This is a genomic window from Streptomyces sp. NBC_00237 (assembly GCF_026342435.1).
GTDB lineage: Bacteria > Actinomycetota > Actinomycetes > Streptomycetales > Streptomycetaceae > Streptomyces.
This window is the reverse complement of the sequence record NZ_JAPEMT010000002.1, coordinates 1,669,434-2,130,806: the sequence shown is the minus strand read 5'-3', so window position 1 is coordinate 2,130,806 and position 461,373 is coordinate 1,669,434. Positions and strand designations below refer to the sequence as shown.

The following is a 461,373-nucleotide window of genomic DNA, read 5'->3' as shown; positions in this document are numbered from 1 at the left end:
GGTGCCCGCGCAACTGGAGGAGGCTCCATACGCCGCCCGCGCCTGCCGGGCGATAGGGCAATTCCGCGTTGTCAGTGGCGTACGGCACGATGGGGGCATGGCAGGCACTCCCAGCACCACCCACCCGGGCGAACAGACGGCGCAGGACCCGATCCGGCTGCTCGCGATCCGTGACACGGCGCTCTCCCTCGACGAGGTCTTCCGTGCCGTCGGGGAGGACGCGGCGGGCGGCACAGCCCTGTTCGTCGGCACGGTGCGCAACCACGACGGCGGCGCGGACGTCGACGCGCTGGGCTACTCCTGCCACCCCACGGCGGAGGCGGAGATGCGCCGCGTGGCCGAGCAGGTCGTCGCCAAGTACCCCGTGCGGGCGCTCGCGGCCGTCCACCGGGTGGGCGATCTCGCGGTGGGCGATCTGGCGGTCGTGGTGGCCGTCTCCTGCCCGCACCGGGCGGAGGCGTTCGAGGCGTGCCGGATGCTCATCGACGACCTCAAGCACGAGGTGCCGATCTGGAAGCACCAGACGTTCTCCGACGGCGCAGAAGAATGGGTCGGCGCGTAGCGCCGTCGTTGAGGGGTGGGGGTCTGTGAGCGGTGCGGTCGACGGCACCTGTTAGTGGCATATCGGGGTCTAAACACGGATGCTGCCAACCGCCCCGATTTGCGTAACCCGACCCCGGGCCCGAGCGTTGAAGCAGCGGATGGTTAATCTGCTGATCGGCTGGCTGCGATCGCTCCGGATTGTTCAGCGGTCGCTCACTGGGTCGGGAGGTCGGAATGGCTGCACTTGCCTGGTTGCTGATTCCGCTTTTCGCAGCCGTAGGGGCTGCGATATGGGGAAGCTGGGCCGCCCGCAATCGCACGACCGGCGATATCGCCGAGCTCGCGGGCTACGAGAAGTTCCGCGAGGCAATGGAGAAGTCGCACTCCGGTTCCGAAGCCGCCTGACACGGCTGCCGACACGGTGCTGACACGGGCCCCGACACGGCCCGCGTTCCCGACACTCCCCGAGTTCACGTCCCGTCCGTACGCGAGAGCCACCGGAATGCCCGAGCGCCCCGTACGGACCGGCCCCAGCGGTGCACGTGCGGGCCCGTCCCGTACTGTCGTTCCATGCCACGCCGCACCGCGACGATGCTCGCTTCCACCCTCGTCCTCATCGCGCTGCTCTGTGCGGGTGTCCTCATCAAGGTTCCGTACGCGGAGATGTCCCCGGGCCCCACGGTGAACACGCTCGGGGAGGCCGGCGGCGAGCCGGTGCTCCAGATCTCCGGGCGCAAGACGTACCCGACGACCGGTCACCTCAACATGACGACGGTCCGGGTCACCGGCGCGGACTACCGGATGAACCTCGTGGAGACGGTGGCCGGGTGGCTGGCGCACGACAGTGTCGTGGTGCCGCACGACACGCTCTACCCGGACGGCAAGACCGAGGAGCAGTCCACCCAGGAGAACGCCGAGGAGTTCAGCCAGTCCCAGGAGAGCGCCAAGGTGGCCGCCCTCCGGGAGCTGAAGATCCCCGTCGCCACCCGGGTGGTCGTCGCGAGCGTCGTCAAGGGCAGCCCGGCCGAGAACACGCTCCACGCGGGCGACGTCATCCGTGAGGTCGACGGCACGAAGGTCGAGGAGCCGGGCGACGTCTCTCAGCTGGTCACCCGGCACAAGGCCGGTGAGGCGGTCGTCTTCACCATCGTGCCCGTCAAGGACGCCCAGGCCGCCGAGAAGGCGCACAAGGAGCCCACGGTCACCGAGAAGGTCACCGTCACCACGAAGAAGGCCGAGGACAACGGCAGGGCGATCGTCGGCATCCAGGCCGGGACCGACCACACCTTCCCGTTCACCATCGACATCAAGCTGGCCGACGTGGGTGGCCCCAGCGCCGGTCTGATGTTCTCGCTCGGCATCGTCGACAAGCTCACCGAGGGCAACATGACGGGCGGCAAGTTCGTCGCCGGTACGGGCACGATCGACGAGAAGGGCAAGGTCGGCCCGATCGGCGGCATCCAGATGAAGACGGTCGCCGCACGGGCCGCGGGCGCCGAGTACTTCCTCACCCCCAAGGACAACTGCGCGACGGCCGCAGCCGACGTCCCCGACGGGCTCACGCTCGTCAAGGTCGACACCCTCGACGACGCCGTGAAGGCGATGAACGGCATCAGCAAGGGAGACCGGGCGAGCCTGCCGAAGTGCACGACAGGCTGACCCGCCCGCGGTATTACCGGTGTTACGACTCGAACGTCGCCGCCAGTGCCTCCGCCAGACCGGGCACCAGGTCAGGCCCCGTCAGCACCTCGTTGGGCGAGTCCTTCTCGCGCAGCCGGATCGCCGACTCGCGGGCCCCGCCGCGCAGCACGGCCACCGTCATCCGCACCTCCTGGCGGTCCGGGTGCGCGGCCACCCACTTGGTGAGCTGCTTGCCCTTCAGCCCCTCCGGCACGGACGCCTCGGCCGACGGCGGCAGCATCAGACGCTCCACCGTGAGGGCGCACCCGGTGACCCCGGCGGGCCAGGCGATCGTGCCGAGGAACTCGTCCAGCGCCTTGCCGCGCGGAATCTCCTCCTGCTCGATCGGCGTGTACCCGGCGGCCTGCGCGGGATCGATGCCGAGCTGCTTGGCGAGCCCCGGCTCCTGCTTGCGCAGCTTCGCCGTGTCGACGAGGGCGAACAGCCGCGCGGGCTTGTCCCAGCCGAGGCCGGACGCGTACTCGTCGATCTCCAGGACGGCCCGGGTGAGCGGACTGGCCGCCATCGGCGTGCCCGGAGAGGGCATCGGAGGGGTGTGGTCTGAGGGGGAGGAGTTGGACATGGTGAATATCCTGCCTCCTTCGGCCCCCAAAGCGGGAACTGAGTAAAGCTTCAGTAAGTTGCATAGGTACGGGCCCTACGATCGCGGGGCCCCGCACAACCTGCTACACACCGCTAAAAACGCCAGACACCGCAAACAACACAGCGAACTTCGAGGTGCGCACGTTGGCTTTCCAGATGCCGGACCGCGGCGGAGGCCCGACCGGGCCACGGATCAGAGTGGGCCGGCCCTCCCGGCGTGCCCGGACCCTGCTCATGACACTGGGGGTCCTGGCCGTCCTGGCCATGGCGTTCGTCATGTTCGCCGGGTTCTGGACGGACTGGCTCTGGTACCGATCGGTCAAGTTCTCCTCCGTCTTCACCACCACTCTGTGGACCAAGATCGGGCTGTTCGCCGTCTTCGGTCTCCTCATGGCCGCAGCCGTCGGCGTGAACATCTGGCTGGCGCACCGGCTCCGGCCGCCGCTCAGCGCGATGTCGATGGAGCAGCAGAGCCTCGACCGCTACCGGATGGGTCTGGCCCCGTACAAGAAGTGGGTGCTGATCGCGATCACCGCCCTCGTCGGGCTGATTTCGGGAGCCTCCGCCGCCGGACAGTGGCGCACCTGGCTCCTGTGGGTCAACGGTGAGCTGTTCGGGCAGAAGGACCCGGAATTCGGGCTCGACGTGGCGTTCTACGCCTTCGACCTGCCCTGGTACCGCTTCCTGCTCGGCTTCGGGTTCGCCGCAGCGGTGATCTCCCTGGTCGCCGCCGCCCTGGTGCACTACCTGTACGGCGGACTGCGCATCACCAGCCCCGGTGCGCGCGCGACCGCCGCCGCCACCGGCCACCTGTCGGTGCTGCTCGGCATCTTCGTCGCGCTCAAGGCCGTCGCGTACTGGCTGGACCGGTACGGTCTCGCGGTGAAGTCCAGCGACTTCAAGGCCACCGGCAACTGGACCGGCCTGCGCTACGTCGACGCCAACGCCTACCTCCCGGCGAAGACGATCCTGTTCTGCATCGCCGTCATCTGCGCCGTGCTGTTCTTCGCGACGCTGTGGCGCCGCACCTGGCAGCTGCCGGTGATCGGCTTCGGCCTCATGGTGCTCTCGGCGATCCTGATCGGCGGGCTCTACCCGGCGATCGTGCAGAAGTTCCAGGTCCAGCCGAACGAGCAGGCCAAGGAAGCCCCGTACATCAAGAAGAACATCGAGGCGACCCGCAAGGCGTACGACATCGACGGCGCCAGGGTCACCGACTACAAGGGGGCGGGCGACAGCGGCGACAACGCGCAGCTGCGCAAGGACGCCGACACGGCGGCCAGCTACCGCCTGCTCGACCCGAACGTCGTCTCCCCGACCTTCCGCCAGCTCCAGCAGGAGCGGAAGTACTACCAGTTCCCGCAGACCCTCGACGTCGACCGCTACAACGGCCAGGACACCGTCATCGGCCTCCGCGAGCTCGACCTCAAGGGCATTCCGAAGCGGAACTGGATCAACGACCACTTCTACTACACGCACGGTTACGGTGCGGTGACCGCCAAGGGCACCTCCGTCAACGCGGACAACGAGGGCGGCCCGGAGTTCACCGAGTCCGGCCTCCCGTCCCAGGGCGTGCTCAGCGAGAAGGCCAAGTACGAGCAGCGGATCTACTACGGCGAGAAGACCGAGCAGTACTCGATCGTCGGCGGTCCGCAGCAGGAGCTCGACTACGAGAAGAACGGCGAGGCGACCAAGACCACCCGGTACCAGGGCGGCAGCGGCGTCAACCTCTCCAACCCGTTCAACCGTGCGGCGTACGCCGTCACGATGAGCGAGCCGCAGATCCTCTACTCCGGCGCCATCGGCGAGGGCTCGCGGATCCTGTACAACCGCACGCCCAAGGAGCGCGTCGAGGCGGTCGCCCCCTGGCTGACCATCGACGGCGACGCCTACCCGGCGATCATCGGCGACCGCATCCAGTGGATCGTCGACGCCTACACCACGACCAACGGCTACCCGTACGCGTCGCGCACGACGCTCGGGGACACCACGACCGACTCGCTGACCACCAACCAGCGCGCCGTCGTCGCCCAGCAGAACCAGGTCAACTACATCCGCAACTCGGTGAAGGCCACCGTCGACGCGTACGACGGCACGGTCAAGCTCTACGAGTGGGACGAGAAGGACCCGGTCCTCAAGACCTGGAAGAAGGCGTTCCCGGGCACGGTCGAGGACAAGGACAAGATCCCGGCGCAGCTCAAGGAGCACCTGCGCTATCCGCAGGACATGTTCAAGGTCCAGCGCGAGCTGCTCACCCGCTACCACGTCACGGAGCCGAAGCAGTTCTACTCCGGCTCCGACGCCTGGCAGGTCCCGGACGACCCGACGACCGACGCCAAGGGCGCCGTGCCGCCGTACTACCTGAGCCTGAAGATGCCCGGCGACAAGGACCAGAACTTCTCCTTGACGACGACCTTCACGCCCAACGGACGCCCCAACCTCGGGGGGTTCATGGCGGTCGACGCGGATGCGGCGAGTCCGAACTACGGCACCATAAGGCTCCTGAGAGTCACCGGTGACGTCCTCGGTCCGCAGCAGGTGCAGAACCGGCTGAGCACCAACCCCGACGTCACGGAATTCGTCCGCAACACCAAGGGCGCCAACTCGGACATCGAGTACGGCAACCTGCTGACGATCCCGCTCAACGAAGGGTTCCTGTACGTCACTCCGGTGTACGCGCAGGGCAACAACGCCCAGTACCCGCTGCTGAAGAAGGTCGGCGTCTCGTACGGCAAGGAGACCGTCTTCAAGGACAGTCTCGCCGAGGCGCTGAACGCCGTCTTCGGCGAGAAGGGTGCGGAGACCCCGCCGGACAAGGGCGACGACGGCACCACCAAGCCGCCCGCCACCGGCTCCGCCGCGCTCCAGAAGGCCATCGCGGACGCTTCCGCCGCGCTGGCGGACAGCGACAAGGCGCTCCAGAAGGCGCCGCAGGACTGGGTGGCGTACGGCAAGGCGCAGGAGAAGCTGCGCGACGCGCTCCAGCGGGCGGCCGACGCCCAGAAGGGCACGCCGCCGACCGACGACAAGGGCGCGGACAAGGGCGCGGACAAGAGCGACGACAAGACGCCCGACGCGTCGAAGTCGCCGGACGCGGCCGACCCGCCGAAGAGCGAGTGATCCGGTTCCGGGCGCGCGGCCGTGCAGGCCGTGCGCCCGGGACTCCCGGACCTCCCGGTCCCCGGCCCGGTAAAACGGCTGGTCGGGCCCACCCCGCAGCGTGGTACGGTTGCAGAACAACGACGCGGGGTGGAGCAGCTCGGTAGCTCGCTGGGCTCATAACCCAGAGGTCGCAGGTTCAAATCCTGTCCCCGCTACTGAAAGACGAGGGCCCGAATCCATTGAGGATTCGGGCCCTCGTCGTATGTCCGTACACCGTATGTGTTTGACTTGTCGCCCTGTGGGCATGTCGACAAAACGCTGAAGTGACCTCAATGGCTGCGGTATACCAGGTGTACCCGGGTTGCGGGTGGTGCGACGATGAAAACTATGGGGGACAGGGCAACTCTGTTGGAGACAGGGCAGGTCGACACGGGGCGGATTGACACGGGACTGACTGATACGGACCGGACTGATACGGACCGGACGGGCGAGCTGCGGGCCGCGTTCCGGACCGACGAAGGAACCGACACCGTCACGGCGGACAGGGACACGGACACCGCCACGGCGGAGTACGAGCTGCGCCACCGGCAGGCCGCCGCGAACGGCGACGCCGCGTCCATGAGCGTCCTCGGGTCCCTGCTGCTGCGCCGCGGCGACCTCGACGGCGCCGAACCCCACCTCCGTGCCGCCACGGCCGCCGGTGACCGCGCCGCCGCCAACAACCTCGGCGTCCTGCTGCACCAGCGCGGGTACGCGGAGGAGGCCGCCGGATGGTGGCGTGTCGCCGCCGTCGCCGGGTCCGCCGCCGCCGCCCACGCCCTCGGCCGCCACTACCGCGAGCGCGGCGACGAGCCCGGCGCCGAGTACTGGCTGCGCCAGTCCGCCGAGCACGGCCACGCCCTGGGCGCGTACGCGCTCGCCGATCTGCTGGAGCACCGGGGCGACGTCGGTGCCGAGCGGTGGCTGCGGGCCGCCGCCGAGCAGGGGCACCGGGAGGCTTCGTACCGTCTGGCGAGGCTGCTGGACCGCCGGGCGGGTACGCCCACGGGCGGCGGGCCCGCAGCGGATGTGGCCAGTCGGCGGGGCATCACCTGGGACACCGATCCGAGGATGCTCCGCAACTCGACCGTCGCGCCCGGGGAGAAGCCGCCCGCGGTGGAGGCCGAGCAGTGGTACCGGCAGGCCGCCGCGCGCGGACACCGGAGGGCCGCCCTGCACCTGGGCGTGATTCTGGAGGCGCGGGGCGAGCTGAAGGAGGCCGGGCGCTGGTACCTGACCTCCGCCAAGGACGGCGAGCCGAGGGCCGCGTGCGCGCTGGGCTTCCTGCTGCGCGACGCGGGCGACGAGGAGAGCGCCGCCGTGTGGTGGCTGCGCGCCGCCCAGGAGGGCGACGGGAACGCCGCGAACGCGCTGGGGGCGCAGCACGCCGCCAGGGGTGAGCAGCAGACGGCGGAGCGGTGGTACCGGGCCGCTCTGGACGCCGGTGACATCAACGGCGCGTACAACCTGGGGCTGTTGTGCGCCGCGCAGGGGCGGACGGCGCAGGCCGAGCAGTGGTACCGGCGGGCGGCGTACGCCGGGCATCGCGAGGCGGCGAACGCGCTGGCGATCCTGCTGATGCAGGGGGGCGACGCCTCCGGGGCCGAGCCGTGGTTCTCCAAGGCGGCCGAGGCGGGCAGCGTCGACGCCGCCTTCAACCTGGGCATCCTGTACGCGGGCCGGGGGGACGAGCAGGGCGCCCTGGAGTGGTACGAGCGGGCTGCCGCGGCCGGGCACACCGAGGCGGCGCTCCAGGTGGGCATCGCGTTGCTGCGGGACGGCGACGAGCAGGACGCGGAGGCGCATTTGCGGCGGGCCGCCGGCGGGGGGAGCGCGGAGGGGGCCTTCCGGTTGGGGATGCTGCTCGACGCGCGTCGGCCCCCTGCCGGGCCGCCCGTCCTCGGGGAGCCCGTGGACGAGAAGTCCGAGTGCGAGGAGTGGTACGAGCGGGCCGCCGAGCAGGGGCATCGGCGTGCCCAGGTACGGGTCGGGATGCTGGCGGCGGGTCGGGGCGACGTCGCGGGCGCGGCGCGGTGGTACCGGGAGGCGGCCGAGGCGGGGAGCCTCGGGGGTGCCTTCAACCTGGGGCTGCTGCTGGCCAGGGAAGGGCGTGAGCCGGAGGCGCAGCTGTGGTGGACGCGGGCGGCGCATGCCGGGCACGGGCGGGCGGCGTTGCGGCTGGCGCTGCTGGCGGCGCGGCGGGGGGAGCTGGGCGAGGGGGAGCGGTGGTGTGTGCGGGCGGTTGAGCTGGGGCCGGCGGAGGTGGCGGAGAGGGCGGCGCGGCTGCGGGACGCGTTGCATCAGGAGCTGACGGCTTAGGGGCTCGGGCGCTGCGGCGGGACAGCGATTTGCGCTGGTCGGGGGCAGGGCGTAGAGTTGCGTTTACCGACGCGGGGTGGAGCAGCTCGGTAGCTCGCTGGGCTCATAACCCAGAGGTCGCAGGTTCAAATCCTGTCCCCGCTACTAGAGGCCGATGGCCCGGGATTCGAAAGAGTCCCGGGCCATCGGTCGTTTTTGCGTGCGGCCGTGCGGGCGTACGCCGTGCGAGCGCTCGGGCGGGCAGATGGCTGGTCGCGTTCCCCGCGCCCCTGACGGGGCGCGGGAGTCAGGCGCAGTTCGGGCAGATGCCTCGGTAGGTGACTTCCACGTTCGAGATGGTGAAGCCGAAGCGTTCCGTGTCCGGGAGGTCGGACAGGGGGTTGCCTGCCGGGTGGACGTCGCGGATCGCGCCGCACTTCGCACACACCAGATGCTGGTGGGGGCGGTGCGCGTTCGGGTCGTAGCGCTTGGCGCGGCGGTCCGTGGAGACCTCGATGACCTCGCCGAGGGAGACCATCTCGCCGAGCGTGTTGTAGACCGTGGCGCGCGAGATCTCCGGGAGCCGGTCGACCGCGCGGGCGTGCACCTCGTCGGCGGTCAGGTGCATGTGGTCCCCGTCGAGCACCTCGGCCACGACGCGGCGTTGTGCGGTCATGCGCCAGCCGCGTCCGCGCAGTCGTTCCAGTAGGTCACTCATGTCTTCCAGCCTAACAGGGGAGGGACCTTAGTCCCGAGTGGGTGTGAAGTTGGATGGTTGATTGACTTAGACAGAGTCCATTGTAGGATCGGCTTTGGCGATAGGCGAGGGACAGGACTCGCAGGAATGACGCAGGAGGCGCACGTGACCACGCAGGGACCGCTCACCACCGAGGCCGGCGCACCGGTCGCCGACAACCAGAACAGCGAGACGGCCGGTATCGGCGGCCCCGTGCTCGTACAGGACCAGGCGCTCCTTGAGAAGCTCGCGCACTTCAACCGGGAGCGGATCCCGGAGCGTGTGGTGCATGCGCGCGGCGCCGGTGCGTACGGCACCTTCACGCTGACGCGGGACGTCTCGCAGTGGACGCGGGCGAAGTTCCTGTCGGAGGTGGGGAAACAGACGGAGACGTTTCTGCGCTTCTCGACCGTGGCGGGGAACCTCGGTTCCGCCGACGCCGTGCGTGACCCGCGTGGCTTCGCGCTGAAGTTCTACACGGAGGAGGGGAACTACGACCTCGTCGGGAACAACACCCCCGTCTTCTTCATCAAGGACGCCATCAAGTTCCCGGACTTCATCCACACGCAGAAGCGCGACCCGTACACCGGCAGCCAGGAAGCCGACAACGTCTGGGACTTCTGGGGGCTGAGCCCGGAGAGCACCCACCAGGTGACGTGGCTGTTCGGCGACCGGGGCATCCCCGCGACGCTGCGCCACATGAACGGCTACGGCTCGCACACGTACCAGTGGAACAACGCCCAGGGCGAGGTCTTCTGGGTGAAGTACCACTTCAAGACCGACCAGGGGATCAAGAACCTCACCCAGAGCGAGGCCAACGCGCTCGCGGGCGAGGACCCGGACAGCCACCAGCGCGACCTGCGCGAGGCCATCGAGCGCGGCGAGTTCCCGTCCTGGACGGTGCAGGTGCAGATCATGCCTGCGGCGGACGCGGCGACGTACCGCTTCAACCCGTTCGACCTCACCAAGGTGTGGCCGCACGAGGACTACCCGCCGATCGAGATCGGCAAGCTGGAGCTCAACCGCAACCCGCAGAACGTCTTCGCCGAGGTCGAGCAGTCGATCTTCAGCCCCGCCCACTTCGTGCCGGGCATCGGGCCCTCCCCGGACAAGATGCTCCAGGGGCGGCTGTTCGCGTACGGCGACGCGCACCGCTACCGCGTCGGCATCAACGCCGACCACCTGCCGGTGAACCGCCCGCACGCCACCGAGGCGCGCACCAACTCCCGTGACGGGTTCCTGTACGACGGCCGTCACGCGGGCGCGAAGAACTACGAGCCGAACAGCTTCGGAGGGCCTTTCCAGACCGACAAGCCGCTGTGGCAGCCGGTCGCGGTGACGGGGTCGACGGGCAACCACGAGGCGCCGAGCCACGCCGAGGACAACGACTTCGTGCAGGCCGGTGACCTGTACCGGCTGATGTCCGAGGACGAGAAGGGGCGTCTGGTGGAGAACCTCGCCGGGTTCATCGCGAAGGTGTCGCGCGACGACATCGCCGAGCGGGCCGTCAACAACTTCCGTCAGGCGGACGGCGACTTCGGCAAGCGGCTGGAGGCTGCCGTCCAGGCGCTGCGGAGCGGCAAGTAGGCGTTGCGCGGGTGCGGCCGGTGGGCCGGGCTTCCTTCGGGAGCCCGGCCCACCGGTCTTTTCGTACGGTGAGGACTCTTTTCGTGCGGTGAGGACGCGTACGGTACGGGCGGTCAGCCCGCCAGCGTCGCCGGGCGGCGGCGGCTCGGGGCCCAGCAGCGGATGATGTCGCGGACCGAGACGACGCCGACCGGCTCGCCCTGCTCGTCCAGCACGATCAGGTGGCGGAAGCCGCCGTGCGCCATGGCCTCCGCCGCGTCTTCCAGGGTCCAGGACGGGGAGGCGAAGACAACGTCGGTGGTGGTGTGGGAGCAGGCGGTCTCCAGGTCGGGGTCCTGCCCCGCGCCGATGGAGTTGAGTACGTCGCGCTCGGTGAGGATGCCGAGGCCGCTGGTGTCGGAGTCGAGGACGATGGCCGCGCCGACGTGGCGGGCGGACATCAGCCGGGCGGCCTGGCGGAGTGTGTGGGCGGGGCCGATGGTGAGGACCATCGTGCTCATGGCATCGCGTACGAGCATGGAGTGAAGCCACCTCCTGGGTGCGTATCCGTCACCCCGCAGCGGGACGCAACGGGAACGGATTCACAAGTTCACAAGTGAGGGAGCTTTCAGAGTCGCAGGCCCGCCAGGGGTCAACAAGGGGGAGGTAGGGGCAAGTTGAGGGGCGCGTAAAATCTCGTCACACGCCCCCCAGGGCACTCAGTAGCGCTGGTTGAGGTAGCCGAGCAACTCGTGGTGGAGCAGGCCGTTGGAGGCCGCCGCGTTGCCGCCGTCGACGCCGGGGACACCGTCCAGGCTGGTGAAACTGCCGCCCGCCTCCTCGACGACGATCGCGTTCGCGGCCATGTCCCAGAGGGAGAGCTCCGGCTCGGCGCAGATGTCGATCGAGCCCTCCGCGACCATCATGTACGGCCAGAAATCGCCGTAGCCGCGGGTCCGCCAGCAGGCCCGGGAGAGGTCGAGGAAGCCGTCGAGGCGCCCCTGCTCCTCCCAGCCGGAGAGGGAGGAGTACGCGAAGGAGGAATCGGCGATCTTGGGGACCTTGGAGACGTGGATGCGGCTCGCGGAGGTCAGGCTGCGGCCCGTGTACGCGCCCGCGCCCTTCGCGGCCCACCAGCGGCGGCCCAGTGCGGGGGCCGAGACCACGCCGACGACCGGGCGGTAGCCTCCCTCGCCCGCCTCCATGAGGGAGATGAGCGTGGCCCAGACCGGGACGCCGCGCACGTAGTTCTTCGTACCGTCGATGGGGTCGATCACCCAGCGGCGCGGGCCCGAACCCTCCAGGCCGTACTCCTCGCCGAGGACCGCGTCGCGCGGGCGGGCGCGCTTCAGCTGGCCCCGGATCAGCTCTTCGGCGGCCTTGTCGGCCTCGGTCACCGGGGTCATGTCCGGCTTCGTCTCGACCTTGAGGTCCAGGGCCTTGAACCGCTCCATGGTGGTCGCGTCGGCGGCGTCGGCGAGGACGTGGGCGAGGCGCAGGTCATCGTGATAGTCGGGCATGGGCGTCACAGTATCGAGGGTGATCGGCGGGTGACCATGCGCGGTCCCGGTGGGGCGTGGCGCGCGGCGGGCGCCCTTGACAGTGGGTGACGGGGCGTCAACGCTGGCAGGCGGGAGGCGACGCTATGCCCACTGCGCGAGAAGCCCTGTTGGACGCCGCCTACACGTCGCTCGCGACGCGGCCCTGGACGGCCGTGCGGATGGTCGACGTGGCGGCCTCGGCCGGGGTGTCCCGGCAGACCCTCTACAACGAGTTCGGCAGCAAGGACGGGCTGGCGCGGGCGCTGGTGCGGCGGGAGGCCGACGGGTTTCTGGCGGGCGTCGACCGGGTGCTGGCGGAGAAGACCGGGTCGGACGCGGACCGGCTGGTCGGGGTCGCGGAGTGGATCGTGCGGGCGGCCCGGGCGAACGTGCTGGTGCGGGCGCTGGTGACGGGGTGCTGGTCCGACCGGTTGCCCTCGGGGCGGGCGGCGCGGGGGGTCCCGGCGGGGGCCGCGGGGGTGGCGCAGAGGCGGGCGGACGGTGGAGCGCCGGGGGCGGGCGAGCTTTTGGGGGTCGTACGGGAGAGGGCCGAGGCGGCGGGGGTGGGCGGGGCGGTCTCGTGCGAGGCGGTGGTGAGGGTGGCGGTGTCGTGGGTGGTGGCTCCCGGGAGTGGCGGGGTGGGGGAGGTGGTGCGGGGCGTGCTGAGGGGGTGAGGGGTGGGGGTACGGGGGTGAGGCGGGGGCCTGTTGGAGGGTGCGGCGGCGCGGGGGCTGGGCGGGGCCCCTTCCAGGGTGTGGCCGGTGCCGGGGTGGGGCGGGGGCGCTCCGGGGTGGGCCCGGAGCGGAGGGGGCCGCCCCCTTGCCCGCCCGTGCCGCCCCCGGGGGGCGGCCCCGCCGCCCAAGGGGGCTGGGCGAAGGCTCCGCCGCCCAAGGGGGCTAGACGGAGGGGGGCGGCTCCGCCACCAGGGGGGGCTGCGGAGCTTTCCTCTAGGGGGGCGGGGAACTGCGCAGCCAGCCACGGCGTACCCGCGCGTACAAACCCCAAGCCCCCGAGCCCCGCGAGGGTCTAGTGGGAGGAGCCGGAGAGTTGGAGGCCGATGACGCCGATGATGACGAAGGAGATGGAGACCAGCTTCAGGGTCGAGACGACGTCGTCGAGGAAGATCATCCCGTAGATGGCCGTGCCCGCAGCGCCGATGCCCGTCCAGACGGCGTACGCCGGGCCGACGTCGAGACGCTTCAGGGCCAGGGTCAGCAACCCGAAGCTGCCGAGCGCGAACGCCGCGAACGCGATCGTCGGCCAGAGTCTCGTGAACCCGTGCGAAAGCTTCAGGCACACGGCGAAACCGGTTTCGAGGATGCCCGCCACCACCACTAGCAGCCACGCCATTGAGTGCCTCCCGCGTCAGCCAGGACCGCCTCGGTCCTGGTCGGTGACTGCTTGGTCTCGCTCGGTGTGATTATGCCTTTACCAGAGGGACGCCGGAGCAAACGCCTACGGTTCAGTCGCCGTCGCGGCGTTCCCGGGTGGCGAGCAGCCGACGCAGCGAATACAGCCGGGCCGGGTCCGCGTGTCCGTCCGACACCCACGCGGCGAGCGCGCACTCCGGCGCGTTCTCGTCGTGCGTACAGCCGCGCGGACATCCCTCCGTACCCGGCTCCAGGTCCGGGAAGGCGTGGATGACGCGCGAGGGGTCCACGTGGTGCAGCCCGAAGGACCGCACACCCGGAGTGTCGATCACCCACCCGGACTCACCCGCCAGAGGGAGCGCGAGCGCCGACGTGGTGGTGTGCCGACCGCGCCCGGTGACCGCGTTGACGTGCCCCGTCGTACGCCGCTGCTCCTTGGGCACGAGCGTGTTGACCAGGGTCGTCTTGCCGACGCCCGAGTGCCCGACGAAGGCGGTGATCTTGCCGTCGAGGTGCTCGCGGACCACGTCCGTCGCCGCCCCGTTCTCCAGCTCCTCACGGCTGGTGACGATGTACGGCACGCCCAGCGGCACGTACATCTCCAGGAGCGGGTCGGCGGAGGCCAGGTCCGACTTCGTCAGGACGAGCAGCGGTGTCAGACCCCCGTCGTACGCTGCCACCAGACAGCGGTCGATCATGCGCGGACGGGGCTCGGGGTCGGCGAGCGCGGTGACGATGGCGAGCTGGTCGGCGTTGGCGACGACGACCCGCTCGAAGGGGTCGTCGTCGTCGGCCGTGCGCCGCAGCACGGAGGCGCGCGGCTCGATGCGGACGATGCGGGCGAGGGTGTCCTTGTCGCCCGAGAGATCCCCGACGATCATGACCTTGTCGCCCACGACCGCCGCCTTGCGGCCCAGTTCGCGGGCCTTCATCGCGACGACGTGACGGTCCTCGACGAGGCAGGTCAGGCGCCCCCGGTCCACAGTGAGGACCATGCCCTCCTGGGCGTCCTCGTGCTTGGGGCGGATGTGGGTGCGGGGGCGGTTGCCCTTGCGGTTGGGCCGGACGCGGATGTCGTCCTCGTCGGGGTTCTTGCCGTAGCGGCGCATCGTCGGTTCGCCCGGCCCGTCAGTTGCCCGCGAGCATGTCGGACCACATGGCCGGGAAGTCGGGCAGGGTCTTCGCGGTCGTCCCCACGTTCTCGATCTGTACGTCCTTCACCGCCAGACCGATGATCGACCCTGCGGTGGCCATCCGGTGGTCGTCGTACGTGTGGAAGGTGCCGCCGTGCAGCGTGCGCGGCCGGATGTGCAGGCCGTCGGCGGTCTCGGTGACGTCGCCGCCGAGCTCGTTGATCTCCTTGGTGAGCGCGGCCAGCCGGTCCGTCTCGTGCAGCCGCAGGTGGGCGACGCCCCGGAGGGTGGAGGGGGAGTCGGCCAGGGCGGCGACGGCGGCGATGCCGGGGGTCAGCTCGCCGACCTCGCTCAGGTCCCAGTCGATGCCGTGGATCGTGCCCGTACCGGTGAAGGTCAGACCGCGCTCGGTCAGCTCGTACGAACCGCCCATCGCGGTGAAGATCTCCCGGAGCGCGTCGCCGGGCTGCGTGGTGCGCTCGGGCCAGTCCGGGACGGTGACCCGGCCGCCGGTGATGAGGGCGGCGGCGAGGAAGGGCTGCGCGTTGGACAGGTCGGGCTCGACGGTGAGGTCGCGGCCCAGGAGGGCGCCGGGGGCGACCCGCCAGACGTTCGCCTCGCCGCCGGACTCGGGGGTGTCCACCTGGGCGCCGATCGCACGCAGCATGTCGACGGTCATCCGGATGTGCGGCAGGGACGGCAGCGTGGATCCGACGTGCCGGACCTCCACTCCCTGGTTGAAGCGCGGCGCGGACAGCAGCAGCGCGCTCACGAACTGGGAGGACGAGGAGGCGTCGATCTCGACGAGCCCGCCGTCGAGCGCACCCCCGCCGAACACCGTCAGCGGCAGCGCGCCCCGGCCGTCGTCGTCGATCCTCGCCCCGAGCGTGCGCAGCGCCGTGATGACCGCCCCGAGCGGCCGCTCGTACGAACGGGGATCGCCGTCGAAACGGATCGGACCGTCCGCGAGGGCCGCCACCGGCGGCAGGAAGCGCATGACCGTACCGGCGTTGCCGACGTCGACGGTGGCCGGGCCGTGCAGCCCGTTGGGGATGATCCGCCATGCCTCGCCCGAGCCGTCGGGACCGACGCCTTCCTCGATGCCGACGCCCATCGAGCGCAGCGCCTCCGCCATCAGGAGGGAGTCCCGCGAACGCAGCGGGCGGCGCAGCCAGCCCGGCTCGGCGGCGAGGGCGGCGAGGACGAGCGCCCGGTTGGTGACCGACTTGGAGCCGGGCACGGTGACCGTCGCGTCGACGGCCCCGGTCGCGTAGGGGGCGGGCCAGAGGGCAGGATGCACGGCGCTTTCGGTCATGACCCTTACTTTAATGGCTCTTGGGGGAGCCAGTTCGTGATCGAAAATGCCGGTTACAGCCGCAGCAGCCAGCGTCCGCCGCCGAGCAGCGCGCACACCGAGACGACGTGGAACATCGCCAGCCACATCCACGGCGGAACGTGCGTGAGCCGCGCCAGCTGGTCGGCGTCGGAGTCGGGAGCCCCGCCGTGCCGCCGCTTCGACTGGAGCTCGAAGGCCGGCCGTACGCCTCCCAGCAGCAGGAACCACACGACGGCGTACGCGAAGGCCGCCTGCACGTCGGGACCGGTCAGCCAGGACACGAGGACGAAGGCGGCCCCGGTCAGGACGACGGTCAGCACCCCGTACGCGTTGCGGATCATCACCAGCATCGCGAGGAGCAGCGCCGTCGCCAGCCACAGGAACAGCGTGATGTGGTCGGCGGCCAGCAGCCACGCACCGCCGAGGCCGAGCAGGGGCGGCGCGGTGTAGCCCGCGGCGGCCGTGAGGATCATGCCGATTCCGGTCGGCCTGCCCCGGCTCACCGTCAGCCCGCTGGTGTCGGAGTGCAGCCGGATGCCGGTCAGGGTGCGGCCGGTGAGCAGGGCGATCAGCCCGTGCCCGCCCTCGTGGGCGATGGTGATCGCGTTGCGCGACAGCCGCCAGACGGGATGCGGCACGACGGCTGCGAGGGCCAGCACTGCCGTCGCGTACAGGATCCACTTCTCGGGGTCGGGCTGGGTGCCGGTGAGGCGGTCCCAGAGGGAGCCGAGGTCGGCGGCGGAGGCGAGCAGCAGGCCGGAGGGGAGGACGTTCATTTCGGCGGACGGCTCCTTGAAGGCTGTACGGGCGTGGCAGTGTGACAAGTATGTGTGGACGCTATGCGGTGAGCCGGGGGGCCGAAGACCTCGCCGGAATCTTCGACGTGGAGAAGTGGGACCCGGCCGAGAGCTTCGTGCCCGACTGGAACGTGGCACCCACGAAGACGGTGCCTGTGATCGTCGAACGTGCAGTGAAGGACGCAGAGGACCCGCGTCCGGTTCGGCAGCTGCGGATGCTGCGGTGGGGGCTGGTGCCGTCCTGGGCGAAATCGCCCGAGGGCGCGGCGCGGATGATCAACGCACGGGCCGAGACGATCCACGAGAAGCCGTCCTTCAAGCGGGCGTTCGCGACGCGGCGGTGCATCGTGCCGGCGGACGGCTATTACGAGTGGGTGACGGGGGCGGCGGAGCGGGGCCTGGAGGAGGAGGGCAAGAAGAAGCGCCCCCGGAAGCAGCCGTACTTCGTGACGCCGGCGGACGGGTCGGTCATGGCGATGGCCGGGATCTACGAGTTCTGGCGCGACCGCACCCTCCCCGACGACCACCCGATGGCCTGGTGGGCGACGTGCTCGGTGGTCACGACCGAGGCGGAGACGACGCCGCTGGCCGGAGGGCAGGCGGGGGAGGGCGGCCCGTCCTCGCTCGCCGAGATCCACCCCCGGATGCCGCTGATGCTGACGCCGGACAGGTGGGGGGCGTGGCTGGACCCCGCCCTGACGGAGGTCGAGGAGGCCAAGGGACTGCTGGTGCCGCCGGGGGCGGGTTCGGTGCGGGCGTATCCGGTGGGGACGGCGGTCAGCAACGTCCGCAACAACGGGCCGGAGCTGGTGGGGGAGCTGGACGGACCGGAGGTCGGCACGCTCTTCTGAGGCTTCTGAGGCTTCTGAGAGCGCGGCCCCGCTGCCCGAGGGGGCGCGCGACGGCAGGATGGGCCCCATGAACCGTGTGGTGGGTGTGGAGACCGGGCCCGGTGAAGCCAGGGTGCATTGGTACGAGGCGAAGAAGGCGTGGGCGGTCCTCGCGCTGGGCCATGGAGCCGGGGGCGGGGTCGAGGCCCGCGACCTTCAGGCCCTCGCTGCGGCCCTCACCGCCGACGGAGCCACGGTGGCCCTCGTCGAGCAGCCCTGGCGCGTCGCGGGAAAGAAGGTGGCCCCCGCCCCGAAGACCCTCGACGAGGGCTGGCGGGGCGTGTGGCCCGAGCTTCGCAGGCCCGGCCTCCCCGTGATCGCCGGAGGCCGCAGCGCCGGAGCCCGCGTCGCCTGCCGCACCGCAACCGAGCTGGGCGCCCGCGCCGTACTCGCCCTGAGCTTCCCCCTGCATCCCCCGGGCAGGCCCGAGAAGTCGCGGCAGGAGGAGCTCCTCGGCACCGGCGTCGACACCCTCGTCGTACAAGGAGGCAATGACCCGTTCGGAAAGCCCGAGGAGTTCCCGGACGGTGATGTGGGACTCGTGGAGGTGCCGTACGCCGACCACGGGTTCAAGGTCCCCAAGAAGGCCGGGCTCAGCGAGGAGCAGGTGCTCGCGGTGATCACGGGCGGCGTCCGGAAGTGGATGGGCGGACTCCGCTGAGCCGTCCTGGCCCCCCGCCCCGGTCCCTCCGGGAATGTCGAGCGCCCTGCCCCTGTTATGGGAGGCGTCCGACGTAGAAACGAGAGGGAGTTCGCCGCATGGGTTCCACCATCTGCCCGCGCCGCCCGCAAGCCTCTGACCTGGAGTGGACGGTGCTCTCCGCGGCGGCCACCACCTCCGCTCAGGCGGCGCGCAAGCAGGGTAGTCGTCTATCCTCCGAGTCGAGCGGGTCCGCATTCGGGCTCGCCACGGCGCTGAAGGAGGTGGGTCCGGTCACTGGGACCGACGCAGGGACCGATTCCGGCCACGCGGAGGAGACCACCGCCGAGCGCAACGCTCGTTTCGAGCGGGACGCGCTGGGCTTCCTCGACCAGATGTACTCGGCGGCGCTGCGCATGACGCGCAACCCCGCCGATGCCGAGGACCTGGTGCAGGAGACCTACGCGAAGGCGTACGGCTCCTTCCACCAGTTCCGTGAGGGCACGAACCTCAAAGCCTGGCTCTACCGGATCCTCACCAACACGTTCATCAACTCCTACCGGAAGAAGCAGCGCGAACCCCTGCGCAGCGCCTCCGAGGAGATCGAGGACTGGCAGCTGGCCCGCGCCGAGTCGCACATGTCGACCGGACTGCGCTCCGCCGAGTCGCAGGCGCTGGACCACCTGCCCGACTCGGACGTGAAGTCCGCCCTCCAGGCCATCCCGGAGGAGTTCCGCATCGCGGTGTATCTGGCCGATGTCGAGGGGTTTGCCTACAAGGAAATCGCGGACATCATGGGGACACCGATCGGTACGGTCATGTCCCGGCTGCACCGGGGACGCCGCCAGCTGCGGGGCATGCTGGAGGACTACGCACGCGAGCGCGGACTGGTGCCCGCGGGCGCTTCGTCCGCCTCCGGAGAGTCGAACGACGCGAAAGGCTCGGGCTCATGAGCTGCGGAGATCCGCACGAGACGGACTGCTCAGAGGTGCTCGACCATCTCTATGAGTTCCTCGACAAAGAGATGCCGGACGGCGAGTGCACCAAGTTCGAGGAGCACTTCGAGGAGTGCTCGCCGTGCCTGGAGAAGTACGGCCTCGAACAGGCCGTGAAGAAGCTCGTCAAGCGCTGCTGCGGCTCGGACGACGTGCCCGTCGACCTGCGCTCCAAGGTGCTCGGCCGGATCGACCTGATCCGCGCCGGCCAGGCCGTCCCCGACCAGGACGTGACCGCACCGGATCTGATGGCGCCCGAGGTGACCGTCGACCTGACGGCGGCGGACGTCACCTCCGACGTCAAGAAGTAGGCACAGTCAAGAAGTAGGCACGGTCAAGGAGTAGGCGCAACGCAGCCCGGGGCCCCGGCCCCCGGCCCGCCACGACCTGACGCAGGCCGTCGGTTCACCCTGTCACCCGATGGGGGGAACCGACGGCCTTCGCGCGTTTCCGGCCCGCCGGCTCGCTAGCGTGGCGACCGATTTGTCGGCGGAGCGAAGGGCTGCGGGGGAACGGGTGCGTGCCTTACCGGCGGGAGCGCGGGTCTACCTCTCCTGCGCCTTCCTCCTCGCGGGAGCCTGCGTCGTGTCCGGCACCACGGGCCTGTCCGGCGCGAGCGGCCTCGACGCCGTTCCCTGGCACGCCGTCGCCCTCCTCGCCGCCCTCTACACCGTCTGCGAACTGCTGCCCCGCTGCCCCTTCCTCGGGCACGCCGTCTCCGTCGACCCCGGCGCCTTCTTCCCCGTACCGCTCGCGGCCGTCTTCCTGCTGCCGCCGTCCGCCGCCGCCCTCGCCGTGCTGCCCGGGGGGCTGCTGGGGCGCGTGAAGCGCAAGCCGGGCGGGGTGCGGCGGGTGTGGCGGGCGGCGGAGCTGTCCATCGCCGTGTGGGTGGCTTCGTCCGTACGGACGGCGTGGGGCGAGGGAGCCGGGGACTTCCCCGGGGTGCTGGTGCCCGCCGGGGCCGCGATCCTCGCCTACTGCGTCGTCCTGACCGTGCTCGACGGCGGCATCCTCGTCACGGCGGAACGCATTCCGGTACGGACCGCCTGGCGCGGCCACTTCCTGCGCTCGCTGGCCCCGCACTGTGTGCACGGACTGGCCGGGCTGATGATGGCCGTCCTGTGGCGCAGCCCGTACGGGCCCCCCGCCGCCTTCTTCGTCCTGCTGCCGATGTACCTGTCCTGCTGGGTCTTCACGCAGTACGAGCGCGAGCGCGACGCCCACCGGTCCACCATCCGGGCACTCGCCCAAGCCGTGGACCTCAAGGACCGCTACACACGCGGGCACGGCGAACGGGTGGGGCGGGCCTCCGCCATGATGGCCGCCGAGCTGGGCATGGACGAGGAGCGGCGCGAGGTGCTCCGGTTCGCGGGCATCCTGCACGACATCGGGAAGCTCGGCGTACCGACGCGCATCCTGCGCAAGGACGGGCCGCTGACACCGGAGGAGCGGCGGGTCATCGAACTCCACCCGGAGTACGGGCACGAGATGGTGCGCGGCATCGGCTTCCTCGGGCAGGCGCGGGCGGCGATCCTGCACCACCACGAGCGGATGGACGGCAGCGGCTACCCGTACGGGCTGTCCGGCGAGCGCATCCCGGAGTTCGCCCGGGTGGTGGCGGTCGCGGACGCCTTCGACGCGATGACGTCGACCCGGTCCTACCGACGGGCGCGGCCGGTCGAGGAGGCGGTGGCGGAGCTGGAGAGGTGTGCGGGGACGCAGTTCGACGCGCGGATGGTGGGGGCGTTGGTCGCCGCGCTGGCGAGGGAGGGCTGGAATCCCGCCGTCACGGCGGACGAGGGGGAGTCCGCAGGGGCGGGGCTCGACTCTCAGGCAGGGCGGAGCCCCAGGGCGAGCGGGAGCGGGGGGCCGCTGCGCGGGGCCGTTCCCCTCCCCGCCCCTTCCCGGCCGGGACCTCATGCGGCTCCGCCGCGTGAGGGGCTCCGCCCCCGGACCCCCGCTCCTCACACTCCCCCAAGCTCTCCACTTCGTTCGAGCAGGGGGGACCCCCTTGAGGGGCTGGACATGCCCGGAGGGGCCGGATGAGCGGGGCGGGCGGTGAGGACCGGGCGGGCAAGGAGGTGCAGGCGTGGTGGCGGAGGCGGTGGGCCGTGGCGGCGCCGCCGTTCGTGGTCGTCGTCCGTGGCGCCGCGCTTCTCTGGCTGCTCGTCGCCCTCCTCTGCGTCGTGCGCGACGGCATCGCCCAGCCCGGCACCGCCCTCGCCTTCGGCCTGCTCATCTGCCTCGGCGAGCTCGCCCACCGGGGCGGTGAGGCCGCGCCGCTCGGGACCGCGGGGGCCCTCGCGTACGCCCTGCTCGGGCACAGCGGGGGCGCGCCCACCACGCACGGCGTCCTGCAAGTGGTGGTGGTGTGCGCGTCAGCGTCGGCACTCGGGACGGCGGGGGGAGGGGCCCGGCCCGGCCTCGACCGGATCGCCCGACGCGTACTCGTGGTCGGGTTCGCCGCCGTCTGCTTCCAGCCGGCCTACAACTCCGGCGTGGTCGACGGCTGGGTCGGCCACGGCACCCTCTACGCACTCTTCCTCGCCCTGCTGCTCGCCCTCACCGGGCTCAGCGAGGCCGTACTCGCCGCCGCACTCCTGCGGGCGCGCACCGGACATCCGTACGGGCCACTCCTGCGGGACGAGCTGCGGGGGCTGCGCGGCATCGGTTCGGCGGTGTGCGCGACAGGGGTGGTGATGGCGCTGGCGGTGGGGGTGGTGGGGCTGTGGGCGCTGCCCGTGTTCTGCGTGCCGCTGCTGCTGACGCAGCTGTCGCTGCGGAGGTACGCCGAGGTCAGGGACACCTACCGGCAGACCATCGCCTCCCTCGCCCGCGCCACCGAGATCGCCGGGTACACCAGGCCGGGGCACGCCCACCGGGTGGCCGCGCTGTCCGTCGCCGTGGGGCGGGAGATGGGGCTCTCGGGAGACGAGCTGACGCTCCTGGAGTACGCGGCACTCATGCACGACATCGGGCAGCTGTCGCTCGTCGACCCCGTACCGGCGGGGGCGACGGCCTCCCTCCCCGTCGCCGACCAGCGCCGCATCGCGCTCCTCGGCGGTGCGGTGGTCCGGCAGACCGGGGTTCCCGCCGACGTGGCCGTCGTCGTGGAGCGGCAGGCCGACCCGTACCGTGAACAGCCGCTCACCGCCCGTATCGTCCGTGCCGTCAACGCGTACGACGACCTCGCGGGGGAATGCGGAGGGGGGCTGGGCGGGCCCCTGAGCGCGCTGGAGCTTCTGCGGTCGGGCACCGGGCACGACTATCAGAGCGAGGTCGTGGAATCCCTGGCCCTCGTTCTGAGACGAGGGAGCCCCCGACGGGGCAGCCTTCGACGGGGGCGTCCCGCGCGCGGAGTCGGCCTGCCCCCACCTGGGTAACCAGTGGGTAATGAGCGGGCCTCCGACCGGGCATGGTTGGATGCGAAGAGAGCCCCTGGCAGTCGTCCGCACGGCGGATACGCGCAGGGGAGAGAGCCAACCGGCAGGCGGGAATCGTGAGGATCTTCGGGAAGGTACGGCATCGGCCCTCCGCCTCGTGGCGGCAGGCCACCGACCGCGCGTTCACGCTGATCGGCGACGGTCGGTACGAGGACGCGGGAGCGCTGCTGACGCGTGCGGCGGATCTCGAACCCTGGCTCTCGGAGTCCTGGTTCAATCTGGCGCTGCTGCACAAGTTCCGGCACGACTGGGACCAGGCGCGGGCCGCGGGCCTGCGCGCCGTGGCCCTGCTCGACCGGGAGACCGGCGCCCCCGACTGGTGGAACGTCGGCATCGCCGCGACCGCACTCCAGGACTGGCCGCTCGCGCGCCGGGCCTGGCAGGCGTACGGGCTGAAGGTGCCCGGCGCCCCGACGGAGAGCGGCGAACCGGTCGGCATGGAACTCGGCAGCGCCGCCGTACGGCTGTCGCCGGAGGGCGAGGCCGAAGTGGTGTGGGGACGCAGGCTGGACCCCGCCCGCATCGAGGTCCTCTCCATCCCGCTGCCGTCCTCCGGGCGGCGCTGGGGCGAGGTCGTCCTGCACGACGGCGTGCCGCACGGGGAGCGGGTGACGGCGGCGGGCCCCTCCTTCCCCGTCTTCGACGAGATCGAGCTGTGGGCGCCGTCCCCGGTGCCGACCTGGGTGGTGCTCCTGGAAGCCGCCACCGAGGCGGACCGGGACGCCCTGGAGCGGCTGGCGGCGGACGCCGGTTTCGCCGCCGAGGACTGGTCGTCGTCGGTACGTCTTCTCTGCCGCTCCTGCTCGGAGTCGCGGATGCCCTCCGACGAGGGCGACGGCGAGCAGCACCTCGACCCGCACGACCACAGCGAACCCGGACACCCGGGCCCGCTCGGGCACCGTACGAACGGCGACCTGTGGGTCCCCGAGCGCGAGTGCGGCCTGGCCGCGCCGCCGCAGCTGGTGCGCGGGCTGCTCGACGGGTGGGTCGCGGACAGCCCGGACAGCCGGGAGTGGCGGGACCTCGAAGAGGTCTGCTGAGGCGGGCCCCGGCCCGCCGAGCCGGGCACGTACGCTGTATGGGCACATCGCATTGGGCACATCGCATCGGGTTTTGAGGAAGGCGTACGGCGGACATGGCGCAACAGCAGCAGATCGACGAGCAGGCTGAGCAGGCCGAGCAGGTCAGCAGCGAATTCGTGGTGGACACGGAGGACTGCGAGGCGCGCGAGCTGGCATACCGCGAGCGCGGCACGGCCCGCCCGATCACGGTCGTCGGCAACCCGGTGCTGCACCGCGAGTGCAAGAACGTCACCGCGTTCGACGCGTCGCTCGCCTCGCTCATCGACGACATGTTCGCCAGCCAGAAGGCCGCCGAGGGCGTGGGCCTGGCCGCCAACCAGATCGGCGTCGACCTCAAGGTCTTCGTCTACGACTGCCCGGACGACGACGGCGTCCGCCACACCGGCGTCATCTGCAACCCGGTCATCGACGAACTGCCCGCAGACCGCCGGGTCCTGGACGACTCCAACGAGGGCTGCCTCTCCGTCCCCACCGCGTACGCCGAACTGGCCCGCCCCGACTACGCCGTCGTCCGGGGCCAGGACCCCGAGGGCAACCCGATCGCCATCGAGGGCACCGGCTACTTCGCCCGCTGCCTCCAGCACGAGACGGACCACCTCTACGGCCGCCTCTACATCGACCGCCTCTCCAAGCGCGACCGCAAGGACGCCCTGAAGCAGATGGCCGAGGGCACGGCCCGCTACGAGACCGTCCCCAACGACTAGGGCCTGTCCGGGACTTAGGCGGCGCGCGCCGGACCTCTGAAGGTCCGGCGGTACGCGTGCGGGGTGGTGCCCAGCGTCCGCAGGAAGTGGTGTCGCAGCCCCGCCGCCGTGCCGAACCCCGTACGGTCGGCGATCACGTCGATCGTCTCGTCCGTCGCCTCCAGCAACTCCTGTGCCAGCAGCACCCGTTGGCGCAGCAGCCAGCGGTACGGAGTCGTGCCCGTCTCCTGTTGGAAGCGCCGGGCGAACGTACGCGGGGACATGTGCGCCCGGTTCGCCAACTCCTCGACGGTGACCTCTTGTTCGAGGTTGCGCTCCATCCAGACGAGGACCCCGCCGACCGTGTCGCAGCGCGTCGGGGTGAGCGGGCGCTCGATGTACTGGGCCTGCCCGCCGTCCCGGTGCGGCGGCACGACCATCCGCCGGGCGATGGTGTTGGCCACCTCGGGCCCGTTCTCCTGCCGCACCAGATGCAGGCACGCGTCGATCCCCGCAGCCGTCCCGGCCGAGGTGATCACGCTCCCCTCGTCGACGTACAGCACGTCCGGCTCCAGCCTGGCCAGCGGGAACTTCGCCGCCAGCTCGTCCACGTGCCGCCAGTGCGTGGTGCACCGCCGCCCGTCGAGCAGCCCGGCCGCCCCCAGGACGAACGCCCCCGAGCACACGCTCAGCACTCGCGCGCCGCGCTCCACTCCCCGCCGCAGGGCGGCCAGCAGCTCTTCCGGGTAGCTGCGGGACTCGCAGTGCTGGTCGGCGGGGACGCAGATCAGGTCCGCCTCCTCCAGCCGTTCGAGCCCGTACGGAACGTTGATGGTGAACGCCCCCGAACGGGAGGGGAGTTCACTCTGCTCGACACCGCAGACGGCGAAGTCGTATACCGGTAGCCCCTGTTCGCTCCGGTCGATGCCGAAGACCTCGCAGAGCACGCCGAGTTCGAAGGGGTTCACGCCGTCGACGAGGGCGACGGCCACGTTGTTCAGCATGCCGCCAGTGTGGCAGTAATTCGACGTACTGTGACAGTCCTGCCACTCATCAAGGTGGCTCGGCTGTAAGAGAGTTGAGCCATGAACACATTCATGGACGTCCTGGCCGTAGCATTCGTTTTCGTACTTCTCGCGCTTCCTTCGCTCATCGGACACGCCCGCGACCTGAGAATCGACCACCAGATCCGCCGGGCGGGTGAGGCGCGGGCCGCCGAGGAGTCGAGGGCTCACGCGCAGGACGGCTTCGGCCATGCGGCGTAGACCCGAAGAGGCCCGTCCGGTGTTTTCCGGACGGGCCTCTTCTCGGTTGAAGGGCAAGGGAGTTCAGCCCTTGGGACCCTCGCGCTTGGGCAGCGGGAGGAAGGCGTTCCAGGCGGTGCTGGTGAAGGTGAGGGTGGGGCCGGTGGGGGTTTTGGTGTCGCGGACGGGGACCACGCCGGGCAGGTTGGGCGCGAATTCGAGGCAGTCGCCCTCGCTGCCGCCGCTGTAGCTGGACTTACGCCATGCCGGTGCTTCGGTGCTCATGCTCATAGTCCTCTGTGATCTCCCTGAGCAGTGACAGGGACTTCTCGTGCGACAGTGCGTCGCCCAGGGCAAGATCGTAGGAGGTCTGGCACTGGAGTACCACTGCCTCCTCGTCGATGAGGTTTCCGAAGTGCAGCCCCTCGTTGTACGCGACGGGCGGCATGTCCTCGAACCACATGAGGCGGAGATTGCTCTCGATCAGTGCGTGGCAGCCAACTCCGAAGGGGAGGATGTGCAGGCGCAGACGGTCCCGTTCGGCCAGCCCGGCGATGTGCCTCAACTGCTCCGCCATGACGGACGGTCCGCCGTGCGGGCGGCGCAGTGCGGCCTCATCCAGGAGCACGGTCGTGTGAGGTGTCAGAGGGTCTTCGAGGATGTGGGCCCGCTCCAGTCGTGCGGTGACCGCCTCTTCGAGCTTCTGCTTGCTCTTGACGGGGAAGTAGGCGCGGAACACCGCCCGCATGTAACCCTCGGTCTGCAACAGGCCCGGGACCAGCGTGAGGCCGAACTCCCGGATCATGCTCGCCTGGGACTCCAACTCCCTTGCCGCCTCGAAGTGCTTGGCGACCTTGCGGCGCTTCGCGTCCGGCAGGAAGCGGGCGAACACGCCGCCCGTTTGCAGCGCTTCGTCCAGTCGTCGTGCGTCGCTCAGTGAGGGGATGCGGCGGCCCGCCTCGATGTGCGCGATGTGGGTGCGGGTCATGAAGGCCAGGTCGGCGAGTTCCTGCTGCGTCAGGCCCGCCTGCTCCCGGCGGGCCTTCAGTTCGTCGCCGTAGGGGGTGGTGTTCCTGCGGGGCTCGGGCTGGGGACGAGGCTGCGAAGAGTGGTCGGGGTGCATCTCAACTCCCTTGCAGGCGGGGCAGAGTGCTCTGCAAGGTACGCCGAAGGGCCCCTCCCCGCAGGTGGAACAGTCGCGTTCCACCCCATCCGGTGAAGGGGCCCTCAAGCGTGCGTACTGCCGTACGGCCTAGAAGTCGTCGTCGAATCCGACGGTGCCCTCGACGGCCACCTGGTACGCCGAGACGCGGCGTTCGAAGAAGTTCGTCAGTTCCTGGACGCCCTGGAGCTCCATGAAGGAGAAGGGGTTCTCCGAGCCGTAGACCGGAGCCAGGCCCAGGCGGACCAGGCGCTGGTCGGCGACGCACTCCAGGTACTGGCGCATGGACTCGGTGTTCATGCCCGGCAGGCCGTCACCGCACAGGTCGCGGCCGAACTGGAGCTCCGCCTCGACGGCCTCCTTGATCATGTCCGTGATCTGCTGGCCGAGCTCGTCGTCGAAGAGGTCGGGCTCCTCCTCGCGGACGGTGTCGACGAACGCGAAGGCGGCGTCCATGTGGCAGCTTTCGTCACGGAAGACCCAGTTCGTCCCGGTTGCGAGACCGTGCAGCAGGCCCCGCGAGCGGAACCAGTAGACGTAGGCGAAGGCGCCGTAGAAGAACAGGCCCTCGATGCACGCCGCGAAGCAGATCAGGTTGAGCAGGAAGCGGCGGCGGTCGGCCTTCGACTCCAGGCGGTCGAGCTTCTCGACCTCGTTGATCCACTTGAAGCAGAACTGCGCCTTCTCGCGGATGGAGGGGATCTCCTCGACGGCGTCGAACGCGGCGGCGCGGTCGTCCGGGTCGGGGAGGTAGGTGTCCAGAAGGGTCAAGTAGAACTGGACGTGGACGGCTTCCTCGAAGAGCTGGCGCGAGAGGTAGAGGCGCGCTTCGGGGGAGTTGATGTGCTTGTACAGGGTGAGGACGAGGTTGTTCGAGACGATCGAGTCGCCGGTCGCGAAGAACGCGACGAGGCGGCCGATCATGTGCTGCTCGCCCGGGGTGAGCTTCGCCAGGTCCGCGACGTCCGAGTGGAGGTCGACCTCCTCGACGGTCCAGGTGTTCTTGATCGCGTCCCGGTAGCGCTCGTAGAAGTCCGGGTAGCGCATGGGGCGGAGAGTCAGCTCGAAGCCCGGGTCGAGGAGGTTCTTGTTCTTGTCGGTGCTCATTACTGGCATGCCTCGCAGGACTCGGGGTTCTCAAGGGAGCAGGCGAGCGCTTCGGCGTCCGTCACGTCGGTCACCTGCTGGGCGGGGAGGGTGGTGGGGGCCGCGACCGAGGCGCTCTGCGAGCCCGCGGCGCGGGCGATCCGGGTGGCGGGGCGCGAGCGCAGGTAGTACGTCGTCTTCAGGCCCTTCTTCCAGGCGTACGCGTACATCGAGCTGAGCTTGCCGATGGTGGGCGTTTCCAGGAAGAGGTTCAGGGACTGGGACTGGTCGAGGTACGGGGTGCGGGCCGCGGCCATGTCGATCAGGCCGCGCTGCGGGATCTCCCAGGCGGTGCGGTACAGGTCGCGGACCTCGGCCGGGATCCAGTTGAAGCCCTGGACGGAGCCGGACGCGTCGCGCAGGGCCTCGCGGGTCTGGGCGTCCCAGACGCCGAGCTCCTTGAGGTCGCGGACCAGGTAGGAGTTCACCTGGAGGAACTCGCCGGAGAGGGTCTCGCGCTTGAAGAGGTTGGAGACCTGCGGCTCGATGCACTCGTACACGCCCGCGATGGACGCGATGGTGGCCGTCGGGGCGATGGCCAGGAGGAGCGAGTTGCGCATGCCGGTCTTGGCGATGCGGGCGCGCAGGGCGTCCCAGCGCTCGGGCCAGGCGGACTCGACGCCGTAGTGGTCGGGGTGCAGCACGCCTCGGGCGGTGCGGGTCTTCTCCCAGGCGGGGAAGGAGCCCGCGCGCTCGGCGAGGTCGCAGGACGCCTCGTACGCCGCGAGCATGATCCGCTCGGCGATACGAGTGGAGAGCGCGGCCGCCTCCGGGGAGTCGAAGGGGAGCTTCAGCTTGAAGAAGACGTCCTGGAGGCCCATCGCGCCCAGGCCGACCGGGCGCCACTTGGAGTTGGAGTTCCCGGCCTGCTCGGTCGGGTAGAAGTTGATGTCCACGACGCGGTCGAGGAAGGTGACGGCGGTGCGGACGGTCTGGTCCAGGCGGTCCCAGTCGATCTCGCCGTCGGCGAGGACGAAGGCGCCCATGTTGACCGAGCCGAGGTTACAGACAGCCGTCTCGCCGTCGTTGGTGACTTCGAGGATCTCGGTGCACAGGTTGGAGGAGTGGACCGTGTGGCCCGGCTCCGCCGTCTGGTTGGCGGTGCGGTTGGAGGCGTCCTTGAACGTCATCCAGCCGTTGCCGGTCTGCGCGAGGGTGCGCATCATGCGGCCGTACAGCTCGCGGGCCGACATCGACTTCTTGGCGAGACCGGCGGCCTCGGCCTTGCGGTAGGCGGCGTCGAACTCGTCGCCCCACAGGTCCACCAGCTCGGGGACGTCGGCGGGGGAGAACAGCGACCACTGGCCGTCCTGGTCCACGCGGCGCATGAACTCGTCCGGGATCCAGTGGGCGAGGTTCAGGTTGTGGGTGCGGCGGGCGTCCTCGCCCGTGTTGTCGCGGAGCTCCAGGAACTCCTCGATGTCCGCGTGCCAGGTCTCCAGGTAGACCGCCGCTGCGCCCTTGCGGCGGCCGCCCTGGTTGACGGCCGCGACGGAGGCGTCGAGCGTCTTCAGGAACGGCACGATGCCGTTGGAGTGGCCGTTGGTGCCCCGGATCAGGGAGCCGCGGGCGCGGATGCGCGAGTACGAGAGGCCGATGCCGCCCGCGTGCTTGGAGAGGCGCGCGACCTGGTGGTAGCGGTCGTAGATCGAGTCCAGTTCGTCCATCGGGGAGTCGAGGAGGTAGCAGGACGACATCTGCGGGTGGCGGGTGCCGGAGTTGAAGAGCGTCGGCGAGGACGGGAGGTAGTCCAGGCGGCTCATCAGGCGGTACAGGGAGGCGACCTCGGCGAGAGCCCGCTCGCTGTCGTCCTCGGCGAGGCCGGAGGCCACGCGCAGCATGAAGTGCTGCGGGGTCTCGACGACCTGGCGGGTGATGGGGTGGCGCAGCAGGTAGCGGCCGTAGACCGTGCGCAGGCCGAAGTACTCGAAGCGGTCGTCGCCTTCGAGGTCGATCAGCTCGTCGAGCGCCGCCGCGTGCTTCGCGACGAAGTCGGCCGTACGGTCCGCGATGAGCCCTTCGCGGTGACCGACGGCGACGGACTCGGAGAAGCAGCCCACGCCCTGGGTGGCCGCCTCGTCCCGGATCGTACGGGCGAGCAGGCGAGCGGCGAGGCGCGAGTACGCGGGGTCCTCGGAGATGAGTCCTGCGGCGGCCTCGGTGGCGAGCTCCCGGAGCTCGGCGGCGTCCGAGCGCGCGTTGCGCCCCCGCAGGGCGGCGGCGGCGACCCGGCCGGGGTCGGTGTCGGTCAGGTCGGCGGTCAGGTCGGTCAGGGTGCGCAGCAGCGCGGTACCCGGAGCGTCCTGGTTCTCAGCCTGACTCTGCTCGGCGATGGCCGGATCGACTGGCGCGATGGTCACGTGGGGGCTCTCCCTCGCTCGGCGCGGGGCCACGAGGCGGGGAGCGGGGGCGCGCGAGCACACGTCAGCCCCGAAAAGGGCGTACGTCGCCTGGCGTCCACCGGCCCAACCGCGAGGCCCGGACGTATCGGAATCCGGCTCGGTCGAGCCGGATCGGCCGTCGGCAGGTCCTCGGACTTGGCGGTGCGCAAAAGCGCACATGACACACCGTTGCGGGACAGTTCCGGATTCTCACCGGATTCCCCTGCGGCGACAGCGAGGACGAGCATACATGTGGTGGGTCCCCGTTGGGGAACCCACCACATGTTGTGTCGCGTGCCGACCACGCGGCCCGGTTTTCGCGGGTTACAGGGCCTTTTCGTACGTCAGGAGCCCCAGTCCCGGCACCGGTTCCCAGTCCCGTTCCGGCGTCCGTACGAAGCCGAGGCGCTCGTAGATCCGGTGCGCGCCGCGCATCGCGGGCTGGGTCGACATCACCAGCCGTACGACCCCTTCCGTGGCCTGTGCGCGGGCGATGCAGGCCCGTACGAGCGAGGCGCCCGCCCCTCGGCCCCGACCGGCGTGCGCGACCGCGAGCATGCGGAATTCGGCCTCGTCGGCCTGAGCGATGTCCTGGAGGGGGCTGCCCTGGGGAGCATAGGTGACGGTGCCCAGGAGAGTCCCGTCGGCGTCCACGGCGACGAGCAGTTCGGCCTTCTCGGCGCGGGTCGCGGCGTCGCGCAGGACGGTCAGGTACGGGTCCTGGGGGCCGCCGGAGAGGAGGTCGTCGCCGAGGTAGGCGCCGGCGGTGATGTCGCCCACTTCGGGGTATTCGGCGGGTTCGGCGGTGCGGACGCGGATGTCTTTTCGGGCAAGCACAGTCATGCCCGGCAGTGTGCAACGGCGAAGGCCCGGCGTCCCACCCCGTATCGAGGGGCGGAACACCGGGCCGTACACGTCCGTGAGCGGAGGGATCCGATCCGCTCAGCAGCAGCGGAAGCCGTCCCGGGGGTCGCCCTCGCGGGCGTCGGTGCGGCTGCGCTCGAAGGCGCGGCGGGTCATCACGGGGGCGTCCGGATCGTGCGACCTGGCGTGGGCGACGTACCGGTCGTACGTCGCCTCGCCGGTCAGCTCGCGTACGAACAGGCGCAGGCGGGACAGCCGGTGCCGCAGGCCCGCGGTGCTCAGTGCGTCCTTCGGCGCCCCCGTGCTCATGCCTTGCTCGCCTCCTTGACCGAGCCGCCCTCGGGCCCGATTCCGGCTGCCGCCAGCTCCGCCTTCTCCTCCTTGGTGGCGAAGAGCGAGGCGGGCGCGACGATCTTCGACTCGACGTACGGGGTCTCGCTGAGCCTGACCCCCGCCGGGTTGCGGATCGCCTTGAGGCAGGCGCGGCACGCCTCGAAGAGGACGACCACGATCAGTACGGCGAAGAGGACGGAAAGGATGCCGTCGACCGTGGAGTTGGTGACGATGGTCTCCATCTGGTCGCGGTTCTTGGCGAGTCCGACCTTGTCGAGGCCCTTGTCCAGGGCGCTCTGGTAGACGTCGCGCTGGGCGAAGAAGCCCACCCTCGGGTCGGCGGAGAAGATCTTCTGCCAGCTCGCGGTGAGGGTGACCGCGACGTCCCAGAGGAGTGGGATCGCCGTCACCCAGGCGTACTTGAGCCGCCCGGACTTGATGAGCAGGGTGGTGCAGACGGCGAGCGCGACGGCGGCCAGGAGCTGGTTGGCGATGCCGAAGAGGGGGAAGAGCTGGTTGATGCCGCCGAGCGGGTCGTGCACGCCGACCCACAGGAAGTAGCCCCAGGCGATGACGACGATGGCGCTGGCGATCCAGACGCCGGGCTTCCAACTGACGTTCTTGAACGGCTTGTAGACGTTGCCGAGCATGTCCTGGAGCATGAACCGGCCCACGCGGGTGCCCGCGTCGAGCGTCGTGAGGATGAACAGCGCCTCGAACATGATGGCGAAGTGGTACCAGAACGCCTTCATCGCGGTCCCGCCGAAGGCCGCCGAGAAGATCTCCGAGAGGCCGAGTGCGAAGGTCGGGGCGCCGCCCGTACGGTGCAGCAGGCTGGCCTCCTCGACGTCCTTGGCGGCCTGCGCCAGGTCGGCGGGGGAGATGGTGAACCCGAGGTTCCCGACCGCCGTGGACGCCGCCTGCACGGTGTCGCCGACCAGGCCGGCGGGCGAGTTGATGGCGAAGTACAGCCCCGGGTCGATGATGCAGGCGGCGATCAGCGCCATGATCGCGACGAACGACTCGATCAGCATGGAGCCGTAGCCGATCGTCCGGATCTGCGTCTCCTTCTGGATCATCTTCGGGGTGGTGCCCGAGGAGATCAGCGAGTGGAAGCCGGAGAGCGCGCCGCACGCGATGGTGATGAACACGAACGGGAACAGCGAACCGGCGAAGACCGGCCCCGTGCCGCTGGTCGCGAACTTGGTGATGCCGTCCATCTTCAGCGTCGGCAGCGCGATCAGCACGCCCACCGCGAGCAGGCCGATCGTGCCGACCTTCATGAAGGTGGAGAGGTAGTCGCGCGGGGCGAGCAGCAGCCACACGGGCAGCACCGACGCGAGGAAGCCGTAGATCACCATCCAGATGACCAGCGTGCCCGGCTCCAGGGTGAACGTCTCGGCCCACGAGGACTCGGCGACCCAGCCGCCCGAGACGATCGCGAGCAGCAGCAGGGCGACGCCGATGAGCGAGACCTCGGTGACCCGGCCCGGACGCAGGATGCGCAGGTAGATGCCCATGAAGAGGGCGATCGGGATGGTCATGCCGATGGAGAAGACGCCCCAGGGGGACTCGGCGAGCGCGTTCACGATGATCAGGGCGAGCACGGCGAGCAGGATGATCATGATCGCGAACACGGCGATGAGCGCCGCCGCGCCGCCGACCGCGCCGATCTCGTCCCGCGCGATCTGGCCGAGCGAACGGCCGTTGCGGCGGGTGGAGAAGAACAGCGTGACCATGTCCTGGACGGCGCCCGCGAAGATGACGCCCGCGACGATCCAGATCGTGCCGGGCAGGTAGCCCATCTGGGCCGCCAGCACGGGCCCGACCAGCGGGCCCGCGCCCGCGATGGCCGCGAAGTGGTGGCCGAAGAGGACGCGGCGGTCGGTGGGGTGGAAGTCCACGCCGTCGTTGTTGAGTTCGGCGGGGGTGGCGCGGGTCTTGTCGACCTTGAGCACCCGGTTGGCGATGAACTTCGAGTAGAAGCGGTACGCGATGGCGTACGAGCCGAGGGCCGCGGCCAGCATCCAGGCCGCGGAGACGTCCTCGCCCCGGGAGAGCGCGAGGACCGCCCAGCCGACGGCGCCGACGAGTCCGACGAGGCTCCAGATCACTACGGACTTGGGCGTCGGCCTCCGCCGGGCGGGAGCCGGGGGAGCCCCGGCCTGCTCGGTCTCGGCTGTCGGTCTCGGCTCTGCCATGGCGATCCGTCCCCTCGCGCGATCTTTACAGTCGTAACGTGCGCGAAATCTAGGGGGTGTGACCGTGCCGTGTAACCCCCTGTCCGTATATCGGTACGGAAACGGGGCGACCACCGCAGGTCAGTGGGGGTACCAATGGCAACTTGCCGGTGCCCCGTTGGGGGTGCGGGGCTGCGTTCCTGTGCGGCTTCGCCGCGCTCTCTGTCGCTGGGGCTGCGGAGCATGCCCTCAGGGGCGCGGGGAACTGCGCGGCCAGCCCCCACGCACCCGCACGTCCGACCCCCAAGCCTCGCGAGTTTAGGTGAAGGATGGGGTCTCCCCTGCTCGAACGAAGTTGAGAGCTTGGGGAAGGGTCTGGGGCGGCCCGCCGCAGGCGCACTGGGGTGCGGCGCACCTATGGGGCGGGGTAACGGCGGGCGGCTCCGGGGTGGGCCCGGAGCGAGGGGGGCCGCCCCCTTGCCCGCCCGTTCCGCCCCCGGGGGGCGGCCCCGCCGCCCAAGGGGGCTGGGGAGGCGGAGGCGGAGGGGGTGGGCCCCGCCGCCCGAGGGGGTTCGAAGGGGCGGGGGGACTGTCGCCAGGAGGGGGGCGGGAGTCGGGGGTGTTAGTCCTGGGGGCGTTGGAGGCGGGCTACGAATTTGTAGCGGTCGCCCCGGTACACCGAGCGGACCCACTCCACCGGCTCCCCGCCCCTGTCGAGGGAGTGGCGCGAAAGCATCAGCATCGGCAGGCCGACGTCCGTGCCGAGCAGCCCCGCCTCGCGCGGGGTGGCGAGGGAGGTCTCGATGGTCTCCTCGGCCTCCGACAGCCGTACGTCGTAGACCTCGGCGAGGGCCGTGTAGAGCGAGGTGTACTTCACCAGGGAGCGGCGCAGGGCCGGAAATCGCTTGGCGGACAGGTGAGTTGTCTCGATCGCCATCGGCTCGCCGCTCGCCAGACGCAGACGCTCGATGCGCAGGACGCGCCCACCGGTGGTGATGTCGAGCAGCCCGGCGAGGGTGTCGTCCGCGGTGACGTACCCGATGTCCAGGAGCTGCGAGGTGGGTTCGAGGCCCTGGGCCCTCATGTCCTCGGTGTACGAGGTGAGTTGGAGGGACTGCGAGACCTTCGGCTTGGCGACGAAGGTGCCCTTGCCCTGGATGCGCTCCAGGCGTCCCTCGACCACCAGTTCCTGGAGGGCCTGGCGGACGGTGGTGCGGGAGGTGTCGAACTCGGCGGCGAGGGTGCGCTCCGGGGGCACCGGGGTGCCCGGGGGGAGAGTTTCGGTCATGTCGAGCAGGTGCCGCTTGAGGCGGTAGTACTTCGGCACGCGGGCGGTGCGGGTGGTGGCGGGGGTGTTCCCCTCCCCGTTCGTGCCGCTCATACCGTTCGTGCCGGTCATCGTGGTCCCCGTACTCGTGCCGCTCGTGGTGCTCTCCGTGAGTCCCCCGTCGGTGATCATGGTCCGCCCTTCCGGCTCCTGCGCTGCTGCCGTCACCGGCTCCTCCGTCTGTCGCGGCTCACATGGATGGTGGCACGGTCCGCCACGCGGGGCTCGGGCTCCGCGCGATTCCTTCTTATACACCGCGTCGCCCGGGAGTGCGGGGGTCCAAGAGCCCTTTGTGAACTCCTTCGAGGGTCCAGGTGTCGGTCCGATAACGGACGCAACGAGTGGTCTTACACACCCTTGACACCCCAAAAGGTCTAGGCCAAGCTCCAGCTACTGGTCTAAACCATTAAAGACCAGGTCCCAGTCCCACAGGCCGTACTTCGTGCGTTGTCCTCGCGGTGGGCAGGGGGTTGCAGGCATCCCTGAGCAGGAGAGTGGCGTAATGAAGCGCAAGCTCATCGCGGCGATTGGCGTCGCCGGCATGTTGGTCAGCGTCGCGGCGTGTGGCGGTTCGGACAGCAAGGGCAGCGACGGCGGCAAGAAGGCCGGCGCCGACGGGTTCAAGGGCGAGACGCTGACTGTCTGGGCCATGGACGGCTCGACCCCGCCGAACTGGACCAAGGACCTGACCGCCGAGTTCGAGAAGAAGACCGGTGCGAAGCTCAAGTTCGAGGTGCAGAAGTGGGAGGGCATCCAGCAGAAGCTGACGACCGCCCTCTCCGAGGAGAACCCTCCCGACGTCTTCGAGATCGGCAACACGCAGACCGCCGCGTACGCCAAGACCGGCGGCCTCGCCGAGCTGGACGACCTCAAGAAGGGCGTCGGCGCGGACTGGGCCGAGAACTTCAACAAGGCCGCGGTCGTCGACGGCAAGCAGTTCGCCGCCCCGTGGTGGTTCGCCAACCGCGTCGTGGTCTACAACAAGGCGGTCTTCAAGGACGCCGGTGTCACCGAGGCCCCCAAGACCCGTGACGACTTCTTCAAGGCTCTCGACAAGATCAAGGCCAAGGGCAAGGCCGAGCCCCTCTACCTGCCCGGCCAGAACTGGTACTTCTTCGACGGCATCACCATCGGCAAGGGTGCGGAGCTGATCAAGAAGGACGGGGACAAGTGGGTCTCCAACCTGGCCGACCCCAAGATCGGCGAGGCCGCCGAGCTCTACAAGAAGTACCAGTCCTACTCCAAGGCCCCCAAGGACAAGGACGAGGCGACCCCGCAGCAGGCCGACGTCTTCGCCAAGGGCAAGACCGGCGCGATGATCGCCATGGGCTGGGAGGCCGCCACGGCGGTCAAGGCCAACCCGGCGCTGGAGAAGGACATCGGCTACTTCACCATCCCCGGTGAGACCGCCGACAAGCCCGAGGGCGTCTTCCTCGGCGGCTCCAACCTCGCCGTCGCCGCGGGCAGCAAGAAGCAGGAGCTCGCCAAGGAGTTCCTGAAGATCGCCCTGTCCGACAAGTTCGAGGGTGCGATCGCCAAGGAGTCCGGCGTCATCCCGAACAAGGAGTCGCTCAACTCCAACCTGGTCGGCAACCCGGTCGCCGAGGCCGCCGCGCCGTCGGCCAAGTTCGGTGGCACCACGCCGCTCATCCCGGAGTGGGCCGCGGTCGAGAACAACCCGAACCCGATCAAGACCTACCTCACGGCGGTCCTGAACGGTAAGACCCCGGCGGACGCCGCCAAGCAGGTCGAGGCCGAGCTGAACAAGCGCCTCGCGCAGAAGCAGTAACCCGCCTGCCGGGTTCCGGCCCCCTCCGCAGCCTGGAGGGGGCCGGAACCCGGCAGTCAGCCGTGTGCCTCCCCGCCGGCTGTGTCCCGCAGTGCCCTCACTGCGTCCTGCAGTGCGCCTAGGAAGAGATGGCGAGCATGACCGTGCAGACCGAACGACCGCCCTCCGGTCCGACGGAGAACCTCAAGGGGGCCGGCTCCGATCCGGTCGATCCGGGCAAGAAGAGCCGCAGAGCCGGATCGCTCACCCCCTATCTGCTGCTGTTGCCCCCGGTGGCAGCCGTCCTGATCTTCCTGGGCTGGCCCCTGGTCAAGAACCTCCTGATCTCGTTCCAGAACCTCAACATGAGGCAGCTGATCCAGCACCTCACCGAGTGGAACGGCGTCGACAACTACGGCGAGGTCCTCGGCAGCGCGGACTTCTGGAACGTCACCGGCCGCTCGCTGGTCTTCACCGCGGTCAACGTCGTCCTGATCATGGTGCTGGGCACCCTGATCGGACTGCTGCTCGCCCGCCTCGGCAAGCGCATGCGGGTCTTCCTGCTGATCGGCCTGGTGCTCGCCTGGGCGATGCCCGTCGTCGCCGCGACCACCGTCTACCAGTGGCTCTTCGCCCAGCGCTTCGGTGTCGTCAACTGGGTGCTGGACGCCATCGGCTTCCACTCCATGGCCGAGTACAACTGGACCGGCAGCCAGCTCTCCACCTTCTTCGTGATCACGGTGCTGATCGTCTGGCAGTCGATCCCCTTCGTGGCGCTGAACCTGTACGCGGCGACCACGACGATCTCCAAGGAGCTGTACGAAGCGGCCTCGCTGGACGGCGCGGGCGTGTGGAAGAGCTTCACCTCGGTCACCATGCCGTTCCTGAAGCCCTTCCTGTTCGCCACGACGTTCCTGGAGATCATCTGGGTCTTCAAGGCGTTCGTGCAGGTCTACGCGATCAACGCGGGCGGCCCCGACCGGCTCACCGAGATCCTGCCCGTCTATGCCTTCATCGAGGGCATGGGCAACCAGCACTTCGGCATGGGCTCGGCGATCTCCGTCCTGACGATCCTGATCCTGCTGCTGCTCACCGCGTACTACCTGCGGATCGTTCTTAAGCAAGAGGAGGACGAGCGATGAAGCGCTCGCTGCTCGGCCGCATCTGGCCCAACGCGACGGCAGTACTGCTCGTCATCGGATTCGTCTTCCCCGTCTACTGGATGTTCGCCACGGCGTTCAAGAAGACGCCGGACATCGTCTCCGAGGACCCCGTCTGGTTCCCGACGGACATCACCTTCGAGCACTTCAAGACCGCGATCGACGCCGAGAACTTCGGCACCATGGTGCGCAACTCGCTCACCGTCACGATCCTCGCGGTGGTCTTCTCCCTGATCCTCGCCCTGGCCGGCTCCTTCGCCCTGGCCCGGATGCGCTTCAAGGGACGGCGCGGATTCATCATCGGCTTCATGGTGGCGCAGATGGCGCCCTGGGAAGTCATGGTCATCGCGATCTACTTCATCGTGCGCGACGCGGACATGCTCAACAGCCTGATCCCGCTGACCCTCTTCTACATGGTCATGGTGCTGCCCTTCACCCTCCTGACGCTGCGCGGCTTCGTCGCCGCGGTGCCCAAGGAGCTGGAGGAGTCCGCGATGGTGGACGGCTGCACCCGCCGTCAGGCGTTCGTCAAGGTGATCCTGCCGCTGCTGGCCCCCGGCCTGATGTCCACCTCGCTCTTCGGATTCATCACCGCGTGGAACGAATTCCCCATGGTGCTGATCCTGAACAAGCAGGTCGAGTTCCAGACCCTGCCGCTGTGGCTCTCGCAGTTCCAGACCCAGTTCGGCGACGACTGGGGTGCGACGATGGCGGCGTCCTCGCTCTTCGCCATTCCGATCCTCATCCTCTTCGTCTTCCTCCAGCGCAAGGCGGTCAGTGGTCTGACCGACGGCGCGGTGAAGGGATAACGCAGCCATGACGACGCTCATCAGCCGCACGGACACCCTCACCCGGGACGCCCTCGCCGTCCTCCAGCCCGGCTTCACCGGCACCTCCGCCCCCGACTGGCTGCTGCGCAGCGTGGGGGAGGGGCTGTCCTCCGTCGGCCTGTTCGGCCGCAACATCGCCTCGCCCGAGCAGCTCGCGGCCCTCACCGCCCAGCTGCGTACCGAGCGTGACGACGTCCTGGTCGCCATCGACGAGGAGGGCGGCGACGTCACCCGCCTCGAAGTGCGCGGCGGCTCCTCCTTCCCCGGCAACCTGGCGCTCGGCGCGGTCGACGACGTGGCCCTGACACGTGACGTCGCCCGCGAGCTGGGCCGCCGTCTCGCCGAGTGCGGCGTCAACCTCAACTGGGCCCCGTCGGCCGACGTCAACTCCGACCCGGGCAACCCGGTCATCGGCGTGCGCTCCTTCGGCGCCGACCCGCAGCTCGTGGCCCGGCACACGGCCGCGTACGTCGAGGGCCTCCAGGCATCAGGCGTCGCCGCCTGCACCAAGCACTTCCCCGGCCACGGCGACACGAACGTCGACTCGCACCACGACATGCCCCGCATCGATGTGGACCTCGCCACACTGCACGCCCGTGAGCTGGTGCCTTTCCGGGCAGCGATCGCAGCAGGTTCCAAATCGGTCATGAGTGCGCATATTCTTCTCCCTGCGCTCGACCCCACCCGTCCTGCGACTCTCAGCCCGCAGATTCTCACCGGTCTGCTGCGTGAGGAGCTGGGCTACCAGGGGCTGATCATCACGGACGGCATGGAGATGCAGGCCATCTCCGCGACGTACGGAATCGAGCGCGGCTCCGTCCTGGCGATCGCCGCGGGCGCCGACGCGATCTGCGTCGGCGGCGGCCTCGCCGACGAGGAGACCGTCCTGCGACTGCGCGACGCGCTGGTCCTGGCGGTCCGCTCCGGCGAACTGCCGGAGGAGCGGCTGGCCGACGCGGCGGCACGGGTTCGGGCCCTGGCCGCGTGGACGCGGCAGGCCCGCGAGGCTTCGGGGCCGGGTGCGGAAGTGCAGGAGGGGACCGCGCCCGGCAACGAGACCAACCGTGAGGTCGGCCTGGTCGCCGCCCGCCGTGCCGTCCGGGTCGTCCGGGCCCCCGGCGCCACCCCCGTCAGGTCCGCCCCGTACGTCGCGGCGCTCACCCCGGTCGCGAACATCGCGGTGGGCGACGAGACCCCGTGGGGCGTCGCCGCCGACCTGACGCGCCTGCTCCCGGGCACCGAGACGGGCACGTTCAGCGCGGAGACCTGCACGGCCGAGGCCGTCCTGGCCGCCGCGGGCGACCGCCGGATCGTCGCCGTCGTACGCGACGAACACCGCCACCCCTGGATGGCGGCGGCCCTGGACGCGCTCCTCGCGGCCCGTCCGGACACGGTCGTGGTCGAGATGGGCGTCCCTCAGTCGACTCCGCGCGGCGCGCTGCACGTGGCGACGTGCGGTGCGGCACGGGTGTGCGGTCAGGCGGCGGCGGAGGCCATCGCCGGTCGCTGACCCTGCTCCGCACAGACGAAAGGCCGGGCCCCCGCTGCGGGGGTGCCCGGCCTTTCGCGTGCCGTACGCCTTTCGCGTGCCGTACGGCGGAGGCTTACAGCCCCTGCCACACCGGCTTGTTGGCGTACGTGTGACGGAAGTAGTCCGCCAGCTTCAGCTTGGAGGCGGCGGCCTCGTCGACGACGACGGTCGCGTGCGGGTGGAGCTGGAGCGCGGACGCCGGTACGAGCGCGGAGAGCGGCCCCTCGACGGTCTGCGCGACGGCCTCGGCCTTGCCCTCGCCGGTGGCCAGCAGCACCAGGTGACGGGCGTCCAGGATGGTGCCGATGCCCTGGGTGATGACGTGGCGCGGGACCTGGGCGGTGTCGCCGTCGAAGAAGCGCGCGTTGTCGTCGATGGTCTGCTGCGTCAGCGTCTTGATGCGGGTGCGGGACGCCAGCGAGGAGCACGGCTCGTTGAAGCCGATGTGCCCGTCGGTGCCGATTCCCAGGATCTGGAGATCCACGCCGCCCGCCTCACCGAGCGCCCTGTCGTACGCCTCGCACGCGGCCTGCACGTCCTCGGCCGACCCGTCGGGGCCGAAGAACGACGCCTCGGTCAGCCCGAGGGGCTCGACGACCTCGCGCAGGACGGTCGCGCGGTACGACTCGGGGTGCCCGACCGGCAGCCCCACGTACTCGTCGAGCTGGCAGATCCGGGCCTTCGACGCGTCCACCTCACCGGCGGCGACCTTGGCGGTCAGGGCCGTGTAGATGGGCAGCGGGGACGAACCGGTGGCGACACCGAGCAGGGCGTCGGGCTTGCTGCCCAGCAGGTCGGCGATGCTCTGCGCGATGATCTCGCCGCCTGCCTTGGCGTCCGGAACGATGACAACTTCCACGCTGATGCCTGCCTGTCTGTCTGTGTGGAGTGGAGACCGGGCCACCCGGGTAAACCCGGGGTCATGAGGGGGGCTTGACGATCTATGGTATAGACCAATCTAGCAGAGGGGTGCTTCCCACCCGTCCTCCGCTTCGTCGGTCTCCCGGCTGTCCGTCCGCGTACTTTCCTCGTACTTTCCTCGTACTTCCGGCCGTCCTTCGGCTGGCGGGCCCGTGAACCCCCATGGTCGACTGGGGTCCACCATTCGTCACCTTGAGAGCCGCTGCGAGGCAGGTCCGGGAGGTCCGCCGATGTCCCCCGTAGAACGACCGGCGCAAGGGATGTCCGCGCCTCCCCCGACCCCTTCCCCTTCTTCCCCCTCCTCCGTCGCCGAACGCCCGGGCCGGATCATGGCGGCCGAGATGGCGGAGCAGCCCGCCGTACTGCGCCGGATCCTGGCGGAGGCGGCCCCGCGGATCTTCGAGACGGCGCAGTCGATCGCGGCGAAGAGCCCCCGCTTCGTCCTGCTCACCGCGCGCGGAACGTCGGACAACGCGGCCCTCTACGCCAAGTACCTCCTGGAAATCCAGATGGGCCTGCCCTGCGGCCTGACCTCGATGTCCACCACCACGGCGTACGGGGCCCGGCCGAGCCTGCGCGACGTCCTGGTCATCACGGTCAGCCAGTCCGGGGGCTCCCCGGACCTGGTCGCCTCGACGCGGGCCGCGCGGGAGGCGGGCGCGATCACCCTCGCCGTCACCAACAACCCCGACTCGCCCCTGGCGGCGGTCTCGGAGTACCACGTCGACATCCTGGCCGGGCCGGAGAAGGCGCTCCCGGCGACCAAGACGTACACGGCCTCGCTGCTCTGTCTGTACCTGCTGGTCCAGGGGCTCCAGTCCCGGGACGGGACACGGACGGCGGCCGGGCTGCCGGAGCTGGCGGAGGGGATTCTGGCCCGCCAGGAGGAGGTGCGGCACCTGGCGTCGCGCTACCGCTTCGCCGAGCGGATGGTGATCACGTCGCGGGGCTACGGGTACCCGACCGCGCAGGAGGCGGCGCTGAAGCTGATGGAGACGAGCTACATTCCCGCGCTCTCCTACTCCGGGGCGGACCTGCTGCACGGGCCGCTGGCCATGGTGGACAACATCTCGCCGGTGATCGCGGTGGTGACCTCTGGGAGGGGCGGGGAGGCGCTGCAGCCGGTGCTGGACCGGTTGCGGGGGCGGGGGGCGGACCTCTTCGTGGTCGGGCCCGCGGCGCAGGTGGAGAGGGCGTCGTCCGGTTTCGCCGTACCGACGGAGGGGGTGCCGGAGGAGCTTCAGCCGGTGCTGGACATCCTGCCGCTCCAGCTCCTGGCCTATGAGGTGACGATCGCGAGGGGGCAGGATCCGGATGCTCCGAGGGCTTTGGCGAAGGTGACGGAGACGCGGTAGCGATTCCAGGGGCGCGGGGCTGTGCCACTGTGCGGCTCCGCCGCGCGTGCGCTCCCGGCTCCGCTGGGGCCGGACGGGACGTGCCCCTTTAGGGGCGCGGGGCTGTGTCACTGTGCGGCTCCGCCGCGCGTGCGCTCCCTGCTCCGCTGGGGCTCGCGTGGACGTGCCCCTTTAGGGGCGCGGGGAACTGCGCGCCCAGCCCCAACGCACCCGCACATTCGACCCCCAAGCCTCGCGAGTTTAGGTGAAGGGGTGGGTCTGGGGCGGCCCGCCGCAGGCGCACCGGGGTGCGGCGCACCCATGGGGCGAGGTAACGGCGGGCAGCACCGGGGCGGGCCCCCTTGCGAGGGGTGCGCCGGTAGCGGGGCGGGGCGGGGGTGCTCCGGGGTGGGCCCGGAGCGAGGGGGGCCGCCCCCTTGCCCGCCCGTTCCGCCCCCGGGGGCGGCCCCGCCGCCCAAGGGGGCTCGGCGGGGTGGGGCGGAGTCCAAGGGGGCTAGGCGGAGGGTCCGCCGGCCAAGGGGGCTGGGCGGAGGCGGAGGGTCCGCCGGCCAAGGGGGCTGGGCGGAGGCGGAGGGTCCGCTGTTCAAGGGGGCTGGGTGGGGAGGAGGGGGGCGGTACATATCTAGCGGGCGCTATAGAATGGGGGGCATGGCGACGAGACAGCGCGGCCGGCCCCGCTCCTTCGACCGCGAAGCAGCCCTCGAAAAGGCCACGCTCGCCTTCTGGGAACACGGTTACGAGACGACCTCGGTCGCCGACCTCACCCGCGTCATGGGCATCGGCGCCCCCAGCCTCTACGCCGCCTTCGGCGACAAGAAGGCCCTCTTCGCGGAGGTCGTGGACCGGTACGCCGACACGCACGGCGCCTTCGGCACCCGCGCCCTGGAGGAGGAGCCCACCGCCCGCGCCGCCATCGCCCGCCTGCTCCACGAAGCGGCGGCCGCGTACACGGACCCGGCCCACCCGCACGGCTGCCTGATGATCTCCGCCGCGACCAACTGCTCGACGCCCGAGGTCGAGGAGTCCCTGCGCGCCCGCCGCGAGGCCAGCATCGCCGCCTTCGCGTCCCGCGTCCGCGCGGACGCGGCGACCGGCGCCCTCCCGCCCGGCACGGACCCCGAGGCCCTGGCCCGCTTCTCCGGCGCCGTGCTCCAGGGCATGTCGCAGCAGTCCCGCGACGGGGCGAGCAGGGAGGACCTGGAGGCGATGGCGGCCCTGGCGATGCGCGCCTGGCCGCAGCAGGCGACGCAACGGGCCACGTGAAAGCCCACGGAAACACCTGCGGAAGAACCCACGGAAACACCCGCGGGCCACGGCGCCCGGCGGGACCCTCAGCCCACCCGGCACCGCAGCCCGGAGTTGCATCGGCCGGTGGTGTGCGGTGCCTCCGGCCGTGAGGAGGGGCGGGCGCAGTCAGGGCAGAGAGCGCCAGTCCCTCGATTTCATCCTCCTGTGCGGGGAGGATGAAGCTTTGCCCGGCCATTGTGGACTAGACCACTAACCCCTGTCTACGCCTGCGCACGGCCGGTTGTCGCACAGGTTACGGGTATGTTCGACCCCGTGCCCTCCATGAACGATCTCGTACGCCAGCACACCGCCCTCAGCGAGTCCGACCTTGAGTGGCTCCACCTGCTGGTCTCGGAGTGGCAACTGCTCTCCGACCTGTCCTTCGCCGACCTCGTGCTGTGGGTCCCCACCCTCGACGGCACCCGTTACGTCTCCGTGGCGCAGATGCGGCCGAACACCGGCCCCACCTCGTACCACGACGACATGGTCGGCCACCTGGTCCCGCGCGGCCGTCGCCCGCTTCTCGACGCCGCCCTCGACGAGGGCCGGATCGTGCGCGAGGGCGACCCGGAGTGGCGCGAGGAGGTCCCGGTCCGCGTCGAGTCCATCCCCGTGCGCCGCGAGGGCCGCGTCCTCGGTGTCATCGGCCGCAATACGAACCTCCTCACGGTCCGTACCCCGAGCCGTCTGGAGCTGACGTACCTCCAGAGCGCCTCCGACCTGGCCCAGATGATCGCCGCCGGATCATTCCCGTTCCCCGGCCAGCAGGTCGACATGGACGCCTCCCCGCGCGTCGGTGACGGCCTGATCCGTCTCGACGCCGACGGCATCGTCCAGTACGCGAGCCCCAACGCGCTCTCCGCGTACCACCGCCTCGGCCTCGCTTCCGACCTGGTGGGCCATCACCTCGGCCAGGCCACCGCCGAACTCGCCCCGTCCCGGGGCCCGGTCGACGAGGCCCTGGTCAAGCTGGCCAGCGGGTACGCGCCCCGGGAGACCGAGGTCGAGGGCAGCGGGGGAGTGATCCAGCTGCGAGCCATCCCGCTCAAGCCCAAGGGCACCCGGATCGGCTCCCTCGTCCTGTGCCGGGACGTCACCGAACTCCGCCGCCGCGAGCGGGAGTTGATCACCAAGGACGCCACCATCCGGGAGATCCACCACCGGGTGAAGAACAACCTCCAGACGGTCGCGGCCCTCCTGAGACTCCAGTCCCGCAGGATGGACTCCGACCAGGGCCGCGAAGCCCTCAACGAGGCCGTGCGGCGCGTGGGTTCGATCGCGATCGTCCACGAGACGCTGTCCCAGAACCTGGACGAGCGCGTCGAGTTCGACGAGATCGCCGACCGGGTGCTCGCGATGGTCGCGGAGATCTCGCCGGGAAAGGTGACGTGCCGTCGGACCGGCCGCTTCGGCATCCTCGACGCCGAGGTCGCCACTCCGCTCTCCATGGTGCTGACGGAGATTCTGCAGAACGCCCTGGAGCACGCCTTCGCCCCCGGCGACGAGGGCACCGTCGAGGTCTCCGCCCTGCGCGGCGGTACCTCCGCGGAGGCGCGCCTGCTGATCACCGTGATCGACGACGGGTGCGGACTGCCCGAGGGCTTCGACCCGCAGAAGGCCGGGAACCTCGGCCTCCAGATCGTCCGGACCCTGGTGGAGGGCGAGTTGGGCGGGTCCTTCGACATGGTCCGAGGCTCCGAGCACGGCACCCGTGTGGTGCTGGACATTCCGGTACGCCCGCAGAAGTGACGCCCCGTAGGGCTTCCCGTACGGGAAGCCCTACGGGAAGCCGTCACGGGAAGCCCTACGGCGAGCCGCACGGAAAAACGCACGGGAACAGCAACGAGCCCCGGACCGAGGTGACGGTCCGGGGCTCAACTGCTCACGCTTTACTGCGCATTGGGGGGTACTGCGCGCTGCGATTCGGGGGCGGTGACTGCATACGCGCTGTATGCGCCGCCGAGCTCAAGCTCGAAGCAGGGGGTGGGTCAGGCGGTCGCGTTGCGCGCCCGGTTGCGAGCGGCACGGCGCTTCATCGCGCGGCGCTCGTCCTCGCTGAGGCCACCCCAGACACCCGAGTCCTGGCCGGACTCGAGCGCCCACTGCAGGCACTGCTCCATGACGGGGCAGCGGCGGCAGACGGCCTTGGCTTCCTCGATCTGCAGCAGCGCAGGACCGGTGTTGCCGATGGGGAAGAACAGCTCCGGGTCTTCCTCACGACAAACGGCGTTGTGACGCCAGTCCATGGCTGCTACCTCTCCTTGTGACATGCACGTTGCTTGTGAATGTGAACGCTTTCACGAATCCCCTCACAGGGGAAGGGCCGACTTCCAGCGAACACTGGTTGTGGTCCTGAGTGTGAGGAGGGATTCTGGTTCTCAGGGAGGCCGGTGTTGCGGGCCGTCCCGATCGCCATGAAGAGACTCGCAAACCTCGTCGGCGGATACAACCCCTTCCGAGAAGTTTTTTTTGATTCCTCGGTGTCGGCTAGGTCACAGCCGTACTTCTAGCGGGTGGATGGCAGTCCGTACGTTCGAGATAAAGGACTTTAGGCCCTTCCACTCACACAATCACACGCAGTGCACGGCGAACGCCTGTGAACGCGACGCTCGTACGCAACCCAAGGTGGTCACCGTCCATTTGAAGGGGCAGTGGCACCTTCGAATGCAAGGTGAAGTCCGTCAGGTCGTGCAGGGAGACGGCGTGCTTGCCGTGCGGGCCGCGCTCCGGCGTGGAAGTGAGGAGCTGCGTCGCGTAACGGGTGACCGCAGGGGTGGAGAGACGGCTGAGTCCCAGCACGTCCAGCGCGGTGTCGAAGGACGCCTCCGGGGAGGCGTACAAGGGGCGATTCCCCAGGTAGGTCCAGGGGGAGGTGTTGCAGACTATCGACAGAACGAGGTCGGTCACCGGGTCCTCACCGGGCCTCTCCAGAGAAATCACACCGTGCCTGCGATGCGGTTCCTCCAGGAATTGGCGGACCACCTGACGGAGATAGAGGGCGTGCGTCGACCGCTTTCCGCGCTCGCGCTGCTGTTCGACCCGGCCGATGACTCCGGCGTCGAATCCGAGACCGGCACAGAAAGTGAACCAGCGCTCCGGAACGGCCTCGTCCTCCGTTCCCGGTACGCCCTTTGTGAGCCCGAGGCTCACTGTGCGTTCGCTTCCGGTACGCAACGCGTCCAAAAGCGCGCCGGTCGCCTCTACGGCGTCATTCGGAAGGCCGAGCGCGCGGGCGAACACATTCGTGGAGCCGCCGGGCACGACGGCGAATCCGGGAAGGCGTTCGGGGTCGGGTCCGTCGTGCAGCAGTCCGTTGACGACCTCGTTGACGGTGCCGTCGCCGCCCAGCGCGACCACCAGATCGACCGTGTCCGCGTTGTCGGCGGCCCGTCGGCCCAGGTCCCGGGCGTGTCCCCGGTACTCCGTGGTGACCGTCTCCAGCTTCATCTCGCTGGCGAGGGCGTGGATCAGGACGTCCCGGGTGCGGGCACTGGTGGTGGTTGCTGCCGGATTGACCACGAGAAGTGCGCGCATGCGGTGCAGGTTACCGGGGTGGGGGTGTGAAGGTCGGAGCGAGGGGTTCGCGTGCTGGGCCCCGCGGGGTCTCGTTACTCTGCAAGAGTGAGTAAAAAGTCCGCACGGAAGTCCGCCGGGAAGCCCGCGCACCAGCCCGTACCGCAGCCGCAGGAAGAGCAGCCGCTGCCCGAGTCGCCCGTCGTGCCGCACCCGCGCGAGGCCCGCCCCGCCCGGCTGGGGGCCGCTGCGGCGCTCGTCGCGGCGGAGGGCCTCGCGCTGGTCGCCGTAGGGCTGTACATGCTCGTGATGGGGCTCCTGGGCACCCCCGACCGGCCCGAGCAGGCCGAGATGGGCGGGCTCACCCTCATCGCGCTCGCGGTGCTGCCGCTGCTCGCCGCGAACGGGCTGCGGACCCGCAAGAGCTGGAGCCGGGGGCCCGCCGTCATCACGCAGCTCATGGCGCTGCCCGTCGCGTACACCCTGATGACCACCGACGGGGCCTTCTCGATCCCGTCCGGCATCGCGCTCGGCGTGGTCGCCGTCGCCTCGCTGGCGCTGCTGCTCAACCCGGCCGTCGTGGACGCCCTGGGCATCAAGCGGGGCCCGCGCGGCGCCTGAGCGCCGCACGAGCCCCGTTCCGTACGCGACGGATTTCCGTAGGCGACGGAACCCGTTACTCCTCCACCAGCAGCTTCTCGCGGAGCTGGGCCAGGGTGCGGGCCAGCAGCCGGGAGACGTGCATCTGGGAGATGCCGACCTCCTGGGCGATCTGCGACTGGGTCATGTTCCCGAAGAAGCGCAGCAGCAGGATCTTCTTCTCGCGCGGCGGGAGGTCCTCCAGGAGCGGCTTGAGGGACTCCCGGTACTCGACGCCCTCCAGCGCCACGTCCTCCGAGCCCAGGGTGTCGGCGACCGCCGGGGACTCGTCGTCCGTGTCGGGGACGTCCAGGGACAGCGTGGAGTACGCGTTGGCCGACTCCAGGCCCTCCAGCACCTCCTCCTCGGAGATCGCCAGGCGCTCCGCCAGCTCGTGCACGGTCGGCGAGCGGCCGTGCTGCTGGGAGAGCTCCGCCGTCGCCGAGGTCAGCGAGAGCCGCAGCTCCTGGAGGCGGCGCGGCACCCGTACCGCCCAGCCCTTGTCGCGGAAGTGCCGCTTGATCTCGCCGACGACCGTGGGAGTCGCGTACGTGGAGAACTCCACGCCGCGCTCCGGGTCGAACCGGTCGACCGACTTGATCAGCCCGATCGTGGCGACCTGGGTGAGGTCGTCCAGCGGCTCCCCCCGGTTGCGGAAGCGCCGCGCCAGGTGCTCGACCAGCGGCAGGTGCATCCGCACCAGGCGGTTGCGCAGCTCGGCCTTCTCCGGCGAACCGTCCGCCAGCTCGCGCAGCTCGATGAAGAGCAGGCGCGCGCCGGAGCGGTCCCGGGGGTTGTGCGGAACGTCGTGGTCCGCGCGCTCCCGGTGCGGCTCGGACGCCTCCGGGGCCCCGTCCGGGGCCCCGTCGTGCTTCTCGCCCGATTGCCGTTCGCCGGCGTGCTTCTCGTCGGAGTGCTTTTCGTCGCGGTGTTCGTCGCCGCGCTTCTCGTCGCTCATCTGGTCCGCCGCCCACTCTGCCGCCTGAGCTTCTTCCGCCGGGTGCGGGCGGGCCTGCTGCTCAGGAATCCCGTTCAGCGCCCGCCTGCTGCGCTCGTCGTCCCGCACCGGCCCGTCCCCGCTCATACCGGACCGGGGCCCGCGCCGCGCTGTTTGTACAGGCTGATGCTGACCGTTTTGTCGTCGGCGACGGTCGCGTCGACCTTGCCGGCGAGTGCGGACAGCACCGTCCACGCGAACGTGTCGCGCTCGGGAGCGCGGCCGTCGGTGGTGGGCGCCGTCACCGTCACTTCCAGTGAGTCGTCCACCAGCCGGAACACGCAGCTGAGGACGGAGCCGGGCACGGCCTGCTGAAGCAGGATCGCGCACGCCTCGTCGACCGCGATGCGCAAGTCCTCGATCTCGTCGAGGGTGAAGTCCAAACGCGCTGCGAGTCCGGCCGTGGCCGTACGCAGCACCGACAGGTAGGCACCCGCAGCGGGCAGCCGGACCTCCACGAAGTCCTGGTTCCCGGGCTCGCCTGCGATAGGGGACACCCTCACCTCCAAGGTGGCACAAGCGGTACGTCTGATACGTCTATCGCCGGTGACGCTATCGCGATCCGCCGCCCCGTGTCGCCGGGCCCCCTGCCCGGACAGGTGTCACACATGGTAAGCCCATGAGCACGCACAGTGGCTAGGGGTGTGCGGGGCCCAATTGGACGTTACCGACGAGGGGTTGACGTACCCAAGCCTCAGACGATCGAACCGTCGACGAAGCACCAGCGCCAGCTCTCGCCGGGCTCGAAGCTGCGCATCACCGGGTGGCCGGTGTCGCCGAAGTGCGTGGTGGCGTGGCGGCCGGGGGAGGAGTCGCAGCAGCCGACGTGCCCGCAGCTGAGGCAGAGGCGCAGCTGCACGGGGTGGGTGCCGGTGGCCAGGCATTCGAGACAGGTGTCGCTGAGCGGCTCGGGTGCGGGGTGGTGCAGCTCTTCGACGTGCGGACAGTCGTTCATGATGGCCATTGTTCATGAAGTGGTGCGTGTGTGGCGTGACGCTGCGTGCGTACGACACGACGTGCTGGGTGCACGACGTACTGCCGACCGGGACGAGGCCGCATTCCGATGGACGCAACTCCGCTGCTCGCGCTGATCGCGGGGAGTGCCGTGGTCGCCGGGTTCGCCCGGCGCACGCCGATTCCGGCGCCGCTGCTGCTGGTCGCGGTGGGGATCGCCGCGTCGTTCGTGCCGGGGGTGCCGGAGTACGCGCTCGACCCGCACATCGTGCTGCCGTTGCTGCTGCCGCCGTTGCTGCACACCGCCGCGCTGGAGAGCTCGTACCTGGACCTGCGGGCGAATCTGCGGCCCGTCGCGTTCCTGTCGGTGGGGTATGTGCTGTTCGCGACCGTGATCGTCGGGTGGGTGGTCCATCTGGTCGTGCCGGGGCTGCCGCTGACCTCCGCCCTGGTGCTCGGGGCGGTGATCGCACCGCCGGACGCGGTGGCGGCCACCGCCATCGCCCGCAGGCTGGGGCTGCCGCCGAGGATCACCGCGATCCTCCAGGGGGAATCCCTGGTCAACGACGCCACGGCCATCACGGCGTACAAGGTGGCTCTGGCGGCGGCGGTCGGGGAGGGGGCGAGCTGGAGCGCGGGGGTGCTGGAGTTCGTGGTGGCCGCGGTGGGCGGGGTCGGGGTGGGCCTGTTGCTGATGGTGCCGATGCACTGGCTGCGGACCCGGCTGAAGGAACCGATCCTCCAGAACACGCTGTCGTTGCTGATTCCCTTCGTCGCGTATGCGACGGCCGAGTACGTGCACGCGTCCGGGGTGCTGGCGGTGGTCGTCGTCGCGCTGTTCATCGGGCACCGGTCGTGGAAGGTCGACTTCGGTACGCGGCTCCAGGAGGCGGCGGTCTGGAAGATGGTCTCCTTCGTCCTCGAATCGGCGGTGTTCGCGCTGATCGGGTTGCAGCTGCCGGTGGTGCTGGCGGGGCTCGGGCCGTACAAGGGGTGGGAAGCGGTCGGGTACGCGGTCGTGGTGTTCCTGGTGGTGGTGGCGGTGCGGTTCGCGTGGGTGTTCCCGGCGACGTATCTGCCCCGGTTGCTGTCGGAGCGGATTCGCAGGCGGGAGCCGGACACGACGGTCGCGGCTCCGGTGATCGTGGGGTGGGCGGGGATGCGGGGCGTGGTCTCGCTGGCCATCGCCTTCTCGATTCCGATGACGGCGGAGGGGGAGCCGTTTCCGGGGCGGAACCTGATTCTGTTCCTGACGTTCACGACGGTGATCGGAACGCTGGGGGTGCAGGGGCTGACGCTGGCGCCGCTGATCCGCGCGCTGAAGGTGCCGGGCCGGGACGTGTACGCGCAGACGCTGGCGGAGGCGCAGGCGCAGAGCGAGGCGTCGACGGCGGCCGAGGCCCGGCTGGACGAGCTCCTGGCGGATACGGCCAACGCGCTGCCGGGACCGCTGGAGGACCGGTTGCGGACGGTGCTGGAGCGGCGACGCAACGCGGTGTGGGAGCGGCTGGGGGCGGTCAACGAGGAGACCGGCGAGTCGGCGGACGAGACGTACCGGCGGGTGGCGCGGGAGGTCATCGACGCGGAGCGGGCGGTGTTCGTGGAGCTGCGGGACACGCGGCGGATCGACGACGAGATGCTGCGGACGCTGCTGCGGAGGCTGGACCTGGAGGAGGCGGCGGGCTGGCGCGAGGAGTAGGCGTCGGTCAGGGGCGGCCGGTCACGACCGCGGTCAGGCGGGTGCCCGGGGGGAAGGCACCCCGTGCCGTCAGGGTCACCAGGGCGTACAGGAGCTTCGCGACGTAGAGGCGCTCGACCGGCAGGCCGTGGCGGGCCTCGAAGTCCGTCGCGAAGGCCAGCAGTTCCGGGGTTGTGCGCGCGTAGCCCCCGCAGTGGAAGTCCTCGGCGAGGGACCAGTCGCCCCGGCGGGCTCCGAAGGCCGCGAGCTGGAGGCGTACGACCTCGTGCTCCAGGAAGCCGCCCTTGAGGACCGGGACGCCGATCGCACGCTGGCCGGGGGCCAGGCCCCCGGCCAGGCCCGCGAGGGTGCCGCCGGTTCCGCAGGCGACGGCGGCCACGTCCGTCACGCCGTGGAGTTCGCGGCCGAGTTCCGTGCAGCCCTGGGCGGCGAGGGCGTTGCTGCCGCCCTCGGGGACGACGTACGCCTCGGGGAAGGGGGTGGCCGGGAGGAGTTCCGCCAGGTAGGCGGGGTCGGCGCGGCGGCGGTATTCCGTACGGGAGACGAAGTGCAGGCGCATGCCGTCGGCGGCGCACTGGGCGAGGGAGGGGTTGAGGGGGCGGTCGGCGAGTTCGTCGCCGCGTACGACGCCCACGGTGGGGACGGACAGCAGGCGGCCCGCGGCGGCGGTGGCCCGGAGGTGGTTGGAGTAGGCGCCGCCGAAGGTGAGGAGGGGGCGGCCGTCGGCGGCGCGGAGGTTGGGCGCGAGCTTGCGCCACTTGTTGCCGGGGAGGTCCGGGTGGATCAGGTCGTCGCGCTTGAGGAGGAGGCGGACGCCGTGGCGCTCGAAGCGGTCGTCGTGGACGGGGACGAGGGGGGAGGGGAGGCGGGGGCGGAGGGTGTCGGCGGGCACCCGGCCATTGTCCCGCGACCCCGCTGACCTGCCGCGCACTGCTTCAGGCGTCCTGCCGTCAGGAGTCCTGCCTTCAGGCGGACCCGTCAGGCAGTTCACCTCAGGCGGACCCGTCAGGCGGTCCACCTCAGGCGGTCTACTTCAGCCGGTCGCGGACCCGGTCCCGCATCCAGTCCATCCCGAAGCCCTTCGGGTCGATCTTGCCCGGCTGCCACTCCAGGTGGCCGAGCACCGAACCCGACCTCCAGCCGTGGGCCCGGCAGATCGCCGCCGAGACCCGTTCGATCGCCTCCAGCTGGGCGTCCGGCCACGGATCCTGGCCGTCGCCGAGGTTCTCGCACTCGAAGCCGTAGAAGTGGCGGTTGCCGTCCGTGTTGGCCTCGTTGTCAGGAGGCAGGCGCTTTTCGGCGATGACGGCGCGCAGGACGTCGTCGTCGCCGAGGCCCGCGTGGTTGGCCCGGCCGTAGCCGACCAGGTGGACCTTGCCGTCCTTGGCGACGACGCCGTGACACAGCGGGCCCGGCAGGCCCGCGTGGCCGTCGCGGCACAGGGCGACGGTCGAGGCGGTGCCCCGGGTGACCGTGTGGTGGATCATCACGCCGTGCACCGGGCCCCACGGGCCGTGGCCGTGCCGGTTGTGGGTGCGCCAGTTGCCGACCTCGACCACGGTCACCCCCTCGGCGCGCAGGGCGGACAGGAAGGCGTCGGCGGAGAGGGGGTTGGCCATGGGGGCCTCCGTACACGAAGGGGGCGGAAGGGCTCCTACCGCTTGTACCGGAAGATGACCCTCCGTGACAGCGCCTTCGTACGCTGTGCGAGCCGATCCGGACACTGCGTCACGACTCCTGGGCGGCGGCCAGCCACAGGTCCGGGCCGAACACCTCGTAGTGGATGTCGGCGGCCGGGACTCCCTTGGCCAGGAGCTGTTCGCGGACCGCGCGCATGAAGGGCAGCGGGCCGCACAGGTACGCCTGCGTGCCGTCCGCCACCTCGATGTCCGCCAGGTCCACCAGGCCCGTGCGGCCCGCCGGGTGGCCGGGCTCCGGGTGCTCGTAGAAGAAGTGCGCGGAGGCCGAGGGGAGCTTCTCGGCGAGCGCGCCGTGGTCGGCGCGCAGGGGGTGCGTGGCGGGCGAGCGGTCCGCGTGCACGACCGTCACCGGGGCGGTGCGGCCGGTCGCGGCGAGGTGCTCCAGCATCGAGACCATCGGGGTGCAGCCGATTCCGGCGGAGGCGAGCAGCACGGGGGCGTCGCCGTCCTTCAGGACCAGGTCGCCGTACGGTGCGGAGATGCGCAGCCGGTCGCCCTCGCGCACGTGCGCGTGCAGATGCTGGGAGACCTCGCCGTCGCCGACGCGCTTGACGGCGATGGTGCGCAGGGCGGAACCGGGGGCCGAGGAGAGGCTGTACTGCCGGATCTGCCGTGCCCCGTCCGGGAGTTCCACCTGTACGGAGACGTACTGTCCCGGCTTGGCGGCGGGGACCGGGCGGCCGTCCGCCGGGCGGAGCCGGAAGGTGGCGACCTCGGCCGTCTCCTCGACGCGTCCGGCCACCTCCCAGTCGCGCCAGGTGTCGCCCTTCAGGACGCCGTGCTCCGCGTAGAGGCGGTCTTCGAGGGCGATGAGGGCGTTCGCCATCAGCCAGTAGACCTCGTCCCAGCCCGCCGCGACCTCCGGCGTCACAGCGTCGCCCAGCACCTCGACGATGGCTTCGAACAGGTGCTTGTGGACGACCTTGTACTGGCCCGCCGTCACGCCCAGTGACGCGTGCTTGTGCGCTATGCGGGCGAGCATCGCGTCCGGGCGCTCGTCGGGCCTGTCCACGAGGTGCGCCGCGAAGGCGGCGATCGAACCGGCGAGCGCCTGGCGCTGGGTTCCGGCCGCCTGGTTGCCCCGGTTGAACAGGTCGCGCAGGAGCTGGGGGTGGGCCGTGAAGAGCTTGTCGTAGAAGAGCGCGGTGATCTCCTCGATGGCCGCGCCGATGGCGGGGAGGGTGGCGCGGACGGTGGTGGTGGCGGTCTGGGAGAGCATCCCGGGTTCCTCGCGACGTTAATTGGAATGTGAGAGTCGTATTTATGGGTGTGCGGAGGTGCGGATCGTGGGCGTACGGAATTGGCTGGTACAGGTCGGTGCGGCGGCGGTCAGTCGGGCTCAGTCGTCCCTGCGCGTCACCGAGAGGCTCAGCAGCAGCGGGCCCGTCGGCGATCCCGCCAGCGTGTCCACCGTCAGAGGGTCCAGCGCGGCGAAGAACGCCTCCTGGGCCCGCCGCAGCGCCCCGCGCAGCGTGCACGCGGACCGGAGCGGACACGGGGCGTCGCCCTCGCAGTCGACGACGTCGCCGGGGCCTTCCAGCTCCCGGACCACCGCGCCGACGGACGCCGTCCGGCCCGCCTCCGTGAGCGCGAGCCCGCCGCCCCTGCCCCTGCGGGCCTCGACCAGGCCGAGGTGCTGGAGCCGGGAGACCACCTTCGCTGTGTGCGTGTACGGGATCTCCATCGCCGTCGCCACCTCGCGGGTGGTGGGCGTCTCACCCTTCTCGACGGCGAGGCGCATCAGGACGCGCAGTGCCAGGTCGGTGAATCTCGTCAACCGCATGGCTTCACGCTAGGTAACTTGCATCTCAAATGCAACTTAAGCGTCCGGGGGCGCGAGGGGGCGCGCAGGAGTCAACCCGGCGCGCGGGATTCCCCCTTCTCCGGTGATCTAGTCACACTCTTTTGTGTAATGGCGCCACGACTCCTGGTGCTGAAAGGCTCGGCCGCAGGTCAGCACATACGTCGTACATATGCCGTGAGAGGGAGTCAGATGTCGGTCGAGGCAGGTTCCGAGGTCCGCGAACAGCAGGCGCCGCCGCAGCAGAGTCTCGGTACGGCCGCCGCGCGGAACTTGGCGACCACCACCAAGTCCGCCCCGCAGATGCAGGAGATCACCTCCCGCTGGCTGCTGCGCATGCTTCCGTGGGTGCAGGTCCAGGGCGGCACGTACCGGGTCAACCGCAGGCTGAGCTACTCGGTCGGCGACGGCCGCGTGACCTTCGTGCAGACGGGCGGCCAGGTCTCCGTCATCCCCGGCGAGCTGGGCGAGCTGCCCGCTCTGCGGACGTACGGCGACCAGGGCGTGCTCCAGGAGCTCGCGCAGCGCTGCGAGCAGCGCGAGTTCGCCGCCGGTGACGTCATCGCCCAGCAGGGCGACAGCGCGGACACCGTGTACCTGCTGGCGCACGGCCGTGTCGAGAAGGTCGGTTCCGGCCCGTACGGGGAGGAGCAGGTGCTCAGCGTCCTCGCAGACGGCTCCTACTTCGGCGACCAGGCGCTCATCGACGGAGAGGCCACCTGGGGCTACACCGCGAAGGCCGCGACCGCGTGCACGGTCCTCGCCCTCACCAGGAACCACGTGCTCACGCTCGCCGACCGCGCGGACTCCCTGCGCGAGCACCTCGCCGCGCTCGCGTTCCTGCCCCGTCAGCGCACCAACACGTTCGGCGAGGCCCCCATCGACCTCTCGGCGGGCCACGTCGGCGAGGCACTCGTACCGCACACGTTCGTGGACTACGACGCGGCTCCGCGCGAGTACGAACTCTCCGTCGCGCAGACCGTGCTGAAGGTCCACACCCGCGTCGCGGACCTCTACAACCAGCCGATGAACCAGACCGAGCAGCAGCTCAGGCTCACCGTCGAGGCGCTCCGCGAGCGCCAGGAGGACGAGCTGGTCAACAACAGGGAGTTCGGCCTCCTCGCCAACTGCGACTACGAGCAGCGGCTCCAGCCGCACGACGGCGTGCCCAGCCCCGACGACCTGGACGAGCTGCTGTCCCGGCGGCGCGGCAACAAGTTCTTCCTCGCCCACCCGCGCGCCATCTCCGCGATCGGCCGCGAGTTCAACAAGCGGGGGCTCGTGCCTGAGAGCGTCGACATGGGCGGGAACCAGATCCCGGCCTGGCGCGGCGTCCCGATCTTCCCGTGCAACAAGATCCCGATCAGCGACGCCCGTACGACCTCCATCATCTGCATGCGTACGGGCCTGGAGGAGCAGGGCGTCATCGGGCTGCACCAGACCGGCCTGCCGGACGAGATCGAGCCGAGCCTCTCGGTGCGCTTCATGGGCATCGACGAGCAGGCCCTCATCTCGTACCTGGTGACCGCCTACTACTCGGCGGCGGTACTGGTGCCGGACGCGCTGGGCGTGCTGGAGAACGTCGAGATCGGCCGCTGGAGGTAGGCACCGGACCGGGGAGGGGACGGCCCGAGGGGGTACGGGGTGGACGGGGGTGTGGTCGCGGGAGCTTCCACACCCCCCGGTACGGAGGAGTTGGCATTGACGATGACCACGACGCGGGCGGCAGACGGCGACGCGGGAGGCTCCGGCGGAACCGCAGGCCCGGAAGGGGGCGCGGGCCCGGAGGGGGCTGCCGGGCTCCTCGCCCGTACCAAGTCGGCGGTCGATCCCCGGCTCAGGGAGACCGTCGACTCGCTGCCGGGGCAGGTCCGCCGGATCGCCCGGTACCACTTCGGCTGGGAGCGGGCGGACGGCACCGCCGACCGTGCCCACGCGGGCAAGGCGATCAGGCCCGCCCTCGTCCTGGCCGCCGTGCACGCGTTCGGCGGGGACACCCGTCAGGCGGAACGGGCGGCTGCCGCGGTGGAGTTGGCGCACAACTTCACCCTGCTGCACGACGACGTGATCGACGAGGACCCGACCCGCCGGAACCGGCCCACGGCCTGGACGGTGTTCGGCATCCCCGACGCGATCATCGCGGGCGACGCGATGTGCGCGCTCGCCCTGCGGGTCCTGGCCGAGGACCCGCACCCGGCCGCCCAGCAGGCTTCCGCCCGCCTCGCGGCCTGCATCATCGAGCTCTGCGAGGGCCAGCACGCGGACTGCGCGTTCGAGAACCGGGCGCCGCAGGACGTCACCATCGCCGAGTGCCTGACCATGGCCGAGGCGAAGACCGGGGCCCTGCTCGGCTGCGCGTGTGCGATCGGCGCGCTGTACGCGGGGGCGGGCGAGGCGGAGGTCGAGGCGATGGACGCCTTCGGCCGCGAGGCGGGCCTCGCCTTCCAGCTCATCGACGACCTGATCGGCATCTGGGGCGACCCCGCCCACACCGGCAAGCCCGCCGGGGCCGATCTGGCCGCCCACAAGAAGTCGCTGCCCGTCGTGGCGGCGATGGCCTCCGGCTCCCCGGCCGCCGCCGAACTGGCGGAGCTGTACCGGGGCCCCGCCATGGACGCCACCGCGGTACGTCGGGCCGCCGACGCCGTGGAGCGGGCCGGAGGCCGGGACTGGGCGCAGAGCCAGGCCGCCGACCGCATGGCCAGGGCCGTGCAGCACCTCAGCCGGGCGGTGCCGGACCTGGGCGCGGCGGACGACCTGCTCGCGCTCGCCGAGTTCGTGACGCGCCGCACGCGCTGAGGGGCGCGCCGCACGCGCTGCGGGGCCTGCCGCACGCGCGGCGGCGGGCCCGGCTCCGTATCCTTCAACTCTGCGATCATGGCCGTTCGTTGAGCAGGTACGGGATACGGAGAACGAGCATGGGCGTACGGATACGGCAGGCGACCGGGTTTGACCGGGACGCGGTGGTCCGGCTGGTGGACGAGGCGTTCCAGGACGACCCGGTGAGCAAGTGGATCTTCCCGGACGTCCAGCACTACCGCCGGGTGCACCCGCAGATGATGGGCGGCTTCTTCGACCAGGTCCTCAAGGACGGCTGGGTGGACGTGACGGAGGACCTGTCGGCGGTCGCGATGTGGCTGCCCACCCCGGCGGGCGAGCCGGGGCCGGACGACGGGCCCGCCCAGCTGCGGGCCGCCGTCGACCCGGACAACGAGCGCGTCGAACTCGTCAGCACGTACACCGCCGCCATCCACCCGCACCACCGGGAGCACGCGTACCTGTGGATCATCGGCGTGGACCCGGAGCGGCAGGGCGAGGGCCTCGGGAGCGCGCTGATGGCTCCCGTGCTGGACGCCTGCGACCGCGACGGCACGGCCGCGTACCTGGAGGCGAGCAGCGAGCGCAGCCGGGAGTTGTACCTGCGCAGGGGCTTCGCCGACATCGGGGAGCCGTTGCGGCTGCCGTACGGGGGGCCGGTGATGTACCCGATGTGGCGCGACGCGCAGACGTTCCCGCAGAAGTAGCAGACGTACCCGCGGAAGTAGGCGTACGGGCCCGGGGGTTCACCCGGTCGGGAAGATCCGCTCCACCGTCGTGGCGACCAGCGCGTCCAGGGCCTCCTGCGTGTCCGAGAGCATCTCCGGCAGGGTGAAGTGCTCCACCAGCAGGCCCGTCATGGCCAGGTAGAGGACCCGCATGTCGTCGGCGTCGCCCGGCAGGCCGGACACCAGGTGGAAGCGGAGGTTCTCGTCGAACTGCTCCCGGACGGTCCGGTTCAGCTCCTCGCGCAGGCCGGGCCGCCGGGTGGCTTCCAGGCGCAGCTCCAGCATCGCGAGGTAGCCGGAGCGCTCGGCGGTCATGCGGCGCACGAGGTCCTGCATCAGCTGTGTGATCAGCTCCCGGGACGGTTCGGGGGCCATCAGGCGTGCCACGTGCGCCGGGTCGGGGATCATCCGCTCGTTGACCCGCGCCGCGGTCTGCGCGAGCAGGGCGTCGCGGTCGGCGAAGTAGTTGGAGGCCGTGCCGGTGGGGGTTCCGGCGCGGGCGTCGACGGCGCGGAAGGTGAGCCCGCGCGCCCCCTCGTCGGTGAGCACCTCAATGGCGGCGTCCAGGAGGGCGGTTCGTCTTTCGGGGTTCTTGGCCATGGGGTCTCGTCCTTCTCACATCTGGCGCCGTAAAAGGCTTGCGCAACCACTACACCTGAAGCACTATAGCTGTCGTGGTTCTGGCGGCGAGCCAGAAAGCACACCCCCACCCCGAAAAGGACCCCGCTTGCGAAAGCTCACGTACTTCGTCGGAATGTCCCTCGACGGCTTCATCGCCGCGCCGGACCACGCGATCGACGCCTACCCGGTCAGTGAGGAGTTCCTGAACGACTTCCTGGTCGGTGCGTACCCGGAGTGCCTGCCCACGCACGTCCGCACCGCGCTCGGTGCCGACGAGGCGCCCAATACGCACTTCGACACGATGATCCAGGGCCGCACCACCTACCAGGCCGCTCTCGACATCGGCATCACCAGCCCGTACGCGCATCTGCGCCAGTACGTCGTCTCCCGCAGTCTGGCCGCGTCCCCCGACCCGGCGGTCGAGCTCATCTCGGGTGATCTGGCCGAAAAGGTAAGGGAGTTGAAGGTCGAGGAGGCCGGACTCGGCATCTACCTCGGCGGCGGCGCGGAGATCGCGGGCCAGCTCCTCGACGAGATCGACGAACTCGTCCTGAAGGTCTACCCCGTCGTCCTCGGCGACGGAATCCGGGTCTTCACCGCGGAGTTCGGCGTGCACTCCTTCTCGCTCGACTCCACCCGCTCGTTCGAGAACGGCACCGTCGTACTCACCTACTCCCGGCTGAAGGGCTGACCCGCTTGCGCAAGCTGACCTACTACGTCGCCGCGTCCCTCGACGGATTCATCGGCCACCCGGACACGGGTGACGGCGCGTTCTTCGAGCAGTTGGCGAGCGGCGAATACCACCGCTTCATGTTCGACGCGTTCGCCGACACCCTGCCGACCCTCGCCCGCGAGCACTTCGGCATCGCCGACAAGCCGTTGACCCGCTTCGACACCGTCATCCAGGGCCGCAAGAGCAATCAGGTCGCGTACGACCAGGGTGTCACCAGCCCGTACGCGCATCTGCGCCAGTACGTCGCCTCCCGCACCCTCGCCGCGTACCCGGACCCCTCGGTCGAACTGATCCGGGGCGATCTGGTCGCAAAGGTCAGGGAGTTGAAGGCGGAGGACGGTGAACTCGGCATCTACCTCTGCGGCGGCGGTGAGATCGCCGGTCAGCTCATCGACGAGATCGACGAGCTGATCATCAAGACCTACCCGCTCCTCGTCGGCTCCGGCGTCCCGATGGCGTCCGCCGGATTCGGACTGCGGCGCTACGAGTTGACCGAGTGCCGGACCTTCGACAACGGTGCCGTCGTCACGACCTACCGCAAGGCCCGGTGACCGCGCCCCGGACGGCCGCCGCGCGGGCCCGGCGGCCGTCCTCCCCCTCCGCCCGGCGGCCGTCCACGCCCGGCGGCCGAAAGCGGCACCCGCTCGATGATCGCCGGGTGCCCCGGACGCACTAAAGTCCCGCCCATGACAGGAGAGTCATGGGTCGGCTGGTACCGCGACAGCGCCGGTACGGAAGCCCTCACCCTCAGCACCGACGGGCGGCGTCTGCACGCCCGCGTCCGGGGACACGAACTCGCCGGGGAATCCTTCACCGGCCTCTTCCCCGACCCCGAAGTACCGCCGGACGACGGCACCTTCACCCTCACGCCAGCGGGCGCGCTGTGCGGCTGCGTCCTGGAGTGGGACATACCGATGCCGGTGTACGACGACGGCACGGTGCACCGGGCCGCCCTGCGCTGCCTGCTCTCCCTCGGCCGCCCGGCCCCGGGAGCACCCGACGGTGACCTGGAACGCCTGCACCTCGGGCTCGCCCTGCACTTCGACGGCGCGCTGTACACGTCCGGGCACGCCGAGAACGACTTCGAGGGCGCGCTCGCCGAGATCCAGCGCCAGCTGCCCCCGGGCTCGTACCTCAAGTCCTGTCTCTCCTGCGCGTTCTCCGACTACTTCCCGGCGGCGGAGCCGGGCTTCTTCGGCCGCCTGACCTGCTTCCGGGACGCCAAGGACGCCTACCGCGAGGCGGCGGACAAGGACGCCGTCCTCGACCTCTGGGACCGCAACTCCGGCTCCGTCCAAGAGACCCACCGCTGCCCCGACTTCGAACGCAGGCCCGCCGAGGGGCCCGGCACCGGGCATCGGGGCGCCTTCCCTGCGCCACGCCTGGAACCGCTCCCCGTAGAGGGCGATTTCAAGCCTCCGCAGTCCGTCGGCTTGTCCTCGCAGTCATCGCCGCCCTCGCAGTCCCCGTCGCAGCCCCCGCTGTCCTCACAGGAGTCGGCTTCGGCTTCGACGGCCTGAGGTCAGGCCCGCACGCGTGTGTGCCCGTACGGTCAGGACCGTACGGGCACACGGGTGACGTGACAGCGGGGGACTAGCCGACGAGGCCGTTCGCCCACAGCTGGTTCACCCGGGAGCGCTCAGCCGCGTTCGGGTTGGCGTTCTGGCAGGACGTGCCGGGGCCGCCGCCCGACATCAGCTCGCTGCACGGGCCCGAGTAGTGGTCCGGGAGACCGAGGACGTGACCGGTCTCATGGGCGGTGACGCGGGTGGAGTTGTACTGCTGGTTCTGCCGGTAGTCCAGGAAGATGTAGCCCCGGCCGTGGCCGTCGGTGCTGGCGTAGGAGCCGCGCGAGTCATTGCCCTCGCGGTACGTGAAGTTGGCGCCGGAGGTGACCTCCTGGAGCTTCACGTTGGTCACCGAGCTGTTCCAGATCTGCGTGGAACGGGCTATCTGGGTGCGGAAGCTGGGCGCGCTCGTCGTGCTGTAGCGGACGGTGACGACCTGGATGCCGGGGTTGGCGGCGCGCTGCTCGCGCACCGACTTCAGCACGGCCTGCTGGAACGCCTTGGTGGCGGCGGCGTTCTCCTTGGACTGCTCGTACGTCGCGTACGAACTCACCGGCGCCGAGGTGGGCGCGACGGCGTTCGCGGCGGGGGCGGCACCGACGGCGGCGAGGCCGAGGCCGAGAGCGGCGGCGAAGAAGGCACGGGGGTGTCTCATGGTGGGGGGTCTCCCTGCTGTCCGGTGGCCCGGCGGGTCCGGGCTCGGTGGGGATGGGGATGGGGAAGGGGATGGGGATGGGGATGGGGAAGAACTCGGGTGGAACGCCGTGCGGGTGAGGCCGTGTTCAGGTGGGACTGGGGAGAGTGTGGGGGAGCCGGGGCGGGCCGCGCATGATGTCAACCGCTGATAGCTCCATGACATCCCCCCGCCGAACGGGAGTCGGCGACCACCCCAACTCCGTACGAGATCAAGCCAGTTGACCGGTGAAGCGGAGGCGGGGCCTCTGGTGCCCGGGGAGACGCAGCCCTACCCTCGCCCCCATGGAGCTCGAAGTCCGCCACCTTCGTGCACTCGTCGCGATCGCCGACGCGGGCAGCCTGCACAAGGCCGCCCGCACCCTGGGCATGAGCCAGCCCTCCCTCACCACCCAGCTGCGCCGCATCGAGAACTCCGTGGGCGCGGAACTCTTCTCCCGCCGCCGTACCGGCTGCCGTCCCACCCCGCTCGGCCAGTCCCTGCTCTCCCGGGCCCGCCCTCTGGTCGACGGCATGAGCGAACTCATCACCGAGACCCGCGCCGAAGCCGCCCGCACGCGCGGGTCAGGACCCGGCGAGGGCCCGGTCCTGCACATCGGCTCCACCGCGAGCCGGGTCGTCGCGCTCTGGCTCCGAAGACTCAGACTCCGCCTCCCCGACGCGAACACCACCCTCCACGTCGACGTCTCCGCCGGCGCCCTGCTGAGCATGGTCGCCTCGGGCGCCCTGGACGTCGCCTTCGTCCACGAGGTCGAGGGCTGCCCCCTGCGTCTGCCGCCCGAGCTGGAATTCCGCGTACTCCTGGACCGCGAGCCCCAGTTCGTCTCCCTCGCCGCCGACCACCCCGCCGCCGCTTCCCCGGTCGTGGACCTCGCCGACCTGGCGGGCGACCGCTGGATGGTCGACCCGAGCGTCGACGGCGAACGCGACGGCCTGCGCCGCGTCCTCGCCGAGGCGGGCCTCAACCCGCCCCTGCTGCACGGCGACTACCTCACCGCGTCCTCCCTGATCGTCATCGGCGAGGCGGTCGCCCCCTGCCAGCCCACCTCGGGCCCCCGCGACGACATGGCCATCCGCCCGCTGCGGGGCGACCCCCTGGGCGTACGCCTGCTGCTCGCGGCGCGCCCGGGGCTCCCCGAACTCCCCCTCCTGTACGCGGACCTGGAGGCGGCGTACCGGGATGCGGCGCTGCGGGCCAAGGCGTACCGGGAATGGCTGGAGCGGGCGGGGAGCCCCTTGGTGAGTGCGTGAGTGGCCGGGCGGAAACGCAGAGGGGCCCCGCCACGACGGGGGAACGTGGCGGGGCCCTCACAGAGGCACGTGCCCGGGGGCGTGGGAGTCATGCGGAGCGGAAGCAGAAATTCTCGCCGCCCGGTCATCGATCCCGGTTCACGCGGCGATCCCGCTTCGTGCGGCGCGATCTGCTCCGGTCGCGGCCCGATTCGTCCGATACGCTCGCCGTGTGACGGCCATCGGGCAGACATCGGACCTGACGACACGTGCGCAGGAGCGCTACGACGTCGTCGCGGTGGCGTCTTCCGCCGGTGGCATCCGTGGACTGGGGGTGCTGCTCGCGGGGCTCGGCGCCGATTTCCCGCTGCCCGTCGTCGTCGTGCAGCACCTCGCCCGCCAGCACCGCACCTACATCGCCGAGGTGCTCGCCCGGCGGTCCGCCCTGCCCGTGAAGCTGGCCGAGGCGGGGGAGCGGCTCGGGGCCGGGCAGGTGTACGTGGCACCGCCGAACCGGCATCTCCTGGTCCACGCCCACGGGCTGCTGGAGCTGTCCACCACCGAACTCGTGCACTTCGTACGGCCCTCCGCCGATCTCCTCTTCACCTCCGTCGCCGACTCGTACGGGCCGCGCGCCCTCGTCTGCGTACTCACCGGTACGGGAGTGGACGGCGCGACGGGAGTGAGCCGGGTCAAGGAGGCGCACGGGACCGTCCTCGCCGAGGACCCCGAGAGCGCCGAGTTCAACGGGATGCCCTCCGCGGCGGTCGCCACCGGTGCCGTCGACCGTGTGCTACCTCTTGAAGACCTCGCCGCGGAACTGCGTGCTCTCGTGGGTGCGACGGGGGCCCCCAGTGGCCGTTCGCACCGGTCGACCGATCCTTAGAGCAGAGGCAGTGAGCAGTGATGAGAAGGGCGGCCGCGGCCCCGGAGGCCGACCAGGGCCTTGAGGAGCTGCTCCACTTCCTCCGGGACTCCCGCGGATTCGACTTCACCGGCTACAAGCGCTCCACTCTGGGGCGGCGCATCCGCAAGCGGATGGGCGACGCGGGGATCCAGGACTACGCGGACTACCGGGACCTGCTGGAGACCGACACCGACGAGTTCCGGACGCTGTTCAACACCATCCTGATCAACGTCACCTCGGTCTTCCGCGACCCCGACGCCTGGGAGCTGCTCCGGCGCGAGGTGGTGCCGAGGATCGCCGAGGCGTCCGGGGACGGCGCCGAGATCCGGGTGTGGAGCGCGGGCTGCTCCAGCGGCGAGGAAGCGTTCTCTCTGGCCATGATGTTCGCGGAGGTCCTCGGCATCGAGGAGGCGCTGAGCCGGGTCAAGATCTACGCCACCGACGTCGACGAGGAGGCGCTGCGCGAGGCCCGCTCCGGGCTGTACACCGCGAAGACCCTGGAGCCCCTCTCCGCGGAGCTGCGCGAGCGCTACTTCGAGCAGAGCGGCGCCAAGTTCGTCTTCCGCGCCGACCTGCGCCGCCGGGTGATCTTCGGGCGCCACGACATCACCCGGGACGCCCCGATCTCCCGCCTCGACCTGCTGGTCTGCCGCAACACCCTGATGTACTTCAACGTCGAGGCCCAGGCCCAGATCGTCGACCGCTTCCGCTTCGCGCTGCGCGAGGGCGGCCACCTCTTCCTCGGCAAGGCGGAGATGCTGCTCAACGACGCCGAGCGGTTCGAGGCGGTCAGCATCCGGCAGCGGATCTTCCGCCGCCGTCCGGGCACCGACGGCCTGCCGTACGCCCCCTCCACCCACAAGGTCAGGGCCGGTACCGGCACCGGCACCGAACTGCGCGAAGCCACCCGTACGCGCCAGCTCCGCGACCTCATCCTGGACGCCGCCCCCAGCGCCGGGGTCGCCGTGGACTCCGAGGGCACCGTCGTCATGATCAACAGTCAGGCGCGCTCCCGGTTCGGGCTGACCGCGGGCGATCTGGGCCGCCCCTTCCAGGACCTGGAACTCTCCTACCGGCCCATCGAACTGCGCTCCCTCATCGACCAGGCCACCCACGAGCGGCGCACGCTGCGCGTGAACGGCGCCGAGCGCCACCTGGGCGACATGGTCCAGTACTTCGACATCCTCATCCAGCCGATCTCCGCGGGGCCGGGGCTCCCCGTCGCCGTCAACATCACCTTCACCGACGTCACCCTGGCCACCCAGCTCAAGGCCGAGGTCAAACAGGTGCGGGAGGACCTGGAGACCGCGTACGAGGAGCTCCAGTCCACGAACGAGGAGCTGGAGACGACGAACGAGGAACTCCAGTCCTCCATCGAGGAGCTGGAGACCACCAACGAGGAACTCCAGTCGACCAACGAGGAGCTGGAGACGACGAACGAGGAACTCCAGTCCGGGCACGAGGAACTGGAGACCATGAACGACGAGATGCGCCTGCGCACCTCCGACCTCGACGAGGCCCGCGCCTTCCTGGAGGGCGTGGTCGGCTCGATCGCCGCCGGCGTGGTCGTCCTGGCCGCCAACATGCGGGTGAAGAGCTGGAACAGGGGTGCCGTCGACCTGTGGGGACTGCGGGCCGACGAGGTCGTCGACGAGAACTTCTTCGCCCTGGACTTCGGGCTGCCCACGAACGAGCTCCGGGAGGTCATCCAGGAGTGCGTCGCCTCCGGCAAGAGGTCCAGGCCCGTCAGCCTCTCGGCCGTCAACCGCATCGGACGCAGCATCAGTTGCTCCGTCACCTGTTCCCCGTTCGACGGGCACAACGGCGGAGTGGTCCTGCTGATGGAAGATGTTCCGTCGCACGGCGCCGACTGACCCGTCGGACGTACGCTGGCCGCATGACGGCACAGGGAGCAGGCCGCGAACCGGCAGGTGACCAGGCGGCGGAAGCCCTCCGCCGCGCGATCATGGCAGCCGCGCGCGCAACACGCCAGAACCGCCTCGCCGAGCGCCATGAGCGCCTCGCCGAGGAGACCGGTCTCCCCTTCCACCGCTCGATGGCCGCGACGCACCGCCAGGTCGCGGCCCGGCACCGGGCGGCGGCCGTGCTCCAGGAGTCCTTCGCCCGGCGCGCGGCGCAGTGGTCGGCGGGCCGGGGCAGCCGCCCCCTGTTCATGGCGGAGGTCGCGGACGCCTGCGGCACCCGGAGCGCCGCACTCGTCCTCGTCGGCGAAGACCTGGACCAGCTCGCGGTCGCCGCCTCCGACCCGCTCGCCCGCCGGGCGCAGGACCTGGAGTACGTCCTGGGTGCGGGCCCGGCCCACGAGGCGGCGAGCGGACGCCTGCCGGTCGCCGCCTGCGGGACGGACGCCGAGCGGCGCTGGCCCGGGTACGGCACCGGGCTGGCCGACCTGGGGCTGTCCGCCGTCTTCGCCGTACCGCTGACCGCTGCGTCGGGCTGCATCGGGGCGCTCACCGTCTTCGACCCCCGGCCGGGGCTGGCCGAGGAGGGCGTGCTCGGCGAGGTGGCGGCGGCACTGGCCGACGGGGTGCTCCTGGGGGCCGACGCGGACCCCGGCCTGTACGGCGGCGCGGACCTGCGGGCCGTCGTGCACCAGGCGGCCGGGGCGCTGTCCGAGCAGGCGCGGTGCTCCGTCGGGGACGCCCTGGAACTGATCAAGGCCCGGGCCTTCGCGCAGGGAGAATCAGCCGAATCGGTCGCGGAGCGGATCCTTTCCGGCGAACTGCGGCTCTCCACCGACCGGTTCGGGATTGACTGAAGACCAGGAACCGATAACCGACAACCGACAACTCCGTGCGGAAGACCGAGAAGTCCGTGCGAACCGCGTACGGAACACCTCCGTACGTACGCGCACGCATCGTGCACCGACGGAAAGGAGCGCCGCCATGACCACGCCGGACCAGCGGCTCGCCGACGCCTTCGTGGCAGTGGCCGACTCGCTGAACCGTTCGTACGACGTCCCCTCCTTCCTCGTCACGCTCGCCGCATGGGGCAAGGAGCTCCTGGGGGTCCGCGCGGTCGGTGCGGTGCTCGTCCTGGACGGGGCGCGGCCCGCCCACGTCGCCGGGTCCGACCCGCAGGCGGCCCTCCTCGAACAGGAGGCCGCGGGCTGGCAGGAAGGAGCGGGCCACGACTGCCTGCACACGGGCGACGTCAGCGACACCGTGCTCGACGAGGCGTCGGCAGGGCTGCGCTGGCCGTGGTACGCGGCGAGGGCGCGGCAGTTCGGCTACGCCCGGGCGGCGGCCCTGCCGTTGCGCCGTAACGACGAACGGGTCGGCGCGCTCGTCCTCCTGCGCGACGACGCCGAACCCCTGTCGCCCGGCACACTGTCCCTGGGGCGGTCCCTGACCGAGGCCGCCACGATCGCGCTGCTGTGCGAGCGCGAGCTGAACGACAGCCGCATCCTGACGTCGCAGCTGAAGCGGGCGCTGACCAGCCGCGTCGTCATCGAACAGGCCAAGGGCGTCCTCGCGAACCGGCTGAACTCCTCCATGGACGAGACCTTCGCGCTGCTGCGTAGGTACGCGCGCTCCCATCAGCTCAAGCTCGACGACGTGGCGACGGGGGTCGTGGACGGCACGCTGGACCTCCGGCGGGAGGGCCGCGCCCCGGCCGGAACCCGCCTCCGCGACGGGCCCGCCGGGCGGTCATCCGAGACCGGCCCCCGCGCCTGGGAGCCGCCTGCGGGGCCCCGGGGCTAGGAACCTGTGGACGGGGCTGCCGGGGCTGCCGGGGTCTACGGGGCTGCCGGGTCCCGTACCTGCGGGCTGCGCAGCAGCGTGATCCCGTCCCGCTCGACGATCTCCACGTACCCGTGCTCCCGGTACAGCTGGAGCATCTGCCGCGACCGCTCGACGGGACACGGCACCTTCACCGTCGGATCCGTACGGTCGAAGACCACCCAGCGCGGCGGGTCCGCCGGAAGGCCCGTCGGCGGGGCCTTCGGGTCGCCCCCCGCCCCGTAACAGACCAGGCTGACGGTGGTCCGGGAGGTGAGCATCGGTGCGAGCCGGTTGGAGGAGGCGACGGTGTCGCCGTCCGGAATCCGGTCGAGGACCTGCCGGGCGGCGACGACGTGCTCCGGAGTGCGCCAGGCGGACGGGAGCACCAGGTCGTGCAGCGGGTAGACGGCCGCCGTCACCGCCGTGAACGCGGCGGAGAAGCCGAGCGCGCGCCGCCTCCACACCCCCGGCAACAGCTCCCGCCTCCGGCTCAGCACATCGACGAAGCCCGCGAACAGTACGGGCATCAGGATCGCGCTGTAGTGGAATCCGGGCGTCCAGTAGTGCTCGTTCCCCGCCACGAACCGCCACCCCAGCGTCGGCACACAGAGCAGGACCAGCGGAGACCGTACGCCGAAGAACGCCACCGGAGCCGCCAGCATGAACACCAGCAACCACTTCATCGGCGGCCACAACAGCCCCAGCGCGAGCGACAGCACTCCCGCGCCGCTCGCCCCCTCCTCACCCGGCAACTGCCCCCAGTACGCGAACGCGCCGCTGGGGTTCATCGCCGGAAGCAGCACCAGGATCTCGATCGCGCTGCCGACGGCCCCGAGCAGTATCACGGCGATCCCGAGCCCGAGCGGGGCCGCCTGCTGCCGCGTCTGCTGCCGCGTCTGCTGCCGCGTCTGCTCCTGTGCCCGCTCGCGCCCCTGCCGCCGCCCGGCCCTCCGCTCCCGTACCGCCTGCCACACGAGATACCCGCCGACCGCCGCGAACGTCAGCCCCAGATCCTCCTTGACCAGCAGCAACGGCGCGGTCCACAGCACTGCGGCCCACCACCGCCGTTGCCCCAGCGCCACCGCCCCGAAGGCCAGCATCGGCACCGCGAACGCGATCTCGTGGAAGTCCTTCGCCGCCGCCGAGACGATCCCCCAGGACGCCCCGACCCCCAGCCCCACCACCAGCGCCGCCACCGGGCCGACCGCGCGGTGCGCCCACCGGGTCAGCGGATAACAGGCCGAGGCCAGCAGGGCGGCCTGGGCGACGAGGAGGGTGTCGGAACCGGGAAAGAGCCGGTAGAGGGGTGCGAGCAGCACCAGGATCGGGTGGAAGTGGTCGCCGAGGAGGTTGTACCCCGGCCCCTTCAACTCCACGACCGGCGCCTGCCCGTGCGCGTACGCACGGACCGCCTGCTCGAATATCCCGAGGTCGAACCCGGCATTGAGCATCCGGTCGTTGCGCAGCACGGCGACGGTCGCGTAGAGCACGAAGAACAACCCGGTCAGCGACCAGGCCAGCCCACGCGGCCCCGGCAGCCGCTCCCGCAGCACGGCCCGCAGCCGTGCGCTCCGGCCGTACGGGACGACCGGAGCCGGGGATATTCGCCCGGCGCGAGGCTCCGCGCTCCTCACCACTGACTCCATCACTGACTCGACCACGGTCTCCACCTGCGTCCACTCGCGTCCGGCTGCGTTCGGCCGGGTGGCTGTCAGACGCCAGGGTCCCGGGCTCCCGGAGCCCGCCCGCCGGACGGCCCCCGCTCGGTGGCAAACCTACGGTGGGGCCCGGAACGAGTCCAAGTCCCGCCCCTCCCGGCCCCTGGCCCCACCCTCGTCCCCCCGCTCAGCCCGCGTACGGAACAGCCGTACCCGTCACCGAGACACCGGCCCCCGGGTCCGCCGGGATGCCCACCCGGATCGTGCCGGGCCGCCCCATGTCGTACCCCTGATGTACCGTCACCTCGCACGGTACGTCCACGAGTTGAAGCTCGCGCAGGTACCCGCCGAAGGCCGCGGCCGCCGCCCCGGTGGCCGGGTCCTCCACCACTCCGCCGGGCGGAAACGGATTGCGGGCGTGAAAGACGGTCGCCGACTCGCGCCACACCAGATCCACGGTCGTCCACTCGAACCGCGCCATCAGCCCGGCGAGCGCGGGCATGTCGTACGCCAGCTCCGCCAGCCGCTCCCGGGTCGCCGAGGCGATCACGGGATGCCGGGCCCCGGCGTACGCCACGCGCGGCGGCAATGCCGGATCGAGGTCGTCCCTCGACCACCGCAGCGCCCCCAACAGCTCCCCGAGCACGTCCGCACCCAATTCCTCGGTCGTCGGCTCCACGCTCACGAGCGTCGCCACCACCGAGCCGTCCTCCGCACGGGTGGTGGAGACCCGGACGTCCCCCGCCTTCGTACGGAACACGAGCTCACCCACCCCGTGCCGCTCGGCGTACGCCACGGCGGTCGCGATGGTCGCGTGCCCGCAGAACGGAACCTCGGCCAGCGGACTGAAGTACCGGACGTCCAGCACCCCTTCCCCCACCGGCACCACGAACGCGGTCTCCGAGAACCCCACCTCCGCCGCGACCGCCAGCAGATCCCGTTCGCTCGCCCCGCTGGCGTCCAGCACCACACCGGCGGGATTGCCACCCGCCGGGTCCGTACTGAAAGCCACGTACCTCAAGATCTCCATCCACCGAACCTAGCGGCGGCCCGACACCCCGTCGAGATCCCCAGGACGTGAGCCGCTCACAGGAAGCGTGCCGCCCCCACCCGGCCCGAGCCGAAAAGACCGCACCCGGTCCGCCACGCCCGCCCCGAGGGGCGGTCTGCGGACCGGGTGCGGTCAGAGGGGGACAGGCGAAGGCGTCAGACCTTCTTGGTCTCCCAGAAGATGCGGTCGATCTCGGCGATGAGTTCGAGGGCCTTCTCGCCGGTCTTCGGGTCCGTCGACGCCTTCGCGGCCGACAGGGCCTTCAGGGTGTCGTTGACCAGCTGGTGCAGCTGCGGGTACTTCTCGAAGTGCGGGGGCTTGAAGTAGTCGCTCCACAGCACCGAGACGTGGTGCTTCGCGAGCTCCGCGCGCTGCTCCTTGATGACGACGGCACGCGCCTGGAAGTGCGCGTCGTCGTTGGCGGCCATCTTCTCCTGGACGGCCTTGACCGACTCGGCCTCGATGCGGGCCTGGGCGGGGTCGTACACGCCGCAGGGGAGGTCGCAGTGAGCGCTGACCTTGACCTTGGGGGCGAACAGGCGGGAGAGCATGTAAATCGCATCCTTCCTCGTGATCGTCTTCTCAAGGGTGGAGATTACTCCGTGCAAGGAGGGTTTTCGCGAGTGCCCCCATGGGCTTACGTCAAAAGTCCGGGGTGAGTATGGGACTGGGGGCGGTGAAGGAACGTGACGAGGAGGTGCCGCAGATGACGGACTACGGGCAGGGGCAGCCGCGTGAACAGGGGCTGCCGGCGGGCTTGCTGCCGTTCGGGGTCGCCGAGGTCACCGGGCTGTCCATGGTGCCCACGCTGCTCCACCGGGACCAGGTGCTGGTGCATTGGGGCGCCGTGGTGCGGGTGGGTGATGTCGTGGTGATGAGGCATCCGTTGCGGCAGGACCTGCTGGTGGTGAAGAGGGTCGTGGAGCGGCGGGAAGGGGGGTGGTGGGTGCTGGGCGACAACCAGGACGAGGAGGTGTCGGACAGCAGGGCCTTCGGGGCCGTGCCGCCCGCGCTGGTGCTCGGGCGGGTGCGGGCGCGGTACCGGCCGGTGCAGGCCGGGCGTCAGCGGTCGGTGGGGGTGGTGGCGTCGTGGCTCGTGGGGGCGGTGCGGCCGGTGTTCGCGGACCGGTCGCTCTCCAGGCGCTTGCGGGCGCGGTAGGCGGCCACGTTCGCGCGGGTCGCGCAACGGTCGGAGCAGTAGCGGCGGGAGCGGTTGGTGGAGGTGTCCAGGTAGGCGTTGCGGCAGGGGAGTGCCTGGCACAGGCCGAGGCGGTCGGGGCCGTACTCCGTGACGTGGAAGGCGAGGCCCATCGAGGCGGTGGCGGCGAAGCCCGCGGTCGCGTTCGAGGGGTGGTCGGCGAGGTGCATGTGCCAGTCGGGGCGCCCGTCGCTCTTGCGCGTCTCGTGGCCGGAGATCTGGGGGCTGACCGGGAATTCGAGGAGGAGGGAGTTCAGGAGGTCGACGGCGAGGGTCTCGTCGCCGGTGTCCGCCGCCTCGAAGATCGCGCGCAGGCGGCCGCGTACGGAGCGGAAGCGGGTGACGTCCGCGTCCGTGGCGCGGCGGGCGGCCTGCTGGCTGGGGCCGAAGAGTTCACGGACGGCCTCGACGGAGGTGAGCGTGTCCTTGTTGCGGGCGGGTTCCTCCGTGTTCACCAGGCGCACGGCGTAGTCCGCGTAATAGGCCAGTTCCACTTGTAGTCCTTACCGGGGCGGCTTAGTCTCGGTGTGAGCGTCGATGGTAATAGGCGCTTCGATGTCTAGGGTATTACGGAGCGGGTGGTTTGCGTGGTGGACGCGACGACGACGGGCTGGGGCGAGTGGCAGTCCAGCTGGGACCGGCAGCAGGAGTGGTACATGCCCGACCGCGAGGAGCGGTTCGAGGTCATGCTCGACATGGTGGAGGCGTTCGTCGGGCGCGAGGCCCGGGTGCTGGACCTCGCGTGCGGTACGGGAAGTATCACGGGCAGGCTGCTGGAGCGGTTCCCGGACGCGACGAGCACGGGGGTCGACCTCGATCCGGCACTGCTCGCGATCGCGCGGGGGACCTTCGAGGGGGATGGGAGGGTCGAGTTCGTGAGTGCCGATCTGACCGATCCGGCGTGGCGGGACAAGCTGCCGTACGAGACGTACGACGCGGTGGTCACGGCGACCGCCCTGCACTGGCTGAGGCTCGGGCCGCTCGGGACGTTGTACGGGCAGATCGGTGAACTGGTCAGGGAGGGCGGGGTGTTCATGAACGCGGACCGGATGAAGGACGCGACGACGCCTCGGATCAACGCCGCCGAGCGGGCGCACCGGCATGCGCTCATGGAACGCAGGAGGGGCGAGGAAGGCGTGACGGACTGGGCCGGGTGGTGGCGACTGGCCGCCGCCGACCCGAAGTTGGCGGCTCCCACCGCCGAGCGGTTCGCGATCTTCGGGGAGCACGCGGACGGCGAGACGCCGTCCGTGGAGTGGCACGCGGCCACGCTGCGCGCGGCCGGGTTCGGGGAGGCGCGGGCCGTGTGGGCGTCGCCGTCGGACGCGATGGTGCTCGCGGTCAAGTAGGCCGAGTAGGCGGCCGGGCAAGGGGGAAGGGGCGGTGCGGAGTTGATTCCGCGCCGCCCCTTCCTCGTACAGAGACATCCTCGTACAGAGACAGAGGGTTACAGCACCTTCGACAGGAACGACTTCGTGCGGTCGTGCTGCGGATTCGTCAGTACCTCGCGCGGGTGGCCGGACTCGACCACCACGCCGCCGTCCATGAAGACCAGCGAGTCGCCGACCTCACGGGCGAAGCCCATCTCGTGCGTGACGACGATCATCGTCATGCCGTCCTCGGCCAGGCCGCGCATCACGTCCAGGACGTCGCCCACCAGCTCCGGGTCGAGCGCGGACGTCGGCTCGTCGAAGAGCATCAGCTTGGGTTCCATCGCCAGCGCGCGGGCGATGGCCACGCGCTGCTGCTGGCCGCCGGAGAGCTGCGCCGGGTAGTTGCCCGCCTTGTCGGCGAGGCCCACCCGGTCCAGGAGCTTCAGGGCCCGCTCCCGGGCGTTCGCCTTGGAGACGCCCTTGACCTGCATCGGGGCTTCCATGACGTTCTCCACCGCCGTCATGTGCGGGAAGAGGTTGAAGCGCTGGAAGACCATGCCGATGTCCCGGCGCTTCAGGGCGACCTCGCTGTCCTTCAGCTCGTACAGCTTGTTGCCCTTCTGCCGGTAGCCGACCAGCTCCCCGTCCACGTACAGCCGCCCGGCGTTGACCTTCTCCAGGTGGTTGATGCAGCGCAGGAACGTCGACTTCCCGGAGCCGGACGGGCCGACGAGGCAGAACACCTCGCCCGTGGCGACCTCCAGGTCGATGCCCTTGAGGACCTCTACGTTGCCGAAGGACTTGTGGACGCCCTCGGCCTTCACCATGGCGTTCATCGCACACCCCTACCGCCGCTGAGGCTCAGCATGTTGGCCTTGATCTTCTGGAACGGGGTGTCCGGCAGCGAGCGCAGCGTGCCCCGGGCGTAACGCCGCTCCAGGTAGTACTGGAAGACGGAGAACACGCTGGTCATGACCAGGTACCAGATCGCGGCGACGAAGAACATCTCCATCACGGCGTACGAGGTCGAACCGATCGCCGACGTCGAGCGCAGCAGCTCGTTGTACGTCACCGCGTACACCAGCGCCGACGTCTTCAGCATGTTGATGAACTCGTTGCCGGTCGGCGGCACGATCACCCGCATCGCCTGCGGGATCACGATCCGGCGCAGCGTCTTGCCCTGGCTCATGCCGAGCGCCTGCGACGCCTCGGTCTGGCCCTCGTCGACGGCCAGCAGACCGGCCCGGCAGATCTCCGCCATGTAGGCCGCCTCGTTCAGGCCGAGGCCGAGCAGCGCGCACAGGAACGGCGTCATCACGTCCGTCATCTCGTCCTTGTAGAAAGGACCGAGATTCAGTACGGGGAAGATCAGCGCGAGGTTGAACCACAGCAGCAGCTGGAGGTAGACCGGCGTGCCGCGGAAGAACCAGATGTAGAGCCAGGCGACACCGCTGGTCACCGGGTTCTTGGAGAGCCGCATCACGGCCAGCACGATGCCGAGCACCACGCCCATCACCATGGCGAGCACGCTGATCAGCAGGGTGCGTCCGGCGCCCGCGACGACGGTGTCGTCGAAGAGCTTGTCGCCGACCGCGCGCCACTGGATGTCGCCCTGCGAGAACGAGTACCCGAGCAGGAGCAGCAGCGCGACGACGATCACGCCGCTGATCCAGCGCCCGTAATGGCGTACGGGGATGGCCTTGATGGTCTCGGGCGGTACGGAGGAGGACGGGGTGGCCGTCCCGCTCACCGCGTCCGAGTGTCCGGCGGGGGGTGTGTCCGCCGGCTCCTTGCTGAACTTCTCAGTCATGACGACTGCCCTTCAGTGGTGCTCAGTGGTACGCCGACAAGGGACCGGGAGAGGTCACTTGCCGCCGTTGATCGCGGCGGCCTTGATCGCGCCGGTCTGGGCGCCCCACTTCTCCAGCACCTTCGTGTAGGAGCCGTCCTTGATGATCGCGTCGACGGCCTCCTTGAGGACGTCGCGCAGCTTGGTGTTCTTCTTGTCCACGGCGATGCCGAACGGGCCCGCCTCGAACTGCTCGCCGACGACCTCGAAGGTGTTGCCGCCGCCCGCCTTGCGGGCCAGGTCGACCGCCACCGGGTAGTCGTTGACACCGGCGACCACGCCACCGGCCCGGACGCGGGTCTGGGCCTCGGTGTCGTTCTCGAACGCCTTGATCTCGACGGCCTTCTTGCCGCCGTCGGTGCACTTCTTCGACAGGGTCTTCAGGGCGGTCTCGTACGTGGTGCCCATCTGCACGCCGACCGGCTTGCCGCACAGGTCGTCGAAGGTCTTGATGCCCGCCGCGTTGCCCTTCTTGACGTAGATGGCGGTGCCCGCGACGAAGTAGTCGACGAAGTCGACGCCCTGGCCGAGCTTCTTGCCGTCCTCGTCCAGGCCCTCCTGGCGGGACTTGTTGTCCGTGATGGAGGACATCGCGGCGTCGTAACGGCCCGCGTTCACGCCGGTGATCAGGGTGTCGAACTTGGCGTCGGTGAGCTTCACCTTGACGCCGAGCTTCTCGCCGATCGCGGCGGCCAGGTCGGGGTCGACGCCGACGATCTTGTCGCCCTCCTTGGACTCCATCGGGGCGTACTCGGCGTTGGTGCCGATCTCCAGCGTGCCCTTCTTCTGGATCTCCGCGGGGAGCTTGGCGAACAGCGCGTTGCCGTTGCCGTTGCCCGATTCCTTGCTGCCGCCGCCGTTCGGCTCGGCGGACTTGGTCTGGTCGCCGCAACCGGTCAGGACGAGGGCGCCGGCGACCGCGAGGGCGCCGACCGCTGCTATGCGGGAACGTACGGCAGAGCGGCGGGGGGTGCGTGCGGTCATGGGGGTCCTCCGGCAGACGAGGGTGAGCGTGCGGGTGCCCGGATCTTTCTCGGGCACCGGTTGCCCGGACGATTCGGGCGGTTGCTCGGACGTTTCGGGCAGGTCGCGAGGGGGCGAGCACGCGGCTCCGGGTGGCACGACCGGACGCGACCAGGTGTGATGTCGGCATCTTGCCATTCGGACCCCGTCATGAAGGGGGCCGGTCATGTCAAAATCAGATAACGGGTGATCCCCGAACCCCAACAGGTCGGTACAACAAGGCCGGACCTTCTGCGGGGCAGCGACCGTACGACCGGAGAAACTCCGGCAAGTCTCGCGATGCGGACACAAAAGAAGACGCAGAACGGGACATGTCCTGGACTTCCACGGAACTTGTCCGACATGGCCCCATGAGTCATCCCACATCCCCTCGCCCGACGGTCGCATTCCGTCACCGAGGGACCTCCGACCCGGAATCGGACTCGTCGTCGACGCGTCCGGTCCGGTAAGAAGGACGTTTAACACCCCTCATCCGGGGCCCAGGGCGCGTGTGCGGCGCGCCCGCGCGTTCGCACCTCCCCCTGGCGGGACGGTCGAAGCCGTCCAGTCCAGGGCGCGGACGCGGACCCACCCACCCCTCCTCAACCGGGAGTGGCCACCCTCAACTGATGAAGACTTAAGGGGTCACAAGACAATGGCAGCGGAGATCGTCAATCCCGAGACCGGCGCGGGCGCAGGGCTGGATGAGCCCTTCGACCCGGCTTTCGCGCTCCACCGGGGCGGAAAGATGGCCATCCAGGCCACCGTCCCCGTGCGCGACAAGGACGACCTGTCCCTCGCTTACACGCCCGGTGTCGCCAAGGTGTGCACCGCCATCGCCGAGCAGCCGGACCTGGTCAACGACTACACCTGGAAGTCGAACGTCGTCGCGGTCGTCACCGACGGCACGGCGGTCCTCGGACTCGGCGACATCGGCCCGGAGGCGTCCCTCCCGGTCATGGAGGGGAAGGCCATCCTCTTCAAGCAGTTCGGCGGCGTCGACGCCGTCCCGATCGCGCTGGCGACCACCAGCGTCGACGAGATCGTGGAGACCGTCGTCCGCCTCGCCCCGTCCTTCGGCGGGGTCAACCTCGAAGACATCTCAGCCCCGCGCTGCTTCGAGATCGAGGACCGGCTCAAGGAAGCCCTCGACATCCCGGTCTTCCACGACGACCAGCACGGCACGGCCGTCGTGACGCTGGCCGCCCTGCGCAATGCCGCCCGCCTCACCGGCCGTGAGATCGGCGACCTGCGCGCCGTCATCTCCGGCGCGGGCGCGGCCGGTATCGCCATCGCCAAGTTCCTGCTCGAAGCCGGTCTCGGCGACGTCGCCGTCGCCGACCGCAAGGGCATCGTGAGCCGCGACCGTGAGGACCTCACCCCGGTCAAGCGCGCGCTGGCCGAGCTGACGAACAAGGCGGGCCTGTCCGGCTCCCTGGAGTCGGCCCTCGCCGGTGCGGACGTCTTCATCGGCGTCTCCGGCGGTACGGTCCCGGAGCCCGCGGTCGCCTCCATGGCCCCCGGCGCGTTCGTGTTCGCCATGGCCAACCCGAACCCCGAGGTCCACCCCGACATCGCCCACAAGTACGCGGCGGTCGTGGCCACGGGCCGCTCGGACTACCCGAACCAGATCAACAACGTCCTCGCCTTCCCGGGCATCTTCGCGGGCGCCCTCCAGGTGCGTGCGACGACGATCACCGAGGGAATGAAGATCGCCGCCGCGAACGCGCTGGCCGACGTCGTGGGCGACAGGCTCGCCGCCGACTACGTCATCCCGTCCCCGTTCGACGAGCGCGTCGCCCCGGCGGTCACGGCCGCCGTCGCGGCTGCCGCCCGCGCCGAGGGCGTGGCGCGCCGCTAGTCGCTCGCCGCTGTGGCTGTACGTGTACGGGTCGCGCCCGTGCCCCCGGTGCGGGGGGCACGGGCGCGGCCCGTATTGGCTTGTGCGGTACGGCACTTGGCTCGCCGGGCGCGCTGATCGCGCGCCTGTACTCCCTGTCCGCGCCGACGGCGCGTCCGGCGGACGGGGCGGCGCTGGTGGAGCTGCTGGCGGCGGGCGGGGGCGACGTACGGGCCCAGATCACCCGGGGCCGGCAGACGACGGTGGTCTGAGCACGGCCGGACGCGGGGGAGGGGCGACGCGGCACGGGTCGTACGGGTCACACCCTTCAGCGGTTCCGCCGCGCCCCGCATCCGGCCTATCGTCGGGTCATGTTCGCCGCATACGCAGCCCGCATCGACCGTGACCAGCCGCTGAACGGCCTTGAGCTGGGGGAGCGCCCGGAGCCCGAAGTACGGCCCGGGTGGACCACCGTGACCGTGAAGGCCGCATCGCTCAACCACCACGACCTGTGGTCGCTGCGCGGCGTGGGCATCACCGAAGAGGCCCTGCCGATGATCCTCGGCTGCGACGCGGCGGGGATCGACGCGGACGGCAACGAGGTCGTCCTGCACTCCGTGATCGGGGAGACCGGGCACGGCGTCGGCCCGTACGAGAAGCGGTCGATCCTCACCGAGAAGTACCAGGGCACCTTCGCCGAACGCGTCACCGTGCCCGTCTGGAACGTCCTGCCCAAGCCGAAGGGCATCAGCTTCGAGGAGGCGGCCTGCCTGCCGACGGCGTGGCTGACCGCGTACCGGATGCTGTTCACCAACGCGGGCGTACGGCCCGGGGATTCGGTCCTCGTACAGGGCGCGGGCGGCGGTGTCGCCACGGCGGCGATCGTCCTCGGCAAGGCCGCCGGGCTGCGGATGTACGCCACGAGCCGCGACGAGGCCAAGCGGAAGCGGGCCGTGGAACTGGGGGCCGTGGACGCCTTCGAGGCGGGCGCGCGGCTGCCGCAGCGGGTGGACGCGGTGATCGAGACGGTGGGCGCGGCGACCTGGTCGCACTCGGTCAAGTCCCTCCGCCCCGGCGGGACCTTGGTGATCTCGGGCGCGACGAGCGGACAGAGCCCGTCCTCCGCCGAGCTGAACCGGATCTTCTTCCTGGAGCTGAAGGTCGTCGGCTCGACGATGGGCTCCAAGGACGAGCTCGAAGACCTGCTCAACTTCTGCGCGGCGACCGGGGTGCGCCCCGTCATCGACCAGGTGCTGCCGCTGGACCGGGCCCGCGAGGGCTTCGAGCGGCTGGCGGGCGGCGAATTCTTCGGGAAGATTGTGCTCACCGGGTCTTGAGAGTCGGTGGGGGCGCTGTTTGGATCACCGGCACCTGACTTGCGATGCCGGACGGCCGAGGAGTGCCCCCATGCGCAGCACGTACGGAAAGTCTGTAGTCGTCGGTGTGAGCTGCGCGGTGCTGCTGAGCGGCGGGGGACTGGTCGCCCCTGCCGCGTACGCCGTGGAGAAGCCCGTCCCCGCGATCCCGAAGCTCACCGACGAGCAGGGTCGCACCCTCACCCTGCGCGGCTGGAACGTCGAGGACAAGACCAACCGCGGTGACGACGCACTGTCCGCGATCACTGAGAAGCACTTCCGCGACATGAGCGCGCAGGGCTTCAACTTCGCCCGCCTGCTGGTCTTCTGGGACGACCTGGAGGCCAAGCGCGGCCAGTACAGTTCGACGTACCTGCGCAAGATCGACCGCGTCCTCGACTGGGCCCACAGGTACGGCGTCAAGGTCCTCCTCGACGGCCACCAGGACGTCTTCGGCCCCGCCTTCGGCCACCGGGGCATCCCCGAATGGGCGACCCGCACCGACGGCCTCCCCTTCACGCCGAACCCGGACGACTGGTTCTCCGAGTACTTCCAGCCCGCCGTGCAGCGCGCCTTCACGCACCTCTACGAGGACAAGGACCTCCAGAAGGCGCAGGCGGCAGTCTGGAGACTCCTCGCCGACCGGTACGGCGACCATCCTGCCGTCTTCGGCTACGACTTCCTCAACGAGCCCATGGGCGAGCTGAAGGAGGGCGAGGACCTGCCGACGGCCGCCCGCCGGATCGAGCGCGACCAGGTCACGCCGATGCACAACCGCCTCGCGGCGGCGGTCCGTTCGGTGGACGCGAAGAAGTGGCTCTTCGTCGAGCCCACCCCCATCGTCGGCGAGGGCGTGCCCACCGGCCTCGGCCGGATCAAGGACCCGAAGCGGAAGGTCGTGTACGCGCCGCACTTCTACAACACCGCGATGGAGGCGGGCGCCGACTACGACCCGACCGAGGGCTGGATCGAACGCTACGAGGCCGCCGTCACGCAGTACCCGAAGCAGTACGGGGTGCCGGTGGTGGTCGGCGAGTGGGGCCCGCTGAACAACGACGGCCCGAACATGGGCACCTTCTACCGCGACGCCCTCGCCTCCTTCGCCCGGTACAGCTCCGGCTGGGCGGGCTATGTGTGGTGCTACGGGGGCGGGTACTGCGCGGTGGACGGGGCCGGGAAGCTCCGGGGCCACAAACAGCAGACCTCCGCTCCCTATGCGGCAGCCGTGACGGGACGGGTGCGCGGCGAGACGTACGCGGGTGGCTCCTACTCCCTCACGTACGAGGGAAGCCGACGCGGCGGTGTGGAGACGGTCGTCTCGGTTCCGCCGAGTGCGAAGGGCTGGCGGGTACGGGTCACGGGCTGGGGGTGGACCGGGACGCGGGAGGTTTCGGCGGGACGGACGGAAAGGGTGCGGGTGTACGGAGTGCCGGGGAAGAGGGTCACGGTGGTGGTGCAGAAGCGCTAGGAGCGCGAAGTGGCGCTTCGTGGCGGATGGGCGGGCGTTGCCGGGCCGGGGGTCTAGGGTCTTCGGCAACGTTCGTCTGTCTGCGGGAGGTTAGTGGTGGCTGGTCCTGTGCCGGTGGAGTTCGTGCCTGCGGGGCGGGCGGTGACGGAGCCGGTCACCAAGGTCGGCGGCCGGCCGGTCTGGCTGGAGGGCGCGCAGTGGCCGCTGTCGGCGGAGTCGGGCGAGCCGATGGAGTTCATCGGCCAGTTCGAGGTGCGGGGCGGGAAACTCGCGTACGTCTTCATGTCCGAGGGCGCGCAGGGGACGTTCGTCCCGGACGGCGGGGAGAACGCGGTCATCGTGCAGCCCGGCGGACGGGTGCCGGATTTCGTGGTGGGTGTACGGGAGCTGGCCGAGGGCCCGACCCTCGGTGAGGACCACCTCGCGGTGCCGGGGAAGCCGGACGAGGACGGGGAGTCCTGGCAGTTCCTGGGCGGCCCGGGCGTCGAGCCGCTGTGGCTCCAGGGGGAGGAGACGCCGGGCGCGGAGGAGGGCGCGCCGTGGGAGCTCCTGGCCCAGCTCGACTCGACGGCCATGCCCGTGCACGTGAACTTCGGGGACGCGGGGATCGGGTACGCGTTCCTGTCGCCGGAGGGGGACGAGGGGCGCTTCCTCTGGCAGTGCACCTAGCGCCCCCGACGGACGAGCAGGCGGCGGGCGCGGCCTTGCCGCCGAAGCTGCCGCGCGCGACCGAGGAGGAGGACACCTTCCCCGCAAGGTGTCCTCCTCCTCGGGGCCTGCTCCTTCGCGGCGGTGCGAACCGTGTTCGCGGGCCGTGCTCCGGCCGCTACTTCCGCGGGCCGCGCAGCAGGCTGTCGATGTGCGCCGCCGCCGCGGCCAACCGGGCGCGGGCCTCGGTCAGTTGGGACGGAGACACCCCGTGGTCGCGGGCCGCGTCGCGGACGCCGTCGCGGAAGCGGTCCAGGAGGCGGTCCAGGTCGCGGGCCGGGTCCGAGCCGGGCTTCGTGTCCTCCACGGCCCAGTCGGGCAGGGCGGACTGCGGGGGAGTGTCGTCGCGTACGGCGTCCTCCCAGACGTTCCCGGAGGACGGGGCGGGCTTGTCGGCGCGCTCCAGCGTGATGTCCGGGGTGTCCTTCGGGGCCTCGTGGCCCTTGCCGAAGCGGCCGAAGTCCTTGCCCCAGGCACGGCTGAACTCCTTCTCGATCTCCGCGAGTCCGTCCCGTACGGCGGAGGGCCAGTCGCCCTTCGCCACGTGCTCGCGGACCTGCTCCTCGACCCGGCGGGCCGCCTGCTGCATCTGCTCGCGGGCGCGGTCGGTGGTCTCCTTGGCCTGGCGGCGGGCGTCCTGCGCGTCCTGGCGGGCGCGGCGGCTCTCGTCCTTGGCGCGGCGGGCCTGCTCCTTCCACTCGTGGCGGGCCTTGCGCATCTCCTCCTTGGCCAGGCGCCAGGCTTCCTTGTCGCCCCAGGGGGCGCCGCCGCCCCCGTCGCCCGGGGACTCCTTGGCGGACGTGCCCGAGGCCGCCGCCTGGGCCTTCATCTCGCGGCGCAGGTCGCCCGCAGCGCTCCGTACGTCGTCGCGGATCTCGGCGGCCAGCTCGGAGACCGACTCGCGGATCTCCATTTCGAGGTCCGCCAACTCGCCGCCCCGGTCGGCCAGTTCGGCGCGGCCCGCGTCGGTGATCGAGTAGACCTTGCGGCCCCCCTCGGTGGCGTGCGTGACCAGGCCCTCGGCCTCCAGCTTGGCGAGGCGGGGGTAGACGGTGCCCGCCGAGGGTGCGTACAGGCCCTCGAAGCGCTCTTCGAGCAGGCGGATGACCTCGTAGCCGTGGCGCGGTGCCTCGTCCAGCAGCTTGAGGAGGTAGAGGCGGAGGCGGCCGTGGGCGAAGACGGGAGGCATGTCAGAGGACCTTTCCGGAGGGCGAGTCGGAGGGGGCGGAGGGGGTGTCCTTCGGGGCGCCACCCAGCGGAGCGTCGCCCGTCGGGGCGTCGTCCACCGGCAGGTCGTCCACCGGCAGGTCGTCCGTCGGCGGGCGGCGCAGCAGGGCGATCGAGCCGGACACGGTCGTCGCGCGGAGTTTGCCCGCGCCCGTGCCCAGCGTGCCCGTGATCTTCTTCTGCGCCCACTGCCCGGAGATCCGCAGGTCCTCGAAGGCGCTGGAGACCTGTCCGCTCGTCGTGTTCGCCTCGACCTTCGCGTCCGCCGGGTGCGGAAGGCGGATCGCCACCTCGCCGGAGACCGTCGTCAGGGCGATGTCGGCGGGGCCGTTGCGCGCCGGGTCGACGTCGATGACCATCGCGCCGCCCACCGACTCCGCCCGTACGGACGAACCGGCCCCGTCGACCATCGTCAGGTCGCCCGAGACCGACTTGAAGTGCAGGTCGCCGGTGAGGGAGTGGGCCTCCAGGTTGCCGGAGACCGTATCGGCGTTGACCTTGCCGGTCAGGCCGACCAGCGTCGTGTCGCCGGTGACTCCGCGTACGTCGGTGCGGCCCCGGATGCCGGAGACCACCGCGCTCGCCCCGACCACGCCCACGCTCACCTTCGCGGCGGCCGGTACGGCGAGCGTGACCGCCGCCGTGCGGTGCCAGCTCTGCCGGTCCAGGAAGCTCAGGAAGCCCTTCCCGCTCTTCCAGGGCAGGTCCTCGTACGTGACGGTCAGCGTGCCGCCTTCGAGGGTGACCACCAGGGGTGGACCGTCGATCTCGGTCACCTCAAGGCGGGCGCCGGCGGACGCGTCCTCCGTGCCCACGACGTTCACGGTGCCGTTGACGATCCGGACGCTGAGGGTGTCGACGGGCTCGTCGAAGGTGAGTTTCTGCGGTTCGGTGACGGACCACTCGGTCATGGCGATCTCCCCGGTCGAGGGCGGGCTCGGGCTGCGCGGGTCAGGCCGCTGCCGCACGGTGATCGTGCGACGCAACATATCGCGTCTTCTCTTCAACACGATATATCGCGGTTGGGTGAAGTCAACATAAGGGCGGGAGGGTGCGGGAGGTGAGAAAGAGTGATTTAACCTAGCGTGGGCCATATGTCTCACCCCGATTCCCCGTCCGTGCACGCCACCGGGGCCCTGCTCCTCTGCCGGGCCCCGGTCGCCGACGTACGCCCCGCGCTCCCGCTGCTGCGGGAACGCGTCCTGCTCGCCCCCGCCGGGGACGGCTGGAGCGTCGTGGTCCCCGAGGGCAAGCCGTGGCTGGCCACGGGGGACGCGTACGAGCCCGTCGACCGGGTCCTCGCGGGCTGGGCGTCAGCCCTCGCCATCGGCACCAACTGGCCGGTGCTGGCCCTGTGGTGGGACCCGGACCGGGCCGGATACACGCTCGCCTCCGGGTTCCGGCGGACGGTGGGCTACGAGTGGCTGGCCGACGGCACCCCGCTGGGCGAGGACGAGGCGATGCGGACCTTCGCGGTGCGGCTCGGGCTCGACCCCGTACACGACATGGAAAGCCTGGAGGCGCTGACCGGGCCCGACGACGACGCGGACGCGCGAGCGAGGCTGCTCGGGCTGATCGCCGTACTCCACCGGGCGGGACTGGCGCTGCCCGTCGGCCTGACACCGGGGGAGAGCGCGGACCGGCTGCGGGCGGTCGCCAGGGTCGGCACGGACACGCAGACGGTGGAGTGGTCGGGCTGGCGCGACGCGCTGCGCGCGGAGCTGGACTGGGTGGAACAGGGCCCGCTGGCGGCCTGGGTACGGGGGCCGAGGGCGCGGGCGATCGGGGCGGTGCAGGTGGGGGTGGGGGTGCCGATGGTGGTGTGGGGCGTGCGCAGGGGCTCCGCCGGGTGGGTGGTGGCTGGTGGCTTGATGGTGGTGCAGGGGGCGGTGGGCCTGACGTACGACCGGGTGCGAACGCGCTCCTAGGGGCACGGGGAACTGCGCGCCCAGCCCCAACGCACCCGCACGTGTTGCGGGACTGCCGCGCGGCGAGCGCTTTAGGTGAAGGGGCGGGACCGGGGCAGCGCCGCAGGCCACCCCGGTGCGGCGCACCCATGGGGCGAGGTACCAGCGGGCGGCTCCGGGGTGGGCCCGGAGCGAGGGGGGCCGCCCCCTTGCCCGCCCGTTCCGCCCCCGGGGGGCGGCCCCGCCGCCCAAGGGGGCTGGGGAGGCGGAGGGCGGAGCCCAGGGGGGCTGGGCGGAGGCGCCGCCCGAGGGGGCTAGGCGGAAGCGGAGCCCGAGGGGGTTGGGCGGAAGCGGAGCCCGAGGGGGTGCGGAGGGCGGAGCCCGAAGGGAGGGCATTTAGGGGCGCGGGGAACTGCGCGGCCAGCCACGACGCGCCCGCACGGGCGCGAGACAGCCGTGTGGCTACTCGTCGTCCTCGTCCTCGTCGTCGAGGCGGGCCAGCCACGTGGCGAGGCGTTCCACCGGGACCTCGAAGTCCGGATTGAGGTCCACGAACGTACGCAGCTGCTCGGCGAGCCACTCGAAAGTGACCTCCTCCTCGCCGCGCCGCTTCTCCAGCTCTTCGATGCCACGGTCAGTGAAGTACATGGGTACAGATTAATCGGCCAGGGAAAAGGGCCCGCCCCCGCGAGAACCTCTCGCGGGGGCGGGCCCCAGTCACTCACCATGTACCGCCGAGCGCACAGCGACTACGCGTCGAAGACCTCGTTCACCAGCGCCTGCTGCTCCGCCTGGTGACGCTTCGCCGAGCCGACGGCCGGCGACGAGCTGTGCGGGCGCGAGATGCGGCGCAGGCGCTCACCGTGCGGGATGTCCGCGCCGACGGCCAGGTCGAGGTGGTCGATCAGGTTGAGGGCGATGAAGGGCCATGCGCCCTGGTTCGCCGGCTCCTCCTGGGCCCACAGGTACTTCTCGGCGTTCGGGTACTTGGCGATCTCGGCCTGGAGCTCCGCACCCGGCAGGGGGTAGAGGCGTTCGAGACGGATGATCGCGGTGTCCGTGGCGCCGCGCTTCTGCCGCTCGGCATCCAGGTCGTAGTAGACCTTGCCCGCGCAGAAGACGACCTTGCGGACGGCCGAGGCGTCGACGGAAGCGTCGCCGATGACCGGACGGAAGCCGCCCGTGGTGAACTCCTCCGCCTTCGACGCCGCCGCCTTCAGACGCAGCATCGACTTCGGGGTGAAGACGATGAGCGGCTTGTGGTGCGGGTTGTGGACCTGCCACCGCAGCAGGTGGAAGTAGTTGGAGGGGAGGGTCGGCATGGCGACCGTCATGTTGTTCTGGGCGCACATCTGGAGGAAGCGCTCCGGGCGGGCGGACGAGTGGTCCGGGCCCTGGCCCTCGTAACCGTGCGGGAGGAGCAGGGTGACGCCGGACGTCTGGCCCCACTTCTGCTCGGCGGAGGAGATGAACTCGTCCATGACGGTCTGCGCGCCGTTGACGAAGTCGCCGAACTGGGCTTCCCAGATGACCAGCGACTCGGGGCGGGCCAGCGAGTAGCCGTACTCGAAGCCCATCGCCGCGTACTCGCTCAGCAGCGAGTCGTAGACGTTGTAGCGGGCCTGGTCGTCCGTGAGGTACTGGAGCGGGGTGTAGTCCTCGCCCGTCTCCTGGTCGACGAGCACCGCGTGGCGCTGGCCGAAGGTGCCCCGGCGGGAGTCCTGGCCCGCCAGGCGGACCGGGGTGCCCTCCATCAGGAGGGAGCCGATGGCGAGGGTCTCGCCCATGCCCCAGTCGATCGTGCCGTCGTCGATGGACGCGGCGCGGCGCTGCATCTGCGGCATCAGGCGCGGGTGGACGTGGATGTTGTCCGGGATGTTGACCTGCGACTCGCCGATCCGCTTCACGGCCTCCTGCGAGATCGCCGTGTTCACCGCCACCGGGAACTCGGCCTGCGGGTCGCTGTACGGGGCGGCGGCGGGCGTCGCGGTGGCCTCGCGGACCTCCGCGAAGACCTTCTCCAGCTGGCCCTGGAAGTCCTGGAGGGCCTGCTCCGCCTCTTCGAGGGTGATGTCGCCGCGACCGATCAGGGACTCGGTGTAGAGCTTGCGCACCGAGCGCTTCTTGTCGATCAGCGTCACCATCTGCGGGTTGGTGAACTGCGGGTTGTCGCCCTCGTTGTGACCTCGGCGGCGGTAGCAGATGAGGTCGATGACGACGTCCTTGTTGAACGTCTGGCGGAACTCGAAGGCGAGGCGCGCGACGCGGACCACGGCCTCGGGGTCGTCCCCGTTCACGTGGAAGATCGGCGCCTCGATCATGCGGGCCACGTCGGTGGCGTACATCGAGGAGCGCGAGGCCTCCGGGGCGGCGGTGAAGCCGACCTGGTTGTTGATGACGATGTGCACGGTGCCGCCGGTGCGGTAGCCGCGCAGCTGCGACATGTTGAAGGTCTCCGCGACCACGCCCTGGCCCGCGAAGGCCGCGTCGCCGTGCAGGGCGACGGGGAGGACGGTGAAGTCCGTGCCGCCCTTGTTGATGATGTCCTGGCGTGCGCGGGCGATGCCCTCCAGGACCGGGTCCACGGCTTCGAGGTGCGAGGGGTTCGCGGCCAGCGAGACCTTGATCTGCTCGCCGTCGAGACCGGTGAAGGTGCCCTCGGCCCCCAGGTGGTACTTCACGTCGCCGGAGCCGTGCATCGACTTCGGGTCGAGGTTGCCCTCGAACTCGCGGAAGATCTGGGCGTACGACTTGCCGACGATGTTCGCCAGGACGTTGAGGCGGCCTCGGTGGGCCATGCCGATGACGACCTCGTCGAGGCGCGACTCGGCGGCGCTGTCGATGACGGCGTCGAGCAGCGGGATGACCGACTCGCCGCCCTCCAGGGAGAAGCGCTTCTGGCCGACGTACTTGGTCTGCAGGAAGGTCTCGAACGCCTCGGCCGCGTTCAGGCGGCGCAGGATGCGGAGCTGCTCCTCGCGCTCGGGCTTCGAGTGCGGGCGCTCCACGCGGTCCTGGATCCACTTGCGCTGCTTCGGGTCCTGGATGTGCATGAACTCGATGCCGGTGGTGCGGCAGTACGAGTCGCGCAGGACGCCGAGGATGTCGCGCAGCTTCATCATCGACTTCGAGGCGAAGCCGCCGACGGCGAACTCGCGCTCCAGGTCCCACAGCGTCAGCCCGTGCTCGTTGATGTCGAGGTCGGGGTGCTTGCGCTGCTTGTACTCCAGCGGGTCCGTGTCGGCCATGACGTGGCCGCGCACCCGGTAGGAGTGGATCAGCTCGAAGACGCGGGCGGCCTTCGTGACGTCGTCGTCGTGCGAGGCGTCGATGTCCTTGAGCCAGCGGACCGGCTCGTAGGGGATGCGCAGCGCCTTGAAGACGTCGTCGTAGAAGCCGGACTCGCCGAGCAGCAGGTTCGCCACGTTGCGCAGGAACTCGCCGGAGGCGGCGCCCTGGATCACCCGGTGGTCGTACGTCGAGGTCAGGGTCATGACCTTCGAGATGCCCAGCTTGTTCAGGGTGTCCTGCGAGGTGCCCTGGAACTCGGCCGGGTAGTCCATCGAGCCGACGCCCATGATGACCGACTGGCCGGGCATCAGGCGCGGGACCGAGTGGACGGTGCCGAGGCCGCCCGGGTTGGTGAGGGAGACCGTCACACCGGTGAAGTCGTCCATCGTCAGCTTGTTGTCGCGGGCGCGGCGGACGATGTCCTCGTACGCCTGCCAGAACTCGAAGAAGTCGAGCGTCTCGGCCTTCTTGATGCCGGCGACGACGAGCTGGCGGTCGCCGTTCGGCTTCACCAGGTCGATCGCGAGGCCGAAGTTGATGTGCTCCGGCTTCACCAGCGTCGGCTTGCCGTCCTTCGTGGTGAAGGAGTAGTTCATCGACGGCATGGCCTTGATGGCCTGCACCATCGCGAAGCCGATGAGGTGGGTGAAGGAGATCTTCCCGCCCCGGGCGCGCTTCAGGTGGTTGTTGATGACGATGCGGTTGTCGAAGAGCAGCTTCACCGGGACCGCGCGCACGGACGTCGCCGTGGGGACCTCGATGGAGGCGTTCATGTTCTTCGCGACGGCGGCGGACGGGCCGCGCAGGGTGACGTACTCGGGACCGGCCGGGGCGGACGTGGCCTCGGCGGCGGGAGCGGGCTTCACAGGTGCGGCCTTCTGTGCAGGAGCGGGTGCCGTGGCGGCGGGAGCCGCTTGGGCGGGAGCGGGAGCGGCGGGGGCTGCGGCTGCGGGCTTCGCGGCCGGCGCAACTGCGGGCTGCGCCGGAGCGGCCGGGGCCTGGGTGACCGGGGCCTGGGCTGCCGGGGCGGGCTGGGCGGGCTGGGCCGGGGCGGGCACCTGGGCGGCGGGTGCGACCGGGGCCTGTGCGGCGGGAGCCGACTTCTCCGCCGTGCCGCCGGTGGCGCCAGGCTTGTAGTCGGCGAAGAAGTCCCACCACGCTCGATCGACGGAACTGGGGTCCTGGAGGTACTGCTGGTAGATCTCGTCGACGAGCCACTCGTTGGGACCGAAGGCGGCGGCTGGGTTCTTTCCCTGCCCGTCCTGGCCGGTCGATGAATGACTTGAGCTACTGGTGGACTGAGACGACACGGCGTTAACCGCCCTCTTCCGCTTCGCAAGGTGGTGGACAGCGGAAATAAAGGCTACGCCTCCCCGGCCGGGAGTTGCAGACCGGGCGGTACATCCGTCGCGTAAGTCACACCGGAGTGCTGGTTTCGACGCACGAAATGGCGGGAAACAAGCGTGGTTCCGCTGTGGACCTCGCGTCAACCAGGTGTGGACCAGAGGTGCCGAGCCGGTGCATCCGACCGAGGATGCGGCCTTCAGCCCGCATCCTGGCAGGACGGACGCAGAACGTCCGTTTCTGGTTCGAACCCTACGTCAACTGCGGGAAGAGGCGGTCCCCGGAAGGGTGACCTGAATCCGGCAACCGCGTTCTGATTCGGCCACTCCGATCCGGCCGCCGTGCAGATCGACCGCCCAGCGCGCGATGGCCAGGCCGAGACCCGTGCCGCCGTCGCTGCCCGAGGTGGGCTTGGCAGGCGATTTGCCCTGGTTGAAGCGCTCGAAGACCCGATGCCACTCCGACTTGGGTATACCGGGACCCTCGTCCAGTACTTCCAGGTCCAGACTCTCCGGGAGCTCCCCGCGCCGCGCCCGCACCGTCACCCGGCCGCGCGGCGGCGAGTGCTTCACCGCGTTGTCGATCAGGTTGGCGACGACCTGGTGCAGCCGCTCCTGGTCCGCGTGCGCGGTCAGCTCGGGCGGCGCCACGTCCAGGTGCAGATGTACGTCCTTGCGCATGTGGTGCCCGGACCCGGAGGCCAGGTTGCGCTGCGCGGCGGCCAGATTGGCCTCCTTCAGCACGCCCGAGAGGTACGGCCACACCTCGAAGCGGCGGGCCTTCAGCGGTACGACACCGTTGTCCAGCCTGGCGAGGTCGAGCAGGGTCTCCACGAGCCCGCCGAGCCGCTCCGTCTGCTTGAGCGCCGTACGCATGGTCTCGGGATCGGCGGCGACCACCCCGTCCACCACGTTCTCCAGTACGGCGCGGAGCGCGGCGATGGGGGTGCGCAGCTCGTGCGAGACGTTCGCGACGAGTTCCTTGCGGTTCTGGTCGACGGCCTGGAGCTCCTCGGCCATGCGATTCAGCGTGGTGGCCAGCCCGCCCAGCTCGTCGCGGCGGTTCTCGCCGTCGATCCGCCCGGTGTAGTCGCCGTGCGCCATCGCGGCGGCGACCTCGCGCATCTCGTCGAGGGGTTTGGTGAGGTTGTGCGCCACGAACTGCGTGATCAGCATCGACGCGATGATCGAGAAGACCGTGATGAAACGCAGCTCGGTCTTGGTGGCCAGCGCCACCATCACCAGACCGGTGGTCAGCGCCACCGACACCACGACCAGCGTGATCAGCTTCGCGCGGATGGTGAAGGGGCGCAGGGCCAGCGGCCTCGACGCCAGCTCCCCGATGCGGCACAGCAGCCCGCCGGGACGCAGCAGCCTGCCGGGGCTCAGCCGTTCCCGCAGGGGCCGCCGGACGCGCTGCCCACAGTCGGGACACCGGCGCGCCGGGAGCGACGCCCCGTGCCGCTGCTCCGGCACCCGACGCCAGCGCGGCGTCCGCGCCGACCGCTGTTTCGGCCGCCGCGCCCCGCCCCGCTTCGTCCCGGCCGCGGTGCTCACGGCGCCGGCGTCTCCAGTGCGTAACCCACACCGTGCACGGTACGGATGCGCTCCGCGCCGATCTTCCGGCGCAACGCCTTGATGTGACTGTCGACGGTGCGGGTGCCCGAGGCGTCCGCCCAGTCCCACACCTCCGCGAGCAGCTGCTCGCGGGAGAGGACGGCGCGCGGCGTGTTCGCCAGACAGACCAGCAGGTCGAACTCGGTGGGGGTGAGGTGCACGTCCTCGCCGTGCACCCGCACCCGACGCTGTGCGTGGTCGATCTCCAGCTCGCCGAGCCGCAGGATCCCGCTGCGGGGGGTGGCGGCGGCGATCGTGGCCCGCTCCACCCGGCGCAGCAGGACGTGCACCCGGGCGGCCAGCTCGCGCATGGAGAACGGTTTCGTCATGTAGTCGTCCGCGCCGACCCCGAGCCCGACCAGCATGTCGGTCTCGTCGTCGCGTGCGGTGAGCATGAGTACGGGTACCGGACGCTGCGCCTGCACTCTGCGGCAGACCTCCAGCCCGTCGAAGCCGGGCAGCATGATGTCGAGGACCATCAGGTCCGGCTGCCACGCCTCGGCCGTGTCGACGGCCGCAGGGCCGTCGCTCGCCGTCTGCACCTGGAAGCCCTCGGCCCGCAACCGGGCCGCGATGTTGTCCACAATCGTGGAATCGTCCTCGACGACCAGTACCCGGCGCTGAGCGCCGGGAGTGGCCGCGAGGCCGTTGTGGCTGGTGTGTGTCTGCTCCATCGCCCCGCCCCGTGCGTTCGTAAGATCCCGCGGTCAGATGAGCAGCGTACGGGCACCGACCTGCTCGCGGCTACGCGGTGCAACGGCCTGCGGGGGCATCGAAAGCGACGCCTCGGGCAAGTCGCTCCGGAACGCCCGAATCTCTCTGAATGCGACATTCCGCAATGACTCTTCGTAAGTCTGTGCGTGACAACTCGCCCTGCGCACAAGGAAGTAGACGTTGCGTAGGCGTAGTGCCCCGCTGTGTTGCGTCAGTGACCCGATGCGCACTGGAGACATGGTTGTACACGCAAACGTGCGGAACCTGTGAATGTTGTCTCGCGTGGGGCGGCGGGGGCCGCCGACGCCCCACGCGAGGGGGTGGGGGCGGGTGTCTCAGGAGGTGGGGGAGACACCCGCCGGGGCGGGGCGGTCAGGCGCGCGGGGCGCTGTGCCTCACGTAGTTCTCCAGCTTGCGGAGTTCGCGCGTGCCGTCGATGGGGGTGCCGTACGTACGGTCCCAGGTGATCGGCGCGATCGTGACGTGGTTCTTCTCCAGGAGCCAGACCTGGTCGGCGTCCCTGCGGTTCTCGTCGCACTCGCCGCCGGAGCTCAGCTTGCCCTCGCAGAGGCCCATGGTGATGTCGAAGCTCGTGCTGTCGGTGCCGTTGGTGCTTGCGGTGCCGCTCTTCTGCTTGTAGGCGTGGTAGATCGCCGCACCGTTGCCGACGCGGGTCCAGACCGGGTTCTCGACCTTCTTGCCGCTGGTGGTGTCGGGGTAGTCGACCTTCACGGCGAACTTGCCGGTGAGTAGATCGTTCTGGCGCATCCCGGCGAGGAACCGGGCACCGAACCCGGCGGTCGCCCGGTACGTCCGCACCGGGTACTGGGTGTTCGTGGCGTCGCCCTCGGCGCTGAACGCGACGGCGGGGACGTTCTGGTCGACGGCGGCGACGGCCGCGCCGACGGTGCCGGAGTCGTTGACGCTCGCGGCGACGTTGGGGCCTGAGTTGATGCCGGTGAGGACGACGTCCGGGGCCTCGGTCCAGCCCGCCTTGGCCTCCAGGCCGCCGCGCAGGGCGAGCTTGACGGTGTCGGCGGGGGTGGCGGACGGGGTGTCCTTGCCGCACGGGCCTTCCGCCACGCACACACCGAATACCGGCGCGCCGGAGAGGGCGCCCGCGCAGTCGTTCTCGTAACCCCGGGGCATGGCGGTACGGCGCTGGGCGGTGAGGACGCCGCCGTTGGTGACGGCCGTGCCCTTTCCGGACTGGACCTGCCAGGGGGCCATCACGACGACGTCGGCACCGGCGTCGCACATGGCGCGGCGCAGCTCGTAGAGGCCGAGGCCGTCGGAGTTCGAGGGCTTGGCGGCCTGCATGCCGTCGTCGTTGGAGATGAGGATGCGCATGCCCGCGAGGGGCTTGCCGGTCGGCTTCTGGGGGTGGTGCTCGGCGGCGGGCTGCTTGGCCTCCGGGGCCGGGGCGGTGGCGTACGCCGTGGCGCCGAGGCCGGTGACGACGGCACCGGCGGTGGTCAGTGCGAGGAGATGGCGACGAGCGGAACGCATGGGATGGCGGTCCCTTCCAGGCAGAGAGTGGGAGGTGTGGGGGACGGGGATCGCGGCTCTACGGAGAAGCGGTCCGGGACCCGGCCCCCCACAGGCAGGTCCCGGACCTCGGCGACGCCTCGGGAGGCGTCGCCGTGAGCGGGGCCGATCAGGAGCCCCGCGGTCTGGGTACGGCCGGAACTCGGCCGGGAAGAGGGGAAGCGCCGGACCGGGGTCGGTCCGGACGAGGGCGGCTGGACCGGACCGGTCCAGCCCCCGACCGGGGGGCGGTCAGATCTCCAGCCCGTGCCCGTACGCGAACACCGGATCCTCCGTGTCATTCGGTACGTCCGCCCGCGCCGCCTCGACCGCCGCCATCGAGCGCGGCAGCTCGAACGGCAGGCGGCCCTCCGCCCTCGCGCGCCCGAAAGCCACGTCCAGCAGCGCCGCGTCACTCGCGCCGAAGTCCGCGACGACCGCCGCAGCGTGCTCCGCGATCTCCGGGATCACGGCGGCGCGCTCCAGGTTGATGCCGACCAGCGTCGGGACGGAGTCCAGGAGGGTGACGATCCGCTTCAGCTCCTCGCCCTCGAAGGCCAGCGTGCCCGAGTGGAAGAAGGACTCGAACTTGTTCGCGCGCTCCTCGTACGGCGTGCGCAGCCGGATCACCGCGAAGTCCGCCTCGACGGGGCTCGCGACGACCTCCCCGTACGCGGCGGCCACGGACGCGTCCACGTTCTCGACGTACAGCTTCGGACGACCGGAGAGCGGGAGGGACAGCTCACGGTTGGAGAGGACGGTGAGGGATCGCCGCTGCGCCGCCTCGCCCGCCGCCCTGAAGTCCGCCCGGCCGACGGTCTCCTCCGCGAGGTCCACGTCCACGTAACGGCTGTCGAAGAGGCCCAGCACGAACTTCTCCCGCAGGATGCGCCGCACCGACACGTCGACGCGCTCCTCCGAGACGCGGCCCGAGCGCACCAGCTCCACGATCTCCTCGGGGCACGCCTCGCCGCCGAACTGGTCGCAGCCCGCGTCCAGCGACTTCGCCGCCAGCTCCGGGCGGGACAGGTGCTCGACGCCCCAGGCGCGTGCCGGGTGCGGCTCGCCGAAGATCGTCGAGGCGCTCAGCAGGCCCCAGTCGGTACAGACGATCCCCTCGAAGCCGAGCGTGTCCCTCAACAGCCCCTGCACCACACCCTTGTTGAAGCCGAAACCGACCTCTTCCCAGTCGGTCCCGATCGGCTGGCCGTAGTACGGCATCATCTGCGAGGCACCGGCCGCTATGGCCGCCTTGAACGGCTCCAGGTGCAGCTCGCGCATGCCGCCCGGGTAGACCTGCTCCTTGCCGTGCGCGAAGTGCGGGTCCTCGCCGTCCTTCTGCGCGCCGCCACCGGGGAAGTGCTTGACCATGGTGGCGACCGAGTGTGGGCCGAGCTCCTTGCCCTGGAGGCCGCGTACGTACGCCTGGACCAGCTCGCCGGTGACCTTGGCGTCCGAGCCGAAGGTGCCGTTCTGGCGGGACCAGCGGGGCTCGGACGCGAGGTCGATCTGCGGGTGCAGGGCGACCCGGAAGCCGACCGCCAGGTACTCGCGGCGGACGATGTCCGCGAACTGCTCGACCAGCTCGGGGTCGTTGATCGCGGCCAGGCCCAGTGGCTCCGGCCAGGCCGAGAACGCACCCGCGTTGAAGGAAGCACCGACGTTGTCGGTGAAGGAGTGCCGGGGGTCCGTCGACAGCGAAACCGGAATGCCCAGGCGGGTGTTGGCCGCCAGCTCCTGCACGTTGTTCGCCCAGATCGCCATCTCACGGGCCCCGTACGTGCCCAGGAGGTTGAAGTGGGTGAGGTGCTTGCCCTCGATCATCTCCGGCGTGGTGAACGGCAGCATCGAGCCGTCCGTCTCCGTGACGAGCGTCCCGTCCGCGTTCATCATCAGCATGTCGTGGAACATCTGCCCGGCCTTCTCCTCCAGCGTCATGCGGGGGAGCAGGTCGTCGACGCGCTGGTCGGGGGTGAGGCGCGGGTCCTGGTAGGGGTGCATCCGGTACTCCTGAGGGTGATGCGGGGTGTGGGGCAGGTGGTGTGCGGTGGTGGGGAGTTGCCGCTCCCGTACGGAATCCGGTACGAGGTCCGGGTGACCGGCCCGATCAACCGGGCGGCCGCCGCGCCGCCCGCCCCGCTCGCCACTCCGGTGCGAGCGGGGGATGTGCAGGGCCAGGGCCACCAGCAGGACCAGGGGCTTCCGGAGTGCCTGCGCCAGCAGCAGTTACACGTGTCAATGGCGCGCCTGCCGTCACTGCGTCGCGGTCCGTGACCATGGGGAACTCCGGGGGAGGGGGGCCGGTCGGCGTCGGTGCCGACCCGGCGAGCACAGGCTAGACGCGAAAACCGAGCACCTACTAGGTTTATGGCGTGTTGCGTGGGTCACACCGCAAATCGGGTCGGACCGGGCGGATCCGGGGCGCGGGGCACGGGCCCTCTAGGGTGACGGGCATGGCAGCAGGCACGGGACGCACGACCCCAAAGAGCGCAGGTCGGGGCAGCTACGCGGTGGGCGAGGCGCGCCGTCGGCAGATCCTCGACACGGCGATCGAGCACTTCGGTCAATGGGGCTTCCACGCCTCCTCCATGGCCCGCATCGCGCACGACTGCGAGATCACCCAGGGCGGGCTGCTGCACCACTTCCGCAGCAAGGAGGACCTGCTGCTGTCCGTCCTCGCGCAGAGCGAGCAGCACGACATGGAACAGCTCTTCGCGACGGAACCGGCGACGGTGGTGGAGGGCATGGAGGCGGTCATCCGCCTCGTCGAGTCGAACACCCACCGCCCCGGCCTGGTCCGGATGTTCAACGTGCTGGTCGGCGAGGCGGGCAACCAGGGCCACCCCGCCCACGCCTACTTCCGGGCACGGTACGAACGCGTCCTCGCCCACACGGTGGGCGTCCTCGAAGCGGGCGTCGCCCGTGGCGAACTCCGCCCGGACCTGGACGTGTTGGAGCTCGCCCAGGAGCAGATCGCGGTCATGGACGGCTTGCAGTTCCAGTGGGCACTGGCCCCGGATTCGCTGGACATGCCGGGGCGCCTGAGGGCGTACATGGACCGGATGCTGCGGGCGATCACGGTCGGGGGGACGGGGCTCGGAGGGTAGAGCGAGGTGCGGGTGGGGGGTGTGGGGGGTGCGGTTCGCCTGCGGCGGGCCACCCCGCCCCCGCCCCTCGGCGTCGCCCGATCGGTTCACCGGCGTCCGCCGGACGGCCCACCGGGGTCCGGTGGACGTTCCGAAAGCTGTGAAGGTTGCCTCAATACTCACAGCTGTGAGGTGTGTCATAGGCGGGGCGGGAAATCTGGGCGGAAGGTGAGCGTTGTCCTCGAAGAAGAGGGACAGGAACACCGCAGCAGACGCATGCGAGAGACGCGGCCGAGGGACACGGGCGTGGCTTGACGATTCCGGCCGCCCGCCCACGAGCGCGGTGTCCGGGGGAATGGGGCCCCAGCCAGTGCAGCGCGCGACAACGACACAGCCGAAGAAGTGCGGCACGACCGCCGACGCCTCCGCCGTCACCCCGCCGCCCGTGGTTCCGGACCAGCGGGGGGAGGCTGACGGCATTCCGGCCGTACGCGATGAAGCCGTGCGCGCTGAAGCCGTGCGCGATAGAGCCGTACGCGATGGAGCCGTGCGCGACGAAGCCGTGCGCGCCGGAAAGGCAGCGGCCCCCGACCGCCGCTGGCACCTCTGGCACCTCCTGCCCACCCCCACCGGCACCCCCTTCACCTTCTGTTACGCCCTCGTCCTGATCGCCACCTCCCTCTACGCCCAGTTCGGCGACCCGGCGACCGTCGACACCCTCCTCCAGGCGTCCAGCACCGACGTCGCCCACCTCACCCACACCCCCGTCCTCGCCCTCGTCGGCAGCGCCCTGTGGATCGCGGGCGGGCTGGCGTCCCCGTACGCCCTCGGCTTCGTCGTGATCCTCACCGCCCTGGAGCGGCGCATCGGCGGGCTGCGGGCCGCCGCCGTCTTCGTCTTCGGGCACGTGACGGCCTCCCTCGCCACCGAGATCCCGGTCGGCGTCGCCGTCTGGGCCGGGCACCTGCCCGAGACCTCCCTGCACCGCTACGACTTCGGCATCAGCTTCGGGCTGATGGCGTGCGTGGGCGCACTCGCGGCGGTCCTGCGGCTGAAGTGGCTGCGCCGGGGACTGCTGGGCGCGGTCGGACTCGTGCTGCTCCAGGACCTGATCGCGTACGAGGATCCGCTGACGGCACTCGGCCACCCGCTGGCGCTGTGCCTGGGCCTGGCCACCTGGCCCGTCGTACGACGCTGGAAGGCGGCCCGCGCGGCACCGTCGTACCTCTGAGCAGGCACGGCGCCGGAAAACCGCTGGCCGACGCGCCCGTCCCCTCCGTACGGTCGGCCCTTTGCAGCAATGACGTACGGAACTGACGTACGGAACGTCGAACGACGGAGGGGACGGCCATGAACAGCGCCGCCGACTTGCAGAAGAAGCTCCAGCAGACCGCCGACGAGCTGGTGGAGAGCGGTGCCGAACGCGGCATCCAGACCGCCGTCTACCGGCACGGCGAACTCGTCGCCGACGTCGCCGCCGGAACCGCCGACCCGGCGACCGGCCGCGAGGTCCGCCCCGACACCCCCTTCTACAACTTCTCCATCGGCAAGGGCGCCACCGCGACCCTCGCCCACGTCTGCGCCGAGAAGGGGTTCTTCGGGGCCGGGGGGTACGACACCCCGGTCGCCGACCTCTGGCCCGAGTTCGCCGCGCACGGCAAGGAGCGGGTGACCGTACGGCACGCCCTCAGCCACTCGGCGGGCGTCCCCGGCATCCCCACCGGCACCACCCACGCGGAGCTGTGCGACTGGGACACCATGTGCGCGGCCCTCGCGGACGCCGAGCCGTGGTGGGAGGCGGGGAGCGCGGTCGGGTACCACGCCTTCACCTTCGGCTTCCTCGTCGGCGAGATCGTCCGCCGCGCCACCGGCCGCGCCCTCTCCGACGTACTGCGCACCGAACTGACCGGACCGCTCGGCATCGCCGACGAGCTCTACCTCGGCATGCCCGAGGCCGAACACCACCGGCTGGCCCGCCTGGAGGAGCCCCCGGCGCGCGCCGAGTCCTTCGACCTGAACGCGCTCCCCGACGACCTCCCGATGTTCAAGGCCGCGCCCAAGCACCTCTTCCCGAGCGCCGAGTTCGGCAACAGGACCGACGTCCTGGCCGCCGACATCCCGGCGGGCGCCAAGACCTCCGCCCGCGCGATGGCCCGGGTGTACGCGGCCGTACTCGGCGAGGTCGACGGCGTACGGCTGCTCTCCGACGACCGTACGCGCGAAGCGACCGCCCTCGCCGCGAGCGGGACCGACCAGCTCATGGGCAACGAGTCCTCCTGGGCGCTCGGTTACGCCCTCGGCCTGCCCGACAACTCCGCCGAGCCCGACCTCGACGTCTTCGGCATGGCGGGCGCGGGCGGCAGCTGGGCGGGCGCGGACACCGCGACCGGCACGGCGTGGGCGATCACGAAGAACGCCCTGGGGGATCTCTCGACGGTCGCGCGAATGACGGAGATCGTCCGCAATCACGCCTGACGAGGCCCTACCTGACAAGGCCCTAGTCGAGGCCGGGCAGGGCCGCGATCACGCGGTCCAGCTTCGGGATCTTCTTCATGCCGTCCGTGGCGACCTCGTGGCCCCGGTAGATCACGGCGGTGGTGATGCCGTCCATGATCGGCGGGTCGGCGATCGACACGCGCGGCAGCTTCGCGAAGTCCGAGTCGGCGAGCGCGTCGCGGAGTTCGGCCAGCTCCTTCGCGCCCATCCGGCCGGACTTCGGGGGCTTCTTGCGGTCGAGGGTGGTGTAGCTGCCGTCACTGTTCACGAGGACGCTGCGGTGCCTGCCGTCGATGCCGCCGCTGACCGTGGCGGCGACGAGGCGCTGAGCCTTCGGCGGTACGGAGGCGGAGGGGGCGGGGTCGGTGGTCGCGAGGGGTGTGGAGGGCGACGCGGGGCCACCGCTCGGGGAGCTGGGGGGAGGGGTGGCGGTGCCGGAGGGGGTGGCGCTCGCGGCGGGCGTCGTGATCTTGGAGGGCTTCCCGTCGAGGGGGTCCTTTCCGTCGCCGCAGCCCGCCAGCAGCAGTGTTCCGCAGAGGGCGGCTCCGGAAATCGCCGCCGCCGACCGCGCGGATCGAGTGGATCGCATGATGCTCCCGTCGTGTGCCGTGCCGTCTGATGCCGCTTGCTGTCGCTCTGACGTACGGACCGCCCCCATGCGTTCCGTGCTCACGCGCGGGCGGCCCGCGGTGTGGCTCCGGAGGGGGGGAGGCGGGCGACTGTTTGGGTGGATAGTCGGAAGAGACGCTCGCGGCTGAACGCTTCAGGGCGTACTGGCAGGTACCACTGCGTCCATGACGAAGAAGCTACTCGCGGCCCTCAGCCTCGCCGCGGCCTGCGTGTCCCTCTCCTCCGTGCCCGCCTTCGCGGACGGCCCCTCGGCCGACCCGAGGCCCGTGGTGAACCACGGCACGCCCAGTGCTCACTTCCAGGCCGGGCACCAGGGCCCGCGCGGCGGAGAGGGCTGCGTGGCCTGCGTCGAGAAGGCACTCAAGGAGCTCAAGGCCAAGGGCAAGCTCGACGCCCTCAAGGGCCCGGCGGGTCCGGCGGGCGTGGACGGGGCGGCCGGTCCTGCGGGCCCCGCGGGTGCGGACGGCCCGGCGGGCGCGGCAGGTCCGGCGGGTCCGGCCGGTGGCGTCGGTCCCGCTGGTCCTGCGGGACCTGCGGGCGCGCCGGGCCTGGCAGCCAGCGGGTACGAGATCGTGAACAAGGAAGTGGCCCTTCCGGCCGGTGCCGACATCGACAACAGCGTCGCCTGTCCGGCGGGCAAGAAGGCGGTCGGGGGCGGTTACGACATCGTCACCGCGGGCGGCTCCGACACGACCAAGTACCTCACCCGGGTCAGCATGCCGACCAGCGGCGGCGCCGCCTGGCGGGTGTACGTCAAGAACGCCGACACCGTCGACGCCACGGCGCTCCGCATCTTCGCGGTCTGCATGTCCAACGCCTGACCGAAGCCCTCCCCCTCCCGGGGCCCGTCGTCCGTGCCTCAGGCCGGAGGGCGGGCCCCGCCTTTCGTTCAGGTCCGGAGGGCGGGCCCCGCCTTCGTTCAGGTCCGGAACACCCCCGTCAGCGCCGAGTGCCGCTGCCACCCCAGCGTCGCGTACAGCGCGAGGCCGTCGTCCGTCGCGCCCAGCACGCAGTCCTGCGCGCCCTGCTCGGCCGCGTACGCCTGGAGGGTGCGCATCATCAGCGTGCCGAGCCCCCGCCTTTGGTGCACCGGGTTCGTCTCCACCTGGTCCACGACCGCCGTACGGCCCGTGACCGCGACCTGACCCCGTACGCCCAGCGAGCCGTCGGCCGCCAGCACCACCACCCGGGTCAGCCCCGCCCTGGTCCAGCTGCGCCGGGTGTAGCCGGTCGGCACCTCGGGAGCGGTCGCCTCCGGCGTGAGGGCGAGCGACATCAGGTGTCCCGCCGCGTCGTACTCCCACCCCTCCGCCATCCACGGCGCCACCGTCTCCGGCGGCTCCACGAACTTCACCCAGGTGCCCGGTGCCGCGTCCGCCCGCACCAGTTTGCGGACCGTCGCCTCGTCCGAGGCGTACCCGTCGAAGAGCACGTGCCGGGTGACGGCCTTCGGCAGCCCGATGTCGATGGTGACGCCCCACGGCTGCGGCACCGGATCCGCCGTCCCGCGCGAGAGCGCCCAGCCTTCGGCCCAGGCGCGGACGGCGTCGGTGGTGGTCGCGAAGGCCATGAGGTTCCCCCTGCTAGATGTAATGGTCGATGAGCGCAGTGGTCTATTACATCTTTCCGGAGTGCCGGGCGTCGACTGCTGATCGCTCAGAGCGAACACGGGTTGGGGAACACTGGAGCGCTCACAAGCATTGAGTCGGTATAGCTCAACTTCACTGCCCAAGGGGAGATCATGGCATCGACGTCCACACCGCTCACCCTGCCCGTGCTGCCGCTCGACGACGAGGTCGTGCTGCCCGGGATGGTGGTGCCGCTGGACCTGTCCGACACCGAGGTGCGCGCGGCGGTCGAGGCGGCACAGGCTGCCGTACGTACCGGCATTCCTACTGATCGCAGCAAGCCCGAGGTCCTTCTTGTTCCGCGCATCGACGGCGCGTACGTCGGAACCGGCGTGCTCGGCACCGTCGAGCAGGTCGGCCGCCTGTCCGACGGCGACCCCGGCGCGCTCATCCGCGCCCGTGGCCGCGTCAGGATCGGCGCGGGCACGACCGGACCCGGCGCCGCCCTGTGGGTGGAGGGGTCCCGGATCGAGGAGTCCGACCCGGACCCGCTGCCGGGCGCAGTCGCCGAGCTGGTCAAGGAGTACAAGGCCCTCGCGACGACCTGGCTGAAGAAGCGCGGCGCCTGGCAGGTCGTGGACCGCGTGCAGCAGATCGAGGGCGTCTCCGCCCTCGCCGACAACTCCGGCTACTCGCCCTTCCTCACCACCGCCCAGAAGGTCGAGCTGCTCGAAACGGCCGATCCGGTCGCCCGGCTGCGCCTGGCCCTGGCCGCCCTCGGCGAGCACCTCGCCGAGCAGGACGTCGCCGAGACCATCGCCAAGGACGTCCAGGAGGGCGTCGACAAGCAGCAGCGCGAGTTCCTGCTCCGCAAGCAGCTCGATGCCGTACGCAAGGAGCTCCGCGAGCTGAACGGCGAGTCCGAGGGTGAGGAGTCCGACGACTACCGCGCCCGCGTCGAGGCCGCCGACCTGCCCGAGAAGGTGCGGGAGGCCGCCCTCAAGGAGGTCGAGAAGCTGGAGCGGTCCAGCGACCAGAACCCGGAGGGGTCCTGGATCAGGACCTGGCTGGACACGGTCCTGGAGCTCCCCTGGAACGAGCACACCGAGGACCAGTACGACATCAAGGGCGCCCGCGAGATCCTCGACGCCGAGCACGCGGGCCTCGACGACGTGAAGGAGCGCATCACCGAGTACCTGGCGGTGCGCAAGCGCCGCGCCGACCGGGGGCTGGGAGTGGTGGGCGGCCGTCGCGGCGGTGCCGTGCTCGCCCTCGTCGGGCCGCCCGGCGTCGGCAAGACCTCCCTGGGGGAGAGCGTCGCCCACGCCATGGGCCGCAAGTTCGTACGGGTCGCCCTCGGTGGCGTCCGCGACGAGGCGGAGATCCGGGGCCACCGGCGTACGTACGTCGGCGCGCTGCCCGGCCGCATCGTGCGCGCCATCAAGGAGGCCGGGTCGATGAACCCCGTCGTCCTCCTCGACGAGATCGACAAGGTCGGCTCCGACTTCCGGGGCGACCCGGCGGCGGCACTGCTCGAAGTCCTCGACCCCGCCCAGAACCACACCTTCCGCGACCACTACCTGGAGGTCGAACTCGACCTCTCCGACGTCGTCTTCCTCGCCACCGCGAACGTTCTGGAAGCCATCCCCGAGGCCCTCCTCGACCGCATGGAACTGGTCCGCCTCGACGGCTACACCGAGGACGAGAAGGTCGTCATCGCCCGCGACCACCTCCTGCCGCGCCAGCTCGACCGCGCGGGCCTGGAGCCGGGCGAGGTCACCCTCGACGAGTCCGCACTGCGCAAGCTGGCGGGCGAGTACACCCGGGAGGCGGGCGTACGGAACCTGGAGCGCGCCGTGTCCCGGCTGCTCCGCAAGGTGGCGGCCCAGCACGAACTCGGCGACCGCGAGCTGCCGTTCGCCATCGACGACACCCACCTCCGCGACCTCATCGGGCGTCCGCACCACGTGCCCGAGTCCGCCCAGGACCCGGCCGAGCGGCGCACGGCGGTGCCCGGCGTGGCCACCGGGCTCGCCGTCACCGGGGCGGGCGGCGACGTCCTCTTCGTCGAGGCGTCCCTCGCGGACGCCGAGACGGGCGGCTCCGGCCTGACCCTCACCGGTCAGCTCGGCGACGTCATGAAGGAGTCCGCCCAGATCGCCCTCTCCTTCCTCCGCTCGCACGGGGCCGAACTGGAGCTGCCCGTACGGGACTTGAAGGACCGGGGCGTGCACATCCACTTCCCGGCGGGCGCGGTGCCCAAGGACGGGCCGAGCGCGGGCATCACCCTGACGACCGCCCTCGCCTCCCTCCTCTCCGGACGGCTGGTCCGCACGGACGTGGCCATGACCGGCGAGGTGTCCCTGACCGGGCGCGTCCTGCCCATCGGCGGCCTGAAGCAGAAGCTGCTCGCCGCGCACCGGGCGGGCGCCACCACGGTGGTCATCCCCAAGCGGAACGAGGCGGACCTGGACGACGTCCCGGCCGAGATCCTCGAAAAGCTGGAGGTCCACCCGGTGACGGACGTCCGCCAGGTGCTGGAGATCGCGCTGACCCCGGCGAAGGTGGCGACGCCGGTCGCCGCGTGATCGGGATGCCGGTCGCCGTGTGACGCGACGGGAAGTCAAGTGTGAGGGGCGGTGCGGGAGTTGATCCCGCACCGCCCGTCAGGCGCACGGCGCGCCGCCTCGCGCGCCCCTCGGGGGCCGGTGGTACAGATGGATGTCATGGACATCGGAATAACCCTGCCTCAGTACGGCACCCACGCCCGCGCCGACCTGATCGCCTCCTACGCCCGGGACGCCGAGGAGATCGGCTTCGACTCCCTCTGGGTCGGCGACCGCTCCCTCACCCCCGTCGAGCCGAGCGACCTCTACCCCGGCCACACGGCGGAGAACCCGTACCCCGAGGGCTTCAAGCGCTTCGTCGACCCGTTCGTCGCCCTCTCGGCCGCGGCCGCCGGCACCACCCGGGTCCGCCTCGGCACCAGCACCCTCAGCGCCCCCTGGTACCCGCCCCTCCTGCTGGCCCGCAGCCTCACCTCGCTCGACCTGCTGAGCAACGGCCGACTGGACCCGGGCTTCGGCATCGGCTGGATGCGCGACGAATACACCGCCGTCAACGCCGACTTCTCCCGACGCGGCGCACAGCTCGACGAGATCCTCGACTTCCTGGCGGCCATCTGGACCCAGAACCCCTTCTCCCACACGGGCCGGACCTGGCAGGTCCCCACCTCGTACGTGGACCTCCGCCCGGCCCGGCCGGGCGGCCCGCCGGTCTACCTGGGAGGCTTCAGCCCCGCCGCCATGAGCCGCGTCGGCCGCCGCGCCACCGGCTGGGTGGGCGCCGCCATGCCGGACGCCGGCCACTCCGCGCTGTGGGGCATCGCCCGCAAGGCGGCCGAGGACGCGGGCCGCGACCCGGACGCGCTGCGCCAGCTGATCCGCGTCAACGTCCGCGCCGGCCAGTCCGCCGAGGACATCGCCGCCACGATGCGTTCCGTACGGGCCTGGGGGGCGGAGGGGGCGTTCGTCGAACTCCAGCAGGCGGTACGGGAACCGGGCGAGGCGCTCGAACTGGGCGCGAAGGTGCGGGACTTGGTGCTCGCGGGCTGACGTGCGCAGCTGGGTCGCACGGCTGGGTCACCTGGGGGGCGAACGCCCGAGGGGCCCGCGCTTCGTCGCGCGGGCCCCTCGGGTTCGTACGCCTACGACCGCCTACGACTCCTGCGGTGGCGATCCCTGGGTGCGGCTGTCCGGCTTGAAGCCGCCGTACGGGACCGTGATGATCTCCAGATAGTGACCGGCCGGGTCCGGGAAGTACACGCCCCGGCCGCCGTCGTTGGTGTTGATCTCGCCGGGCTGCTTCCGCATGGGGTCCGCCCAGTACTCCAGCCCCTTGGCCTTGATGCGGCCGAAGATGGCGTCGAACTCGTCCTCGGAGACGAGGAACGCGTAGTGCTGGGAGAATACGTCCTGCGAGGGCGGCAGTGTCGCGAAGTCGAGGTCGACACCGTTGGCGAGGGTGACCTGGACGAACGGTCCGAATGCGCCGCCTACTTCGAGCCCCATGATGTGGGCGAAGAACTCTGCGGATTCCCGGTTGTCACGGGAGAAGACGATCGTGTGATTCAGCTGAACAGACACGGTGGAATGCCTCCGTCGGGCAGTCTCACGGGCTACCTCCACGCCCCACCCAGCCGGTGGCCGACGCGCGATGCCGTGCCGGGAGACTAAGCACACCGGGCGAGAGCCGTCAAGGCCCCTCCGGGGCCGTGCCGGGGCCATGGATACGGAGTGCGAGCCTCCGGTACTCCCCGGGAGTCATGCCGTACGCGGCGCGGAACGCCCGGCTGAACCCGGTGGCGTTCGTCAGGCCCCAGCGCGCCCCGACGGCGTACACCGGCAGGGCGCTCAAGTGCGGTGCGGCGAGGTCCTGTTGGCATCGCTCCAGCCTCCGGCGTCTGATCCGCGCCGCGACGGTCTCCGGCTGGTGACGGAAGAGCTGGTGCAGCTGCCGCACCGAGACGCGGTGGCGGGCCGCGACGGTCTCCGGGGCGAGGTGCGGGGCGGCGAGGTTGTCCTCGATGAACGCGGTGACGGCGGCCAGGAGGACCTGCTGACGTGCGCCGGGCGGCAACCGCTCCCGCACCGACAGCTGCTCGGCGAAGAATCCCCCCGCCAGGTCGAGCGCGGTGGCACCGAGCCGGGCGGCCGTACGCGCGTCCAGGCTCGGGGCCTCCTCCGCCACGGTCTGCACGTAATGCGCCAGGACCCTGCTCATGCCGGAGTCGGCCGGTGGCAGCCCACGGGCGAAGAGCTCGCGGATGCGCTCACGCGGCAGCGGGACCAGGTCCTGGGGCAGGTGAAGGGTGAACGCGCGCGGTTCGCCGACGACTTCGTCGCGCGGTGTCTTCGTGGTGCCGTCCAGCACCAGGTTCAGTTCGAAGGCGGCCGGATTCCTGCTGCGCAGGAGCTTGGCGCAGCCGCCCGCCCCCGGCGCGGGAAGGGCCATGGCGGTCAGCCGGACCGGGCCCAGGGTCATGAGGCGCGCCCGGCCGGCGAAGACCTCCGTGCAGCCGCCGGGCCCGCTGCCCGGCCCGGCCCCCCGCCCCACCTCCGCGCAGACGCAGACGAAGCGGTACTCCGGCGGAAGGCTGGACGTGCCGAACTCCTGGTAGAGCATGGTCCCCCCGATGGCTCCTGCGGCCTCTGCGGCCACTGCGGACTTTGTGGCCTCTGCGGCCTCCGTGGCCAGCAGAGGCACCAGCGTCCGCCACGGGGCCCCGCGCGGAGCCGTGTGCACGGGAAGACAAGAAGTCCGGCGCTCAGCGGCAACGACAGGGGGCCCGCGATGCCTGACGAGTTCCGGCACTTCCGGACTTCGGTACGGCGCGGAGGCTCAGGCCAGCCACCCCCGGGTGGCGGCCTGGGCCCCCGCCTGGAACCGGGTCTCCGCGTTCAGGGCCGCCAACAGCCGCGTGATGCGCCGCCGCGCCGTATGGACGTGGACCCCGAGGCGGCGCGCTATCGCCTCGTCCTTGAGCCCCGCCGCCAACAGGCCGAGCAGCTCCCGCTGTTGGCCGGACACGGGGTCGGACGGGGGGCCCGTACCGCTGCTGCTCAACGGGATGGACCGGTCCCAGACCGTCTCGAAGAGCGGCACGAGCGCGTTGCGGAGCAGGGAGTCGCCCACCACGAGCGCCGAGGCGCGCGGATCGGCGGACTCCGTGGGCGGCAGCAGCGTGATCCGGCGGTCGATGCCGATCAGCTTGGTCGGCACGCCCGACGTGACGCGGGCGCGCAGGCCGCGCGCCGCCAGCGCCGTCAGGGAGCGCATCCGGCCGGGGAAGCCCAGGCCCTCCCGGTCGATCACCGCGCGGACCGTGATGCCCCGGTCCAGCAGCGCCTCGATGTCCAGGGCGGGCGGCCGGTCCGGACGGCCGTCGTCGGACGTCGCGTACGGGGGGCGGTCCAGGATCACCACCTCCTGTTCGGCGGAGGCGAGGAGCGACTCGGCGCGCTCGCCGATCTGGCGCCGGCCGGTGACGATCTCGATGCCTCCCTCGGACGCGGTCGGTGAATGCGAGGTGAGACGGCCCGCGATCCGGTCCGCGGACATCATCAACTGCTCCAACTCGGCTGACCGAATGTGGAGTTCTGCTTGACGGCGGTGGATCAGTGTGCGGATCGCGGCGGCCGGCGCGGCCGGATGCGGTGTTCCGTCCGAGGTCCGGACGGTGAAGCCGGAGACTTCGAGGCTGGTCAGGGCCTCGTCGATCCGTGAGCCGGGGAGTCGCAGCAGGGCCGACAACTCCGTTGTGCGGGAGGCCCGTTCCTTCAGGAGGGCCTCGTAGACGCGTCCCTCGACCTCTCCCAGGCCGAGGCTGTGCAGTTCTTCCCCCTCGATCATGGGCCGGATTCTTTCGTGGACACACCATGCACACAAGTGTGCGTGTCCACATCTGAACACACGGGAAACATTGCCGACGCGAACACACAGCGACTTGCATGGCGGGGCCAAGCAGTTCCATGCCCGACAGTGCCATGCCCAGAGCTCGTCCGTACCGTGGGAGGGAAAGCGTGCACAAGACCCGAGTGCGTGCCGTCAGACCTGGCATCACAAGTGCCGGTATATCCAAGGGGGTTGCCGCGACGTTCGCCGCGGCGGCCCTCCTCGCAGGCGTCGTTCCCGCCGCGCAGGCCGCCCCCGCGGCCCCGGCAGGACCGACCGCCGAGGTGATCCCGGGGACGGACACCGCGACCCCGGCCCTCGTCGACGGAATCAACGAGCCCGCGAAGGCGACCGGCAGCGCCGCCGACGCCGCCGTCGGACACTTGGCCGAAAAGCAGGGCCGCTACCGGATCGGCAATCCCCAGGGCAACCTGAAGGCCGTCTCCGCGCAGAACAAGGGCGGCACCGAGACCGTCCGCCTCCAGCAGCGGTACAAGGGCCTGGAAGTCCTCGGCGGCGAGTACGTCGTACGCATGGAGAACAAGGGCGGCAAGCGCAACGTCGTCGGCACCTCCGGCAAGTACTTCACCGCGCTGTCGACCGGCACCACCGCCACGGTCTCCGAGAAGACCGCCGTGCAGCGCGCCGTCGCCGCCGTCGCCCGCGAGCTGGGCGGCAAGAACCTCACCCTGAAGGACGTCCGCAAGGCCGAGGGCCAGAAGTCCGCGGCCGCCACCGCCCTCACCGGCACCGCGGGCAAGCTCGTCGTCCTCCCGCAGGGCAAGGGCGTCCTGACCCGCCAGGTCACCGTCAAGGGCAACGACCCGGTGACCGGCGAGGCCGTGCTCCGCCAGGTCTACATCGACGCGAAGGCCGGATTCCCGGTCCTCCAGTACAGCTCGATCAAGACCTTCGGCGCCCCGAAGCAGGCCAAGGGCGCGGCCCCGAAGGGTGCCGTCACGCCCGCCGCGTCCGCCGCGAAGGCGCTCGGCCCCGGCGACGCCACCGGCACCGGCGTCAAGACCGACGGCACCAAGGTCGACCTGAACCTCTACTACGACACGTCGCGCAAGGAGTACACGCTCAGCGACTACGTCCGTATGCAGGGCAGCTCCAAGAACCCGATCACCACCTGGGACGCCCGTGGCGTCGAGGCGGACGACGCGGCCGGCAAGTGGCCTTCGGGGATCAAGGAGTTCGGCTCGCCCGTCCAGGAGTTCGGCAAGGACGCCACCGACGCGGGCGCCATCGACGCCCAGTGGGCCGCCACCGAGGTCTACGACTACTACAAGTCGAAGCACAACCGCGACAGCCTCGACGGCCGGGGCATGACCATCAACTCCCTGGTGGGCGTGACCAACGGCGGGCAGTCGTGGGTCAACGCCTTCTGGGACGGCTCCAAGATGGTGTACGGCTCCGGCGACGACGAGTACAAGCCGCTGGCCTCCGACGTCGACGTGGTCGGCCACGAGATGACGCACGGCGTCGTCGAGAACACCGCCAACCTGGTGTACGTCGGCCAGTCCGGCGCGCTCAACGAGGCCGTCGCCGACTACTTCGGCAACGCCATCGACACCAACTCCTCCGGCACCTCCATGGACGACCCGAACTCGGGCCTCCTGGGCGAGGACCTCTGCCGCACGCTGCCCGGCAAGGAGTGCGCGCTGCGCGACCTGAACGACGGCCGCACCACCTCCAAGGACTTCCTCGGCGTCTCCTACGACGTCGACAACGGCGGGGTGCACCTCAACTCGACGATCTTCTCGGGCGCCCTGTGGGACATCCGCCAGGACATCGACAAGGACCTCGCCGACCGCATCGTCTACAAGGCGCTCGCCGAGTACCTGACCCCGCTGGACGGCTTCACCGAGGGCCGCAACGCGGTCGTCGCCGCCGCCAAGGACCTCAAGGTCTCCGCGAAGGACCTGAAGGTCATCACGCGCTCCTTCAACGCCCACGGCATCGTCGCGGGCTGGGAAGACGCGCTGGGCATGGACTCCGACACGCTGCTCGGCAAGCTCAACACCTCGGGCACCGGGGCGGGCGCGGGCGGCGGCCAGTACGCCGTGTCCAAGTCGAACGACGACGGCTCCGAGCCGTACTCGGTCTACACGGGCCGCACCGACGGCAAGGGCTCGCCCAAGCTGGTCAGCCCGAACGACGGACGCTTCCACGTCTACCCGGCGACCGACGGCAAGAACGTCGTCTGGGCGGCCTTCGGCACGACCAGCATCGACGTCCTGGTCCGGCCCGTCGCGGGCGGACCGATCAAGAAGGTCTGGTCCTCCTCCACCGGTCTCCAGGGCCTGCGCATCGACGGTGACCTGGTCGTCTGGGAGGAGAACGACCCCTTCGGCGGGCGTCACGCCGCGTACAAGAACCTGAAGACGAACGAGCAGGCGTACGTCGACGGCGGCCGCTACCACCTCAGCTCGGCGCTTCCCTCCGTCAAGAACGGCAAGGTCGCGTACGCCAAGCTGTGGCCGGTGGGCGGTCAGTACAAGCTGGACGTCGAGCTCCTCGACACCGCGACCAAGAAGACGAGCGTCCTTCCGCAGAACGCCGCCGTCGAGGGTCTCGGTCAGACCGGCCTGTCCAAGACCCACGTGTCCTGGCTGGTGGACGAGGTCGCCACGGACGGCGGTCAGATGGCCGTACGCCGTGCCAACCTCGACGGCACCAAGCTCCTCGACCTGAGCCCGGAGACCGGCGCCAAGGCGCTCTACGCCTTCGACCTGACCGCCTCCGAGGAGGCCGTGACGGTCAACGCCTCGCTGCCCGACACGCAGTACCGCAACGAGACGCTGCCGAAGCTGTGGCAGTTCGACGCGGCGGGCATCCGTGAGGGCGAGCGGGTCTCCTGCAACCGGGGCGACCAGGTCGGCGCGTCGGCCGACACCGGCAAGCGCGTGGTGTGGATCGACGGCACGACCAGCAACACGGACCTGGTGGTCCGGGACCGCGCGGCGGGTCGTTGCTGATCCGTAGCGGATAGCTCTGCGAACCGGACCCCCGGCGCCCGTGCGCCGGGGGTCCTTCGCGTTCCGTGCCGGGTCACCCGTTCGCGAGGGCGCGGACGCGGTCGATGGCGCCGTTGAAGCGGTTGTGGTCGCCCACGATCGGGCCCGTCGAGGTGTACTGCCACATCGTGTACGTGCCCCAGCCCGCCGGGAGTTCACCGACGGTGGTGTTGTAGCGGGCCACCCAGAGGGGGTTGGTCGAGCCGAAGCCCCCGTAGTTGCCCGTGCAGGTCTTCCACCAGCTCGTCGCGGTGTAGATGACGGCGTCGCGGCCGGTGCGGGCCTTGTAGGTGGCGAGGAAGTCGCGTATCCAGGCGACCATCTGCGACTGCGTCTTGCCGTAGCACTGGGCTCCGTACGGGTTCCACTCGATGTCGAGCGCGCCCGGGAGCGTGCGGCCGTCGCGGGACCAGCCGCCGCCGTTGCTCGCGAAGTAGGCGGCCTGGGTCGCGCCGCTGGAGTTGCCGGGGAGGGCGAAGTGGTACGCGCCGCGGATCATGCCGACGTTGTACGAGCCGTTGTACTGCTGGGCGAAGTAGGGGTTCTTGTAGCTCGTCCCCTCGGTGGCCTTCGTGTAGGCCCAGGCGACGCCGCTGGTCCAGAGGGCGGACCAGTTGACGTTGCCCTGGTGGCCGGAGACGTCCACGCCCTCGGTCTGTACGGCGCGGGGGGCGGCCGGGGGGAGTCCGCCCTGACCGTCGTGCTCGATGACGCCCATGCCCAGGTGGGCGGAGCCGGGGGGCGGGGGAGGGGTGGGGGCGGCGGTCGCCGCCCCCGCGGTGAGGGTCAGGGCTGCGGCTGCCGCCGCGACGGCCAATGCTGCGGATCTTGCTCTGAGCACGTGCATATGCGTGCCTCCGAAAGATCGACAAAGCGACTGAAGTGGCCTTGCCGTATCGAAGCTACGCACGTAGATGCGGGGGGCGGAAGGGGGTCTCTGTGCCGACATTGGTCCACACCTGCGAAATACTGGGCGAACTGCGGTGATGCGTACCGCTGAAAGTTCTCGGGTGCGGTCCGGCATCGTCCGGCGTGGTCCAGAATCGTCCGGAATCTACAGGGATCTACAGGGATCGACAGGAGGGGGCATGGTGGATCAGGAATTCCTCGCGCTGGAACGGGAGTTGGCGCTCTTCCTGCGCCGGGCGAGGGCGTCGTCGGGTGACTTGGCCCGGGAGGTCCACCCGGAGCTGGAGCCTGCGGCGTACGGGCTTCTCGTACGGCTGGACGAGGCGGATCGGCAGCGGGCGACGGAGCTGGCGGCGTGGTTCGGGGTCGGCAAGGCCACCATGAGCCGCCAGCTGCGGGCCCTGGAGGAACTGGGGCTGGTCGCCCGCGAGCCCGATCCTGCCGACGGGCGGGCCTCCCTCGTGCTCCTCACGCCCGAGGGGCGGGACCGCTTCCGGCGGGTCCGGGACGCGCGTCGTGCGAGCTACGTCCAGAAGCTGGCGTCCTGGGACCGGCGCGAGGTGGCGGAACTGGCCCGCCTCCTCCACCAACTGAACACCCGCGCTGGCGAGTAGGCCCTCTTGGTGGGGTTGCCGTCACTACCCCGGGGCTCCCCCCCCCCGGACCCCCGCCCACCTCCGGCGGGTTCTGGCCCCGGTCCCGCCCCTTCACCTAAAGCGCTCGCCGCGCGGCTGTCCCGGAGACGTGCGGGTGCGTTGGGGCTGGTCGCGCAGTTCCCCGCGCCCCTAACGGGGCTACAGCTCCGCGAAAGCGACCGCCGCGTCGTCGTGGCGCTTCCACCGCACCGGCCCCTCCGGCTCAGCCTCCAGCGCCCTGACCCGCCCGATCAGCCCCTCCGCCCCCTCCTTGCGCAGAACCCCCAGGCAGTCCGCCCAGGACCCCGCCCCGAAGAGGTCCACCCACCGCGACACCCCGTCCGTCATCGCCGCGAGCGCCCGCACCTCCCTCCGAGGGGTCGAACCGGTCACCGCCCGCGCCGCCACCCCCGGATCCGCCGCCGCCGTGAAGAAGCCGCCCTCCGCGTTCCGGTACACGTCCGCCGTCGCGTGCGAGCGCAGCGCCTCGCGCGGGACGCGGTCGAGGCGGTCGTCCAGTACCGCGCGCACCTCCCCGTCCGCACCCTCCATCAGGAGTACGGAGTCGGACAGGACCAGGTGCTCCACCCGCTCCGCCCCCCAACGCACCATGACCACCGTCGCCTGAGGCGTCCGTACGTGAGAAAGGTCACAGGTCGAGCGGTGCGCGTCCGCCGTGCGCGCGATCGCCCCGGCCAGCACCTCCCGCAGGGGCGATTCGGGCCGCGATCCGGACAATTCGATCAAGGAGCCGCCCAGTCGCGCCGTGAACCACGGCACCGAATGCACGCACCCCGTCTCGCTCGGTGGCGGTGTCACCCCGTCCAGGACGACGATCACCCCGCTCTGACCGGGCGACCCGCCCGGTCCGCCCGCAGGCAGTGCCACGGATGTCCAGTCCTCGTTGGGGCGTTCGGGGCTTCCGGGGGCGGTGGAGAGATCGATGCGCATGACGGTCAGTCTGCCGGACCGGGGCGGGGGAGCGTCCGAGGGTGCGAATTGGCCCATACCAGCAGGTCAGGCTGAGGCAATTCGGATGGAATGATCCATTCCGGGAAGCTGCGGGGGTGCATCCTGCCAAAGCCCGCACGGAACTTCCAACCGGCGCGCGGAGCGCGGTCCTGACGGAGCGTGAGACGAGTTGTTTGCCAACTCCCGATTGATGTTCACTCGTTCGGGTGGCGGGGCGGTTGATGCGCGCCGACCTCCCCGAGGCGCTGGAAGGGTCGAAGGCTCCAACAGGGGCGAGGGTGGGGCGCTCGTTCCGCACGCAGCCAGAGGCACCCGTCGTCACCTCGGCCGGCCGAGCGGACGAAACTGGGCGGACTACAGCAAGGATGCGAGCACCGGTGCAGAACAAGCGGCCTCGGGGCGGCAGCGGCAGTGGCGGGAAGAACAGTGGCGGGAAGAAGACCGGCAAGGGGACTCCTTCCCCCGAGGTTCAGGGCGCGCGCCCCGCACCCGTCGGCCCCGCCCCCCAGGGACCCGCCCCCGTCGGCGGCAAGCCGGGCAGAAAGTCCCGGCCCAAGCGCGTGCGCAACCGGCTCGTGGCCTCCGTCGCCGCCGTCGGTCTCCTCGTGCTCGCCGCGGGAGCGCCGTCCCTGCTCACCGCCTCCGACGAGCTGACCACCTCGCAGCGGCTCCTCGACCTCGCCGAGCTCAACAAGCAGGCCCTCGCCCTCGCGCACTCCCTCGCCGACGAGCGCGACGACGCCACCGGCCGGAAGGCCGCCGCCGAGGGCGGGAAGAGCCGCGACAAGGGCACGCCGCGCGGTGACCGCACCTCCCGTGTCGACCGGCAGATCGCCGAGCTGACCGGCCCCGGCGGTGACTCCGCCGACCTGCCCGACGGTCTGCGCCGCGCCCTCGCCAAGGTCGCCGGGCTGCGTGCCGCCGCCGACAGCGCGAGCGTCACCCCGCTCCAGCTCCACCGGGCGTACTCCACCGCCCTCGACGAGCTCCGCTCCCTCGCCCGCGACCTGGCCCGCAGGACCCCGCCCCGGGCCGGTGGCTCCGGCACCGCCCCCGCCGCCCTCGGCAACGCCGTCGAGCAGGCCGCCGCCACCCGGGGGCTGCTGCTCGCCGCCCTCGCCGTACCCCGGGGCAAGTCCACGGCCGAGATCGATCCCGACAGCGGGCTTCTCGTACGGGTGGAGAGCGGCAGCGGCAAGAAGGTCAGGGACGAGCTCAGCGCCGCCGCCCAGCAGGCCCGTCACCGCGAGCAGGCCGCCCTCGCCGACTTCGCCCTCGCCGCACCCGAGAAGGACCGCGACGCCGTCTCGGTCACCGTCACCGGGCCCGAGGTCACCACCGCCGAGGGGTATCTGAAGGACCTCACGGACGAGTCGACACTCTCCGCCGCCGACCGCAAGCTCGGCGCCGAGCGCGTCGGGGCCGCGCTCACCGCCCGCGTCGACCGCATGCGCGGCGCCGAGTCGGCCCTCGCCTCCGCCCAGGCCGAGAACCTCGCCGCCCTGCGGGACGACGACGTCAGCGCACTGGAGCTGCGGATCGGGCTGCTGGCCGCCTGCTTCCTGCTCGCCGTCGGCATCTCCACCGCCGTCGCCCGCACCCTCACCCAGCCGCTCGCCGTGCTCCGGCTCGGTGCGGCCCGGCTCGCGGGCAGCCCCGAGACGGAGGAGCCGGTCCGCTACACCGGGCGCAACGACGAGTTCGCCCAGGCCGTACGGTCCCTGAACGGCCTGCACAGCAAGCTCCTGGAGCTGAACACCCGTACCGAGAAGCTCGCGGGCGACCGTGCGCACCTCGTCGGGCAGCGCGAGACCCTCGACGCCCAGCGCCGCACCCTCGCCAGCGAGAACAGCCAACTCGCCGCAGAGCAGAGCGAGTTGCTGGCCCGGGTCCAGGACACCACCGCGCGCCTCGACGAGCTGCGCGCCACCGTCCACTCCTCCTTCGTCAAGCTCTCCCTGCGCACCCTCTCCGTCGTCGAGCGCCAGCTCGCCGTCATCGAGTCCCTGGAGGAGCGCGAGCAGGACCCCGACCGCCTCGCCACCCTCTTCAAGCTCGACCACATGGCGACCGTCATGCGCCGCCACGGCGAGAACCTCCTCGTGCTGGCGGGCACCGACCACGGCGTCGCCCACACCGGGCCCGTCCCGCTCGTCGACGTACTGCGCGCCGCGATCAGCGAGATCGAGCGGTACGAACGGGTCACCCTCCAGGCCCTCCCGCCGCACGCCCAGGTCGCCGGGTACGCGGCCGACGACCTCAGCCACCTCCTCGCGGAACTGCTGGAGAACGGGACCTCCTTCTCGCCGCCGGACGCCCACGTCAAGCTGTCCGGCTGGCTGCTGGAGAGCGGCGAGATCATGCTGTCCGTGCAGGACCACGGCATCGGCATGACACCGGAGCGCCTCGCCGACCTCAACTCCCGGCTCGCCGACCCGGCGACGTACACCGCGCCCGGCGAGGGCGACGGCCTCGGCCTCCAGGTCGCGGCGCTCCTCGCCGCCCGCCACGGGGTCCGCATCCAGGTACGGGCCCAGGAGCAGGGCGGTGTCACCTCCGTCGTGGTCCTGCCCCAGGCCCTCCTCCAGGCCGAGCCGCCCGCCGTGCCGTCCGTGACCGAGACCCCGCACTCGCTGCCGGGCTCCGTCGCCGAGGCCAACTCGAACGTGCTGCCGGGGCGCGGTCCGGCAGCCGCCGTTCCGGACCGCGCCCCGGACCAGGACCCGCTGATCGCCGTCGCGGAGAAGGCCGTCGAGGAAGCGGAGGCCGAGGCGGCCCGGGCGGAGCGCGCCGCGCACGTCCGTGCGCCGGACGAGTCGTCCGTACGGAACGAGCCCGCGCCCGTACGTGAGGAAGCGCCCGAGGTCGACCAGCCCACCCGGGAGATCCGCCTGCCCCGGCCCGCCGCCGAGCCGGAGCCCGCGCCCGTCGTGCCGGAACGGAAGCCGGAACCGGAGCCCGTGCCCGTCCCGCTGGAGCCGACCGCTCCGCGCCTCACCGACAAGGGCCTCCCCAAGCGCACCCCCAAGGTCGTCAAGCCCACGACACCCGCCGCGCCGCCGCGCACCGGCGGAGTCGACGCGGAGGCACTGCGCCGTCGCCTGGGCGGATTCCAGCTGGGCGCGCGCAACGGCAGGCGTGATGTCGAGGCCGAGATCGCCAACAGTGGTAACAACGAGGTTCACGGGGTAGACGGGGCAAGCGGGGAACCCCGGTCCCGGACCACGACCGACAGGACTACGACCGACAGGGCCGACAGGCCCACGACCGACAGGACCGACCGGACCGAGCGGCCCACGACCGACCGATACGACCGGGCCACGAGGAACGACCAGACCGACACCGAGGGGGACACCGTCGAGGAGGCACGCAGTTGACCGCGCCGATCACATACGGGCTGAGCACCGAAGCCCGTAATCTGCACTGGCTGTTGAGCAATCTGGTGGAGGAGGTGCCCGGCCTCGTCTCGGTCGCCGTCGTGTCCTCGGACGGCCTGCTCCTGCTGTCCTCGGACCCCGACCACATGCTGGTGGACACCGCGCCCCGCCTGGTCGGCCCCAAGGGTTCCACGGCGGACCTCGCCACCATCGTCTCCGGCCTCGGCTCCCTCACCGTGGGAGCGGCCAGCCTGATGGAGGGCGGCGGCGTCAAGCAGACGATGGTCGCCATGGAGCACGGCAGCCTGTTCGTGATGTCGATCAGCGACGGCTCGCTGCTGGGCGTGCACGCCGCCCCCGACTGCGACATGAGCATCGTCGCGTACCACATGGCGCTCTTCGTGGGCCGCGCCGGACACGTCCTGACGCCCGAACTCCGCAGCGAGCTGCGCCAGTCGCTGGAGAGCACCGACCGATGAGCGCGCACACCCCCACAGTGGGACGCCTTCCGATACGCGGCGAGGGCCGCCGCCCCGCGCGCGTGCGCCCGTACTCCCTCACCGGGGGGCGGACGCGCTTCACGCACGTACTCCTGGTGGAGACGTTCGTGGCGGCCCTCGACACCCCGGAGCTCGAACCGTCCCCACTCAGGCCGGAGTTGACGGGCCGTCAGTCCGGAAGTCGGGTCAGCCCCGAGATGCAGGCGATCGTCGAGATCTGCCGCCGGATGCGCACCGTCGCGGAGATCGCCGCTCTGCTGAAGATGCCGCTGGGCGTGGTCCGCGTCCTGCTCAGTGACCTGGCCGACCAGGGAAAGATCCGCGTGTACGGAACCGGCCACGGAGCCGGACGCCCCGATCGCGCACTGCTGGAAAGGGTCCTCCATGGGCTCCGTCGCCTCTGAAGCGCCGATCGAACGACCGGCACCCACCGAACCGCTGACCGAACAGGCTGTCCCCGCCTGGCAGTTGGACCACACCCGGGCCCCCACCGCCACCAAGATCGTGGTCGCCGGCGGCTTCGGCGTGGGCAAGACCACCTTCGTCGGATCGGTCTCCGAGATCACCCCGCTCAAGACCGAGGCGGTCATGACGACCGCCAGCGAGGAAACCGACGACCTGTCCGCCACGCCGGACAAGACGACGACCACCGTCGCGATGGACTTCGGCCGCATCACGCTCGACGACGACCTCGTCCTGTACGTGTTCGGCACACCGGGCCAGCAGCGGTTCTGGTTCATGTGGGACGACCTGGCGCGCGGCGCGATCGGCGCGATCGTCCTCGCCGACACCCGCCGCCTCACCGACTGCTTCCCGGCGCTCGACTACTTCGAGAGCTGCGGCATGCCCTACCTCGTGGCCGTCAACCACTTCGAGGGCACCGACCGCTACGAACCCGAGGACGTCCGCGAGGCGCTCAGCGTGCCGCCGCACGTCCCCGTCCTCGTCATGGACGCCCGCAGCCGCATCTCCGTCGTGGACACCCTGCTGGGCCTGGTCGCCCACGCCCTCGACGCCACCCCCGCCTGACCCCTCGTTCCCCTTCAGAGAGCCACCCATCCCCATGCGGAAGATCCTCATAGTCGGCGCCGGTCAGTCCGGTCTCCAGCTCGCCCTCGGCCTCCAGTCCCAGGGCTACGAAGTCACCCTGATGTCCAACCGCACGTCCGACGAGATCCGCTCCGGCAAGGTCATGTCGACGCAGTGCATGTTCCACACCGCCCTGACGCACGAGCGCGACCTCCAGCTCAACTTCTGGGAGTCCCAGGCCCCCCGCATCGAGGGACTCGGCGTCTCCGTCGCCGCCCCCGACGGCGAACGGGCCGTCGACTGGGTCGGCAAGCTCGACGGCTACGCCCAGTCCGTCGACCAGCGCGTGAAGATGGCCGGGTGGATGGACACCTTCGCGCAGCGCGGCGGCCAGCTCGTCATCCACGGCGCCGCCGTCTCCGACCTGGACTTCTTCTCCCGTACGTACGACCTGGTGCTGGTCTCGGCGGGCAAGGGCGAACTCGTCCAGCTCTTCGGCCGCGACGCCTCCCGCTCCCCGTACGACGCCCCGCAGCGCGCGCTGGCCGTCGCTTACGTCCACGGGCTCGGCCCGCGCCCCGAGCACCCGGACTTCGACGCGGTCCGCTGCAACCTGGTCCCCGGTGTCGGCGAGCTCTTCGTCATGCCGACCCTGACCGTGTCCGGCCGCGCCGACATCCTCTTCTGGGAGGGCGTCCCCGGCGGCCCCGTCGACGCCTTCAAGGGCATCAAGGACCCCGCCGAGCACCTCTCCCTCACCCTGGAACTGATGGAGAAGTTCCTGCCCTGGGAGTACGCCCGCGCCACCAAGGTCGAACTCACCGACGCCAACGGCACGTTGTCGGGCCGCTACGCCCCCACCGTCCGCCACCCGATCGGCCGCCTCCCCGGCGGCGGCGCGGTCCTGGGCGTCGCGGACGTCGTCGTCGCCAACGACCCGATCACCGGGCAGGGCTCCAACTCCGCGTCCAAGTGCGCCGCTTCCTACCTCGACTCGATCGTCTCGCACGGCGACGCGGACTTCGACGAGGCATGGATGCAGCGCACCTTCGACCGCTACTGGGACACCGCCCAGCACGTCACCAAGTGGACCAACGCCATGCTGGGCGTCCCCCCGGAGCACGTCCTGAACCTCATCGGTGCGGCGGGCCAACTCCCGGCCGTGGCAGACCGGTTCGCGAACGGCTTCAACGACCCGTCCGACTTCGAGAACTTCTTCTACGAGCCGGAGAAGACCAACGCCTACCTGGCCTCGGTCGCCCCCTAGCCGCTACTCGGGCGCGTTCTGGGCCCCGTACCCGGCATCGGACTCGTTCCCCTCCACGTCACGCCCCGTCGGCAGGTCCGGCGGCACGTAGGAGGAGAGCGGGGCGAGCGCCGGGTCGGGGCGAACCGCGCCCAGCACCGGGTTCGAAGCGATCGGCGACACCTTCACGTGAGCGCCGGGGCGCGGGGCCTGCACGACCTGACCGTTCCCCAGGTAGATCGCCACGTGCGTCGCCTTCGGGAAGTACACGACCAGGTCGCCGGGGCGCAGCGCCGACAGCGGCACCCGGGGCAGCTCGGCCCACTGCTCCTGGCTGGTGCGCGGAATGGTCCGCCCGGCCGCCGCCCACGCCTGCTGGGTGAGCCCGGAGCAGTCGAAGGTGTCCGGCCCCTCCGCCCCCCACACGTACGGCTTGCCGAGCTGGCGGGTCGCGTACGCCAGTGCCCGGTCGCCCTCCCGCGAGGGCGCGCGCGAAGCCCGTACGCCCCCGGGTCCGAAGGCCCCCGAACCGATCAGGTCCCGCTGTGCCCGCTCCGTCGTACGGCTCTCCAGCGCGGCCAGCGAGGCGAGTTCGTCGGCGGTGAGCGCGGCCAGCGTCGCCTCGACCTGCTTGAGGCGGGCCTGCACCGCGTCGCGCGCCTTCTTCTGCTTCACGGCCAGGGTCTGCTGCGTGTCGAGCGCGGCCCGCGCCCGGGTCGCCAGGGCGTCGGCCTTCTTCTCGTCGCTCTGCCACCGCGTCACCTTCAGGGCACGGGCCGCCGCCGCCCGCCGCAGCGTGTGCCCCTGCGCGAGCGCGTGGTCCGGGTCGGAGGACGTCAGCAGCGTCACGAGTGAGGAGTACGCGTAGTCGCCGCGCCCCTTGTACTGCTCGCGGGCGAGCTGCCCCGCCGCCCGCTTGCCTTCGGCGAGGGTGACCCGGGCCCGGCTCAACTGCCCGTTGATACGGGCCAGTTCGGTGCGCTGGGTGGTGAGCTTCTCCGCCGTGGCGTTGAACGCCTCGGTGGCCTCCTCGGTCTGCTGGTAGAGCCGCTGGAGGTCGGTGAGGAGCTGCCCGATGCCGCCGGGGTCGCCCGGGGCGGCCTGCGCCGGATGCGCCGCGCCACCGGTCACCGCCAGGACCGTCGCCGCCGCCACCACCGCGGCCTTGAACCTCGACACACCATCACCTCCGGTACGGAGCCGGGAAGTCGACCCGGCTCAGTCCGATGGTGCGCCGCCGCACACCGGCCCACCCGGCGCGTGGGCCTTGCGGCGCAGCTCAGTCACCCTTACCGGTCGGAGACTGCCCGCCGTCGGCGTGGCGGGTGGACTCGGGGGCGGAGGGGGGTGCGGGCCGGGGTGCGGGCTTCGTCCACGGCCACTTCGGCGTCCACGGCTCGCGCCCCTCGGGCACGTACACGTACTTCCAGCCCCGCTGGAGCCCGAGCCGCTTGCTGTACCCGGCGGCCCGGCGCTCGTACGCGTACACCGTGGGAGGCCCGCCCCCGGCGTCCGGCACGGGGACCTCGTACCACTTGGGCGGGTTGCCGGTGGGGCCGGTCAGGACGTCCAGGGCCTGGCCGTCCAGCGGCCCGCCGACGAAGGGGGTCTTCTCGCTTCTCACTCCACCAGTGTCACAGCAGGTGGGCGGCTCGGGAGACCACCGGCACGACCCGGCGGGCCAGCACACCGGCCGCCCCTTCGGCGGTCTCCAGGGCGAGGGCCGCCCGGGTCACGTCCGCCGTCTGGGGGTCGGTGGCGGAGGTGACGGTGAGCAGGCCGACGAAGTGGTCGACCATCCAGTCGCGCAGGTCGGGCAGCGGGGGCTGCTTGTCCTCGTCGAGCCAGATGAGGGAGGCGGCCTCGACGGCGGAGATCCACGTCCGGACCATCATGCGCAGCCGGGGACCCGCCGTGTCGGTCACGCCCAGGTGCAGGAGGATCTGCTCGGCGGCCTCGCGCCGTACGCCGTCCACGGTGGCGGTGGTGCGGGACGTCTCGACCACGCTCCCGCCCTGGAGGAGGGCGCTGAACCCGGCGTCGTGGGTGTCCACGAAGGCCAGGTAGCGGTCGAGGGCGCTGGCGAGCCGGCGGGTGAGCGGGCCCGACTGCGGCTCGGCGAAACAGAGCTTCAGCTCGTCGGCTGCGGAGCCGAGGGCCACCTCGTACAACTGGACCTTCCCGCCGGGAAAGTAGCGGTAGACCAGGGGGCGCGACACCCCTGCGGCCTCCGCCACGTCGTCGATCGACACGTCCTCGGGCGCCCGGTGGGCGAACAGCGACAGCGCCGAGTCGATCAGCTGCACGCGGCGCTGCTCCACGCTGAGGCGGCGGTACGCGGGGGAGGACGCGGCGGTGGTCATGCGGTGCAGCGTAATCGGCCGGTGGCCGGTGCGGGGCTGCCTCCTGGCCGTCGGTCCGGTCGGTCCGGTCGGCGTCCGGTCGGTCCGGTCGGTCCGCTCGGTCCGGTCGGCTGGTCGGTCCCGTCAGGTCCCGTCCGTACGGAGATCCATGTCGCAGGTGCCGGACTTCGTCCCGCCGTCCGTGCCCCTCAGCCGCACCGGGGACCCGCCGCCGGGATCCTGGAGGAAGGCGACCGTGCAGATCAACTGGCGTACGGCCGTCGCGTCCAGCGGCCGGACGGCGAGCGGGAGCTGCATCGTGACTTCTCCGGGCACGGGGGCCTCCAGGGGCTCCAGGAGCCGGGCACCACCGGCCGTGACCGGGGGCAGGGCGCTGCTCAGCCCGGCGGCCTTCTCCTCCGCCAGCGGGCCGCTGAGCAGCGCGGCCATCACCTTCTCCGGCGTCGGACGCCGGGGTTCGTGGCCGACGCCTTCGTACGATCCCAGGGTCCGCACCACGGGGACCACGTCTCCGTGCGGCAACCGGAAGAACAGCAGCGAATCGATGTCGGGATTGGCGATGTAGCCCACGGTGGCCGGGCCGCCCGCCTCGATGACGTCGGTCTCGCGGATGCCGCAGCCCGCGAGCAGCAGGGCGGCCAGCGGTCCGGCGGCGGCGAGCGCCCAGCGGTGTGCGGGCCTCTGCCTCACGCGTCGTTCCCTTCCGTGAACAGCGGTATCTCCACGGTGAACACGGCACCCCCCTCTGGGAGGTTTCCCGCGCGGATCTCCCCGCCGTGCAGTCTGACATTCTCCGCGGCGATCGCCAGCCCCAGGCCGCTGCCCGCCGAGCGGGTGCGCGCCGCGTCCGCCTTGTAGAAGCGGTCGAAGATGTGCGGCAGCACCTCGGGCCTGATGCCGGGTCCGCTGTCGGCGACCTCGGTGACCAGCACGGGCGTCCCGTCGGAGCCGGTCCCGCGACGCAGTCGTACGGTGACGGGGGCGGCCCCGTGCCGCAGCGCGTTGCCGACGAGGTTGGCGACGACGAGGTCGAAGCGGCGCGGGTCGAGCCGTACCCGTATCCCGTCGGGGAGTTCGGTGCGGAACCTCCCGTCCGTCCAGTGCCGGTTGGCGAGGGTCTTGCGAATGGCCTCGGCGGCGTCGAGTTCGTCGGCGTTCAGCTCGGCGGCGCGCGCGTCGAAGCGGGAGATCTCGATCAGGTCCTCGACGAGGACGGCGAGCTTCCCGGTCTCCGCGCTGATCAGCCGCACCGCACGCGCGGTGTCGCCGTCCAGCCGTCCCGCGTCCTCGTCGAGGACCTCGGTCACCGCGAGCATCCCGGCGAGGGGGGTGCGCAGCTCGTGCGAGACGTCGGACGCGAAGCGGCGGGCGCGCGCCTCGGCCTGGCGCAGTTCCCGCACCGAGTGCTCCAGGTTTCCGGCGGACTCGTTGAAGGTGCGGGCGAGCTCGGCCAGTTCGTCGCTGCCGCGCACCTGGATGCGGGTGTCGAGCTGGCCGCTGCCCATGCTCCGGGCGGCCCGGCGCAGCTCCCGTACCGGACGCAGCACGCTGCGGGCGGCGATCAGGCCGGGCAGCAGGGCCACGGCGAGTCCTGGCAGGGCCCCGTTGCGGGCGGCGGTCAGGAGCGCGTCGACGTTGATCTGCTCGTCGCTCATCCGCATGACGGCGTACACGACAAGACCGGTGGGCAGCACCGTCGTCTGCGACGTGGTCTTGAAGACCGTCGGTATGGCGATGGTCAGATACGGGACGCCGTCCTTGACCACGCGCTCGAAGCTTCCCCGGGGCGTGGTCAGGGCGGCCCGCCGCAGCTCCGGGGTGATGACGCCGGAGACGGGGCTGGTGCCGGACGAGACGCGGAGCGTGCCGTACTCGGCGAAGACGATCCAGGGGCGCGGCTTGCCCTTGCGGGCGATGTCGCGCAGGTTGGACTTCAGGTTCCCGTTCTCCAGGGAGGAGGAAAAGGTGTTCATCTCCACCTGCTCGCGGAACGACGCGACGGCCGTGTCCTGGGCGGTCTTCAGCAGGGCGGTACGCGCCTCCCGGTAGGTCAGCGCGGCGGTGGTTCCGGCGCTCACGGCCGCGACCAGCAGGAACGCCAGCACCAGGCGGGTGCGCAGCCCGAACGCCCCCACGCGCCGCCCCGGCCGGTCTCCATCGGCCTGCTTCCCGCGCACCGCCGTCCGCATGCTCACAGCGGCCCGAAGCGGTAGCCGAAGCCGCGCAGGGTCTGGACGTACCGGGGCGCGCCGCTGTCGTCCTCGATCTTGTTGCGCAGGCGGCGGACGCACGCGTCGACCAGCCGCGCGTCGGCGTGGTAGCTGTGCTCCCACACGTGCTCCAGCAGTTGCTGGCGGCTGAAGACCCGGTCCGGGGCGGCACACAGGTGCAGCAGCAGCTTCAGCTCCGAGGGGGCCAGCGCGAGGCGCTGACCGGCCTTGGTGACGGTCAGCCCGGCCCGGTCGACGGTGAGGTCGCCGTGGGTCTCGACGGTCGGCCGGTCCGTGCCCGTCACCTCGATGCGCCGCAGTACGGCCCGGATGCGCGCCTCGATCACGTCGGGGCGGGCGGGCTTGACGATGTAGTCGTCGGCGCCCGCCTCCAGGCCCACGATCATGTCGAAGTCGTCGCCGCGCGCGGTCAGCATGATGATGGGCAGCTGGCTGTCCTCGCGGACGCGGCGGCAGACCTGGACGCCGTTCATCCCGGGCAGCATCAGGTCGAGCAGCAGCAGATCGGGCCGGAAGTCGTCCAGCGCGGCGAGCCCGGCCTCGCCGGTGGCCGCCGACCGCACCTCGTGGCCTCGGCGGCGCAGCCCGAGCTCGACGCCCTCCCGCACGGCGGGGTCGTCCTCGATGAGCAGTACGCGGGGCATCAGCAATCTCCTCGGTGTTCTTCCACGTTCTTCAGCGCCGGGGCCCTGTCAGCGCCGGGGGTCTTTCAGCGGGGCAGTACTCGTCGGCGTGCGCCGGAGATCAGCGCATCGAGCTCGGTCAGCCGCAACGGCCTGGCGAGCAGGACGAAGACGAGCACGATGACGGCCGTTCCGGCAGCGGCGGCGGCCAGGGCGCCCGCCCGCTCCGCCCCGTACGCCGCGAAGTACCCCAGCGCGGTGGCGAGTACGGCGGCGACCAGCAGCCGCGCCTGCGCCACGACGGCCGACGACCGCCACGGCCGGGCCACTCCGAGGCGACGGCTCAGTGCGAGACCCGTGACGACCCAGCCCCCGAAGAGCGCCAGCGCGTAGGCGGCCGCCATCCCGGTCACCGCCCAGCGGGCGGGCAGCACCTGGGCGGCGGTCACCGAAAGACCCGCGTTGAGGACGACGATCACCAGGTTGAGCAGGAAGGGCGTACGGGTGTCGCCGAGCGCGTAGAAGGTGCGCGACAGCACGTACTGGCCCGACATGGCGAGCAGCCCGGGCGCGAACGCCATCAGGATCCCGGCCATGGCGGCGGTGTCGTCCGCGCTCGTCCTGCCGTGCCCGAAGACGAGGGACATCACCGGGTGGGCGAGCGCGAACAGCGCACAGGCCGCCGGGACGATCAGGGCGGACGTGGAGCGCAGGGCGTACGAGACGTCCCGCCGCACGGCCGCGTCGTCCCGGTCGGCGGCCGCCGCGCTCATCCGGGGCAGCAGCGCGGTCAGCAGCGAGACCGTGATGATGCCGTGCGGGACGACCCACAGCACATAGGCGTTGTTGTACGCGCCGTAGCCGGGCCCCCCTTCGAGGCCCGCCGTGGTGGCCAGCCGGGTCGTGACCCAGTACGCCGCCTGGTTGGCCAGGACCAGCAGCACCAGCCATCCGGCCGCCCGCAGCGGACGGGTCAGCCCGCTGCCCCGCCAGTCGAACCGGGGCCGCCAGCGGAACCGGGCCGCGCGCAGCGCCGGTACGAGGGCGAGCGCCTGGACGGCGATCCCGGCGGTGGTGCCCCAGCCGAGTAGCGCGGTGTCGGACGCGGAGAGCGTGCCCCCGCCGCCCAGACCCAGGCCCAGATACAGGCCGAACACACCGATCACGACGACGTTGTTGAGGACCGGGGCCCACATCATCGCGCCGAACCGGCCGCGCGCGTTGAGCACCTGCCCCAGCAGCGTGAACACACCGAGGAAGAAGATCTGCGGCAGGCAGTAGCGGGCGAAGGCGATCGTCATCGACGCCTGCTCGCCGGTGTAGTCGGTGTAGACGCCGATGATCGCGGGCGCCGCCCACACCCCGGCCGAGGTGATCACCAGCAGGGCCAGGACGCAGACCGTGATGAGCCGGTCGGTGTACGCGGCCCCGCCGTCGGCGTGCTCCTTCGCCGCCCTGACCAGCTCGGGCACGAAGACGGCGTTCAGCGCGCCGCCGATGAGCAGCATGTAGACGATGGTGGGCAGCGCGTTGCCGACGGCGTAGCCGTCCGGGACGGTCCCGATCGTGCCGATCGCCGCCGCGACGACGGCGGACCGCACGAAGCCGGTGGCCCGGGACACCAGGGAGCCCGCGGCCATGACGACACTGCTGCGCGCTGCGGAGGCGGCCCTGGGGGCGCTCTCGGGGAGAATCTTCTCCTTCGCCGACGCGCTCACCGGCGGTTCAAGTACGCCTGGAAGGCGCGGTACAGCGTCCGGTTGGCGGTGCCGTCCAAGGGTCTCTCCCATTCCCCCAACGTCTCGACGACCTGTCCTCCCGTGCCGAGTTTCCACCGCAGCAGGCCGTACGTACGTTCGCTTGGATCGAGTGTGGAGGGTACCCCGCGCATGTCGTAGACGTCAGCGCCCCGGGCGTGGGCGTCCAGCAGCATGCGCCACTGGAGGGCGTTGGACGGCCGCACCTCCCGGCGGTGGTCGGCGGAGGCACCGGTCTGGTACCAGGCCCGCCGCCCCACCGTGATCATGGTGTGCGCGGCGAGGACCTCCCCGTGGTGCCGGGCGAGGTAGAGCTTCATGCGGCCCGGCTCCTCGGCGTTGAGCGCCGCGTACTGGCGCTCGTAGTACGCGAGCGAGCGGCCCAGCCGGAACCCGTCGCGCTCCTCCGTGATCCGCAGCAGCCGGAAGAACTCGGGCAGATCGGCCGCGCTGCCCACCACCACCTCCACGCCCTCCTTCCGCGCCCGCCGGACGTTGCGCCGCCACTCCTGGTTGAGCCCGGCCCACAGGTCCTCGGTACTGCGCCCGGCGAGCGGCACCCGGAAGACGTGGCGCGGCTGGGCGTCCCCGTCGCCGCCGGAACCCTCGTCGCCGCAGCGCCGCCAGCCACGGGCCCGCAGCCGTTCGGTCACCGCCGCGCCGAGCGGGTCGACCTCGCTGGCGAGGACGTCGCCGAGGCGTCTGCCCGGGTGGACGAGCGACTTCAGCAGGGCCGCGTCCCAGCGCCGGTAGGCGGGCGACGGCCCGATGCGTACGGCGAAGACGCCCGCGCCGCGCAGGTGGTCGAGCAGCGGCCCGAGCCAACGGTCGACGTCCGGATCCGCCCAGTCCGCGACCGGCCCCTCGGGCAGGTACGCGAAGTACTTCCGGGTGCCCGGGAGCTGCCGCAGCAGCACCAGCGCCACCCCCGTGAGCCGCCCCGCCCGGGGGTCGGGACCCCAGCCGAGCAACAGGGAGCGCCAGCCCTCCTTGACGTCCGCCCAGGACGGGCACTGGAGGAACGGCGCACCGAGCGCCGTGCCGTCGCGGGAGGCGAGGAAGGCACGGTAGGCCCCGGCGGTGATGCTCTCCAGCACGAGGGCGCCCTCTTCGTGCTCTTCGTGGGGGGACGCGGACGAGGGCGGAACGAGCAGTGCTGTCACGGTCTGGGCCTCTCCATCTCCCCGGACTTCTCCGGGGTCGCCGCAGATGCTCACAGCCGCCCATGACCGCCCCGCACGGCGAATGTGACCGGACCATGACCGTTCCTCACCAGTCGCCGTCACATTGCCCCGGCACGGCTGACCTGCCCCTCTCCGGTCCTACAGTCACAACTCCGGCTGTCGGCCGCGAACTTGCCGACCCTCGCTCTCGCGCCCCCGCCTTTCCCGCCACGGAGGTCCCGTTGCCCCGCACCCGCGTCCGCGCCCACTCCTCGATACGTACCGCTCCGCTACGTACCGCCGTCGCCGTGCTCCTCCTCGCACCGCTCGTGGCAGCCTGCACCGGGGACCCCGCTCCGGCCGATGCGGGAACGGGCAGGGGCACGGGCACGGGCTCGGCGGCGAAGAACAACGACCGCCCCGTCACCGTGCAGGTCACCCCCACGGGCAAGCGGGCCGAGGCCGGTCAGCCGGTGAACGTCACGGCGACGGGCGGCCGTCTCACCTCGGTGACCGTCACCGACGCGAAGGGCCGCGCACTCGCCGGGAAGGTCGCCGCCGACGGCCGCGCCTGGACCTCGGGCCGCAAGGCCGCACCCGGCACGTCGTACGCGGTCACGGTGGCGACCAGGGCGCCGGGCGGCACCGTCACCACGAACCGGAGCTTCTTCACCACCGCCCCGGCGGACCGGGTCAACAAGGTCGACTGGCGGCCCGGCACCGGCACCACCGTCGGCGTCGCCCAGCCCGTCTCCCTGGTCTTCGACCGCCCCGTCAAGAACCGCGCCGACGTCGAGAAGCAGCTGAAGATCACCACCTCGAACCCCACCGAGGGCTCCTGGGGCTGGCTGCGCGACTGGTCGGGCCGGGACAGGGTGGACTGGCGGCCCAAGGACTACTGGAAGCCCGGCACCAAGGTCACCGTGAACGCCGAACTCAACGGCACCGACTCCGGCACGGGCGGCTGGTTCGTCCGCGACTACGCCACCACCTTCACCATCGGCACCCGGCAGATCGTCACGGTGGACCTGGACCGCCACCACCTCACGCTCCTGCGCGACGGCGAGTCCGTGCGCCGCATCCCGGTCTCCGGCGGCACCCCCGGCGGCGACAAGCGCTCCTGGCGCGGGACGGCCGTCCTGATGGCCAAGGAGGGCACCATCAACATGAACTCCGAGACGGTCGGCCTTCGCGACGCCTACAACAAGATGGTCGACTACTCGATGCGGCTGACCTGGTCGGGCATGTACGCCCACGCCGCCCCCTGGAACGCCCGCTTCTTCGGCAGAGCCAACCAGAGCTCGGGCTGCATCGGCATGAGCACCGCCGACGCGACCTGGTTCTACGCCCAGGTCCGTCCGGGCGACCCGTTCGAGATCACCGGCAAGGAGACCAAGGGCGTCGTCGCCCCGAACAACGGCTTCGGCCAGTGGAACCTGTCCTGGCCCGACTGGCAGAAGCTGAGCGCGCTGCGCTGAAGCGCCCGGCCGGAGTGCTCGGCCGTCGTGCTCGGCCGTCGTGCTCCGCCGGAGCGCGGAGGGGCGGGCACCCTCTCCGGTGCCCGCCCCTCCGCGCGGAACCTCAGCGCGCCAGCAGTCCCGAGCTGACCCACAGCCTGCGCCCCGGGCCCCGCAACACCCCGATGTCGTCGAGGAAGTCGGTCAGCCGCCGCGCCCCGTTCTGCATGACCTCGGTGCGGTGCCCGCTCGCCTTCACCTGGGCGATGGCCTCGCGCCGGTCGAGCCCCACGTTCTCGTACACCTTCGGGTTGATGAAGCACGTGGAGAAGACCCGCGCCGCCTCCCCGCAGCTGAGCCGGGTGAACTCCTGCTCCCACCGGGGCGCCGTCACCATCTGACGCCGCAACTCCTCGCGTGCGTACCGCACATGCCGCGCCTCCTCGATCACGTGGATGCGGGTCACGCCCCGCACCAGCGTCTGGATGCGCTCGTCCGGGAAGGTCAGCCGCTGCATCCAGTCGAGGATCTCCTCGCCGAGGAGCGTCGCCGCGAAGGATCCCGGCGTGGTCGACACGGTCTTCAGCACCCGCGCCAGGTTGTGATAGACGCGCGGCACGGGGTAGTTGGGGGCCCCGCCCTTCTGGATCATCTTGGCGAACATCATCGAGTGGCGGCACTCGTCCGCGATCTCGGTCAGCGCGTACCGCACGTGGTTGCTGGTCACGGACTTGTCGTAGATGTGCCGCACCAGCAGCTGCATCAGAATGATCTCGAACCAGATCCCGAGCGACGCGATGGCCGCCGCCTCGTGCCGCGCCAGCTCCATCCGCTGGTCCTCGGACATCTTCCTCCACAGCGGGGTGTCGTACAGGGACACCAGCTCCGGCGGCCAGTACCACTTGCCCTCGTCGGCGGGGGCGTCCCAGTCGAGTTCGGTGTCCGGGTCGAAGGAGTGCTTGGCCGACGATTCGAGCAGCCGCTCGGCGACCTGCTCGCGGTCCTTGAGCCACCCGAGCGCGTCGCGGAGGGCCGTGAAGTCGGTCTCGGTCGGCTCGGTCTTCCGTGCCGGGGCGGTCGTCATGGTCGGAGCACCTCGTGGTTGGGGACCTGGGATACCCGGGTTACCGGGGGTCACCTCTTATGAGACTCCTTGTCAGCAAGGCCGTCAATCCCTCGCGCACCACTTGTTGGCCCGTACTGACGGGCTTGTCGGTGGGTCTGTCGACGGGCCTGTCGGCGGGTCTGTCGGCAGGCTTGTTGACCATGCGTCTACCCGCGTGTGAGCCTGCCAACTAAGCGATTGCACACCTCTGTTGGGTACGCGAAGGGGCCGTCAATGTCGACGCACGAGCTCTACACCAACCCCCCGTCCGAGCCGGTCTGGCAGGTGCCCGCCACCGGTCAGGCCCGCTTCTCGTGGGAGTACGACGAGGGCCGCGAACGCCTCCTCGCCCTCTACCAGAAGGGCAAGGACAAGCAGTGGGACGGCGCCACCCGCATCGACTGGTCCCTCGAAGTCGACCCGCAGGACCCCCTCGGCACCCCCGACGAGTCCATGAACCTCTACGGCACCCGCTACTGGGACCGCATGACCGACAAGGACAAGGGCGACCTGCGCCGCCACTACACGGCCTGGCAGTTCAGCCAGTTCCTGCACGGCGAACAGGGCGCCATGGTCTGCGCCGCCCGCATCGTCGAATCCGTCCCTGACCTGGACGCGAAGTTCTACTCCGCCACCCAGACCATGGACGAGGCCCGCCACGCCGAGATCTACTCCCGCTTCCTCCACGAGAAGATCGGCATGCTCTACCCCGTCAACGACAGCCTCCAGGGCCTGCTCGGCGACACCCTGCGCGACTCCCGCTGGGACATGCCCTACCTGGGCATGCAGGTCCTCATCGAGGGCCTGGCCCTCGCCGCGTTCGGCATGATCCGCGACACCACCAACAAGCCCCTCCCCAAGCAGATCCTCGCGTACGTCATGCAGGACGAGGCCCGCCACGTCGCGTTCGGCCGCATGGCCCTGCGCGACTACTACAAGCAGCTCTCCGACGCCGAACGCAAGGAGCGCGAGGAGTTCGTCATCGAGGGCTGCTACCTGATGCGCGACCGCCTGCGCGGAGTCGAGGTCCTCGAAAACTTCGGCATCCCCCGGCAGGAGGCGCACGAACTCAGCGAACAGTCGGAGTTCCTCCACCTCTTCCGCAAGCTCCTCTTCAGCCGCATCGTCCCGTGCGTCAAGGACATCGGCCTGTGGGGCGAACGCCTCCAGAAGGCGTACGTCGACATGGGCGTCTTCGACCTCGGCGACTCCAACCTCGACCTCCTGATGACCCAGGACGAGGAGATCGCCGAACAACTCGACCGCGAGCGCTTCGCGACGGAGGAGGCGGACCGGGTGGCGGAGGTCCGGAACGCCATCGCCGACGGGTCGGCCCCGGACTAGGTTCTGTTCTGAGGGCCGGGGCGGGGCGGGCGGAGCCGCCTTCGGCGCTCCTGCGGCGTACTCGTGGGCGCGCATCACGCTGGAGTCGACCGAGATGCCCCCGTCGGCCGACCACAGCGCGTGCCGCTTGTGGACGGTCTGCCACGGTCCGAAGCGTTCCGGCAGCTCACGCCCCTGCACCCCGGTGCCCAGCCGGTAGACGATCCCGTTGATCAGCTGTCGGTGGTCCCTCCACCGGCCGCACCGGTTGTTACCCGAAGGCAACAGCGTTTACAGCAGCACCGACTGACCGCCCGTCAGATCCCCACCCCGCTGATCTCGCCCGGAACGCCGGTTCACTCGACCGAAGGGCTGTGCTCCCGCGAAGCAGTGACGATCCAGACGGACCCGGGGATGCGGACACCGTCGGACGTCTCGAACTCCGCGAGCGCGTCCTGGACTTCGGCGCGGACACGGGAGATGGTCGCCGGGTCGACGTCGCGCAGGTTGTAGCGGGTCGGGCCCATGGCGAAGAGGAAGTCGGCGGCGTCGCCCGCGGTGGCGCCCAACGCCATGGGAGCCTCGGCGGGGACCACGTCGATGTCGGTGAACCCGGCGGTGGCGAGCACCTGGCGGATGCGCGCGGGGTCCAGGAGCGACCCCATACCCCTGGCGGCGGGGGATGCCTCGCGCAGGAACGGTGAGAGTGCGGCGGTCGCACGGGCGTAGGCGCTGTCCGGGCCCGAGGGCTGCGGGCCGAGGAACGCGAGTCGGCCCGACGGCGCGAGCGCGCGCCGCAGGTGAGTGAAGGCCGCGGCGTGGTCGGCGAAGAACATGACGCCGCCGCGGCTGAGGAGGACGTCGAACCCGTGGTCGGGAAGCGGATGCACCTGGGCGTCGCCCTGCTCGAAGGTGACGTTGCCGATGCCTTCCGCGGCGGCGTCGCGTCGGGCGCGTTCCAGCATGGGCGCGGACAGGTCGATTCCGACGACGTTCGCGTCGTACGCCTGCCGCGCGGCGATGCGTGTCGTCTGGCCGGTGCCGCAGCCGACGTCGAGGACCCGGTCGTCGGCCTTGATGTCCGCGGCGGCGAACAGGGGCTCGTTGAACGCGCCCATCATCGCGTCGTAGCGCTCGGAGTGTTCGGCCCAGTGGACGCCCTCCCAGTCGTTCCATGCCTCTGCCTGCTGACGGTTGGCGATGGCGTGCATGACTCACCCCTCCACTAATTAGAGTTGACCTCTAGAGGACAACTCTAGATATAGACTCCAGTCATGGCTGAGGTCAAGGGAAAACGGGGCGACAAAGCCCGGGAGACACGGCGGCGGATCATCGACGCGGCCGCCGGTCTCTTCGTCGAGCAGGGCTACGGGGCGACCAGGCTGCAGGAGATCGCCGACCGGGCGGACGTGGCAGTGCAGACGATCTACTTCGTCTTCCGGAACAAGCCCTCGCTGCTCAAGGAACTGGTCGATGTCGCCATCGCGGGAGACGACGATCCCGTGCCCACGATGGACCGGCCGTGGTTCACGGAGGTCACGACCGCGCCCACCGCCGAGTCCGCCCTGGCCGCACTGGTCACCGGCACCCGCAGGACACTCGAACGTGTCGCGGCCATCGACGAGATGGTCCGCGCCGCGGCAGCGACCAACCCGGAAATCCGGGAGTTGTGGCCAGACGAGACCAACCCGCGCTACACGGTGGTCTCGACAGCCGCGAAGGCCCTGACAGCGAAGCCCGGTGCCAGCCCCGCTGTGTCCGCCGGAGAGGCGGCGGACATCATCTACGCCTTGCTCAGTCCGGAGCTCTTCCTGGTCCTGACCCGCGACCGCGCGTGGCCGCCGGACAAGTGGGAGAGATGGGCGTACGACATCCTCTGCGCTCAGCTGATGGTCAAGGAGCAGAACCCGGCCCCCTGATGGTGGTCGGGGAGACGGAACCGAGGTGGCGCTGGCGGGGGCCGTGACCGGAGTGCGGGACTCCGAGGTGGCCTGAGGGCCGGAACTGGCCCTCCCCGCCCCGGCTTTCACCGCATTCCTCGGCGGCATCAAGGACGGATGCCTCAGCCCCCTGCGCGAGGGCTGCCCGGGGCCTGGGGCCCGGGGCCTGGGGCCCGGGGCCCCACCTCATCACCCGCCGACGAACCCCGCCACCAGCGCCGCGACCGCCTCAGGCTCCTCCAGCAGCATGGCGTGCGTGGTGTCGACCCCGGCCACGGTGACGGTGTCCGGCCGGTCGGCCCGCAGCGAGGCGAGGTCACTGCTCAGCCCCTCCCCGTACTCGCCGAGAAACGCGTCGAACCACTCCATCCCGGGCGGACTCGCGGGCTGAGCCCGTTCACCCCGTACGAGCAGGAGCGGACACGCGGCCTCGCGAAAGGCGGCGAAGAGGTCGAACGCGTCCATCGCCGCGTACATCGCGAGGGCGGTGTCCCGCTCGGGCAGGGTCTGCCACCGCCCGTCGGGCAGCTCGCGCACGGCGGCGCGTGCGGCGCGCTCGGCCCGCTCGCACGGAATCCCGAACTGCTCGGCGTACGCGGCCTGTTGCTCGACGAACCCGGCAGGCATGACACCTCCCGCCGCCGCGTACATCACCTCCCGAACCCGAGCCCCGGCCTCGTACCGCTCGGGCGCACCCCACCAGAAACCGTCGAGATCGACAGCGGCGGGAGTGCCGGGCCTGGTCGCCGCGAGGTACGCGGCGACCAGGCCGCCGAGGGAGTGTCCGACGGGGACGGCGTCGTGGGCGGTCAGGATGCCGTCCAGCGCTCGGGCGGCCCCCTCGAACGACCAGCGATCCGCCGGTGCCGCCGACCGCCCGTGCCCCGGAAGATCGACCGCGAGGACGCGGTGGCGGGGGAGGAGATGCGGAACGACGGCGTCCCAGTCGGCGTGCGAACGGCCCGCGCCGTGCAGCAGGAGGAGGGCGGGACCTGCACCGCCGTGGTCGCGGAGGTGGAGGGGTGTGGTGTTCATGCCCTCAACGCTAGGACGGAGAAAGGGAGTTCAAGATCATCCCGCCGGACGACGGAATCAGCCCGATTTCCGGCCCATAATGGATGTACCCCCTTTCACATCCCGGGCACGATGCTGTCCATGAACACACCCGGCTCCGCCCCCGTCCCGTCCGCGCCCGCCGAGAACCGCCGCGCCGCCCGCCGCAGCCTCGAAGCGCTGGCCCTGGGCGACGCCTTCGGAGAGCGCTGGTTCCCGCTCTTCCGCTTCCGGGAGGGCCTGGTCCCGGACAATACGTACGAGGACGTACGGGCGAGGCGGCTGCCCGAGGGCCCCGTCTGGCACTGGACCGACGACACGGCGATGGCCCTCGCCCTGCATCGCGTCCTCACCGAACACGGCCACGTCGACCAGGACCGCCTGGCGGCGTGCTTCGCGCTGACCTTCGACGCGGACCGGGGGCGGGGCTACGGCCACGGCATGCACGTGCTCCTCCCCGAACTCCTCGCCCACCCGGCCGACTGGCGCACCCTCGCGCCCACGCTCTTCGACGGCGGGAGCCTGGGGAACGGTGCGGCGATGCGGGTGGCACCGCTGGGTGCCTGGTTCGCGTACGACCTGGAACTGGCGGCATCCCAGGCCGAGTTGTCGGCCCGCGTCACTCACGCGCACCCGCAGGGCGTGGCGGGGGCGGTGGCGGTCGCCGTCGCGGCGGCGCTGTCGGTACGGGGAGAGCTGACGGTCGCGGAGGTGGCGGACCGGACCCCGGCGGGGGAGGTGCGGGAGGGGTTGCTCAAGGCCGCCTCGCTCCCCGTCGAGACCGAGCCCTGGAAGGCCGCCGACCTCCTCGGCAACGGCCAGCGCATCCGGGCCGACGACACGGTCCCCTTCGCGGTGTGGACGGCGGCCCGCCACCCCGACTCGCTGGAGGACGCGCTGTGGGCGACGGCGGAGGGCTTCGGCGACGTCGACACGACCTGCGCGATCACGGGCGGGATCGTGGGGGCACGGGTGGGAGTGGAGGACATGCCGGGGGAGTGGCTGGAGAGGAGGGAGGCACTGGGGTGAGGGCGTGGCCCGTCAGTGCCGGATCGCCGATCACTCGGAGGAAGGGCGATCCGGCAATCACTCTGAGTGTGTTTCCCGTTTCGGCGAGACTCTGCCGCGTGGAAGCAAACATGAGCGCCGCACGCGAGTACGGGCTGGACGAGAGCCACGAGTGGGCTCGTCCGCCTGTCGGCGGTCAACCGGCACCGCTGACGCCCGCCGGGCGGGGCCGGGAATTCCTCAGCTCCGCCCGTCGGCCCTCGCCGCCACCCCCACCAACACCGCCTCCGCCCCGAAGCCCGCGACGAGCTGCAACCCCACCGGACACCCGTCCGCCGTGAACCCCGCCGGAATGCTCACCGCCGGATGCCCGCTCACGTTGAACGCCCACGTCAGCGCCGTCGAAAAGCGGCCCCCCGGCCCCTCGTGCCCATGCGGCGAGAAGGGGGTGACCGGGGTCGCCAACACCGTTGCCCCATCGAAGAGTTCACTCAGCTGCGCCGCGTTCCACTCCGCTACCGCCCCCGGCCGCGCTCCGCCCCGCATCGCGAACCACTCCTCCTTGGGGTCCCGCAGGGCAAAGCCCGCCGCCTCCTCCAGCCCGTCCGGCCCGAACAACCGCTCCGCCGCCCGCCGCGCCACCCCCACCACCTCCGCATCCAGCTCCGGCCCCGCCGCGACCCCCAGGTCCGCCGACCACACCGCCCGCGTCGGCAGCGATGCCCGGGGAGCCGCCTCGTACCCCTCCACCGCACACCCCAAGTACGCCTCCAGCTCCGCCGCCGACCGCCCCAGCACCCCCGCCGTCGCCAGCCCCGTACGATCCGGCGACGGCAAGAGCCCCCGCGTCGTGCGCAGCCCGAACACCCCGCACCAGGCCGCCGGGATCCGCACCGACCCCGCCCCGTCGCTTCCGGTGGCCAGCGGCACCATCCCCGCCGCGACCGCCACCGCCGAACCGGCCGACGACCCGCCCGGAGTGAGATCGGGCCGGTACGGATTGAGGGTCCGCCCCTTCGCGCCCAGGCCCCAGGTCTGCCAGTACGTCCCCGGACCCGGCACGGACGTCGACCCGACCGGCACCGCCCCCGCCGCGATCAGCTTCCGTGCCGCGTAAGAACGCAGCCCCGCCCGCCCCTTCACCGCGAACGGCATTCCGTACAAAGGGAGTTCACGGCCCTCCACCGAGGGCGCGGCGTCCTCCCACACCTCCAGGAACGCACACAGCCGAGGATCGCCCTCCGCGATCCGCGCCAAAGACTCCTCGACACCCCACGTCATGCCGATCAGTCTCCCAGCCCCTCTCGGCATCCGCCGAGCCCCCCGGGGGGGGCTCCTCGCTCCGGGCCCACCCCGGAGCCGCCCGCCCAGCACTGGTGCCGCCGCACCCGTGCAACGGAGCCGCACCCCGGCACCCCCCACCTACCGCAACACCGCCTCCATCACCGCCCGCGCGATCGGCGCCGCCAGCCCCCCGCCCGTGATGTCCCCCCGCCGCGCCGCCGCGTCCTCCACGACCACGGCCACCGCCACACTCGGCGTCACCACCCCCTCCTTCTGCGCCCAGGAGATGAACCAGGCATACGGCACACCGGAGTTGCCCACCCCGTGCTGCGCCGTTCCCGTCTTGCCGCCCACCGTCACACCCGGGATCGCCGCGTTCCCGCCCGTCCCGTTCTCCACGACGTCGACCATCATCTTCTGCAACTGCATCGCCGTCGCCGGATTCATCGCCTGCTGGTAGGACCGCGTGGCGGTCTGCGTCACCAGACCCCCCGCCCTCGTCGTCGTACTGTCCACCAGATGCGGCCTGTTGAGATCGCCCCCGTTGGCCACCGCGGCGGCAACCATCGCCATCTGCAAGGGAGTTGCCCGCGTGTCGAACTGCCCGATCGACGACAGCGCCAACTGGTCGTCACTCATGCTCTTGTCGAAGTTGCTCGCCGAGACCGGCGAAGGGATGCGCATCCCCTTGTCGTTGAAACCGAACCTCCCCGCCGTGTCCAGCATCGACGCCAGCCCCGTCTTCACCCCCAGGTTCGCCATCACCGTGTTGCACGACACCCGGATCGCGTACGCCAGCGAGGCGTGCTCGCAGCCGCTGGCCTCGTTCGGCAGGGAGGTGCTCGTGCCGGGCAGGACGTACGGATCCGGGGTGTCGGTCGGCGCGTCCACGTCGACCACCACCCCGGCGTCCAGCGCCGCCGCAGCCGTCACGATCTTGAAGGTGGAGCCGGGCGGGTACGTCTGCCGGATCGCCCGGTTCAGCATCGGCTGACTCGTCGTGGAGTTGAGCCGCGCCCAGGTGTCGGACACCGCCCGCCCCGTCCCCGACAGCAGTCCCGGATCGTACGAAGGGCTGCTGACCAGGGCGAGGATGCTCCCGGTCGACGGATCGATGGCGGCCACCGCGCCGCGCCGCCCGCCCAGGCCCTCGTACGCGGCCCGCTGGGCGTTGGCCCTGATCGTCGTGACCACGTTCCCGCCCGGCTGCTGCTTGCGGGTGAGCTCGGTCCAGAAGGGGAGCGGCGCGAGCATCGGATCGGTGCCGGAGAGCACGTCGTCCTCGGCGGCCTCGACGAAGGCGGTCCCGTACGTCTGCGAGGCGTAACCGGTGACCGGCGCGTACAACGGCCCCTGGCTGTAGGTCCGTTCCCAGCGGAGCTGCTCGCCGGTGTCCTTGGAGCCGGTGACGGGCTTGCCGTCGACCAGGATGTTTCCGCGCGCCTGGTCGTAACGGACGATGTTCTTGCGGCGGTTGGCGGGATTGTCGTCGAGCGAGTCGGCCTGGAAGACCTGGATGCGGGCGGCGTTGAGGAGCAGCGCGACCAGCAGCAGCAGGCAGCAGGCGGCAGCCCGGCGGATGTATCGGATCACGTCTGCTTCCTCTCCAGCTTCGTCCGTACGCCGTCCGGTTTCGTCCGTGCGCCATCGGGCTTCGTCCGTACGCCGTCGAGTTCGGCCAGCTCCACGAGGTCCTGCTCCAGCACCGCCGCGATCTGCCCCGTCTCGGCGGAGGCCGGGCGGGGACTGCGCGCCGAGTCGCTGACCCGGATCAGCAACGCCACGATGATCCAGTTGGTGACGACGGACGAACCCCCCTGGGCGAGGAACGGCATCGCCATGCCGGTCAGCGGGATCAGCCCCATCACCCCGCCCGCGATGACGAAGACCTGGAGCGCGACGATCGAGGCGAGCCCGATGGCGAGCAGACGGCCGAACGGGTCGCGCAGGGACAGGCCCGCCCGGTAACCCCGGGCGACCAGGAGCGCGTACAGCAGGAAGATCGCGGTCAGCCCGGTCAGGCCCAGTTCCTCGCCCGCCGTGGCGAGGATGAAGTCGGACTTCGCGGCGAAGCCGATGAGGATCGAGTGGCCGAGTCCGAGGCCCGTGCCGAGCATGCCTCCGGCGGCGAACGCGAAGAGGGACTGGGCCAGTTGGCCGGGTCCTTCGCCCGCCTCGATGGAGGCGAAGGGGTGCAGCCAGTCGGCGACCCGGCTGTGCACGTGCGGCTCGACGGAGCCCACCGCGTACGCGCCGACGGCCGCGAGCAGCAGGCCCACCGCGATCCAGCCGGTCCGGCCCGTGGCCACGTACAGCATGATCACGAAGAGCCCGAAGAAGAGCAGCGAGGTGCCGAGGTCCCGCTCCAGGACGAGGACGCCCACGCTGAGCAGCCAGATCGCGACGATGGGGCCCAGCACGCGGCCGGTCGGGAGCTGGAGGCGCTTGAAGAAGAAGGTGCGGCCGGTGTACGCGAGGGCGTTGCGGTTCGCGGCCAGGTAGGCGGCGAAGAAGACGGCCAGCAGGATCTTGGCGAACTCGCCCGGCTGGAAGGAGAATCCGCCGAAGCGGATCCAGATCTTCGCCCCGTTGATGGCGGGGAAGAAGATCGGCACCACCATCAGGACGAGCGCGGCGGCGCACGAGACGTACGCGTACCGGGACAGGACGCGGTGGTCGCGGAGCAGGACGACGACGGCGATGAACAGCCCGACGCCGAGCGTGGACCAGGTGAGCTGGGTGAACGCTGCCTGGTCCTTGGGGGTTTCCAGATCGAGGCGGTAGATGAGCACGAGCCCGATGCCGTTGAGGAGCACGGCGATCGGGAGGAGGAGCGGATCGGCGTACGGGGCCCGGAAGCGGACCGCGAAGTGGGCGAGGAGGGCGAGGACGCCGAGGCCCGCGCCGTACTTCAGCGCGTCGGGCGGCGCGGTGCCGGCCTTGCCGAGGCCCGTGGCGCAGTACCCGAGTACGGCGATCAGGACCGCGCCGACGAGGAGGCAGAGCTCGACGCCACGCCGCTTGGGGAGGCGGAGCTCGGGTGGGGGCGCGTCGGTCACTCCGGAAACGTAACAAGTGATTGTGCTTAATGTCCGTATATGTCATCGAGGGGGCGGGGGCGTCACCCTCGCCCCCTCGACGGCGGCGGTACGGGTCAGCACCAGCGCGGGGAGTGCCCGCCCTTCGGCACGATGTACTGGGCGGAGCCCCAGGCCCAGGTCCCGTCGGTGAGCAGGTACCAGTGGTCGTTGCCCTCGACGTGGTCGCCGGTGGTCTTGCAGAAGATGTGGACGGTCGCGCCGTACGGCTCAGTGCGGATGATGCGGCTGCTGCGAGTGGGCTTGTCGCGGAGCTTCAGTCCGGTTCTGGCGGTGACGCGGCCTTCGGTGTGCCGGGGGTGGGCGGCGGCGGGTGCTGCGGGCGCCGTGTCGGGTACGGCCTGCTCGGCGAGGGCCGGAGTGGCGGCGAGGGTGGCGGTCAGTGCGCCGGCGGCGACGCACAGGGCGAACTTCTTGGGGGTGAGCATGTTGCCTCCTAGGGAGGAGTGGCCGGGCCCCGTCGCGGGACGCAGCCCTCAACTCGCTTGCTTCACCCTAAAATCGACACTTATTGATCGCAAAGTGTCACTTTGTGTTGTCATGGGGCGTTTTGGGGATCTCCTCGCACCGGGGGAGTACGAGCCGCGCGACCGCCCCTCCGTCCGGTGTGTTCGTGAACGTCAACCGCGCCCCGATCACCTCCGCCTGACCCGCCGCGATGGTCAGCCCGAGCCCGTGCCCGCCCTTGGCCCCGCCCGCCTCCGTGCGGAATCGCTGCGGTCCGTGCTCCACCAGGTACGCCGGATAGCCGTCCCCGTGGTCACGTACGGTGATCACCCGGCCGTCGACGGTCAGCTCCACCGGGGCCCGGCCGTGCTTGTGCGCGTTGGCGACGAGATTGCCGAGGACCCGTTCCAGGCGTCGCCGGTCCGTCTCGACGCCCACGTCCCGTACGACTCTGACCTCGGTCGGGGCGGGGATCGCCCGCACCGCCCGCTCGGCCAGCGGACCCAGCCGGTGCAGGTCCAGCTCCACCTGCTCGCTGCCGGAGTCCAGTCGGGAGATCTCCAGCAGGTCCTCGGTCAGCCGCCGCATCGCGTCCACGCGCTCCTGCACCATCTCCGAGGGGCGGCCGGGCGGCAGCAGCCCGGCGGCGGCGGTCAGCCCGGTCAGCGGGGTGCGCAGCTCGTGGGCGACGTCGGCGGTGAAGCGCTGCTCGCTCAGCAGCTTGCCCTGGAGCGTCCCGGCCATGGTGTCGAGGGCGCCGGAGACGATGGCGACCTCGTCCTTGTGGCGGTCCGGGTCCTGGTTGCGGGGATCGTGCACGCGGGCGTCGAGGTCGCCCGCGCCGATCCGGCGGGCCACCCGGGCGGTCTGGTGCAGCCTGCGGGTGACCCGGGTGACGGCGAACGCCCCGACCAGCAGCGTCGCGCCGATGGCCAGCCCCGACGAGCCGACGATGGCCCGGTCGAGGCCGGTGATGGTGTCGACGCCCGACTGGTAGTCGAGTGCGACGGCCAGGGACCGCCGGTCGGCGGCGCGCGCCGCCCACATCCGGGGCCGCCCGGCGAGGTCGTTCGAGACGACGGTGCCCTGTTCGCCTTTGCGGTTGAGCCGCCGCAGGGAGTCCGGCAGCCCCGGCAGGTCGACGCCCGCGCCCGGCGGGAGCGGCTCGCCCGCCTCGTACGCCTCGGCGGCCCGGTCCAGCCGGTCGAGGGCCTTCTCGCGGGCCTGCTCGACGGTCTGATGGGTGACGGACACGTGCACGAGGGCGCCGAGGAAGGCGGCGAGGAGGCAGCACATCACGGTGAGGAAGGCGAGGGCCTTCCAGGTGAGCGAGGCGGTCCAGGCGGGAAACCGCAGCCGGGCGCGGCTCATGCGGGGGGTCCGGCGGGGGAGGGGGGCGTGGTCCCGTTCCCGCTCGTACGGGAGTCCGTGTGCTTGCCGGAGCCGGAGCCGGAGCCGGAACCGTTGCCGGAACCAGAACCGTCACCAGAACCGTTGCCCGATCCCGATCCGCTGCCTTTCCCGCTGTTCGGCCCGTTGCCGGGCCCTGTCCCCGGACCTGTGCCGGTACCCGTTCCCGGACCCGTGCGGTGCGGTCTCGGGCCCCCGAAGATGCGGACGATCTGGTCCTGCGTGGCGAGCATCGCGTGCTGGCGCGCGTCCCAGGTCCAGGCCGTGCGGTACTCGTACCCGGCGATTCCCGCGGGCGCCCGCAGCACCAGGTCGCGGCCCGCGAACGCGACGCTGGTCACCGCGTCCGAGGTGCCCATGATCCGGGTCAGCCCGCCCTTCTCGGCGAGGTAGGCGCGGATTGCCAGCTGGCCCCCCGGCATCTTGATGCCGACGATCAGCTCTTCCCGCCCGTCCCCGGTGAGGTCGCGGTAGTACGGCTGGAGCACCGGACACTGCTTCGGCCGCTCCGCGCACCGGCGCAGCTTGGCGACCGTCTCCGCGTACAGGCCGTCCGGTCCGCTGTACGTGTCCGGATGCGCGGCCACCTCGGCCCGTACGACCGCGATCGGGTCCACCTTGCGCACGTTGCCGTCCGGGACCCTGATGCCCTTCGCCGTCTCCGTCTCGACCGCCCCGAAGTCCTCGGCCGGAGCTGTGGCGGGCGGCAGCGTGGGCCACAGCCGTACGGGACCGACCGCCGTCGGGGCGGGCCCCGTGCTCTTCAGCTCGCCCGCCTGGGCGCACCCCGTGATGCCGCCGCAGACCGCGACCACCAGGACGGCGGCCGACACGAGGGACGACGGCGTGCGGGCACGGCCGGAGGGCACCGGTCGGCCGACCGGGCTCCGGCGGCCGTCGGGGCGGCGGCGGAGGAACAAGGGCTCCCCTCCCTGTCGGCCCCTACTTCACGAGGTCGGCGAAGAAGATGATGTTGTCAGAGCGGTGACCGTCCTTGATAGGGCCCCCGCAGGTAATGAGACGCAGTTCCGGACGATCGGTCTTCCCGTAGACCTTATTCGTAGGGAAGTCCTTTTTGTCCACTTGCTGAATCTCGCGGATCTTGAACGTGGCGGTGCTGCCATCCGCCCGCTTGACCTCGATGGAGTCATTGATCTTCATCTTGGCGACATTGCGCAGCAGGGCCGGTCCCTTAGCGGTGTCGTAGTGGGCCACCAGGATCGAGGGGCCCTTCTCGCCGGGGGTGACCGCGCCGGTGTACCAGCCCGGCTTCTCGGCGTCGTCGACCGACGGGACCTCCAGCTCCTGGTTCTTGTCCAGTCCGAGATCGAGCATGGTGTTGGTCCCCACGCCCGCCGAGGGGATGGTCAGGCCGGTCGGCCTGGACGCCTTGAGCGGCTTCGGGCCCTTCTCCGCGGGGGGCTGGCCTGCGGGCTGCGCGGCGACGTTCTTGACGTTCACGTCCGGCGCCAGGGCGGCGGACGCACCGCTTCCGCCGCAGCCGACGAGGCCACCGCCGAGGGCCACGGCGAGAGCGGACGCGGCCACGAGCCCGGCCGTGCGGGGCTGCTGCTTGCTGGGCTTGGTCGTCGTACTCATATGATGAATCCTAAATGTCCGCTATTGCGGAGATTCATCATTGCCGTAACAGTCACCCGACGAGGGGCATCACCCCAGCTCAGAGCCCCTTTCCCGCTACTGGTACGGATTCTGCTGCGGTATCCCACCCGCACCCTGCTGATATCCCTGCCCCTGGCCGCCGCCCATGCCGCCCTGGGCCTGGAGCCGCTCCGCCTCGTCGCTCTCCACTCGCCGCTCGGCCCCGCAGAAGGTGCACTGCGTGACGTACTTCGAGGACACCGGGAACAGCGGCACGAAGAACAGGGTGAACTTCGTGACCCGTTTGCGCAGTGCGTGCGCCGCCGGGTTGCCGCAGTGCCCGCACAGCAGCATCAGCATCGCCAGCTGGTACACGTACCCCTTGGTACCAAAGATGATCATCGTCGCCCCCGATTCACCGCGCCCGGAACCCGCGAACCGGCCGCCGCCCTGCCAGGCCGTCCCCGGCCTCGCTCTCGTACCCCTTCCAACGCCCGGGACGGCCCGGCGGTTCCCGCCCCTCCCGGCGGAAGCGGCCGGGGGTGGCGGGGGGCGGCGAGGGGGAGATCGGATGCCGGACGGCACGGGGGAGTGGCGCGGGGGGTGACGCGCAGAGCGATACCCAGGGCGACGCGGGGAGTGACACCCGGGGCGGCGCGGGGGTGGTGCGGAGAGTCGGCCAACTCCGTTCCTCACGCGCATAGTTGTTGCCCCGGAGGCCCACCTGCTGTTCCCATGGCAGGGGGTGATGCACGATGAAGCCACTGCGAGTCACACCGGCCTACGGCCACGACGGCGCCCGCCTCTACGTCACGCTCGCCACCGGTCGCACCCTCGCCTGGTACGACCGGGACACCGGCCGGGTGAGCCTGCTCGCCGAGGGCCGTCGCGAGGAGGTGCTGACCGCCCTCGCCCCGTACGTCACGGGACCGCTCACGGTCGGCCCGCCCCCGGTCCCCACCTCCGCCGACCTCGCACGGCTCGCCCTCCACCCGGACGACGACCTGGCCCCCAACCGGCCGGGCGAGACGCTCTACGGGACCCAGGCGGAAGCTTCCGCCCTCCGCCGCTTCCGCCCCGACCCGCGACGCGAGTCGCTCGCCGCGCTCCAGTTGATCGGCGACGAACTGGACGGCCTGGAAGGCATCGGCTGGCGCATCCTCCACTGCGTCCCGCTACCGGGCGGAACCCACCTCGACCACCTCCTCATCGGCCCCGCCGGGATCCTGACCGTCCACACGGTCCCGTCCCGCAACCGCCGCTTCCGCCTGGACGCGCCCGCCACCGCCCCCCACCTGCGCCGAGCCGCGCACGACGCGGAACGGGCGGCCCTGGCCCTGGCCGCGGCGGTCCGCCCCTGCCTGGCCGTCGTCGGCGCCACCCGCGTCGACGCCGCCGCACCCCCCGTGGACGACATCCACCTCCTCCGCGACGGCTCAGCGGCCACGACCCTCGCCCACCTGGGCGGCATCCTCAAACCCGCCGACATCGAGTCCCTCTACACCACCGCCCGCAACCGCCACACCTGGCTCCACCCCTAGCGGGGCCCAGAGTTTAGGGACGCGAGGCTGTATCGATCTGCGACTCCGCCGCGCGGGCGCGCCCCGCCACGACGCACCCGCACGCAACGGGACGAGCCGCGCGGCCAGCGCTTGAGGGAAGGGGCGGGGAGGGGAGAAACGCCCCGCGCAGCGGCCTGCCCCCCAGCCCACCCGCACCTCGCCCGCCGGGCTGCTCACTGCCCCCTCGGTAGCCCCCCGCCGCCGCCCGTGCAGGGCAAGGGCCCCTCACCCCACCCCCGGCACCCCTCTCGCCCGATTCGGGTTGAGCAAAGGCCCGAGTAGATCCCCGTACAGCTCCAGCCGCCCCACGACATCGTCCAGGCCGAACGCCAGTTCACGAGACGGATCCTCCACCTCCTCCCACGTCACGGGAGTGGACACCGTCGCCCCCCTCCTCGCCCGCACCGAATAAGCAGCCGCCGTCGTCTTCGAAGCCGAGTTCTGACTGAAGTCCACAAAAACCCGCCCCACCCGAGCCGCCCGCGCCATTCGCGCCACCACGACCCCCGGAAGCACCGCCTCCGCCTCCTTCGCGACCTCCTTCGCGTACGCGGTCACCCGCTCCGAAGCCGTCGGCTCCACCGGAACCAGCACGTGCAGCCCCTTCGACCCCGACGTCTTCACCCACACCCCGAACCCGTCACTCTCCAGCCTCGCCCTCAACCACAACGCCACCTCACAACACTCCGCCATCCCTGCGGGCTCCCCAGGATCGAGATCGAAAACCATCCGATCCGCCACGCCCTCCGACCCCACCCGCCACTGCGGTACATGGAACTCCACCACCAAATTCGCCGCCCACATCAGCGTCGACAAATCCCCCACCACCACCTGCCGCGCAGTCGCCCCCTCCGACCTCGACACCTCCACCGTCTTCACCCAAACGGGCTTCCCGGGCGGCGGATTCTTCGTGAAGAAGACCTCGCCCCCCACCCCGTCCGGAAAGCGCAGAAAAGACATCGGCCGATCATGCACATGCGCCAACAACGCCCCCGCCGTCGTCGCGACGTAATGCAGCAGTTCCCCTTTCGTCGTCCCCGTCTCCGGAAACAGCACCTTCTCCAGATTGCTGAGGGCCAGCCTCCGACCCTCCACCTCCGTGATGGGCGACATAACATAAGAATCCCACCGAAAGGGATCACGGGCATGAGATCAATCTGGAACGGCAACATCTCCTTCGGACTGGTCAGCATCCCCATCAAGCTCTTCAACGCGACGGAGAACCACTCCATCTCCTTCCGCCAGATCCACACGGCCGACGGCGGGCGCATCCGCTACCGCAAGGTCTGCGAACTGGACGACCAGGAGGTCCAGTCCTCCGACATCGGCAAGGGCTACGAGGACGCCGACGGCTCGATCATCCCCATCACGGACGACGACCTGGCCGCCCTTCCGCTCCCCACCGCCCGCACCATCGAGATCGTGGCCTTCGTCCCCCTGGCCTCCATCGATCCGCTCCAGATGGACCAGGCGTACTACCTCTCCGCCAACGGAGTCCCGGCCGCGAAGCCGTACACCCTCCTGCGCGAGGCACTCGCCCGCAGCCGGAAGGTCGCCATCGCCAAATTCGCCCTGCGCGGCCGCGAACGTCTCGGCATGCTCCGCGTCGTGAACGACGTCATCGCCATGCACGGCCTCCTCTGGCCCGACGAGATCCGCCAGCCGGAGGGCATCGCCCCGGAAGGAAAGGTCACCGTCCGCGACGCCGAACTCGACCTGGCCGACACCCTGATGGACACCCTCGGCGAGGTCGACCTCGCCACCCTCCACGACGACTACCGCGAGGCGGTCGAGGAACTCATCGCCACCAAGTCCGAGAACGGCGGCGCGCTTTCCCCCACCAACCCCGACAAGTCCGGCGGCGACGCCCAGGTCATCGACCTGATGGCCGCCCTGGAGAACAGCGTCCGCGCCGCGAAGAGCTCCCGAGGCGAGAACCTCGACCACTCCGCCGAGGTCACCGAACTCAAGCCCCGCAAGAAGGCGGCCACCACGAAGAAGGCCACATCGAAGCCCGCCCTCACCACCAAAGCCCCTACGGCCAAATCCACCACCAAGGCTGCCAAGGCCACTTCCAAATCCACGACCACCAAAAAAGCCCCGGCCAAGAAGGCGCCCGCCCGCAAGCGAACCCCTGCCTGACCAAAACACCCCGACCTACAAGAACGGCGTCACCGGCGAAACCTCACCATCGGCGACGTGTTCAGTGGTACGGCAGCGTGAAGCGGGCACACGCGAGCCCGCGCGCCGCTCAGAGGCCGGTGTTGGCCGGGATCCCGACCAGCGGCACCACGATGACATCGAGGCTCCAGCGCTGGTGGGTCTCGTGCGCAATGGCGGGATAACTGCTGGTCATCGATCCGTTTCGTTGCTAATAACAGGAACAAGATCCGGGCAGCGCTGTCGTAACGGGGGAACGTGGGCTGGCAGGAAGAAGTGGTTTCGGCGCTGGACGCATGGGTAGCGCACGAGGGCGTCCCGGCCCGCGAACCCAGGTGGCGCCCTCTCGGGCGAGCGGTACGGGCTGCGAAACCCGGGGAGTTCGTGGTCGACATACGTGGCTCTGACATCGGGACGGACCAGCTCCAGGGTGACAGCCTGAGGCTGGCCGGGCCCGACGAGAGCGGCGTCGACGCCGGGCATTCGGTGCTTGATGTGTTCAAGGACGGCACGGCACTGCGGGTGCGCGTCCCGGAGTTCGCGGATCCGGCCGATCCGCATCTGTGGATGAAGCCGCAGCCCATGGGATTCCTGGTGAAGGCCCTGCGCGAAGGTCTGGCGGCACTGACCGACGCCCCTCTTGCCCATCTGATGGCCCGGGGCGAGGCGGGTACCGGGCGCCTCGCCGAGGTCGGACCGCCGCCGAGCGTGCTGCTGCCGGCGCAGAGTCTCGCCTACCGCGCGTGCATGGGTGAGGGTCTGTGGTTGGTGTGGGGACCGCCCGGGACAGGCAAGACCACAGTCCTCAAACGGGCCATCGGTGATCTCATTGCGTCGGGCAAGCGCGTCCTGCTGGTTTCGGCTACCAACATTGCTGTGGACAACGCCCTGTTGGGCGTGATCAAGGAGCGTCGGCACCAGGACGGAGAGGTCGTCCGCGTGGGACCGCCCCACCTGCGGGAGGTCGCGGAGGACCCGAATGTCTGCCTCACGCTGAGGGTTCGTCAACAGTTGGCCAACGCCGACGAACGGCGTCGCAGCGTCGCCGGTCAACTGTTGGAGGCCCGCGAGCGGGCCCGGCTGCTGGACGATCTGGAACGCAGTCTCACAGGCTTCGACCCTGTGGCGTATACGTCCGACCGCATCCGGCTCGACGATCCCACCCGTGCCCCCGATGCCCTGGTGCGTGCCCGGACCCAGGCGCGCCGGGAGGCGCAGACGGCGGAGAAAGCAGCTGCGGACCTGGGCGTGGCGTGCGAAGTGGCGGTCGAAGCCGTACGCGCCACGGAGCAGGCCCAGGACGCCTGGAAGCAGCACGACGAGAAGATGGGGGAGCTTGCCCAGCTGCGTTCCGTGGTCACTGAACTGGAGGCGAAGGCTCTGCTTGCCGACAGCGCTCTGGGGGACGCGCAGGAACTCCTGGAGGGCCTGGAGAAGCTGAGAGGTCTTGCGAAGCGTCGCGCCAAGCAAGAAAGGGGACGGGCCGCCGCCAACCTGGAAACGGTCCGCAACCAGGCCGAGAAGGCCGAGGAGAAGGCAGAGGCCGCTCGATCCATCCTCACCCGCAACGAGGAAGCCCTGATCGGCCCGCTTGAGGAGTTCCGCAGGCTGGTGCCCTTCACCAAAGAGGAAATCGAGTACCGGCAGACGACCTCCCGCGAAGTGCAGCGCGACCTGGACCGGGCGAAGCGTGCTCATCGGGCCGCCGACGCCCTTCTTGCTTCGCTCGCCCGCGAACTCGGCCTCTCGAAGGAGGCTGCATCCCGTGTCGCGGAGACCGATCGCCTCGGACACCCCGAACGGCACGCCGCTGCAGCCTCTTTGAAACCCAAGGTCACCGCCGACGAGAAGGACCGTCCCGCGCTCGAACGCCGCCACCGCGAGCTTCAGGAGGAGTACGACAAACTTGCCCGCGACGCCCAGGGCGAGATCATCCGCAGAGCGAAGGCCGTGGCGACCACCCTCGCCCGCTTCCGCACCACCAAGTCGGTGTTCGAGGGCGAGTACGACGTCGTACTGGTCGACGAGGCCGGAGCCGCGACCCTGCCCGAGGTCCTGCTGGCCGTGGGCAGGGCGAAGACGACCGCCGTGTTGCTGGGCGACTTCATGCAGCTCGGCCCCATCCTTCCGGACCTGGACGGCAGGAAGCGGCCTGACGTTGCCCGATGGATCCTGCGCGAGGTCTACGAACACTTCGGCGTCGAGTCGCCCGCGGCTGCCGTGAACCACGAAGGCTGCATCGTGCTGGACGTCCAGCACCGATTCGGCCATGCCGTCATGGGCCTCGCGAACTCCCTCGCGTACGACGGCGTGCTGAAGCCCGGTCCCGGAGTCGCGCGGCGCGCACACGACGTGAACGACCCAGAGATCGTCATCATCGATACGGACGGGTTGCAGAGCCTCGCTCAGGTCCGCCGCACCGGCCGCCGCAAGGGCTGGTGGCCCGCCGGTGCACTGCTCGCGCGGGCGCTGGTCGATCTGCACGCGGAGGACGGTGAGGAGGCCGGTGTCGTCACGCCGTACCCGGTGCAGGCGGAAGCCACCCTGGAAGCCCTCCGGGACAGCGAAGCGGCCGGCAGCCGACTGGCCGAGGTGGGGACGGTGCACCGCTTCCAGGGGCGGGAGTTCCCCGTGGTGATCTTCGACTTGGTGGAGGACGACTACGGCGACGGCCTGTGGATGTCGCAGGCTTCCCGAGCCCCCGACGCGACCCCGTGGGCTCGCAACGGCGTACGCCTCTTCAACGTCGCCGTCACCCGCGTACAGACCAGGCTGTACGTGATCGGCAGCCGTAGCCGCATCCTCGCCGCGGGCGAGCAGACGGCCATGGGGAAACTGGCCGCACTCAGCCAGGACAGGCGAGCCCGCTCGGTACCCGCCACCGGACTCATCTCACCCGGCACACAGCACGACACCTCGCTCGGCATGTTCGGTGGCCGCCTTGCCGATGTGCTCTCGCGCCACGTCGAGGTGTCCGACGTCGACGACGAGATCTCCTTCTACGAGACGTTCGCCGACCGCCTCGCCGAAGCCCGTACGTCTCTGTGGATCTGGTCCCCCTGGACCGCGAAGAGACTGATCGGATTGCTCCCGGTACTCGCGGACGCGGTGAACCGCGGAGTCCGCGTGACGATCTTCGTCCGGGATCCGTCCGACAAGGGCCAGGAGAAGCAGGCCGACCTGGTCAGACAGCTGCGGTCGGTGGTGCCGACCGTCGTCCCCGTCAACGTCATGCACCAGAAGATCGTCGTCATCGACGAACAGACTGTCCTGCTCGGCAGTCTCAACTCCCTCTCGCAGAGCCGCTCGCGCGAAGTCATGCTGACCATCAGGGGAAGCCACTTCGCACGCAAGATCCTCACTCACGAACATGCGGAGATTTTTGCGAGCCCGCCGAAGTGCGGTGGGTGCCATAAGGACGAGGTGGACCTGCGTAGACGCAAGAACGGGCTCTGGTACTGGAGGTGCTTCAACCGGACGTGTCCGGCCAGACGGGGAGATCGGGCCTGGATCATGGATGTCCAGTTCCGGCGGAAGGGGCGGCGCTGAGCAGGGCACATGGCGAAGGGCTGGCGCCGCCGGCCGCGGACGTGCTGCCTGCGGCTGCACCGCCTATCCCTGAAGCCCCCGGATACGGCGCCCCGCCTCCGTCGCCGGGTAGAGGATGGCGTCGGCGACCCGTCCACCGGAGTCCTTGACGCCGCCGCTGAAGTTGAGGCGGCCCGTGGTGCCGGTCTTGGCAGCGATGCCGTCCCAGTACGCGGCCTCGCGCTCCCAGCGGATCTCGGCGAGCAGACGGCGCAGGTCGTCGGCACCCACGTTCTGGAAGGCATCCGCCCAGGGCATCGCATGATGTGCGGCGACACCGATACCGGCGATCACGGCGGGGGCGGTGATGGCACCGCGCGAGGTGAACGCGGCCAGGTGCTCGGTGATCAGCCCGGCCAGCAGCGGGACGATGGTGCGCTCGACGAGCTCGGCACTCGTACCGGCGGGCAGGTCATCCTCGTGGATGGTCTCGGACGACAGGTTCAGCCCGGAGCGGCCGAAGAGAGTGGCGACGACCAGGGCACGCAGCGCCGAGAGCGTGACGACCTCAATGTCCGACGCGCTGACCTGCCGCTTGGTCGCGTTGACGAGCTTGCTGAAGGGCACGATCTTGCCGTCGAGCTCGATCTTGACGGATTCGGCGACCCGGTGGGTCAGACGCGTGGCCAGGTCGCGCTGGTCCATGGACATGGAGAGGTTCTTGGACACGTCGATGCCCAGGACGTTGCGGTCGTGGAAGATCTGCCGCGCATCGGCCGGGCTGAGCCCGACGTACATCTCGAACGGAATCCGGACGGCCGTCAGCTGCTGGTAGGTCACCCCGAACTTCTCCGGTGCGTCGAACAGGTCGTGCCAGGCCGTCAGCTGCGTCTCGCCGTCGACGGCGACGACGGTCGCCCCGGGCGCGATGGTGAGGGTACGCAGCCCGGTGCCGGGCAGCAGCTCGTCGCTGATCGCAGCGATCGCGTCCGCGTGCCAGAAGGTGATCGGCGGCAGCGACCAGGCGTCGCCCCACACACCGTTGAGCCCCGCGGCGATGTACTCGGCGTACGAGGTGGCGTTCTTGCCCTTGCCCGTCGTCTTCAGGGTGCGCTGGACCTGGGCACGGATCTCCGCATGCTGGCGGAGCTGGCCGGAGGCGGTCTTCAGTGACTTCTGGTCCTCCTCGCGACGCGGCGAAGGAACGATCTGGAGGAGTGCGGCCAGCGAGACCGTCCCGATGACGGCGTCTTCGCGGAACGGCATGACGGTGATCTGGGTGCCCTCGATGACGGTGGTGGGCATGGTGAGGCGCATGGGTGCTCCCGGTGGGGCGGCTCGGATGGGTACGGGCGTTCAGCGCTTCCAGTTGCAAGCAAGCACACGTAAGCATGGCGATGAAAGCACTGTCAAACGGCTTGACGAGTTTGACGAGCGCTGTACTGTGTTAACAGTTCACTTCGCAGAGGCAGAGGACCCCAGGCCATGCCCCATCAGCCACCCGCCCAGGTCACGGCGGCGGAGATCTCCCGCATCGCAGGAGTCACCCGCGCCACCGTCAGCAATTGGCGCCGCCGCCACGACGACTTCCCCGTCCCCGCGGGCGGTACGGACAGCAGCCCGCTGTACGACCTCCAGGCCGTGCAGAACTGGCTGAACGAGCGCGGGCACACCTCCGAGGCTTCGCCCGAGGAAGCGTTGCGGACCGCGCTGCGCCTCTACGGCGTCGGTGCCGGAGTCGCCGCACGCCTGATCCCCTTGGTGCTGGCTGCCTCCCGCCTCACCCCGGAAGAGATGGCGCAGCTCGCCTCGCCCGTCGACACTTCCGACGAGCAGCTGGTCTCCCGGGCCGACGTCGCGGCTGGTCGCCTCCCGGACGCGGTGCCCCTCGTCGAGCAGATTCGCTACGGCGCAGGGGAAGCCCCGGCAGTCCGCGCTCTGCTGCACTGCGTACAGGAGGCCGGACCTCAGGCGACCCTCGGCGTCCTCGCCGAACGAGAGCTGGAGGAGAGCGGGGCCACCGGCGCCTACCTCACCCCTGAGGGCCTGGCCACGCTGATGGCGCGGCTCCTCCCCGAGGGCGTCACCACTGTCCTCGACCCGGCTTGCGGAAGCGGTGCGCTGCTTGCTGCTGCCGCTGGGTGTGGTGCGAGCAGTCTGTACGGGCAGGACACGCTGGCGGTGCAGGGCCAGCGTTCGGCCGTACGACTGCTGCTGGAAGCCGACTTGCCGAGCCCGCTGTCCTCGCCGTCTTCGCCGGGTGCTGTGGGTGCCGAATCCGAATCCGCGGTGCAGATCCGCCTCGGCGACAGCCTGCGCGATGACGCGTTCCCCGGTCTCACTGTGGACGCGGTCCTTTGCAACCCACCCTTCGGTGACCGCGACTGGGGCCACGACGAGCTCGCGTACGACCCGCGATGGGCCTACGGAGTCCCGCCGCGCATGGAATCCGAACTGGCCTGGGTGCAGCACGCCCTCTCCCACACCCGCCCGGGCGGCCTCGTGATCATGCTGCTCCCGCCCGGAGCGGCCTTCCGCACCTCGGGCCGCCGCATTCGCGCCGATCTCGTACGTAGCGGAGCCCTGCGCGCGGTGGTCTCGTTGCCGCAGGGGGCGGCGCACCCACTCCACATCGGCCTGCACATTTGGGTGCTGCAACGCCCGGAACCGGGGGGTGCGGAGCGGAAGTCGGTGCTGTTCGTCAACGCGGAGAGCGGCGGGCAGGGGGGTGCGCGCGACGCGGCCACGACTGGTACATCGGTGCGCAGCACGCGCGGGGCCAGCCGTGGTCCTCAACCCCCACTCAACTGGCCGGGCTTGACGAAACGCGTTCTTGACCAGTGGACGGCGTTCTCGTCCGATCCCGATGCGTTCGGCGATGAGCCGGGAGTGTCCCGGGCCGTTCCCATGGTCGACCTGATCGGCGAGACCGTCGACCTCTCTCCCGCACGCCACGTCCGGTCCACGGCGTCGGACATCGCCCCCGAGGTGCTGGCGGGGCGGGTGGCGGACCTGCGCTCACAGCTCACCGCCCGGATGGGGGAGCTGGCCGCCGTCACCGGCTCGTCGGGGGACTGGCAGCCGTCCGATGCTTCTTCTTCGCCAGACGCGTGGCGTACGGCGACGGTCTCGGACCTGGCCCGGGGCGGCGCGCTCGCCCTGCTGCGCGGGGCACTGACTGCGCCTCGGGACACCGCGAGCGGCAAGGCGCCGACAGAGGAGACGGACGGTGCGGTGGACGACCGCCTGGTACTGCGCCTCCTGGACGTCGCCGCCGGGAACCCGCCTTCGGGTACGGCCGAGGGCGTCCGACCGGGTTCGGCGCCGCAGACCGTCGTCACGGCGGGCGACGTGGTGCTGTGCGGTACGGCTCCGCAGGGAGGCCAGACCGGGGGGGTGCCGGAAGCCGGGCACAGCGCGATGTCCCGGGTCGCCGACGACCGCGACGCCGGGGCCTTGCTCGGCCCGATGCTCCACCTCCTCCGCCCGGACCCGGCTCGCCTGGACGCGTGGTTCCTGGCGGGCTTCCTGGGAGCGGAGGACAACATCGCCGCCGCCTCCACAGGCACGAGCTCACTCGTCCACGTCAACCCGGGGCGCCTGCGGGTCCCCCTGATGCCGCTGGAACAGCAGAGGCGGTACGGGGACGCCTTCCGCCGCGTACACGAACTACGCCAAGCGGCGCGCGAAGCAGGCGAGTTGGCAACGGGTTTGGCGTCCACCTTGACCACCGGCCTGACAGCTGGGGCCCTGCTGCCACCACCCGTCGCACCGGCCTCGGCTGCCCACTCCTCCTGAACACACCACTCGCACCACTACCGCCCACCACACTGGACCGCATACGCCCGATGAGGGCGGTACGGCCTGGAAAGAAACCGGGGAAGACCTTGAATAACAGCAAGCACACAGAGCTGGTGAACACCGCGTGGTCCGTCGCCGAACTCCTGCGCGGTGACTACAAGCAGTCGGAGTATGGCCGGGTCATTCTCCCGTTCACTCTGCTGCGACGACTGGAGTGCGTACTCGAACCCACCCGGGAGGAGACAGCGGCCCTCGCTGAGAAGTACAAGGACAACGACGACTTCAATGCAGAGCCATTTCTTCGCAAGGCTTCGGGTCATGACTTCTACAACAAGACCCGTCTGACTTTGAAGAAGATTGCAGCAGACCCGCAGCACGCCGCACAGAACCTTCTGGCCTACATGAGTGGGTTCTCGGAGAACGCCAGAGAGGTTCTGGAGACCTACGAATTCGGTCGGCATGTAAAGCGAATCGATGGTGCCGGACAGCTCTACAAGGTGATCGAGGTATTCACCGCACTGGACCTGCATCCGAGCAACGTTCCCAACCACAACATGGGTTACATCTTCGAGGAACTGATTCGCCGTTGGTCGGAGCAGTCGAACGAAACGGCTGGCGAACACTTCACCCCGCGCGAGGTCATCAAGCTCATGGTGAACCTCCTGATCGCTCCTGACGGCGATGCTCTGACAGTCCCCGGCACGGTCCGCACGGTCATGGACCCGGCATGTGGCACGGGAGGAATGCTATCGGCGACAGATGACTACATCACGGAGTTCAACTCGGACGCTGTGGTAGAGGTGTTCGGGCAGGAACTCAACCCCGAGTCGTGGGCTGTCTGCCGCTCCGACCTCATGATCAAGGGGCAGGACCCGGACAATATTGCCTTCGGTAACTCCTTCTCCGATCCAGCCTTCACTCGCAAGAAGTTTGACTACCTCCTGGCTAACCCGCCGTTTGGGGTGGAGTGGAAGAAGGTCAAGGAAGAGGTCGAATACGAGCACAAGAGCCTCGGTGACGCGGGCCGCTTCGGTGCGGGCCTGCCGCGTATCAACGACGGTTCGCTCCTGTTCCTCCAGCACATGATTTCGATGATGAAGCCGGTGGACGTGAACGGCGGAGGCGGCTCGCGCATCGCGATCGTCTTCAACGGTTCGCCCCTCTTCACGGGCGCGGCGGGGTCCGGCGAGTCCGAAATCCGCCGATGGATTCTGGAGAACGACTGGCTGGAAGCAATCGTCGCCCTCCCCGACCAGCTCTTCTACAACACGGGAATCTCCACGTACTTCTGGATCCTCACGAACCGGAAGGCACCGGACCACAAGGGCAAGGTGGTCCTGCTGGACGCGCGGGACCAGTGGGTGAAGATGCGAAAGTCGCTCGGCGACAAGCGCAAGGAAATGGGCGACGGCAAGAACGGCAAGCCCAACCACATCGCGGATGTGACACGCCTGTACGGCGAGGCGATGGAAGCCGCCCGCGACGAGAACCACCCGATGCACGCGAAGATCAAGGTCTTCCAGAATGAGGACTTCGGCTACCAGCGCATCACGGTGGAACGCCCGCTGAAGCTCCGCTTCGAGGTGACGGAGGCGACGGCATCGGCGCTGGCTGTTGCAAAGCCGGTGCAGAAGCTGGAGCAGAGCGAGGACTTCATGGCGGCCGTACGCACGCTACTCGGCTCGACGTGGGAGACGAAGTCCGAGGCGCTCGTGGCGCTCAAGGACGCGGTGGTAGCGGCCGGCCTGCTGTGGCCGTCGGGCGGACCTTTCGCGAAGGCGGTACGGGACGTAGTGGGCGTACGTGACCCGAAGGGCGAGGTCCAGCGCATCAAGGGCGAGCCCGAGCCTGACCCGGAGCTGCGGGACTACGAGAACGTGCCGTTGGGGGAGGAGGTCGAGGACTACCTGAAACGGGAGGTCCACCCGCATGTGTCGGATGCGTGGATCGACCACAGCAAGACGAAGGTGGGTTACGAGATTCCGTTCACGCGGCATTTCTATGTGTATGAGCCCCCGCGGCCGTTGGCGGAAATCGACGCGGAGCTGAAGGCTCTGGAAGCTGAGATTCAGGCGCTGTTTGGGAAGGTTACTCAGTGACTGAATGGAGAATGGTTCGCCTGAAGAATCTCTGTGTTGATGCAGGGCAGTACGGTATCGGCGTTTCGGCAGAGACTTATGCTGACTCGGGGACGCGCCTACTCCGCACTACGGATATCAGTAGCGGAACGCTCACGTCAAGCGCTCAGGGTGTCTTCATCGCTGAGCCTCCAGAGGAGAAGTTTACCCTCAAAGAAGGGGACTTGCTCCTTTCGCGGAGCGGTACTCCGCCAGGGCAGTCGTACCTTGTACGCGCCATCGACTCCGGAGCCACTTTCGCTGGATACTTGGTCAGGTTCCGCCCCGCTTTTGATACGGAACCTAGGTTCCTTGGCTACGTGGCCAGAAGTGCACCATTCCAGCATACAATTCACTCCGAATCCGTCGCGTCGACGATTCAAAACTTTAATGCTGAGAGGTATGCCAATATTCAACTTCAGGCCCCCGCTGTCGAGGAGCAGCGGCGTATCGCCGATTTCCTTGACGCCGAGACCGCCCGCATCGATAGACTCTCCTTCCTTCAGGCGCAAGTGATGCTGAGGCTGGACGAGCGGGAGCAAGCCCAGCTAGACCTGGCCATCGATGAGATCACTGGCAATTATGGAGCTGTGCCCCTACGCAGGTATCTGCTGGGTGTACAGCAAGGGAGTAGTCCTCAGTGCGACAACGTACCTGCGAAGCTAGACGAATGGGGTGTTCTGAAGGTAAGTGCCCTGAGGCCGGGCAGATTCGCTCCCGAGGAGAATAAGCGTCTTCCGGATGATGTCTCGCCAGACCGCACTAATGTAGTGCGGGAAGGGGATTTGCTTATTACTCGGGCGAATACTCCCCAGCTAGTTGGGTCAACCGCGGTCGTGCGAGAAGTGCGTGGCAAGCTTCTATTGTCAGATAAAATCTTCCGCGTCAGGTTGGATGGCCGAGTATTGCCAAAGTTCGTGGAACTGGTCGCCCGAGGCCGACGTACTCGAAATCTCTGTGCTGTTGTGTCGAATGGCGCCTCGCAATCTATGGCAAATATCCGATTCGAGGAAGTGAAGCAGTGGCCTTTGCCTGATGCCAACCTGGCGCAGCAGCAAGCGCTAGTTGCGCGTGTATCCACTCAGGGCGACATTCTTGAAGTGATGCGGGGGAAGGTTAACCGGCAACTGGACCTCCTCACCGAACGCCGCCAAGCCCTCATCACCGCCGCCGTAACCGGCCAATTCGACGTCACCACCGCCAGCGGCCGCAACGTAACGGACGGAGTCCACTGACCATGAGCCCCGTATACGACGAGCACGCCTTCGGCACCGCCATAGTCGCCGCCCTCCGCGACAACGGCTGGCGCGAGGCCAACCCTGAGGACTACCGACCCGACCTCGGCCTCGACACCAACGAGCTCTTCACCTTCATCGGCCGCACCCAGGCCGAAGAGTGGTACGAACTCTGCGGCATCTACGGCACCCAGGAAGAAGCCCAACGCGGCTTCGCCAAGCGCCTTGACCGTGCCATCGCCGACGAAGGCGTCCTCAACGTCCTCCGCAACGGCGTGAAAGACCAGGGCGTTCGCCTCCGCGTCGCCTTCTTCAAGCCCAACCTCGTCGTAGACGCCTCCGCCCTCGACGGCTACAAGGCCAACCGCCTCACCGTCGTCCGCGAACTCCCTTACGCCACCAAGCAGGCCGACTGGGGCCACCGGCTCGACCTGACCCTGTTCCTCAACGGAATTCCTGTCGCCACAGCCGAGTTGAAGAACCCGCTCACCGGCCAGGGTGCAGAGCAGGCCAAGGAGCAGTACCGCACCGACCGCGACCCCACCGAGCTCATCTTCACCCGCCGGGTTATCGCCAACTTCGCCATAGACACGGACCTGGTCTTCGTCGCGACCCAGCTGAAGGGCCGCAACACCCGCTTCCTCCCCTTCAACACCGGCTCCAACGGCCCCGGCCTGCCCGGCGGTTCGGGCAACCCCGCCCCCACTGCCTTCGGTAAGTACGCCACCAGTTATCTCTGGGAAAACGTCTGGGCCCGCGACAACTGGCTCGACCTCCTCCAGCGCTTCGCCCACCAGCAGAAGCAGAAGGCCACCCCGGGCAGCACCACCACCCGAACCACCATCTTCCCCCGCTACCACCAGTGGGACGTGGTCAAGAAGCTCACCGCCCACGCCGCCACCCACGGCGCCGGCGAGAACTATCTGATCATGGCCTCCGCCGGTTCCGGAAAGTCGAACACCATCGGGTGGCTCGTCCACCGCCTCTCCGACCTCCACGCGGACACCGACCCCCGCGCCCTCGACCAGCAGGCGCTGACCGCAGGCCGCATCAGTCCCGGCGAACCGGTCTTCGACAAGGTCATCGTCATCACCGACCGCCGCAACCTGGACGCCCAACTCCGGGAAACCGTCGGCAGCTTCTCCCAGACCGAGGGCCTGGTCGTCAAGATCGACGAGAAGCACGGCGCCAAGAGCGAACAGCTCGCCCGTGCCCTCTCCCGTGACACCGGCAAGATCGTCACCGTCACCCTGCACACCTTCCCGGCACTGCTCAACTACCTCAAGCGCAACCCCACCGAGATCAGCGGCAGCCGCTTCGCGATCGTCATCGACGAGGCGCACTCCTCCCAGTCCGGTGACGCGGCGAAGGGCGTCAAGGCCGCCTTGCGTGGCCTCGGCCTGGACTCCGACTCGGACGACGCGGGCGCGGTCACGACCGCGGTCAACGGCCAGTTGAAGAAGCAGGCCGAGGAGCGTTCACACGCAGACAACCTCTCCTACTTCGCCTTCACCGCCACCCCCAAGGCCAAGACCCTCGAACTCTTCGGCACCCCAGCCACGGAGAACGGCAAGGACGTCTACCGCCCCTTCCACACCTACTCCATGCGCCAGGCCATCGAGGAGGGCTTCATCCTCGACCCGCTGCGCAACTACGTCACGTACAACACCTACTGGAAGCTGGTGAACCAGAACCCCGACGAGAAGGAGGTGGACCCCTCCAAGGCCAACAGTCTCCTCGCCCGGTTCGCCCTCACTCACGAGCACACCGTCTCCCAGCAGGCCATCGTGATCGTGGAGCACTTCCTCGCCCACACCCGCGGCCGGCTCGGCGGGCGTGCCAAGTCCATGGTGGTCACGGCTTCCCGCCACTCCGCCGTGCAGATGGCCCGCGCCATCAAGAGCTACATCCAGGACCGCGAGTACGACACCAAATACCCGGACCTGGGCGTCCTGGTCGCCTTCTCCGGGGCCCTCACCATCGACGACGAGGAGACCACCGAACCGAAGGAGAACGGCGGCCTCTCCGAGAGTGCGCTGCCCAAGGCTTTCGCGTACGTCCGCGCCGACGACAAGGCGGTGAAGGCAGGAGGCAAGGGCCAGCCCGAGTACAAGATCCTCGTCGTCGCGGAGAAGTACCAGACCGGTTTCGACCAGCCCCTGCTCACGACGATGTACGTGAACAAGACACTGACCGGCATCGCCGCCGTCCAGACCCTCTCCCGCCTCAACCGCACCGCCGACCGCAAGTCCCAGGCAGACCTTGCCGTTCTGGACTTCGTCAACGACGCCGAGGACATCAAGGAGGCGTTCCGCCCGTACTTCGAGGAGGCGACGACGCTTCCCTCGGACCCGAACCTTCTCTACACCGCGCAGAGCCGCGTCATGTCGGCCCCGGTCATCGCGGAACAGGAGATGGACGAGTTCGCGGCGGCCTACTTCGCGGCCAAGGAGAAGGCGGCCGGGTCCCAGGCCAGGTGGGAGAAGCTGCACGCCGAGCTGTATCGGATGCTCTCCCCGGCGGTGGCGCGCTTCGCGGACCTGATCGCCGACGAGGACGACGAGGACAGCATCGCGGTCGCGGAGGACTTCCGCGCCGACCTCAACGACTACGTCCGCAAGTACGGCTTCCTCGCCCAGATCGTGCCGTACCACGACCCCGACCTGGAACGGCTGCACCTCTACGGGCGCTACCTCCTCAACCGCCTCCCTCGCCGCGCCGACGGCGGGGTCGACATCGGCGAGGTGGATCTCAGCCATCTTCGCGTCGAGAAGACCGGCGAGCACGATGTGTCCCTGAACGCTGAGGGTCCGGTCGAGCTGAAGGGCTTCGGCGACGGTACGGGCGGGGCGAAGGAGGCGGAGAAGTCGCTGCTGTCCGAGCTGATCGACAAGTTCAACTCGAAGTACGGCACCGAGTTCACGGAGGAGGACGTCCTCCCCGCCTTCAACGCGGCGAAGAACGACCCGAAGGTCCGCGCCGCGGCCGTCGTCAACGACGAGGAGAACTTCGGCGTCGTCTTCGACAAGGCGTTCAATGGCTACATGATGGATCACGTCTCCACCGTCGACACCCTCGGCAAGCGCTACTTCGGCGCCGACCGCGGCTTCAAGTCCAACCTCGACCGCAGTGCGCGGCGGGCGGCGTGGCGGATGATCCGCGACGAAGAGGGTTTGGACGAGTAGCGGGCGGGGAGAGGGGCCCGCTGTGCGCCTGTCGATGGCGGACAAGCGCACAGCGGGGTCTCAGCGGCCGACGTCCAGCGAGGTCACGAACCGAACCCAGGCTGCCGCGCCAATTCCCACCACGGGACCCGTAGTTACCTTTGAGTCGCGTACGAGTATGGCGGCGGGGGTGGTGGCGACCTCCACGCATTGTCCGCCCTCAGCACCGCTGTAGCTGCTTTTGCACCAGGCAGGTTCCGGGACTGCGACCTCGACGCATTCGCCGCCGTCCCCTGTGCTGTAGCTGCTCTTGAACCAAGCTTTCTCCGGTACGGCTTCCACATAGCTTCGGTGAACGATCATGTTTCTCCGATCAGTTGCGTGATGAACGCTGACGACTCTCGCGGGGACAGTGCCTGCGATCGGAGGATGCCATAGCGTGCTTCGAGTTCACGCACCTTGTGTACGTCGGTGTAGAGGCGGCTGTCGCCCTGTACCTCCGCGTAGGCGATGCGATGCCCCTTGTTCGTATCGATCAAGGTGAATGGGCCGCCCAGCGCGGCGTTGTCCTCACGGCTCGTCGGCATGACCTGAACTTCTACGTTCCGCCACTGTCCAGTAAGCAGGATCTGTTCCAGTGTCTCGCGCATTACCTTCTGCCCGCCGATTGGCCTGCGTAGAACTGCTTCCTCGATGACGAAGCTCATCAGAGGTGCAGGGTCACGCTCGAAGATGCTCTGACGGATCATGCGAGCGTTCAAGCGTTGTTCAACCATGTCCTCGCAGAGCAACGGTCGCTGCATCTGGAACACCGCCCGCGCATACTCCTCCGACTGCAACAGACCCGGGATGGCGTATACGGCATACACGTTCACCGCCGTCGCCTTGGCCTCCAGCCCGGCCATGTCTCGGAAGAACGCCGGATACTGTGCTCGCGCCATCTCCTCCTTGAGGGCCTTCAATACGCCCCCGGCATCCAGCACTTCGTCCGCCTTGTCGATGAAGAGTTCCTGTGGAATCCGTCGCCCCTGTTCAATCGATGCGATCGACTGCGGCGAGTACCCCACAAGCTTCCCGAACGCCACCCGATCCAGCCCCGCCCGAATCCGCAACAGCTTCAACTGCCGCCCGAACGCCACCACCACGCCCGAACCCGGGTCGTCCTCCGGCCGCTGCCCCACCTCGGCCCGCTCGCCGTCGCCCTGGTCCTCGTCCTGAGTGGTCATGCTCTCCACCTCCGCCGAACTCGTCCCGCCACGCCCCGCGTTACGTACAGCCGCCCACTCCGCTACGTACAACAGCCCCACGACCGCGCGTCACCGCTGGTCACGCTACGCCACCACCCGCCAGCGTGGGGCCATGACCAGCAATCCCGCGAACAACACCACAACCACCCAACTCGCCACTCCCACCCACCACTTCCAAATGCGCTTCAGCTCAACCAGGCGCGGCGCCCGCCTCGCCCGCCGCCTCTGTGGGGAGCGCCTCGCGACCTGGGGGATCGCATACGGATCCGACACCCACGACTCCCTCACCCTCATCACGGCCGAGCTGTGTGCCAACGCCGTCCTGCACGGCCACGTCTCCGGCCGGGACTTCCGAGTGGACCTGACGGCGACAGAGGGGAACGGTGAGCCCACCACCTCCACCACCATCCGAATCGCGGTCACCGACACCCGCGGCGACCGCCTCCCAGCACCGGCCAGCCGCGACATCGACTCCGAAACCACGGCCGACCGCCCCGACGGCCGCGGCCTACTCCTCGTCGCGGCACTCGCCGACCGCTGGGGCTGCGACCCCCGTACGGACGGCGGACCCGGCAAGACGGTCTGGGCACAACTCACCGTCACCGCACACATCCCTGCCGCCCACATCTCGACCCCCGTTCCCACCTCCATCGCCACCCCAAACCAGCCAACTCGCCATCCTTCTGCCTCCTAGGGCTGGACGGAAGATCGTTGCTCCCGCAAAACTAGTTCCCTACACACATCAGGACCAGACACGAGTCAACTCGGACCGGCACCGCAGGATCACCACCCCAAGGCGCCAGGGAAGACGCTCGACGGGGGCACGGTGCCGAACAAGCCGATCGCGGGACGCTACGAACTCCTGGAACCACTCAGCCACGGCGGCATGGGCGACGTGTGGCGAGGGTACGACGCCGTCCTCGATCGGCCCGTCGCCGTCAAACTGGTCCGGCAGCAGTCGGTCACCTCGCCCGAGCTCGCCGAGGAGTTCGCCAAGCGATTCAAGCGCGAGGCCCGCATCACCGCCCGCATCCAGCACCCCGGTGTACCCCAGGTGTTCGACGCCGTACTCGACGACACGTACGAGCACCTGTATCTGGTGATGGAGCTCGTGGACGGGGTGCCGCTCACCGCCTACATCCCCGCCGACCCCCGGCAGCAGGCCCAGCCACTGCCCATCGGCTGGGCCGCCGCCGTCGCCGCCCAGGTGACCACCGTGCTGTCCTGGGCGCACGACGTCCCGGTGATCCACCGCGACCTGAAGCCGAGCAACATCCTCGTCGCCCGCGACGGCACGGTGAAGGTCCTCGACTTCGGCATCGCCGCCATGCTGCGCACCGACATCACCAAACTCACCGCGACCGGCAGTCCCATCGGCACCTACCAGTACATGTCGCCGGAACAGGTGCGCGGCGGCCGGATCACCCCGCAGGCCGACCTCTACGCACTGGGCTGCGTTCTGCACGAACTCCTCAGCGGACACTTGGTCTTCGCTGCCGAGAGCGAATACCTTCTGATGTTCCAGCACGTCAACGAGGCCCCGACCCCTCTTCGTCGACTGCGCCAAGACGTACCGGTGCCCTTGGAGGCCCTCGTCCTGCACCTGCTGCGCAAGGCCCCCGAGGAGCGGCCCGCGGACATTCAGGAGGTGTACGAGCGACTCCAGCCCTTCCTGCCCGTGCCCGGTGACCAGGCCCTGCCCCATGAACAGGCGCCGCGCCACGTCCCCGACCCCACCGGCATCTTCCGCCGCCCGTACGCACCCCGCCCTCGCGCCGAGGCGCCCGCGCCGCAGCCCGCCGCGGTCCCGGAACAGCCCGCAGCGCCCGCGCCGCTGCCGGAGGCATTGCGGGCGCAGATCAGGGAAGTGCGTGCGCACTACGACGCGTTGATGGAGGAGGAGCGCTTCTCCCAAGCCGCCGAGGTGGTCGGCGAAATGGTCGAGCTCGCTGCTCGCCCCCTGGGCAGTGACAACAAGGTGGTCCTGGGGTTGCGTATGCGCCGCGCAGTGAGCTTGTTGCTCGGCGGGGACTTCCGGGCGGCGCTGCCCGAGTTCGAGACTCTCGCCGATGCTTATGCAAGGACGGGTGGGCCCTCCAGTAAGTCGGCCCTCAACTGCCGGGCGCAGGCCGCCCGTTGTCGTGCCGAACTCGGCCAGGCCACCGACGCGCTGCACGCGCTGCGGGATGTGCTCGCAGCCGTACGGGTCGTCGAAGGGGACGTCAGTGAGGACGCCGTCGTGCTGCGTCGCGACATCGCCATGCTCCTGCTCGCGCAGGGGCGCGCAGCCGAAGCGCTGGAGCTGTTGGAGCCGCTGCACGCCGACCTCCTCCTGGTCTTTGGGTCGGACGACGAACTGACGGTCGAGATCGCGGAAACCCTCGCTGTCGTACGCCTCGACCTCGACGGCCCCACGAGCGGCTGACCACTCGACCAGAAGCACTCGGCAGGCTGTGACTGTGTGCAAACATCAATGATCCAGGGGCGAGCGCACGTGTCGTGGATGCCGCAGCCCCGCACGGAGGGGGACGGGCAGTGAGTACAACGAGTACCGGTAGTCACGAAGCGGATGTGACCTTGCAGGTGCGCCAGGTGGAGAGGGCCTTGCGCACCACGTACGAGCACCTGCTCGACGTCAGCGACTTGGAGGGCCGGCCGCCGCAGGAACGCGACCCGCGCCTGCTCTCCCGTGCGCTGACCGCGCAGGCCGTCCGAATCGTCACCGGATTCAGCCCCCAGGAAGCGGCGTTCACCGTCATTGACGGAATGGCTGATCAGGGCATCGACGCCATTGCCGTTGTGGACGGGCCGCAGAAGCACGTCTACCTGGTACAGGCGAAGTGGAGCAAGAACGGCCGGGCCTCCTGCGACCGGGCGGCCGTCCAGGAGTTGCTCACCGGCCTGCGCCTCATCGACGACGAGGACTTCGCCGAGTTCAACCCGCGCGGCCGGCAACTGGCCGAGCACGCCAAGACGGTGATGTCGAGCGGGCCCGTCCCTGTCACTCAAGTCATCGTCCTCATGCGCGCCGACGACGTCACCGACGGGTTCCGGCAGGCGCTGGACGTGGGGGAGCGCGAGTTCAATCGCAACGGGGACGTCCTCGACCACCGTCTCATCCTGGGTCCGGAGGTGTGGGCGTCCGTACGCCAGGACCTCGCTCCCAAGTCCGTCGATCTCACCGTGGAACTCCACCCCTGGTTCTCCGTGAGCTCGCCCTACGAGTCCTACCAGGGGATTGTCCCGGCGGAGTGCGTGGCGCAGTGGATGGAGCACGGTGCGGACCTGTTCAACCTCAACATCCGCAACCCCTTGGGCAGGACGCCGATCAACAACGCGCTCACCGGAACCCTCGTCGAGGAACCCGCGAACTTCTGGTACTTCAACAACGGCGTCACCGTGCTGTGCGAATCCGTCGAGAAGACGCACCAGTCCATGCGAGCCCCCGAACGGTTCCCTCTCGGTCTCACCCTGCGCAACGCCAGCGTGGTGAACGGGGCACAGACCGTCCGCTCGGTCGCAGAGGCGTTGGAACACGACGAGGATGCCGCGTCGGCACAAGTCGGAGTGCGCATCATCGTGACGGGAGGCAGGCAGGAGTTCGCCAAGGAAGTCACTCAGGCGACGAACCGGCAGAACCGTGTCGAGCCCCGTGACTTCATCGCGCTCGACCCCGTACAGGCATCGATCATGGAGGAGATGCGGGCCGAACTGGGCCTTGAGTACAGCGTCAGGCGAAGCGAACTCGAACCGCAGGAGGAGATTGGCTGCTCCGTGGTGGAGGCGGCCTGCGCACTGGCCTGCGCGCATGTGGACAGCCAGTACGCGGCCCGGATGGCCGTCACCCTCGACGTACTGTGGGAGCGGGGTTCGCAGGGCATCTACGACATCCTCTTCCGCCCCCAGCCGAGCGCCTACCTCCTGTGGAACGCGGTACAGATACTGCGTGCCGTGCGACGGACGCTTCACCGGCTGCGTTCGCGGTACGAGGGGCGCGGAGCGGCCCTGACCGAGCACGGCGTCTACCTGCTGACCCATCTCGTCTTCCGTCTGCTGGACACGGAAGCCATCGATGAACCCGACCCGGAGCTGGAGTGGTGCACCACCGCTACGGAACAAGTACCGGTCCTCGTCGAGCAGCTGCTGCCGGTCCTGGCCGCCGTGATCGACGAGCGGTACACGGCGCGGTCGCAGATCCGTGCCGTGTGCGCGGACCCCGTACGCTGCCGCGAAGTCACCGACGACACCATCGGCATCCTGACGGCACCCAAGGGCCGCAGCGTGCCCGACACGTACCGTCGTAGCCGGACCCAGCGCAAGCGCCGCAGGCCCAATGCGGTCTCGGTGCTCATCGATCAAGGGCTTCTGGAGAACGGGACGCCGCTCTTCCTCCACTGCCCTTACCCGATCGAAGTGGACGCCTTGCAGGAGTGGCTGGCGGAGGACGAACGGCGAGCGCGGGGGACCTGGGTCAATCACCGCTCCAAGCCGGTCCTGTGGGCGGCCGACGGCCAGCAGTACTCGCCGTCCGGTCTCGTCAGTCACATGTGGGAGCTGGCCGGCTGGAAGAAGCGGCCCGTGGCCAACCAGGGGACCGCCCGGTGGAAGACCTCCGCCGGAGAGACGCTCGCCGACCTGGCCTGGCGGGCGCTCGATGCTCTGGAGGAGACACCCGAGGGCGAAGCGGCGGCCGACTGAGGCGCCCGGCAGCCCCGTTCCGTTCCTCCCGCTCAACCCGGCCACGGCACCCCGCACCCCAGGAAGAAGCGACGACCATGCCCCACCTCGCCTTCGACATCGCCTTCTGCGCCCAGCTCAGCAAGTTGCAGGGGCCTGTCAGGCAAGGGGTGTTCGACGCGTGGGAAAAGTTCGAACGGCTCACCCTGGACCAGCTCTTCAAGGACCCGGGGCTGAAACTGGAGTCCCTGAAGCAGGCCCGCGACCCTCACATTCGTACGATCCGCATCGCCCAGGGCACTCGGGGTGTCGTCCTCGCACCGGCCAGCGGGCAGACCTACGTACTCCTGCGGGTGATGCCCCACGACAAGGCCATCGCCTGGGCGGTCAAACAGACGGCGAGCATCAACACGGTCACCCGGGCGGTCGAGATCCGCGACATCGAGGTGCTCGACCAACTCACGCCCGCGTACGAGCGCATCGCACCCGCCCCCGACCAAAGGCTGTTCGCCAAGATCTCCGACGGCGACATGGCGGCCCTCGGCATCGACGGGACCACCCTGCGCCAGGCCCGCGTGCTGACCAACCAGGAACAACTGGAGGTGTTCGCGCCGCACTTCCCGCAGGATCAGCGCGAAGTCCTGGAGTATCTGGCCTCGGGCTTCACTGTGGAGGAGGTGTGGCGCGACCTGGTTTCGGTCAGCCTCGCCCCCACCGCGCACACCGCGGAGCCGGTGGACCCGAAGGACTACGACGCCGCGATCCGCGCCACTTCCACCCGTATCGCCTTCGTCACCGCCTCCGACGAGCTCCGGGAGATCCTGGAGAAGCCGTTCGCGGCCTGGCGGATCTTCCTCCACCCCTCCCAGCACAAGATGGCCTACCGCGCTTCCTACTCCGGCCCTGCCCAGGTCACGGGCGGTCCTGGCACCGGAAAGACGGTAGTCGCCCTGCACCGCGTACGGCACTTGCTGCGCCACCTGCGCGACGGGGACCGCATCCTGCTGACCACGTACACCAACGCACTCGTGGCGGCACTGCGCAGCGGCCTCGCTTCGCTCGTCGAGGACGCGGACCTGCGCGCGAGGGTCGACGTCATGACGGTCGACGCCTTCGCCGGCCGGACCCTCTCCACCGCGCGCAAACCGCTGCACGGCGGAGAGGAGCAGACCCGCTGGGAACAAGCGGCCCGCGCCACCGGCTTCACCGGCACGGCGCAGTTCCTGGCGCAGGAGTACAAGCACGTGGTGCTCGCTCAGAACCTCCGCACACTCCAGGAATACGAAGCGGCGGAACGCAAGGGCCGCGGCAGCGCGCTCCCCGTCGCTGAGCGCGCGTTGGTGTGGCGCACCGTCGAACAGTTCACCGGAAGACTGGCCGCCGACGGACTGCGCACCTACCTCGGAACCTGCGCGGAGGCAGCCGACAAGCTGAGGGCCGACGGCCCCCGCTACCGGCACATCGTCGTCGACGAAGCCCAGGACCTCCACCCGGCGCAGTGGCGTCTGCTGCGTGCCGCGGCCCCGGCCCGCCCGGACGACCTGTTCATCGCGGGAGATCCGCACCAGCGCATCTACGACTCCAAGGTCTCCCTGAAGGCCCTCGACATCAACGTCGCCGGCCGCTCCACCAAGATGCGCAAGAACTACCGCAGCACGCACGAGATCCTCAGCTGGTCCACCGCTCTCCTCGTCGGCCGTCCCTTCGAACAGCTTGCAGACGATGCCCGGAACGAAACCCTGCTCGGTTATCGCTCGGCGCTACACGGCAACGGCCCCGAGGTACATGCTGCGGCCTCCGAGGAAGGCGAACTCGATGCACTGGTCGAGCGGGTTCGACGCTGGGTGGGCGGGGGGATTCCGCCCGGCGACATCGGAGTGAGCGCCCGCTTCAACAAAACCTGCGACCAGGCCGCCGATCGGCTGCGTGCCGCCGGCCTCCCCGCGGTGCGCCTCCGGGCGAACGCCCCGGACGAAGTGGACGCGGTACGCGTCGGCACCATGCACTCCTTCAAGGGCCTGGAATTCCGCTGCGTAGCGGTCATCGGAGCGCACGACGGCGCAGTGCCGTACCCCGGAGCAATCACTTCTGCCGACGTGGACCGACTCCAGTACGAAGCGGACATGACAGCCGAGCGCTGCCTGCTCTTCGTCGCCTGCACCCGGGCCCGCGACGGCCTCTACGTCTCCTGGCGGGGCACACCGAGCCCGTTCCTGACGGATGCCGGGGCTGTCTGACGGCACCAGCCGGACGGTGTGGGGCCGACGTGCCCCGGCGGCCCCACACCACTCGGAACTACACCTCGGCGAAAGCGGCCTCCTGGGCTGCTCTGCTGTACGGAGTGATGCTCCCGGTTGATTCGTCGGCCCAGTACGCAAAGACATTCGCCTGGTCCGCAAAGTCGCTTGCGGGGCGCGTCATGCTCCTCCGAAGCAGCACCAACAGCCGCTTTCCGGAAACGGTGGCATCGGCATACATCATCTTGATGTCCGCAAGCCCCAGAGCCTTGTCGCGCTCCCACCGGACAATGGCCAGTGACTCGGACGACAGCGACGCCGGAGACTCCGCACCGGCATCGACTTCGACCACGTCACCGAACCCAAGGGTACGAAGTTCCCGGACGGTGGATCGTGATGCCGGATGTGAGGTGTGCCGCTGATCCTGCGTACTTCGCGCCCGAGGCATCTCCCCCTTGTGACGGGGCACGACCAGGCGCTCTTCCGGAGGGCCTTCCCGCAAAGCTCTCTCGATGACACCGTGCAGTTCATCGAGCATCTCGTCGGTGAGTTCGCTACCGGGGACGACTCCGGCTTCCCCGCGGAAAAGGGAGTGGACATCCGGACGCCACTGGATGCCCCGTGCCTCCTCATGAACATCCACAAGCCAACCGATCTTCGGCTTCCGGGAGATACGAACCGAACTCCGGCCCATCCCGATCGCCACGAAGTCACCCTCATGAGCCCGGTAGGGAAAGGCCTCGATGCCCTTCACGGTCTCCGTGGTACGTATCCGGTTCGCGGATACCACGAGGCGGACGTCGTGCCCTCGGGCTTCCAGCGCATCGGCCAACCTGACGATCGGCACTTTGCTGTCCGGCTCATCCCATTTCCACGGGCTGAGCTCTGCACGCTGTTCTTCGTACGCCCTGACACGTTCTCCTACGGCGTCGGCCAGCACGTCCGCGTCGGTCAAGGCGTCCCACATCCGCGGATGACCCTTGTCGGCGGGCCCGATGATCAGCCAGAACGGATAGAAGCCATGCGGCTTCGCGAAACGTGTCAGCCACAAGAGAACTCTGCCCCCGCCACTGACCCGCACGGTGAGCATGGCGGGCAATGAGTTCAAGGGCGAGTGCATTTCTATGCGGCCACTCAGCTCGGGGTGGCGTGTGAGCAGTGCTGCCTCAGCGCGCTGGTAGGCGAAGAAGTGCCCCAGCGCATCTGATTCGCTGCTCCACGGGTACTGCAACAGGTCCATACCAGCTACTCCTCATCCTCTGCGTCCATCTCAAATCGCCTACAGAGCATGCCACTTGTTGCATGTCGGCATCGTCCCTGACGCCCCGCAATTTGTTGAGCTGTCAAGCGAGTTCACAGCCGCAATGCACGGAGACGCTGATTCCCGCGCCATGTGGTTCCGGTGCCATAGTCTTGGGAGCTAGGGCAGCATGCACCCCAAGCAAGGTCGCCACCACCAAAAAAGCCCCGGCCAAGAAGGCGCCCGCCCGCAAGCGAACCCCTGCCTGACCGAGGCACTACGCCCCCCAATTACCCGCCCGTCACCCGGCTGCGTCAGCAGCGGACCCGGCAGCCGAAGAACCGGCGGGCGAATCACCTGCCGGAGCAGTAGCCATCCTCGCCCGCCCCTTCTTCCCCATCTGGATCGTGTACGTCAACAACCCCGCCAGCACCACGAACGGCATGATCCCCGACACCCCGACCATGGTCGACGTGTCCAGCGCAAAGGTGAGCGCGACCCGCACCCCGGCCTCCACCAGGAAGGCCACCCCCCACACCACGGTCAACTTCCGCTGACTCGACCGGAATCCGGGAAACGCGTCCCACAGCCCATTCCACCGGGCGACCCCCGCAGCCGACCCGTCGGTCGCGAACTTCCGCCCGAAATAGAACATCATCGGCCGCTCCAGCCACAACGTCACCAGAAACGCCAGCCCCAACAACCCCGTCACCGCGGAGTCCTTCACGAAGACCATCTTTTCGCTCTGGAAAACAAGCGCACTGACAGCCCCGAGCACCAGCACGATCAGAATCATCACGCCGAACTCGTCCACCCGCCGATTCAACCCGTAGAAGATCCCCACCTCGGCCAACGGCCACAAGGCAATCAGGAACAGCGCCGCGACCGGCTCCACCCCGCCGTCCGTCAGCATCCCGTACGTCACCCACGGCAACAGGACGCTGAACAACAGCGTCGGCCCCCAGTTCAGCACCACGGACTTCATCGCTCGCAACCCCCATGTCCCGCACGCCACTTGAGGCCCGTGACGCGGACCCGCGCGAAGCGTACGGACCCCCTCCGCCCCACCCCACCCCTCTTTGCCAGCCCCATGCCCCGAAATGACCCCCACATGGCGGAGCCCACCGAAGCCCTCACGCGCGGCACCCGCCCGGACACCCGGACACCGGACGCCCCGACATACGACAAAGGGCCGGACCCAGTGAAAACTGAGTCCGACCCTCTGTACTCGGCACTTCGCCCTGCTCGAAACGAACAGTGGCTGAGTGCCCCCGGCAGGATTCGAACCTGCGCACCCGGCTCCGGAGGCCGATGCTCTATCCCCTGAGCTACGGGGGCGTGTCGTCCGGCGTGTGTCGGCGACGTGGTGAACCTTACCAGCTCCCGCCCCGTGCCCGTGAACAGATATCTGCACCTCCGCACGTCAGCCGTCAGCAAGCGCTTCCCCCGCACGGGGCCTAAGTGGGCAAAACCCGGACGCGGTGCGGGAGTCAGACCTACTCTCGAAGAGTGCCAGGCACCTTTGGCCGGGTCCTTGTCGTCGACGACAACAAGGTCATCCGCCAGCTGATCACGGTCAATCTCGAACTGGAGGGTTTCGAGGTCGTGACCGCGTCCGACGGTGCCGAATGCCTGGAGATCGTGCACCGCATCTGCCCCGACGTGATCACCCTCGACGTGGTGATGCCCCGCCTCGACGGCCTCAGCACCGCCGCCCGCCTGCGCGCCGACCCGCGCACGAGCCATCTGCCGGTCGCGATCGTCAGCGCCTGTACGCAGTACGAAGTGGAGAGCGGCCTCGCCGCTGGAGTGGACGCCTTCCTCTCGAAGCCCTTCGAGCCCGCCGAACTGGTGCGGCTCGTGCGCAGGCTGGCGGGTCAGGAGGATCCGCCGTCAGCCGACGGCGACCATGTGGGTGAGTGCGTCCGTCATACGAGTCGTACGAGGGGATGCCCGCCGACCCCGTAGGACCCGCCCCCTGCGACCCGCCCGGCGCCCTGCCCCGCCGCCCGCATGCTGAAACCGGTTGGCGGGGGGACCCCCCTCCTCGCCTAGGCTTGCCCCGTGACCCCCGCAGAGCTCTCCCGTACCGTGCTGCGCGCCGTGCGCCGTGCCGTCGAGGAGGACGTGTTGTCCGCTCCGGTGCCCGAACGGGCCGCCGTCGAGCGCACCCGCCCGGGGGGCACCGGCGACTGGGCCAGCAATGTGGCGCTCCGGCTGGCCAAGCAGGCGGGGCAGAGCCCGCGCGAGGTCGCCGCGCTGCTGAAGGAGCGGATCGACGGCACGCCCGGGATCGCCGCCGTCGACATCACCGGCCCCGGATTCCTCAGCTTCACCCTGGCGGACGAGACCCAGGACCTGATCGTACGAGAGCTCCTGGAGCACGGTCTGGTACGGGAGGAAGCGCTCGCCGCGCCCGAGCCCCCGGCCGCAGCCGTCGCCAGGCTCGGGCGGGACGCCGCCGTCTGGGGGATGCTGCTCGCCGCCCCCGACGCCGAGCTCCTCGCCCAGCACGAGCGGAATCCACTGTTCCGGGTGCGCTACGCGTACTCCCGGACCCGCGCGCTGACCCGTAACGCCGCCGACCTCGGGTTCGACGCCTCGTACGACACAGCCATCGACACGGCCATCGATACCGTCACCGACACGGGCGTCGACGCGCCCGAGCTGATCGGTCTCCTCGGCGGGTACGCCGTCGAGCTCGAAGCCGCCGTACGACGCGCCGCCCCCGAGCGCATCGCCCGGCACCTCGTCGCCGTCGCCGACGCCTTCTTCCGCTTCCACGACACGCACCGGGTGCTGCCGCTCGGCGACGAGAAACCCTCGGCCGCCCACCGTTCCCGGCTGGCAGTCGCCGAAGCCGCCGGGACGGTGCTGGCCGGCGGCCTGTCCCAGCTCGGCGTCAGCGCACCCGACCACCTGTGAGTGAGAGAGAACCATGAGCCGTTCCGCCCACCCCGCCGGGCCCCGTCACGCCGACGTTTTCCCGGAAGGCCACTACACCGCCCCCGCCGACGACCTCAACGCCCTCGACGAGAAGGTCTGGGCGCGGACCGTCGAGCGTGATGCGCGGGGTGTCGTACGCGTCGGGGGGATCGAAGTCACCCGGCTGGCCGAGGAGTTCGGGACTCCGGCCTACTTCCTCGACGAGGCCGACTTCCGGGCCCGGTGCCGCGCCTGGGCCGACGCCTTCGGCACCGAGGCCGACGTCTTCTACGCCGGGAAGGCGTTCCTGTCGCGCGCGATCGTGCGCTGGCTGAAGGAGGAGGGGCTGAATCTCGACGTGTGCTCCGGGGGCGAGCTGACCACCGCGCTCGACGCCGGGATGCCCGCCGAGCGCATCGCCTTCCACGGCAACAACAAGAGCGAGAGCGAGATCCGCAGGGCCGTCGAAATCGGCGTCGGGCGGATCGTGCTCGACTCCTTCCAGGAGATCGCCCGGGTCGCGCACATCGCGCAGGAGCTGGGCAAGCGCCAGCGCGTGCAGATCCGGGTGACGGTCGGCGTCGAGGCGCACACGCACGAGTTCATCGCCACCGCCCACGAGGACCAGAAGTTCGGCATCGCACTGGCCGGGGGACAGGCGGCGGAGGCCGTGCGGCGGGCGCTGAAGCTCGACGGGCTCGAGCTCATCGGGATTCACTCCCACATCGGCTCGCAGATCTTCGACATGGCGGGCTTCGAGGTCTCCGCACGGCGTGTCGTCCAGCTCCTCGCGGAGGTGCGCGACGAGCACGGGGTGGAGCTGCCCGAGATCGACCTCGGCGGCGGCCTCGGCATCGCGTACACCCCCGAGGACGACCCCCGCGAGCCCCAGGACATCGCCAAGGCGCTGACCGAGATCGTCACTCGCGAATGCGAAGCGGCAAGGCTGAGGACCCCCCGGATCTCCGTCGAGCCGGGCCGCGCCATCGTCGGCCCGACCGCCTTCACGCTGTACGAGGTCGGGACCGTCAAGCCCCTGGAGGGGCTGCGGACGTACGTGAGCGTCGACGGCGGCATGTCGGACAACATCCGCACCGCCCTGTACGACGCCGAGTACAGCGTGGCCCTCGTCTCGCGCCGCTCGGACGCGGAGCCGATGCTGGTGCGTGTGGTCGGCAAGCACTGCGAGAGCGGCGACATCGTCGTGCGGGACGCGTTCCTGCCCGCCGACACCGCCCCCGGTGACCTGCTCGCGGTGCCCGCGACCGGCGCTTACTGCCGTTCCATGGCGAGCAACTACAACCACGCGCTCCGCCCGCCCGTCGTCGCCGTCAAGGACGGCGCGGCGCGGGTGATCGTACGGCGCGAGACCGAGGAAGATCTCCTGCGGCTCGATGTCGGGTAATGGAATCCTCGTCTCAGTCACTGGACGGGGGATAGAAACTCCCGTCCGGTGGGTGAGACTGGTCAACACCGTAAGAAGTATGAGGAATGAGGTCGGATGATGCGTACGCGTCCGCTGAAGGTGGCGCTGCTGGGCTGTGGTGTGGTCGGCTCGGAAGTCGCACGCATCATGACGACGCACGCCGACGACCTCACGGCGCGCATCGGCGCGCCCGTCGAGCTCGTCGGAGTCGCCGTCCGCCAGCCCTCCAAGGTGCGTGCGGGCATCGACCCCGCACTCATCACCACCGACGCGAAAGCCCTGGTCAAACGGGGTGACATTGACGTCGTGATCGAGGTCATCGGCGGCATCGAGCCCGCCCGCACCCTCATCACCACCGCCTTCGAGCACGGTGCTTCCGTCGTCTCCGCGAACAAGGCGCTCCTCGCCGAGGACGGCGCGGCCCTGCACGCCGCCGCCGAGGAGCACGGCCGGGATCTGTACTACGAGGCGGCCGTCGCGGGCGCCATTCCGCTCGTACGGCCGCTGCGTGAGTCCCTCGCGGGCGACAAGGTCAACCGGGTCCTGGGCATCGTCAACGGCACCACGAACTTCATCCTCGACAAGATGGACTCGTCCGGAGCCGGTTACTCCGAGGCGCTCGACGAGGCCACCGCCCTCGGGTACGCCGAGGCCGACCCGACCGCCGACGTCGAGGGCTTCGACGCCGCCGCCAAGGCCGCCATCCTCGCCGGGATCGCCTTCCACACCCGGGTCAAGATCGGCGACGTGCACCGCGAGGGCCTCACCGAGGTAACCGCCGCGGACATCGCATCCGCAAAGCGGATGGGCTGCACCGTCAAGCTCCTCGCCATCTGCGAGCGCGCCGCCGACGGCCGGTCCGTCACCGCTCGCGTGCACCCCGCGATGATCCCGCTGACCCACCCGCTGGCCTCCGTCCGCGAGGCGTACAACGCGGTCTTCGTGGAAGCGGAGGCGGCCGGTCAGCTCATGTTCTACGGACCCGGAGCGGGCGGCGCGCCCACCGCGTCCGCCGTACTCGGCGACCTCGTGGCGGTCTGCCGCAACAAGCTGAGCGAGACCACGGGACCCGGCGAGTCCGCCTACACGCGGCTGCCCGTCAGCCCCATGGGCGACGTCGTCACCCGCTACCACATCAGCCTCGACGTGGCCGACAAGCCGGGCGTGCTCGCCCAGGTCGCGACGGTCTTCGCCGAACACGACGTGTCGATCGACACCGTCCGCCAGTCGGGGAAGGACGGCGAGGCGTCCCTCGTCGTCGTCACCCACCGCGCGCCCGACGCCGCCCTTTCCGGGACCGTCGAGGCACTGCGCAAGCTCGACACCGTCAGAGGTGTCGCCAGCATCATGCGTGTTGAAGGGGAGTAAGGACCCATGACCATCCAGGGCACCCACCAGTGGCGCGGCATCATCGAGGAGTACCGGGACCGGCTCCCGGTGACGGCCACGACGCCGGTCGTCTCGCTCGGCGAGGGCGGCACGCCGCTCGTCCGCGCGCAGGTCCTTTCCGAGCGCACGGGCTGCGAGGTGTACCTCAAGGTCGAGGGCGCCAACCCGACCGGGTCCTTCAAGGACCGAGGCATGACCATGGCGATCACGCGGGCCAAGGAGGAGGGCGCGAAGGCCGTCATCTGCGCCTCCACCGGCAACACCTCCGCCTCGGCCGCCGCCTACGCGGTGCGCGCGGGCATGGTCTGCGCCGTACTGGTCCCGCAGGGCAAGATCGCGCTTGGCAAGATGGGCCAGGCACTGGTCCACGGCGCGAAGATCCTCCAGGTCGACGGAAACTTCGACGACTGCCTGACCCTGGCCCGCTCGCTCTCCGACAACTACCCGGTGGCGCTGGTCAACTCGGTCAACCCGGTACGCATCGAGGGCCAGAAGACGGCCGCCTTCGAGATCGTCGACGCGCTCGGCGACGCCCCGGACATCCACGTCCTCCCGGTCGGCAACGCGGGCAACATCACCGCGTACTGGAAGGGCTACCGGGAGTACGCGGCCGACAAGCTCGCCACGCACACCCCCCGGATGTGGGGCTACCAGGCATCCGGCTCCGCGCCGATCGTGCGCGGCGAGATCGTCAAGGACCCCTCGACGGTCGCCACCGCGATCCGCATCGGCAACCCGGCCTCCTGGGACTTCGCGCTCGCCGCGCGGGATGAGTCGGGCGGCCACATCGACGAGGTGACGGACCGTCAAATCCTGTCGGCCTACCGCCTGTTGGCCTCCCAGGAGGGCGTCTTCGTGGAGCCCGCGTCGGCCGCGTCGGTCGCCGGTCTCCTGAAGGCCGCCGAAGAGGGCAAGGTCGACAAGGGCCAGCGCATCGTCTGCACCGTCACGGGCAACGGGCTCAAGGACCCCGACTGGGCCGTCGCGGGCGCCCCCCAGCCGGTCACGGTCCCGGTCGACGCCGCCACCGCCGCCGAAAAGCTCGGCCTGGCGTAAGCACTCCGAGGCGCGGCCCGCCCTCCTCACCGGGGCGCGGGCCACGTCTTCCGCCAGGGCGCGGACCGCACCTTTCACCGGGCGCGGGCCATGCACCAAGGGGCGCGGGGCTGTATCGATGTGCGGCTCCGCGGCGTGGGCGCGACCAGCCGCATCGGACCCGCACGGAACCCCGCACCCCAACCGGGCGACCGCCCAACCCCTGCGGCCCGCGCCCAAGCGGCCCACGCCCAAGCGACACGTGCGCCCTATGTCGCCAGGGAACCTTCCTTCGATAGGCTGTACCGAACCCGCCACGCCGCATATGCGCGGCGTCGTTGCCGTACAGGCCCGGGACCACGGTTCCCGGAGTTCCGAAAGCCCTCGAAGCGAAGTCCTCACCACCTCGCCAACACCCCAGCCACACAAGGAGATCGTCGAGCGATGGCCGGTCCCGCTTTCCGAGCCGCCGCCGTGCGCGTGCGCGTCCCCGCCACCAGTGCCAACCTGGGGCCGGGCTTCGACGCCTTCGGCCTGGCGGTCGGCTTGTACGACGACGTGGTCGTACGCGTCGCCGACTCCGGCCTGCACATCGACATCGCGGGCGAGGGCGCCGAGACGCTGCCCCGCGACGAACGGCACCTTCTCGTACGGGCCATGCGCACCGCCTTCGACGTGCTCGGCGGCCAGCCGCGCGGCCTGGAGATCGTCTGCGCCAACCGCATCCCGCACGGCCGTGGCCTCGGTTCCTCCTCCGCCGCGATCTGCGCGGGCATCATGGCCGCCCGCGCGGTGACCATAGGCGGCGACGCCAAGCTGGACGACGAGGCCCTCCTGGAGCTCGCCACCGAGATCGAGGGCCACCCCGACAACGTCGCCGCCTGCCTCCTCGGCGGCTTCACCCTCGCCTGGATGGACTCGGGAGCGGCGCGCGCGATCCGGATGGACCCCGCGGATTCCATCGTTCCGGTGGTCTTCGTGCCCTCCACGCCGGTCCTCACCGAGGCCGCCCGCGGTCTTCTCCCCCGTACGGTCCCCCATGTGGACGCAAGCGTGAACGCGGGCCGCGCCGCCCTGCTCGTCGAGGCCCTGACCAGGCGCCCCGAGCTGCTGCTGCCCGCCACCGAGGACCGTCTCCACCAGGACTACCGGACCCCCGCGATGCCCGAGAGCCTCGCGCTGGTGGCCCGGCTGCGCGCGGACGGCGTTCCCGCCGTCATCTCCGGTGCGGGCCCCACGGTCCTCGCACTGGCCGAGGACGGTACGGCCGACAAGGTCGTACGGATGGCGGGCGACGGATGGGCCGAGGCGCGGCTCAACCTCGACGCCGTAGGGGCGTGCGTGCTTCCGCTCGCACCGCAGGACGTGTCCGGATAGGGCCGCGAGCGATTGCCGGTGGAAGAGAGGGGGAATGTTTGTTGGAGCCGGTAGTGTTAATCTCAAGTCTGCATCCGACGCCCTTGCGGCGCGGTGCATGGTGTCCCCTTCGGGACCATCTTCTTCCGGGAGCCTCCCCAAACTGCCTGAGCAGCCTGCCTGAGCAGTTTTGAGCACGCTCCGGAACCGGCACGACACCCCGCGTTCTTCCCAGAGGGGGCAACTGGGGACTTCGGGTCGGAACCCCACGCACGTTTATCTCTCCGCCACATCCGGCGGACCACCGCCCCGGCACGGTTCTTCCTAGGGAACCGCCGGCACAGCACAACCGGTCGCCGAGCCAGACAGGCCGACGTCCGCTCCAGGGAAGGACCCTTCGTGAGCGACACCACCGATCTGATGGGCGTGACTGCCGACAAGAATGTCGACAACGCGTCCGACGCAGGTGCTGCCACCGGCAGTGCCCCAAGGCGCCGCCGCTCCGGCACCGGCCTGGACGGCATGGTCCTGGCCGAGCTGCAGCAGGTCGCGTCCGGCCTCGGGATCAAGGGCACCGCGCGCATGCGCAAGGGCCAGCTGATCGAGGTCATCAAGGAGACGCAGGCAGGCGGCGGCACCGCCCCGGCCAAGAGCGCCCCGGCCGAGGCCGAGACCAAGCCGAAGCGCCGCGCCACCGCCAAGTCCCGCGCCGTCGAGGCCGCTCCGGAAGCCGAGGCTCCGGCGAAGGCCGAGAAGGCCGTCGCGCAGCAGCAGATCGACATTCCGGGCCAGCCCGCGAGTGACGACCAGCCGGTCGGCGAGCGCCGCCGCCGCCGCGCCACCGCAGCGGCCGGAAGCCCCGAACAGGCCACCTCCGCCAGTGAGGTGACGGACCGCCAGAAGTCCGAGCCCAAGGGTGACGTCAAGACCGAGGTCAAGGCCGAGGCGCAGACGGACGTCAAGACCGACGCCAAGGCCGACCAGGCGGTCGACAACGCCGAGGGCCGCCGTGACCGAGGCAACCGAGGCGACCGTCAGGGTCGCGGCGACCGCCAGGACCGCCAGAGCCGTCGTGACCGCGACCGTGACCGCGACCGAGGGAACAAGGGCGGCGACGACCAGGGCCAGGGCCGCCAGCAGCGCCAGGGCCAGGGTCAGGGCCAGGGCCAAGCCGGTGGCGGAAGCCAGGGCGGCCAGGTCAGCGGCGGGAACCAGGGCAACCAGGGCCGCGACCGTGACCGCGACCGTGACCGTGACAATGGTCCGCAGGACGACGACGACTTCGAGGGCGGCCGTCGCGGCCGTCGTGGCCGCTACCGCGACCGCCGTGGCCGTCGTGGCCGCGACGAGTTCGGCAGCGACGCCCCGCCGCAGGTCAACGACGACGACGTTCTGATTCCCGTCGCGGGCATCCTGGACATCCTCGACAACTACGCGTTCATCCGTACGTCCGGCTACCTGCCGGGCCCGAACGACGTGTACGTCTCCCTCGCCCAGGTCCGCAAGAACGGCCTGCGCAAGGGCGACCACACCACGGGTGCGGTCCGCCAGCCCAAGGACGGCGAGCGCCGCGAGAAGTTCAACGCGCTGGTGCGCCTGGACTCCGTCAACGGCATGGCGCCGGAGAGCGGCCGAGGCCGCCCCGAGTTCCAGAAGCTCACCCCGCTCTACCCGCAGGACCGGCTGCGCCTGGAGACCGACCCGGGCGTCCTGACGACCCGGATCATCGACCTCGTCGCGCCGATCGGCAAGGGCCAGCGCGGTCTGATCGTGGCCCCGCCGAAGACCGGCAAGACCATGATCATGCAGGCCATCGCCAACGCGATCACGGTCAACAACCCCGAGTGCCACCTGATGGTCGTCCTGGTCGACGAGCGTCCGGAAGAGGTCACCGACATGCAGCGGTCGGTGAAGGGCGAGGTCATCTCCTCGACCTTCGACCGCCCCGCCGAGGACCACACCACGGTCGCCGAGCTCGCCATCGAGCGCGCCAAGCGTCTGGTGGAGCTGGGCCACGACGTCGTCGTTCTGCTGGACTCCATCACCCGCCTGGGCCGTGCGTACAACCTGGCGGCCCCGGCCTCCGGGCGCATCCTCTCCGGTGGTGTCGACTCGACCGCGCTCTACCCGCCGAAGCGCTTCTTCGGTGCGGCGCGCAACATCGAGGACGGCGGCTCGCTGACCATCCTCGCCACCGCGCTGGTCGACACCGGGTCCCGCATGGACGAGGTGATCTTCGAGGAGTTCAAGGGCACCGGCAACATGGAGCTCAAGCTCGACCGGAAGCTCGCCGACAAGCGGATCTTCCCCGCGGTGGACGTCGACCCGTCCGGTACGCGTAAGGAAGAGATCCTCCTCAACGCGGAGGAGCTGGCGATCGTCTGGAAGCTGCGGCGGGTGCTGCACGCGCTCGACTCGCAGCAGGCGATCGAGCTGCTGCTCGACAAGATGAAGCAGACGAAGTCGAACGCGGAGTTCCTGATGCAGATCGCCAAGACGACTCCGTCGGGCAACGGCAACTCCAACGACTAGTCGCCCTCGGGCGCAGCTGGTCTCGTACGAGCCCGGGTGCGGGTCACTCTCCCAGTGACCCGCACCCGGGCTCGTGGCGTTTCCCGTAGAACCAGCCCGTCCGGCGTTGGAGGACACCCGCCGCAGGCGAACCCGAGCTACGCGAGCCGTGACCCGTTCGAGACTTGCGCCACACCCGTCACACGGCGTGATCATGAAATATCCCCGCACCCGCACCGGAGAAGGCGCAGCTCAGCGCAGATAAGAAGCCCTCTTAGAGGAGTCCGGCAGCATGCGGGCCAAGCCTCTTCCGCGCCAGGCACGCGGCACCGCTGTGCAACCCTTCTGGGTAATTCAACGTCTGACAAGTGTCGACAAACCGTGCCTGATCCACCACGGCAGGGGGAACGCGGGTTATCCACGAGGGACTGAGGAGCAGATGAGCGACCAGGGCAGGAGCGGCCGAATACGGGCCACCGGCAAGCGCCGGGCAGAGCGCAAGCGCCGGAAGGGCGCCACCCTGGCATGGGTGGCCGCAGGAGTGGTGCTGGTCGGCGGCGGCGGCCTCGGCGCCGTCTACTTCAAGCTCAACGGCAACCTCAAGGGCGTCGACATCAACGGCGCCCTCGGCACCGACCGTCCCGACGAGGTCGACAACGGATCGCAGGACATCCTCGTCCTCGGCTCCGACTCCCGCCACGGCGACAACGCCAAGTACGGGACCGACGAGGGCGGCGCCCGCTCCGACACGGCGATGATCCTGCACGTGTACGAGGGCCACAAGAAGGCCAGCATCGTCTCGATCCCGCGCGACACCCTCGTCTCCCGCCCGGAGTGCGTCTCCGACAAGGACGGCAGGACGAAGGTCCCGGCGGCCGACCGCCAGATGTTCAACACGGCGTACGAGGTCGGCGGCCCCGCCTGCGCGGTGAAGACCGTCGAGACGATGTCCGGCATCCGCATGGACCACTACGTCGAGGTCGACTTCACCGGCTTCAAGAAGCTCATCGACGAGCTCGGCGGCGTCCCGGTCACCACCACCAAGGCGATCAAGGACTCCAAGAGCCACCTCGACCTCCCGCCCGGCACCCACCAGCTCAACGGCGAGCAGTCCCTCGGACTCGTACGCACCCGGAAGAGCGTCGGCGACGGCAGCGACCTCGGCCGCATCCAGCTTCAGCAGGCGTTCATGAAGGCCCTGATCACGCAGGTCAAGGACATCGGGGTGTTCACCAACCCCAAGAAGCTGTACGACCTCGGGGACGCGGCCACCAAGGCCGTGACGACCGACAACGACCTGGCCTCCGTGTCCAGCCTCGTCTCCTTCGCCAACGGCCTCAAGGGCATCGGCGCCGAGGACATGAAGATGGTCACCCTGCCCGTCCAGTACGACCCCCGGGACCCCAACCGCGTGGTCCCCCTGGACAAGCAGTCCCAGGAGCTCTGGCGGGCGCTCAGGGCCGACCTGCCCATCCCCGCGTCCGTCACCGAGGGCTCGGCGGGCGACAAGGGCGACGCCGGGAAGATCGTCAGCGGCGGCTGAGGACCGTCGGCGCCGATCGGGGCGTCGCCGGGGGCGGCGGCCGGAAACAGCCGTCCCCCCGTGGCGTGGAATACATCGGGGGCCCTCCCCGTTGAGACCATTGCCTTCGAATTTTGAAGCGGGGGCCAGCCCTGGCAGACTGGTCCGTCGGCCCCGGTTCACGTACCCGCAAATCCGCGGATGCGACCCGGTGCCCTCCCGAAACTCTAGGAGTCACCTTGAAGCGCGATGTTCACCCCGAGTACGTCGAGACCCAGGTCAGCTGCACCTGTGGCGCGTCGTTCACCACCCGTAGCACCCTGACCGAAGGCACCATCCGTGCCGAGGTCTGCTCCGAGTGCCACCCGTTCTACACGGGCAAGCAGAAGATCCTCGACACCGGTGGCCGCGTGGCCCGCTTCGAGGCCCGCTTCGGCAAGGCCGGCTCCGCCGCGAAGTAGCGAGTCATCGCGCCGGTCCTCGACCGCTCCCCACCGGAGCGGAGGAGGACCGGCGCTTTGTCGTGACGCAGGCGCTCAATCTTCACTACTTAGCGAATTAGCGAACCCAGGAGCCCGAAGATGTTCGAGGCGGTCGAGGACCTGATCGGCGAGCACGTCGATCTTGAGAAGAAGCTGGCCGACCCGTCGGTCCACTCGGACCAGGCGAACGCGCGCAAGCTCAACAAGCGCTATGCCGAACTCACCCCGATCATCGGCACCTACAAGGCATGGAAGCAGACCGGCGAGGACATCGAGACCGCCCGCGAGTTCATGGCGGACGACCCCGACTTCGCCGCCGAGGTCAAGGACCTGGAGAAGCAGCGCGAGGAGATCACCGAGAAGCTGCGGCTCCTCCTCGTCCCCCGGGACCCCAACGACGACAAGGACGTCATCCTTGAGGTCAAGGCGGGCGCGGGCGGCGACGAGTCCGCCCTGTTCGCCGGTGACCTGCTGCGCATGTACCTCAGGTACGCGGAGCGCGTCGGCTGGAAGACCGAGATCATCGACGCCACCGAGTCCGAGCTGGGCGGCTACAAGGACGTCCAGGTCGCCGTCAAGACCAAGGGCGGCAACGGCGCCACCGAGCCCGGCCAGGGCGTGTGGGCCCGCCTCAAGTACGAGGGCGGCGTGCACCGCGTGCAGCGCGTGCCCTCCACCGAGTCGCAGGGCCGCATCCACACCTCCGCCGCCGGCGTGCTCGTCACGCCCGAGGCCGAGGAGGTCGAGGTCGAGGTCAACATGAACGACCTGCGCATCGACGTCTACCGCTCGTCCGGCCCCGGCGGCCAGTCCGTCAACACCACCGACTCCGCCGTGCGCATCACGCACCTGCCGACCGGTGTCGTCGCCTCCTGCCAGAACGAGAAGAGCCAGCTCCAGAACAAGGAGCAGGCCATGCGCATCCTGCGCTCCCGCCTGCTGGCCGCCGCCCAGGAGGCCGCCGAGCGCGAAGCCTCGGACGTGCGTCGCAGCCAGGTGCGTACGGTCGACCGCTCCGAGAAGATCCGGACGTACAACTTCCCGGAAAACCGGATCTCCGACCACCGCGTCAACTTCAAGGCGTACAACTTGGACCAGGTCCTCGACGGCGACCTCACCGCCGTCATCCAGGCCCTCGTCGACGCCGACTCCGCGGCGAAGCTCGCCGCCGCGCAGTAAGCACGCGTCCGTACGCGACCCGTACGGACGAAAGAGCCTGACACCCAGCTGTCCCTGCAAGCCGGAGGAACCGGATGAATCTGCTGCTCGCCGAGGTGGCGCAGGCCACCCAGCGGCTGGCCGACGCCGGCGTGCCCTCACCGCGCTTCGACGCGGAGGAGCTCGCCTCGTTCGTCCACGGCGTCAAGCGGGGAGAGCTGCACCGGGTCCCCGACAGCGACTTCGACGCCCGCTACTGGGAGGCCATCGCCCGCCGCGAGGCCCGCGAACCGCTCCAGCACATCACCGGACGCGCCTTCTTCCGCTACCTGGAGCTCCAGGTCGGACCAGGCGTGTTCGTGCCGAGGCCGGAGACCGAGTCGGTCGTCAGCTGGGCGATAGACGCCGTACGCGCCATGGACGTCGTCGAGCCGCTGATCATCGACCTGTGCACCGGCTCCGGCGCCATCGCGCTCGCCCTGGCCCAGGAGGTGCCGCGCTCGCGCGTGCACGCCGTGGAGCTGGACGAGGGCGCCCTGAAGTGGACCCGGAAGAACGTTGACGGGTCGCGGGTCGTCCTCCACCACGGCGACGCGCGCACCGCGCTGCCCGAGCTGGACGGCCAGGTCGACCTCGTCATCTCCAATCCGCCGTACATCCCGCTCACCGAGTGGGAGTACGTCGCCCCCGAGGCCCGCGACCACGACCCCGAGATGGCGCTGTTCTCCGGCGAGGACGGCCTCGACCTGATCCGGGGCATCGAGCGCACCGCCCACCGCCTGCTGCGCCCCGGCGGCGTCGTCGTCATCGAGCACGCCGACACCCAGGGCGGCCAGGTCCCGTGGATCTTCACCGAGGAGCGGGGCTGGGCGGACGCCGCCGACCACCCGGACCTCAACAACCGGCCGCGCTTCGCCACCGCCCGCAAGGCGATGCCGTGACCAGTTCGATGTCGTACAACAAGAAGTTCCTGCCCGAGGGGGTCCGTTAAATGGCACGGCGATACGACTGCAACGACGCGACCGACCGCAAGACCGGTCTGCGCGAAGCCGCCTCGGCCGTCCGCCGGGGCGAGCTGGTCGTCCTGCCCACCGACACCGTCTACGGGATCGGTGCGGACGCCTTCAGCAGCGAGGCCGTCGGCGACCTGCTGGAGGCCAAGGGACGCGGGCGCAACATGCCGAGCCCCGTGCTGATCGGCTCCCCGAACACGCTGCACGGCCTGGTCACGGACTTCTCCGAGCAGGCGTGGGAGCTCGTCGACGCCTTCTGGCCCGGCGGGCTGACGCTCGTCGCCAGGCACCAGCCGTCGTTGCAGTGGGACCTGGGCGACACCCGGGGCACCGTCGCCATCCGGATGCCGCTGCACCCGATCGCCATCGAGCTGCTCACCGAGGTCGGCCCGATGGCCGTCTCCTCGGGAAACCTCACCGGGCACCCGTCGCCCGAGACCTGCGACGCCGCCCTCGACATGCTGGGCGACTCCGTTTCGGTGTACCTGGACGGCGGCCCCACCCCCGGCAACCTGCCGTCCTCGATCGTCGACGTGACCGGCCCGGTGCCGGTGCTGCTGCGTGCGGGAGTGCTCAGTGCGGAGGAGCTCCGCAAGGTCGTGCCCGATCTTGAGGTGGCGAGTTGACCGCCCTTGACGGGCGTGGCACAGCAGAAGGCATATCGGGGACCACCTTCCGTATCCTCCACGTCAGCACCGGCAACGTGTGCCGCTCGCCGATCACCGAGCGGCTGACCCGGCATGCCCTGGGGGAGCGGCTCGGGGATCCGCTCTGCGGTGGCCTCGTCGTCGAGAGCGCCGGTACGTGGGGGCACGAGGGTGCGCCCATGGAGGCCAACGCCGCGGCCGTCCTCGCGGACTTCGGGGCGGACGCCTCGGGTTTCGTGGGGCGTGAGCTGCTGGACGAGCACGTCATCCGGGCCGATCTGGTGCTGACCGCCACGCGGGACCACCGGGCGCAGGTCATCTCGATGGGGCACTCGGCGGGGCTGCGGACCTTCACGCTGAAGGAGTTCAACCGGCTCGTACGGGCCATAGACCCGCTGACCCTGCCCGATCCGGTCGAGTGCGGGGTGGTCGAGCGGGCGCGGGCGCTGGTGCGGGCGGCGGCGGCCCTGCGCGGGTGGCTGCTGGCTCCCACGGAGGAGGCGGACGAGGTGTACGACCCGTACGGGGCGCCGATCACGTTCTTCCGGTCGATCGGCGAGGAGATCAGTGTGGCGCTGGATCCGGTGGTGACGGCGCTGACCGGAGTGCCGGGCAAGGACTGAGCGTCCGGCGGGCCTTGGGCCGCGCTCCCGAACGCCGCGCGGCAAGGGTGTGGTGGGCCTACATTGGGGGACACGTCACTCAGGTTCCCTCACCGCAGGCCCGGAGTCAGAGATGTCCGTCGTCGATGAGCGTCCCCCCGCCCCCGAGCACCCGGGCGCCGACTTCGACGCCCTCGCACGGCTCGATCCGGAGATCGCCGACATCGTGAGGGCCGAGGCACAGCGCGAGGCCCAGGGGCTCCAGCTCGTCGCCGCCGAGAACTTCACCTCGCCCGCCGTACTGGCCGCGCTCGGCTCGGTGCTGGCCAACAAGTACGCCGAGGGATACCCGGGGGCCCGCCACCACGGCGGGTGCGAGGTCGTCGACGCGGCGGAGCGGATCGCCGTCGACCGGGCGAAGGGGCTCTTCGGGGCCGCGCACGCCAATGTGCAGCCGCATTCGGGGTCGGCCGCGGTGCTCGCCGCGTACGCCGCGCTGCTCAAGCCGGGGGACACGCTGCTGGCCATGGGGCTGCCGTCCGGCGGGCACCTCACCCACGGGTCGCCGAGCAACTTCTCCGGGCGGTGGTTCGACGTCGTCGGGTACGGGGTCGACGCCGGGACCGGGCTCATCGACTACGAGCAGGTGTGGGCGCTGGCGCGCAAGCACCGGCCGCGCGCGATCGTGGTGGGGTCCATCTCGTACCCCCGGCATCCGGACTACGCGGCCTTCCGGGGCATCGCCGACGACGTCGGGGCGTATCTGGTGGCCGACGCCGCGCATCCCATCGGGCTGGTGGCCGGGGGAGCGGCGCCCAATCCCGTTCCGTACGCGGACGTCGTCTGCGCGACGACGCACAAGGTACTCAGGGGGCCGCGCGGCGGGATGCTGCTGTGCGGGGAGGAACTGGCGGAGCGCGTCGACCGGGCGGTGTTCCCGTTCACCCAGGGGGGCGCGCAGATGCACACCATCGCGGCGAAGGCGGTGGCCTTCGGGGAGGCGGCAGGGCCGGCGTTCACCGCGTACGCCCATCAGGTGGTTTCCAACGCGCGCGTGCTGGCGGAAGGGCTGGCGGCGGAGGGGTTCGCGCTGACGACAGGGGGGACCGACACGCATCTCATCACCGTCGACCCGGCTCCGCTGGGGATGGACGGGCGCGAGGCCAAGGGGCTGCTGGCGGCGGCGGGTGTCGTGCTCGACACGTGTGCGTTGCCGTACGGGGATCCGGAGCGGCGGGGGCTGCGGCTGGGCACGGCCGCCGTGACCACGCAGGGCATGGGCGAGGCGGAGATGGCCCGCGTGGTGGCACTGTTCGCGCTGGCGCTGAGGGGGGAGCGGAATGCGGCCACGGAGGTACGCGCGCTGGCGAGGCGCTTTCCCCCGTATCGAGGGTGAAAGAGTTCGTCCTTACCGGGGCTTACCGGGGGCGAACGGGCGGTGTGGAACCGTCCGCCGCACCCGAGTGTCCTCAACCCCGCAGCCGCGAAGCTAGGGTGTGGGGCTGAGATGGCCAGCGATAACTGTGGGGCAGCCCGTGCGTGAATACCTGTTGACGCTCTGCGTCACGGCCGCGGTGACCTATCTGCTGACGGGGCCGGTGCGGAAGTTCGCCATCGCCTCCGGAGCGATGCCGGAGATCCGCGCCCGCGACGTCCACCGGGAGCCGACACCGCGGCTCGGCGGGATCGCCATGTTCGGCGGTCTGTGTGCGGGGCTGCTGGTGGCGGACCACCTGGAGAGCCTCAACGGTGTCTTCGACCTGTCGAACGAGCCACGGGCGCTGCTGTCGGGCGCCGCCGTGATCTGGCTGATCGGCGTGCTCGACGACAAGTTCGAGATCGACGCCCTGATCAAGCTGGGCGGACAGTTCATCGCCGCCGGTGTGATGGTGATGCAGGGGCTCACCGTGCTGTACCTGCCGGTTCCCGGGGTCGGTCCGGTCTCGCTCACCCCCTGGCAGGGCAATCTGCTGACGGTCGCGCTCGTCGTCATCACCATCAACGCGGTGAACTTCGTGGACGGGCTCGACGGCCTCGCCGCCGGCATGGTGTGCATCGCGGCCACCGCGTTCTTCCTGTACGCGTACCGGATGTGGTTCCGGTACGGGATCGAGGAGGCGGCCCCCGCGACGCTGTTCGCGGCGATCCTGATCGGCATGTGTGTGGGCTTCCTGCCGCACAACATGCATCCGGCCCGGATCTTCATGGGCGACTCCGGGTCGATGCTGATCGGGCTGGTGCTCGCGGCCGGGGCGATCTCCATCACCGGGCAGGTCGACTCGGACGTGCTGAACCTCTTCGTCGGCGGCGAGCGGGCGGCGACGCACGCCATGCTGCCCGTGTTCATCCCGCTGCTGCTGCCGCTGACGATCATCGCGATCCCGTTCGCCGACCTGATGCTGGCGATCATGCGCAGGACCTGGCAGGGGAAGTCGCCGTTCGCGGCGGACCGCGGGCACCTGCACCACCGTCTGCTGGAGATCGGCCACTCGCACAGCCGGGCGGTGCTGATCATGTACTTCTGGTCGGCGCTGATCGCGTTCGGCATGGTCGCGTACTCGGTGAACTCGGCCAGCATGTGGATCGTGCTGGTGGTCGTCGGGCTGAGCGCGCTGGGTCTCGTCCTGCTGCTCCTGCCGCGCTTCACCCCGCGTGCTCCGCGGTGGATGGAAGCCTTCGTGCCGCCCCGCTACCGGCGTAGCGGCAGGCAGGCGGTGGCGTCCTCCGCAGAGGCGTCCACGGGGGCCCAGGAGGCTGCTGGGGCGACGGAGGAAGAGAGCGACGGAAGCGACGAAGGGGACCGGGCGCCGGTCGCGGCGGGCGTCAACGGGTCGACTGCGGTGGGCACCCGTTCGCGTTTCAACTGATGTCTCCACGTTGACGATTGCCTCAGTGGAGCCCATTACCAGACAAAGCGATGGCGTGCACTGCACACACGGGCGGGGTCACTCTCATGTGTGACAGCAACCACACTTTCCGGGTAAAGACTGCATCAAATAGTTTGTGATACGGTTCACGAGACCCGGCGACAGAGCCGAAGGGCCCCGGTGCGAGGGCCCATCGGCCCGAGGACCCTTCTCGATCCGGGCTTACGCTCGTCCATGACGACACCCACTGCCCCCACCAAGCAAAGCGGAGCTGCCGCCATGCCGTCCAACGACGTCCGGACACTCCTTCGAACCGCCGTACCTTCCGCTGCCGTCGGCGCTGTCGCCGTGCTGGTCAGCGCGTTGGTCGGGGGCGGCGAAGGTGCGCTCGGGGCACTCGTCGGCGCGGCGGTCTCGCTCGTTTTCATGGGGGGTGGGCTGGTGGCACTCCAGCGCACCGCGAAGCGGCTGCCGCAGCTCTTTCAGGCCATGGGGCTCCTGCTCTACGTCCTGCAACTGCTGCTGCTGTTCGTCTTCCTGGCAGTGTTCAAGGGAACAGAGCTGTTCGACTTCAAGGCGTTCGGTTTCACGCTGCTCGCCGTCACCCTCGTGTGGGTCGCCGCCCAGGCGCGCGCCTACATGAAGGCCAAGATCTTTTACGTCGACCCCGATTCGTCCGAGGCCGAGAAGCCCCAGAAGACCGGGTCCGCGACGTGAAGGGTAGGGCCGGGATAAATGGCCGTTCGAGATGCTGCTATCGTCCGGTGCCAACTGCGGCACTGCGGGCGCGGGCATCCGAGCTGACGCCTGTCCCAGCGCGAGGCTCGTTGCCGAACCGCCCCGCCCAGCATTTCCAGCCCAGTCGTAAGACAAAGACCACCAGTCCAGTGCCGACCCGCGGCTTCCTGCCGCGCCGACACAACGAGGTTGCCGTACCTATGCGCCACGCTGAAGGAGCCCGCGGTGAGTGCTGACACAACGCTTGCCTTTGATGCGAGCTGCCACATTTTCACCGGATGCGGGTTCCCGGCTCCGGGCCTCCACACCTTCCTGTACAAGCCGATGTTCGAGGTGGCGGGCTTCGAGTTCACGAAGCCCATGCTGCTCGCGCTGCTCAGCACGCTGGTGATCGTCGCCTTCTTCTGGGCGGCCTTCAACAAGCCGAAGCTGGTGCCCGGCAAGGTCCAGATGATCGGTGAGGCCGGGTACGACTTCGTCCGCCGCGGCATCGTCTACGAGATCATCGGCAAGAAGGACGGCGAGAAGTACGTCCCGCTGATGGTGTCGCTGTTCTTCTTCGTATGGATCATGAACGTCTGGTCCATCATCCCGCTGGCCCAGTTCCCGGTCCCGTCGCTGATCGCCTTCCCGGCCGGTCTCGCGCTGATCGTGTACGTGCTCTGGGTCTCGCTGACCTTCAAGAAGCACGGCTGGACCGGCGGCTGGAAGAACATCACCGGTTACGACAAGTCGCTCGGCTGGGTCCTGCCGCTCGTCGTGGTCATCGAGTTCTTCTCGAACCTGGTCATCCGGCCCTTCACCCACGCGGTGCGACTGTTCGCGAACATGTTCGCCGGTCACCTGCTGATCGTGATGTTCACGCTGGCCTCCTGGTACCTGATGAACGGCATCGGCATCGCCTACGGCACCGTGTCCTTCGTCATGGTCCTCGTGATGACGGTCTTCGAGCTCTTCATCCAGGCCGTCCAGGCATACGTCTTCGTGCTCCTGGCCTCCAGCTACGTCCAGGGCGCACTCGCCAAGGGCCACTGAGCCAGCACGATCCGGGCGCCGACGGCCACCTCGTCGGTCCCGCCCCCCAGAACCAACAGACGTCCGGTGGCCAACCCCCACCGGTCCGTGAAAGAGAAGGAAGTAACGGCATGTCCGCTGCTCTCGAGCTTGTCAACCTCGCTGCCGGTGCCAAGGAGAACGTCGTCGGCAACGTCGCCTCCATCGGCTACGGCCTCGCCGCGATCGGCCCCGGCGTCGGCGTCGGCATCATCTTCGGTAACGGCACCCAGGCCCTCGCGCGTCAGCCCGAGGCCGCCGGCCTGATCCGCACCAACCAGATCATGGGCTTCGCCTTCTGTGAGGCTCTCGCCCTCATCGGCATCGTCATGGGCTTCGTCTACCAGTAAGCCCGGACCGACAGCCAACTACCTTTCACGGAAGGCACTGATGTGAACGCTCTGTTCCTTGCGGCGGCTGAGGAGCCTCAGAATCCTCTGGTCCCGCATCTCGACGAGCTGGTCATCGGTCTGATCGCCTTCGTCATCGTCTTCGGCTTCCTCGCCAAGAAGCTCCTCCCGAACATCAACAAGGTTCTGGAAGAGCGCCGCGAGGCCATCGAAGGCGGTATCGAGAAGGCCGATGAGGCCCGGATCGAAGCCGAGAGCGTCCTGGAGCAGTACAAGGCTCAGCTCGCCGAGGCCCGCCACGAGGCCGCGCGCCTGCGCCAGGAGGCGCTGGAGCAGGGCACTGCGCTCAAGGAAGACCTGCGCGCAGAGGGCCAGCGGCAGCGTGAGGAAATCATCGCTGCCGGTCACGCCCAGATCGAGGCCGACCGCAAGCAGGCTGCTCTGACTCTGCGTCAGGACGTCGGCAAGCTCGCCACCGACCTGGCCGGCAAGCTGGTCGGCGAGTCCCTCGAGGACTCCGCCCGCCAGAGCCGCACCATCGACCGCTTCCTCAACGAGCTTGAGGAGAAGGCCGAGGCGGCCCGATGAACGGCGCGAGCCGCGAGGCCCTGGGCAACGCCCGGAGCAGCCTCGACGCGCTGACGGACACGCCGTCCGTCGACGCGACGAAGCTGGCCGGCGACCTGGCCGCCGTCACCGCGCTGCTCGACCGTGAGGTCTCGCTGCGCCGGGTCCTGACCGACCCGTCGCAGTCCGGCGAGGCCAAGGCCGAGCTGGCCGGGCGTCTGCTCACCGGTCAGGTGGACGGTGCCGCCGTCGACCTGGTCAAGGGCATGGTCCGGTCCCGCTGGTCGCAGTCGCGCGATCTGGTCGACACGGCGGAGGAGCTGGCGAACACCGCCGACCTCACCGCCGCCCAGCAGGCCGGTTCCCTCGACAACGTCGAGGACGAGCTGTTCCGCTTCGGCCGGATCGTCTCGTCGAACGCCGCGCTCCGTTCCGCGCTCACCGACAAGGCGGCCACCACCGCCGCCAAGAGCGAGCTGCTCCGCAGCCTGCTCGGGGGTCGGGCCGAGCAGGTCACCGAGCGTCTGGTCGTCCGTCTCGTCACGCAGCCCCGTGGACGTAGCCTGGAAGCGGGACTCGACTCCCTCTCCAAGCTCGCCGCGGAGCGCCGCAACCGGATGGTCGCGGAGGTCACCTCAGCGGTGCCCCTCACCGACCAGCAGAAGCAGCGCCTCGGCGCGGCCCTCGCGAAGATCTACGGTCGCGAGATGCACCTGAACCTCGACGTGGACCCCTCGGTCCTCGGCGGCATCCAGGTTCGCGTCGGCGACGAGTTCATCAACGGGACCGTTGCGGAGCGCCTCGACGAGGTCTCCCGGCGCATGGCCGGCTGACGCCTGTCACCCACGCATCGCAGCACCAAGCACTGCCAGTAGTACGCATTGCCAGCGGCCCGGTTGGGCCGCAGAGGATTCCTGGGGGCCGACCCCAGACCCCTAGAAAACTTCGGGCCCAACAAGGAGAGCAGGGAACCCAGATGGCGGAGCTCACGATCCGGCCGGAGGAGATCCGGGACGCACTGGAGAACTTCGTCCAGTCGTACCAGCCGGACGCGGCCTCTCGCGAGGAGGTCGGAACTGTCAGCGTTGCCGGCGACGGCATCGCGAAGATCGAGGGTCTTCCCTCGGCCATGGCGAACGAGCTGCTGAAGTTCGAGGACGGGACCCTCGGTCTCGCCCTGAACCTCGAAGAGCGCGAAATCGGCGCGATCGTCCTCGGCGAGTTCAGCGGTATCGAGGAGGGCCAGCCGGTGCAGCGCACCGGTGAGGTGCTCTCCGTCGGCGTCGGCGAGGGCTACCTCGGCCGCGTCGTCGACCCGCTCGGCAACCCGATCGACGGCCTCGGCGAGATCGAGACCGAGGGCCGCCGCGCCCTGGAGCTTCAGGCTCCGGGCGTCATGGTCCGCAAGTCGGTGCACGAGCCCATGCAGACCGGCTACAAGGCCATCGACGCGATGGTGCCGATCGGCCGTGGCCAGCGTCAGCTGGTCATCGGCGACCGTCAGACCGGCAAGACCGCGCTGGCCGTCGACACGATCATCAACCAGCGTGACAACTGGCGCTCGGGCGACCCGAAGAAGCAGGTCCGCTGCATCTACGTCGCCATCGGTCAGAAGGGCTCCACCATCGCCTCCGTGCGTGGTGCGCTCCAGGAGGCCGGCGCGCTCGAGTACACGACGATCGTCGCCGCCCCGGCGTCCGACCCGGCCGGCTTCAAGTACCTGGCGCCGTACACCGGTTCGGCCATCGGCCAGCACTGGATGTACGACGGCAAGCACGTCCTCATCATCTTCGACGACCTGTCGAAGCAGGCCGACGCCTACCGCGCCGTGTCGCTGCTGCTGCGCCGTCCGCCGGGCCGCGAGGCGTACCCGGGCGACGTCTTCTACTTGCACTCGCGTCTCCTTGAGCGTTGCGCGAAGCTGTCGGACGAGATGGGCGCCGGTTCGATGACGGGTCTGCCGATCGTCGAGACCAAGGCGAACGACGTGTCGGCGTTCATCCCGACCAACGTCATCTCCATCACCGACGGCCAGTGCTTCCTGGAGTCGGACCTCTTCAACGCCAACCAGCGTCCGGCGCTCAACGTCGGTATCTCGGTGTCGCGTGTCGGTGGTTCCGCCCAGCACAAGGCGATGCGTCAGGTCTCCGGCCGACTGCGTCTGGACCTCGCCCAGTACCGCGAGCTGGAGGCGTTCGCCGCCTTCGGTTCCGACCTGGACGCGGCCTCCAAGTCTTCGCTGGAGCGCGGCAAGCGTCTGGTCGAGCTGCTGAAGCAGGGCCAGTACCAGCCGATGCCCGTCGAGGAGCAGGTCGTCTCCGTCTGGGCCGGCACCACCGGCAAGATGGACGAGGTCCCGGTCGAGGACATCCGCCGCTTCGAGAGCGAGCTGCTGGACTACCTGCGCCGCGAGCGCAAGGAACTCCTCACCTCGATCGCCGAGGGCGCGAAGATGTCCGACGACACCATGCAGTCCATCGCCGAGGCGATCACCACGTTCAAGGGACGGTTCGAGACCTCGGACGGCAAGTCCCTGGGCGAGGACGCACCGGCCGTCAACGTCTCCAAGTGACGACGGAAGGGACCTGACTCATGGGAGCCCAGCTCCGGGTCTACAAGCGTCGCATCCGATCCGTCACCGCGACCAAGAAGATCACCAAGGCGATGGAGATGATCGCCGCCTCTCGCATCGTCAAGGCTCAGCGCCAGGTGACGGCTTCCACGCCGTACGCCAGTGAACTGAACCGCGCGGTGGCGGCGGTGGCGACCGGCTCCAACACCAAGCACCCGCTGACGACCGAGGTCGAGGCCCCGACCCGGGCCGCGATCGTGCTCATCACGAGCGACCGCGGCCTGGCCGGCGGTTACTCCTCCAGCGCCATCAAGGCGGCGGAGAAGCTCACCGAGCGGCTGCGCGGCGAGGGCAAGGAGGTCGACACGTACATCGTCGGCCGCAAGGGTGTCGCCTACTACGGGTTCCGTGAGCGCAAGGTCGCGGACTCGTGGACCGGCTTCACCGACAGCCCGACCTACGCGGACGCCAAGCGGGTCGCCGGGCCGCTGATCGAGGCCGTCACGACGGAGACGGCCGAGGGCGGTGTCGACGAACTGCACATCGTCTTCACCGAGTTCGTGTCGATGATGACGCAGAACCCGGTGGAGAACCGGATGCTGCCGCTCAGCCTCGACAAGGCGGAGAAGGCGGAGGGCGCGAAGGACGAGATCCTTCCGCTGTTCGACTTCGAGCCGTCGGCGGAGGACGTCCTCGACGCCCTGCTGCCGCGATACGTCGAAAGCCGTATCTACAACGCACTGCTTCAGTCCGCCGCTTCCGAGCACGCGGCCCGCCGCCGTGCGATGAAGGCGGCGACCGACAACGCCGGGGATCTCATCAAGAGCCTCTCCCGGCTTGCCAACGCGGCCCGCCAGGCCGAAATCACCCAGGAAATCAGCGAGATCGTCGGTGGCTCCAGCGCCCTCGCCGACGCGAACGCGGGGAGTGACAAGTAATGACGACCACTGTGGAGACGGCCGCCGCCACGGGCCGTGTTGCCCGTGTCATCGGCCCTGTCGTCGACGTGGAGTTCCCCGTCGACGCCATGCCGGAGATCTACAACGCCCTCAAGGTCCAGGTCGCCGACCCGGCCGAAGACGGCAAGCTCAAGACGCTGACCCTGGAAGTCGCCCTGCACCTGGGTGACGGCCTGGTCCGTGCGATCTCGATGCAGCCGACCGACGGTCTGGTCCGCCAGGCTCCGGTCGTCAACACCGGCGAGGGCATCACCGTCCCCGTCGGCGAGATCACCAAGGGCAAGGTGTTCAACACCCTCGGCGAGATCCTGAACAAGCCGGAGGCCAACGCCGAGGTGACCGAGCGGTGGCCCATCCACCGCAAGGCCCCGTCGTTCGACCAGCTTGAGTCGAAGACCGAGATGTTCGAGACCGGCATCAAGGTCATCGACCTTCTCACCCCGTACGTCAAGGGTGGAAAGATCGGTCTGTTCGGTGGTGCCGGTGTCGGCAAGACCGTGCTGATCCAGGAAATGATCTACCGCGTGGCCAACAACCACGACGGTGTGTCGGTGTTCGCCGGTGTCGGTGAGCGCACCCGTGAGGGCAACGACCTCATCGAGGAAATGGCCGACTCGGGCGTCATCGACAAGACGGCCCTTGTCTTCGGCCAGATGGACGAGCCGCCGGGCACGCGTCTTCGCGTCGCGCTCTCGGGTCTGACCATGGCGGAGTACTTCCGCGATGTGCAGAAGCAGGACGTGCTCTTCTTCATCGACAACATCTTCCGCTACACGCAGGCGGGTTCCGAGGTCTCCACGCTCCTCGGCCGCATGCCGTCCGCGGTGGGTTACCAGCCGAACCTGGCCGACGAGATGGGTCTCCTCCAGGAGCGCATCACGTCGACCCGTGGTCACTCGATCACCTCGATGCAGGCGATCTACGTCCCCGCGGACGACCTGACCGACCCGGCGCCGGCCACCACCTTCGCCCACCTGGACGCGACGACCGTTCTGTCGCGCCCGATCTCGGAGAAGGGCATCTACCCCGCGGTGGACCCGCTCGACTCCACGTCGCGCATCCTGGACCCCCGCTACATCGCGGCGGACCACTACGCGACCGCCATGCGTGTCAAGGCGATCCTCCAGAAGTACAAGGACCTCCAGGACATCATCGCGATCCTCGGTATCGACGAGCTGGGCGAAGAGGACAAGCTGGTCGTCCACCGCGCCCGTCGCGTCGAGCGCTTCCTGTCGCAGAACACCCACGTCGCCAAGCAGTTCACCGGCGTGGACGGTTCGGACGTTCCGCTGGAAGAGTCGATCCGTGCGTTCAACGCGATCTGCGACGGGGACTACGACCACTTCCCCGAGCAGGCGTTCTTCCTGTGCGGTGGCATTGAGGACCTCAAGGCCAACGCCAAGGAGCTCGGCGTCAGCTGACGCCAGGCCCCACTCGTAGTGCCGTACGCGTGAGAGGGGCGGGCCCGCCCCGCCCCTCTCTCCGTACACCCCCTAGACTTTGACCCAACACCCGGCAGCTGCTGCCGGGTGGTGACCCGAGGAGCCACCCTTGGCTGCTGAGCTGCACGTCGAGCTGGTCGCTGCGGACCGCAACGTCTGGTCCGGCGAGGCCACCCTGGTCGTCGCGCGCACCACGTCCGGCGACATCGGCGTCATGCCCGGTCACCAGCCGCTTCTGGGTGTGCTGGAATCGGGCCCGGTGACCATCCGTACGAGCGAGGGCGGCACCGTCGTCGCCGCCGTCCACGGCGGTTTCATCTCGTTCGCCGACAACAAGCTGTCGCTGCTCGCGGAGATCGCCGAGCTGGCCGACGAGATCGACACGGCGCGCGCCGAGCGTGCGCTGGAAGCGGCGAAGGAGGCGGAGGACTCCGCCGCCGAGCGTCGCGCCGACGTTCGTCTGCGTGCGGTGGCGGGACACTGAGTCCTGCCTCACCCCACGTGATTTGCCCTCAGCCGCGGCTCGTACTGGATACTTCCAGGACGGGTCGCGGCTGACGCGATGCGTCAAGCGCTCGCGCGGGCGCGGCGTTGTAGTGCTGTAGTGCTGAAGTTCATTTCCGTAGCGGTACTGGATGAGGCGAGGAGGTCGTGGGAGATGATCCTCGCTCTGCTTGTGTGCGGCTCTGTCGTCCTGCTGGTGCTGGTGGGACTGTTCGTCTTCGGGCTGCGCCGGAGGCTGATCCAGCGCTCCGGCGGCACCTTCGACTGTTCGCTGCGCTGGGACACCCCCGAGGAGCTGGACACGTCCGGCAAGGGCTGGGTGTACGGCGTGGCCCGCTACAGCGGTGACCGGATCGCCTGGTTCCGGGTCTTCTCGTACGCTCCGAAGCCGCGCCGCGTCCTGGAGCGTTCGGCCATCGAGGTCGTCACGCGCCGCTCGCCGCAGGGCGAGGAGGAGCTGGCGCTGCTGTCCGACGCGCACATCCTGGGCTGCGTCCACCGCGGTACGCGGCTGGAGCTGGCGATGAGCGAGGACGCGCTCACCGGCTTCCTCGCGTGGCTGGAGGCGGCCCCTCCGGGGCAACGAGTCAATGTCGCTTAAGTAGGCTTTTTCGTTGGCAGGGGGTACCCCCGGACGAAGTCTGGGGGAGGGTCAACGTGGCGTGACCTCGGCGACGTACTTCGTACGGACGAAAGCCGGGGGAGACGGGGAGTGATCCCGTCTCCCCCGGCTTCTCCCATGGGGGGAGTCGTGCGTGGGGGGTTACTTCAGGCCGGAGTCGATGGCCGTGACCAGTTCGCCGTTGGCGGTGTCACCGCTGAACTCCCAGAAGAACGCGCCGCCCAGGCCCTGTGCCTTGGACCAGGCCATCTTGGAGTTGATGGTGGCGGGGGTGTCGTAGCTCCACCAGTTGGTGCCGCAGTGGGCGTAGGCGGTCCCGGCGACCAGGCCGTTCGAGGGGCACGTGGTCTTGAGGACCTTGTAGTCCTCGATGCCCTGCTCGTACGTTCCGGCTGCCGGACCCGTGGCGGTGCCGCCCGGCTCCTTCTGGGTGACGCCCGTCCAGCCTCGGCCGTAGAAGCCGATGCCGAGCAGCAGCTTCTTGGCCGGGACGCCCTTGGCCTTCAGCTTGGCGATGGCGTCGGCGGAGTTGAAGCCGGCCTGCGGGATGCCCGGGTACGAGGTGAGCGGGGAGTGCGGGGCCGTCGGGCCCTTCGCCGCCCAGGCGCCGAAGAAGTCGTACGTCATCACGTTGTACCAGTCCATGGACTTGGCCGCGGTGGCGTAGTCGGCGAGGTCGATCTTGCCGCCGTCGGAGGCGTCGGCGGTGATGGCGGCGGTGACCAGGTTGTTCGCGCCGAACTTCGTGCGGAGCGCGGAGGCCACGTTGCCGAGGGCGGCCGGGCCGCTGGTGTCGCAGGTCAGACCGCAGGCGTTCGGGTACTCCCAGTCGATGTCGATGCCGTCGAAGACATCGGCCCAACGCGGGTCCTCGACCAGCTTGTAGCAGGAGTCGGCGAACGCGGCCGGGTTCTGGGCCGCCTGGCCGAAGCCGCCGGACCAGGTCCAGCCGCCGAAGGACCAGATCACCTTGATGTTCGGGAACTTGGCCTTCAGCTTGCGGAGCTGGTTGAAGTTGCCGCGCAGCGGCTGGTCCCAGGTGTCGGCGACACCGTCGACGGACTGGTCGGCGGTGTACGCCTTGTCGTAGTCGGCGAAGGCGTCACCGATGGTGCACTTGCCGCCCTGGACGTTGCCGAACGCGTAGTTGATGTGGGTGATCTTGGCGGCCGAACCGGACGTCACCAGGTTCTTGACGTGGTAATTGCGGCCGTAGACGCCCCAGTTGGTGAAGTAGCCGAGCTTGACCTGGTCGCCGGGGCCCGGCCCCGGGTCGGTGTCGCCGGTGGTCTTCACGGTGACGGATCCGCTGGCGGGTCCGGTCTGGTCGGCGGTGTCGCGGGCCTGGACGGCGTACGAGTAACTGGTGCCCTTGGAGAGGGCGTTGTCCGTGTACGTCAGGCCGGTGACCGTGCTGACCTTCTGGCCGTCGCGCAGGACGTCGTAGTTCTTGACGCCCTTGTCGTCGGTGGCCGCGGTCCAGGTCAGCTTGGCGGAGGTGTCGGTGATGCCGCTGGCGACCGGGGTGCCGGGGGCGGTCGGCGGGGTGTCGCCGGGCTGTGAACCGCCGTCGCAGGAGGCTCCGTTGAGCTTGCAGCCCGAGGGGTTGCCGGGGCCCGTGCCGTTGAACCCGAAGGTGACGGAGGCGCCCGGGTTGAGGGTGCCGTTCCAGGAGAGGTTCTTGGCGGTGTAGTGGTTGCCCGCGCTGGTGAGTGTGGCGTCCCAGGCGGAGCCCGCCTTGGTGCCGGTGGGGAAGTCCCACTCGACGGTCCAAGAGGACAGGGTGGTGGTGCCGGTGTTCTTGACGGTCCACGAGCCTTCGAAGCCCGTGCCCCAGTCCGACTTCTTGGTGTACGTCGCCGTCGCCGAGGGGGCGGCCTGCGCGGGTGAGGCGAGGCCGACCATCGCGGCGAGGGGAAGGGCGAGCGCGGTGAGTCCGGCCGCGAGGCGCTTTCTCATGCGTGAGGTGCGCGGGGGATGTTGGGGGGACGTAGTGCTCAAGGGTTGCTCCCGAGAGAGGTCCGGCATGACGGGGTGGGACCTGTGCGCCGCGCGGTGAGCACGCTCATCAGGGGAGGCATAGCGGGGCGTGCTCACCACTGCGGTGCGGTGAGCGTGCCAAGGTCTGGACCAATCGTCAAGAGGTCTGGACCAGAGAAGGGGAAGTGCCCGTTCGGGACACCTCCCCTTCTCTGGAGAGTTCTTCCGGGTCCTCTCAGATGCCCAATTCCTGAGCCAGGACGGCCGCTTGGACCCTGCTGCGCATCCCGAGCTTGCCCAGAAGTCGGCTGACATGCGTCTTGACGGTGGCCTCCGCCATGTCGAGACGTACGGCGATCTCCGCGTTGGACAGCCCCTCGCCGAGCCGGGCGAGGACCTCGCGCTCGCGCCGGGTCAGCGGGTCGAGGATGGACAGGTCCGCGCCGCTGGCCTTCCGCGCGGGGGCGGGTGCGGCGAACTCCGCGATCAGACGGCGGGTGACGGCGGGGGCGATCAGGCCCTCGCCCCGGGCCACCGTCCGTACGGCTTCGAGCAGGTCCTTGGCCTCGGTGTTCTTGAGCAGGAAGCCCGCCGCTCCGGCGCGCAGCGCGCCGAAGACGTACGCGTCGAGGTCGAAGGTGGTCAGGACCAGGACGTCGGCGTGCCCCGCGTCGACCACCTGCTGCGTCGCGGTCACGCCGTCCAGGCGGGGCATCTGGAGGTCCATCAGCACGATGTCCGGGCGGAGTTCACGGGCCAGGCGCACCGCCTCCTCGCCGTCCGCCGCCTCGCCGACGACCTCGATGTCGGGGGCGCTGCCGAGAATGAGCACGAGCCCGGCCCGTACCGCCGACTGGTCCTCGGCGACGAGCACCCGGATCGCTCTGCTCGTCGTCGCTCCGTCGTTCATATGGGCAGCTCCTTGCTGTCGTCCTCGGCGGGCAGCTCTGCCCGTACCTGCCAGATCTTGGTGTCGTCCGCCCTGGTGACGGGACCCGCTTCGAGCGTGCCGTCCAGGAGGGTCACCCGCTCCTCCATGCCCACCAGGCCCGCCCCGGAGCCGGGTGCCCTCGGCCCCGGGCGATCGCTGCCGAACCGGCTGGTCACGGTCACGGTCAGGGTGCCGTCGGCATGGGCGAGCGCGACGGTGACCGGGCCGGGGGAGGCGTGCTTGAGGGCGTTGGTCAGGGACTCCTGCACGATGCGGTACGCGGCCAGCTCCACCGGGGTCGGCAGCTTGAGCGCGGCGGGGCGGGCGTCGTCGAGCACGAAGGTCAGCCCGGTGTCGGCGACGAAGGCCCGGGACTGTTCCAGCAGCGCGTCGAGCCCGTCGAGGGTGGGCGCGGCGGAGGGCTCCTCGTGTTCGTTGCCCGCCCGCAGCAGCCCGATCAGGCGGCGCATTTCGGCCAGGCCCTGGACGCTGTTCTCGCGGATGACGGCGAGGGCGCGGGAGGACGTTTCGGGGGTGTCTATGGAGAGCGCGGCGGTGGAGTGGATGGCGATGGCGGAGAGGTGGTTGGCCACCATGTCGTGCAACTCGCGGGCCATCCGGGTCCGTTCGGCCAGGACGGCCTGGTTGTGGTCGATCTCGGCGAGCAGGGCCGTCTGCTCGGCGCGCAGCCGGGCGGCCTCGGCCGCCTGCCGGTGGTTGCGCAGGGTGACGCCGGTCATGGCGGGCCCGAAGCTGACCGCGCCGACGATCAGGCCGAACAGCAGGGCGTCCGGCTTCTTGAACCAGGCGAGGAAGCCGATGGTGGCCGCGAGGGTGACCATGCCGGTGGTGATCGGGATGCGCCGGGCCGCCGAGGGAGTGCCGTAGACGACGGCCGCGTACACGATGTCCGCGAACATGATCACGGTGGCGAGGTTGCCCCAGGTGAACTGGTCGGCGACCACCCCGAGGGTGGCGAGGGTGAGCGCGAGCTGCGGGGAGGTCCTGCGGATCAGCTCCACCCCGGCGAGCAGGGTCATCGGGACCAGGGTCACCCAGCTGGGCATCAGGTCGCGGTTGCCCTGGTTGAACAGGCCCAGCTTCCACAGCAGCAGGCCGGCCAGCCAGCTGCCCGCCGAGAGCAGGATGTCGTCGCGGTGGGGGCGGAAGACGGGGAGGCGGAGGGGCACGCTTCCCATTCAATACGGCTCGCGGGCGGGCGTCCTCCCCGCGCGGGCGGAAGCGGCGGTACATCGAAGGATGCAGCGGGGGTTCGTCACTGGCGACGATGCGGCGGCGGGGGAGGGCGGGCGATCATGGGGATGCGCTCGGCAGAGTGCGTACGGGAGGAGTCGGGTCGTGGTCGTCGCGCTGGTCGTCGCGTGTGAAGTGGCTTTCTGGGTGCTGTTGTTCGCCGGGCTGGCGCTGCGGTACCTGGCGAAGATGCCGAGGCTGGGGGCGGCGGTGCTGCTGTGCGAGCCGCTGCTGGAGGTCGTGCTGCTGGTCGTCACCGTGATCGACCTGCGCAACGGGGCGCAGCCGGACTGGAAGCACGGGCTGGCGGCGGTCTACATCGGCTTCACGGTGGTCATGGCGCACCGCACGATCCGCTGGCTGGACGTGCGCTTCGCCCATCGGTACGCCGGGGGGCCGGAGCCGGTGAAGCCGCCGAAGTACGGGTGGGCGCGGACGAAGCACGAGCTGCGGACGGCGGGGCGGTGGATCCTGGCGTGCGCGATCGCGGCGGGGCTGTTGCAGGCGGCGGTGTGGATGGTGGGGTCGGGCGGTGAGGTCGGCTCCCTGCGGGAGTGGCAGATGAGGATGGGGCTCGTGGCGGGGATCAACGCGGTGATCGCGGCGTGTTACGTGGTGTTCCCGAAGCAGGGGGCTCCGGAGGAGCCGGGGCGGGGGGCCGTGCCTGGGGTGGTGGAGAGGCCGGGGGTCTTCACCAAGCGGTGATCCGGGGCTCCGCTTCGGCTTTGCGAGGGGCGGGTGGGGGCGGGCCTGGGGCGGGCTCCGCCCCCATCCGTGCCGTACCCGGGTGGGGGCGGAGCCCGCCCCAGGCCCCTCAAACGTCGGCGAGGCTGATGGTTGCTACCGCTCCCCGCCCGGGACCCACAGGACGTCGCCCACCGACTTGTTGGCCGTCCTGGCCAGGATGAAAAGCAGGTCCGAGAGCCGGTTCAGGTACGTCGCGGTGAGCGGGTTCATCGTGTCGCCGTGCACCTCGAAGGCCGCCCACGTCGACCTCTCCGCCCGCCGCACCACCGTGCACGCCTGGTGCAGCAGGGCCGCGCCCGGTGTTCCCGCCGGGAGGATGAAGGAGCGGAGCTTCTCCAGTTCCGCCAGGTAGGTGTCGCAGTCGGCCTCCAGCTTGTCGATGTACGACTGCTCCACGCGAAGGGGCGGGTACTTCGGGTCCTCGACCACCGGAGTCGACAGATCCGCCCCCACGTCGAAGAGGTCGTTCTGGATGCGGGTGAGGACGGCGACCACGTCCTCCTCCAGATTGCCCAGGGCGATCGCCGTCCCGATCACCGCGTTCGCCTCGTTGGCGTCCGCGTACGCCGAGATCCGCAGATCCGTCTTCGCCGTACGGCTCATGTCGCCCAGCGCCGTGGTGCCCTTGTCGCCGGTACGGGTGTAGATGCGCGTCAGATTGACCATGCCCAGAGCGTAGCGATCAGGCCCCGGCCCGGCGGAACTCGCGGGTGCCCGCGTACACCGCGAGACCCGTGAAGGCGACCGCCACCAGCACCCCGTACAGCATCGTGCTGTTCGCGTACTCCCCGACGTACGCGGATCGCACCGCGTCCACCAGGTAGCGGAACGGCATGAAGTGGGACAGGACGTCCAGCCAGGTCGGGGCCAGGGCCATCGGCAGCATCAGGCCGGAGAGCAGGATCGCGGGCATCGAGACCGCGTTGACCACGGGCCCGAAGCCCTGCGGCGTCGAGACCTTCATCGCCAGGAGGTACGAGAGCGAGGCGAGCGCGATCGTCAGTACGGCGACGAAGGCGAAGCCGATCAGGATGCCGGGCAGCGGGGCGCGCAGGCCCATCAGCAGGGCCGCCGCCACCAGCAGTACGGCCTGGAAGACGAAGAGGACGGCGTCCCGCAGCACCCGCCCCAGGAGCAGGGCGAGGCGGCTGACGGGGGTGACCCGCATCCGCTCCACCACCCCCGTGCCCTTGTCGAGGATGAGCGCGAAGCCCGCGAACGACGCCCCGAACAGGCCGAGTTGGAGGAGCAGGCCGGGGACCAGCACCTGCCAGGAGTCGCCCTTCGACGACAGCGGCAGGTCGGTCAGGAGCGGGCCGAAGAAGAGCAGGTAGAGCAGGGGCATCAGCACGCCGAAGAAGATCTGGAACTTCGAGCGCAGCGTCTGGCGCAGGTACCGGCCCAGGATGAGGGAGGTGTCGGAGAGCAGAGATGGCATGGGGGAGTCCCTAGACCGCTACGGGCGTGTTGTCCTTCGGCGCCGGGGCGGCGCGTCCGGTGATGGCCAGGAAGGTGTCCTGGAGGGAGGCGTCGGGCGAACCCGTGTGACGGAGCTTGAGCGCGTGCGGGGTGCCGTCCGCGACGACCTTGCCCTTGTCGATGATCACGAGCCGGTCGGAGAGCGCGTCGGCCTCGTCGAGGTAGTGGGTGGTGAGGACGACCGTCGTGCCGAACGCGCTGCGCAGGCGGCGGACCAGGTCCCAGAGGTCGCTGCGGCTGGCCGGGTCCAGGCCGGTCGTCGGCTCGTCGAGGAAGAGGACCTCCGGGCGGTGGGTGAGCCCCATCGCGATGTCGAGCCGTCGCCGCTGGCCGCCGGAGAGGGCGGAGCAGTTGCGGTCCAGGAAGGCGGTGAGGTCCAGGGCTTCGGCCAGTTCGTCCGCGCGGGCCGCCGCCTGGGACTTGGTGAGGCGGTAGAGGCGGCCCTGCGTGACCAGTTCCTCGCGCACCGGGATGTGCGGGTCGACGCCGCCCGACTGGGCGACGTAACCGATCTTGCTTCGTACGCCCGTGGGGTCGGTCAGCAGGTCGTGGCCCGCGACCGTGGCGGTGCCGCCGGTCGGGGCGAGGAGCGTGGTGAGCATCCGCAGGGTCGTGGTCTTGCCCGCGCCGTTGGGGCCGAGGAAGCCGAGGATCTCGCCGGGGCGGACGGTCAGGTCGATGCCCCGGACGGCTTCGACCGGGCCCGCCTGGGTCGGGAAGGTGCGGGTCAGGTTCGAGGTGCTGACGATCGGGGGCGGGGGTTCGGGAGCTGTCATGAGGGATAGAAAAGCAGAGGCTCACCAAATTTGCAATCGCCCCAAAAATTAAGAGGGTGCAAGTATTCAGTGAGGCCAAGGACGCTGCGTACGATTGCGGGATGGCTGAGGGACTGAGAGAGCGCAAGAAGCGCCAGACCAGGCAGTACATCTCCGACGTGGCCACCGGGCTGTTCCTGGAGAAGGGCTTCGACGCGGTGACGATCGCCGAGATCGCCGCCGCCAGCGACGTCTCCGTCAACACCGTCTACAACTACTTCCCGGCCAAGGAGGACCTCTTCTTCGACCGCAGCGCGGGCGTCGTCGACCTGCTCGCCCGGTGTGTGCGGGGGCGGGAGAAGGGCGAGTCGGCGGCCCGGGCCGTGCTGCGCGAGCTGCGCATCGACGTCGAGGCCGTCTCGCCCCGGGTCGGGCTGATGGAGGGGTACGACCGCTTCCTGGAGGTCGTGCATGGCGCGCACACGCTGCGCTCCCGGCTCTGGTCCGTCCAGCAGGAGTCGCTGGAGAACCTGGAGAAGGCGCTGCGGGAGGACGTCGGCGCCGAGGACGGGGACGACCTGCCTGAGCTGGTCGCCGGGCAGATCGTCTGGGTGCACTCGACGCTGATGGCGTGGATCGGGCGCGAGATGGTGAAGGGGCGCGTGCCCGCCGAGGTGTCGCGGGAGGCGCTGGTCCTCCTGGACGACATGGAGGGGCTGTTGAGCGAGCACGTGCTCAACTACGCCGTACGGGACGCGAGCTGACGCGCACCCGGGTCGCGGGCCGGTGCGTGCCGGGGCGCGGTCCGGCCCGTACCAGTGTGATGTCCGTCATCTGAGACGTGACGCGCATCTCTTCGCCGCCCCAGCGGCCCCTTCCGGCGATAGCCTCCGCCACAGGACAACGAATACGCGGTAGCACGCGGTAGTCAGTCAGAGGGAGTGTGCAGTGGCCAGGAAGCTCGCCGTCATCGGTGCCGGTCTCATGGGATCGGGCATCGCCCAGGTCTCGGCCCAGGCGGGCTGGGAGGTGGTCCTGCGCGACGTGACGGACGCGGCCCTGACCCGTGGCACGGACGGCATCAAGGCGTCGTACGACAAGTTCGTGAGCAAGGGCAAGCTGTCGGCCGAGGACGCCGAGGCGGCGCTCGGGCGGATCAGCACGACCACCGACCTGGACGCGGTCGCGGACGCCGACATCGTCGTCGAGGCCGTCTTCGAGAAGCTGGAGATCAAGCACGAGATCTTCCGCACGCTGGACAAGCTCGTACGGGACGACGCCGTGCTCGCCTCCAACACCTCCGCCATTCCGATCACCAAGATCGCGGCCGTGACGGAGCGTCCGGAGCGGGTCGTCGGCGCGCACTTCTTCTCGCCGGTCCCGATGATGCAGCTGTGCGAGCTGGTGCGCGGCTACAAGACGAGCGACGAGACGCTGGCGAAGACGCGCGAGTTCGCCGAGTCGGTCGGCAAGACGTGCATCGTCGTCAACCGGGACGTGGCCGGATTCGTGACGACCCGTCTGATCTCCGCGCTGGTCGTCGAGGCCGCCAAGCTGTACGAGTCGGGCGTCGCCAGCGCCGAGGACATCGACCTCGCCTGCAAGCTGGGCTTCGGCCACGCCATGGGGCCGCTCGCCACCGCCGACCTCACCGGCGTCGACATCCTGCTGCACGCCACCGGCAACATCTACACCGAGTCGCAGGACGAGAAGTTCGCCCCGCCGGAGCTCATGCGCCGCATGGTCGACGCGGGCGACATCGGCCGCAAGAGCGGCCAGGGCTTCTACAAGCACGGCTGAGCCGCAGGCGCCTGCGAACTGCGAGCGCCGACGGGCTGCGGGCACTGACGTTCGACGACTGTAGAGCGCAAGGGCGTCATATCGGTCATTGCGTTCACCCACACGGGTGAACTCGGTATCGATTCGCTTACAGACGGCAACTTCTCTGCACTCACGGCAGTCAGTTGATGGAAAGAAATAAAGACGACGAAGACGTCACGGACACGCACTCTCGGGGAGCGCACATGCACATCAGGGGCGATCACGTCGAGCTGGTCGTCGGGGGCCGCCTCGACGTCCGCAGCGCGGCGGACGCCCGTACGGTCCTGCACTCGGCCGTCGACGACGGCGCCGGCGACCTCGTGCTCGACCTGACCGAGCTGGACTCGTGGGACGCCACCGGACTGGGCGTCATCATGGGCGCCCACCGGCGGGCCGGACGGTGCGGGCGACGCCTCGTCCTGCGCGGCGTGCCGCCGCAGATGCAGCGGCTGCTCGTGGCGACCCGGCTGCACCGGATCCTGGCGATCGAGGGCGGGCTCGCGGCGGACTCGCTGCCGCGCGTCTGAGCCCGTCCCACCCCTCGGTCGTGGTGCCGCAATCCTCACAGGACTGTGACGTGCCGGGGCACCCGGGGCACCCGGCATTCGTAGATAATGTGCGAAGGTCTAGGGTTCGGTCGCCTGCCGCTTGACGAGCCCACGCAATGGATGCACCCACGTCGGCGGGCACCGGACCAGAAGCGACAGCGAGCGTGCGAAAGGCCGGGAGGGGCAGTCAGCACGCAACGCATCTGGGGGGCTTTGACCATGGACCCGATGAACCGGGGACCTGAAGAGCACGGTCAGGACAACATCCGCAACCACGACGAGCGGGACACGTCGGGCAGCGCGCGGGAGCGCGACCCGGCGCACCGCGACCCGGCGCACCGCGATCCGGCAGGTCATGATCCGATACGCCGTGATCCCATGACGCGCGACCTGGGTCCGAGCGCGTCGCCTTCGCTCGCCCGCACGATCCAGTTCACCTCGGGGGACTTCCTGCTGACCGTCAATCCGGTCGACGGAAGCGAGATCGAACCCTGCCCGCCCGGTGAACGGCCCGCCGTTCCCGTGCGCCGCCCGGCCGCCGACCGCGCCGAACTGGCGCGGGCGGCCAAGCCGCCGGTCCCGCCGGGCCCCGCCGTGCCCGAACTGCCGCTCCTGGAGCGGCAGGAGGAGCACGAGCAACTGGTGGGGCTGCTGTCGCGCGGACGTTCCGTGCGGCTCGTCGGCTCGCCGGGATCGGGCCGTACGGCGCTGCTCGACGCCGTCGCCGAGGAGTGCGCCGAGCTCGCGCCGGACGGCGTCGTACGGCTCTCCGGTCACCGTCGTACGGCGGCCGAACTGCTCCAGAACCTGTTCGCCGCCGTCTTCCGGGCCCCGCTGCACCGGCCCGACCGGGACGAACTGCTCGGCCACGTCCACGAGATCGGCGCGATCGTCGTCCTGGACGACCTGGAGTTCGGCGGGGAGGCCCTGGAGGAGCTGCTCGCCGCCACGCCCGAGTGCGCGTTCCTGCTCGCCACCACGCCCGAGGCCGCCGCCGAGACGCCCGCCGGATTCCTCGAAGAGGTGCTGCTCGGCGGGCTCGGGCGGGGGGCGTCGCTGGAGCTCCTGGAGCGTGCCGTCGACCGGCCGCTCACCGACGAGGAGGCCAACTGGGCCGGTGATCTGTGGTTCGAGTCGGAGGGGCTGCCGCTCAGGTTCGTGCAGGCGGGGGCGCTGCTGCGGCAGCGTGACGTGCTGCGCGCCGACCCGGGGGCCTTTGACGAGTACGGGTACTTCACCGAGGCGCCGCTCGACGCGCCCTTCGACGCCGAGGACGGGCACGACGTACCGCTGCCCACCCTCGCGGAGGGCATCGCCCCGGTCGCGCCGCTGGCCGCCCGGCTCAGCGAGTCCGCCCGGGACACGCTGCGCTTCGCGCTGGCGCTCGGCGGCGAGGTCCCGCACCAGGCGCACCTGCCCGCGCTGGTGGGCGACACCCACGCGGACGCCGCGCTGGGCGAACTCGTCGCGAGCGGACTGCTGTCCCCGTCCGGCGCGTCCTACCGGCTGGCCGCCGGGGTCGCCGTACAGCTGGAGAACGCGGGGTACGGCGACGACGCGGTCGAGCACGCGTTCAACGCCGCGCAGCACTACGCCTGGTGGGCCGGTCACCCCTCGGTGACGGCGGAGCGGATCTCCGCCGAGTCGGACGCCGTGCTGTCCGCGCTCGCCGCCCTCGTGCCGGGCACGGAGGCGGGGCACCCGAGTGCCGCCGTGCTCCTGGCCCGTACGGCTGCTCCCGCTTTCGCGGCGGGCATGCAGTGGGGCGCCTGGGAGCGGTCGCTGCGCACGGGCGCGGAGGCGGCCCGGATCGCCGGTGAGGTCGGCGAAGAGGCGTACTTCCACCACGAGCTGGGGATCCTGGCGCTCTGCTCCGGTCAACTTGACCGGGCACGCGCCGAGTTGGAGACCTCGGTGGGGCTGCGCGGGGCGCTTTCCGACCGGCGCGGTACGGTCGCCGCCCGGCGGGCCCTGGCGCTGGTCACCGACCGCAGCGGGGGAGCGCGGCCGCCGCTGGTGCTGCCTTCGCCCTCGGCCGGTTCGGTGTCGGTGACGGCGTCGCGCTCGCCGTTCGACAGCCCGTTCAACCCCTTCGAGAACGAGTACGACGGTTACGGATCGGACCGTCCTTCGGCGGGCGAGGAGATGCCCGCCGCCCGGTACGAGGAGTCCGCTTCGCCGCCCGCCGGGGTTCCGGCCTCGATGGGCGCGGACGAACTCACCGAGGCCGCAGGGCCCGTGGTCATCCGCCGCAGCCCTTCGGCGGCGGGCGGCTCCGGTGCGCCGAGCAGGCACTCCATGCTCAGCGGCGCCCGGCGCAACCTGGTCGCGGCGGGGGCGGGTGCGCTGCTGGTCGCCGTGCTGGGCACCGTGGTGACGCTCGGAGCCACCGGCAACAACCCGATCGGAGGGGGAGACCGGGTCTCCCCCGAGCAGTCCGCCAACGAGGACTCCGGCCGGGGCGGCCTCGACGCCGACAAGGCCGACGGCTCCTCGGGCGGCAACTCCACCGGCGGCGGCAAGGGGCCCGCCGACCCGGGCATTCCGGCGGCCGACTCCACCAGCCGGGGCAGGACCACGCCCGGCGCGACCTCGGACCCCGGATCGACCGGCAAGCCGGACGACAAGCCCGGCAGGACGACACCGCCGCCCACCAGCGGCAAGCCCACCGATCCGCCGACGAAGCCTCCGACGACTGATCCGCCGACCAAGCCGCCGACGACGGACCCGCCGACGAAGCCCCCGACGACCGATCCTCCGACGAAGCCTCCGACGACGGACCCGCCGACCAAGCCGCCGACGACCGACCCGCCGACGAAGCCTCCGACGACGGACCCGGGCCCGCCGACGACCAATCCGGACCCCCCGACGACGAAGCCGGACCCGCCGACGACGAAGCCCACCGACGACAAGCCCCCGACGGGCGGAACCTCGCCCACGGGCACGATCGCCTAGGGCCTCGTACGTACGTACGCGGAGAAGTGTGGCGGCCCACCTGGATCCAGGTGGGCCGCCACGGTCGTTGAGGGGGGCGGGATCAGAAGAGCCGCAGTTTGTCGTCCTCGATGCCGCGCATCGCGTTGTAGTCCAGGACCACGCAGCGGATGCCCCGGTCGGTGGCCAGCACGCGGGCCTGCGGCTTGATCTCCTGGGCGGCGAACACGCCGGTCACGGGGGCCAAGTGCGGGTCGCGGTTGAGGAGTTCGAGGTAGCGGGTGAGCTGCTCGACGCCGTCGATGTCGCCGCGCCGCTTCAGCTCGACGGCCACCGTCGCGCCGTCGGCGTCCCGGCAGAGGATGTCGACCGGGCCGATCGCCGTCATGTACTCGCGGCGGATGAGGGTGTAGCCGTCGCCGAGGGTCTCGATGCGGTCGGCGAGGAGTTCCTGAAGGTGCGCTTCCACGCCGTCCTTGATGAGACCGGGGTCGGTGCCCAGGACGTAGGACGAGTCGTGGAGGACTTCCTCCATCGTGATGATCAGTTTCTCGCCCGCCTTGTTGATCACGGTCCAGACACCGGCTTCGTCACCGGTGCCCTCCTTGAGCGTGCAGGGCGGGGACATCCAGTTGAGCGGCTTGTACGCCCTGTCGTCCGCGTGAATGGAGACGCTGCCGTCCGCCTTCACCAGGATCAGACGGGGGGCGGAGGGCAGATGGGCGGTGAGCCTGCCCGCGTAGTCCACGGAGCAACGGGCGATGACGAGACGCATGGGGAGCAACGCTACTCGACAACACGGGGTGGGCGCGATTCGCCCTGTAAGGCCCCCTTCGCAAGGGGCCGACGTGCTTCCCCCCGTGGCCGGTTGTATGCGCAATCCCCTGTCGCGGCACGGATGGCGCGCTTACGGTGGATGCAGGAGGTCGCCGTGCGTGCACGCTGCGTCGCCGCTCTCCAGTCCTGCCCGGAAGACCCCGTCTCTGTGCGGGGTCGCGAGAGGAGAACCCATGTCGCTCGACGTCTCACCGGCACTGTTGGAACAGGCCGAGCGAGGCGAGGTCGACGAAGCCGACTTCGTCGACTGCGTCCGGACCTCCCTGCCCTTCGCATGGGAGATGATCAGCTCGTTGGTGGCCCAGCTGAAGGTCGACGGCGGCCAGTTCGCCGACAACCAGACGCCGCCGCCCAACGAGCAGGCCCGTGGCCAGCTGCTGCGGGCACTGGCGAGTGACGCCATTCGCGGGTCGCTCGAACGTCACTTCGGAGTACGTCTCGCGTTCCAGAACTGCCACCGCGTCGCGGTGTTCCCGCTGGACTCCTCGGTCGACGAGCGGCTCGCCCGCTTCACGTCGATCCGCGGCCAGCTGCTCAACCAATCGCCGGAACTGCGGGACTGCTGACAGCTGAGGCTGCCGCTCCCGTGTCGCGGGAGGTGTACAGACTCAGGGGCGGCAGCCCTCCGGTGCTCAGGCACTCCGGTACTCAGGCACTTCAGTACGAACCACTGCCTCGCGCGTGCGACCGCCGGCGCGCCGCCGCCTCACGCGAACAGATCCCGTACCTCGCCCCGTCAGCTGAGCAGGGACCGCACCTCGGTGCCCAGCCGCCTGACGTTCTCCTCCGTCCCGGCGAGGTCGCCCGAGCCCTCGGTCAGCAGCGCGAACCGCGTGATGCCGGTCCTCTCCGCGGTGGCCGCGAGCCGGTCCGCCGCCAACTGCGGCGTGCCCACCGGGTGTAGTGCGCACAGCTTCTCGGTGTACGCCACCGGGTCCCGCATCACCCGGTGCCGTCCATCTACGGTGACGTGCGCGTCGAGACCCTGTTTCAGCCAGCCGGGCATCGACTTGGTGAGGATCTCGCGGGCGTCCGCCGTGCTGTCGGCGATCTGGACGACCCCCGCCGAGACATGTCCCACGAGCGCGATCTCCTCGGCGCTGCGGCCCACCTCGCGCGCGCAGCGCCGCCACAGGGCGGTCATCTCCGCCTTGTCCTCGTCCCCGCAGTGCATGCCGAGCAGCATCGGCAGCCCGCGCTCGGCGGCCAGCTTCACGCTCTTCGGCGAGGTGCACGCGACGACCACCTCGGGACCCGGCGCACCCTCCAACTGCTCGTCGGGGCGCGGTACGACGGCCACTTCGCGGAAGCGGTACCGCTCGCCCTCCGCCCCCACGCGGGACTCGCGCAGCCAGCGCAGTACGAGGTCCAGGGCCTCCGGGAAGCCCTCCTCGTACGCCTTGAGCCCGCTGCCGAAGACCTCCAGGTCGACCCAGGGCCCACCGCGCCCCAGCCCGAGCGAGAAGCGCCCGCCCGAGGTCAGGTGCAACAGGGCCGCCTGCTCCGCCACGTTGACCGGGTGCGCGGTCGGCAGCACCGTCACCGCCGTGCCGACCCGGATGCGGCGGGTGCGGCCGAGCATCAGCGCGGCCAGCGTCACGGCGGACGGACACACGCCGTACGGAACGAAGTGGTGCTCGGCCAGCCAGACCGCGTCGAGCCCCGCCTCCTCCGCGACCTCGGCCGTCCGCACCGCCCGGTGCAGCGTCTCCCCCTGACCCTGGCCTGGGAACTGGGCCGCCAGTACGAAAGCTCCAATGTGCATCGCCCTCTGCCTCCTTCAGCCTGTCGAACAGACTCCGATTCGGCGATCCCCCACTGGCATTAACGTCTGACAAGTGCCAAAGGCACGGGCCTGCGCAAAGTTCTTGTGATTTTCCGGCTACCTGTGCGCCGGGAGTACCGGAGTACCCACTTCAGTGGTACGCCTACCCCCGCCGGTTGGGCCTAGGCTGGAGGAAACCTGCCCGTCCAGTCCCATGAGGTGCTACGTGTCCCCGCGCCGCAACCGCCCCCGAGGCGGGATGAGTCCGACCGCGAGCAGCGGGGGCGGCGGTGACTCACCGGACCGCTTCGGACTGCAGAGCACCGAGACGTGGCAGGGCGAGGAGTGGCTCGTGCGGCAGGTCAGCGGGGCCAGTGCCCAGGGCAAGCGCTACCGCTGCCCCGGCTGCGACCAGGAGATCCCCTCCGGCGTCCCGCACCTGGTGGCCTGGCCCGACTACGGCGGCGTCGACGACCGCAGGCACTGGCACAAGGCGTGCTGGAACGCGAAGGACCGCCGCACCACGAAGGTGCAGCGGTCCAGGAACGCGCCCCGGCACTGAGCCGGGACCGTGCGCCGTCCGTACGCGGTGTCCCGTCCGGCCGTCCGGCCGTCCGTGCGTGTGTGCGTCAGACGTCGCGCCGGTCCTGCACGTAGAACGCCAGCCCCAGGAAGACGGCCGTCAGCCCGCCCATGATGCCCAGGGCCTCCCAGCCGCCGGGAGCGCCGTCGACCATCGGCGTGCCGTAGAAGACGCCGAGCTGACTGGGGATCGAGTACTCCAGCAGGAAGTTCTGCACCTCGCCCAGCGGCGTCGCGGCCAGGAACAGCGCCGTCACCAGCGGCAGCAGCACGAAGCCGATCATCAGCGTGATCGCGCCCGCCGAGTGCCGCAGCAGCGTGCCGATCGCCAGCGCGAAGAGGCCGATCAGAGCGACGTACGCACTGACGCCCACGGTCGTCCACAGCCACAGGGCGGTGCTGCTCCGGCCGCCGAGCGCACCCGCCAGCAGGGCGGAGGCGAGCGTGGTGGCCACCAGGGTCACCACGAAGGTGAGCACCGCGAAGACGATCGCCTTCGCCGCCAGCACGCGCGCCCGGCTCGGGCAGGCGGTGAGCGTCGTACGGATCATGCCCGTGCCGTACTCGGAGGCGATCGTCATCACGCCGAGGGTCATCACCGGCATGATGCCGAGCAGCACGCCGATGAAGCCGAGCGACAGCGGCGACTGGTCCTGGGGCACGTCGTTGCTGGACAGTGCGGCGGTGATCAGTGCGCCGATGCCGAGGATCAGCGCGAGCAGCACGCCGAAGTTCCACAGGGTGGAGCGCACGGAACGGATCTTCGTCCACTCCGAGGCGAGCGCGTCCGCGAGGGTCGCCCGCCGCTGCGGCACGGGGGAGAGGTAACCGGGCTGCTGCCCGCCACCGGGCCAGTGCTGCTCGGGCGCGGAGACGGCCCCCTGCGGGCCCGGCTGGGGGAACGGCTGCGCGTGCGGGGTCGAGGGGGTCGTCATCGGGCGTCCTCGGGGGTGGTGGTGTCTGCGTCGCTCTTGGTCAGGTCGGCCGGAGGCGGGGCCGGGGCCGGGGTCGGGGCCTGGGCCGGGGTCGGGGCCTGGGCTGCCTCGGCCGGTGCGGTGGGCCGTGCGTACGGGTTGTCCGCCGCCGGTACCGGAGCGGTCGCACCCGACCCCGGCACGCCCGGGTGCGGCACGCCCGGCTGCGGGGGCGGCGGCGCGTACCAGCCCTGCTGCGGCGGGGTCTGCACGACGGCGGTCTGCGCACCCGGCAGGGCACCGCCGGGCAGCGCACCGCCCGGCGGCTGCGGCGGGGCGAAGCCCGCGAGCTGGTCGTCGGTGGAGCGGTAGTCGACCGCGCCCTGCGTCATCCGCATGTACGCCTCCTCCAGCGACGCCTGGTGCGGCGCCAGTTCCCACAGGCGTACGTCCGCCTCGTGCGCGAGGTCGGAGATCCGGGGGAGGGGCAGCCCCGTCACGCGCAGCGCGCCGTCCTGCTCCGGCATCACCCGGCCGCCCGCCTCGGTGAGTACGGAGGTCAGCTTCTCCCGCTGCGCGGGCTCGGTCTGCGGGGTGCGGACCCGGGCGAACCCGGCGGAGTTGGCGGCGATGAAGTCCTTGACGCTCATGTCGGCGAGCAGTTGGCCCCGGCCGATCACGATCAGGTGCTCGGCGGTCAGCGCCATCTCGCTCATCAGGTGCGAGGAGACGAAGACCGTACGGCCCTCGGCGGCCAGCATCTTCATCAGGTTGCGCACCCACAGGATGCCCTCGGGGTCGAGGCCGTTGACCGGCTCGTCGAAGAGCAGCACCTGCGGGTCGCCGAGCAGGGCCGCGGCGATGCCGAGCCGCTGGCCCATGCCGAGCGAGAAGCCGTTGGAACGGCGGCGGGCGACCTCCTGGAGGCCGACGACGCCCAGCACCTCGTCGACCCGGCCGGCCGGGATGCCGGAGAGCTGGGCCAGGGAGAGCAGGTGGTTGCGGGCGCTGCGCCCGCCGTGTACGGCCTTCGCGTCGAGCAGCGCGCCGACCTGGCGGGGCGCGTTGGGCAGGTCGCGGAAGGCGTGGCCGCCGATGGTGACGTGTCCGGACGTGGGACGGTCGAGTCCGAGGATCATGCGCATGGTGGTGGACTTCCCGGAGCCGTTGGGCCCCAGGAACCCGGTCACGGCACCCGGCCGCACCTGGAAGGAAAGGTTGTACACGGCCGTCTTGGCGCCGTAGCGCTTCGTCAGGCCGACTGCCTCGATCATTCTCCAGCCCCATCGACAGATCGTCGGGGCCACGATCACGCGCCGGTCATGCGGTGATCCCTTTTGCCCCCGTAAGCATGAGGAGCTTAACCACCGACGACCGGTTCCGACCAAGAACGACTGTTCGGACGGGCGCGGGTCGCGCGTCCCCTACGGGCGCGGGTCGTGCATCCCCTACGGGCGGGACTCCGCGTCCCGTACGGGTGCGGCCCGCCACCCCTTACGGGCACGGGCCGCACCACCCCTGAGGGTCCTACGCGTCAAGGGTCTTACGCGTCGCGGTTCTTCAGCACCAGCCAGCCGCAGAGCACCGCCAGCGCCGTCCAGGCCACCAGGATCCCCAGGCCGCCCCACGGGCCGTACGGAGCCACGTCGTTCTCCGGCGCGACCACCTGCATGATCTTGATGCCCGCCTGGTCGGGGAGGTACTGCGCGATCTTCCGGGTGGCCTCCACCCCGCCCAGGATCGGCGCGATCAGGAAGAAGACCGGCATCAGGATGCCCAGCGACAGCATCGGCGAGCGCAGGACCGTCGCCACGCCCATCGCGAAGACCGCGATCAGCGTCATGTAGAGCGCGCCGCCGAACACCGCCCGCAGCACCCCCGGGTCGCCGATCGACGCCTTGAACCCGCCCAGCGCGGCCTGTCCGGCGAAGAACGTGACGAAGCTCGTCACCAGCGCCACCAGGAAAGCCAGCAGCGTCGCAATTCCGATCTTGCTGAACAGGAAAGCGCCGCGCCGGGGCACCGCCGCGAGGGAAGTGCGGATCATTCCGGTGCTGTATTCGTTGCCGACGACCAGTACTCCGAAAACGATCATTGCGAGCTGGCCGAGACCCGTCCCCGCGAAACTCGTCATCGTCGGATCGATGAACTGCCGTTCCCGCGCGTTCATCTGCGTGAACTGGTCCTTGGACAGCAGGCTGATCAGCAATCCGAGGGCGACCGTGAAAACGAAGGCCATTCCGAGCGTCCACACGGTGGAACGCACAGATTTGATCTTGGTCCATTCCGACGTCAACACCTGGGCGACCGCCATGTCACTCCTCCCCTCCGAGCGTTCCGGCCTGGCCCCAGCGCGGTTCGTCGGGCGGCCCGGAATGGGCGTGGTACTCGACCGACCCGGCGGTGAGCTGCATGAACGCCTCTTCCAGCGAAGCCTGCTGCGGACTCAGCTCGTGCAGCACCAGCTGATGCCGCGCCGCCAGCTCGCCGAGCTGCTCCGAACCGACCCCGTCGACCTCCAGCGTGCCGTTGCCGTTCTCCACCACCGTGATCCCGGCCTCGTGCAGCACGTCCCGCAGGCGCTCCTGCTGCGGGCTGCGCAGCCGTACGTACGAACGCGAGTTGGTCCGGATGAAGTCCGCCATCGAGGTGTCCGCGAGCAACCTGCCCTGCCCGATGACCACCAGGTGGTCGGCGGTCAGCGCCATCTCGCTCATCAGGTGCGAGGAGACGAAGACCGTACGGCCCTGGGAGGCCAGCGACTTCATCAGATTGCGGATCCAGTGGATGCCCTCGGGGTCCAGCCCGTTCACCGGCTCGTCGAACATCAGGATCTCCGGGTCGCCCAGCAGCGCGCCCGCGATGCCCAGGCGCTGCCCCATGCCCAGCGAGAAGCCCTTGGAGCGCTTCTTCGCCACGGAGGTCAGGCCCACGGTGTCCAGCACCTCACCCACCCGGGACGCGGGGATGCCGTTGCTCTGCGCCAGGCACAGGAGGTGGTTGTACGCGCTCCTGCCGCCGTGCAGCGCCTTGGCGTCCAGCAGGGCGCCCACGTACCTCAGCGGGTCCTTCAGCTCGGTGTAGCGCTTCCCGTCGATGCGGACACCGCCCGCCGTCGGCCGGTCCAGGTCCAGCATCATGCGCATCGTCGTCGACTTGCCCGCGCCGTTCGGTCCCAGGAACCCGGTGACGATGCCCGGACGCACCTGGAAGGTGAGGTCGTCCACGGCCAGTTTCGACCCGTACCGCTTGCTCAGCCCCGCTACGTCGATCATGGAGACACCTCCGTCTTGCGGCCACGCTAAGGGCGCGCGAAGCCCCCCGCCACCGGAAAACGTGACGGGGGGCTGCACGGGGTGCTGCGCGGTACTGCGGAGGCTGCTGAGCCCTGCGAACGGGGCCCGGAGCCGCCCATTCTCGTACTAAGCGGTCGTGCTAGCGGGACTGCTGGGCCGGGACTCCACGGGAGATCGGCTCGTCGTCCACCGGGGCACCGGCGGCGGCCACGGCCGCACCGGTCAGCGTCGCCAGCATCTCGCGGACGTTGGTCAGCTGGGCGTTGATCGAGTCGCGGCGGTTGGTGAGCGCCGCCAGCTCGCGCTCGGACTCGCTGCGGATCCGGTCGGCCTTGGCGTTCGCGTCGGCCACGATGTCCTCGGCCTGGCGCTGTGCCGTCTCCACCGTCTGACGGGCCCGGCGCTCCGCGTCCGTACGCAGCTTCTCGGCCTCCAGGCGCAGCTGCTCCGCCCGGTGCTCGATCTCCGCGAGACGCTTCTCCGCCTTCGCCTGACGCGAGGCCAGGTCGCGCTCCGACTGCTCGCGGCGCTTGGCCAGGTTCGTCTCGAAGTCCGCGGCGGCCTGGGCGGCCTTGGCGCGGGTCTCCTCGAAGAGGGCGTCGGCCTCCTCGCGCTTGGACTGCGCGTCCTTCTGCGCCTCGGAGCGCAGCTGGGCGGAGTCGCCCTTCGCCTTCTCGACGATCCGGACGCCCTCGTCCTCGGCCTTCGCCTTGCGCTCCGCCGCGAACGACTCGGCGTCGTTGCGCACCTGCTGGGCGGCCGACTCGGCCAGCTCGCGGTGCTGCTCGGCGGCGCGACGGGCCTCCTCACGCAGGTCCTTCGCCTCCTCCTCGGCAAGACGGAGGATCTTCTCGACGCGGGCACCGAGACCGGCGTACGACGGCTCGGCGTCGTTCACCTGGGCCTGTGCGTTCTGCGTTTCGAGGTGGAGCTCCTCGATGCGCTTCTCCAGCGAGGTGATCCGGGCAAGCGCGCTGTCACGGTCGGCGAGCAGCTTGGCGATGCGGTCGTCCACCTGACCGCGGTCGTAACCACGCCGCACCTGCTCGAAGCCGTAGGGGGAGGCGGAAGTGTCGCTCATGAGGTTCCTGTCGAATGAGACCGGTGAGGTGATAGGGGGAATCCTAGGGGCCTTAGCGGCGTGTCATCGAGCCATTGCCGGTTTGATCGGGAGAATGACCCTCCTTTTGAGTGGCAACCCGTCGAGCTGCTTGCCACCCGCACGGATGAACACCTCGTCAAACCTGTCTGGAATCACAGCTCAATCACAAGTGGCCCTTCCGTCACGGAAATGGTCTGCCGACCCGTCCGTGACATCCATACCGACTTCCCGCGACGAGCCGCACCATGCGTGCCGCCCGCCGCCCGCGATCGCACCGGGATTCCCGCTAGCCGTCCGAGGACTTGCCACCCGATCGAGTCCCGCCCGCCGCCGCCCCGGCCTTGACGCCGCCCGAACCCGAGCCGCCGGCCGGCTTGCCGCCCCCGGACGGTGCCTCGAATGATTCCAACGCCTCAAGCACGTCCTGGACACGGGAGATCTCGGCCTGAATGTCCTCGCGCCTGCGCACCAGGACGTCCAGCTCGCGCTTGCCCTCGGCGACCATGCGGTCCGCCTCGGCCTTCGCCTCGTCCCTCAACTTCGTTGCCTCGCGGACCAGTTCGGCCTTCTTGGTCTCGGCCTCCTTGAGCAGGGCCTCGGCCTTCTTGACCGCCGCGATACGGACCTTCCCGGCCTCGGAACTCGCCTCGGACACCATGGACTTGGCCTTCGCCTCGGCTTCGGCCTGCTGTTCGGTCGCCGCCCTCATGAGCTTGTCGACGCGCTCGCCCGCGGTCTTCATCTGCTCGGAGGTCTCGCGGCGCGCACGCTCGTGCAGCTCCTCGATCTCGCCCTCCAGACGGGACCGCAGCTCCTCCGCCCGCTCCCTTATGGCGGTCGCGTCCCGGCGCGCCCCGATCAACAGCTCGTCGGCGTCCGTACGGGCCTGCTCCACCAGGGAGTTGCCCTCGACCTTCGACTCCGACACCAGCCGCTCGGCCTCCTTGCGGGCCGCGCCGACCATCGTGTCGGCCTGCTCCTCGGCCTGGGTCGCGGCGCGCAGCGCCTCCTCCTGGGCCTTCGCGACGAGCGTGTCCGCCTGCTGGGCCGCGTCCGCGCGCCGCTTGGACGCCGCCTCACGGGCCTCGTCGAGCAGCCGGTCGGCCTCGGAACGCGCCTCGTTGCGCAGCTGCTCCGCGGCGGCCTCGGTGTCCTCGCGGTGCTTGGCGGCATCGGCGCGGATCCGCTCGGCCGCCTGCTGGGCGCTGCCCACCGTGTCGGCGGCCTCCGCACGCAGCCGCTCGGCCTCGCCGGTGGCGTCCGACACCAGCTGCTCGGACTTCCCCGTCGCGTCCGCGACCAGCTTCTCCGCCTGCTGGAGGGCCTCGGTGGTCAGCTTGTCGGCCTCGGCCGCGGCCTCCGTGATGAGCGTGTCGACCTGCTCGGCGGCGTCCGTACGCCGCTTGTCGGCGGCCTTGCGCGCCGCGTCGAGCACCTGCTCGCCGTCCGCGCGGGCGGCCGCCCGCAACTGCTCGGCCTGCGCCTCGCCGTCCGCCTTGACCTGCTCGGCCTCGGCGCGCAGCCGCTCCGCCTCCTGCTCGGCGGTGTTCAGCGTGGCCGCCGCGTGGGCGGTGATCCGCTCGGCCTCCGCGGTCGCCTCGGCGACGGCCCGGGTGGCTTCCTGGTCGGCCTTGTCGCGTACCTCCGCGGCTTCCCGCTCGATCCGCTCGGCCTCGCTGCGGGCCTCGCCGATCAGCAGGTCCGCCTGGGCGGCCGCGTCGTTGCGGATCCGGTTGGCGTCGTCACGGGCCTCGGCGCGGGACTTCGCCGCCGCCTCCTCGGCCGCCGCGAGGGCGTCGGACGCCTCGGTACGGAGCTGCTGGGCGCGCTCCTGCGCGTCCGTGCGCACCCGCTCGGCCTCGGCGATGGCGTCGCCCACGGTGCGCTCGGCGAGCGCCTTCGCGGCGTCCGACTCCTCCTGGGAGCGGCTGCGGATCCGGGCCGCGTCCTCGGCGGCCCGCTCCCGCTCGGCGTGCGCGTCGGAGCGGACCCGGTCCGCCTCCTCCTGCGCCTCGGTCGTCGTACGCTCCGCCGCGTGCTCGGCCGCGTTGCGCAGCCCGGCGATCTCCTGCTCGGCCTGCTCCTGGAGCCCGGCCACCGCGTCCCGCACCTGCTGCGCGGTCTGCTCGGCCGCCGACACCAGCTCCGACGCCCGCCGGTCCGCGTCCTCGACGAGCCGCTGAGCCTCCGCCTGCGCCTCCTCGACCCGCTTGCGGGCCGACGCGAGAAGCTCCTCGCTCTGCTCGCGGGCCGTGGCGCGCTCCCGCTCGGCCTCCTCGCGGGCGCCGGTCAGCGTCTCCTCGGCCTCACGACGACGTCGTACGGCTTCCTCCTGCGCGGCGGCCAGCGCCTCGGCCGCCTCACCGGACACCCGCTCGGCAGCGGAAGCCGCCTCCGCGCGCACCCGGTCGGCGCTCTCCTGCGCCTCCGCCTTGAGCCGCTCGGCCTCGGCGGAAGCCTCGCTCCGCAGCCGTACGGCGACGGACTCGCCCTCGGCCCGCGACTGCGCGGCGTCGGACGCGGCCTCCGTACGGAGCCGCTCCGCCTCCTCCTCGGCCTGCGCCTGCAACGCCCGCGCCCGCTCGGCGGCCTCGGCGCGCAGCCGGTCGCTCTCCTCGCCGGTCTCGCGGCGGATCCGCTCGGCCTCCGCGCGCGCCCCGAGCAGGGTCTCCTCGGACGAGGTGAGCCGCTGCTCGGCCTCGCCGCGCAGCCGCTCGATCTCCGCGCCCGCCTCGGCCTGCCGGGCGGCGACGGCACGCTCGGCGTCCGCGCGCAGCGCCCGTGCGTCCGTTTCGGCGGCGTCGCGGGTCTGCTCCGCCTGCTCCTGGGTCTCGGCGCGCAGCCGCTCCACCTCGGCGTGCGCGCTCTCCAGCGCGTCCTCGGCCTGCTTGCGCAGCGCGTTCGCCCGCTCGGTGGCCTCGGAGCGCACCCGCTCGCCGTCCGCGCCCGCGGTCTCCCGCAGCTCCTCGGCGTCGGTGCGGGCCTTGGTCAGCAGTTCCTCGGCGGTACGGGCCGCCTCCTCGATCTGCTGGACGGCCTCCCGGCGGGCCTCGCCACGGATCCGCTCGCCCTCGGCGACGGCCTCCGCGCGCAGCTGCTCGGCCTCGCCGCGCAGCCGCCGGGCCTCCTCCTGGAGCTCGACCGTCTTGGCCCGGTACTCCTTGGTGTCGTCCTTGGCCGCGCCCTTGAGCTCGTCGGCCTGCTCGGCGGCGTCCCCGCGCAGCCGCTCCGCCTCGGCCTCGGCCTCGCGGCGGATGCGCTCCGCCTCCTCGGCGGCCTTGCGGGTGGTCTCCTGGGCGTTCTCGGACGCCTTGGTGAGGATTTCCTCCGCCGTACGGGCGGCCTTCGCGAGCTGGGCGGCGGAGTCCTCGGACGCGGCGGTACGGGCCTTGTCCGCGGCCTCCTTCACCAGCCGCTCCGCCTCGGCGCGGGCGTCGGCGAGCGCCTGCTCGGCCTCCGCCTTCAGCGACTCGGACTCCTTGGTCGCCTCGCCGACCAGGCGGGCGATCTCGGTCTTCGCCGTACGGGTGCGCTGCTCGTTGACGGACTCCGCGCCGGAGAGCTGCTTGGCGGCGGCCTCCTTCGCCTCGCTGAGCACCTTCTCCGCTTCGAGCCGCGCCTCGCGCAGCGCCGTCTCGGCCTCCTGCATCCGCGCCTCGGCGGTGCGGGACATCTCCGCGGCCTGCTTGCGGGCCGCGTCGGACTCGGTGGTGGTGGTCGTACGGAGCTGCTCGGCGTGGGTGGTGGCCTCCTGCGCCTGCGTGGACGCGGCGTTCAGGAGGCGCTCGGCGTCCTTGCGGGCGCGCAGCAGCGTCGCCTCGGCCTCGGCGCGGGCGGCCTCGGAGTCGGCGGTGAGCCGCTGGCGGGCCTCCTCGGCGACCCGGGTGGCCTCGGTGCGCGCGGCGGCGAGCGCCTGCTCGGCCTCGGCGCGGGACTCCTCCATGAGCCGCCGGGCCTGCGCCTCCGTACGGGCGCGGAGCTGCTCGGCCCACGCCACGTTCTCGTTGACGTGCGACTCGACGGTCTGCCGCCGCTCCGCCAGCTCCTGGTCCAGGCGCTGACGGCGCGTGACGGCTTCTTGGTGCAACTCCGCCTGGAGCCTTGCCTGGTGCTCGGCGTGCTCCTGGAGGATGCGTTGCGTCTGGGCGCGGGCGTCGCGCAGCTCGCGCTCGGCGTCGGTGCGGAGCTGGTCCGCCTGCACCTGCGCGTTGCGGAGCAACTGCTCGGCCTGGTAGCCGATGTCCGCCGCGTCGTAGGCGGGCCGGGACGCGAGGTTGCGGCGCGCCTCGTGCAACTTGGCGCGCAGCACCTCGACCTGGTAGCCGAGGTCCTCGGCGTGCTGGACCGCCTTCTCCCGCTCGGTCTTCAGCCGGTCCATCTCGGCCTCGAACCGCGAGAGATGGTCGGACTCAGCCCGTAGAGGGCCCTCCTGGCGTTCGTAGCCCCGCACTGCGCGGTCCCATCCGTCCCCTGGTCGCAACTGACTGTCGTGACTCTGTTGTCGTACGTTCGTGGTCGTACGGCGCTTCCGCGCGCGGTGGTTCCGCGCCCGTCCGTTCCGTACGGCCCCACCCTGACAGCGGGCGGGCCCCCGGGGAATGGTGTCAGATCAACAGCGGGCCACAAGTCGCAGGCCCGATTCCCGGCCCCGGCCCGGAATCGCCCACTCTACCGGCCGGGTCGGGCGGGAGTCAGTGGTCCTCCGTACTGCCCTCCTCGCCGCCCTCCCGAGGGGACCGGGCGGCGGTGACCAGTTCGGTGAGGACGCCGTGGCAGTCCTTGGGGTGCAGGAAGGTGATCCGGGAGCCCATGGAGCCGATGCGCGGCTCGTCGTACAGCACCCGTACGCCCTTCTCACGGATGTCGGCGGAGTCCGCGTCGACGTCGGCGGTGCCGAAGGCGATGTGGTGGACGCCCTCGCCGTTCTTCGCCAGCCACTTGCCGACCGCGCTGTCCTCGCGGGTGGGTTCGAGGAGCTGGAGGTAGGTGGCGCCGCCGTCGGAGGCGTCGTTGACCTTGATCATGGCCTCGCGGACGCCCTGCTCCTCGTTGATCTCGGAGTGGTGCACCTCGAAGCCGTACGTGGCCCGGTAGAACTCGACGGTCTTGTCGAGGTCGTGGCAGGCAATTCCGATGTGATCGATTCGCGTCAGCATGCTTGTAGTGCAGCGTGGTTGGGACCGGTTACGCAACGTGCGCGCCGTCACACCGGCTCCCCGGTGACGTGCGAGGGAGCCGTCAGTATCGTCGAGTAAACCCTCGTTCACTCCCTACCTCCCAAGGGGCCGTGCCTCATGTCTGGAACGACCGATACCACTTCTGTCATCGTCTCGGGCGCCCGGACGCCCATGGGCCGTCTCCTCGGCTCCCTGAAGTCCTTCTCCGGAGCCGACCTGGGCGGCTTCGCGATCAAGGCGGCCGTCGAGCGTGCGGGCATCGGCGGCGACCAGGTGCAGTACGTGATCATGGGCCAGGTGCTCCAGGCCGGTGCGGGCCAGATCCCGGCCCGGCAGGCCGCCGTCAAGGCGGGCATCCCGATGAACGTCCCGGCCCTCACCATCAACAAGGTGTGCCTCTCCGGCCTCGACGCCATCGCGCTGGCGGACCAGCTGATCCGCGCGGGCGAGTTCGACATCGTGGTCGCGGGCGGCCAGGAGTCCATGACGAACGCCCCGCACCTGCTGCCGAAGTCCCGCGAGGGCTACAAGTACGGCTCCATCGAGATGCTCGACGCGATGGCGTACGACGGACTCACCGACTCCTTCGAGAACATTCCGATGGGCGAGTCCACCGAGAAGCACAACACCCGCCTGGGCATCGACCGGGCCCCGCAGGACGCCTTCGCCGCCCAGTCGCACCAGCGTGCCGCCGCCGCCCAGAAGAACGGGATCTTCGAGGCCGAGATCACCCCGGTCGAGGTCCCGCAGCGCAAGGGCGACCCGGTCCTGGTGTCCCAGGACGAGGGCATCCGGGCCGAGACCACGGTCGAGTCCCTCGGCAAGCTGCGCCCGGCCTTCGCCAAGGACGGCACGATCACCGCCGGTACGTCGTCGCAGATCTCGGACGGCGCGGCCGCCGTGGTCGTCATGAGCAAGGCCAAGGCCGAGGAGCTGGGCCTGGACTGGATCGCGGAGATCGGCGCGCACGGGAACGTGGCCGGGCCGGACAACTCCCTCCAGTCGCAGCCCTCGAACGCGATCGCGCACGCCCTGAAGAAGGAGGGCATCGGCGTCGACGACCTCGACCTGGTCGAGATCAACGAGGCGTTCGCCGCGGTCGCCGTGCAGTCAATGAAGGACCTCGGGGTGTCCCCGGAAAAGGTGAACGTCAACGGTGGCGCGATTGCCCTGGGCCACCCCATCGGCATGTCCGGCGCGCGGGTCGTCCTGCACCTCGCCCTGGAGCTGAAGCGGCGCGGCGGCGGCGTGGGTGCGGCGGCGCTGTGCGGAGGCGGCGGTCAGGGCGACGCGCTGATCGTCCGCGTGCCCGGCAAGTAACCCTCGTACGTCCCTCGTACGTTCCTCGTACGTACTGAGCTAGTGAGCGGAGCGCTGTGATGCAGGACGTCCCCACGCTGGTGGAACAGGCCCGGGAAGGGCGGCCCAGGGCCGTGGCCCGGCTGATCTCGCTGGTCGAGGGGGCGTCCCCGCAGCTGCGCGAGGTGATGGCGGCGCTGGCGCCGCTGGCGGGCAACGCGTACGTGGTCGGGCTGACCGGATCGCCGGGTGTCGGCAAGTCGACGTCGACGTCGGCGCTGGTGGCCTCGTACCGCAGGGCCGGGAAGCGGGTGGCGGTGCTCGCCGTGGACCCGTCCTCTCCCTTCAGCGGGGGCGCTCTCCTCGGGGACCGGATCCGGATGGCCGACCACGCGTCGGACCCGGGGGTGTACATCCGGTCGATGGCCACGCGCGGGCATCTGGGCGGGCTGGCGTGGGCGGCGCCGCAGGCGATCCGGGTGCTGGACGCGGCGGGCTTCGACGTGGTGCTGGTGGAGACGGTGGGGGTGGGACAGTCGGAGGTGGAGATCGCCTCCCAGGCGGACACCTCGATGGTGCTGCTGGCCCCCGGGATGGGCGACGGGATCCAGGCCGCGAAGGCCGGGATCCTGGAGATCGGTGACGTGTACGTCGTCAACAAGGCGGACCGGGACGGCGCGGACGCGACGGTCCGGGAGCTGAACCACATGCTGGGCCTGGGGGAGTCCCGGGGTCCTGGCGACTGGCGTCCGCCGATCGTGAAGACGGTGGCGGCGCGGGGCGAGGGCGTCGAGGAGGTCGTCGAGGCACTGGAGAAGCACCGCGCGTGGATGGAGGAGCGGGGGGTGCTGGCGGAGCGGCGGGTGGCCCGGGCCGCGCACGAGGTGTCGACGATCGCGGTGACTGCTCTGCGGGAGCGGATCGGTGACTTGCGGGGGGACCGGCGGCTGGAGGCGTTGGCGGGGCGGATCGTGGCGGGCGAGCTGGATCCGTACGCGGCGGCGGACGAACTGGTGGCGGGAGTGACGGAGGGGTAGGGGCGTCGCCCCCGGCCCCGTTGTACGGCAAGGTCGGTCGGCGGGCCGGGGCCTGGGTCAACACCGCGCTGAACGCGGGCACTTCGGTCGGCACGGTCGTCGTCGGGCTGCTGGCGGGGCGGCTTCCGCTGGCCCTGTGCTCCGTGCTCGTGGCCGTGCCGGTGCTGTGCGCGTCGGCCGCGGGGCTCGCGCGGCGGGGCCGGAGGCGGGGCTCGGAGGGGGCCCTGGGCGGGGTCCGGAGGGGGGTCAGTCGTCGGAGGTCGTCGCGGCGCGGTCGTCCGCCGCGTTGTCGGCCCCTGCGTCCGCCCCGGCGTCGTCCTGATCCTTCGGGGCCACGACCGCCTTGCCCGTCGTGGCGTCCACGGTGACGTCCTGGTGGCGGCCGTCCTTGCCGCGGACCTCGATCTCCCAGTGGCCGCGTTCGAGGTCGGCCTCGGTCACGTGACCGGGAACGGTCTTCAGGGCCGAGGCCACTGCCTGCTGCACCGTGACGTCCGCGCCCTTCGGGGCGTGGTCGTCGCGGTCGTCGTCGCCCGCGTCGACGTGGTCGTCCCGCACCTTCGCACCCGACGGGTCCAGCGTCACGTCGTGCCACTTGCCGTCCTCGCCGAACACGTCGACGTCCCACTCCCGGCCGTCGTCCTCCAGGTCCACACCGGTCACGGTGCCGGGCACGGCGGACGCGGCCGTGGAGACGGCCCGGTTCACGTCGGCCGACACTCCCGGCGCCGCCTTCGGGCCGTCCTCCGAGGGGAGACTCAGGGCCGTGGCCGTGCCCCCTCCGACGAGTACGACGACGGCGGCCGCGGCGATGACGGACTTGCGCTTCATCTTCATGGGGTCCTCCCGGGTTCGGTGAGTCTGGTTCGGTGAGTCTGGTTCGGTACGTCTGTCGGTACGTCCACCAATCTGCGCCCGGCACCCTTAACGTCACCTGAAGGCGCCTGAAGCCCGTTTCAGGTTCGCCCTGCGACCCTTGTCCCCATGCGTTTGTTGATCGTGGAGGACGAGAAGCGGCTCGCGGTGTCGCTGGCCAGGGGGCTCACCGCCGAGGGCTTCGCCGTGGACGTCGTGCACGACGGGCTCGAAGGGCTGCACCGCGCGGGCGAGACCGCGTACGACCTGGTCGTCCTCGACATCATGCTGCCCGGCATGAACGGCTACCGGGTCTGCGCCGCCCTCCGCGCCGCCGGGAACGACGTGCCGATCCTGATGCTCACCGCGAAGGACGGCGAGTACGACGAGGCCGAAGGGCTCGACACCGGGGCCGACGACTACCTCACGAAGCCCTTCTCGTACGTCGTCCTGCTCGCCCGCATCCGCGCCCTGCTGCGCCGCCGGGGGAGCACGGGGAACTCGCCGGTGCTCACGGTCGGCGCGCTCACGCTCGACACCGCGAGCCGCCGCGTGCACCGCGACGGTGACGAAGTCACGCTCACGGCCAAGGAGTTCGCCGTACTGGAGCAGCTCGCACTGCGGCCCGACGCGGTCGTCAGCAAGGCGGAGATGCTGGAGCACGTCTGGGACTTCGCCTACGACGGCGACCCGAACATCGTCGAGGTCTACATCTCGACGCTGCGCAGGAAGCTGGGTGCGGAGCGCATCCAGACCGTGCGCGGGGCCGGGTACCGGCTGGTCGCCCTGGGCGGTGGCGCGCGGTGATGCGCTCGGTGCGGGCCAGGGCCGCCGTCGGGGCGACCGCAGTCGTCGCCGTGGCGCTGGTCGCGGCGGGCCTCGCGGTGCTGCTCGTGCTCGGCGCGAAGCTCACGGACCAGACCGACCTGCGGGCCGAGGTCGCCGCGCAGGAGGTCGCGTCACAGGTCGCGCTGGGGGTCGCGTACGAGAAGCTGGAGCTGCCCGACAAGGAGGACAACCCGGTTCAAGTGGTCACCGAAGAGGGGCAGTTGGTGGCCGCGAGCGAGAAGCTGGAGGCGATCTCGGGGGCGGGGAGTCCCCGGGTGAAGCCCGTCGTGGTCGGGACGCGGCCCGCCGACGGCGACGGCGACGGCGGCGACGATGACGACCCGGGCCGTGGCGAGGTCTCCCGCGACGAGCCCCGGATGTCGACCGGCAGCGCCACCGTCGACGGGGACGGCGCCGCGTACCGGTTCGCCGCCGTCGAGGCGACGACGAGCGCCGGGCAGACCGTCACCGTGTACGCGGGAGCGCCGCTCTCCGGCGAGCGCGAGGCCGTCGGCACCGTACGGGACGCGATGCTCACCGGGCTGCCGGTGCTCCTGGTGGTGGTGGCCGGGGTGACCTGGCTGGTGACCCGGCGCGCGCTGCGGCCCGTCGAGGGCATCCGGCGCGAGATGGCCGCCATCACCGCCTCCGAGGACCTCTCGCGCCGGGTTCCCGTACCCGGCACCCGTGACGAGGTGGACCGGCTCGCGGTGACCACGAACGAGACGCTCGCCGCGCTGGAGACCTCGACCGAGCGCCAGCGCCGCTTCGTCGCGGATGCCTCGCACGAGCTGCGCAGCCCGATCGCCTCGCTGCGCACCCAGCTCGAAGTGGGCGCGGCGCACCCGCAGTTGCTGGATCTTCAGGGTGCGGTGGAGGACACCGTACGACTCCAGGACCTGGCTGCGGATCTGCTGCTGCTGGCCCGGCTGGACGCGGGCGAGAAGCCGGGTTCGTCGCGGGTCGACCTGTCCGCGCTCGTACGGAGAGATGTCGCGCGGCGCGCCGACCGGGACCGGTGGCCGGTGACGGTGGAGGTCGCGAACGGGCTGGAAGTGGCTGGATCGCGTGGTCAGCTGGGGCGCGTGCTGGGCAATCTGCTCGACAACGCACAGCGTCACGCGGTGAGTTCGGTCGCGGTGACGCTGCGCGCGGAGGCGGGGCGGGCGGTGCTGGAGGTCGCCGACGACGGGGCCGGAGTGCCCGAGGAGGAGCGGGGGCGGATCTTCGAGCGGTTCGTACGGCTCGACGACGCGCGGAGCCGGGACGAAGGCGGCGCGGGGCTCGGGCTGGCCATCGCCCGGGACGTGGCGCACCGGCACGGCGGGACGCTGACGGTGGACCGGGCGGCGGGCGGGGGCGCACGGTTCAGGCTCGTACTGGAGCTGGCGGGACGGAGCGGGAGCACGGAGCCGGAGCGGTGAGCGGGGGCGGCGGCCCACAGCGGCGGGCCAGGGCGGCGGCCCGGTGTGGCGGCCCGGGGAGCGGTGAGCGGGCCCGCCGGGGTCAGATCCTGCCGCGCTTGCCCCGCAGGTCCTCCGTCACCGGCTTCAGTACGGCGCTCAGCCGGATCAGTTCCTCCGGCATCATCATGTCGATGAAGTGGCGGCGCACGGACGCGACGTGGTGCGGGGCGACCTTCTGCATCATCTCGCCGCCGTCTTCGGTGAGGACCGCGTAGAGGCCGCGCCGGTCGGACTCGCAGTTCTCCCGGCGGACCAGGCCCGCGTTCTCCATGCGGGTGATCTGGTGCGAGAGACGGCTCTTGGACTGGAGGGTGGCCGTCGCCAGGTCGCTCATCCGCAGCCGCTTGTCGGCGGACTCGGAGAGGTTGACGAGGATCTCGTAGTCGTTGTTCGTCAGGCCGAACGGCTGGAGGTCCTTCTCCAGCTGGTGCATCAGCAGCTTGCTGGCGTCCAGGTAGGTGCGCCAGGCGCACTGCTCGGCGTCGCTGAGCCAGGGAGTGTCGGCGTCGGCGATGTCGGCGGTGGCGGTCGCTTCGCGGTCGGTGGGGGGCATGGAGGCATCATACCTAAGAAGTTGAATACTGGACGAAAATCGGGAATCTGCACAGTGTGACACCCGGCACCCTGGGAGGGAATGGCTGTGGCATCGGGGTGTACGTTCGCACCCCCGAGCGGGCGGTCACACTGTGCAGACTACCGCTTACAGTCCGAAGCGCCGCTGGAGATCCCCGAGTTGGCCGGGAAGACGCGGTGCGGCCCCCTGCGAGCCGTGCTGTCCGCCGCCGCCCGGCACCCCCGCATTCTGCCCGGCCGCGCCGCCGACCGCACCCACGGCCTGCTCGGCCATGAGCAGCTCGGTCGACTGGAGCAGCACCGTACCCGCCCCGACGAATTCGAACTGGTGCTCCTCGCCGGAGGCCCCGCCGATGCCGGTCATCGCCCGGAGACCGCCGAGCACGCCCGTCAGGTAGCCGTGGTCGTAGTGGTGGCAGGGGGACGGGCAGTCCGCCCAGCCCACCAGGGCCTGCGGGTCGACGCGGATCGGCGGCTCCATGAAGACGACCGGGCCGTTGGACGCGGCGACGAACTTCCCCGTACCGATCAGGGTGAGGAAGCCCGGCACGATCGACTGCTTGAGGGCGAGGGTGGGCTGGTAGGCGAGGAGGTTGCCCGCGCGGATCGTCAGGTTGCCCTCCTCCAGGTCGAAGGAGTTCACGTCGAAGGCGCGGTCGGCGAGCAGCATCTTGCCGCTGCCCTCGGCCACCACCCAGTCACTGGCGTGCAGCGGGGAGTGGAAGGACGTCCGCAGCAGGCGGTCGAAGCGGCCGTGGCCGATGCCGTTGAACTCGATCTGCCCGTAGTAGGCGATCATCTTGCCCTTCTGCAGGAACCACTGGCTCCCCTTGAGCTCCACGCAGAAGGTGTACGGATTGACGTTGTCGTCCGAGGGGAGGGTGTGCGGGTCGAGCACGACGGGGCCGGTCACAGCTTCTCCTCGGATGCCTGGACGTACACCGCACCGTGGCCGGACAGCTCCAGCTGGAACGCCTCGCCGGAGCCGCGTCCCACCATGTCGCGCCAGCCGAGCGCGGTCGACAGCTTGTTGCGTACGTCCCCGTGGTGGGCGACGTACGCCTGCGGGTCGACGTGCACCGGGCGCTGCGGGGTGATCGGCAGCTCGATGACGCCGCCGTGCGCCATCACGGCGACCGCGCCGTGACCCTTGAGGGTCGTGGTGAACAGGCCCTGCCCGGTGACCTGGCCGCGCACCATGCCCATGACGCCGCCCTGCGAGCCCATGAACATCGTGCCCTGCGTCAGGGTGCCGTCGAAGGCGAGGAGGCGGTCGGCCTCCACGCACAGGGTGTCGCCGGACAGGTTGATCACCTGGATGTGGTGGCCGCCGTGGCCGAACATCACCGTGCCGCTGCCCTCGACCGTCATGAGGGGCGTCGCCTCGTTGGCGACGCGGCGGCCGATCATCGACATGACCCCGCCCTGGCCGCCCTGGATGTTCGGCGTGAAGGACACCTCGCCCTTGTAGGCGAGCATCGCGCCGCGCTGGCTGTACATCTTCTGGCCGGGCAGCACCTGCGCCTCGACCATCCGGGAGTTGATCTCGCGGAACGGCATCAGACGTCGCCCCCGATGGTGTTGCGCTCGCTGGGCTGGACGTACACCAGGCCCTCGCCCTCGAAGCGGATCTGGAACGCCTCGCCCGAACCCTCGCCGATGAAGGTCCGGAAATTGACCCCCGACTGGAAGGACTGGCGGAGGTCGCCGGTGTGCGCGACGTACGCACCCGGGTCGACCTGGAGCGGGTACTGCGCGGAGACGCGCAGGGCGACCGCCTGGCCGTCGGAGGTGATGGCCGCCTGGCCGTGCCCCTCCACGGTCGTGGTGAACAGGCCGTTGCCCGTCGCGCCGCCGCGCAGCCCGGTGAAGGTCGTACCGGTGCGCAGGCTCGCGTCGGTGCACAGCAGGTTGCTGGACTCCACGTAGAGCTTCTCGCCGGTGAGGTTCACCAGGTTGATCTCGCTGGCGCGGTCGGCGAAGTAGCACGTGCCGTGCCCCTTGGCCTCCATCACCGTCATCTGTTCGCCGGTCAGGCGTCGGGTCACCATGCCGCGCACGCCTTCACCGCCGCCGGTCATCTTCTTGAAGGAGATCTGGCCGTCGTACGCCACCATGGAGCCGTTCTTCGCCTTGACGGCGTCCCCGGTGATGTCGACGGCGAGCACCTTGCTGCCTTGCAGTCGGAACTGAGCCACGGGTCGACCGTAGCGGGCGGGCTCCGCCGCGACCAGGGCCCATGGGGGGAGTCCGGCCCTGATGCGACCCTGAGCCAAGGGTTGGCAAAGCCGGATGCCACAATGAGGGGCGCGCTTGTGCATACGTTCACAAGATCGCTTCGTGTGCTTCGCGTCCCGTGAGGCACCTCTCTACTGGTTCCTGGCTGCCGCCACCCCCGACGACGAAGGTTGCCCTTCCGTGGATCTCAAGACCGCCTCCGCCCTCCGCCGCCTCCGCCTGGTCTCCGCTCCCGAAGCGGTGTCCTTCCTGCTGCTGCTCGTCTGCTCGGTGCTCAAGCGCACCACGGACTTCAACGCGGTACCGGCCATGGGCATGATCCACGGCGTGCTCTTCGTGCTGTACGTCCTCTTCTGGGCGGACGCCTGGAACCGGACCAAGTGGCCGCTGAAGACCGCCGCCTTCTACGTCGTGATGTCCGTGCTGCCGCTGGGAGGCTTCTTCGCGGAGCGCAAGCTCAAGGCGGAGGGGGAGCGGGCGGTCATCGCGGCGCGGGCGCGCAAGGAATCGGTCGCCTGAGCATCGTCGTGTGAGGTGGTCCTCGGCCTGCGTGCCGTGCGAAGCCCCCGGCCCTTGGCGAATTCCAGGGGTCGGGGGCTTTCGCGCGCCCGGAGCGGGATCACGCCCCGGGGTAGCCCCTCGCCCCGGGGTAGCCCCTTCGGACCCCCCGAGTCGACACGAACTCATATCTGACGTTTCGTGGCTTTCGTGGGGTATGGGCCTCACGGGAACGGCTGGGAGGCAGTGTGTTGCCGGAGGGCTACGACTACGAGAAGCACAGCCGCCTCGCGGGGCCGCTCACGGACCCGGGCAGCGGCCCTTACACGGTCCAGTACACGAGCCTGCTCTCGAAGGAGACCCACCGAATACGAGCCGTCCTCCTCATGGTGCTCGCCCCGGTGCTCTCGGCCGTGCTGCTCGCCTATCTGGTCTGGCCCACGCACTGGACCGAGCGCGAGAACGCCGACCCCTGGCTGGTCCGTGCCGACTACACGATGCTCGTCGCCATCGCTCTGATCATGTTCTTCATGCTGATGAACGTGGTGTCCATCGCGCACGCCACGATGGTCGCCCGCGATCCGATTCCGGTGACGCCGCAGCAGGGGACGCGGGTCGCGTTCCTGACCACGTACGTCCCGGGCAAGGAGCCCCTGTCGATGGTCCGCGCCACCCTGGAGGGCGCGGTCAAGGTGCGGCACGACGGTCCGCTCGACGTGTGGCTGCTCGACGAAGGGGACGACCCGGCGGCGAAGGCGCTCTGCGAGGAGCTGGGCGTACGGCACTTCACCCGCAAGGGCGTTCCTGCCTGGAACCAGAAGAAGGGCGCGCACCGGGCGAAGACCAAGCACGGCAACTACAACGCCTGGCTGGCCATGCACGGGGGGAACTACGAGTACTTCGCGTCCGTGGACACGGATCACATTCCGCTGCCCAACTACCTGGAGCGGATGCTCGGTTACTTCCGCGACCCCGACATCGCCTTCGTCGTGGGGCCGCAGGTGTACGGCAACTACACCGCCCTCGTCACCAAGGCCGCCGAGTCGCAGCAGTACCTCTTCCACGCGCTCATCCAGCGGGCCGGGAACAGGTACCGCGCACCGATGTTCGTCGGGACCAACAACGTCGTGCGGATCAGTGCGCTGACGCAGATCGGCGGGCTGTACGACTCCATCACCGAGGACATGGCCACCGGTTTCGAGCTGCACCGCAGCAAGAATCCGCGCACCGGTCACTTCTGGCGTTCCGTGTACACGCCCGACGTGCTCGCGGTGGGGGAGGGCCCGGCCTCCTGGACGGACTTCTTCACGCAGCAGATGCGCTGGTCCAGGGGCACGTACGAGACCGTCTTCAAGCAGGTCTGGAAGGCACCTTTCCGCGTCCCGCCCGGCCGTCTCCTCAACTACGGCCTGATGCTCGTGTACTACCCCATGACGGCCGTCAACTGGCTGCTCGGCATCCTGAGTTGCGTGCTCTTCCTGTGGTTCGGGGCGTCCGGCACGCAGGTCTCCACGTCGGTGTGGCTGATGCTGTACAGCGATGCCGTGGCCCTTCAGATCTGCCTGTACCTGTGGAACCGGCGGCACAACGTCTCCCCGCACGAGCCCGAGGGCTCCGGAGGGCTGGCGGGCATGGCGATGTCCGCGATCTGCGCGCCGATCTACCTGAAGTCGCTCGGTGCGGCCCTGGTCGGGCGGCGCGGCACGTTCGTCGTCACCCCCAAGGGCGGCGAGGCCAGCCCCGACCGACTGCTCACCTTCCGCATCCACCTGTTCTGGGCGGCCGTGATCATCGCGTCGCTGTGGGCGTCCGCGCAGTACGGGCACACCCACGCGGCGATGCGCACCTGGGCCGTACTGGCGCTGATCATCTCGCTCGCCCCGGTGGCGCTGTGGGTCTGGAGCCGGTACGCCGAGCGGGGCGAGGCCGCCGGGCCCCGGCGGGCACACGTCGACGTGGGCCCCGAGCCCGCACTCGCCGCCGCACCTGCCGCCGCCACGGCCACCGCCAATCCGGCCACCGCCAACGCGACCGCAGCCACCGCCAACGCCGCCACCGGAGGGAAGTGACATGGCGCCCCGACCGCCCGAGGACCAGCCCGACCCGCAGCCCGAGAAGGCGACAGGTGCTCCTTCCGACGTGCCTTCCGGCGCTCCTTCCGGTGCGCCCAAGCCCCCCGGGAAGCCGCACAGGAAGCTCAAGAACTCCCTGCTCGGCGGCGGCGCGGTCATCCTGCTCGTCGGCCTCAACGCCCCCGCGGCGCTGGACTTCGCGCAGGAGAAGTACCACGCGTACAAGATCGCCCAGCCCGGCTACCTGGCCGAGCACGGCTCCTGGGCGATGCTCGACGTCCCCGTCGAGTACAAGCTCAACGCCATCCACGCCGCCCTGCTGCGCACCGGCAAGGTCCTGCTGATCGCCGGGTCGGGCAACGACCAGAAGAAGTTCGACTCCGGCACCTTCGAGACCGTGCTGTGGGACCCGAAGAAGAACACCTTCAAGAAGATCCCCACCCCCGAGGACTTCTTCTGCGCCGGGCACGCCCAACTCCCCGGCGGCCAGCTCCTGGTGGCCGGTGGCACCGCCCGCTACGAGGTCCTCGACGGCAAGGTCACCCGGGCCGGTGGCGGCATGCGCGTCAAGAACGAGTCGCCTGACCGGGAGGTCACCCTCAAGAAGGGGACGCGGTTCCGGTCGCCCTCGGGGGTCGAGTACGTCTCGAAGTTCGACGTGACCGTCCCCAGGGCCAAGCGTGACTTCAAGATCGGCTACTTCGCGACCGGCCAGATGAAGCCCTGGGAGACCAAGGTGACGGCGGCCGAGGCCCGCGTCTTCGTCGAGGCCGCGAAGGAGGGCGCGTCCGCGCTCACCACGCAGGCCGCGCAGTACGAGGTCGTCGGCCTGGAGGGTGAGGACGCCGACAACGTCTATGGCCTCGCCCAGAAGATCACCACCGAGAAGCAGGACTTCCAGGGCATCAAGGCGGCGTACGAATTCGACCCCAAGGCCGAGAAGTACGTGCCCGTGGCCCCGATGAAGGACGCCCGCTGGTACCCCACGCTGACCACCCTCGAAGACGGCCGGGTGCTCGCCGCGTCCGGGCTCAACGACGTCGGCGACGTCGTCCCCGGTGACAACGAGATCTACGACCCGGAGACGAAGAAATGGGGGAAGGGGCCCTTCCGGTACTTCCCCACCTACCCCGCCCTCTTCCTCACCAAGGGCGGCAAGCTCTTCTACTCCGGCTCCAACGCCGGCTACGGCCCCGCCGAGAAGGGCCGGGTGCCGGGCCTGTGGGACGTGGACACCAACACCTTCCGCACGGTCGGCGGCATGACCGACACCGACCAGCTGGAGACCTCGGCGTCCGTGCTGCTGCCGCCCGCGCAGGACCAGAAGGTGATGGTGCTCGGGGGCGGTGGCGTCGGCGAGTCCGAGAAGGCGACGACCCGCACCGCCATCGCCGACCTGAAGGCCGACAACCCGGCCTTCAAGACCGGCCCGCAGCTCGCCCAGGGCACCCGCTACCTCTCCTCCGTGCTGATGCCCGACGACACGGTCTTCACCAGCGGCGGCTCCAAGGACTACCGGGGCCGGGGCCAGAGCGACATCCTCGCGGCGCAGTTCTACGACCCCACGTCGAACGCCTTCCGCGACGCCGCCGAGCCGACGGTGGGCCGCAACTACCACTCCGAGGCGCTGCTCCTGCCCGACGGCCGCGTCGCCACCTTCGGCTCCGACCCGCTCTACGGCGACGAGGACAACACCAAGCTCGGCACCTTCGAGCAGCGCGTGGAGATCTTCACCCCGCCGTACCTGTACCAGGACAAGCCCCGCCCGGTCCTGGAGGGCGAGGTCGCGGCCTTCGGCGCGGACGACTCGGCGACGTACCGCACGAAGGACGGCGACCGGATCGTCAAGGCGCGGCTGATGCGGCCGAGTGCCGTCACCCACACCACCGACGTCGAACAGCGCTCGATCGCGCTGGGCCTGAAGAAGGAGAAGGGCGAGGTGACGGTGACCGTGCCGGACGACCGCACGCTGGTCCCGGCGGGCTGGTACATGCTCTTCGTCACGGACAAGGACGGCGTGCCGTCCGAGGCGAAGTGGATTCAGGTCACGTAGCCCTGCCTCAGCGGGACTTACGGGCCAGGCCGAGTGCGTAGTCGGGCCACCAGGTCCCCGCAGTGGGGCCGCCCCGGCACTCGCCGTCCGAGTCGCCGGGGCGCTTGACCCACAGGTAGGCGTCGAGGAGCGGGTCGCCGGTCCTGTCCGTGGGCGGTTTGCCGAGCGCCCGCCCGGACGGGTTGCACCAGGCGTCCGCGCGGGCCCCCGGGAGGGGGCCTTCGCCGTTGCGGCTGGAGTCGACGACGAAGTGCGTGCCGCCGAGGAGGGCGGACAGCTTCGCGCCGTACGCCTTGACCGCTTCGTCGCGCTGGAAGTTGGAGACGTTGAGGGAGAAGCCGTCGGCCTTGGCGATTCCGGCGCGCTTCAGGGGTTCGACGAGCTTGCCCGGGTCGGTGATCCAGGCCGGGTTCCCAGCGTCGACGTACACCTGCGTCTTCGGCTGCCGCTTCAGCCGGTCGACGGCCTGGGAGAGGAGCGTGCTGCGCTCGCCGTGGTGCACGCCGGGGGTGCAGCCGTCGACGATGTGCGGGACGGCGTCGGGCTCCAGGATCACGGTGGCGGGCGCGTTCCCGATCGCGGTGGCGAAGGCGTCGAGCCAGCCCCGGTACGCGTTCGAGTCGGCGGCGCCGCCCGCGCTGTGCTGGCCGCAGTCGCGGTGCGGGATGTTGTACGCGACGAGGACGACGCTCTTGCCCGCCTTGGCCGCGCCCCCGGTGACCCGCTGGACGTCGGGGACCGGGTTGTCGCCCGCGGGCCAGTTGGCGACGGGCCGCTCGGAGATCTTCCTGAGCTGGTTCGCGTCGTCGGTACGGCCCTGGGCCGTCCATTCTTCGACCTGGCGGGCGGCGCTGGAGTCGGGGTCGACCCAGAAGGGGGAGGTGTCGGAGGCGGGGCCTTCGGACCGCGCGGGGGCGCTGGATTCGGGGCCGGGGTCGTCGGGGGCGGAGCAGGCGGCGGCCGTGCAGATCACGGCGCTGGTCACAGCGCTCGCGAGCACGGTCGACGTACGCGTACGGAAGATCCTTCGGCCGGACATCCAGCCCCCTCGGGACGACTGCGGGCGGGTGGAACGGGACGCCCAATCGTGACATAACGCCTGGTTTGTGCGGGGTTGCGACCCGGGCCGGGTCCGGGGGTCACGAAGCCGGGTCCGGGGGTCACGAACCGGGGCCCGAGGCGAGCGCGATGCCGAGCGGCGTGCGTTCGTACAGGACCTGGTGTCCGTAGCGGTGCGACACCAGCAGGCCCGCGTCACGCAGTGCGGACAGGTGCTCCGACACGGACGAGGGGGCGAGGCCGAGGCGCAGGGCGAGCGCGGAGGTGGAGGCCGGCTCGGCCAGGGCGCACAGGACGCTGGCGCGGGTGCGGCCGAGGAGGCGGGCGAGGGCGGCGGGGGCGCCGGATCCGGGGCCGGTCTCCGAGGTCCACAGGCCGCCGATGCCCCGGGCGGGGTACGCGAGGGTAGGCTGCCAGGGCGCCTCGACCCCGGACACCAGGTCCGGCCAGCAGAACAGGCTGGGCATCAGCACCAGCCCCTGCCCGTCGAGCGGCCTGCGTTCTTCCCAGCCCGCCCGGGTGGTGAGGGTGAGCGTGGGCGGGGTCCAGGCCAGGCGAGGGTGCAGCTCGCTGAAGAGGGCCTCCAGGCCGCCCTGGGCCAGGCGGCGGGTGTGGAAGAGGAGGTCGGCTTCGAGGAGGGCGCGCAGGCGGGGCCAGTAGGGCTCGACGAGGCGGTGCCAGACGGCTTCGAGGAGGTCGGCCAAGTCCCGTACGGCAGCGGCCGGTTGGGCGAGCAGGGCCCGGCCGGTGGGGGAGTCCGTCGCGCCGGGGGTGCAGGTGAGGGCGAGGGCCAGCTGGGTGTGGGCGGTGCGGGGGTCGGAGGCGCGGAGGGCGGCGATCTCGTCGGAGAAGGGGGTGTCGGGGCCGAGGGGCGGGGGGCAGAGGAAGGTGGGGGTGTAACCGCGGTCCGGCATCAGGAGCCAGAGGGGGTGCAGGTCGAGCTGCTCGTACGCGCTGCGGATGGCGCGGAGCCAGGGGAGGTGGCGGCCCTGGCGGGCCGGGCGCTTGAGGGTACGGACGGCTTCCTGGGTTTCCCAGAGGGGGGAGAGGGCGAAGCGGATGCGGGTGAGGTCGGTGTCGGCGAAGTCGAGGTGGTAGGCCATGGGGCTCCCTTTCCTCTCGGGTTGGGTGGAGGGCTCTGGGTGCGGGTCGGTGGGGGGTGGGGGGGGCTGGGGTTACTGCCGGGGGCTTCGCCCCCGGACCCCCGGACCCGCCTTCGGCGGGTTGCGCAGTTCCCCGCGCCCCTAAATGCCTCCCCCCGAGCCCCCTCGTGCGGCGGGGGCCTTCGCCTCGCCTCCTTGGGCGGCGGGGCCGCCCCCCGGGGGCGGGACGGGCGGGCAAGGGGGCGGCCCCCCTCGCTCCGGGCCCACCCCGGAGCGCCCCGCCCCACCTCCGGGGCCCGTGCCTCCCCGAGTGGCCCTGACATTCGGGCTAGGCCGAAAGAGTAGCTCCGGGCGGGTGGCCCTGACACGCTCCGGGCCATGCCCGATGGCCCCTCAACTCCCGCACCAGCGAAGCGTATTGGCTACCTCGCCCTCTTCCGCGTACGCGAATTCCGGCCCCTCTTCCTCGCCCACCTCCTCTCCCTCCTCGGCGTCGCCGTCAGCGAGATCGCCCTCACCGTTCTCGTCTACGAACTCACCTCCTCCCCCTTCCTCTCCGCCCTCACCTTCGCCCTCGGCCTCCTCCCGTACCTCCTCGGCGGCACCCTTCTCTCCGGCATCGCCGACCGGTACCCCGCGCGCCGCGTCCTCGTCGTCTGCGACCTGATCTGTGCCGTCTGCGTCGCCGTCATGGTGTGGCCCGGCACGCCCGTCGCCGGGCTTCTCGCGCTGCGCTGTCTCGTCGCCGCCGTCGCGCCCGTGTTCGCGGGCACCCGCATGGCCACGCTCGCCGACATCCTCGGCGACGGGGACCTGTACATCCTGGGCCGTTCCCTCCTGCGGATCGTCTCGCAGAGCTCGGTCCTGATCGGGTTCGGCGCGGGCGGACTGCTGCTCGCCGTCGTGTCGCCGCGCGGGGCCATCGCCGTCACCGCGGGCACGTTCCTCTGCTCGGCGCTGCTGCTCCGCTTCGGTACGAGGAAGAGGCCCGCCCGCCTCACGTCGAAGGAGGGCGGCTCCTCGCTCCTGCGGGACTCCCTCGACGGGGCCCGGCTGGTCTTCCGCGACCGGCTGCTGCGCGCCCAGATGCTGCTGTTCTGGATGCCCGCCTTCTTCGTCGTCACCCCGGAGGCCCTGTCCGCCGCGTACGCGGACCGGATCGGTGCGAGCGCGGCGGCCCTCGGGCTGATCATGTGCGGGATGCCGGTCGGGCACATCGCGGCCGAGCTGTACGCGGGCTCCGCGCTCTCCCCGCGCGCCCGCTCCCGGCTGGTGTTCCCGGCCGTCTCGCTCGGGCTCGTCCCCCTCGTCGCGTACCTCGCCGTGCCCGGGATGGCCTGGACCGTCGTCCTCCAGGTCCTCGTCGGGATGAGCGGGGCGTACATCATCGGGCTCGACCAGTGGTTCGTCGAGGCGCTGCCCGAGGAGCTGCGCGGCCGGGCCACGACGCTCCAGACCGCCGGGCTGATGACCGTACAGGGGCTGGGGATGGCGCTGGCCGGGCTGGCGGCCGAATTCGTACCCGTCCAGCTGGTGGTGGCAGGGGCCGGAGCGATCGGCACCCTCTGCACGCTTCTGCTCGTCGGCGAGCTCCGCAGGGCGACGGTGCGGCGGAACACCGGACCCGAACGTACGAGGACCGAACCGCGAGACAAAGCTGACCAGCATATGACTGACCGGTAGGGTCGGGGTTGTGCCGAAGCCGCTCAGCCTCCCCTTCGATCCCATCTCCCGCGCCGACGAACTCTGGCAGCAGCGCTGGGGACCCGTGCCGTCGATGGCCGCGATCACCTCGATCATGCGCGCCCAGCAGATCCTCCTGGCGGAGGTGGACTCGGTCGTCAAGCCGTACGGGCTGACCTTCGCCCGCTACGAGGCGCTGGTCCTGCTGACCTTCTCCAAGGCGGGCGAACTGCCGATGTCGAAGATCGGCGAGCGGCTCATGGTCCACCCGACCTCGGTCACGAACACCGTCGACCGCCTGGTCAGGTCCGGCCTCGTCGACAAGCGCCCCAACCCCAACGACGGCCGGGGCACGCTCGCCTCCATCACGGACAAGGGCCGCGAGGTCGTGGAGTCGGCGACGCGGGACCTGATGGCGATGGAGTTCGGGCTCGGGGTGTACGACGCGGAGGAGTGCGCGGAGATCTTCGCGATGCTGCGCCCTCTGCGGGTGTCGGCCAAGGACTTCGACGAGGAAGGCTGACCCCTGCGGGGAGGCATTGAGGGGCGCGGGGCTGTATCGACTTGCGGCTCCGCCGCGCGGGCGCGACCAGCCACGACGCACCCGCACGTACAAGCCGGCCGCGCGGCGAGCGCCTTCGGGAAGGGGCGGGGCGGGGAGCCTGCCCCGCGCAGCGGCCCGAACCCCAGCCGCCACCTGCCCCGCGCAGCGGACGGCCCGAACCCCAGCCGCCCACCCACCCGCACGGGAGCCCCCGCCCCAGCCGAAGATCACCCCGGCCGTCCCGTTACGCTCGATGTCATGAAACAGAGCGTGCTGACCCGATACCGGGTAATGGCCTACGTCACCGCCGTGTGGCTCCTCGTCTTCACCGGAGCCATCGTTCTGAAGTACGCCTTCGAGATCGGCGACACCATGCTGATCTCCCAGATCCACGGTGTGCTCTTCATCATCTACGTGATCTTCGCCTTCGACCTCGGCACCAAGGCGAAGTGGCCCTTCGGCAAGCTCCTCTGGGTCCTCGCCGCCGGCTGCATCCCCGTGGCCTCCTTCTTCGTCGAGCCGAAGGTCACCCGCGAGGCCAAGCTGCTGGTCAAGGAGCAGGGCCCGGTCACCAGCCCCAGCAAGGCGTAACCCCACCGCCGTACGGACATCCGAATCCGTACGGCGGTAGTCCATCGACATTTACTAGGACGTCCTAGTAAATTGGAGTGCATGGACGCCGAAGCGATCGAAGAGGGCCGCCAGCGATGGCAGGCCCGGTACGACAAGGCACGCAAGCGCGACGCCGACTTCAGCACGCTCTCCGGGGACGAGGTCGAGCCCGTCTACGGCCCCCGCCCCGGCGACACGTACGAAGGCTTCGAGCGCATCGGCTGGCCGGGCGAGTACCCCTTCACCCGGGGTCTGCACGCCACCGGCTACCGGGGCAGGACCTGGACCATCCGCCAGTTCGCGGGCTTCGGCAACGCCGAGCAGACCAACGAGCGCTACAAGATGATCCTCGCGGCGGGCGGCGGCGGACTGAGCGTCGCCTTCGACATGCCCACCCTCATGGGCCGCGACTCCGACGACCCCCGCGCCCTCGGCGAGGTCGGCCACTGTGGCGTGGCCATCGACTCGGCCGCCGACATGGAGATCCTCTTCAGGGACATCCCGCTGGGTGACGTCACGACGTCGATGACGATCAGCGGCCCGGCCGTCCCCGCCTTCTGCATGTACCTGGTCGCCGCCGAGCGTCAGGGCGTCGACCCCGCCGTCCTCAACGGCACGCTCCAGACGGACATCTTCAAGGAGTACATCGCCCAGAAGGAGTGGCTCTTCCAGCCCGAGCCGCACCTCCGCCTCATCGGCGACCTCATGGAGCACTGCGCCGCCGGAATCCCCGCCTACAAGCCCCTCTCCGTCTCCGGCTACCACATCCGCGAGGCGGGCGCGACGGCCGCACAGGAGCTGGCGTACACGCTCGCCGACGGATTCGGTTACGTGGAGCTGGGGTTGAGCCGTGGCCTGGAGGTCGACCACTTCGCCTCCGGCCTCTCCTTCTTCTTCGACGCGCACCTCGACTTCTTCGAGGAGATCGCCAAGTTCCGTGCCGCGCGCAGGATCTGGGCCCGCTGGATGAAGGAGGTGTACGGGGCGAAGAGCGACAAGGCGCAGTGGCTCCGCTTCCACACCCAGACGGCGGGTGTCTCCCTGACCGCCCAGCAGCCGTACAACAACGTCGTCCGCACGGCCGTCGAGGCCCTGTCCGCCGTCCTCGGCGGCACCAACTCCCTCCACACCAACGCCCTCGACGAGACCCTCGCGCTCCCGAGCGAGCAGGCGGCGGAGATCGCCCTGCGCACCCAGCAGGTGCTGATGGAGGAGACCGGCGTCGCCAACGTCGCCGACCCGCTGGGCGGCTCCTGGTACGTCGAGCAGCTCACGGACCGCATCGAGGCCGACGCGGAGAAGATCTTCGAGCAGATCAAGGAGCGCGGGCTGCGCGCCCACCCGGACGGGCAGCACCCGATCGGGCCGATCACCTCGGGCATCCTGCGCGGCATCGAGGACGGCTGGTTCACCGGCGAGATCGCCGAGTCGGCCTTCCAGTACCAGCGCTCGCTGGAGAAGGGCGACAAGAAGGTCGTCGGTGTGAACACCGCCCACGGCTCGGTGACCGGAGACCTCGAAATCCTGCGCGTCAGCCACGAGGTGGAGACCGAGCAGGTGCGGGCCCTCGCCGACCGCAAGGCGCACCGCGACGACGCGAAGGTCCGCTCCTCGCTGGACGCGATGCTGGCCGCCGCCCGCGACGGGTCCAACATGATCGAGCCGATGCTCGCCGCCGTACGGGCGGAGGCGACGCTCGGGGAGATCTGCGGGGTGCTGCGGGACGAGTGGGGCGTGTACGTCGAACCCCCGGGCTTCTAGGGCCTGTTGTCGGTGTGGATCACGCTTGACCTCAACCTCTCTTGAGGTTCTAGCGTGATCCGCATGACGACCACGACGACCACCACGAGCACCGCCCGGGTCCCCGCCACCCCTCAGCACACGGCCAACCCCCAGGCCGCCGACGCCGACCTCGCCTCGCAGCCCGTCGCGTACTGGACGGGGGTGGCGAGCCACGCCGTCAAGAACCTGCTGCGCGACTCGATGGCGCGGTACGACGTGACGCAGCCGCAGTGGTGGGTGCTCAACCGCGTCGACGCCACGCCCACGCGCGCCGAGGTGATCGCCGTCCTCGCGGACGTCGCCGAGACCCGGTACGACGTCCCCCGCGTCATCGACCAGCTCCTGCACCGGGGCTGGCTCGCCGCCGACGCCGACGACCGCCTGTCGCTCACGGAATCGGGCCGCGCGGGCCGGGCGGAGATCAAGCAACTGGTCACGGGCCTGCGCGCCCAGGTCCACGAGGGCGTCACGGACGAGGAGTACGTGGCCGCCCTGAAGGTACTCCGCCGCATGACCGCCAACGCGAGGCAGAGCACGCAGCCCTGGCAGTAGGCGGCAGGGAGGCCGCCCCCGACCTGACGGCCCGTCGCCCTCCTCCTGAGGGAGTCGGCCATACTGGTGCGCGGCATTCCAACGGGGGGCGTGGGGCGAGACATGAGCGAAGTGAATCTGCCGTCTTACGTGGGCAGTTACGCGGTCGAGCGCGAACTGGGCGCGGGCGGCATGGGGACCGTGTACCTGGCGCGTTCCCGGGGCGGGCGCACCGTCGCCGTGAAGGTGGCCCGCCCCGAACTGGCCGCCGATCCGCACTTCCGGGAAAGGTTCCGCGCGGAGGTCGAAGCGGCCCGCAAGGTCGGCGGCTTCCATACGGCGCAGGTCGTCGACGCCGACCCCGAAGCGGCGGCGCCCTGGCTGGCGACCGCCTACATAGCCGGGCCGACCCTGTCGGGGCTGCTCGCCGCCCAGGGGCCGATGGGAGAGGCGGACCTGCGTCTGCTGGGTGCCGCGCTCGCCGAAGCGCTGCAAGCCATCCACGGCTGTGGCCTCGTCCACCGTGACCTCAAGCCGGGCAACATCATCATGGCTGACGACGGGCCGAGGGTGCTCGACTTCGGCATCGCCCGCGCCCTGGAGTCGAGCAGGCTCACCTCCACCGGTGCGGCCTTCGGCACCCCCGGCTTCCTGGCCCCCGAGCAGGCCCAGGGGCTCGAAGTCGACGCGGCTGCTGATGTGTTCGCGTTGGGCGCGGTGCTGGTGGCGGCGGCGGGCGGCAGCGCGTTCGGGGGCGGCACCCCGATGGGGCTGATGTACCGGGCGGTCCACGAGGAGCCGGACCTCTCCGCGCTGCCCCCGCGCATACGACCCACGATCGCCACGTGCCTGGCCAAGAACCCGGCACAACGCCCCACCCCACAAGCCCTGTTGGACCACTTCGCGCCCAGCATCGCTCCGCAGCCGACGGCGGTGGTGCACTCGCTGACCCTGCCGAACGCGGCCGTGCCCCCGACGCCGCCACCCGGGGCGGCGACCTCGCCGGTCGACGGCGGTGTCGCCGGTGCCCTGACCGTCGCCGCCGCACCGCACGCCCGCCCTGGCCCCCCGGCCCCGACCGCACCGGAGCCGGAGCGCCAGCGCCCGGGGCTGCGCATCGCCAAGATCGCCGCAGTCGTGATCGCGGTCGGCGGCGCGGGCTACGGAGCGTACGAGCTCTCCGACGCTTCCTTTCCCGAGGCCACGCACGAACTCACGGCACCCGTAAGCCTGTTGGGCGGCGTCTACGAGCACGACGGCACCTCGCCCCTCACCCCGAACGACCAGCCGAACACGTTGACCGAGAGGAACGTGAAGCACTTCTCGGTCCAGTACAAAGGCACCGCGAAGGCCCCGACGTTCGAGACCGTCCACCTCTACGGCTCGACCGGCCTGTTCAAGTCCGCTTCGCCGGACAGCCTGATCGACGCCATGACCGTCACGGGCAGCGAAGTCGTCCAGGCCGGACTCAGCACGATCCGGGTCCCGGGCTCGGACGTGGACATCCGCTGCGTGACGGTGGACGGTTCGACCGTATGCGGCTGGGGCGACGCCAATACGGAGGTCGCGATCGAGTTCACTCCCAGTGCCCCGCTGGACCTGGCGGCGGCGGAGACCAGCAAGATACGCGACGACATCCGCAAGCCGATCAGACAAGGGACCGGCAAGCCGTGACGGTCAGAGCGCGGTCAGGAACTCCCGCACGTACGCGTTGAAGACGTCCGGCCGCTCCATGCTCGGGTAGTGCGCGGTGTCCTCGACGCGTACGAGGCGGCCGTGCGGGACGGTGCGTACCAGGCGCTCCGCCATCCGGTGGTTGTCGTCGGAGTCGACGCCGCCGACGATCGCCAGCACGGGTGCGTCGATCTTGGTGGCGCGCGCCCAGGTGTCGGTGACCGGGACGACGTAGTGGTGCGGGGCGACCCCGGAGTGCTCGTGCTTGGCGATGGTGTGCGACGCCAGGTCGCGGAGCAGGCGCAGCACGTCGGGGTCGACCTCGTCGAACGATGCGGGTGGGCGGGGCTGGGTGGAGGCCGTGCCGAATCCCGCGCATCAGCGGTCGTCCCTGATCCAGCTCACGGAGGAGGGGCGTGCGGTGATCGACGCCGTCACCGCTCGTGAGCGTGCGCTGTTGCGTCAGGTGGGCGGGGGCTTGGCGGAGGCGGAGGTCGCGGCGTGTGTGCGGGTGCTGGGGCGGATGGTGGCGCTCTTCGACGACGTCGACGTCAACTGAGGGTGCTCAGTGCGGGGTTCGTGATCGGTGCGGCGAGTTCGCACCACACCCCCTTACCCTCCCGCCCATTGATTCCGAGGGGCGCGCCGGGCTCCGTGCCCCATCTTCCATCGGTGAGGACTTCGAGGAGCCAGAGCCCGCGCCCGTTCTCGCCGTCCTCGTCCATGTCGGTGAGGGTGGGTTTGGCGGGGCTGCCGTCGTACACGGTGAGGCGGATGTGGGTGTGCTCGACGGCGAGCCAGAGGAGGTTGCCGATGCCCTGGGCGTGGACGACCGCGTTGGTGACGAGCTCGGACGTGCACATGGTGGCGGCGTCGATCAGGTCGTCCAGTTCGAGGGAGTGCAGCACCGAGGCGACGAACTCACGGGCTATGCGGGGGGAGGTGGGGAGGGGTGGGCAGAACAGGGTGTACGAGTGGGGTACGCCGAGGCCGTTGGGGGGCCAGATGAGGTGGGTGGTGTCCGGTTGCTCTGGCATGAGCATGGCTCATCAACTCCTGTCAAGCGACGTGGTGTTGATCCCGATCGGTGGCAATGCCCGCATGCGTGTGGTGCGGGTGCACTTCCAACTGGGTTTAAGTGGCGCGGTGTTGAGGTGCCAGAGCGCCTGACCGACGTTTCTGGCAGTACGTCGAACGTAGTGGACAGCGTTGCTACGTAGCAATGCTGTCCGGCTAGGTTCCCTCTTTCGGGTCAGGCCGTGGCAGGGTGACCTGGGCAGGTGTAGCTGCGAGGAAAGGGGCGACTCATGCCGCCGAGGAGCAACCCAACGGCACGCCAGGAACGACTGGGCTCGGAGCTGCGCAAGCTGCGTGAGGCGGCGGGCGTGACGGCCCGTGAAGCGGCTGCGTTGCTGGGGTCCGGTGCGACGCAGGTGAGCCATCTCGAAGCAGGGCGCTTCGGGGTTAGCGAGGAGCGGATTCGGCGGCTGGCCGCGCATTACGCCTGTGGCGACCGGGCGTTCGTGGACGAGCTGGTGGAAATGGCGAACGAGCGCGGCCAGGGATGGTGGGAGGAGTACCGGGGTGTGCTTGCCCCGCGCTCACTCGACCTGGCTGAACTAGAGCACCACGCTAGGTATTTGCGTCAGGTGGAGGTCATGCACATCCCTGGCCTGCTCCAGCTAGAGAGCTACATGCGAGCCATCTTCGGCTACTCGGTTCCGGAGCTTCCCGCCAGCGAGCTCGAACCGCGCCTCGCGTACCGGCTTCGGCGGCAGGAGGTGCTCGCAGGCGCGGCGGTTCCGTACGAAGCCGTCATTCACGAAGCGGCCCTCCGCATCAAGGTCGGCAGCGCCAAGGTAGGTCGTGCTCAACTCGAACGCCTGCTGAACGTCTCGGAGTTGGGCAACGTCACGGTAAGGGTTATCCCCTTCGACGTGGAGGGGTTCGCCGGTTCCGGGTACGCCATGCTGTATGCGGGGGGTCCGGTGCCCGAGCTGGACACCGTGCAACTGGATACGGCCCACGGAAGCCTCTTCCTCGACGCCGCTCCCCAACTCCGGAAGTACCGTTCCCTGTACGAGAAGATCGTCAGCGCGGCCCTTCCCGCAGCCAAGTCCCGAGATTTCATCCACCGCATCGCGCAAGAAATGTGAAAGGCGTAGTCGTGCCTTCGACGAACAACTGGCAGAAGTCCTCGTTCTCCGGAACCGGGGACGACAACAACTGCGTGGAGCTGGCTGCATCCGCCACCTCCTCCCACCTCCACCTCCGCGAGAGCGAGGACCCGGGGGTGGTCCTCACCACCGGCCCCGCCCCGCTCCACAGCCTGCTGAAGGCGGTCAAGCGGGGGTTGGGGCACCAGGCGTAGGGCCCTACGCCGGGACGGTGTCGGTGGGGGAGGCCAGCAGGGCCATGTCCTCCGCGCAGAGCCGCAGCGAGGCGGCGGCGACGTTCGCCGTGAGGTGACCTGGGTCGCCCGTGCCCGGGATGGCCAGGACGTGCGGGCCCTGTTGCAGGGTCCAGGCCAGGCGGACCTGGGCGGGGGAGACCTGGTGGGCGCGGGCCACGGCCAGGACGCGGGAGTCCTCCGTGCCCGTCGCACCCGTCTCCCGGCCCGCGCCCGCGATGGCGTAGAAGGGCACGAAGGCGATGCCCTGTTCGCCGCAGGAGCGGAGGAGCGCGGTCTCCTCGGGGGCCGCCCCGGGGCCGTACGGGTTCTGGACGCAGACCACCGGCGCGATGGCCTGGGCCTCGGCGAGGTGAGCGGCCGTGACGTTGGAGAGGCCGAGGTGGCGGATCAGGCCCTCCTCGCGGAGTTCGGCGAGGGCACCGAAGTGCTCGGCGACGGAGCCCGTGGACGTGCTGCGCGGGATGCGGAGGTTGACGACGTCGAGCCGGTCGCGGCCGAGCGCGCGGAGGTTGTCCTGGACCTGGTCGCGGAGCTGGTGAGGTTCGGCGTACCACCACTCGCCGGACGGGGTGCGGTGCGGCCACACCTTGGTGGTGATGACGAGGTCGTCGGCGTACGGGGAGAGGGCCGCGCGGAGCAGGTCGTTGGAGGAGTGCGTGGAGGAGAAGTAGAAGGCGGCGGTGTCGAAGTGGTTCACGCCGAGCTCGACCGCCCGGCGGAGGAGGGCGACGGCCTGGTCGCGGTCGCGCGGGGGCGAGGTGACGTCGAGCGCGGGGCCGGTCTGGGGCAGGCGCATGGTGCCGTAACCGAGGCGGTTGACGGGGAGGTCCCCGCCGAGCTTCCAGGTGCCGGCGGCGGAAGCGGTGGGAGTGAGGGTGGGGCGGAGGGGCATGCAGGTCCTCGGGGTTGGGTGCGCGTAAGGGCGACGGGCGGATGCCGACTCGGAGTATGGGGGTACGGCGGAGGCGTGGAGAAGGGTTGAGGAGTCGGGCAAGAGTCACATCGGAAACGGGAATGCGGGGGCGGGGAACGGAGGTTGACACTGGTGTCACCGGCTGCGGCCAACGGGCCGACCGGGCCGGATCCGAGCCGGATCCGAAGCGCGTTGGACCCTCGCCCGGTCCCCGGCACGCGTACCCCCCCCCCCGCAGCGGAATTCCGGCGTGGGGCCGGGGCCGATACGGGCTCCCGCGTCGCGCGCGGAGACGAGCCGCCCGATGCACTCCAGGGCGGAGGCACCTGCCCCTGAGGAGCGCTTCGCGCGGCCCGCGCGCAGACGGGCTACTGCTGACTCTCGCGTGTCCGGGTCATGGTCCGGACGACGGTACTGGGGACCGTCGCCAGCCGCGGCGGCACGGCAAGCGCCATCTCCGCCCACGCCGGGATGGGATCCGGCGGCAGATGTGCTCCCCGGCGGAGGATCAGCCGCCGCATGAACCGAGACCCCAACTGCCACATCGCGATGTCCATTCCGCCGTCGGGAACCGGATACTCCACCGCGCGCGTCAGTTGGGTCTCGGTGTCGATGCGGACGGTGTTGTTGGTGAGCTTCGTCCATTCCGTCGTCAGTTCCGCTTTGGTCTTGGCGAGCCACACATCGCCTTCGGCGGAAATGTCGAGGCCGACGGTCCTGCCCAGCTGGATGGCCGTCTCGCGGCTGACACCCGCCTGTACCGTCCGGCTCTCGCTGAACTGACTCGGACCCGCCACCGACTCGACGAACAGCAGGTCCCAGAACCTCGTGTGCTCGAAGATGAAGGTCAGGCAATCAGCCACTTCCGCCAGGACTGCGGACGGCAGGACGGCGAAACCGGGCTCGTGGTGCAGCAACTCGTAGGTGAGATCGGGTGCTGAGGCCGCCCGTGACTCCGTCCACGGGGCCGAAGCGTCGGCGAGCTCCCCCAGATGGGATCCGACTGCGCTCCCGAGGAAGCCGGGAGGTTCGTGAGGGCTCATTCTTGCCGCCTCTGGGGTTCCTTGGGGGGACCCAGCCACCGGGCTGCCCACCCGGGCCGGGGATTCTGACTTTTCTGCACCTTGCCGACGAACTTGGCGAAGTCGGTGAAGACCGGCTCCAGGCCGCTCAGTCCGGTGCGGGCGACACCGACGATCCGCACCTCGACGCCCGGAACGTCCACCCCGAAGAGCTCGACCATTCCGTCGTCCCCACCGGGCTGGGACGGGTAGAGCAGTTTGGCCCTGACCGGACCGGCTTCGGTGTAAACGATTCCCTTGGCCAGTAGCCGCCCCTCAGTGGAGTGCAGTCGCAGCCCGTGGAGATCCGGGTACTCGATGAACCGCTGCTCGTCCGCGAGCGCCTGCCGACCTTCGGCGGTGTCGGTCCATCCCGGTATGCGCAGGACGGTCGGCCGCTTGCGGGAGATGTCCTCGTGGGCTGGGGCGCTCGCCGAGTGCACGTCAGGGTGAGCGGCTTGCTGAGGTTCCGATGCTCCGTGACCGTCCTCCCGCCCGACCACCGGCTTCTGCTGGGGCCCGTGCTGTCCGGGCCCGGGGGATTCCGGTGTGTCCTCCTGCGGCGGGCCGAGGTACGGCCGGACTTCGAGGGCCTCGGGCGGAATCAGATAGAAGCTGCCGGAACCCCTGATGAACAGATAGTGCTTCGCCGTCGCGAAACCCTTCCCGTCGACGCCCAGACTGACGAAGAAGTAGTCGTGATGGTGGTCGGGGTGGTTGACCGTGTCCAAGTAGCCTCGGACGTCACCCTCGCTCAACCTCGCCAGACCATTGGGATGATGGCTGTGCCAACTGCCGATGTGCTCGATGGCGGGGTAGCGCTGCTCCCATTGCCGGAACACCTGGGTCTGGTGTCGGGCGTCACCGAGGTGGAACCCCGCGGACCTTTCGGCGTTGGGCCCGGCGTCGATGTAGTCCGTCACCCGGAAGGTGATGTCCGCGAGAGCTGCCTTGCGCGCGTCCAGTGTTTTGTGCCGGGCGACTCCCTCGATGAATCCGACGTACTTTCCCCCGACTTCGATGCTCGGATGCTCCCTGATCTCCTGGGTGAACCTCTGCACCACCTGATCGGAGAGCAGGACCCGCACGGGCGAAGGGATCTGCTTCCCCGTTCCGTGCATCATGGGCGTGCCCCCCGGCAGTGCAGATGGCAGTCCTCGCGCGGCCGTAACAGAGCACGCCACGTCTGGTACATGGCGCCGAACAGTCCGTCGACCCTGCGCAGCGACAGCGTCAGCCAGTTGAAGGACGGCACGGTCAGATACGCCGAGCCCGCCCCCGCGAGCAGCGACAGGACGTAGTGCGCGTGGAACGAGGCGACGACCGAGATGTCCGCGGGGAGCCCCGAGGCCGTGAAGTCCGACTCGCCGAGGCCGTAGATCCTCTTCGTCTCCTCATCGGTGAGTTCGAGGAAGTTCTCGATGTCGTTGCCCTGCTCGAAGTTGTGCCGGTGCAGGCAGTCGTGGCAGCCGGACTCACCGGGCAGGTAGGCGTAGACCTCGCCGCCGAGACCCGTGCGGAACACGGAGCCGAACACACACATCGTCTGCTGTTCCACACAGACCTTGTTGACGAAGCTCCGGGCCGACGGGGTGTCCACCGCGCAGACCACGAGGTCTGCCGACGCGACGTCCTCGGGGAAGCCGCCGTCGGACATGACGTCGCCTCCGACCCTGTCGACGTGGGCGGCGGGGTTGCGGTCGAGCAGCCACTCCCGCGCGATCTCCGTCTTGAGACGGCCGAGATCGCTGCGCCGACCCGGGTGCTTGACCAGGTTGACGGGTTCCAGCACGTCGGGATCGTAGAGCGACCAGCGGCCGATGCCCGACATCGCGAGCCGCTCAAGAACCACCGCCCCACCGCTGCCCAGCCCCACGATCACCACCTTGACGGGGGCGAGGCCCGCGTCTCCGAGGAGGTAGTCGATCCTGGCTGTGTCGAGCCCGGCGGTTTTCAGCCCGGCGGTGTCGAGCCCGGCGTCGGGCACAGCGGTGCCCCCGGTTTCAGAGCTCATGCCAGATCTTCCTCAAGTTGTAGATGGGCCCGTGGCTGTGCTGCTCGCCACCGGGCCAGATGCGCTTGTCGAGATAGATCTCGTACTTGTTGAGCCACAGCGCCGTCTTCGCGACGACGAAGGCGACACTCATGAAGCTGTGCCACTGGGACTCCTTCATGACGCACAGCCCGCCGCCGATCAGGTGCGGGTTGGGGCGGGGCGTCCAGCCGTCCGGCAGGACCTGCGGCAGCTTGTGCGGGTACGAGGCCGACATCACGATCTTCAACGGATAGGTACTGCCGGCGAAGCGCACCGCCAGGGTGCCCTGGGCGACGCCGAGATCTCCGTTCGGTGACCCCCTGCGCACCGACCACCCCTCGAAGTGCAGATCGAGGATGCGCGCCTCCACGGCGAGACGGTCCACGGCGGTGGTGATCAGCAGGCTGCGCGGAACCTTGAACTCGGCGTTCATCGGGACCCGTACTCGCCCTTGGGGTCGGAAATGCCGGGGATGCGCTTGCCCGCGGCCGATGGCGCGCTGCCCACCACGTACACGGTGCCGTCCGCGCCGATCTCGATCAGATCGTCGTCGTTCGCGCTGGAGAGGATGCGTTCGGCTTCTTCGCGACTGGTCATGGTGCCCTCCCGTGGAGGCCCGCAGAAGGCGGACTGTGGCTGATTCCGCAGGGGGCACTGATGCTGAGGTTCCGGAATGCACCGGGGCCGGTGTACGCCCGGGTGCGGCGGCTCTCCAGGAGTGCGGGAATCAGGTGGCTGCTCACAGGCATAGCAGGGTGAATGGGATGTGCGCAACGAATCGGAACAACCTCGCGACGGGCACAAAGCTTCGACACGTAGAGGCAGTTGAGAGCCTGTGCCGCCTGTTTCGGGTGGGCTCCGCGAGAGTGCGGGCGACTGACCCTCCCGTGATCACCCGCCCGTACGGTCCCCGAACCGCAAGCGGAACGACGCCCCGCCCCCCGCGGCCTGTTCGGCCGTCAGCTCGGCCCCGTGGGCGCGGGCGATCTGGCGGGCCATGGCGAGACCCAGGCCCGAACCCGGCAGGGCCCGGGCCGCCTCCGCACGGTAGAAGCGGTCGAAGACGTACGGGAGGTCCTCGGCGGCGATTCCGGGGCCGTGGTCGCGGACGGTGATCTCCAAGTGGCCGCTAGGGAGGGAGAGTTCGACTTCGACGGGCACTCCGGGCGGGCTGAACTTGGCGGCGTTGTCGAGGAGGTTGGTGAGGAGGCGGGTGAGGCGGGCCGGTACGCCGGGGAGGGTGACCGCAGACGCTGCCTCCGCCACGGACAGCGGGAACGGGGTCGTCGGCCAGTGGGCCTCCGCCGTCCGCACCGCGTGCTCCACCACGGACGACATCCGCACCTCCTCCAGGAGGGGCTGGGGTTCCTCGTCGCGGGCCAGTTCGATCAGGTCGTTGACCAGGCCCGTCACCTCGCGGAGCTGGCGGCCGAGTGCTCCCGACGCCCGGTCCCGTTGCGCCGGGCTCAACCGGTCGGCGCGGGCCAGGAGTTCGGCGTTCGTGCGGAGGGCCGTGAGCGGGGTGCGGAGTTCGTGGGAGGCGTCGGCGACCAGGCGGCGTTGGGCGGACACGGACTGCTCCAGTTCGCCGAGCATGGTGTTGAAGCTGGCGGCGAGGCGGGTCACCTCGTCCTCGCGGCCCGGGGGGCCCGGTGGCAGCTCGATGCGGTGGCGGGGGTCGCGGGTGGCGGCGATCCGTTCGGCGGTGGCCGTGAGGCGGGCGACGGGGGCCAGTCCCGTACGGGAGACCCAGTAGCCGAGCGCGGCTGCGAGCAGGACGCCCGCGCCGCCGACGGCGGAGAGGAGGAGGGCGGCCTGGCGGATGCCGCGCTCCACCGAGTCGGCGCGCAGGGCGAGTTGGAGAGCACGGCCGCCGCCGATGGGCGTGACCGCCATGCGGGCCGGGTGGCCTTCGAGGGTGAAGTTGGAGAAGTACGGGGCGCGGTCCCCGGACGCCACCTCGCGGACCGGGGCCGAGACCGGGAGGACGTAGGGACTCGTGGGGTCCTTCACCGGGTCGGCGGGGACGACCTGCGCACACGCCGGGGCGGAGAGGTACCGGCACTCGCCCGCGAGGACGCCGGTGGAGGGGTGCCGGTCGGCCTGGATGGTGCGGGTGCCCGACTGGGTCAGGTTCAGGTCGAGCTGGTGGTACATCTCGTACCGGATGACGACGTACGCGGCCGCGCACACCCCGATCGCGACGAGCGCCACGGCGGCCGAGGCGGCGAGCGCGAGGCGGGTGCGCAGGGGACGGTGGCGACGCCAGCGCGCTCCCAGGGCACGTCTGCGTCGGCCGCCGCTCATGACGGGTCCAGGGGGAGGGAGCCACCAGCGGTGGGGCCGGTGTGCGGGGCCCGCCCGGTCGGGCCTGCCGTGGCCGCGTGCCCGGCGGCGGGTGCGCGGTGGAGCGCGGCCCAGTGAAGTCCGGCGGCAGGCATCCCGTGGAGCCCGGCGGCAGGCGTCCCGTGAAGTCCGGCGGCAGGCGTCCCGTGGAGCCCGGCCCGACGCCACCGTCCCGGCGCGTGCAGGCACCGGTTCCCGCTCACGCCAGGTCCAGTCGGTAGCCGACGCCGTGCACCGTGTGGACGAGGCGGGGTTCGCCCGCCGCCTCCAGCTTGCGGCGCAGGTAACCCACGTACACCGCGAGGGAGTTGGAGTCGGGGCCGAAGTCGCGGCCCCAGACCAGTTCGAGGATCAGCTCGCGGGGGAGGACCTGGCCGGGATGGCGCAACAACAACTCCAGCAGCGCGAATTCGGTGCGGCTGAATTCCAGGGGGCGGCCCGAGCGGTGGCCCGTCCGGGTGACCGGGTCGACGGTCAGGTCGGCGTACGAGAGGGAGCCGTCCTCGTCCGGGAGCGGGGCGGCGCGGCGGATGAGGGCCCGGACGCGGGCGACCAGCTCGTCGAGGGCGAAGGGCTTGACGAGGTAGTCGTCGGCGCCCGCGTCCAGGCCGTCGACCCGGTCGCTCACCGAGTCGAGTGCCGTGAGGACGAGGATCGGGGTGCGGTTGCCGAGGCCGCGCAACTGGCGGCAGACGGCGAGGCCGTCCATGACCGGCATCATCACGTCCAGGACGAGTGCGTCCGGCTGCCAGGCGGCGACGGACGAGAGGGCCGCCAGACCGTCGGGCGCGCCGTGGACCTCGTACCCCTCGATGGAGAGGCCGTCCTCGACGGCGGCCCGCACTTCCGGCTCGTCGTCGACCACCAGGATCTTCGTCATATGACGAATCCTGCCAAACCAGGCTCTTAGAAGCTTCTTAGGGATCTTCGTGAGTGTGGCGGCCATGCGCACACCACTCTCAGTCGGACCCCACCGCGCCGGTCCCCTCTCCGTCGTGATCGGGGCGGGCGGCACCGGGGGCCACATCTACCCGGGGCTCGCACTCGCCGAAGCCCTGCGCCGGGCCGTGCCCGACGCCGTGATCTCGTTCGTCGGGACCACCCGGGGGCTGGAGAAGGACCTCATACCGGGGGCCGGGTACCGGCTGCACACCGTCGACATGATCCCGTTCGACCCGTCGCTGGGGGCGAAGAGATTCCTGCTGCCCGCAGCCCTCCTGAAGTCGGGGGCGCAGGCCCGCGCGATCCTGAAGGAGCAGGGGGCGCACGTCGCCGTCGGCATGGGCGGCTATCCGAGCGCTCCCGTGATCGTCGGCGCGAAGATGGCCGGGCTGCCGAGCATCATCCACGAGTCGAACGCGGTCCCCGGGCGGGCCAACCAGTTCGCCGCCCGGCTGACCGGCAACGTCGCCATCGCCTTCGACCGGAGCCGGGCCCATCTGGCGGGCGGGCAGAACGCCCTCACCGTCGGGATGCCGATCGCCGCCTCCCTCGCCCACCTCGACCGGGAGGGGCTGCGGGCCGAGGCCCGGCGGGCGACGGGCGTCCCCGAGGGGGCGCGGCTCGTGCTCTTCAACGGGGGCAGCCTGGGGGCCGTACGGCTGACCGAGGCGGCCGTCGGGCTCGCCGAGCGGTGGCGCGGGCGGGACGACGTACACCTGCTGATCAAGACCGGTCCTGCCACGCTGGAGGAGACCCGTCAGAGGGTCGGGGGCAACCCCGTCGCCACGGTCGTGAAGTACCTCGACCGGATGGATCTCGCGTACGCCGCCGCCGACCTCGTGGTCTGCCGGGCCGGGTCGGCGACCGTCGCCGAGCTGGAGACCGTCGGCGTCCCCGCCGTCCTCGTGCCCTATCCGCACGCCCCCGGCGACCACCAGACGCACAACGCCCGCGTGCTGTCCGACGCGGGGGCCGCCCATCTCGTACCGGACGCCGAGACCACCGCCGAGCGCCTCGCCGCGCTCGTCGAGCCGCTGCTCGCGGACCCGGCACGGCTCGCCGCGATGGCGCGGGCCGCCGGGCCCAGCACGCACGCGCAGGCCGCCGACCTGCTGGCCGCACAGGTGCTGCGGCTGTCCGGACTTCCCGAACACACCTACCGCGCAATGGAGTTGACCCGATGATCTTCGGTGAGTACAGCAACCGCATCGACTGGAACGGCCGCAAGGTCCTCGTCACCGGCGCCGAGGGCTTCATCGGCTCCACGCTCGTCGACCTGCTGGTGGAGCGCGGCGCGGACGTCCGCGCCTTCGTGCACTACAAGCCGTACGCCGAGAAGGGCTTCCTGAAGCACCATCTGACGAACGATCAGGTGGAGATGTTCACGGGCGACGTCCGTGACGCGGGGCGCGTCTCGGACGCCGTCGAGGGCATGGACACCGTCTTCCACCTCGCCGCGCTCATCGGCATCCCGTACAGCTACTCCTCGCCCGGTGCGTACGTCCAGACGAACGTCGTGGGTACGGAGAACATCGCGGAGGCGTGCCGTCGGCACAGCGTCCGCCGCCTCGTCCACACCTCCACCAGCGAGGTGTACGGGACCGCCCTGACGGCCCCGATCAGCGAGGCCCACCCGCTCCAGCCGCAGTCGCCGTACTCCGCGTCCAAGATCGGCGCCGACATGATGGCGCTCAGCTTCCACCACGCCTTCGAGCTGCCGGTGACGGTCGTACGGCCCTTCAACACGTACGGGCCGAGGCAGTCGGCGCGTGCCGTCATCCCCACCATCCTGGCCCAGCTGCACGCCGGTGCGCGGGAGATCAAGCTCGGCTCGCTCACGCCGACCCGCGACTTCACGTACGTCACGGACACCGCGCGCGGCTTCCTGGCGATGGCGGACTGCGACCGGGCCCTCGGACAGACCGTCAACCTCGGCACCGGACGAGAGATCGCCATCGGCGAGCTGGCGCAGGCCCTGATCGCCGCCTCCGGGCGGGACGCCGAGGTCGTCGTCGACCCGGCGCGCCTGCGGCCCTCCGGCAGTGAGGTCGAGCGGCTGCTCTCCGACAACACCCGGGCGCGCGAATGGGCGGGCTGGGAGCCGGAGACGAGCCTGGAGGAGGGGCTGAAGCGGACGAGCGAGTGGGTCGCGGAGAACGTGCACCTCTTCGCGCCGGACCGCTACCAGGTCTGAATCACCCCGGGAACACCAGGTCGGCGTCACCCCCGGAACACCAGGTCCGCGTCACCCGGGGGACACCCCGCCCAGGCCCCCCACCAGCAGCGCCGTGAAATTGCGCGCCCACGTCGCGTCCACCGGCTCCGCGCTCACCAGGGCCCGGTGCACGACGGCCCCGGCGATCACGTCGAAGATCAGGTCCGCGTTGCGGGCTGCCTGTACGGAGGACTCCTCGTACGGCAGCTCGCCGCGGGCCTGCGCGCGTTCCCGGCCCAGGAGCACGAGGCGCTTCTGGCGGTCCACGATCGCCGAGCGGATGCGCTCGCGCAGGGCCGTGTCCCGGGTCGACTCCGCGACCACCGCCATCAGCGCGGTCTTCGTCTCCGGCCGCTCAAGCAGCGCCGCGAACTGCAGCACCACACCCTGTACGTCCTCCAGCAGGCTGCCCCGGTCGGGCAGCTCCAGCTCGTCGAAGAGGACCGCGACCGCGTCCACGACCAGCTCGTTCTTGTGCGCCCAGCGCCGGTAGAGGGTGGTCTTGGCGACCCCGGCGCGCTGTGCCACGTCGCCCATCGTCAGCTTCGACCAGCCCAGCTCCACCAGCGCGTCCCGCGTCGCCGCGAGGATCGCCTCGTCGGCGGCGGCGCTGCGCGGGCGTCCGGTACGGGGGCCGTTGCCGGGTCCGACACCGGGTCCGACACCGGGTCCGTTGCCGGGTTCGTTACGGGGCTGCGCAGGAGTGGCGGGAGTGGCGGGGGTGGACATGCCTGCGACCATACCGGCGAGTAGGTACGGCTCGGCAGGGGCGCGGCGCACGTCTTTGGGGAAGGAAGTCGTGAGGGAGATCACGAGGCGCTCGGAGGGCTTGTCGAGTTACGCTACGACCTGTAGCGAAAGCCCACGGGAAGTCCCTCGCGGACATCCGGGCGGGCCGAGCGACAACCACAGGCGCCAGGTGGGGACCCGGCGCCACAGGTACCACCCGTCGTGGCACTGCCGCGACGCTTTTCTGAACCGGTCGCCGAGGGGGGAGGATGTACGCATGCAGCCTAGGAACATGTCCATGAGCGGCGTCGTCGACCTCGCCGCGGTGAAAGCGGCCAACGAGGCCAAGCAGAAGGCGGAACAGGCGCGCGCCGAAGCCGCCCGGCAGGGCGGCGCACCGGCCGTACCCGCCTCGAACCTCGTGTTCGACGTCGACGAGGCCGGATTCGAGACCTCCGTACTCCAGCTCGCCTCCGAGGTGCCGGTCGTCGTGGCCTTCTGGTCGCGCCGTTCCGAGCAGAGCGAGCAGCTGGTCCAGCAGCTCGCGGACCTCGCGGTCGAGTACCGGGGGCGCTTCGTCCTCGCCAAGGTCGAGGGCGAGAGCGCCCCGATGCTCCTTCAGCAGTTCGCCGTCCAGGGCGTACCGGCCGTCTTCGCCGTCGTCGCGGGACAGGCGCTGCCGCTCTTCCAGGGCGTCGCGCCCGAGGAGCAGGTCCGGGCCACCCTCGACCAGCTGATCCAGGTCGGCGAGGAGCGCTTCGGGCTGACCGGCATCCCGGTCGCGGACGGCCCCGCGCCGGTCGACGCCCCGGCGCCGGTCGGCCCGTACGACGCGCTGCTCGACGCCGCGATGGACGCGCTGAACGTCAACGACTTCGCGGGCGCGGTCCGGGCGTACCAGAACGTACTCGCCGACGACCCGGCGAACCCGGACGCGAAGGCCGGTCTCGCGCAGGCCGAACTGCTGGGCCGCGTCACGCAGTTGGACCCGCAGCAGACCCGCAAGGACGCCGCCGAGCGCCCGGCGGACGTGCCCGCGCAGATCGCCGCCGCCGAACTCGACCTCGCGGGCGGCCACATCGAGGACGCCTTCGGGCGGCTCGTGGACACGGTGCGCGTGACGGCCGGGGACGACCGGGACGCGGCGCGCGTACGGCTGCTCGAACTCTTCGAGGTCGTCGGGGCGGACGACCCCCGGGTGAGCGCGGCGCGGACGAAGCTGGCGCGGGTGCTGTTCTAGCCCGGACGGCCCGGACGGCCCGGACGGCCCGGACGGCCCAGACGGTCCTGACGCCTTCGGAGGGGCCCGTTCCGCCCTCCGGAACCGTCCGCTCCGTAACGAAGCTTCCTTGTGGAAGTCCTTCGTACGGAAGTGCTCAAAGCTGCCTCGCGGGGTGTCGGTGCTGTGCGCATCGGCACCCCGTGCAGCTCTCCTTGTCGATAAATCACGGCCGCGCTTTGCCAAATCTTGGCAATCGCGGCCGCTGTTACTCGCAGTAAAGCGAACTCGCCCTTCTGTCCGCCTTGTTGCGGCATTCACCCGATATTCCGCGTCACGCGACGCAGCCGTCCGCGACCCAGCGAGACCGCCCGGCGGCGCTTCGGTTATCCGCCCGTTACTAGCCAGTAACGAACCCCCTTGTGCCCGGCCCGTGAATGCACCACGATCGGCCTCGCCTGGTCCATTGCCCGCGTCCTGACAAGCCAGTCGGGGCCCGCGGGTCTTTTGGGTCCCCACCGGGTGGGCCGGCGGCAGTGGTGCCGGCTCTGGACAGGGGGGTCTCCGCTTGTGCGGCGGGGCCTGTCCAGCAGGTTGCGCGAACGCGTGGCCAGTGGTTGTCGCTCGGGGGTGATCGCCGGTGATTCGGACGGCACGGACGTGGCTCACGCCGTGGTTCACGCCTGATGACGCGGGCGCCCGCACTCCGAGGACGTAGCACTTCTCCCATCCCAGGACGGGCCCTCGCCCGCATCCGGAGATGTACGTCCGAGAAGGAGGAAAGTACATGAGTTCCCAAGTACGCGGTGGAACCAGATGGCGTCGCTTCGCGGTCGTCATGGTGCCGAGCGTTGCCGCTACCGCGGCGATAGGCGTGGCCATGGCCCAGGGCGCGCTGGCGGCTTCGTTCAGCGTCTCCGGCCAGGACTTCAAGGTCACCACCGACAAGCTCGACGGCACGGGCTTCGTGCAGTACGGCTCGATCGCCGAAGGCACCGACCTGAAGGGGAACCCGGCCCTTCACCCGGTCGCGGTCTCCGGCTTCAAGTCGGCCAAGATCACGAACATGTGCCAGTCGGTCGTCACGCCCGACGTCCCGATCTTCGGCAGCATCAGCCTGATGCTGAAGGCCGGTACGGACGCGGCCAAGCCGGTCGAGGCCGAGAACATCTACCTCGACGTCGCCGACCTCGACGCCGACGCCGAGTTCTCGAACATCGACATCGGTGTCGCCGCGGGCAAGGCCACCAAGGGCCCCGGCATCCAGAAGGGCACGAAGGCCAACCCCTTCGGCTTCGCGCAGCAGGCCGACAAGGCCGTGCTGACGAACGTGAAGCAGCGCGCCTGGGCGACCTCGGCGGGCACGTTCAAGCTCAACGGCCTGAGCCTGCGCCTGCACAAGGGCGTCAAGGAGTGCTACTAAGCACTCCGCTGCGGGCGGGGTGCTGACAACTGCCCTGTCCGGCAGCTTGATTGACGGTACGTCAGTGACTGTCGGTCTGCGCTGCCGGGCGGGTGCGGGGTGCCTCGCCCGCTCCTCCCTCCCTCATCTTCTGCACAGCAACACCGGTTCCAGGGAGCTGTTTTCATGAGCGCCGAGACCTCGGTTCCGAGCGAGAGCCGCGATTTCCACTACTGGCGGCTGCGTTTCCGCGCCTGGCGGGGCGTCCGGCCGTTCTGGGCGGGACTCCTCACCATCCTCGGTGGCGTCCCGATCATGTATTTCCCGTACAACGACCTCAAAATGGGCGCGCTCACGCTCACCATGGCGACGACGGCGGGCGCGGGCTCGCTGATCATCGGCGTCCTGCTGGTCACTCTCGGCCTCACGATGTGGTTCCACTCCATCGTGCGGATCTTCGCCGGTGTGGCCGCGATCCTGCTGGCCCTGGTCTCCATCCCGGTGTCGAACATCGGCGGCTTCATCGTCGGCTTCCTGCTGGCGCTGCTCGGCGGTGCGATGTCGATCGCGTGGGCCCCGGCGAAGGGGGCGGCCGCACCGGCTCCGGTGGAGCCCGCCGCTTCCGCTCCCGCCGCTTCCGCTCCCGCCGGGGCTGTCGCTTCGGCCGGTACGTACCCGGGCCCGGGCGGTCCGGAAACGCCGGCCGAGCAGACGATGGCCCTGACGCAGGTGCCGCCGCAGGCGGAGCCCTCCGAGGGCTCGCAGCCGAAGGCGAACCTCACGAAGTCCGCGCCCGCGTCCGCGCCCGAGGGCCGGGGGACCGGTCCGGGCGACACGAACACGACGACTGACACATCTGTCGACGCCAATGGCAGGAGGAACAGTGCGGGGTGACGAGGCCCAAGCGACCGCGGGCGGGGGAGCGGAGGCCCGGGTCAGAAGCGGGCCGCGTCACGCGGCCCCCAAGAAGTCGCTGCTGACCAAGTTCCACATGCCCGCGGGCAAGGCGCTCGCCCTCGCGGCGATGCCCACCGCGGTGTTCGTCGGCCTGAGCCTGACGCCGAAGCTGGCGATGGCCGCCGAGGAGCCGGGCAACCCGTTCGTCCCGGGCCCGTGCGTGACGCAGCCGGACGAGGCGGGCCAGGGTGCCGACAAGGCTGACAAGCCTGACAAGGCCGACGGGGCGGAGAAGCCCGACAAGGACGGCGACGGCAAGCCGGACGCCGACAAGGGCGATGAGACGGGCAAGGGCGACAAGCCCGACCCCGCGAAGCCGGACCCCGCGAAGCCCGACCCCGCCGGTCCCGACGCCACGAAGCCGAAGCCGGACCCGGCCGGGACCCCGGCGCCGGACGCGACGAAGCCCCCGGCCGATCCTGCCGACGGCGCGGAGAAGAAGGCCCCGGACGCTCCCGCGCCCGCGCCCACCCCCTCCGAGACGGAGACCAAGAACCCGCTCGACCCGCTCGGCGTGGGTCCCGCGATCAAGGACTTCTTCGAGGGCCTGGGTGGCAAGAAGGAGGAGCCCGCTCCTCCGGCCGAGGCCCCGGCGAAGCCGGACGCGGACGCAGCCAAGGACGCCGAGGCTCCTGCGGACGCCGCGAAGAAGCCCGCTGCGGACGTGGCGGCCCCCAAGCCCGCCCCCACGGCGGACAAGGCCGCCCAGGTCAAGGACGCCAAGGACGCCAAGGCCGCCGAGGACAAGGCTGCCGAGGACGAGGCCAAGGAAAAGCTCGACAAGGAAGCCAAGGCCGCCAAAGAGGCCAAGGAGAAGGCGGACGCCGCCACCGCCAAGACCGAGAAGGCCATCAAGGCCGCCGCCGAGAAGCTCGGCATCAAGGTCGAGGACTTCGACAAGGACGGCGACGGCAAGCCCGACCTCGTCCCCAACGAAGACGGCCTGATCCCCTTCCCCTGCCCGACCGCGGACCCGGACGCCCTGGCCAACGCCAAGCTGGAGCCGGGCATACCGGACCTCCCGGACGACCCCTGGATCCTGGAAACCTCGATGCTCACGCTCCGCGGCCTGGACTACGCGGGCGTCGTGGAGGTCCGCACGGCGGGCGGCAAGATCAAGAAGGTCCTGAAGTTCACCGCCAAGGAAACGGACATCAAGGACCTGCACCAGACGACGGTGGGCCCGGGCGGCACCACGGGCCACGTGCAGGCCCGCAAGGGCTCCACCTCCACCCTCCGCCAGGGCACCGTCACCATGTACACGGAGGAACTGAAGGGCAACCTCTTCGGCCTCATCCCGGTGACCTTCAGCCCGCAGACCCCGCCCCCGCTGAACGTCCCCATCGCGATGTTCACCAAGGTCAAGGTCACGCAGGCAGGCCAGTTCGGCGGCACCCTCACCGTCCCCGGCCTGCACAACTACTTCACCGGCCCCGGCACGGGCCAGGCGGCGGCCAACTGAGTTCCGCCAGCCTTGGCCTTCCACTGACCGCGTCGTAGTGTGCGGACATGCCGGTGAGGGCGGGTCCCGGGGTGAGTTCCCCGGGGCCCGCCCTCACTCGCGTACGAGCGGAGTGGCCGACTGCCGTCAGGCGGTGGCCTCTTCGCCGCCCAGGTGGTGGACCCGGACCATGTTCGTGGTGCCGGGGATGCCGGGGGGCGAGCCCGCAGTGATGATCATGGTGTCACCGTTGTTGTAGCGCTGGAGCTTCAGCAGCTCGGCGTCGACCAGGTCGACCATCGCGTCCGTGTTGTGCACGTGGGGGACCACGAAGGACTCGACGCCCCAGCTCAGCGCGAGCTGGTTGCGGGTGCCCTCGTCCGTGGTGAAGGCCAGGATCGGCTGGGCCGCGCGGTAGCGGGACAGGCGGCGGGCCGTGTCGCCGGACTTGGTGAAGGCGACCAGGGCCTTGCCGTCGAGGAAGTCGGCGATCTCGCAGGCCGCGCGGGCGACGGAGCCGCCCTGGGTGCGGGGCTTCTTGCCGGGGACCAGGGGCTGGAGGCCCTTGGAGAGGAGCTCCTCCTCGGCCGCGACGACGATCTTCGACATCGTCTTGACGGTCTCGATCGGGTACGCGCCGACCGAGGACTCGGCCGAGAGCATGACCGCGTCCGCGCCGTCGAGGATCGCGTTGGCGACGTCGGACGCCTCCGCGCGCGTCGGGCGGGAGTTGGTGATCATCGACTCCATCATCTGGGTCGCCACGATCACCGGCTTGGCGTTGCGGCGGCACAGCTCCACCAGGCGCTTCTGCACCATCGGGACCTTTTCGAGCGGGTACTCGACGGCCAGGTCGCCACGGGCCACCATGACGCCGTCGAAGGCCGCGACGATGCCCTCCATGTGCTCGACGGCCTGCGGCTTCTCCACCTTGGCGATGACGGGGACCCGGCGGCCCTCCTCGTCCATCACCTTGTGGACGTCCTTGACGTCGTTGGCGTCGCGGACGAAGGACAGGGCGACCAGGTCGCAGCCCATGCGCAGTGCGAAGCGGAGGTCCTCGACGTCCTTCTCGGACAGGGCCGGGACGTTCACCGCCGCGCCGGGCAGGTTGATGCCCTTGTGGTCGGAGATGACACCGCCCTCGATGACGATCGTCTTCACGCGCGGGCCGTCGACCGACACGACCTTCAGCTCGACGTTGCCGTCGTTGATGAGGATCGGGTCGCCCTTCTGGACGTCGCCCGGCAGACCCTTGTACGTGGTGCCGCAGATGGACTTGTCGCCCGGGACGTCCTCGGCGGTGATGGTGAACTCGTCACCTCGGACCAGCTCGACGGGGCCCTCGGCGAACTTCGCCAGGCGGATCTTCGGACCCTGGAGGTCGGCGAGCACGCCCACCGCGCGGCCGGTCTCGGCGGCGGCCTTGCGGACGCGGTCGTACCGGCCCTGGTGCTCCTCCTGGGTGCCGTGGCTGAAGTTGAATCGGGCCACGCTCATGCCGGCTTCGATCAGAGCGACGAGCTGCTCGTGCGAGTCGACGGCGGGGCCAAGGGTGCAGACGATTTTGGAACGGCGCATAAGACGATCCTATCGGTTTGTTTCGCTGCGGAATATTCCGTCTGGTGGAATGTACAAATGGGCGCGGTCGCGCTCAGACGGGCTCCGCCGGAGTTTTGGGATTAGGCGCTGACCAGGGAGTAGACCTGGGTCGCGATTTCCAGTTCTTCGTCGGTCGGTACAACGGCCACGGCTACCCGGGCGTACTCCGGCGAAATGATCCGGGGTTCGTCGGAACGTACGGAATTGAGTTCCAGGTCCACCGCCAGACCCAGTTCCGCCAGGCCCGCCACGGCCGCCTCGCGCACCGGGGCGGCGTTCTCACCGACGCCCGCCGTGAAGGCCACCGCGTCCACCTTGCCGAGTACGGCGGAGTAGGCGCCGATGTACTTCTTCAGCCGGTGGATGTAGATCTCGAAGGCGAGTTCGGCCTGCTTGTCGCCCGCGTCGATACGACGGCGGATTTCCCGCATGTCGTTGTCGCCGCAGAGTCCGACGAGACCGCTCTTCTTGTTGAGGAGCGTGTCGATTTCGTCGGTCGACATTCCGGCTACCCGCTCCAGGTGGAAGATCACCGCCGGGTCGAGATCGCCGGAACGGGTGCCCATCACCAGCCCTTCGAGGGGGGTGAGGCCCATGGAGGTGTCCACGCAGCGACCGCCCGCGACGGCGGAGGCGGAGGCTCCGTTGCCGAGGTGCAGGACGATGACGTTGACCTCTTCCGGGGTCTTGCCGAGGAGTTCCGCCGTCTTGCGGGACACGTAGGCGTGTGAGGTGCCGTGGAAGCCGTAGCGGCGGATGCGGTGGGCGTCGGCGGTCTCGACGTCGATCGCGTAGCGGGCCGCGTGCTCCGGCATCGTCGTGTGGAACGCGGTGTCGAAGACGGCGACCTGGGGAAGGTCGGGGCGCAGGGCCTGGGCCGTCTTGATGCCGGTGATGTTGGCGGGGTTGTGCAGGGGCGCGACGGGGACCAGGCGCTCGATCTCCGCCATGACCTCGTCCGTGATGACGGTCGGCGCGGAGAACTTCAGGCCGCCGTGGACGACGCGGTGGCCGATCGCGGCCAGTTCGGGGGAGTCCAGGCCGATGCCGTCGGCGGCGAGCTCCAGGGCGACGGCCTGGAGGGCTTCGGCGTGGTCGGCGAAGCGGGTCTCCTGGGTGCGCTTCTGGCCGGCGGCCGGGCCGAGGAGGGGGGTGTGGGCGAGCGCGGAGGTCTGCTCGCCGATCTTCTCGACGAGGCCGACGGCGAGGCGGGAGCGGTCGCGCATGTCGAGGAGCTGGTACTTGACGGAGGAGGAGCCGGAGTTGAGGACGAGGATGCGGGTGGGGGTGGGGGTGGAGGTCACGGGGGTGGCTTTCTCGTACGGGGGTCAGGGCGGGCGGTACGGGGCCGGGTCGGGCGGTGTCGGGGGTGCGGGGCCCCTTCGGGTGGGGCGGGGCCCCTTTGCGGGGTTCGGCGGTGGCGGGGGCGGGCGGGGGTGCTCCGGGGTGGGCCCGGAGCGAGGGGGGCCGCCCCCTTGCCCGCCCGTTCCGCCCCCGGGGGGCGGCCCCGCCGCCCGAGGGGGCTGGGCGAGGCGGCGCCGCCCGAGGGGGCTGGGCGAGGCGGCGCCGCCCGAGGGGGCTGGGCGAGGCGGCGCCGCCCGAGCTTCGCCGCCCGAGGGGGCTGGGGGGGGAAGCGGAGGCTAGGGGGTCATGACGGGTCTCCCTGGGCCTGGATGGCCGTGATGGCGACCGTGTTGACGATGTCCTGGACCAGGGCGCCGCGCGACAGGTCGTTGACCGGCTTGCGGAGGCCCTGGAGGACCGGGCCGACCGCCACGGCGCCCGCGGAGCGCTGGACCGCCTTGTAGGTGTTGTTGCCCGTGTTCAGGTCCGGGAAGATCAACACGCTTGCCTGGCCCGCGACTTCGGAGCCGGGGAGCTTGGTCGCGGCGACCGAGGGCTCGACGGCGGCGTCGTACTGGATCGGACCCTCGACGAGCAGGTCCGGGCGCGAGGAACGGACCAGCTCCGTCGCCTCGCGGACCTTGTCGACGTCCGCGCCCGCGCCCGAGGTGCCGGTCGAGTAGGACAGCATCGCCATCCGGGGCGCCACCCCGAACTGGGCCGCCGTGCCCGCCGACTGGATCGCGATGTCCGCGAGCTGGACCGCGTTCGGGTCGGGGTTGACCGCGCAGTCGCCGTAGACCAGGACCTTGTCGGCGAGGCACATGAAGAAGACCGAGGAGACGATCTTCGCGTCCGGCTTCGTCTTGATGATCTCGAAGGCGGGGCGGATGGTGGCCGCCGTCGAGTGGACGGAGCCGGAGACCATGCCGTCGGCCAGGCCCTCCTGGACCATCAGCGTGCCGAAGTAGTTCACGTCGGCGACGACGTCGTACGCCAGCTCCACCGTCGCGCCCTTGTGGGCCCGCATCTCCGCGTACCGCTCCGCGAAGCGCTGGCGCAGCTCCGAGGTGTGCGGGTCGATGAGCTGGGTCGAGGCGAGGTCGATGCCCAGGTCGGCGGCCTTCTTGCGGATGACGTCGACGTCGCCGAGGAGGGTCAGGTCGCAGACGTCGCGGCGCAGGAGCACGTCCGCCGCGCGCAGGACGCGCTCCTCGGTGCCCTCGGGGAGGACGACGCGGCGCCGGTCGGCGCGGGCCTGTTCGAGGAGTTCGTGCTCGAACATCATGGGCGTCACGCGACCGCTGCGGGCGACCGAGATCCGGGCCAGCAGGTCCGTGGTGTCGACATGTCGCTCGAAGAGACCGAGGGCGGTCTCCGCCTTGCGCGGGGTGGCCGCGTTCAGCTTGCCCTCCAGCGCGAACAGCTCGCCCGCCGTCGGGAAGGACCCGCCCGCCACCGAGATCACCGGCGTTCCGGGCGCCAGCCGCGAGGCCAGGGTCAGGATCTCCGGGCCGGGGCGCTCGTCCAGGGTGAGCAGGACGCCCGCGATCGGCGGCGTACCGGCGCTGTGCGCGGCCAGCGCGCCGACCACCAGGTCGGAGCGGTCACCGGGGGCGACGACCAGGCAGCCGGGGGTCAGGGCGTTGAGGAAGTTCGGCAGCATCGCACCACCGAAGACGAAGTCCAGGGCGTCGCGGGCGAGCCCCGCGTCGTCGCCCAGCAGGACCGTCCCGCCCAGGGCCTGGGTGATCTGCGCGACCGTCGGCGCGGCGAGGGCGGGCTCGTCGGGGAGGACGTACGCGGGGACCGGCAGGCGGCTCTCCAGGCGCTCGGCGACCACGGCGCGGTCGGCCGGGGCGACCCGGTTGACGACCATCGCCAGGACGTCGCAGCCCAGGCTCGCGTACGCCCGGAAGGCGTTGCGGGCTTCGGAGCGCACGGACTCGGCGGTCTGGTTCTTGCCGCCGACGACGGGTATGACGGACGCGCCGAACTCGTTGGCCAGGCGCGCGTTGAGCGCCAGCTCGTCGGGGAGCTGGGTGTCGGCGAAGTCCGTACCGAGCACGAGGACGACCTCGTAGCCGCGCGCCACCTTGTGGAAGCGGTCGACCAGCTGGGAGACCAGCTCGTCGGTGCCCTTCTCGGCCTGGAGCGCGGACGCCTCTTGGTAGTCCATGCCGTATACCGTCGCCGGGTCCTGGGACAGCCGGTAGCGGGCGCGGAGCAGGTCGAAGAGGCGGTCGGGTCCGTCGTGCACCAGGGGGCGGAAGACGCCCACCCGGTCCACCTGGCGGGTCAGGAGTTCCATGACTCCCAGCTCGACGACCTGACGGCCGTCCCCCCGGTCGATGCCCGTCACGTACACGCTGCGCGTCACGCGTGCTCTCCGTCCCGTCGTAAGTCAGTAAGTCGGTAGGCCAGTAAGTCGGTGGATCGGCAGCTGCTGCCCGGCAGGCAACTTTGCCTATTTTGTGCGGTTAGGGTGGCCTTGCACCCTTGACAATACCTTTGGGGCTGGGTACGGCGCCCGCCGGAAGAAGTCCCGAGAACGAGTCCCGAGGACAGGGAACAAAGACCCCCTGTCCCGCTTGTCCCGGAGTATCCGAAAGCGCGCGGCCTGTTCCGGCCGTGGAACAATCGGAACCTGGCTCACAAGTACCACCAAGAGCAGGAGACACAGCACGATGCGTATCGGAGTTCTCACCGCAGGCGGCGACTGTCCCGGGCTGAACGCAGTGATCCGGTCGGTCGTGCACCGTGCCGTAGCCGGTCACAACGACGAGGTCATCGGGTTCGAGGACGGCTTCAAGGGCCTCCTCGACGGTCACTACCGTCCCCTCGACCTCAACGCGGTCAGTGGCATCCTCCCGCGCGGCGGCACCATCCTCGGCTCGGCCCGCCTGGAGCGCGACCGGCTGCGCGAGGCCGCCGAGAACTGCGCCGAGCTCACCGCCAAGTACGGCATCGACGTCCTCATCCCGATCGGCGGCGAGGGCACCCTCACCGCCGCCCGGATGCTCTCGGACGCCGGAATGCCGGTCGTCGGCGTACCGAAGACCATCGACAACGACATCAACGGCACCGACCGCACCTTCGGCTTCGACACCGCCGTCGGCGTCGCGACCGAGGCCATAGACCGCCTGAAGACGACCGCCGAGTCCCACCAGCGCGTGATGGTCGTCGAGGTCATGGGCCGCCACGCGGGCTGGATCGCCCTGGAGTCCGGCATGGCGGGCGGCGCCCACGGCATCTGCCTGCCCGAGCGCCCCTTCGAGATCGACTCGCTCGTCAAGATGGTCGAGGAGCGCTTCGCGCGCGGCAAGAAGTTCGCCGTCATCTGCGTCGCGGAAGGCGCGCGTCCGGCGCAGGGCACCATGCCGTACGAGAAGGGCGTCATCGACCAGTTCGGTCACGAGCGCTTCACCGGCATCGGCACCCGCCTCGCCGTCGAGCTGGAGACCCGGCTCGGCAAGGAGGCCCGACCGGTCATTCTCGGCCACGTCCAGCGCGGCGGCACCCCCACCGCGTACGACCGCGTCCTCGCGACGCGCTTCGGCTGGCACGCGGTGGAGGCGGCGCACGCCGGGCACTTCGGCAAGATGACCGCGCTGCGCGGCACGAGCATTCGGATGGTTCCGCTGGCAGAGGGCGTGACCGAGCTCAAGACGGTCCCCGAGGACCGGATGTACGAGGCCGAGTCGGTCTTCTAGAGCAGCCCCTGCCTTCTAGAGCAGCCCCGGCCTTCTAGAACGGCTCCGGCGCGAAAACGGCCCCCGTCGTCTCCCCTGTGGACGACCGGGGCCGTTCCGCGTCCCCGGAAGGGTCCTGGGAGTTGGCGGTTCCCACTCTTGAGTTGTGCGGTCGGATCAACAAGGCTTCAGCCTGTCCGGGACATGTCCCAACTCCCTGCCCGCCGCACTCCGGACGCAGGTCAGGTCAGGGGAGAAGGAGCCTTCCGGATGCTGGAGCCCGACCCACGCGGGGCGCGTACGCCCGCCGAGTTCGTCTCGCTGCTGCACGCGCTCAAGGAGTGGTCGGGCCTCACCTACCGCGAACTGACCACCCGCGCCGAGGCCGCGGGCGACGTCCTCCCGCGCAGCACGGTCGCGAACATGCTGTCCCGCACCTCGGTCCCGCGCGAAGAGCTGATGGCGGCCTACGCACGGGCCTGCGGCTGCGCCCCCGCGGCGGTGGAGGAGTGGCTGACAGTACGCAAGGAGCTTGCGGTACGGGGGAGACGCAAGGCGGAATCCAGCTCTCCGGCACCGGAATCCAGCTCTCCGGCACCGGAATCCAGCTCTCCGGCACCGGAATCCAGCTCTCCGGCACCGGAATCCGTAGGTGAATCCTTACGAGAGCCGGGCCCAACGGCCCCCCGTTCCCCGACCGAAGTCCTCGCCGCCACCGACGAACAGCCACCCCCCGCCGGGCCGGAAGTCACCAGTCGGCGGCCCATGTCGAGGACCAAGGTCCTGGTGGTGGCGCTCGCCCTCGCGGTGGTCGGGGCGACGGTCGCATGGGTGGTCCATGCGCCGGGCGACGACTCCGAGGCCCCCGGCGGAGTGCCGGCCGCACCCGCCCCCGGCGACCGCACCCTGCGCGCCACGCACTCCGGGCTGTGCCTGGGGGAGCGCCCCGCCGTCCAGAGCGGCAAGGTCTACCAGCGCCCCTGCGAGGACCGGCTGCCCCAGTACTCCCTGGTCCGCACCGGCGAACTGGACTGGCGCATCGCCTCCTTCCACCCGGAGTTCAAGGAGGGGTGCATGGGTGTGCACTGGTCCTGGAAGAAGCCGGGCGCCTGGGTGGAGGACGACTCCTGCGAGAACCGCGACCCCGGAGCCGAGACGTTCCGCTTCGAGCCGGTGGGCAAGCCGGTCGAGGGCTACCGGATGCGCGTGCAGCACACCGAGATGTGCCTCACGGTGCCGGGGGCCTCGCGCGCCGAGTGGACCGCCCTGGAACAGCGTCCGTGCACGCAGGACGCGGCGGGCCAGCTCTTCCGCTTCGACCCGGCGTGAGCCCGGCACGAACCCGGCATGAGCCCGGCGTGAGTCCCCTGCGGCACGGGGAAGGTGACTACCGCCCCCGGACCCGCGCCCAGAAGTGCCCCACGATCTCCTCCAGGAACTCCCGCCCCGCAGCCCCGTCCCCCGCGTCGCCGACCCCGCCGCCCCACCCCAGGGTCGCCACCATGCGCGACTGGTAGTCGGCGTGCAGCCGGGGCAGGGCGTCCTCCAGCACGGCGCGGTCCACCGGCACGAGCTTGGCGAGCGGCTTCACGTACGCCTGCCAGCGCGTGGTCACCGCGCTCTCCAGCAGCTCGGCCAGCTCGCGGTCCCGTCCGGCGGCGGTGACGAACTGGGCGGGGGAGAGCCCGAGCGCCGCGATGAGCGCGGCCGACTGCCGCTCGGTGCCGCGCCACCGCCCGCTCACCTCCATCTTCTGGTACGCGTCCAGGCTGATCCCGACCCGCCGGGCCAGGTCCGCCGGGGCCACGCCCCGCACCGTACGGTGCTCGCGCAAGGAGCGCGCGGCGTAGAGGAGGTCGGCGGGGTCGCACCACAACACCCCCGCCAGCGCGGACACTTCACGGCTGTCGGGCGCCCGCAGCCCCCGCTCCCACGCGGTGACGAGGTCGGGCCCCACATCCAGCCCGTACTGCGCCCGCAGCCCGTACGCGACATGGCCCGGCAGCATCCCGAGCGCCTCCCGCAGCCTGCGCGCGGCTGCGGCGTCGAACGGCGGGGCTGCGGCAGGCGTGCCGTCTGACGGCGGGGTGGGGTGCACGGGCACACGGTAAGGACGAGATGCCCGAGTTGGCTACGGTGCGTTCGGCCAACGTCACGGCTCAGAGGAACGTCCAGGGCGTACGAAGCCGCCAATCTGTGAACTCTATGACCGCAAGGGGACGTTCGCGCACGTCATCGTGCATAGTCGCGTGACCCACCCCCACGTGGGTGCGAACCGGTGAAGAACGAGGAGGGCCCTGTGGCCGCAGCGGAGACGGAAGCGGAGCGGACGGGCGGGGCGGGGGCCGGTCCGAAGAGGCGGGACCGGTCGCACTTCCTCTATCTGGCGGTGATCCTCGCGGTGCTGCTGGGCATCACCGTCGGATTCCTGGCCCCGGGCGTGGCCAAGGACCTGAAGCCGATCGGCACCGGCTTCGTGAACCTGATCAAGATGCTGATCTCGCCGATCATCTTCTGCACGATCGTGCTGGGCATCGGCTCCGTCCGCAAGGCCGCCAAGGTGGGTGCGGTGGGCGGGCTCGCCCTCGGCTACTTCATGGTGATGTCGACCGTCGCACTCGGCATCGGCCTGATCGTCGGCAACCTGATCCACCCGGGTACGGACCTCGACCTCGACGCCCACAAGGGCGAGGGCGCGAAGCAGGCGCAGGGGGCGAGCGAGAGCACGGCGGACTTCCTGCTGGGCATCATTCCCAAGACCCTCGTGTCCGCCTTCACCGAAGGGTCGGTGCTCCAGACCCTCTTCGTCGCGCTCCTCGTGGGCTTCGCGCTCCAGGCGATGGGCCGGGCGGGGGAGCCGGTGCTGCGCGGCGTCGGACACATCCAGCGGCTCGTCTTCCGCGTGCTGGCGATGGTGATGTGGGCGGCTCCGGTCGGGGCCTTCGGGGCCATCGCGGCGGTGGTCGGCGAGACCGGCGGCAAGGCGCTCGCCGCACTCGCCACGATCATGATCGCCTTCTACATCACGTGTGCGCTCTTCGTCTTCGTCGTGCTCGGCGCGATCCTGAAGCTGTGCACGGGGATGAACATCTTCAGCCTGCTGAAGTACCTGGGCCGCGAATTCCTGCTCATCCTGTCGACCTCGTCATCGGAGACGGCGCTGCCGAGGCTGATCGCGAAGATGGAACACCTGGGCGTGAGCAAGCCGGTCGTCGGCATCACGGTCCCGACGGGCTACTCCTTCAACCTGGACGGCACGGCCATCTACCTGACGATGGCGTCCCTCTTCATCGCGAACGCGCTCGGCGACCCGCTGAAGATCGGCGAGCAGATCGCCCTGCTCGGCTTCATGATCATCGCCTCGAAGGGTGCGGCGGGGGTCACGGGCGCCGGCCTGGCGACCCTGGCGGGCGGACTCCAGTCGCACCGCCCGGAGATGGTCGACGGGGTCGGCCTGATCGTCGGCATCGACCGCTTCATGAGCGAGGCGCGGGCGCTGACGAACTTCGCGGGGAACGCGGTGGCGACGGTGCTGGTGGGGACGTGGACGAAGGAGATCGACAAGGAGCGGGTGGGGCTGGTGCTGTCCGGCCGCGCGCCCTTCGACGAACAGACGCTGCTCGACGACGGGCACGGGGGCGCGGACGCCTCCGTGCCCCACCCGAGCCGCGAACCGTCGGCCGCGGGCCCGTCCCCTGCGAAGTAACGCCGTCGCGTCGCAAGGCGACCACCGGGTCCCAAGGGGCCCCCGGGCAAGGGAGTTGGCCGGAACATCCGCCTGAAGGCCGAAGAGTAACGCGGTGCCGCGCCCCGTCCCGGGTACACGCTCACTGAGGTGTGGTCCCGTACCGGGCTCGCGCCGAGGTGAGCGGGGCGAACGAGGTGATGGGCATGTGCCGGGAGCGCCGGTGGCTGGACGCGTCCGTCCGGCTGACCGAGCTGATGCTGGACCGCCCGGAGGGCGAACCGGAAGTCACCTTCTTCCTGGGGGAGTTCTGCCGCCAGGGCGTCGACCTGCTCGGCGTTCCGGCGGTGGGCGCCATGCTCGCCGAGGAGGGCGGCGCACTGCGGGCGGCCGCCTCGTCCGACGAGAACTCCGAACTCCTCGAACTCATCGCCTCGCAGCGCCAGGAGGGCCCCTGCGTCGAGGGCTACCGGCTGGGCGCGCCGCTGTACGACGTCGACCTGCGGGCCCAGGCCGACCGCTGGCCCGCCTTCTGTGCCCGCGCACTGGAGTACGGCATCAGTCGCGCCGCCGTCCTTCCGCTGCGCCTGCGGGGCGCCTGGCTCGGCACCTGGCAGGTCTACGGCCATGCGGACCTCCCCGGCCGTGAGGAGCTGGAGCTGACGCAGCGGCTGGCGGACATCGCGGTCCTCACCCTGACCCAGTCCGCGTACCTGCGCCATCTCAACCGCTCGGCCGAGGGGTTGCGCACCGCGCTGACCAGTCGCATCGCCATCGAACAGGCCAAGGGGATGCTCGCCGCCCAGTGGGGGGTGAGTCCGGACGACGCCTTCCAGCCGATGCGCGCCTACGCCCGTGCCCGGCAGTGCAAGCTCCGCGAGGTGGCGCGCGACGTCATCGCGGGGCGGCTCCGGCTCCCGCGCCGCTGAAAGCCGTCCCGGGGAACGCCCCGATGGCCCGCGCCGGAACCCGCTGCCCGTCAAGGCGCTTTGCTGGATTCCACTCGTACGTGTCGTATTTGGATGGCTAACCGATTCTGCGCGGGGCCTGTTGCGTACGTTCATCACGGCCATCCCAGACCCCGGTGAGTCCAGCAGACTCCGTTGATCGTCCATGAGGTACCTGGGGTGCAGATCATGCCGGAATCGGTTGTCGAACAGACCGTGGAAGTCCGCCCTGTCGGCGGCGCGCTCGTCCTCGCGCTCGCCGGGGAGCTGGACCTCTATGCCGGGCTCAGGCTCGGCCCGTCCATCGACCGGGCGCTGAGCGGGCGCCCGTCCCGGGTCGTCGCCGACCTGAGCCGCGTCACCTTCATGGACTGCGCAGGGCTCTCCCTGCTGCTGCGGGTGCGCGGCCGGACGACCCGCCGGGGCGGTGCGTTCTCGGTGTACTGCCCCGAGTCGAGCCGGACGTGCCGCATCCTGCGGTACGTGGACCTGGACGAGCCCCTCCACTTCGTCGAGGCCCTGCCGTCCCCCGGGTGACGCCCCGCACGGGAAGCCGCCGCCCACGGGCGGGCGAAAAGGGGCGGGTGGGTAAAAGGGCGGGTGGGCAAAAAGAAATACCCCGGCACATTGACAGCCGGGGTATTTCTCTGCGTATATTGGACGTTTCCATGCCTGCATCTAGAAAAGGTCATGGGGAAGCGCCATGACCACACCCTAACCCAGTGGGGGAAGCCTTGTCAACCGAGGAATTGTCAACCCGTGCATTGCGGCAGGAGCAGCAATTCGTGGAGGGACTCTACGAGCGCCTCGACGTGCTCCGCGCGGAAGCCGAAACCTCCGTTCGGGGCTCCTTCGCCCAGGCGGGCAACGGACTCCAGGCCCGCCTGGAGCGCGACGTGACCGTCTCCGAGCGGTCCGGCACCCTCGCCGCCCTCAACGCCGTGGAATCCGGACTCTGCTTCGGCCGCCTCGACTTCACCCCCGACGGCGTGGGAGAAGCGGACGGCGCCACCCACCACATCGGCCGCATGGGCATCCGCCGCGACGACGCCGAGCGCAGCCCCCTGCTCGTCGACTGGCGCGCACCCGTGGCCCGCCCCTTCTACCTCGCCACCGGCCACACCCCGATGGGCCTGCGCCGCCGCCGTCACCTCACCACCCGGGGCCGCACCGTCACCGCCCTGCACGACGAGATCCTCGACCTCGGCGACACCACGCGCACCGGTTACGAGGACCCCACCGGCGACGCCGTACTCCTCGCCGCGCTGAACGGGGCCCGTACCGGCCGGATGTCCGACATCGTGCGGACCATCCAGGCCGAGCAGGACCGCATCATCCGCGCCCCGCACCGAGGCGTCCTCGTCGTCGAGGGCGGGCCCGGCACCGGAAAGACCGCCGTCGCACTGCACCGCGCCGCCTACCTCCTCTACGCGTACCGCGAGCAGCTCGCCCGCCGTGCCGTCCTCGTCGTCGGCCCCAACCCCGCCTTCCTCGCCTACATCGGCGACGTCCTGCCCTCCCTCGGGGAGACCGGCGTCCTGCTCGCCACCCCCGCCGAGCTCTTCCCCGGCGTCACCGTCACCGGTACGGACACCCCCGAGGCCGCCGCGATCAAGGGCCGCGCCGACCTGGCCGACGTACTGGCGCAGGTCGTACGGGACCGGCAGACCGTGCCCGACGACGTCGAGGAGATCGAGCACGAGCAGTGGACGCTCTCCCTGGAGCGCGCCATCGCCGAGGACGCCCGCCACCACGCCCGCGCCACCCGCCTCCCGCACAACCTGGCCCGCGCGCACTTCGGCCGGTACGTCCTGGACGCGCTGACCGAGCAGCTCGCCGACCGCATCGGCCGCGAGCCGTACGAGGCCATCGCCGAGGAGCTGGGCGAGGAGGCCCCCGAGGGGAACCTGCTCACCCCCGCCGACATCGAGCAGCTCGGCAAGGAGGTGGCGGGAAATCCGGCCGTCACCGCCGCGATCGACGCCCTGTGGCCGGAGCTCACCCCGCACCGGCTGATCACCGACTTCCTGGCCGGTCCCATTCATCTCCCGGACGCCGAGGCCGAGTTGATCCGGCGTGCGCCCGGCGGCGAGTGGACCGCCGCCGACGTCCCCCTCCTCGACGAGGCCGCCGAACTCCTCGGCGAGGACGACCACGCGGCCCGCGCGGCGGCCGCCCGCGACTACGAGGAGCGCGTCGCGTACGCGAAGGGCGTGCTGGACGTCTCGTACGGCTCGCGGACGTACGAGTTCGAGGACCTCGACGACGAGGAGTCGGAAGTGCTCGGTGCGCACGACCTCATCGACGCCGAGCGCTTCGCCGAGCGCCACGAGGAGGACGACCACCGCAGCGCGGCGGCGCGGGCCGCCGCCGACCGGACCTGGGCGTTCGGGCACATCATCGTCGACGAGGCGCAGGAGCTGTCCGCGATGACCTGGCGGCTGCTGATGCGCCGCTGTCCCACCCGGTCGATGACCCTGGTCGGCGACCCGGCGCAGGTCGGCGACGCGGCGGGCTGCGACTCCTGGAAGCAGATCCTGGACCCGTACGTCGGCGACCGTTACGAGCACACCCGGCTCGGCGTGAACTACCGCACCCCGGCCGAGATCATGGACGTCGCGGCACGGGTGATGCGGGACGCCGATCCGACGTTCGAGCCGCCGAGTTCCGTACGTTCCACGGGAGTCGAGCCGTGGGTGCGCGTCAGCGCCGCCCAGGAACTGCCCCGTACCGTCGCCGAGGCGGTCGCGGCGGCGGACGGCGCGGGACGGCTCGCCGTCGTCGCCCCCGCGGACCTGCTCCCGGCGCTGGCGCAGGCGATCCCCGGCGCTTCGTACGGGACCACGCCCGACCTCACCGCCCGGGTCGTCCTGCTCGCGCCGCAGCAGGCGAAGGGGCTCGAATTCGACACGGTGGTCGTGGCGGAACCGGACCGGATCCGGTCCGGCTCGCCGCGCGGGCTGAACGACCTGTACGTGGCACTGACCCGGGCCACCCAGACGCTGGGCCTGGTCCACACCGGGGGCTGGGAGCTGCCGTGACGCTCACGTGGGCCTGAACCACACCGTCGCCAGCGGTGGCAGGGTGACGCGCAGGCTCGCCGGGCGGCCGTGGTGGGGCGTCGCGTCCGGCTTCAGCGCGCCGGAGCTGGCGACCCCGCTCCCGCCGTACGCGGCGGCGTCCGTGTTGAGGACCTCCGTCCACGCCGGTACGTCGTCCGGGACGCCGATCGCGTACTCGTGCCGTACGACGGGGGAGAAGTGGGAGACCGCGAGGAGCGGGTTCCCTGCGGCGTCGTAGCGCAGGAACGCGAACACGTTGTCCTCGGCCGCGTCGCCCGCCACCCAGGCGAAGCCCTCGGGGGCGGTGTCCCGCTCCCACAGGGCCGGGGTGGCGTTGTACGCGGTGTTGAGGTCGCGGACCAGGTCGCGGACGCCACGGTGGTCGGACTCCGCGCCGTACGACGGATCGAGCAGCCACCAGTCCGGGCCGTGCGCCTCCGACCACTCCGCGCCCTGGGCGAACTCCTGTCCCATGAAGAGGAGTTGCTTGCCCGGGTGGGCCCACATGAAGCCCAGGTAGGCGCGGTGCGTGGCACGTTGCTGCCACCAGTCGCCTGGCATCTTGGAGACGAGTGAGCGCTTGCCGTGGACGACCTCGTCGTGGGAGATCGGCAGGACGTAGTTCTCGCTGTACGCGTAGACCATCGAGAAGGTCATCTCGTGGTGGTGGTACCTGCGGTGCACGGGCTCCTTGGAGACGTAGCCGAGGGAGTCGTGCATCCAGCCCATGTTCCACTTCAGGCCGAAGCCGAGACCGCCGAAGCCGCCGGGGCCGTGGTGATGGGTGGCGCGGGTGACGCCGTCCCAGGCGGTGGACTCCTCGGCGATGGTGACGACGCCGGGGTTGCGGCGGTAGACGGTGGCGTTCATCTCCTGGAGGAAGGCGACCGCGTCGAGGTTCTCGCGTCCGCCGTGCGCGTTGGGCGCCCACTGGCCCTCTTCGCGTGAGTAGTCGAGGTAGAGCATCGAGGCGACCGCGTCGACGCGCAGCCCGTCGATGTGGAACTCCTCGCACCAGTACGTGGCGTTCGCCACCAGGAAGTTGCGTACCTCGGGGCGGCCGTAGTCGAATTCCAGGGTGCCCCAGTCGGGGTGCGCCGACTTCAGCGGGTCCTCGTGCTCGTACAGCGGGCGGCCGTCGAACTCGGCGAGCGCCCAGTCGTCACGCGGGAAGTGCGCGGGCACCCAGTCCATGATCACGCCGATCCCGGCCCGGTGCAGCGCGTCGACGAGGAAGCGGAAGTCGTCCGGGGTGCCCAGTCGGGAGGTCGGCGCGTAGAACCCCGTCACCTGGTAGCCCCAGGAGCCGCCGTAGGGGTGCTCGGCGACCGGCATCAGCTCGACGTGCGTGAAACCCAGGTCGGCGACGTAGGCGGGGAGTTGATCGGCGAGCTGGCGGTACGTCAGCCCCGGCCGCCAGGACGGCAGGTGCACCTCGTACACCGACAGCGGGGCCTCGTGCACCGGGCGGGCGGCGCGCGATGCCATCCAGGCCGCGTCCTGCCACGCGTGCCGGGAGGCGGCGACGAGGGACGCGTTCGCCGGGGGCACCTCCGCGCGCCGGGCCATCGGGTCGGCGCGCAGGGTGTGCGAGCCGTCGGGGCGGGTGATCTGGAACTTGTAGAGGGCCCCCTCGCCGACGTCGGGCAGGAAGAGCTCCCAGACCCCCGTGCCGCCGAGCGACCGCATCGGGTAGCCGGTGCCGTCCCAGTAGTTGAAGTCGCCGACGACGCGCACGCCGCGCGCGTTGGGGGCCCAGACGGTGAAGCGCGTGCCGGTGACGTCCTGGTGGGTCATCGGCTGCGCGCCGAGCGCCGTCCACAGTTCCTCGTGGCGGCCCTCGCCGATCAGGTGCAGGTCGAGGTCGCCCAGCGAGGGCAGGAAGCGGTACGGGTCGTGGACCTCGATCTCGTTGTCGTCGTACGTGACGCGCAGGCGGTAGGCCGGGACCTCGGGAAGGGGCAGCGCTCCGGCGAAGAGGCCGTCGCCCTCGTCCAGCAGCGGGGCGTGCAGGCCGGGCGCGACGACGGCGACGGCCTTCGCGTACGGACGCAGCACGCGGAAGGCGACGCCGCCGGGGACGGGATGTGCGCCGAGCAGCTCGTGCGGGGCGTGGTGCGACCCCGCCAGGAGGCGGCTGCGGTCGGCCTCGGAGAGCGGGAGGTGGGGCCCGACGGCCCCGGGCGGGACCGGGGGGGCGGCGACGGGCGGCACGGTCTGCCGCCGCCCTCCTCCGGGGTGCCCGGCGTCGGGCTTCGCCGCCTTCGGCTTCGCCGGGTCCTTGGCCGCCTTCTTGGCCGGGGTCTTTCCGGTGGCCTTCGCCTTCTTCGCCGTGCCGCTCGCCGGACGCCTTCGCGGGGCGGGCGGTACGGGGACCTCCGCGACGGCCTCCGTCTCCGGCTCCGGCACGGATTCCGAGCCGGGCGCGGGAAGGCGCGCGGGCGGGGCCGGGGCCTCGGTCGGGGACGAGGTGCGGCGGGGCGGCCGGGGGGTGTCCCCGCCGGGAGCGGGGGTGGGACGGGGGGTCACGGGAGTGTCCTCCTCGGAAGAGTCAACAGGGCATGGGCGTACGGGAGTTCAGGTGGTGCGGGCGAGCCGGTGGACGGCCGCCATCGGTACGGGCAGCCAGTCCGGCCGGTGCCGCGCCTCGTACAGGACCTCGTACACCGCCTTGTCCGTCTCGTAGGCGCGCAGCAGTACGGCCTGCTCGCGGGGGTCGGTGCCGGACGCGGCGGTGTATCCGTCGAGGAAGGCGGTGCGGCAGTTGGCGGACCAGTCCTGGTTCCAGGGGGATGGGGTCTCCCCTGCTCGAACGGAGTTGAGAGCTTGGAGTGGGGTCTCCCCTGCTCGAACGGAGTTGAGAGCTTGGAGTGGGGTCTCCCCTGCTCGAACGGAGTTGAGAGCTTGGAGTGGGGTCTCCCCTGCTCGAACGGAGTTGAGAGCTTGGGGAAGGGTGCGGGCCGCGTAGTCGAAGGAGCGGAGCATTCCGGCGATGTCGCGGACCACGGGCTGCGGGCGGCGGCGTTCGGTGAGGGGCTTCGCGGGTTCGCCCTCGAAGTCGATCACCGCCCATTCGCCGTTCGCGGCGCGCAGCACCTGGCCGAGGTGCAGGTCGCCGTGTACGCGCTGGGCGGTCACGACGGGTCCCGCCGCACCCAACTCCCGTACGGCGTCGAAGGCGTGGCGCAGCCCGGGAGCGTAAGGGAGCAGTGCGGGGACCGCCTGCACCGTGGCCTCCAGGCGCTCCGACATCTGTGCGGTGAGCAGCTTCGCCTGCGGGCGGCCCAGCGTGAGCGTGGGCAGGGACGCGGCGAGCGCGAGGTGCACTTCGGCGGTGGCCCGGCCCAGCGCGTACGCCTCACTCGTGAAGTCGCGCCCGGTCGCGAGGGAGGCGAGGGCGAGCTGCCAGCCGTCCTCGGCGTCGCGCAGGAAGGGCTGGAGCAGACCGAGGGTGAACGGCTCGAAGGGGTCCTCGGGGTTCGCCCCCTCGAACCAGGCGATCGGTGCGGGCACCCGCGTACTGCCCTCCCCGGCGAGCGCGAGCGGCAGTTCCAGGTCGGGGTTGGCTCCCGCGTGGACCCGTCGGAAGATCTTGAGGATGTACGTGTCGCCGTACACGAGCGAGGAGTTGGACTGCTCCGCCCCGAGGGCCCGGGGAGTGAGTCCGGAACGTACGTCCGTCTTCGGGTCCTTGTCGAAGCGCAGCGAGCCGAGGGCCCCGGGCATCCGGAGGCGCTCCAGGAGCAGCCCGGCGAGCCGGGGATCGGCCAGGCCCTCGTACACGGTGTGCCCGGCCAGGGGCCCGTCCGGCACCCGGCCGATCAGGGCGGAGGCCAGCGTCGGGGGCAGTGACCTGCGGACGCCCAGGAGGAGTTGGTAGCAGTCGGCGGGCGGAGGCGAAACGGTTCCCTGCGCGGGGGTGGCCTGGGCGGGGACGGTCGGCTGCTGGGCCCGTACGAGCAGGTGGAGCAGCCCGGGGGAGCCGGTCAGCGGGAGCAGTTCGGTCGCCGAGACCAGGGTGAAGCCTACGACCGGGCGGCCCTTGCCCGCGAACCAGCGCTGGCGGGGCAGCCAGTCGTGCAGCAGCGGGCTCAGCGAGGCGAGCAGCGCGGCGGAGGCGTGCGGAACGGGCGGAGTGACGAGCGGTGCGGCGAACGGTGTGTTCGTCCCGGGCGTACCAGGTGCACCAGGCGTACCGGGCGTTACTGACGAGGCGGGAGCAGCCTCCGACATGGCATCGCGTCCTTTCCCCGGGCACACCTCAGAATGCGCAGAGTGTCCCGGATTGCGGCAAAGCTGTCCGGCTGTACGGGACGTGCGGGAGAGGGAGATCCATGGGGCGAACCCCGGTTGATCCATGGGCCCGAAGCCCGGCGAACGAACCGTGAATCGCCTACGCGTATGAGTGGGAGGGTGCCCCGGGCGGGGCGGAGAAAACCGGGGGACGGCCGTCCGCCCCGGCCCGGAACGGTCAGTGCGGCGGCTTCGGCGGCCGGACCAGCGAGGTCGTGTCCTTCCGCAGCCGGAACCAGTAGAAGCCGTGTCCCGCAAGGGTCAGCAGATACGGCAGCTCGCCGATCGCGGGGAAGCGCACCCCGCCGATCAGCTCGACCGGGTGGCGGCCGTTGAACACCTGGAGGTCCAGCTCGGTGGGCTGGGCGAACCGGGAGAAGTTGTGCACGCAGAGCACGAGATCGTCCTCTCCGTCCCTCGATGAGGGGGCCTCACGCAGGAACGCCAGCACCGCCGGGTTGGAGGAGGGCAGTTCCGTGTACGACCCCAGCCCGAAGGCGGGGTTCTGCTTGCGGATCTCGATCATGCGCCGGGTCCAGTGCAGCAGTGACGACGGCGAGGTCATGGACGCCTCGACGTTGGTCACCTGGTAGCCGTAGACCGGGTCCATGATCGTGGGGAGGGAGAGCCGTCCCGGGTCGCAGGAGGAGAATCCCGCGTTCCGGTCGGGTGTCCACTGCATGGGCGTGCGGACCGCGTCCCGGTCGCCGAGCCAGATGTTGTCGCCCATGCCGATCTCGTCCCCGTAATAGAGGATCGGGGAGCCGGGGAGCGACAGCAGCAGGGCGGTGAACAGCTCGATCTGGTTGCGGTCGTTGTCCAGGAGGGGGGCCAGGCGGCGGCGGATGCCGATGTTGGCGCGCATCCTCGGGTCCTTGGCGTACTCCGCGTACATGTAGTCGCGCTCTTCGTCCGTGACCATTTCGAGGGTCAGCTCGTCGTGGTTGCGCAGGAAGATGCCCCACTGGGCGCTGGAGGGGATCGCCGGGGTCTTGGCGAGGATCTCCGAGACGGGGTAGCGGGACTCCCGGCGCACGGCCATGAAGATGCGCGGCATGACGGGGAAGTGGAACGCCATGTGGCACTCGTCCCCGCCCTTCGCGAAGTCGCCGAAGTAGTCGACGACGTCCTCCGGCCACTGGTTGGCCTCGGCGAGCAGCACCGTGTCCGGGTACGAGGCGTCGATCTCCTCCCGTACCCGCTTCAGGAAGTCGTGGGTGCGCGGGAGGTTCTCGCAGTTGGTCCCCTCCTCCTGGTAGAGGTACGGGACCGCGTCCAGGCGGAAGCCGTCGATGCCCAGGTCCAGCCAGAAGCGCAGCGCGGAGATGATCTCCTCCTGCACGGCCGGGTTCTCGTAGTTGAGGTCCGGCTGGTGGGAGAAGAAGCGGTGCCAGTAGTACTGCTTGCGGACCGGGTCGAAGGTCCAGTTGGAGGTCTCCGTGTCGACGAAGATGATCCGGGCGTCCTGGTACTGCTTGTCGTCGTCCGCCCAGACGTAGTAGTCGCCGTACGGCCCCGTGGGGTCGCTCCGGGACTGCTGGAACCACTCGTGCTGGTCGCTCGTGTGGTTCATGACGAAGTCGATGATCACGCGCATGCCGCGCTGGTGCGTGGCGTCGACGAACTCCACGAAGTCGGCGAGGTCGCCGAACTCGGGGAGCACGGCGGTGTAGTTGGAGACGTCGTAGCCGCCGTCGCGCAGGGGCGACATGAAGAACGGCGGCAGCCAGAGGCAGTCGACGCCCAGCCACTGGAGGTAGTCCAGTTTGGCGGTGATGCCCTTGAGGTCGCCCACGCCGTCGCCGTTGCTGTCCTGGAAGGACCGGACGAGGACTTCGTAGAAGACGGCCCGCTTGAACCACTCGGGGTCGCGGTCCTTGGCGGGGGTGTCCTCGAAGGTGTCGTGGACGGGCTCGTTGAAGATCATGTGGGTGACCCTCCGGTCAGCGGGGACGGTCGCAGGGTCACGATGTGCGCGGGCAGGACGCCCGGCTCCAGGCGCACGTACGCGAACCTGCCCCAGTGGTAGGTCTCGCCGGTGAGCTCGTCGCTCACCGGGACGACGCTGGGCCAGTCGTGGCCGAGTGCCGGCATGTCCAACGAGACCGTGGCCTCCTGGGTGTGGTGAGGGTCGAGGTTCACGACCACCACAACGGTGTTCGAACCTCCATCACCTCCGGTGGTTCCTGCCGTGCTGCCGGGCATCGCGCGCTTCGAGTACGCGATCACCGCGTCGTTGGACGTGGGATGGAAGTGGATGTCCCGCAGCTGCTGGAGCGCGCGGTGGCTGCGGCGCAGCCGGTTCAGGGTGGTGATCAGGGGTGCGATCGACCGTCCCTCGCGCTCTGCGGACTGCCAGTCGCGGGGGCGCAGTTGGTACTTCTCGGAGTTCAGGTACTCCTCGCTGCCGTCCCGGACCGGGGTGTTCTCGCAGAGCTCGTAGCCCGCGTAGACGCCCCAGGACGGGGACATGGTGGCGGCGAGGACGGCTCGCACCTCGAAGGCGGGCCGGCCGCCGTGCTGGAGGTAGGCGTGCAGGATGTCCGGGGTGTTCACGAAGAAGTTGGGGCGCATGTACGAGGCCGTCTCGTGCGCCAACTCCAGTGCGTAGTCAGTGAGTTCCTGCTTGGTGTTGCGCCAGGTGAAGTACGTGTACGACTGCTGGAAACCGATCGCGCCCAGGGTGCGCATCATCGCGGGCCGGGTGAACGCCTCGGCCAGGAAGATCACGTCGGGGTCGGTCCTGTTGATCTCGCCGAGGACCCGCTCCCAGAAGACGACGGGCTTGGTGTGCGGATTGTCGACCCGGAAGATCCGGATGCCGTGGTCCATCCAGAGGCGGAGGATGCGCAGGGTCTCCGCGACCAGTCCCTCCATGTCCTTGTCGAAGGCGATCGGATAGATGTCCTGGTACTTCTTCGGCGGGTTCTCCGCGTACGCGATGGTGCCGTCGGCCCGGTGGTGGAACCACTCGGGGTGCTCGGTGACCCACGGGTGGTCGGGGGAGCACTGGAGCGCGAAGTCCAGGGCCACCTCCATGCCCAGGTCTCGGGCGGTGGCGACGAAGTGGTCGAAGTCCTCGAAGGTGCCGAGGTCGGGGTGGATGGCGTCGTGGCCGCCGTCGGCCGAGCCGATCGCCCAGGGGACGCCGACGTCCGCCTCGGTGGCGGAGAGGGTGTTGTTGGGGCCCTTGCGGTAGGTGGTGCCGATGGGGTGGATCGGCGGGAGGTAGACGACGTCGAAGCCCATGGCGGCGACGGCGGCCAGGCGCTTGGCTGCGGTGCGGAAGGTGCCGCTGACCGGCGTGGTGGTGCCCGGAACGCCACCTTCGGGTGCTCGTGCGCCTTCGGAGCGCGGAAAGAGCTCGTACCAGGAACCGAAGAGCGCGCGCGGGCGTTCGACGAGCAACGGCAACGGATCGGAGGTGGACACGGGTTCGCGTAGGGGGAAGCGGGAGAGCGCCGCGTCGACCTCCGTGGTGAGGGCTGCGGCGAGCCGGGCCGCGACGGGCCGCCGGGTGTCGCGCAGCGCGTCCACGGCGGCGAGGACGGCCTCGCGCCCGTCCTGCTTCGGCACGCCCTCGGCGGCGCGTTCGTAGAGCTCGGCACCCTCGGCCAGGACGAGTTCGGTGTCCTGACCGGCAGGGATCTTGATCCCGGCGTGGTGCCGCCAGGTCGAGACGGGGTCCCCCCACGCCTCGACGACGTACGACCACAGGCCCTCGGCGTCCGGAGTGACGTCGGCGCCCCACCGGTCGGTGCCGGGGGCGAGTTCACGCATCGGCGTCCAGGGCCCCGGACGCCCCTTCGGGTCGAGGAGGACCACATTGGCGGCGACGGCGTCATGGCCTTCGCGGAAGACGGTGGCGGAGACCTGGAACGTTTCTCCGGACACCGCCTTGGCGGGCCTGCGCCCCCGGTCGACGGCGGGCAGGACGTCAAGGACGGGGATACGACCGATCATGGGCTCACCTGGGGAGGACGGGTCACGATGCTTACGGGGGCGCGCTCTGTGTAGCCGTTCCGTGCTCGGAGTGCTGGGCTTGCGGGCTGGGGGCATGACCGCTCCTGTCAGCGTTCACTCGGCTGGCGGGGGTGCGAGGCGATCCGGCGGTGCGGGGCTGTCCGGGAGTGCGGGGCGCGCTGGTGTTCTCTTCAGCGGGTACTCGGGGGAGGCTTCCCTTACACGGGTGGGAGTCAATCCGGCCTTCTGTTAACTACTGACGCGTAACGGCGTGCGACCGGCATGACGTGGCGAAAAGCAAAGGGCCCCGCCGTTCACGACGAGACCCGTTTGCCCAACCATCAGTGACATATGGCCAGTTGTTGACACCGCACTACGGGTTGCGCACGTGCAGCAGACGGTTCGGGGAGCCGAGACCCGCCCCCTTCACCTTGCCCGTGACGGCCCGGCCGGTGAGTGCCTTGCCCACCTCGGCGGGCGAGGCCCACGCGTGGTCGGCGAGGTAGAGCGCCGCCGCGCCGGTCACGTGCGGCGCGGCCATCGACGTACCCGAGGAGACGCCCTTCGCGGTGTCGTCGGCACTCAGCGCGGAGGTGATGTCGACCCCGGGGGCGTACAGGTCGAGGCGGGTGCCCCAGTTGGAGAAGGGGGCCTGCCGGTCCTTGATGTCACTGGCGCCCACGGTCAGCCCCTCCTTGACCCGGCCCGGGGAGAACAGGCTCGCGGGCAGGCTGTCGTTGCCCGCCGCGAGGACGAAGGTGACGCCGGAGGCGATGGCGTTGCGGACGGCCGCGTCGAGCTGGGCGTTGGCCACGCCGCCCAGGCTCATGTTGGCCACCGCGGGCTTCCTGGCGTTCTTCGCCACCCAGTCGATACCGGCGATCACCGAGGCGGTGGTGCCGCCGCCCTCGCCGTCCAGCACCCGCACGCCGACGACTTCGGCCTTCTTCGCCACCCCGTACGTCTCGCCCACGGCGGTCCCGGCCACGTGCGTGCCGTGCCCGTTCGCGTCCTGGGCGACGGGATCGTTCTCCACGAAGTCCCAGCCGCTGGAGGCCCGGCCGCCGAAGTCCTGGTGCGTGGTGCGCAGGCCGGAGTCGATGACGTACACGTGGACACCCGCACCGGCGCTCTCGGGCCAGGTGTACGAGCGGTCGAGCGGGAGGTCGTCCTGGTCGATCCGGTCGAGCCCCCAGGACGGCGGGTTCTTCTGGGTGTGCTTCAGGGAGACGGTGGTGTCCTGGGTGACCGAGGCCACCTTGGGGTCCGCCGCGAGCCGCCTGGCCTGCGCCGAACTCGCTTTCAGCGCGTATCCGTTGAGAGCGCTGCTGTAGGTGTGGCGTATTTTAGCCCCGTACTTCGCGGCGAGCGCACGGCCCTCCGCCGTCGGGGCCTTGACGCCCCCCGCCCCGGACGCGAGCGTGACGATGTAGCTGTTTCCGACGGAACCGGCGGCCCCGGCTCCCACGACGCGCCCCTCCGCCGCCGGGGCGGCGGCCTGGGCGGGCAGGGTGACGGCCGAAAGACCTGCCGCCAGGGTGACGGCGGTGCAGGCCCCGGCGGCCCGAAGCCAGTGCGGTCGGTGCCGTCGGTGCTGACGCGACAGTGCCATGTGCGAGGGTCCCCTCCTCAACTCGACGCTCCGGGTGCGGAATCGGCCCCTGAGGGGCCCGGTTCGCTCCGGTGGTCCGCCGGATCCCCGTGCGGTACTGAGCAGGGGGCGCGACCCGTGTCCGCGACGAGCGCACTTGTCAGCCTCTCGTGCGGTGTGAACCACAACAAGACCGCCGGAGGGGGCGGAATCGGCCATATCTATCGTGGGGGAAATGTGCGTACATCCCGGAGTGCGAGACGCCCCAGGGCGCCGGGTGTGCGCCGTGGAGGCCGACGGGTGATCGGGCTTACCTTCGGAGGGAAGGGGGGCGCGCCTCATGGCGTGTCCGCCCGGAATCTGCTGCCCCTGCGAAGGTGGTCAAGTGAAGGCAATCCGTCGGTTCACCGTGCGTCCCGTCCTCCCCGATCCCCTCCGGCCGCTCAGTGATCTCGCCCGCAATCTGCGCTGGTCATGGCATACCGAGACCCGGGACCTCTTCCAGTCCATCGACCCGGACGGCTGGCAGGCTTCCGGCCAGGACCCCGTACGGCTGCTGGGGACCGTCTCCGCCGAGCGGCTCGCCGCACTGGCCCAGGACCGCCGCTTCCTGCGCAGGCTCGGCGCGGTCGCCGACGACCTCGCCGACTACCTGGGCGGACGGCGCTGGTACCAGAGCCAGGGAGATGCGGAACTCCCCGCCGCCGTCGGCTACTTCTCGCCCGAGTTCGGCGTCACCGCGGCCCTGCCCCAGTACTCCGGCGGCCTCGGCATCCTCGCCGGGGACCACCTCAAGGCCGCCAGCGACCTCGGCGTGCCCCTCATCGGCGTAGGACTCCTCTACCGGCACGGCTACTTCCGCCAGACCCTGTCCCGCGACGGCTGGCAGCAGGAGCACTATCCGGTCCTGGACCCCAACGAACTCCCCGTCGCCCTGCTGCGCGAGGCCGACGGTACGCCCTGCCGGGTCTCCCTCGCCCTCCCCGGCGGCCGCTGGCTGCACGCCAACATCTGGCAGGCCCGCGTCGGCCGGGTGCCGCTGCTGATGCTCGACTCGGACGTCGAGGAGAACGGTCCCGCCGAGCGGGAGGTCACCGACCGGCTGTACGGCGGGGGCAGCGAGCACCGCCTGTTGCAGGAGATGCTGCTCGGCATCGGCGGAGTGCGCGCGGTCCGTGCGTACTGCCGCCTCACCGGCCACCCCGCCCCCGAGGTCTTCCACACCAACGAGGGCCACGCGGGCTTCCTCGGTCTGGAACGCATCCGCGAACTCGGCGCCCGCCAACTGGGCCACGAGCGACTGGACTTCGACGCCGCCCTGGAGTCGGTCAGGGCGGGCACCCTCTTCACCACCCACACCCCCGTCCCCGCCGGAATCGACCGCTTCGACCGCGAGCTGGTCGCCCGCCACTTCGGCGCCGACGGCGAACTCGACGGGGTCGACGTCGAGCGCGTGCTCCAGCTCGGCATGGAGACCTACCCCGGCGGCGAGTGCAACCTCTTCAACATGGCCGTGATGGGCCTGCGCCTCGCCCAGCGCGCCAACGGCGTCTCCACCCTGCACGGATCCGTCAGCCGTGGGATGTTCGCCGGGCTGTGGCCGGGCTTCGACCCCGACGAGGTACCGATCACCTCCGTCACGAACGGCGTGCACGCGCCGACCTGGGTCGCCCCCGAAGTCGTACGCCTGGGAGCCAAGCAGATCGGTGCGGGGCGGACAGAGGACGCCCTGTCCGTCGGCGGCTCGCCCCGCTGGGACGCCGTGGCCGAGATCGGCGACGCCGAGATCTGGGACCTGCGCCGCACGCTCCGGGAGAACCTCGTCCACGAGGTGCGCGGACGGCTGCGCACCTCCTGGCTCCAGCGCGGCGCGGTCGACGCCGAACTCGGCTGGATCGAAGGGGTGCTGGACCCCGACGTCCTCACCATCGGCTTCGCCCGCCGCGTCCCCTCGTACAAGCGCCTCACCCTCATGCTGCGCGACCGCGACCGGCTGATGGAACTGCTGCTGCACCCCGAGCGGCCTATCCAGATCGTCGTCGCGGGCAAGGCGCACCCGGCGGACGACGGCGGGAAGCGGCTCGTGCAGGAGCTGGTGCGGTTCGCCGACGACCCCCGGGTCAGGCACCGCATCGTGTTCCTCCCCGACTACGGCATGCGGATGGCGCAGAAGCTGTACCCCGGCTGCGACGTGTGGCTGAACAATCCGCTCCGGCCGCTGGAGGCGTGCGGGACGAGCGGGATGAAGGCCGCCCTGAACGGCTGCCTCAACCTGTCCGTCCTGGACGGCTGGTGGGACGAGTGGTTCGAGCCGGACTTCGGCTGGGCGATCCCGACCGCCGACGGCGCCGCCGCCGACGAGGACCGCCGTGACGACCTCGAAGCCAACGCCCTGTACGAGCTGATCGAGGAGCGCGTCGCGCCGCGCTTCTACGAGAAGGGGCGGGGCCAGCTCCCCGACCGCTGGATCGAGATGGTCCGCCAGACCCTGGTCACCCTCGGCCCGAAGGTGCTCGCGGGGCGGATGGTGCGGGAGTACGTGGAGCGCCTGTACGCACCGGCGGCGCGCGCCCACCGGGCCCTCGGCCCCGACGCCGCGCGGGAGTTGGCGGCGTGGAAGGCCCGGGTCAGGGCCGCGTGGCCGGGAGTGGCCGTCGACCACGTGGAGGCCGTGGCCGCCGCAGCGGTCAACGGCACGGCCGAACTGGGCTCGACGCTGTCGCTGCGGGTGCGGGCGGGTCTCGGGGGACTCGGCCCAGACGACGTCGAAGTGCAGGCGGTCGCCGGGCGGGTCGACTCCGAGGACCGGATCACGGGAGCGCAGACCTTCCCGCTGAAGCCTGCTTCGGGGCCCGATCCGGAGGGGCGGTGGGTCTACGAGGGGCCGCTCGCCCTCGACCGGACGGGGCCGTACGGGTACACGGTCCGGGTGCTCCCCGCGCACCGGTTGCTGGCGAGCGGGGCGGACCTGGGGCTGGTGGCCCTGCCCACGGAGGCGACGGGGGAGGGGGCGGGGGTTCTGATGCGTTAGCGGGGCGTACGGGACTCCTCGTTCGGTACGTCGTCGACGAGGTCCTTCGAGGTGAGGGCTCCGGAGGTGAAGCACAGCCGGTACACCGGTGTCAGCTCGAAGCGGTCCGTGCGGAAGTAGGCGCAGGTGTCGGTCCCGGCGGGTTCGGGGCCGACACCCGGGGGCGGGCCGTCCAGGGCGTGGTCGGGGACGCGGTCCCGCAGCGCCGTCCGCCGCTCGCCGAGGTGCAGGCGGTCGACCTGGTCCCGGGTGAGGACCGACCGCGAAGCGCCGTACTCCTGGTAGGCCAGCATCAGCGCCCCGAGGACCGCGACCACCGCGACCGGAGCGACGATCGCCTGTACCAGACCGCGCTTCACCTGGAGACGGGCACGGCTCAACTCCCGTGCTGCGACAGGTGCTTGAGGGGCGAGCGGTACGGGCGTCGCGGTGATCGGCAGGCGTGCGGTCACCGCGAAGCCGCCGTCGCCGGTCGGGCCGTGGACGAGGGTGCCGCCCGCGAGGCGGACGCGTTCGTCCAGGCCCACCAGCCCGGTGCCGCCGGAGACGGGGCCGGAGGGCGGGGCGGCGGTCGGGGCGGGGTGGGTGACGCTGAGCGTCAGGGCCCGCGCGCCCGGGTCCCGTACGATCCGCATCCGTACGGGAGCGCCGGGGGCGTGCTTGGTGGCGTTCGTCAGAGCTTCCTGGGCGACGCGGTGGACGGCCCGGCCGACCATGTCGGGGAGTTCCACGTCCGGCCCGTGAGTGGCGAGTTCGACGGTGATTCCTGAGGCCGTGGCCCGCTCCACCAGCTCCGCGACCGACTCGTCGGCCGGGGTGGTCGGGGCTTCCTCACCGTCGGCGCGCAGGACGCCCACGATGTCGCGCAGTCGGGCCGTGGCGTCGGCGGCGGCCAGGCGCAGCTCGCCCGCGGCGCGTTGTTCGGCGGGCGGGAGGTTGCGGTTGACCTCCAGGGCGGCGGCCCGTACCGCGATCAGGGAGAGGTCGTGGCCGAGCGAGTCGTGCATGTCGCCCGCGATGCGGGAGCGCTCGCGCAGGCGCTCGCGGTCGGCCACGGCGCGCTGCTCGCGCTCCATGCGGTTCGCCAACTCCCAGCCGTCGGCCACCAGTTGGACGTAGCGGCGGACGTATCGGCCGATCAGCCACGGCACGACGACCTGGAGCAGGAGCGAGGTCAGCTGGGCGAACCACACCCACAGCTTGTCGTCGTACGTGAGACTCAAGCCGAGCCCCGCCGCCGCGTACCCGGCGAAGACCAGCACGGCGGGCCGCCCCCGGGCGTCCCTGCGGCCCGCGAGGAAGGCGAACCCGCACATCGCGACGGTGTACGACTGCGTGAACAGCTCCGGGCTGTGCAGGGCGCTGCACACCACCACGACCGTCAGCGAGACCAGCGGTGCGACGCGGCACAGCAGGACACCGAGGCCGAGCGCGGCGACCCCGGCGGCCATCTGCGGCCAGGACCCGCCGTCGTTCGGGTCCTCCTTCATCGTGACGAAGAAGCTCAGGCAGACCCACAGGACGAGGTCGAGCAGCAGTTCGCGGCGGGTGGCACGGCGCAGGACGGAGAGGGCACGCATGCGGGAAACGTATGCGGCGGGCGGTCGACGGACCAGATACGAAAGTGGTGCCCGGGACCGCCGACGGTCCCGGGCACCACTGTCATGTCGTACGAGAGCCTGCCTTCAGCCGATCAGAAGGTGAGCTTCCAGCTGTTGATGTAGCCGACGTCCTGGGACGCCTTGTCCTGGACGCGGAGCTTCCAGGTGCCGTTGGCGACCTCGGAGGAGGCGTTCACGGTGTAGGACTTCACCAGGTTGTCCGCGCTGCCGCCGGACCGGTTGTGCAGGTTGTACACCGAGCCGTCGGGGGCGATCAGGTCGACGACGAGGTCACCGATGTAGGTGTGGACGATGTTCACGTCGACCTTGAGGGTCGCCGGGGCATTGCCGGTGACGCCGGTGACGGTCACCGGGGAGGTGCCGGTGCCGTTGTCCGGTACGGAGACGTCGGCGGCGTTCTCGAAGACCTTGCCGGTCGGCGGGTTGCCGTCGTCCGGACGGGTGCCGACGTTGACCGCGGCCCAGGCGTGCTCGACGCCCTTGACCTCGGGGCTGCCCGCGCCGTACAGCTCGGTGGCGGCGGCGACGGTGCCGTTGCGGGCGTCCGCGTAGTTGGTGCTGGCGGTGAACTTCGACACCAGCGCCTTGAACCAGATCTTCTCGGCCTTGGCGCGGCCGATGCCGACGACCGGCTTGCCGTCGGAGGTCGGGGAGTCGTACGAGACCCCGTTGATGACCTTCGCGCCGCTGCCCTCGGACAGCAGGTAGAAGAAGTGGTTCGCCACGCCCGAGGAGTAGTGGACGTCGATGTTGCCGATGCCCGAGTACCAGGAGTCCTTCGACGAGCCGTCCTTCGAGGGCTTGTCCATGTAGCGCAGCGGGGTGCCGTTGCCACGGATGTCGATCTTCTCGCCGACGTTGTAGTCGCCGACGTCGCTGGCGTTGTTGGCGTTGAACTCGACGGCCGCCGCGAAGATGTCGGAGGTCGCCTCGTTCAGGCCGCCGGACTCGCCGCTGTAGATCAGCTTGGCGGTGACGGAGGTGACGCCGTGCGTCATCTCGTGCGCCGCGACGTCGATCGAGGTCAGCGGCTTCTGGTTGGCCGCGCCGTCGCCGTACGTCATGCAGAAGCAGGAGTCCTGCCAGAAGGCGTTGACGTACGCGTTGCCGTAGTGGACGCGGGAGGTCGCGCCGACGCCGTCACCGCGGATGCCGGAGCGGCCGTGCACGTTCTTGAAGTAGTCCCACGTCGCACCCGCACCGTACGCGGCGTCCGCGCCCGCGGTCTCGCGGTTGGACGGCAGGCCGTTGCCCCAGACGTCGTCCGGGCCGGAGAAGAGGGTGCCGCCCGACGTACCGCCGTTGAGGTCGACCGTCTTGTGGTTGCCGCGCCCGCCGTCGGTGAGGTTCCACGTCGAGCCCGACTGGGTCGAGCCGACGGTGACCTGGCCGCTGTACTGGGTGTTGCCGACACCGTTCTCGACGGCCTGCCACTCGTGCAGCTTCTGGCCGGTGGCGGCGTCGGTGACGACGTGCAGCTCGTTGGGGGTGCCGTCGTGCTGGAACCCGCCGACGACGGTCTCGAACGCGAGGACCGGGGAGCCGGAGCCCATCCACACCACCTGGCGCGGAGCGATCGACGCCTTGGTCTTGTCCGAGCCCTCTTCCTTCGCGAGGCCGAGTGCCTGCTTCTCGGCTGTCGCGGCGGCGATCTTCGGGGTGGCGGCGATGCCCTGGAGCTTCGCGGTCCTCGACTTCGTGACGCCCTGGGTCTTGGCGGCCTTGTCCTTCTTGACGATCAGGTCGCCGCCGAGGACGGGGAGGCCGTCGTAGGTGCGCTCGTAGCGGGTGTGCGTGGTGCCGTCGAGGTCCTGGACGACGTCACGGACGACGAGTGCTTCCTTCGCGCCGAGGCTGAGCTCCTTGGCGGTGGCCGCCTTGGTCTCGTTGGCCTTGGCGATCAGGGCGGCGCGCTGCGCCGGGGTGAGCTTGGCGGGCTGAGCCCCCGGGTTGGGCTTGGCGGCGGCGGGGGCGGCCTGCGCGTTGTCGGCGCTGGCGGAACCCGTCTGCATGCCGACGAGCAGGGCTGCGGCGGCGAGCAGTGCGCCAGTGGCCGTGGCGCGCTTGCGGTGCGTGGATCTCACGCGGAACTCCTTCTGCGAGGGGGGTACCGGAGGGCTGGGTGAGGCCGACCGGGGCTGTACAGGCAGAGCAGGCAGAGCAGTTGGTGCGCGTGGTGCACGGTGGAGCGGGTGCTCCGTGAAGGAGCGGGTGCTCCGGAAGAGAGCGGTGCTGCGTGGAACGTCGGAAGAGTGGCAGCCGGACGGGGGTCATGTCAGGACCGCGTCAACAACTTGGCCGGAAGCGGTTCGTTGCCCGCAAGGTCATGTTCGGTATCCGGATCGTTTGCCTGTGCGTAAGGAAGGGCGGGGGGTGCGTGTGCGGGGAGGGTCTTCACGAGTGCTACGCACTGCCATCGCAAAGAGTGCGGGCTGTGTGCTGGCGTGGGGGGTGCGGAGGGGGTGCCTCCATGCGGTGGTCGCAGATTCCCCGCATGGCCGAAAAGATGCGCCCTGCGCGGCCAGAAATGTTGCAGGCGTGTGAAGTTGGGCGCGCGGCATGACCATACCGGGGGCGTTGTGGGGACCACGTGAGGGGGCCGCGCCCACGTGGCGGAGCCGTGGACGGACGCGGCCCCGCGCCCCTCACAGGGCGTGCTTCGCAGCCCCGCAAGGTGACGCGGCCCCGCTCCTACGAGGGGAGGCTTGCTGTCAGTCAGACCCCGGCGCGCACGGAGGCACCGGCCGTGACCAGTGCCGCGACCTCGTCGAGCACCGCGTCCGCCCCCGCCGTGTGCTCCGGCGTGGCGTGGAAGGCGCCCTGCTCGACCAGCCCCTCGATGCCCGGCACGGACAGCGTCGGCTCGGCCACCCGCAGCCCCACCCGCCCCAGCACCGGCCGGAGCATCTCGATCGCGGGCGCCCCTCCCGACGGACCCGCGCTGTAGCTGATCAGCCCGACCGGCTTGTCCTGCCACTCCGCGTAGAGGGAGTCGATGGCGTTCTTCAGGGGCGCGGTGAAGCCGCCGTTGTACATCGGCATCACGAAGACGTACGCGTCGGCGGCCGACATCGTCTCGCTCCACGCGCGCGTGTGGGGATGGGCGTACCGGCCCGTCGACGGGTACTCCGGCTCGTCCAGGAACGGCAGCGCGACCTCGCCGAGGTCGACGGTGGTCACCTCGAACTCCGGCCGGGCGGAGGCGAGTTCGGCGACCCACTGGGTGAGGGGGCGACCCGAGGAGGTGGGGCGGGTGCTGGCGGAGAGGACGTACAGGCGAGACATGTGAAGGATGTTCCTTTGCTTAAGGGTTAAGGGTTAAGGGTTAAGGGCTGGGGGTTGGGGTTGAGGGCTGGCGATTGAGGAGGTCCGTACGCGTGGATCAGGGAGCGAGCGTGAAGCGCTTCAGCGCGGGCTGGGTCAGCGGGCCTATCGCCGCCGCGAACAGGACGGTGCCCACGCCCACCGTCCCGCCGAGCAGCCACCCCGCCACCAGGACCGTCACCTCGATGCCGGTGCGGGCGACCCGGATCGAGATGCCGCGCCGGGCAAGTCCCGTCATCAGGCCGTCGCGCGGCCCGGGGCCGAGCCCCGCGCCGACGTACAGCCCGGTCGCGACCGCGTTGAGCACGAGCCCGGCGACGAGCAGCGCGATCCGCACGGCCAGACCGTCGAAGGACTCCGGCAGCAGGCTCAGGGTCGCGTCCGCGACCAGGCCGACGACGAGGATGTTGGCTACGGTGCCGATGCCCGGCCGTACCTTCAGCGGTATCCAGGCCAGCAGCACCAGCACCCCGACCCCGTTCACCACGAGGCCGAAGGAGACGCCGGTGCTGCGGGAGAGGCCCTGGTGCAGGACGTCCCAGGAGGCGACGCCCAGGCTCGCGACGACCATCAGTGCCATGCTGACCCCGAAAAGGGTCAGTCCCAGGGCGAGTTGAGCATGCCGACGGCCCCGTGGCGCGGCTGCGGACCGCTCTCCCGGCTCCGTGTCGGTCACCGCACCCCCCGGGTTCGTTGACATGTCACTCATAACGTTAGGGCGACGATCGATGACGTGTCAATCAAATCTCGGTACGCTCGTCCCGTGACCTCCGAACCCCGCTGGCTGACCGCATCCGAGCAGCGCACCTGGCAGGCGTACCGGCGCATGCAGCTCCTGCTCGGCGCGCAGGTTTCCCGCGACCTGGCCGCCGACAGCCGCCTCTCCGACGCCGACTACGACGTCCTCTCCCACCTGAGCTACGCCGACGGAAACCGGTGTCGCATCAGCGGGTTGGCCGATCGCATGCTCTGGTCCCGCAGCCGCCTCTCGCACCACTTGACCCGCATGCAGCAGCGCGGCCTCGTCGTGCGCGAGGGGTGCGCGTCCGACGCCCGGTGTGCGGAGGTCGTGCTGACGGACGAGGGGCTGCGCACCCTGGAGGCCGCCGCCCCGCCGCACGTCGAGTCCGTGCGCCGCAACTTCATCGACCTCCTCACCCCGGAGCAGCAGGCCGCGTTCGCGGAGATCGGCGAGGTCGTCGTACGGCACCTGTCAAAGGGGCGCGAGCCGACCCGGGCGCCGAAGTCGCGGGAGGCGGCGCAGAGCGCCGAACAGGGCTCAGTGCGCGTCGGATGACCCGCCGGGTCCGGGCCGGGGCCGTCCCACCGGCCCCGGCCGCATGCGGCCCGCCTCGGCCACCGGACGGGCCACCGGACGGGCCGTCCTCCCGGCCCGCTGCCGGAAGCGTCAGACCAGACTGTCCCGCCACGCCTTGTGCAGGCCCGCGAACCGGCCGTCCCCGCCGATGAGTTGGGACGGTGCGCCGTCCTCGACGACCCGGCCGTGCTCCATGACCAGCACCCGGTCCGCCACCTCCACCGTCGAGAGGCGGTGCGCGATGACCACGGCCGTACGACCCTTCAGTACGGTGTGCATCGCGTGCTGCACCGCCCGTTCGCCCGGGATGTCCAGGGAGCTGGTGGCCTCGTCGAGGATGAGGACCGAGGGGTCGGCGAGCAGGGCCCGGGCGAAAGCGACCAACTGGCGTTGGCCCGCCGAGATCCGGCCGCCCCGCTTGCGGACGTCCGTGTCGTAGCCGTCCGGCAGGCCCGCGATGAAGTCGTGCGCGCCGATCGCCCTCGCCGCCTGCTCGATGTCCTCGCGGGTGGCCTCCGGGCGGCCGATCGCGATGTTCTCCGCGACCGTTCCGGAGAAGAGGAACGCTTCCTGGGTGACCATGACGACGCCGCGTCGCAGTTCGGGGATGGAGAGGTCGCGCAGGTCCGTGCCGTCGAGGAGGACGCGGCCCTCCGTGGGGTCGTAGAAGCGGGCCAGGAGTTTCGCCAGTGTCGACTTTCCCGCGCCCGTCGAGCCGACCACCGCGACCGTCTCCCCGGCGGACAGCGTCAGGTCGAAGCGCGGCAGCACCTCGCCACCCGTCCGGTACGCGAAGCGCACTCCCTCGAACTCGACCGCACGGCCGGGGTGTTCGGAGTCGTTGACCGGCAGCGGGCGAGGGTCGGCCGTCTCCGGCACGGTCGGCGTCTGGGCCAGCAGGCCCGCGATCTTCTCCAGGGAGGCAGCCGCCGACTGGTAGGAGTTGAGGAACATGCCCAGGCGGTCGATCGGGTCGTACAGGCGGCGCAGATACAGGACGGCGGCCGCCAGCACGCCCAGGGCGAGGGTGTCCGACGCGACCCGGTACGCGCCCCACAGGACGATGCCCGCGACGGCCGTGTTCGCGACGAGGCGCGAGCAGGTGACGTAGAGAGCCATCTCCAACAGGCTGTCCCCGTTGGTGCGTTCGTGCTTGCGGTTGAGCGCGGCGAACGCCTCGTCGTTGGCCTTCTCCCGCCGGAACGCCCGCACCGGCCGGATGCCGTTCAGCGTCTCCGCGAACTTCACGATCACCGCCGCCACGGCCGACGAACGTGCCCCGAAGACGACGCCCACCCGCCTGCGGTACATCCGTACCAGCAGATACAGGGGGCCGAAGGACGCCACCGCGACCCCGCCCAGGCCCAGGTCCAGCCAGAGCAGCATGACCGAGATGGAGACGAAGGACAGGACCACGCCGATGAGCTCCTGGAGGCCCTCCGAGAGCAGCTCGCGCAGCGACTCCACGTCGGTGGTGGAGCGGGAGATCAGGCGGCCCGAGGTGTAGCGCTCGTGGAAGTCGACACTGAGGGCCTGCGCGTGGCGGAAGATGCGGCCGCGCAGGTCGAGCAGGACGTCCTGGTTGAGGCGCGCCGAGACCATCAGGAACGCGTACTGGAGCGCCCCGGCCGCCGCCGAGCACACCAGGTAGCCCACCGCGACGGCGATCAGCGGCCCGTAGTTCTGCTCCCGGAACGCGGGCACGCCCCGGTCGATGGCGTACGCGACGAGCAGCGGGCCCGCCTGCACGGCCACCTGCTGGACCAGCAGCAGGAACACCCCGAGCGCGACCCGGCGGCGGCCGGGACGCAGGAGGGAGAGGAGGAGACGGCGGGTGGCGCCGGGAGGGGAGGGGAGGTCGTCCTTGTCGAAGGGGTCGTCGGCGGACTTCGTCCGTATCTCCTCGACGCCGAGGGCGGCGTCGTCCTCGGCGGGGGCCGCGAGCGCGGGCTTCCCCTGGTCGATGGTGGTCACGCGTCCGCCCTCTCGTGGATCGATTCCCGTACGGTCGCTCCGGTTCCGGTTCCGGTTCTAGTTCCGGCTTGGGCTTCGGCCCCGGATCCGGGCCCGTCGCCCCGCTCTCCCGACATCAGCCACGCGTACTCCGCACTGTCCCGCAGCAGTTCCTGATGCGTGCCCACGGCCGTGATCCGGCCGCCCGACAGCAGCGCCACCCGGTCCGCCAGCAGCACCGTCGACGGCCGGTGGGCCACCACGAGCGCCGTCGTGTCGTCCAGGACGCGGCGCAGCGCCGCCTCCACCAGAGCCTCCGTGTGCACATCGAGTGCCGACAGCGGATCGTCCAGTACGAGGAAACGCGGCTCGCCCACCACCGCCCGCGCCAGCGCCAGACGCTGCCGCTGACCGCCGGACAGGCTCAGACCCTGCTCGCCGACCTGGGTGTCCGCGCCGTCCGGGAGCCTGTGCACGAAGTCGGCCTGGGCGATGGACAGCGCCCGCCGCAGCTCCTCGTCCCCGGCGTCCGGGCCCGCGCCCATCAGCACGTTCTCGCCGACCGACGCCGAGAACAGCGTCGGCTCCTCGAAGGCGACGGCCACCAGCTCGCGCAACTCCTCGCGCGGCAGGGCCGTGATGTCCCGCCCGTCGAGCGTGATCCGCCCGGCGGTCGCCTCGTGCAGCCGGGGCACGAGCGCGGTCAGGGTCGTCTTGCCCGAGCCCGTCGCACCGACGAGCGCGAGGGTCTCACCGGGGCGGATGTGCAGATCGATGTGCTGAAGCAGCGGTACGGAACCGGGCTCGGCGTCCGGGTACCGGAACTCCACCCCCTCGAAACGGATGCCGTCCCGGGAGCCGGGGGAGCCGGGGGAGCCGGACGCGTCCGAAGGCACGTCAGCAGGGGCGGAAACGGCGTCCTCCGTCTCCTCCTCCGCGTCCATCACCTCGAAGAACCGCTCACTCGCCGTCGCCGCCTCCTGCGTCATGGCCAGCAGGAACCCGATCGACTCCACCGGCCACCGCAGCGCCAGCGCCGTCGACAGGAACGCCACCAGCGTGCCCGCCGACAGGCCGCCGTCCGCCACCTGGATCGTGCCCAGCACCAGCGCCGCCCCGATCGCGGCCTCCGGAATGAACGTGATCATCGCCCAGATGCCCGCGAGCAGCCGCGCCTTCAGCAGCTCCGTGCCCCGCAGCTCGCCCGACAGCTCGCGGAACGCCTGCGACTGCGCCCTGTGCCGCCCGAAGCCCTTGATGATCCGGATGCCGAGGACGCTCTCCTCGACCACCGTCGTCAGATCGCCGACCTGGTCCTGCGCCTTCCGCGCCACCAGCGCGTACTTCGCCTCGAACACCGAGAGCAGCACCATCAGCGGAATCACCGGCACCAGCAGCACCAGCCCCAGCGACCAGTCCTGCGCCAGCAGGATCGCGAACCCGACCAGGATCGTCGTGCCGTTGACGATCAGGAAGGTGAGCGGGAACGCCAGGAACATCCGGATCAGCATCAGGTCCGTCGTCCCGCGCGACAGCAACTGCCCCGACGCCCACTTGTCGTGGAACGCCACCGGCAGCCGCTGCACATGCCGGTACAGGTCCGCCCGCAGCCGCGCCTCCACCCCCGCCAGCGGCCGGGCCACCAGCCACCGCCGGAAGCCGAACAGCACCGCCTCGACGATGCCGAGCACGAGCAGCGCGAGCGCGCCCAGCCAGACCCCGCCCGGGTCCCGGCCGGCGACCGGCCCGTCGACCATCCATTTCAGTACGAGCGGGATGACCAGGCTCAGACAGGACGCCACAATCGCGACAACCGCCGCGCTGGCCCAGCGTATTCGCACCGGACGGACGTACGGCCAGAGCCGCAGCAGCACGCGCAGCGACGACCGCCGCCGCGCTTCCGGTCTCATGGCGGACGAGTCGGCGGGCGCGTCGGCGGGCGCGTCGGTGGGCGCGTCGACAGGCGAGTCGCCGGACGCCTCGGGCGCCGGTTCAGGACCAGGTTCGGGGGAGGTGCGTGTATCGCTCATCGGACACGAGAGTACGAGGAGGGGACGTCATCGCCCAGTGAGTATTCGGCGGCGCGGGACAGCCCGCCACGCGCCGTGCGCGGATCCCGCCGCGCTGCCGCCCGTACGACCCCCACACCCCCTACGGGTCGTACGGGAGGGGTCCCCCGACCGGCGCCCCCGTCAACCGATCGGCTGATGCCCGTTCCGAGCCCGATGGCCGATACCACCGGGCCCCGCCCGGCCCGATGCTCGTGCCATGCCTCACGAAGCCAGCATTCGCACCGTGCCCCTGGTGGACGTCAGGGACCTCCGCAAGAGCTACTCCGGCCGCACCGTCGTCGACGGCGTCTCCTTCTCCGTCGAGGAGGGCGAGATCTTCGGCATCCTCGGCCCCAACGGCGCCGGGAAGACCACCACCGTCGAGTGCGTCTCCGGTCTGCGCCACGCCGACTCCGGCACCGTACGGGTCGCCGGACTCGACCCCGTCGCCGACCACCGGAAGGTCACCCACCTCCTCGGCGCCCAGCTCCAGGAGAGCGAACTCCAGCCCAAACTCCTGGTCCGCGAGGCCCTGGAGCTGTACGCGTCCTTCTACCCGAACCCCGCCGACTGGCGGAACCTCGCCGAACGCCTCGGCCTCACCGAGAAGCTGAGCACCCGCTTCGCCAAGCTCTCCGGCGGCCAGAAGCAGCGCCTGTCCATCGCGCTCGCCCTCGTCGGCAACCCCCGCGTGGTCGTCCTCGACGAACTCACCACCGGGCTCGACCCGAGGGCCCGCCGCGACACCTGGAAGCTCATCGAGGAGGTACGGGACTCGGGCGTCACCGTCCTGCTCGTCACCCACTTCATGGAGGAGGCCCAGCGGCTCTGCGACCGTATCGCCGTCATCGACAAGGGCCGGGTCGCCGCCCTGGACTCACCGGCCGGACTGATCCGCCGCTCCGCCAGCTCCACCGTCATCAGCTTCACCCCGTCCCGCCCGCTGGAGCGCGCCGAGCTCGCCGGGCTGCCCGAGGCCGCCTCGGTCGAGCGGGACGGTGAGCGCGTCGTCATCAACGGCACCGACCGCACGGTCAACGCCGTGATCTCGCTCCTCGCCCGCCACCACATCGAGGCGCACCAACTCCGCGTCACCGACGCCACGTTGGACGACGCGTTCCTCGACCTCACCGAGAACGGCGGCCAGGACGCCGTGGCCCCCACCACCACGAAGGTTGCGTGATCACCACCATGTCCGCCAGCACCGCAGTCCTGCGCACCGAAGCCCGCCTCTACCGCCGCGAGCCCGGCGTCCTCTTCTGGGTCCTGCTCTTCCCGACCGTACTGATGGTGATCATCGGCCTGGTCCCCGACTTCCAGAAGCCCTCCGCCGAACTCGGCGGACTGCGGACCATCGACGTCTACGTTCCCGTCGCCGTGCTCCTCGCCCTGATCATGGCCGGTCTCCAGGCCCTCCCGCCGACCCTGTCCGGGTACCGCGAACGCGGGATCCTGCGCCGCATGTCGACCACTCCGGTACGCCCCGCCACGCTGCTGGGCGCGCAGATCGCGGTCAACGCGGTCGCCGCCATCGGCTCCGGTCTGCTGGCCATGACCGTCGGCCGCATCGCCTTCGATGTCGCGCTCCCCCAGCAGCTCGTGGGCTACGTCCTGGCCCTGGTCGTCGCCGCCCTGGCCGCTCTCGCCCTCGGCGGCGTCGTCTGCGCGGTCTCCCGTACGACGAAGATCGCTCAGGCGGTCGGGTCGGTGGTCTTCTTCCCGGCGATGTTCACCGCGGGCGTCTGGCTCCCGGTTCAGCAGATGCCCGAAACCCTGCGCACGATCGTCGAGTTCACCCCGCTCGGGGCCGCCTCGCAGGCCCTCAATGATGCGATGATCGGATCCTGGCCGGGCTGGGACCACCTGGGCGTGCTGGTGGCGTGGACGGTCGTGCTGATCGCCGCCGCGTCCCGCTGGTTCACGTGGGAGTAGCGGTCTCGCGGGCGCGCGTGCGAGCAGCGGTCCACGGTGGAGGGGCGGAGGCGTCGGCCGTCCGCTCCACGAGGGAGGGCACCGCCATGGTGAGCGTCGAAGAGCGCATGGACCAGTTCCACCGCTACGGCCCGTTCGCGCTGCTCTTCCTCTCCACGGTCATCGCGTACGCGGCGGCCCCCATCGTCATGCGGGACGACGCGGACAAGGTCGCCGTCGGCGTGCTGATCGCGGTGCTGGCCGTCCTGCACCTGGTCTGGAACCGGGCCCGCCGGGGCCTTCCCGAGTTCTCCGTCACCGGCCGCGTCTACTACGTCGTCCGCACGGCCCTCGCCTTCGCCGCCTCCTGGGTCAACCCGTTCTTCGCGATCTACGCGAGCATCGGTTACTTCGACTCGGTGTACCTGCTGCCCCCGAGGGCGGCCAGGATCGGCATCCTGGTCACCGCCGTCACCCTCGCGGGCTCCCAGTCCGGCGGAATGCCGCCGACGGACGGCATGTCCTGGACCGCCTTCGGCATTCTGTTCCTGATCCAGGCATGCCTCTCCTCGTTCTTCATGCACATGGGCGCACGGGAGGTGAAGGCGGCCCAGGAGAAGGAGGCCGCCATCGCGGCCCTCGTGGAGACCAACGCCCGCCTGGAGCAGACCCTCGTCGAGAACGCGGGCCTGCACGATCAACTCCTGCTCCAGGCAAGGGAAGCGGGCGTCGCGGACGAGCGCCGCCGCCTCGCCGCCGAGATCCACGACACCATCGCGCAGGGCCTGGCCGGGATCATCACCCAGCTCCAGGTCGTTACCTCCACCACCGACCCGGACACGGCCGCCGTGCACCTCACCCGCGCCCAGGACCTGGCCCGCACCAGCCTGGGCGAGGCCCGCCGCTCGGTGCAGAACCTCAGCCCCGCCGCCCTGGAGCACGACACCCTCGCCGAGGCCCTGAAGAAGACCGTCGCCGCCTACGCCGAACGCACCGGAATCCGCACCGAGTTCACCGTCACCGGCACCGAGGAACCCCTCCACGGCGAGGTTGCCGCCACCCTCCTGCGGATCGCCCAGGAAGCCCTCACCAACACCTCCCGGCACGCCCGTGCCACCCGGGCGGGCATCACCCTCTCCTACATGGACGACGAGGTCGCCCTCGACGTCCGCGACGACGGCACCGGCTTCGACCCGTCGGCCGTCGCCGCCCGGACGGAGGCGGGAGGCTTCGGCCTCGACGGCATGCGCGCCCGCGCCGAACGCATCGCGGGCACCGTCGAGATCGAGTCCGAGCCCGGCTACGGCACGGCCGTCTGTGCCCGCGTACCTTTGGTCAACCATGCCTGAGACCCCCGCTGAGACCCCCGCTGACACCCCCGCTGACGTCCCCGTGATCACCCTCCTCCTCGTCGACGACCACCCGGTCGTCCGGGACGGCCTGCGCGGCATGTTCGCCGAGGCCCCCGGCTTCGAGGTCCTCGGCGAGGCCGAAAGCGGGCCCCGGGGGGTCGAGCTGGCCACCGCGCTGCGCCCCGACGTGGTCCTGATGGACCTCCGGATGCCGGGCGGCGGGGGAGTGGCAGCCATCGCCGAACTCACCCGACGCGGCCTGCCTTCCAAGGTCCTGGTCCTCACCACGTACGACACGGACACCGACACCCTCCCCGCGATCGAGGCGGGCGCGACGGGCTACCTCCTCAAGGACGCCCCCCGCGAGGAGCTCTTCACCGCCGTACGGGCGGCCGCCGAGGGCCGCACGGTCCTCTCGCCGGCGGTCGCCACCCGCCTGGTCACCCAGGTCCGCAAACCGGCACCCGCTGCGGGGACTTCCGCATCCCCCCTCTCGGCCCGCGAACGCGAGGTCCTCGCCCTGGTCGCCAAGGGCACCTCCAACCGCGAGATCGCCCGCATCCTCTTCGTGAGCGAGGCGACGGTGAAGACCCATCTCACCCATCTCTACGCGAAGTTGGGCGTCAACGACCGGGCCGCCGCCGTCGCCACCGGCTACGAACGCGGCATTCTCGGCTGAAACCACCCACCCCTCCCCCCCCCCAAGAGCTGGATCGAGTCGGCGGACGGCTCCTTCCACACCTACCTGAACATCCCCACAGAAGACGGCTACGCCCAGGAGCGCCTGCCCCGCGCGGGCTTCACCGGCTACTCGGTCCCCGGCTGACCCTCCACAACACCACCGCCCTCCCCGGCACCCGCACCACCTCACCCCCCTCGTGCACCGTCCCCGTCCCCTCCGCCCCCTCCCGGGACGTGTCCACGACACACGTGTACGAGGCCGCCCACGGCTCCCCGGGGAGGGCGAATCCCACCGGGTCGGCGCCCGCGTGCAGCACCGCCAAGAAGCTCTCGTCCTCTATCGGCTCGCCCCGCGCGTCCCGCCCCGGGATGTCGCTCCCGGACAGGTACATCCCCAGCGCGGACGTCGGCGCGTACCAGTCCTCCTGCGTCATCTCCTTCCCCTCCGTCGTGAACCACGCCACGTCCCGCAGCCCGTCCTCCCCCTGCGCCCGGCCCGAGAAGAACGCCCGCCGCCGCAGCACCGGATGCGCGTGCCGCAGCGCGAGCAGCCGGGACGTCAGGTCGAAGAGGGCCCGCCACTCCGGCCGGCCGAGCAGTGACCAGTCCACCCAGCTCGTCTCGTTGTCCTGGCAGTACGCGTTGTTGTTGCCGCTCTGCGTGCGCCCCATCTCGTCACCCGCGACCAGCATCGGCACCCCGGTCGACAGGAGCAGCGTCGTCATCAGGTTCCGCACCTGCCGCCGCCGCAGCGCCAGCACGGACGCGTCGTCGCTCTCGCCCTCCTCACCGCAGTTCCAGGACCGGTTGTCGTTCGTGCCGTCCCGGTTGCCCTCGCCGTTGGCCGCGTTGTGCTTCTGCTCGTACGAGACCAGGTCGCGCAGCGTGAAACCGTCGTGCGCCGTCACGAAGTTGACCGAGGCGTACGGCCGCCGCCCGCCCCACGCGTACAGGTCGCTGGACCCGGAGAGGCGATACCCCAGGTCCCGTACGTCCGGCAGCGCGCCCCGCCAGAAGTCCCGTACGGCATCCCGGTAGCGGTCGTTCCACTCCGTCCACAGCGGCGGGAACGCCCCGACCTGGTAACCCCCGTTCCCCACGTCCCACGGCTCCGCGATCAGCTTGACCCGCCGCAGCGTCGGGTCCTGCGCGATCACCGCCAGGAACGGCGAGAGCATGTCCACGTCGTGCATCGAGCGGGCCAGCGCCGCCGCCAGGTCGAAGCGGAAGCCGTCGACGCCCATCTCGTTGACCCAGTACCGCAGGGAATCGGTGATCAGCCGGAGCACGTGCGGCTGGACGACGTGGAGCGTGTTGCCGCAGCCCGTGTAGTCCGCGTACCGGCGGGCGTCCTCCTGGAGGCGGTAGTAGCCCCGGTTGTCGATGCCCCGCATCGAGAGCGTCGGGCCCAGCTCGCCCGCCTCCGCCGTGTGGTTGTAGACCACGTCGAGGATGACCTCGATCCCCGCCGCGTGCAGCGCCTGCACCATCCGCTTGAACTCGCCGACCTGCTGCCCCGTCGTGCCCGACGCCGCGTACCCCGCGTGCGGGGCGAAGTAGCCGATGGAGTTGTAGCCCCAGTAGTTGCGCAGCCCCCGCCGCAGCAGATGGTCCTCGTGCGCGAACTGGTGCACCGGCAGCAGCTCGACGGCCGTGACTCCCAGCCGTACGAGATGGTCGATCGCCGCCGGATGCGCGAGGCCCGCGTACGTGCCGCGCAGCTCGGCGGGGACGTCCGGGTGGCGCATGGTGAAGCCGCGCACGTGGAGCTCGTAGATGACGGAGTCCGCCCACGGCGTCTTCGGACGGCGGTCGTCCGCCCAGTCGTCGTCGTCATGGACGACCACCCCCTTGGGGACGTACGGGGCGGAGTCGCGCCCGTCGCGGACGGTGTCGGCCACGTGCTGCTCGGGCCAGTCGCGGACGTGCCCGTACACCTCGGGCGGGAGGGTGAAGTCGCCGTCGACGGCGCGCGCGTACGGGTCCAGGAGGAGCTTCGCCGGGTTCCAGCGGGCCCCCGTCCAGGGGTCCCAGCGGCCGTGCACCCGGAACCCGTACCGCTGCCCGGGACGCACCCCCGGCACGAAGCCGTGCCACACCTCGTGGGTGAGCTCGCTCAGCGGGCAGCGCGTCTCCGTGCCCGACGCGTCGAACAGGCACAGCTCGACGGCCTCCGCCCCGCCCGCCCACAGCGCGAAGTTGGTGCCCGTGCTCCCGTCGGGGCCGACCCGGAAACGGGCCCCCAGGGGGTTCGGAGCCCCCGGCCACACGGGTGGCCGGGGGCTCTCGCCGGGCTGCTCCCGGGGGCCGTCGGCGTGCCCGGCCCTGATCGCGGCCCTGTCCGGGGGGCTGCGGAGCGCCTCTCCCGCACGTACCACTTGCACGTCCTGTCCGGATGCGTTCCTGGGTGCGCTCTCGGGTGCGCTCGACACCTGTCAGCCTCCTGCGGCTCGTCGGGGACCGGCGAGTCGAGAGGCCCAGCGGCGTCCCGGCCGCCAGGCTCTCCACATGAGGTCCTCCCTGCTGTCATGCCCAGAGTGGCGCTCGCACTCACGTTTCCCCCGCAGGCCGCTGGCCGTTGTCCCGAACGTGAGACACCCAGTGACACGAACCCTCGCCCGCGCCGCGGCCGCCGCCGCCCTGGCTCTCGCCCTCACCGGCTGCTCCGGCGGCCTGGGTTCCTGGTTCGACGGCGAGCCCCTGTCGCCCGAGGAGGCGATCCGCGTCGTCCCCGCCGACAAGGCCCGCGACGTGCTGGTGGGCAGCCCCCTCGAAGTGAGCGTCCCGGAAGGACGCCTGGAACGGGTGAGGGTGCTGCGGGTCGAGGACTCCGAGCGGCAGGAGGTGCGCGGCAGGATCAGCGCCGACGGTACGTCCTGGCAGCCGGAGGCCCCGACGGGCGCGGGGAAGCTGCTGCTTGCCGCCAAGTACACCGTGCACGCGGTCGCCGTCGACGAGGACGGCAAGCGGTCCGCTCGTACGACGTCCTTCACCACGCACGTCCCCGACGAGCGCTTCATCGGGTACTTCAAGCCCGAGAACCGCTCCACCGTCGGCACCGGGATGATCGTCTCCTTCTCCTTCAACCGGCCCATCGAGAACAGGGCGGCCGTCGAGCGCGCCATCCGCGTCACGTCGCAGCCCGCCGTGCCGGTCGTCGGCCACTGGTTCGGCAAGGAGAGGCTCGATTTCCGGCCGCGTACGTACTGGAAGCCAGGCACCCGCGTGACGACCGACATCCGGCTGCGCGACGTCGCCGGAGCGCCCGAGGTCTACGGGATCCAGAACAAGACCGTCACCTTCACCGTCGGCCGCCACCAGACCTCCCTCGTCGACGCCGAAGCGCACACCATGACCGTCACCCGCGACGGCGAGGTGCTCTCGGAGGTGCCGATCAGCGCGGGCACCGCCAAGAACCCCACGTACAACGGAAAGATGGTGGTCAGCGAGATGCAGGACGTGACCCGGATGAACGGCCGCACGGTCGGCTTCGGCGGCGAGTACGACATCGCCGACGTCCCGCACGCCGTCCGGCTCAGCGCCTCGGGAACCTTCCTGCACGGCAACTACTGGGCCAGGGGAGTCTTCGGCTCCAGCAACACCAGCCACGGCTGCATCGGCCTGCGCGACGTGAAGGGCGGCAGCGGATCGACCCCGGCGGGCTGGTTCTTCGACCGCACGCTCGTCGGCGACGTCGTCGAAGTCATCAACTCGACCGACCGGATTGTCGCTCCCGACAACGGCCTCGGCGGCTGGAACATGGGATGGGACCAATGGACGGCGGGCTCCGCCCTGCGCTGACCCCGGACGGCTGCTGTGGCCTGCGACGACGTGGCTCCGTCACCCGCCTGACACCCACCCGTCACTTGGGACGGAACGGTGACATTCCCGGGGAGTTCCCACCGTGCCCGGTGTGATTATCTAGCGCAGTGTGCGCGGTCGTTGCGTACGGGGGTGCGGGCCTGGTCAGGCCGTGCGCGAGGGGAGAATTCCACATTGAACAGGCAGTCGGTCCGGACCTTCGAGGTCCAGGCATCCACAGGTCGCCGGGCGGTACGGGGCAACGGCGGCCGGGCACTGCTCGCGCTCGTGCTCGGCGCCCTGCTGCTCCTCGTCACCGCGTGCGGTGGCGGCACGGAAACGGGTCCCGCGGACAAGGAGAAGCAGGAACCCGGCCAGGCGGACACCAAGGCGTCCCAGGCCGTGGTCACCGTCGCCCCGAAGAACGGTGCGAAGGACGTCGCGACGAGCGGCACCCTGAAGATCACGGCTGACAAGGGCAAGCTCTCCGAGGTGAAGGTCACCGACACCAAGGGCAACGAGATCGAGGGCAAGGTCTCCGCCGACGGCTCCGGCTGGGAACCGGTCCACCACCTCGCGGCGAGCACCACCTACAAGGTGCACGCCATCGCCAAGGACACCGAGGGCCGCGCCTCCGCGCAGGACACCAGCTTCACCACCCTCGTCCCGAAGAACACCTTCATCGGCGACTTCCGCCCGGAGAACGGCTCGACGGTCGGCGTCGGCATGCCGGTGTCCTTCCGCTTCAGCCGGGGCATCACCTCGCCGGACGCCGTCAAGAACGCGATCAAGGTGACGGCCGAGCCGTCCGTGCCGATCGAGGGCCACTGGTTCGGCAACGACCGCCTCGACTTCCGCCCGGAGGAGTACTGGAAGCCCGGCACCAAGGTCACCGTCAAGATCAACCTGGACGGCGTCCAGGGCCGCAAGGGCGTCTACGGCAAGCAGAACCGCACGGTGAAGTTCACCATCGGCCGCAGCCAGGTCTCCACCGTCGACGCGAGCAAGAAGACGATGAAGGTCGTCCGCGACGGCAAGACGATCCGCACCATCCCGATCACCGCGGGCGCGCCGTCCACGACGACGTACAACGGCCAGATGGTCATCAGCGAGAAGCTCAAGGTGACCCGGATGAACGGCGCGACCGTCGGCTTCGGCGGTGAGTACGACATCAAGGACGTCCCGAACGCCATGCGCCTGTCGGACTCCGGCACCTTCATCCACGGCAACTACTGGGCCTCCTCCGGCACCTTCGGCTCCGCCAACGTCAGCCACGGCTGCGTCGGCCTGCGCGACCAGCGCGGTGCGACCAGCACGAGCACGCCCGCCGCCTGGTTCTGGAACGGCTCGATGGTCGGTGACGTGGTCATCGTCAAGAACTCGCGCGACAAGCAGATCGCCCCGGAGAACGGCCTCAACGGCTGGAACATGTCCTGGTCGGACTGGACGAAGTAGCTCCTCCCGCTGTCTGTACGGGTACGGGCCCGGTGCACTGTGACCAAGTGCACCGGGCCCCGTTGCGTGAACGCCGATTAACCTCCCCGTATGACAGTCACCCTCGAAGTCACCTCCGGCGTCGGCACGATCCGCCTCGACCGCCCCCCGATGAACGCCCTCGACGTCGCCACCCAGGACCGCCTGCGCGAGCTCGCCGACGAGGCGACCCGGCGCGAGGACGTCCGCGCGGTCGTGATCTACGGCGGCGAGAAGGTGTTCGCCGCAGGCGCGGACATCAAGGAGATGCAGGCCATGGACCACACCGCCATGGTGGTCCGCTCCCGCGCCCTCCAGGAGTCGTTCACCGCGGTCGCCCGCATCCCCAAGCCCGTCGTCGCCGCCGTCACCGGCTACGCGCTCGGCGGCGGCTGCGAACTCGCCCTCTGCGCGGACTTCCGCATCGCCGCCGACAACGCGAAGCTGGGCCAGCCCGAGATCCTGCTCGGCCTCGTCCCCGGCGCGGGCGGCACCCAGCGCCTGTCCCGCCTGGTGGGCCCCTCCAAGGCCAAGGACCTCATCTTCACCGGCCGCATGGTCAAGGCGGACGAGGCCCTGACCCTCGGCCTCGTCGACCGCGTCGTCCCCGCCGCCGAGGTGTACGAGCAGGCGCACGCCTGGGCCGCGAAGCTCGCCCAGGGCCCGGCTCTGGCCCTGCGCGCCGCGAAGGAGTGCATCGACACGGGCCTGGAGACGGACCTGGAGACCGGCCTCGCCATCGAACGCACGTGGTTCGCGGGCCTGTTCGCCACCGAGGACCGCGAGCGCGGCATGCGCAGCTTCGTGGAGGAGGGCCCCGGCAAGGCCAAGTTCCTCTGATTCGTGGCCAATTGACGGCTGGTCACCCCCGTCGAGGGTTAGCTCAGCCTTAAGTGCGGGTTAAGGGTGACGAGTCCCGCACTGCGGGTGATCACCCGCACTCCCCAGGTCATCGCAGGTCAGCCCCGTAATGGGCGCCCGTTTTTGTCTCTGGCACATGCCAGGTGCCTCCCTGGGGGAGTGGTGTTCCGGGGGTTTGTTTCCCCCGGAACACCCCGTACCGTCCCGGCGGCGGCCATGATGGGGGGCATGGCGGGCCTGGAGGGTGTGGAGGAGCCGCGGCGGCAGGGTCAGGCGACCGCTGCGCGGTGGATGCCGGCCGTTGAGTGCGAACGTACGCGCGGGGAGCGGGAGACGTTCGGGGACCCGACGGACGGCGAGGTGAAGCTGCCCTCGCTGGGCGAGTCGGCGGGCACCGCGCGCCGTCTCACCCTGTGGGTGGTGCAGCACAAGTGGGGTCTCTCCCCGCAGGTCTCCGAATTCGCCGTACTGCTCGTCTCCGAACTGGTCGGCAACGCGGTCCGGCACACGGGCGCGCGCGTCTTCGGCCTGAGGATGCTGCGCCGCCGGGGCTGGATCCGCGTCGAAGTGCGCGACCCCTCCCGCGGCCTGCCGTGCCTGATGCCGGTGAGCGAGCTGGACGTGAGCGGGCGGGGCCTCTTCCTGGTCGACAAGCTCTCGGACCGGTGGGGCGTGGACCTGCTGCCGCGCGGCAAGACGACGTGGTTCGAGATGCGGGTCGTGGACCGCGAACGCTGACGGCCGCCGAGGGTGCCCGGGGATCCGTGTCCGGCCACCCTCTCCCTCGATGATTCACGCACCAAACCCCATACTTATGCAGCGAATGACAGGTCAGTGGTCCACCTCACCAACGATTCACTTCTAAAGTGTGCGTAATTGCCCCACTATGCCCGGCTAAGAACTTTTGGCTTGAAGCCGCCTGTCTGCCATAGTCGGAGACACGAACCCCATTGACCCGGGCCAGTTCGTCAACCAGGCCCTGGAGCACACCCCTTCCGCTCCTCGGCCCCCTCGGAAGCCCCCGCAGTGCGCCCCACCCCGGCGCCTGGGGGCTTCTGGCGTTTACACCCCCAGTCCCCCCTCGGGCGGCGGGGCCTTCGCCTGGCCCCTCGGGCGGCGGGGCCTTCGCCTAGCCTCCTTGGGCGGCGCCTCGCCTCCTTGGGCGGCGGGCCCAGCCCCCTCCGCTTCCGCCTCGCCTCCTTGGGCGGCGGGGCCGCCCCCCCGGGGGCGGAACGGGCGGGCAAGGGGGCGGCCTCTCTCGCTCCGGGCCCACCCCGGAGCACCCCCGCCCCACCCCGCCACCGCCCTCGCACCAAGGCGAGCCCCACCCCACCCCCGTACCCCGTACCCCCGAAACGCCCCCATCGGACCAATCATCAGATTCTGCTCTCTTCACATTTATGGTGCTCACCCGGGGCCCACCACGCCCCCACCCGTCGCCCCACCCAACACCGGCGAGGTGAGCCCCATCGCACCACCGACCGACCGCCGCACCCTCCTGCGCGCCGGAGCAGGCACCGCCCTGACCGCCGCACTGGGCACGGCCTGTGGCAGCCCTCCCCCCTCCACAGCGGTACGGTCCGGAGCCGCGGCCTCCGCCGGACAGAGCGACGGCACCGGAACCACCACCCCCACCGCCCCGGCCACCCCCACGGGCCCGGACGGAATGACGGGCACCGGCGGCACCCCCACCACCCGCACGACCCCCGCCCCGACCGCCACCCACCCCGGCGGCAAGGACTCCGGAGCCGGGGCCTCCGGCCGCAGCGCACCGGCCCCCGCCCCCCACCGCTTCCCCGGCCGCCCCGCCCAGATCGAGCACGGCCCCCGCGACCGCCCCGCGGTCGCCCTCACCTTCCACGGCCAGGGCGACCCCGCCATCGCCACCACCCTCCTCACCGAGGCGGAACGCGCCGGAGCCCGCGTCACCGTCCTCGCCGTCGGCAGCTGGCTCGACGAGCACCCCGCCATGGCCCGCCGCATCCTCGACGGCGGCCACGACCTGGGCAACCACACCCAACGCCACCTCACGATCTCCGACATGCCGGACGCGGAAGCCCTCCGCGAGATCACCGCCTGCGCCCAGCGTCTGCGCCGTCTCACCGGCTCGATCGGCACGTGGTTCCGCCCGTCCCGCACCCAGCACGTGACCCCGCGCCTCCAGCGCCTCGCCCACCGGGCGGGCTACCCCCACGTCCTCTCGTACGACGTGGACTCCCTCGACTTCACCTCGCCCGGCGCGACGGCCGTCACCCGCAAGGTCGCCGGGGAGATCCGTAACGGATCCGTGGTGAGCCTGCACTTCGGCTACGCGGACACGGTCGCCGCGCTGCCCGCCCTCCTCGACGACCTCCACCGCCGCGGTCTGCGCGCGGTCACCACCACGGAGCTGCTGACCCCATGACCACCCGCACCCGCACTCTCTGCCTGGCCGGACTCCTCCTGACCACCCTCGCGGCCTGCGCCGACCCCGGCGACAAGAACAACGTCGAAGCCCTCGGCACGAAGGCCGCCGCCCCGCCCGCGCACCTCAAGAAGTCGATCCCGGCGGGCCTCCCCGGCATGCCCCCGGTCCAGAACCCGAACGACATCTACGCGGCCAACCGTCCCGGCAACATCGCCCCCGTCGCCCGGAACTTCCCCTCCCGCGTCTACGTCCCCAACACCAACTCCAACACGGTCTCCGTCATCGACCCGAAGACCTACAAGGTCCTCGAAACCATCCCCGTCGGCATCCAGCCCCAGCACGTCGTCCCCTCCTGGGACATGAAGACCCTCTGGGTCAACAACAACCGGGGCCACACCCTCACCCCCATCAACCCCGCCAACGGCAAAGCAGGAAACCCCGTCGAGGTCCACGACCCCTACAACCTCTACTTCACCCCGAACGGCAAGCACGCCGTCGTGATGGCCTCCATGGACCGCGAACTCGTCTTCCGCGACCCCCACACCATGAACCGCGTGAAGACCGAACCCGTCACCTGCGCGGGCGTGAACCACGCCGACTTCTCCGCCGACGGCCGCTACTTCGTCGTCTCCTGCGAGTTCTCCGGCGAACTCCTCAAGGTCGACACCGAGAAGATGAAGGTCATCGGCCAACAGAAACTCCCCTTCGAGGGAGCCATGCCGCAGGACGTCAAAATCTCCCCCGACGGCAAGACCTTCTACATCGCCGACATGATGGCGCACGGCATGTGGGTCCTCGACGGGGAGAAGTTCACCACCCCCAAGCTCCTCCCCACCGGCAAGGGCTGCCACGGCCTCTACATCTCCCGCGACTCCAAGGAGATGTACGTCCCGAACCGAGGCGAAGGCTCCATCTCGGTCTTCGACTTCGCCGCAGACAAGCTCACCAAGAAATGGCACCTCCCCGACGGCGGCAGCCCCGACATGGGCGGCGTCTCCGCCGACGGCAAGGTCCTCTGGCTGGCCGGCCGCTACGACTCCGAGGTCTACGCGATCGACACCACCTCGGGCCGCCAACTCGCCCGCATCCCCGTCGGCGACGGCCCCCACGGCCTGGCCGTCTACCCCCAACCCGGCCGCTACTCCCTCGGCCACACCGGAATCTTCCGCTAGACACACAGGGCGCGCCCCGTCAGGGGCGCGGGGAACTGCGCGAGCAACCACGACGCACCCGCACCTACCCGAGACAGCCGCGCGGCGAGCGCTTTAGGTGAAGGGGCGGGGTAGGGGACTCACCCCGCCGAAGGCGGGCCGGGGGCCCGGGGGCGGAGCCCCCGGCAGTAACCCCAGCCACCCACCGGCCCGCACGGACAACCCCCGCCCCCTACCCCCGCACCATCAGGATCTCCGATCCAACCGCCCGAAACCCCGCCCCCTGAAACACCCGCACACTCCTCGCGTTCCCCGGCGGCTGCTCCGCCCACACCACACCCCCACCCGGCACCAAGTGCCGAGCCGCCAAGGCCAGTTGGAGCCCAAGCCCCCGCCCCCGCGCCCCTTCGTCAACCTCGATCGCCGCCTCCCAGCGCCCCGCGACCCCCCGCCCCAGCACCAGCACACCCCCACGCTCCGACCGCCACACCCGCACCCCGTCCCGGAACTTCCTCGCCCGCACCACCCGAGGATGCGCCGCATCCTGGATCTCCACCAACCCCAACCCCGCGTCCGGCGCCCCGGGCAGAGCCTCCGCGACGGTCAGCAGATCAATCGTGTCGTTCATCCGCCTCCCCGCCTTCTCGGCCAACGCCACCAAGAACACCGGATTCATCGACGCCGCCAACGGATCGCAGGGCGTCTGCGCCCAGGTCCGCCGCACCCATTCCGGGTCCTCATCCGTGAAGATCACCGAGTGCGCGCTGAACGACAGCACCCCGGCCACCCGGTCCTCTGCCTGCGGCACCACGGTGATCCCGCCGTCCGGCTCCGGGAACACCCCCCGCGCCGCCGAATCGAGGAACTGCGCAAGCGAGTTGCGCCCGTACGGAACTCCCACGACACCATTCATACGGAGGATCCAAGCACTGCCCTCGGCGGATCCAAGCACTGCCCCGAACAACCCATGGCCCCACCCCCACCCCCACCACCCCACCCACCGTCCGCCCATGCCGCCCCTCCCCAACGTCACCCGCCCCGCCGCCCTCCTCCTGGCCCTGAACGCCACAAACGCCGCAGCGGCCCTGCCCACCACCATCGCCCAGGCCGAGCCCCGTACCCGAACAACAACCCACTACCTCGACTGCACCTCAGGCAACGACAGCGCTGGCGGCGCCCCCCCGGACCGCCTGGCGCACCCTCGCCAAGGCATCCATCGCGTACCGGCTGGGCGACCGCCTCCTCCTCAAGCGCGGCACCACCTGCACCGGCACCCTCGCCCCACCCGACAGGGCACCCCCACCCGCCTCGACGCGCACGGGACCGGCCGCGCCAAACCCCGCATCGAGGGCGACGGCGCCCGCGCCGCCCTCTTCCTGCGCGACTCGCAGGGCTTCGAGATCCGCAACCTCAACCTCTCCAACACGGGCCCCGCCACGACCACCGACCGCCGCGCCGGCCTCCTGGTCCTCCTGACCGACTTCGGCCGCCACTACGCCGTCGACCGCGTCGACGTCCACGACGTCAACGGCTCCGACCACAAGGACCCCGACCCCAGCGGCGGCATCCTCTTCGTCGTCCAGGGCGACAAGACCCCCACCCGCTTCGACGGCGCCCCCACCGGCTCCCCGACCGTCGACACCCTCTCCACCTACTCGGGCAACCTCTACCGGAACACCGCCCAGCCCCGCGATCCCCAGGCCCTGACCGCCGACCCCCTCTTCCGCGTCCCCACCCCGGCCACCTCCGCCGGCGTACGCCTGAAGCCCGCCTCCCCGGCCCGAGGCGCGGGCACCCCCACCCCCGACGACGTCACCCGGAACTACTTCGGCAACCGAATCCCGAACCCGCCCCACCTCGGTGCCGACCAGGGCCGCTAACCTGTCGCCGTATTGGCCTGACTGCACCAAGGGGTGGACCACATGGCGGACATCGACATCGAGTCGGCGCGCAACGCGTTCGACAAGTTCGACAAGAACGGCGACGGCACGATCACGGCGGCCGAGTACAAGAGCGTGATGGCGGAGCTCGGCGACTTCACCGTCACCGAGACCGTGGCCCAGGCCATCATCAACGCGCACGACGGCAACGCCGACGGCCGCCTGAACTTCGACGAGTTCCTGGCCTCCCGCCAGGGCTGAGCCACGCACGAGTTCCTGGCCTCCCGCCAGGGCCGCGTCACACGCGAAGGGCCGGACCCCCACCCGGGGATCCGGCCCTTCGCGCATGCATCAGCTCTCTTTCTCCAACTCCCGCAACTCCACCATGGCCTCCTCCAGCCACTCCACCCAGAACCGCTCCATCTCGACCCCGGCCCGCAGCACCAGATGCTGCAACCGTTCCTCGCGGCCGCTCGCCCGCACCGGAAAGTCCCGCTTCTCGATCTCCCGGTACGTCGCCAGTTGCACGCGGTGCAGCCCCAGATGCCGCTCGACCTCGCCCAGCAACTCCCCGGTCCCCACCATCGCCGCCGCCCGCAGCCGCAGCGCGAAGGCGTCCCGCAGCGGACGCGGGTCCTCCGCCTTCGCCACCCACGCGATCAGCTCCTCGCGCCCGGCGGCCAGCACCTCGTACTCCCGCTTCTGCCCCCGGGTCGGCACGTCCTGCGGCAGCGCCCGGATGAACCCGGACTGCTCCAGCTTCCCGAGCTCGCGATAGATCTGCTGATGCGTGGCCGACCAGAAGTACCCAATGGAAACGTCGAACCGCCGCGTCAGCTCCAGCCCCGACGACGGTTTCTCCAACAGGGCAGTGAGAATCGCATGCGCCAATGACATACCCGCATCCTAGGCACCCCTCCACTTCCGCCGAGCCCCCTTGGACGGCGGCCCCAGCCCCCTCCGCTTCCGCCGAGCCTCCTTGGGCGGCGGGCCCAGCCCCTTCCACTTCCGCCCAGCCTCCTTGGGCGGCGGGGCCGCCCCCCGGGGGCGGGACGGGCGGGCAAGGGGGCGGCCCCCTCGCTCCGGGCCCACCCCGGAGCGCCCCCGCCACACCCCGGTACGGCCGCACCGCCCGAGAGGCCCCCACTCCGGTGCCGCCCGCTGTCACCTCCGCCATCAGGTGCGCCGCACCCGCGTGCGCCTGCGGCGGGCCACCCCACTCCCACCCCTTCACCTAAAGCGCTCGCCGCGCGGCTGCCCCGCACACGTGCAGGCGCGTCGTGGCTGGCCGCACAGTTCCCCGCACCCTTCAAAGGGGGCACGGAGCGGCGGACCACCCCCGCCCCCCAGAGAGCCCTACAGCGAAGCCGCCAACTCCACCCCCTGCTTAATCGCCCGCTTCGCATCCAACTCAGCCGCCACATCCGCCCCCCCAATCAGATGCGCCGCCACACCCCCAGCCACCAGCTCCTCATACACATCCCGCCGCGGCTCCTGCCCCGTACACAGCACCACCGAATCCACCTCCAGCACCCGCCGCTCACCTCCCACCACCACATGCACCCCCGCATCATCAATCCGCTCGTACGTCACCCCAGCCACCATCTCCACCCCCCGCTTGGCCAGCTCCGCCCGGTGAATCCAACCGGTCGTCTTCCCCAGCCCGGCCCCCACCTTCGTCTCCTTCCGCTGCATCAAGTGCACGGTCCGCGTCGCCTTCACCCGCTCCGGAACCCGCAGCCCACCCCGCCCCTCGTACTCCACATCCACACCCCACTGCCGGAAGAACACCTCCGGCGACAGAGCCGCCCCCTCACCCTCATCCGTCAGGAACTCCGCCACATCGAACCCAATGCCCCCCGCCCCCAGGACCGCCACCCGCTCCCCGACCTCCACCTCGCCGCGCAGCACCTCCAGGTAGCGGACCACACTCGGGTGGTCGACCCCCTCGATCTCCGGAACGCGCGGCGTCACACCGGTCGCCACGACCACTTCGTCGTACGACCCCGCCTTCAGCTCCTCCGCGGTCACAGCCGCCCCCAGCCGCACCTCGACCCCGTACTCCTCCAGCCGGTTCCGGAAGTACCGCAGCGTCTCGTCGAACTCGCTCTTCCCCGGCACCAGCCGCGCCACGTTCAGCTGCCCGCCCACCACCTCAGCGGCATCGAACAGCGTCACCGCATGCCCCCGCTCGGCCGCCGTCACCGCACACGCCAGCCCCGCGGGCCCCGCCCCCACCACAGCCACCCGCTTCTTCAGCCGCGTCGGAGCGAGCACCAGCTCCGTCTCGTGACAGGCCCGCGGATTCACCAGACACGACGTGATCTTCCCGCTGAAGGTGTGGTCCAGGCATGCCTGATTGCACCCGATGCACGTATTGATGGACGAAGCCCTCCCGTCCCGCGCCTTGGCCACGAACTCCGGGTCCGCCAGGAACGGCCGCGCCAGCGACACCAGATCCGCGAAACCCCCCGCCAGCAGCTCCTCCGCCAGCTCCGGCGTGTTGATCCGGTTCGTCGTCACGAGCGGAATCCCCACCGCCCCCATGACCTTCTTCGTCACCCACGCGAACGCCCCGCGCGGCACCGACGTCGCGATGGTCGGGATCCGCGCCTCGTGCCACCCGATCCCGGTGTTGATGATGGTCGCGCCAGCCGCCTCGACAGCCTTCGCGAGCCCCACCACTTCCTCGAACGTCGACCCATCCGGCACCAGGTCCAGCATCGACAGCCGGTAGATCACGATGAAGTCGGGCCCCACCCGCTCCCGCACCCGCCGCACGATCTCCAGGGGGAACCTCACCCGGTTCTCGTACGAGCCACCCCACCGGTCGTCCCTCTTATTGGTGTGCTCCGCGATGAACTCATTGATCAGATACCCCTCCGACCCCATGATCTCGACCCCGTCGTACCCGGCCTCCTGCGCCAGCCCCGCCGCCCGGACGAAGTCCTCGACGGTCTCCTCCACCTCCTCATCGGTCAGCTCGTGCGGCACATACGGACTGATCGGAGCCTGAAGCGCACTCGGCGCGACCAGCTCCGGGTGGTACGCGTACCGCCCGAAGTGCAGGATCTGCATCGCGATCCGCCCACCCGCCTCGTGGACCGCATCAGTGATCACCCGATGCTCCGCAGCCTCCTCGGACGTCGTGAGCTTCGCCCCGCCCGGGTACGGCCGCCCCCGGTCGTTGGGCGCGATCCCACCGGTCACCATGAGCCCGACCCCACCCCGCGCCCGCTCCGCGTAGAACGCGGCCATCCGCTCGAACCCGCGCTCAGCCTCCTCAAGGCCCACATGCATGGACCCCATGACGACCCGGTTGGGCAGCGTCACGAACCCCAGGTCCAGCGGGGCCAGCAGGTGCGGGTACTGACTCGAACTCGACGGGCTCGACTGACTCATCCGACGCCTCCATGGGCTCACACGACGACACTTATGCAACTAGTTGCATAATAGAGTCCAGTCGTACGGATGCAGCCTGAGCGCTGAGTCACACCCGGCTCACCTCCCCGGTTTGACGCGGAGGGGGCGCTTCCGTAAGGTTCTGCGGGTTGTCCTATGTGAGTACCGGTCCTGACCGGCCTGAGGGCAGCCATTCCGCGAAAACATGATCAATGACCCGACATCCGTCGTGTCCATTCCCATGCGCTTTTGCGAAATGTGGATTCCGCGTTCGAGAGGGCGCCCCCGATTGGCATCGGGGCCCAGGAATCCGCTAATGTCTCACTCGTCGGAACGGCCCAACAGCCGCAAAGACAAACCCCGCTGACTGGGAATCAGGCCCGAAAGGATCTGATAGAGTCGGAACCGCCGGAAAGGGAAAACGCGAAAGCGAAGAACCTGGAAAGCACCGAGGAAATCGGCACTGGAAACAGTCTGATAGAGTCGGAAACGCAAGAACAAAGCAAAACAAGAAACACCGAACGAAACGTCCGGAGGAAAGCCCGCGAGGGTGAGTACAAAGGAAGCGTCCGTTCCTTGAGAACTCAACAGCGTGCCAAAAGTCAACGCCAAATATGTTGATACCCCGACTTGCTTCGGCAAGTTGAGGTTCCTTTGAAGTCCTGCTGGCCCATGCGGCAAGCAGGCAAACACTAGCGAGGACGCAGGAACACACCGTCTTATTCCGATGGTGGCTGTTCCGCTCTTCCGATGTGTTCACCCGATCACGGGTAAACATTCACGGAGAGTTTGATCCTGGCTCAGGACGAACGCTGGCGGCGTGCTTAACACATGCAAGTCGAACGATGAAGCCCTTCGGGGTGGATTAGTGGCGAACGGGTGAGTAACACGTGGGCAATCTGCCCTTCACTCTGGGACAAGCCCTGGAAACGGGGTCTAATACCGGATAACACTCCTGCCTGCATGGGCGGGGGTTAAAAGCTCCGGCGGTGAAGGATGAGCCCGCGGCCTATCAGCTTGTTGGTGGGGTAATGGCCTACCAAGGCGACGACGGGTAGCCGGCCTGAGAGGGCGACCGGCCACACTGGGACTGAGACACGGCCCAGACTCCTACGGGAGGCAGCAGTGGGGAATATTGCACAATGGGCGAAAGCCTGATGCAGCGACGCCGCGTGAGGGATGACGGCCTTCGGGTTGTAAACCTCTTTCAGCAGGGAAGAAGCGCAAGTGACGGTACCTGCAGAAGAAGCACCGGCTAACTACGTGCCAGCAGCCGCGGTAATACGTAGGGTGCGAGCGTTGTCCGGAATTATTGGGCGTAAAGAGCTCGTAGGCGGCTTGTCACGTCGGATGTGAAAGCCCGGGGCTTAACCCCGGGTCTGCATTCGATACGGGCAGGCTAGAGTGTGGTAGGGGAGATCGGAATTCCTGGTGTAGCGGTGAAATGCGCAGATATCAGGAGGAACACCGGTGGCGAAGGCGGATCTCTGGGCCATTACTGACGCTGAGGAGCGAAAGCGTGGGGAGCGAACAGGATTAGATACCCTGGTAGTCCACGCCGTAAACGTTGGGAACTAGGTGTTGGCGACATTCCACGTCGTCGGTGCCGCAGCTAACGCATTAAGTTCCCCGCCTGGGGAGTACGGCCGCAAGGCTAAAACTCAAAGGAATTGACGGGGGCCCGCACAAGCAGCGGAGCATGTGGCTTAATTCGACGCAACGCGAAGAACCTTACCAAGGCTTGACATATACCGGAAAGCATCAGAGATGGTGCCCCCTTGTGGTCGGTATACAGGTGGTGCATGGCTGTCGTCAGCTCGTGTCGTGAGATGTTGGGTTAAGTCCCGCAACGAGCGCAACCCTTGTTCTGTGTTGCCAGCACGCCCTTCGGGGTGGTGGGGACTCACAGGAGACTGCCGGGGTCAACTCGGAGGAAGGTGGGGACGACGTCAAGTCATCATGCCCCTTATGTCTTGGGCTGCACACGTGCTACAATGGCCGGTACAATGAGCTGCGATGTCGTGAGGCGGAGCGAATCTCAAAAAGCCGGTCTCAGTTCGGATTGGGGTCTGCAACTCGACCCCATGAAGTCGGAGTTGCTAGTAATCGCAGATCAGCATTGCTGCGGTGAATACGTTCCCGGGCCTTGTACACACCGCCCGTCACGTCACGAAAGTCGGTAACACCCGAAGCCGGTGGCCCAACCCCTTGTGGGAGGGAGCTGTCGAAGGTGGGACTGGCGATTGGGACGAAGTCGTAACAAGGTAGCCGTACCGGAAGGTGCGGCTGGATCACCTCCTTTCTAAGGAGCATCTAGACACCACTGGTGTCCAGAGACCATTTCGTCGGCAAATGTCCGGCGGTGGTTGCTCATGGGTGGAACGTTGACTATTCGGCACGGTTCGGTGAGGGACACAAGTACTGCTTCGGCGTGGAACGTGCATCTCATGGAATCGGGTCGGGCACGCTGTTGGGTGTCTGAAGGCACGGCCGTGAGGCTGTACTTCAGTGCCGGTCCCAGTGCACTCGTTCTTCGGAGCGGGGTGATGGGTGGCTGGTCGTTGTTTGAGAACTGCACAGTGGACGCGAGCATCTGTGGCCAAGTTTTTAAGGGCACACGGTGGATGCCTTGGCATCAGGAACCGATGAAGGACGTGGGAGGCCACGATAGGCCCCGGGGAGCTGTCAACCGAGCTTTGATCCGGGGGTGTCCGAATGGGGAAACCCGGCAGTCGTCATGGGCTGTCACCCATACCTGAACACATAGGGTATGTGGAGGGAACGCGGGGAAGTGAAACATCTCAGTACCCGCAGGAAGAGAAAACAACCGTGATTCCGGGAGTAGTGGCGAGCGAAACCGGATGAGGCCAAACCGTATGCGTGTGATACCCGGCAGGGGTTGCGCATGCGGGGTTGTGGGATCTCTCTTTCACGTTCTGCCGGACGTGAGACGAGTCAGAAACCGTTGGTGTAGGCGAAGGACATGCGAAAGGTCCGGCGTAGAGGGTAAGACCCCCGTAGCTGAAACATCAACGGCTCGTTTGAGAGACACCCAAGTAGCACGGGGCCCGAGAAATCCCGTGTGAATCTGGCGGGACCACCCGTTAAGCCTAAATATTCCCTGATGACCGATAGCGGATAGTACCGTGAGGGAATGGTGAAAAGTACCGCGGGAGCGGAGTGAAATAGTACCTGAAACCGTGTGCCTACAAGCCGTGGGAGCGTCGCTGTCATTCTTCGGAATGGCAGTCGTGACTGCGTGCCTTTTGAAGAATGAGCCTGCGAGTTAGCGGTGTGTAGCGAGGTTAACCCGTGTGGGGAAGCCGTAGCGAAAGCGAGTCCGAATAGGGCGATTGAGTTGCACGCTCTAGACCCGAAGCGGAGTGATCTAGCCATGGGCAGGTTGAAGCGGAGGTAAGACTTCGTGGAGGACCGAACCCACCAGGGTTGAAAACCTGGGGGATGACCTGTGGTTAGGGGTGAAAGGCCAATCAAACTCCGTGATAGCTGGTTCTCCCCGAAATGCATTTAGGTGCAGCGTCGTGTGTTTCTTGCCGGAGGTAGAGCACTGGATAGGCGATGGGCCCTACCGGGTTACTGACCTTAGCCAAACTCCGAATGCCGGTAAGTGAGAGCACGGCAGTGAGACTGTGGGGGATAAGCTCCATGGTCGAGAGGGAAACAGCCCAGAGCATCGACTAAGGCCCCTAAGCGTACGCTAAGTGGGAAAGGATGTGGAGTCGCAGAGACAACCAGGAGGTTGGCTTAGAAGCAGCCACCCTTGAAAGAGTGCGTAATAGCTCACTGGTCAAGTGATTCCGCGCCGACAATGTAGCGGGGCTCAAGCGTACCGCCGAAGTCGTGTCATTCCAGCAATAGGGCCAACGCCTGCTGGGATGGGTAGGGGAGCGTCGTGTGCCGGGTGAAGCAGCCGCGGAAGCGAGTTGTGGACGGTTCACGAGTGAGAATGCAGGCATGAGTAGCGATACACACGTGAGAAACGTGTGCGCCGATTGACTAAGGGTTCCTGGGTCAAGCTGATCTGCCCAGGGTAAGTCGGGACCTAAGGCGAGGCCGACAGGCGTAGTCGATGGACAACCGGTTGATATTCCGGTACCCGCTTTGAAACGCCCAATACTGAGCCCATTAATGCTAAGCCCGTGAAGCCGTTCCGGACCCTTCGGGGAAAGGAAAGTGGTGGAGCCGGTGACCCAAGGTGGTAGTAGGTAAGCGATGGGGTGACGCAGGAAGGTAGTCCAACCCGGGCGGTGGTAGTTCCCGGGGTAAGGGTGTAGGGCGTTGTCTAGGCAAATCCGGACAACATATAGCCTGAGACCTGATGCCGAGCCGATTGTGGTGAAGTGGATGATCCTATGCTGTCGAGAAAAGCCTCTAGCGAGTTTCATGGCGGCCCGTACCCTAAACCGACTCAGGTGGTCAGGTAGAGAATACCGAGGCGTTCGGGTGAACTATGGTTAAGGAACTCGGCAAAATGCCCCCGTAACTTCGGGAGAAGGGGGGCCATCACCGGTGATTGAATTTACTTCATGAGCTGGGGGTGGCCGCAGAGACCAGCGAGAAGCGACTGTTTACTAAAAACACAGGTCCGTGCGAAGCCGTAAGGCGATGTATACGGACTGACGCCTGCCCGGTGCTGGAACGTTAAGGGGACCGGTTAGTGATCTTTCGGGGTTGCGAAGCTGAGAACTTAAGCGCCAGTAAACGGCGGTGGTAACTATAACCATCCTAAGGTAGCGAAATTCCTTGTCGGGTAAGTTCCGACCTGCACGAATGGCGTAACGACTTCTCGACTGTCTCAACCATAGGCCCGGTGAAATTGCACTACGAGTAAAGATGCTCGTTTCGCGCAGAAGGACGGAAAGACCCCGGGACCTTTACTACAGTTTGATATTGGTGTTCGGTTCGGCTTGTGTAGGATAGGTGGGAGACTGTGAAGCTGTGACGCCAGTCATGGTGGAGTCGCCGTTGAAATACCACTCTGGTCGTGCTGGATGTCTAACCTAGGTCCGTGATCCGGATCAGGGACAGTGTCTGATGGGTAGTTTAACTGGGGCGGTTGCCTCCTAAAGAGTAACGGAGGCGCCCAAAGGTTCCCTCAGCCTGGTTGGCAATCAGGTGTTGAGTGTAAGTGCACAAGGGAGCTTGACTGTGAGACCGACGGGTCGAGCAGGGACGAAAGTCGGGACTAGTGATCCGGCAGTGGCTTGTGGAAGCGCTGTCGCTCAACGGATAAAAGGTACCCCGGGGATAACAGGCTGATCTTCCCCAAGAGTCCATATCGACGGGATGGTTTGGCACCTCGATGTCGGCTCGTCGCATCCTGGGGCTGGAGTCGGTCCCAAGGGTTGGGCTGTTCGCCCATTAAAGCGGTACGCGAGCTGGGTTTAGAACGTCGTGAGACAGTTCGGTCCCTATCCTCTGTGCGCGTAGGAATATTGAGAAGGGCTGTCCCTAGTACGAGAGGACCGGGACGGACGAACCTCTGGTGTGCCAGTTGTCCTGCCAAGGGCATGGCTGGTTGGCTACGTTCGGAAAGGATAACCGCTGAAAGCATCTAAGCGGGAAGCCTGCTTCGAGATGAGTATTCCCACCCCCTTTGAGGGGTTAAGGCTCCCAGTAGACGACTGGGTTGATAGGCCAGATGTGGAAGCCCGGTAACGGGTGGAGCTGACTGGTACTAATAGGCCGAGGGCTTGTCCTCAGTTGCTCGCGTCCACTGTGTTAGTTCTGAAATAACGAACAGCTGTGAAAACACCAGCGTTCAAATTTCATAGTGTTTCGGTGGTCATAGCGTTAGGGAAACGCCCGGTTACATTCCGAACCCGGAAGCTAAGCCTTTCAGCGCCGATGGTACTGCAGGGGGGACCCTGTGGGAGAGTAGGACGCCGCCGAACAATCATTGTGGAAATGCCCCGTACCGGGAGACCGGTACGGGGCATTTCTGCGTTTAAGGGGCTTTTCCTGAATCCGAGCCGATTCAGGAAAAGCCCCTTTGTCGTATCAGGCCCGGTCGCCCGCCGAGGCCAGTCCCAGCCACGTGTGCGGGTTGCCCTCCCAGCACCAGCCCAGCTTCGGCGCGCCCTTACTGATCCAGATCGCCGGAACCCGCTTGTCCTTCGGGCGGCGCGTGCCCGAAAGCGAGTAGCACTTGTTCTTCACGAGGACCTCGGGAAAGAGCGTGAGCAGGGCGATGCCCTCCTCCATCGTTATCCCGGTCCGTTCGCGCGAAGCCACCGTCTGCATCGCGTCTCGTGGCACCACCGAGCAGAACTCCTCGCCCCGCTCGACGTCGAAGACGACGTACACCAGTGCCTCCGGCGCTCCCATTTCCTTCACCGTGACGAACTGCTCCAGTTCGCCCGGCTTGTAGAACCGCTCGATGACGCCCGGCTTGTCCTTCCCGGCCAGTGTCGTCAGCGGTATCGACTCCTCGATGGCCACCAGCTCGCGCGTGACCACCAGCAGGAACGGCACCCGCCCCGCCTCCGCCGCAGTCATCGACCCCACCCGCTTCGTCACCTGTGCGCGCAGCGGTTCGACGAGCTCACGGAACTCTGCCTCGGTCCGGTCGGCCAGGGGCGCGTACCCCTTGGTCAGCAGTGTCTGGAGCTGGCGGTCGAACTCGTTGCTCACATCGGCAACCTGCATGGGCATCCCCTCGATCGATCGAACCTTGTGGAAAACTTACGTGCGACGTAAAGTTACGCCGAGTCGAGCGAGAAGGTCAAGGGTAAAGTTACGTCGGAGGTAAGATTCTTCGTATGAGTATTGAGGCAGAGCCCGTGATGGGGCTCCGGGAGTCCAAGAAGCACGAGACGCGGCAGCTCATCTCGGATCACGCGACCAGGCTGTTCATCGAGAAGGGCTTCGAGGCGACCACGATCGCCGACGTCGCCACCGCCTCCCGGGTCGCCAAGAAGACGGTCACCAACTACTTCGCCCGCAAGGAGGACATGGCCCTCGACCACCAGGAGGAGTTCGTCGCGGGGCTCGCCCGTACGGTGACCGGCCGGGCCGTGGGGGAGTCCGCGCTCGCCGCGCTGCGGAGGGAGTTCCTATACGGGGTCGAGCGGCGGGATCCGGTGATCGGCTTCGCGGGGGAGCGGTTCTGTCGCATGATCGCGGACAGTCCCACTCTCACCGCCCGCCTGCGCGACCTGCATGACCAGCGGGAGGAGGCGCTCGGGCGCGTCCTCGCGGAGGAGGCCGGCGCGGGCGTGGGCGACTTCACGGCGTACGCCGTCGCGGCCCAACTGGGCTCTGCGCAACGGGTGTTGTTCCAGCGCATCATGCGGCTGACCCTGGCTGGGCGGTCGGCGGACGAGGTCGCCGACACCGTCGCTGCCGACGCCCGTCAGGTCTTCGGCCTGCTGGAGGAATCGTTCGGGGGGTACGGGGTCAAGTGAGGCGGGACCGGGGTGGGGCGTGGGTGCTCCGGGGTGGGCCCGGAGCGAGGGGGGCCGCCTCCTTGCCCGCCCGTTCCGCCCCCGGGGGGCGGCCCCGCCGCCCAAGGAGGCTAGGGAGGCGGAGGGGGCAGGGGGCGCCGTCTAAGCCGTCTCGGGGGGGTTAGGTCAGCACTCGATGACGTTGACCGCGAGGCCGCCGCAGGCCGTCTCCGCGTACTTGACCTCCACGGGGTCCGCAGCCTCCAAAGCAATGCCTTGGTTGGGAATGGGTGTGGCTCTTTGGAAGTGACCGTCCCGATCAGTAAGTGCGGGGTGAGGTGTGTGGTGTCAGCATGGGCAGTGATGCCAGGTGTTCCTCCGGTACGTCGAAGGCTTCGGTCAGGGGCGCAAGGTGCGGGGCGAGGCGTGCGGTGAGGTCGCGCAGGGTGTCGGGGATCGCGCGGACCTGGTCGGTGGTGAGGGCGTGCTCGGTGAGCAGGAGTCCGCTGAGCGGGGCCAGCCGGTCGAGCAGGAACAGCGCTTGCAGGTCGTTCAGGACGGTGCGGGTATCGGCGTGGGCGACCTGGGCGCTTGCCGCGGCGAAGGCGTCGGCGGCCTGGCCCAGCGTGTACGCCTCGACCAGGGCGAGGGCGGGGGCGGACGCGTGGTTCCAGCGCCCGAGTGCGTCACCCGTGCCGGTGCGGATGTCCCGGCGGGCGGCCAGGTGCCAGTGCCGCTCGGCGACGGACAGTGCCCGGCGCAGGAAGGCGGGATCGGTGAGTGCTTCCTTGCCGGTCGCGGGCCCGGCCGCCGGTGCGGCCGGGTGACCGAAGATCATCTCGGCGCCGGCCTTGCACCAGACGGCTAAGTTGTCGCCCTCGGCGGTGATCGCCCCGTCGGCGTTGGCGGTGAACTCCGCCAGTCCGTTCACGGGGAACAGCGCGCGGGCGCCGCAGCGTTCGCGGCTCTCGGTGGTGAGGGCGCGGGCCTGCCAGGTGATCCAGCCCTTGGCCACCGCCACCAGCCGTTCCGTCTCGGCCCGGTTGGCGGGGGTGTGGGTGATCCAGCGTTCGGTAACGGCGCGGTGCAGGAAGGTCATGGCGTACGCGGTGGCCGTACCCGCGAGGAGCCGGGAGTGGTGGCTGCGGTGGGCGGCCAGCGGCACGCGCTGCCCGGCCACCGGCCCGGAGATGTGCCGTTGATAGGCGTAGCGCACCGCGATGGCCAGCGCCGCGCGGCTGCCGCCCAGGGTGCTCGCGCTCATGCACAGTTTGCCGACCGTCACCCGGCGGATCGCGTGCAGGAACCGTTTGCGTGGGCTGCCGACCTCGCTGGTGAACGTGCCGTCAGCCGTCAGCCGACCGTGTTCTCCCTGGAGCAGTGCGGTACGAGGCAGGCGGACGGTCTCGAAGCTGGTGACGCAGTGGTCCACCGGGCTGCCGATGCGGTCGGGCAGCAGGGTCACGGTGATGCCCGGCAGAGTATCGAGCATGACGCGCGTCCAGTCGGACGGCGGCCATCCGGCATGGGCGAGATCGGCAAGGGCGCGAATGTGATGCACCTGCACATCACCGTGGTGCCCGCAGATCTCGCACGTGTCCGCCAAGAGCCGAGTGACCAGCTCTTTATGCGGATAGTCCACCCACGTGGGCCGTCGGTCGGCGATCTTCGCCGACCGCTGCCGATAGAGGGGAATTCCACCGAACCGCGCCACCAGCGGCTTCCTGTTCTCCCGTTCGATTCGAGCCTCGAAGCAGACTCGGGGCCCGTGATCCGTGTCGATTCTGGCTTTGTGCTTGGCCGCCATCTTCGACACGGATGACCGGCGACGGCGAACGCGCGGACGTTCTACGCTCTGCCGGAGCCCCTCGACCACCTCCTTGGCGCGAGCCGCGGTAACGGGCTTCGCGTCCCGTTCCAGCTTCGCCAACGGGATGTTCACGAGTTCGGAGACCAACTCGTCGTCCCCGAAGAGGCGCGGCGCAGCAGCCACCGCCTCCCGCGCTGCGAGATCGGCCTTCTCCTTCTCCGCAGCGGCTTTCGCGGCTGCGGCCCTCTTGGTCAGCAGCTCCGTTGCCGCTAGCTCACGGACCTTGGCACCGAGCGCGGCAGCCTCTCGTGCGCGCCGCAGCAGTTCGGCCGGAGTGAGCGGGGTCTCGGTGGCGTGTCCATGAGGACCCACCCTTCGGGTGGGCGGCCTGGTCGGCCTTCTCCGGGATGACCGGCTCACGAGACGGATGGTGACGTCACGGCGGGGGTGTGCGGGTTGCCGGTCCCCGCGATTGGATCGCGGGGACCGTGCTGCGTGGCGCGTGTCAGGCGCCGACGTTGAAGGTGAGCGTGTGGTTTCGCAGCGTGACCCGGTCCAGGTCGCCGACAGCGCCGTCTTGCGAGTAGGACCCGCCGGTCTTCTCCGCGTGGGTGAAGGTGAGGGTGTAGGTGCCGGACGGCACATCGTCGAGGGCGAACTCCCGCTCGAACCGCAGCGGGTACGGAGGTCTGGCCCCCTTGGCCGTGACCTCCTCGGTGCTGGCCACGGCTCCGTCCGGGCCGGTCAGTGTCAGCGTCCCCGTGACCCGCGGGATCGCGCGGTCGACCAGCCGCACCCACTCCGAGCACCACGCGACCGCGTTCCAGTGGGACGGCTCTGCGGAGAAGGCCGTCCACAGCTTCTGGTACCCGTCACTGTCCCAGCGCAGTTCGGCGCTCAGATGCGAGTCGACCCTGTGGGTCCGCCTCTTCGAGGTCTTGTCGATGTGCTCGCCCGAGGCGGGACTGCGGAACGTGCGGTACACCACGGGGTCGGACGCATTCTCCAGGGTGTTGATCCAGTCGATCGCGCCGAGCGCCCCCGGTCCCCAGCCATACACATAGCCGTCCATGCGGCGCGCGCATCCGCGCGGGTGGGACTCACCGTTCCGAGCGACAGGCCGGTCGAAGTCGGTGTCGGGCTCGGTGCCCGCGCTCCCTCGGACGAGCTGCTTCGTCAGCTCGACGATGACCTCCTTCTTGAACTCATGCGGGAGGGTCACGTCTCTGGTGACGGCCAGGCGGCTCACCTTCCCCTCGTTCACCGTGAAGACCCACCGCACGTCGATGATGCGGTCCACCCGGCGCACCATCCCCGTCAGGGTCAGCCCGTCCTTGTTCTGCTCATGGATCAGCAGTCTGGTACGGGACGCCTGGCCTGGAAGAGCCTGGCGTCGCCGATCCCGTTCTCGTCGGTGTAGCTGAAGTCGTCGGTGACGGCGGCGGCGAACGCCTCCTTGTCCTGCAGGGCCTGCACGAAAGCCCGGACAGCGGGGTTCACCAGCGCACTAGAAGTGATCATGGGCGCAGTCTTCCGAAACGCCTTTCCCCGGATGCACGAAACGGAACAGGCGACTGAAATCGTGCCGGTCAACGACCTGAACCAGCCGCCAGACCCCACCCACCAGTGACAAACCCAAACAACTGCACGGCCGAGGGCCGTTGACACCTCCCCTGCCAAAGCCCCAACGGCAGCCCGAGCTGGACGACGCCGAGCGGTCGGCATCCGCCGTAGGAGTGAAGTTGACGCTGGCGTTGGGGTGATCACGGAGCATGACGGCCACGGCTTGCAACGTTCCCTCCAGGGAGATCCCGGCGAGCCCGCAGTGATGCGTGGCTGATGTGCTGCCGCCCTTCGGTGCTGAGAGAAGTTCGGGGCAGGGCTGCGCAGGCGCAGGGACTCTTCAGGGACTTTCAGCTCTGTCAGAGGGACTTCCCGGGGACTTTCCGCCGTGTGGACGGGAAAGGCTCTGACAGAGCTGAAAGGTAGGAAACACCAGGTCAGGGGGTGGTTGTCAGCACTCGATGACGTTGACGGCGAGGCCGCCTCGGGCCGTTTCCTTGTACTTGACCTTCATGTCGGCGCCGGTCTCCTTCATGGTCTTGATGACCTTGTCGAGGGAGACCTTGTGGCTGCCGTCGCCGCGCATCGCCATCTTCGCGGCGGTGACCGCCTTGACGGCCGCCATGCCGTTGCGCTCGATGCACGGGATCTGGACGAGGCCGCCGACCGGGTCGCAGGTCAGGCCCAGGTTGTGCTCCATGCCGATCTCGGCGGCGTTCTCTACCTGCTCCGGGGTGCCGCCCAGGACCTCGGCGAGCGCGCCCGCGGCCATCGAGCAGGCGGAGCCGACCTCGCCCTGGCAGCCGACCTCGGCGCCCGAGATCGAGGCGTTCTCCTTGAAGAGCATGCCGATCGCGCCGGCGGCGAGGAGGAAGCGGACGATGCCGTCCTCGTCGGCGTTCGGGACGAAGTTCATGTAGTAGTGCAGGACCGCCGGGATGATGCCCGCCGCGCCGTTCGTGGGGGCCGTGACGACGCGGCCGCCCGCGGCGTTCTCCTCGTTGACGGCCATCGCGTAGAGGGTGGTCCACTCCATGGCATGCGTCTTGGGGTCGCCGTCGGCGCGCAGCTGGCGGGCCGTGTTGGCGGCGCGGCGGCGGACCTTGAGGCCGCCGGGGAGGATGCCCTCGTGGGACATGCCGCGCGAGACGCATGCCTGCATGACGCGCCAGATCTCCAGGAGGCCCTCGCGGATCTCCTCCTCGGTGCGCCAGGCCCGCTCGTTCTCCAGCATCATCGAGGAGATGGAGAGGCCGGTTTCGCGGGCCATGCGCAGAAGCTCGTCGCCCGTGCGGAAGGGGTGCTTGAGGACCGTGTCGTCCGGGACGATCGGGTTGTCGCCCGCCACGGCGTCCTCGTCGACGACGAAGCCGCCGCCGACGGAGTAGTAGGTCTTCTCCAGGAGGGGCGCGCCCTGGGCGTCGTACGCGAAGAGGGTCATTCCGTTCGCGTGGTACGGCAGGGAGCGGCGGCGGTGGAGGATCAGCTCGTTGGGCTCGTCGAAGGCGATCTCGTGGGCCTCGCCGATCTCCGTGCCCAGGAGGCGGAGGCGACCGGTGGCGCGGATGCGTTCGACCTCGGCGTCGGCCGTTTCGACGTTCACCGTGCGCGGGGAGTGGCCCTCCAGGCCGAGCAGGACGGCCTTCGGGGTGCCGTGACCGTGGCCGGTGGCGCCGAGCGAGCCGAACAGCTCGGCGCGTACCGACGTGGTCTGGGCGAGCAGGCCGTCCTTCTTGAGGCGTCCCACGAACATGCGGGCGGCCCGCATGGGGCCGACCGTGTGGGAGCTGGACGGGCCTATGCCGATCGAGAACAGGTCGAAGACCGAGATGGCCACAGCAGAACTCCTCAGAAGGGTGGCGGACGCCGTTGTCCGTCGGGCAGAACACGTGCGGAACAAGTGTGCGGGCTGTCCCCTGCCCGCCCTCGGGCGACGAGAGGGGCAAGGGACGGGGCACCGCACTCACTGTCCAGTGTGCGCGGTGCCCCGTTTTTACGTATTGCTGGATTTGGTCGTACAGATGAAGCCTACGGAACTACTCCGTATTACTTCAGACCGGGGTAGAGCGGGTGCTTGTCCGCGAGGGCCGAGACCCGGGCGGAGAGCGCCTTGACGTCGTACGAGGGCTTCAGGGCCTCCGCGATGATGTCGGCGACCTCGGTGAAGTCCTCCGTCTGGAAGCCGCGGGTGGCAAGGGCGGGGGTGCCGATGCGCAGGCCCGAGGTGACCATCGGGGGGCGGGGGTCGTTCGGGATGGCGTTGCGGTTGACCGTGATGCCGACCTCGTGGAGACGGTCCTCGGCCTGCTGGCCGTCCAGCTCCGAGTTGCGCAGGTCGACGAGGACCAGGTGCACGTCGGTGCCGCCGGAGAGGACGGACACGCCGTGCTCGGTGACGTCGGACTGGACCAGGCGCTCGGCCAGGATGCGGGCGCCGTCCAGGGTGCGCTGCTGGCGCTCCTTGAACTCCGGCGAGGCCGCGACCTTGAAGGAGACCGCCTTGGCCGCGATCACGTGCTCCAGCGGACCGCCCTGCTGACCCGGGAAGACCGCGGAGTTGATCTTCTTGGCGAGCTCCTGCGTGGAGAGGATCACACCGCCGCGCGGGCCGCCGAGGGTCTTGTGGGTGGTCGTGGTGACGACGTGGGCGTGCGGGACCGGGTTGGGGTGCAGCCCGGCCGCGACGAGGCCCGCGAAGTGCGCCATGTCGACCATCAGGTACGCGCCGACCTCGTCCGCGATCTCGCGGAACTTGGCGAAGTCCAGCTGGCGCGGGTACGCCGACCAGCCCGCGACGATCAGCTTCGGCTGGGACTCCTTGGCGAGGCGGGCGACCTCCTCCATGTCGACCTGGCCGGTCTCGTCGACGTGGTACGGGACCACGTTGTAGAGCTTGCCGGAGAAGTTGATCTTCATCCCGTGGGTCAGGTGACCGCCGTGGGCCAGGTTCAGGCCCATGATCGTGTCGCCCGGCTTGAGGAGGGCGAACATCGCGGCGGCGTTCGCCTGCGCACCGGAGTGCGGCTGGACGTTCGCGTGCTCGGCACCGAACAGCGCCTTGATGCGGTCGATCGCGATCTGCTCGACGACGTCGACGTGCTCGCAGCCGCCGTAGTAGCGGCGGCCCGGGTAACCCTCGGCGTACTTGTTGGTCAGGACCGAGCCCTGGGCCTCCATGACGGCGACCGGAGCGAAGTTCTCCGAGGCGATCATTTCGAGGGTGGACTGCTGGCGGTGGAGCTCGGCGTCGACGGCGGCGGCGACGTCCGGGTCCAGCTCGTGGAGGGAGGAGTTGAGAAGCGACATCAGGCGAGTCCCTAAGGGTTTCAGTTGCCGGAGAGCGCGGTGTACTCGTCGGCGGAGAGCAGGTCGCCCGGCTCGTCCGTGACGCGCACCTTGAACAGCCAGCCGCCCTCGAAGGGAGCGGAGTTCACCAGCGAGGGGTCGTCCACGACGGCCTGGTTGGCCTCGACGACCTCGCCGGTCACCGGGGAGTACAGGTCGCTGACGGACTTGGTCGACTCCAGCTCGCCGCAGGTCTCGCCCGCGGTCACCGTGTCGCCGACCTCCGGGAGCTGGGCGTAGACGACGTCACCGAGCGCGTTGGCCGCGAACTCCGTGATGCCGACCGTCGCGACGCCGTCCTCGGACGTCGCGAGCCACTCGTGCTCCTTGCTGTAACGCAGCTGCTGGGGGTTGCTCATGGCTGAATTCTCCTGGATGCGGGGGAGTGCTGAGGAACGGGGTCTTGACAGATGAGACGTGAGGACACGCGTGAGGATGCGGCGTTCGTCACTTTCGGCGCGTCGGAGCGGTGCTCGCGGGGCGTCGGAGCGGTGCTTCCGGCGGCCCCGGACGTCACTTCTGGCGCTTGTAGAACGGCAGGGCGACGACCTCGTACGGCTCGTGCGTGCCCCGGATGTCCACGCCGACGCCCGTCGTGCCCGGTGCGGCGAAGGCGGCGTCGACGTACGCCATGGCGATCGGCTTGCCGAGCGTGGGGGACGGGGCGCCCGAGGTGACCTCGCCGACGACCTGGCCGTCCACGACCACCTGGAAGCCGGAGCGCGGGACGCGGCGGCCCTCGGCGATCAGGCCGACCAGCTTGCGCGGCGGAGCGGTCTCGGCGCGCTCGGCGGCCGCTTGGAGGGACGTACGACCGACGAAGTCGCCCTCCTTCTCGAACTTGACGACCCGGCCCAGGCCCGCGTCGAAGGGGGTGAGCTTCGTGGTCAGCTCGTTGCCGTACAGCGGCATGCCCGCCTCCAGGCGCAGCGTGTCCCGGCAGGAGAGGCCGCACGGGATGAGGCCGACGCCCGCGCCCGCCTCGGTCAGCGCCTCCCACAGGGCCACCGCGTGCTGCGGCTCGACGAAGAGCTCGAAGCCGTCCTCGCCGGTGTAGCCCGTACGGGCGATGAGGGCGGGGACGCCCGCGACGGTGCCGGGCAGGCCCGCGTAGTACTTCAGGCCGTCCAGGTCGGCGTCCGTGACGGACTTCAGGATGCCGGGGGACTCCGGGCCCTGCACCGCGATGAGGGCGTACGCGTCGCGGTCGTCGCGGACCTCGGCGTCGAAGCCCCCGGCGCGGGCGACGAGGGCGTCCAGGACGATCTGGGCGTTGCCCGCGTTCGCCACCACCATGTATTCAGATGGTGCGGCCTCGGTCTCGGCCAGGCGGTAGACGATCAGGTCGTCGACGATGCCGCCGTCCTCCTGGCAGATCATCGTGTACCGGGCGCGGCCGAGGCCGACGGTGCCGATGTTGCCGACGAGGGCGTAGTTCAGGAGGTCCACGGCCTGCGGGCCCGTGACCGTGATCTCGCCCATGTGGGAGAGGTCGAAGAGCCCGGCCCGGGTGCGCACGGCGTTGTGCTCGTCGCGCTCCGAGGCGTACCGCAGCGGCATGTCCCAGCCCGCGAAGTCGGTCATGGTCGCGCCCAGCGAACGATGCAGGGCATCGAGGGCGGTGCGGCGGGGGGTGGTGCTCATGAAAGAACTCCCAGGGCGGCAGGCATGCGCAGGGCATGACGACGAGGACGATCCTCCCCATCTGTCATCGGAACCTGAGAGGTTCGCCGGAGCAATTCGGTCCGGCTTGCACCTTGGGTGGGGTCACCTGGTGGGGGACCCGCTTTTCAGATCTGCCTCGCCCGCGCGGTTCGGGGCCTGAGAGATTCAAGGGAGGAGCTTGCTCCTTCGGCGTCCCGGGCACTGCTGCCGAGGACTCTCCCGCGCGGATTCATGCGGCCGTTGTGAAGTTGAGGGTGCGCAGGGGACGCCTGGCGCGCACATCATTGCACGCCCCCTCCGGTCAGCAAATCGCTTGTCCCGCATTACCTATTCTTTACACTTCGTGGGCAAGGGTGAGGGCATACCCACAGGGGGAGGGGTGAGGACGTTGCAGCAGCCCAGTGCATGCGCCACAACCGCGGGCATGGCAGCCGCAGGCGTGGCAGCCGCAGGTGTGCGGGCAGAGGCGGTCGTGGGGGCGGTGGGGCCCGTGCCGGTTCCGGTCGTACGCGATCTCCGGGAGCGGGCGGGGCGGAGTCCGCGTCGGCTGATGTTCGCCACGGGGGACGTGGTGGTGGTGTCGGGCCTGCCCGGCAGCGGCAAGTCCACCCTCATGGGCCGGGCCGCGACGGGGGTGCGGACCATCGATTCGCAGGACGTACGGGAGCGCTGGGACGCGAAGGCGCCGCGCTTGCTGCCGTACGCCCTCTACCGCCCGCTCGTGCGCGTCGCGCACTACGCGGGCCTGCGGAAGGCGCTGCACTCGGGCGAGTCCGTCGTCGTGCACGACTGCGGTACGCAGGCGTGGGTGCGGCGGTGGCTGGCGCGCGAGGCCCGCAGACGCGGGCGCGGGCTGCGGCTCGTCCTGCTCGACGTGACGCCCGGGGTGGCCAGGGACGGTCAGCGCGAGCGCGGACGAGGAGTCTCCGGTTACGCCTTCGCCCGGCACCGCAGGGCCGTCGGCGCGCTGGTCCGCGACGCGGAGGAGGGCAGGCTGCCCGCCGGGTGCGCCTCGGCGGTGCTGCTGGACCGGGACGCGGCGGGAGCGCTGAAGGAGATCGGGTTCGAGGGGAAGTGAGGGGCGTCGGACGGTGCGCCGTCCGACGCCCCCAGGGGTGGATCAGGAGTGCGTCCACGTTCCGATCCTGCCCACGGCGAACTTGGTGATCAGTTCGCCGGAGAGCTTGACGGCCTCGTCGAAGGTCAGCTTCGCCTTGCTCCAGTCGCGGGCGGACACGGCATCGAAGAGCGCTTCGAACTTCACCTTCAGGGCGGTCTTGGCGGCGGCGACGTCGCTGTCCGGCCGGGTCGTGTCCGGCTGGGTCGTGTCCGGCTGGGTCGTGCCGGGTGTCGTCGTGCCGGGTGTCGTCGGGTCGGGTTCGGTCGCACCCTGGATCGGGGCGTTGACGGAGGCGTGGTCCTCGCCGCTCGCCGTGACGCCCGGGCTGTCGCCGGTGGTGGACGGCTCCGGGTCCACGGGCGCGGTGGGCGGTGACACGACGATGGTGGGCACCGGCGTCCCCGGTACCGGTACCGGCTCCGGGTCGGCGGTCGCCGCCGTGAGGCTCGCCAGTGCGGTGGCCAGCGCGGCCTCCACCGCCGGGCGTGCGGAGGGCCGTTCCGCGACGGGCCCGGCGACCAGGCCGCGGGCGGCCTCGGTCAGTGCGGTCAGGTCCTGCTGGGCCGCACGCTGCTGCGGCGTCATGGGTACGACGGGCGAGGAGGCCGCGGGGAGGCGGCCCTCGTGGGCGGGGGCGGCGACGGCGGCACCGGCCGTGCCGAGGATCAGCGCCCCGCAGAGAGAGGTGGCGAGGGCGAGGGCGGCGGTCCTGTTCAGTGCCATGACGGCGGGTTTCCTTCCGGAGGGGGAGTGTCACGTCGGGGAGGGCCGATCGGCCTCGTCGTCCACCCTCGAATCACGCGGCACGCTCCGCAACGCGACGAGTGCGGAACGTCGCCATTCGGGTGCACTCTGCGGGTCCGGTACGGCCCGGCGATAGGCTCGGACCCCAGTACAGGGGCGGGTGGCAGGGCGAGAAGGGGACGGTCCGTGGAGATTCCGGAGACGACGGGGCAGTACGGGGAGCCGGAACAGCCCGGCCCCCACGGCGGCACCCCGGACGCCGACAACCAGTACGCGGTCCCCGGAGGCAACGGGTGGCCCGTCAACGAGCTCGAAGAGGTCCTCGCCGCCTCCCTCGGCAACCCCGGCGCGGGCCCGCGTCTCGTGGAGGTGCTCGGGCGCTCGCAGGTGTGGATCCCGCTGCCGAACGGGGGCGGCCCCGACCAGGGACCGCTGGATCTGCCGACCGTCGAGGTCGACGGGCAGGCGTACGTCCCGGTCTTCAGCTCCGAGCAGCAGTTCTTCGGCTGCGTCGGCGGCGGGATGGGCTTCGCCGTCGCCCCGGCCGTGGAGTTCGCCCGTGGCCTCCCGCCGCAGTTGGGCATCGTCGTGAACCAGGGCGGCGCCGTGGGCGTGCCGCTGCCGCCGCCCGCCGTCGCCGAGCTCTGCCGCACCGGCCGCACCCCGCTGGACGGGACCGCGACCGGCGGTCGGGTGCGGCTCTTCGAGCCGGACTGGCAGGAGGAGCCGGTCGACTTCCTGGCCGCCGCCGCGGGCGAGTTCCAGCAGAGCGGTGTCGTCGTCACCGCCCGCCGCGCGCTGGCGAGCGTGGAGGGCGACGCCCCGCAACTGTTCGTGGGCGTACAGCTGTCCTCGTGGGAGGGGCCCGACCGCAACGCGCCGATGGACGCGCTGGGGCGGGCGCTGGGCCGGGAGTCCGTGCCGTGGCCGGTGCAGCTGCTGCTGCTCGATCTGGCGCAGGACCCGGTGGCCGACTGGATGCTGGAGCAGATCCGGCCGTTCTACACGCGCGAGCACTGAGGCTCCGTACGCGCGAGCACTGAGGTTCCGTACACGCGGGCGCGGAGGTTCCGTACGCGTGGGCGCGGAGGCTGCCGGTGTGCGAGGGCCGAGGCCCGGCGGGCCAGGGGAGCCAAGACTTCCCGCCCGACACCGGTTCGGTGTCAGCGGTGCCGCTTAAGCTGGTTTGATGACCTCGCCACGCGGGGGCGGTTCGTTCGAGCGCGACCAGCGTCGACACGGTGGATCGAAGAGGGGCGGGACCCAGGGTGAGCGCGTCAGGCACCGCGGCGGCCGGACAGGTCGAGCACATGCTGCGCCAGGTGACCCCGGGGCGGTACGACGCGTACGAGGCGCTGCTGAACGCCCTGGCGGACGGCCGGCTGTGGATGCTGCTCTGGCACGGCACCGCCGGGTCCCCCGACGCCCAGTACGGGAACATGGAGGTCGAGGGCTTCGGCTACGCGCCCTGCGTGACCTCCGCCCAGGAGCTCGCCGCGAGCGGCTGGAACCGGGCGTACGAGGTGGGCACCGGCCGTGACCTGGCCCGCGCCCTCTACCCCGACCGCTGGGGGATCTGGCTCAACCCGCACGCCCCCGGCGGCGGCGTCGGCATCCCCTGGCTGGACCTGCGGCGCATCGCCACCGGTCTGGACCGGATGCCCGCCGGGCCTCTGCGGATGTCCGAGCCCACGCTGGAGATCCCGCAGTTCTACGCCCAGCTCGCGCAGAACGCCCACCGCACGTCCGCCGTACGCGCGCTCAGCCGCGCCTGGGTGCAGCCCGCGCTGGGAGCCCCGTACCTCGCCATCGGTCTCGACCTGTACGACACCAGCCGCCAGTCCGTCGAGGCGGTGCGGGCGATGATGCAGCAGTCCGTGGGCGTCGTCCCGGACGGGCTGCCGGTGTCCACGGTCGCGATGACCGACGAGCACGACCCGGTCGGCATGTGGCTGCGCGCCAACGCCCGCCCGTTCTACGACCGCGACGCGCACGCGCCGGCCCCGACCGGCGCTCCCGGGTACGGCTACCCGCCGTCGCGCGCGTACTGAGCCGGCCGCCCGCACCGTCCCACGCACATCTCTGCCCATAAGACCCCTTAGGGGGTCAATCGGCATGCCCGTACGCGGACTTGGGCATGTCTGGATGCCGAGACGGTGTTGCGCGTACGCGAAAAGTGGGTGTGTCCCAATTTAGCGGTAGTGCACGGCAGTTGGGGGGTGCTGCGGGGCGATGCGCCCAATTGCCCACTGTTCGCCCGTCGTTCAGGCCCGTCCGGATACCGGAAAACCGCAGACAGCATCACGGTTGCGCATCCTTTGGCCGGGGGGTCTGGCGGGGCGGTGCACCCGCGTTGAAGACTCCCCGAATCAAGGGGCGTTCGCCCTGTGTTCGACAAGCAGCTTGGCCGCCACTAGCGGCAGCAAGGGCCGGTGACCGCTGGCCGAGAGGGGTCGCTACCACGATGACGGCACCACTTCACGACGCGCCCGCGGCGGAACCCGCAACGGCTGACGTCGCGGCCGGTGTACCGGCGAAGAAGATCGAGGGCCGCTCCCTGTGGGCCATCGCCTGGCTGCGGCTGAAGCGCGACAAGCTGGCACTCGCGGGCGGCATCATCGTCCTCGTGCTGGTGATCATCGCGCTTCTCGCACCAGTCATCTCCTCGCTGACCGGGCAGACGCCCGAGGCCCGCAACGAGAGCCTGATCGACCCGCTGTTCGGCACACCCATCGGGTCGTTCGGCGGGATGAGCGGCGAGCACTGGCTCGGCGTGGAGCCGACCAGTGGCCGCGACGTCTTCATCCGCATCGTCTACGGTGCCCGGGTCTCACTGATCGTCGGCTTCCTGGCGGCGGTCGTCGCCGTGGTCTTCGGCACTCTGTTCGGCACGCTGGCGGGCTACTTCGGCGGCTGGGTCGACACGGTCATCAGCCGCGTCATGGACATGCTGCTGGCCTTCCCGCAGCTGCTCTTCGTGATCTCGCTGATCTCCGTGATGCCGGGCTCCCTGTTCGGGCTCACGGGAAGCGGGCTGCGGCTGCTGGTGATGATCCTTGTCATCGGCTTCTTCGGCTGGCCCTACATCGGACGCATCGTCCGGGGTCAGGTGCTGTCGCTGCGCGAGCGCGAGTACGTCGAGGCGGCGCGCAGCCTGGGAGCGGGTCGCAGCTACATCGTGACCAAGGAGCTGCTGCCGAACCTGGTGGCACCGATCACCGTCTACACGACGCTGATGATCCCCACCAACATCCTCACCGAGGCGGCCCTGAGCTTCCTGGGCGTGGGCGTGAAGCCGCCCACGGCCTCCTGGGGTTCGATGCTCTCCGACGCGGTGCAGTACTACGAGTCCGACCCGATGTACATGATCGTTCCGGGTGTGGCCATCTTCCTCACGGTGCTCGCCTTCAACCTCTTCGGTGACGGCGTACGGGACGCGATCGACCCCAAGGGGTCCCGCTGAGCAGCACCTCACCCGCTTTCTTCATACGAGCCACAGCTGACCAGCCCTGGTCGCAAGGGCCGCATTACTCACGGAGGTTGCGAGACAGTGAAATCAACCGGCATGCGCATGGGGAGGGTCGCGGCGATCGCGACCGTCGCGGCCACCACGCTCCTGGTCACCACGGCCTGTAGCGGTGGCGGCGGCAAGGGCGGCAGCGGCGGCAGCGGCGGCAGCAGCAAGGGCGCGGGCTTCAACGCCGGCGTCGAGAAGATCGCGAACCCTTCCGACAAGAAGGGCGGGACGCTGAAGTTCGTCGGCGTCCAGGACGCCGACTCGTGGGACACCACGATGATGTACTACGGCTTCGCGTTCGACTTCGCGCGCTACTACAGCCGCACGCTCGTCAGCTACACCGCGGCCCCCGGCCAGAAGTCGATCGACCTCCAGCCGGACCTCGCCAAGGCCAAGGGCACGGTGAGCCCCGACGGCCTGACGTACACGTACGAGCTGAAGGACGGCATCAAGTGGGAGGACGGTAAGGAAATTACCTCCCAGGATGTCAAGTACGGCATCGAGCGCCAGTGGGCGCAGGAGGCGCTGTCCGGCGGTCCGGTCTACCTCCGCGACATCCTGGACCCGGAGAAGAAGTTCAAGGGCCCGTACAAGGACCCCAAGGGCATCGACGCCATCCAGACGCCCACGGACAAGAAGATCGTCTTCAAGCTCCCCAAGGCGAACGGCGACTTCGAGCAGATCCTCGCGATGGCGACCAACTCGCCGATCCGCAAGGACAAGGACACGAAGACCAAGTACGCCCTGAAGCCGTTCTCCTCGGGTCCGTACAAGTTCGACAGCTACTCCCCGGGCAAGGGCCTGAAGCTCTCGCGCAACACGAACTACGACCCGAAGACGGACGGCCTGCGCAAGGCGCTGCCGGACAACATCGAGGTCACCATCCTCACCAACGCCGACGAGCGCGACAAGCGCCTCATCAACGGCGACGCGGACCTGGACCTGAACCAGCGCGGCATGAACACCTCGGGCCGCACCACCGCGCTGAAGAAGCACAAGGAGAACCTCGACAACCCGCAGACCGGGTTCATCTCCTACGTGGCCATGCCGCAGAGCGTGAAGCCGTTCGACAACATCGAGTGCCGCAAGGCCGTCATCTACGGCACGGACCACAAGTCCGTGCAGAACGCGCGCGGCGGCCCGATCGCTGCCGGTGACATCGCGGTGAACATGCTGCCGCCGGTCATCCCCGGTTACGACGAGAAGGACGACCAGTACGGCCTGCGCGCCAACGGCGGCGCCGCCGACCCGGTCAAGGCCAAGGAAGCCCTGAAGAAGTGCGGCCAGGAGAAGGGCTTCAAGACCACTCTCGCCGTCCGCAACACCGACGAGTCCGACAAGAAGGCCGCCGAGGCCATCCAGGCGTCGCTCGGCAAGGTCGGCATCACGGTCGAGATCGACCAGTTCAACGGCAAGGAGGGGTCGTCGATCGTCGGCAACACCGCCAACGTCATCAAGAAGAACTACGGTCTGATCCTCTACGGCTGGGGCCCGGACTTCCCCTCCGGCCAGGGCTACGGCCTGCCGCTGTGGCACAGCGACTACATCCTTGAGAACGGCAACAACAACTACGCCCTGATCAAGGACAAGGCCATCGACGAGGGCTTCGCGAAGGCCATCGCCGAGCAGGACCCGACCAAGGCCGCCGCGCTCTACGGCGAGGTCAACAAGAAGGTCATGGAAGGCGCCTACTACCTTCCGCTGGTCAACATCAAGGCAGTCAACTGGCGTTCGCCCCGACTGACGAACGTCTACGCCTCCGACGCCTTCAGCGGCTGGTACGACTTCGCGCAGATCGGCGTCATGAAGTAGTAACGCGCCACCCACACGTACATCACCATCTGACGGCGTCACCCGCCGCTGGCACGAAGGGCAGGTGAAGGCAGCCGCCCCCACGAGGGGCGGCTGCCGAGCACAGTGCTGACATATCTGATCAGGCGGCTGTTCGCCGTCGCAGTGATGCTGATCGTCGTGATCCTCGCGGTCTTCAGCATCTTCTTCCTGATCCCGAAGTGGACCGGTCAGGACCCCGCACTCTTCTTCGTCGGAAAGCAGGCCGACGCGGCCGCCATCGAGGGCGTCCGCGAGAAGCTGGGACTCGGCGATCCGATCCTCTTGCAGGCATGGGAGTTCATCCGGGGCATCTTCGCCGGGCGGACCTACATCGGCGGCGGCGACGTCATCGAGTGCCCGGCACCCTGCTTCGGCTACTCCTTCAAGAGTCAGCAGGCGGTCTGGCCGGTGCTCCTCGACCGGCTGCCCGTCACCCTCTTCCTGGCGCTGGGCGCCGCCGTGGTCTGGCTGTTCATCGGCCTGACCGTGGGCGTCCTGTCCGCGCTCAAGCGAGGCACGATCTGGGACCGGGTGGCGATGTCCACCGCGCTCGCGGGCGTCTCCCTGCCGGTCTACTTCACCGGTCTGCTCTCGCTGGCGATCTTCGCCTATTCGCTGGGCTGGGTGAACAACGCGTTCACCGAGTTCGGCGAGGATCCGGCGGCGTGGTTCAGCGGCATGATCCTGCCCTGGATCAGCCTCGCCTTCCTCTTCGGCGCGATGTACGCCCGTATGACCAGGGCGTCCATGCTCGAAGTCATGGGCGAGGACTACATCCGTACCGCTCGCGCCAAGGGCCTCGGTGAGAAGACGGTCATCGGCAAGCACGCCATGCGCTCGACGATGACCCCCATCCTCACCCTGCTCGGCATCGACCTCGGTGCCCTGATGGGCGGCGCGATCCTCACCGAGACCACGTTCAGCCTGCCGGGCCTGGGCCAGGCGGTGCTGATCGCGATCACCGACAAGGACCTGCCGATCATCCTGGCGGTCACGCTCATCACCGCCAGTGCGGTGGTGCTCGCCAACCTCCTCGTGGACCTCCTGTACGCCGTGATCGACCCCCGTGTGAGGCTCACATGACAGACATGACCAAGACGGGGGCCGTGGGGGAGCCGGTGGCACAGACGCCGCCGTCCTCCGCCTTCCTCGACGTACGCGACCTGAAGGTCCACTTCCCGACCGACGACGGCCTGGTGAAGTCCGTCAACGGGCTCTCCTTCCAGCTGGAGAAGGGCAAGACCCTCGGCATCGTGGGCGAGTCCGGGTCCGGCAAGTCGGTGACCTCGCTCGGCATCATGGGGCTGCACACGGCGGGCCAGTACGGCCGCCGCAAGGCGCAGCTCAGCGGTGAGATCTGGCTCGACGGCAAGGAGCTGCTGAGCGCGGACCCCGAAGAGGTCCGGCGGCTGCGCGGCCGCGACATGGCGATGATCTTCCAGGACCCGCTGTCCGCGCTGCACCCGTACTTCACCATCGGGCACCAGATCGTGGAGGCGTACCGGATCCACCACGACGTGGACAAGAAGGTCGCGCGCAAGCGTGCCGTCGAGATGCTGGACCGGGTCGGCATTCCGGAGCCGAGCAAGCGGGTGGACAGCTACCCGCACGAGTTCTCCGGCGGCATGCGGCAGCGCGCGATGATCGCGATGTCGCTGGTCAACAACCCGTCGCTGCTGATCGCCGACGAGCCGACCACCGCACTCGACGTCACCGTGCAGGCGCAGATCCTCAGCCTGATCACCGACCTCCAGAAGGAGTTCGGCTCGGCGGTCATCATCATCACCCACGACCTCGGCGTGGTCGCCGAGCTCGCGGACGACATCGTGGTGATGTACGGCGGCCGGTGCATCGAGCGCGGTCCGGCCGAGAAGATCTTCTACGAGCCCCAGCACCCCTACACCTGGGGCCTGTTGGGATCGATGCCGCGCATCGACCGCGAGGACACCGAGCGGCTCATCCCGGTCAAGGGCTCCCCGCCCAGCCTCATCAACGTGCCGGACGGCTGCGCCTTCAACCCCCGCTGCCCGTACGCCGACAAGCCGGCCGACAACGCCAGCCGTACCGTCGTACCGGAACTCCGGGAGGTCGGCGGCAAGCACTTCTCGGCCTGCCACATGACCCAGGAACAGCGCACGCGGATCTGGACCGAAGAGATTGCGCCGAAGCTGTGAGCGGGACGGACGCGGTGAGTGAGACGGGTGCTGTGAGCGAGACAAAGGAATCCGCGATGACGGTGCCGAAGCAGAGCACGTCCTCTCCCGAGCCGCTGCTCAGGGTCTCCGGCCTGACCAAGCACTTCCCGATCCGCAAGGGTCTGCTCCAACGGCAGACCGGCGCGGTGCGGGCGGTGGACGGCCTGGACTTCGACGTGCGTCCCGGGGAGACCCTGGGCGTCGTGGGTGAGTCCGGCTGCGGCAAGTCGACCATGGGGCGCCTCATCACGCGCCTTCTGGAGCCGACCGGCGGGAAGATCGAGTTCCAGGGGCAGGACATCACGCACCTCGGCGTCGGCCAGATGCGTCCGCTGCGCCGCGACGTACAGATGATCTTCCAGGACCCGTACTCCTCGCTGAACCCGCGGCACACCATCGGCACCATCGTCAGCGCGCCCTTCCACCTCCAGGGCGTCAAGCCCGAGGGGGGGATCAAGGCCGAGGTGCAGCGCCTCCTTGAGGTCGTGGGGCTCAACCCCGAGCACTACAACCGCTATCCGCACGAGTTCTCCGGCGGCCAGCGCCAGCGCATCGGCATCGCCCGGGCGCTCGCGCTCAAGCCGAAGCTGGTCGTCGCGGACGAGCCGGTCTCGGCGCTGGACGTCTCCATCCAGGCCCAGGTGGTCAACCTGATGGAGGACCTCCAGGACGAGCTGGGTCTGACGTACGTGATCATCGCGCACGACCTGTCGGTCATCCGGCACGTCTCGGACCGGATCGCGGTGATGTACCTCGGCAAGATCGTCGAGCTGGCGGACCGCACGTCGCTGTACCGGGCGCCGATGCATCCGTACACCAAGGCGCTCATGTCGGCGGTGCCGGTGCCCGACCCGAAGCGGCGCGGCATGAAGAGCGAGCGCATCCTGCTCAAGGGCGACGTGCCGTCGCCGATCGCGCCGCCGAGCGGCTGCCGGTTCCACACCCGGTGCTGGAAGGCGACGGAGATCTGCAAGACGCAGGACCCGCCGCTGCTCGAACTGAAGGTGGGCCAGCAGGTGGCCTGCCACCACCCGGAGAACGCTCCGGACCAGGCTCCGGGCGAGACGGTCGTGGCCGAGGCGCGGGACGCGGTGCAGATCGTGGACGTTGCCAAGGACGCCTAGGCGCAAGGGAGTTGACGGGTTGGAATCCGGACGTACGAGTACGGTGAATCCGGACGTACGAGTACGGTGAATCCGTGCGTACGAGTGCGGTGAATCCGGACGTACGGGTTCCAACTGGTCGGTAGGGCACGACTTGGTAAAGTCATGTACATGCCCGTCGCTTCCGGGAACGGGAGAGTGCAGAGTCGGCGCGTCCGCCCCACACACCGTGGGGCGGGACAACGCGTTCGAAGGGAAGACTCATGGCACTCTCCCGTTCGGCACGTCTGGCGGCGATCGCACTCGCGACCTCCTCTTTCTGTCTGGTCGCGGTCGCGGCGGCCCCCGGCCCGAAACCCGGCTCGCCGGGCATCGGCGACCCGTACTTCCCCCACCTCGGCAACGGCGGCTTCGACATCCGCCACTACGACCTGGGGCTCGACTACGACCCCGGCACCGACCGCCTCGACGCCCGCGCCACCATCACCGCGAAGGCGCTGAAGAACCTCTCCTCCTTCCACCTGGACCTCCAGAAGCTCACGGTCTCCTCGGTCAAGGTCGACGGCAGACGCGCGGACTTCAGCCGCAAGGGCGACGACATCCGCATCACGCCCCGCCACTGGCTGGAGAAGGGCGACAGGTTCACCGTCGAGGTGGTGTACGGGGGAGTGCCCGAGCCGCTCTCCGGGCCGATCGTCTTCGGCTCCGACTACGGCTGGATGAAGACCGGCGACGGCGTCTTCGTCGCCTGCGAGCCGAACGCCGCCTCCACCTGGTTCCCCGGCAGCGACCACCCCTCCGACAAGGCCACCTTCGACATCCGCATCAAGGCCCCCAAGGGTCTGACGGGCGTCTCCAACGGGCGGCTGGTGTCGACGAAGACACAGGGCGACAAGACCACCCACCACTGGCGCACCGACACGCCGATGGCGACCTACCTGGCCACCGCCACCATCGGCAAGTTCGACGTCCAGAAGGGCGTCACCCCCGGCGGCACCCCGATCTACGTCGCGATCGACCCCGTACTGAAGAACGCCAGCAGCGTCGACGTGTACGGCCTGACCGCCGAGATCACCGACTACTGGTCGAAGCTCTTCGGCAAGTACCCCTTCGAGGAGACCGGCGCGATCGTCGACGACATGCCGCAGGCCGGATTCTCCCTGGAGACCCAGACCAAGCCGGTGTACTCGGCGATCCGCAGCGAGGGAACCATCGCGCACGAACTGGCCCACCAGTGGTTCGGCGACTCGGTCTCGCCCGAGGAGTGGGACGACATCTGGCTCAACGAGGGCTTCGCCACGTACAGCCAGTGGCTGTGGGAGGAGCACAAGGGCCGGGGCACAGCGCACGACCTGATGCGCGCCTCGTACAACGGGCGGCCCGCCGCGTCGCCCTTCTGGCAGACGGTGGTCGGCGACCCGCAGCGCGACACGATGTTCGCCTCCGCCGTCTACAACCGGGGCGCCATGACGCTCCAGGTGCTGCGCGAGAAGATCGGCGACAAGGCGTTCTTCACGCTGCTGCGGACGTGGGTCTCGGACTACAAGTACGCGAACGCCGAGACCAGCGAGTTCATCAAGTACGCGGAGCGGATCAGCGGGCAGCAGCTCGACGGGCTCTTCGACACCTGGCTCTTCACGAAGGGCAAGCCCGCGCTGTAGCGCTTCGGGCTTTCCGGGCCCTGCGTCGTGAGGTTCGGGCTCTCCCGGGCTCTGCGTCGTGAGGCCGTTCGGCGCCCGTACGTAGGTAACAATGTCGGGTGCTTCAGGAACTCTTCAGCCCCTCCGTCCAACACGTGCTCGACCTCGTCGGGATCTTCGTCTTCGCGATCTCCGGCGCTCTGCTCGCCGTCCGCAAGAACTTCGACGTCTTCGGCATGGCGGTTCTGGCGGAGGTCACGGCACTGGGCGGGGGGCTGTTCCGCGACCTCATCATCGGCGCGGTGCCGCCCGCCGCCTTCAGCGACCTGGGGTACTTCGTGACCCCGCTGATCGCGACGGCCCTGGTCTTCTTCCTGCACCCCGAGGTGGAGCGCATCCAGCTCGGGGTGAACGTCTTCGACGCGGCGGGCCTCGGCCTCTTCGCCGTCACCGGCACGGCGAAGGCGTACGACTACGGGCTCGGCCTGACCGCGTCCGCGACGCTGGGCCTGGCCTCGGCGGTCGGTGGCGGCGTCCTGCGCGACGTTCTCGCGAACGAGGTGCCGTCGCTGCTGCGCTGGGACCGGGACCTGTACGCGGTGCCCGCGATCGTGGGCGCGGCGATGGTGGCCCTGTGCATCCGCTTCGACGTGCTGAACCCGTACACGAGCGGGCTCGCGGTGGTGACGTCCTTCGGGCTGCGGCTGGCCGCGCTGAAGTTCCACTGGCGGGCGCCGAGGGCGTGGCACAGGTCGTCGGTGAAGGTGGACGCGCCGGATCAGGCGGGATAGCGGGACCGGCTCGCCGCTCGGGGCGGCTGCTGTACGGGGCTCGGGGCGGCTGCGGTACGGGGCTTCGGGGCGGCTGCCGCACGAGAAAAGCTACCGCTCAGTAATCGGGCGGTGTAGCGTGCCGGGCATGGCACAGATACCCACCGGTTCCCTCGGGGACAGCGAGTTCGACCGCGACACCGCAGTGGTGCGGCGCGAGCCGGGCGTGTACGACGCGGAGCTCTCCGCGGGCTGGACGATCATCAACGCCGTCAACGGCGGCTACCTCCTCGCCGTCATCGGCCGCGCCCTCGCCGACGCGCTCCCGCACCCGGACCCGTTCACGGTGTCCGCGCACTACTTCACGCCGTCCGTGCCCGGACCGGCCGTCATCCGTACGGATGTCGTACGGAGCGGGCGCACGCTCTCCTCCGGGCAGGCGTCCCTCTTCCAGTACGACGCGGAGGGCAACGAGGTCGAGCGCATCCGCGTCCTCGCCTCCTACGGCGACCTCGACGCCCTCACCGACGACGTCCGTACGACCGCCAAGCCGCCCGCCATTCCGCCGGTGGAGCACTGCTTCGGGGCGACCGACGGGCCCGCCCCGCCGATCCCCGGCTCCAACGCCATCGCCGACCGCCTCGACCTGCGGCTGGACCCGGCGACGGTCGGCTGGGCGCTCGGGGCGCCGTCGGGCAAGGGCGAGATGCGGGCCTGGTTCGGGCTCGCGGACGGCCGGGACGCGGACCCGCTGTCGCTGCTCCTGACGGTCGACGCGCTGCCCCCGACCAGCTTCGAGCTGGGGCTGAAGGGGTGGACGCCGACCGTCGAGCTGACCTGCCACGTGCGGTGCCGTCCGGCCCCGGGGCCGCTGCGGGTCTCCATCGTCACCCGCAACCTGGCGGGGGGCTTCCTGGAGGAGGACGCGGAGGTCTGGGACAGCGCGGACCGGCTGGTCGCCCAGTCGCGACAGCTGGCGCGGGCGCCGAGGGCGTAGGTTTCCGGATTTCCGGGCTTCCGTGTGCGCTGGTGTACGGGGTCGTCGGCCGCTGCTCGGTCAGCGGCGGCGGCCCCGTCCCGCGCTCCAGCCGGCGCCGATGCCCGCCACGTGCAGGGCCAGGAAGGCCAGGCCGAGCAGCATCAGGCTGGTCGGCATGAAGATCCTGTTCGCCGAGATCTCGGCCGCGTTGATGATGAACGCGATGACGAAGAGTGCGGCTCCCACGATTGCCAGCATCTGAACTCCCCTTGTGTGCTTGCCGGTTGACTGGCCCCGTGTCCCTCTTTGCGGCTTCCTCGCGGAACCTTCATGGGCCCCTTATGGATTCCTTATGCGCCGGGTGCCCCCGGGTGGGGCGGGCATGCGGTGGGAGGGTGGCCGTTGTGAAATCCGACCGGTTGCTGTCGATCCTGCTGCTGCTCCAGACCCGGGGGCTGGTCCGGGCCGCCGAACTGGCGGAGCGGCTGGAGGTGTCCGTACGCACCGTCCACCGCGACATCGAGGCGCTGTCGGCGGCGGGCGTGCCCGTGTACGCGGAGCGGGGGAGGCGGGGCGGGTTCGCGCTGCTGCCCGGGTACCGGACCGATGTCACCGGGCTCACCAGCGACGAGGCGCGCGCCCTGTTCGTCCTGGCCTCGCGGAGCACGCATGCGGATCTGGGGCTCGACCGGGCGCTGGGGACCGCGCTGCGGAAGGTGATGGCGGCGCTGCCGGAACCGCACCGGCCCGCCGCCGAGCTGACGAGCCGGCGGATCATCGTGGACCCGGTGCGGTGGCGGTCCTCCGCCGCTTCGGACGGGTCGGCCGGGGTCGACCTCGGGGTGCTGCACGAGGCGGTCTTCGCCGACCGGCGGGTGCGGCTGCGGTACCGGCACGCGGACTCTTCCGCGGTGCGGGCGTACACGGTGGATCCGTACGGGCTCGTGTCGAAGGCGGGGACCTGGTACCTGGTCGCCGACCACCGTGGTGTCCCTCGGCTCTACCGGGCCGACCGGGTGCGGGCGGCGGTCCTGCTGGACGATCCGGTGCGGCGGCGGGCGGGTGTGGAGCTGGCGGAGGTGTGGGAGGGGCTGCGGCAGGGGGTGGAGTCGCGGGAGTCAGGGGTGGTGCTGCGGGTGAGGGTGCGCAGGGAGCGGCTGGACATGTTCCTGCGGATCCACGGGGCGGATGTGGTGGAGGGGGCTTGTGGCTCCGCCGGGGAGTGGGCCGAGCTTTCGGTCGCGTACCCGGATCTGCGGTGGGTGCGGGGGCTGCTGGACTTCGGCGCGAGCCTGGAGGTGCTGGGTCCGCCGGAGGCCCGCGCGGAGCTCCTGCGCGCGGCCCGCGACGTGGTCACCCTCTATACCCCGGACCCCCCGTCCCCTTAGACCCTGCGGGGCTCCGGCCCCGCCCCGGCGCCGTCCCCCGCCCCCCTCCTCGTACAATCGGCCCACCATGGCTTACCTCGACCACGCCGCGACCACGCCCATGCTGCCCGAGGCGGTCGAGGCGATGACCGCCCAGTTGACCGTCACCGGCAACGCCTCCTCCCTGCACGCCGCCGGGCGGCGCGCCCGTCGTACCGTCGAAGAGGGGCGCGAAGCCTTCGCCGCGTCCCTCGGGGCGCGTCCCAGCGAGGTGGTGTTCACCGGGGGAGGCACCGAGGCCGACAACCTCGCCGTCAAGGGGTTGTACTGGGCCCGCCTGGCGGAGGATCCTCGCCGCACCCGCGTCCTGGCCAGTCCCGTCGAGCACCACGCGGTCCTCGACGCCGTCGACTGGCTGGCCACCCACGAGGGGGCGAACGTCGAGTACCTGGCCGTCGACGCGTACGGCCGGGTCCACCCCGACACCCTTCGCGAGGCCATCGCCCGTGACCCCGACGACGTCGCGCTGGCCACCGTCATGTGGGCGAACAACGAGATCGGCACCGTCATGCCGGTTCGTGAACTCGCCGATGTGGCAACGGAGTTCGGGGTTCCGCTGCATGCTGACGCCGTCCAGGCGTACGGGCAGCTCGACGTCGACTTCGCCGCCTCCGGGCTCGCCGCCATGACCGTGTCCGGCCACAAGGTCGGCGGGCCCTACGGCATCGGGGCGCTGCTGCTCGGCCGTCAGTACACCCCCGTCCCCGTGCTGCACGGCGGCGGCCAGGAGCGGCACGTGCGGTCCGGCACCCTCGACGTACCGGCCGTCGCCGCCTTCGCCGTCGCGGGCGTCCTCGCCGCCGAGCGGCGTGAAGACTTCGCCCGTACCATCGGCGGGCTGCGCGACGATCTGGTGAAGGCCGTTCTGGCCGCCGCCCCCGATGCGATCCTCGGCGGTGACCCGGCCCCGGGCGGCCGACTGCCCGCCAACGCGCACTTCACCTTCCCCGGCTGCGAGGGGGACTCGCTGCTCCTGCTGCTCGACGCCCAGGGCATCGAGTGCTCCACCGGCTCCGCCTGCACCGCGGGCGTCGCCCAGCCCTCGCACGTACTTCTCGCGACGGGTACCGACCCCGATCTGGCACGCGGAACCCTGCGTTTCAGCCTCGGGCACACCTCCACCGAGGCGGACGTCGCGGCGGTCGCCGCCGCGATCGGTCCGGCCGTGGAGCGGGCCCGCACGGCGGGCCTCAGCTGACCCCGCCCAGGGGCCGCGCGCTGCCCCCTCACCCTTCCTGACCTGCGAGTAAGTATCAGGACAGGAAGCGGAGGGTCACTCTGTTTTATGTAACCATCATCACGCTCAACCCTGATGGCCCACAATCGCTCTTTATAGTTGAGACCTCTGAAGTCCCTCAGAAGTCGCAGAAGTCACGCGCCGCGCGGTCGGGCCGCACGACGACCCATGGAGTTCACGTTGAAGGCGACCCTCCGTTCCCGCATCACCGCGCGGATCGGGCGCATGTACCTGGCCAGGATCCAGAAGCACGGCATCAGCTCATCGCTGCTCAACCGGCTTCCCGAGAACCTGCTCCTGCCCATGCGCCGAGACGGCCTCGACCCGGTGGCCAAGCTGTCCGCCAAGGCGGCCCAGTCCCCGATCTACCAGGTGCCCCTGCCCTTCGGCATGGACGCCTGGGTGGTGACCGGGTACGACGAGGTCAAGGAGGTCCTCGGCTCGACCGACGGCTTCAGCAGTGACTTCACCAACCTCGCGGGCAACGCCGGTGTCGAGGCGGAGCACAACCCCGGCGGCCTCGGCTTCGCGGACCCGCCGGTCCACACGCACCTGCGCCGCATCCTGACCCCCGAGTTCACCATGCGCCGCCTGCGCCGCCTCACCCCGCGCATCGAGACCCTCATCGAGGAGCAGCTCGACGCGATGGAGGCCGCGGGCGCGGCAGGCGGACCGGTCGACCTGGTGGCGAACTTCGCCCTGCCGATACCCTCCCTCACCATCTGCGAACTGCTCGGCGTCCCCTACGAGGACCGCCACGACTTCCAGCAGCTCGCCATGGAGCGCTTCGACCTGTTCAGCGGGGCCACCGCGCCCTTCGGTGCGATGTCCGAGTCGCTCTCGTACTTCCGCGACGTCGTCAAGAAGCAGCGGGAGAATCCGGGTGACGGCCTCATCGGCATGATCATCCGGGACCACGGCGACACCGTCGGCGACGAGGAGCTGGCCGGTCTCGCCGACGGAGTCCTCACCGGCGGCTTCGAGACCACCGCGAGCATGCTCGCCCTCGGCTCCCTGCTCCTCCTCCAGAACCCCGACGCCTTCGCTCGCCTGCGCGACGACGACGCGGCCGCCGCGCCCTTCGTCGAGGAGGCGCTGCGCTACCTCACCGTCGTGCAGGTCGCCTTCCCGCGCTTCGCACGCGCGGACATCGAGATAGCCGGCGTGCACATCCCCAAGGGCGACCTGGTGCTGTGCTCCCTGGCCGGCGGCAACCGCGACGCCTCGTACACCCCCGACAAGGGGGGCTTCGACCCGGACCGCAAGGCGTCGGGACACCTCGCCTTCGGATACGGCATCCACCGCTGCATCGGCGCGGAACTCGCACGGATGGAGCTGCGGGCGGCCTACCCGGCACTCGTGCGGCGCTTCCCGGAGATGAAGCTGGCGGTGCAGCCCGAGGACCTCGACTTCCGCAAGCTCTCGATCGTGTACGGAGTGGACTCGCTCCCGGTGCATTTGCGTTAGGTGCTCCGCACGGGGGTGGGCCTGGGGCGCTTCGCCTCCTCCCGGACCAGCTTCAGGTAGTGGTCCCAGTCCCAGTACGGGCCCGGGTCCGTGTGGTCCGTGCCCGGGATCTCGACGTGGCCCACGATGTGCTCGCGGTCGACCGGTATGCCGTACCGGGCACAGATCCCGGCGGCCAGCCGGGCGGACGACCGGTACATGACCTCCGTCAGGGTCCCCTTCCGGTGGGCGAACGCCTCGTGCTCGATGCCGATGCTGCGCTCGTTGAAGCCCCGGTTGCCCGCGTGGTACGCCACGTCCAGCTCCCGGGCCATCTGCGTGATCTTCCCGTCCCTGGCCCGGACCACGTAGTGCGCGGCGGCCGCGTGCAGCGGGTCGCGGAAGACCCGTATCGCCGTGTCGTAACTGCCCTCCGTGGTGTGGATCACGATCCGGTCGATCGAGTAGTCGGCGGGCCGGTCGGCCGTCCGCAGATTGCCCGCCGACGCCGCCACCCACTGCGCGCCCGGCTGGTCCACCACACCGTCCGTGCGCTGCTTGTCCACGCCCGGCATCTTCCACCACAGCCGGGACGCCTCGTCGCCCCACACCACGGCGGCGCCGGTCACCACCAGCCCCGTACCGATCAGGAAGCCGCGTCTGCTCGGCTTCTTCGCCGACGGCTTCGGCCTGGCCTTCTTGGATTTCCCGGCCATCACGACCCCCTGTCCCCCCTCGGCACCGTTCCTGCACTCCTAACGCTTGGGAGTCCCGGGATGGTTCCGACTACTCTGGAACAGCTATGACCGATACCCCGCGCCCCGCAGCCCCGCGCCCCCTCCGCGTCCTCGCCGCCATGTCCGGCGGCGTCGACTCCGCCGTCGCCGCCGCCCGAGCCGTCGAGGCCGGACACGACGTGACCGGAGTCCACCTCGCGCTCTCCGCCAACCCGCAGTCCTTCAGGACCGGCGCGCGCGGCTGTTGCACCATCGAGGACTCCCGGGACGCCCGCAGGGCCGCCGACGTCATCGGCATCCCGTTCTACGTGTGGGACCTCGCCGAGCGCTTCCGCGAGGACGTCGTCGAGGACTTCGTCGCCGAGTACGAGGCCGGGCGCACGCCCAATCCCTGCCTGCGCTGCAACGAGAAGATCAAGTTCGCGGCCCTCCTCGACAAGGCCCTCGCGCTGGGCTTCGACGCCGTGTGCACCGGCCACTACGCCACCGTCGTCCGGGGCGAGGACGGCACCCGCGAGCTGCACCGCGCCTCCGACATGGCCAAGGACCAGTCGTACGTCCTCGGAGTCCTCGACGAGAAGCAGCTCGCGCACGCGATGTTCCCGCTCGGCGACACCCTCACCACCAAGGAAGAGATCCGCGCCGAGGCCGAGCGCCGCGACCTGGCCGTCGCGAAGAAGCCCGACAGCCACGACATCTGCTTCATCGCCGACGGCGACACCCAGGGCTTCCTCGCCAACCGCCTCGGCGGCAAGGCCGAGGGCGACATCCTCGACGAGTCAGGTACGAAGCTGGGCACCCACGACGGCGCCTTCGGCTTCACCATCGGCCAGCGCAAGGGCCTGCGCATCGGCCACCCCGCCCCCGACGGCAAGCCGCGCTACGTCCTGGACATCTCCCCGGTCAACAACACCGTGACCGTCGGCCCTGCGGAAGCCCTCGACGTCACCGCCCTGACCGCCATCCGCCCCCGCTGGTGCGGCTCGAACCCGGCGGCCCCCGGCACGTACACCGCCCAGCTGCGCGCCCACGGCGGTGAGACCGAGGTGCACGCCGAGGTCGTCGAAGGCGAGCTGCACGTCACCTTCACCGAACCGGTGCGCGGCGTCGCACCCGGCCAGGCGATCGTGCTGTACGACGGCACGCGCGTGGTCGGCTCGGCGACCATCGCGACGACGTCGCGGCGCACCGAAGCGTCCGTCTGACCTCACCGCCCGCAGAGGTGCGCGCCCCACCCCCGTGGGAGCGCGCACCCGTCAGGCGGCGGTGAAGAACTCCTCCAGCACAGGTGCGAGTTTCCTGGGGTCGACGTCGTGCGTCTGCCGAGGCAGCGAGACGTGGCGGCCGTCGGGCACCGCCTCCGTGGTCCGGCGGGCCGCGTCCCGCATGACGCCGGGGCTGGCGTCCCCCGACACCACCAGCACCGGTTGCGTCAGGGCGCTCAGACGCTCCACCGGCACCGTTCCGTCACCCATCACGGCGTCGTCGTACGCCAGTGTCGGCGCGAGGGACTCGAAGGAGCGCCACACCGGTGCGCGCTTCATCTGCGCGACGAACTCCCTCGGCATCCCGACGACGGACAGGAACAGCTCCACCGCCTCGCCCCTGCGCTCCTCGTCCAGGAGTGTCTTCAGACGCTCCGTGTACGCGGCCTTCTCGGCGCGGGTGTCCGCCAGGACCGTGAACGGCGGCTCGTACACGGCGATGCGCGGCACGCTCAGTCCGGCCGCCGCAGCGCGCAGAACCAGAGCGCCGCCCGAGGACATCCCGTACAGGCAGGCGCTGCCGCCGACCTCCTCGATCAGCGCCGCCAGGTCCTCCACCTCGCGCGCCACCGCGTAGGGGACGGTGTCGCCGCTGCCGCCCCGGCCCCTGCGGTCGTACGTGACGACGCTGAAGCCCGGGGCGAGCAGGTTCGCGAGGGGGTCCTCCGCCGTACCCGTGCTGAAGGCGCCGCCCACCAGGATCAGCGGCGCGCCCTCGCCCTTGCGCTCGTACGCGAGAGGGGTGCCGTCACGCGAAATCACTTTGCTCATACCGACTTGGACTGCGGGCGCGCGCGGAACTCATCGCTCGGGGCGAGAAGTTCTTCGCGGAGTTTTTCGTGCGGTCCCACGCCCCCGTCGGCGCCGTCGGGCCCGGCGTTAGGTTGGGGGTCATGAACATCTGTGTCTTCCTCTCCGCGGCCGACCTCGACGAGCGCTACACCCGCCCCGCCCGGGAGTTCGCCGAACTCCTCGGCAAGGGCGGCCACACCCTGGTCTGGGGCGGTTCCGACGTCGGTCTGATGAAGGTCGTCGCCGACGGGGTCGAGCGGGCGGGCGGCAGGCTCGTCGGGGTGTCCGTCGAGTTTCTCCAGGCGAAGGCCCGCCCGCAGGCCGACGAGATGGTCGTCGCCAAGGACCTCGCCGAGCGCAAGGCCCTGCTCCTCGGCAAGTCCGACGCGATCGTGATCATGGTGGGCGGCACCGGAACGCTCGACGAGGCGACCGAGATCCTGGAGCTGAAGAAGCACGGATTGACGGACAAGCCGGTGGTGCTGCTCAACACAGAGGGTTTCTACGACGGGCTCAAGCAGCAGTTCCAGCGCATGGACGAAGAGGGCTTCCTGCCGGTGCCCCTCACTGACCTGGTCTTCTTCGCCGACGACGGGGTGGCGGCGCTCGCCTACCTGGAGGAGTCCGCCGGGGTCCAGTAGCCCCCGCAAGGGTGCGAGCATGGGGCGCATGGCTACTCATGTGATCACCGGGGCGGGGTCGGGCATCGGCGCCGCCGTCGCCCGCCGTCTGCACGAGCGCGGCGACGACGTCGTCCTCATGGCACGCGACGCGGGCCGCGCCAAGCAACTGGCCGCCCAGCTCCCCGGCGCGCGCACCCTCGTCGGCGACCTGTCCAACCCCGACCGGCTGTCCTGGGCGTTCTCGCACCAGGCGATGCCCGAGCGGGTGGACTCGCTGCTGCACATCGCCGGTGTCGTCGACCTCGGTGCGGTCGGCGACCTGGGCGTGCGCGCCTGGCACAGCCAGCTCAACACCAACCTGATCGCCCCCGCCGAGCTCACCCGGCTCTTCCTGCCGCAACTGCGGCTCGACAAGGGGCACGTGATCTTCGTGAACTCCGGCGCCGGGCTGAACGCGCACGCCGAGTGGGGCGCGTACGCGGCCAGCAAGCACGGTCTGAAGGCCCTGGCGGACTCCCTGCGGCACGAGGAGCACGCCAACGGGGTGCGGGTCACCTCGGTCTACCCCGGGCGCACCGCGAGCCCCATGCAGGAGAAGGTGCACTCGCAGGAGGGCACGGCGTACGACCCGTCGAAGTTCATCGCCCCGGAGTCCGTGGCCACCACGATCCTGATGGCGCTCGACCTGCCGCGCGACGCCGAGGTCAACGACCTGACGGTGCGGCCCGGACGATGAGCGACCAGGCTGCACAGAAGTGGTGGGGGCCCGCCACGGGCGTCGGCTCCATGCCCGGCGGCGACGCCCGGGAGACCGCCAGGACCGTCACCGGAAGCTTCGAGGACTTCCCGTACCTCGCCGAGCTGCCCGCGCGCGGGCCCGGCGCGGACATGATCGGCCGCACGGCCGGAATGCTCGCCGAGATGTACGTCCACCTGGAGCCCAGCGGGTGGCGCTTCAGCGACCGGCCGGGCCGCGACACCCGGCGGGCCCGCTCCTGGCTGGGCGAGGACCTGGACGCCCTGGAGGAGTTCACCCAGGGGTACCAGGGGCCGGTCAAGGTGCAGGCGGTGGGGCCGTGGACGCTCGCCGCAGCCCTCGAACTGCGCGGCGGCGAGGCATCGCTCGGCGACCCCGGCGCCTGCCGCGACCTGGCCTCCTCGCTCGCCGAAGGGCTGCGCGGGCACCTCGCGGAGGTCCGGCGGCGCATCCCCGGGGGGCAGATCGTCCTCCAGCTCGACGAGCCCTCGCTCATCGCCGTACTGCGCGGGCAGGTCAGGTCCGCCAGCGGCTACCGCACCTACCGGGCCCCCGACCGGCAGGTCGTGGAGGGCGCCCTGCGCGACGTGCTCGCCGTCCACGACGGGCCGACCGTCGTGCACTCCTGCGCCCCCGACGTCCCGTTCGCGCTGCTGCGCAGGGCGGGCGTGGACGGGATCTCCTTCGACTTCACACTGCTCACCGAGCGTGACGACGACGCGATCGGCGAGGCGGTCGAGGGCGGCACCAAACTCTTCGCGGGCGTCGTGGCGAGCGTGGAAGGACCATTGTCAGACCCGGGCGGTAGCGTCATGGGTGTCAGGCAGTTGTGGCGCAGGCTGGGGCTGAATCCCGGACTTCTGTACGAGTCCGTGGTGGTCACTCCGACGTGCGGGCTGGCCGGGGCTTCCCCGGCGTACGCCCGTGCGGCGCTCGCCCACAGCGGCCGGGCGGCACGGTCGCTCGCGGACAACCCAGAGTGACGAGTAGTCCCCTCACGGGGCCAACGGGAGGATGAAGACGGTGGCTGGCGAACAGCACGCAGCGGTACCCGCAGAGGCACGGGAGAAGCACGCGCGGCTCGCTGAGCAGATCGAGGAGCACCGCTTCCGGTACTACGTCAACGACCAACCGGTCGTCAGCGACGCCGAGTTCGACAAGCAGCTCCGCTCCCTCCAGGCGCTGGAGGAGGAGTACTCCGAGCTGCGCACGCCCGACTCGCCGACCCAGAAGGTCGCCGGGGCGTACGAGACGGAGTTCACCTCCGTCCAGCACCGCGAGCGGATGCTCTCCCTCGACAACGCCTTCGACGACGAGGAGCTCGCCGCCTGGGCCGAGCGCCTCGCGGGTGAGCTCAGCGGCATCGAGTACCACCTGCTGTGCGAGCTCAAGGTCGACGGCCTCGCCGTCAACCTGACGTACGAGAAGGGCAGGCTGACCCGCGCCGCGACCCGGGGCGACGGGCGTACGGGCGAGGACATCACGCCCAACGTGCGGACGATCGCGCAGATCCCGCAGACCCTGAAGGGCGACCGCGTTCCGGATCTGGTCGAGATCCGGGGCGAGGTCTACATCCCGATGGAGGAGTTCGGCGAGCTGAACGCCCGGCTGGCGGAAGCCGAGCGCGTGGCGAAGGCCGAGGGCAAAGCGGTCAAGGAGAAGCCCTTCGCCAACCCGCGCAACGCGGCGGCCGGTTCGCTGCGCCAGAAGGACCCCAGGGTCAGCGCGAGCCGACCGCTGCGAATGGTCGTGCACGGCATCGGCGCCCGCGAGGGCCTCGACATCGCCCGTCTCTCCGAGGCGTACGAACTGCTGGGGGAGTGGGGTCTGCCCACCGCGCAGGCGAACCGGGTGGTCGACGATCTCGACGGCGTACGGGAGTTCATCGCCCACATCGGCAAGAACCGGCACTCCGTCGCCGAGCACGAGATCGACGGCGTCGTGATCAAGCTCGACGAGATCCCGCTCCAGGGACGCCTCGGCTCCACCTCGCGCGCCCCGCGCTGGGCGATCGCCTGGAAGTTCCCGCCGGAGGAGGTCAACTCCAAGCTGATCAACATCCGGGTCGGCGTCGGCCGCACCGGCCGCGTCACTCCGTACGCCCAGGTCGAGCCGGTGACGGTGGCCGGTTCGGAGGTCGAGTTCGCGACGCTCCACAACCAGGAGGTCGTGAAGAAGAAGGGCGTCCTGATCGGCGACACCGTCGTGCTGCGCAAGGCGGGCGACGTGATCCCGGAGATCCTCGGCCCGGTGGCCGACCTGCGGGACGGCACCGAGCGCGAGTTCGTGATGCCCGCCGAGTGCCCCGAGTGCGGGACGGCGCTGCGCCCGATGAAGGAGGGCGACATCGACCTGCGCTGTCCCAACGCGCAGACCTGCCCCGCCCAGTTGCGCGAGCGCCTCTTCTACCTCGCCGGCCGCAAGAGCCTCGACATCGAGAACTTCGGCCTGGTCGCCGCGGGAGCGCTGACCAAGCCCCTGGAACCGAGCGAGCCGCCGCTGCTCGACGAGGGCGACCTCTTCGACCTCACCATCGAACAGCTGCTGCCCATCAAGGCGTACGTCCTGGACGCCGACTCCGGCCTGCCCAAGAAGGACCCGAAGACCGGCGAGGACAAGACCGCCACCCCCTTCACCAACAAGGAGGGCGAACCCCGCAAGAATGCCCTCGCCATGCTGGAGAACATCAAGGCCGCGAAGGAGATGCCGCTCGCCCGCATCCTCACCGGGCTCTCCGTCCGGCACGTGGGCCCCGTCGCCGCCGAGGCGCTGGCCCGCGAGTTCCGGTCGATCGAGAAGATCGAGCAGGCCACCGAGGAAGAGCTGGCGGGGGTCGACGGGGTCGGCGGGATCATCGCCGCCTCGCTCAAGGAGTGGTTCGCGGTCGACTGGCACCAGGAGATCCTCCGCAAGTGGCGGGCCGCCGGGGTCCGGATGGAGGAGGAGGGGGCGGACGAGGAGCAGGGGCCGCGTCCGCTGGAGGGGCTGACCGTCGTCGTCACCGGAACGCTGGAGAACCACACCCGGGATGGCGCGAAAGAGTCCCTACAGAACCTCGGAGCGAAAGTGACCGGTTCCGTTTCGAAGAAGACCTCCTTCGTCGTGGTCGGGGACAGCCCGGGTTCGAAGTACGACAAGGCGATGCAGCTGAAGGTGCCGGTCCTCAACGAGGAAGGATTCGGGGTCCTTCTCGCAGAAGGGCCGGAAGCCGCACGTGAAGCTGCGGTTCCGGTCGTGCAGTAACGGGAAGAACAGCGGCCGGAGGGCCACCCGTTCGGCGCATACCAGACGTCGCCGGGTGGCCGGGTCGCATTCGGGCAACAGCGGGCTACCGCTGCCCGGGAGAGCCTGCTGCGGCCTACTGTGGGGAGGTGCGCCTGTCGTGCACGGCTGTGGAACCGCTTGCCGCCTTCGGGGTGTCTGCACACTCTGAAGGGACGCCCGAAGGGCCGAGGGAAGTGGGACAGCGGCCGTGATGGCATGACAACGGGGCCATCTCGCGTGACACGGGCACAGCCGGCTGTGAGAGGGACGGAATGAAACCGACCGAGAGTGCCGATTCGGCCTCCCGGCTGCGCGGTCTGGCCGGGCTGGCCGGACTGTTCGGCCGCCGGGCCGGAGGCCCCCGGCGCCGGCCGAGTGCCTCGCACCCGCCGCAGCAGCCAGGGCAACCGCTGCAATCCGGACAACCTCTGCCGACCGGGCAACCACATCGGCCCGAATCGCCTCAGCCGCCCCCGTCCGAACGGCTTCAGCAGCCCGGACAGGTGTCGCAGCCAGGAGCGTTCCAGCCGCACGGACTGCCGCAGCGCAACGGCAGGGCCACCGGTCCGCAGCCGTTCGGCGGCCCCCCGCACCTCGCTTCCCCGCACCCCGCCCTTCCCCCGTCGGCTCAGCTCCCGTCGCGCCCGCCCACGCAGTCCGTGCCGCCGGTGCAGTCCGTCCACGTGCAGCCCGCCGCGAGACAGGGCGTCCCCAGGGAGGAGACCAGGGGACGCCGACTGGGACGGCTGTGGGGGCCGATGCTTCCCGCCGCCTCGGCCGGGCTCGCCGCCCTCGTCCTCGGCGTGGGCATCGTACGAACCCTCGGACAGGGCCACGCCCTGTTCCCCGCCGGGGCGACGGGCTGGTCGCTGGCCGTCCTCACCGGAGTCATCGTCGGCCACCTCGTCGCCCTCGGCCGGGACAGGTGGTGGGGCGGCACGGGATCGGGGGCGGCGCTCACCCTCGCCGTCCTGCTGCTGTACGGATGGGTCCCGGCCGGGCTGGTCAGCCTGGCCGTTGTCGTGCTGGTCGGCACCGCACGCAGGCGCCGCTGGCGGCAGGGCCTGCTGCACGGCGCCGCCGACATCCTCGGCATCGTCGCCGCCGCCCTCACCCTGAACCTCTTCGGCGACGTACCGACCGTGGAGCACCCCTGGCAGCCGCTCGGCTGGGACTGGGGCGCACTGCCCGAAGTGGTCCTCACCGCGGGCACCTACCTGGTGGTGACCCGGCTGCTGCTGTGGCTGGCGCAGGCCCCGCAGCAGGGGCGGCTGCCGTCCGTCGCCCGAACGTCCCTGGTCCGCCAGGGGCTTGTCGCCGGGGCGCTGCTGGGCATCGCCCCGCTGATCTGCGTGGTGGCCGTCGCGCTGCCCGTACTGCTGCCGCTGTTCGCCGTACCGCTGATCGCTCTCGACTCCACCCTCTGGATAGCCAGGGCGCGGGCCGAGGAGCAGTTGCGCGACCCGCTGACGGGGCTGCCCAACCGGCAGTGGCTGCTGGAGCGGGCCTGGCCCGCGCTGGAGGAGGCGGAGTCGCTGGGGTCCAGGTCGGCACTGGTCCTGATCGACATGGACAGGTTCCGCTCGGTGAACGACACCCTCGGTCATCTCGCGGGCGACCGGCTGCTGTTGCAGATAGCCGACCGGCTGCGCACGGCGCTTCCCAAGGGGGCGGAGGCGGCAAGGCTCGGCGGGGACGAGTTCGCCGTACTGCTGCCGCGCACGGAGTCCGCGACGAGTGCGCAGCGCATCGCGCGGCACCTGGTGGCCGAGCTGGGCTCGCCGCTCGACCTGGACGGGCTGACGCTCGTACTGGAGGCGAGCGCCGGGGTGGCCGTCTTCCCGGACCACGCGCTGGACGCGGAGGGGCTGCTGCGGCGGGCGGACGTGGCGATGTACCAGGCGAAGCGGGACCGCAGCGGGGTCGAGGTGTACGAGTCGAAGCGCGACTCCAACACGCCTGACCGGCTCGGGCTGTTGGGGGATCTGAGGCGGGCCCTGGACGCGGGGGACGTCGAACTCCACTACCAGCCCAAGGTGCGCTTCGACGGGCAGGTCGCCGGTCTTGAGGCACTGGTGCGATGGGTGCACCCGGAGCGCGGGCGGGTCTCTCCGGACGAGTTCATCGCCATCGCGGAGTCGTCGGGGCTGATGCCGCATCTGACGGAGTACGTACTGGAGACCGCCTTGGCGCAGGTCGCGCGGTGGCGGGCGCAGGGCCTGTTCGTACCGGTCGCGGTGAACGTCTCGCCGCGCGACGTGCACACGCCGGGCTTCGCGGGAGCGGTCGCGGCGAGGCTGGCGCGGCACGGGGTCCCGGCGGGGTCGTTGCAGCTGGAGATAACCGAGCATGTGCTCCTGGAGGACCCGCAGCGGGCCGCGGACACCCTGGCCGGGCTGACCGGGCACGGCGTGAAGATGTCGCTCGACGACTTCGGGACGGGCTATTCCTCGCTGGTGCACCTGAGGCGGCTGCCGGTGAGCGAGCTGAAGATCGACCGGTCGTTCGTGGCGCGGCTGGCGGTGGACAACGAGGACGCGGAGATCGTGCGGTGCACGGTCGACCTGGCGCACTCGCTGGGGTTGCTGGTGGTCGCGGAGGGCGTCGAGGACGACGAGACGTGGGAGCGGCTGAGGGACCTGCGGTGCGATGCGGTGCAGGGGTGGCTGGTGGCGGCGGCGATGCCTCCGGAGGAGGCGACGGCGTGGTTGCTGGCGCGGGGGTCGAGGGGGTGGCAGCGACCGGCGGAGCTGGCGGCGGCTGCGGCTGCGGCGGCGGATTCGGTGCGGGTGGAGGGGGAGTAGGGGTCTTGGCCGCGCCCCTTTAGGGGCGCGGGGCTGTATCTCTGTGCGGCTCCGCCGCGCGGACGCGCCCCGTTAGGGGCGCGGGGAACTGCGCGACCAGCCACGACGCGCCTGCACGTGTGCGGGACAGCCGCGCGGCGAGCGCTTTAGGTGAAGGGGTGGGGAGGGGCGGCCCGCCGCAGGCGCACCCGGGTGCGGCGCGCGCATCGGGCGGGGTAACGGCGGGCGGCTCCGGGGTGGGCCCGGAGCGAGGAGTGCCGCCCCCTTGCCCGCCCGTTCCGCCCCCGGGGGGCGGCCCCGCCGCCCAAGGGGGCTGGGCGGAAGCGGAGGGTGGAGCCCAAGGGGCGAGGCGGGGGCGGGAGGGGTGGTCCAGCCTGCCCGAGGGGGCTGGGCGGGGAAGGGGGTTGGTGAAGCGGGGGACCGCGTTAGGCGAGGGGGCCTGGGAGGCAGGGGTGACCCGGCTGCCAAAGAGCCAAAGGGGCCGAGGGGCAAAGGGCCAAAGGGGGCAAGGATCAAAGGGGCCAAGGGGGGGGCAAGGGGGTTGTGGAGCAGTGGTGGGGGTGGTGACCGTCGGGGGTCCTCGGGTGGGGCGGAGGCGACCGAGGCCCCCAGCCGGAACTGTTTCGCGGGCATGCGACCGCGACCCATAGGATTGGGGGCAATAACCACACCGCACACCAACCCCTGAGGATCGCTGCATGCCTGGCATCACGCGCGAGGAGGTCGCACACCTCGCACGGCTGGCGCGTCTGGAGCTGAAGCCCGAAGAGCTTGAGCACTTCGCCGGTCAGCTCGACGACATCATCGGCGCGGTCGCCCGCGTCTCCGAGGTCGCCGACCAAGACGTTCCGCCGACCTCCCACCCGCTGCCGCTGACGAACGTCATGCGCAAGGACGAGGTACGCCCGTCGCTCACCCCCGAGCAGGCGCTCTCCGGCGCCCCGGCCCAGGAGCAGCAGCGTTTCAAGGTGCCGCAGATCCTGGGGGAGGACTAAAACAGCATGACGATCGACATCATCAAGCTCACCGCTGCCCAGACGGCGGAGAAGATCGCTTCCGGCGAGCTCACCGCCGTCGAGGTCACCGAGGCCCACCTGGCCCGGATCGAAGCCGTGGACGAGAAGGTCCACGCCTTCCTGCACGTCGACCGCGAGGGCGCCCTCGCGCAGGCCCGCGCCGTCGACGAGAAGCGCGCGAAGGGCGAGAAGCTGGGCCCGCTGGCCGGAGTCCCGCTCGCGCTCAAGGACATCTTCACCACCGAGGGCATCCCGACCACCGTCGGCTCGAAGATCCTCGAAGGCTGGATCCCGCCGTACGACGCGACGGTCACGAAGCGGCTGAAGGCCGCCGACGTCGTCATCCTCGGCAAGACCAACATGGACGAGTTCGCCATGGGGTCGTCCACCGAGAACAGCGCGTACGGTCCGACCGGCAACCCGTGGGACCTCACCAAGATCCCCGGCGGTTCGGGCGGCGGCTCCTCGGCCGCCCTCGCCGCCTACGAGGCCCCGCTCGCCATCGGCACGGACACCGGCGGCTCCATCCGCCAGCCCGCCTCCGTCACCGGCACCGTCGGCGTCAAGCCCACGTACGGCGCGGTCTCCCGCTACGGCATGGTGGCCTTCAGCAGCAGCCTCGACCAGGGCGGGCCCTGCGCCCGTACGGTCCTGGACGCGGCGCTCCTGCACGAGGTCATCGCCGGGCACGACCCGCTCGACTCGACCTCCATCGACGCCCCGGTCCCGCCGGTCGTCGAGGCCGCCCGCAACGGCTCCGTCGACGGCATGCGCGTCGGCGTCGTCAAGCAGTTCCGCGGCGAGGGCTACCAGGCCGGTGTCATCCAGCGCTTCGACGAGTCCGTCGAACTGCTGAAGAAGCTCGGCGCCGAGATCGTCGAGCTGGACTGCCCGTCCTTCGATCTGGCGCTCTCCGCGTACTACCTGATCGCCCCCTCGGAGTGCTCCTCCAACCTGGCCCGCTTCGACGCGATGCGCTACGGCCTGCGCGTCGGCGACGACGGCACGAGGTCCGCCGAGGACGTCACCGCGCTCACCCGCGAGGCCGGGTTCGGCGACGAGGTCAAGCGCCGCATCATCCTCGGTACGTACGCCCTGTCGAGCGGTTACTACGACGCGTACTACGGCAGCGCCCAGAAGGTCCGCACGCTCATCACGAAGGACTTCGAGAAGGCGTTCGAGCAGGTCGACGTGATCGTCTCGCCGACGACGCCGACCACCGCCTTCGCGATCGGCGAGCGCGCCGACGACCCGATGGCGATGTACCTCGCCGACCTGTGCACCATCCCGACGAACATGGCGGGCAACGCCGCCATGTCGCTGCCCTGCGGCCTCGCGCCGGAGGACAACATGCCGGTCGGGCTCCAGATCATCGCCCCCGCGATGAAGGACGACCGCCTGTACAAGGTGGGCGCCGCCGTAGAGGCCGCCTTCGTGGAAAAGTGGGGGCACCCGTTGCTTGAGGAGGCGCCGTCATTGTGAGAGACGCACGCACGGCCGCCGGGCCGCACGTGACCGTGAATGCCGCACCGCTGCGCCGTGCGGGCCAAGAAGCGAACGGAGAGACGCAGTGAGCACACTCGCCAAGGCCAAGGGCTTCAAGAAGTCCCGCACCGGCACGTACCTGTCCATCGGCACCACCGCGTTCGGCGCGCTGAGCGTGATCAAGCAGGCCCGCAAGGCCCGCACGGACAACGACACGCTCCAGCTCATCGACGCCGTCGTCTCCGCCGCCGCCATCGCCACCGGCGTCGCCATCCTCCTGCGGGAGCTGAAGCGCCTGGGCGACGACGACGTCCTGCTGGGCTGAGAGGGAAAGTTTCACCGTGACTGTCACCACCGACCTCGTGTCGTACGAGGACGCCCTCGCGACGTACGACCCCGTCATGGGTCTTGAGGTCCACGTCGAGCTCGGCACCAAGACCAAGATGTTCTGCGGCTGCTCCACCGAGCTCGGCCAGGACGCGAACACCCAGACCTGCCCGACCTGTCTCGGACTGCCCGGCGCCCTGCCGGTCGTCAACGAGATCGGCGTCGAGTCGGCCATCAAGATCGGCCTCGCGCTCAACTGCGAGATCGCCGAGTGGTGCCGCTTCGCCCGGAAGAACTACTTCTATCCGGACATGCCGAAGAACTTCCAGACCTCCCAGTACGACGAGCCCATCGCCTTCAACGGCTACCTCGACGTACAGCTGGAGGACGGCGAGATCTTCCGCGTGGAGATCGAGCGCGCCCACATGGAGGAGGACACCGGCAAGTCCACGCACGTGGGTGGCGCGACCGGCCGCATCCACGGCGCCTCGCACTCGCTGCTCGACTACAACCGCGCGGGCATCCCGCTCATCGAGATCGTCACCAAGCCGATCGAGGGAGCGGGCGAGCGCGCCCCCGAGGTCGCCAAGGCGTACGTCGCCGAGCTGCGCGAGGTCATCAAGGCGCTCGACGTGTCCGAGGCCCGCATGGACAAGGGCCAGATGCGCTGCGACGTGAACCTGTCGCTGCGCCCGCACGGCCGCGAGCGGTTCGGCACCCGCAGCGAGACCAAGAACGTCAACTCGCTGCGCTCCGTCGAGCGCGCCGCACGCTTCGAGATCCAGCGGCACGCCGCCGTTCTCAACGCGGGCGGGACGATCATCCAGGAGACCCGGCACTTCCACGAGGAAGACGGTTCGACGACGTCCGGCCGCATCAAGGACAACGCCGAAGACTACCGCTACTTCCCCGAGCCGGACCTCGTTCCGGTGGCCCCCGCACGCGAGTGGGTCGAGGAACTGCGCGCCGGTCTGCCCGAGATGCCCCGGGTCCGTCGCAACCGGCTCCGCGAGGAGTGGGGGGTCAACGAGCACGACATGCAGTCGATCCTCAACGCCGGTGCGGTCGACCCGATCGTCGCCACCATCGAGGCCGGAGCCGACTCGGCGTCCGCCCGCAAGTGGTGGATGGGCGAGCTGGCCCGCAACGCCAACGAGACCGGCCGCGCGATCGACGAGCTGCCGATCACCCCGGCGCAGGTGGCCCGGGTGACCGCTCTGGTCGCCGCCGGTGACCTGAACGACAAGCTGGCCCGCCAGGTCATCGAGGGCGTCCTCGCAGGTGAGGGCGGCCCCGACGAGGTCGTCGAGAAGCGCGGCCTGAAGGTCGTCTCGGACGACGGCGCGCTGGGCGCGGCCGTGGACGAGGCGATCGCCTCCAACGCGGCCATCGCGGACAAGATCCGCGGCGGCAAGGTCGCGGCGGCGGGTGCTCTCGTCGGCGCCGTCATGAAGACGACCCGGGGTCAGGCGGACGCGGCACGTGTCCGCGAGCTGATCCTGGAGAAGCTGGGCGTCGAGGGCTGATCCGTCCTCGTTCCCGTACGAGTTGAGGGGCCCCGGTCGAGATTCCGCGACCGGGGCCCTTCGGCGTGTCCCGTGGTGAACCATCTGCCGCGATGCCGCGTCCTCCACGGGAACGGGGTACGACGACGGGAGAGCAGGTGAACGGCACGTACGAGGACGGCAGCACGTACGAGGACGGCGCGTACCAGGACGACCCGAGGGAGCCGCCCGTGCGCGGAGCCTGGCCCGACGGCCGCCACTGGGGCGTGGACGCGCACGGGCGCTCCACCTGGCAGCGCGGACGGATCCTCGGGCTGTGCGCCGTACTGCTCGGGCTGCTGCCGGTCTTCCACCGGGTCGTGCCGGACGCACGCGGTCTGGGGAGCCTGCTCGAAACGTTTCTGCCGTGGTTCGGGCTGTTGATCCTGCCGCTGCTGCTCCTGGCCAGGCGGCGCAGGTCGGCGCTGGTGCTCCTGGCGCTGGTGGTGCCGATCGGGGCGTGGGCCGGGCTGATCGGCGGGGCGTTCCTCGGGGGCCCGGGATCCGGGCCGTACGACTTCAGCGTCGTCCAGCACAACATCGCCGACGACAACCGCGATCCGGCGGGCGCGGCACGGGCGCTGGCGGCGGCGGGCCCCCGGCTGATCGCCCTGGAGGAGGTCACGCCCGAGGCGCTCCCGGCGATCTCCGGCGTACTGGACGCGGCCTATCCGCACCACGCGGTGCGCGGGACGGTCGGGCTCTGGTCGAAGGACCCGCTGCGGGAGGTGCGCACCGTGGATCTCAAACCCCGGGAGATCGGGGAGGGGTGGTCGCGGGGGCTGCGGGCCGTGGCGACGACGCCGGTCGGGTACGTGACGGTGTACGTCGCGCACCTGCCGTCGGTACGGGCGAGCTGGCCGCAGGGTCTCAGGACGGGGTGGCGCGACGAGTCGGCGGGCCTGCTGGGGGCCGCGCTCCGGGCCGAGCAGGGGGAACGGGTGCTGCTGCTGGGGGACTTGAACGCGTCGGCGGACGACCGGGGGCTCGATCCGGTGCTGGCGCAGATGGACGACAACGGGGGCGGCTTCGGGTTCAGCTGGCCGGAGCGGTTCCCGGTGGTGCGGGTGGACCACGTGATGGTGCGGGGCGGGACGATCACGGATCTCGACCGGCTGGCGTCCACCGGGAGCGATCATGTGCCGGTGGCGGCGCGGCTGCGGTTCTAGGGCACTGCCCGTCCCGCCCCTGGCGGGATGTCCGTTCACCATTGATCTTGTTCAGGTACTTCTCCGGGTCACCCCCGCCCCGTACTTTCCGGGCAGAACACCATTCACCCGGGAGGACCCCATGCCCACCGACCTCAGCCGTCGCCGCCTTCTCGCCATGAGCGGCGGTGCCCTCGGAGCCGCCGCCGCGGGTTCGCTCCTGCCGCCGTCCCTCCAGGCGGCCATCGCGGCCGAGCGGCCGCAGGCCGGGGGGCTCCGTGCGGTCAAGCACGTCGTCGTACTGATGCAGGAGAACAGATCCTTCGACCACTACTTCGGCACCCTGCGCGGAGTGCGGGGCTTCGGGGACCGCAACGCCATCGAACTCCCCGACGGGAAGCCGGTGTTCGAGCAGCCGGGGCCGCTGAAGAGCGTGCTGCCGTTCCCGGTGCGGGACGCCGCCGCGTCGCAGAAGAAGGACCTCCAGTACATCGGGGACCTCGACCACTCGTGGGACGGCGGCCACAAGGCATGGGGTCAGGGCTGGATGAACGGGTGGGTGACGGCGAAGACCGGCGCCACCATGGCGTACTACGACCGGCGTGACCTGCCGCTGCACTACGAGCTCGCCGACACCTTCACTCTCTGCGACGCCTACCACTCGTCGATCCACACCTCGACCAGCCCCAACCGCAACCACCTGTGGAGCGGCTGGACGGGGTACGAGGCGAACGGCAGCCGCGCCGTGACGAACGCCGCGTACTCCGAGGGCACCCACCCTGGCTACCCGTGGCCGACGTACGCCGAGCGCTTGGAGAAGGCGGGGCACACCTGGCAGACGTACACCGAGTGGGAGAACTTCACCGACAACAACATCGAGTTCTTCACCAGCTTCAAGAACGTCGCCCGCAAGGCGCTCGCCAAGACCGGCGGGCACACCTTCATGGAGTCCTTCTACGCGAAGGTCCGCGAGACGAAGGACGCCGGGGAGCGGGCGAAGCTGCTCGCGCTCCTGGAGGAGGGCGTGGCGACGCTCGACAAGAAGGAGCGGTCGCTGTTCGAGCGCGGGCTGCGGCGCGGGGAGACCGGCAGCCTGGCGAAGAACTTCCGGGCGGACGTCGCGGCCGGGAAGCTGCCCGAGGTGTCGTACCTGGTGCCGTCCGCGATCGACTCGGAGCACCCGGGGTCGTCGTCGCCGGTGGCGAGCGCCTCGCTGGTGTACCAGGTGCTGGACGCGCTGGGGTCGCATCCGGAGGTGTGGCGGCACACCGTCGTACTGATCAATTACGACGAGAACGACGGCTTCTTCGACCACGTTCCGCCGCCCGTTCCGCCGACCGACAACACCGACGAGCGGTGGAAGGGGCGGCCGACCGGGCTCGGCATCCGGGTGCCGATGCTGGTGGTCTCGCCGTGGTCGGTGGGCGGGTACGTGTGTTCCGAGACGTTCGACCACACGTCCGTGATCCGCTTCCTGGAGCAGTGGACCGGGGTGCGCGAGCCCAACATCACGCCGTGGCGACGGCAGGTGACGGGGGACCTGACCTCGGCGTTCGACTTCAAGCGCACGCACCGGCAGCCGTCCGTGGACCAGCCGGGGGCGATCCCGCCGTTCACCGGCCGGTGGCGGCCGGTGCCGCCCGCCGTGCAGCGGATGCCGAAGCAGGAGCCGGGCGCGCGGCGGGCGCGGGCCCTGCCGTACCAGCCCGACGCGCACGGCCGGGTGGTGGCGGGGGGTGCGTCCTTCCGGCTGAACGTGAGCAACGCGGGGCGCAGCAGCGCGCACTTCGCGCTGTATCCGTACGCGGGCGAGTTCGCGGTGCCGCAGCACCTGGACGTGGTGGGGCGGGGGCGGGTCGACTGGACCTTGCCGCTCGCGGGGGACGCGTACCGCTTCGTCGTGACCGGGCCGAACGGCTTCCGGCGCGAGTTCGCGGGGACGAAGACGGCGACGGTCGAGGTCGCGAGCCGGATCGAGAAGCGGGACCGGGACCTGCATCTGACGCTGACCAACCGGGGGCGCAAGGCGGTCACTTTCGTGGTGCAGCCGCTGGCGTACGCGGACGAGGACGACCTCGACGTGCGGCGGCCGAGGAGGGTCACCGTGCGGCCGGGGAGGAGTCGGGAGATCGTGCACTCGGCGGACGACGCGCACGGCTGGTACGACCTGGCGGTCACCGTGGAGGGCGAACAGGGCTTCCGGCGGAGGCTGATGGGGCACATCGAGAACGGTCGGGCGAGCGTCTCCGGCTGACGCCGGAGAGGGGGAGCGGGGGCGGGGCGGGTGGGGCGGGGTGGGATGGGGCACCTCGGTCCGTTTCCGTCCCGTCCGCTTTCGGCCGGTCCGTTTCCGTCCCGTCCGCTTTCGCCCGGCCCGCTTTCGCCCGTGCGTGCGAAGATCCCCCGGACGGCTCTCCGCCGGGGAGCTGCCGACCGGGAAGCAGGGGCGGGATGTTCGCGATTGACCTGGGTGCGGCGGGGGACGGCGGCCGGGGGGAGCTGAGGCCGCTGGAGCCGTGGCAGGCCGAGGAGTTCTGGGCCCACATGCAGCGGGGCAGCGACTTCATCGGGCAGTACGTCGGGCTGCCGGACGTGGTGAAGGACCTGGAGTCGGCGCGTGGGCTGCTCCAGCGGTACGCGGAGAAGGCCGCGGCGGACCAGGGGCGGATGTACGGGATCTGGCTCGACGGCACGCTCGTCGGGGCCGTGACGCTGCGGCTCTTCGACGCGGAGGCCCGTACATGTGAGGTGGGCTGCTGGGTGGAACCTGCGGCGGCGGGGAAGGGGCTGGTCACGCGGGCCTGTCGGGTGCTGATCGACTGGGCGGTGGGGGTGCGGGGCATCCACCGGGTGGAGTGGATCTGCGACCGGGAGAACCTTCCCAGCATCAACGTCGCGAAGCGGCTGGGGATGCGGCGGGACGGGGTGCTGCGGGAGGCGTACTTCTACCGGGGGGTGTGGCACGACGAGGAGGTGTGGTCGGTGCTGGGGCCGGAGTGGCTCGAAGCTCGTTAAGGGGTCTCTCATCCGGGCCGCCTAGCGTGCGGGGCATGAATGCGACGACCCGTACCGAGGACAAGAGCGACGACGAGACTGTGAAGGTGGAGGCGGCTGAGGCCACTGAGGCCACTGAGGTTCCTGAGGGCGAGGTCGAGGATGTGGAGGAGCCGCGTCCCGCGTCGGCAGGGGTCGGGGCGGGAGCCGGAGCGGTCGTTTCGGCGGCGCTCGGGCTGGCGGCCCTGGCCGGGACCTGGCCGAGCCGGGTGCTCGCCGAGCGGGAGACGCTGGTGGGCCAGCTGGGCCTGTCCAAGGCGAGTGCGCCGAGTGCGCAGATCGAGGGGCTGTACGGGAACGGCTGGCACATGACTGCGCTGGTCAACGGGGGGTTCGCGCTGCTTGCCCTGCTCGTGGGGGTGGGCGTGCTGGTCGCTCTGCGTGCGGCGGGTTCGGGGGCCGATGTGGATGCGGGTGTGGCCGTGCGGCCGGTGTGGATGCGGGCGGTGGCGTGGGGTGGGGTGATCCTGGGGCTGATCGGGCTCCTGGTCTCCACCGGAATGTACTTCGACCTCTTCGCCTCCCTTCCGACCCCTCCGGCGGCCTAAGGCGGATGCCCGCCGGAGCCACTCCCCAGGGCCTCCGCCCACCCAGCCCCCTTAGGCCCCACTCCGCCTAACCCCCTCCGGGCTCCGCTTCCGCCTAGCCTCCTTGGGCGGCGGGGCCGCCCCCCCCGGGGGGGGGCGGGACGGGCGGGCAAGGGGGCGGCACCTCTCGCTCCGGGCCCGCCCCGGTGCCGCCCGCCGTTACCTCGCCCCATGGGTGCGCCGCACCCCGGTGCGCCTGCGGCGGGCTGCCCCTCCCCGCCCCTTCACCTAAAGCGCTCGCCGCGCGGCTGTCCCGCACACGCGCAGGCGCGTCGTGGCTGGTCGCGCAGTTCCCCGCGCCCCTAACGGGGCGCGTCCGTGCGGCGGAGCCGCACAGTTATGCAGCCTCGCGCCCCTCGCGGGGACCGCCTAAGGCCCCCCGGGTGCTGCCTAAGGCCCCCGCCCGCTCCCAAGATCGGGCACACTCCCCATGCGCTCGACCCCCCTGGCAAACGAGAGTTGAGGCATCGCAAGGAGCGATGGACCGAAACCCCCACCAGGGAGCACCAGATGCACGAGTACGAGATCCAGACCCGCCACGCCGACCTCGTCGAGGCCGCCGCCCACGCCCGCCTCGTCCGTGAGGCACGTCAGGCCCGTGAGGCCCGGCGACAGGCCGCCCGCCGCGTCCGGGAGGCGGGCACCCGCACCCCCGCCCGCAGCGGACTGAGCGCCCTCCGCAGCCACTTCACCCGCGCCGCCTGATCGGGCACCCGCCATGCGGACAGTGGGTGCCGGTCACTCGAAGGGCTGTGCGATGCTCAGCGACGTGGAGACCAGGTCAGTCAGCCCCGTGTTCGTCGGCCGCACCGGCGAACTGAGCACCCTCACCGATGCGCTCGCCCGCGCCAACGCGGGCGAGCCGCAGGCGTTGCTGCTCGGCGGCGAGGCCGGAGTGGGCAAGACCCGTCTGGTGGAGGAGTTCCTCACCAGGGCCGCCACCCCCGGCGAGCACACCACCCCCGGAATCCGCGCCGTCGCCCCCACCCCCACGACCGTCATCGCCGTCGGCGGCTGCGTCGAGATCGGCGCCGAAGGACTCCCCTTCGCCCCCTTCTCCGCGGCCCTGCGCACCCTCCACCGGCTCGTCCCCGACGCCCTGGCCACCGCCTCCGCCGGGCAGGAGGACGAGCTCGCCCGACTTCTGCCGGAGCTGAGCGAGGCCCCGTACACCAACCAGCTCGCGTCCGGTCCCGGCCGCACCGGCAGCGAGGACGCCACCGCGCGGCTCTTCGAGCTGACCGTGCGCCTCTTGGAGAGCATCGCCGCCGACCGCACCGTCGTCCTCGTACTCGAAGACCTGCACTGGGCCGACGCCTCGACGCGGCATCTGCTGTCGTACCTGTTCCGTACGTTGCGGAGCGGGCGGCTGCTGGTGCTCGGGACGTACCGTGCCGACGACATCCACCGGCGGCACCCGCTCCGGCCCCTCCTCGCCGAACTCGACCGGCTGCGCACCGTGCGACGCATCGAGCTGCCCCGGTTCACGCGCGAGGAAGTGCAGCACCAGCTCACCGGAATCCTCGAATCCACCCCCGGGCCCGCCCTCCTGGACGAGGTGTTCGGGCGGTCCGACGGGAACGCCTTCTTCGTCGAGGAGCTTGCCGTTTCGATCGGGGACGGCTGCCGGTCCGGGCTCACCGACTCCCTCCGCGACCTGCTGCTCGTCCGGGTGGAGGCACTCCCCGACGACGCCCAGCGGGTCGTACGGATCGTCGCCGAGGGCGGGTCGACCGTCGAGTATCCGCTGCTGCTGGCTGTCGCCCGGCTCGCGGAGGACGATCTGATCGAGGCGCTGCGGGCCGCCGTGGGGGCCAATCTGCTCCAGGCGGCACCGGACGGGGAGGGGTATCGCTTCCGGCACTCGCTCGTGCGGGAGGCGGTCAGTGACGATCTGCTGCCCGGTGAGCGGTCGCGGATCAACCGGCGGTACGCCGAAGTGCTGGAGGCCGATCCCTCGCTCGTCTGTCACGAGGCGCGTGCCACCCGTCTCGCCAGCTACTGGTACGCCGCCCACGACGCGGCGAAGGCCCTGCCCGCCGTGCTGTCGGCCGCCGTTCAGGCGCGGAAGCGGTACGCGCGGTCCGAGCAGTTGCAGTTGCTGGAGCGGGCGTTGGAGCTGTGGGACGACGCCTCCGCCGAGGTGCGCGCCGCGCTGCGGCCCATCGACTACGCCGAGGTGTACCCGCCGTGCGGCTGCGACCCCGTCGCCACCCCGCTGCGCTATCTCGACCTGATGGCCGAGGCCACCGTCGCCGCCCGTCTCGCCGGCGAGCGGGAGCGTGCTCTCAAGCTCGCCAAGCGTGCCCTGCGGATCCTGGAGGAGGAGACCGGGGACGCGGTGGGCAACGAGTCGGACGCCCTGCGTGCCGCCTGGTTCTGGGTGCAGCGCGGCAAGGCGGTCAGCGGGCTCTCCCGGGGCGACGGATGGGAGGAGCTGGCCACCGCGCAGGAGCTGCTGCGCGGACAGCCGCCGTCCGCCGTGCACGCCGACATCCTCACCCAGGCCGCCAGCTGGGCCATGCTCCACCAGCCGGGGCCCGAGGCCATCGCCACCGCCGAGCGGGCCGTGGAGTACGCCCGGATGGTCGGGGCCGAGGACACCGAACTCCGTTCCCGCCTCACCCTCGGCGGCCTGCTGGTCGACTCCGGCGAGGTCGAGGAGGGGCTCGCCGAGATGAAGGCGGTCCGCGAACTCGCCCTCGCCCGGGGCGTCGTCACCGCCGTCAACCACGCCCACACCAACCTCCCCTCCCACCTCGAAGCCGTCGGCCGCTCCCAGGAGTCCGTCGACCTCTGCGCCGAGGGCCTCGTCTACGCCAGGGACCACAATCTGGTCGACGGCGAGCACTGGATACTCGGCAACCAGGCCGAGTCCTACTTCTCCCTCGGCCGCTGGGAGGAGGCCGCCGCGAACTTCCTGCGCACCGAACTCTCCGCCACGCCCAGCGTCCGGCCGCGCGGCACCGCCGCCCGCTGGCGAGCGGAACTCGCCCTGCACCGGGGCGAGATCGAGGAGGCCAAGGCGCAGCTGGCCAAATCGGCCGGGTACTTCGGCCCGCACGACCGGATGCCCCAGCACGAACTGCCCCGCCACCAGCTCGGCATCGCCATCGCCGCCCGCGAGGGCCGCGTGCTCGACGCCCGTACCCAGCTCGTCGCGGCGATCGGCGACGGCTTCCCCCTCGGCATCCACCGCTACGCCTGGCCGCTCCTCCTGGAGGGCGCCGCCATGGAGGCCGACACCCGCACCCTGCCCGCCGCGGCCCCCGGTCGCGCCGACGCCCTCGCGCTCCTGCGCACGCACGCCCGGCGGCTCGTCACCGGGGTGCCGGTGTGGAGCGCGTACGAACTGTGGGTGCGTGCGGAACTCCGGCGTGCCGAAGCTCTGGACACCCCTGCGGAATGGGCCGCGGCCGTCACCGCCTTCGAGCCCCTGGACCGGCCCTACGACCTGGCCAGGGTCCAGCTGAGGCTGGCCGTTTCGCTCCTGGACCCGGGGGCGGGGGCCGGGGCTGATTCCGGGTCCGGCGGTACGGGGGAGACGGGTGGCCGGGAGCGGGCAGCGGAGCTGTTGCGGCTGGCGGGGGAGACCGCAGGGCGGCTGGCCGCCAGACCCCTCGCCGAACAGATCGCCGCCGTCTCCCGGCGTTCCCGCCTGGCCCCTGCCCCGGTGCCCGTCGCGTCCGCGCCGGTGGGGCAGGGCTTCCACCTGACGCCGCGCGAGCGCGATGTGCTGCGCCTCGTCGCGGCCGGTCGCAGCAACCGGCAGATCGCCGAGGAGCTCTACATCTCGCCCAAGACGGCGAGCGTGCACGTCTCCAACATCCTCGCCAAGCTGGAGGTCACCGGCCGGGGCGAGGCGGCGGCCGTGGCACACCGGCTGGGGCTTTTCCAGGGGGAGGCGGTGGCGTAGGGGCGGCCGGCGCGGGCCGTTCCGGACTGCCCCCGGGCCGACGCGGGCTATTTCACCGTCACCTTCAGGATGCGGTCGTCGCCGGATTCCGGGGTGCCTCGGGAGTCCGTTTCGCTGGTCACGAGCAGCAACTGGTCGCCGCCCGTGGCCAGTACCGTTCGCAGGCGTCCGTACTTCTCCGTGAAGAAGGGCTCGGGATCGGCCACCGGCTCCGTGCCGTTCAGCGGGATGCGCCACAGGCGTTCGCCGCGCAGGCCCGCCATCCAGACCGAGCCCTCGGCCACGGCGATCCCGCTCGGGGAGGCGTCGGACGTCTTCCACTGGGCGACCGGGGCGACGAAGCCGTCCTTCTGCTCCTTGCCCTCGACCTCCGGCCAGCCGTAGTTCTTGCCCGGCTCGATGAGGTTGAGCTCGTCCCAGGTGTTCTGGCCGAACTCCGCCGCCCACAGACGGCCCTCCTTGTCCCAGGCCAGGCCCTGTACGTTGCGGTGGCCCAGGGAGTAGACGACCGAGTCGGCCTCGGGGTTGCCGTGGACCGGTTCGCCGTCCTTCGTCATGCGGAGGATCTTGCCGCCGAGGGACTTCGGGTCCTGGGCCAGGCTCGTGTCGCCGGTCTCGCCCGTGCCCGCGTACAGCATCTTGTCCGGGCCGAAGGCGATCCGGCCGCCGTTGTGGGTGACCCCCTTGGGGATGCCCTTGAACACCGTGTCGGGTGCGCCGAGTTGCTGCCCGGAAGGGCGCTTCTCGTCGTAGAGCATCCGGGCGATGCGGTTGTCGGACGCGGTGGTGAAGTACGCGTAGACCTGGTGGTCCGTGGCGTACGAGGGGGAGAGGGCGAGGCCCATCAGACCGCCCTCTCCGGCGGGGGCGGCACCGGCCACCTGGCCGACCGGGGTGAGTCTGCCGGTCTCGGCGTCGACGCGGGTGATCGTGCCCTCGTCGCGGGAGGAGACGAGGAGGTCCCCGTCGGGGAGGGCGGCCAGGCCCCAGGGGGACTTGAGGTCCGTGGCGACCGTGGCGGTCACGGTGGCGGAGCCCTTGGCGGGGGCTCCCTGGGGGGTGGGTGTCGGGGTGGGGGCCGCGCTTCCGGTCGGCTCCCGGTGGGCGGGTGAACTGCCGCTGGGAGAAGCGGAGTTGGGGGTGCCGCTGGAGCAGCCCGTGGCGAGGAGGAGGGCGGTGCTGGCGAGTACGGCTGCGGTGGTTGCGGGGTGTCGCACGGTCAGGGGTCCCTCCGTCGATGAGCCTGGTACCTGTTCATACACCGGTCGGTCGGTTCGCGTTCCCGAGATCCCTGTGGTGGGTGCGGTTCGGTCGGTGGGTGCGGTGACTGCCGGGGAGCTCCGCCCCCGGGCCCCCGGCCCCCTGACGGGGCTCTCAGTCCCAGGAGCCCGTTGCGTCCGGGAGGCTCGCAATCTCCGCCAGGTCGGCGTCCGTCAGGCGCAGGGCTGCCGAAGCCGCGTTCTCCGCCACCCAGCGGGACCGTTTCGTGCCCGGTACCGGGATGACGTGGCGGCTGCGGGAGAGGACCCAGGCCAGGGCCACCTGGGCGGGGGTGACCGTGTCGCCGTGGCGTACGGCCACCCGGCGCAGGCCCGCCACCACCACCTGGTTGGAGGCCATCATCTCGGCGGTGAAGCGCGGATGCCGGGCCCGTACGTCGTCCGGTTCGAAGCCCTCGCCGGGGACGAGGGTTCCGGTCAGGAAGCCGTTCCCCAGGGGCATCGCGGCGAGGAAGCCGACCCCGCGCGCCTCGCACCAGGGGAGGAGAGCGGACAGCGCCTCGGGGGCCCAGACCGAGAGCTCCGCCTCGACCGCGGCGACGGGGAACACCTGCTGGACCCGCTCCAGTTGGCGGATCGTTCCGTCGTGCAGCCCGCCCGCGACGGGGCGGCCCACCCCCGTGCCCGAGCGGCGCGACGCCCGCGCGCCCACCGCGCACAGGCCCAGGGCCCGCACCTTTCCGGCCCGTACCAGATCCGCCATCGCACCCCAGGTCTCCTCAACGGGTATCTCCGGGTCCGCGCGGTGCAGTTGGTAGAGGTCGATGACGTCCGTCTGGAGGCGGCGGAGGGAGGCGTCGCAGGCGCGGCGGATGTACGAGGGGCGGCCGTTGGCGACGATGTGCTGGTCGCCGACGAGCAGGCCCGCCTTCGTGGAGACGAACGCCTCGCTGCGGCGCTCCTTCAGGACCCGCCCCAGCAGGAGTTCGTTGGTGAAGGGGCCGTACATGTCGGCGGTGTCGAGGAGGTTCGAGCCCAGATCCAGGGCCTTGTGCAGGGCCCGGACGGACTCCTCGCCGCGCTGACGCGAACTCGTGTAGGCCCAGCTCATCGGCATGCAGCCGAGTCCGACTGCCCCCGCTTCGAGCGCTGTCGCCCCGATTGTCCTGCGCTCCACCGTGCCGTACCCCTCCGTCTTGCCGCGCCCCCAAACTAACCGTTGCAGGTCAGACGAGTTCGCATAGCCTCGTGATCATGACCACGGCTCTGGAAGTGAACGACGCCCCGCAACGCCCCTTCGACGTGTGGCTGCCCATGGACCCCGCCGGGATCGACGGGCTGCCCGAAGCCGGGACGGGCGGCCTCCAATACCGCGCCTGGGACGGAGAGGACGACTTCCCGGCCGATCCCGCCGACTGCGCCTTCTACGTCGTGCCCTACCTGAAGGGCACCGAGGTCTCGCTGCGGCCCCTTCCCGAGATGACCTCCCTGCGCGTCGTGCAGACCCTCACCGCCGGCGTCGACGACGTGCGGGGGGCGGTGCGGGCGGGAGTGCGGCTGTGCAACGCCAAGGGGGTGCACGAGGCGAGCACGGCCGAGCTGACCCTCGCGCTCGTACTGGCCTCGCTGCGCGGCATCCCCGGGTTCGTCGAGGGGCAGCGGAAGGAGGAGTGGCGGTCCGGGTTCTATCCGGCGCTGGCCGACAAGAACGTGGTCATCGTCGGGTACGGGTCGGTGGGCGCGGCGATCGAGGACCGGCTCGCCCCCTTCGAGTGTGCGCGGGTGGCGCGCGTCGCGCGCTCCGCCCGCACCACGGAGCGCGGCGACGTGCACGCGTTCACCGCGCTGCCGGGGCTGTTGGCTAAGGCGGACGTCGTGATTCTGTCCACTCCGCTGACCGCCGACACCGCCGGAATGGTCGACTCCGAGTTCCTGGGGCGGATGAAGGACGGTGCCTTGCTGGTGAATGTGGCGCGGGGACGGGTCGTCGACACGAAGGCGCTGCTCGCCGAGGTCGGCTCGGGGCGGCTGCGTGCCGCGCTCGACGTCACGGACCCGGAGCCGCTCCCCGCCGGGCATCCCCTGTGGCACGCCCCGAACGTTCTGATCAGCCCGCACGTCGGGGGCAGTTCCTCCGCCTTCCTGCCCCGCGCCAAGCGGCTGATGGCCCGGCAGGTGAGCCGGTTCGTCGCCGGGGAGCCCCTCGACAACGTGATCGGGAGCGGTGGCTGAGCCGTTTCCCGAGGAGAGCGGGCGACGCCCGAAAAGTCCGCTCACGAACACGCTCCGGAATCGGACAACCGCAACCAGTTCCCGTAATCCCGCTGGTAGTTACGCAGAGTAGAGGAAGTATGTCCCTGTGTGACCGGGCTGGTGTATCGTCCCGACCTAGGGGCTGCGCCATGCACCACTCCCACGGCGCTGGGGAGCACGACGGACACGGCAAGGGGGGCGACGGGCGATGCACTGCCAATGGAGAGACGATCCGACGCGGTGGGGCCAACAGAATCACCGGCAGCGCCCCGCTCGCCCGGGGCTCCGGAGCGGGCCGCCGCACGGGACCGGCCGCCCGAGGCGCGCGTGCCGGGCCGCAGGTCACCCGAAACCGCCGTGCAAGGAGGCCCGGTGAGTGCCCCGGGGGCCGTGCTGGCCCAGCGCCCGACCACCGGTCGCAGCGGATCGGGGATGGTGCCCCAGCTCGTGCTCGCCCTCCTCTGCGGAGGGTATGCCGCAGGGTCCTTCCTCGGCTGGGGGTCGAAGCAACTCGCTCACATCATGGGTGACTTCGGTCTCGCCGTCGCCGCTCTCGTCGCCGCCGTCTCCTGTTACCTCTATGCGCGGACCCGGGAGAGTCGCTTCAGGCCCGCCTGGCTGCTGTTCTCCGCCTCCTCCTTGATGGCGGCTTGCGGGAACGCGGTCTGGGGCTGGTACGAGGTGGTGCTGAGGGACCCCGTACCGGCCCTTTCGCTTGCCAACCTCTTCTTCCTCTGTTTCGGGCCGCCCGCCATCATCGGTCTGCTGCTCCTCGCCAAGAGGCCCGTCACCCGGGCCGGTTGGGTGTGCCTGGCGCTGGACGCCTGGCTGATCGCGGGCTCGCTGCTCACGCTCTGCTGGAGCCTGGCGCTGGCCCACCCCGCCAACTTCAAGGGCGCCAACGTCGCCCAGTCCGCGCTCACGCTCGCGTATCCGTTCCTCGACATCATCCTCGTGAGCATGGTGATGGCCCTGCACTTCCGGCGCTCGTCGGCCAACCGGGGCGCGGTCAACACCGCGATCGCGGCCTTCGCCACGACCGTCCTGTGCGACGCCCTGTTCACCTCGCCGCTGCTGCGCGAGGAATACCACTCCGGGCAGATCCTGGACGCGGGCTGGTTCGCGGGTTCCCTGCTGCTGGCGTACGCGCCGTGGGGCGGGAGCTGGACCGCGCAGCGGAGCACGCACCAACAGCCCCGGGGCGGACCGCAGCAGGCCGTCTCCCGCACCGGACCGCAGGGGCGGGCCGTGCTGCGGGTCGGGTCGAGCCGGCCCATCGCGGGATCGCTGGCCGCCCTCACCCCGTACCTCGCCGCCGCCGTCTGCGTGGTCGGCATCCTCTACAACGTCATGAACGGCCACAAGTTCGACCGGCTGGTCCTGTTCACCGGGTGCACGGTCGTGCTGGCCCTGGTCGTGCGCCAGGGCATCATGCTCGTCGACAACATCTCCCTCACCCAGGAACTGGCCCAGAAGGAGAACCACTTCAGGTCGCTGGTGCAGGGATCCAGCGACGTCATCATGATCGCCGCACCGACCGGGATACTGCGGTACGTCAGCCCGGCCGCCTCCGGGGTCTACGGGCGGGACGCGGAGGAGCTGGTCGGCTCGGAGCTGGCCTCGATCATCCACCCCGCCGACCTGGGTTCTGTCGTGCACGAGGTGCGGCGCTTCCTCGCCGCGTCCCCGATGGAGGAGCCGACCACCCGCATCGAATGCCGTTTCAAATCCGGGACGGGGGACTGGCTCAACGTCGAGTCCACCGTCAACCGCCACCAGGGCGGCCTCATCTTCAACAGCCGGGACGTCACCGAACGGGTCCGTCTCCAGGCACAGTTGCAGCACAACGCCGAACACGACCCGCTCACCGACCTGCCCAACCGGGCCCTGTTCACCCAACGGGTGCGCCAGGCGCTCGCCGGGCGGCGAACCACCGACATCGGCACCGCCGTCCTCTTCATCGACCTGGACGGCTTCAAGGCGGTGAACGACCGCTTGGGTCATCAGGCGGGCGACGAACTGCTCATCCAGGCCGCCCGCCGCCTCCAGGACTCGGTCAGGATGGGAGACACCGCCGCCCGCCTCGGCGGCGACGAGTTCGCCGCCCTCATCCTCGGTGACGGCACCCGCGACCAGGCCGCCCGCGAGTACCAGGTGCGCGAGATCGCCGACCGGCTGAGGCTCACCCTCTCGCAGCCGTACAAAGTGGACGGCAACGATGTCCGGGTCGCCGCCTCCATCGGCGTCGCCTTCGCCGAACCCGGGATCACCCCGACCGACCTGATGCGCAACGCCGACCTCGCCATGTACCGCGCGAAGGCGGCGGGCAAGGACCGGGTGGAGCTGTACGCACCGCAGATGCAGGCCGAGGTCGTACGGCGGACGGAACTGGCCACCCGGCTGCGCACCGCCCTGCACGACGGAGAGTTCGCCCTGCTGCACCAACCCGTGGTGAACCTGACGACGGGGCGGGTCGCCGCCGTCGCCGCCCAGGCCCGCTGGCGCTCCGCGCAGGGGATCCTCTTCACCCCGGCCGAGTTCCTGCGGGTCGCCGACGACAGCGACCGCACGGCGGAGCTGGGGCGCTGGCTCCTGGAGGAGTCCGTCGAGCAGGCCGCCGAGCGCAACCGGGCCGGGCACCCCGTGCCCGTCACCGTCCGCCTCACCGCCCGCCGCCTCCTGGACCGGTCCATGCCGCTCGGGTCGGTGGAGGCCCTGCTGACCCGGCACGGGCTGCCGTCCGGGGCGCTGGTCATCGAGATCTCCGACAGCGACCCCCGCGTCTCGTACGACGATCTGGAGCACCGGCTGTCCGCGCTGCGCCGCCTCGGGGTGCGGGTCGCCCTCGACGGCTTCGGCAGCGGGTACGCGGCCATCAACGCGCTGCGGCGGCTGCCCATCGACGTACTGAAGCTCGACCGGGGACTCATCGAAGGAGTGGTGGAGTCGGCCCGGCTGCACAAGATCACCAGTGGGCTGCTGCGGATCGCCACCGACCTCGGCATGCAGTCGGTCGCGGACGGGGTCGACCTGCCCGAGCAGGTGCAGGCCCTGCGCGCGATGGGCTGTACGCACGGGCAGGGAATGGCGTTCTCCGGGCCGCTGGACGAGTACCGGCTGCGGCGTGCGCTCGTTCGGGGGGACTTCCCCGTGCCGGGCGGCGAGGGCGGCGCGCTGCCCGTGCTGGCCGGGGGGCCGGGCGTGGGTCTCGCGGGCGCACCCGGAATCGACTCGTTCACACATCCGCCATTGCGCTCAAATACTGAGACGTCCGTCCCACCCACTTGACACACCCAGTGGGCCGGAGGGAGGGTCAATGCCATGCGCACCCGAATTCTCGTACTTGGAAAGCGCGTCGGCTGAAGCAGGGTTCACCGCTGAACCTGCTTGTCTGTCTCCGACGCGCTCCCCTCGCTTGCCTGACGGCACGGGGGGTTTTTTGTTGCACCGGCACACCGCAAAACCACGCAAAGCCCTCAGCTCAAACCCTCAGCTTCGAGAAGAGAATGCCGATGACCGAGCAGGCCACCGGGGCCCACCATCCGCAGCCCCGGCCCCGTCACCACGGATCCCCCGCCAGCCCGATCGAGCACGTGACGGGCGCGCAGTCGCTCATCCGGGCGCTCGAAGAGGTCGGGGCCGACACGGTATTCGGCATTCCGGGCGGCACGATCCTGCCGGCCTACGACCCGATGATGGACTCCACCCGGGTCCGCCACGTGCTGGTGCGGCACGAGCAGGGCGCGGGCCACGCGGCCACCGGTTACGCCCAGGCCACCGGCAAGGTCGGCGTCTGCATGGCGACCAGCGGCCCCGGCGCGACGAACCTGGTCACCCCGATCGCCGACGCGATGATGGACTCGGTGCCGCTGGTGGCGATCACCGGCCAGGTCGTCTCCAAGGCGATCGGCACCGACGCCTTCCAGGAGGCGGACATCTGCGGCATCACGATGCCGATCACCAAGCACAACTTCCTGGTCACCGACGCGGCCGACATCCCGCGCGCCATCGCCGAAGCCTTCCACATCGCCTCCACCGGCCGTCCGGGCCCCGTCCTCGTCGACATCCCCAAGGACCTGCTCCAGGCGCAGACCACCTTCTCCTGGCCGCCCACCAACGACCTGCCCGGCTACCGGCCCGTCACCAAGCCGCACGCCAAGCAGATCCGCGAGGCCGCCAAGCTGATCACCGCCGCCAAGCGGCCCGTCCTGTACGTCGGCGGAGGCGTCCTCAAGGCGCGGGCCACCGCCGAGCTGAGGGTTCTCGCGGAGCTCACCGGAGCGCCCGTTACCACCACGCTGATGGCGCTCGGCTCCTTCCCCGACAGTCACCCGCTGCACGTCGGAATGCCGGGCATGCACGGTGCGGTCACCGCCGTCACCGCGCTCCAGAAGGCCGACCTGATCGTCGCCCTCGGCGCCCGCTTCGACGACCGCGTCACCGGCAAGCTGGACAGCTTCGCGCCCTTCGCGAAGATCGTCCACGCCGACATCGACCCCGCCGAGATCGGCAAGAACCGCGCCGCCGACGTCCCGATCGTGGGCGACGCCCGCGAGGTCATCGCCGACCTGGTGCAGGCCGTCCAGGCCGAGTACACCGAGGGCAACCAGGGCGACTACACCGCCTGGTGGAAGGACCTCAGCCGCTGGCGGGACACCTACCCGCTGGGCTACGACCAGCCCGACGACGGTTCGCTGTCGCCGCAGCAGGTCATCCAGCGGATCGGCGAACTCGCCCCCGCGGACACCATCTACGCGGCGGGCGTCGGCCAGCACCAGATGTGGGCCTCGCACTTCATCCAGTACGAGCAGCCCGCGACCTGGCTCAACTCCGGCGGCGCCGGGACGATGGGCTACGCGGTCCCCGCCGCGATGGGCGCGAAGGCCGGCATGCCGGACCGCACCGTCTGGGCGATCGACGGCGACGGCTGCTTCCAGATGACCAATCAGGAACTCACCACCTGCGCCCTGAACAACATCCCGATCAAGGTCGCCATCATCAACAACGGCGCCCTCGGCATGGTCCGCCAGTGGCAGACGCTGTTCTACAACCAGCGCTACTCCAACACCGTGCTGCACAGCGGCCAGGACTGCGAAGGCAACGAGGCCAAGGGCACCCGCGTCCCCGACTTCGTGAAGCTGTCCGAGGCGATGGGCTGCTACGCGATCCGCTGCGAGCGTCCCGAGGACCTCGACAAGTGCATCGAGGAGGCCAACGCCATCAACGACCGCCCGGTCGTCATCGACTTCATCGTCCACGAGGACGCCATGGTCTGGCCGATGGTCGCCGCCGGAACCTCCAACGACGAGGTCATGGCCGCCCGGGGCGTCCGCCCCGACTTCGGCGACAACGAAGACGACTAGAGCCAGAGAAGAGCAGAGAGAGAATCATGTCCAAGCACACGCTCTCCGTCCTGGTGGAGAACAAGCCCGGCGTCCTCGCCCGCATCACCGCCCTCTTCTCCCGGCGCGGCTTCAACATCGACTCGCTCGCCGTGGGGACCACCGAACACCCCGAGATCTCGCGCATCACCATCGTGGTGAACGTGATCGAGGCCCTGCCGCTGGAGCAGGTGACGAAGCAGCTCAACAAGCTCGTCAACGTACTGAAGATCGTCGAACTGGAGCCCGCCGCTGCGATCCAGCGCGAGCTCGTCCTGGTGAAGGTCCGCGCCGACAACGAGACCCGCTCCCAGATCGTCGAGATCGTCCAGCTGTTCCGCGCCAAGACCGTGGACGTGTCGCCCGACGCCGTGACCATCGAGGCCACGGGCGGCGCCGACAAGCTCGAAGCGATGCTGAAGATGCTGGAGCAGTTCGGCATCAAGGAGCTCGTGCAGTCCGGGACGATCGCCATAGGGCGTGGTGCCAGGTCCATCACGGACCGTTCGCTGCGCGCGCTCGACCGCACGGCCTGACCGGGGGGTGCGCGGTGGGTTCGTACGTTACCCGCGGGTGCGTCGTGGCTGGTCGCGCAGTTCCCCGCGCCCCTAGGGCGCTTTAGCAAGACCCGAGTTCTTACCTTCCTCCGCCCGCCGTACGGTGGGTCGCACAACCCGCACACAAGGAGAATTCCAGTGGCCGAGCTGTTCTACGACGCCGACGCAGACCTTTCCGTCATCCAGGGCCGCAAGGTCGCGGTTCTCGGTTACGGCAGCCAGGGCCACGCCCACGCGCTGTCGCTCCGCGACTCGGGCGTCGACGTGCGCGTCGGTCTGCACGAGGGCTCCAAGTCCAAGGCCAAGGCCGAGGAGCAGGGCCTGCGCGTCGTCACCCCGGCCGAGGCTTCGGCCGAGGCCGACGTCATCATGATCCTCGTCCCGGACCCGATCCAGGCCCAGGTCTACGAGGAGTCCGTCAAGGACAACCTGAAGGACGGCGACGCCCTCTTCTTCGGCCACGGCCTGAACATCCGCTACGGCTTCATCAAGCCGCCGGCCGGTGTCGACGTCGCCATGGTCGCCCCGAAGGGCCCGGGCCACCTGGTCCGCCGCCAGTACGAGGAGGGCCGGGGCGTTCCGTGCATCGCGGCCGTCGAGCAGGACGCCACGGGCAAGGGCTTCGAGCTGGCCCTCTCGTACGCGAAGGCCATCGGCGGCACCCGCGCCGGCGTCATCAAGACGACCTTCACCGAGGAGACCGAGACCGACCTGTTCGGTGAGCAGGCCGTTCTCTGCGGTGGTACGGCCGCCCTGGTCAAGGCCGGTTTCGAGACCCTGACCGAGGCCGGTTACCAGCCGGAGATCGCCTACTTCGAGTGCCTCCACGAGCTGAAGCTCATCGTCGACCTGATGTACGAGGGCGGCCTGGAGAAGATGCGCTGGTCGGTCTCCGAGACCGCCGAGTGGGGCGACTACATCACCGGCCCCCGCATCATCACCGCCGACACCAAGGCGGAGATGAAGAAGGTCCTGGGCGAGATCCAGGACGGCACCTTCGCGCAGCAGTGGATGGACGAGTACCACGGCGGTCTGAAGAAGTACAACGAGTACAAGACCGCTGACGAGAACCACCTGCTGGAGACCACCGGCAAGGAGCTCCGCAAGCTCATGAGCTGGGTGAACGACGACGAGGCGTAAGCCTCGTGGGGGAGAGGGGCCGCAGCCCGACAGCTGCGGCCCCTCTCCCGCATCCGCGCCTTCCACGACTGCGGACCCGACACCGTCCGCACTTTCCATGGTTGTGGACTCGCCACCGTCCGCACCTTCCACGACTGCGGACCCGACATCGTCCGCACCTTCCGCGGCTACGGACTCGACACAACGTCCAGCCACGGACGAGTGATCCTGCCGAACGGGCGAAGAATCGCCCGCCCGGCACCACTAGACTTCAACTGACGTTTGCGGGGCTGAGCGTCGCAGCGTCACGGTACGGTGGACGAGTCAGTCCGCAAGCCCGCCAAGGCACGAACCGGCTCACCCCGGGGACACGGTTGGTGGGTGTCGACCGGAATGACGTCACCGGTATCTCCCGTGTTCACGGCAGAGAAGGTGACAACCACATCTACGCGTCAGGCCCACAGCGTCGTGCGTCTTCCACGCGGCAAGCCCCTCCACCGCCTGCGGCCGTCGGGACGGCCGTCCGCAAAGGACCAGTGAGGACTCACGTGAGCACTGCCAAGCCTGTCGTACTCATCGCTGAAGAGCTGTCGCCCGCCACTGTCGACGCCCTGGGGCCGGACTTCGAGATCCGGCACTGCAACGGAGCCGACCGCGCGGAACTCCTGCCCGCCATCGCCGACGTGGACGCGATCCTCGTCCGGTCGGCGACCAAGGTCGACGCGGAGGCCATCGCCGCCGCGAAGAAACTGCGGGTCGTCGCCCGCGCCGGAGTCGGCCTCGACAACGTCGACGTCTCCTCCGCCACCAAGTCGGGCGTGATGGTCGTCAACGCGCCGACCTCCAACATCGTCACCGCCGCCGAGCTCGCGTGCGGCCTGATCCTGGCCACCGCGCGCAACATCCCGCAGGCCAACTCCGCGCTGAAGAACGGCGAGTGGAAGCGCTCGAAGTACAGCGGCGTGGAGCTGGCCGAGAAGACGCTGGGCGTCGTCGGGTTGGGGCGCATCGGTGCGCTGGTCGCCCAGCGGATGTCCGCCTTCGGGATGAAGGTCGTCGCGTACGACCCGTACGTGCAGCCCGCGCGGGCTGCGCAGATGGGCGTGAAGGTCCTGACGCTGGACGAGCTGCTGGAGGTTTCGGACTTCATCACGGTGCACCTGCCGAAGACCCCGGAGACGCTGGGGCTGATCGGTGACGAGGCGCTCAACAAGGTGAAGCCCTCGGTGCGGATCGTCAACGCGGCCCGTGGCGGCATCGTCGACGAGGCCGCGCTGTACTCGGCGCTCAAGGAGGGCCGCGTCGCGGGTGCGGGCCTGGACGTGTACGCGAAGGAGCCCTGCACGGACTCCCCGCTCTTCGAGCTCGACCAGGTCGTCTGCACGCCGCACCTCGGCGCCTCGACGGACGAGGCGCAGGAGAAGGCCGGTATCGCGGTCGCCAAGTCGGTGCGCCTCGCGCTGGCGGGCGAGCTGGTGCCGGATGCGGTCAACGTGCAGGGCGGCGTGATCGCGGAGGACGTGCGGCCGGGGCTGCCGCTGGCGGAGAAGCTCGGGCGGATCTTCACGGCGCTGGCCGGTGAGGTCGCGGCGCGGCTCGACGTCGAGGTGTACGGCGAGATCACCCAGCACGATGTGAAGGTGCTCGAACTGTCCGCGCTCAAGGGCGTGTTCGAGGACGTCGTCGACGAGACCGTCTCGTACGTCAATGCTCCGCTGTTCGCGCAGGAGCGGGGGGTCGAGGTTCGGCTCACGACGTCGTCCGAGTCGAGTGAGCACCGGAACGTGGTGACCGTGCGGGGCACCCTGACCGGTGGGGAGGAGGTTTCGGTCTCCGGCACGCTGGCCGGTCCGAAGAACCTCAAGAAGATCGTCGCCATCGGTGACTACGACGTGGACCTGGCGCTCGCCGACCACATGGTCGTCCTGCGCTACCAGGACCGTCCGGGCGTCGTCGGCACGGTGGGCCGCGTGCTCGGCGAGGCGGGCCTGAACATCGCGGGCATGCAGGTCGCCCGTGCCGACGCCGGTGGCGAGGCCCTCGCGGTGCTCACCGTCGACGACACGGTGCCGCAGAGCGTGCTGACGGAGCTGGCGGAGGAGATCGGGGCGGCTTCGGCCCGTTCGGTCAATCTGGCCGACTAGTACTAGTACGGCGGTTGTTCCGCGCGTACCTCCGTGCGTTCGTACCCCTGCGTACCCTTGCGTACCCCTGATCTAGACGTGTGTCTTACACGAGTGTCTAGGTCGGGGGTACGCTGCGTTTATGGGACATCGTGAGGATCTGCTCGAAGGCGCCAAGCAGTGTCTGCTGGAGAAGGGGTACGCCCGGACCACCGCCCGTGACATCGTCGCGGCGTCCGGCACCAACCTCGCCTCCATCGGCTACCACTACGGCTCCAAGGAGGCCCTGCTCAACCAGGCGTTCCTGACGCTGACCGAGGAGTGGGGGAACGCGGTCGGCCCGGCGACGCGGGAGGGGGCGGCGCTGCTGCCCGCCGATCCGTACGAGCGCTTCGAGACCGTCTGGGGGCGGTTCATCGACTCCTTCGAGATGAGCCGCAAGGTGTGGAAGCTCCAGCTGGAGGTCGTGACCAGGCTGGAGCACGACGAGGCGCTGCGCGAGGCGATCAAGGGACCGCAGGAGGAGGGGCGGCTGGGGGTGGCCGAAGCCTTCCTGGGGATGGACCAGGAGGCCGATCCGGAGAGGGCGCGGGTGGCGGGGACGCTGACGCAGGCGCTGATGGCGGGCGTGATGATCCAGTGGATGACGGATCCGGAGACGGCGCCGTCGGCGGGGGATCTGACGGAGGGGTTGCGGGTTCTGATGGAGCGGGGGCCTGCGGCGGGCTGAGGGCCGGATCTCCCGGGCCCCGCCCACCCCACCTCCCCCTCTCGGACTCCGCCCCGCCCGGCCCCCTTGGGTGTCGCCCCGCTTGACCTCCTTCGGGCTCCGCCTCGCCTGGCCCTCTTGGGCTCTGCTTCTGCCTGGCCTCCCGTGGGCTCCGCCCGCCTCACCTCCTTGGGCTCCGCCCTGCCTCGTCCCCTCCGGGCTCCGCTTCCGCCTAGCCTCCTTGGGCGGCGGGGCCGCCCCCCGGGGGCGGAACGGGCGGGCAAGGGGGCGGCCCCCTCCGCTCCGGGCCCACCCCGGAGCCGCCCGCCGTTACCCCGCCCGATGCGTGCGCCGCACCCGGGTGCGCCTGCGGCGGGCTGCCCCTCCCCGCCCCTTCACCTAAAGCGCTCGCCGCGCGGCTGTCCCGGAGACGTGCGGGTGCGTGGGGGCTGGGCGCGCAGTTCCCCGCGCCCCTAAAGGGGCACGTTCACGCAAGCCCCGGCGAAGCAGGGAGCGCCCCGCGCGGCGGAGCCGCACAGTGACACAGCCCCGCGCCCCTAAAGGGGCACGTCCACGCAAGCCCCAGCGGAGCCGGGAGCGCCCCGCGCCCCTAAAGGGGCACGTCCCGCCCGGCCCCAGCGGAGCCGGGAGCGCCCGCGCGGCGGAGCCGCAGAGTGATACAGCCCCGCCGGTGGGTCCGGAGTGGGGTCCTGGGGCCCATGACGGCCCGGCCGGTGCGTCCTAGCGTTTGCCGTCTCCTCCGCACGGCACTCCGCTTGCGGGGAACGGCGGTTGGGGTGGTGCATGTCTGCGGTCGACGGCATACCTGCGGGACCGGTTCCCGTACGTTCCGGGCCTCGGCCTCCGCTGCCCTTTCCGCTGGCGGCCGCGCGGGCGCTGGTCCAACTCCTCTTCGTACTGACCCTGTTGGGCGGTTTCGGGCTGCTCGGGTCAGGGCTGGCGGCGGACGGCCCCTTCGCCCCGCTGCTCGGGCTGGTGCTGTACGGGGCCGCGCCCGGGGTGGCGGGGCTGCTGCTCGTCGGCCGAGTGCGTACGGGTGGGCGGCGGGTGTGGGCCGGGCTGATCGGCGTACAGGCGTGGGTGATCGCCGGAGGGATCGGCAACATCGGGGGCGGGTCGGGGCGTGGGTTCACGCAGGTGGTGGTGCCGCTACTGGTGCTGTGGTTTCTGACGAGGCCAGCGAGCCGGGCGTGGTTCGTCCGCCCGGACAAGGAGTTACGTCCCCGCGGGGGGCGGCGCTTCTCGCTCTCCCGGATGATCACCTGGCGACGGGACCGGGGGCAGTCCACGGCCGAGTACGCGGGCCTGGTCGTCATCATCGCGGGCATCGTGCTCGCCCTCACCCTGTCCGGCTTCGGCGCGCAGATCGTGGACGGCATCCGTACGGCTGTCTGCACGATCACGAGCGGTACGGACTGCGGTGGGGGTGGGGGTGGGGAGGGAGGTGCAGGCGGGGGTGACGGCACCGGTCAGCCGCAGGCCCAGCCGCCAACGGGCGTCGGAGACACGGTGGTTGGCGGCACGGACGGTGGGGGTGCCGATGGCGGGGGCGGCGGCACCGGGGGTGGCGGCGCCGGGGGTGCGGGTGGAGCTTCGGGCGGTACGGGAGGGCCTGACGGTGGTCCCGGTGGTCCTGGTGGTCCTGGTGGTCCTGGTGGTCCCGGTGGCGCTGGGGGTACTGGGGGTCCCGGGGGTGGCACGGGTGGTCCTGCGGTCGACGAGGACGTGTCCGCCGTCGACGGCCTCGACGGGCAGGGCGAGGAGCAGGAGCCCGAAGCCCAGTACGACGTACCGGAGAGCGACCCCGACGACCCCCAGCAGCAGGTCGACGACAAGCAGCCGGGGGGAGAGGGGGAGGGGGAGGGAGAGAAGGAGGAGGACTGTTCCGGGTGGGGGTGGTTCGGGTGTGCGGGCGACAGGGTCGGTCAGGTTTTTCAGGGCGTCGTCGTCGACGGGATCTGGGGGGACGTCACCGGATTCGTCGACCTCTTCAAGGGCGAGACCTGGGAAGGCATCGGCGAGTACGGCAAGCAGCTCGGCTCCACCTGGATGGACGACTCCCAGGGCGCCGCCGACAAGTGGGCGGACGGCGACTACTGGGGGGCCCTGGGCGACTGGGGCAAGGCCAGCTGGAACACCGGGGTCAAGGTCGCCGACGACCTCTTCGTCGGCGACGAGGTCCGCGAGCGCTGGAACAACGGTGAGAAGACCCGCGCCGTCACCGACGTCGCCTGGAACATCGGCTCCCTCTTCATCCCCGGCTACGACGTCGCCAAGGTCGTCGGGAAGTTCTCCCACCTGGGCAAGGCCGCCAAGAGCGTCGCCGAGGCCGCGGAAGCCGCCGGGGACGCGGGCGCCGCCGCCAAGCGGGCCCGCAAGGCCGCCGACGCGGGTGACGTCGAGGGGGCGCGCAAGGCCGCCAAGGAGGCGGACGAGGCGGCGGACAAGGCGGAGGAGCGGGCCCGGAAGACGGGCTGTCCCATCGCGCGTGGCCCCGGTTCAGGAGGCGTCCCCGGCTCCGGTACGGGACTGATCGCGGCCGGAGCCGCGCCCCGCGTGCGCTACCTCGCGGACGACGGCTGCGACACGCAAGCCAAGAAGCAGGCGCAGGAGGCCCGCCAGCAGGAGCGGGCCGCCTGGGTGGCCAAGAAGCGCGCGGAGGAACCGGCGCGTGCGGCGAAGGCGCTCAAGGAGAAGAAGCCGTACCCCGACCCGGTGCGCGGCGACACCAAGGACCCCCGTAACTACGAGAAGCCGGACTGGGCCAAGGACCTCGACACCCCGAAGCTCGGCGACGCCGACAAGGGCGACGGCTACTGGGCGGGACGCGACCGCAATCCCGCCCCCGTCTGGCCCAACGAGTCCTGGCTCCGCTATCAGGAACAGGTGACCGGCAAGACCCGGGGGCACGAGTACGTCGTTCCGCACCCCGACAAGGGCAAGAAGGCGGTGGAGTACGACGGTTGGGACTCCTCGCGGCAGACCTTCCTGGAGGCCAAGAACGGCTACGACAGCTATCTGTCCGCGACGGAGAAGGGCAGGCTCACCGACTCGGGGAGGGCCAAGTTCATCAAGGAGGCGAAGGAACAGGAGAAGGCGGCGGGCGGGCGCATTGTGGAGTGGCACTTCTCCAATGCGGACGTGGCCAAGGCGGCGGCGAGGGAGTTCCGGGGCGCCGGGCTGAAGCGGATCAAGGTTCGCCACACCGGACAGGACCGGACCGAGAGTGCCCGGAAGCCCGGCGCGTTCGACTGACCCGGCTACCTTGGCCAGCGAGAACGAAGACCCGTCCGGCCCGCGCCTCCGCGGGCCGGACGGACCACGAGAACGGGAGCGAGAGACAGATGCGACGAGTCGTCAGAGCCTTCTGGGGCCCCCGCCCCCAATCCGTCGGAGACCTGGCGGAGCGCTGGGAAGCCACGCTGGACCGGATCGCCGCCCTCCTCCCGCACTTGAGGCCACCGGACTCCCGGGGCCCCTGGACCTGGAACCGGATCGTCGACGACACCAGCACCCCCCTGACCGCCGACCGGGAGTCCCTGGCCGGGGCGCTCCAGGAGGAGTCGGACAGCAGCGGCCTGCTGTTCCTCGTGCTCGTGGGCCCGTCCGGCTGGAAGGCGGACCTGCACGGGGTGGGGGGTGAGGTGAGTGAGTACTTGTCCAACTCGTTGGTCGTCACCCTCAGATCGCCGGACGACGCCCCCGTCCCGGAGGCCGAACTGCTCGCTGGGATCGCCGAGTTGTGGAACCCCGACACCGGGAACGTCATCGACGACGACGTCTTCGACCTTCTGGAGGAGCGCGCCGACTACGAGACCGGCGACCCCGCCACGGGCTGGCTGACCTACCTCTCCCCGGCGCGCGCCGCCCTCGTCCCCGAAGACCTCAAAGCCGTACGCAGGCAACTGTCCACCGGTGGCGTGCTGTTGGACCTCGGTGCGCCGGACGACCACGACGCCGTACTCGCCGCCCATCTGCGGCTGCGCGAAGCGGGCGCGCTGCGCCCCCTTCCGGAACCCATGGACCGGAGCATGCTGTGACCCCACCCGAAGGCGCCCCCTTCGACCTCGACCGGGCTCTCGCCGGGGTCGACGCCCTGCTGGCCGGGCCGGTTCCGGCGGGCGGGCCGCCCGAGTACGAGATCGAGCCGTACACCGGTGCGGCGCTCTCCGTGCGCGGCGAGGGGTACGCCATCACCGAACTCTGGTCAGGGCACGACCTGTTGGGCGTCTACGAGGCCAAGTGGCAAGCCGCGCAGGACCTCGCGTACGGACACGGCGACGAGCTGCTGAAGCGGTTGGACGCCCGCTGGGGAGCCCACCGCGACGTCGGTACCTACGTGGCGGTCATGTGGTCGGAGGGCGACCCGGACCTGCCGCCGCTCTACGAGGAACTGCGCGGCATGGACGCGCTGGGGACCCTGCACGTCTGGGGCCCCGTACGCGCGCCGGGCGGTGACGCGGACCGCTGGGTCGGGATCTCCGTCAACCAGATCGACGGCGACCGCCCCTTCTTCCTGACCGCCGTGGTCGCCGACCGTCCCATCGAGGAGCTGGAGGAGGGCGGGGGCTGACTTGCTCCCGTACGAGAGGGAGCAAGTCGGACCGCGTACCTACAGCTTGGCCGCCTTCAGCGACATGTGCAGCAGCAGCCGGTCCTCGCCCTCGTGCAGGTCGAGCCCGGTGAGCTGCTCGACGCGGGAGAGCCGGTAGTAGAGGGTCTGCCGGTGGATGTTGAGGGCGGTCGCGGTGCGGCCCGCCTGTCCGGCGCAGTCGAGGAACACCTCGGCGGTGCGGGCGAGTTCGGCGTGCGCGGGAGCGAGGAGGGGGCTCACGGCGGGGTCCACCGGGTGCCCCGGGCCGCTGTCGGGCAGGGCGGCGAGCAGCCGGTACGGGCCGATCGCCGACCACTCCGCGACCGGGCCGAGGTGCGGGCGGGCCAGCGCGGCCCGGGCGGCGGCGGACGCCTCGCGCCAGGCGGCGGGCAGGTCGGCGAGGTCGCGGACGGGGGTGCTGAGGCCGACGGAGGCAGCCGTCCCCACGGCTGTCCCCACGGTCGGCCCCGCTGTGGCTCCCGCCGTGGCCCCCGTTGTCGTTCCCAGCAGCGCCTTCGCCGCCCCGTGCGCCGGGCCCAGGTCCGCGCCCGCGCTCAGCCGGACCAGGGCGGCGAGGCGCGGGCCCGAAGCGCCGGGCACCGGGACCAGGGTCAGGACCGACGCGCCCGGCACCGTGCGCACGCCGGGGACCGCGCCCGTCCACGGGGCCACGCACAGCAGCCCGTACGGACCGCCCGTGCCCAGCGGGGCCGACAGGGTGGCCAGCGCCGTGGCGCGGCGGCCGTCGGAGTCCGAGGTCAGGAGGGTGTTCAGGTGCGGGCCGAGGTCCGCGCGGGCCCTGGCCTCGTCCGCGAGCTGGGTGCCGATCCGGCCGCACACCGCCATCGCCGCGTCGAGGGCGCTGTCGGGGAGGGAGGGGGCCGCCCCGGCGTCGGAGTCGGCCGCGAGCAGCCAGACGTACCCGTAGACCGTGCCCCGGTGACGTACCGGAAGACACAGACGGCCGCGCAGCACACCCGCGGCGGGGTCCGCCGGGATGCGGACGGGGGCGGCGGCCTGGGCGATGCCGAAGCGTTCGAACCAGGCGCGGACCTCCGTCGTGGAACGCCGGGTCAGGATCGAGCGGGTGCGGACCGGGTCCATCGCGCCCGCGTCCTCGCTGTCGTGCGCACCGAAGGCGATCAGCCGGAAATCCCGGTCCTCAAGGGTCGCGGGAGCGCCGAGGAGCGCGGAGATTTCGTCGACCAGATCCTGGTAATCGGCATTCACGCCTCCCATTCTCGCACCGCCGAAAGGCTTCTTCAGACATCTGTATGAGGCGTGGCGTCCGGATGCGTGACAGCTGTCGGTAGTCCAGGCTCAGCGCGATACCTAGATTTCACCGTGGTTATCCGTGCCGTCCCAGTTCTGTCACAAAAGACCTGGTAGACGGCCCCTTCGACACTTATTCGTGGAGGTGCCCCGTGCTGGGTCCCGTGATCCTCGCCGCATCGCGCAGCGACCAGATGCGCCGTTTCGTCTCGGCTGCCCCGGGCACCAAACAGGTCGTGGACCGGTTCATCGCCGGTGAGACCGTCGAGCACGTCGTGCCGATCGTCGTCGAAGCCACCGACAAGGGCCTGGAAGTCACCCTCGACGTCGTCGGCGAGGACATCACGACGCGCGAGCAGGCGTACGCCGCCCGCGACGCGTACCTCGACCTGATCGCGCACCTCAAGGACCTGGGCCTGGGCACCCGCGCCGAGATGTCCGTGAAGCTGTCCATGTTCGGGCAGGCGCTGGAGGGCGGACACGAGCTCGCCCTCGCGAACGTACGCCCCGTCGTCGAGGCCGCCGCCGCGATCGGCACCACGGTCACCCTGGACGCCGAGGACCACACCACCCTCGACTCGATGTTCGCCATCCACGAGGAGCTGCGGAAGGACTTCCCGCAGACCGGCTGCGTCATCCAGGCGTACCTCTTCCGCACCGAGGACGACGCCCGCCGACTGGCCGCCGCGGGCAGCCGCGTGCGCATCGTGAAGGGCGCCTACAAGGAGCCCGCCTCCGTCGCGTACCAGGACAAGGCCGAGATCGACAAGGCGTACGTCCGGATCACGAAGATCCTCATGGAGGGCGACGGCTACCCGATGATCGGGTCCCACGACCCGCGCCTGATCGCCATCGCGCAGGAGCTGGGCCGCCGCGCCGGGCGCAAGCTGGACGAGTACGAGTTCCAGATGCTGTACGGCATCCGCAGCGAGGAGCACGTGCGCCTGGCCGCCGAGGGCCACCGGATGCGCGTGTACACGGCGTACGGCACCGACTGGTACGGCTACTTCATGCGCCGCCTCGCCGAGAAGCCCGCGAACCTGCTCTTCTTCGGGCGCTCCATCATCACCAAGAACTGACGCCCGTCACCAAGAACTGATCCCCCCACGGATCCCCCTCGACGACACGCAACCCGACGACACGCAACTCGACGCAAGGAGCCAAGGAACACATGGACGCAGTGACCCAGGTCCCCGCCCCGGTCAACGAGCCGGTGCACTCCTACGCCCCCGGTTCGCCGGAGCGCGCCCGCCTCGAAGCCAAGCTCAAGGAGCTGGCCGAGAACCCCATCGACCTCCCGATGACGATCAACGGCGAGAAGCGGATGGGCGGCGGCGAGCGCTTCGACGTCGTACAGCCGCACAACCACGCCAAGGTCCTCGGCACCTACGCCAACGCCACCACCCAGGACGCCCAGGACGCGATCGACGCCGCCCTGGCCGCCGCCCCGGCGTGGCGTGCGATGGCCTTCGACGACCGCGCCGCGATCATCCTGCGCGCCGCCGAGCTGCTGAGCGGCCCGTGGCGCGAGACGCTGGCCGCCTCCACCATGCTCGGCCAGTCCAAGACCGCCCAGCAGGCCGAGATCGACACCCCGTGCGAGCTCGTCGACTTCTGGCGCTTCAACGTCAAGTACGCCCGCGACATCCTGTCCGAGCAGCCCCCGGCGAACGCGCCCGGCGTGTGGAACCGCATGGACCACCGCCCGCTCGAAGGCTTCGTCTACGCGATCACGCCGTTCAACTTCACGGCCATCGCGGGCAACCTGCCGACCGCCCCGGCCCTGATGGGCAACGTGGTCGTGTGGAAGCCGTCCCCGACGCAGACGCACGCCGCCGTGCTGCTCATGCAGCTCCTCGAAGAGGCCGGTCTGCCCAAGGGCGTCATCAACCTGGTCACCGGTGACGGCATCGCCGTCTCCGAGATCGCGCTGAACCACCGCGACCTGGCCGGCATCCACTTCACCGGCTCCACCCCGACCTTCCAGTACCTGTGGAAGACGGTCGGCGAGAACATCGCGAAGTACCGCACGTACCCGCGCCTCGTCGGCGAGACGGGCGGCAAGGACTTCGTCGTCGCGCACCCCAGCGCCGACCGCGCCGTCCTGAAGACGGCACTGACCCGCGGCTCCTTCGAGTACCAGGGCCAGAAGTGCTCGGCCTCCTCCCGCGCCTACGTTCCGGCCTCCATCTGGAACGACGGCTTCAAGGAGGAGTTCGCGGCCGAGGTCGACTCCATCACCATGGGTGACGTCACCAACCTCGACAACTTCATCGGCGCCGTCATCGACGCCCGCTCCTTCGCGAAGAACAAGGCCGCGATCGACCGCGCCGCCGCCGACCCGACCTGCACCATCGTCGCGGGCGGCAGCTACGACGACTCGGTCGGCTACTTCGTCCGCCCGACCGTCATCGCGTGCACGGACCCGGCCAACGAGGTCTTCACGACCGAGTACTTCGGCCCGATCCTGGCCGTCTACGTCTACGAGGACGACCAGTACGACGCGATGCTGGAGCAGATGGAGTCGGTCTCCGACTACGCGCTGACCGGTGCCGTCATCTCCAACGACCGCGCCGCCGCCGCGCACACGATGGAGAAGCTGCGCTACGCCGCGGGCAACTTCTACATCAACGACAAGTCGACGGGCGCCGTCGTCGGCCAGCAGCCGTTCGGCGGAGGCCGCGCCTCCGGCACGAACGACAAGGCCGGTGCCCCCCAGAACCTCCAGCGCTGGACGCTCACCCGCGCCATCAAGGAGACCCTGGTCCCGCCGACCGACTACCGCTACCCGCACCAGGGCTGAGCCCCTGGGCCGCCTCGGTAGCCCCTGAACCCCGCCCCCGTCCGACCCCACATCGGACGGGGGCGGTGTCGTGTCCGCCGCCTGCCGCTGGTTGGCCGCCCGCTACCGCTCCGCACCGGCGAGCGTCGCGTCCGTGCCCCAGCTGGCGAGCAGCCGCAGGGCCTGGGCCGAAGCCGAGTCCGGCGGCGCGTGGTAGGTCACGAGGGACTGGTCGTGGTCGTCGGGCAGGCGCAGCGTCTCGTACGAGAGGGTCAGGTCGCCGACCAGGGGGTGGTGCATGCGCTTGACGCCGTGACCCTTCTCCTGCACGTCGTGCCGGGCCCACAGGGTGCGGAACTCCTCGCTCTTCACGGAGAGTTCCCCGACGAGGGCGGAGAGCAGCGGATCGTTGGGGAAGCAGCCCGCGTCCATCCGCAGGTAACTCACCATGTCGGAAGCCTTCTGTTCCCAGTCCACGAACAGGTCGCGCGCCGCCGGGTGGAGGAAGCAGATGCGCGCCCAGTTCCGCTCCTCGGGGGGCAGCGCGGCCCAGTCGCCGAAGAGGGCCGCGGCCATGCGGTTCCAGGCGAGGATGTCGGAGCGGCGGCCGACCACGTAGGCGGGAACGCCGTCCATCGCGTCCATCAGGTGGTGCAGGGCCGGGCGCGCGTGCTGGCGGCGGGCCGGGCGCTTCTTCTTGTGCTGCTTGGGCTTGGCCAGGTGCATCAGATGGGAGTGCTCGGCGTCCGTGAGGCGCAGGGCGCGGGCGATCGCGTCGAGCACCTCGCCCGAGACGTTCTGGCCGTTGCCCTGTTCGAGGCGCGTGTAGTACGCGACGGACACCCCGGCGAGCTGGGCGAGCTCCTCGCGGCGCAGTCCTGGCACCCGGCGGTGGCGTCCGAAGTTCGGCAGGCCGACGTCCTCGGGCTGGAGCCGGGCCCTGCGGGTGCGCAGGAACTCGCTGAGTTCGGCGCGGCTGTCGAGGGGCCTGGAGGCGGGCTCGGAGGCGGGCTCGGAGGCGGGCTCTGGGGCGGGCTCGGGGGTGGGCTCTGGGGCTGGGGAGGGTGTCGGCCGGGCGTCCATGAATTCCAGTATCCAGGGTCGTACGCCCAGGAGGCTGTCCCCACCAGTAGTAGGACCACTGGACGTAGGCAGGACTCTGACCTGGGTAGATGCCGGTACGGCTGGCACGGTGGACACCATGACCGCACAGACCAGCACCAGCACCAGCCCCACGACCGTCTCCGCCTACGCCGCACCGTCCGCCAAGGCTCCGCTGGAGCGGACGACCGTTCCGCGCCGCCCCGTGGGCCCCTCCGACGTACTGATCGACATCAAGTACGCGGGCATCTGCCACTCGGACATCCACCAGGCGCGCGACGGCTGGGGCGAGGGCATCTTCCCGATGGTGCCGGGCCACGAGATCGCCGGTGTCGTCACCGAGGTCGGTGCCGCCGTCACCAAGTTCGCCGTCGGCGACCGGGTGGGCGTCGGCTGCATGGTGGACTCCTGCCGCGAGTGCGAGAACTGCCGGGCGGGCCTGGAGCAGTACTGCCTCCAGGGCAACATCGGCACGTACAACGCCCTCGACAAGAACGGCGAGCCCACCTACGGCGGCTACTCCACCCACATCGTCGTGGACGAGGCGTTCACCCTCCGCATCCCCGACGGCCTCTCCCTGGACGTCGCCGCGCCGCTGCTGTGCGCGGGCATCACCACGTACTCCCCGCTGGCCCACTGGAACGCGGGCCCCGGCAAGAAGGTCGCCGTCGTCGGCCTCGGCGGTCTCGGCCACATGGCCGTCAAGATCGCGCACGCGATGGGCGCCGAGGTCACCGTGCTCTCGCAGAGCCTGCGCAAGAAGGACGACGGGCTGAAGCTGGGCGCCGACCACTACTACGCGACCAGCGACGCCGCGACCTTCGAGCAGCTCAGGGCGAGCTTCGACCTGATCGTCTCGACCGTCTCCGCGCCGCTCCCGCTCGACAAGTACCTGAGCCTCCTGCGCACGGACGGCGCCATGGTGAACGTCGGCGCCCCCGAGGAGCCGGTCTCGCTCAACCTCTTCTCGGTCATCGCGGGCCGCAAGACCCTCGCAGGCTCCGGCATCGGCGGCATTCGCGAGACCCAGGACATGCTGGACTTCTGCGCCGAGCACGGCCTGGGTGCGGAGATCGAACTGATCGGCGCCGACCGGATCAACGAGGCGTACGAGCGGGTCCTGGCCAGCGACGTGCGCTACCGCTTCGTGATCGACGCGTCGACGATCTGAGGCATCCGCGATCTGAGGCGCCCGCGATCTGACGCGTCCGCGATCTGAGGGGCCCACGACCTGACGCCGGTCGTGGGCCCCGCCCCGTCGCTACGGGCGCGAGGGGCGCGGCGGGTGCGGGGGCTTGTGGAGGACGGCGGCCAGGCGGTCCGGTGGCGGCAAGTGCCGTGGGCGGGCGGTCAGTTCGAGCGTGCCCGTGGGCGTGGGCACGGTGATGACACGGCCGTCTCGCAGGCCGAACGCGACCGTGTCCCGGTCCGCCTCGTGCAGGAGACGGGTCGGTACGTCGAGGAAACGGTCGTGGCCGTACAGGAGGAGGCGGCGCTCAGTGAGGACGACGAAGGCGTCCCGCAGGGCGCGACCGGGCCCGGACGCCGCCGGGCTCCGTACCGGGACGACCATGAGCGGGTTTTCCCCGTCCGTCAGCAGCTTGCGCACGCGGGCGGAGTCCTTCCACGCCCAACCGCTACAGGCGAAGGTCAGGCTCGCCGGGACCAGGACGGCGTTGTGGACGGGGATCCGGTCGGGGTTCACCAGGCAGCCGAGCCCCAGCACCAGTGCCGGGGGTATCGTCCACAGCCCGGCGAGCAGCAGCACCCTGCGTCGGATTCCCACCCGTCGCGCCTGCCGCACGCGTATCGCGCCGTCGCCCACGGTCCCCCCCCGTCGTTCAGGGAAGGCTATAGCTTGCGCCAGCGGGCCATCGCGAACGAGAACACCCCGAACAGCATCAGGCCGACGGCCAGGACCACCAGCAGCCACGGACCCACCGGGGTCTCCCGGAAGCTGCGGATCGTGTCGTCCATGCCCTTCGCCTTGTCCGGGTCGTACGTCACGGCTGCCGCGACCGCGAAGCCACCCGCCACCGCGAAGACCACGCCGCGCGCGATGCCGCCGCCGACGCCGGTGATGTCGACCAACTGCCGTACCCGCTGCGACATTTGGCCCATCTTCAGGTGCTTGTGGTACTTGCGCAGCGCGGCCCGTACGCCGATCCAGACGCCCGCGCCGACGATCACGAGCCCGCCCGCGCCGACCAGCCACTGACCGGCCGGGAGTTCCATCGCCTTCGCCGTGACGTCCCGCGACTGCTGGTCGCTGGAGCCGCCGCCGCTGCCGCTGTCGCCCGCCGCGAAGGCCAGTACGGAGTACGCGACGAAGCCGTAGAAGACGAAGCGGGCGGCGGACAGCAGCCGCTTCTTGGCCTTGTGGCCTTCGGGGCCCGCCGCGCCGAACAGCGCTTCGGAGAGCCGCCACAGCGCCATGCCGACCAGGGCGACGCCCATCGCCCAGAGAAGGAACTTCCCGAAGGGCTTCTCCGCTATCTCGGCCAGCGCCCCGCCCCGGTCGGCGGACCTGCCCCCGCCGCCGAAGGCGATGTTCAGGGCGAGCAGGCCGACCAGGAGGTAGATCAGCCCGCGCGCGACGAACCCCGCGCGGGCCGCGTGCTTCACCGTGTCGCTGCGGGCGGCCCGGCGGGCGGTTCCCGTCGCTGTCGTGGCGTTCATCCGCCGTCGCCTCCTCGTCCTTCGTCGGCCCGGTGGCCGGTCGGCAGACGTGTGCCCCCGGTGGAGATACGGAAACGAGTGCGGGGACGGCGTCAGAGTCCCGGACCCGGGGGTGTGCCCGGGCCCGGGGGCGCCTGCGGCGGGATCCGTGGAGCGGGCAGGGGGGGGCAGGCGGTCTTGCGGGTTGGAGGTGGGCATGTCAAATTCATCGCTGGTGTCCCCACGGCACCACGGGCATCCGTGACCCGGGTGCCCGCGCACGCGTACCTCCCTCATCCCAGAAGGAGATCCCCCATGCGCACCAGACGTACCGCAGCCCTCGCGACCCTCTTCCTCCTCTCCTCGCTCGGCCTCGGCGCCGCTCCCGCCGGGGCCGCGCCCGTGCCCGCCGCCGACCCCACGCCCCTCGCCGGGGCCTCGCTGTACGCCCAGGACTCCGCGCTGAGGGGCGAGTTGGGGGCCGACAGTGCCGGAACGTACGTCGACGCGAAGACCGGTGGGCTGGTCGTCACCGTGACCAGTGAGCGCGCCGCCGCGAAGGTGCGCGCGGCCGGGGGGACCGCGCGGGTCGTGGCCCGGAGTGCGGCTCGACTCGCCGGTGCCGTAGCGGTTCTGGAGGAGCGGGCGAAGATCGCCGGGACGTCCTGGGGGCTTGATCCCCGTACCAACCAGATAGCGGTCGAGGCAGACCGGACCGTCTCCGCGCGGGACCTGGCGCGGCTGCGGAAGGTCGCCGACTCGCTCGGCGGTGCGGTGCGGATCGCCCGGGTACCGGGTGTGCTGAAGAAGGAGATCATCGGCGGTGACGCCATCTACGGGGGCGGCTACCGCTGCTCCTCCGCCTTCAACGTCAAGAAGGGCACGGCCACCTACTTCGTCACGGCCGGGCACTGCACCAACGCGGCGGCCAGTTGGTCGGCCACCTCCGGCGGGCCGGTCGTCGGCGCCCGCGAAGGCACCAGCTTCCCCACCAACGACTACGGCCTCGTCCGCTTCACCGACGGCTCCAGCCCCGGCGGCACCGTGAACAAGTACAACGGCTCCGCCCAGGACATCTCGTCGGCCGCCGACGCCGTGGTCGGGCAGTCGCTCCAGAAGAGCGGGTCCACGACGAAGCTGACGAGCGGCAAGGTCACCGCCGTGAACGTCACCGTGAACTACGGGGACGGACCGGTCTACGGCATGGTCCGTACGACCGCCTGCTCGGCCGGGGGCGACAGCGGCGGCGCGCACTTCGCGGGCGGCGTCGCGCTCGGCATCCACTCGGGCAGCTCCGGCTGCACCGGAACGGCGGGCTCCGCCATCCATCAGCCGGTGAAGGAGGCGCTGTCGGTGTACGGGGTGAGCGTGTACTGATGCGCTGACGTGATGACGGGCGGGGGCATCTCCGGATGCTCCGGAGCCCCCGACCGTGCGAGGGTGCGAAGGTGTTCGAGATTCTGCCGGACCGTGGAGTGGTCCTTCCGCGCGGCGCGGGGGAGTTGTTCTCCGGGACGTCGGAGCGGGCCGCCCAGTGGGCCGTCGCGACGCTGTGCGACGTGCGCGAGACGTGGGTGTGCGGGCTTGAGTGGTCGTTCGGGGCCACGTACGAGGGGCTGGAGCTGCTGGTCGGCGGGGAGGACGTCGGCGGGCTGACCACCGTGTGCCTCGAACGGGTGGGCCCGCCGCTCGCACCGGCCGCCGTGCCCGTCGTCCTGGACGGCGTCGACGTGTGCGGCTTCCCGCAGGACGAGGTGGGGGAGGCGCTGGCCGACGGGCCCGCGTACCGCTCGGTGAAGTTGTGGCGCAGCCACCTTCCGGATGCCTATCTGCACGCCGTGCACCTCAGCTTCGTCAGCTCTGGCCGCTCTGTCAGCTCTGCCCGCTCTGGCCGGGCTATCCGCTCCAGCCGAGCACGATGAGGGTGAGCCCGACCGTGAAACCGGCCCCGAGCAGCACCAGGTACCCCGGATAGAACCTCCGCCAGCGCCGCATCAGCATCCCGAAGGCCGCGAAGCCCAGGCCCACGGCGAGCGTGCGGGTGCCGCGTGCCGTCGCGGAGGCGACCAGCCAGTCGGCCCTGGGCACGTCCGCGCGGCCCGCCTCGGCCGCGTACACCTTGAAGGGAATGCCGTTCCAGGGCTGGTGGCGGACGGCCGCGGCGCCCTCGGCGGCGAGTTGGGTGCGGACGGTGGAGTACATGCGGTCGGTGGTGAGCGGAGCGGGCAAGGGGGTCCCGGAGGAAGCCAGTTGGAGGGCGAGGAGGCTTCCGGCGAGGCTGCCCGCGAGCGCCGTGACGGAGAGCTTCAGGGCCGCGCGGGGAGCGGCGACGCAGGCGACCGCGAGGAGGAGTTCGGGCATGAGCGGCCAGCTCAGGGCCTCAGCGCCCGCCCAGAGAAAAGCGATCGGGAGCCCCCGGCGGGAGGCGGCGACCGCTGCGACGCGGCGGCGTACGACCGAGTCCCGGAGGGATTCCTCGTTCGTACGGCGATGGAGCGCGGCCACCGCGTCGCGGGCCTGCTCCGGGGTGACCGAGGCGGGGAGGGGCTCGCCGATCCGGATGCGGACCAGGGCGGAGCGGAGCCTGCCGTGCTTGGGCAGGAGGCGGTTCGTGCCCGCGATGCCGACCGGAACGACGGGGACCTGGGCGTGTTCGGCGAGGAGGAGGGCGCCCCGGTGGAAGGAGCCGACCTCGCTGTCCGCCGCGCCGGGAGCGCGGGTGCCCTCCGGGAAGAGGACCACCGCGCGGCCCGCCCGCAGGTCGTCGCTCATGGCGAGCAGGTCGTCCGTGCCACCGCCCTTGCGGCGTACGGGAAAGCCCGCCGCGAGGCGGCGGCAGATCCGGCTGCGCCACGGGGAGGCGAACCAGTAGTCGGCCGCCGCGCCGATCGCCGGGGTGTGCCGGGCGTCGAGCGCGGCGAGCAGGGCGGCGGTGTCGGCGTGCGAGGAGTGGTTCGCGACGACGACGCAGCCGCCCTCGGGGAGCCGCCCGCGCCGCTCGACACCGCCGGTGAGGGTGAGGACGCCCCACCACAGGGCGCGGCGCAGGAGGGCCGGGCCCCGGCGCGGGGCGGGAACGGTGAGGTCCTTCGCGGACAGGGTCGGGCGGGTGGTCGTACGGGCGGTCGTGCGTGTGGGCATGCGCATTACAGGGTCACCACCATGGCGAGCAGCAGGGCCAGGAGCAGGGAGTCGATGCGGTCGAGCAGGCCGCCGAAGCCGGGGAGCCAGGAACCCGCGTCCTTCACCCCGGACTCGCGCTTGACCATGGATTCGAGGAGGTCGCCGAGGAGGCAGCCCAGGAGGACCGCCGCCCAGAGGGCGGGGGTGAAGGCGCCGACTGCCGCCAGGGCGGCGGCGGTCGCGGCCGCGCAGCCCGCGACTCCGGCCCAGGTCTTGTTGGGGGAGATCGGCGAGAGGCGGCGGGCGAGCGGACCGTGCCTGCCGAGGGCGGTGCCGCCGCACCACGCGCCGACGTCACCGAGGGCGACGGCGAGGCCGACCGCCAGGGCGGTGTCCTGGCCGAGGAGGACGAGTCCGGTCAGGGGGAGCGGGATCCAGAGCATTCCGAAGGCGGTGCGGGCGGTGCGGGTGAAGCCGTGTCGGGCGTCGCCGGTCAGGATCGCCGGGAGGGCGGCGGCGACGAGGAGGAGGGCGGCGGTGCGGAGGTCGAGGGTGGTGGGGGAGAGGTGGGCGAGGAGGGGGAGGGCGAGGGAGGCTGCGACCAGGGGGAGGAGGTCGGTGGGGAAGGGGGCCCGTGGTGCGGTCGGCCCTTCCGGAGAGGTGGGGCGGGGGCATGGGAACGCCATGCGGCCGTACTCCAGTACTGCCACCAGGCCCAGGCCCGTCGCCAGGGCGATCGCGCCCGGGGCGCCCAGCCACAGGGCCCCCACGTACAGGGGAGCTGCCAGGGCCCAGGTCCGCCACCTCTTCCAGAGCTCGGCCCGCATGCGTACCCGGGACGGTACGAGTGCCAGGGCCAGCCCGCTCACCGTCAGGACGCCCGCCACCAGCACCGGAACCCGCGCGCTCACAACGACCTCCACAGGCGTGCGCAGCGGATGACGGCCGTCAGGGCCGAGCCCGCCGCCAGGACCGCCAGGACCCCGAAGGCCCAGCCCGGTACGGCCGCCGCCACGACCACCAGCAGGCAGCGTTCCGTCTTGCCGACCGGGCCGCCGTTCAGCCGTTCCGCGCCCGCCGCCGCTCCCGCGAGGGAGATCCAGGAGGGGAGGGTGGCGGCCAGTGCCGCGACCGCCACCAGCCAGAGGGGGGCGAGGGTCAGGAAGCCCGCGAGGACGATCAAGTCGGCTGCCCGGTCGCCCAGTTCGTTGACGAGCGCCCCGCGCCGGGTGGTGCGGCCCGTGTCGCGGGCCAGCGCCCCGTCCAGGTTCGCGAAGGCGAGCCGGGCCGCGAGCAGCACGGCCACCGGGAGCGCCGCGTACGGGGCGGGCAGCCGGGCGAGTACCGCCGCCGCGCCCGCCGCGCACACCACTCCCGCCGCGGTCAGTGCGTCGGGCGACACCCCGCGTCGGGCCAGCGCGGTACGGATCCCGGACAGCCGGGCCGCGTACCAGGGCTTCAGGGCGTACAGCCCGGCGCCCCGCGAGGGGGGAGAGGTCTTCGAGGACATGGCCCCAACTTTCCTGCGGGGCACGCCCGTACGACACGGCACAGCTACTCAGAAACGTACTGAGTACCCGTCACGGCCGGGGCCTGAGAGAGTGCTGCGCATGACTGAGTACGGGATGCCGCGCACCGTCCACACCGCCCACCTCACCCCCGCCGAGCTCGTCGGCATCCGCGCCCTCCTCGACACCGCCTTCGACGGCGACTTCGCCGACGAGGACTGGGAGCACGCCCTCGGCGGCATGCACGCCCTGATCACTGACGAGGAGGGGGAACTCCTCGCCCACGGCAGCCTCGTGGCGCGCCGGGTCCTGCACCGCGAGCGCTCGCTGCGGATCGGGTACGTCGAGGCGGTCGCGGTGCGACCGGACCGGCAGCGGGAGGGGCTGGGCAGCCGGATCATGGCGGCGCTGGAGGAGATCGTCGACGGGGCGTACGTCTTCGGAGCGCTGTCGGCGTCGGACGCGGGGGCCGCGTTGTACGCGGGGCGGGGGTGGCAGGTGTGGCCCGGGGGGCTGGCGGCGTTGGGGCCGGTGGGGGTCGTGCCGTTGCCGGAGGAGGAGGGGACGACGTATGTGCGGGCCGGGGTGGGGCGGAGTCTGCCTGACCCGCAGGCGACGCTCTTCTTCGACTGGCGGGACGGGGACGTGCTGTGACCCCCCGCCTCGTCCCCCTGAGTTCCCCGTGCTGAGCGCTGCGGTGAGCGTGTTCGGTGCCGACGTGTCCGGTGACGCATCAAGCCCCGCAAGGGGTTCCGCATGATCGCGTCTCAGATAGTAGGAAGTCCGAGTAATTGTGGAGACAGCTGCCCGAACCTGCCCTAGCGTTGTAGGAGCCGAACGTCTCGCTCCATCAGCGAATGGCGGTCGCGGGCCGGTGCCCCGAAGCAGGCAACCCCTGCCGCACCCGCTCCCCGCCTCATTCCGGCGCCTCACAGATGCAGCAATCCCCTCGTGCACGTACATGCCTCTGAAGGAGTCGATCCCTCATGTCCGAGACCTCGATCACCCTGCACTCCGGCACCTCCCGCCGCGTCCGCCACGCCTCCCGCTCCACCGAGTCGGCCGACCGCAAGCAGGCCGCCGCCGCCCTCCAGCGGGCGCTGGACCGCCGCGACAACGGCGGCGAGACCGGCCACTGAGCCCCGCTGTCCGTACGAGACCCCTCCGCGTCCACATGGCGGACACGACGTGTCATCCCCTGGGACGCGGAGTAGGGTCCCGGACATGTCTCGCAGCATCAATCTCGCAGTGATCCCCGGTGACGGCATCGGCCAGGAGGTCGTGGCCCAGGGCCTGAAGGTCCTCAACTCCGTACTCCCGCAGGACGTGAAGCTGGAGACCAAGGAGTACGACCTCGGCGCCCAGCGCTGGCACCGCACGGGGGAGACCCTTCCCGACGCGGAGATGGCCGCCCTCCAGCAGCACGACGCGATCCTCCTCGGCGCGATCGGCGACCCCTCGGTCCCGTCCGGCGTCCTGGAGCGCGGTCTGCTCCTGAAGCTGCGCTTCGCGTTCGACCACTACATCAACCTCCGCCCCTCGAAGCTGTTCCCGAACACCTCGACGCCGCTGGCCGGTGACCCGGAGATCGACTTCGTCGTCGTACGCGAAGGCACCGAGGGCCCGTACACGGGCAACGGCGGCAGCCTGCGCACCGGCACGCCCGCCGAGGTGGCCACCGAGGTCAGCCTCAACACGGCGTACGGCGTGGAGCGCGTGGTCCGCGACGCCTTCGAGCGCGCGGCGGCCCGGCCCCGCAAGAAGCTCACGCTCGTGCACAAGAACAACGTGCTCGTCTACGCCGGCCACCTGTGGAAGAACACCTTCGACCGCATCGCCGCCGAGTACCCGTCCGTCACCACGGACTACCTGCACGTCGACGCCGCGACGATCTTCTTCGTGACGCAGCCGGAACGCTTCGACGTCATCGTCACCGACAACCTCTTCGGCGACATCCTCACCGACCTCGCCGCCGCCGTCTCCGGCGGAATCGGCCTGGCCGCCTCCGGAAACATCAACCCGACGGGCGCGTTCCCGTCGATGTTCGAGCCCGTGCACGGCTCCGCGCCCGACATCGCGGGCCAGGGCAAGGCCGACCCGACGGCCACGGTCCTCTCCGTCGCCCTCCTGCTGCGCCACCTCGGTTACGAGCCCGAGGCCGCCCGCATCGAAGCGGCGGTCTCCGCCGACCTGACCGAGCGCACCGCATCCGTCGTCCGCACCACGGACGAGATCGGCGACGCGCTCGCCGCCCGGGTAGCGGGCTGACCCGCCGGTAGTTCCGCTCGTTCCGCAGTGACAGCCGCCGGGTCCCGACACCCGGCGGCTGTTCCTTTCACGGCCCCGGGTGCGACCATCGACCCCTGGGCCGCACCCCACGTCAAAGACCCCATTTCGTACCTACCCCTGCGCGCGCGATAATCGAACGCAGGGTCGCGGTAGGAGAGGAAGCTCGGACGTCCTCCATGTCACGGGAACGTGCAGGAGACGGAAGGCGTGACGCGGCCCTCCCCAGACAACCGGTGAAGGACACGCACTCATGACGACGCCCACGACGATCGAGCTCAAGCCCTCCTCCACGCCGCTTTCCGCAGCGGAGCGCGAGGCGATCCTCGCCAATCCCGGGTTCGGCCGCTACTTCACCGACCACATGGTGACCATCCGCTGGACGGAGGGCCGCGGCTGGCACGACGCCCAGCTCACGCCGTACGCCCCGCTGTCCATCGACCCGGCGAACATGACCCTGCACTACGCGCAGGAGATCTTCGAGGGCCTGAAGGCGTACCGCCGCCCCGACGGCTCGGTCGCCACCTTCCGTCCGGAGGCCAACGCCAAGCGCTTCCAGTCCTCCGCGCACCGCCTCGCGATGCCGGAACTCCCCGTCGAGACCTTCATCGCCGCCTGCGACGCCCTCGTCAAGCAGGACGAGGCATGGGTCCCGCCGCACGGCGGCGAGGAGTCCCTCTACCTGCGCCCCTTCATGATCGCGACCGAGGTCGGCCTGGGCGTCCGCCCCGCGAACGAGTACCTCTTCATCGTGATCGCCTCCCCGGCGGGCGCCTACTTCCCGGGCGGCGTCAAGCCGGTCTCGGTCTGGCTCTCGGAGAACTACGTCCGCGCCGTGCCCGGCGGCATGGGCTACGCCAAGACCGGCGGCAACTACGCCGCCTCGCTCCTCGCCCAGGCCGAGGCCGCCGAGAAGGGCTGCGACCAGGTCGTCTGGCTGGACGCGCTCGACCACAAGTGGGTCGAGGAGATGGGCGGCATGAACCTGTACTTCGTGTACGGCGCTGCGTCCAATGAAAAGCCTGTGATCGTCACCCCGGAACTGACTGGCTCCCTCCTCGCGGGCGTCACCCGCGACACCCTCCTGAAGCTCGCGGGCGACCTGGGCTACACCTCGTCCGAGGGCCGCGTCTCCACCGACCAGTGGCGCGCGGACGCCGAGTCCGGTGCCCTCACCGAGGTCTTCGCCTGCGGTACGGCGGCGGTCATCACCCCCGTCGGCCACGTGAAGTCGGCCTCCGGCGAATGGACGACGGCGGACGGCGAGCCCGGCAAGGTCACGATGGCCCTCCGCAAGGCCCTCCTGGAGATCCAGACGGGGTCGGCGGCCGACACGCACGGCTGGATGCACGAGCTGGCGTAGCCGGTGTACGGGTGCGGCGGGGCCTCGGGCGGCCCCGCCGCCCACGCACCCGCACATCACCCGTCACGCGGACGCCTCAGACGGGCGCCTCACTCGGGCGCCTCACTCGGGCGCCTCCTTCAGGTCGACGCGTACCCCCGCGTGGTCCGACGGCCACACCCCGTCCACCGCCCCGTGCCCGAAGCGGGCCACGTCCAGCACCTCGCCCTCCCCGCGAGCGCCGGGCCGCCCCACGTGGATGTAGTCGATCCGGACCGTCGGCCCGGGCGTGTGGTACGCGTTCGAGGAGTCCCAGGTCGCCGAGGGGGCGGCCGGATCGGCGTACTCCCACACGTCGACGAAGCACTGCTTGGGCACGGGCGGGGCGGTCTTGTACCCGCCGAGCAGCCGGATCTCGTCCGAGTCGGGCCATGCGTTGAAGTCCCCGGCGATCACCGGCGGATAGGACTCCCCCCACCCCTTCTCCGCCACGAACTCCGCGAGCACCCGCACCTGCGCACACCGCACACCCGAGTCGTACGGGGGCGAGTTGAGGTGGGTGGTGAAGACCGGGACGTTCCCCCCGGGCGTGTCCAGACGCGCGTACAGCGCCACCCGGCCGTTGTCCGCACCCCCGTCCGCAGGGAGCGGAAGCACCGCCTCCGCGCCGATCGGCCACCGGCTGAGCACGGCGACGCCGATGTCCGACGTGTCCCCGGGCACCCGCCGCTGCCAGTGCTCGGGACGGCTGAACCGGGCGTACGTCCAGTGCCCGAGCCCCAGTTCGTCGGCCAGCCAGCCCGCCAGGTTCTCCCCGTCGTTCGCCCACACCTCCTGGAGCGCGACGACGTCCGGCCGCTGCTCCCGCAACACGTCGAGGATGGCCTTCCGGCGGGCGTCCCACGGGCCGAACCGCCACCACAGGTTCCACGTCAGTACGCGCATACGGCGAACCTACCGGCCCGTTGGCACGCCGCAGCGCGGAGGCCGAGTTCCGTGGTCGGGCGAGGGCCTGAACGGGCTCTTCCGCCGCGACCTGCCGGCCGGCCGCGCGACCCTCGTCGATCCCTCGCTCCAGTCCGAGCCGGACAACTCCCCGCCGGACCCGTCCTCGCCCGGCATATGCCAATCCACGCCCTTCCGTGCCGTCTCTTCCGGAGGAGTGAACCAAGCCGCCGAAGCCCTCGTCCTTTCTTCCGACAGGCCGCCACACCCGGCCCGCCAACCACCGCACCAACACGGGGAGTTCCACCATGCACGCAGCCACCCGCACCACACTGGGCACGGCTCTCGTCGCCGCCTTGACGGCTCTGACCCTGCCGTCCGCGACCGCAGCCGCACCCGCACCCGGTCCTCGTACCGAAAAGGTCAGCGTCGCCACCGGCGGGGCCGAGGCCGACCAGGGCGCGACCGGCCTGTCCATCAGCCGCGACGGCCGGTACGTCGTCTTCGCGTCCGCCGCCGCCAACCTCGTCCCCGGCGACACCAACAACGCCTCGGACATCTTCCTGCGCGACCTCACCCAGGGCACCACCGTGCGGGTGTCCACCCGCGCCGACGGCTCCCAGGCCGACGGCCCCTCCACGGACCCGACGATCAGCGCCGACGGCAGCCACATCGGCTTCTCCTCGGACGCCGCGAACCTCGCTCCCGGCGCCACCGGCGGCCGTACCCACGGCTACGTCAAGAACCTCCGCACCGGAGCCGTCGAGCGCGTCAACGACGCCGTCGCCCCCGGCTACGACACCTCCTCCGGGGTGCAGTTGAGCGCCGACGGCCGGTACGCGGCCTTCCAGGCTGCGCGCTCGGAGTACTCGTACGAGCCCGACCAGCACAGCCGCGCCTACCGTCTCGACCGCACCACCGGCAAGACCGTCCGTGTCAGCGCGCCGTCGACGGCGCAGGTCCAGCGGGCGGTGAAGTCCCTGTCGATCAGCGGCGACGGCAAGCGGGTCGCGTACCAGTTCTTCTCCCCGCACCCCGCGCAGGGCGACTGGAGCGACATCCACGTCCGCGACGTACCGACCGGGAAGCTGTACGAGGCGGACAAGCCGCCCGCCGGGGCGACCTCCGACGGGCAGTCCGAGGACGCGCAGCTCAGCGCGGACGGCCGCCATGTCGTCTTCCACTCGCTGGACTCCCGGCTCACCCCCGGCGACACCAACAAGGCGCACAACGTGCACATCCGCGACCTGACCACCAACGCGGTGCGGCGCATCGACGCCGCGTCCAAGGCCGACCACACCTCCGCCGGAGCGCTGAGCGCGGACGGCCGGTACCTCGCCTTCAACACCTCCACCGCCGGTGACACCAGCTACGTCGGCCGCGTCCAGCTGCGCGACCTGAAGACCGGCGCCACCCGCCTGATCAGTGCCAACACGGCGGGCGCGCCCAGCAAGGACGGTGCGTACGGCTCGGCGATCAGCGGCGACGGCACGCGGGTCGTCTTCGGCTCGTACTCCTCGGACCTGGTCCCGGGCGACACGTACGACAGCACCCACGTCTACGTGCGCCACACGGGCTGAGCCCCCGACCGCATCCTGAGACGAGGTGAGACACGGGGGCGGCCGTGTGCCAGACTGCCCCTGTGTCCTCGTTCGCCATGATTATCGGCAGCAGGCGCGCCGGTCCGCAGTGACCGTCCCGTACACCCACAAGACCGTACGGCGCGGCCACCGAGCTCCAGACCCGCGCGCAGACCTCTCGCACCCGCGAGGGGTTTTTTCGTTTTCCGGCCCCATCCCCGGCCGAGAGCGAGGCGCACGCGAAGATGGAGGCAAGTGGAGCAAGCCATTCCGACTGTGTTGAATTAACCGCCTGGGAAGTACGCCCAGGACCCGACAGGAGTCAGACGCATGACGACCGCAGGCAGTGCAGACAGCGCAGGCAGCAGCGCGGACAGCGCGGGCAGTAGCGCAGGCAGTGCAGCAGACAGCCTTGACGACGGCTTCCACGTCTTCGACACCACGCTGCGCGACGGCGCCCAGCGCGAGGGAATCAACCTGACCGTCGCGGACAAGCTGGCCATCGCCCGTCATCTGGACGACTTCGGGGTGGGCTTCATCGAGGGCGGCTGGCCCGGTGCCAACCCCCGCGACACCGAGTTCTTCTCCCGCGTGAGGCAGGAGATCACCTTCCGCAACGCCCAGTTGGTGGCCTTCGGCGCGACCCGCCGCCCGGGGGCCAAGGCGTCGGAGGACCCGCAGGTCAAGGCGTTGGTCGCGTCCGGTGCGCCCGTGATCACCCTGGTCGCCAAGTCCCACGACCGGCACGTCGAACTCGCCCTGCGCACGACGCTGGACGAGAACGTCGCCATGGTCCGCGACACCGTCTCCTACCTCCGCGAGCAGGGCCGCCGCGTCTTCGTCGACTGCGAGCACTTCTTCGACGGGTACCGGGCGAACCCGGAGTACGCGAAGGCCGTCGTGCGGGCGGCGTCCGAGGCGGGCGCGGACGTCGTCATCCTCTGCGACACCAACGGCGGCATGCTCCCGGCCCAGATCCAGGCCGTCGTGGCGACCGTACTCGCCGACACGGGGGCCCGGCTCGGCATCCACGCCCAGGACGACACCGGCTGCGCCGTCGCCAACACCCTCGCCGCTGTGGACGCGGGCGCCACACACGTCCAGTGCACCGCCAACGGCTACGGCGAGCGCGTCGGCAACGCCAACCTCTTCCCCGTCGTCGCCGCCCTGGAACTGAAGTACGGCAAGAAGGTCCTGCCCGAGGGCTCCCTGCGCGAGATGACCCGCATCTCCCACGCCATCGCCGAGGTCGTCAACCTCACGCCCTCCACCCACCAGCCGTACGTCGGCGTCTCGGCCTTCGCGCACAAGGCGGGCCTGCACGCCTCCGCGATCAAGGTCGACCCGGACCTCTACCAGCACATCGATCCCGACCTCGTCGGCAACCGCATCCGCATGCTCGTCTCCGACATGGCGGGCCGCGCCTCCATCGAGCTCAAGGGCAAGGAGCTGGGCGTCGAACTCGGCGACGACCGCGAGCTGGTGGGCCGCGTCGTCGACCGGGTCAAGGAGCGCGAGCTCAAGGGCTACACGTACGAGGCCGCCGACGCCTCCTTCGAGCTGCTGCTGCGCGAGGAGGCCGAGGGCAGGGCCCGCCGCTACTTCCGCGTCGAGTCCTGGCGGGCCATCGTCGAGGACCGCCCCGACGGCACGCACGCCAACGAGGCGACCGTGAAGCTGTGGGCCAAGGGCGAGCGCATCGTCGCGACCGCCGAGGGGAACGGTCCGGTCAACGCCCTGGACCGGGCGCTGCGCGTCGGCCTGGAGCGGATCTACCCGCAGCTCGCCAAGCTGGAGCTGGTGGACTACAAGGTCCGCATCCTGGAGGGCACCCACGGCACCGAGTCCACCACCCGGGTCCTCATCACCACCGGCGACGGCAGCGGCGAGGGCGGCGGCGACTGGTCGACGGTCGGGGTCGCGGAGAACGTCATCGCGGCGTCCTGGCAGGCCCTGGAGGACGCGTACACGTACGGACTGCTGCGGGCGGGCGTCGAGCCGACGGAGTGACCTGGGGTTTCGGAGTGACCCACGTCTCTTTTGGGCCGCGCTGAGGTTCAATGGACAACTAGTAAGCGCTCGTTCACCCTCCGTCAAGAGAGGGGAACTCGTCACGTGTGCAGGTGATCAAGCCATCTCCGGAGTCCGGGGGTGCACAGGAGTTCGGGAAGCGGATCAACTGTCTCCGGCCGTCACGGAGTCCACACCGTGCACTTCCGCAACAGCCGCTTCTTACTCAGTGCACCCCCAACTTACGGAGAGGACGTGACGACGATGAAGAAGACCTACGTCAAGCCGTCGCTGTTCAACCAGGGCGACTTCAGCAAGAAGACCGCGGGCATGTTCTATGCCTCGTGCAAGGAGTTCTGGTCCCGTCGGCTCTGTATCTGAGCTGCGGAAACCGGTAACTGAGTAATGGAGATGCCCGGCCGTTCGAGCCTGCGTGACTTCTTTGTCGTCCTTCCGGACACCGATGAAGGCGAGGCGGCGGCCGGGCGTCTTCGCTCGGCGGCCGCCGATGCCACCGACCCCGGCGAAGCCGCCGGTGCCTTCCAGACCGTCCCCCACCCCTCCGGCCGTCCGTGGATCCTCGCCCGGCTGCTCGTACGGAACCTGGTCCAGGTCACCCGGGGCGACGACGCCCTGGTGCTGATCGGCCCGAACAAGACACCCGCCGCGCGCCTGGACGCCGTCCTCGGCCCGGCCCGCGACACCCTCGACCTGCACCGCCGCCTGACCGAACTGCCCGGCCTCGGCCATGTGGTGACACGTATCGGCGACGAGACCTGCGTACGCGGCACCGCCTCCGGCCACCGCCGCGTCTACCACGCCGCGTTGTCTGTGGGCGGCGGCGAGCGGGACGATCGGCTGGGGGTCCGGGGGTCGCCCCCCGGGTCAACACGGCACGCCGCGTTGTCTGCGGGCGGCCGGGTCGCCTCCGACCGCCCCGCCGTCCTCGCCCGCCTCACCGGCGCGGACCTCGACGAAGGCGCGCTCGCGCTGCGCCTCCTCGACTTCGTCCCGCACCCGCTGCGCGAACGCCCGGTCTGGCAGGGCGTCGAGGAGATCGACCCCGCGTACGCGCTGCTGCTGAGCGCGGGCGCGCGCTCGGGCACGGGACCCGCCTTCTCGGTACGCCGCTGGTGGCAGCCGCCCGTACCCCGCCTGACCATGGCCGAGGGCGCCCCGCTCGTCGCCGCCGCGCTCGCCGCTTCGGTCGCCGCGCACCTTCAGGGCCGCACCCGGGTCAGCGGCGAACTCTCCGGCGGCATGGACTCCACCTCCGTCACCTTCCTCGCCCAGCAGGCCGGGGCGCCGGACACCGCGCTCCTGACGGTCGCCGCCCGCGACGACCGCTCCGAGGACCAGGTCTGGGCGGAACGGGGAGTGGCCGAAGCCCGCAAGGACGGGTCGTACCAGAACGGGTCGCGCAAGATCGAGCACACCGTCGTCCCCGCCGACGACGCCCCCCTCTTCTACGCCGACCTCCGCGCCACCTCCGGCGAACTCCTCGACGAGCCCTTCCCCGTCGCCCCCGCCCGCGCCCGCGCCGCGATGCTGCTCGGGCGGGCCGCCGCCACCGGCTCCGAGTACCACCTCACCGGCTACGGCGGCGACGAACTCTTCAACGGCCTCGCCTCTGCCTGCCAGGACCTCCTCCCGGGCAAACCCCTCAAGGCGTGGAACCGGATCAGCGCCCTGCGCCACCAGTCCGGCTGGCCCCTGCTCCCCACCCTGCGCGGCATGCTCTTCCCGCCGTCCTTCGGCAACTGGCTGGCGGGCTCCCTCATCGACACCGCGACCGCCGACTCCCGTACCCCGCAGGTCTCCTGGGGGATGCGGCAGGCGATGCGGCCCTGGTTCACGGACAAGGCGAAGAGCCTGATCCGGGAGGAGTTCCGTACGGCGGCGGCCCACGCGCAGCCCATCGCGCCGCGCCCCGGCCGACACATGGACCTCGACACCGTCCGGCTCGGCGCGCGCTACTTCCAGGCCATGGAGGACCTCGGGGCGGGCCTCGGCCTGCCGGTCGCCGCGCCGTTCTTCGACGACCGGGTCGTCGAAGCGGTCATGTCCGTACGGGTCGAGGACCGCGTGGTCCCGTGGCGGTACAAGCCCCTCCTGGTGGAGGCCATGCGCGGAGTCGTACCCGACGTACTCCTCGCCCGTACCACCAAGGACCACATGTCCGCCGACGACATCCAGGGGCTGCGCGAACACGCCGGCTCCCTGCGGGAGTTGTGGACCGGATCCCTCCTCGACGAACGCGGCCTGATCGACGCGAAGCAGCTCCGCCGCCTCGCCGACGACCCGTACTCGCCGCTCCTCCAGCAGCACCCCATCGACTCCACGGTGTCCTGCGAAGCCTGGCTGCGCACGGCCCAGGACGCCTGGCCCTCCACCACGAACAGCGAGGCACGCACATGAGCGAGTGGCAGCTCCGCAAGGGGATCGCCGTCACCACCACCGAGTACGGCGGGGTCCTCCTGGACGAGAAGGACGGCACCTACTGGCAGTTGAACGAGTGCGGCACCCTCGTCGTGACCGCCATCGCCGAGGGCCGCTCCCCGTCCGACGCCGTCGACCAGCTCCTCGCCGAGTACGAGGTGGAGCGGGCCGAGGTCGAGGCGGACGTCGCCGAACTCACCGACCAGCTCCTCAAGGCGAAGATCGTCACGCGGGCGGGGGCCTCCCGATGACCACCGAGATGACGATGCCGCGTCGCGGTGCGGGCCCCGGCGGCCTGCGCCTGCGCGCGGCCGTCGCGGCGGCGCTCCTCCTCGCCAAGCTCAAGCCGGGCCGCCTGCGCCAGGTCCTCACCCTGCTCAGCAGGGGCGCGCGACCGGCCACGTACGACCAGACCCTCGAAACGTACGAACGGGTCGTGGCGACGAGCCGCAAGTGCGCGGGCTGGTACGGCTGCCTTCCCCGCTCCATCGCCATCTCCCTCGTCTGCCGGATGTCCGGCACCTTCCCCGACTGGCACGCGGGCGTCCGCAACGCCCCGCCCTTCCAGCCCCACGCCTGGGTCTCGGCGGAGTCCCGCACGGTCGGCGAACAGAACGTGACGGACTTCCGCCCCCTGATGAAGGTGACCCCGGGTGGGCGGTGAGGCCACCTCCGGCGAGGGCGAGCGGGGCCGCACGCCTCGCCCCCTCCGCTTCCGCCTAGCCTCCTTGGGCGGCGGGGCCGCCCCCCGGGGGCGAGTGGGGCATCCCCTGCTCGAGCGAAGCCGAGAGCTTGGGGAAGGGCGGGCAAGGGGGCGGCCCTTCTCGCTCCGGGCCCACCCCGGAGCCGCCCCGCCCAGCCCCGGTACCGCCCGCACTTCGAACGAGGCCCCGCCCCAACCCCGTACCCCCTGGCCCCTCCTCCTCGCCCACGCCCGCCCCCACCGCAGACTCCTCCTCACCGGCACCTTCCTCTCCCTCCTCGGCTCCGCCACCGGCCTCGCCATGCCGCTGGCCGCCCAGTACGCCGTCGACGCCTTCAGCGGCGGCGAAGCCGGGGGAGTAGGGGGAGCCGGGGGAGCCGAGGGGGCGGGTTCCACCACGGGCCCCCTCCTCGCCCTCCTCGCCGTCGTCGTCGGCGGAGCCCTCCTCGCCGCCGCCGGCCGCTACCTCCTCGCCCGCACCGGCGAAGCCGTCGTCCTGCGCGCCCGCCGCCACCTCGTGACCCGCATGCTCCGCCTCAAGGTGGCCGCCGTCGACCGCCTCACCCCCGGCGACCTCCTCTCCCGTGCCACCGGCGACACGACCCTCCTCCACACCGTCCTCTCCCGCTCCGTCGTCGAAGCCGCGAGCGGCATCCTCACCCTCGTCGGCACGATCGTCCTGATGGCCGTGGTCGACGCCCTCCTCCTCGGCGTCACCGTCCTCGTCCTGTCCCTGTCCGCCGCCGTACTCGTCCTCCTCATGCCCCGCATCCAGCGCGCCCAGCTCCAGGCCCAGGAGGCCGTGGGCGCGATGGGCTCGCTGCTCGACCGGTCGCTCCAGGCGTTCCGTACGGTCAAGGCCAGCGGCATCGAGGACCGCGAGGCCGCCGCGATCGGCGCAGCGGCGCAGACGGCGCACGACCGGGGGATCACCGTCGCCCGCTGGACCTCGGCCTCCGAAGTCGCCATGTTCCTCGCCACGCAGCTCGCCTTCCTCGCCGTACTCGGCGTCGGCGGCGCCCGCGTGGTCTCCGGCGCGATGGAGGTCTCCGCCCTCGTCGCCTTCCTCCTGTACGTCTTCGGCCTGATGGCGCCCCTCAGCCAGCTCACGGAGGGCTGGACCGGTCTGCACACGGGCCTCGCCGCGGTCCGCCGCATCGACGAGATCGCCTCCCTCCCGGGCGAGGCCCGCCCGGCGCCGACCGCGCCGAGCCCTCGACGCGCGCCCCTGGAAGTGGACTTCAAGGACGTCGCCTTCGCCTACGCCGAAGCCCGCTCCCCGGCCCACCACGGCATCACCTTCACCGCGTCCCCCGGCACCCTCACCGCCCTCGTGGGCCCCTCCGGCGCGGGCAAGACCACCGTCTTCGCCCTGCTGGAACGCTTCTACGACCACGACTCGGGCACCCTCACCGTCGGCGACCGCGACATCCGCGACTGGCCCCTCGCGGAACTCCGCGCCGCCCTCGCCTACGTCGAACAGGACGCCCCCGTCCTCGCCGGAACCCTCCGCGACAACCTCCTCCTCGCCGCCCCGGACGCCACCACCGACGAACTCGCCCACGCCGTCACCCGCACCCGCCTCGACGACCTGGTCGCCCGCCTTCCCGAGGGCCTGGACACCCAGGTCGGCCACCGGGGCGTCCTGCTCTCCGGAGGCGAACGCCAACGCATCGCGCTGGCAAGGGCGTTGCTCCGCAAACCGGCGCTGCTCCTCCTCGACGAAGTCACCTCGCAGCTCGACGCCGTCAACGAGGAGCGCCTGCGCGAGGTGATCCTCGAACTCGCCGCCGGCACCACGGTCCTGGTCATCGCCCACCGCCTGTCCACCGTCGTACGGGCCGACCGCATCGTCGTCATGGAGGCGGGCCGCGTCCGCGCCGTCGGTACGCACGCCGAGCTGGTCCGGTCCGACACCCTGTACGCGGAGCTGGCCGCGACCCAGTTCTCCACGGAGCGCGTGCTCACGCAGGGGTGAAACTCCGCGTCCCTTCGTGTCAGAACCCCGTCAGGTAAATTCGGACAAATGATGAACAGGGCTTCGAAGGCGGCGACGTCTCGGGCTCCGACTTCGACTCCTCGGCCTTCGGTGGCGGCGACTTCGGCGGAGGCGGCGACTTCGGTGGAGGCGGTGGCGACTTCGGCGGCGGCAGCTTCTGACCCTCGGCGGGGGCATTTCCAGCCCGTCCGGCAGGCCCGGCCACCGTCGGCCGAGCAGGGCGGACCCACGGGGTCAGCCGGTGCGCACGCTCAGGCGGCGTCCTTGATGGCCGAGATGTCGAAGTTCAGCTTGATCTTGTCGCTGACCAGGACCCCACCGGCCTCCAGTGCCGCGTTCCACGTCAGGCCCCAGTCCGAGCGCAGGATCGTCGCCGAGCCCTCGAAGCCGACGCGCTCGTTGCCGAAGGGGTCGGTGGCCGAGCCGTTGAACTCCAGGTCGATGGAGAGCGGGCGGGTGGTGTCCTTGATGGTCAGGTCGCCCGTGATCCGGTAGTCCGAGCCGCCCAGCTGCTCCGCCTTCGTCGAGCGGAACGTCATCTCCGGGAAGGTCTCCGCGTCGAAGAAGTCCGCGCTGCGCAGGTGGCCGTCGCGGTCCGCCGCACCCGTGTCGATGCTGGCCATGCGGATGGTGATGGACGCCTTTGAGCCCGACGGGTCCGAGCCGTCCAGCTTCAGGGTGCCGTCGAGGTCGGTGAAGGCTCCCCGGACGTTGGTGACCATCGCGTGGCGGGCGGTGAAGCCGACGCGGGTGTGGCTCGCGTCGACCGTGTAGGTGCCGGTCAGGGCGGCCAGGGCCGGGTCCACGGCGGTGGGGGTGGTGGTGGTGGTGGTGGACGTGGTGGTGTTGCCCTTGCGGCCGAAGATGCCCATGACGTTCGTTCCTCCAGAGGGAAGTGGTGCTGATTTGTTGAACCTTCAACGTGTTTCGATGTCCCTGACTCTAGAGCAAAGATGGTCAAGTTTCAACCTTCGTGGTCGGGTGGCCGGACGGATTCGGCCGTTCGGGGGAGTGCGGGGCCTCTTGGACTTCCGGACGGGGGTTCTTGGACTGCCGGGACCCAGGGGGTCCGATTCCGTTGACGGGGCCCCCGGGGGCGGGCTTACTCAAGCCCCATGTCGCTGAGATTCCGTGCGTCGTGCGCCGTCGCCGCCGCCTCGTCCGTCGTGTTCGCGCTGGCAGGACCAGCGCTCCCCACGTCGGCCGCCGCTCCGGCCCCTGCCCCCGCCGCCGACACCGCCGTCATCCAGTCCCCGCAGCTCACCGTCACCGTGGCCAAGGACTTCCCCCGCGTCCTGGCGTACACCGACCGCGCCCGAGGGGCTCAGCTCCTCGGCAGTACGAAGCCGGTCACCGAGATCGTCCTGAACGGCACGGCCCGCCCGGTCCAGGCGAAGGCCGCACCCTGGGTGCGGTCCGACTCCGCCGCGTACACCCTGCTCGTGCCCTCCCTCCCCGGCGTCGAGATCGACGCCACGCTGTCCGTCAGCGGGCGCGCCACCACCTTCAAGGTGACGGCGATCCGGGACACGGAGGCGTTCCGCGTCGGGACGCTCGACATACCCGGCCACGACCTCGTCTCCGTCGGCAGCGGGGAGAGCGGTGCCCAGACCGCGTTCACCCGGCTCGACCCCGACTCCACGCGCACCGCCGACGTCTTCGGGAAGGTGACAGCCGCGACCCCCGTCGAGGCCGCCCCCGTCGGAGCCTCGTACGGGATCGTGAACACCGGGGCCCTCGCCGCCGCCGTCGAGTCCAACTCCTCGTACGACAAGCCGAGCGGGGCCGCCGCCCGGGACGGCGCCCGTCTCTGGCACCGGGCGACCAAGGCCGACGACGGGTCCGTCCGCGTCGGGGTCTGGTCCGGGCAGTGGACGTATCGCGGAGAGGGCGCGCCGAAGCCCGAGAGCGGCAAGGACCTGCCCTGGGCGAAGGTCGTGGTGACCCCCGACGCCAACGGCGACAGGCAAGTGGACTGGCAGGACGGAGCGGTCGCCTTCCGCTCGATCGGGATCGAGGCGCCGGGCTCGAAGGAGACCGCCGACCGGGTCGTCACCCACATCCCCTTCAACTTCGCCAGCCAGGCCACCCACCCCTTCCTGCGCACCCTCGACGACGTCAAGCGCGTCTCGCAGGCCACGGACGGGCTGGGACAGCTGGCAGTGCTGAAGGGGTACGGGTCCGAGGGGCACGACTCCGCCCACCCCGACTACGGCGGCAACTACAACAAGCGCGCGGGCGGCCTCACCGACCTCAACAAGCTGCTCAAGGCGGGCAAGAAGTGGGGTGCCGCCTTCGGCGTCCACGTCAACGCCACCGAGTCGTACCCCGAGGCCAAGAACTTCAGCGAGACCCTCGTCGACAAGACCAAGCCCGGCTGGAACTGGCTCAACCAGAGCTACTACATGGACCAGCGGCGCGACGTGAACAGCGGCGACCTGGCCAAGCGCTTCCAGCAACTCCGCGACGAGACCGACCGCAACCTCAACTTCCTCTACATCGACGTCTACTACACCCACGGCTGGATCGCGGACAAGACCCTCCAGGCCGTCCAGAAGCAGGGCTGGACCGTCGGCACCGAGTGGTCGGAGAAGTTCGAGCACGCCTCGCTCTGGTCGCACTGGGCGAACGACCTCAACTACGGCGGCAAGACCAACAAGGGCCTCAACTCCCAGATCATCCGCTTCATCCGCAACGGCGAGAAGGACATCTGGAACGACCACCCGATCCTCGGCCAGAGTGCCATCGAGGAGTTCGAGGGCTGGACCGGCGAGAGCGACTGGAACGCCTTCTACGCCAACATCTGGCAGCGCAACCTCCCCGCCAAGTTCCTCCAGCAGGAGAAGATCCAGCACTGGGACAAGGACCGCATCGACTTCACCGGCGGCGTGCGCGGCACCGTCGAGAACGGCAAGCGGGCGTACTACGTCGGCGACGCCAAGGTCCTCGACGGCGCGGACTACCTCCTCCCGTGGGACGGCGGCAAGAAGCTCTACCACTACAACAAGGCCGGGGGGACGACGAGTTGGACCGTTCCGGCCGCCTTCCGGCAGGCCGGTTCCTTCACCGTCAGCAAGCTCACCGACAACGGCCGCGTGCAGACCGCGACCGTGCCGGTGAAGGACGGCAAGGTGACACTGGAGGCGACCGCAGGACAGCCGTACGTCCTCTACCCCGTGGGCCGCACCCCCGCCGCCCGTGACGCGGACTGGGGCGAGGGCGGCAAGGTCGCCGACCCCGGCTTCAACTCCGCGAAGCTCGCCGACTGGCGTACGACGGGCAAGGCCGTCCGCGACACCGACGACCAGGGCCGCAACAGCGCCGCCCTCTCCGGCACCGCCCCCGCCGCCCTCTCCCAGCGCGTCACGGGACTCACGGCGGGCCGGCGCTACACCGCCTCCGCGTGGGTGGAGGTCCAGCCGGGCGCTTCCCGCCGTACGACCCTGAGCATCGGCGGCAAGGAGGTCGCCGTCGAACGCTCCACCGCCAAGGAGCAGACCGCCGCCAACGACTGGCACGGCACCCACTTCCAGCGCGCCAAGGTCAACTTCACCGCCCCGGCCTCGGGGACCGCCACCCTCACCGTCCGGGCGGCGCAGGCGACGTCGGACGTACGGGTACGGGTGGACGACGTACGCCTCGTCGCCAACGCCCCCGCCACCACGCCGGGCGCCCTCGTCCACGAGGACTTCGAGGCCGTCGACCAGGGCTGGGGCCCCTTCTTGAAGGGCGACGCGGGCGGCGACACCGACCCCCGCACCCACATCGCCCAGAAGCACGCCCCGTACACGCAGGCCGGATGGAACGGCAAGCGCGTCGACGACGTGCTCGGCGGCGGCGAATCCCTGAAGTCCCACGAGGAGAACGACGGGCTCGTCTACCGCACCGCCCCCTGGACCGTCCCGATGCAGGACGGCCGCCAGTACAAGGTCGAGTTCGACCACCAGTCCAGCCACGCCCGGTCCTACGAGTGGGTGACCGGCTACGACCGCGTCGGCGCGGACGGCAAGAGCGCCTCCGTCGAGACCCGCCGCACCCCGATCGCCGAACAGCGCACCACCGCCCGCTTCTCCGAGACCGTCACGGCGGGCTGCGGCGACACCTGGGTCGGTCTGCGCAAGAAGGGCGGGGCCCCGGACGGGGCCGACTTCGTCCTCGACGGCTTCACCGTGACCGACCTGGGCCCGGCCCCCGAGCGCGCCGCCTGCGGCACCCTCGCCCTGACCCCGGCCGCCGGAGCCTTCGAGCCCGGCCGGAAGCACCAGGTCAGCGCCGCCTTCACCAACAACGAGGCGACCGAGGCCACCGACGTGAAGCTGACCCTGGGCCTGCCCGACGGCTGGACCGCCGAGCCCGCGGGGCCCGTCGCCTTCCCGTCCGTCGCGCCGGGTGCCAAAGTCGGCGGAAGCTGGCAGGTCACCCCGCCCGTCGACGCGAAGTACCAGCCCTACGAGCTGACCTCGGCCGCCTCGTACGCCGTCGGCGGCACGACGCGCGAGCTCGCCGCCACCGCGAGCGTCCGCACGCTCCCGCCGCCGCCCACCCAGGACACGTACGCCAGCGACCTCGACTGGACGTCCATGGAGAACGGCTGGGGGCCCGCCGAGAAGGACCTGTCCAACGGCGAGACCGCACCCGGCGACGGCAAGCCGATCACCCTGGGCGGCGTCGTCCACGCCAAGGGCCTCGGCACCGCCTCACCCGGCACGATCCGCTACTACCTGGGCGGCAGGTGCACCTCCTTCACCGCGTCGGTCGGGCTCGACGACGTGCAGAGCAGTCGCGGGAGTGTGCAGTTCGGCGTCCTGGCCGACGGCGCGGAGAAGGTGAAGTCGCCGGTGCTGAAGGGTGCCGACGCGGGGTGGCCGCTGACCGCCGACGTGACCGGTGCGACGTACGTCGACCTGGTGACGGGCGACGGCGGCGACGGGCCGGGCAACGACCACGCGGACTGGGGCAGCGCACGCTTCCAGTGCGGCGGCTGAGCCAGGAGGGCCCGGAAAGCCCCTATGGGGTCCCAGGGGGTTTCAGGGGGTTCCCGGGATCCCCGTAGGGGTCCGACCCCAGAGAATGTGCGGCGAGCCACACCGGCGGCCTTTGTGACCTCTTTACAAAGGCCGCCCTCGCCGAACAGGGATTTCCTCCGTATCCGGGCACGGTTCTGTTCGGCCCCCACAGGGATACGGTCCGGAGACTGTGCAGAGTCGACGGACCGTTTTCTTGACGTTCTTCGTAGGGTCGACACATGACCGTTTTGGATACTCCGGGTGCTCCGGGCGAGCCCACCGACTCCCGCGGCCGGGTGGCCGAGCTGCACGCGCTGCGTGAGCAGGCGCGCAGGGGGCCGAGTGAGCGGGCCACCGAGGCCCAGCACGCGAAGGGCAAGCTGACGGCGCGCGAGCGCATCGGGCTGCTGCTGGACCCGGACTCCTTCCAGGAGGTCGAGCAGTTGCGCAGGCACCGGGCGACCGGTTTCGGCCTGGAGAACAAGAAGCCGTACACCGACGGTGTCATCACCGGCTGGGGCACGGTCGAGGGCCGCACGGTCTTCGTGTACGCGCACGACTTCCGGATCTTCGGCGGCGCGCTGGGCGAGGCCCACGCCACGAAGATCCACAAGATCATGGACATGGCCATCTCGGCCGGTGCCCCGCTGGTCTCCCTGAACGACGGAGCGGGCGCCCGCATCCAGGAGGGCGTCTCCGCCCTCGCCGGATACGGCGGCATCTTCCAGCGCAACACCCGTGCCTCGGGCGTCATCCCGCAGATCAGTGTGATGCTCGGTCCGTGCGCGGGCGGTGCCGCCTACAGTCCGGCGCTGACCGACTTCGTGTTCATGGTCCGCGAGACCTCGCAGATGTTCATCACCGGGCCGGACGTGGTGCGGGCGGTGACGGGCGAGGAGATCACGCAGAACGGGCTCGGCGGGGCCGACGTCCACGCCGAGACCTCCGGCGTCGCGCACTTCGCGTACGACGACGAGGAGACCTGCATCGCCGAGGTCCGCTACCTCATCTCGATGCTCCCCTCCAACAACCGCGAGAACCCGCCCACGGTCGTCTCCGAAGACCCGGCGGACCGGCGCGGGGACGTCCTCCTGGACCTCGTCCCGGCCGACGGCAACCGCCCGTACGACATGCGCAAGGTCATCGAGGAGCTCGTCGACGACGGCGACTACCTGGAGATCCACGAGCGCTGGGCCACCAACATCCTGTGCGCCCTGGCCCGCCTCGACGGTCAGGTCGTCGGCATCGTCGCCAACCAGCCGCAGTCGCTGGCGGGTGTCCTGGACATCGAGGCCAGTGAAAAAGCTGCCCGGTTCGTCCAGATGTGCGATGCTTTCAACATTCCCATCGTGACGCTGCTCGACGTCCCGGGCTTCCTGCCGGGCGTCGACCAGGAGCACGGCGGCATCATCCGGCACGGCGCGAAGCTGCTGTACGCCTACTGCAACGCGACGGTGCCCCGCATCTCGCTCATCCTGCGCAAGGCGTACGGCGGCGCGTACATCGTCATGGACTCGCAGTCCATCGGTGCCGACCTGACCTACGCCTGGCCGACCAACGAGATCGCCGTGATGGGCGCGGAGGGCGCGGCCAACGTGATCTTCCGCAAGCAGATCGCGGAGGCCCAGGACCCGGAGGCGATGCGGGCGCGCATGGTCAAGGAGTACAAGGCCGAGCTGATGCACCCGTACTACGCGGCCGAGCGCGGACTGGTCGACGACGTGATCGACCCGGCGGAGACCCGCCAGGTCCTCATCTCCTCCCTCGCGATGCTGCGCAACAAGCACGCGGACCTGCCGTCGCGCAAGCACGGCAACCCGCCCCAGTGATGTCGCGACATCCCTGCCTGCTGAAGACGACGAAGACGACGGAGACGATAGACCTATGACCACCCCTGCTGCCGATACGAAGAACCTCCTGCGCGTGGAGAAGGGCGAGGCGGCCCCCGAGGAACTGGCCGCCATCACCGCGATCCTCCTCGCCCGTGCCGCCGCCCGCCCCGCCGAGGTCTCGGCCGCGCACGGCCGCACCGCTGCGGGCTGGCGCCGCCTGGAGCGCACCCCGGGCTTCCGCGCCCCCCACAGCTGGCAGGGCTAACCCCCTTTCGAAGGCCCGGCCCTCCCCACCTCGGGAAGCGCCGGGCCTTCCGCGCATCCGCCCCGGATGGGGGCTACGCCCCTCGCCCCCTGCACGGCTTCGCCGCGCGTCCTCAATCGCCGGACGGGCTTAAGATGCAGGGCCTTTAGGGGCGCGGGGAACTGCGCGCCCAGCCACGACGCACCCGCACGGAACGGGACCAGCCGCGCGGCAAGCGCTTTAGGGAAGGGGCGGAGAGGGGAGAAATGCCCCGCGCAGCGGCCTGAACCCCAGCCAGCGTCCCACCCGCACGGTAAAGGGCCCGCACTCACCCCCGGCCAAAGCCGGAAAGGAGCACGGGCCCTCCCGTACACGATCAACGAGCGCGTCAGCGCAACCGCGCCATCAGCGCATGCTCCACCAGCGTGATCAGCGCACTCTTCGCATCCGCCCGGTGCCGCGCATCCGTCGTGATGATCGGAGTGTCCGGCCCGATCTGCAGGGCCTCCCGGACCTCCTCCGGGTTGTACGGCTGATGCCCGTCAAAGCCGTTCAGCGCGATGACGAAGGGCAGACCACTGTTCTCGAAGTAGTCCACCGCCGGGAAGCAGTCCGCGAGACGGCGCGTGTCGACCAGCACGACCGCGCCGATCGCACCGCGCACCAGGTCGTCCCACATGAACCAGAACCGGTCCTGTCCGGGCGTACCGAAGAGGTACAGGATCAGATCCTGGTCCAGCGTGATGCGGCCGAAGTCCATCGCGACCGTCGTGGTCGTCTTGTCCCCGGTGTGGGTGAGGTCGTCGATGCCCGCCGACGCGGACGTCATGACGGCCTCGGTACGCAGCGGGTTGATCTCCGACACGGCTCCGACGAACGTCGTCTTGCCGACGCCGAAGCCGCCCGCCACCACGATCTTCGCGGAGGTTGTGGAGCGGGCTGCTCCGCTGCTAGAGCTTGCGAAGTCCACTGAGCACCCTTTCGAGCAGTGTCACATCTGGCTGACCGCCCGCGGCTTCGTCGCCGCCGGGCTGGTGAATGGCGACGAGTCCGGCCTCTGCCAGGTCGGCGACGAGGATTCGGGCTACGCCGAGGGGGATGGAGAGCAGTGCGGAGATCTCGGCGACCGACTTGATCTCACGGCACAGGTGGCAGATCCGCTGGTGCTCGGGCAACTGCCCTTGCAGCCTGCTGGGTTCCGCCGTGGTGTGCACCAGCGCCTCGATGGCGAGCTGGTAGCGGGGCCTGGTCCGGCCGCCCGTCATGGCGTACGGACGTACCAGGGGGTTGTGTCCGCCGTTCCCTGAGGAAGAGGAGGACGGGGAGCCCGCGCGGCCCGCCGCCTGCCGGGGCGGCACCGGCTGGATGCCGGAGTGCTGCCCGCGGTGCTGCGGGGACTGCGGGGGCTGCTGCTGATAGGGGCGCTGCTCGTACGGCTGCTGCTGGTAGCCCGAGGGCGGGGGGCCGCCCTGCGGGGAACGGCTCGGCGCAGAGGGGAAGTTGAACCGGTTCTGCGAGGGGTCGCTCTGACCACCCTGGCCCTGACCCGGGCCACGGCCATAGGGCCAGTCGGCCGACGAACCGTTTGGGGGCGTTGCCACGTTCTCCTCCTCCGACTGCACTGCGGGGCACCATCACCTGTGGAGCCACATCCCCGAACCCTAAAGCCCGGGGATGCCAATACGCACGGGGTGTCTGCCAGTTGAACAGACTTCGTCAAGAACCCTCAGCCGGGGAAAGAACCCCGGACCAAGACCTCAGTTCAGCAGACTCCCCTGGAGTTCGGCCCGCAGATCCGGGGTCAGCACCGTGCCGGCCCGGTCCACCAGCAGTGCCATCTCGTAGCCTACGAGGCCGATGTCGGCATCGGGGTGCGCGAGAACAGCGAGGGAAGATCCGTCGGAGATGGACATGATGAAAAGGAATCCTCGCTCCATCTCCACCACGGTCTGGTTGACGGCGCCGCCCTCGAAGATCCGAGAGGCACCTGCCGTCAGTGACGTCAAACCGGAGGCGACGGCCGCCAGTTGATCGGCACGGTCACGCGGGAATCCTTCGGACATCGCCAGCAGGAGTCCGTCGGCGGAGACCACCACCGTGTGGGAAACACCGGGGGTGTTGTCCACGAAGTTGGTGATCAACCAGTTCAGATTCTGCGCCGCCTGGCTCATCGGGCTCACACTAACGCTCCTGGTTGTAGGTACTACCCGGTCCACTGTGCTGATCGTAAGTGGCCGCTTGGTTCTGGTCGGTTCCCGCACTGCGCCCCCGCTGGACGCCCCGGCGCAGGTTGCTCAGCCTGCCCCGTACGTCCTCCGGTGCGCGGGAGACCTGGGGGCCGCCCTGCGGGCTCTGCTCGGCGGTGCCCTCGACCAGGTTGGCCTTGGGCACCCGCTTGGGGAGGCCGGAGGGGGTGATCCCGCCCGCCTTCGGGTCCTTGAGCTTCTCGGCCCGCTGCCAGCGCTCGTCGTTCGACGTGCGCCAGCCGCTGTCGGCCGGGGGCTCCTGCCGTGCCGGGGCGGGCCGCTGCGGCTGCTCCGGCACGGACGGCGCGGCCGTCGGGGCCGGTTCGGTGGGCTGCTGCGGCTTCCGGGAGGGAAGCGAGGGCTGCCGGTCCTCGCGGGCCGGGGCCGCGTCCTGTTCGGGGCGCTGGGACTTGCTGTGCCGGCTGAGCAGGCTCTCCTGGCCGGGCTGGCTGCCTCGGCGGGGGAGTCCGGCGTCCGTCAGCGCGTGACCTTCGCGCGGTGCGTCGTCGGCGGCGTGGGGACGGTCGAAGCCTACGGGGTCGCCGGCCGCCGGGGGAGTCTCCTGCGAAGACTGTCCTGAAGGCGCGGTGCCGGATTCCGTTTGCGCCGGGTAGGAGGGGTCGAAGCCGCCCTGGTAGCCGTTCTGGTCCTGCCAGTTGGACTGCTGGGGCTGCTGGGACGGGTCCTCGTACGCCTGGTACTCGGGTTCCGGATATCCCTGCTGAGCCGGTGCCTGCTGGGCCGGGAAGCGGTCCGTGGAACCGAAGGCGTCGCGTGCGCCGAAGCCGTCGAAGCCGCCCTGCGCGCCGTGAGTGCCCTGAGCGGGCTGTTCCGGGTAGGCGTTCGGGTCGTACGAGGACTGCGGGTCGTAGGACGTCTGCGGGTACGCCTGCTGCCGCTGGTCGTAGGCGTTCTCGTCATAGCCCTGCGGGGCGGCCGTCTGCGGGTCGTAACCCTGCTCCTGCCGGCCGTACGGAGCCTGCTGCTCCTGCACCTCGTCGCGGAACAGCGGGCGCCCTTCGGCCGGAGCGGTACGGCCCTCCAGGGCCGCCCTGCGCTCCTCGCGGTGCAGCGAACGGTTCACCGGATCGAGCGGTGTGCGCTCGCCGAGCTGGCCCTGCCCGGCGTCGTAGCGCGAGTCGTCGAAGCCGAGTTCGGCGGCCGTGCGCATCGGCGCGGCCTCGAAGGACGGCTGCTGCGGCGCCTCCTGCTCAGCCATGATCGAGGAGACGGTGAAGTCGCCCTGCGGCAGGTTCTCGCCACCGCCACCGTGGGTGATCGCGTCCGGGAGCATGACCAGCGAGGTCGTGCCCGCCTGCTCGCCAGAGGGGCGGAGCTGGACGCGGATGCCGTGCCGGTCGGCGAGGCGGCCGACCACGAACAGGCCCATGCGCTGCGAGACGGCGGCGTCCACCGTCGGCGGGTTGGCCAGTTTGTGGTTGATGTCCGCGAAGTCCTCGGGGGTGAGCCCGATGCCCTTGTCGTGGATCTCGACCATCACGCGGCCGTCGGGCAGCCGGGTCGCGTTGACGCGGACCTTGGTCTGCGGGGAGGAGAACGTGGTGGCGTTCTCCAGGAGCTCGGCGAGGAGGTGCACGAGGTCGGTCACGGCCTGGCCGTGGATCTCGGACTCCGGCATGCCGGTCAGTTCGATGCGCTCGTACGACTCCACCTCGGAGGAGGCGGCGCGCAGCACGTCGACCAGGGGGACCGGCTGGTTCCAGCGGCGGCCCGGCTCCTCGCCGGCGAGGACCAGGAGGTTCTCGCCGTTGCGGCGCATGCGGGTCGCCAGGTGGTCCAGGCGGAAGAGGCTTTCGAGCTGGTCGGGGTCGGCCTCGTTGTTCTCCAGGTCGGTGATGAGGGTCAGCTGGCCCTCGATCAGGGACTGGTTGCGGCGCGAGAGGTTGGTGAAGATCGCGTTGACGTTGCCCCGGAGCATGGCCTGCTCGGCGGCGAGCCGCACCGCCTCGCGGTGCACCTGGTCGAAGGCGCGGGCGACTTCGCCGATCTCGTCGTGCGAGGTGATCGGGATGGGCTGCACGCGGGTGTCCACGCGGCCCGGTTCCGTCCGGGAGAGCTGGTCGACCAGCATCGGCAGGCGCTGCTCGGCGACGTTGAACGCGGCCGTGCGCAGGCGCTTCATCGAGCGGCTCATCTGACGGGCGACCGTACCGGCCAGCACGAAGGCGGCAAGCAGGGCGACGATCACGATGGCGCCGTTGATGATGGCGTCGTTGCGGGAGTCCGCGGAGATCTGCGCGGCGTCCTTCACCGCCTTGGTGACGAGCTCGTTCTCGATCTCGGTGTAGCCGTCGAACTTGGCCGTCGCCGCGGCCTGCCAGGTCAGCGGGACGATGCCCTTGGCGGCCAGCGTGCTCTGCTTCTGGCCCTTGCAGATCTCGGCGGCCATGCCGTCGAAGAGCGAACCGTCCTTGGACGGCGGCGTCGGGAAGGGCTTGTTCGCCGCCTTCGCGGCGGCCTGCGCCTGGGCGAGCTTCTTGCCGCCCTCCTCGGCCTTGCCCTTCATGACCTCGCGGAGCCGGTCCACGTCGTGCTGGGTGCCGCCCGAGACGTACTCGCCGAGGGCGATCGTCTCCAGGTAGTTGTACGAGCAGAACGCCTTGACCTGACCCTTGAAGATCGCGTCCTCGCCGTTGGGCCGGATCAACAGGTGCTGGCCGATCGCGCGCTGGAGGGACTCGGCGGCCTTCGCCAGCTCCACCGCGTACACGGTCCTGCCGTACGAGGTGATGTTGCCGGAGCCGATGCTCAGCTCGTTCGACACCTCCATCAGGAAGTGCTGGACGTCGCGGTAGCCCTCTTCGGTGGCGACCGGGTTCTTGCTCTCGACGGCCGCCGTGTACGCGGTCTGGCGCAGCGCGGGGAGCTTCGGCTCGGCCTGCCGGATGCGGTTCAGACGGTTCTTGAGGCCCTGGTTGTCGGGCAGGCTGGTGACGGCGGCGTCGAACTTCCTCTTCGCCGCGTCCGTCGCCGACCTGGTCTCTTCGACGGACTTCGCGGTCCGCTTGCCGGCCAGCAGCGGCTCGGCCGTCAGGTCGCGCTCGTCGAGCAGCGCGTGCCCGTACGCGGCGGCGGCGCGCACGATGAGCGCGGTCTTCTCCGCGTCCTGGGCCTCCCGCCAGTTCTGGACGGAGCCGTTGACCTGGAAGCCGCCCATGACGAGGGCCACCAGCACGGGTATGAGGAGAATCGCGTTCAGCCGGGTGGCCACGCGCCAGTTGCGCGGGGACATCCGGCTGGAACTGCCGCCTGCCGGGGGACCCTGCACGGGCACCTCGGCGGCAGAGGGCGCCACAGGGCGCGACGGCGGGGTGAAGTTGCCCCGTGTCTGCTGCTCTGCGGCGCTTTTCTTGCTTCGCCTCACTCGACCAACAACCTCTCGGCGTCGGCACCTTCGCTGTGCCGGGATTCGTTCGGGCCGTACTTCTGTGCGTACTGCACTCAGGGACGCACGTACTTACTCAGGAGTTTCGCCGAATTCCAGCACGCCCGACGGTTATGGACCAAACAGCTGGGAGACGGCCCGTCGAGTGGCCCATCCCTCAGATAAAACGGGCATAAAGAACGAGCCCCGCCAAAAGGCGGGGCTCGTGTGAGCGCAGCGACACCGGATGACCGCACCGGGTTGCCTCGCTCGGGCAATTCTCTTTCGAAACGTTATGAATTCCACGGCGGAGCCGAGGCGGCCTGTGTCGTACGACACAGACCGTCTCTGTAGGACTACGACAACTTCCGTACCCCCGGCCCTACTTGTGAAGTACCTGTGCCCTACTTCAACCGCGCCATCAAAGCGTGCTCCACCAGCGTGATCAGGCCACTCTTCGCATCCGCGCGGTGGCGCGCGTCGGTGGTGATGATCGGGGTGTCCGGACCGATCTGGAGCGCCTCGCGCACCTCGTCCGGCGTGTACGGCTGGTGGCCGTCGAAGCCGTTGAGGGCGATGACGAAGGGCAGGCCGCTGTTCTCGAAGTAGTCGACCGCCGGGAAGCAGTCGGCGAGACGGCGGGTGTCGACGAGGACGACCGCGCCGATCGCGCCGCGCACCAGGTCGTCCCACATGAACCAGAAGCGGTCCTGGCCCGGCGTACCGAAGAGGTACAGGATCAGGTCCTGGTCCAGCGTGATGCGGCCGAAGTCCATCGCCACCGTGGTGGTGGTCTTGCCCCCGGTGTGGGTGAGGTCGTCGATCCCCGCCGAGGCGGAGGTCATGACGGCCTCCGTGCGCAGCGGGTTGATCTCCGAGACAGCACCCACGAACGTGGTCTTGCCGACGCCGAAGCCACCCGCCACGACGATCTTGGCGGAGGTGGTGGAACGGGCCGCGCCCGTCGCGCCGTCAGAGCTTGCGAAGTCCACTGAGAACCCTTTCCAGCAGCGTCACGGCCGGCGTTCCGTCGGCTTCCGCGCCCTCGCCCGGCTGGTGGATGGCGACCATTCCGGCCTCGGCCAGGTCGGCGACCAGGATGCGCGCGACACCCAGCGGCATCGACAGCAGCGCCGAGACCTCGGCCACCGACTTGACCTCGCGGCACAGGTGGCAGATGCGCTGGTGCTCGGGGAGCAGCGTGGCCAGGTGCGCCGGGTCGGCCGTGGTGGAGACCAGCGCCTCGATGGCGAGCTGGTAGCGCGGCCTGGTCCGGCCACCGGTCATGGCGTAGGGACGTACCAGCGGCTGATCGCCCTCGTACGCGTCGTACGGCGCGTCGAGATGTGCGCCACCGTACGAATCGTGAGAGGCGGGGGGCGGGGTCATGGGTCCTCCGGGCATGACAGCAGGGTGTCGGCGTGCCGTCTGACGGGGCCGGTGGGGGAATCGGACTACGGCCGGACGGTGTGAAGACTGGTCAAATGCGGTGCTGCTGGGGGTGCAGCTGAGGGTGTGCGGTGGCGCCGCCTAGTGGAGCAGGCTGCCCTGGAGTTCCGCGCGGAGGTCCGGGGTGAGGACCGTGCCCGCCCGGTCGACCAGCAGCGCCATCTCGTAACCGACCAGACCGATGTCGGCGTCGGGGTGCGCCAGGACGGCCAGGGACGAGCCGTCCGAGATCGACATGAGGAAGAGGAAGCCGCGCTCCATCTCCACCACGGTCTGGCTGACCGGGCCGCCCTCGAAGATCCGGGACGCGCCCGCCGTCAGCGAGGTGAGCCCGGAGGCCACCGCCGCCAACTGGTCGGCACGGTCACGGGGGAATCCTTCGGACATCGCCAGAAGGAGTCCGTCGGCGGAGACCACCACCGTGTGGGACACCCCAGGGGTGTTGTCCACGAAGTTGGTGATCAACCAGTTCAGATTTTGCGCCGCCTGGCTCATCGGACTCAACTAACGCTCCTGCTGGTGAGTGGGGTCAACGGTGCGGAAGGTGCCAGTGTTGCCGTTACTTCCGGCCTGGCGGCCCTGCTGGATTCCCCGACGAAGGTTGGTCAGCCGGCCGCGCACCTCTTCGGGTGCACGGGAGACCTGCGGACCGGTCTGGTGGTTCTGTTCCTGCGCGGTGCCCGGGACCAGGTTGGCCTTCGGGACACGACGCGGAAGTCCTGAGGTGGTGACGCCTCCGGCAGCGGGCTTGCGCACCCGCTCGGCCTGCCGGACGAGTTCGTCGTTCGGCGAGGGCCGCCACGCTGCCTCTGTGCCTTCGCGCTCGGGAGCGGAGGCCGTCGGCTGCTGCGGTACGGAAGCGGACTGCGGTGCGCCGCCCTGTTCCTGGTGGAACCAGTTCGACTCCAGCGTGTCGAAGAGCGGCGTACGGCCGTCTCCGGGACCCGCGGGCGGCAGCGCGTCGGGCTGCCGCTGAACCTGCGGGACCTGCTGGGTCTCGTCGGCCCGCTGGGGCTGCTGGGGCTGGGGAGTCTGCGGTGCCTGGGGCGACTGCGCGTACGCGGACGGCGCACCCTGGCCCGGCAGGCTCGCGACGGGACGCGGCGGACGGAAGGCCGCGTCGTCCCGGCCGCCCTCGGTGCCGCGCGGACGCGGAGCACCGGGGCCCTGCGGCACACCGGCGGCCGGAGCGGCGCCGAGCCCGGGACGGTCGTACGGGCCGGTGTGGTGCGAACCGGTGTCGTACGGGTCCGGGCGGCGCTGCGGCTCCCGCACGTCGGGGCGCTCGAAGCCACCTGCCTGACCGGGCTGCCCGGCCTGACCGGTCGCCGCCGCGAAGTCGGACGAGTCGAACTGGCCGGTGGCGGAGGGGTCCTGGAAGCCGCCGTGCTGGGCCTGCGGGTACTGGCCCGTGGCGGCGGGGTCCTGGTAGCCGCGGGTGTCGGCCTGCGGGTACTGCCCGGTGGAGGCGGGGTCCTGGGGGCCGCGGACCTGGGGGAACTGGCCGGTGGAGCCGGGTCCCTGCGGGGCGCGTGCGTCCTGGCCCTGCGCACCGCGCACGTCCGGACGCTCGTACTGACCGGTCGACGACGGGTCCTGGAAGCCCCGGTCCTGATAGCCGCGGTCCTGGGGACCACGGTCCGCCTGCGGGAACTGGCCGGTGGCGGAGGGGTCCTGGAAGCCGCCGTGCTGGGCCTGCGGGTACTGGCCCGTGGCGGCGGGGTCCTGGTAGCCGCGGGTGTCGGCCTGCGGGTACTGCCCGGTGGAGGCCGGGTCCTGGGGGCCGCGGACCTGCGGGAACTGGCCGGTGGAGCCGGGTCCCTGCGGGGCGCGTGCGTCCTGGCCCTGCGCACCGCGCACGTCCGGACGCTCGTACTGACCGGTCGACCCGGTCGACGACGGGGTCTGCCGTACGTCCGGGCGCTCGAACTGACCCGTCGGGGAACCCGTGCCGGGCGGCGGCCCGTTGAAGTCCGGACGGTCGAACTCAGCCGTGGCACCGGGACCCTGACGACTCTCCGTCTCCTCGTGACCGCGCGGCGCGTCGACCGGGTTCGGCCGGGCGCCCCAGGCGGTGGGCTGACCGCCCTGCGGCGGAGTGGAGCTGCCACCGGGCAGTTCCGCCCGCGGACCGTTCGCCCGGGGCAGACCGCGCTCCGGCTCGGGAGCGTGCGACTGGCGTACGTCCTCACGCCCGCCGCGCCCGCCGCCGAAGGCACCGGCGAGACCGCCGCGCTTGGCGGGAGAGGCCGGCGGGGTACCGGTCAGACCGGCGCCGGGGGTACGGCCGGGCAGCGCGGCCCGGGGACCCGAACCGGCCGGGACCTGACGGCGCGAGGGCTCGGAGCCGAGCATGCCGTTGCCCTGCGGAGCGCCGGGACGGCTGCCGGGGCCGCCGCCCGCACCGGGACCGCCGGGCAGACCCGGACGGTTGCCCTGGCCCGAGGGCATCTGCGGCGCACCGCCCTGGCCGCCGGGGAGACCGGGGCCACCGGGCTTGCCGGGAAGCTTCTTGCCGCCCTGCGCGACGTCCACGGGCAGCATGACCAGCGCGGTCGTGCCGCCGGAGTCGGACGGGCGGAGCTGGATGCGGATGCCGTGTCGCAGGGACAGACGGCCGACCACGAACAGACCCATGCGGCGCGACACCGAGACGTCCACGGTCGGCGGAGCGGCGAGCCGCTCGTTGATCGCGGAGAGGTCCTCGGGCGACAGGCCGATGCCGGTGTCGTGGATCTCGACGAGCACCCGGCCGTCGGGCAGCGCGTGACCGGTCACCCGGACCTTGGTCTGCGGCGAGGAGAACGACGTCGCGTTCTCCAGGAGCTCGGCGAGGAGGTGCACGAGGTCGTTGACGACGCGTCCCGCGACCTCGGTCGAGGGCACCGAGGAGAGTTCGATGCGCTCGTACTGCTCCACCTCGGAGGCGGCGGCACGGAGCACGTCGACCAGCGGCACGGGGCGCGTCCAGCGACGGCCCGGCTCCTCACCGGCGAGGACGAGGAGGTTCTCGCCGTTCCGGCGCATACGGGTCGCGAGGTGGTCGAGCTTGAAGAGCGAGGACAGCTGGTCCGGGTCGGCCTCGCGGGCCTCCAGCTCGGAGATCAGCGACAGCTGGCGCTGGATGAGGCCCTGGGAGCGGCGCGAGAGGTTGGTGAACATCGCGTTGACGTTGCCTCGCAGCAACGCCTGCTCGGCGGCGAGTCGTACCGCTTCGCGGTGCACGTCGTCGAACGCGGTGGCCACCCGGCCGATCTCGTCCTTGCTGTGCACGCCGACGGACTCCACGGAGGTGTCGACGTCCTGCGGGTCGGACTCGGAGAGCGCCTTGACGAGCTCCGGCAGACGTTCCTGGGCGACCCGGGTCGCGGTGTCCTGGAGGCGGCGCAGCGAACGGATCATGGACCGGGCCATGATGAACGCGCCGACGAGCGAGACGCCGAGCACGAGCAGGATGACCGCACCCGAGATGATCGTGGAGCGCTCGGAGTCCGCCCGCAGCTCACGGGCCTTCTGCTCCATGTCGTCGAGAAGCGTCGCCTCGATGCGCTTCATCGTGTCGATCTCGTTGCTCGCCTGGTCGCTCCAGTCCATGTAGGACCGCTTGTCGAGCTGCTGGATGCCGTCCTGACTACCGAGGGCCTTGCCCGCGTAGTCCTCGGCGCGCTTGGCGTCCGGGTTGTTGTTGGTGAGGACGCTCAGGAGCTCTTCGGCCTTGGGGCCGTAGATGCTGGAGAAGGTCTCCAGCGAGGTCTTCTCGTTCGTCCGGGCGGTCTGGCCGAACAGCCGGTCGGCCTCGGGGAGGTGGACCTTCTGCTCCTCGGGGTTCATCGGCAGGGCGGCGGCGATGATCGCGCGCTGCACCGACGCGTACTCCTTGGCGTTCGAGAACGCTGCCAGCGCACGGGTGCGCTTGATCATCTCGGGGCTGGAGGTGGCCTGCGCCATGTCCTGGGAGAGGCTCAGCAACGAGGTGATCAGACCGCTGTACGCGCTGACCGTCTGCGAGTTGCCCGCCTCGGTGCGGTTCTGGAACGCCTTGCCGCGGATGTCCTTCAGGCTCCCGAGCCGCTGGCTGATGTCGCTGAGGCTGGCCCGGATGCTCTTGAGGGACTCGTCGCCCTCTTCCCCGAGATCGACCCCCGAGGTGCCTTGGATGAAGGCTTCCTGGTAGCGGTCGCTCTTGGCTTGCTCCGCCTTGACGGTGGCGTCGTTCATCGGGGTGCCGTTGGCGAGCGGACCCGCGGTCTTGTCGCGCTCGTTCTGGAGGGCGGCGGCGAGGTCGGTCGCCTTGCGGGTCATGTCGGTCAGCAGCTGCATGTGCTCCAGCTGCTGCACGTCGCTCAGGGACTGGTTGATACGGAGTCCGCCGAGCGCGGTGGCCGCGACCACGGGGAGAGCCAGCAGCGACACCAGTCGCGTGCTGATGCTCCAGTTGCGCAGAGATATTCGGGTGCCCTCGGTGATGGGCTTGGGGGCCTTGGGCTTCTTGCCCTTGGCCGCGCCGGGAGCCGCCGGGGGCTCCTGTGCGGGGCCGCCGCCGAAAGCGTTCGTACCGCCTCCGAAGTTGCCGCCCGCGCCGCCGGGCGCGCCGGGACCACCCTGGCCACCCGTCGGGCCGGGCCTGCCGGGTCCACCGCCGGGCTGGGCCGGCCCCTGGTTCTGGGCGTGCGGGTGCTGGGGTGACGAGCCCTGGGCGGCCCCGCCGCGCGGCTCCTGCTCGGCCGGGGTGTCCCCACGGCCCTGGCGGGCCTGGGGAGACCCCATGCCGTCCCTCTTGAAACGTCCCTGCACTAGCGTCGCAACCTCTGGACCAGGCGTCGTGCCGCAGAACGGAACAACGGTGTCGAGTCGTGGGGTACCGGATCATCCCCATTGGGTGGTCGTGAGTGACCGCGGTCCGGGGAATTCCAGCACAGTGCCGGATCTCCAACAAGGCCCGAGGGAACCGGTGCACCTGGAGTGACGCTTTGTGCCTGAGGTGTCACCAGTCGTAGAATCCTTTCCCACACGAAAGAGACATTTACGTACGAGTCGCTTACGGGTGGGGGGTGCCCCAGTCGAGACGATCAGGAGCGGAATCAGTCCTTCAGGGATGCAATGTCCGTTTCTGCCCGCAAGATCAACAGTCCGAATTGCGGCAATTGCCCAACAACTCGTGAGCAAACTCACACGAAGATCCCTGCACATTCCCGGCTTTGGCCGGGAAGCGGATGTTTAGCCTGACGCTTTACAGGGATTGCGAATCCGACCACCGGCGCCCGTCCGGCGCCCTCATCGACAAGGCGCGACCACTCTCATGATGCCCACGACAACGACCACGAAGTCGGCCAAGAAGTCCGCCCCGGCGATCCGCAACCTGGCGAACCCGCAGCGCACCACCCTCGCCCACCTGGACAAGCGGACCGGCACCCCCAAGCCGGCCGCCCTCCCGGAGTACGCGCAGGAGCTGCCCACCGCCACCGCGAACGTCCGCCGCACCATCCTGATGGTCGCCCCGGAGATCCAGCAGCTCCCCGAGGCCGTCCCCGCCGCCTGAGCCAGGGTGAACCAGGGAGGCCGCCGAGTCATCCCGAGTTAGCCTGGAGCGTCAGACTTCGGCCAGCTCAGGTAAGGGGCGCAGGCATCCCGTGCGCATCGCCAGATTCTCCATCGACGGCAATGTCGCCTTCGGCGCGGTCGAGGGCGAGGGAACACCCGAGTCGGGTGACCTCGTCCTCGACATCATCAAGGGCATTCCGTACGCCGACCACGAACTCTCCGGCGTCAAGGTCCCGCTGAACAAGGTGCGGCTCCTTCCCCCGGTGCTCCCCAGCAAGGTCGTGGCCATCGGCCGCAACTACGCGGAGCACGCGGCGGAGCTCGGCAACGCCATCTTTGACGAACATGGCCGTCCGGACGTCCCGGTCGCCTTCTTCAAGCCCTCGACCTCCGTCATCGGCTCCGGCGACTCGATCGCGTACCCCTCCTTCTCCTCCGATCTGCACCACGAGGCGGAACTCGCCGTGGTCATCGGCCGCATGTGCCGCGAGGTGCCTCCGTCCCGCGCCAAGGACGTGATCTTCGGCTACACCTGCGCCAACGACGTCACCGCCCGCGACGTCCAGCAGCGCGAGAAGCAGTGGGCCCGCGCCAAGGGCTTCGACACGGCCTGCCCGCTGGGCCCCTGGGTCGAGACCGACCTCGACCCCACCGACCTCGCCATCCAGTGCACGGTCAACGGGGAACAGCGCCAGCTCGGCCGCACCAACGACATGGTCCGCGCCATCCCCGAGCTGATCGCGCACATCTCCGAAGCGATGACCCTCCTCCCCGGAGACGTCATCCTCACCGGCACCCCCGCGGGTGTCGGACCCCTGAACGTCGGCGACGAGGTCGCCGTCACCATCGAAGGCATCGGCACTCTCACCAACAAGGTGATCAAGCGTGGCTAACACCCCCTCGTCCCCCGTCCGCGTCCGGTTCTGCCCCTCCCCGACGGGCAACCCGCACGTGGGCCTCATCCGTACCGCCCTCTTCAACTGGGCCTACGCCCGGCACACGGGCGGCACCATGGTCTTCCGCATCGAAGACACCGACGCCGCCCGCGACTCCGAGGAGAGCTACCACCAGCTCCTGGACTCGCTGCGCTGGCTCGGCCTCGACTGGGACGAGGGCCCCGAGGTCGGCGGCCCGCACGCGCCGTACCGCCAGTCCGAGCGCATGGACCTGTACAAGGACGTCGCCGAGAAGCTCCTGGCCGCCGGTCACGCGTACCACTGCTACTGCACCACCGAGGAACTGGACGCCCGCCGCGACGCCGCCCGCGCCGCAGGCAAGCCCTCCGGCTACGACGGCCACTGCCGCGACCTCACCGCCGAGCAGGTCGCCGCGTACGAGGCCGAGGGCCGCCCCGCCATCGTCCGCTTCCGGATGCCCGACGAGGCGATCACCTTCACGGACCTGGTCCGGGGCGAGATCACCGTCCAGCCCGAGAACGTCCCGGACTACGGCATCGTCCGCGCCAACGGCGCGCCGCTGTACACCCTGGTCAACCCGGTCGACGACGCCCTGATGGAGATCACCCACGTCCTGCGCGGCGAGGACCTGCTGTCCTCCACCCCCCGCCAGATCGCCCTCTACCGGGCCCTGATCTCGCTGGGCGTCGCCCAGGACATCCCCGCCTTCGGCCACCTGCCGTACGTCATGGGCGAGGGCAACAAGAAGCTCTCCAAGCGCGACCCGCAGGCGTCCCTCAACATCTACCGGGAGCGCGGCTTCCTCCCCGAGGGCCTCCTCAACTACCTCTCCCTGCTCGGCTGGTCCTTCTCCGCCGACCAGGACATCTTCACGATCCCCGAGCTGATCGAGAAGTTCGACGTCGCCGACGTCAACGCCAACCCGGCCCGCTTCGACCTCAAGAAGGCCGAATCGATCAACGCCGACCACATCCGCCTCCTCGACCCCAAGGCGTTCGCCGACGCCTGCGAGCCCTGGCTGACGGCCCCGCACGCCAACTGGGCCCCCGAGGACTTCGACCGCGCCGCCTGGGAGGCCATCGCCCCCCACGCCCAGACCCGCGTCACGGTCCTCTCCGACATCACGGCCAACGTCGACTTCCTCTTCCTCCCGGAGCCGGTGGAGGACGAGGCGTCCTGGACCAAGGCCATGAAGGGCGAGCCCGCCGCCCTCCTGACCACGGCCCGCGCCCACCTGGAAGCCGCCGACTGGAGTGACCCCGAGTCCCTCAAGAACGCGGTCCTCACCGCGGGCGAGGCCCACGGCCTCAAGCTCGGCAAGGCCCAGGCCCCGGTCCGCGTCGCCGTCACCGGCCGCACGGTCGGCCTGCCCCTCTTCGAGTCCCTCGAAATCCTGGGCAAGGACAAGACCCTGGCCCGCATCGACGCCGCGCTGGCCAAGCTCGCCGCGTAAGCGTCTCCCGTACGCCCGAGGAGGGGCGGCAGCCGGTGCCCACCGGCCGCCGCCCCTCCTCGCGTCGTATGCCGTACGTCGTCCGTGGAAAACCCCTCGGCCCGGGGCGCCCTTCCGCCTAGCCTGGCCGCATGCCGAGCCGAGCCACCATCCGTGCCGTCGTCTGGGACGTCGACGACACCCTCTTCGACTACGCCTCCGCCGACATCGCCGGAATGCGCGCGCAGTTCGCCGCCGAGGGGCTGCCCGACGGGTACGGCACCGCCGAGCAGGCCCTCGACCGGTGGCGGGAGCTGACGCGGCTGCACTGGGCGCGCTTCGCCGCCGGGGAGTGCACCTTCGCCGAGCAGCGGCGGGATCGCATCGAGGGCTTCCTCGGCGGCCCGCTGAGCGACCGGGCGGCCGACGACTGGTTCGCCCGGCACGTCGTCCACTTCGAGGCCGCCTGGACTCTCTTCCCGGACACCGTGCCCGTACTGGACGCCCTCGCGGACGGGTACCGGCATGCGGTGCTGTCGAATTCCAGTCTGCTCAACCAGGAGCCGAAGCTGAAGGCCCTGGGCGTCTGGGACCGCTTCGAGGCCGTGCTGTGCGCCGTGGAGCTCGGGGTCTCCAAGCCCGCCGCCGCGGCCTTCCACGCCGTCTGTGACGCCCTGGGGCTGCCGCCGGAGCAGGTCGCGTACATCGGGGACGAGCCGGACATCGACGCGGGCGGGGCCGTCGCCGCCGGGCTCACCGGGATCTGGCTGGACCGCTCGGGGGTGGGCGGACGGCCCGAGCTGGTGAGCGTCTCGGGGCTGGATCAGGTCCCTGACCTGCTGGCGGGCAATACCCGTTTTGGAGCCCCGGGAACCTTCGGGTAATGTTCTTTCTGCGCCGCCCGAGAGGGCCGAAAGGTCCGGCCGGGAAGCGCAAGCCGAACAGAGACCCCCGGTCAGGGGGTTGAGTTTTGGTGGGCTATGGTGTAATTGGCAACACTACGGTTTCTGGTACCGTCATTCTAGGTTCGAGTCCTGGTAGCCCAGCTTGCGAGAGCTGTTGAAGTTCATAGATCAAGATGCAGCTCAGCTAGGGCCCCCGTTGTGTAGCGGCCTAGCACGCCGCCCTCTCAAGGCGGTAGCGCCGGTTCGAATCCGGTCGGGGGTACAGATCCTTTCTTTCCGACACCTTCAGGTCGCTCCTGGATGTATCGACGCAAGGATCGCTAGGGCCCCCGTTGTGTAGCGGCCTAGCACGCCGCCCTCTCAAGGCGGTAGCGCCGGTTCGAATCCGGTCGGGGGTACTGGTTAACACCACTTGGATATCAATTCAAAATGGTCTCAACCACCATGGGCTATGGTGTAATTGGCAACACTACGGTTTCTGGTACCGTCATTCTAGGTTCGAGTCCTGGTAGCCCAGCGCAGATCACAACTGCACATAAAGCAAGCCCCCGTTGTGTAGCGGCCTAGCACGCCGCCCTCTCAAGGCGGTAGCGCCGGTTCGAATCCGGTCGGGGGTACGCACCGAGAAGGTCCCCGCATCACTGATGCGGGGACCTTCTCGCATGTCAGGGCCCCGGGTCCGGTGCTCCCCGGCCTCCGTGGAATTCCACCGCCCCGCGCGAGTTCCGGAATGCGCATCACGGCAAGGGGACACGGGGATACAGGGGAGTGGGATAACGGGGAAAGGATGCGGGAATTCCGCAGTGAATTCCCCCCCGTCCGTACGGAATTCGTCAGGCGCCCGTACGGCATCCGCACGGCAGGGGAGCGGCCCGCCGCGAGAGCCCCGCGCCCCCGCAACGACCGAAGCCCCGAACTCCGCCGCGTGACGCGGGAGTTCGGGGCTTCGTGCGAAGTGCCCTACGGAGGAAGGAAGTTGAGCGGAGTGAAGGCTCAACTGCCCGAGCGGCGCAGGGATTCCGAGAGTCGGGCCGCGGAGTCGATGACCGCCTGGGCGTGCATCCGGCCCGGGTGGCGGGTCAGGCGCTCGATCGGGCCGGAGACCGAGACGGCGGCGACGACGCGGTTCGAGGGGCCGCGCACCGGGGCGGAGACCGAGGCCACGCCCGGTTCGCGCTCGCCGATCGACTGGGCCCAGCCCCGGCGACGTACGCCGGAGAGGGCGGTGGCCGTGAACCGGGCGCCCTGGAGGCCGCGGTGCAGGCGCTCCGGCTCCTCCCAGGCCATCAGGATCTGCGCCGAGGAGCCCGCTTTCATGGTGAGCGTGGAGCCCACCGGGACCGTGTCCCGAAGTCCGGACAGGCGTTCCGCGGCGGCGACGCAGATGCGCATGTCGCCCTGGCGGCGGTAGAGCTGGGCGCTCTCGCCCGTCACGTCGCGCAGGTGGGTCAGTACCGGTCCCGCCGTGGCGAGGAGACGGTCCTCGCCGGCCGCGGCGGCGAGCTCCGAGAGGCGGGGGCCGAGAATGAAACGGCCCTGCATGTCCCGGGCCACCAGCCGGTGGTGTTCCAGTGCCACGGCGAGCCGGTGTGCCGTGGGTCGTGCGAGCCCGGTGGCCGCGACCAACCCCGCGAGGGTGGCCGGACCGGACTCCAGGGCGCTCAGCACGAGCGCCGCCTTGTCGAGAACGCCGACGCCGCTAGAGTTGTCCATGCGTCGATACTCGCGTCTCACTCTGTGAAACGCAAGTTCAATTTTCCAACGAACTTGTCACGCTGTACCGGCGGCCCCACGAAGGACCGCGGTCACCGCCCCGCACGGGGGTCCGGGCGGGGTGAACCGACATCTCTAGTTGAGCCGGCAAAGCCGCCGGCCGGAGGGAAAGCGATGGGTAGGACACTCGCGGAGAAGGTCTGGGACGACCATGTCGTCCGGCGCGCCGAAGGGGAGCCCGACCTGCTCTTCATCGACCTTCACCTGCTGCACGAGGTCACCAGCCCGCAGGCGTTCGACGGGCTGCGCAAGAACGGCCGCCCGGTGCGGCGCCTCGACCTCACCATCGCCACCGAGGACCACAACACCCCTACCCTCGACATCGACAAGCCGATCGCGGACCCCGTCTCCCGGGTCCAGCTGGAGACGCTGCGCAAGAACTGCGCCGAGTTCGGGGTGCGGCTGCACCCGCTGGGCGACGTCGAGCAGGGCGTCGTCCACGTGGTGGGACCCCAGCTGGGACTGACCCAGCCGGGCACCACCGTGGTCTGCGGAGACTCGCACACCTCCACGCACGGCGCGTTCGGCGCCCTCGCCTTCGGCATCGGCACCTCGCAGGTGGAGCACGTCCTGGCCACCCAGACGCTGCCGCTGGCCCGCCCGAAGACGATGGCCATCACCATCGACGGCGAACTGCCCGCCGAGGTCACCGCCAAGGACCTGATCCTCGCCATCATCACGAAGATCGGCACCGGCGGCGGCCAGGGCTACATCCTCGAATACCGGGGTTCCGCGATCGAGAAGCTGTCGATGGAAGCCCGCATGACCATCTGCAACATGTCGATCGAGGCCGGAGCGCGGGCGGGCATGATCGCCCCCGACGCCACCACCTTCGACTACCTGCAGGGCCGCGACCACGCGCCCCGGGGCGAGGACTGGGACGCCGCCGTGGCGTACTGGAAGACGCTGAGGACTGACGACGACGCGGTCTTCGACGCGGAGGTCGTCATCGACGCCGCCTCGCTGGCCCCGTTCGTGACGTGGGGGACCAACCCCGGCCAGGGCGCGCCGCTCTCCGCCAACGTCCCCGACCCGGCTTCGTACGAAGACCCTTCGGAGCGGAACGCCGCCGAAAAGGCCCTGGAGTACATGGGGTTGACCGCCGGGCAGGCGCTGCGCGACATCAAGGTCGACACCGTCTTCGTGGGGTCCTGCACGAACGGCCGTATCGAGGACCTCCGCGCCGCCGCCTCCGTCGTCGAAGGCCGCTCGGTGGCCGACGGCGTCCGGATGCTGGTCGTCCCCGGTTCCGTACGGGTGGCGCTCCAGGCCATGGACGAGGGCCTGGACAAGGTGTTCACCGCCGCCGGGGCCGAATGGCGGCACGCGGGCTGCTCGATGTGCCTGGGCATGAACCCCGACCAGCTCGCCCCCGGCGAGCGCTCCGCCTCCACCTCCAACCGCAACTTCGAGGGACGGCAGGGCAAGGGCGGCCGTACGCACCTCGTATCGCCGCAGGTCGCGGCGGCAACGGCCGTACTCGGCCACCTGGCGTCGCCCGCCGACCTGTCCGACGAAGCCGCAACCGCCCTCGTGGAGGCATGAGAACCATGGAAGCTTTCACCGCGCACACCGGCCGGGCCGTGCCCCTGCGCCGCTCCAACGTGGACACCGACCAGATCATCCCCGCGCACTGGCTGAAGAAGGTGACCCGGGACGGCTTCGAGGACGGGCTCTTCGAGGCGTGGCGCAAGGACCCTCAGTTCGTGCTCAACAAGCCCGAGCGCGAGGGGGCCTCCGTCCTGGTCGCCGGACCCGACTTCGGCACCGGTTCGTCGCGCGAGCACGCCGTCTGGGCCCTTCAGAACTACGGTTTCAAGACAGTTGTCTCCTCCCGCTTCGCGGACATCTTCCGGGGCAATTCGCTCAAGAACGGCCTGCTCACGGTGGTTCTGCCGCAGGAGACCGTGGACCGTCTGTGGGCGCTCGTGGAGGCCGACCCGACCGCCGAAATCACCGTTGATCTCCAGGACAGGCAGGTCCGGGCCCAGGGCATCACGGCCGACTTCGAGTTGGACGAGAACGCCCGCTGGCGCCTCCTCAACGGCCTCGACGACATCTCCATCACGCTCCAGAACGAGGACGCGATCGCGACGTACGAATCCAGCCGCCCGGCCCACAAGCCGAGTACGATCCGCGCCTGATCCCCCGCCGGACGTCGCAGCGGACCCCGTTTCCGGGTCCCGGGTAGCCCGTTCGGCCTGAGATCCACGCCTCACTTTCGGCGCCCCCCGCCATTCGTGGCAGGGGGCGCCGAACTGTGTTCCGGGTCTCAACTGCACTTGTGAGTACGGGAGTTGGGCAGTGGGTCAGAAGTGACTTGTGGGGCTGATGGAGCCTGGAATTCCGTTAGTTGCCCCCGGCGGAGGCGACAACTCGCCCCAGATGGCACAATCGGTGCATGGAACGAGACAGCCAACTCAAGCTGTACGAGGCAGTCGCGGACCAACTGAAAGAAGCACACACACGGTTGCGTGCACTGCAAGTCCCGGAGGGCGTACGGATGGCGCTGTCCCGGCAGCTGCTGGTCATATCGGCTGCGGCGAAACACGATCTCGCGACGGCCGACAGGCGTCTGAGCAGGTTCCTGATGGACCTCGACGAAGGCCGATTCCCTGAAGGCAACTAGGGCTTCGGAACTCCCGTTAGGACTCCCGTAAGACCTACAACGTTGCGGCACTAGGGTGATTAGCCCGTTTCGTGTTTGATTTGCGGTATATATCTGCCTAACGTGCGAATAAGCCTGGACATTTCGTTCCGGCAATGTCTCCGAAGGGGAAGACGTGAACAAGGCCCAGCTCGTAGAAGCGATTGCCGACAAGGTCGGCGGCCGTCAGCAGGCCGCTGACGCCGTGGACGCCGTCCTGGACGCGATCGTCCGCGCCGTCGTCGCCGGCGACCGCGTCTCGGTCACCGGTTTCGGCTCGTTCGAGAAGGTGGACCGTCCGGCCCGCTACGCCCGCAACCCGCAGACGGGTGAGCGCGTTCGGGTCAAGAAGACGTCCGTGCCGCGCTTCCGCGCCGGTCAGGGCTTCAAGGACCTCGTCGCGGGCTCGAAGAAGCTCCCGAAGAACGACGTGGCCGTGAAGAAGGCGCCCAAGGGCAGCCTGTCGGGCGGTTCTTCCACCCGTACGACCGCCAAGGCCGCGGCCAAGAAGGCCACCGCCAAGAAGGCGACCGCGACGAAGAAGGCCACCGCCGCGAAGAAGACGACCGCGACGGCCGCCAAGAAGACCACGGCGACGGCGAAGAAGACGACCGCCAAGAAGGCCACCCCGGCCGTCAAGAAGGCGACCGCCACGGCCAAGAAGGCCGCTCCGGCCAAGAAGGCCGCCACCACCGCCAAGAAGGCCGTGGCCAAGAAGACCGCTCCGGCGAAGAAGGCCACCGCCAAGAAGGCGCCCGCCAAGAAGACCACGGCGCGCAAGACCACCGCGAAGAAGACCACCGCCAAGAAGAAGTAGTTCTGGGCGACGCGGTACTCACACGCCGGGCCGGGCTCCCTCCGGGGAGCCCGGCCCGCGGTGTTTTCTCAGGGGTTCAGGGGTGGCGAAGGAGAAGGGGCTGACTCTCGCGCGTCACGGGGGCCTCAAGGGCCCCAGGGGCCCCGCTCAGAAGGTCTGGAGGGTCACGAGGGTGATCCGGAGGCCCGTGCCGCAGTCGGCGCCCCCACCGGTCTTCTCGCCGGTCGCCCGGACCGGCGCCCCGCCCGGGGTCCCGTCCGCCGTCTCGATGCGTACGCGCTGACCCGCGCGCAGCAGCCGCAGCCCGCCCGCGTCGAAGGCCGCCGCGTCGAAGGGCACCGGGGTGCCGTCGTCGAGCAGCACACTGCCGCTGCGGGTCTCGGGGTCGTACGTGTACGCGGTCGCCTGCATGCCCGAAAGCCTAGGCCCTGTCGGGCGAAAGCCAGGGCCTGTCCGGTGAGAGCAGGGCGGAAGCCTCGGCGAAGGCGGGGGAGAGGGCCGCCGTGTGCGGGCCCACGCCCAGGGCGAACGCGGTGCGCAGGTCCTCGCCGGTATCCACGTCCTGCCGTACGGAATCCACCAATTCGAGCAGCAGTTCCTCGGCGCCCGAAATCATGTGCCGGATACGGGAAGGTCCCCCGAACGAGGGCAGGAATTCCACTTCTGGCGCAGCGGAAAGGAATGTAGTTCCGATTCCGGCGGCATCGGTCAGAAATGCGCGCGGAAATTCCGCCGCACGGTCCAGCACCCGCTGCAATTCGGCGGGGCGCAGTGCGGGCAGATCCGCGTTGAGGGCGGCGACGAAGGCGGCGGGCCTGCGGGACCGCACCGTACGCACCCCGTGCGACAGTGCGGCGTTGAGACCGGCGGCCGGAGTGTCGGGGACGGTCCGCGCGCCCAACTCCGTGAGCGCGGCGGACGCGGTGGGGTCGTCCGTGACGACCACCACATCGCGGACCGAGGGACAGGCGAGCACGGCGGCGACCGTGTCCTGCGCGAACGCCAGGGCGAGGCCGGGTCGCAGCGCGTCCCCGGCGGCGGGCACGAGCCTGCTCTTCGCCCGCGCCAAGGGCTTCAGCGGGACCACCAGGGACCAGCGGGGGGTCCGGGACGCGTTCAGGGGACGGGCCTTTCGTCCGGCGCCCTGCCGGGCGGCGCGAGGGGTTCGGGAGGCGGACGGGCCCATTGTCGCCCGAGGTCCGTCCCGGCCAGGAGGCCCCTTCCCCGGGCCGGGGCGTACGGTGTTCTCGACAGACGAGGGACCCGGGGCGACACTTGTCCGCCTGAACCAGGCGCACAAGTGCACACGGGGTGCAGTGGCCAGGGTCCTAGAGGAAGGTGTCCCGAGTGTCCCGCCGCAGAATCGGCTTCTGGTACCGCCTGGCCGCGGTCATCGCCAAACCCCCGCTGCTTGTGCTCTTCAAGCGGGACTGGCGCGGAATGGAGCACATTCCGGCGGACGGCGGCTTCATCACCGCCGTTAACCACAACTCCTACGTGGACCCGCTCTCCTACGCGCACTGGCAGTACAACACCGGCCGGGTGCCGCGCTTCCTGGCCAAGGCGGGCCTCTTCAAGACCCCGTTCGTCGGCATGATGCTGCGCGGCACCGGCCAGATCCCGGTCTACCGCGAGACCACCGACGCGATGAACGCCTTCCGGGCCGCCATCGACGCCATCGAGCGCGGCGAGTGCGTCGCCTTCTACCCGGAGGGCACCCTCACCCGCGACCCCGACATGTGGCCGATGGCGGGCAAGACCGGGGCCGCCCGGGTCGCGCTGGAGACCAGGGTGCCCGTCATCCCGGTCGCCCAGTGGGGTGCGAACCTCGCCATGCCGCCGTACGCGAAGGGCAGGAAGACGCACTTCTTCCCGCGCAAGACCCTCCAGGTGCAGGCCGGACCACCGGTGGACCTGGAGCGGTTCTACGACAAGGAACCCACGCCGGACGTGCTCCGCGAGGCGACCGAGGTCATCATGGCCGCCATCACCGAACTCCTCGCGGAAGTGCGGCAGGAGCCGGTGCCCGCCGAGGTGTACGACCACCGCAAGGCACGGGCCGAGCTGCGCCGCAAGGCCGCGGAGAAGAAGAAGCAGCAGTCGCAGACGAAGCAGTCGGGGGAGAACGACAAGTGACACGGGTCGCCGTCTTCGGCAACGGCTCCTGGGGGACCGCCTTCGCCATGGTGCTCGCCGACGCGGGCTGCGAGGTGTCCCTGTGGGGCCGCAACGCCTCCCGCGCGGACGTCATCAACGCCACGCGCACGAACCCCGACTACCTGCCAGGAGTGCAGCTCCCGGACGGCATCACCGCCACCGCGGACGCCGCCGAGGCGGCTGCGGGCGCGGACTTCGCGGTGCTGTGCATCCCCTCCCAGACGCTCCGGGAGAACCTGAGCGGCTGGAAGGACCTGCTGCCCGCCGACTCCGTCCTCGTCTCGCTGATGAAGGGCGTCGAACTCGGCACCGCCAAGCGGATGAGCGAGGTCATCGCCGAGGTCGCGAAGGTGCCCGAGGAGCGGGTCGCCGTACTCAGCGGCCCCAACCTCTCCAAGGAGATCGCCGCCAGGCACCCCGCCGCAGCCGTGGTCGCCTGCCGCGACGAGGACGCCGCCGTACGGTTCCAGGCCGCCTGCCACACCCCGTACTTCCGCCCGTACACCACCACCGACGTGGTCGGCGTGGAACTGGGCGGCGCGGTCAAGAACGTCATCGCGCTGGCCGTCGGCATCACCAACGGCATGGGCATGGGCGACAACACCAAGGCGTCCCTGATCACGCGCGGGCTCGCCGAGACGACCCGGCTCGGCCTCGCGATGGGCGCCGACGCGCACACCTTCGCCGGGCTCGCGGGCATGGGCGACCTCGTCGCCACCTGCTCCTCGCCGCTGTCGCGCAACAACACCTTCGGCACCAACCTGGGGCGTGGCATGACGCTCCAGGAGGCCGTCGCCGCCACCAAGCAGACCGCCGAGGGCGTCAAGTCCTGCGAGTCCGTACTGGATCTGGCGACGCGGCACGGCGTCGAGATGCCGATCACCGAGACGGTGGTGAGCATCGTCCACGAGGGCAAGCCGCCGCTGGTCGCGGTGAAGGAGCTGATGTCGCGCAGCGCCAAGCCGGAACGCTGAGTTCCACGCGGCGTCCGCTACGGATGCGCAAGGGCTCCTCGGGTACCCTCAAGCCGATATGAGCAGCGAGAACCTCCCCCAGAGCCCTGACCAGGAGCCCCGCAAGCCGCGTGTGGCCGTCGTCTTCGGCGGTCGCAGCTCCGAACACGGAATCTCGGTCGTCACGGCCGGTGCCGTCATGCGGGCCATCGACCGCGAGAAGTACGACGTGCTGCCGATCGGCATCACCCTGGAAGGGCGTTGGGTGCTGGCCGCCGACGAACCCGACCGGATGGCGATCACCGAGCGCAAGGTCCCCAACGTCGAGCAGCTCACGGACTCCTCCGACAGCACGGTCGTCCTCTCCGTGGACCCGGCCAACCGCGAGGTCGTCTACAGCGAGCCGGGCTCGGTGCCCAAGGCGCTCGGCGAGGTCGACGTCGTCTTCCCCGTGCTCCACGGCCCGTACGGCGAGGACGGCACCCTGCAGGGCCTCCTCGAACTCTCCGGCGTCCCGTACGTCGGCTCGGGCGTGCTCTCCTCGGCCGTCGGCCAGGACAAGGAGTACATGAAGCGGGTCTTCCTCTCCTTCGGGCTGCCGGTCGGCCCCTACGAGGTGATCCGCCCGCGTGAGTGGGCGGCCGACCCCTCCGCCGCCCGTGCGCGCATCGTCGACTTCGCCGCAGAGCACGGCTGGCCGCTCTTCGTGAAGCCCGCGCGCGGCGGCTCCTCGATGGGCATCACCAAGGTGGGCGACCTCTCCGGGCTCGACGAGGCGATCGAGGAGGCCCGGCGCCACGACCCCAAGGTGCTCGTCGAGTCGCTGCTCACCGGGCGCGAGATCGAGTGCGGAGTGCTGGAGTTCGAGGACGGCCCGCGCGCGAGCGTGCCCGCCGAGATCCCGCCGGTCTCCGCGCACGACTTCTACGACTTCGAGGCGAAGTACATCGACTCGGCGGCCGGAATCGTCCCCGCGCCGCTGACCGAGGCGCAGACCGCCGAACTCCAGCGCCTCGCGGTCGCGGCGTTCGACGCGGCGTCCTGCGAGGGCCTGGTCCGGGCGGACTTCTTCCTCCAGGACAACGGCGAGTTCGTGATCAACGAGATCAACACGATGCCGGGCTTCACGCCGATCTCGATGTACCCGCGCATGTGGCAGGAGACCGGCGTCTCCTACCCGGAGCTGGTCGACCTGCTGATCCAGGCGGCGCTGCGCCGCCCGACGGGCCTGCGCTGAACCCTCCCGAGACGTGAGCCGGTCCGCCCCCGGGCGGACCGGCTCAGTCGTCGATGGTCTTGGGGATCGACTTCTCGACGGGCTTCGCGAACTCCACGAGGATGCCCGCGTCCGCCTGGTACGAGGCGGGCACCAGGAGTTCCACGTACGCCTCCCGGTAGCGGGAGATGAAGCGGATCCCGTCGTCGCCCCGGTCGTCGACGACCCAGCCGACGCCGTTGACCTCGACGGCGTTGTTGTCCGGGTCGATGGCCTCGGCGGGCCGCTCGATCCCGCAGCGCAGTACGATCGCGGGGTCGCCCCAGGCCGCCGTGTACGGGGATTCGGGCGACGCGTCCCGTCGGGGCACGTCCTCGATGACCTTCTCCGGGAGCTCCTTGTGGAGTGCCTTGCAGTACCCCGCGACCTCGGCGTCCGGCGAAGGAACCGCCACGGACGCGGAACCGTCGGCGGGAGAACAGGCAACGGCCGCCGACAGCAGTATCGCTGCGGCGGCCGAGGTGCGGCGGAGCCGGTGGGTCGAGGAAGTCACCCGACCAAGCGTAGACGGGGGCAGGAGCTGTCCGGCGGGTCGGGTCGCATGACGGTGACCTCACCTTTCTCGGTGCGGCTGAGCGGGGCCGATGGGGTCTTCCCCCCGGTCGAGCGAAGCCGAGAGCTTGGGGGAAGCGTGCAGCTGCAAGGCGGAGGAGGGAGACATGGCGAGTGACGACAACGCCGCAGGGGGTCCCCCTGGTCCTTAAGACCTTGGGGGAGTGCGTGCCAGGGCACGCGACTGCGGCCGGAACCGCCGGACAGCCCCTACAGGTGGACGACCGGGCAGGTCAGAGTGCGGGTGATGCCGTCCACCTGCTGGATCTTGGCGACCACCATGCGGCCGAGCTCGTCGACCGTTTCCGACTGGGCCCGCACGATCACGTCGTAGGGTCCTGTCACGTCCTCGGCCTGGATGACTCCCGTTATCTTGCCGATCGTGTCGGCGACCGTCGAAGCCTTGCCGACTTCGGTCTGGATGAGGATGTACGCCTGTACCACGGAACCTCCAAGGCGGCCACGAGGATCATGTGGGGTGGGGGAAAGAGACGCCACCGTACCGTGTCGTCGCGGGTGGTGGGGAGACTTGCGCGGCCGGTCACGCCCGTACGCGAGAAGCGCGTCGTGGCGTGCGGCGAACAGAAGTTGACGTACGTGTTGACGGTACCTAGAGCAGTGCTGGCTCGCGACCGCAAGCGCACTGGGGCAGAAGGGGCACATTCATGAAGGGCACCGTGGGCGAGCTGGGAGAGTTCGGCCTCATCAGAGAGCTGACCTCCCGCCTCACCTCCACCCCGGCCGTACGGCTCGGGCCCGGCGACGACGCGGCTGTCGTCGCGGCACCGGACCGCAGGGTCGTCGCGAGCACCGACATCCTCCTGGAGGGACGGCACTTCCGGCGCGACTGGTCGACGGCGTACGACGTGGGCCGCAAGGCCGCCGCCCAGAACCTGGCGGACATCGCGGCCATGGGCGCCGTACCGACCGCACTCCTGCTGGGCCTCGTCGTCCCCGCCGAACTCCCGGCCACCTGGCCGACCGAGCTGATGGACGGGCTGCGCGACGAGTGCCAGGTCGCGGGCGCGGCCGTGGTCGGCGGGGACGTCGTACGCGGAGACACCATCACGGTCGCCATCACCGCTCTCGGCGACCTGCGCAACCACGAACCCGTGGTGCGCTCGGGCGCCCGGCCGGGCGACGTCGTCGCCGTGACCGGCTGGCTCGGCTGGTCGGCCGCGGGCCACGCCGTCCTCTCGCGCGGCTTCCGCTCGCCGCGCGCCTTCGTCGAGGCGCACCGCCGCCCCGAACCCCCGTACCACGCGGGCCCCGCGGCGGCCGGGCTCGGTGCGACCGCGATGACCGACGTCAGCGACGGCCTGGTCGCCGACCTCGGGCACATCGCCGAGGCGAGCAAGGTCCGCATCGACCTGCGTTCCGGTCTCATCGACATCCCCACCCAGATGTCGGACATCGGTCAGGCGGTGGGCGTCGACCCGCTCCAGTGGGTGCTGACCGGGGGAGAGGACCACGCGATCGTGGCGACCTTCCCGCCGGACGTGAAGCTCCCGGCCCGCTGGAAGGTCATCGGCGAGGTTCTCAACCCGTCCGCGCTGCCGCAGGTGACGGTCGACGGGGCGCCCTGGACGAACAAGGGCGGCTGGGACCACTTCGGCGACATCGAGGGCTGAGGGTCCCCCGCGCGGCCGCGCTACATTCGCAGGTATGCGAATAACTCCTGCCGCACGTCACGGCGTGCTCCCCTGCGTGCTCACCGTCGCCGGTTCCGACTCCGGCGGCGGTGCGGGCATTCAGGCGGACCTGAAGACGATGCTGGCGCTGGGTGTGCACGGGATGAGCGTGCTGACCGCCGTCACCGCCCAGAACTCCCTTGGCGTACAAGGGGTTTGGGATCTTCCGGTGGAGGCCGTCCGCGCCCAGTACCGCAGCGTCGTCGACGACATCGGCGTCCAGGCCGTGAAGACCGGCATGCTGTCGTCCGCCGAACTGGTGGAGGAGGTGGCGGCCCTCCTCGCCGCCACGGACGCGCCGGTCGTCGTCGACCCGGTGGGCGTCTCCAAGCACGGCGACTCCCTCCTCGCCGCCTCGGCCGTGCAGTCCGTACGCAAGCACCTGCTGCCGACCGCCACGGTCGCCACCCCCAACCTCGACGAGGTGGCCCAACTCACGGGCGTACGCGTGGAGTCGGAGTCGGGCATGCGCGAGGCGGCGGACGCACTCCTGGCCTGCGGTCCGCGTTGGGTGCTGATCAAGGGCGGCCATCTCCCGGGCGACGCCGTCGACTTGCTCACCGACGGCACCGACGAACACTGGCTCCGCGCCCCCCGCTACGACAACCGCCATACGCACGGCACCGGTTGCACGCTCGCCTCCGCCATCGCCTCGGGCCTCGCGAAGGGCCTCGACGTGCCGCAGGCGGTCTCGGCCGCGAAGGAGTACGTCACGGAGGCCATCGCGGCGGGCTTCGCGCTGGGCGCGGGCATCGGCCCCGTCGACCACGGCTGGCGACTGCGGAACCCGGCGGAGGGGACGACGCGGTCCGGCCGCTGATGACCGCTCGGGAGCACCGGGGCCACCGGGGGCACCAAGAGCACCAGGACCATCAGGGATAGTCGCGCAGCACGATGTCCGTCGCCGCCTTCTCGGTCAGCTTCTTGAAGAAGCGGGCGAGGGGGCGCGCGGAGAGCATCCGGTACATGAGGTCCCGCTGACGGATCTTGCGTGCGGTGGGCGGTGCGAGGAACGGGCCCGCGTTGCCCGCGACCTTCTGGCAGCCCTTGGCGAAGTCCCGGAACCCGGCCTCGTACGCGGCGAAGGCGGTGCGGTGGTCGCCGCCCGCCTCGGCCAGCTCACCGGCCAGGACGTACGCGGCGACGACGGCCGCCCCCGTCCCCATGCCCCCCATGGTCGCCCCGTATCCCGCGTCACCGATGAGCACCACGCGCCCGACGGACAGCCGGTCGACGTGGATCTGCGCGATGGCGTCGAAGTACAGCTCCTCGGCGGAAGCGAGCCCCGCCAGTGCCTCCAGCACCTTGGGCGCCTCCCACCCCATCCCCCGGAACCGTTCGGTGAGGATCTTCTGCTGCTGGGCGAGGTCGCGCCGGTCGAAGTCGAGCCGCTCGGCGGAGGAGAAGACGAGGCAGGCACCGGCGTGGCCGGGCACGCCGTTCCCGTTCCCGATGCTCAGCATGCGGCCGGGGTCGCTGTGGAGGCGGGCGGTGCGGTGCAGCTCCAGGTGGTTGGGCACGTCGAACACGGCGACGTAGTAGCCGAGGTACGTCAGGTAGCGGGACTCGTCGCCGAAGGCGAGGGCGCGGGTGCGGGAGTGCAGGCCGTCGGCGCCGACGACCAGGTCGAAGGTGTGGGGCGGGGCGTTCTCGAAGGTGACGTCGACGCCGGTCGGGGTCTCGTGGAGGGTCTTGACCGAGTCCCCGAAGACGTACGTGACGTTGTCCAGCTCCCTGGTGCGCTCGTACATGATCGCGGCGAGGTCGCCGCGGGTGATCTCGACGTCCCCGCTCATGAGGCTGGAGGGGAGATCGAGGCGGGGCGTCCCGTCGGCGTCGACGAGGGTCTGCACGCCCATGCGGGTCTGGCGGGCGTGCACCTCGTCCCAAATCCCCATGTCCTGAAGGACCTTGCGGTGCACGTGCCCCCGGAAGTCGACGGCGAACCCGCCGGGGCGGGGCGCGGGCGCCTTCTCGACGACGGTGACGCGGGCGCCGCGGCGGGCGAGCTGGAGGGCGAGGGCGGGGCCGGCGATGCTGGCGCCGGAGATGAGGAGGTGGAGGTGGGCGAGGGACTGCGTCTGCTGGGTCATGGGGGGAGCGTGGCGGGGGCGCCTTACCGCCCGCTGACCGTGGGCTGACGGGGGGTGTGTCACTGTGCGGCTCGGCCGCGCGGACGTGCCCCTTGAGGGGCGCGGGGCTGTGTCGTTGTGCGGCTCCGCCGCGCGGGGCGCTCCCCGGCTGCGCTGGGTCTGGGAGGGTGCGCCCCTTTAGGGGCGCGGGGAACTGCGCGGCCAGCCACGACGCGCCCGCACGTACGACCCCTAAGCCTCGCGAGTTTAGGTGAAGGATGGGGTCTCCCCTGCTCGAACGAAGTTGAGAGCTTGGGGAAGGGTCTGGGGCGGCCCGCCGCAGGCGCACCGGGGTGCGGCGCACCCATGGGGCGGGGTAACGGCGGGGGTGCTCCGGGGTGGGCCCGGAGCGGAGAGGGCCGCCCCCTTGCCCGCCCGTTCCGCCCCCGGGGGGCGGCCCCGCCGCCCAAGGGGGCTGGGGGAGCGGAGAGCGGAGCCCAAGGGGGCTAGGCGGAAGCGGAGCCGGAGGGGCTGGGCGGAGCCGGAGGGGGCTGGGCGGAGGCGGAGCCCAAGGGAGGCGGGCGGAGGCGGAGGGCAAGGGAGGTGGGCGGAGGCGGAGCACAAGGGGGCGAGGCAGGGCGGAGCCCAGGGGGGATGGGGAAGCGGAGGGGGAGTCTAGGCGGTGAGGGAAGCGGAGGGGGGAGTCCAAGGGGTGAGGGGAGTGGAGGGGGGAGTCCCAGGGGGTGAGGTGGAAGTGGAAGGGGCAGGGATCGCTGGCCGTGGGGGTTGGGAGCGGGGAGTCCGAAGAGGCGGAGGGGCTACTCGATGCCGATCAGCAGGGGGGAGGGCTGATGGCCGCCCCGGTAGACCACCGTGTCCACCGCCAAGTGCCTCTCCCGCACATGAGCCTCCAAGGACTCACCAAGCCCCGAAGGCACCCCCTCCCCCTCCCCGAGTACGAGCGTCACCAGCTCACCCCCCGCCGACAGCATCCGATCCAGCACGGTCCGCGCCGTAGCCGCGACATCGGTCCCGATCACCGCCACGTCCCCGTCGATCAGCCCGAGCACGTCCCCCGCCTGGCACACACCGGCCGTCGTCCACGACTGCCGTTCCGCGACGGCCAGTTCGGCGTACCGCGTGGCCCCCGCCGCCGACGTCATCGCGACGACGTCCTCGTCGAAGCGCCGGTCCGGCTCGTGCACCGCGAGGGCCGCGATGCCCTGCACCGCCGCCCGCGTCGGGATCAGCGAAACCCGTACGCCCTCCGTCCGTACCTGCTGGGCCGCCGCCGCAGCCGTGTGCCGCAGGTCCGCGTCGTTCGGCAGCAGCACCACCTCCCGCGCGTGCGCCCGCCGGATCGCGTCGACCAGCTCCCCACTGGCCGGTGGCTCCCCGGGCCGCGCCAGCACGGTCGTCGCCCCCGCCTGCGCACACAGCTCCATGAGCCCCTCGCCCGGAACCACCACCACGACGGCCCGCTGCGCCCGCTCACGCGGCGGAGCCACCCGGTCCGCACCGAAGTGCGTGATGCGGATCCGGTACGGCCGCCCGGCCTCGATCCCCGCCTCGACGGCAGCCCCCGCGTCGTCCACATGCACGTGTACGTTCCACAGCCCGTCCCCGCCCACCACCACCAGCGAGTCCCCCAGCCCGTCCAGCCGGTGCCGCAGCCGGTCCACGGCCGCGTCGTCCGCCTCCAGCAGGTAGATCACCTCGAAGGCCGGCCCGCCCTCGTCGGCGTGGTCGGCGGCACAGTCGTCCGCCGCCTCCAGCGGATGGACCGCCGCTTTCGCCCGTACGGCCACCGCCTCACCCGTGACGGCCTCGACCAGTACCCCGAGCACGGCCACGAGCCCCCGGCCGCCCGCGTCGACGACTCCGGCCCGGCCGAGGACCGCGAGCTGCCCGGTGGTCTGCGGCAGGGCGCTCCTGGCCCCTTCGTACGCGGCCCGGGCGACACCGGACACGGACACGGACGCACCGTCCAGGGCGGCCGCCGCCCGCGCGGCCGCCGTGGCGACCGTCAGCACCGTGCCCTCGACCGGATGCGCCACCGCCTCGTACGCCGAGGCCGCGGCCCGCTCCAGGGCCCTGCACAGCGCTGCCCCGTCGGCCCGCTCCACGGCGGCCAGCTCTTCCGACATGCCTCGCAACAGCTGGGAGAGGATCGTCCCGGAGTTGCCCCGTGCGCCTATCAGCGCTCCGTGCGCCATGGCCCGTACGGCATCGGACAGCAGCGGAACCGAGGCCGCAGGACCCGTCACCGTCTCGTGGGCGGCGAAGACGGCTTCCACGGCCTGGGCGGCGGACTCCATCGTCAGATACAGATTCGTCCCGGTGTCCCCGTCGGCGACCGGATAGACGTTGATCGCGTCGATCTCCTCGCGCTCCGCCCCCAGGGCCGCGAGGGCCAGCGAGCACCAGGTGCGTACCGCGACGGCGTCGAGGTCGTCGGGGGACTGCGGCACCTGGGCCTCCTCCTTGAGCAGCGGGAACTGTCGCAGATTAGCCCCCGGAGGAGAGGCGGCGGCAGAAGGGGCCGGGGCGAGGTGCCCGGGAGCCATGGTAGTTTCGTTGTACGAGAGCAGCCGTTGTATGCTGCTCCGGTTGCCCGATGAAAATCGGGACATTCCCCCGGCTACGCCACAGGATCCTCGGATCTTTCGGCATGCCGGAATTCACTGTAAGTGCATCTGAAGTCTTTGGAGTGACCGTGGCTGCCAACTGCGACGTCTGCGGCAAGGGGCCGGGCTTCGGCAACAACATTTCGCACTCGCACCGCCGTACCCCGCGTCGTTGGAACCCCAACATTCAGCGCGTGCGTGCAGTGGTCGGGCGGACGCCGAAGCGGCTTAACGTCTGCACCTCGTGCATCAAGGCCGGCAAGGTCTCGCGCTGACGTCTCGATAGCGCGGCCACCTCGCTGGTTGCTTGAAAAACCGGTCCACCCTCGGGTGGGCCGGTTTTTTCTTGCCCTCCTACCGACTTTTTCTTGCCCTCCTACCGACCCTCCTCCCCGGTGTCCCGGGCACAATCGCCGGGTGCACTTCGGACTGCTGGGCCCCACGGAGATACGTACCGACGGCGGAGAGGCCCTCGACCCCGGCGGGGAACGCCCGCGCACCCTCCTCGCACTGCTGCTCCTGAACACGGGCCGTGCGGTCTCCGCCGAGCGGCTGATCGAGGGCCTGTACGGCGACGAGCCGCCCGTCGGGGCCGCGAACGCGCTCCAGTCGCAGGTGTCCCGGCTGCGCAGGCGCGTCGGGGCACTCGACGTACGCATCGAGTCAGTTCCCTTCGGATACCGACTGGACGCGGATCCGGCATCCCTCGACGTGCACCTCTTCGAGGACGCACTGCGCGCCGGACGCACAGCGCTGGCCGCAGGGGAGTACGCACGCGCGGCGGCACTGCTGCGCGAGGGTCTCGCCCTGTGGCGGGGGAACGCCCTCGCGGACCTCGCGCCCACCCCCGTCGCCGAGGCGGAGGCCCACCGGCTCAGTGAGGCGCGGCAGGACGCCAGGGAGGACCTCGCGGCGGCCGAGCTGGGGCTCGGGGGCGGCACCGCGCTGGTGCCGGAGCTGCGCGAGCTGATCGCCGTA

387 protein-coding genes, 8 tRNA genes, 3 rRNA genes, 4 pseudogenes and 2 riboswitches (1 of these 404 cut by a window edge) are annotated in these 461,373 nt (G+C 70.4%); of the genes and pseudogenes, 231 read left to right on the top strand and 171 right to left on the bottom strand.

The annotated features are described in order from the left end of the window. Positions 1–97 precede the first annotated feature (97 nt). The 3 genes from OG897_RS23205 (at position 98) to OG897_RS23195 (ending at position 2,202) form a co-directional block, all read left to right on the top strand. Positions 98–562, top strand: coding sequence for a molybdenum cofactor biosynthesis protein MoaE (locus tag OG897_RS23205; RefSeq protein WP_266659116.1), 465 nt, complete (start codon positions 98–100; stop codon positions 560–562). Between the two features lie 215 nt (positions 563–777). Beyond that, entirely contained in the window at positions 778–948 is a 171-nt protein-coding gene (locus OG897_RS23200; protein ID WP_266659115.1) for a hypothetical protein, read from the top strand. Between the two features lie 165 nt (positions 949–1,113). Then, positions 1,114–2,202, top strand: a complete 1,089-nt coding sequence (locus OG897_RS23195; protein WP_266659114.1) for a PDZ domain-containing protein — start codon at positions 1,114–1,116, stop codon at positions 2,200–2,202. A gap of 22 nt (positions 2,203–2,224) precedes the next feature. Here OG897_RS23195 and OG897_RS23190 read toward each other — a convergent pair whose 3' ends face one another. Next, positions 2,225–2,806: a PPA1309 family protein gene (locus OG897_RS23190; RefSeq protein WP_266659113.1), complete on the bottom strand. Its 582-nt coding sequence runs from the start codon at positions 2,804–2,806 to the stop codon at positions 2,225–2,227. A gap of 176 nt (positions 2,807–2,982) precedes the next feature. Between OG897_RS23190 and OG897_RS23185 the strand changes: the two genes are divergently transcribed. The 4 genes from OG897_RS23185 (at position 2,983) to OG897_RS23170 (ending at position 8,430) form a co-directional block, all read left to right on the top strand. Continuing rightward, positions 2,983–5,946 (top strand): UPF0182 family protein, encoded by a 2,964-nt coding sequence (locus tag OG897_RS23185; RefSeq protein ID WP_266660429.1) that lies wholly within the window; start codon positions 2,983–2,985, stop codon positions 5,944–5,946. A 123-nt stretch (positions 5,947–6,069) separates the two neighbouring features. After that, positions 6,070–6,143 (top strand) — tRNA-Met (locus OG897_RS23180). Between the two features lie 163 nt (positions 6,144–6,306). Next, complete coding sequence (locus tag OG897_RS23175; RefSeq protein WP_266659112.1) at positions 6,307–8,286, top strand: tetratricopeptide repeat protein; 1,980 nt, start codon at positions 6,307–6,309, stop codon at positions 8,284–8,286. A 70-nt stretch (positions 8,287–8,356) separates the two neighbouring features. Further along, positions 8,357–8,430: transfer RNA gene (locus tag OG897_RS23170), tRNA-Met, on the top strand. Between the two features lie 142 nt (positions 8,431–8,572). Here OG897_RS23170 and OG897_RS23165 read toward each other — a convergent pair. Further along, positions 8,573–8,983 carry a Fur family transcriptional regulator gene (locus OG897_RS23165; RefSeq protein ID WP_266659111.1) on the bottom strand — a complete coding sequence of 137 codons (411 nt, stop codon included), beginning with the start codon at positions 8,981–8,983 and terminating at the stop codon, positions 8,573–8,575. Positions 8,984–9,109: 126 nt separating this feature from the next. On the opposite strand from OG897_RS23165, the gene OG897_RS23160 reads away from it, so the two are divergent. After that, entirely contained in the window at positions 9,110–10,588 is a 1,479-nt protein-coding gene (locus tag OG897_RS23160) for a catalase (RefSeq protein ID WP_266659110.1), read from the top strand. 113 nt (positions 10,589–10,701) lie between these two features. Here OG897_RS23160 and OG897_RS23155 read toward each other — a convergent pair whose 3' ends face one another. Next, entirely contained in the window at positions 10,702–11,106 is a 405-nt protein-coding gene (locus tag OG897_RS23155; RefSeq protein WP_266659109.1) for a cyclic nucleotide-binding/CBS domain-containing protein, read from the bottom strand. A gap of 180 nt (positions 11,107–11,286) precedes the next feature. Beyond that, positions 11,287–12,087, bottom strand: coding sequence for a histidinol-phosphatase (gene hisN, locus OG897_RS23150; protein WP_266659108.1), 801 nt, complete (start codon positions 12,085–12,087; stop codon positions 11,287–11,289). Between the two features lie 125 nt (positions 12,088–12,212). Here hisN and OG897_RS23145 point away from each other — a divergent pair, with 125 nt between their 5' ends. Next, positions 12,213–12,782, top strand: a complete 570-nt coding sequence (locus OG897_RS23145; RefSeq protein WP_266659107.1) for a TetR/AcrR family transcriptional regulator — start codon at positions 12,213–12,215, stop codon at positions 12,780–12,782. A 352-nt stretch (positions 12,783–13,134) separates the two neighbouring features. Here OG897_RS23145 and OG897_RS23140 read toward each other — a convergent pair whose 3' ends face one another. The 4 genes from OG897_RS23140 to OG897_RS23125 all read right to left on the bottom strand — a co-directional run bounded on the left by OG897_RS23140 (position 13,135) and on the right by OG897_RS23125 (position 16,723). Then, the gene (locus tag OG897_RS23140; protein ID WP_266659106.1) at positions 13,135–13,458 is read right to left on the bottom strand and encodes a multidrug efflux SMR transporter; all 324 of its coding nucleotides are present in this window, start codon (positions 13,456–13,458) and stop codon (positions 13,135–13,137) included. A gap of 112 nt (positions 13,459–13,570) precedes the next feature. Continuing rightward, positions 13,571–14,587 (bottom strand): ribosome small subunit-dependent GTPase A, encoded by a 1,017-nt coding sequence (rsgA, locus tag OG897_RS23135; protein ID WP_266659105.1) that lies wholly within the window; start codon positions 14,585–14,587, stop codon positions 13,571–13,573. Positions 14,588–14,606: 19 nt separating this feature from the next. Continuing rightward, positions 14,607–15,926, bottom strand: coding sequence for a 3-phosphoshikimate 1-carboxyvinyltransferase (gene aroA / locus OG897_RS23130; RefSeq protein WP_266659104.1), 1,320 nt, complete (start codon positions 15,924–15,926; stop codon positions 14,607–14,609). Positions 15,927–15,979: 53 nt separating this feature from the next. After that, positions 15,980–16,723, bottom strand: coding sequence for a M50 family metallopeptidase (locus OG897_RS23125; protein ID WP_266659103.1), 744 nt, complete (start codon positions 16,721–16,723; stop codon positions 15,980–15,982). A gap of 50 nt (positions 16,724–16,773) precedes the next feature. Here OG897_RS23125 and OG897_RS23120 point away from each other — a divergent pair, with 50 nt between their 5' ends. From OG897_RS23120 to def, 8 genes are all read left to right on the top strand, one after another. Then, on the top strand, positions 16,774–17,595 hold the full coding sequence (locus OG897_RS23120) for an SOS response-associated peptidase (RefSeq protein ID WP_266659102.1): 822 nt from the start codon (positions 16,774–16,776) through the stop codon (positions 17,593–17,595). Positions 17,596–17,662: 67 nt separating this feature from the next. Further along, complete coding sequence (locus OG897_RS23115; RefSeq protein ID WP_266659101.1) at positions 17,663–18,295, top strand: alpha/beta family hydrolase; 633 nt, start codon at positions 17,663–17,665, stop codon at positions 18,293–18,295. A 263-nt stretch (positions 18,296–18,558) separates the two neighbouring features. After that, a complete protein-coding gene (locus tag OG897_RS23110) occupies positions 18,559–19,227 on the top strand; it encodes a sigma-70 family RNA polymerase sigma factor (RefSeq protein ID WP_266660427.1) in 669 nt (222 codons plus the stop codon). Then, positions 19,224–19,580 (top strand): mycothiol system anti-sigma-R factor, encoded by a 357-nt coding sequence (gene rsrA / locus OG897_RS23105; protein ID WP_266659100.1) that lies wholly within the window; start codon positions 19,224–19,226, stop codon positions 19,578–19,580. The genes OG897_RS23110 and rsrA overlap by 4 nt, the downstream gene beginning before the upstream one ends. Positions 19,581–19,785: 205 nt before the next feature. After that, the gene (locus OG897_RS23100) at positions 19,786–21,315 is read left to right on the top strand and encodes an HD-GYP domain-containing protein (protein WP_266659099.1); all 1,530 of its coding nucleotides are present in this window, start codon (positions 19,786–19,788) and stop codon (positions 21,313–21,315) included. Continuing rightward, positions 21,312–22,652: an HD-GYP domain-containing protein gene (locus OG897_RS23095; protein WP_266659098.1), complete on the top strand. Its 1,341-nt coding sequence runs from the start codon at positions 21,312–21,314 to the stop codon at positions 22,650–22,652. Before OG897_RS23100 ends, OG897_RS23095 begins: the two co-directional genes overlap by 4 nt. A gap of 116 nt (positions 22,653–22,768) precedes the next feature. Then, complete coding sequence (locus tag OG897_RS23090; protein ID WP_266659097.1) at positions 22,769–23,752, top strand: hypothetical protein; 984 nt, start codon at positions 22,769–22,771, stop codon at positions 23,750–23,752. Between the two features lie 95 nt (positions 23,753–23,847). Further along, complete coding sequence (gene def, locus OG897_RS23085) at positions 23,848–24,498, top strand: peptide deformylase (RefSeq protein ID WP_266659096.1); 651 nt, start codon at positions 23,848–23,850, stop codon at positions 24,496–24,498. A gap of 14 nt (positions 24,499–24,512) precedes the next feature. Here def and OG897_RS23080 read toward each other — a convergent pair whose 3' ends face one another. Continuing rightward, the gene (locus OG897_RS23080) at positions 24,513–25,481 is read right to left on the bottom strand and encodes a helix-turn-helix domain-containing protein (protein WP_266659095.1); all 969 of its coding nucleotides are present in this window, start codon (positions 25,479–25,481) and stop codon (positions 24,513–24,515) included. Positions 25,482–25,562: 81 nt separating this feature from the next. On the opposite strand from OG897_RS23080, the gene OG897_RS23075 reads away from it, so the two are divergent. Continuing rightward, a complete protein-coding gene (locus tag OG897_RS23075; RefSeq protein WP_266659094.1) occupies positions 25,563–25,742 on the top strand; it encodes a hypothetical protein in 180 nt (59 codons plus the stop codon). A gap of 63 nt (positions 25,743–25,805) precedes the next feature. Here the strand turns inward: OG897_RS23075 and OG897_RS23070 are convergent, their stop codons facing one another. The 8 genes from OG897_RS23070 to OG897_RS23035 form a co-directional block, all read right to left on the bottom strand. After that, entirely contained in the window at positions 25,806–26,006 is a 201-nt protein-coding gene (locus OG897_RS23070) for a DUF397 domain-containing protein (protein WP_266659093.1), read from the bottom strand. Next, the gene (locus OG897_RS23065) at positions 25,978–26,844 is read right to left on the bottom strand and encodes a helix-turn-helix transcriptional regulator (protein ID WP_266659092.1); all 867 of its coding nucleotides are present in this window, start codon (positions 26,842–26,844) and stop codon (positions 25,978–25,980) included. The genes OG897_RS23070 and OG897_RS23065 overlap by 29 nt, the downstream gene beginning before the upstream one ends. 129 nt (positions 26,845–26,973) lie before the next feature. Beyond that, a complete protein-coding gene (locus OG897_RS23060) occupies positions 26,974–27,990 on the bottom strand; it encodes a ribonucleotide-diphosphate reductase subunit beta (protein WP_266659091.1) in 1,017 nt (338 codons plus the stop codon). Then, positions 27,990–30,389, bottom strand: a complete 2,400-nt coding sequence (locus OG897_RS23055) for a ribonucleoside-diphosphate reductase subunit alpha (protein ID WP_266659090.1) — start codon at positions 30,387–30,389, stop codon at positions 27,990–27,992. Before OG897_RS23055 ends, OG897_RS23060 begins: the two co-directional genes overlap by 1 nt. A gap of 144 nt (positions 30,390–30,533) precedes the next feature. Further along, positions 30,534–30,675: riboswitch (cobalamin riboswitch) on the bottom strand. Between the two features lie 59 nt (positions 30,676–30,734). Beyond that, entirely contained in the window at positions 30,735–31,253 is a 519-nt protein-coding gene (locus OG897_RS23050) for a GNAT family N-acetyltransferase (RefSeq protein ID WP_266659089.1), read from the bottom strand. 99 nt (positions 31,254–31,352) lie between these two features. Next, a complete protein-coding gene (locus tag OG897_RS23045) occupies positions 31,353–31,583 on the bottom strand; it encodes a YbdD/YjiX family protein (RefSeq protein ID WP_266659088.1) in 231 nt (76 codons plus the stop codon). Continuing rightward, positions 31,580–33,808: a carbon starvation CstA family protein gene (locus OG897_RS23040; protein WP_266659087.1), complete on the bottom strand. Its 2,229-nt coding sequence runs from the start codon at positions 33,806–33,808 to the stop codon at positions 31,580–31,582. The genes OG897_RS23045 and OG897_RS23040 overlap by 4 nt, the downstream gene beginning before the upstream one ends. A gap of 601 nt (positions 33,809–34,409) precedes the next feature. Continuing rightward, positions 34,410–35,186, bottom strand: coding sequence for a GntR family transcriptional regulator (locus tag OG897_RS23035; protein ID WP_266660425.1), 777 nt, complete (start codon positions 35,184–35,186; stop codon positions 34,410–34,412). Positions 35,187–35,616: 430 nt separating this feature from the next. On the opposite strand from OG897_RS23035, the gene OG897_RS23030 reads away from it, so the two are divergent. The 4 genes from OG897_RS23030 (at position 35,617) to OG897_RS23015 (ending at position 40,382) form a co-directional block, all read left to right on the top strand. Further along, on the top strand, positions 35,617–36,903 hold the full coding sequence (locus tag OG897_RS23030) for an extracellular solute-binding protein (RefSeq protein ID WP_266659086.1): 1,287 nt from the start codon (positions 35,617–35,619) through the stop codon (positions 36,901–36,903). Between the two features lie 137 nt (positions 36,904–37,040). Beyond that, positions 37,041–38,024: a carbohydrate ABC transporter permease gene (locus OG897_RS23025; protein WP_266659085.1), complete on the top strand. Its 984-nt coding sequence runs from the start codon at positions 37,041–37,043 to the stop codon at positions 38,022–38,024. After that, positions 38,021–38,851: a carbohydrate ABC transporter permease gene (locus OG897_RS23020; RefSeq protein ID WP_266659084.1), complete on the top strand. Its 831-nt coding sequence runs from the start codon at positions 38,021–38,023 to the stop codon at positions 38,849–38,851. Before OG897_RS23025 ends, OG897_RS23020 begins: the two co-directional genes overlap by 4 nt. 7 nt (positions 38,852–38,858) lie before the next feature. Continuing rightward, positions 38,859–40,382 (top strand): glycoside hydrolase family 3 protein, encoded by a 1,524-nt coding sequence (locus OG897_RS23015; RefSeq protein WP_266659083.1) that lies wholly within the window; start codon positions 38,859–38,861, stop codon positions 40,380–40,382. A 94-nt stretch (positions 40,383–40,476) separates the two neighbouring features. On the opposite strand, the gene nagB is transcribed toward OG897_RS23015, so the two are convergent. Next, positions 40,477–41,262: a glucosamine-6-phosphate deaminase gene (gene nagB / locus OG897_RS23010; RefSeq protein WP_266659082.1), complete on the bottom strand. Its 786-nt coding sequence runs from the start codon at positions 41,260–41,262 to the stop codon at positions 40,477–40,479. Positions 41,263–41,584: 322 nt separating this feature from the next. Here nagB and OG897_RS23005 point away from each other — a divergent pair, with 322 nt between their 5' ends. From OG897_RS23005 to OG897_RS22995, 3 genes are all read left to right on the top strand, one after another. Next, on the top strand, positions 41,585–42,679 hold the full coding sequence (locus OG897_RS23005; RefSeq protein ID WP_266659081.1) for an SIS domain-containing protein: 1,095 nt from the start codon (positions 41,585–41,587) through the stop codon (positions 42,677–42,679). 648 nt (positions 42,680–43,327) lie between these two features. Further along, positions 43,328–43,942 (top strand): TetR/AcrR family transcriptional regulator, encoded by a 615-nt coding sequence (locus OG897_RS23000; RefSeq protein WP_266659080.1) that lies wholly within the window; start codon positions 43,328–43,330, stop codon positions 43,940–43,942. Between the two features lie 306 nt (positions 43,943–44,248). After that, the gene (locus tag OG897_RS22995) at positions 44,249–45,715 is read left to right on the top strand and encodes a sensor histidine kinase (RefSeq protein ID WP_266660423.1); all 1,467 of its coding nucleotides are present in this window, start codon (positions 44,249–44,251) and stop codon (positions 45,713–45,715) included. Positions 45,716–45,954: 239 nt separating this feature from the next. Here OG897_RS22995 and OG897_RS22990 read toward each other — a convergent pair whose 3' ends face one another. After that, on the bottom strand, positions 45,955–46,212 hold the full coding sequence (locus tag OG897_RS22990; protein ID WP_004937597.1) for a WhiB family transcriptional regulator: 258 nt from the start codon (positions 46,210–46,212) through the stop codon (positions 45,955–45,957). 316 nt (positions 46,213–46,528) lie between these two features. Continuing rightward, positions 46,529–47,500, bottom strand: a complete 972-nt coding sequence (locus OG897_RS22985) for a diacylglycerol kinase family protein (RefSeq protein WP_266659079.1) — start codon at positions 47,498–47,500, stop codon at positions 46,529–46,531. Between the two features lie 165 nt (positions 47,501–47,665). Between OG897_RS22985 and OG897_RS22980 the strand changes: the two genes are divergently transcribed. Then, positions 47,666–48,100: a hypothetical protein gene (locus OG897_RS22980; protein ID WP_266660421.1), complete on the top strand. Its 435-nt coding sequence runs from the start codon at positions 47,666–47,668 to the stop codon at positions 48,098–48,100. Between the two features lie 55 nt (positions 48,101–48,155). Here OG897_RS22980 and OG897_RS22975 read toward each other — a convergent pair whose 3' ends face one another. From OG897_RS22975 to OG897_RS22965, 3 genes are all read right to left on the bottom strand, one after another. Beyond that, positions 48,156–49,202, bottom strand: coding sequence for an RNA polymerase sigma factor SigF (locus tag OG897_RS22975; RefSeq protein WP_266659078.1), 1,047 nt, complete (start codon positions 49,200–49,202; stop codon positions 48,156–48,158). Then, entirely contained in the window at positions 49,199–49,612 is a 414-nt protein-coding gene (locus tag OG897_RS22970) for an anti-sigma regulatory factor (RefSeq protein WP_266659077.1), read from the bottom strand. The genes OG897_RS22975 and OG897_RS22970 overlap by 4 nt, the downstream gene beginning before the upstream one ends. Positions 49,613–49,809: 197 nt before the next feature. After that, positions 49,810–50,070 carry a UBP-type zinc finger domain-containing protein gene (locus tag OG897_RS22965; RefSeq protein WP_266659076.1) on the bottom strand — a complete coding sequence of 87 codons (261 nt, stop codon included), beginning with the start codon at positions 50,068–50,070 and terminating at the stop codon, positions 49,810–49,812. A gap of 108 nt (positions 50,071–50,178) precedes the next feature. Between OG897_RS22965 and OG897_RS22960 the strand changes: the two genes are divergently transcribed. Beyond that, on the top strand, positions 50,179–51,768 hold the full coding sequence (locus OG897_RS22960; RefSeq protein WP_266659075.1) for a Na+/H+ antiporter: 1,590 nt from the start codon (positions 50,179–50,181) through the stop codon (positions 51,766–51,768). Between the two features lie 7 nt (positions 51,769–51,775). On the opposite strand, the gene OG897_RS22955 is transcribed toward OG897_RS22960, so the two are convergent. The 4 genes from OG897_RS22955 to OG897_RS22940 all read right to left on the bottom strand — a co-directional run bounded on the left by OG897_RS22955 (position 51,776) and on the right by OG897_RS22940 (position 55,251). After that, positions 51,776–52,660, bottom strand: a complete 885-nt coding sequence (locus OG897_RS22955; protein WP_266659074.1) for a 1-aminocyclopropane-1-carboxylate deaminase/D-cysteine desulfhydrase — start codon at positions 52,658–52,660, stop codon at positions 51,776–51,778. 136 nt (positions 52,661–52,796) lie between these two features. Next, positions 52,797–53,387, bottom strand: coding sequence for an N-acetylmuramoyl-L-alanine amidase (locus OG897_RS22950; RefSeq protein ID WP_266659073.1), 591 nt, complete (start codon positions 53,385–53,387; stop codon positions 52,797–52,799). Positions 53,388–53,496: 109 nt separating this feature from the next. Further along, entirely contained in the window at positions 53,497–54,687 is a 1,191-nt protein-coding gene (locus OG897_RS22945) for a globin domain-containing protein (protein WP_266659072.1), read from the bottom strand. Positions 54,688–54,807: 120 nt separating this feature from the next. Then, a complete protein-coding gene (locus OG897_RS22940; protein ID WP_266659071.1) occupies positions 54,808–55,251 on the bottom strand; it encodes an Rrf2 family transcriptional regulator in 444 nt (147 codons plus the stop codon). A 210-nt stretch (positions 55,252–55,461) separates the two neighbouring features. Here OG897_RS22940 and OG897_RS22935 point away from each other — a divergent pair, with 210 nt between their 5' ends. The 3 genes from OG897_RS22935 (at position 55,462) to OG897_RS22925 (ending at position 58,793) form a co-directional block, all read left to right on the top strand. After that, entirely contained in the window at positions 55,462–56,874 is a 1,413-nt protein-coding gene (locus OG897_RS22935) for a family 2B encapsulin nanocompartment shell protein (protein ID WP_266659070.1), read from the top strand. 102 nt (positions 56,875–56,976) lie between these two features. Then, entirely contained in the window at positions 56,977–58,068 is a 1,092-nt protein-coding gene (locus tag OG897_RS22930; protein WP_266659069.1) for a family 2 encapsulin nanocompartment cargo protein polyprenyl transferase, read from the top strand. Positions 58,069–58,187: 119 nt separating this feature from the next. Beyond that, positions 58,188–58,793, top strand: coding sequence for a GNAT family N-acetyltransferase (locus OG897_RS22925; protein ID WP_266659068.1), 606 nt, complete (start codon positions 58,188–58,190; stop codon positions 58,791–58,793). A gap of 39 nt (positions 58,794–58,832) precedes the next feature. Here OG897_RS22925 and OG897_RS22920 read toward each other — a convergent pair whose 3' ends face one another. Next, positions 58,833–59,414 carry a TetR/AcrR family transcriptional regulator gene (locus tag OG897_RS22920; protein WP_266659067.1) on the bottom strand — a complete coding sequence of 194 codons (582 nt, stop codon included), beginning with the start codon at positions 59,412–59,414 and terminating at the stop codon, positions 58,833–58,835. 127 nt (positions 59,415–59,541) lie between these two features. Here OG897_RS22920 and OG897_RS22915 point away from each other — a divergent pair, with 127 nt between their 5' ends. The 3 genes from OG897_RS22915 (at position 59,542) to OG897_RS22905 (ending at position 61,688) form a co-directional block, all read left to right on the top strand. Then, a complete protein-coding gene (locus OG897_RS22915) occupies positions 59,542–60,126 on the top strand; it encodes a dihydrofolate reductase family protein (protein ID WP_266659066.1) in 585 nt (194 codons plus the stop codon). Between the two features lie 5 nt (positions 60,127–60,131). Beyond that, complete coding sequence (locus OG897_RS22910) at positions 60,132–60,719, top strand: dihydrofolate reductase family protein (RefSeq protein WP_266659065.1); 588 nt, start codon at positions 60,132–60,134, stop codon at positions 60,717–60,719. Between the two features lie 135 nt (positions 60,720–60,854). Continuing rightward, positions 60,855–61,688, top strand: coding sequence for a DUF6304 family protein (locus tag OG897_RS22905; RefSeq protein WP_266659064.1), 834 nt, complete (start codon positions 60,855–60,857; stop codon positions 61,686–61,688). Between the two features lie 73 nt (positions 61,689–61,761). On the opposite strand, the gene snpA is transcribed toward OG897_RS22905, so the two are convergent. Then, positions 61,762–62,391 carry a snapalysin gene (gene snpA, locus OG897_RS22900; protein ID WP_266659063.1) on the bottom strand — a complete coding sequence of 210 codons (630 nt, stop codon included), beginning with the start codon at positions 62,389–62,391 and terminating at the stop codon, positions 61,762–61,764. Positions 62,392–62,714: 323 nt separating this feature from the next. Here snpA and OG897_RS22895 point away from each other — a divergent pair, with 323 nt between their 5' ends. The 5 genes from OG897_RS22895 (at position 62,715) to OG897_RS22875 (ending at position 68,291) form a co-directional block, all read left to right on the top strand. Then, entirely contained in the window at positions 62,715–63,680 is a 966-nt protein-coding gene (locus tag OG897_RS22895; RefSeq protein WP_266659062.1) for a LysR family transcriptional regulator, read from the top strand. Between the two features lie 211 nt (positions 63,681–63,891). Next, entirely contained in the window at positions 63,892–64,545 is a 654-nt protein-coding gene (locus OG897_RS22890) for a chemotaxis protein CheB (RefSeq protein ID WP_266659061.1), read from the top strand. Positions 64,546–64,565: 20 nt separating this feature from the next. Further along, complete coding sequence (locus OG897_RS22885; RefSeq protein ID WP_266659060.1) at positions 64,566–66,440, top strand: CheR family methyltransferase; 1,875 nt, start codon at positions 64,566–64,568, stop codon at positions 66,438–66,440. Positions 66,441–66,463: 23 nt separating this feature from the next. Then, a complete protein-coding gene (locus OG897_RS22880) occupies positions 66,464–67,345 on the top strand; it encodes a GAF and ANTAR domain-containing protein (RefSeq protein ID WP_266659059.1) in 882 nt (293 codons plus the stop codon). A gap of 127 nt (positions 67,346–67,472) precedes the next feature. Next, positions 67,473–68,291 (top strand): GAF and ANTAR domain-containing protein, encoded by an 819-nt coding sequence (locus OG897_RS22875; RefSeq protein ID WP_266659058.1) that lies wholly within the window; start codon positions 67,473–67,475, stop codon positions 68,289–68,291. Between the two features lie 35 nt (positions 68,292–68,326). On the opposite strand, the gene OG897_RS22870 is transcribed toward OG897_RS22875, so the two are convergent. From OG897_RS22870 to sodN, 3 genes are all read right to left on the bottom strand, one after another. Then, positions 68,327–69,973 (bottom strand): DUF2079 domain-containing protein, encoded by a 1,647-nt coding sequence (locus tag OG897_RS22870; RefSeq protein ID WP_266659057.1) that lies wholly within the window; start codon positions 69,971–69,973, stop codon positions 68,327–68,329. Positions 69,974–70,157: 184 nt separating this feature from the next. Next, entirely contained in the window at positions 70,158–71,000 is an 843-nt protein-coding gene (locus OG897_RS22865; RefSeq protein ID WP_266659056.1) for a PhzF family phenazine biosynthesis protein, read from the bottom strand. 176 nt (positions 71,001–71,176) lie between these two features. Beyond that, positions 71,177–71,572 carry a superoxide dismutase, Ni gene (gene sodN / locus OG897_RS22860; RefSeq protein ID WP_266659055.1) on the bottom strand — a complete coding sequence of 132 codons (396 nt, stop codon included), beginning with the start codon at positions 71,570–71,572 and terminating at the stop codon, positions 71,177–71,179. Between the two features lie 155 nt (positions 71,573–71,727). On the opposite strand from sodN, the gene sodX reads away from it, so the two are divergent. Beyond that, positions 71,728–72,180 (top strand): nickel-type superoxide dismutase maturation protease, encoded by a 453-nt coding sequence (gene sodX, locus OG897_RS22855; protein ID WP_266660419.1) that lies wholly within the window; start codon positions 71,728–71,730, stop codon positions 72,178–72,180. Here sodX and OG897_RS22850 read toward each other — a convergent pair. Beyond that, positions 72,084–72,713, bottom strand: coding sequence for a CGNR zinc finger domain-containing protein (locus OG897_RS22850; RefSeq protein WP_266659054.1), 630 nt, complete (start codon positions 72,711–72,713; stop codon positions 72,084–72,086). The genes sodX and OG897_RS22850 overlap by 97 nt on opposite strands. A gap of 93 nt (positions 72,714–72,806) precedes the next feature. On the opposite strand from OG897_RS22850, the gene OG897_RS22845 reads away from it, so the two are divergent. Then, positions 72,807–73,568, top strand: a complete 762-nt coding sequence (locus OG897_RS22845) for a trans-aconitate 2-methyltransferase (protein ID WP_266659053.1) — start codon at positions 72,807–72,809, stop codon at positions 73,566–73,568. Between the two features lie 98 nt (positions 73,569–73,666). On the opposite strand, the gene OG897_RS22840 is transcribed toward OG897_RS22845, so the two are convergent. From OG897_RS22840 to OG897_RS22830, 3 genes are read right to left on the bottom strand one after another with little or no spacing between them, the layout of a single operon-like run. After that, complete coding sequence (locus tag OG897_RS22840; protein ID WP_323188089.1) at positions 73,667–74,428, bottom strand: amino acid ABC transporter ATP-binding protein; 762 nt, start codon at positions 74,426–74,428, stop codon at positions 73,667–73,669. Continuing rightward, positions 74,425–75,402, bottom strand: coding sequence for an amino acid ABC transporter permease (locus OG897_RS22835; RefSeq protein WP_266659052.1), 978 nt, complete (start codon positions 75,400–75,402; stop codon positions 74,425–74,427). The genes OG897_RS22840 and OG897_RS22835 overlap by 4 nt, the downstream gene beginning before the upstream one ends. 54 nt (positions 75,403–75,456) lie before the next feature. Continuing rightward, positions 75,457–76,425, bottom strand: coding sequence for an ABC transporter substrate-binding protein (locus OG897_RS22830; RefSeq protein ID WP_266659051.1), 969 nt, complete (start codon positions 76,423–76,425; stop codon positions 75,457–75,459). A gap of 673 nt (positions 76,426–77,098) precedes the next feature. Between OG897_RS22830 and OG897_RS22825 the strand changes: the two genes are divergently transcribed. The 5 genes from OG897_RS22825 (at position 77,099) to OG897_RS22805 (ending at position 81,775) form a co-directional block, all read left to right on the top strand. Next, complete coding sequence (locus OG897_RS22825) at positions 77,099–78,304, top strand: NADP-dependent malic enzyme (protein WP_266659050.1); 1,206 nt, start codon at positions 77,099–77,101, stop codon at positions 78,302–78,304. Between the two features lie 80 nt (positions 78,305–78,384). Continuing rightward, positions 78,385–78,555, top strand: a complete 171-nt coding sequence (locus tag OG897_RS22820; protein WP_266659049.1) for a hypothetical protein — start codon at positions 78,385–78,387, stop codon at positions 78,553–78,555. Positions 78,556–78,654: 99 nt separating this feature from the next. Next, positions 78,655–79,620, top strand: a complete 966-nt coding sequence (locus tag OG897_RS22815; RefSeq protein ID WP_266659048.1) for a zinc-binding dehydrogenase — start codon at positions 78,655–78,657, stop codon at positions 79,618–79,620. Between the two features lie 70 nt (positions 79,621–79,690). After that, complete coding sequence (locus OG897_RS22810) at positions 79,691–81,106, top strand: glycoside hydrolase family 5 protein (protein WP_266659047.1); 1,416 nt, start codon at positions 79,691–79,693, stop codon at positions 81,104–81,106. 96 nt (positions 81,107–81,202) lie between these two features. Further along, on the top strand, positions 81,203–81,775 hold the full coding sequence (locus OG897_RS22805) for a hypothetical protein (RefSeq protein ID WP_266659046.1): 573 nt from the start codon (positions 81,203–81,205) through the stop codon (positions 81,773–81,775). 157 nt (positions 81,776–81,932) lie between these two features. Here the strand turns inward: OG897_RS22805 and OG897_RS22800 are convergent, their stop codons facing one another. Both OG897_RS22800 and OG897_RS22795 read right to left on the bottom strand, forming a co-directional pair. Further along, positions 81,933–83,003, bottom strand: coding sequence for a helix-turn-helix transcriptional regulator (locus OG897_RS22800; protein ID WP_266659045.1), 1,071 nt, complete (start codon positions 83,001–83,003; stop codon positions 81,933–81,935). A gap of 1 nt (position 83,004) precedes the next feature. After that, the gene (locus OG897_RS22795) at positions 83,005–83,952 is read right to left on the bottom strand and encodes a DUF4097 family beta strand repeat-containing protein (RefSeq protein WP_266659044.1); all 948 of its coding nucleotides are present in this window, start codon (positions 83,950–83,952) and stop codon (positions 83,005–83,007) included. A gap of 183 nt (positions 83,953–84,135) precedes the next feature. Between OG897_RS22795 and OG897_RS22790 the strand changes: the two genes are divergently transcribed. Further along, on the top strand, positions 84,136–84,969 hold the full coding sequence (locus tag OG897_RS22790; RefSeq protein WP_266659043.1) for a hypothetical protein: 834 nt from the start codon (positions 84,136–84,138) through the stop codon (positions 84,967–84,969). Positions 84,970–85,410: 441 nt separating this feature from the next. Here the strand turns inward: OG897_RS22790 and OG897_RS22785 are convergent, their stop codons facing one another. From OG897_RS22785 to OG897_RS22760, 6 genes are all read right to left on the bottom strand, one after another. Then, positions 85,411–85,596, bottom strand: a complete 186-nt coding sequence (locus OG897_RS22785; protein WP_007266501.1) for a DUF6104 family protein — start codon at positions 85,594–85,596, stop codon at positions 85,411–85,413. Positions 85,597–85,697: 101 nt separating this feature from the next. Continuing rightward, positions 85,698–89,549, bottom strand: a complete 3,852-nt coding sequence (locus tag OG897_RS22780) for a multifunctional oxoglutarate decarboxylase/oxoglutarate dehydrogenase thiamine pyrophosphate-binding subunit/dihydrolipoyllysine-residue succinyltransferase subunit (protein WP_266659042.1) — start codon at positions 89,547–89,549, stop codon at positions 85,698–85,700. Between the two features lie 291 nt (positions 89,550–89,840). Continuing rightward, the gene (locus OG897_RS22775) at positions 89,841–90,896 is read right to left on the bottom strand and encodes a HAMP domain-containing sensor histidine kinase (RefSeq protein ID WP_266660415.1); all 1,056 of its coding nucleotides are present in this window, start codon (positions 90,894–90,896) and stop codon (positions 89,841–89,843) included. A 239-nt stretch (positions 90,897–91,135) separates the two neighbouring features. Further along, the gene (locus tag OG897_RS22770) at positions 91,136–91,873 is read right to left on the bottom strand and encodes a response regulator transcription factor (protein ID WP_189820597.1); all 738 of its coding nucleotides are present in this window, start codon (positions 91,871–91,873) and stop codon (positions 91,136–91,138) included. Between the two features lie 412 nt (positions 91,874–92,285). After that, on the bottom strand, positions 92,286–93,422 hold the full coding sequence (gene surE / locus OG897_RS22765) for a 5'/3'-nucleotidase SurE (protein WP_266659041.1): 1,137 nt from the start codon (positions 93,420–93,422) through the stop codon (positions 92,286–92,288). Positions 93,423–93,692: 270 nt separating this feature from the next. After that, positions 93,693–95,624 carry a glycoside hydrolase family 3 protein gene (locus tag OG897_RS22760; protein WP_266659040.1) on the bottom strand — a complete coding sequence of 644 codons (1,932 nt, stop codon included), beginning with the start codon at positions 95,622–95,624 and terminating at the stop codon, positions 93,693–93,695. Between the two features lie 269 nt (positions 95,625–95,893). Between OG897_RS22760 and OG897_RS22755 the strand changes: the two genes are divergently transcribed. Beyond that, entirely contained in the window at positions 95,894–96,547 is a 654-nt protein-coding gene (locus OG897_RS22755; RefSeq protein ID WP_266659039.1) for a TetR/AcrR family transcriptional regulator, read from the top strand. Positions 96,548–96,957: 410 nt separating this feature from the next. Here OG897_RS22755 and OG897_RS41055 read toward each other — a convergent pair whose 3' ends face one another. Further along, on the bottom strand, positions 96,958–97,107 hold the full coding sequence (locus OG897_RS41055) for a pentapeptide repeat-containing protein (RefSeq protein ID WP_353963761.1): 150 nt from the start codon (positions 97,105–97,107) through the stop codon (positions 96,958–96,960). On the opposite strand from OG897_RS41055, the gene OG897_RS22750 reads away from it, so the two are divergent. Both OG897_RS22750 and OG897_RS22745 read left to right on the top strand, forming a co-directional pair. Then, entirely contained in the window at positions 97,089–97,757 is a 669-nt protein-coding gene (locus OG897_RS22750) for a rhomboid-like protein (protein ID WP_266660413.1), read from the top strand. The two genes, OG897_RS41055 and OG897_RS22750, sit on opposite strands and share 19 nt — an antisense overlap. A 119-nt stretch (positions 97,758–97,876) precedes the next feature. After that, complete coding sequence (locus OG897_RS22745) at positions 97,877–99,001, top strand: serine hydrolase (protein ID WP_266659038.1); 1,125 nt, start codon at positions 97,877–97,879, stop codon at positions 98,999–99,001. A 22-nt stretch (positions 99,002–99,023) separates the two neighbouring features. On the opposite strand, the gene OG897_RS22740 is transcribed toward OG897_RS22745, so the two are convergent. Further along, on the bottom strand, positions 99,024–99,611 hold the full coding sequence (locus OG897_RS22740) for a hypothetical protein (protein ID WP_266659037.1): 588 nt from the start codon (positions 99,609–99,611) through the stop codon (positions 99,024–99,026). Positions 99,612–99,816: 205 nt separating this feature from the next. On the opposite strand from OG897_RS22740, the gene OG897_RS22735 reads away from it, so the two are divergent. Next, positions 99,817–100,473: a hypothetical protein gene (locus OG897_RS22735; protein WP_266659036.1), complete on the top strand. Its 657-nt coding sequence runs from the start codon at positions 99,817–99,819 to the stop codon at positions 100,471–100,473. A 98-nt stretch (positions 100,474–100,571) separates the two neighbouring features. Here OG897_RS22735 and OG897_RS22730 read toward each other — a convergent pair whose 3' ends face one another. Further along, positions 100,572–101,222: an N-acetyltransferase gene (locus tag OG897_RS22730; protein ID WP_266659035.1), complete on the bottom strand. Its 651-nt coding sequence runs from the start codon at positions 101,220–101,222 to the stop codon at positions 100,572–100,574. A gap of 171 nt (positions 101,223–101,393) precedes the next feature. On the opposite strand from OG897_RS22730, the gene lon reads away from it, so the two are divergent. Both lon and OG897_RS22720 read left to right on the top strand, forming a co-directional pair. Next, positions 101,394–103,808 carry an endopeptidase La gene (gene lon, locus OG897_RS22725; RefSeq protein ID WP_266659034.1) on the top strand — a complete coding sequence of 805 codons (2,415 nt, stop codon included), beginning with the start codon at positions 101,394–101,396 and terminating at the stop codon, positions 103,806–103,808. Between the two features lie 138 nt (positions 103,809–103,946). Further along, complete coding sequence (locus OG897_RS22720; protein WP_266659033.1) at positions 103,947–104,834, top strand: TIGR03619 family F420-dependent LLM class oxidoreductase; 888 nt, start codon at positions 103,947–103,949, stop codon at positions 104,832–104,834. A 102-nt stretch (positions 104,835–104,936) separates the two neighbouring features. On the opposite strand, the gene OG897_RS22715 is transcribed toward OG897_RS22720, so the two are convergent. The 3 genes from OG897_RS22715 to OG897_RS22705 form a co-directional block, all read right to left on the bottom strand. After that, on the bottom strand, positions 104,937–105,365 hold the full coding sequence (locus OG897_RS22715) for a VOC family protein (RefSeq protein ID WP_266659032.1): 429 nt from the start codon (positions 105,363–105,365) through the stop codon (positions 104,937–104,939). Between the two features lie 109 nt (positions 105,366–105,474). Then, a complete protein-coding gene (locus OG897_RS22710) occupies positions 105,475–106,524 on the bottom strand; it encodes a helix-turn-helix domain-containing protein (protein ID WP_266659031.1) in 1,050 nt (349 codons plus the stop codon). 96 nt (positions 106,525–106,620) lie between these two features. Then, complete coding sequence (locus OG897_RS22705; RefSeq protein ID WP_266659030.1) at positions 106,621–107,631, bottom strand: helix-turn-helix domain-containing protein; 1,011 nt, start codon at positions 107,629–107,631, stop codon at positions 106,621–106,623. Between the two features lie 170 nt (positions 107,632–107,801). Here OG897_RS22705 and OG897_RS22700 point away from each other — a divergent pair, with 170 nt between their 5' ends. Further along, on the top strand, positions 107,802–110,654 hold the full coding sequence (locus tag OG897_RS22700) for a M4 family metallopeptidase (protein WP_266659029.1): 2,853 nt from the start codon (positions 107,802–107,804) through the stop codon (positions 110,652–110,654). Positions 110,655–110,727: 73 nt separating this feature from the next. On the opposite strand, the gene OG897_RS22695 is transcribed toward OG897_RS22700, so the two are convergent. Further along, positions 110,728–111,534 carry a lysozyme gene (locus OG897_RS22695; protein WP_266659028.1) on the bottom strand — a complete coding sequence of 269 codons (807 nt, stop codon included), beginning with the start codon at positions 111,532–111,534 and terminating at the stop codon, positions 110,728–110,730. A gap of 247 nt (positions 111,535–111,781) precedes the next feature. Between OG897_RS22695 and OG897_RS22690 the strand changes: the two genes are divergently transcribed. Then, on the top strand, positions 111,782–112,216 hold the full coding sequence (locus OG897_RS22690) for a MarR family winged helix-turn-helix transcriptional regulator (RefSeq protein WP_266659027.1): 435 nt from the start codon (positions 111,782–111,784) through the stop codon (positions 112,214–112,216). 180 nt (positions 112,217–112,396) lie between these two features. On the opposite strand, the gene OG897_RS22685 is transcribed toward OG897_RS22690, so the two are convergent. Further along, positions 112,397–113,188: a protein phosphatase 2C domain-containing protein gene (locus OG897_RS22685; RefSeq protein WP_266659026.1), complete on the bottom strand. Its 792-nt coding sequence runs from the start codon at positions 113,186–113,188 to the stop codon at positions 112,397–112,399. A gap of 398 nt (positions 113,189–113,586) precedes the next feature. Here OG897_RS22685 and OG897_RS22680 point away from each other — a divergent pair, with 398 nt between their 5' ends. The 5 genes from OG897_RS22680 to OG897_RS22660 are packed head-to-tail and all read left to right on the top strand — an operon-like array spanning position 113,587 to position 119,382. Next, positions 113,587–116,586: a nitrate- and nitrite sensing domain-containing protein gene (locus tag OG897_RS22680; protein WP_266659025.1), complete on the top strand. Its 3,000-nt coding sequence runs from the start codon at positions 113,587–113,589 to the stop codon at positions 116,584–116,586. Beyond that, positions 116,583–117,065 carry a roadblock/LC7 domain-containing protein gene (locus OG897_RS22675; protein WP_266659024.1) on the top strand — a complete coding sequence of 161 codons (483 nt, stop codon included), beginning with the start codon at positions 116,583–116,585 and terminating at the stop codon, positions 117,063–117,065. Before OG897_RS22680 ends, OG897_RS22675 begins: the two co-directional genes overlap by 4 nt. Further along, positions 117,062–117,490 (top strand): DUF742 domain-containing protein, encoded by a 429-nt coding sequence (locus OG897_RS22670; protein ID WP_266659023.1) that lies wholly within the window; start codon positions 117,062–117,064, stop codon positions 117,488–117,490. Before OG897_RS22675 ends, OG897_RS22670 begins: the two co-directional genes overlap by 4 nt. Further along, positions 117,471–118,115, top strand: a complete 645-nt coding sequence (locus tag OG897_RS22665) for an ATP/GTP-binding protein (protein ID WP_266659022.1) — start codon at positions 117,471–117,473, stop codon at positions 118,113–118,115. Before OG897_RS22670 ends, OG897_RS22665 begins: the two co-directional genes overlap by 20 nt. 34 nt (positions 118,116–118,149) lie before the next feature. Next, positions 118,150–119,382 carry a styrene monooxygenase/indole monooxygenase family protein gene (locus OG897_RS22660; protein ID WP_266659021.1) on the top strand — a complete coding sequence of 411 codons (1,233 nt, stop codon included), beginning with the start codon at positions 118,150–118,152 and terminating at the stop codon, positions 119,380–119,382. 3 nt (positions 119,383–119,385) lie between these two features. Here OG897_RS22660 and OG897_RS22655 read toward each other — a convergent pair whose 3' ends face one another. From OG897_RS22655 to OG897_RS22620, 8 genes are all read right to left on the bottom strand, one after another. Then, positions 119,386–120,540 carry a C40 family peptidase gene (locus OG897_RS22655; RefSeq protein ID WP_266659020.1) on the bottom strand — a complete coding sequence of 385 codons (1,155 nt, stop codon included), beginning with the start codon at positions 120,538–120,540 and terminating at the stop codon, positions 119,386–119,388. Positions 120,541–120,640: 100 nt separating this feature from the next. Then, positions 120,641–120,985, bottom strand: coding sequence for a hypothetical protein (locus tag OG897_RS22650; protein WP_266659019.1), 345 nt, complete (start codon positions 120,983–120,985; stop codon positions 120,641–120,643). A 10-nt stretch (positions 120,986–120,995) separates the two neighbouring features. After that, the gene (locus tag OG897_RS22645) at positions 120,996–121,724 is read right to left on the bottom strand and encodes a TetR/AcrR family transcriptional regulator (RefSeq protein WP_266659018.1); all 729 of its coding nucleotides are present in this window, start codon (positions 121,722–121,724) and stop codon (positions 120,996–120,998) included. A 123-nt stretch (positions 121,725–121,847) separates the two neighbouring features. Further along, positions 121,848–122,414: a hypothetical protein gene (locus OG897_RS22640; protein ID WP_266659017.1), complete on the bottom strand. Its 567-nt coding sequence runs from the start codon at positions 122,412–122,414 to the stop codon at positions 121,848–121,850. Continuing rightward, positions 122,411–123,913 (bottom strand): HAMP domain-containing sensor histidine kinase, encoded by a 1,503-nt coding sequence (locus tag OG897_RS22635; RefSeq protein WP_266659016.1) that lies wholly within the window; start codon positions 123,911–123,913, stop codon positions 122,411–122,413. The genes OG897_RS22640 and OG897_RS22635 overlap by 4 nt, the downstream gene beginning before the upstream one ends. 2 nt (positions 123,914–123,915) lie before the next feature. Next, entirely contained in the window at positions 123,916–124,599 is a 684-nt protein-coding gene (locus OG897_RS22630; protein WP_266659015.1) for a response regulator transcription factor, read from the bottom strand. Between the two features lie 65 nt (positions 124,600–124,664). After that, positions 124,665–126,272 carry a murein biosynthesis integral membrane protein MurJ gene (gene murJ / locus OG897_RS22625; protein ID WP_266660411.1) on the bottom strand — a complete coding sequence of 536 codons (1,608 nt, stop codon included), beginning with the start codon at positions 126,270–126,272 and terminating at the stop codon, positions 124,665–124,667. A 20-nt stretch (positions 126,273–126,292) separates the two neighbouring features. Next, positions 126,293–127,498 (bottom strand): peptidoglycan bridge formation glycyltransferase FemA/FemB family protein, encoded by a 1,206-nt coding sequence (locus tag OG897_RS22620; RefSeq protein ID WP_266659014.1) that lies wholly within the window; start codon positions 127,496–127,498, stop codon positions 126,293–126,295. Positions 127,499–127,740: 242 nt separating this feature from the next. Between OG897_RS22620 and OG897_RS22615 the strand changes: the two genes are divergently transcribed. Further along, complete coding sequence (locus OG897_RS22615) at positions 127,741–128,976, top strand: Ig-like domain-containing protein (RefSeq protein ID WP_266659013.1); 1,236 nt, start codon at positions 127,741–127,743, stop codon at positions 128,974–128,976. A 103-nt stretch (positions 128,977–129,079) separates the two neighbouring features. Here OG897_RS22615 and OG897_RS22610 read toward each other — a convergent pair whose 3' ends face one another. Beyond that, positions 129,080–130,039 (bottom strand): diiron oxygenase, encoded by a 960-nt coding sequence (locus tag OG897_RS22610; protein ID WP_266659012.1) that lies wholly within the window; start codon positions 130,037–130,039, stop codon positions 129,080–129,082. 255 nt (positions 130,040–130,294) lie between these two features. On the opposite strand from OG897_RS22610, the gene OG897_RS22605 reads away from it, so the two are divergent. After that, positions 130,295–131,404: a ferritin-like domain-containing protein gene (locus OG897_RS22605; protein ID WP_266659011.1), complete on the top strand. Its 1,110-nt coding sequence runs from the start codon at positions 130,295–130,297 to the stop codon at positions 131,402–131,404. A gap of 39 nt (positions 131,405–131,443) precedes the next feature. Here the strand turns inward: OG897_RS22605 and OG897_RS22600 are convergent. Both OG897_RS22600 and OG897_RS22595 read right to left on the bottom strand, forming a co-directional pair. Beyond that, positions 131,444–131,671 (bottom strand): annotated as a pseudogene (locus OG897_RS22600) (transposase); the annotation flags it as partial. A 68-nt stretch (positions 131,672–131,739) separates the two neighbouring features. Next, positions 131,740–132,594, bottom strand: a complete 855-nt coding sequence (locus OG897_RS22595; RefSeq protein ID WP_266659010.1) for a class I SAM-dependent methyltransferase — start codon at positions 132,592–132,594, stop codon at positions 131,740–131,742. Positions 132,595–132,657: 63 nt separating this feature from the next. Between OG897_RS22595 and OG897_RS22590 the strand changes: the two genes are divergently transcribed. Next, positions 132,658–133,302 carry a TetR/AcrR family transcriptional regulator gene (locus OG897_RS22590; RefSeq protein ID WP_266659009.1) on the top strand — a complete coding sequence of 215 codons (645 nt, stop codon included), beginning with the start codon at positions 132,658–132,660 and terminating at the stop codon, positions 133,300–133,302. A gap of 210 nt (positions 133,303–133,512) precedes the next feature. On the opposite strand, the gene OG897_RS22585 is transcribed toward OG897_RS22590, so the two are convergent. Then, on the bottom strand, positions 133,513–134,358 hold the full coding sequence (locus OG897_RS22585; RefSeq protein WP_266659008.1) for an alpha/beta fold hydrolase: 846 nt from the start codon (positions 134,356–134,358) through the stop codon (positions 133,513–133,515). A 120-nt stretch (positions 134,359–134,478) separates the two neighbouring features. Here OG897_RS22585 and OG897_RS22580 point away from each other — a divergent pair, with 120 nt between their 5' ends. After that, a complete protein-coding gene (locus OG897_RS22580) occupies positions 134,479–135,405 on the top strand; it encodes an ADP-ribosylglycohydrolase family protein (RefSeq protein ID WP_266659007.1) in 927 nt (308 codons plus the stop codon). A 219-nt stretch (positions 135,406–135,624) separates the two neighbouring features. Here OG897_RS22580 and OG897_RS22575 read toward each other — a convergent pair whose 3' ends face one another. The 8 genes from OG897_RS22575 to OG897_RS22540 form a co-directional block, all read right to left on the bottom strand. After that, positions 135,625–136,665 (bottom strand): amidase, encoded by a 1,041-nt coding sequence (locus OG897_RS22575; protein WP_266659006.1) that lies wholly within the window; start codon positions 136,663–136,665, stop codon positions 135,625–135,627. A gap of 141 nt (positions 136,666–136,806) precedes the next feature. After that, complete coding sequence (locus tag OG897_RS22570; protein ID WP_266659005.1) at positions 136,807–138,261, bottom strand: penicillin-binding transpeptidase domain-containing protein; 1,455 nt, start codon at positions 138,259–138,261, stop codon at positions 136,807–136,809. Beyond that, entirely contained in the window at positions 138,258–139,727 is a 1,470-nt protein-coding gene (locus OG897_RS22565; RefSeq protein WP_266659004.1) for an FtsW/RodA/SpoVE family cell cycle protein, read from the bottom strand. The genes OG897_RS22570 and OG897_RS22565 overlap by 4 nt, the downstream gene beginning before the upstream one ends. A gap of 95 nt (positions 139,728–139,822) precedes the next feature. Further along, on the bottom strand, positions 139,823–140,194 hold the full coding sequence (locus tag OG897_RS22560) for an SH3 domain-containing protein (RefSeq protein ID WP_266659003.1): 372 nt from the start codon (positions 140,192–140,194) through the stop codon (positions 139,823–139,825). Positions 140,195–140,291: 97 nt separating this feature from the next. Then, complete coding sequence (locus OG897_RS22555) at positions 140,292–141,584, bottom strand: HAMP domain-containing sensor histidine kinase (RefSeq protein WP_266659002.1); 1,293 nt, start codon at positions 141,582–141,584, stop codon at positions 140,292–140,294. Next, the gene (locus OG897_RS22550; protein WP_266659001.1) at positions 141,581–142,543 is read right to left on the bottom strand and encodes a hypothetical protein; all 963 of its coding nucleotides are present in this window, start codon (positions 142,541–142,543) and stop codon (positions 141,581–141,583) included. The genes OG897_RS22555 and OG897_RS22550 overlap by 4 nt, the downstream gene beginning before the upstream one ends. A 22-nt stretch (positions 142,544–142,565) precedes the next feature. Continuing rightward, positions 142,566–143,222 carry a class F sortase gene (locus OG897_RS22545; RefSeq protein ID WP_266659000.1) on the bottom strand — a complete coding sequence of 219 codons (657 nt, stop codon included), beginning with the start codon at positions 143,220–143,222 and terminating at the stop codon, positions 142,566–142,568. Positions 143,223–143,318: 96 nt separating this feature from the next. Then, positions 143,319–143,624 carry a zinc-ribbon domain-containing protein gene (locus OG897_RS22540; protein ID WP_266658999.1) on the bottom strand — a complete coding sequence of 102 codons (306 nt, stop codon included), beginning with the start codon at positions 143,622–143,624 and terminating at the stop codon, positions 143,319–143,321. A gap of 353 nt (positions 143,625–143,977) precedes the next feature. Between OG897_RS22540 and OG897_RS22535 the strand changes: the two genes are divergently transcribed. Then, positions 143,978–144,763, top strand: coding sequence for a nuclease-related domain-containing protein (locus OG897_RS22535; protein WP_266658998.1), 786 nt, complete (start codon positions 143,978–143,980; stop codon positions 144,761–144,763). Positions 144,764–145,009: 246 nt separating this feature from the next. Here OG897_RS22535 and ligD read toward each other — a convergent pair whose 3' ends face one another. Next, the gene (gene ligD, locus OG897_RS22530; protein WP_266658997.1) at positions 145,010–145,897 is read right to left on the bottom strand and encodes a non-homologous end-joining DNA ligase; all 888 of its coding nucleotides are present in this window, start codon (positions 145,895–145,897) and stop codon (positions 145,010–145,012) included. Positions 145,898–145,930: 33 nt separating this feature from the next. Here ligD and OG897_RS22525 point away from each other — a divergent pair, with 33 nt between their 5' ends. Continuing rightward, positions 145,931–146,926 (top strand): Ku protein, encoded by a 996-nt coding sequence (locus OG897_RS22525; protein WP_266658996.1) that lies wholly within the window; start codon positions 145,931–145,933, stop codon positions 146,924–146,926. Between the two features lie 402 nt (positions 146,927–147,328). Next, a complete protein-coding gene (locus tag OG897_RS22520) occupies positions 147,329–150,493 on the top strand; it encodes an AAA domain-containing protein (RefSeq protein ID WP_266658995.1) in 3,165 nt (1,054 codons plus the stop codon). 63 nt (positions 150,494–150,556) lie between these two features. Here the strand turns inward: OG897_RS22520 and OG897_RS22515 are convergent, their stop codons facing one another. Then, positions 150,557–151,789 (bottom strand): DNA sulfur modification protein DndB, encoded by a 1,233-nt coding sequence (locus OG897_RS22515; protein ID WP_266658994.1) that lies wholly within the window; start codon positions 151,787–151,789, stop codon positions 150,557–150,559. Between the two features lie 168 nt (positions 151,790–151,957). On the opposite strand from OG897_RS22515, the gene OG897_RS22510 reads away from it, so the two are divergent. The 4 genes from OG897_RS22510 to OG897_RS22495 all read left to right on the top strand — a co-directional run bounded on the left by OG897_RS22510 (position 151,958) and on the right by OG897_RS22495 (position 160,810). Continuing rightward, a complete protein-coding gene (locus tag OG897_RS22510; RefSeq protein ID WP_266658993.1) occupies positions 151,958–154,270 on the top strand; it encodes an N-6 DNA methylase in 2,313 nt (770 codons plus the stop codon). An 89-nt stretch (positions 154,271–154,359) separates the two neighbouring features. Beyond that, on the top strand, positions 154,360–156,372 hold the full coding sequence (locus OG897_RS22505; RefSeq protein WP_266658992.1) for a class I SAM-dependent DNA methyltransferase: 2,013 nt from the start codon (positions 154,360–154,362) through the stop codon (positions 156,370–156,372). An 11-nt stretch (positions 156,373–156,383) separates the two neighbouring features. Further along, on the top strand, positions 156,384–157,625 hold the full coding sequence (locus tag OG897_RS22500) for a restriction endonuclease subunit S (protein ID WP_266658991.1): 1,242 nt from the start codon (positions 156,384–156,386) through the stop codon (positions 157,623–157,625). Between the two features lie 2 nt (positions 157,626–157,627). Then, on the top strand, positions 157,628–160,810 hold the full coding sequence (locus OG897_RS22495; protein ID WP_266658990.1) for a type I restriction endonuclease subunit R: 3,183 nt from the start codon (positions 157,628–157,630) through the stop codon (positions 160,808–160,810). Positions 160,811–160,870: 60 nt separating this feature from the next. Here the strand turns inward: OG897_RS22495 and OG897_RS22490 are convergent, their stop codons facing one another. Next, a complete protein-coding gene (locus tag OG897_RS22490) occupies positions 160,871–161,152 on the bottom strand; it encodes a DUF397 domain-containing protein (RefSeq protein WP_266658989.1) in 282 nt (93 codons plus the stop codon). Further along, positions 161,149–162,015: a helix-turn-helix transcriptional regulator gene (locus tag OG897_RS22485; RefSeq protein WP_266658988.1), complete on the bottom strand. Its 867-nt coding sequence runs from the start codon at positions 162,013–162,015 to the stop codon at positions 161,149–161,151. The genes OG897_RS22490 and OG897_RS22485 overlap by 4 nt, the downstream gene beginning before the upstream one ends. Before the next feature lie 133 nt (positions 162,016–162,148). Between OG897_RS22485 and OG897_RS22480 the strand changes: the two genes are divergently transcribed. From OG897_RS22480 to OG897_RS22465, 4 genes are all read left to right on the top strand, one after another. Further along, positions 162,149–162,730 (top strand): ATP-binding protein, encoded by a 582-nt coding sequence (locus tag OG897_RS22480; RefSeq protein WP_266658987.1) that lies wholly within the window; start codon positions 162,149–162,151, stop codon positions 162,728–162,730. A 132-nt stretch (positions 162,731–162,862) separates the two neighbouring features. Then, positions 162,863–164,461, top strand: coding sequence for a serine/threonine-protein kinase (locus OG897_RS22475; protein ID WP_266658986.1), 1,599 nt, complete (start codon positions 162,863–162,865; stop codon positions 164,459–164,461). Between the two features lie 179 nt (positions 164,462–164,640). Beyond that, positions 164,641–166,734 carry an AIPR family protein gene (locus OG897_RS22470; protein WP_266658985.1) on the top strand — a complete coding sequence of 698 codons (2,094 nt, stop codon included), beginning with the start codon at positions 164,641–164,643 and terminating at the stop codon, positions 166,732–166,734. A gap of 77 nt (positions 166,735–166,811) precedes the next feature. Then, positions 166,812–168,950, top strand: coding sequence for a UvrD-helicase domain-containing protein (locus tag OG897_RS22465; RefSeq protein ID WP_266658984.1), 2,139 nt, complete (start codon positions 166,812–166,814; stop codon positions 168,948–168,950). Positions 168,951–169,008: 58 nt separating this feature from the next. Here the strand turns inward: OG897_RS22465 and OG897_RS22460 are convergent, their stop codons facing one another. The 3 genes from OG897_RS22460 to OG897_RS22450 form a co-directional block, all read right to left on the bottom strand. After that, positions 169,009–170,190, bottom strand: a complete 1,182-nt coding sequence (locus tag OG897_RS22460; protein ID WP_266658983.1) for a hypothetical protein — start codon at positions 170,188–170,190, stop codon at positions 169,009–169,011. A 301-nt stretch (positions 170,191–170,491) separates the two neighbouring features. Continuing rightward, positions 170,492–171,175: a VC0807 family protein gene (locus OG897_RS22455; RefSeq protein ID WP_266658982.1), complete on the bottom strand. Its 684-nt coding sequence runs from the start codon at positions 171,173–171,175 to the stop codon at positions 170,492–170,494. Positions 171,176–171,456: 281 nt separating this feature from the next. Further along, a tRNA-Arg gene (locus OG897_RS22450) sits at positions 171,457–171,528 on the bottom strand. A 171-nt stretch (positions 171,529–171,699) separates the two neighbouring features. On the opposite strand from OG897_RS22450, the gene OG897_RS22445 reads away from it, so the two are divergent. From OG897_RS22445 to OG897_RS22325, 25 genes are all read left to right on the top strand, one after another. Continuing rightward, positions 171,700–172,158 (top strand): response regulator, encoded by a 459-nt coding sequence (locus tag OG897_RS22445; protein ID WP_323188087.1) that lies wholly within the window; start codon positions 171,700–171,702, stop codon positions 172,156–172,158. Positions 172,159–172,254: 96 nt separating this feature from the next. Further along, complete coding sequence (gene nrtL, locus OG897_RS22440; RefSeq protein WP_266658980.1) at positions 172,255–173,115, top strand: ArgS-related anticodon-binding protein NrtL; 861 nt, start codon at positions 172,255–172,257, stop codon at positions 173,113–173,115. Between the two features lie 13 nt (positions 173,116–173,128). Continuing rightward, complete coding sequence (lysA, locus tag OG897_RS22435; protein ID WP_266658979.1) at positions 173,129–174,520, top strand: diaminopimelate decarboxylase; 1,392 nt, start codon at positions 173,129–173,131, stop codon at positions 174,518–174,520. Positions 174,521–174,619: 99 nt separating this feature from the next. Beyond that, complete coding sequence (locus OG897_RS22430) at positions 174,620–175,909, top strand: homoserine dehydrogenase (protein WP_266660409.1); 1,290 nt, start codon at positions 174,620–174,622, stop codon at positions 175,907–175,909. A gap of 6 nt (positions 175,910–175,915) precedes the next feature. Continuing rightward, positions 175,916–176,986 (top strand): threonine synthase, encoded by a 1,071-nt coding sequence (gene thrC, locus OG897_RS22425; RefSeq protein WP_266658978.1) that lies wholly within the window; start codon positions 175,916–175,918, stop codon positions 176,984–176,986. 423 nt (positions 176,987–177,409) lie between these two features. Further along, a complete protein-coding gene (gene thrB / locus OG897_RS22420; RefSeq protein WP_266658977.1) occupies positions 177,410–178,342 on the top strand; it encodes a homoserine kinase in 933 nt (310 codons plus the stop codon). A 378-nt stretch (positions 178,343–178,720) separates the two neighbouring features. Beyond that, positions 178,721–180,853, top strand: a complete 2,133-nt coding sequence (gene rho, locus OG897_RS22415) for a transcription termination factor Rho (RefSeq protein WP_266658976.1) — start codon at positions 178,721–178,723, stop codon at positions 180,851–180,853. Positions 180,854–181,271: 418 nt separating this feature from the next. Next, a complete protein-coding gene (locus tag OG897_RS22410) occupies positions 181,272–182,375 on the top strand; it encodes an LCP family protein (RefSeq protein WP_266658975.1) in 1,104 nt (367 codons plus the stop codon). 218 nt (positions 182,376–182,593) lie between these two features. Further along, a complete protein-coding gene (gene rpmE / locus OG897_RS22405; RefSeq protein WP_189826677.1) occupies positions 182,594–182,815 on the top strand; it encodes a 50S ribosomal protein L31 in 222 nt (73 codons plus the stop codon). A 120-nt stretch (positions 182,816–182,935) separates the two neighbouring features. Beyond that, positions 182,936–184,015 (top strand): peptide chain release factor 1, encoded by a 1,080-nt coding sequence (gene prfA / locus OG897_RS22400; RefSeq protein ID WP_266658974.1) that lies wholly within the window; start codon positions 182,936–182,938, stop codon positions 184,013–184,015. A 74-nt stretch (positions 184,016–184,089) separates the two neighbouring features. Then, positions 184,090–184,935 (top strand): peptide chain release factor N(5)-glutamine methyltransferase, encoded by an 846-nt coding sequence (prmC, locus tag OG897_RS22395; RefSeq protein WP_189826679.1) that lies wholly within the window; start codon positions 184,090–184,092, stop codon positions 184,933–184,935. A gap of 50 nt (positions 184,936–184,985) precedes the next feature. Continuing rightward, a complete protein-coding gene (locus tag OG897_RS22390; protein ID WP_266658973.1) occupies positions 184,986–185,633 on the top strand; it encodes an L-threonylcarbamoyladenylate synthase in 648 nt (215 codons plus the stop codon). Continuing rightward, the gene (locus OG897_RS22385) at positions 185,630–186,277 is read left to right on the top strand and encodes a protein-tyrosine-phosphatase (protein WP_266658972.1); all 648 of its coding nucleotides are present in this window, start codon (positions 185,630–185,632) and stop codon (positions 186,275–186,277) included. Before OG897_RS22390 ends, OG897_RS22385 begins: the two co-directional genes overlap by 4 nt. 112 nt (positions 186,278–186,389) lie before the next feature. Next, positions 186,390–187,652 (top strand): serine hydroxymethyltransferase, encoded by a 1,263-nt coding sequence (gene glyA / locus OG897_RS22380; RefSeq protein WP_266658971.1) that lies wholly within the window; start codon positions 186,390–186,392, stop codon positions 187,650–187,652. 127 nt (positions 187,653–187,779) lie between these two features. Beyond that, on the top strand, positions 187,780–189,123 hold the full coding sequence (locus OG897_RS22375) for an MraY family glycosyltransferase (protein WP_266658970.1): 1,344 nt from the start codon (positions 187,780–187,782) through the stop codon (positions 189,121–189,123). Positions 189,124–189,402: 279 nt separating this feature from the next. Further along, positions 189,403–189,840: a hypothetical protein gene (locus OG897_RS22370; RefSeq protein ID WP_266660407.1), complete on the top strand. Its 438-nt coding sequence runs from the start codon at positions 189,403–189,405 to the stop codon at positions 189,838–189,840. 246 nt (positions 189,841–190,086) lie between these two features. After that, a complete protein-coding gene (atpB, locus tag OG897_RS22365) occupies positions 190,087–190,896 on the top strand; it encodes a F0F1 ATP synthase subunit A (RefSeq protein ID WP_266658969.1) in 810 nt (269 codons plus the stop codon). A 110-nt stretch (positions 190,897–191,006) separates the two neighbouring features. After that, entirely contained in the window at positions 191,007–191,264 is a 258-nt protein-coding gene (atpE, locus tag OG897_RS22360) for an ATP synthase F0 subunit C (RefSeq protein ID WP_189826685.1), read from the top strand. A gap of 42 nt (positions 191,265–191,306) precedes the next feature. Then, complete coding sequence (locus OG897_RS22355; RefSeq protein WP_266658968.1) at positions 191,307–191,852, top strand: F0F1 ATP synthase subunit B; 546 nt, start codon at positions 191,307–191,309, stop codon at positions 191,850–191,852. Next, on the top strand, positions 191,849–192,664 hold the full coding sequence (locus OG897_RS22350) for a F0F1 ATP synthase subunit delta (protein ID WP_266658967.1): 816 nt from the start codon (positions 191,849–191,851) through the stop codon (positions 192,662–192,664). The genes OG897_RS22355 and OG897_RS22350 overlap by 4 nt, the downstream gene beginning before the upstream one ends. 143 nt (positions 192,665–192,807) lie before the next feature. After that, positions 192,808–194,403: a F0F1 ATP synthase subunit alpha gene (atpA, locus tag OG897_RS22345; RefSeq protein WP_266658966.1), complete on the top strand. Its 1,596-nt coding sequence runs from the start codon at positions 192,808–192,810 to the stop codon at positions 194,401–194,403. A 20-nt stretch (positions 194,404–194,423) separates the two neighbouring features. Continuing rightward, positions 194,424–195,341 carry a F0F1 ATP synthase subunit gamma gene (locus OG897_RS22340; RefSeq protein WP_266658965.1) on the top strand — a complete coding sequence of 306 codons (918 nt, stop codon included), beginning with the start codon at positions 194,424–194,426 and terminating at the stop codon, positions 195,339–195,341. Beyond that, positions 195,341–196,783: a F0F1 ATP synthase subunit beta gene (gene atpD / locus OG897_RS22335; RefSeq protein ID WP_266658964.1), complete on the top strand. Its 1,443-nt coding sequence runs from the start codon at positions 195,341–195,343 to the stop codon at positions 196,781–196,783. The genes OG897_RS22340 and atpD overlap by 1 nt, the downstream gene beginning before the upstream one ends. 130 nt (positions 196,784–196,913) lie before the next feature. Then, complete coding sequence (locus tag OG897_RS22330; RefSeq protein WP_266658963.1) at positions 196,914–197,288, top strand: F0F1 ATP synthase subunit epsilon; 375 nt, start codon at positions 196,914–196,916, stop codon at positions 197,286–197,288. Between the two features lie 174 nt (positions 197,289–197,462). Further along, positions 197,463–197,909: a DUF2550 domain-containing protein gene (locus OG897_RS22325; protein ID WP_266658962.1), complete on the top strand. Its 447-nt coding sequence runs from the start codon at positions 197,463–197,465 to the stop codon at positions 197,907–197,909. Positions 197,910–198,071: 162 nt separating this feature from the next. Here OG897_RS22325 and OG897_RS22320 read toward each other — a convergent pair whose 3' ends face one another. From OG897_RS22320 to OG897_RS22310, 3 genes are all read right to left on the bottom strand, one after another. Continuing rightward, the gene (locus tag OG897_RS22320) at positions 198,072–199,889 is read right to left on the bottom strand and encodes a glycoside hydrolase family 18 chitinase (protein WP_266658961.1); all 1,818 of its coding nucleotides are present in this window, start codon (positions 199,887–199,889) and stop codon (positions 198,072–198,074) included. A gap of 256 nt (positions 199,890–200,145) precedes the next feature. Then, positions 200,146–200,820 (bottom strand): response regulator transcription factor, encoded by a 675-nt coding sequence (locus tag OG897_RS22315; RefSeq protein ID WP_266658960.1) that lies wholly within the window; start codon positions 200,818–200,820, stop codon positions 200,146–200,148. Beyond that, positions 200,817–202,040: a sensor histidine kinase gene (locus OG897_RS22310; RefSeq protein WP_266658959.1), complete on the bottom strand. Its 1,224-nt coding sequence runs from the start codon at positions 202,038–202,040 to the stop codon at positions 200,817–200,819. Before OG897_RS22310 ends, OG897_RS22315 begins: the two co-directional genes overlap by 4 nt. A gap of 160 nt (positions 202,041–202,200) precedes the next feature. On the opposite strand from OG897_RS22310, the gene OG897_RS22305 reads away from it, so the two are divergent. After that, a complete protein-coding gene (locus OG897_RS22305) occupies positions 202,201–202,800 on the top strand; it encodes a hypothetical protein (protein WP_266658958.1) in 600 nt (199 codons plus the stop codon). A 135-nt stretch (positions 202,801–202,935) separates the two neighbouring features. On the opposite strand, the gene OG897_RS22300 is transcribed toward OG897_RS22305, so the two are convergent. From OG897_RS22300 to OG897_RS22290, 3 genes are read right to left on the bottom strand one after another with little or no spacing between them, the layout of a single operon-like run. Continuing rightward, positions 202,936–203,508 (bottom strand): cob(I)yrinic acid a,c-diamide adenosyltransferase, encoded by a 573-nt coding sequence (locus OG897_RS22300; protein WP_266658957.1) that lies wholly within the window; start codon positions 203,506–203,508, stop codon positions 202,936–202,938. Between the two features lie 16 nt (positions 203,509–203,524). Continuing rightward, positions 203,525–204,280, bottom strand: a complete 756-nt coding sequence (locus tag OG897_RS22295) for an ABC transporter permease (protein WP_266658956.1) — start codon at positions 204,278–204,280, stop codon at positions 203,525–203,527. 10 nt (positions 204,281–204,290) lie between these two features. Then, positions 204,291–205,097: an ABC transporter ATP-binding protein gene (locus OG897_RS22290; protein ID WP_266658955.1), complete on the bottom strand. Its 807-nt coding sequence runs from the start codon at positions 205,095–205,097 to the stop codon at positions 204,291–204,293. A gap of 101 nt (positions 205,098–205,198) precedes the next feature. On the opposite strand from OG897_RS22290, the gene OG897_RS22285 reads away from it, so the two are divergent. The 4 genes from OG897_RS22285 to OG897_RS22270 all read left to right on the top strand — a co-directional run bounded on the left by OG897_RS22285 (position 205,199) and on the right by OG897_RS22270 (position 210,400). Then, positions 205,199–205,840 carry a TetR/AcrR family transcriptional regulator gene (locus tag OG897_RS22285; protein ID WP_266658954.1) on the top strand — a complete coding sequence of 214 codons (642 nt, stop codon included), beginning with the start codon at positions 205,199–205,201 and terminating at the stop codon, positions 205,838–205,840. A 184-nt stretch (positions 205,841–206,024) separates the two neighbouring features. Beyond that, a complete protein-coding gene (locus tag OG897_RS22280) occupies positions 206,025–206,876 on the top strand; it encodes a 3-hydroxyacyl-CoA dehydrogenase family protein (protein ID WP_266658953.1) in 852 nt (283 codons plus the stop codon). A 224-nt stretch (positions 206,877–207,100) separates the two neighbouring features. After that, on the top strand, positions 207,101–207,424 hold the full coding sequence (locus OG897_RS22275; RefSeq protein ID WP_189826702.1) for an STAS domain-containing protein: 324 nt from the start codon (positions 207,101–207,103) through the stop codon (positions 207,422–207,424). 240 nt (positions 207,425–207,664) lie between these two features. Further along, positions 207,665–210,400 carry an ATP-binding protein gene (locus OG897_RS22270; RefSeq protein ID WP_266658952.1) on the top strand — a complete coding sequence of 912 codons (2,736 nt, stop codon included), beginning with the start codon at positions 207,665–207,667 and terminating at the stop codon, positions 210,398–210,400. 82 nt (positions 210,401–210,482) lie between these two features. Here the strand turns inward: OG897_RS22270 and nucS are convergent, their stop codons facing one another. After that, the gene (nucS, locus tag OG897_RS22265) at positions 210,483–211,154 is read right to left on the bottom strand and encodes an endonuclease NucS (protein WP_266658951.1); all 672 of its coding nucleotides are present in this window, start codon (positions 211,152–211,154) and stop codon (positions 210,483–210,485) included. A gap of 235 nt (positions 211,155–211,389) precedes the next feature. On the opposite strand from nucS, the gene OG897_RS22260 reads away from it, so the two are divergent. Then, positions 211,390–211,782, top strand: coding sequence for an SCO5389 family protein (locus OG897_RS22260; RefSeq protein ID WP_266658950.1), 393 nt, complete (start codon positions 211,390–211,392; stop codon positions 211,780–211,782). Between the two features lie 170 nt (positions 211,783–211,952). Here the strand turns inward: OG897_RS22260 and OG897_RS22255 are convergent, their stop codons facing one another. Beyond that, on the bottom strand, positions 211,953–212,981 hold the full coding sequence (locus tag OG897_RS22255) for an LLM class flavin-dependent oxidoreductase (RefSeq protein ID WP_266658949.1): 1,029 nt from the start codon (positions 212,979–212,981) through the stop codon (positions 211,953–211,955). 226 nt (positions 212,982–213,207) lie between these two features. Between OG897_RS22255 and OG897_RS22250 the strand changes: the two genes are divergently transcribed. Further along, positions 213,208–213,543, top strand: a complete 336-nt coding sequence (locus tag OG897_RS22250; protein ID WP_266658948.1) for an ATP/GTP-binding protein — start codon at positions 213,208–213,210, stop codon at positions 213,541–213,543. 67 nt (positions 213,544–213,610) lie between these two features. Here the strand turns inward: OG897_RS22250 and OG897_RS22245 are convergent, their stop codons facing one another. The 7 genes from OG897_RS22245 to mce all read right to left on the bottom strand — a co-directional run bounded on the left by OG897_RS22245 (position 213,611) and on the right by mce (position 224,031). Continuing rightward, the gene (locus tag OG897_RS22245) at positions 213,611–214,498 is read right to left on the bottom strand and encodes an ABC transporter permease subunit (RefSeq protein ID WP_266658947.1); all 888 of its coding nucleotides are present in this window, start codon (positions 214,496–214,498) and stop codon (positions 213,611–213,613) included. Then, complete coding sequence (locus tag OG897_RS22240) at positions 214,495–215,751, bottom strand: ATP-binding cassette domain-containing protein (RefSeq protein ID WP_266658946.1); 1,257 nt, start codon at positions 215,749–215,751, stop codon at positions 214,495–214,497. Before OG897_RS22240 ends, OG897_RS22245 begins: the two co-directional genes overlap by 4 nt. Positions 215,752–216,020: 269 nt before the next feature. After that, positions 216,021–216,791 carry an ABC transporter permease gene (locus OG897_RS22235; RefSeq protein ID WP_266658945.1) on the bottom strand — a complete coding sequence of 257 codons (771 nt, stop codon included), beginning with the start codon at positions 216,789–216,791 and terminating at the stop codon, positions 216,021–216,023. A gap of 1 nt (position 216,792) precedes the next feature. Continuing rightward, positions 216,793–217,752 (bottom strand): ATP-binding cassette domain-containing protein, encoded by a 960-nt coding sequence (locus OG897_RS22230; protein WP_266658944.1) that lies wholly within the window; start codon positions 217,750–217,752, stop codon positions 216,793–216,795. 160 nt (positions 217,753–217,912) lie between these two features. Next, on the bottom strand, positions 217,913–218,854 hold the full coding sequence (locus OG897_RS22225; protein WP_189826712.1) for a cellulose-binding protein: 942 nt from the start codon (positions 218,852–218,854) through the stop codon (positions 217,913–217,915). Positions 218,855–219,161: 307 nt separating this feature from the next. Continuing rightward, positions 219,162–223,325: a polarized growth protein Scy gene (gene scy, locus OG897_RS22220; protein WP_266658943.1), complete on the bottom strand. Its 4,164-nt coding sequence runs from the start codon at positions 223,323–223,325 to the stop codon at positions 219,162–219,164. A 241-nt stretch (positions 223,326–223,566) separates the two neighbouring features. Further along, on the bottom strand, positions 223,567–224,031 hold the full coding sequence (gene mce, locus OG897_RS22215; protein ID WP_266658942.1) for a methylmalonyl-CoA epimerase: 465 nt from the start codon (positions 224,029–224,031) through the stop codon (positions 223,567–223,569). A 138-nt stretch (positions 224,032–224,169) separates the two neighbouring features. On the opposite strand from mce, the gene OG897_RS22210 reads away from it, so the two are divergent. Next, positions 224,170–225,372: an acetyl-CoA C-acetyltransferase gene (locus tag OG897_RS22210; protein WP_266658941.1), complete on the top strand. Its 1,203-nt coding sequence runs from the start codon at positions 224,170–224,172 to the stop codon at positions 225,370–225,372. A gap of 59 nt (positions 225,373–225,431) precedes the next feature. Then, positions 225,432–226,388, top strand: a complete 957-nt coding sequence (gene meaB / locus OG897_RS22205) for a methylmalonyl Co-A mutase-associated GTPase MeaB (protein WP_266658940.1) — start codon at positions 225,432–225,434, stop codon at positions 226,386–226,388. A gap of 246 nt (positions 226,389–226,634) precedes the next feature. Here meaB and OG897_RS22200 read toward each other — a convergent pair whose 3' ends face one another. Further along, complete coding sequence (locus OG897_RS22200) at positions 226,635–227,225, bottom strand: PepSY domain-containing protein (protein WP_266658939.1); 591 nt, start codon at positions 227,223–227,225, stop codon at positions 226,635–226,637. Positions 227,226–227,372: 147 nt separating this feature from the next. Here OG897_RS22200 and OG897_RS22195 point away from each other — a divergent pair, with 147 nt between their 5' ends. Both OG897_RS22195 and OG897_RS22190 read left to right on the top strand, forming a co-directional pair. Beyond that, positions 227,373–228,050: a response regulator transcription factor gene (locus OG897_RS22195; protein ID WP_266658938.1), complete on the top strand. Its 678-nt coding sequence runs from the start codon at positions 227,373–227,375 to the stop codon at positions 228,048–228,050. Continuing rightward, the gene (locus tag OG897_RS22190) at positions 228,050–229,495 is read left to right on the top strand and encodes a cell wall metabolism sensor histidine kinase WalK (RefSeq protein WP_266660405.1); all 1,446 of its coding nucleotides are present in this window, start codon (positions 228,050–228,052) and stop codon (positions 229,493–229,495) included. The genes OG897_RS22195 and OG897_RS22190 overlap by 1 nt, the downstream gene beginning before the upstream one ends. Before the next feature lie 82 nt (positions 229,496–229,577). Here the strand turns inward: OG897_RS22190 and OG897_RS22185 are convergent, their stop codons facing one another. The 4 genes from OG897_RS22185 to OG897_RS22170 form a co-directional block, all read right to left on the bottom strand. Next, entirely contained in the window at positions 229,578–230,090 is a 513-nt protein-coding gene (locus tag OG897_RS22185) for a MarR family winged helix-turn-helix transcriptional regulator (RefSeq protein WP_266658937.1), read from the bottom strand. Positions 230,091–230,237: 147 nt separating this feature from the next. Continuing rightward, the gene (locus tag OG897_RS22180; protein ID WP_266658936.1) at positions 230,238–231,023 is read right to left on the bottom strand and encodes an AIM24 family protein; all 786 of its coding nucleotides are present in this window, start codon (positions 231,021–231,023) and stop codon (positions 230,238–230,240) included. Further along, complete coding sequence (locus tag OG897_RS22175) at positions 231,020–231,670, bottom strand: AIM24 family protein (RefSeq protein ID WP_266658935.1); 651 nt, start codon at positions 231,668–231,670, stop codon at positions 231,020–231,022. The genes OG897_RS22180 and OG897_RS22175 overlap by 4 nt, the downstream gene beginning before the upstream one ends. Next, complete coding sequence (locus tag OG897_RS22170) at positions 231,670–232,308, bottom strand: AIM24 family protein (protein ID WP_266658934.1); 639 nt, start codon at positions 232,306–232,308, stop codon at positions 231,670–231,672. The genes OG897_RS22175 and OG897_RS22170 overlap by 1 nt, the downstream gene beginning before the upstream one ends. A 220-nt stretch (positions 232,309–232,528) precedes the next feature. Here OG897_RS22170 and OG897_RS22165 point away from each other — a divergent pair, with 220 nt between their 5' ends. The 3 genes from OG897_RS22165 to OG897_RS22155 all read left to right on the top strand — a co-directional run bounded on the left by OG897_RS22165 (position 232,529) and on the right by OG897_RS22155 (position 236,971). Continuing rightward, on the top strand, positions 232,529–232,867 hold the full coding sequence (locus tag OG897_RS22165; protein ID WP_266658933.1) for a DUF3817 domain-containing protein: 339 nt from the start codon (positions 232,529–232,531) through the stop codon (positions 232,865–232,867). 227 nt (positions 232,868–233,094) lie between these two features. Further along, positions 233,095–234,915 carry a cellulose synthase catalytic subunit gene (locus OG897_RS22160; protein WP_266658932.1) on the top strand — a complete coding sequence of 607 codons (1,821 nt, stop codon included), beginning with the start codon at positions 233,095–233,097 and terminating at the stop codon, positions 234,913–234,915. 1 nt (position 234,916) lies between these two features. Continuing rightward, positions 234,917–236,971 carry a kelch motif-containing protein gene (locus tag OG897_RS22155; RefSeq protein ID WP_266658931.1) on the top strand — a complete coding sequence of 685 codons (2,055 nt, stop codon included), beginning with the start codon at positions 234,917–234,919 and terminating at the stop codon, positions 236,969–236,971. A gap of 7 nt (positions 236,972–236,978) precedes the next feature. Here OG897_RS22155 and OG897_RS22150 read toward each other — a convergent pair whose 3' ends face one another. Then, positions 236,979–238,010 carry a glycoside hydrolase family 6 protein gene (locus OG897_RS22150; RefSeq protein WP_266658930.1) on the bottom strand — a complete coding sequence of 344 codons (1,032 nt, stop codon included), beginning with the start codon at positions 238,008–238,010 and terminating at the stop codon, positions 236,979–236,981. Positions 238,011–238,131: 121 nt separating this feature from the next. Beyond that, positions 238,132–239,133, bottom strand: a complete 1,002-nt coding sequence (locus OG897_RS22145) for a DUF5937 family protein (protein WP_266658929.1) — start codon at positions 239,131–239,133, stop codon at positions 238,132–238,134. Between the two features lie 378 nt (positions 239,134–239,511). Between OG897_RS22145 and OG897_RS22140 the strand changes: the two genes are divergently transcribed. The 6 genes from OG897_RS22140 (at position 239,512) to OG897_RS22115 (ending at position 245,959) form a co-directional block, all read left to right on the top strand. After that, a complete protein-coding gene (locus tag OG897_RS22140) occupies positions 239,512–240,816 on the top strand; it encodes an MFS transporter (protein ID WP_266658928.1) in 1,305 nt (434 codons plus the stop codon). Positions 240,817–240,826: 10 nt separating this feature from the next. Next, a complete protein-coding gene (locus OG897_RS22135; protein ID WP_266658927.1) occupies positions 240,827–241,339 on the top strand; it encodes a MarR family winged helix-turn-helix transcriptional regulator in 513 nt (170 codons plus the stop codon). Positions 241,340–241,618: 279 nt separating this feature from the next. Continuing rightward, positions 241,619–241,951 (top strand): DUF3817 domain-containing protein, encoded by a 333-nt coding sequence (locus tag OG897_RS22130; protein ID WP_266658926.1) that lies wholly within the window; start codon positions 241,619–241,621, stop codon positions 241,949–241,951. 81 nt (positions 241,952–242,032) lie between these two features. Further along, the gene (locus tag OG897_RS22125; protein ID WP_266658925.1) at positions 242,033–243,733 is read left to right on the top strand and encodes a methylmalonyl-CoA mutase; all 1,701 of its coding nucleotides are present in this window, start codon (positions 242,033–242,035) and stop codon (positions 243,731–243,733) included. Between the two features lie 63 nt (positions 243,734–243,796). Then, positions 243,797–244,306: a MarR family winged helix-turn-helix transcriptional regulator gene (locus tag OG897_RS22120; RefSeq protein WP_266658924.1), complete on the top strand. Its 510-nt coding sequence runs from the start codon at positions 243,797–243,799 to the stop codon at positions 244,304–244,306. A gap of 102 nt (positions 244,307–244,408) precedes the next feature. Beyond that, the gene (locus tag OG897_RS22115; protein ID WP_266658923.1) at positions 244,409–245,959 is read left to right on the top strand and encodes a serine/threonine-protein kinase; all 1,551 of its coding nucleotides are present in this window, start codon (positions 244,409–244,411) and stop codon (positions 245,957–245,959) included. A 3-nt stretch (positions 245,960–245,962) separates the two neighbouring features. Here the strand turns inward: OG897_RS22115 and OG897_RS22110 are convergent, their stop codons facing one another. Next, entirely contained in the window at positions 245,963–246,268 is a 306-nt protein-coding gene (locus tag OG897_RS22110) for an alpha/beta fold hydrolase (RefSeq protein WP_266658922.1), read from the bottom strand. 19 nt (positions 246,269–246,287) lie between these two features. On the opposite strand from OG897_RS22110, the pseudogene OG897_RS22105 reads away from it, so the two are divergent. Continuing rightward, positions 246,288–246,518 (top strand): annotated as a pseudogene (locus OG897_RS22105) (MarR family winged helix-turn-helix transcriptional regulator); the annotation flags it as partial. Here the strand turns inward: OG897_RS22105 and OG897_RS22100 are convergent. Then, the gene (locus tag OG897_RS22100) at positions 246,511–246,996 is read right to left on the bottom strand and encodes an ATP-binding protein (protein ID WP_266658921.1); all 486 of its coding nucleotides are present in this window, start codon (positions 246,994–246,996) and stop codon (positions 246,511–246,513) included. The pseudogene OG897_RS22105 and the gene OG897_RS22100 overlap by 8 nt on opposite strands. Before the next feature lie 270 nt (positions 246,997–247,266). Here OG897_RS22100 and OG897_RS22095 point away from each other — a divergent pair, with 270 nt between their 5' ends. Then, on the top strand, positions 247,267–248,115 hold the full coding sequence (locus tag OG897_RS22095) for a helix-turn-helix transcriptional regulator (protein ID WP_266658920.1): 849 nt from the start codon (positions 247,267–247,269) through the stop codon (positions 248,113–248,115). An 11-nt stretch (positions 248,116–248,126) separates the two neighbouring features. Further along, positions 248,127–248,330, top strand: coding sequence for a DUF397 domain-containing protein (locus OG897_RS22090; RefSeq protein WP_266658919.1), 204 nt, complete (start codon positions 248,127–248,129; stop codon positions 248,328–248,330). 4 nt (positions 248,331–248,334) lie between these two features. On the opposite strand, the gene OG897_RS22085 is transcribed toward OG897_RS22090, so the two are convergent. From OG897_RS22085 to OG897_RS22050, 8 genes are all read right to left on the bottom strand, one after another. After that, entirely contained in the window at positions 248,335–249,264 is a 930-nt protein-coding gene (locus tag OG897_RS22085) for an aldo/keto reductase (RefSeq protein WP_266658918.1), read from the bottom strand. 389 nt (positions 249,265–249,653) lie between these two features. After that, the gene (locus OG897_RS22080) at positions 249,654–250,328 is read right to left on the bottom strand and encodes a hypothetical protein (RefSeq protein WP_266658917.1); all 675 of its coding nucleotides are present in this window, start codon (positions 250,326–250,328) and stop codon (positions 249,654–249,656) included. Then, positions 250,325–251,470 carry a hypothetical protein gene (locus OG897_RS22075; protein WP_266658916.1) on the bottom strand — a complete coding sequence of 382 codons (1,146 nt, stop codon included), beginning with the start codon at positions 251,468–251,470 and terminating at the stop codon, positions 250,325–250,327. The genes OG897_RS22080 and OG897_RS22075 overlap by 4 nt, the downstream gene beginning before the upstream one ends. Continuing rightward, a complete protein-coding gene (locus OG897_RS22070) occupies positions 251,467–252,360 on the bottom strand; it encodes a ThiF family adenylyltransferase (protein ID WP_266658915.1) in 894 nt (297 codons plus the stop codon). Before OG897_RS22070 ends, OG897_RS22075 begins: the two co-directional genes overlap by 4 nt. Continuing rightward, positions 252,350–252,814: a hypothetical protein gene (locus OG897_RS22065; RefSeq protein WP_266658914.1), complete on the bottom strand. Its 465-nt coding sequence runs from the start codon at positions 252,812–252,814 to the stop codon at positions 252,350–252,352. Before OG897_RS22065 ends, OG897_RS22070 begins: the two co-directional genes overlap by 11 nt. Next, positions 252,811–252,978: a hypothetical protein gene (locus OG897_RS22060; protein ID WP_266658913.1), complete on the bottom strand. Its 168-nt coding sequence runs from the start codon at positions 252,976–252,978 to the stop codon at positions 252,811–252,813. The genes OG897_RS22065 and OG897_RS22060 overlap by 4 nt, the downstream gene beginning before the upstream one ends. Before the next feature lie 294 nt (positions 252,979–253,272). Beyond that, positions 253,273–254,688 (bottom strand): HAMP domain-containing sensor histidine kinase, encoded by a 1,416-nt coding sequence (locus tag OG897_RS22055; protein ID WP_266658912.1) that lies wholly within the window; start codon positions 254,686–254,688, stop codon positions 253,273–253,275. Positions 254,689–254,926: 238 nt separating this feature from the next. Next, positions 254,927–255,607 (bottom strand): response regulator transcription factor, encoded by a 681-nt coding sequence (locus OG897_RS22050; RefSeq protein ID WP_266658911.1) that lies wholly within the window; start codon positions 255,605–255,607, stop codon positions 254,927–254,929. Between the two features lie 64 nt (positions 255,608–255,671). On the opposite strand from OG897_RS22050, the gene OG897_RS22045 reads away from it, so the two are divergent. After that, complete coding sequence (locus OG897_RS22045) at positions 255,672–256,853, top strand: glycosyltransferase (RefSeq protein ID WP_266658910.1); 1,182 nt, start codon at positions 255,672–255,674, stop codon at positions 256,851–256,853. Further along, complete coding sequence (locus OG897_RS22040) at positions 256,850–257,863, top strand: GDP-mannose 4,6-dehydratase (protein WP_266658909.1); 1,014 nt, start codon at positions 256,850–256,852, stop codon at positions 257,861–257,863. The genes OG897_RS22045 and OG897_RS22040 overlap by 4 nt, the downstream gene beginning before the upstream one ends. Before the next feature lie 51 nt (positions 257,864–257,914). On the opposite strand, the gene OG897_RS22035 is transcribed toward OG897_RS22040, so the two are convergent. After that, the gene (locus OG897_RS22035; protein ID WP_266658908.1) at positions 257,915–258,613 is read right to left on the bottom strand and encodes a TetR/AcrR family transcriptional regulator; all 699 of its coding nucleotides are present in this window, start codon (positions 258,611–258,613) and stop codon (positions 257,915–257,917) included. Positions 258,614–258,890: 277 nt separating this feature from the next. On the opposite strand from OG897_RS22035, the gene OG897_RS22030 reads away from it, so the two are divergent. The 4 genes from OG897_RS22030 to OG897_RS22015 all read left to right on the top strand — a co-directional run bounded on the left by OG897_RS22030 (position 258,891) and on the right by OG897_RS22015 (position 263,653). After that, positions 258,891–259,853, top strand: a complete 963-nt coding sequence (locus OG897_RS22030; RefSeq protein ID WP_266658907.1) for a tetratricopeptide repeat protein — start codon at positions 258,891–258,893, stop codon at positions 259,851–259,853. A gap of 766 nt (positions 259,854–260,619) precedes the next feature. Beyond that, entirely contained in the window at positions 260,620–261,255 is a 636-nt protein-coding gene (locus OG897_RS22025; protein ID WP_266658906.1) for a DUF6230 family protein, read from the top strand. Between the two features lie 165 nt (positions 261,256–261,420). Continuing rightward, entirely contained in the window at positions 261,421–262,128 is a 708-nt protein-coding gene (locus OG897_RS22020) for a DUF6114 domain-containing protein (RefSeq protein WP_266658905.1), read from the top strand. Continuing rightward, entirely contained in the window at positions 262,118–263,653 is a 1,536-nt protein-coding gene (locus OG897_RS22015; RefSeq protein ID WP_266658904.1) for a hypothetical protein, read from the top strand. Before OG897_RS22020 ends, OG897_RS22015 begins: the two co-directional genes overlap by 11 nt. Before the next feature lie 126 nt (positions 263,654–263,779). Here the strand turns inward: OG897_RS22015 and pyk are convergent, their stop codons facing one another. From pyk to pta, 3 genes are all read right to left on the bottom strand, one after another. After that, the gene (gene pyk / locus OG897_RS22010) at positions 263,780–265,213 is read right to left on the bottom strand and encodes a pyruvate kinase (protein WP_266658903.1); all 1,434 of its coding nucleotides are present in this window, start codon (positions 265,211–265,213) and stop codon (positions 263,780–263,782) included. Between the two features lie 101 nt (positions 265,214–265,314). Then, positions 265,315–266,538: an acetate kinase gene (locus OG897_RS22005; protein ID WP_266658902.1), complete on the bottom strand. Its 1,224-nt coding sequence runs from the start codon at positions 266,536–266,538 to the stop codon at positions 265,315–265,317. A gap of 344 nt (positions 266,539–266,882) precedes the next feature. After that, positions 266,883–268,958, bottom strand: a complete 2,076-nt coding sequence (gene pta / locus OG897_RS22000; RefSeq protein ID WP_266658901.1) for a phosphate acetyltransferase — start codon at positions 268,956–268,958, stop codon at positions 266,883–266,885. Between the two features lie 307 nt (positions 268,959–269,265). Between pta and OG897_RS21995 the strand changes: the two genes are divergently transcribed. Next, a complete protein-coding gene (locus OG897_RS21995; protein WP_266658900.1) occupies positions 269,266–270,291 on the top strand; it encodes an ATP-dependent 6-phosphofructokinase in 1,026 nt (341 codons plus the stop codon). A gap of 183 nt (positions 270,292–270,474) precedes the next feature. Next, positions 270,475–270,771, top strand: a pseudogene (locus OG897_RS41050) (helix-turn-helix domain-containing protein); the annotation flags it as partial. On the opposite strand, the gene OG897_RS41045 reads toward OG897_RS41050, so the two are convergent. Together OG897_RS41045 and OG897_RS21985 are read right to left on the bottom strand one after the other, a co-directional pair. Then, a complete protein-coding gene (locus OG897_RS41045) occupies positions 270,738–271,037 on the bottom strand; it encodes a hypothetical protein (protein ID WP_353963760.1) in 300 nt (99 codons plus the stop codon). The pseudogene OG897_RS41050 and the gene OG897_RS41045 overlap by 34 nt on opposite strands. A gap of 620 nt (positions 271,038–271,657) precedes the next feature. Next, positions 271,658–272,278 carry a helix-turn-helix transcriptional regulator gene (locus OG897_RS21985; RefSeq protein ID WP_266660403.1) on the bottom strand — a complete coding sequence of 207 codons (621 nt, stop codon included), beginning with the start codon at positions 272,276–272,278 and terminating at the stop codon, positions 271,658–271,660. 291 nt (positions 272,279–272,569) lie between these two features. Here OG897_RS21985 and OG897_RS21980 point away from each other — a divergent pair, with 291 nt between their 5' ends. The 4 genes from OG897_RS21980 (at position 272,570) to OG897_RS21965 (ending at position 277,943) form a co-directional block, all read left to right on the top strand. Further along, positions 272,570–273,976 (top strand): cation:dicarboxylase symporter family transporter, encoded by a 1,407-nt coding sequence (locus OG897_RS21980; protein WP_266658898.1) that lies wholly within the window; start codon positions 272,570–272,572, stop codon positions 273,974–273,976. Between the two features lie 131 nt (positions 273,977–274,107). After that, positions 274,108–274,884 (top strand): GAF and ANTAR domain-containing protein, encoded by a 777-nt coding sequence (locus OG897_RS21975; protein ID WP_266658897.1) that lies wholly within the window; start codon positions 274,108–274,110, stop codon positions 274,882–274,884. A 207-nt stretch (positions 274,885–275,091) separates the two neighbouring features. Further along, positions 275,092–275,439, top strand: coding sequence for an STAS domain-containing protein (locus OG897_RS21970; RefSeq protein WP_266658896.1), 348 nt, complete (start codon positions 275,092–275,094; stop codon positions 275,437–275,439). A gap of 227 nt (positions 275,440–275,666) precedes the next feature. Continuing rightward, a complete protein-coding gene (locus OG897_RS21965) occupies positions 275,667–277,943 on the top strand; it encodes an ATP-binding domain-containing protein (protein WP_266660401.1) in 2,277 nt (758 codons plus the stop codon). Positions 277,944–277,946: 3 nt separating this feature from the next. Here the strand turns inward: OG897_RS21965 and glgB are convergent, their stop codons facing one another. From glgB to OG897_RS21940, 5 genes are all read right to left on the bottom strand, one after another. Next, a complete protein-coding gene (gene glgB, locus OG897_RS21960) occupies positions 277,947–280,493 on the bottom strand; it encodes a 1,4-alpha-glucan branching enzyme (RefSeq protein ID WP_266658895.1) in 2,547 nt (848 codons plus the stop codon). Between the two features lie 48 nt (positions 280,494–280,541). Continuing rightward, positions 280,542–282,197, bottom strand: coding sequence for a maltokinase (locus tag OG897_RS21955; RefSeq protein WP_266658894.1), 1,656 nt, complete (start codon positions 282,195–282,197; stop codon positions 280,542–280,544). A 238-nt stretch (positions 282,198–282,435) separates the two neighbouring features. Further along, positions 282,436–284,184 (bottom strand): maltose alpha-D-glucosyltransferase, encoded by a 1,749-nt coding sequence (treS, locus tag OG897_RS21950; protein ID WP_266658893.1) that lies wholly within the window; start codon positions 284,182–284,184, stop codon positions 282,436–282,438. Further along, a complete protein-coding gene (locus tag OG897_RS21945) occupies positions 284,181–286,220 on the bottom strand; it encodes an alpha-1,4-glucan--maltose-1-phosphate maltosyltransferase (RefSeq protein WP_266658892.1) in 2,040 nt (679 codons plus the stop codon). The genes treS and OG897_RS21945 overlap by 4 nt, the downstream gene beginning before the upstream one ends. Positions 286,221–286,593: 373 nt before the next feature. Next, entirely contained in the window at positions 286,594–287,832 is a 1,239-nt protein-coding gene (locus tag OG897_RS21940) for a S8 family peptidase (protein ID WP_266658891.1), read from the bottom strand. Positions 287,833–288,196: 364 nt separating this feature from the next. Between OG897_RS21940 and glgP the strand changes: the two genes are divergently transcribed. Beyond that, entirely contained in the window at positions 288,197–290,842 is a 2,646-nt protein-coding gene (gene glgP, locus OG897_RS21935; protein WP_266658890.1) for an alpha-glucan family phosphorylase, read from the top strand. Here the strand turns inward: glgP and OG897_RS21930 are convergent. From OG897_RS21930 to OG897_RS21915, 4 genes are all read right to left on the bottom strand, one after another. Then, positions 290,839–292,422, bottom strand: coding sequence for a sensor histidine kinase (locus tag OG897_RS21930; protein WP_266658889.1), 1,584 nt, complete (start codon positions 292,420–292,422; stop codon positions 290,839–290,841). The two genes, glgP and OG897_RS21930, sit on opposite strands and share 4 nt — an antisense overlap. 113 nt (positions 292,423–292,535) lie before the next feature. Then, positions 292,536–294,548 carry a M4 family metallopeptidase gene (locus OG897_RS21925; protein WP_266658888.1) on the bottom strand — a complete coding sequence of 671 codons (2,013 nt, stop codon included), beginning with the start codon at positions 294,546–294,548 and terminating at the stop codon, positions 292,536–292,538. Positions 294,549–295,179: 631 nt separating this feature from the next. Further along, a complete protein-coding gene (locus OG897_RS21920) occupies positions 295,180–295,749 on the bottom strand; it encodes an NADPH-dependent FMN reductase (protein WP_266658887.1) in 570 nt (189 codons plus the stop codon). A gap of 97 nt (positions 295,750–295,846) precedes the next feature. Continuing rightward, positions 295,847–296,488, bottom strand: a complete 642-nt coding sequence (locus OG897_RS21915) for a hypothetical protein (RefSeq protein ID WP_323188086.1) — start codon at positions 296,486–296,488, stop codon at positions 295,847–295,849. A gap of 63 nt (positions 296,489–296,551) precedes the next feature. On the opposite strand from OG897_RS21915, the gene OG897_RS21910 reads away from it, so the two are divergent. Beyond that, positions 296,552–297,085: a MarR family winged helix-turn-helix transcriptional regulator gene (locus OG897_RS21910; RefSeq protein ID WP_266658886.1), complete on the top strand. Its 534-nt coding sequence runs from the start codon at positions 296,552–296,554 to the stop codon at positions 297,083–297,085. A gap of 111 nt (positions 297,086–297,196) precedes the next feature. Here OG897_RS21910 and OG897_RS21905 read toward each other — a convergent pair whose 3' ends face one another. Both OG897_RS21905 and OG897_RS21900 read right to left on the bottom strand, forming a co-directional pair. Further along, entirely contained in the window at positions 297,197–299,005 is a 1,809-nt protein-coding gene (locus tag OG897_RS21905; protein ID WP_266660398.1) for an ABC transporter ATP-binding protein, read from the bottom strand. Between the two features lie 71 nt (positions 299,006–299,076). Next, the gene (locus OG897_RS21900; RefSeq protein WP_266660397.1) at positions 299,077–300,969 is read right to left on the bottom strand and encodes an ABC transporter ATP-binding protein; all 1,893 of its coding nucleotides are present in this window, start codon (positions 300,967–300,969) and stop codon (positions 299,077–299,079) included. Positions 300,970–301,327: 358 nt separating this feature from the next. Between OG897_RS21900 and OG897_RS21895 the strand changes: the two genes are divergently transcribed. The 4 genes from OG897_RS21895 (at position 301,328) to OG897_RS21880 (ending at position 305,052) form a co-directional block, all read left to right on the top strand. Then, positions 301,328–302,293, top strand: a complete 966-nt coding sequence (locus tag OG897_RS21895; protein WP_266658885.1) for an ABC transporter ATP-binding protein — start codon at positions 301,328–301,330, stop codon at positions 302,291–302,293. 8 nt (positions 302,294–302,301) lie between these two features. After that, the gene (locus OG897_RS21890) at positions 302,302–303,042 is read left to right on the top strand and encodes an ABC transporter permease (RefSeq protein ID WP_266660396.1); all 741 of its coding nucleotides are present in this window, start codon (positions 302,302–302,304) and stop codon (positions 303,040–303,042) included. Positions 303,043–303,128: 86 nt separating this feature from the next. After that, positions 303,129–304,370 (top strand): sensor histidine kinase, encoded by a 1,242-nt coding sequence (locus OG897_RS21885; protein WP_266658884.1) that lies wholly within the window; start codon positions 303,129–303,131, stop codon positions 304,368–304,370. Beyond that, positions 304,363–305,052, top strand: a complete 690-nt coding sequence (locus OG897_RS21880; RefSeq protein ID WP_323188085.1) for a response regulator transcription factor — start codon at positions 304,363–304,365, stop codon at positions 305,050–305,052. Before OG897_RS21885 ends, OG897_RS21880 begins: the two co-directional genes overlap by 8 nt. Before the next feature lie 121 nt (positions 305,053–305,173). Here OG897_RS21880 and glgX read toward each other — a convergent pair whose 3' ends face one another. Next, on the bottom strand, positions 305,174–307,384 hold the full coding sequence (glgX, locus tag OG897_RS21875) for a glycogen debranching protein GlgX (RefSeq protein ID WP_266660393.1): 2,211 nt from the start codon (positions 307,382–307,384) through the stop codon (positions 305,174–305,176). A 271-nt stretch (positions 307,385–307,655) separates the two neighbouring features. Here glgX and OG897_RS21870 point away from each other — a divergent pair, with 271 nt between their 5' ends. The 6 genes from OG897_RS21870 (at position 307,656) to OG897_RS21845 (ending at position 314,768) form a co-directional block, all read left to right on the top strand. Continuing rightward, positions 307,656–308,855 carry an Ig-like domain-containing protein gene (locus tag OG897_RS21870; protein WP_266658883.1) on the top strand — a complete coding sequence of 400 codons (1,200 nt, stop codon included), beginning with the start codon at positions 307,656–307,658 and terminating at the stop codon, positions 308,853–308,855. Between the two features lie 276 nt (positions 308,856–309,131). Next, positions 309,132–310,310, top strand: coding sequence for an Ig-like domain-containing protein (locus OG897_RS21865; protein WP_266660391.1), 1,179 nt, complete (start codon positions 309,132–309,134; stop codon positions 310,308–310,310). A gap of 90 nt (positions 310,311–310,400) precedes the next feature. Next, positions 310,401–311,168 carry an enoyl-CoA hydratase/isomerase family protein gene (locus OG897_RS21860; RefSeq protein WP_266658882.1) on the top strand — a complete coding sequence of 256 codons (768 nt, stop codon included), beginning with the start codon at positions 310,401–310,403 and terminating at the stop codon, positions 311,166–311,168. Between the two features lie 237 nt (positions 311,169–311,405). Next, positions 311,406–311,927, top strand: coding sequence for an ATP-binding protein (locus tag OG897_RS21855; RefSeq protein WP_266658881.1), 522 nt, complete (start codon positions 311,406–311,408; stop codon positions 311,925–311,927). Positions 311,928–312,648: 721 nt separating this feature from the next. Further along, on the top strand, positions 312,649–313,593 hold the full coding sequence (locus OG897_RS21850) for a polysaccharide deacetylase family protein (RefSeq protein WP_266658880.1): 945 nt from the start codon (positions 312,649–312,651) through the stop codon (positions 313,591–313,593). Further along, positions 313,590–314,768, top strand: a complete 1,179-nt coding sequence (locus OG897_RS21845; protein ID WP_266658879.1) for a YncE family protein — start codon at positions 313,590–313,592, stop codon at positions 314,766–314,768. Before OG897_RS21850 ends, OG897_RS21845 begins: the two co-directional genes overlap by 4 nt. Before the next feature lie 211 nt (positions 314,769–314,979). On the opposite strand, the gene OG897_RS21840 is transcribed toward OG897_RS21845, so the two are convergent. After that, the gene (locus tag OG897_RS21840) at positions 314,980–315,648 is read right to left on the bottom strand and encodes a GNAT family N-acetyltransferase (RefSeq protein WP_266658878.1); all 669 of its coding nucleotides are present in this window, start codon (positions 315,646–315,648) and stop codon (positions 314,980–314,982) included. Between the two features lie 109 nt (positions 315,649–315,757). Here OG897_RS21840 and OG897_RS21835 point away from each other — a divergent pair, with 109 nt between their 5' ends. Both OG897_RS21835 and OG897_RS21830 read left to right on the top strand, forming a co-directional pair. Continuing rightward, entirely contained in the window at positions 315,758–316,627 is an 870-nt protein-coding gene (locus OG897_RS21835; protein ID WP_266658877.1) for a hypothetical protein, read from the top strand. A gap of 42 nt (positions 316,628–316,669) precedes the next feature. Continuing rightward, positions 316,670–316,888 (top strand): EF-hand domain-containing protein, encoded by a 219-nt coding sequence (locus OG897_RS21830; RefSeq protein ID WP_266658876.1) that lies wholly within the window; start codon positions 316,670–316,672, stop codon positions 316,886–316,888. Positions 316,889–316,978: 90 nt separating this feature from the next. Here the strand turns inward: OG897_RS21830 and OG897_RS21825 are convergent, their stop codons facing one another. The 3 genes from OG897_RS21825 to OG897_RS21815 all read right to left on the bottom strand — a co-directional run bounded on the left by OG897_RS21825 (position 316,979) and on the right by OG897_RS21815 (position 320,671). Then, positions 316,979–317,524: a PadR family transcriptional regulator gene (locus OG897_RS21825; RefSeq protein ID WP_266658875.1), complete on the bottom strand. Its 546-nt coding sequence runs from the start codon at positions 317,522–317,524 to the stop codon at positions 316,979–316,981. Positions 317,525–317,983: 459 nt separating this feature from the next. Continuing rightward, positions 317,984–320,029 (bottom strand): NADPH-dependent 2,4-dienoyl-CoA reductase, encoded by a 2,046-nt coding sequence (locus OG897_RS21820; protein ID WP_266658874.1) that lies wholly within the window; start codon positions 320,027–320,029, stop codon positions 317,984–317,986. 321 nt (positions 320,030–320,350) lie between these two features. Then, positions 320,351–320,671, bottom strand: coding sequence for a hypothetical protein (locus OG897_RS21815; protein ID WP_266658873.1), 321 nt, complete (start codon positions 320,669–320,671; stop codon positions 320,351–320,353). Positions 320,672–320,806: 135 nt separating this feature from the next. Between OG897_RS21815 and OG897_RS21810 the strand changes: the two genes are divergently transcribed. From OG897_RS21810 to rrf, 3 genes are all read left to right on the top strand, one after another. After that, a 16S ribosomal RNA gene (locus OG897_RS21810) occupies positions 320,807–322,331 on the top strand. Between the two features lie 295 nt (positions 322,332–322,626). Beyond that, positions 322,627–325,751 (top strand): 23S ribosomal RNA (locus OG897_RS21805). A gap of 76 nt (positions 325,752–325,827) precedes the next feature. Next, positions 325,828–325,944, top strand: a 5S ribosomal RNA gene (rrf, locus tag OG897_RS21800). Together the 16S, 23S and 5S rRNA genes form the textbook arrangement of a ribosomal RNA operon. A gap of 106 nt (positions 325,945–326,050) precedes the next feature. Here rrf and OG897_RS21795 read toward each other — a convergent pair. Then, complete coding sequence (locus tag OG897_RS21795; RefSeq protein WP_266658872.1) at positions 326,051–326,698, bottom strand: DUF5701 family protein; 648 nt, start codon at positions 326,696–326,698, stop codon at positions 326,051–326,053. 113 nt (positions 326,699–326,811) lie between these two features. On the opposite strand from OG897_RS21795, the gene OG897_RS21790 reads away from it, so the two are divergent. Further along, a complete protein-coding gene (locus tag OG897_RS21790; RefSeq protein ID WP_266658871.1) occupies positions 326,812–327,456 on the top strand; it encodes a TetR/AcrR family transcriptional regulator in 645 nt (214 codons plus the stop codon). A 298-nt stretch (positions 327,457–327,754) separates the two neighbouring features. Here OG897_RS21790 and OG897_RS21785 read toward each other — a convergent pair whose 3' ends face one another. The 7 genes from OG897_RS21785 to gcvT all read right to left on the bottom strand — a co-directional run bounded on the left by OG897_RS21785 (position 327,755) and on the right by gcvT (position 335,797). Further along, on the bottom strand, positions 327,755–329,617 hold the full coding sequence (locus OG897_RS21785; RefSeq protein WP_266658870.1) for an acyl-CoA dehydrogenase: 1,863 nt from the start codon (positions 329,615–329,617) through the stop codon (positions 327,755–327,757). 133 nt (positions 329,618–329,750) lie between these two features. Next, positions 329,751–330,557 (bottom strand): hypothetical protein, encoded by an 807-nt coding sequence (locus tag OG897_RS21780; RefSeq protein ID WP_266658869.1) that lies wholly within the window; start codon positions 330,555–330,557, stop codon positions 329,751–329,753. Positions 330,558–330,595: 38 nt separating this feature from the next. Beyond that, on the bottom strand, positions 330,596–330,766 hold the full coding sequence (locus OG897_RS21775; RefSeq protein ID WP_266658868.1) for a hypothetical protein: 171 nt from the start codon (positions 330,764–330,766) through the stop codon (positions 330,596–330,598). Between the two features lie 493 nt (positions 330,767–331,259). After that, entirely contained in the window at positions 331,260–332,645 is a 1,386-nt protein-coding gene (locus OG897_RS21770; RefSeq protein ID WP_266658867.1) for an L-serine ammonia-lyase, read from the bottom strand. 209 nt (positions 332,646–332,854) lie between these two features. Then, a complete protein-coding gene (gene glyA, locus OG897_RS21765; protein ID WP_266658866.1) occupies positions 332,855–334,114 on the bottom strand; it encodes a serine hydroxymethyltransferase in 1,260 nt (419 codons plus the stop codon). A gap of 20 nt (positions 334,115–334,134) precedes the next feature. Next, positions 334,135–334,512 (bottom strand): glycine cleavage system protein GcvH, encoded by a 378-nt coding sequence (gene gcvH, locus OG897_RS21760; protein WP_266658865.1) that lies wholly within the window; start codon positions 334,510–334,512, stop codon positions 334,135–334,137. A gap of 154 nt (positions 334,513–334,666) precedes the next feature. Further along, entirely contained in the window at positions 334,667–335,797 is a 1,131-nt protein-coding gene (gene gcvT / locus OG897_RS21755; protein WP_266658864.1) for a glycine cleavage system aminomethyltransferase GcvT, read from the bottom strand. Positions 335,798–335,953: 156 nt separating this feature from the next. After that, positions 335,954–336,050: riboswitch (glycine riboswitch) on the bottom strand. Positions 336,051–336,242: 192 nt separating this feature from the next. On the opposite strand from gcvT, the gene OG897_RS21750 reads away from it, so the two are divergent. After that, positions 336,243–336,896, top strand: a complete 654-nt coding sequence (locus tag OG897_RS21750; RefSeq protein ID WP_266658863.1) for an AAA family ATPase — start codon at positions 336,243–336,245, stop codon at positions 336,894–336,896. 42 nt (positions 336,897–336,938) lie between these two features. Here OG897_RS21750 and OG897_RS21745 read toward each other — a convergent pair whose 3' ends face one another. Further along, on the bottom strand, positions 336,939–337,661 hold the full coding sequence (locus OG897_RS21745) for a hypothetical protein (protein ID WP_266658862.1): 723 nt from the start codon (positions 337,659–337,661) through the stop codon (positions 336,939–336,941). Positions 337,662–337,868: 207 nt separating this feature from the next. Between OG897_RS21745 and OG897_RS21740 the strand changes: the two genes are divergently transcribed. The 10 genes from OG897_RS21740 (at position 337,869) to OG897_RS21695 (ending at position 349,737) form a co-directional block, all read left to right on the top strand. Beyond that, positions 337,869–338,702, top strand: coding sequence for an enhanced serine sensitivity protein SseB (locus tag OG897_RS21740; protein ID WP_266658861.1), 834 nt, complete (start codon positions 337,869–337,871; stop codon positions 338,700–338,702). A gap of 248 nt (positions 338,703–338,950) precedes the next feature. Further along, positions 338,951–339,733 (top strand): enhanced serine sensitivity protein SseB C-terminal domain-containing protein, encoded by a 783-nt coding sequence (locus OG897_RS21735; RefSeq protein WP_266658860.1) that lies wholly within the window; start codon positions 338,951–338,953, stop codon positions 339,731–339,733. A gap of 413 nt (positions 339,734–340,146) precedes the next feature. Next, on the top strand, positions 340,147–341,145 hold the full coding sequence (locus tag OG897_RS21730) for an ABC transporter permease (RefSeq protein WP_266658859.1): 999 nt from the start codon (positions 340,147–340,149) through the stop codon (positions 341,143–341,145). Positions 341,146–341,247: 102 nt separating this feature from the next. Beyond that, positions 341,248–343,011 carry an ABC transporter substrate-binding protein gene (locus OG897_RS21725; protein ID WP_266658858.1) on the top strand — a complete coding sequence of 588 codons (1,764 nt, stop codon included), beginning with the start codon at positions 341,248–341,250 and terminating at the stop codon, positions 343,009–343,011. A gap of 105 nt (positions 343,012–343,116) precedes the next feature. Further along, positions 343,117–344,115: an ABC transporter permease gene (locus tag OG897_RS21720; protein WP_266658857.1), complete on the top strand. Its 999-nt coding sequence runs from the start codon at positions 343,117–343,119 to the stop codon at positions 344,113–344,115. Beyond that, positions 344,112–345,206: an ABC transporter ATP-binding protein gene (locus tag OG897_RS21715; protein ID WP_266658856.1), complete on the top strand. Its 1,095-nt coding sequence runs from the start codon at positions 344,112–344,114 to the stop codon at positions 345,204–345,206. The genes OG897_RS21720 and OG897_RS21715 overlap by 4 nt, the downstream gene beginning before the upstream one ends. Before the next feature lie 56 nt (positions 345,207–345,262). After that, positions 345,263–346,351 (top strand): ABC transporter ATP-binding protein, encoded by a 1,089-nt coding sequence (locus OG897_RS21710; protein ID WP_266658855.1) that lies wholly within the window; start codon positions 345,263–345,265, stop codon positions 346,349–346,351. 242 nt (positions 346,352–346,593) lie between these two features. Continuing rightward, complete coding sequence (locus tag OG897_RS21705) at positions 346,594–347,991, top strand: M1 family metallopeptidase (RefSeq protein WP_266658854.1); 1,398 nt, start codon at positions 346,594–346,596, stop codon at positions 347,989–347,991. Between the two features lie 98 nt (positions 347,992–348,089). Next, positions 348,090–348,761, top strand: a complete 672-nt coding sequence (locus OG897_RS21700; protein ID WP_266658853.1) for a trimeric intracellular cation channel family protein — start codon at positions 348,090–348,092, stop codon at positions 348,759–348,761. A gap of 127 nt (positions 348,762–348,888) precedes the next feature. Then, positions 348,889–349,737 (top strand): thioesterase family protein, encoded by an 849-nt coding sequence (locus tag OG897_RS21695; RefSeq protein ID WP_266658852.1) that lies wholly within the window; start codon positions 348,889–348,891, stop codon positions 349,735–349,737. 60 nt (positions 349,738–349,797) lie between these two features. On the opposite strand, the gene OG897_RS21690 is transcribed toward OG897_RS21695, so the two are convergent. Further along, the gene (locus OG897_RS21690; RefSeq protein WP_266658851.1) at positions 349,798–349,977 is read right to left on the bottom strand and encodes a hypothetical protein; all 180 of its coding nucleotides are present in this window, start codon (positions 349,975–349,977) and stop codon (positions 349,798–349,800) included. Positions 349,978–350,123: 146 nt separating this feature from the next. Here OG897_RS21690 and OG897_RS21685 point away from each other — a divergent pair, with 146 nt between their 5' ends. The 3 genes from OG897_RS21685 (at position 350,124) to OG897_RS21675 (ending at position 353,850) form a co-directional block, all read left to right on the top strand. After that, a complete protein-coding gene (locus tag OG897_RS21685; protein WP_266660389.1) occupies positions 350,124–351,107 on the top strand; it encodes a YafY family protein in 984 nt (327 codons plus the stop codon). 67 nt (positions 351,108–351,174) lie between these two features. Further along, a complete protein-coding gene (locus OG897_RS21680; RefSeq protein WP_266658850.1) occupies positions 351,175–352,344 on the top strand; it encodes a cysteine desulfurase family protein in 1,170 nt (389 codons plus the stop codon). A 264-nt stretch (positions 352,345–352,608) separates the two neighbouring features. Continuing rightward, positions 352,609–353,850: a cytochrome P450 gene (locus tag OG897_RS21675; protein ID WP_266660387.1), complete on the top strand. Its 1,242-nt coding sequence runs from the start codon at positions 352,609–352,611 to the stop codon at positions 353,848–353,850. Here the strand turns inward: OG897_RS21675 and OG897_RS21670 are convergent. Beyond that, positions 353,847–354,545: an N-acetylmuramoyl-L-alanine amidase gene (locus OG897_RS21670; RefSeq protein WP_266658849.1), complete on the bottom strand. Its 699-nt coding sequence runs from the start codon at positions 354,543–354,545 to the stop codon at positions 353,847–353,849. The genes OG897_RS21675 and OG897_RS21670 overlap by 4 nt on opposite strands. Before the next feature lie 86 nt (positions 354,546–354,631). Between OG897_RS21670 and mnmA the strand changes: the two genes are divergently transcribed. Next, positions 354,632–355,771 (top strand): tRNA 2-thiouridine(34) synthase MnmA, encoded by a 1,140-nt coding sequence (mnmA, locus tag OG897_RS21665; RefSeq protein WP_266658848.1) that lies wholly within the window; start codon positions 354,632–354,634, stop codon positions 355,769–355,771. A 51-nt stretch (positions 355,772–355,822) separates the two neighbouring features. Here mnmA and OG897_RS21660 read toward each other — a convergent pair whose 3' ends face one another. Beyond that, positions 355,823–356,602, bottom strand: coding sequence for an alpha/beta fold hydrolase (locus tag OG897_RS21660; RefSeq protein WP_266658847.1), 780 nt, complete (start codon positions 356,600–356,602; stop codon positions 355,823–355,825). 122 nt (positions 356,603–356,724) lie between these two features. Here OG897_RS21660 and OG897_RS21655 point away from each other — a divergent pair, with 122 nt between their 5' ends. The 15 genes from OG897_RS21655 (at position 356,725) to OG897_RS21585 (ending at position 377,148) form a co-directional block, all read left to right on the top strand. Continuing rightward, positions 356,725–357,264 carry a TIGR00730 family Rossman fold protein gene (locus OG897_RS21655; RefSeq protein ID WP_266658846.1) on the top strand — a complete coding sequence of 180 codons (540 nt, stop codon included), beginning with the start codon at positions 356,725–356,727 and terminating at the stop codon, positions 357,262–357,264. Between the two features lie 19 nt (positions 357,265–357,283). Further along, positions 357,284–357,982: an SDR family oxidoreductase gene (locus tag OG897_RS21650; RefSeq protein WP_266658845.1), complete on the top strand. Its 699-nt coding sequence runs from the start codon at positions 357,284–357,286 to the stop codon at positions 357,980–357,982. Continuing rightward, positions 357,979–358,986 carry a methionine synthase gene (locus OG897_RS21645; RefSeq protein WP_266658844.1) on the top strand — a complete coding sequence of 336 codons (1,008 nt, stop codon included), beginning with the start codon at positions 357,979–357,981 and terminating at the stop codon, positions 358,984–358,986. Before OG897_RS21650 ends, OG897_RS21645 begins: the two co-directional genes overlap by 4 nt. Positions 358,987–359,026: 40 nt before the next feature. Next, positions 359,027–361,246: an NAD-dependent DNA ligase LigA gene (gene ligA / locus OG897_RS21640; RefSeq protein ID WP_266658843.1), complete on the top strand. Its 2,220-nt coding sequence runs from the start codon at positions 359,027–359,029 to the stop codon at positions 361,244–361,246. 779 nt (positions 361,247–362,025) lie between these two features. Then, a complete protein-coding gene (locus OG897_RS21635; protein WP_266660385.1) occupies positions 362,026–364,071 on the top strand; it encodes a bifunctional diguanylate cyclase/phosphodiesterase in 2,046 nt (681 codons plus the stop codon). A 698-nt stretch (positions 364,072–364,769) separates the two neighbouring features. After that, entirely contained in the window at positions 364,770–365,066 is a 297-nt protein-coding gene (gatC, locus tag OG897_RS21630; protein WP_030851400.1) for an Asp-tRNA(Asn)/Glu-tRNA(Gln) amidotransferase subunit GatC, read from the top strand. Between the two features lie 6 nt (positions 365,067–365,072). Next, positions 365,073–366,569 carry an Asp-tRNA(Asn)/Glu-tRNA(Gln) amidotransferase subunit GatA gene (gatA, locus tag OG897_RS21625; protein ID WP_266658842.1) on the top strand — a complete coding sequence of 499 codons (1,497 nt, stop codon included), beginning with the start codon at positions 365,073–365,075 and terminating at the stop codon, positions 366,567–366,569. Positions 366,570–366,657: 88 nt separating this feature from the next. Continuing rightward, entirely contained in the window at positions 366,658–366,897 is a 240-nt protein-coding gene (locus OG897_RS21620) for a hypothetical protein (protein WP_266658841.1), read from the top strand. Positions 366,898–366,913: 16 nt separating this feature from the next. Further along, entirely contained in the window at positions 366,914–368,425 is a 1,512-nt protein-coding gene (gene gatB / locus OG897_RS21615) for an Asp-tRNA(Asn)/Glu-tRNA(Gln) amidotransferase subunit GatB (RefSeq protein ID WP_266658840.1), read from the top strand. Positions 368,426–368,562: 137 nt separating this feature from the next. After that, positions 368,563–369,612 (top strand): endonuclease/exonuclease/phosphatase family protein, encoded by a 1,050-nt coding sequence (locus OG897_RS21610; protein ID WP_266658839.1) that lies wholly within the window; start codon positions 368,563–368,565, stop codon positions 369,610–369,612. Positions 369,613–369,733: 121 nt separating this feature from the next. After that, positions 369,734–371,845, top strand: a complete 2,112-nt coding sequence (locus tag OG897_RS21605) for a phosphocholine-specific phospholipase C (protein ID WP_266658838.1) — start codon at positions 369,734–369,736, stop codon at positions 371,843–371,845. A 197-nt stretch (positions 371,846–372,042) separates the two neighbouring features. After that, entirely contained in the window at positions 372,043–372,606 is a 564-nt protein-coding gene (locus OG897_RS21600; RefSeq protein ID WP_266658837.1) for a GNAT family N-acetyltransferase, read from the top strand. Positions 372,607–372,641: 35 nt separating this feature from the next. Continuing rightward, the gene (locus OG897_RS21595) at positions 372,642–373,193 is read left to right on the top strand and encodes a hypothetical protein (protein ID WP_266658836.1); all 552 of its coding nucleotides are present in this window, start codon (positions 372,642–372,644) and stop codon (positions 373,191–373,193) included. Positions 373,194–373,742: 549 nt separating this feature from the next. Then, entirely contained in the window at positions 373,743–373,937 is a 195-nt protein-coding gene (locus OG897_RS21590; RefSeq protein WP_266658835.1) for a hypothetical protein, read from the top strand. Between the two features lie 52 nt (positions 373,938–373,989). Further along, positions 373,990–377,148, top strand: a complete 3,159-nt coding sequence (locus tag OG897_RS21585) for a helix-turn-helix transcriptional regulator (protein ID WP_266658834.1) — start codon at positions 373,990–373,992, stop codon at positions 377,146–377,148. Between the two features lie 47 nt (positions 377,149–377,195). Here OG897_RS21585 and OG897_RS21580 read toward each other — a convergent pair whose 3' ends face one another. Both OG897_RS21580 and OG897_RS21575 read right to left on the bottom strand, forming a co-directional pair. After that, entirely contained in the window at positions 377,196–378,365 is a 1,170-nt protein-coding gene (locus OG897_RS21580) for a sorbosone dehydrogenase family protein (RefSeq protein WP_266658833.1), read from the bottom strand. Between the two features lie 157 nt (positions 378,366–378,522). Beyond that, on the bottom strand, positions 378,523–379,545 hold the full coding sequence (locus OG897_RS21575; RefSeq protein ID WP_266658832.1) for an aldo/keto reductase: 1,023 nt from the start codon (positions 379,543–379,545) through the stop codon (positions 378,523–378,525). A 137-nt stretch (positions 379,546–379,682) separates the two neighbouring features. Here OG897_RS21575 and OG897_RS21570 point away from each other — a divergent pair, with 137 nt between their 5' ends. The 10 genes from OG897_RS21570 (at position 379,683) to OG897_RS21525 (ending at position 395,104) form a co-directional block, all read left to right on the top strand. Further along, positions 379,683–380,600, top strand: a complete 918-nt coding sequence (locus OG897_RS21570; RefSeq protein WP_266660383.1) for a 2-hydroxyacid dehydrogenase — start codon at positions 379,683–379,685, stop codon at positions 380,598–380,600. Positions 380,601–380,993: 393 nt separating this feature from the next. After that, a complete protein-coding gene (locus OG897_RS21565) occupies positions 380,994–383,909 on the top strand; it encodes a bifunctional diguanylate cyclase/phosphodiesterase (RefSeq protein WP_266658831.1) in 2,916 nt (971 codons plus the stop codon). Positions 383,910–384,133: 224 nt separating this feature from the next. Continuing rightward, positions 384,134–385,984 (top strand): acetolactate synthase large subunit, encoded by a 1,851-nt coding sequence (locus OG897_RS21560; RefSeq protein ID WP_266658830.1) that lies wholly within the window; start codon positions 384,134–384,136, stop codon positions 385,982–385,984. 26 nt (positions 385,985–386,010) lie between these two features. Further along, a complete protein-coding gene (gene ilvN, locus OG897_RS21555) occupies positions 386,011–386,538 on the top strand; it encodes an acetolactate synthase small subunit (RefSeq protein ID WP_189825762.1) in 528 nt (175 codons plus the stop codon). Positions 386,539–386,697: 159 nt separating this feature from the next. After that, the gene (gene ilvC, locus OG897_RS21550; RefSeq protein WP_266658829.1) at positions 386,698–387,699 is read left to right on the top strand and encodes a ketol-acid reductoisomerase; all 1,002 of its coding nucleotides are present in this window, start codon (positions 386,698–386,700) and stop codon (positions 387,697–387,699) included. Positions 387,700–388,226: 527 nt separating this feature from the next. Then, positions 388,227–389,822 carry a phosphoglycerate dehydrogenase gene (gene serA / locus OG897_RS21545; protein ID WP_266658828.1) on the top strand — a complete coding sequence of 532 codons (1,596 nt, stop codon included), beginning with the start codon at positions 388,227–388,229 and terminating at the stop codon, positions 389,820–389,822. A gap of 121 nt (positions 389,823–389,943) precedes the next feature. Beyond that, positions 389,944–390,531 carry a TetR/AcrR family transcriptional regulator gene (locus OG897_RS21540; RefSeq protein WP_266658827.1) on the top strand — a complete coding sequence of 196 codons (588 nt, stop codon included), beginning with the start codon at positions 389,944–389,946 and terminating at the stop codon, positions 390,529–390,531. A gap of 783 nt (positions 390,532–391,314) precedes the next feature. Next, positions 391,315–393,786, top strand: coding sequence for a Tox-REase-5 domain-containing protein (locus tag OG897_RS21535; RefSeq protein WP_266658826.1), 2,472 nt, complete (start codon positions 391,315–391,317; stop codon positions 393,784–393,786). A gap of 89 nt (positions 393,787–393,875) precedes the next feature. Continuing rightward, positions 393,876–394,571: a hypothetical protein gene (locus OG897_RS21530; RefSeq protein ID WP_266658825.1), complete on the top strand. Its 696-nt coding sequence runs from the start codon at positions 393,876–393,878 to the stop codon at positions 394,569–394,571. Then, entirely contained in the window at positions 394,568–395,104 is a 537-nt protein-coding gene (locus OG897_RS21525; RefSeq protein WP_266658824.1) for a hypothetical protein, read from the top strand. The genes OG897_RS21530 and OG897_RS21525 overlap by 4 nt, the downstream gene beginning before the upstream one ends. 39 nt (positions 395,105–395,143) lie before the next feature. Here OG897_RS21525 and OG897_RS21520 read toward each other — a convergent pair whose 3' ends face one another. Beyond that, positions 395,144–396,355 carry a CdaR family transcriptional regulator gene (locus OG897_RS21520; RefSeq protein ID WP_266658823.1) on the bottom strand — a complete coding sequence of 404 codons (1,212 nt, stop codon included), beginning with the start codon at positions 396,353–396,355 and terminating at the stop codon, positions 395,144–395,146. A gap of 194 nt (positions 396,356–396,549) precedes the next feature. On the opposite strand from OG897_RS21520, the gene OG897_RS21515 reads away from it, so the two are divergent. Together OG897_RS21515 and pruA are read left to right on the top strand one after the other, a co-directional pair. Then, positions 396,550–397,476, top strand: a complete 927-nt coding sequence (locus OG897_RS21515) for a proline dehydrogenase family protein (protein WP_266658822.1) — start codon at positions 396,550–396,552, stop codon at positions 397,474–397,476. Between the two features lie 92 nt (positions 397,477–397,568). Beyond that, a complete protein-coding gene (gene pruA, locus OG897_RS21510) occupies positions 397,569–399,200 on the top strand; it encodes an L-glutamate gamma-semialdehyde dehydrogenase (RefSeq protein WP_266658821.1) in 1,632 nt (543 codons plus the stop codon). A 102-nt stretch (positions 399,201–399,302) separates the two neighbouring features. On the opposite strand, the gene OG897_RS21505 is transcribed toward pruA, so the two are convergent. Next, entirely contained in the window at positions 399,303–400,262 is a 960-nt protein-coding gene (locus OG897_RS21505) for a helix-turn-helix transcriptional regulator (RefSeq protein ID WP_266658820.1), read from the bottom strand. Positions 400,263–400,380: 118 nt separating this feature from the next. Between OG897_RS21505 and OG897_RS21500 the strand changes: the two genes are divergently transcribed. Beyond that, on the top strand, positions 400,381–401,451 hold the full coding sequence (locus OG897_RS21500; RefSeq protein ID WP_266658819.1) for an NAD(P)-dependent alcohol dehydrogenase: 1,071 nt from the start codon (positions 400,381–400,383) through the stop codon (positions 401,449–401,451). 90 nt (positions 401,452–401,541) lie between these two features. Here the strand turns inward: OG897_RS21500 and OG897_RS21495 are convergent, their stop codons facing one another. Together OG897_RS21495 and OG897_RS21490 are read right to left on the bottom strand one after the other, a co-directional pair. Continuing rightward, on the bottom strand, positions 401,542–402,066 hold the full coding sequence (locus OG897_RS21495) for a hypothetical protein (protein WP_266658818.1): 525 nt from the start codon (positions 402,064–402,066) through the stop codon (positions 401,542–401,544). Between the two features lie 65 nt (positions 402,067–402,131). Next, the gene (locus OG897_RS21490; RefSeq protein WP_266658817.1) at positions 402,132–402,959 is read right to left on the bottom strand and encodes a DUF1206 domain-containing protein; all 828 of its coding nucleotides are present in this window, start codon (positions 402,957–402,959) and stop codon (positions 402,132–402,134) included. A gap of 294 nt (positions 402,960–403,253) precedes the next feature. On the opposite strand from OG897_RS21490, the gene OG897_RS21485 reads away from it, so the two are divergent. Together OG897_RS21485 and OG897_RS21480 are read left to right on the top strand one after the other, a co-directional pair. Then, positions 403,254–404,315 (top strand): S1 family peptidase, encoded by a 1,062-nt coding sequence (locus OG897_RS21485; RefSeq protein WP_266658816.1) that lies wholly within the window; start codon positions 403,254–403,256, stop codon positions 404,313–404,315. Positions 404,316–404,386: 71 nt separating this feature from the next. Next, positions 404,387–404,860: a hypothetical protein gene (locus tag OG897_RS21480; RefSeq protein ID WP_266658815.1), complete on the top strand. Its 474-nt coding sequence runs from the start codon at positions 404,387–404,389 to the stop codon at positions 404,858–404,860. Here the strand turns inward: OG897_RS21480 and OG897_RS21475 are convergent. From OG897_RS21475 to OG897_RS21465, 3 genes are read right to left on the bottom strand one after another with little or no spacing between them, the layout of a single operon-like run. Continuing rightward, entirely contained in the window at positions 404,835–406,079 is a 1,245-nt protein-coding gene (locus OG897_RS21475) for a 1-acyl-sn-glycerol-3-phosphate acyltransferase (RefSeq protein WP_266658814.1), read from the bottom strand. The two genes, OG897_RS21480 and OG897_RS21475, sit on opposite strands and share 26 nt — an antisense overlap. A gap of 5 nt (positions 406,080–406,084) precedes the next feature. After that, complete coding sequence (locus OG897_RS21470) at positions 406,085–406,972, bottom strand: phosphatidate cytidylyltransferase (RefSeq protein WP_266658813.1); 888 nt, start codon at positions 406,970–406,972, stop codon at positions 406,085–406,087. Then, the gene (locus OG897_RS21465) at positions 406,969–407,571 is read right to left on the bottom strand and encodes a CDP-alcohol phosphatidyltransferase family protein (RefSeq protein ID WP_266658812.1); all 603 of its coding nucleotides are present in this window, start codon (positions 407,569–407,571) and stop codon (positions 406,969–406,971) included. The genes OG897_RS21470 and OG897_RS21465 overlap by 4 nt, the downstream gene beginning before the upstream one ends. Before the next feature lie 100 nt (positions 407,572–407,671). Between OG897_RS21465 and OG897_RS21460 the strand changes: the two genes are divergently transcribed. From OG897_RS21460 to OG897_RS21445, 4 genes are all read left to right on the top strand, one after another. Beyond that, a complete protein-coding gene (locus OG897_RS21460; protein ID WP_266658811.1) occupies positions 407,672–408,223 on the top strand; it encodes a GNAT family N-acetyltransferase in 552 nt (183 codons plus the stop codon). Between the two features lie 332 nt (positions 408,224–408,555). Next, positions 408,556–408,708 carry a hypothetical protein gene (locus OG897_RS21455; protein ID WP_266658810.1) on the top strand — a complete coding sequence of 51 codons (153 nt, stop codon included), beginning with the start codon at positions 408,556–408,558 and terminating at the stop codon, positions 408,706–408,708. An 85-nt stretch (positions 408,709–408,793) separates the two neighbouring features. Next, a complete protein-coding gene (locus tag OG897_RS21450) occupies positions 408,794–409,837 on the top strand; it encodes a 3-isopropylmalate dehydrogenase (protein ID WP_266658809.1) in 1,044 nt (347 codons plus the stop codon). Between the two features lie 271 nt (positions 409,838–410,108). Continuing rightward, positions 410,109–411,218 (top strand): branched-chain amino acid aminotransferase, encoded by a 1,110-nt coding sequence (locus OG897_RS21445; protein WP_266658808.1) that lies wholly within the window; start codon positions 410,109–410,111, stop codon positions 411,216–411,218. A gap of 102 nt (positions 411,219–411,320) precedes the next feature. Here OG897_RS21445 and OG897_RS21440 read toward each other — a convergent pair whose 3' ends face one another. Then, the gene (locus OG897_RS21440) at positions 411,321–412,142 is read right to left on the bottom strand and encodes an endonuclease/exonuclease/phosphatase family protein (RefSeq protein ID WP_266658807.1); all 822 of its coding nucleotides are present in this window, start codon (positions 412,140–412,142) and stop codon (positions 411,321–411,323) included. 308 nt (positions 412,143–412,450) lie between these two features. On the opposite strand from OG897_RS21440, the gene OG897_RS21435 reads away from it, so the two are divergent. From OG897_RS21435 to OG897_RS21405, 7 genes and pseudogenes are all read left to right on the top strand, one after another. After that, positions 412,451–413,722 (top strand): hypothetical protein, encoded by a 1,272-nt coding sequence (locus OG897_RS21435; protein ID WP_266658806.1) that lies wholly within the window; start codon positions 412,451–412,453, stop codon positions 413,720–413,722. A 330-nt stretch (positions 413,723–414,052) separates the two neighbouring features. Continuing rightward, complete coding sequence (gene cimA / locus OG897_RS21430) at positions 414,053–415,732, top strand: citramalate synthase (protein ID WP_266658805.1); 1,680 nt, start codon at positions 414,053–414,055, stop codon at positions 415,730–415,732. A gap of 255 nt (positions 415,733–415,987) precedes the next feature. Then, entirely contained in the window at positions 415,988–416,113 is a 126-nt protein-coding gene (locus OG897_RS21425) for a keywimysin-related RiPP (protein WP_266658804.1), read from the top strand. A 30-nt stretch (positions 416,114–416,143) separates the two neighbouring features. Beyond that, positions 416,144–418,150: an asparagine synthase-related protein gene (locus OG897_RS21420; RefSeq protein WP_323188084.1), complete on the top strand. Its 2,007-nt coding sequence runs from the start codon at positions 416,144–416,146 to the stop codon at positions 418,148–418,150. After that, positions 418,147–418,422 (top strand): lasso peptide biosynthesis PqqD family chaperone, encoded by a 276-nt coding sequence (locus tag OG897_RS21415; RefSeq protein ID WP_266658802.1) that lies wholly within the window; start codon positions 418,147–418,149, stop codon positions 418,420–418,422. The genes OG897_RS21420 and OG897_RS21415 overlap by 4 nt, the downstream gene beginning before the upstream one ends. Beyond that, positions 418,419–418,835, top strand: coding sequence for a lasso peptide biosynthesis B2 protein (locus OG897_RS21410; RefSeq protein WP_266658801.1), 417 nt, complete (start codon positions 418,419–418,421; stop codon positions 418,833–418,835). Before OG897_RS21415 ends, OG897_RS21410 begins: the two co-directional genes overlap by 4 nt. Before the next feature lie 241 nt (positions 418,836–419,076). Then, a pseudogene (locus OG897_RS21405) lies at positions 419,077–420,852 on the top strand (ABC transporter ATP-binding protein); the annotation flags it as partial. Positions 420,853–421,124: 272 nt separating this feature from the next. Here the strand turns inward: OG897_RS21405 and OG897_RS21400 are convergent. Continuing rightward, positions 421,125–421,745: a YceI family protein gene (locus OG897_RS21400; RefSeq protein WP_266658800.1), complete on the bottom strand. Its 621-nt coding sequence runs from the start codon at positions 421,743–421,745 to the stop codon at positions 421,125–421,127. Positions 421,746–421,988: 243 nt separating this feature from the next. Between OG897_RS21400 and OG897_RS21395 the strand changes: the two genes are divergently transcribed. The 3 genes from OG897_RS21395 to OG897_RS21385 all read left to right on the top strand — a co-directional run bounded on the left by OG897_RS21395 (position 421,989) and on the right by OG897_RS21385 (position 427,976). Further along, positions 421,989–425,858 (top strand): endo-alpha-N-acetylgalactosaminidase family protein, encoded by a 3,870-nt coding sequence (locus tag OG897_RS21395; RefSeq protein ID WP_266658799.1) that lies wholly within the window; start codon positions 421,989–421,991, stop codon positions 425,856–425,858. A gap of 260 nt (positions 425,859–426,118) precedes the next feature. After that, positions 426,119–427,708, top strand: a complete 1,590-nt coding sequence (locus OG897_RS21390; protein WP_266658798.1) for an acyl-CoA carboxylase subunit beta — start codon at positions 426,119–426,121, stop codon at positions 427,706–427,708. 55 nt (positions 427,709–427,763) lie between these two features. Continuing rightward, complete coding sequence (locus OG897_RS21385; protein WP_266658797.1) at positions 427,764–427,976, top strand: acyl-CoA carboxylase subunit epsilon; 213 nt, start codon at positions 427,764–427,766, stop codon at positions 427,974–427,976. 367 nt (positions 427,977–428,343) lie between these two features. Here OG897_RS21385 and OG897_RS21380 read toward each other — a convergent pair whose 3' ends face one another. From OG897_RS21380 to OG897_RS21345, 8 genes are all read right to left on the bottom strand, one after another. Further along, positions 428,344–428,925, bottom strand: a complete 582-nt coding sequence (locus OG897_RS21380; RefSeq protein ID WP_185034326.1) for an ATP/GTP-binding protein — start codon at positions 428,923–428,925, stop codon at positions 428,344–428,346. Beyond that, positions 428,906–429,556: a DUF742 domain-containing protein gene (locus OG897_RS21375; RefSeq protein ID WP_266658796.1), complete on the bottom strand. Its 651-nt coding sequence runs from the start codon at positions 429,554–429,556 to the stop codon at positions 428,906–428,908. The genes OG897_RS21380 and OG897_RS21375 overlap by 20 nt, the downstream gene beginning before the upstream one ends. A 156-nt stretch (positions 429,557–429,712) precedes the next feature. Continuing rightward, the gene (locus tag OG897_RS21370) at positions 429,713–430,126 is read right to left on the bottom strand and encodes a roadblock/LC7 domain-containing protein (protein ID WP_030980891.1); all 414 of its coding nucleotides are present in this window, start codon (positions 430,124–430,126) and stop codon (positions 429,713–429,715) included. 10 nt (positions 430,127–430,136) lie between these two features. Continuing rightward, positions 430,137–433,586, bottom strand: coding sequence for a nitrate- and nitrite sensing domain-containing protein (locus OG897_RS21365; RefSeq protein ID WP_266658795.1), 3,450 nt, complete (start codon positions 433,584–433,586; stop codon positions 430,137–430,139). 404 nt (positions 433,587–433,990) lie between these two features. Further along, the gene (locus tag OG897_RS21360; RefSeq protein ID WP_266658794.1) at positions 433,991–434,578 is read right to left on the bottom strand and encodes an ATP/GTP-binding protein; all 588 of its coding nucleotides are present in this window, start codon (positions 434,576–434,578) and stop codon (positions 433,991–433,993) included. Further along, a complete protein-coding gene (locus OG897_RS21355) occupies positions 434,559–434,975 on the bottom strand; it encodes a DUF742 domain-containing protein (protein WP_266660381.1) in 417 nt (138 codons plus the stop codon). The genes OG897_RS21360 and OG897_RS21355 overlap by 20 nt, the downstream gene beginning before the upstream one ends. A gap of 141 nt (positions 434,976–435,116) precedes the next feature. Next, positions 435,117–435,530, bottom strand: coding sequence for a roadblock/LC7 domain-containing protein (locus tag OG897_RS21350; protein ID WP_189825947.1), 414 nt, complete (start codon positions 435,528–435,530; stop codon positions 435,117–435,119). A gap of 9 nt (positions 435,531–435,539) precedes the next feature. Further along, the gene (locus OG897_RS21345) at positions 435,540–439,802 is read right to left on the bottom strand and encodes a nitrate- and nitrite sensing domain-containing protein (RefSeq protein WP_266658793.1); all 4,263 of its coding nucleotides are present in this window, start codon (positions 439,800–439,802) and stop codon (positions 435,540–435,542) included. Positions 439,803–440,337: 535 nt separating this feature from the next. On the opposite strand from OG897_RS21345, the gene OG897_RS21340 reads away from it, so the two are divergent. The 9 genes from OG897_RS21340 (at position 440,338) to OG897_RS21300 (ending at position 444,447) form a co-directional block, all read left to right on the top strand. Beyond that, positions 440,338–440,574 (top strand): hypothetical protein, encoded by a 237-nt coding sequence (locus tag OG897_RS21340; protein WP_266660378.1) that lies wholly within the window; start codon positions 440,338–440,340, stop codon positions 440,572–440,574. A gap of 91 nt (positions 440,575–440,665) precedes the next feature. Next, positions 440,666–441,469 (top strand): fumarylacetoacetate hydrolase family protein, encoded by an 804-nt coding sequence (locus OG897_RS21335; RefSeq protein ID WP_266658792.1) that lies wholly within the window; start codon positions 440,666–440,668, stop codon positions 441,467–441,469. Further along, positions 441,462–442,946: a glutamate--tRNA ligase gene (gene gltX, locus OG897_RS21330; RefSeq protein ID WP_266658791.1), complete on the top strand. Its 1,485-nt coding sequence runs from the start codon at positions 441,462–441,464 to the stop codon at positions 442,944–442,946. The genes OG897_RS21335 and gltX overlap by 8 nt, the downstream gene beginning before the upstream one ends. Positions 442,947–443,077: 131 nt before the next feature. Beyond that, complete coding sequence (locus OG897_RS21325) at positions 443,078–443,809, top strand: HAD family hydrolase (RefSeq protein ID WP_266658790.1); 732 nt, start codon at positions 443,078–443,080, stop codon at positions 443,807–443,809. 90 nt (positions 443,810–443,899) lie between these two features. Beyond that, a tRNA-Gln gene (locus OG897_RS21320) sits at positions 443,900–443,971 on the top strand. Positions 443,972–444,019: 48 nt separating this feature from the next. Continuing rightward, positions 444,020–444,092: transfer RNA gene (locus OG897_RS21315), tRNA-Glu, on the top strand. 63 nt (positions 444,093–444,155) lie between these two features. After that, positions 444,156–444,228: transfer RNA gene (locus OG897_RS21310), tRNA-Glu, on the top strand. A gap of 47 nt (positions 444,229–444,275) precedes the next feature. Next, a tRNA-Gln gene (locus tag OG897_RS21305) sits at positions 444,276–444,347 on the top strand. A gap of 27 nt (positions 444,348–444,374) precedes the next feature. Further along, positions 444,375–444,447, top strand: a tRNA-Glu gene (locus OG897_RS21300). Between the two features lie 376 nt (positions 444,448–444,823). Here the strand turns inward: OG897_RS21300 and ndgR are convergent. After that, positions 444,824–445,543: an IclR family transcriptional regulator NdgR gene (gene ndgR / locus OG897_RS21295; RefSeq protein WP_266658789.1), complete on the bottom strand. Its 720-nt coding sequence runs from the start codon at positions 445,541–445,543 to the stop codon at positions 444,824–444,826. A 174-nt stretch (positions 445,544–445,717) separates the two neighbouring features. Between ndgR and leuC the strand changes: the two genes are divergently transcribed. The 4 genes from leuC (at position 445,718) to OG897_RS21275 (ending at position 449,067) form a co-directional block, all read left to right on the top strand. Continuing rightward, on the top strand, positions 445,718–447,148 hold the full coding sequence (leuC, locus tag OG897_RS21290) for a 3-isopropylmalate dehydratase large subunit (RefSeq protein ID WP_266658788.1): 1,431 nt from the start codon (positions 445,718–445,720) through the stop codon (positions 447,146–447,148). A 5-nt stretch (positions 447,149–447,153) separates the two neighbouring features. Next, a complete protein-coding gene (gene leuD / locus OG897_RS21285) occupies positions 447,154–447,747 on the top strand; it encodes a 3-isopropylmalate dehydratase small subunit (RefSeq protein ID WP_266658787.1) in 594 nt (197 codons plus the stop codon). Between the two features lie 257 nt (positions 447,748–448,004). Beyond that, positions 448,005–448,232 carry a hypothetical protein gene (locus OG897_RS21280; protein WP_266658786.1) on the top strand — a complete coding sequence of 76 codons (228 nt, stop codon included), beginning with the start codon at positions 448,005–448,007 and terminating at the stop codon, positions 448,230–448,232. A gap of 154 nt (positions 448,233–448,386) precedes the next feature. Further along, complete coding sequence (locus OG897_RS21275) at positions 448,387–449,067, top strand: HU family DNA-binding protein (protein WP_266658785.1); 681 nt, start codon at positions 448,387–448,389, stop codon at positions 449,065–449,067. Positions 449,068–449,214: 147 nt separating this feature from the next. Here OG897_RS21275 and OG897_RS21270 read toward each other — a convergent pair whose 3' ends face one another. Together OG897_RS21270 and cofC are read right to left on the bottom strand one after the other, a co-directional pair. Continuing rightward, positions 449,215–449,478: a hypothetical protein gene (locus tag OG897_RS21270; protein WP_266658784.1), complete on the bottom strand. Its 264-nt coding sequence runs from the start codon at positions 449,476–449,478 to the stop codon at positions 449,215–449,217. Between the two features lie 10 nt (positions 449,479–449,488). Further along, positions 449,489–450,187: a 2-phospho-L-lactate guanylyltransferase gene (gene cofC, locus OG897_RS21265; protein WP_266660376.1), complete on the bottom strand. Its 699-nt coding sequence runs from the start codon at positions 450,185–450,187 to the stop codon at positions 449,489–449,491. A 227-nt stretch (positions 450,188–450,414) separates the two neighbouring features. On the opposite strand from cofC, the gene OG897_RS21260 reads away from it, so the two are divergent. Genes OG897_RS21260 through OG897_RS21250 form a run of 3 tightly spaced genes read left to right on the top strand, consistent with a single transcriptional unit; the run spans position 450,415 to position 453,414 of the window. After that, complete coding sequence (locus OG897_RS21260; protein ID WP_266658783.1) at positions 450,415–451,203, top strand: 1-acyl-sn-glycerol-3-phosphate acyltransferase; 789 nt, start codon at positions 450,415–450,417, stop codon at positions 451,201–451,203. Beyond that, the gene (locus OG897_RS21255) at positions 451,200–452,198 is read left to right on the top strand and encodes an NAD(P)H-dependent glycerol-3-phosphate dehydrogenase (RefSeq protein WP_266658782.1); all 999 of its coding nucleotides are present in this window, start codon (positions 451,200–451,202) and stop codon (positions 452,196–452,198) included. The genes OG897_RS21260 and OG897_RS21255 overlap by 4 nt, the downstream gene beginning before the upstream one ends. Before the next feature lie 58 nt (positions 452,199–452,256). Further along, entirely contained in the window at positions 452,257–453,414 is a 1,158-nt protein-coding gene (locus OG897_RS21250; protein WP_266658781.1) for a D-alanine--D-alanine ligase family protein, read from the top strand. Between the two features lie 43 nt (positions 453,415–453,457). Here the strand turns inward: OG897_RS21250 and OG897_RS21245 are convergent, their stop codons facing one another. Continuing rightward, positions 453,458–453,946 carry a DUF3515 domain-containing protein gene (locus tag OG897_RS21245; protein WP_266658780.1) on the bottom strand — a complete coding sequence of 163 codons (489 nt, stop codon included), beginning with the start codon at positions 453,944–453,946 and terminating at the stop codon, positions 453,458–453,460. Positions 453,947–454,215: 269 nt separating this feature from the next. Continuing rightward, positions 454,216–454,449, bottom strand: a complete 234-nt coding sequence (locus tag OG897_RS21240) for an Lrp/AsnC ligand binding domain-containing protein (protein ID WP_266658779.1) — start codon at positions 454,447–454,449, stop codon at positions 454,216–454,218. A gap of 221 nt (positions 454,450–454,670) precedes the next feature. On the opposite strand from OG897_RS21240, the gene OG897_RS21235 reads away from it, so the two are divergent. Continuing rightward, positions 454,671–455,636 (top strand): thiamine-phosphate kinase, encoded by a 966-nt coding sequence (locus OG897_RS21235; protein WP_266658778.1) that lies wholly within the window; start codon positions 454,671–454,673, stop codon positions 455,634–455,636. A gap of 34 nt (positions 455,637–455,670) precedes the next feature. After that, complete coding sequence (thiD, locus tag OG897_RS21230; protein ID WP_266658777.1) at positions 455,671–456,516, top strand: bifunctional hydroxymethylpyrimidine kinase/phosphomethylpyrimidine kinase; 846 nt, start codon at positions 455,671–455,673, stop codon at positions 456,514–456,516. Positions 456,517–456,568: 52 nt separating this feature from the next. Here the strand turns inward: thiD and OG897_RS21225 are convergent, their stop codons facing one another. Then, positions 456,569–457,789 (bottom strand): FAD-dependent monooxygenase, encoded by a 1,221-nt coding sequence (locus tag OG897_RS21225; protein WP_266658776.1) that lies wholly within the window; start codon positions 457,787–457,789, stop codon positions 456,569–456,571. A 797-nt stretch (positions 457,790–458,586) separates the two neighbouring features. Then, positions 458,587–460,239: a DAK2 domain-containing protein gene (locus OG897_RS21220; protein WP_266660374.1), complete on the bottom strand. Its 1,653-nt coding sequence runs from the start codon at positions 460,237–460,239 to the stop codon at positions 458,587–458,589. A 245-nt stretch (positions 460,240–460,484) separates the two neighbouring features. Between OG897_RS21220 and rpmB the strand changes: the two genes are divergently transcribed. Beyond that, complete coding sequence (gene rpmB, locus OG897_RS21215) at positions 460,485–460,670, top strand: 50S ribosomal protein L28 (RefSeq protein ID WP_015036441.1); 186 nt, start codon at positions 460,485–460,487, stop codon at positions 460,668–460,670. 142 nt (positions 460,671–460,812) lie between these two features. Further along, positions 460,813–461,373, top strand: the start of a protein-coding gene (locus OG897_RS21210; RefSeq protein ID WP_266658775.1) for a BTAD domain-containing putative transcriptional regulator. 2,520 nt of this gene lie beyond the right edge of the window; 561 of the gene's 3,081 nt are visible here — the first part of the coding sequence; the start codon lies at positions 460,813–460,815; its stop codon lies beyond the right edge, outside the window.

What these genes read in the sequence shown, in the direction of transcription:
- OG897_RS22060 (WP_266658913.1), bottom strand. Translation starts at nt 252,978, where the DNA reads ATGACCAGTCGCGAAGAAGCCGAACGCATCCTCTCCAGCGCGAACGAC.
- OG897_RS22925 (WP_266659068.1), top strand. Translation starts at nt 58,188, where the DNA reads ATGGGCGTACGGATACGGCAGGCGACCGGGTTTGACCGGGACGCGGTG.
- OG897_RS21995 (WP_266658900.1), top strand. Translation starts at nt 269,266, where the DNA reads ATGCGTATCGGAGTTCTCACCGCAGGCGGCGACTGTCCCGGGCTGAAC.
- OG897_RS22705 (WP_266659030.1), bottom strand. Translation starts at nt 107,631, where the DNA reads ATGATCGAGGGGGAAGAACTGCACAGCCTCGGCCTGGGAGAGGTCGAG.
- OG897_RS22965 (WP_266659076.1), bottom strand. Translation starts at nt 50,070, where the DNA reads ATGAACGACTGTCCGCACGTCGAAGAGCTGCACCACCCCGCACCCGAG.
- OG897_RS21505 (WP_266658820.1), bottom strand. Translation starts at nt 400,262, where the DNA reads ATGGACGCCCGGCCGACACCCTCCCCAGCCCCAGAGCCCACCCCCGAG.
- prfA (WP_266658974.1), top strand. Translation starts at nt 182,936, where the DNA reads ATGTTCGAGGCGGTCGAGGACCTGATCGGCGAGCACGTCGATCTTGAG.
- OG897_RS21985 (WP_266660403.1), bottom strand. Translation starts at nt 272,278, where the DNA reads ATGCTGCCGGGCCATGTCGCGTACGGGCTGCGGGCGCAGTACGGGCTG.
- OG897_RS22120 (WP_266658924.1), top strand. Translation starts at nt 243,797, where the DNA reads ATGACGACCACGACGACCACCACGAGCACCGCCCGGGTCCCCGCCACC.
- OG897_RS22525 (WP_266658996.1), top strand. Translation starts at nt 145,931, where the DNA reads ATGAGATCAATCTGGAACGGCAACATCTCCTTCGGACTGGTCAGCATC.
- OG897_RS22510 (WP_266658993.1), top strand. Translation starts at nt 151,958, where the DNA reads ATGCCCCATCAGCCACCCGCCCAGGTCACGGCGGCGGAGATCTCCCGC.
- OG897_RS22100 (WP_266658921.1), bottom strand. Translation starts at nt 246,996, where the DNA reads ATGCCAGAGCAACCGGACACCACCCACCTCATCTGGCCCCCCAACGGC.
- OG897_RS21885 (WP_266658884.1), top strand. Translation starts at nt 303,129, where the DNA reads ATGGTGAGCGTCGAAGAGCGCATGGACCAGTTCCACCGCTACGGCCCG.
- OG897_RS23020 (WP_266659084.1), top strand. Translation starts at nt 38,021, where the DNA reads ATGAAGCGCTCGCTGCTCGGCCGCATCTGGCCCAACGCGACGGCAGTA.
- OG897_RS21370 (WP_030980891.1), bottom strand. Translation starts at nt 430,126, where the DNA reads ATGAGCCAGGCGGCGCAGAATCTGAACTGGTTGATCACCAACTTCGTG.
- OG897_RS22115 (WP_266658923.1), top strand. Translation starts at nt 244,409, where the DNA reads ATGAGCGAAGTGAATCTGCCGTCTTACGTGGGCAGTTACGCGGTCGAG.
- OG897_RS22835 (WP_266659052.1), bottom strand. Translation starts at nt 75,402, where the DNA reads ATGACTGAGAAGTTCAGCAAGGAGCCGGCGGACACACCCCCCGCCGGA.
- OG897_RS21860 (WP_266658882.1), top strand. Translation starts at nt 310,401, where the DNA reads ATGACAGTCACCCTCGAAGTCACCTCCGGCGTCGGCACGATCCGCCTC.
- OG897_RS23060 (WP_266659091.1), bottom strand. Translation starts at nt 27,990, where the DNA reads ATGAGCACCGACAAGAACAAGAACCTCCTCGACCCGGGCTTCGAGCTG.
- OG897_RS23120 (WP_266659102.1), top strand. Translation starts at nt 16,774, where the DNA reads ATGTGTGGACGCTATGCGGTGAGCCGGGGGGCCGAAGACCTCGCCGGA.
- OG897_RS22195 (WP_266658938.1), top strand. Translation starts at nt 227,373, where the DNA reads ATGCGTTTGTTGATCGTGGAGGACGAGAAGCGGCTCGCGGTGTCGCTG.
- OG897_RS21535 (WP_266658826.1), top strand. Translation starts at nt 391,315, where the DNA reads ATGTCTGCGGTCGACGGCATACCTGCGGGACCGGTTCCCGTACGTTCC.
- OG897_RS21450 (WP_266658809.1), top strand. Translation starts at nt 408,794, where the DNA reads ATGTCTCGCAGCATCAATCTCGCAGTGATCCCCGGTGACGGCATCGGC.
- OG897_RS21900 (WP_266660397.1), bottom strand. Translation starts at nt 300,969, where the DNA reads ATGAGACCGGAAGCGCGGCGGCGGTCGTCGCTGCGCGTGCTGCTGCGG.
- OG897_RS21460 (WP_266658811.1), top strand. Translation starts at nt 407,672, where the DNA reads ATGACTGAGTACGGGATGCCGCGCACCGTCCACACCGCCCACCTCACC.
- OG897_RS21695 (WP_266658852.1), top strand. Translation starts at nt 348,889, where the DNA reads ATGGCACAGATACCCACCGGTTCCCTCGGGGACAGCGAGTTCGACCGC.
- aroA (WP_266659104.1), bottom strand. Translation starts at nt 15,926, where the DNA reads ATGACCGAAAGCGCCGTGCATCCTGCCCTCTGGCCCGCCCCCTACGCG.
- OG897_RS22865 (WP_266659056.1), bottom strand. Translation starts at nt 71,000, where the DNA reads ATGGAGATCTTGAGGTACGTGGCTTTCAGTACGGACCCGGCGGGTGGC.
- OG897_RS23035 (WP_266660425.1), bottom strand. Translation starts at nt 35,186, where the DNA reads ATGACCGGCACGAACGGTATGAGCGGCACGAACGGGGAGGGGAACACC.
- OG897_RS21715 (WP_266658856.1), top strand. Translation starts at nt 344,112, where the DNA reads ATGACAGACATGACCAAGACGGGGGCCGTGGGGGAGCCGGTGGCACAG.
- OG897_RS22990 (WP_004937597.1), bottom strand. Translation starts at nt 46,212, where the DNA reads ATGGACTGGCGTCACAACGCCGTTTGTCGTGAGGAAGACCCGGAGCTG.
- OG897_RS22885 (WP_266659060.1), top strand. Translation starts at nt 64,566, where the DNA reads ATGAGAAGGGCGGCCGCGGCCCCGGAGGCCGACCAGGGCCTTGAGGAG.
- OG897_RS22245 (WP_266658947.1), bottom strand. Translation starts at nt 214,498, where the DNA reads ATGACGACCCCCTCGACCCCGCACGCGCAGCCGTTCCCCCAGCCGGGC.
- OG897_RS22025 (WP_266658906.1), top strand. Translation starts at nt 260,620, where the DNA reads ATGAGTTCCCAAGTACGCGGTGGAACCAGATGGCGTCGCTTCGCGGTC.
- OG897_RS22940 (WP_266659071.1), bottom strand. Translation starts at nt 55,251, where the DNA reads ATGCGGTTGACGAGATTCACCGACCTGGCACTGCGCGTCCTGATGCGC.
- OG897_RS23065 (WP_266659092.1), bottom strand. Translation starts at nt 26,844, where the DNA reads ATGCACCCCGACCACTCTTCGCAGCCTCGTCCCCAGCCCGAGCCCCGC.
- OG897_RS22065 (WP_266658914.1), bottom strand. Translation starts at nt 252,814, where the DNA reads ATGAACGCCGAGTTCAAGGTTCCGCGCAGCCTGCTGATCACCACCGCC.
- OG897_RS22635 (WP_266659016.1), bottom strand. Translation starts at nt 123,913, where the DNA reads ATGCGGACGGCGGTGCGCGGGAAGCAGGCCGATGGAGACCGGCCGGGG.
- OG897_RS22895 (WP_266659062.1), top strand. Translation starts at nt 62,715, where the DNA reads ATGGAGCTCGAAGTCCGCCACCTTCGTGCACTCGTCGCGATCGCCGAC.
- ndgR (WP_266658789.1), bottom strand. Translation starts at nt 445,543, where the DNA reads ATGGACAACTCTAGCGGCGTCGGCGTTCTCGACAAGGCGGCGCTCGTG.
- OG897_RS22260 (WP_266658950.1), top strand. Translation starts at nt 211,390, where the DNA reads ATGTCGCTCGACGTCTCACCGGCACTGTTGGAACAGGCCGAGCGAGGC.
- OG897_RS22240 (WP_266658946.1), bottom strand. Translation starts at nt 215,751, where the DNA reads ATGATCGAGGCAGTCGGCCTGACGAAGCGCTACGGCGCCAAGACGGCC.
- OG897_RS22270 (WP_266658952.1), top strand. Translation starts at nt 207,665, where the DNA reads ATGGACCCGATGAACCGGGGACCTGAAGAGCACGGTCAGGACAACATC.
- OG897_RS22730 (WP_266659035.1), bottom strand. Translation starts at nt 101,222, where the DNA reads ATGGCCTTCGCGACCACCACCGACGCCGTCCGCGCCTGGGCCGAAGGC.
- OG897_RS23200 (WP_266659115.1), top strand. Translation starts at nt 778, where the DNA reads ATGGCTGCACTTGCCTGGTTGCTGATTCCGCTTTTCGCAGCCGTAGGG.
- OG897_RS22235 (WP_266658945.1), bottom strand. Translation starts at nt 216,791, where the DNA reads ATGGCGGTCGCCCAGGTGTTGACGTCGGAATGGACCAAGATCAAATCT.
- OG897_RS21325 (WP_266658790.1), top strand. Translation starts at nt 443,078, where the DNA reads ATGCCGAGCCGAGCCACCATCCGTGCCGTCGTCTGGGACGTCGACGAC.
- OG897_RS21560 (WP_266658830.1), top strand. Translation starts at nt 384,134, where the DNA reads ATGACCGAGCAGGCCACCGGGGCCCACCATCCGCAGCCCCGGCCCCGT.
- OG897_RS21855 (WP_266658881.1), top strand. Translation starts at nt 311,406, where the DNA reads ATGATGGGGGGCATGGCGGGCCTGGAGGGTGTGGAGGAGCCGCGGCGG.
- OG897_RS22875 (WP_266659058.1), top strand. Translation starts at nt 67,473, where the DNA reads ATGACCACGCCGGACCAGCGGCTCGCCGACGCCTTCGTGGCAGTGGCC.
- OG897_RS21440 (WP_266658807.1), bottom strand. Translation starts at nt 412,142, where the DNA reads ATGCGCGTACTGACGTGGAACCTGTGGTGGCGGTTCGGCCCGTGGGAC.
- OG897_RS21340 (WP_266660378.1), top strand. Translation starts at nt 440,338, where the DNA reads ATGCCCACGACAACGACCACGAAGTCGGCCAAGAAGTCCGCCCCGGCG.
- OG897_RS21445 (WP_266658808.1), top strand. Translation starts at nt 410,109, where the DNA reads ATGACGACGCCCACGACGATCGAGCTCAAGCCCTCCTCCACGCCGCTT.
- OG897_RS21725 (WP_266658858.1), top strand. Translation starts at nt 341,248, where the DNA reads ATGCGCATGGGGAGGGTCGCGGCGATCGCGACCGTCGCGGCCACCACG.
- leuC (WP_266658788.1), top strand. Translation starts at nt 445,718, where the DNA reads ATGGGTAGGACACTCGCGGAGAAGGTCTGGGACGACCATGTCGTCCGG.
- gatC (WP_030851400.1), top strand. Translation starts at nt 364,770, where the DNA reads ATGCCTGGCATCACGCGCGAGGAGGTCGCACACCTCGCACGGCTGGCG.
- OG897_RS22230 (WP_266658944.1), bottom strand. Translation starts at nt 217,752, where the DNA reads ATGATCGACGTAGCGGGGCTGAGCAAGCGGTACGGGTCGAAACTGGCC.
- OG897_RS22350 (WP_266658967.1), top strand. Translation starts at nt 191,849, where the DNA reads ATGAACGGCGCGAGCCGCGAGGCCCTGGGCAACGCCCGGAGCAGCCTC.
- OG897_RS21820 (WP_266658874.1), bottom strand. Translation starts at nt 320,029, where the DNA reads ATGAGTCAGTCGAGCCCGTCGAGTTCGAGTCAGTACCCGCACCTGCTG.
- pruA (WP_266658821.1), top strand. Translation starts at nt 397,569, where the DNA reads ATGGACGCAGTGACCCAGGTCCCCGCCCCGGTCAACGAGCCGGTGCAC.
- OG897_RS21530 (WP_266658825.1), top strand. Translation starts at nt 393,876, where the DNA reads ATGCGACGAGTCGTCAGAGCCTTCTGGGGCCCCCGCCCCCAATCCGTC.
- OG897_RS22035 (WP_266658908.1), bottom strand. Translation starts at nt 258,613, where the DNA reads ATGTCCACCCCCGCCACTCCCGCCACTCCTGCGCAGCCCCGTAACGAA.
- OG897_RS22785 (WP_007266501.1), bottom strand. Translation starts at nt 85,596, where the DNA reads ATGTACTTCACTGACCGTGGCATCGAAGAGCTGGAGAAGCGGCGCGGC.
- OG897_RS22460 (WP_266658983.1), bottom strand. Translation starts at nt 170,190, where the DNA reads ATGGACCTGTTGCAGTACCCGTGGAGCAGCGAATCAGATGCGCTGGGG.
- OG897_RS22500 (WP_266658991.1), top strand. Translation starts at nt 156,384, where the DNA reads ATGGTTCGCCTGAAGAATCTCTGTGTTGATGCAGGGCAGTACGGTATC.
- OG897_RS22315 (WP_266658960.1), bottom strand. Translation starts at nt 200,820, where the DNA reads ATGAACGACGGAGCGACGACGAGCAGAGCGATCCGGGTGCTCGTCGCC.
- OG897_RS22975 (WP_266659078.1), bottom strand. Translation starts at nt 49,202, where the DNA reads ATGAGCGGGGACGGGCCGGTGCGGGACGACGAGCGCAGCAGGCGGGCG.
- OG897_RS21605 (WP_266658838.1), top strand. Translation starts at nt 369,734, where the DNA reads ATGCCCACCGACCTCAGCCGTCGCCGCCTTCTCGCCATGAGCGGCGGT.
- OG897_RS23045 (WP_266659088.1), bottom strand. Translation starts at nt 31,583, where the DNA reads ATGAGCACGGGGGCGCCGAAGGACGCACTGAGCACCGCGGGCCTGCGG.
- hisN (WP_266659108.1), bottom strand. Translation starts at nt 12,087, where the DNA reads ATGCCCGACTATCACGATGACCTGCGCCTCGCCCACGTCCTCGCCGAC.
- ligD (WP_266658997.1), bottom strand. Translation starts at nt 145,897, where the DNA reads ATGTCGCCCATCACGGAGGTGGAGGGTCGGAGGCTGGCCCTCAGCAAT.
- OG897_RS21490 (WP_266658817.1), bottom strand. Translation starts at nt 402,959, where the DNA reads ATGAACGCCACGACAGCGACGGGAACCGCCCGCCGGGCCGCCCGCAGC.
- OG897_RS22030 (WP_266658907.1), top strand. Translation starts at nt 258,891, where the DNA reads ATGCAGCCTAGGAACATGTCCATGAGCGGCGTCGTCGACCTCGCCGCG.
- OG897_RS22285 (WP_266658954.1), top strand. Translation starts at nt 205,199, where the DNA reads ATGGCTGAGGGACTGAGAGAGCGCAAGAAGCGCCAGACCAGGCAGTAC.
- OG897_RS21670 (WP_266658849.1), bottom strand. Translation starts at nt 354,545, where the DNA reads ATGGCCGGGAAATCCAAGAAGGCCAGGCCGAAGCCGTCGGCGAAGAAG.
- rsgA (WP_266659105.1), bottom strand. Translation starts at nt 14,587, where the DNA reads ATGCGCCGCTACGGCAAGAACCCCGACGAGGACGACATCCGCGTCCGG.
- OG897_RS22540 (WP_266658999.1), bottom strand. Translation starts at nt 143,624, where the DNA reads ATGATCATCTTTGGTACCAAGGGGTACGTGTACCAGCTGGCGATGCTG.
- atpA (WP_266658966.1), top strand. Translation starts at nt 192,808, where the DNA reads ATGGCGGAGCTCACGATCCGGCCGGAGGAGATCCGGGACGCACTGGAG.
- OG897_RS21780 (WP_266658869.1), bottom strand. Translation starts at nt 330,557, where the DNA reads ATGGTGCGCCGGGTGGACCGCATCATCGACGTGCGGTGGGTCTTCACG.
- leuD (WP_266658787.1), top strand. Translation starts at nt 447,154, where the DNA reads ATGGAAGCTTTCACCGCGCACACCGGCCGGGCCGTGCCCCTGCGCCGC.
- OG897_RS21585 (WP_266658834.1), top strand. Translation starts at nt 373,990, where the DNA reads ATGCTCAGCGACGTGGAGACCAGGTCAGTCAGCCCCGTGTTCGTCGGC.
- OG897_RS22685 (WP_266659026.1), bottom strand. Translation starts at nt 113,188, where the DNA reads ATGCGCATCGATCTCTCCACCGCCCCCGGAAGCCCCGAACGCCCCAAC.
- OG897_RS23140 (WP_266659106.1), bottom strand. Translation starts at nt 13,458, where the DNA reads ATGGCGTGGCTGCTAGTGGTGGTGGCGGGCATCCTCGAAACCGGTTTC.
- OG897_RS22555 (WP_266659002.1), bottom strand. Translation starts at nt 141,584, where the DNA reads ATGAGCCGCGCCCGGCTGCGGTTTCCCGCCTGGACCGCCTCGCTCACC.
- OG897_RS22995 (WP_266660423.1), top strand. Translation starts at nt 44,249, where the DNA reads ATGAACGATCTCGTACGCCAGCACACCGCCCTCAGCGAGTCCGACCTT.
- OG897_RS22480 (WP_266658987.1), top strand. Translation starts at nt 162,149, where the DNA reads ATGACCAGCAATCCCGCGAACAACACCACAACCACCCAACTCGCCACT.
- gcvT (WP_266658864.1), bottom strand. Translation starts at nt 335,797, where the DNA reads ATGAGCACCACCCCCCGCCGCACCGCCCTCGATGCCCTGCATCGTTCG.
- gatA (WP_266658842.1), top strand. Translation starts at nt 365,073, where the DNA reads ATGACGATCGACATCATCAAGCTCACCGCTGCCCAGACGGCGGAGAAG.
- OG897_RS21730 (WP_266658859.1), top strand. Translation starts at nt 340,147, where the DNA reads ATGACGGCACCACTTCACGACGCGCCCGCGGCGGAACCCGCAACGGCT.
- OG897_RS21400 (WP_266658800.1), bottom strand. Translation starts at nt 421,745, where the DNA reads ATGGGCATCTTCGGCCGCAAGGGCAACACCACCACGTCCACCACCACC.
- OG897_RS23145 (WP_266659107.1), top strand. Translation starts at nt 12,213, where the DNA reads ATGCCCACTGCGCGAGAAGCCCTGTTGGACGCCGCCTACACGTCGCTC.
- OG897_RS23195 (WP_266659114.1), top strand. Translation starts at nt 1,114, where the DNA reads ATGCCACGCCGCACCGCGACGATGCTCGCTTCCACCCTCGTCCTCATC.
- OG897_RS21705 (WP_266658854.1), top strand. Translation starts at nt 346,594, where the DNA reads ATGGCACTCTCCCGTTCGGCACGTCTGGCGGCGATCGCACTCGCGACC.
- OG897_RS22130 (WP_266658926.1), top strand. Translation starts at nt 241,619, where the DNA reads ATGAAACAGAGCGTGCTGACCCGATACCGGGTAATGGCCTACGTCACC.
- OG897_RS21945 (WP_266658892.1), bottom strand. Translation starts at nt 286,220, where the DNA reads ATGATCGGTCGTATCCCCGTCCTTGACGTCCTGCCCGCCGTCGACCGG.
- glyA (WP_266658971.1), top strand. Translation starts at nt 186,390, where the DNA reads ATGTCCGTCGTCGATGAGCGTCCCCCCGCCCCCGAGCACCCGGGCGCC.
- OG897_RS22810 (WP_266659047.1), top strand. Translation starts at nt 79,691, where the DNA reads ATGCGCAGCACGTACGGAAAGTCTGTAGTCGTCGGTGTGAGCTGCGCG.
- OG897_RS22645 (WP_266659018.1), bottom strand. Translation starts at nt 121,724, where the DNA reads ATGACCACCGCCGCGTCCTCCCCCGCGTACCGCCGCCTCAGCGTGGAG.
- glyA (WP_266658866.1), bottom strand. Translation starts at nt 334,114, where the DNA reads ATGTCGCTTCTCAACTCCTCCCTCCACGAGCTGGACCCGGACGTCGCC.
- pyk (WP_266658903.1), bottom strand. Translation starts at nt 265,213, where the DNA reads ATGCGCCGTTCCAAAATCGTCTGCACCCTTGGCCCCGCCGTCGACTCG.
- OG897_RS23000 (WP_266659080.1), top strand. Translation starts at nt 43,328, where the DNA reads ATGGCGACGAGACAGCGCGGCCGGCCCCGCTCCTTCGACCGCGAAGCA.
- OG897_RS22465 (WP_266658984.1), top strand. Translation starts at nt 166,812, where the DNA reads ATGCCCCACCTCGCCTTCGACATCGCCTTCTGCGCCCAGCTCAGCAAG.
- OG897_RS22190 (WP_266660405.1), top strand. Translation starts at nt 228,050, where the DNA reads ATGCGCTCGGTGCGGGCCAGGGCCGCCGTCGGGGCGACCGCAGTCGTC.
- OG897_RS22095 (WP_266658920.1), top strand. Translation starts at nt 247,267, where the DNA reads ATGCCGCCGAGGAGCAACCCAACGGCACGCCAGGAACGACTGGGCTCG.
- OG897_RS22790 (WP_266659043.1), top strand. Translation starts at nt 84,136, where the DNA reads ATGTCTCACCCCGATTCCCCGTCCGTGCACGCCACCGGGGCCCTGCTC.
- OG897_RS22325 (WP_266658962.1), top strand. Translation starts at nt 197,463, where the DNA reads ATGATCCTCGCTCTGCTTGTGTGCGGCTCTGTCGTCCTGCTGGTGCTG.
- OG897_RS22690 (WP_266659027.1), top strand. Translation starts at nt 111,782, where the DNA reads ATGGTGGATCAGGAATTCCTCGCGCTGGAACGGGAGTTGGCGCTCTTC.
- OG897_RS23005 (WP_266659081.1), top strand. Translation starts at nt 41,585, where the DNA reads ATGTCCGCGCCTCCCCCGACCCCTTCCCCTTCTTCCCCCTCCTCCGTC.
- surE (WP_266659041.1), bottom strand. Translation starts at nt 93,422, where the DNA reads ATGCGTTCCGCTCGTCGCCATCTCCTCGCACTGACCACCGCCGGTGCC.
- OG897_RS21415 (WP_266658802.1), top strand. Translation starts at nt 418,147, where the DNA reads ATGAGCGAGTGGCAGCTCCGCAAGGGGATCGCCGTCACCACCACCGAG.
- OG897_RS21385 (WP_266658797.1), top strand. Translation starts at nt 427,764, where the DNA reads ATGACCACCCCTGCTGCCGATACGAAGAACCTCCTGCGCGTGGAGAAG.
- OG897_RS21650 (WP_266658845.1), top strand. Translation starts at nt 357,284, where the DNA reads ATGGGGCGCATGGCTACTCATGTGATCACCGGGGCGGGGTCGGGCATC.
- OG897_RS21675 (WP_266660387.1), top strand. Translation starts at nt 352,609, where the DNA reads ATGTACCTGGCCAGGATCCAGAAGCACGGCATCAGCTCATCGCTGCTC.
- OG897_RS22255 (WP_266658949.1), bottom strand. Translation starts at nt 212,981, where the DNA reads ATGCACATTGGAGCTTTCGTACTGGCGGCCCAGTTCCCAGGCCAGGGT.
- sodN (WP_266659055.1), bottom strand. Translation starts at nt 71,572, where the DNA reads ATGCTCTCCCGCCTGTTCGCCCCCAAGGTCAAGGTCAGCGCTCACTGC.
- OG897_RS22840 (WP_323188089.1), bottom strand. Translation starts at nt 74,428, where the DNA reads ATGAACGCCATGGTGAAGGCCGAGGGCGTCCACAAGTCCTTCGGCAAC.
- OG897_RS21680 (WP_266658850.1), top strand. Translation starts at nt 351,175, where the DNA reads ATGGCTTACCTCGACCACGCCGCGACCACGCCCATGCTGCCCGAGGCG.
- OG897_RS22770 (WP_189820597.1), bottom strand. Translation starts at nt 91,873, where the DNA reads ATGGAGCAGACACACACCAGCCACAACGGCCTCGCGGCCACTCCCGGC.
- OG897_RS23160 (WP_266659110.1), top strand. Translation starts at nt 9,110, where the DNA reads ATGACGCAGGAGGCGCACGTGACCACGCAGGGACCGCTCACCACCGAG.
- atpE (WP_189826685.1), top strand. Translation starts at nt 191,007, where the DNA reads ATGTCCGCTGCTCTCGAGCTTGTCAACCTCGCTGCCGGTGCCAAGGAG.
- OG897_RS22075 (WP_266658916.1), bottom strand. Translation starts at nt 251,470, where the DNA reads ATGATGCACGGAACGGGGAAGCAGATCCCTTCGCCCGTGCGGGTCCTG.
- OG897_RS22670 (WP_266659023.1), top strand. Translation starts at nt 117,062, where the DNA reads ATGAGCGCGCACACCCCCACAGTGGGACGCCTTCCGATACGCGGCGAG.
- OG897_RS22410 (WP_266658975.1), top strand. Translation starts at nt 181,272, where the DNA reads ATGAGCGACCAGGGCAGGAGCGGCCGAATACGGGCCACCGGCAAGCGC.
- OG897_RS21880 (WP_323188085.1), top strand. Translation starts at nt 304,363, where the DNA reads ATGCCTGAGACCCCCGCTGAGACCCCCGCTGACACCCCCGCTGACGTC.
- OG897_RS21930 (WP_266658889.1), bottom strand. Translation starts at nt 292,422, where the DNA reads ATGCGTGCCCTCTCCGTCCTGCGCCGTGCCACCCGCCGCGAACTGCTG.
- OG897_RS22905 (WP_266659064.1), top strand. Translation starts at nt 60,855, where the DNA reads ATGACAGGAGAGTCATGGGTCGGCTGGTACCGCGACAGCGCCGGTACG.
- OG897_RS22535 (WP_266658998.1), top strand. Translation starts at nt 143,978, where the DNA reads ATGAAGCCACTGCGAGTCACACCGGCCTACGGCCACGACGGCGCCCGC.
- OG897_RS21635 (WP_266660385.1), top strand. Translation starts at nt 362,026, where the DNA reads ATGCTTCCCGCCGCCTCGGCCGGGCTCGCCGCCCTCGTCCTCGGCGTG.
- OG897_RS21355 (WP_266660381.1), bottom strand. Translation starts at nt 434,975, where the DNA reads ATGACCCCGCCCCCCGCCTCTCACGATTCGTACGGTGGCGCACATCTC.
- OG897_RS22340 (WP_266658965.1), top strand. Translation starts at nt 194,424, where the DNA reads ATGGGAGCCCAGCTCCGGGTCTACAAGCGTCGCATCCGATCCGTCACC.
- OG897_RS21410 (WP_266658801.1), top strand. Translation starts at nt 418,419, where the DNA reads ATGACCACCGAGATGACGATGCCGCGTCGCGGTGCGGGCCCCGGCGGC.
- OG897_RS21345 (WP_266658793.1), bottom strand. Translation starts at nt 439,802, where the DNA reads ATGGGGTCTCCCCAGGCCCGCCAGGGCCGTGGGGACACCCCGGCCGAG.
- OG897_RS22815 (WP_266659048.1), top strand. Translation starts at nt 78,655, where the DNA reads ATGTTCGCCGCATACGCAGCCCGCATCGACCGTGACCAGCCGCTGAAC.
- OG897_RS22490 (WP_266658989.1), bottom strand. Translation starts at nt 161,152, where the DNA reads ATGATCGTTCACCGAAGCTATGTGGAAGCCGTACCGGAGAAAGCTTGG.
- OG897_RS21235 (WP_266658778.1), top strand. Translation starts at nt 454,671, where the DNA reads ATGAAGGGCACCGTGGGCGAGCTGGGAGAGTTCGGCCTCATCAGAGAG.
- treS (WP_266658893.1), bottom strand. Translation starts at nt 284,184, where the DNA reads ATGATCTTCAACGAGCCCGTCCACGACACCTTCGAGGACACCCCCGCC.
- prmC (WP_189826679.1), top strand. Translation starts at nt 184,090, where the DNA reads ATGAATCTGCTGCTCGCCGAGGTGGCGCAGGCCACCCAGCGGCTGGCC.
- OG897_RS22740 (WP_266659037.1), bottom strand. Translation starts at nt 99,611, where the DNA reads ATGCGATCCACTCGATCCGCGCGGTCGGCGGCGGCGATTTCCGGAGCC.
- OG897_RS22755 (WP_266659039.1), top strand. Translation starts at nt 95,894, where the DNA reads ATGGCAGCAGGCACGGGACGCACGACCCCAAAGAGCGCAGGTCGGGGC.
- OG897_RS21845 (WP_266658879.1), top strand. Translation starts at nt 313,590, where the DNA reads ATGACCACCCGCACCCGCACTCTCTGCCTGGCCGGACTCCTCCTGACC.
- OG897_RS22390 (WP_266658973.1), top strand. Translation starts at nt 184,986, where the DNA reads ATGGCACGGCGATACGACTGCAACGACGCGACCGACCGCAAGACCGGT.
- OG897_RS22595 (WP_266659010.1), bottom strand. Translation starts at nt 132,594, where the DNA reads ATGCACGCCATCGCCAACCGTCAGCAGGCAGAGGCATGGAACGACTGG.
- ilvN (WP_189825762.1), top strand. Translation starts at nt 386,011, where the DNA reads ATGTCCAAGCACACGCTCTCCGTCCTGGTGGAGAACAAGCCCGGCGTC.
- atpD (WP_266658964.1), top strand. Translation starts at nt 195,341, where the DNA reads ATGACGACCACTGTGGAGACGGCCGCCGCCACGGGCCGTGTTGCCCGT.
- OG897_RS23115 (WP_266659101.1), top strand. Translation starts at nt 17,663, where the DNA reads ATGAACCGTGTGGTGGGTGTGGAGACCGGGCCCGGTGAAGCCAGGGTG.
- OG897_RS23080 (WP_266659095.1), bottom strand. Translation starts at nt 25,481, where the DNA reads ATGCTGAACAACGTGGCCGTCGCCCTCGTCGACGGCGTGAACCCCTTC.
- thiD (WP_266658777.1), top strand. Translation starts at nt 455,671, where the DNA reads ATGCGAATAACTCCTGCCGCACGTCACGGCGTGCTCCCCTGCGTGCTC.
- OG897_RS22985 (WP_266659079.1), bottom strand. Translation starts at nt 47,500, where the DNA reads ATGCGCGCACTTCTCGTGGTCAATCCGGCAGCAACCACCACCAGTGCC.
- sodX (WP_266660419.1), top strand. Translation starts at nt 71,728, where the DNA reads ATGACGGACTACGGGCAGGGGCAGCCGCGTGAACAGGGGCTGCCGGCG.
- OG897_RS22960 (WP_266659075.1), top strand. Translation starts at nt 50,179, where the DNA reads ATGGACGCAACTCCGCTGCTCGCGCTGATCGCGGGGAGTGCCGTGGTC.
- OG897_RS21830 (WP_266658876.1), top strand. Translation starts at nt 316,670, where the DNA reads ATGGCGGACATCGACATCGAGTCGGCGCGCAACGCGTTCGACAAGTTC.
- OG897_RS22225 (WP_189826712.1), bottom strand. Translation starts at nt 218,854, where the DNA reads ATGAGCGACACTTCCGCCTCCCCCTACGGCTTCGAGCAGGTGCGGCGT.
- OG897_RS23040 (WP_266659087.1), bottom strand. Translation starts at nt 33,808, where the DNA reads ATGGCAGAGCCGAGACCGACAGCCGAGACCGAGCAGGCCGGGGCTCCC.
- OG897_RS21920 (WP_266658887.1), bottom strand. Translation starts at nt 295,749, where the DNA reads ATGTCTCGCCTGTACGTCCTCTCCGCCAGCACCCGCCCCACCTCCTCG.
- OG897_RS22495 (WP_266658990.1), top strand. Translation starts at nt 157,628, where the DNA reads ATGAGCCCCGTATACGACGAGCACGCCTTCGGCACCGCCATAGTCGCC.
- OG897_RS21390 (WP_266658798.1), top strand. Translation starts at nt 426,119, where the DNA reads ATGACCGTTTTGGATACTCCGGGTGCTCCGGGCGAGCCCACCGACTCC.
- OG897_RS21690 (WP_266658851.1), bottom strand. Translation starts at nt 349,977, where the DNA reads ATGCTGGCAATCGTGGGAGCCGCACTCTTCGTCATCGCGTTCATCATC.
- OG897_RS22275 (WP_189826702.1), top strand. Translation starts at nt 207,101, where the DNA reads ATGCACATCAGGGGCGATCACGTCGAGCTGGTCGTCGGGGGCCGCCTC.
- OG897_RS23030 (WP_266659086.1), top strand. Translation starts at nt 35,617, where the DNA reads ATGAAGCGCAAGCTCATCGCGGCGATTGGCGTCGCCGGCATGTTGGTC.
- OG897_RS21465 (WP_266658812.1), bottom strand. Translation starts at nt 407,571, where the DNA reads ATGTCCTCGAAGACCTCTCCCCCCTCGCGGGGCGCCGGGCTGTACGCC.
- OG897_RS22880 (WP_266659059.1), top strand. Translation starts at nt 66,464, where the DNA reads ATGACGGCACAGGGAGCAGGCCGCGAACCGGCAGGTGACCAGGCGGCG.
- OG897_RS22150 (WP_266658930.1), bottom strand. Translation starts at nt 238,010, where the DNA reads ATGTCCGGCCGAAGGATCTTCCGTACGCGTACGTCGACCGTGCTCGCG.
- OG897_RS21775 (WP_266658868.1), bottom strand. Translation starts at nt 330,766, where the DNA reads ATGATCACTTCTAGTGCGCTGGTGAACCCCGCTGTCCGGGCTTTCGTG.
- thrB (WP_266658977.1), top strand. Translation starts at nt 177,410, where the DNA reads ATGGCCGGTCCCGCTTTCCGAGCCGCCGCCGTGCGCGTGCGCGTCCCC.
- OG897_RS21790 (WP_266658871.1), top strand. Translation starts at nt 326,812, where the DNA reads ATGAGTATTGAGGCAGAGCCCGTGATGGGGCTCCGGGAGTCCAAGAAG.
- OG897_RS23095 (WP_266659098.1), top strand. Translation starts at nt 21,312, where the DNA reads ATGAGCGGGGCGGGCGGTGAGGACCGGGCGGGCAAGGAGGTGCAGGCG.
- OG897_RS21250 (WP_266658781.1), top strand. Translation starts at nt 452,257, where the DNA reads ATGAGCAGCGAGAACCTCCCCCAGAGCCCTGACCAGGAGCCCCGCAAG.
- OG897_RS22070 (WP_266658915.1), bottom strand. Translation starts at nt 252,360, where the DNA reads ATGAGCTCTGAAACCGGGGGCACCGCTGTGCCCGACGCCGGGCTCGAC.
- OG897_RS23185 (WP_266660429.1), top strand. Translation starts at nt 2,983, where the DNA reads ATGCCGGACCGCGGCGGAGGCCCGACCGGGCCACGGATCAGAGTGGGC.
- OG897_RS21970 (WP_266658896.1), top strand. Translation starts at nt 275,092, where the DNA reads ATGCCGGAATCGGTTGTCGAACAGACCGTGGAAGTCCGCCCTGTCGGC.
- OG897_RS21540 (WP_266658827.1), top strand. Translation starts at nt 389,944, where the DNA reads ATGGGACATCGTGAGGATCTGCTCGAAGGCGCCAAGCAGTGTCTGCTG.
- def (WP_266659096.1), top strand. Translation starts at nt 23,848, where the DNA reads ATGGCGCAACAGCAGCAGATCGACGAGCAGGCTGAGCAGGCCGAGCAG.
- OG897_RS21645 (WP_266658844.1), top strand. Translation starts at nt 357,979, where the DNA reads ATGAGCGACCAGGCTGCACAGAAGTGGTGGGGGCCCGCCACGGGCGTC.
- OG897_RS22200 (WP_266658939.1), bottom strand. Translation starts at nt 227,225, where the DNA reads ATGAAGATGAAGCGCAAGTCCGTCATCGCCGCGGCCGCCGTCGTCGTA.
- OG897_RS22515 (WP_266658994.1), bottom strand. Translation starts at nt 151,789, where the DNA reads ATGCGCCTCACCATGCCCACCACCGTCATCGAGGGCACCCAGATCACC.
- OG897_RS23165 (WP_266659111.1), bottom strand. Translation starts at nt 8,983, where the DNA reads ATGAGTGACCTACTGGAACGACTGCGCGGACGCGGCTGGCGCATGACC.
- OG897_RS23075 (WP_266659094.1), top strand. Translation starts at nt 25,563, where the DNA reads ATGAACACATTCATGGACGTCCTGGCCGTAGCATTCGTTTTCGTACTT.
- gcvH (WP_266658865.1), bottom strand. Translation starts at nt 334,512, where the DNA reads ATGAGCAACCCCCAGCAGCTGCGTTACAGCAAGGAGCACGAGTGGCTC.
- OG897_RS22300 (WP_266658957.1), bottom strand. Translation starts at nt 203,508, where the DNA reads ATGGTCAATCTGACGCGCATCTACACCCGTACCGGCGACAAGGGCACC.
- OG897_RS22185 (WP_266658937.1), bottom strand. Translation starts at nt 230,090, where the DNA reads ATGCCCCCCACCGACCGCGAAGCGACCGCCACCGCCGACATCGCCGAC.
- OG897_RS21590 (WP_266658835.1), top strand. Translation starts at nt 373,743, where the DNA reads ATGCACGAGTACGAGATCCAGACCCGCCACGCCGACCTCGTCGAGGCC.
- OG897_RS21270 (WP_266658784.1), bottom strand. Translation starts at nt 449,478, where the DNA reads ATGCAGGCGACCGCGTACACGTACGACCCCGAGACCCGCAGCGGCAGT.
- OG897_RS22745 (WP_266659038.1), top strand. Translation starts at nt 97,877, where the DNA reads ATGAACAGCGCCGCCGACTTGCAGAAGAAGCTCCAGCAGACCGCCGAC.
- OG897_RS21710 (WP_266658855.1), top strand. Translation starts at nt 345,263, where the DNA reads ATGACGGTGCCGAAGCAGAGCACGTCCTCTCCCGAGCCGCTGCTCAGG.
- OG897_RS21395 (WP_266658799.1), top strand. Translation starts at nt 421,989, where the DNA reads ATGTCGCTGAGATTCCGTGCGTCGTGCGCCGTCGCCGCCGCCTCGTCC.
- OG897_RS21475 (WP_266658814.1), bottom strand. Translation starts at nt 406,079, where the DNA reads ATGCCCACACGCACGACCGCCCGTACGACCACCCGCCCGACCCTGTCC.
- OG897_RS21895 (WP_266658885.1), top strand. Translation starts at nt 301,328, where the DNA reads ATGCCTCACGAAGCCAGCATTCGCACCGTGCCCCTGGTGGACGTCAGG.
- OG897_RS21225 (WP_266658776.1), bottom strand. Translation starts at nt 457,789, where the DNA reads ATGACCCAGCAGACGCAGTCCCTCGCCCACCTCCACCTCCTCATCTCC.
- OG897_RS21795 (WP_266658872.1), bottom strand. Translation starts at nt 326,698, where the DNA reads ATGCAGGTTGCCGATGTGAGCAACGAGTTCGACCGCCAGCTCCAGACA.
- OG897_RS22020 (WP_266658905.1), top strand. Translation starts at nt 261,421, where the DNA reads ATGAGCGCCGAGACCTCGGTTCCGAGCGAGAGCCGCGATTTCCACTAC.
- lysA (WP_266658979.1), top strand. Translation starts at nt 173,129, where the DNA reads ATGAGCCGTTCCGCCCACCCCGCCGGGCCCCGTCACGCCGACGTTTTC.
- OG897_RS22825 (WP_266659050.1), top strand. Translation starts at nt 77,099, where the DNA reads ATGGCAGCGGAGATCGTCAATCCCGAGACCGGCGCGGGCGCAGGGCTG.
- OG897_RS22800 (WP_266659045.1), bottom strand. Translation starts at nt 83,003, where the DNA reads ATGCCTCCCGTCTTCGCCCACGGCCGCCTCCGCCTCTACCTCCTCAAG.
- OG897_RS22945 (WP_266659072.1), bottom strand. Translation starts at nt 54,687, where the DNA reads ATGCTCTCCCAGACCGCCACCACCACCGTCCGCGCCACCCTCCCCGCC.
- snpA (WP_266659063.1), bottom strand. Translation starts at nt 62,391, where the DNA reads ATGAGACACCCCCGTGCCTTCTTCGCCGCCGCTCTCGGCCTCGGCCTC.
- OG897_RS22210 (WP_266658941.1), top strand. Translation starts at nt 224,170, where the DNA reads ATGTCTGGAACGACCGATACCACTTCTGTCATCGTCTCGGGCGCCCGG.
- mce (WP_266658942.1), bottom strand. Translation starts at nt 224,031, where the DNA reads ATGCTGACGCGAATCGATCACATCGGAATTGCCTGCCACGACCTCGAC.
- OG897_RS22145 (WP_266658929.1), bottom strand. Translation starts at nt 239,133, where the DNA reads ATGGCCTACCACCTCGACTTCGCCGACACCGACCTCACCCGCATCCGC.
- OG897_RS21570 (WP_266660383.1), top strand. Translation starts at nt 379,683, where the DNA reads ATGGACCCCGCCGGGATCGACGGGCTGCCCGAAGCCGGGACGGGCGGC.
- OG897_RS22605 (WP_266659011.1), top strand. Translation starts at nt 130,295, where the DNA reads ATGTCGACGCACGAGCTCTACACCAACCCCCCGTCCGAGCCGGTCTGG.
- OG897_RS22545 (WP_266659000.1), bottom strand. Translation starts at nt 143,222, where the DNA reads ATGAGTACGACGACCAAGCCCAGCAAGCAGCAGCCCCGCACGGCCGGG.
- cimA (WP_266658805.1), top strand. Translation starts at nt 414,053, where the DNA reads ATGACGACCGCAGGCAGTGCAGACAGCGCAGGCAGCAGCGCGGACAGC.
- OG897_RS21420 (WP_323188084.1), top strand. Translation starts at nt 416,144, where the DNA reads ATGCCCGGCCGTTCGAGCCTGCGTGACTTCTTTGTCGTCCTTCCGGAC.
- OG897_RS22610 (WP_266659012.1), bottom strand. Translation starts at nt 130,039, where the DNA reads ATGACGACCGCCCCGGCACGGAAGACCGAGCCGACCGAGACCGACTTC.
- OG897_RS22485 (WP_266658988.1), bottom strand. Translation starts at nt 162,015, where the DNA reads ATGACCACTCAGGACGAGGACCAGGGCGACGGCGAGCGGGCCGAGGTG.
- OG897_RS22560 (WP_266659003.1), bottom strand. Translation starts at nt 140,194, where the DNA reads ATGCTCACCCCCAAGAAGTTCGCCCTGTGCGTCGCCGCCGGCGCACTG.
- OG897_RS21940 (WP_266658891.1), bottom strand. Translation starts at nt 287,832, where the DNA reads ATGGCACTGTCGCGTCAGCACCGACGGCACCGACCGCACTGGCTTCGG.
- OG897_RS22140 (WP_266658928.1), top strand. Translation starts at nt 239,512, where the DNA reads ATGCCCGATGGCCCCTCAACTCCCGCACCAGCGAAGCGTATTGGCTAC.
- OG897_RS22295 (WP_266658956.1), bottom strand. Translation starts at nt 204,280, where the DNA reads ATGCCATCTCTGCTCTCCGACACCTCCCTCATCCTGGGCCGGTACCTG.
- meaB (WP_266658940.1), top strand. Translation starts at nt 225,432, where the DNA reads ATGCAGGACGTCCCCACGCTGGTGGAACAGGCCCGGGAAGGGCGGCCC.
- OG897_RS22320 (WP_266658961.1), bottom strand. Translation starts at nt 199,889, where the DNA reads ATGAGAAAGCGCCTCGCGGCCGGACTCACCGCGCTCGCCCTTCCCCTC.
- lon (WP_266659034.1), top strand. Translation starts at nt 101,394, where the DNA reads ATGGCATCGACGTCCACACCGCTCACCCTGCCCGTGCTGCCGCTCGAC.
- OG897_RS22045 (WP_266658910.1), top strand. Translation starts at nt 255,672, where the DNA reads ATGCGCACACCACTCTCAGTCGGACCCCACCGCGCCGGTCCCCTCTCC.
- OG897_RS22830 (WP_266659051.1), bottom strand. Translation starts at nt 76,425, where the DNA reads ATGACCGCACGCACCCCCCGCCGCTCTGCCGTACGTTCCCGCATAGCA.
- OG897_RS23190 (WP_266659113.1), bottom strand. Translation starts at nt 2,806, where the DNA reads ATGTCCAACTCCTCCCCCTCAGACCACACCCCTCCGATGCCCTCTCCG.
- OG897_RS22930 (WP_266659069.1), top strand. Translation starts at nt 56,977, where the DNA reads ATGACCACGACGCGGGCGGCAGACGGCGACGCGGGAGGCTCCGGCGGA.
- OG897_RS21455 (WP_266658810.1), top strand. Translation starts at nt 408,556, where the DNA reads ATGTCCGAGACCTCGATCACCCTGCACTCCGGCACCTCCCGCCGCGTC.
- OG897_RS21600 (WP_266658837.1), top strand. Translation starts at nt 372,043, where the DNA reads ATGTTCGCGATTGACCTGGGTGCGGCGGGGGACGGCGGCCGGGGGGAG.
- OG897_RS22050 (WP_266658911.1), bottom strand. Translation starts at nt 255,607, where the DNA reads ATGACGAAGATCCTGGTGGTCGACGACGAGCCGGAAGTGCGGGCCGCC.
- OG897_RS22795 (WP_266659044.1), bottom strand. Translation starts at nt 83,952, where the DNA reads ATGACCGAGTGGTCCGTCACCGAACCGCAGAAACTCACCTTCGACGAG.
- OG897_RS21955 (WP_266658894.1), bottom strand. Translation starts at nt 282,197, where the DNA reads ATGTCGGAGGCTGCTCCCGCCTCGTCAGTAACGCCCGGTACGCCTGGT.
- OG897_RS22585 (WP_266659008.1), bottom strand. Translation starts at nt 134,358, where the DNA reads ATGAACACCACACCCCTCCACCTCCGCGACCACGGCGGTGCAGGTCCC.
- OG897_RS21500 (WP_266658819.1), top strand. Translation starts at nt 400,381, where the DNA reads ATGACCGCACAGACCAGCACCAGCACCAGCCCCACGACCGTCTCCGCC.
- OG897_RS21435 (WP_266658806.1), top strand. Translation starts at nt 412,451, where the DNA reads ATGCACGCAGCCACCCGCACCACACTGGGCACGGCTCTCGTCGCCGCC.
- OG897_RS21485 (WP_266658816.1), top strand. Translation starts at nt 403,254, where the DNA reads ATGCGCACCAGACGTACCGCAGCCCTCGCGACCCTCTTCCTCCTCTCC.
- OG897_RS22040 (WP_266658909.1), top strand. Translation starts at nt 256,850, where the DNA reads ATGATCTTCGGTGAGTACAGCAACCGCATCGACTGGAACGGCCGCAAG.
- OG897_RS21835 (WP_266658877.1), top strand. Translation starts at nt 315,758, where the DNA reads ATGCCGCCCCTCCCCAACGTCACCCGCCCCGCCGCCCTCCTCCTGGCC.
- OG897_RS21350 (WP_189825947.1), bottom strand. Translation starts at nt 435,530, where the DNA reads ATGAGCCAGGCGGCGCAAAATCTGAACTGGTTGATCACCAACTTCGTG.
- mnmA (WP_266658848.1), top strand. Translation starts at nt 354,632, where the DNA reads ATGACCGATACCCCGCGCCCCGCAGCCCCGCGCCCCCTCCGCGTCCTC.
- OG897_RS23175 (WP_266659112.1), top strand. Translation starts at nt 6,307, where the DNA reads ATGAAAACTATGGGGGACAGGGCAACTCTGTTGGAGACAGGGCAGGTC.
- OG897_RS23050 (WP_266659089.1), bottom strand. Translation starts at nt 31,253, where the DNA reads ATGACTGTGCTTGCCCGAAAAGACATCCGCGTCCGCACCGCCGAACCC.
- OG897_RS22310 (WP_266658959.1), bottom strand. Translation starts at nt 202,040, where the DNA reads ATGGGAAGCGTGCCCCTCCGCCTCCCCGTCTTCCGCCCCCACCGCGAC.
- OG897_RS22580 (WP_266659007.1), top strand. Translation starts at nt 134,479, where the DNA reads ATGAACACACCCGGCTCCGCCCCCGTCCCGTCCGCGCCCGCCGAGAAC.
- OG897_RS22175 (WP_266658935.1), bottom strand. Translation starts at nt 231,670, where the DNA reads ATGCCGTTCCGCGAGATCAACTCCCGGATGGTCGAGGCGCAGGTGCTG.
- nucS (WP_266658951.1), bottom strand. Translation starts at nt 211,154, where the DNA reads ATGCGTCTCGTCATCGCCCGTTGCTCCGTGGACTACGCGGGCAGGCTC.
- OG897_RS22430 (WP_266660409.1), top strand. Translation starts at nt 174,620, where the DNA reads ATGCGTACGCGTCCGCTGAAGGTGGCGCTGCTGGGCTGTGGTGTGGTC.
- OG897_RS21745 (WP_266658862.1), bottom strand. Translation starts at nt 337,661, where the DNA reads ATGGCACTGAACAGGACCGCCGCCCTCGCCCTCGCCACCTCTCTCTGC.
- OG897_RS22080 (WP_266658917.1), bottom strand. Translation starts at nt 250,328, where the DNA reads ATGAGCCCTCACGAACCTCCCGGCTTCCTCGGGAGCGCAGTCGGATCC.
- OG897_RS21660 (WP_266658847.1), bottom strand. Translation starts at nt 356,602, where the DNA reads ATGAGCAAAGTGATTTCGCGTGACGGCACCCCTCTCGCGTACGAGCGC.
- OG897_RS21915 (WP_323188086.1), bottom strand. Translation starts at nt 296,488, where the DNA reads ATGTCAACGAACCCGGGGGGTGCGGTGACCGACACGGAGCCGGGAGAG.
- OG897_RS22950 (WP_266659073.1), bottom strand. Translation starts at nt 53,387, where the DNA reads ATGGCCAACCCCCTCTCCGCCGACGCCTTCCTGTCCGCCCTGCGCGCC.
- OG897_RS41045 (WP_353963760.1), bottom strand. Translation starts at nt 271,037, where the DNA reads ATGGGCCGCCGACTGGTGACTTCCGGCCCGGCGGGGGGTGGCTGTTCG.
- OG897_RS23015 (WP_266659083.1), top strand. Translation starts at nt 38,859, where the DNA reads ATGACGACGCTCATCAGCCGCACGGACACCCTCACCCGGGACGCCCTC.
- OG897_RS22370 (WP_266660407.1), top strand. Translation starts at nt 189,403, where the DNA reads ATGCCGTCCAACGACGTCCGGACACTCCTTCGAACCGCCGTACCTTCC.
- OG897_RS21595 (WP_266658836.1), top strand. Translation starts at nt 372,642, where the DNA reads ATGAATGCGACGACCCGTACCGAGGACAAGAGCGACGACGAGACTGTG.
- OG897_RS21655 (WP_266658846.1), top strand. Translation starts at nt 356,725, where the DNA reads ATGAACATCTGTGTCTTCCTCTCCGCGGCCGACCTCGACGAGCGCTAC.
- OG897_RS22630 (WP_266659015.1), bottom strand. Translation starts at nt 124,599, where the DNA reads ATGCCCCGCGTACTGCTCATCGAGGACGACCCCGCCGTGCGGGAGGGC.
- thrC (WP_266658978.1), top strand. Translation starts at nt 175,916, where the DNA reads ATGACCATCCAGGGCACCCACCAGTGGCGCGGCATCATCGAGGAGTAC.
- OG897_RS22125 (WP_266658925.1), top strand. Translation starts at nt 242,033, where the DNA reads ATGGACGCCGAAGCGATCGAAGAGGGCCGCCAGCGATGGCAGGCCCGG.
- OG897_RS23205 (WP_266659116.1), top strand. Translation starts at nt 98, where the DNA reads ATGGCAGGCACTCCCAGCACCACCCACCCGGGCGAACAGACGGCGCAG.
- OG897_RS22155 (WP_266658931.1), top strand. Translation starts at nt 234,917, where the DNA reads ATGGCGCCCCGACCGCCCGAGGACCAGCCCGACCCGCAGCCCGAGAAG.
- OG897_RS22920 (WP_266659067.1), bottom strand. Translation starts at nt 59,414, where the DNA reads ATGGCCAAGAACCCCGAAAGACGAACCGCCCTCCTGGACGCCGCCATT.
- OG897_RS22455 (WP_266658982.1), bottom strand. Translation starts at nt 171,175, where the DNA reads ATGAAGTCCGTGGTGCTGAACTGGGGGCCGACGCTGTTGTTCAGCGTC.
- OG897_RS22720 (WP_266659033.1), top strand. Translation starts at nt 103,947, where the DNA reads ATGGACATCGGAATAACCCTGCCTCAGTACGGCACCCACGCCCGCGCC.
- rsrA (WP_266659100.1), top strand. Translation starts at nt 19,224, where the DNA reads ATGAGCTGCGGAGATCCGCACGAGACGGACTGCTCAGAGGTGCTCGAC.
- OG897_RS22575 (WP_266659006.1), bottom strand. Translation starts at nt 136,665, where the DNA reads ATGACGTGGGGTGTCGAGGAGTCTTTGGCGCGGATCGCGGAGGGCGAT.
- OG897_RS22085 (WP_266658918.1), bottom strand. Translation starts at nt 249,264, where the DNA reads ATGCCCCTCCGCCCCACCCTCACTCCCACCGCTTCCGCCGCCGGCACC.
- OG897_RS22665 (WP_266659022.1), top strand. Translation starts at nt 117,471, where the DNA reads ATGGGCTCCGTCGCCTCTGAAGCGCCGATCGAACGACCGGCACCCACC.
- OG897_RS22290 (WP_266658955.1), bottom strand. Translation starts at nt 205,097, where the DNA reads ATGACAGCTCCCGAACCCCCGCCCCCGATCGTCAGCACCTCGAACCTG.
- OG897_RS21750 (WP_266658863.1), top strand. Translation starts at nt 336,243, where the DNA reads ATGGCAGCCGCAGGCGTGGCAGCCGCAGGTGTGCGGGCAGAGGCGGTC.
- OG897_RS23070 (WP_266659093.1), bottom strand. Translation starts at nt 26,006, where the DNA reads ATGAGCACCGAAGCACCGGCATGGCGTAAGTCCAGCTACAGCGGCGGC.
- OG897_RS22055 (WP_266658912.1), bottom strand. Translation starts at nt 254,688, where the DNA reads ATGAGCGGCGGCCGACGCAGACGTGCCCTGGGAGCGCGCTGGCGTCGC.
- OG897_RS22735 (WP_266659036.1), top strand. Translation starts at nt 99,817, where the DNA reads ATGACGAAGAAGCTACTCGCGGCCCTCAGCCTCGCCGCGGCCTGCGTG.
- OG897_RS22935 (WP_266659070.1), top strand. Translation starts at nt 55,462, where the DNA reads ATGTCGGTCGAGGCAGGTTCCGAGGTCCGCGAACAGCAGGCGCCGCCG.
- OG897_RS22590 (WP_266659009.1), top strand. Translation starts at nt 132,658, where the DNA reads ATGGCTGAGGTCAAGGGAAAACGGGGCGACAAAGCCCGGGAGACACGG.
- OG897_RS22660 (WP_266659021.1), top strand. Translation starts at nt 118,150, where the DNA reads ATGCGGAAGATCCTCATAGTCGGCGCCGGTCAGTCCGGTCTCCAGCTC.
- OG897_RS21825 (WP_266658875.1), bottom strand. Translation starts at nt 317,524, where the DNA reads ATGTCATTGGCGCATGCGATTCTCACTGCCCTGTTGGAGAAACCGTCG.
- OG897_RS21890 (WP_266660396.1), top strand. Translation starts at nt 302,302, where the DNA reads ATGTCCGCCAGCACCGCAGTCCTGCGCACCGAAGCCCGCCTCTACCGC.
- OG897_RS23155 (WP_266659109.1), bottom strand. Translation starts at nt 11,106, where the DNA reads ATGCTCGTACGCGATGCCATGAGCACGATGGTCCTCACCATCGGCCCC.
- OG897_RS23025 (WP_266659085.1), top strand. Translation starts at nt 37,041, where the DNA reads ATGACCGTGCAGACCGAACGACCGCCCTCCGGTCCGACGGAGAACCTC.
- OG897_RS23125 (WP_266659103.1), bottom strand. Translation starts at nt 16,723, where the DNA reads ATGAACGTCCTCCCCTCCGGCCTGCTGCTCGCCTCCGCCGCCGACCTC.
- OG897_RS21280 (WP_266658786.1), top strand. Translation starts at nt 448,005, where the DNA reads ATGGAACGAGACAGCCAACTCAAGCTGTACGAGGCAGTCGCGGACCAA.